We start from the raw sequence: 415,201 nt of genomic DNA, 5'->3' as shown, positions 1-415,201 counted from the left end.
TGCTCATCCGTCAGCCAGTACAGGTCGCTCATCCACGCTCTCCTCACGGAGCCTGAATCAGATCGCGCCTCTCATATCAATGGGTCCTGACCCTAACCCGCCGCCGGGGGAGAGAAATATGCAGGCGGGGGCGGCGTTTGTCGTACATGGACGATCGGGACAGCGTGACGGTTCGGATCTAGGATCGGACCGGGCGACGACTGCGCCGGTTCATGCCACGCCATATCGGGGCGACATCGATGGTCTGCGCGCGATCTCGGTTATTGCGGTCATCATCTATCATCTGTTCCCGACCCGCTTCCCGGCGGGCGGGTTGGGTGTCGATATCTTCTTCGTCATATCGGGATATCTGATCGGCGGGATCGTCCTTGCCAGCGTTGCGGCGCGGCGGTTCACCTTTGGCGATTTCTATCTGCGGCGCCTGCGCCGGATCGCGCCGGCGTTCGTGGTGATGATCATCGCCACCACGTTGGTCTCGACGATCCCGCTCTATCCCCAGGAGTTGGCGAGTTTCGCGACCAGTGCGCTGGCGGCGCTGGCGTGTGTCGGCAACATATTCTTCTATTTCACATCGGACTATTTCGCGGCCGACAGCGCAACCTTGCCGTTGCTGCATACCTGGTCGCTGGGTGTCGAAGAACAATTCTACCTGGTATTTCCGTTCCTGCCGTTGCTGATCGCGCATTCCCGGTGGAAGCGATGGCTGGTGCCGATCATGACGGTGACGGCGCTGCTCTCGCTGGCGGTAAGCATCGCCTATGTCCGGACGAACGCCGCAGCGGCATTCTATCTTCTGCCTAGCCGGTGGTGGGAATTGATGGTCGGCGTCCTCGCATCGCAGATGCGGGGGGACTGGCTGACATCCCGGCCGTTGATGCGCATGGCCTCCGCCGCGGCAGGGCTGGGTATGATCGCCGCCTCCCTCCTGCTGGTGCGGCCCGAGCACGGATTTCCGGGGCTGGTCGTCGTGCCGGCCTGCCTGGGGGCGGCGCTGGTTCTGATCACCGGTCAGGGCACATCGACGATGGTGCATCGCGGGTTGAGCGTTTCCCCGGCGCGCTATATCGGCCTGGCGTCCTATTCGCTGTATCTCTGGCACTGGCCGGTCATCGTTCTCTACCGCCAGCACCGACTGATCGGCAAACTGCTGATACGGGACGCGGTCATCGTTCTGATCGTGACGGCGATCCTCGGATTTGCGTCCTGGAAATTCATCGAAGGCCCCTTTCGCGGCAAGATGGCACCACGCCGACTGGGCGCATGGTGCGGCGGGCTGATCGCTATCGCAGCGCTGTTGCAGGTCGGTATCCTGGCGACCGGCGGCCTGCCGGAACGATTTTCCCCCACGGTTCTGGCGATAGCAAGCGCCGGGGGGCAGTCCGGATCGATGCCAAAGCCCAAGGCGAACTGCTTTCTCACCAATCAAAGCAGCGTTGGCGACTTCGACAAGATCCCATGTCTCGCGCGGGAACAGGGCAAGTCCAATTGGCTGCTGGTGGGAGACAGCCATGCATCGATGATGTGGCGTGGGTTATCGGTGGTACTGCCACAGGTGCATTTCCAAACTGCGGTCGTGTTCGGCTGTGAGATGCCGCTCGATCCGCAGCCGACCGGTCGCGTGTGCGACGACCTGATGCACCAGGTGCTGGTCCGCGACCTGGATATCGCGCGGCCCGACGCGGTGCTCGTGATCTGGCGCTGGATCCGATTGGATATTCCCGCGCTGAAACGGCTGCATGATCGGCTTGCGAGCAAGGGCATCGCGCTGGTCGTCATGGGGCCGACCCCGGAATATTCCATGCCGGTGCCCCGGATCATGGCGGAGAGCGTCAGGCGAAGCGATCCGGGACTGCTGGCACGAACCATCGAACCGCGCCTGTGGAAAAACGATCGGGAACTCGCGGCACAGGCGAAGGCGATCGGGTTCACCTATCTTTCGCCGCTCAAGGCGATGTGCCCCAAACGGCGCTGTATCGTCGAGAGCGCCGACGACGGGCTGCTATATTTCGATGCCGGTCACTATAATCAGGTCGGTTCGCAGACCGCCGTGCGTCGCTTGATCGCGAACGACGCGTCGCAGGGATGGCCCTTGCGACAGGCATTGGCGGACACGAGCGCGAAGACCTACTGAGGCCGGGGAGGGGGCGGAGTCGGGGGTTGCTCGTCGACTCGAAGCCCCCTCGGTTGGCGTCTCCCGTCGATAGCGCGGGGGAACTGGAGCGAAGCCCTGGGTCATTCCCCCAGCAGGCGCCGATATTCGGCCTCCGCATGGCCATAGGTGTCCGCGGCGAGCAGCATCAACTTGGCGCGGTCGCGAACGATCACGCGGCCGCGGACCGCCCGGATCGCCTGTTCCTCCTCGAGCCGGTGGAGCGCATCGGTGATGCTGCTCCGGCGGACGCCAAGCATCAGTCGAAACTCCTCATGGGTCATGCAGATGTCGTCGTCGCGGACGCGATCGTGATAAAGCAGGATCCAGCGTGCCATGCGCCGCTCGATCGAATGCGCGAGCGACGAGACGATCGTCCGTCCCATCTGGATCATGAAGACGTTGACGAACCGCAACAGCGACAGGCGCAGCGTGGTGCTCTGCTCGGCGAGCGTAACGAAGCGCTCGGCCGAAATCCGCAAAGCCTCGCCGCGTTCCGCCCGCATCACCACGTCATAGGGCGATCGTGTCGTGCCGAGCAGCAACGGCCAGCCGATGCACCCTTCGGCACCGATCAACCCGACGGCATAGCGATGCTCGCCTTCGAGCGCGTCGAGCACTCCGGCGATCCCCTCTTCTGGAAAGCACAGGCTGTCGATCACATCCCCTGCATGCGACAGGGTATCGCCGATCGAAAACGGCACGCGGGTCAAATGCGGTGCGAGCAGCGCGAAGTCGTGGGTGCTCAGGCTGCGCAGCAACAGGTTCTTGGTATCGCCCTGTTGGATGTGCTCGATCAACACATCGGGTTCGGCGGTTCCCAATACATTCCACGTCATCGCTGCTTCCCGGAAAAAGGCCCGCTCCTCAAAGGGATCGGGGCTGTGTCCGGTTCCGTACCGCAACCATTGTGTCAAGACCGGGGTTGCTGCCTCTAGATAACAGGAGGCCCCATGACCCTTTCCCTCAAGCAGACGCTCGCCCGTAGCGTCTTCGCATCGTCGCTGGTGTTGACTGCTGGTGGCGCCATCGCGCAGTCGCCGCGGTCGATTTCCGCACCGCCACCACCACCGCCCGCCGCAACCGCGACGCAGCCCGCAAAGGCCGCGCCCGACATGCAACAGGTGCTCGATGCACTCGCGGCACTCGGCGGCAAGCCAATCGAGACGCTCACGCCGGCAGAGGCACGCCAACAGCCGTCGGCAGCGGACGGCGCCAAGGCCGTGATGGCGAGCAAGGGCATGCCGACCACGCCCGACCAGAGCGTGACGACGCAGGACATTCCCTACGGTGCCGATCCCAAGCAGTTCGCCCGGATCTACAAGCCCGCGACCGCCCCTTCCGCAAATGGCGCGCGGGCAGCGCGCCTGCCGGTACTGGTCTATTATCATGGCGGTGGCTGGGTGATCGCAGACGTCGATACCTATGACGCAGCCCCGCGGGCGATGGCCAAGGCGCTCAACGCGATCGTGGTATCGGTCGAATACCGGCACGCGCCAGAGTTCAAATTCCCGGCGCAGCATGACGATGCCGCCGCCGCGTATCGCTGGACGTTGGCGAATGCCGCGTCATGGGGTGGCAATCCCGCGAAGATCGCGATCGCGGGTGAAAGCGCTGGCGGCAATCTGGCGGTCGCGACCGCGATCTACGCACGCAACAACCGCCTGACGATGCCGTTGCACATCGTTTCGGTCTATCCGATCGCGAACAACGATGCGTCGTTGCCGTCGCGCCGCGATTCCGCGAATGCCAAACCGCTCAACGCCGCGATGCTGCAATGGTTTGGCTATTATTATCAGTCGAGCAAGGCCGATGCGCAGGATCCCCGGCTGAACCTCGTTGCCGCCGATCTGCGTGGCCTGCCGCCGACCACGATCATCAACGCGCAGATCGATCCCCTGCGCTCCGACGGCGAGACGCTGGCGCAGGCGATGCGTTCGGCAGGGGACCGGGTCGAACAGCGGACCTTCCCCGGCGTGACGCATGAGTTCTTCGGGATGGCGAAGGTGGTGCGCGGCGCAAAGGACGCCAACGACCTAGCGGTTGCACGGCTGAAGGCAGCGTTTGCCGGCGCCCCGCGCAAGCGCTGAGGCCAACCGATAAGACCAGCAGACAGGACGCGTCGGCGCCGGCGCGTCCTGTCATCATCATGATCACTGAAAGGCAAAGACATGGTCAACGGACCGATCCGCTATAGCGCCGACGTCGAGCAGGAGCAGGACGACGAGCAGGCGACCGTCGCCAAGCTCAACGACGCGTTCGATATCATCCTCGAGCGCACCGCGGAGGATTACGGCCATGCGGTTCGGTCGGTCCATGCCAAGTCGCACGGACTGCTCGAGGGTGAACTGACGGTCGATGCGAACCTGCCCGCGGAGCTGGCGCAGGGACTGTTCGCCACGCCGGGTGCGCACAAGGTGCTGATCCGTCTCTCGACCAACGCGGGCGATATCCTGCCCGACGTCATCAGCCTGCCACGTGGCCTGGCGATGAAGGTCTTCGATGTCGAGGGTGAGCGACTGCCGGGCGCCGAGGGCAGCGCGCAGGATTTCGTCATGGTCAACGGCCCGGTGTTCCAGGCCAAGACCGCGGAAAAGTTTCTCGGCAATTTGAAGCTTCTTGCCAGAACGACGGACCGTATGGAGGGCACCAAGACGGTTGCCTCCGCGGTGTTGCGCGGGGTCCGGCATGCTCTCGAAGCGGTCGGCGGCGAATTGCCGAGCGCGCTGAACTCGCTTGGCGGTGCGCCCAATTCGGAGCCGCTTGGCGATACCTATTATAGCGCCACCGCGTTCCGGTACGGTGACTATATCGCCAAGTTCAGCTTGGCGCCGGTCGCACCGGACATGACCGCGCTCACCGGCAAGGAGATCGACGTCGACGGGCGCGAGAACGCGATCCGCGAGGAGGTCCGTGCCGAGGTGCGCGGCATGGATCTCGAATGGGAATTCCGGGTCCAGCTATGCCGCGATCTCGACGCGCAGCCGGTCGAGGACGCGACCGTGCAATGGGACGAGCAGGATGCGCCGTTCCTGCGCGTCGGCACGGTGCGCGCGGCGGCACAGGATAGCTGGAGCGACGATCATGTCCGTCGCATCAACGAGGAAAGCCGCTTCAGCGTGTGGACCGGCATCGCCGCGCATCGCCCGCTGGGCAACATCAACCGCGTCCGCAAGGACACGTATCGCCATTCGGCCGACTTTCGTGCGCGCACCAACGGATGCCCCTATCACGAGCCGGTCGCGCGCGACGCCGGGGCGGGACAGGGCTGATGCGCGCCGCGCCGTTTCCGCCCGCGGACATGCCCGCCGAGCTTCGTCCGTTGCACGACGAGATGGGCGCCTACATCGCCGAGCATCTCAAGGGCTTCGTGTCGCGCCGGGACGACGGCGCCCTGATCGGGCCGTTCGCCCCGATGCTGCGCTTCCCCGCCTTTGGTCGCGCGGCGTGGACCTATACCAAGGCGCTGATCGACAACGCGACGCTACCCAAGCCCGCGCATGAGGTTGCGATCCTCGTCACGGGTGCGGCGTTCAATTCGCGGTACGAACTGTACGCACATGAGCGGGTGGGGGCCGCTGTCGGCTTGAGTGATGCAAAGGTCGCGACGATCGCCGCGGGCCAGCGTCCTGCCGACCTGACCGAGGAAGAGGCCGCCGCCTACGACGTCGCGGTCACGCTGGCCGGCGGCCGCCAACTCCCGGCGACCACCTACCGGCGTGCGGTTGCCGCATTCGGTGAAGAGCGCACCGCCGAACTGATCTATCTGGTCGGCGGCTATTGCCTCGTCTCGCTGCTGCTCAATGCCTATGACATGTCGGTGCCCGGCCGCGAGGAAAGCCTGCCCGACGACCGGGGAGACGACGCATGAGCACCCGACGGACCATGGGCGCGGTAGCCGGTGGGCTCGTTGCCGGGCTGGCGATCACGGCCTTGCTGATGCGCGGCGAGAAGACGACCGGGACACCGTCGGAACTCGTCAATCTCGAACGGACGACCGCGCGCAAGCTCGGGCTGGCGACTCCCCCGGCGGATCGGTTGGCGACGTCGGGCGAGCAGGCGATCGTGCAGGGCGGGCATCTGCTGCTCTCCGCGGGCGCGGCGATCGTCTATGCCGCGGCGACCGACGAGGACAGCGACGTGCTGGTGTCCGGGATCGGTTTCGGCCTGGCGTTTTACGGGGCGATGCACTGGCTGGTAGGGCCGTTGCTGGGCGTCAAGCCTCCCGAATGGGACGCGGATTCGAGCACGATCGGCCTGCACACGCTGAACCATGTCGGGTTTGGCCTGGCGACCGCGGCCGGGGCCAAGCTGGCGGCGCGCGCATGACGCCGCGATGGCCAACCCTGCGCACGTACGGAGCATGGCGCATGATGCCGAAACCCGAGTCCTGCACGCACGTTGAGGCGCACTGACATGCCGATCATCACCACCGACACGCTGGCGATCGCCTATACCGATACGGGCCCGCGCGCGGGACAGCCGGTGCTGCTGATCCATGGCTGGCCCGACGATGGCTCGACCTGGGACGCGGTCCTGCCGATGCTCCATGCTGCCGGCTTGCGCACCATCGTGCCGACGCTGCGCGGTTTCGGCGAGACCCGGTTCCTGGCTGCGGAGACGCCGCGGACGGGCAACAGCGCGGTGCTGGCGATGGACATGATCGCGCTGATGGATGCGCTTGGCATCGAACGGTTCATGATCGCGGGACATGACTGGGGCTCGAATACCGCCGAAGCGCTCGCGGTCGGCTGGCCGGACCGGGTCGCGCGACTGGCGATGCTGGCCACGCCACCGCGTCTCGGCGGGATGCCGACGCCGCCGTTCGCGCAGGCGCAACGGCAATGGTATCACTGGTTCATGGCGACCGCGCGTGGTGCGCAATCGGTCCGCGACGACCGCAAGGGGTTCGCGCATATCCACTGGGAGAACTGGTCGCCGCGGGGCTGGTTCGACGAGGCGACGTTTCAGCGGGTCGCGCGATCCTTCGACACGCCCGATTGGGTCGACGTCACGCTGCACAGCTACCGTGCGCGGTGGGACGAAGCCGAGCCCGATCCCCGCAGCCAGTGGCTCGAGGACAAGGTGAAGGCGACCGAGACGCTGGCGTTGCCGGCGATCTATATCCAGGGTGCGGTCGATGGCGTGAATCCACCCTCCGCCAGCAAGGCGGTGCCGAGCAAATTCGTCGGTCCGTTCGCCTTTGTCGAACTGTCCGGCGTCGGCCATTTCCCCCAGCGCGAAAACCCGCGCGCGGTCGCCCGCCACCTGATCCAGCTTTTCACCGGCACCCCTGCCGATCTTTCCGATACCGTTGACCGGAGCCTTTTGATGTCCAAGACCAAGCCCTTTCTCGCCGGCGCTGCTGCAATCGCGGTGATCGCCGCCGCCGCGATCGGCGTCGCGCAGGCCCGGCCGCGCGGTGCCAGCGCGTTGACGCAAGTCGCGCAGTTCGATCACCAGGCGACCGGCGTCGCAGTCACCGCCGACGGCCGCCGCTTCGTCAATTTCCCGCGCTGGACCGACGACGCGCCGATCTCGGTCGCCGAAGTGATGAAGGACGGGTCGCTGAAGGCCTATCCGGATGCCAAGTGGAACAGCTGGCGCAACGCCAACTCGAACGAGATGCCGGTCGGCGATTATTTCGTCTGCGTGCAGTCGATCGTGCCCGATGGCCACGGCAATCTCTGGGTGCTCGATCCCGGCGCGCCCGGCAACGAGAAGATCCTCGAAGGCGCGCCCAAGCTGGTCAAGATCGATCTGGCGACGAACCGCGTGACGAAGGTCATCAAGGTGCCGCTCGACGTCGCGTTGCAGGGCACCTACCTCAACGACATCCGCTTTTCGCCCGATGGCCGGACCGGGTACATCACGGACTCGGGCACACGCGGTGCGATCATCGTCATTGATCTCGAAACCGGCAAGGGTTTCCGCGCGCTCGATGGGCACGGGTCGACGCAGATCGACAAGAGCGTGACGGTGATGACCGACGGCAAGCCGCTCGTCCGCCCCGACAATCGCCAGCCGGCCTTTGCCGCCGACGGCATCGCGATCTCCAACGACGGCAAGACGCTCTACTACCAGGCGCTCACCGGCAAGACGCTGTATGCGATCGACACCGCGTTGCTGCGCGACGGCGTCAGCGAGACGGACCGCGCGGCGGGCGTGAAGACGGTGGCACAGACGCACGTCGCCGACGGCCTGTGGATGAGCAAGGCGGGGGTTCTTTATATCTCGTCACCCACCGACAATGGCATCACCCGGCTGGTCGGCGATCATGTCGAGCCGGTGCTGACCGATCCGCGCCTGCGCTGGCCCGACACCTTCTCCGAAGGCGCGGATGGCCGCATCTACGTGACCGCGAGCCACATCCAGGACACGAGCTGGTTCAAGCCGGGGGCACCAGCATCGCTTCGTACCGAGCTGTTCTCGTTCGTCCCTGGCGCCGCCAAGGGTAAATGAGGGTTACATGACCTGTCTGCGCTACAGCGACGCCATCGAGACGATCTAGCCGAACGAGCAGGAGACGATCGAGGGTATCATCAAGGGCATGGCCGATCAGACCCGCACCGTCGAAAAGCGCGAGCATCATGCGGTGCGGGCCAGCCATGCCAAGAGTTCCGCGGTCGTCGTCGGCGACATGACGATCCACCCAGGTGTTCCTGTCGAACTCGCTCAGGGTCTGTTCGCGAAACCCGGCACGCATCTCGTCGCGGTTCGCTTCGCCCAAGGGCCGGGCGAGACGCTACCGGGGCACGACGTCGACATCCCCGCCTGATCACCGTTCCGTCGATGTCTTTTATCGGCGGAGCGGCCGGGCCGTCATCGCTATGTTCAGGTTCGCGTGCTATATATTACGCGTGACAACAGCGATTCCCCATACCTACGCCATCGGCATAGAGCCGGACGACATCGACTTCATGGGTCACGTCAACAACGCGAACTATCTGAAGTGGGTCCAGGCCGCGGTGATCGACCATTGGCAGCGCCTCGCGCCGGCCGAGGCGGTGGCCGGGCACCTGTGGGTCGCGCTGAAACACGAGATTACCTACCGCAAGCCGGCGTTCCTGGACGACGACGTCATCGCGACGGTTTTGCTCGAGAAGGTCCAGGGCGCGCGCGCATTCTACGAGACGATCATCAAGCGCGGCGAGGATGTGCTCGCCGAAGTGAAGTCGAGCTGGTGCTGCCTCGATGCGGAGACGCTTAGGCCGTCGCGGCTGGCGAACAGCGTGGTCGAGCATTTCTTCCCGAAGGATCCGGCGGCGGCCTGATTGCGACCACCACCCCCGCGGACTTACCACCCCGGCGGAGGCCGGGGCCCAGTTGGAACGTCGGAAGTAACGGCTCGCAGTCCTTTGTCATCGCTCTCCCCCAATTGGGCCCCGGCCTTCGCCGGGGTGGTACAGCAGGCGGTAGTCTTCTTTAAATTACCTCGTACGGCACCGCCCCACGCCGGTCCGGATCGACCCGTATCCCACTCGCCGCCGGTGGAAACGCCCGCTGGTCGCAGTCCGTCCGCAAACAGACGCGACACGAAGACCCAATCGGCGTCGCGATCCCGCCCGTCCCCAGCGCATCCGCATAGATGAACTCCGATGCGTTCGCCTCCTCGCACCCGAGCGCCACCGCATAGCGCCGCGCCGGTCGCGTGTACGTCTCGGACGGTTTCACCAGCCCCTTCGCCATCGAGACATAGCGGATGCCGTCGGTCGTCTCGATCAGCTGCGTCAGGATCCGGTCCGGAATCGCCACCGCCTCATGGACGATCCACAACGGACACGCCCCCCCGAACCGCGCGAACTGCAACCGCGTGGCGGAGTGCCGCTTCGTAATGTTCCCCGCCATGTCGACGCGGCAGAAGAAAAACGGGATGCCCAGCGCTCCCGGTCGCTGCAACGTCGACAGCCGGTGACACGTCTGCTCGAAACTCGTCCCGAAGATCCGCCGTAGCCGGTCGATGTCATGACGCACGCTCCGCGCCTCCGTCCGAAAGCGCGTATAGGGCATGACGATCGCCCCGGCCGCGTAGTTGGTCAGCCCCGCCGTCAGCAGTGCGCGCGCCGTCTCCGACGCCATCTCCGATGCCGCGACGATCCCGCCGATGACGGCGCCGAACTCGTGCCGCGCGACCTGATGCGCCAGCGAGAACAAGGTGGTCTCCCCTGGCTGCGACCCGTCGAGCCGCAAGGTCGCACCGTCATAATCGCGCAACGGTGCGGCGAGCGCGCCCGAGATCGCCACCGAAACTCCGCGGACCGCGAGCCTTGCCTCAAGCGCTGCCACGCGATCCGCCCCCAGCGTCTCGCCGATCTCCTCCGCCCGCCGATCGAGCGCATCGACATAATTGCCCGCCGCGTGAAACCAGTCGCGCACGTCCTCCCATGGCAGCAACCCAGGCGCCCCGGACCCCGCCACCAACCGGTCGTCGAGCGCGCGCAACTGCTCCTGCGCGCGCCGATACGCATCGTGCATTGCGACGAGCCGTTGCGCCAACAGCGGCTGGTGCTTCACCGCCCGCCGCACCGCGATCTCGTCGAGCGCAGGCGCCTCGACGCTCGTATCCGAAACAGCCTCCAGAGTCGCGATCAGCAACGCGGTATCGTCCGCCGCGTCGATGCTCCCCCAATCCGCCGGAAACTCCCGCGCGAGCGTGATCAGCACGCCCTCGGTCACTGGGCGGTCGCCATTCTCGATCTGCGAGAGGTAACTCACCGACAGGCCGATCCGCGCGGCCATCGCCGCCTGGCTGATCCCGAGCACGCGGCGCAGGTCGCGCAGGCGGTGTCCGACGAAGAGGCGACGTGCGGGCAGGGTCATATCCCCGCCTAGTTTGCAAACATGCCTCGGACAAGTTTGCAACATTGCATTTGCGCATCGCATCCCGCTCTGTGAAGGCAACCAGCAGGACGGAGAGACGATGTCATCGACGATCGAAGAGCTTGAACGCCGCCGCGAAGCCGCAAGAGTGGGTGGCGGCCTAAAGCGGATCGCAGCGCAGCACGCCAAGGGGAAGCTCACCGCAAGGGAGCGCCTTGACGTGCTGCTGGACGAGGGATCGTTCGAGGAGCTCGACATGTACGTCGAGCACAATTGCGTCGATTTCGGCATGCAGGACCAGGTTATCCCCGGCGACGGCGTGGTCACCGGTTCGGGCACGATCAATGGCCGCCTCGTCTTTGTCTTCAGCCAGGATTTCACCGTATTCGGCGGCTCCCTCAGCGAACGCCACGCGCAGAAAATCTGCAAGGTGATGGACAGCGCGATGAAGGTCGGCGCGCCTGTGATCGGCCTCAACGACAGCGGCGGCGCGCGCATCCAGGAGGGCGTCGCCTCGCTCGGCGGCTATGCCGAGGTGTTCCAGCGCAACGCGCTCGCCTCGGGCGTCGTGCCGCAGCTCTCGCTGATCATGGGGCCGTGCGCGGGCGGCGCGGTCTACAGCCCCGCGATGACCGACTTCATCTTCATGGTGAAGGATTCGAGCTACATGTTCGTCACCGGCCCCGACGTGGTCAAGACCGTGACGAACGAGGTCGTCACGCAGGAGGCGCTCGGCGGCGCCGTCACTCACACGACCAAGACGTCGGTCGCCGACAACGCGTTCGAGAACGACATCGAAGCGCTGCTTGCGGCGCGCGACTTCTTCGATTTCCTGCCCGCGTCGAACCGCGACGGCGTGCCCGAGCGGCCGACCGCGGACGAATGGGACCGGATCGAGGAGAGCCTCGACACGCTGATCCCGGCGTCGGCGAACCAGCCATACGACATGCACGAGCTGATCCGGAAGACCGTCGACGAAGGCGATTTCTTCGAGACGCAGCCGGCGCACGCGGCCAACATCATCACCGGCTTCGGCCGCATCGAGGGCCGCACGGTCGGCTTCGTCGCGAACCAGCCGATGGTGCTCGCCGGCGTGCTCGACATCAATTCGTCGAAGAAGGCGGCGCGGTTCGTGCGCTTCTGCGACGCGTTCGAGATCCCGATCGTGACCTTCGTCGACGTCCCCGGCTTCCTGCCCGGCACCGCGCAGGAGCATAACGGCATCATCAAGCACGGTGCGAAACTCCTGTTCGCCTATGCCGAGGCGACCGTGCCCAAGATCACCGTCATCACGCGCAAAGCGTATGGCGGCGCGTACGACGTGATGGCGTCGAAGCATCTGCGCGGCGACTTGAACTATGCATGGCCGACCGCCGAGATCGCGGTGATGGGCGCGAAGGGCGCAGTCGAGATCATCTTCCGCGGGAAAACGCCGGAAGAGATCGCGGAGCGCACCGCGGAATACGAGGCGCGGTTCGCCAACCCGTTCGTTGCCGCGTCGAAGGGCTTCATCGACGAAGTGATCCAGCCGCACTCGACGCGCCGCCGCATCGCGCTGGGCCTACGGAAGCTCCGCGGCAAGGCGCTGGAGAATCCGTGGAAGAAGCATGATAACATCCCGCTGTGACCCGGTACGTCACGTGGACCAGTCCTTGACGCGTCGACTCGGCGAAAGCCAGGGACTCGGGTCGCAGGGGACGGGCTTGCGGATTGAGGTCCCAGCCTCTGCTGGGGTAATGACGTCTACGGGGACGGAGGTTTGATGCTCGCGTTTCTCCTGCTCCTGCAAGCCACTTCGCCCACGCCCACGCCAATCTGGAAGCTTGCCGACCGCACAAATTCGGCGGGCGTGCGCAGCATCTCGGCTTCGGTCACCGGTAACGACGGCCTCTCGCGCTTCGTCGTGAAGTGCGACGTCGCCTCCGAGCCGATCGTGTCGATCCAGTTCATCCAGCCGCAACCGCTCGGGTCGGGCGCCGACAAGCTGGTTGCGGTGCGCTTCGATGGTGGGCCGGCATTCACCTATAACTGGCAGTTTCCGGGGACCGGTACGTACATCGCCGATCCCGCGGCGATCACCAAGCTGACCAGTTTCCTGGTGAAATCGAAGACGGTGCGGGTCGAGACGACCAACGGCGCCAGCTTTGCGGTACAGGCAAACTTCGTCGCGCCGACCGGTGATGCGATGATCCGGCAGGTGCTCGGCGTCTGTGGCTATACACTCGGCGTCGTCCCGCCGGTGCCGGCCAAGCCCACCGCGGAGCCAGCGGAATGACGCGTTGTGTCGCGATCGTCCGCACATTATCATGTCATGATAAGGAGTCGTGACATGCAGACCGAACGCGTGACGTTTTTGACCTCCCCCGATCATAAGGCAGCGCTCGATGCCTTTGCTGCCAGCAATGGTAAATCCGTCGGCCATGTCCTCCGGGAAGCTTCGACGCGATATCTCGCGGCGGAGGATCGCGCCGACGGGGAGGATGAGAAGGCGTTCGCGCTGATCCTGCCGGAGATCGAGGCGATGCTGCCGCAGTGGCATGCGAAGATCGATTCGATGGAGCAGTCGATCGACCGCGCGCTGGAAGCGATCGATCGTGCGCTGGCGGGCGATCCAGTCCCGATGAGCCACGCCGCATGAGCGCGACCGAAAAGGCGTTCGGCGTCATCAAGGCGTTGCTGACCTATCAGGAGCGGCTCGATGGGCTCGACGCGAAACTCACGGGGCTGAGTGCGGGGCTCGCGCGTCTTGCCGACAGCCATGTCGCCTTGCGCGAACGCGTCAGCCGCATCGAAGGGTTGATCGAAGGCGCCGCAATGGCCCGCCGCACGTCCGACAGCCCGAGGATCGAAGGATGACGGCGACGCTAGGCCGGCTCAATCATGTCGGGGTCGCGACGCCGTCTATCGCGAAGTCGGTCGAGACGTATCGCCTGCTGCTCGGCGCGACCGCGATCGGCGAGCCGTTCGACCTGCCGGCGCAGGGCGTGAAAGTGTGCTTCATCGATGCGCCGAACACGCAGATCGAGCTGATCGAGCCGTATGACGAGAGTTCGCCGATCGCCGGCTTCCTGCGCAAGAATCCGGCGGGCGGTCAGCATCATGTGTGTTTCGAAGTGGCGGATATTCATGCGGCGGTCGCCGACCTGAAGGCGAAGGGGGCAACCGTGCTGGGCGAGCCGCGGATCGGCGCGCATGGCACGCCGATCGTGTTCGTGCACCCGAAGGACTTTGGCGGCATGCTGGTCGAGTTGATGGAGACGCCGGGCGACACCGGCGCGCACTAGGAGAGATCTGATGGCCGCGTACGAGCATATCCTGAGCGAGCGGCGCGGCGACGTGCTGGTGCTGACGCTGAACCGGCCCGACCGGCTGAATGCCGCGCCCCCGGCTATGTTCGAAGAATTGCGCGCGGCGCTCGGTGACCTGGATGGTGCGCGGGCGGTGCTGATCGCGGGCGCGGGGCGCGCGTTCTGTTCGGGGGCGGATGTCGGAGGCGGGGCGCTCGGTTCGGACAATCCGGGCGAGGCGACGTTCGCGGCGCTGACCGGGAGCTATAACCCGACGATGGCTGCGATCGCCGAGCTGTCGGTGCCGGTGGTGAGCGCGGTGCGCGGGCCGGCGGCGGGGATCGGGTGCAGCCTCGCGCTCGCCGCCGATTTCTGTGTGGCGAGCGAGACCGCGTATTTCCTCCAGGCGTTCGTTAATATCGGGCTGGTGCCGGACGGCGGCGCGTCTTGGATGCTGCCGCGACTGATCGGCAAGGCGCGGGCGACGGAAATGATGATGCTCGGCGAGCGGGTGCCGGCGGCGAAGGCACTCGACTGGGGGATGGTGCACAAGGTCGTCGCGGACGACGCGCTCGATGCCGAGGCGTTCGCGCTGGCCGAGCGGCTGGCGGCGATGCCGACGGTGGCGCTCGGGCTGATGCGCCGGGCGATCACGGCCGCATACGAGACGGACTACGCGACCGCGATGCAGGCCGAAGCGGCGAACCAGCGCGACGCGCGGGGCTCGGCGGACTCGATGGAAGGCGGTCGTGCGTTCCTCGAAAAGCGCAAGCCGGTGTTCACGGGGCGATGACCGTGCGGCCGAATGCCTCAAACACCACCCCGGCGAAGGCCGGGGCCCAATTGGGCAACGCCCCATTGGCTGGTGCTGCGCTCAATTACTTCGACCTTTCCAATTGGGCCCCGGCCTCCGCCGGGGTGGTGTTCTTCGCATGACCGACAAGCCTGAATCCACCCCCACCCTCGCCGACTGGCAGGCGCTCGCCGCCAAGGAAGTCAAAGGCGCCGACCTCACTTGGCCGACCCCCGAGGGCATCGACGTCCAACCCCTCTACACCGCGGAAGACGTCACCACGGACCCCGGCCTCCCCGGTTTCGCCCCCTTCACCCGCGGCGTCCGCGCGTCGATGTACGCCGGCCGCCCCTGGACGATCCGCCAATACGCCGGCTTCTCCACCGCCGAAGCCTCGAACGCGTTCTACCGCCGCAACCTCGCCGCCGGCCAGAAGGGCCTGTCGGTAGCGTTCGATCTCGCCACGCACCGCGGCTACGACAGCGACCACCCCCGCGTCACCGGCGACGTCGGCAAGGCGGGCGTCGCGATCGACTCGGTCGAGGACATGAAGATCCTCTTCGACGGCATCCCGCTCGACAAGATGTCGGTCAGCATGACGATGAACGGCGCGGTCATCCCGATCCTCGCCTTCTTCATCGTCGCGGGCGAGGAGCAGGGCGTCGACCGAAAGCTGCTCGACGGGACCATCCAGAACGACATCCTCAAGGAGTTCATGGTCCGCAACACCTACATCTACCCGCCCGAGCCGAGCATGCGGATCATCTCGGACATCTTCGGCTACACCAGCCGCGAGATGCCCAAGTTCAACAGCATCTCGATCAGCGGCTATCACATGCAGGAGGCAGGAGCGACGCAGCTCCACGAGCTCGCCTTCACGATCGCCGACGGCATGGAATATGTGAAATACGGCGTCGCGTCAGGCCTCGACATCGACAAGTTCGCCGGGCGCCTGTCGTTCTTCTTCGCGATCGGCATGAACTTCTTCATGGAGATCGCCAAGCTCCGCGCCGCCCGCGTCCTCTGGCACCGCGCGATGACGCAGCTCGGCGCGCAGGACGAGCGTTCGAAGATGCTCCGCACGCATTGCCAGACGAGCGGCGTCTCGCTTACCGAGCAGGACCCGTACAACAACGTCATGCGCACCACGATCGAGGCGATGGCGGCGATGCTGGGCGGCACGCAGTCGCTTCACACCAACGCGCTCGACGAGGCGATCGCGCTGCCGACCGACTTCTCGGCGCGGATCGCACGCAACACGCAGATCGTGATCCAGGAAGAGACGGGGATGACCAAGGTCGTCGATCCGCTCGGCGGCAGCTATTATATCGAGAGCCTGACGCAGTCGCTGGTCGACGGCGCGTGGAGCCTGATCGAGCGGATCCAGTCCGAAGGCGGCATGGCGAAGGCAGTCGCGGCAGGCTGGCCCAAGGCAATGATCGAGGAAGCCGCCGCCGGCCGCCAGGCGCGGGTCGATCGCGGCGAGGACGTCATCGTCGGCGTCAACAAATACAAGCTCGCCGAGCAGGACGCGATCGAGATCCTCGACGTGGACAATGTCGCGGTGCGCGCCGGCCAGATCGAACGCATCAACCGCGTAAAGGCCACGCGCGACGAGGCGGCGTGCCAAGCCGCACTCGATGCTCTCCGAGAAGGTGCGCGACGCGGAAATCCTCCCCTGCAAGGGGAGGGGGACCATCCGCAGGATGGTGGAGGGGGCGTCCCACAAACGGATACGCCCGAGGAAGCCCCCCTCCGTCAGCCTGCGACCGACACCTCCCCGGACCGGGGAGGATTTGAGACCAACCTCCTCGCGCTCGCGGTCGACTGCGCCCGTGCCCGCGCCACGCTCGGCGAAATCTCGTCCGCGATGGAGGACGTGTTCGGCCGCTACGGCACGCAGCCGACCCCCGTGTCCGGCATCTACGGCGGCGCGTACGAGGACGACGCACGCTGGACCCGCCTCACCGACGGCGTCGAAGCTACCGAGCGGCGCATGGGCCGCAAACCCCGCATGCTCGTCGCCAAGATGGGCCAGGACGGCCACGACCGCGGCGCCAACCTCGTCTCGTCGATGTTCGGCGATCTGGGCTTCGAGATCGTCCCCGGCCCGCTGTTCCAGACCCCCGCCGAAGCCGCCGCGCTCGCGCTCGAAAAGGACGTCGACATCGTCGGCGCCTCGTCACTCGCCGCCGGCCACAAGACGCTGATCCCCGAACTGATTGGCTATCTCCGCGAGGCGGGCCGCGCGGATATCAAGGTGATCGCGGGTGGCGTTATCCCCGCACAGGACTATCAGGCGCTGCGCGATGCCGGGGTCCAGGCGATCTTCGGCCCCGGCACCAACCTGATCCAGGCCGCCGAGGACGTGTTGAAACTCCTCGGCCACAACATGGCCCCGCAAGAGGAAGCCGCCGAATGACCGATACCCTCCTCCGTACTCTCGCACATGCCGTGGCTCCGAGCCTGGTGCGCGATGCTCCCGTTGCCCGCACCGACTGGACCCGGCCCGAGATCGCCACGCTGTTCGACCTCCCATTCGACGAACTGATGTTCCGCGCGCAGACCGTCCACCGCGCGCACCACGCGATCGGCGAAGTCCAGCTCTGTACGTTGTTGTCGATCAAGACCGGCGGCTGTCCCGAGGATTGCGGCTATTGCTCGCAGTCGGCCTCGTCCGACTCCGGCCTGAAGGCGGAAAAGCTGATGAACGTCGACGCCGTCCTTGCCGACGCAGCCCAAGCCAAGGCCGCCGGCTCGCAGCGTTTCTGCATGGGTGCCGCGTGGCGCAACCCGAAGCCGCGCGACATGCCGAAGGTTGTCGCGATGGTCGAAGGCGTCCGCGCGATGGGGCTGGAGACGTGCATGACGCTCGGCATGCTCAACGCGGATCAGGCCAAGCAGCTCGCCGACGCCGGCCTCGATTACTACAACCACAACATCGACACCTCGCCGGAGAATTACGGCAACGTCATCACCACGCGCACCTTCGGCGATCGGCTGGAGACGCTGGCGAACGTGCGTGACGCGGGGATCTCGGTCTGCTGCGGCGGGATCGTCGGGATGGGCGAGACGCGCAGCGACCGCGTCGGCTTCGTCCACGCGCTCGCCACGCTGCCGCGCCATCCCGAGAGCGTGCCGGTCAACGCGCTGGTCCCGGTCAAGGGCACGCCGCTCGGCGACATGCTCGCCGGCACGCCGATGGCACAGATCGACGATATCGAGTTCGTCCGGACGGTCGCCGTCGCGCGGATCACGATGCCGCTGAGCATGGTGCGGTTGTCTGCGGGGCGCGAGAGCATGTCCGAGGCAACCCAGGCGCTCTGCTTCATGGCGGGCGCGAACTCGATCTTCACCGGCGACAAGCTGCTCACCACCGGCAACGCGGGCGACAGCGCTGACGCGACGCTGCTGGCGAAGCTGGGGATGAAGCCGATGGTCGGCGCGGAGCCTATGCGGGAGGCCAAGACATGCTGCTGATCGCACTTCTCATGACCGCGGCTGCTCCGATGCAGTCGCAGGCGACGATGAACGCGTCGGCCGGTACGAGTTATGCGCGGGCGGATGCGGCGATGACTGCGCAGTGGAAGCGAACCTACGCCTATATGAAGGGCCGCGATGCGCAGGATGGGTCGCGTGGCGGCGGGTTCGGCTATGCCGCGGCGCTGCTGGAGAGCCAGCGCGCGTGGCTCAAGTTCCGCGATACGCAGTGCGTGATCGAAGGCGGGCAATATGCCGGCGGTTCGGCTCAGGGCATGACGATTGCCGGGTGCCGGACCGACCTGACGCAAGCGCGCACGAAGCAGCTCAAGACGATGATGTGGTACCAATAACCAGTCCGCACCCGGACCGCGTCCGGCAAGACGGCACAGAGTAGGGCGAGTGATGTTCAAGAAAATCCTGGTCGCCAATCGGGGCGAGATCGCGTGCCGCGTCATGCGGACCGCCAAGGCGATGGGCATCAAGACCGTCGCGGTCTATTCCGACGCCGACGCGCGCGCGCCGCATGTGCTGATGGCCGACGAGAGCGTGCGACTCGGGCCCGCGCCTGCCGCCGAAAGCTATCTCAAGGCCGAGCTGATCCTGCTCGCGGCCAAGGAAACCGGCGCGGACTGCATCCATCCGGGCTACGGCTTCCTCTCCGAACGCGAGAGTTTCGCGCTGGCCTGCGCCGAGGCCGGGATCGCCTTCGTCGGGCCGCCACCCAACGCGATCGCCGCGATGGGCGACAAGATCGAATCGAAGAAGCTCGCCAAGGCCGCGGGCGTCAACGTCGTGCCGGGCTATCTCGGCGAGATCGACAGCACCGATCACGCGGTCGAGATCGCCGGCGGCATCGGCTATCCGGTGATGATGAAGGCGTCGGCGGGCGGCGGCGGCAAGGGCATGCGGCTCGCCTATAGCGAACAGGACGTCCGCGAAGGCTTCGAGGCGACCAAGCGCGAGGGGCTCGCCAGCTTTGGCGACGACCGCGTGTTCATCGAGAAGTTCATCGAGAGCCCGCGTCATATCGAGATCCAGCTGATCGGCGATCAGCACGGCAACATCGTCTATCTCAACGAGCGCGAATGCTCGATCCAGCGGCGCCACCAGAAGGTCGTCGAGGAGGCGCCGTCGCCGTTCGTGACGCCCAAGATGCGCAAGGCGATGGGCGAGCAGGCGGTCGCGCTGGCGCAGGCGGTCGGCTATTATTCGGCGGGGACGGTCGAGCTGATCGTCTCGGGCGCGGACACGACGGGGGAGGGGTTCTACTTCCTCGAGATGAACACCCGGCTGCAGGTCGAGCATCCGGTGACGGAGGAGATCACCGGGCTTGATCTGGTCGAACTGATGATTCGTGTTGCGGCTGGGGAGCCTCTCGGGTTCACGCAGGATGACGTGAAGCTCAACGGCTGGTCGATCGAGAACCGGGTGTATGCCGAGGACCCGTATCGCGGGTTCCTGCCGAGCATCGGGCGGCTGGTTCGGTACAACCCGCCCGAGACTTCGCCCCTCCAAACCCCGTCACCCCAGCGAAAGCTGGGGTATCCCGGTAATGGAGCAGGCGGCTCGAACGGGGAGACCCCAGCTTCCGCTGGGGTGACGGACATTATGGAGGCGGATGGGATCGGTTCCGGGGGACACGGCACCGCCGCGGAACCCCGAGTCCGTGTCGACTACGGCGTCCGCGAGGGCGGCGAGGTCAGCATGTTCTACGACCCGATGATCGCCAAGCTCATCACCTGGGCCCCAACGCGAGACGGTGCGATCGCCGCGCAGATCGCCGCACTCGACGCGTTCGAGCTCGAAGGCCCCGGCAACAACATCGATTTCCTCTCGGCGATCATGCAGCACCCGCGCTTCCAGTCGGGCGCACTCACGACGGGGTTCATCGCCGAGGAATATCCCGAGGGCTTCCACGGCGCCCCCGCCAACGCCGAACTCCTCAAGACGCTCGCCGCAGTCGCCGCCTTCGCCGCCACCGCGGAAGCCGATCGTGCGCGCCGTATCGACGGCCAGCTCGGCAAGCGCCTTCGCCCGCCGGCGGATTGGGTGGTGACGATCGACAAGACCGACCACGCGGTGACCGTCTCGACCGACGGCATCATGGTCGATGGCGAAGACCTCGATCTTGCGCTCGAATACACGCCCGGCGACCGCATGGTCGTCGCGGACGGCCATGGGATCGACGGCGACGAGCACCTGACGATCCGCATCGCCAAGGCCCGCGCCGGCTTCAAGCTCACGACCCGCGGCGCAAGCCACGTCGCGCGCGTGTTGCCCGCCCGCGTCGCGCCGTACACCGCGCACCTGATCGAGAAGGTCGCGCCCGATCTGTCGAAGTTCCTGATCTGCCCGATGCCAGGGCTGCTGGTGCGGCTCGACGTCGCGGCCGGTGACAAGGTCGAGGCGGGGCAGCCGCTGGCCGTGGTCGAGGCGATGAAGATGGAGAACATCCTCCGCGCCGAGAAGACGGGGACGGTGAAGTCGGTTGCCGCGAAGACGGGTGATAGTCTCGCGGTGGATCAGGTGATCCTCGAACTGGACTAAGCGACGCGCCGTCCAGTTCTGCCCTAGCTACGTCTGTAGTTATCGCCCCGTCATGTCGGGTTCGTTCCGGCATCCACCGTTCCGCACATCCGATCGAACTGGGTATGCGGAAAGGTGGGCCCCGGCCTCCGCCGGGGTGACGGAGGGGGCGGCATTCCTCCCAGCATCTGCGAGGCGAGCGGACCGCGCACCCTTTGTTCTCCCGCGAAGGCGGGGGCCCCGTCTGGGCTCCCGCCTTCGCGGGAGAACAAAGGGGTGCAGGCGACGGCTGTATCTGCTGCATTGTGTTCCGATAGCACCACCCCGGCGGAGGCCGGGGCCCAGTTGGGAGCCGGTGATGATGAAGGCCGGCGCTCCGTTACAGCGACCTCTCCAACTGGGCCCCGGCCTCCGCCGGGGTGGTGCGGGTGGTAGGCAAACGCACACCCCAAAGCGGCGCAGATAGCGGCGGCGATAGTGCCCCGACCCGAGCTTAGCGCCACCCCCTCCCGTTTCGCCTCCCGCCACTGTACAGCACCCCGGATGACCCTCTTCCGTTACCTCGCCGCGCTCCTCCTCGCGGTCACCGCCGTCACCGCGCTCCCCGCGATCGCGCAGGACGAGGCGAAGGTCGCGACCGTCGCCGCCAGCCTGACCCAAGCCTCGGCCGAGCTCCAGGCGATCGACGACGCCACCCCCGCGGCGCGCGACGACAAGGCGCGGCAGGCGTTGCGGGATCGCGCGCAGGTCGTGCAGACCACCGCGGCCGACGCGGTCCGCACGCTCACCCCCGAGATGGCGCTCGTTCAGGCGCGCGTGACCGAACTTGGCGCCGCCACCCCAGGCGTTGTCGAAGCGCCCGAGATTCGCCAGCAACGCAAACTCCTCGCGCAGAGCCAGTCGGCGATCGACTCGGCGATCAAGCGCGCGCGCCTGATCGGGATCGAGGCCAAGCAGCAGATTGACGACATCGGCGCGGCCGAGGCGGAGGAACTCGGCCAGCAATTGTCCGAGAACACCGGTTCCCCGCTGTCACCCACGCTTTGGGCCGCGATCGTCGATCACTTGCCCCGCGACACCGCGCGACTGACGCGGTTCGCCAATGTCGAGGTGCGTCAGTTCGGCACGCGGTTCGATACCCGCGCGGGTACCGGCCTGCTCGTCGGGATGCTCGCCGCGCTGGTGCTGCTCGTGCCGCTGCGGCGCTGGCTGCACGGCGTCGGTCGACGCTATGCCGCCAACCATACGCCCGGCGGCCGTCTGCGGCGTTCGGCCTATGCGTTGTGGCTGGTCGTCATCGGAACCGCGCTGCCGGGGTTTGCGGCGTGGGCGATCGTCGCGTCGTTGCGCTGGGGTGGGCTCGTCTCGCCCGCCTGGAGTCGGTTCGGCGCGATCTTCGTCGGGATCTCATGGTTCTGCGCATTCGTGTCGTCGCTCGGCGGCGCGCTGTTGCTGCGGACCCAGCCGACCTGGCGGTTGTTGCCGATCGGCGACGCTGCCGCGCAGGCGCTCAGGCCGTATAGCTGGATGGCGGCGGCGCTGATCTTTTTCGGGCAGCTGCTGATCGCGACCAATCTGCTGATCGGCGTCAGCGCGCCCGCGTCGAGTGCGGCCAACGCGGTCGTCGCGCTTCTCCATATCGTGTTGCTCGGCGCGATCCTGGTGACGCTCGGCCGGTTGCGCGCCGCCGCGCTGCCCGATCCGTCGAAGCCTGCGCGCAACACGCTGCTCGCGATCGTCGCCACGCTCGTCTGGCTGGTGCTGATCGTCGCGCTCGGCGCCGGGCTGATCGGCTATGTGAATTTGGCGCTGAAGGTTGCGACGTGGCTGGTCTGGGGCGCGATCGTCGGCGCGAGCCTGTACCTGATGATGACCTTCACCGACGATGCGTGCCGGACATTGCTGTCGAGCGGGAACCGCCTGGGTCGCTCGGCGAACAGCGGGTTCGGCGTCGACAACAAGACCGTCGACCAGATCGGCGTGCTGCTGTCGGCGGTGCTGCGGCTGTTGCTGATCATGCTCGCGGTCGGCGCGGTGATGGCGCCGTTCGGGGCAGGGGTGGGCTCGGTGTTCGAGCTGTTCGGCACGGTCGCAAGCGGCATCACGATCGGCCAGGTTACGATCTCGCCGGGGGCGGTGCTGCGCTCGATCGCGGTGCTGTTCGTCGCGCTGGCGATCATGCGCGGGCTGCAGCACTGGCTGGTGAACAGCTATCTGCCGACCACCGCGATGGACGCCGGCGCGCAGAATTCGGTGACGATGGTCGCGCGCTATGCCGGCATCATCGCCGCGGTGCTGTGGTCGCTCGGCGCGCTCGGGATCGGCATGGAGAAGCTGGCCGTGGTGCTCGGCGCGCTGTCGGTCGGGATCGGTTTCGGTCTGCAGGCGATCACGCAGAACTTCGTCTCGGGGCTGATCCTGCTCGCCGAGCGCCCGGTAAAGATCGGCGACCTCGTCCGGATCGGCAACATGGAGGGCGACGTGAAGCGCATCAACGTGCGCTCGACCGAGATCCAGGTCGCGGATCGCTCGACGCTGATCGTGCCCAATTCGGAACTGATCACCAAGACGATCCAGAACATGACGCTGGCCGCCCCGATCGGCCGGATCCAGCTGCAATTCTCGGTGCCGCTCGAGGAGGATCTGGACGCGGTGCGGACGATGCTGTTCGCGGCGTTCGCGGAGAAGCACGAGGTGCTCGACGATCCCGAATCCAAGGTGTTCATCGATTCGATCGACGCCGGCCGCGCAAAGTTCAACTGCTTCGCGTACGTGGCGAGCCCGCGGGACGCCTATCCGATCCGCAGCGAACTGCTGTTTACGCTCCTCCGCCAATTCCGCGAGGCGGGCATCGAAGTCGGCTCGACCGCGACCAAGATGGAGCTGATCGGCGCGCTGCCGGGCTCGCCCGTTGCCGATCAGAATATCGGTCAGAACTCCGATCAGAACGCCGATCAGAATAGGGCGTAGGGCAGCGACACGCTGAAGCTCGACCCTGCCGCCATCGTCCCGCGCGGGCGGATGCGGATGGTGGTGACCGCCTTGGGCGTGGTGGTCGGATCATAGGTCCAGCTCGTCCCGCCGTTCGCCGAGAAATCAACGTCGTCGGTCGCGCTCGCGGGGGTGGCATAGGTCACTGCCAGCGACGATGCGGGCGATCCCTCCGCAGTGGTCACGAACGCGGTCGAGGCGGTCCCGTCGCCGTCCAGCGCGACCGCGGCGCGGGTGGGAGTCGGGAGCACCACGGCCACCGAGTTGGCGTCGACCGCGACGATGTCGGGGTTGGTCAGCGTGATCGTCGTGCGCTGTTTGCTGCCGGGGATCGCGCGCGGATTGTTGGTGGTCGAGATCGGATCATAGGTCGTGCGCGTGGTGATGACGACCGCCACCGGCCTGGCCGAAACGACCATCGTAACGTCGACCTTGGCCGAGGTGACGGCGCTGCTCTGGTCGAGCGTACCCGCACACAACGAACCGACGCCGAGCAGCGAACAGAAGCGCCATTCCCAGCCGATCGTGAAACTGCCCTTGTACGTGCCCGGCGCGACGGCGGTCAGCGACGAGGGGCGGACATGGACTTGGACGTTGCGCGCCGATCCACCGAGCAGTCCGAGCAGGTTGATGATGCCGCCATTCATGTAGACGAACGGCGTGCCCGGCGTGAACGGATAGGTCCCGGCGCTGTCTGCGGCAACGACATAGCGTGCGGTGACGGTATCGGCGACGTTGGTCGAGGTCAGCTTGAACCCGTCCGCGCTGGTCACCGTCGCGCGCAGGAAATTGCCGGTCAGCAACGATATGACCGTGGAGGGGCAATCGAAGCCGCCCGGCACGGCGCTGTACGGCGGCGCACCGGCGACCAGCGCCGGGGGGGAATAGGTGCCGAGCGCGGTCGGACCGGTATTGGTGACCGCGCACGCCGCCCAGGCCGAGGACGGCGTGCAGGCCACGAGGGCGAAGAACAGTTTCGTCAATCCGGTCGTCAACGCGTCGGCCCCCAGGCACAAGATAGGCGGAGATCCTTGGCCGGCATTCGTTAATGCGTTTTGAAGAACCTGTTTCGGGTCTTTCCGTAGGTCGAAATGGCCTGCGATGGCCTTGCCGGGGCCGCCGAAACATTCGAAACAGCCGGCATGACGATCGCCCCCTCCAAAACCCGCCCCAGCACCGTCCTCATAGCAAGCGTCGCGACCGCGGCGCTGGCGGGGCTGTTGTTCGGCTTCGACACCGCGGTGATCGCGGGCGTCACCGGCGCGCTGAAGGCGAAGTTCGCGCTGAGCGAGGCGTGGCTCGGCTTCACCGTCTCGTCGGCGCTCTGGGGAACGCTGATCGGTGCGCTGTTCGTCGGTATGCCCGGCGATCGCTACGGCAGCCGCAACGTGCTGCGGATGCTCGCCTTCCTCTATGTCGTCACCGCACTCGGCTGTGCATTGGCGTGGAACTGGCACAGTTTCATCGGCTTCCGCTTCATCAACGGCATCGCGATCGGCGGCTCGTCGGTGCTCGCACCAGCCTATATCGCCGAGCTCGCACCACCAGCACAGCGCGGGAAGATGGTCGGCGGATTCCAGTTCGCGGTCATCCTCGGGATCCTGCTCGCCTATGTGTCGAACGCGATCATCGGCGCGCTCGATCTCGGCGATGTCGAGTGGCGATGGAAGCTCGGGATCGTCGCGGCGCCGTCGCTGGTGTTCTTCGCGCTGCTGTTCCGCATCCCCAATTCGCCGCGCTGGCTGCTCGCGAAGCGGCGCGATGCGGAGGCCAGGGACGTGCTGGCGCTGGTCGGCATGAACCCGGACATCGCGCGGCAGGATCTCGATGCGCCGAAGGGCGACGCTGCGCTCTCCTGGACGCGCCACCGCAAGCCGATCACGCTCGCCTTCCTGGTCGCGATGTTCAACCAGTTCAGCGGCATCAACGCGTTCCTCTATTACCTCAACGACATCTTCAAGGCGTCGGGCGGCAGCCTGTCGCCCGATCTGCAGGCGGTGATGATCGGCGTTGCCAACATGGTCTTCACATTGCTCGGGATGCTGCTGATCGACCGGATCGGGCGGCGTACGCTGCTGCTCTGGGGCTCGGCGGGGATGACCGGCGCGCTCACCGTCGGCGGACTGGCACTACTCGGAGTCGTGCCGCACGGGCTGCTGCTCCCGTCGCTGATCGTCTTCATCATGTTCTTCGCGCCGGGCTCGGGCGCGGTGATCTGGGTGTATATCTCGGAGGTCTTCCCGCAGAACGTCCGTGCGCGCGGATCGAGCATCGGCTCGTCGAGCCATTGGGGCTGGAACGCGGTGATCGCGCAGGTCTTCCCAATCGCCGCGGCGTGGTCGGCCGGACTGCCGTTCCTGTTCTTCGCCGCGATGATGGCGGTGCAGTTCGTGACGGTGTTCCTCTACTTCCCCGAGACCAAGGGCGTGCCGCTGGAGGAGATGGACGCGCTCATGGCGCGCCGATCGGTCGTCGAACCGGCATAATCCTGCGACAATTCGCGGCTAGGCGGGCACCGGATCGACGGTCGATCATCGGGGTGACGGGTATGCGTAAACTGGGTCTGGTTCTGGCGGTGAGCATGCCCGCGATGGCGGCGGCGCAACAGGCGCCGTCGACACCCGCCGCCGATGCCGCGTCCGCCCCGCAGACGCAGGAGCAGGACGAGGGCGCCGAATCCGAAGAGATCGTCGTCACCGGTTCGCGCAAACTGCCCGGCGCGGTGATCGGCGACATTCCCCCCGACCAGACGCTGGGCCAGGCCGAGATCCGCTCCTACGGCGTCAGTTCGATCTCCGACTTGCTCAACGAACTAAGCCCGCAGACCACAAGCGGACGCGGCAGCGGCGGCGCGCCGGTGGTGCTGCTCAACGGCCGCCGTATTTCCAGCTTCAGCGAAATCCGCGACATCCCGACCGAGGCGATCCAGCGCGTCGAGATCCTGCCCGAGGAGGTCGCGCTCAAATACGGCTATCGCGCGGACCAGAAGGTCGTGAACTTCGTGCTGCGCCGCCGTTTCCGCGCGGTGACCGCCGAAGCCGTCGACAAGATGCCCACCGAAGGCGGCAGCAATTCGCCCGATGCCAAGCTCGACCTGCTCAGCATCGCCCGCGATCGCCGGGTCAATCTGCATGCCGAATACACCTCGACCTCGGCGCTGACCGAATCCGAGCGTGACATCGCAGCGCCCACGCCGACCGCGACCAGCGCGGTTGACGCGGACAACGCCATCGTCGACCAGCGGCCGTTCCGCACGCTTCAGTCGGCCAGCAGCACCTTCACCGTGAACAGCGTGTATGCGCGCAACATCGGCAAGGTCGGCGCGACGATCAACGGTCGCCTCGAATCGACCGACAGCCGCAGCCTGAACGGCCTGCCGGTCGCGACGCTCGATGTCGGCGGCGCCACCCCGGTGTACCGGGCGCTCAACGACGATGGCTTCCTGCCGCTCACCCAGCGCACCGCGTCGATCGCGGCGCATCTCGGCACCACGCTCAACGGCGATATCGGCACGTGGCGCTGGAACGTCACGGGCAATTACGACCGTAGCGACACGCAGACCTTCACCGAGAATGGAGTGGACGCCAGCGCGTTCAAGGCACGGCTCAGGGCCGGCGATCCGACCGCCAATCCGTTCGCGCGGCTCACCGCCGGCGATATCGGTGCCGCCGCCGGCAACCGCGCCTATGCGACGCAGAACACCGGCGAGATCGATGCGGTCGCGAACGGCAACCTGTTCAGCCTGCCAGCGGGCGCGGTCTCGACGACGATCAAGTTCGGCGGACAGACCGCGGATTTCGACAGCCGTTCCTACCGCGCCGGCCTGACGCAGCGCGGCCAGGTGTCGCGCGATACCGTCAACGGCCAGGTCAATGTCGATCTGCCGCTGACCAGCCGGTCGAAGGATGTGCTGCCGTTTCTCGGCACGCTGTCGGCGAACTTCAACCTTGCCGAGGATCATCTGTCGGACTTCGGCACGCTGACGACGCTCGGCTATGGGGCGAACTGGTCGCCGATCGAGGGCGTGCGCGTGATCGCCTCGGTCACCGACACCGACGAGGCGCCGACCGCGCAGCAGCTCGGCAACCCGTCGATCACCACGCCCAACGTCCGCATCTTCGATTACGTCCGCGGCACCACCGCGACCGTGACGACGATCAGCGGCGGTAATCCCGGGCTCGTGTCGGACAACAACCACGTCAAGAAGGTCGGGGTGACGTTGAAGCCATGGTCCGCCAAGGACCTGTCGATCACCGCGAACTATGTCGAGAGCCGGGTCGACAATCCGATCGCCGCCTTCCCGTCGGCGACTGCGGCGATCGAGGCGGCATTCCCTGATCGATTCACGCGCGATGCTGCGGGGAACCTGCTGCAGGTCGACAGCCGCCCGATCAATTTCGCGCGCAGCGACCGCTCCGAACTGCGCTGGGGGATCAATTTCTCCGCGCCGCTCAAGTCGAAGATCCAGAAGGAGCTGGAGGCGTATCGCGCCGGCACCGGCCCCAATCCGTTCGAGGGGATGCAGCCGCCCGGCGGTTTTCGTCGTCCGGAAGGGGCGGGCGGCGATGGCCGGCGTGGTGGTCCAGGCGGGGGCGGTCCGGGCGGTGGCGGTCCAGGCGGCGGCGGGCGCGGCTTCGGCGGTCGTGGCGGGCAGGCCGGCGGCCGCCTGCAGTTCGCGGTCTACCATACCTGGCATTTCACCGATCGCGTACTCGTCGCGAACGGCGGCCCTAGCCTCGACCTGTTGAACGGCGACGCGATCGGCAACAGCGGCGGCCAATCGCGCCACGAACTCGAGGCGCAGGCGGGCTATACCAACAACGGTCTCGGCGCGCGGGTCTCCGCTAACTACGCGACCGGCACGCGCGTCAATGGCGGCACCGCGGCGGCACCCGAAACGCTCAACTTCGGTGGCTTGGCGACCGCCAACGCGCGGCTGTTCGCCGACCTCGGCCAGCGGCTCGAATGGGTGAAGGCGCATCCGTGGCTGCGTGGCATGCGGATTAGCCTGTCGGTCGACAACGTGCTCAACACGCGCCAGCGCGTGACCGACGCGACGGGGGCGACCCCGAACAACTACCAGCCGGATTACCTCGACCCGCTGGGCCGCACCGTCCGCCTCAGCATCCGCAAGCTCTTCTTCTAAAACGAGGCCCTCTCCCCTGCGGGGAGAGGGAGGGGCCCGCCGCTCTTGCGGTGGGAGGGTGAGGGGAGTGAGGCACGGGACGTCGACCCAAACCACCCCTCACCCTTCCGTCGCCGAGCGGCTCCTCCCTCCCTCTCCCCAAAGGGGCGAGGGCAGTTACAGCCCCACCTTCGCCGCCAGCCACCGCGCCGCCGCCTCGGGCGTCTCCTTGTCCGCATCACGATCGACCCGGTAGTTCGCCGCGCGCATCGCCTCCACCGGGATCCGCCCGACCAGCGGCTTCAGCGCACCCACGAACTTCGCATCCCCAGCCCGCTTCGGTGCGACCATCAGGATCGCGTCATACCCCGGAATCGCCCGCCGCGGATCGCTCAGCACCGCCAGACCATCCGCCGCGATCCGCCCATCCGACGAGAAGGCCGAGATCACATCGACATTCCCGCTCTCCAGCGCGCGGTACATGAAGGTCGGGCTGTACGGCGTCGTCTTGGCGAACCGCAGCGGATAGGCGCGCTTCACCGCCGCCCATTCGGGCCGCTCGAGAAACTCCAGGTCGCTGCCCAGCGTCATCGCCGGCGCGGCCTTCACCAGATCGTCGAGGCTGGCGATGCCCTTCGCCTTGGCCACATCGCCCTTCATCGCGAACGCATAGGCATTCTCGAACCCGAGCGACCCGATCAGCCCGACCCCGTGCTCGCGCTTCGCCCATGCACCGATCGCCGCGACCATCGCGCCGTGCTCGGGCACATCGTTGCGCTTCATCTCGTTCGCCCAGATCGTCCCGGCGTAATCGACATACACATCGATATCGCCGCCCGAGAGCGCGCCGAACACCACCGCGGAGCCCAGCCCGTCACGATACTCGACGGTATAGCCGGCCCGCTCGAGCCGATCGCCGATCAGCCGCGCAAGGATATATTGCTCGGAAAAGTTCTTCGCGCCGACCACCACCGTTCGGTCGCCACCACTTTTTGGCCAGAGCGGCAGCGTCGCCACCGCGGTTCCCGCCACCAATACCGCGGTGCACGCGATCCACAGCCACCGCCGCCGTGCGCGAAAACCATATTCGATCCCACCGATCAGCGCGTCGACCGCCAGCGCCAGCGCCGCCGCGGACACGCAGCCGGCAAGGACCAGCGCCCAGTTCTGCGTCTGGAGCCCGGCAAAGATCATGTCGCCGAGACTCGGCTGGCCGACCGTCGTCGACAGCGTTGCCGCGCCGATCGTCCACACTGCCGCGGTGCGGATACCGGCGATCAGCACCGGCGCGACCAGCGGCGCCTCGACCAGCCGCAGCTTCTGCGCGGGCGTCATGCCCACCGCATCCGCCGCCTGGATCACGGCGGGATCGATCCCGTGCAACCCCGCCACCGCGTTCCGGATGATCGGCAGCAACGCGTACAACGTCAGCGCAATCAGCGACGGCAGGAAGCCGAGCGCGGGGATCCCGCCGCCGACCAGCGCGGACAGGCTGAGCAACAGCGGATAGAACAGGGCCAGCAGCGCAAGGCTCGGGATCGTCTGCACCAGGCTAGCGAACCCGAGCGAGACGCGTGCGACAGTGGCGTTGCGCGCCGACCAGATTCCGAGCGGCAGGCTGATCGCGATCCCCAGCAGCAGCGCCGATGCCGACAACAGGACATGAGCGGCGAGCAATGGCGGCACGCGACCAAGCGCATCGAGAAACGCGCTCATGCGACCCCCCTCACGAAACGAGCGCCTGAAGGCGTTCGGCCTGCGCACGCGGCACCTGCACCAGCGCCTGCGCGTCGTCGCCACCCTTGCCCGCGACCAGCTCGGCCGGGGTCGCATCGGCGACGATCCGCCCCGCCTTCATCACCAGCACGCGGTCCGCCAGCAGCAGCGCCTCCGCCATGTCATGCGTCACCAGAATCGTCGTCAGCCCAAGTCGGTCGTGCAACTCGCGTATCCGGGTGCCCAGCGCGTCGCGCGTCACCGGATCGAGCGCCCCGAACGCCTCGTCGAGCAACAGCAATTTCGCTCCCGGCGCGAGCGCTCGCGCGATCCCGACGCGCTGGCGCTGGCCGCCCGACAGCGCCTCCGGCATCCGCTCCGCGATATCGCGCGGCAGGTCGACGAGGTCGAGCAGTTCGCCGACCTTCGCCTCGTCGGAGCGCCCCGCGATCCGCAACCCGATCGCGATATTCTCGGCGATCGTCATGTGCGGGAACAGGCCGATATTCTGAAACACATAGCCGATCCGGCGGCGCAGGTCTGGCGCGGGCTCGGCGGCGACGTCGGCGCCATCGATCGTCACGCGGCCCTCGCTCGGATCGACCAGCCGGTTGATCGTCTTGAGCAGCGTCGACTTGCCCGATCCCGACGTCCCGACCAGCGCGACGAAGCTGCCGCCCGCGATTTCCAACGAGACCGCATCGACCGCGATCGTCGACCCGTAGGTCTTGGTGACGCGTTCGAAAGCGAGCGCGGGGGAATTGTCTGGCATCTGCCCGCAGGATGCGGGAAACATACCGGAAAATCAAATCATAGAGAGAGGCGTCATGACCGAACAGAGCATTTTCATCACCGGCGGCGGATCGGGGATCGGTCGGGCCACAGCGCAGCTGTTCGCGCGGACGGGCTGGCGTGTCGGCCTGGCGGACGTCAACGTTGCCGGCCTCGCCGAGACCGCCGCGCTGCTCCCCGCGGGCATGGCGACCACCTACCAGATGGACGTGCGCGACCGCGATGCGTGGGTGGCCTGCCTCGACGCGTTCGTCGCCACCACCGGCGGGCGCCTCGACGTGCTGTTCAACAATGCCGGGATCGGTTCGGGCGGCCCGCTCGCGGAGACCGACTTCGCCGAGATCGACCGGGTGATCGCGATCAACCTGGTCGGCGTGCTGAACGGTGCGCGGATCGGCTATGCGTATCTCAAGCGCACGCCGGGCTCGTGCCTGCTCAACACCGCCTCCGCGTCGGCGATCTACGGCTCTTCGGGGTTGGCCCCCTATTCGGCGACCAAGTTCGGGGTGCGCGCGATCACCGAGGCGCTCGACGGCGAATGGGCGGCGGACGGCATCAAAGTGCGCAGCATCGTGCCGAGCTTCATCGACACGCCGCTGCTCGATTCTGGGGCGGGGGGAAGCAACCACTCGATCCGCGAGACGGTGACCGGCGCGGGGCTCGAACTGACCGGGGTCGACAAGGTCGCGGACGCTGCCTGGGCCGCAGTCCACGGCGACAAGGTCCACACCTATGTCGGCAAGACCGCGCACCGCATGGCGTTCGCGGCACGCTGGATGCCGGGCGCGCTGCGCAAGCGGATGCGTCGGGATCTTCGCGAGACATGACTCTTATCCTCCCCTTCGAGGGGAGGTGGCAGCCACTTGGCTCACGGAGGGGTAGCGCGCTATCGACAGCGGATCACCCCTCCGTCTGGCTGCGCCAGCCACCTCTCCTGCAAGGGGAGGGTCGGAAGGTCAGGCGTCGCCGACGATCGCGTCGATCGCTTCGGCCATCTCGATATCGCGTGGGGAAAGGCCGCCCGCGTCGTGCGTCGTCAGCAGAATCTCCACCCGGTTCCAGACGTTCTTCCACTCCGGATGGTGGTTCGCGCGCTCGGCGATCAGCGCGACCTGCGCCATGAAGCCGAACGCCTCGACGAAATCGGCGAACACGATCGTCCGCGTGATCGCATCGCGCGCATCGTCGTAATCCCACTCGTCGAGCCCATCGAGCGCCTCGGCCCGCTCGGTCTCGTTCAGTGCTTCGATCATTCGCGTGTCCCTTGCCGCTATCCTCGGGCAACGACTATGGCTGACGACATGAGCGGGCAAGCAGCAATACGGGCAGAGGCGCGCGGCGAAGCACCGGACGCCGACGCGATCGAGGCAATCGCGCGTGCGACGATCGCCCGGTTGCCGGCGCAGTTCGCGATCCATCTCGGCGACATCGTCTTCGCGGTCGAGGAATACGCCGACGACGAGACGCTCGCCGCGCTTGGCCTGGAGCACCCGCTCGATCTGTCGGGGCTGTATCATGGTCGCCCGCTCGGCGAGAAATCGTCGATGGATACCGGCGCGATGCCCGACCGCATCGTGCTGTACCGCCGCGCGATCCTGGAGGAGTGGATCGACACCGGCGTCCGCCTCGACGATCTCGTCGCGCACGTCACGATCCACGAGATCGGCCATCATTTCGGCCTCAGTGACGACGACATGCACGCACTTGAAGACGCGGCGGAAGATCCGGCGGAAGATCCGGCCACGTGACCCTCGGCTTTCGCGACGTCGCGTGCATGCGGGGCGGAAGAATGCTCTTTTCAAACGTCTCGTTCGATCTCGGTCCCGGCGATGCCGCGATCGTCACCGGGCCCAACGGTATCGGCAAGTCGAGTCTGATCCGCGTCGCCGCCGGCCTGCTCGCACCGTTCGAGGGTGGCGTGACGTGCGATGCGGACAAGGCGCTCCTCACCGAAGCGAGCGCGCTCGACACCGACCGTCCGCTCGTCGCCGCGTTGCGCTTCTGGGCGAGCCTCGACCGCGCGCCCGATCCAGACGCGCGCGCCGCCCGCGCGATGCAGGCGCTCGATCTCGAAGCCCTCGCCGACATTCCCGTCCGACTCCTGTCCACCGGCCAACGCCGTCGCGCCTCGATCGCCCGTGTCGCCGCGACCGACGCGCCGGTCTGGCTGCTCGACGAACCCGCCAACGGGCTCGACCTGGCCTCGATCACGCGGCTCGAAGCGCTGATCGCCCGACATCGGTCAAGCGGGGGCATCGCGCTCGTCGCCACGCATCTCCCGCTGTCGCTACCCGGCGCGCGGGAGATCGCGCTGTGATCGCGCTGATCCGCCGCGATCTTCGCCGTAGCGTATCGAGCGGCGGCGCGACCTTGGTCGTCGCGTTCTTCCTGCTGGTGGCGACGCTGTTCCCGTTCGCGATCGGCCCCGACGCCGCGCTGCTCGCCAAGATCGGCGGCGGCGTGATCTGGACCGCGGCATTGCTGGCAGCACTACTTCCGGTCGAGCGGCTGGTCGGTCCAGATCTGGAGGCGGGCGTGTTCGATCAGTTCGCGGTGCGCGGGATGTCGATGACATTGGTCGCGGCGGCCAAGACGATCGCGCACTGGCTCAGCTTCGGCCCGCCGCTGATGCTCGCCGCGGTGATTGCGGCGGGGCTGCTCAACCTCTCGGGCGACACGCTGCTCCGCGTCGAGATCGGCTTGCTCATCGGCACGCCGGGTCTTGCGGCACTCGCGGTCGTCGCCAGCGCGCTGGTCGCCGGCGTGCGCGGCGGAGGGGCCGTGACCGGGCTGGTGATGCTCCCGCTTGCGGTGCCGCTGCTGATCTTCGGCGCCGGTTCGCTCGACCCGGCGGGCGGCGCAGGCGCGATAAAGCTGCTCGCCGCGGTCAGCCTCGTGCTGGTCGCGGGCGCACCGTTCATCGCCGCCGCCGCGATCCGCGCCGCGCTCGATTAAGCCGCGACCGGCGCGCTCGGGGCGTCCTCGCCCTCGCCGCCTCCAGCGTCTCGCCCTCTCCCGGGGGGAGAGGGAAGGCGCGCGCGCTTAGTTGAGCGTCGTCATCTCGACGGGCTTGCCCTTGGTGGTCGGGTTGGACGCATTGGCCTTGGGCGCTTTTTCGGCCTTGGGTTTGCGGACTTCCTTGCTCGACTTCTTCTGGCTCTTGGCCATGACGACACCTCATGGGGCGAAAGGCCCCGCACCATCCTACACCGTTGCGAGAGCGCGCGCGCCTCTTATCGGCCTCTTATCGCAGACCGTTTATTGGAGCAGGCGCAATGTCGCTTCGTCCGCCGTCCCGTCGAAGAACCGGTCGAGCACCGCGCGGAACGGCGACGGGTCGTCGGCGACCGACGCGAACAGCGTCATCGACGATCGCAGCTTCACCGCATCGATATCGCCAAGGATCGTCTCGGCCGAACCGTGCGCTGCGGTCACCGCCTCGGTCGCTTCGAGCAGACGCGGCCCGAGGACCGGATGCGCGAGATACGCCCGTGCCTCGCTCGCATCGGCGATCGCATAGGTCCGCGCCATCATGCTCTGCCCCAGGCCCGCGATCTGCGGGAAGATGAACCACATCCAGTGGCTGCGTTTGGCACCGGCGTGCAGTTCGGCAAGCGCCCGCGGGTACACGCCGTGCTGTGCGGTAACGAAGCGGGTCAGATCGTGCGGCATGTCCTCGAAATGGTCGCGATCCTCCTCGACGCAACCCCCGACAAGGCCGATGCGTTGATTGCTCAGAAGAGGAATGCGCATGAAGACGATGGTGATGATCGCGGTGCTTGCACTTCCGCTGCTGAGCGGTTGCGGAAAGAAGGACGATCCGACCGACACGCTCGCCGCGAGCAACTTCACGCCGCCGCAGACGCGCGCGCCGACGCCGATCCCTGGCCAGGCACAGACCACGCCGATCACCGCCTATGTCGGGAAATACCCGCATGACGCGGTCGGCGGCGTCGATTTCTTCGACCGTACCGATGTCGCATCGGGGCTCGTCACCGCGGTTGGCGATGCGAAACTGCGCGCGACGATCCGCGGTCGCTCGGGGCCCGAAACGCCGGTGTTCAAGATCGGCGAGCGCGTCGCGGCCTGGGGCTGCGAGGAGCATAATTGCGGCGATCACAACTGGACCGTGATCGTCGACAGCAAGGCCGCCAAGACCCAGGTCTGCTACCATGATGCCGCGACGATGGGCACGCGGAGCGACTGGTATGACGGCGCCGCCCCCGTACGCCGTGCCGAAACCTGCCCCTCGGAAGGATAAGCGATGCTCGAACACATCCCGGCGTGGCTCGGCCACGCGATGAGCGGTCTGCGTGCGGGCGCCGAAAAGCTTGCCATCGTGCAGCTTGGCAACCGGTTCGAGACGCTCGATCTGACCAGCCCGGCATTCGCGCATGAGAGCCGGATGCCGCCGCGTTTTACGGCCGATGGCGAAGGCGTGTCGCCGCCGCTCGTCTGGAGCGAACCGCCGGCCGGCACCACGCATATGGTCCTGATCGTCGAGGATGCCGATGCACCGACGCCACAGCCGCTCGTTCATGCGATCGTCTGGGGCCTCGAGGCCGATGCGGGGCGTCTTGCCGAAGGTGCGATCGCCGCTGATGGGGAGGGCGATGCGGCAGGACGCGACGTTGGCCGTAATTCCTATCTTCGCGAAGGATGGCTGCCACCCGATCCACCGAGTGGGCATGGCGATCATCGATATGCGTTTCAGATGTTCGCGGTTGGCGCGGGCGCTGAAGATGTTGGCGCGACGCCGGGACGCTCTGCGGTGATCGACGCCATAACCGGCCATGTGCTGGCAGCGGGATTGTTGATCGGTACCTATTCGCGCGAGGCGGAGGCACCGGTCGGGCCAGTGGGCTTGGGTGCGCCTGCATGACGCAGGGCGGCGGTGGCGGTTTGGCCCTGGGGGCTGAACCGACGCTGCCGAGGTCGGCTCAGACCAGCGTCGTCCCGCTATGCGTGACGATCAGCAAGAGGGTGGTCGAGAAGGCGGCAAGGCCTATGAGAATGCTGCGACCCATGATGACTCTCCGTGACGTGAGGATCAGGCGATCGGGATGATCGGCGTGGCGGTGCTGACGGCGATCGCGGCGAAGACGATCGCACCGACGAACGAGCAAGCAATACGCTGGACGGTTTCAAAACGGATCGACATGGGATTTTCCTTCGATTGTCAGGCGCCGGACCATCCGGCTGCCGATATCGAATGAATTGCACGGTGCGTGCCAGTTTCGTAACGTATTGAACTGCCGTTGATTTATGATTTGCCGACGCTTCGAGTGGTAAAACGCACCACGAAACGATCGTAAATTCCGCCAACTTACGGGATTAACCGGCGCAGACCCGATCACGCCCCTGTTTCTTGGCGGCGTACAGCAGGCGGTCGGCCCGCAAGAAGGCGATCTCGGCGACCTCGTCGGCATGGATCGCCGTCACGCCCGCGGAAAACGTGATGGTCCCGAGCGCGGTATCGGTCTCCCGGTTGCGGAAGCGCTTCGCGGCCACGACCGCGCGGACCGAATCGAGCAACTCGGCCGCCTCCGCCAGGCTCAGCCCCCCGAGCAGCACGGCGAATTCCTCGCCGCCATGGCGGACAACCAGGTGCGGCGCGCATTCGGCGGCCATGGCTTGGCCGATCGCGACGAGCACCCGGTCGCCGACGCCGTGGCCATGGAGGTCGTTGACGCGCTTGAACCGATCGATGTCGCAGACCGCCAGGCAGTACGGACCTGCGTCCAGATCGCGCGCGGCATAGGCTTCTTCGAAGGCGCGTCGGTTGGGCAGGCCGGTCAAGACATCGCGTCGTGCCGTATCCCGGGCTTCGGCCAGTTTGGCGCGTAGCGCATCGGTTTCCGCCGTGGCCAGCGCCAGCCGCACCTCGCTGTCGTGGATTCGCGCGATCATCGAGCTCGTGATGCGGGTGATCTCGTCGAGTTCGGCCAGATGCGTGATCGCCGCCGCGCTTTGCGCGAGTTCATGTCCGAAACCTTCGGTCTCGGCCTGCATCGTTCGCACGATCTGCGCGAACCCGTCGACCTGCTGCTGCGTCTCGATCACCAGCGCGATCGCCGTGTCGGTCCGCATCTCGATGCTGGGCTTGGCGGGGGCCGCTGCATCAGCGCCGGTGGGCGACAGGACGAGGGGAGGACCCTGTACCACCTGCCCGCCAAGTCGCTCGATATCGTGTCGGGTCAATCTGATGCCGAGGTCGGTCTGCTGCCGGACGGCTTCCGCCAACTCACTGTCAGGCGACGATAATACGGCAAAGGCGAAGGCGTAGTGGGCGGGATCGGGGCTGAGTTTCTGCGCGTCGAGGAACCTGCCGATCCGTTCGAATATCGTCTCGTTCGGAAATGACCCGGCCATAGTTCTGGCCGCCTGTACGTCGCGCATCTCGTCCCCCGAGTTCTCGCAGTCTCCGATAAACCCGAAAGCGTTAGGATTAAGTCACCAAACCGGCAGGTAATTGCCGGTTCGATGACTATAGGCCGGTGACGACCGAGCCCGATCCATCAAGCGAGAACAACGCTCCGTGTTCGATGGCTTACTTGCCGGTGAGTTTCTCGACTGCGGCAAGTGTCGTCGAGACGTGCGCCGCGGGGTTCATGTCGTCATGGACGAACGCTATGCGACCGTCCTTGGCAATGACGTAGCTGGTCCGCTTGGTGATATCGCGACCGGCCATCTGCTTGCCGAGCGCGACGTCGTAGCCCTTGACCACGCCCGGCCCTGCGCTCGCGACCGCGAACTTGCCCGCGCACTTCTCGGCCGAGAACTTGCTCAGTGTCTCGACATTGTCCGCCGACATGCCGATCACCGTCGCGCCAGCCTTGGTAAACGCCGGGATCGCCTCCGCAAAGGCATGCGCCTCGGCGTTGCAGCCGCCGGTGTACGCGGCGGGGAAGAAGTACAGCACGACCGGGCCCTTTTTGAGCTGCTCGGCGAGGTGCACCGTGAACACCTTGCCGGCGATCGCCCCCCGCGTCGTAAAGTCCGGAGCCCTGGCGCCGGGTGCAAGCGCGGCGAAGGCGGGCGTTGCGGCGAGAAGAGCGGCGGCGGCGAGAGTCGAGACGAGGCGCATGGACGATACTCCGGTTGGATTGCAACGACCTACGCCGACGTGAGCGTTCCGTCCATTGCTCCCTGCGCCAGGGGCCGATAGGCAGGGGTCATGCCAGTCACCCAAGCCGATATCGACCTCGCGCACCGCCTCGCGGATGCTGCGGGCCACGTCATCCGACCCTATTTCCGCCACGAGCACGGCGTCGAGATCAAGGACGATCAGTCCCCCGTAACGCGCGCCGACCGCGAGGCCGAGGCCGCGATGCGCCGGCTGCTCGACGCCGAGCGCTCCGGCGACGGCATCATCGGTGAGGAGTATGGCGAGAAGCCCGGCGTCACCAACCGCAAATGGGTGCTCGACCCGATCGACGGCACGCGCAGCTTCACCGTCGGCCGCGCGATCTTCGGCACGTTGATCGCGCTGGTCGAGGATGGCTGGCCGGTGCTCGGGATCATCGACCAGCCGGTTCAGCGCGAACGCTGGGTCGGTGTCGCGGGCCGCCCGACGACGCTCAACGGCGTGCCGGTTCGCACCCGCGCCTGCCGCGAACTCGCCGGCTCGACGATCGCCACGACCAGCCCGCATCTGTTCGAGGACGGCGATGTGCAGCCCTATCTCGCGCTGGTCGCGGCGATCTCGGGCGGCAATCCGCGCCAGGGCCCGGTCTATGGCGGCGACTGCTACAATTACGGCCTGCTCGCGAGCGGCCATCTCGATGTCGTCTGTGAGTCGGGCCTAAAATTGTACGACTTCGCCGCCCTGGTGCCGGTGGTCGAAGGCGCTGGCGGCATGATGTGCGACTGGAACGGCGACCCGCTGACCGCCGCCAGCGAAGGCCATGTGTTGGCGATCGGCGACCCGGCGCGCATGGATGACGTGCTCGAGGCGATGCACCGGTTGCAGGGTGAGGCGCACGATCACGAAGGGCACGACGGGCACAATCACGGATAAGAATTCCCCTCCCGCCTGCGGGAGGGGCTAGGGGAGGGCACGACGTACGTACTGGCGTCCGGCACGCGATCAGCCCTTCCCAAACCCGCAAGCGGGAGGGAGCGAAGGCGTCATCACAAACCGCAACGCCCCCCACATCATCACCCTCTATCCGTCATCCCGGCGGACGCCGGGACCCACGGGCACGGAGCGCTAGCCTTCTAAGCGGACCCAACCATGGGCCCGGCGTCCGCCGGGGTGACGGGTGGGAGTGCTGGAGACGCAGCCTCGGTTCGGAACCAAGTCGCAGGTACGCCGGACTAACCCAAGCGGCGCGCACGGTTCAGACGAACGGGGTTCCAACCAGCCCGCCGCATACCGTGAAGCCCCGCTCACACCCCCATCCGTCATCCCGGCGGACGCCGGGACCCATGGACGCGGAACGCTAGCCATCTACGCGAGCCCAACCATCGGCAACAGTGGCCGCTTGACGCCAGGATGAGCGATCTAGGGAAGGGAGGACCGTACAGTGGGTCCCCATGCCCTCAGAAGATCCCCAGAAACTTCTTCCGCTGTGCCTTGCCCTCGGAGCGGGTTGGCTTCCCGTCCTCGGCCTTGGCCGTCGTCCCATGCCCCACATCATCGCGCGGCTGACCCTCGGTAGTCCGCTGCGCGGCGGCCGTCGCCCCGGCCAGTACCGGGCCGCAGGCGGTCGACTTCGCATCGCCGACATCGACGAACGCCAGAATCCCCGCGACCGGCGTCGCGACCAGCGCCAGCCCGAGCCCGCTGCCGACGCGCGCGAGCAGGTCCTTCGAGATCACGTTGAGCTTCGGCGCAGCGAACATCCCGCCAACACTCACGGGCGACTGCCCAGCAAACAGGCTGAACTTCTTCGAATCCGCGCGAAACGCGAGGTCGACCGCCTCGTTGCGAAAACTGAACCCGCCACGCCCGACGATCACGTTCTTGCGGGTATCGATCAGGATCGGGTCCGCCGCCGCGACACCGCCGCGCACCGTGAAACCGATGAGCCCGCAATTCAACTGCACCGGCTCGTCGAGCTTCCCCTGGAACATCCGTTGCGCAAACGTGCCGATGTCGAGTTCGGCGAGCTGCACATTGCGCACCGAAAGCGCCCCCGACGGCAGCACGAACGCAATCCGCCCGCGCGACGACGCCAGCGAATCGTGGATCGAGTCGCCGCGGCCATCAAGCTTGATGCGACCCTTGACGGTCCCGGTCGTCCCGGCCTCGGTCAGGCCATACCCCTTGAGCAGCCGACCCAGCGGCGTCGGCGCGAGGCGGATGTCGTAGGACACTGCGCTTGGCCGTGCGCGCGTATCGAAGATGACGTCCGAGGCAACGTTGCCGCGCGCCATCGAGAAGGTCAGCGGCGACAGCGCCAGCCGCCCGCGTTCCAGGTCGAGCGTCAGGTCGATGTTGGAAATCGGCAGGTTGCGCGACTTCACCACACCGATCGTCCATTTCAGGTCGGCATCGAAAATCTGCATCGTCGCAACCGGCAGGTTCCCGTCGGGCAGCAGGCGCTGCGGTGCAGCCCCCGTCGCCGCGGCGGCTGCCACCGCACCCTTCGACTCGACGATGTCGGGATTGAACCCAATGAACGGCGCCGCATCGATGATGTCGAGACTCTTGGTCGTGAGCACCGAATCGAGATGGATGCGCTCGCCGTTGGTGATCGTCAGCTTGCCCGCAAGATCGGTCCGGCCTGCAAAGCCGCGCAGGTGCGTGAAGGCGTATTCGTCGCCCTGCTTGATGAGTTGCGCGCGCAGTTTGTAGGTCCGCGTGTTCGGGATCGCGACGTCGATCACGCCCAGCAGCGTCGACAGATTGGTGCCGCGTGCGGTGACGGCGAGCGGCACGTTCTCGACATCGGCGATGCTCGGCAGCGTCCCCGCGACGTCGATGATATTCCCCGCCGCCCGCGCTCGCGCGACCAGCTTGTTCTGCCCGCGATTGGCGGTCGCGTCGGGCGACAGCAACTGCGCGGTCACGGTGAACGGCGTCTCGCGCAACCGCCCCTTGCCCGTCAGCCCAACCGCACGACCGATCGTCGCGTCGACCGAGCGGATGTCGGCGACCTCGAGGTCCGCCAGCACGCGCATCCGCGGATCGAGATAGCGCACCGTCGTGCCCGTGACCGTGGCGACATCGATCCTCGGGAATTCGAGCGGCTTGCCACCCTTCTTGTTCGAGAACGTCCAGGTGTTGGCAGTGTGCGCTGCGTTCCACTCGAGATCGACATCACCGTTGACCAGGTCGAGCCAATACAGCCGCCGCTTGCCGAAGATGAGCGACAGCGGCGCGATCCGCGTGTCGAGCTTGTCCGCCTGGAACAGGTTCGGCTTGCTCGCCCAGTCGGGGTTCGAGAGCGTGAAGTTCTCCGCGTACAGCTTGATGCGGAACGGCGCGAAATAGAGCTGGAAGTCGCCGCGCACGGTCAGCGTCCGGTGCGTGAGCGAGCCGACAACGCGCTCGAACGGGTGCTTCAGGAAGCGCCCCTTGGTGATATACAGCACCAGCCAGATCGCGACGATGACCGCGACGATGCCAAGCAGGATGTTACGCAGTATCCGCCGCTTGCGACGTTTTTGCACGGAGGCTGCTTCCGGGGCCGCGGAAGGGGTCTCGATCGGCTGCGTCGGGCTGTCGTCCATGCTTGGCCTATCGCACGACAGCCGCGTCAGTTCCACAACGGTTGATATGCCGCATTTATGCGTCTATGCGGCCCGCTTCCTCGAAGGGAACGCGTTCGACGAATCGCCCGGCCAGTGTGGGCTGCCGCGGCGATTTCAGCGTCCTCCTTCGTAACCGAAAGGATAAAAATGCCCAAGCTGAAGACCAAGAGCGGCGTCAAGAAACGCTTCAAGCTCACCGCCACCGGCCTGCTCAAGCACGGCGTCGCCGGCAAGCGTCATCGTCTGGCGCATCACAACGGCAAGTACATCCGTCAGAACCGCGGCACCAAGCTGCTGTCGAAGGCCGATACCGCAGCAGTGAAGGCCTGGGCGCCTTACGGCCTGCGTTGAGCTGAGAAGGAATTAGACAATGGCACGCGTAAAACGGGGTGTTACCACCCGCGCCAAGCACAAGCGTATTTTGGTTCAGGCGAAGGGCTATTATGGCCGTCGCAAGAACACCATCCGCATCGCCCGTCAGGCCGTCGAGAAGGCCGGACAGTACGCATATCGCGACCGCAAGGTTAAGAAGCGCACGTTCCGTGGCCTCTGGATCCAGCGCATCAACGCCGGCGTCCGCGCCGAGGGTCTGACGTATTCGCAGTTCATGCACGGCGTGAAGCTTGCAGGGATCGAACTCGACCGCAAGGTCCTGGCCGACATCGCCATGCACGAGGGCGCTGCATTCAGCGCGATCGTCGCCCAGGTGAAGGCGGCGCTTCCCCAGGCCGCGTAATTTCGCGACCGAGGTGAGTTTCGGGAGGGCGTCGGTGGAGACCACCGGCGCCCTCTTTGCGTTTGGGGCTTGGTGAGCGCCTTAACGTCGAGAGCTTCAGAAGCTTACCGAACTACCCAAGCCCTCCAGCTTCCGTGGTCCCCAACCCCCTATCCGTCATCCCGGCGAACGCCGGGACCCACGGTTACGGCGGACCCGGCAATAACGTGCTACCATCACCCGGCCCGCTACCGTGGGTCCCGGCGTCCGCCGGGATGACGGGGCTTTTGATGACGGAGCTCTAGAGTGCTGAGCTGTAGAGCGATCGAGCGGCGATCAGGGGAGCACGAAATGCGCGAAACCTTCCGGCCGTGCGTCTACATCCTCCACTCCCGCCGCCACGGCACGCTCTACATCGGCGTCACCTCGAACTTGCTCGCAAGGCTGGTTCAGCACCGAGAGGGGTTGATCCCCGGCTTCACTCGCCGGTACGGGATCAAGCGTCTCGCCTATTACGAGATGTTCGACACGATGGAGGCCGCGATCGTTCGCAAGAAGCGGCCGAAAGAGTGGCGAAGAGCGTGGAAGATCGAGCTGATCGAAGCGCGCAACGAAAATTGGGACGATCTGGGTATCGGCCTCGGGCTGCCCCGCCTGCCCGAACTACCGACCGAACCCGCCCTGGGAGTATGACGTGACCGAAGACCTGAACCAGATGCGCGACCACATGCTGACGGCGATCGCTGCCGCATCCGGGCTCGACGCGCTCGATGCGTGCCGGGTCGAGGCGCTCGGCAAGCAGGGCACGATCACCGCGCTGCTGAAGACGCTCGGCAAGATGACGCCGGACGAGCGCCTCGTCCAAGGCCCGCTGATCCAGGGCCTCCGCGAAGCCGTCGCCAACGGCATCGCCGAGCGCAAAGCCACGCTCGAACGCGCCGCGCTCGACGCGCGCCTCGCCAGCGAAACGCTCGACATGACGCTCCCCGCCGACGCGACGCCCGCCGGCACGATCCACCCCGTGTCGCAGGTCATGGACGAACTCGCCGAGATCTTCGCCGACCTCGGCTTCGCGGTCGCGACCGGTCCCGAGATCGAGACCGACTGGCATAATTTCACCGCGCTCAACATCCCCGAGACGCACCCCGCGCGGGCGATGCACGACACTTTTTACCTCCAGCAGGGGATCGACGCGAAGGTCGCCGGCATCGCCGACGAGAAGACGACCTTCTCGCTCCTCCGCACGCACACGTCCCCGGTCCAGATCCGCACGATGTTGAGCCAGAAACCCCCGATCCGCATCATTGCGCCCGGCCGCACCTACCGCTCGGATTCGGACGCGACGCACACGCCGATGTTCCACCAGGTCGAGGGCCTCGTGATCGACAAGGGCATCACGCTCGGTCACCTCAAATGGACGCTCGAGACCTTCGTGAAGGCGTTCTTCGAGCGCGACGACATCGTGCTCCGCCTGCGCCCGAGCTACTTCCCGTTCACCGAACCCTCGGTCGAGATCGACGTTGGCTACACGCTGGTCAAGGGCAAGCGCGTCGTCGGCGGCGCCGAGCCCGATGGCTGGCTCGAGATCCTCGGATCGGGCATGGTCCACCGCAAAGTCATCGAGGCCTGCGGGCTCGACCCCGACGAATGGCAGGGCTTCGCGTTCGGCTGCGGTATCGACCGGCTGGCGATGCTCAAATACGGCATGGACGATCTCCGCCCGTTCTTCGACGGGGATATCCGCTGGCTCAAGCATTACGGCTTTTCGAGCCTCGACGTCCCCACCTTGTCCGGCGGAGTCGGCGCATGAAGTTCACCCTCAGCTGGCTCAAGCAGCACCTCGAAACCACCGCCACGCTCGACCAGATCGTCGAAGCTCTGACCCGCATCGGCCTCGAAGTCGAAGGCGTCGAGAACCCCGGCGAGAAGCTTGCCGCGTTCAAGATCGCCAAGGTGCTCAGCGCCGAACGCCATCCGCAAGCCGACAAGCTCCAGATCCTGTCGGTCGACGCCGGTAACGGCCCGCTGCAGGTCGTCTGCGGCGCCCCCAACGCGCGCGCCGGCCTCGTCGGCGTGTTCGGCGCACCCGGTGCGTACGTCCCCGGTCTCGACATGACGCTCAAGCTCGCGAGCATCCGCGGCGTCGAATCCAACGGCATGATGTGTTCGACGCGTGAGCTGGAACTCGGCGAGGATCACGACGGCATCATCGAACTGCCCGCGGACGCCCCAATCGGCACCGCGTACCCCGACTATGCCGGCCTGACCGATCCGGTCATCGACGTGGCGATCACGCCCAACCGCCAGGACTGCATGGGCGTCCGCGGCATCGCACGCGACCTCGCCGCCGCTGGCCTCGGCACGCTTACGCCACTGACGTTCGACACGTTCACGAGCGAGGGCGCAGGCCCCAACGTCCGCACCGACGACACCGCTGGCTGCCCCGCCTTCTACGCCCAAACCGTCACCGGCGTAACCAACGGCGAATCCCCCGAGTGGATGCGCCGCAGCCTCATCGCGATCGGCCAAAAGCCGATTTCCGCGCTCGTCGACATCACCAACTATTTGATGATCGACCTCGGCCGCCCCCTGCACGTCTACGACCGCGCCAAACTCTCCGGCGGCCTCGTCGCGCGGCAGGCAAAGGACGGCGAGCAGGTCGTCGCGCTCAACGGCAAGACCTACATGCTCGACGCGACCATGACCGTCATCGCCGACGACGCTGCCGTGCACGACATCGGCGGCATCATGGGCGGCGAGCATTCGGGCGTCTCGGCGGACACCACCGACGTGCTGATCGAATGCGCGTATTTCGATCCCGACCATATCGCCCGCACCGGCCAGAAGCTGACCCTTACCTCCGACGCGCGCAGCCGCTTCGAACGCGGCGTCGACCCGGCGTTCCTCGACGACGGCCTCGCGATCGCCACTGCGCTCGTACTCCACATCTGCGGCGGCACAGCCAGCGACGTCACCCGCTCGGGCGAGCCCCCGCTCGAACCCCGCGTGATCCACTACGATCCCCGCCTCAGCGCAGACCTGGGCGGGCTGCACGTGGCCCCCGAACGGCAGGCGCGCACGCTCCTCTCGCTCGGCTTCACGATCGGCGCGATCAAGTCCGCCGACGCGTTCAGCGATGCGCTGTTCTCGACGATCGAAGGCAAATGGCCGGTCACGATCCCGACCTGGCGCCGCGATGTCGATGGCCCCGCCGACCTCGTCGAGGAAGTCGTCCGCATCGAGGGCATCGACACTATCCCCTCGACGCCGCTCCCCCGCATGCCCGGCGTCGCCAAGCCGACCGCCACGCCCGAGCAGAAGCTCGAACGTCGCGCGCGTCGCGCGGCGGCGGCCCGAGGGCTCGACGAAGCGGTAACGTGGAGCTTCCTCTCCGAAGCAGAAGCAGCCCCCTTCGGCGGCGGTGCCTGGACGCTCGCCAACCCGATCAGCGAAGACCTGAAAGTCATGCGCCCGTCGCTGCTCCCCGGCCTGCTCGCCGCCACCGGACGCAACCTTAAGCGCGGCCAGCAGAGCGTCCGCCTGTTCGAGATCGGCCGCCGCTACCTGGCCGACGCCGAGCGCGCGACGCTAGGCGTAGTCCTCGCCGGCGACCGCCGCCCCCGCGGCTGGCGCGATGGGAAAGCGGCGACCTTCGACGCGTATGACGCGAAGGCCGAAGCGCTGGCGCTTCTCGCGGCCTCGGGCGCACCGGTCGACAATTTGCAAGTGATGGGGGAGGCCGGCGACGCCTGGCACCCCGGCCAGTCCGGCACGCTTCGCCTCGGGCCGAAGACGGTGCTGGCGAGCTTCGGCATGCTCCATCCGTCGGTGCTGAAGGCGTTCGACCTCGACGGCGCGGTTGCCGCGGTCGAACTCTACCTCGACGCAATCCCACCCAAGCGCGCGACCGGCTTCTCCCGCTCGGCCTACACGCCGCCAGCGCTGCAAGCCGTCCGCCGCGACTTCGCGTTCCTCGTGCCGGCGGCGCTCGCCACCGACACGCTGGTCCGTGCGGTCAAGGGTGCAGACAAGGTCGCGATCGTCTCGGCGCGCGTGTTCGACGTGTTCACCGGGGCAGGGGTGGAGGACGGCCACAAGTCGGTCGCGGTCGAGATCGTCCTGCAACCGACCGCCAAAAGCTTCACCGACGAAGAGATCAAGGCGATCGCCGACAAGGTGGTCGCAGCGGCAGCCAAGCAGGGCGCGAGCCTGAGAGGATAACGCTCCCCGAAACACCACCCCGGCGAAGGCCGGGGCCCAAGTGGAAAGGCCGGTGTAACGGAGCGATGCGCGTCGTTGGCAACGTCCCCCAATTGGGCCCCGGCCTTCGCCGGGGTGGTGGCGCGCGGGTAGTATGGTGAGCGTTTTCAAAGCTCGCGCGTTTGAGGCTCACGGAAGGAACCCCATGACCGACCTGATCACGATCGCCAACGACCACCTCACCGCGCAGATCAACCCGCACGGCGCCGAACTCACCCACCTCCACGACGCCGACGGCCGCGAACTGATGACCAACGCCGACCCGGCCTTCTGGACCGGTCACGCCCCGATCCTCTTCCCCGTCGTCGGCGTCGTCAACGAAGGCGTCATCCGCCTCGACGGCCAGGCCTACCCGATGCAGAAGCACGGTTTCGCGCGTCATTCGACGTTCGACATCGTCGCGCAGTCGGAAACCTCCGCCACCTTCCGCCTCACCGACAGCGAGGAAACCCGGAAGGCCTACCCGTTCGCGTTCACCCTCGACATCGTCTTCACGTTAGACGGCGCGACGCTGACGCTCGAGGCGCACATCCACAACCGCACCGACGCCGCGATGCCGGCGAGCTTCGGCTTCCACCCCGCCTTCGCTTGGCCGCTGCCGTACGGCGAGCCCCGCGCAGACCACCGCATCACGTTCGACGCCGACGAACCCGGCAAGCTGAAGGCGATCAGCCCCGACGGCCAGATCGCGGTCGACGAGCGTCCCTCGCCGGTCGAGGACCGCGTCATCGCCCTGCGCGACGAGCTGTTCGCCAAGGATGCGCTGGTCTGGGACCCGATCCATTCCGACGCCGTCACCTACGGCGCAGAGACCGGCCCGCAGTTGCGGATCGCCTTCCCCGACACGCCGAAGCTCGGCATCTGGACCAAGCCCGGCGCGGCCTATGTCTGCGTCGAACCCTGGCACGGCATCGCCGACCCCGAGGGCTATACCGGCGATTACCGCGACAAACCCGGCGTGTTCGAGATCGCCGCTGGCGGTACGAAGCGCATCGAAATGAACGTGACGCTGGTCCAGGAGCACTGACGAACTCCCCTCCCTGAAAGGGAGGGGCAGGGGGTGGGTCGGTTTCCGCATCACGGCACGGTTGCGGCCAAAGCCAACCGACCCACCCCCAACCCCTCCCTTCCAGGGAGGGGGGAGCGTCGCGTTTGAGGGAGCAGACGGGGCCCTGTCATACCACCCCGCCCGAAGCCCCCTCTGTCCTACACGCCCCACATCTGCCAAGAGCGGCGCTAAGCCCGCCGCGTTCTCCAACTGCATCCCGCCGCACCGCGCGCGGACTGCAGCTTGGCCTAACCCGGCCTAACCTTCTTTTCTCAGCCAAGTCCGACGACTCGGCTCACCGGACCCACGCCATGACCCAATTTCCCCGCCGCACCTTCGCGATCATCTCGCATCCCGACGCCGGCAAGACCACGCTGACCGAGAAGCTGCTCTATTTCGGCGGTGCGATCCATCTCGCCGGCGAGGTCAAGGCGCGCGGCCAGACCCGCCGCGCGCGCTCGGACTGGATGAAGATCGAGCAGCAGCGCGGGATCTCGGTCACCTCGTCGGTGATGACGTTCGAGCGCCAGGGGATCACCTTCAACCTGCTCGACACGCCGGGGCATGAAGACTTCTCCGAGGACACGTATCGCACGCTGACCGCGGTCGACTCGGCCGTGATGGTGATCGACGCCGCGAAAGGCATCGAGCCGCAGACGCGAAAACTGTTCGAGGTCTGCCGCCTGCGCAACGTGCCGATCATCACCTTCGTCAACAAGGTCGACCGCGAGGGCCGCGATCCGTTCTCGCTGCTCGACGAGGTGGCCGAGATGCTCCAGCTCGACGTCTGCCCGATGAGCTGGCCGGTCGGCATGGGCGGCGAGTTCGAGGGCGTCTACGATCTCTACGCCAACACGCTGAGCCGCCCCGAGGGCGACAGCCGCGAGTTCATGGGCAAGGCGATCCCGTTCACCGGCATCGACGATCCCGAACTCGCCAAGATCCTCAGCCCCGAAGCGATGATCCGCCTGAACGACGAGGCCGAACTAGCACAGGGCGGCTATTCGACCTTCGACCCCGAAGCCTATCGCGCAGGCAACCTGACCCCCGTCTATTTCGGCTCCGCGCTGAAGGACTTCGGTGTCGCCGAACTGATCGCAGCCCTCGCCGACTACGCCCCGCCACCGCGCGCGCAGCCCGCCGAGCCGGCCCCCATCTCGCCCGACGAGCCCGAAGTCACCGGCTTCGTGTTCAAGGTGCAGGCCAACATGGACCCCAACCACCGCGACCGGATCGCGTTCATGCGGCTCTGCTCGGGCGTGTTCAAGCGCGGCATGAAGCTGACCCCGACCGGCCACGGCAAGCCGATCGCGGTCCACTCGCCGATCCTGTTCTTCGCACAGAACCGTGAGCTCGCGGACGAGGCGTTCCCCGGCGACATCATCGGCATCCCCAACCACGGCACGCTGCGGGTTGGCGACACGCTCAGCGAGAAGGCCACGATCCGCTTTACCGGCCTGCCGAACTTCGCGCCCGAAATCCTGCGCCGCGTCGTGCTGAAGGATTTCACCAAGACCAAGCAGTTGCGCAAGGCGCTCGACGACATGGCCGAGGAGGGGGTCACGCAGGTGTTCTACCCCGACATCGGCTCTAACTGGATCATCGGCGTGGTCGGGCAGCTCCAGCTCGAGGTGCTGCTCTCGCGCCTCGACGCGGAGTACAAGGTCGCGGCCGGGCTCGAACCCGCCCCCTACGAGACCGCGCGCTGGATCACGGCGGAAGACCCGCTCGAACTGAAGACCTTCGCCGAGATCAACCGCGGCGCGATGGCCAAGGACCGTGACGGCAACCCCGTCTTCCTCGCCAAGAGCGCCTGGGAAGTGAACTACATCGCCGAGCGCTATGCGAAGATCCGCTTCGCCGCGACGCGCGAGCGATAGGTTACCCGCTAATCCTCCCCTGTGAGGGGAGGTGGCAGTCCGCAGGACTGACGGAGGGGTATCGCGCTATGAGAACGGGTCACCCCTTCGTCTGCAAGCGCCAGCCACCTCCCCTTGCAGGGGAGAATCACGCGGAAAAGTCAGTCCGCCGCCAGCGCCTCGGCAAGCATATCGCGGATTGCACGCAGGGCAGTCATCGGCGACTCGGCCTGCGCGACGATCTCGCCAGGACCCGGTATCGCACCCGCGCCCTTCTCCCCCGCCAGCAACTGCTGTACGCCGCGCACGGTATAGCCCTCGCGGTTCAAATACTGGTCGATCCGCCGCACCAGTGCGACGTCCTCGGCGCGGTAATAGCGCCGGTTGCCCGCGCGTTGCAGCGGCTTCAGCTGGGGAAAGCGCGTTTCCCAATAGCGCAGGATGTGCTGCGGCAGGCCAGTGTCGCGCGACAGTTCGCCGATCGTCCGAAACGCCGCACTGGCCTTTTGCCCCCCGGCATCGGGCAGTGCGTCGTCGGTATCAGGCATATCGGGTGTCAGTCGGCACCGACGATGCGTTCCCGCATCATCTGGCTTGCGCGGAACGTCAGCACGCGGCGCGGCGCGATCGGTACTTCGATGCCGGTCTTGGGGTTGCGGCCGACGCGCTCGCCCTTGTCGCGCAGCACGAACGTGCCGAATCCCGAAATCTTGACGTTCTCGCCCTGCGACAGCGCGCCGCACATCTCGGTCAGGATCTGTTCGACGATCTTGGAGGAATCCGAACGTGACAGCCCGACCTCCTTGTGGAGCGATTCAGCCAAGTCGGCCCGCGTCAAAGTACCCGTCGTCATGATCTTCAAGCTCCCACACTCGGCGAACCTCCTACACAAGCACGTCGGCGACCGGAAGAACTTTTGTTCTACAAGCGAATCGATATGTTTCGAACGGCTTAGAAGCGGATAACTGCAGCGCCCCAGGTGAAGCCGCCGCCCATCGCTTCGAGCACTATGATCTGCCCCTGCTTGATCCGTCCGTCGCGTACGGCGACGTCCAATGCGAGCGGTACGGAAGCAGCCGACGTGTTGGCGTGCTGGTCGACGGTGACCACGACTTTCGCCGGAGCAAGGCCCAGCTTCCGCGCGGTCGCGTCCAGGATGCGAGCGTTCGCCTGGTGCGGCACGACCCAGTCGACCTGGTCCGAAGACAGCCCCGCCATCGCCAGCGACTCGGTCATTACCGACGCCAGGTTGGTCACCGCGTGGCGGAAGACCTCGCGGCCCTTCATGCGGAGCTTGCCGACGGTGCCGGTGGTCGAGACGCCGCCATCGACGTAGAGAAGCTCGTTGTGGCGGCCATCGGCGTGCAGCTTCGTCGTCAGGATGCCGCGGCCGCCTTCGTCCGCGGTGTCCTGTGCTTCGAGCACGATCGCACCGGCGCCGTCGCCGAACAGCACGCAGGTCGTCCGGTCTTCCCAGTCGAGGATGCGGCTAAAGGTCTCGGCGCCGATCACCAGCGCGCGCTTGGCGACGCCGCTGCGGATCATGCTGTCGACCACCTGGACCGCGTACAGGAAGCCCGAGCAGACGGCGGCGACGTCGAACGCGACGCAGTCGTCGATGCCGAGCATCGCCTGCACCTTGGTAGCGCTCGACGGGAAGGTCTGGTCGGGGGTCGCGGTGGCGAGCACGATCAGGTCGATGCTCTGCGCCTCGATCCCGGCCGCGGTCAAAGCCGCGCGGCACGCGTCGGCAGCAAGCGTCGCCGTCGTCTCGCCTTCGCCGGCGATGTGACGGAAGCGGATGCCGGTGCGCTCGACGATCCACTCGTCGCTGGTGTCGACCTGCTCTGCCAGTTCCGCATTCGAGACGCGACGCGCGGGCAGCGCCGAGCCGGTGCCGATGACCACAGACCGGATCATGCCGCCTTCTCCACGTTGCCGAGATCGTCGGCGATCCGCCGGATCAGATCGTTGCGGACCATCTTGGCGGCATTGCCGATCGCGGTCGCGACGCCACGATCGGTCGCGCCGCCGTGACTCTTCACGACGATGCCGTTGAGCCCGAGGAATACCGCGCCGTTGTGATTGTTGGGATCGAGGTGATCGCGCAGCAATTCGGTTGCGGGGCGCGAGATCAGGAAGCCGAGCTTCGAGCGGACCGAACTGCGGAACGCGCGCTTGAGCAGATCGGCGACGAATCGCGCGGTGCCCTCGGCGGTCTTCAGCGCGATATTGCCCGAAAAGCCGTCGCAGACGACCACGTCGACTTCGCCGCGCGACAAGCGGTCGCCCTCGATGAAGCCATTGAACTGCATGTCGACGGCGGGCGTGGCACGCAGTTGCGCGGCGGCATCGCGGATCTCATCCGTGCCCTTCATGTCCTCGCTGCCGATGTTCAGCAGCGCGACGCGAGGGTGCGGGATGTCGAGCGCGGTGCGGGCATATGCGGCGCCCATGATCGCGAACTGGACGAGGTTGCGCGCATCGCACTCGGTATTCGCGCCGAGGTCGAGCATAACCATGTCGGTGTCGCCAAGTGTCGGCAGACGCGCCGCGAGCGCCGGCCGGTCGATCCCGGGCAGCATCCGCAACGACAGCTTCGCCATCGCCATCAGCGCGCCGGTATTCCCCGACGACACCGCGGCGGCGGCGCGACCCTGTTTGACCAGGTCGATCGCGATGCCCATCGAGGTCTTCTTGGCACGCCGGATCGCCTGGGTCGGCTTTTCGCTCGACCCGACGACTTCCGGCGCGTGGACGATCTCCGAATTCTGCGACAGGTTCGGATGAGCCTTCAGCCCCTCGCGAATCGCAGCTTCATCGCCGACCAGCAGAAAGCGCATGCCCTCGAATTGATGACGCGCGAGCGCGACACCGGCGAGCATCACTGCCAGCCCGTCATCGCCACCCATCGCATCGACCGCGATCCAGCCGCTGTCGGGCATCATCAATCCTTCGTTCAAGTTAGAGGTTCCGGTTGGAAGCCTCAGCCCTCGATCGAGAGGATTTCACGACCGTTATAGTGACCGCACGAACCGCACAGGTTGTGCGGACGCTTCAGTTCGCCACAATTGGGGCATTCCTGGAACGACGCGATCGTGAGCGAGTCGTGGCCACGGCGCATGCCGCGCTTGGAGGGCGAGGTTTTTCTTTTGGGGACGGCCATTTCGGCACCTTGTTCAATCTAAAGGTCGGGGCTCCGAGTACGTCCGGACACGGGATACAGGCAACCGGCATGAATGCCGGCCGCCTGAAGCAACCCATGCGGCCTGACGCTCGCGAAGCGTGGCGCTATAGCGATTTCGTCCCGCGTTGCAACCATTGGTCACCAGTGGCAGGACCCCGGCCGACATCCAACGAGGGGCAATGCCGTGATTTTACCCGTGACACTGACAATCGCAGCGGCCGCCGCCGTCGTCAATCTGTGGCTCGCCTTCCGAATCGTGCCGATGCGCGTGAAGGGCAACGTCTTGATCGGCGACAATGGCGATGCGCTGTTGCAGGGGCGGATGCGCGCGCATGCGAACTTCACCGAATATGCGCCGTTCATTCTGATTCTGATCGGGCTGATCGAACTGGCGGGGGGATCGACGCTCTGGCTGTGGATCGCGGGCGCGGTGTTCGTGATTGCGCGTGTAGCGCATGCGTTCGGGATGGATCGGACGACGTCGAGCGTACCGCGGGCAGGCGGTGCACTGGCGACGTGGGCGCTGATGGCGTTGCTCGCCGGCTGGGCGCTGACGATCGCGTATCAAGCGAACGCAGTGCCGGCCGCCAAGACCTTCCAGGTCGTGCCGTCGGGGTCGCAGGCATGAGCGCGCGCTATCTTCTTGCCGCCGCCACGCTGCTCGCCGCGTCGCCCGCGGTTGCCCAAGTTTCTCCCGAACGCCTGTCGGCCGACGTAAAGACGCTAGCCTCCGATGCGTTCGAGGGGCGCGCGCCTGGCACCCCCGGCGAAACCAAGACGATCGCCTGGCTGATCGCGCAGTTCAAGGCGATGAAGGTGCAACCCGGCGGCCCGAACGGCAGCTGGACGCAGCCGGTGCCGCTCGTCCACACCCGGATGGGCGCGGGCACCGTCCGCGCCGGTGACACCGCGCTGGTGCAGGGGCGTGATGTCTATCTGAGCACGGTCCGCGGGGTCGACCGCGTCGCGATCGCTAAGGCGCCGATGGTGTTCGTTGGCTACGGCGTCAGCGCGCCCGAGCGCGGCTGGGACGACTTCAAGGCCCTCGACCTCAAGGGCAAGGTGGCCGTGTTCCTCGTCAACGATCCCGACTTCGAGGCGGTCCCAGGCGACGATGCGAAGGGCAAGTTCGGCGACCGCCGGATGACCTATTACGGCCGCTGGACGTACAAATACGAGGAAGCCGCGCGACGTGGCGCGGTCGGCGCGCTGATCGTTCACGACACTGCGGGTGCGGGTTACGGCTGGAACACCGTCACCGCCCCCGCCGGCGAGAATTACGACATCGTCCGGAAAGATCCCGAATCGCGGGTGATGCTCCAGGGCTGGCTCGAAGGTGGTGCGGCGACCCGGTTGTTTGCGGCCTCGGGCCTCGATCTGGCGGCGTTGCGCAAGGCAGCACGGCGGAGCGACTTCCGTCCGGTCGCGCTGAAGCAGGCGTTCACCACCGACCTGCCGGTCAAGCACGACACCGCCGTGAGCCAGAACGTGCTCGCGAAGCTGCCGGGTGCGAAGCACGCGGACGAGGTCGTGATGTTCGGCGCGCACTGGGACGCCTACGGCATCGGTGCGCCCGATGCGCAGGGGCGCACAATCCGCCCCGGCGCCAACGACGACGGCCTCGGCGTGGCGGGCGTCCTCGATCTCGCGCGCAACTTCGCCAAAGCGCCACGGACCGACCGCAGCCTCGTCTTCGCGCTGTGGAGCGGCGAGGAGCGCGGGTTGCTCGGTTCGGAGACCTATGCGGTGAACCCAGTCTATCCGGCCGCCAAGACGGTCGCCAACCTGACGCTCGACATCCTTCAGACGGCTGGCCCCGCAAAGGACGTCATGCTGGTCGGGGCGGGCCAGAACAGCCTCGAGGACATGCTCGGCGATGCCGCCAACGCGCAAGGCCGCGTCGTAACCCCCGAAGCGCTCCCCGAACGCGGGCTGTTCTACCGCGCCGACCATTTCTCGGTCGCACGGCGCGGCGTGCCGACGCTGCTGCTGATGGCGATCAGCGGCGCACCCGACCTGGTCAAGGGCGGCCGGACCGCGGGGCAGGCGTGGCTCGACGGCTATATGAAATGCTATCATCAGACGTGTGACGCATGGGGTGCTGACTGGGATCTGCGTGGTGCTGCGCAGGACGTGGACCTGTTCAAGACGATCGGCACGAAGCTGGCGAACAGTCGGTCGTGGCCCGAGTGGCGCGATGGTTCGGAGTTCAAGTCGGTTCGCGCTGAAACGGCAGCGGAGCGAAAGTAAGACCAACCCTCACGCTCGCAACCACCCCGGCTTTCGCCGGGGTGGGGCCGTTGAATGGTGGTGCTTCTGTTTCTTGTTCCCCCGCGAAGGCGGGGGCCCAGGGACCAAGCGTACCGCCCTTGGTTAAGTCTGGGCCCCCGCCTCCGCGGGGGAACAGCTAGGGATGCAAGCGGACGCTACTCCGCCAGCGCCCGATCGCTCACGAACATATTCGTCGCCCGCTCATGCGCAAACGTGCTCGCCGGCCCATGCCCCGGAATGAAGCTCGTATCGCTCCCCAGCGGCCAAAGCTTCTCGACGATCGACTTCACCAGCGTCTCGTGATTGCCCCCAGGCATGTCCGATCGCCCCACTGACCCCTGGAACAGCACATCCCCTACCTGCGCGAACTTCGACGGCGCGTGGTGGAAGATCACATGCCCCTCGGTATGCCCCGGCGTCTCGTACACATCGAGCACGAGATCCCCGACCGACACCGTATCACCCTCGACCAGCCACCGGTCCGGCTCGAAATTCACGCCCGAAATCCCGTATTTCGGCCCATCCTGATCGAGCCGCTGCAACCAGAAGCGATCCGCCTCGTGCGGCCCCTCGATCGGTACGCCGAGATCGTTCGACAGCCGCTTGGCGCCCCCCGCGTGATCGATATGGCCGTGCGTGAGCAGGATCTTCTCGACCGTGACCCCCGCCTGTTCGACCGCCGCCATGATCCGCGGCAGGTCGCCGCCCGGATCGATCACCGCCGCCTTCATCGTCGCGGTGCACCAGAGGATCGTGCAATTCTGCTGGATCGGCGTGACCGGCACGATGGCAGCACGGAGCGGGGGCGCAGCGCGGAGGGGAGGATTTGTCATGCCGCTGAAATAGGATAGCGCACCGGTTGGAGCAATCGCCGCTTGCGGTTTGCCCCGTGCCCCGTGCAACAGTCGCGGCGATGTGGACCGCGCCCTTCGTTTTGTTCGATGACGCCCGCGAGGGGGGTGCTCCGGCACGATTGTACTGCGATCCCGTCCGGATCGTCCGCGCCGATACGCTCGCCGAGGTCCGCCCTGCGCTCGATGCGTTACGAAACGCCCGCGCGGAGGGCCTGCACGCCGCCGGCTACCTCACCTACGAAGCCGGCGCCGCGCTCGCGTCGAAGCCCGTCGACGTCCGCACCGAAGGCCCGCTGCTCTGGTTCGGCCTGTTCGCCGACTACCAGACGATCGCGCCCGAAGACGTCGCCGTCCTCCTCCCCGACCCCGCGGGCGCGTGGACCGGTGCGCCCGAGCCGCTGATCGACCGCGACACCTACGACGCCAGCCTGTCGCGCGTACTCGACCTGATCGCGGCGGGCGACATCTACCAGGCCAACCTTACCTTCGCCGCCACCGTCCCGTTCGTCGGCGACCCGCTCGCGCTCTATGCCCGGCTGCGGCGTCAGGCGAAGGCGGGCTATGGCGCGCTGATCGACACCGGCGAGACGCGCTTCCTGTCGCTCTCCCCCGAACTCTTCTTCGCGCTCGACGGCGACACGCTCACCTGCCGCCCGATGAAGGGCACCGCGCCGCGAGGCGACACGCCCGACGCCGACCGTACGCTCGCCGAAGCACTCGCCGCAGACCCGAAGCAGCGCGCCGAAAACCTCATGATCGTCGACCTGATGCGCAACGACCTGTCGCGCGTCGCCACTCATGTCGCGGTCCCCGACCTGTTCACCGTCGAGACCTATCCGACCGTCCACCAGATGACCTCGACCGTCACCGCAACATTGAAACCCGATTGCGATGCGGTGGACGTGCTGACCGCGCTATTCCCGTGCGGCTCGATCACCGGCGCCCCCAAGCAACGCGCGATGGAGATCATCGCCGAGGTCGAGCACGCGCGCGTCCGCGGTATCTACACCGGTGCGATCGGCCGTTTCGACGCGAACGGCGATGCGATCTTCAACGTCGCGATCCGCACGATCGCGATCGAAGACGGCGCGGCGACGATGAGCCTCGGCTCAGGCATCGTCGCCGACAGCGCAACCGACGCAGAGTGGGACGAATGCCACGCGAAAGGCGCGTTCGTCACCGCCGGCCAGCGCCGCTTCGACCTGATCGAGACGATGGCGTTCGATCCCGACGACGGCCTGACCCGCCTCGAAGCGCATCTCGCGCGGATGAAGGCAAGCGCGGAGGCCTTGGGGTTCACCTTCGACCGCCACACTGCGCGCAACGAACTCCAGGCCGCGACCTTTCGGTTGCGCGGACCCCGACGCATCCGCTTGTTGCTCAGCCCATCGGGCGCGATCGCGATCGAGGCAGCACCGCTCCCGCACTCACCTGCGCAAGCGACCGTCGCGATCGTCCCGCTACCCGTCGCCGCGACCGACTTCCGCCTCCGCCACAAGACGAGCGCTCGCGCCTTCTACGACGACCCGCGGAAAGCCGCGGGGACGTTCGAGGTAGTGTTCGAGGACGCGGAAGGCTTTCTCACCGAAGGCAGTTTCACGTCGCTGTTTGTCCAACGCGGCGAAGCCCTAGTCACGCCGCCGCTACGGCACGGCCTTCTCCCTGGCATTCTCCGCACCGACCTGCTCGAATCGGGCCGTGCAACCGAGGCGCCGCTGATCCGAGCCGACCTGACCGCCGGATTCTTCATCGGAAATGCGGTCCGCGGACTCATTCCTGCCATCGTTACGGTTGCGAATTCGACCGATCGGCGCGTATAGCGCCCGCGAATTCCGCGGCGACGCTCGCGGACAACCGCAAAGGTTACACCATGCACGCATCCGCCGCGCTCGGCCGCATCAGCCCCTCGCCGACGCTCGCGATCACCTCGCGCGTTCTCGAACTGAAGCGCGCAGGCGTCGACGTGATCGGCCTCGGTGCGGGTGAACCCGATTTCGATACGCCGGACTTCGTGAAGGAAGCCGCGATCCAGGCGATCCGCGACGGCAAGACCAAATACACCAACGTCGACGGCACGATCGAGCTGAAGCAGGCGATCGTCGCCAAGTTCGCGCGCGACAACAACCTCACCTACACCACCGACCAGATCAGCGTGAACGTCGGCGGCAAGCACACCTTGTTCAACGCGATGGTCGCGACGATCGATCCCGGCGACGAGGTCGTCATCCCCGCGCCGTACTGGGTCAGCTATCCCGACGTCGTCCAGTTCGCCGGCGGCGTGCCGGTGATCGTCAAGGCGGGCCCCGAGGTCGGCTACAAGCTCGATCCGGCGGCACTCGACGCGGCGATCACGCCGAAGACCAAGTGGGTGATCCTCAACTCGCCGTCGAACCCGACGGGGGCCGGCTACACGATCGACGAGCTGAAGGCGCTCGGCGCGGTGCTCGCGAAGCATCCGCACGTCTGGATCTTCGCCGACGATATGTACGAGCACATCGTCTATGACGGCTTCAAGTTCGCGACGATTGCGGAGGCATGCCCCGAGCTGTTCGAGCGCACGCTGACCGTCAACGGCTGCTCGAAGGCCTATGCGATGACCGGTTGGCGGATCGGCTACGGCGCCGGCGCATCGTGGCTGATCAAGGCGATGGCCAAGCTCCAGTCGCAGTCGACCTCGAACCCGTGCTCGATCGCCCAAGCCGCCGCTGTCGCCGCCCTGAACGGCGACCAGTCGTTCCTCGCCGAACGTAACACCGCGTTCCAGGGCCGTCGCGACCTGGTCGTGTCGATGCTCAACGAGATCGACGGCATGCACTGCCCGACGCCGGAGGGTGCGTTCTACGTCTACCCGTCGTTCGCCGAGCTCATCGGCAAGACCACGCCGAACGGCCGCCTGATCGACACCGACGAGGCGATGGTCGGCTATCTGCTCGACGACGCCAAGGTGGCGGTCGTGCAGGGCGCCGCGTTTGGCCTCTCGCCGGCGTTCCGGATCAGCTACGCGACGTCAGACGCGCTGCTCCGCGAGGCCTGCACGCGCATTCAGGCGGCGTGCGCAGCGCTGAAGTAGGACGAAGCTGAACGATCCTCCCCCGCCAGGGGGAGGTGGCTGGCCCTAGCCAGACGGAGGGGGAGGTAAGGGTAACCTACGTTTCGTGTCCTCCCCCTCCGTCACCTTCGGTGCCACCTCCCCCTGGCGGGGGAGGATCGGAAGGTTCGAGCAACAATCGAGACACGCGGGGACATCTCCCGGCAAATCTGCCGGGCGATGCCTGCTGCACGATGAACGCATCGGCCACGGCGCGTTAATCGAGAGTTTCTAAAAACGACATTGTGGTTGGCCGGCATCTCTACGACATGCCGGTCCGTAACTGACGCTGACCTATCCGGTCGGCGCCATCACTGGGTTTCATTGGGATCGCATCATGCGCAGCATCGTAAAGTCGAGTTTCTTCTGGCAGTTCAGCGGTGGTTTCGTCCTCGGCGCCATCGGCTTGCTCGCGCTCCAGCCCGCCGAAGCGCGCCAGACCTTCGCCAGCCATTTCGAGCACAGCGTCTCCGCCACCGCGCGATAACTGCGGCGATGGCCTAGCGAAGACGAGCCGCAACCCCATGTATCAAAACATGAAAAAGCCGCTTCTCGCCACGCTCGCCGCCGTCGGTATCGCCGGTGCGTTCATTGCCACCGGCACCGCGCAAGGCGCCCGCGCCGTCGTCATCCCCGCCGTCAAGACCGACCTCCCCGCAGCGCCCGGTATCCAGACCGCGGTACTCGCAGGCGGCTGCTTCTGGACGATGGAAGCGGTGTTCGAGCATGTGAAGGGCGTTAAGGCGGTCACGACCGGTTACGCCGGCGGTACTAAGGCGACCGCGACCTACGATCAGGTCTCCGCCGAGACGACGAAGCATGCCGAAGCCATCAAAATCGCCTACGACCCCCGCGTGGTCAGCTACGGCACGTTGCTCCGCGTATATTTCTCGATCGCGCATGATCCGACGACGTTGAACCGCCAGGGACCCGACAGCGGGGAAAGCTATCGCTCGGCGATCTTCCCGCAATCGCCGGCGCAGGCGCAGGTGGCGCACGCCTACATCGCGCAACTCGGCGCTACGCATGCGTTTTCCGGGCCGATCGTGACGAAGCTGGAGACGGGGACGTTCTATCCGGCCGAGGCGTATCACCAGAATTTCTACGACCGGAACCCGACGCATCCGTATGTCGTCATGTGGGACAAGCCGAAGGTTGCCGCCTTTCGCGCGGCGTTCCCGACTATTTCTAGCTGAATTTCGTTAGCGGGCCCCCCCAGTAGATCACCGGATCGAAGTAGCTTGTTTCCCCGCGAAGGCGGGGACCCAGACTGGGCTCCCGCCTTCGCGGGAGAACAAGGAGGGAGGGGATTATGTTTCGACAGGGAAGCATCGCACCCGCTCCGGGATGACTGATCGGAACGTCAGGCTGCAACCGGAAACCGCAGCATCCGGTCGGCCACCGGCACCATAGCCTCGGCGCCGACGCCCACGGCCCGAACGATCTCCGGATGGTCCACGTCCAGCCCGCCGGTCAGCGACCCGAACGCCGGCAATATCAGCTTCGTCGCCGTCGCCACGAAACACCGCCGCGCCACCGATTTCCCCCGCACCCTTAGCCGCAACTTCGGATGAAAATGCCCCGACAGTTCCGGCCGCGTCTCCGCCCGGTCCGCTTCATGTCGCAGCACCAGCCCGTCGACGACCACCTCGTCCACCACTTCCCCGCCACACCGATCGAGGATCGCCGGATCGTGATTGCCCGTGATCCACGTCCACCGCGTCCCGTCGGTCATCGCCCGCAGCATGTCCTGCGCGCGTTGCGGCAGCCGCTCGCACCCGTCGCTATCGTGGAAGCTGTCGCCGAGGCACCAGACCTCGCGCGCGCCCGTTGCCGCGACCAGCGCGGTGAGATCGGCCAGCGTCGCGATCGAATCATACGGCGGCAGCATCTGGCCGCGTTTCGCGAACCAGCTCGCCTTCTCGAAATGCAGGTCGGCGACCAGCAGCGCACGCCGCTCCGGCCAAAACAGCGCGCCTTGCGCCAACGCCAGAAGCGCATGCCCGCCGAACGAAAAGGGAACCATTTCCTCGCCATGCCGGTGCACGCCCCGTGAATCAACCCGCCATCGCGCCAAACCAGCAGGACTTGCGCATGCCCCCAATCGGCGTAAAGCGCGCCGTCCCCTCAGGAGGAGCGCTCTTCGCGCCATGACGTCCGTCGCCGGAACACCCCAAACTGCAGTCGTGACCGAACCCACCGCCGAGGAATCGGCTGGGCAGGCGTGCGCGCCGTCGGATCTGTCCGCAGCGCATCTTCACCCGCACCCCGCACTCGCCGCGCTGACCGTCGGCGCGATCGGCGTGGTGTTCGGCGATATCGGCACCAGCCCGCTCTATGCGTTCCGCGAGGCGCTCGGCCAGACGTCCGCGGGCGGCATCGATCCGACCGAAATCCTCGGCGTGCTGAGCCTCGCGCTCTGGTCGCTGTTCCTCGTCGTGACCGTCAAATACGTCATCTTCCTGATGCGCGCCGACAACCAGGGCGAGGGCGGCGTGCTGGCGCTGGCCGCGCTCGCCCGTCGCGCGCTGGGGATGCGGTCGCGGATCGCGATCGTGCTCGGCGCGGCGGGCGCGTCGTTGTTCTACGGCGATGCGATCATCACGCCCGCCTTGTCGGTGCTGTCGGCGATGGAGGGCCTGCGGACGATTCCGAGCGCCGCGCACATCTTCAACGAGGGCGTCGTCCGCGCGCTGACGATCGGTATCCTGATCGCGCTGTTCCTGATCCAGTCGCGCGGCACCGCGCAGGTGTCGAAGCTGTTCGGCCCGGTCTGCATCCTCTGGTTCGTCGCGATCGGTGCGCTCGGCATCTGGCACATCGCCGACGAACCCTCGATCGTCCGCGTGTTCCTGCCGACCTACGGCATCTCGTTCCTCGCCACGCACGGCGTCACCGGCCTGTTCGTGCTCGGCGCGGTGTTCCTGACCGTCACCGGTGCCGAAGCGCTGACCGCCGACATGGGCCATTTTGGCAAGCTGCCGATCCGCATCGGCTGGTTCTTCCTCGTCTTCCCGGCGCTCGCGCTCAACTATCTCGGGCAAGGTGCGTTCGCCTTGTCGCGGCTCGAGGATGCGGCGGCGCGCGGCGTGCCGTTCGTCAATCAGGACTGGTTCTTCCTGATGGCGCCCGAATCGCTGCGCCCGGCGCTGATCATCCTCGCCGGCTTCGCGACGGTCATCGCCAGCCAGGCGGTCATCACCGGCGCGTTCTCGCTGACGCAGCAGGCGATCCAACTCGGCCTGCTCCCGCGGCTGCGCATCCGCCAGACCTCCGCGGTGTTCGCCGGTCAGATCTACCTCCCTGCGATCAACTGGCTGTTGCTGATCGGCGTGCTGGTGCTGGTGATCCAGTTCAAGACGTCGTCGGCGATGGCGGCGGCGTACGGCATCGCGGTGACCGGCACGATGGTCGTCACCACCTTGCTGGCGTATATCGTCGTCCGCCACCGCTGGAACTGGTCGCGCCCACTGGCACTTGCCGCGATCCTGCCGTTCCTGACGCTCGACCTGATCTTCTTCGGCGCGAACATCCTCCGCGTGATCGAAGGGGGCTGGGTGCCGCTGGTCATCGCCGCCGCGATCGGGCTGATCATCTTCACCTGGGTGCGCGGCAAGAAGATCGTCAGCACGTTCGAAAAGCGCCAGAGCATCCCGCTCAGCGACCTCGCCTCGGCGCTGGAGAAGCGTCCGCCCGAGCGCGTGTCAGGGACGGCCGTGTTCCTTACCGGCAACCCGCACGCGACGCCGGGCGCGCTGCTGCACAATCTCAAGCACAACAAGGTGCTCCACGAGCGCAACCTGATCGTCAGCATCCGCACCGCCGACCGGCCGTTCGTCGAGGAGTCAGCGCGCGCGAAGGTGGAACGCGTCGACGACAATTTCTCGATCGTCGTGCTGACCTACGGCTTTATGGAATCCCCTGACGTGCCGCGCGATCTCGGCGTCGGCAACAAGACCGAACAGCTCGGGCTTGACCCGATGCGCACCTCGTTCTTTATCGGCCGCAACACGCTGAAGCCGGATGCAGAGAAGGGCATGCCGCCCTGGCAGGACCGGATCTTCCTGTTCCTGCAACGCAACGCCAGCGACCCCACCGACTTCCTGAAAATCCCGCCCGGCAAGGTGCTCGAACTGGGCGAACAGGTTACGGTCTAACCTCCCTCGCCCTCCGGGGAGAGGGAAGGGGCCCGCGGCGCTTGCCGTGGGAAGGGTGAGGGGTGTTGTAGGCCACCGTCTCGAGCCTCACGCCCCTCTCCCTTCCGTCGCCTGCGGCTCCTCCTTCCCTCTCCCCGAAGGGGCGAGGGACAGTGCACTCACCCCGCGAAGGCCTTTACGAGGTCGAAGAGGTAGTCTCGGCCGTCGTACAGGGAATTCACACGAATTCGTTCGTTGAGGCCGTGGATGCCGCCCATGTCCTTGTCGATGAAGACGCCCGGCGCGCCGTAGACCGGGATTCCGATCGCCTCGAAGAAAATGCCGTCGGTCGCCCCGGTCGACATCAGTGGGAGAATCGGCAGGCCGGGGAAGTGCTTCGCCGCGACCTTGGTCACCGGGCCCATGATCTTCGGATCGAGCGTCGGCGGGATCGCGGTCGGGCGGACCGGCTGGTTCGCGGTCACCGTCACCTTCGCCCCCGCCAGTTCCTTCAGCTTGGCGAGCGTGCCGTCGACCGTCTCGCCCGGAAAGATGCGGCAGTTGATGTTCGCCGTCGCGCGCTGCGGCAAGGCGTTCTCCGCGTGACCTGCGTTCAGCAACGTCGCCACGCACGTCGTCCGCAGCGTCGAATGCATCGCCTTGTCGCGGCTGACGATCGCATCCGCCGCCTTGTCCTCGGGGTTCGCGAGCAGCTTCGTGATCGCATCCCCCATCTCGCCCGGCATCGCCCTGGCGCTCGCCGCGAAGAACGCCTTGGTCGTATCGGTGAACTTCACCGGAAACTCGTAGCCCTGGACTGCCTTCACCGCGTCGGCGAGCTCGTAGATCGCGTTCTCGGGGATCGGTTGGGAGCTGTGCCCGCCCGGGTTGGTGGCGAGGAACGTGTAGTTCTGCGCCGCCTTCTCGCCGACCTGGATCGCGAGCAACTGGCGCTTGCCGTTATCGTCGAGCCGCCCGCCGCCGCCCTCGTTCAGCGCGAACTCCGCCGCGATCAGGTCGGGCTTCGATTTCGCCAGATACTGCGCGCCGTTCCACGCGAACGTCGTCTCCTCGCCGCAGGTGAGCGCCAGCTTGATCGTCCGCTTCGGCTTGTAGCCGCTCGTCTTGAAGCGGATCATCGCGTCGGACCAGATCGCCGCCTGCGCCTTGTCGTCGACCGTGCCGCGCGCGTAATAATAGCCGCCTTCCTCGATCAGCTTGAACGGATCGCGCACCCAATCCTCGCGCTTGGCCTCGACCACGTCGAGATGCGCTAGCAGCAGCATCGGCTTGATCGACGCGTCCGATCCCTTCAGCACCGCGACCAGCCCACCGTCCTTGGGGTGCTCCGGCACCGAGAAATAGGTGATGTCGGCGTCCGCATAGCCCGCCGTCTTCAGACGCGCGCCGATCTGTGCCGCGGCCTGCGTGCAACTGCCGGAGGATATGGTCGTGTTGGTCTCGACCAGCTCCTTGTAGAGCCCGAGAAACGCCTTCTGGTCGGGCCGCGATTGCGCCTGTGCAGTAACAGGCGTGGTCAAAATCGCCGCCGTGAGTAGCCAGCCAGTCGCGCGCATCGTCGTCCCCTTGTTCGTTCCGGCACAGAGAGTTGCAGCGAACAGGCGCCGACGCAACCTCGACGCCGCGGCGCTCACCGTCGGCGTGTTCCGCGGGGCAAAGTGAGCCGCACCTCGCGGTTGGCAAAGTCGATGTCGACGCGGCGGAACAGTTGCAGCACGTCCATCCCGAGCAGCATCGCCGGGCGCTCGGACAAGCCGAACTGGCGGAACGGCGGCGCATCGATCGCGGTGAACGCGACGGGCAGGTCGCCGAGCGTCAGGCTGCCGATCGAGACGCGGTCGATCGTGGTGTAATCCGCGACCACGGTTTCGCCGGTGACGCCGGTCAGCGACACGGGCTGCGACGCCCCCGCGCTGCCGAGGCCCTTGCGCGTCACCTTCCGGCGGAGCGCGGCATTGGCCATGCTGACCGAGGTGCCGGTGTCGAGGATCACGCGGATACGGATGCCGTTGCAATAGGCGTCGGTGACGACGAGCTGCCCGAACAGGCTGCGCGCGCGGATGACGATTTCGTCGGGGGCGGCGCGTTCGCGAGTCTGACGTTTGCGCGAGGGGGTGACGGTCATCGTCTTCGTGTCGAAGTCGATCCCCACCGCATGATCCTGCAACATGTCGATCCCGAGCAACCCGCGCGCGCCGAGGTTGATCGCGCTGATCGCGGGCGCCTCGATCGCCTTGCTGCCGATCACGCTGACTTTGAGCGAGGGGATGATGACCGTACCGATGCTGTCCGATCCGGTCATGCCGGTGACGCGGACGGTCCGGCCCGCCGCGAGGCCGAGCGTGGCGGCGAGTTCGCGGGCAATGACGGTACGCTGTGCGCCGGTATCGACGATGAAGGGAAAGGGGCCGGCGCCGGCGATCGTTACGGGCACCGTCATGCGGGTCTGGTCGTCGCCGAACAGGAGCGTGGCGGGGTCGGGGTCTGCTGCGGATGCTGCACTGGTCGGGGGTGCAGCATTTGGCCGCGGGGGCGCTGCGTCCTGGGCGCTGGCCTGGGCGGCGATGCCTAGCAATAGAGGGGCTAGCCACCTGTGCATGCTGCAAATGCTGCGCCTGATTTTGTGTATACGCAACGGTCGTTGTAAGGGACGGACGTCCCGCTGAAACGCCACCACCCCGGCGAAGGCCGGGGCCCAATTGGGGGGCGTTGCTAATGGGGGGCGGCGCTTCGTTACGACCACCTTTCCAACTGGGCCCCGGCCTTCGCCGGGGTGGTGCTTTAAAGGGGCGCGGCCGCCGCCCCTCAATCCGGCCGCATCGCATCCGCGATCATCGCTTCCGCCTCGATCAGCAACGCATCGTCAGAACTGTTCGTCGCCACCTTCTCCCGCCCGATCAGCGTCAGCACCGGCACCGCCAGCGGCGTCACGCGCTCCAGATCGACATGCACCATCGTCGCCGCGGCGCGATCGAGCAGCGACGCCAACCGCCCGACATCGGTCATCCGCGCGCGCGCGTCGGCCCAAGCCGCCTCCAGCAACAGATGCGTCGGCTCATACTTGCGCAGCACATCGTAGATCAGGTCGGTCGAAAACGTCACCTGCTTGCCGGTCTTGCGCTTGCCGGGGTGCTGGCGCTCGACCAGCCCGCCGATCACCGCCACCTCGCGAAACGCGCGCTTCAATAGGTGCGACTGCTGCACCCATTCGACGAACTCATGCTCGAGGATATCCGCGGAGAACAGCGACGCCGGGTCGGTGATCTTCTCCAACCCGTACACCGCCAGCGCATAGTCATTGGCGACGAACCCAAGCGGTTTCAGCCCCTGCGTCTCCATCCGCCGCGTGATCAGCATGCCGAGCGACTGGTGTGCGTTCCACCCCTCGAAACTGTACGCGACCATGTAGTGCCGCCCCTCGCGCGGGAACGTCTCGACCAGCAGCTGGCCGGGCTCGGGCATGACCGATCGATACGCCTGCATCTCCAACCATTCGCGCACGTCGTCGGGGAAGCGCGCCCAGTCGCCGGGATGCGCAAGGAACCCGCGGACGCGGTCGGCGAGGTTGGTCGACAGCGGCATCCGGCTGCCGCCATAAGTCGGGATGCGCGCTGGCTTCGATGTCGCGCGGACGACCAGATCCTCGAGGTCGATCTTCATCACCTCCAGGCTCAGCCCTGCGAAGAAGAACGTGTCGCCGTGGCTCAACTGCGCCGCGAACGCCTCCTCGACGCGGCCGAGCACGCGGCCATTGCCGAACCGCACGTTGAGCATCGTCGCCTCGACGATGATCCCCGCATTCAGCCGGTGCTGGCCGATGAATTTGGGGTGGCTGACGCGCCACGTCCCGTCCGCATCCTTCGTGAGCCGCTTGAACCGGTCATAGGCCTTGAGCGAATAGCCGCCGTCGCTGATGAAGTGCAGTACGCGCTCGAACGTCTCGGTCGGCAGCGCCGAATAGGGGAGGGCAGAGCGGATCTCGTCGAGCAACGCAGCTTCGTGGAACGGCGCTGCGCACGCGCATGCCATGACGTGCTGCGCGAGCACGTCGAGCGCACCGACCCGAAAAATGTCCGCATCGAGCTCGCCCGCCTCGACCGCGTCGAGCGCCGCGCGCGCCTCCAGATATTCGAAGCGATTGCCCGGCACGACGATCGCCTGCGATGATTCGTCGAGCCGGTGGTTGGCGCGGCCGATCCGCTGCAACAGCCGCGACGATCCCTTCGGCGCGCCCATCTGGATCACGCAATCGACATTGCCCCAGTCGACGCCCAGATCGAGGCTCGACGTCGCGACCAGTGCGCGCAGTTTCCCCTCGGCCATCGCGTTCTCGACCTTGCGCCGCGCCTCTTTCGCCAGGCTGCCGTGGTGGACGCCGATCGGGAGATTGCCCGAATTCACCTTCCACAGATCCTGGAAGATGAGTTCGGCCAGGCTACGCGTGTTGCAGAACACGATCGAGGTCTCGTGCGCCTCGATCTCGGCCATCACCTGCGCGGCGGCATAGCGGCCCGAATGGCCCGACCACGGCACGCGGCCCTCGGGCAGCAGGATCGCGATATTGGGATCCGCGCCGGGCTCGCCGCGGACCATCGCGACCTGATCGATATCGCCATCGGGCGCGAGCCACGCACGATAGCCGTCCGCATCCGCTACCGTCGCCGACAGCGCGACGCGGCGCATTCCCGGCGAAATCGTCTGCAACCGCGCCATGCACAGCGACAAGAGGTCGCCGCGCTTGCCGGTCGCAAACGCGTGAACCTCGTCGACGACGATCGTGCGGAGGTTCTCGAACATCGTGATGCTGTCGGGATAGCTGAGCAGCAGCGACAATGATTCGGGTGTGGTCAGCAGGATTTGCGGCGGCTTGATCCGCTGCCGCGCTTTCCGATCCGAGGGGGTGTCGCCGGTCCGTGTCTCGACGCGGATATCGACGCCCATCTCGTCGATCGGCGTCAGCAAATTGCGCTGCACGTCGACCGCCAGCGCCTTCAACGGCGAGACGTAGAGCGTGTGCAGACCCGTCGTCGGCGCCTCGATCAGTTCGGCGAGCGTCGGCAGGAACCCGGCGAGCGTCTTCCCCGCGCCGGTCGCCGCCACCAGCAGGGCATGATGCCCCGCGCGCCCCTCCGCCAGCATCTCGCGCTGATGCCGCCGCGGCCGCCAACCGCGCGACGCGAACCAGTTTTCCAAGGGAAGGGGAAGGTCGCTCACGGCCTGTTCACGCATCGTCGTCATATGGGGGCGTCGCGCCGCACCGCTATGGACCGCGTGCGGAACGACCGCCACTTTGGCTAAAGCTCTGTTGTGAAAGACGATCGGTGTCGCTTTTTCGTTATCTCCTGCCCCTGCCGTTGCTCGCACTCTTGCCGTTCGCCAATGCCACCGCCGCCAGCAAGTCGTTCGTCGGCGGGGGCGGCATGGTCCGTTTATCCTATGCCTCCAGCCTGACGCCGACGCGCAATTTCGCAGGCCGGCCGCTGATGAACAGCGGCTGGCGACAGATGTGGGATGGCGCCCCGGTCGGGCGCGGCGTCGGCATCGTCCGCTTCTGGGAGGTCGCCAAGCCGACCGATGGCCAGGGCCAGGTGACCGAGATGATCCAGGTCGGCTTCAGCCGCAGCGCGGCCGTGGTCGCGACCTGCGGTACCGAAGGGCTGGTCTCGGGGCATGCGAAGCGCTTGCCGAACCGCATGCTTGGCGGCCATCGCTGGACGGTCTACACCAATGGCGACGCCGGCATGAGCCAGCAGGTCAACGCGACCAACTTCCGCAGCGTCATCAACGGCGCCTGCTACGCGATCGACCGCGTCACCTATGCGGTGAAGGCGGCGGCGCCCGCGGGCCGGAATGCGCCGCCGCAGGCGGTAGCCGCGGCACGGATGGACGCGATCCTCGCGACGATAAAGATCGGCGGACGGCGTTGACCGATCCCCCTATGGCGGGGGAATGACGACGTAAGGCGGTGCATACGCTGCCGACGGCACCGCACGCCGACGTCACGCGTTACTCCCGCATGGCAAAACTCGGCGACTGGCTCGAACCGCATCCGCACGGCATCCTCGTCAAGCCGATCGACGCGTGGATCGACCCCTCGATCCCGACCGCGAAGGCGCTTGTCACGCACGGTCACGCCGATCACGCGCGTGGCGGTCATGAGGCGGTCTGGGCCACGCCGGAAACGCTGGCGATCATGGACGCGCGCTACGGTCCGCAGGCCGGCAACCCCGTTGCCTACGGCGAGACGATCCGGATGGGGGAAGTCGATATCGGCTTCGTCCCCGCCGGCCACGTCCTCGGCTCCGCGCAGATCGTGCTCGATTATCGCGGCGAGCGGATCGTCGTCTCGGGCGATTACAAGCGCCGCGCGGACCCGACCTGCACGCCGTTCGAACCCGTCAAATGCGACGTCTTCATCACCGAGGCGACGTTCGGCCTGCCCGTGTTCCGCCACCCCGACACGGGCGACGAGATCGACAAGCTGATCGCCGCGCTGCACGCCAACCCCGATCGCTGCGTCGTCGTTGGCGCCTATGCGCTCGGCAAGGCGCAGCGCGTGATCGCCGAACTGCGTGAGCGTGGCCACAACGCGCCAATCTACATCCACGGCGCGCTGCAAAAGCTGTGCGACCTGTATGCGGAACACGGCGTCAGGCTCGGCGAACTGCTCCCGGTGGCGGACGCGAAGAAGGCGGACATGGCCGGGCATGTCGTGATGTGCCCGCCCGGCGCGCTCAACGATCGCTGGTCGCGGCGGCTGCCCGATCCGATCACCGCGATGGCGAGCGGCTGGATGCGCGTGCGCGGGCGGGCGCGCCAGAAGAACGTCGAACTGCCGCTGATCCTGAGCGATCATGCCGATTGGGACGAACTGACCACGACGCTGACCGAGATCGCGCCGCAGGAAGTGTGGGTGACGCACGGCCGCGAGGATGCGCTGGTCCACTGGTGCATGACTCGCCAGATCAAGGCGCGCGCGCTGGCGCTGGTCGGGTTCGAGGATGAGGACGACTGAGGCCTTGCGCTTTGCGGAGGCTGCGGCAGGATAGGGCATTGCTTCTGTCGCAAGGATATTCCGTGGCCCGTTCGACCAAGTTCGCCGCTCTGTTGGTATTAGCGCTCTCGACCACTGCCATGGCGCAGGACGCGCCGAAGAAGGACAAGTCGGAGAGCAACGCCGATCGGATGAAGGCCGAGGCGGAGGCGGATTACGCCAACGCGCCGGTCGCCGAGCAGGAGGTCAAGTCGAAGGGTCGCGTCACCGTCGGCGGCCGGTCGCTCGGCTATACCGCCACCGTCGGCACGCTGACGTTGCGCGATACCGAGGGCAAGCCGACCGCGAGCATGTTCTACACCGGCTACACGCTCGACGGCGTGAAGCCGGGTACCAAGCGCCCGGTGACCTTCTTCTACAATGGCGGGCCGGGGTCCCCCAGTTTCTGGCTGCACATGGGCTCGTTCGCGCCGGTCCGGCTGCGCACCGCCAACCCCGAATACATCAAGCCCGCGCCGTACGACTTCGGCCCCAACCCCGACAGTCTGCTCGACAAGACCGACATGGTGTTCCTCGACGCGGTCGGCACCGGCTATTCGCGGCCGCTCGGCGATACCAAGCCGTCCGCCTTCTACGGCGTCGACGAGGATGCCGACGCGTTCGCCAAGGGCATCCTGCGCTACGCCACCAAATACGGCCGCTGGAACAGCCCGAAGTTCCTGTTCGGCGAGAGCTATGGCACCACCCGCTCGGGGGCGCTGGCCTACCAGTTGCAGGATCGCGGGATGGCGCTGAACGGCGTCGTGCTGCTGTCGTCGATCATGAACTACGGCTACCGTCAGCCGGGGCTCGACGAGATCTACCTCAATTACTTGCCGAGCTATGCGGCGAGCGCCTGGTATCACAACCGCCTGCAGAACCGTCCCGCCGACGTCGCGACGATCGTCGCCGAGGCGCGCGCGTTCGCGACCGGGCCGTACGCGGCGGCGCTGTCGAAGGGGCAGACGATTTCGGATGCGGAGCGCGACGCGGTCGCCACCCGGATGAGCCAGCTGATCGGCATCTCGCCCGACTTCATCAAGCGCGCCAACCTCCGCATCGACCTCGCGCGGTTCCAGAAAGAGCTGTTGCGCGATCAGCGGCTGACGCTCGGGCGGTTCGATTCGCGCTACACCGGCGTCGACACCGACGCGGCGGGCGAGCGGCCCGAGACCGACGCGTCGGACACTGCGATCGCCGGCGCGTTCATCGCGACGTTCAACGATTACGTGACGCACACGCTCGGCTACAAGACCGAGATGCCCTACCGCCTCAGCGCGCGCGATGCGCCGGGCTGGACGTGGAACTGGAAGCACGACGCGCCGGGCCGCGGCGGCCAGTCGCAGAACAACCCCAACACCGCGGTCGATCTCGCCGCGGCGATGCGCGAGAATCCGTATCTCAACGTGCTGTCGATGAACGGCTATTACGACATGGCGACGCCGTTCTTCGGGACCGAGAACGATCTGGGGCACATGATGCTCGACCCGTCACGGCAGCGGAATCTGGCGTTTCGCTATTATCCAGCAGGGCACATGACGTATCTGAACCCCGAGGCGTTACACCAGATGAAGGCGGACCTGGCACGCTGGTACGATCAGGCGATCGGCGAGGCGCGGAGCGCAACGCCGCCGGGTGGCGCGAGTGTTTCGGGGGCGGGGGACGCGGGGCAGGTTCCGAACTGAGCCATTCCTGAGTACGCCACCCCGGCGAAGGGCAGGGCCAAAGTGGGGGGCATAGCTGACGGGCGTTCCGTGTCGTTACTTAGACCTTCCCAATTGGGCCCCGGCCTCCGCCGGGGTGGTCCTGCGGGCTGCCGTTCGATGCCTACCGAACCCCCTCCAGCGCCTTCGCCCGGCGGCGTTGCACCGAACTGCCGATTCCCAGCGCCTCGCGGTATTTCGCGACCGTCCGCCGCGCGATGTCGAAGCCTTTGGCGTTGAGCAACTCGACCAGCGTATCGTCCGACAGGATCTTCGCACCCTCGGTATCGATCAGCGCCTTGATCGCGGATTTCACCGCCTGCGCCGATACCGCTTCGCCGCCGTCCGCGGACTGGATCGCGCTCGTGAAGAAGTATTTCAGCTCGTACAGCCCGCGCGCGCACGAGACGTATTTGTTGCTCGTCACGCGGCTGACGGTCGATTCGTGCATCTCGATCGCGTCCGCCACCTGGCGCAGCGTCAGCGGGCGGAGATGTGCGACGCCCTTCAGGAAGAACGCCTCCTGCTGCTTCACGATCTCGGTCGCGACCTTGATGATCGTCCGCTGGCGCTGGTCGAGCGCCTTCACCAGCCAGTTCGCGCTCGCGAGGCAGTCCGACAGCCACGCCTTCGACGCCTTGTCCTGCTGCCCGCCCGACAACTCGGTGTAATAACTCCGGTTGACCAGCACGCGCGGCAAAGTCGACGCGTTGATCTCGATAGCCCAGCCTGCTTTCGTCCGCGCCACGAACAGGTCGGGGGTCACCGACTGCGACGGCTCGCCGCCATAGCGACAGCCGGGCTTCGGATCATAGCCGCGCAGCTCGCGGATCATGTCGGCCATGTCCTCGTCGTCGACGTCGCACATCCGCTTGAGCCGAGTCAGTTCGCCACGCGCGAGCAGGTCGAGATTGTCGATCAACCGCGCCATGCAGGGGTCGTAACGATCCGCCTCGCGCGCCTGCAATGCAAGGCACTCGGCAAGATCGCGTGCGCCGACGCCGGTCGGGTCGAACGTCTGGATCGTCGCGAGCACCACCTCGACGCGGACCAGCGGCACACCGAGCCGGTTGGCAATGTCGAGCAGCGACACGGTCAGGTAGCCCGCCTCGTCGATCTGGTCGATCAGATGCGCGGCGATGAACGCGTCTTCGTGCGGAATTGCGGGCCCGGCTTGCGCGAGCAGGTGATCCGCGAGGCTGAGGCTGGTCTCGGCGAACGCGTCGAGATCGGGGCCGTCCTCGCCGCCCGCACCGCCCGCGCTTACGCCGGTCATCGAGAGCGCGCCGTCCATCCCGCTGCCGCCGTCGGCGACGCTGTCCTGCTGGTGGCTTTCGGTGGCGTAGTCGACGTCGAGTGTCGGTTCGTCGCCGCTACCCGTGCCCGCGACAAGTTCGTCGGCGGCGACGCGTTCGTCGCGGACTTCGGGGGCGGGTTCGCGGTCGGGGGCGTCGCTGTCTTCGGCCGCGCTGGCTTCGAGGAGCGGGTTGCGCTCGACTTCCTCGGCGATGAACCCCTCGATCTCGAGGTTCGACAGCGCCAGCAGCTTGATCGCCTGCTGGAGCTGCGGGGTCATCACCAGCGACTGCGACTGGCGGATGTCCAGGCGAGGGGCGAGGCTCATGCGGGAGCCACCCATAACGCGCCCAACAACCCAATGCCGTCACCCCAGCGGAAGCTGGGGTCTCCCACGATCAGAGCGCGCGCCCTCACCGGGAGATCCCAGCTTTCGCTGGGATGACGGGTGGAGGTGGGGGCTGGGAGGGAGGGCGGCATAAGCTTAAAGCGAGAAGCCTTCGCCGAGATACAGGCGGCGGACATTGGCGTCGGCGACCAGTTCTTCCGGCGAGCCCGAGAACAGCACCCGGCCGTCATAGATGATGTACGCGCGGTCGACGATTTCGAGCGTCTCGCGGACATTGTGGTCGGTGATCAGCACTCCGATATCGCGCCGCTTCAGGTCCTTCACCAGGTCGCGAATGTCGGCGATCGAGATCGGATCGATGCCCGCGAACGGCTCGTCGAGCAGCATGATCGACGGATCCGCCGCCAGTGCGCGCGCGATTTCCGCACGTCGCCGCTCGCCGCCCGACAGCGCCATCGCCGGTGCCGCCCGCAGCCGGGTCAGGCCGAACTCCTCGAGCAGCGTATCGAGTTTCCGCTGGCGCGCCGCCTTGTCCGGCTCGGACAGCTCCAGCACGGTGAGGATGTTCTTCTCGATCGTCAGCCCGCGGAAGATCGACGTTTCCTGCGGCAGATAGCCAAGGCCGAGGATCGCACGCCGGTACATCGGCAGCTTCGTGATGTCCTCGCCGTCCAGCATGATTCGGCCCGAATCGGGCTTCACCAGCCCCATCACCGAATAGAAGCAGGTCGTCTTGCCCGCGCCGTTGGGGCCAAGCAGGCCGACCACTTCGCCGCGCCCGACCGAAACCGACACGTCGGTCAGCACGACGCGCTTGTCGTACGACTTGGCGATCGAGACGACCTGAAGTCCGTTGCTGACGGGCGGCTCCGAGATCGGTTCTACGGCTTCGATCGGGGGCAGCGTGGTGGCGTCCATGGGATCAGGCCCTCGCAAAAGTCAGTTGCCGGCGCTCCGGCTGGAGGTTGGCGGCAAGAGGTTGGCAGGAAACATGCATGAGCGCGCCGCCGGAGGGAAGCCCCCGCGGACACGCTCGAGCGATCAGTTGCGCTTGGGGACCGAGAAGGTGCCGGTCACGCGTCCGCCCGACTGCGTCACCGTGCCGCCACCGGTGGTCGCGCCCGTGCTGCCACCGACCGACGAGCCGTCGATCACCGCGCGACCGGTGTCGAGATTCATCGTCAGGCGCCCGCCATTGACGACGTTGCCGCCCTGGTTGAGCGTCACGGCGCCGAGCATCGTGATCACGCGCTTGTTGAGGTCGTAGATCGCGTACTGGCTCTTGGCGGTCTGGTCTGGCCGCCTGACCGTGACGCCGCCCGACGCGTCGAGCCGCGAGACCTGCGGGTTTCCGCCGATCACCTGGCCGGTATACGCGACCGTCATCCGCGCCGAGTTCAGCGTCATCTCGGCCTGCTTGACCGCGACGTTGCCGGTCAACAGCGCGCGGTTCGCCTTGTCCTGCAGCTCGATGTGATCCGCGCCGAAATCGATCGGAGCGTTGGAATTGTGCGGCTGCTGCGCGACCGCGGTCGTGGACAGCAGCAGGGCGGACAGGCCGGCAAGGATGTGGGTGGCGCGCATGGCGGCTATTTCGGCCCTCTGGGGATGATCCGCAAGCGCGCATTGCCATCGAGCGTCACGGTGCGCTCCTCCAGGTTCGCACGCAGCTTGTTCGCGCTGAACGTGCCCTGTTGAACGGTGCCGGTCGCGGCACCGCCGCTTTCGAGCGTGCGCGCCTTCATGTCGATCGTCGCGTTGGTGGTCTTCAGGTCGTAGCCGCCCGCCGCGGTCGCGTTGAGCGGGCCGAACAGCTGTACCTTCTCGGTGTCCATGTCGTAGCGACCGGTGTTCGCCTTGATGTTGGCGGGGCCATCGGTCAGCTGGATCTGCGCGGCGAGCTGATTGAGCTGGACGATCGGTTCGGCCGAGCTCTTCTGGATCGCCGACTTCGCATCGAGCGTGAACGACTGGCCCTTCGAATCCTCGCCACGATAGCGCGCGGACTGGATCTTCATCCGCTCCTGCGCGACGTCGACCTTGTTCTTGTCGAGCAGGAACGACACGTCGCCGCCCGCGGTCAGCGGCGCCATCACCAGGAACGCCGCCAGCACGCCGATCGCGGTCGGCAGCGCGACGCGCGCGATTGCCACGAATCGATCGTGGCTGCCACCGGGCGCGGCCCAGTCCTGCCGCGCGGTGCGTGCGCGGCGGGCGACAGGTGAGGGCGGCGGAACGTCCATCAAGCGTGCGCGAAAATGTCGATTTCGGGCCAGCCGGCGAGATCGAGTGCGGCGCGGGTCGGCAGGAAGTCGAAGCACGCCTGCGCGAGCTCCATCCGGCCTTCGCGAATCAGTCGCTTGTCGAGCTCGGTCCGCAACCGGTGAAGGAAGCGCACGTCGGACGCCGCATAATCCTTCTGCGCGTCGGACAGCTCGGGGCTGCCCCAGTCGGACGATTGCTGCTGCTTCGAGATATCCTGGCCGAGTAGTTCGCGGACCAGTTCCTTCAGACCGTGGCGATCGGTATAGGTGCGCACCAGCCGCGAGGCGATCTTGGTGCAATACACCGGCGCCGCGACGACACCGAGATAATGCTGGACGGCGGCGATATCGAACCTTCCGAAATGGTAGAGCTTCACGCGCGCTGGGTCGGCCAGCAGCGCCTTCAGATTGGGCGCGTCATAACCGGCACCCGCGGCGAAGCGGACAAGATGCTCGTCGGGGCCACCGTCCGAAAGCTGGACGAGGCAGAGCCGATCGCGCGGAGTGATCAGACCCATCGTCTCGGTATCGACGGCGATCGCGGCGCCGGCCGCGAACAGATCGGCGGGGATGTCGCCTTCGTGGAGATAAACTGTCATGACGGTGGCCGTAGCGGTCCGCGGCTGAACGCTCAATGGCCCAGTCATAGGCAGTGGTGTCGAATCGGGCGATAAGATGGCCCGCCTAGCGCACCTGCGACGAGCCGTGGCTTACAAGCGACACTTGCGCCAGTATCGATCCAAATCGCGCGGCGTAGGACAAGAATCTATTCGCGACGGCTTGTAATTTGCGCTAAGGGTCTCCTCAAGGCGCAAAAGGTTTCGCGCTGGAAAACCCGCGTTCGTCGTCCGGCACAAGGGTTTTGAGAAATTTGCGGGCGAACCGGGAAGACGAACAGAGCTTATGGGTTTCGATAAAGGTGGCCGCGGGAACCGTGGCGGGCGTGGCCGCGACAAGCGCGACAGCTTCGGCGGCGGCGACAACGAGTTCGGCGGCGGCAGCAGCTTTGGCGGTGGCGGCGATCGGTTCGGCGGCGGCGGTAGCAGCTATGGCGGCGGCGGTGGCTCGAGCTACGGTGGCGGCGGTGGCAGCAGCTACGGCGGCGGCAGCAGCTTCGGTGGCGGCAGCGGCGGCGGCGGCGGTGGTTACCGCGGCGGCGGCGGTGGCGGCGGCTTCTCGGGCGGTGGCGGCGGCGGCGGTGGTCGCGGCATGCCTCCCCAGGTGGTCGGCGAAGGCACCGGCGTCGTAAAGTTCTTCAACGCACAGAAGGGCTTCGGCTTCGTCGTTCGCGATGACGGCGGCGAGGACGTGTTCGTCCACATCAGCGCAGTCGAGCAGGCCGGCATGGTCGCGCTCGCCGAGGGTCAGCCGCTCGGCTTCACGCTCGTCGACCGCGGTGGCCGTATCTCGGCAACCGACCTGAAGATCGACGGCGAGCCGATGGCCGTCACCGATCGCGGCCCGCCGCGTGACCGTGATGCCGGCCCGGGCGCGCCCCGTGGTGGCGATCGCGACCGTGACGGTGGTGCAGGTGGCGCACAGCGTCAGCTCACCGGCGAGAAGGCGACCGGTACGGTCAAGTTCTTCAACGCGATGAAGGGCTTTGGCTTCATCCAGCGCGACGACGGACAGCCTGACGCATTCGTCCACATCTCGGCCGTTGAGCGCGCCGGCATGGCGACGCTGAACGAGGGCGACAAGCTCGAGTTCGAGCTCGAGGTCGATCGTCGCGGCAAGTACGCAGCGGTGAACCTGAGCGCAGGCGGCTGATAGCTGGCTGCCCCAGAACGCTGATCGTACCGTGTTCGGTAGGATAATGATTGCGGCCGGTCTCGCTATGGCGGGGCCGGCCGTTCTCGTTTCATCGTCTTTTTCGTCCGCCGCGCCTGCGCAGACGCGCGTGCCGGTGCTGTCGGCGACGATCGTCGCGCGCTATCCGCACGACCGCACCGCATTCACCGAAGGGCTGCTCTGGCACGACGGCGCGCTCTACGAGAGCACCGGGCAGGAGCGCCAATCCGACGTCCGCCGCGTGTCGCTCAAGGACGGCCAGATCTTGGCGAAGGCGCAAATCGACCCCGCGCAGTTCGGCGAAGGCCTCGCGCTGTGGAAGGACGAGTTGGTCAGCCTCACCTGGCACGACGGCATCGCCCACCGCTGGGACCTCCGCACGCTAAAGCCCAAAAGCCAGAACCGCTACACCGGCGAGGGTTGGGGCCTGACGAGCGATGGCGTGTCGCTGCTCCAGTCCGACGGCAGCCCCGACATCATCTTCCGCGATCCGGTGACGCTCGCTGAGCGCAAGCGCGTCGCGGTGACGATCGACGGTCGCCCGTTGCGCGACATCAACGAGCTCGAATACGTCGACGGCGCGCTGCTCGCCAACGTCTGGCATACCGGCTTCCTGGTCCGTATCGACCCCAAGATCGGCAAGGTCACGGCAGTGGTCGACCTGCGCCCGTTAGTCGCCGAAGTGGCTGCTACCGACCCCGAGGCGGTGCTCAATGGGATTGCGTGGGATGCAAAGGCAAACCGGCTATTCGTGACGGGCAAATATTGGCCAACGCTGTTCGAGATCAAGGTCGCCGCTACGCCGTAAGCGACGCTTGTTGCGGCGCTATCGCCCAAGGGCATGGCTGGCCGATCAAGCGATCAGTTGCCGGCACCTGCGCCTGGCGTTCGAAGATCTCAGACTCCGTCCGCCGCGGATGTCTCCGGCGCGATGATCTCGGGAACCGGCGTCGGGATCACTACCGGGGTGGGTTGTGGCTGACCCGCCTGGCCGATCAGCGCGGTGTTCTCGATCACGTCGAGCGCCTGGCGTGCGGTGACGTAGCGGCGGGCGGCGTCCATCCAGTTGCCGGCCTGCGCCGCCCCGGGCAAGCGCGCCACTTCCGCCCTTGCCGCCTCGACCTGCCCCGCTTCGAGCAACCGGCGAACGCGCGCGAGGCGGTCGGCGGGCATCGGCGAGGGCGTGCCGGCCTTGCGCAGTACCACCAGCGAATCGATCTGGTGCTGGATCGTGTCGAGCCAGCCCTCGCCGGTCGAGGTCGTGATGTCGGGCGCGATCGTGTCGAGGCCCTGGCGGAGGTCCTCCAGCGTTACCGGCTGACGCGCGGCCTGGATCAGCAGCATCGTCGCGCGCGGCTGGGCCTGGCCGAAGCGCAGGCGAAGCTGCTCCTCGAGATAGCCGAGCCCGACCCCGCGATCGAGCGCGCGTCGTGCGGCGAACGCGACCATCAGCCCTTCGGCGCGCGTCGCCTGCCCGCCGGCGGCACTGGCATCGGTGGTGATCGCCGCGGTGCGCGCCTCGAGCGCGGTCAATTGCGCCGCCAGCGTCGCCTCGCGCGTCGCCAGCACAGCGGTATCGACCGGCGCGGCGGCCTGCGGCTGGCCATCGGGGCCGAGCGGCTGCGACGGGATATACCCGGTCGCGGACGACGAAGCCTTTTGCTGCGCAGTCGTCGAACCGGCGGTCGAATGGGTGAAGCCGAACCAGGGCACCGTCTTGGCCGCATACGCCATCAGGCCAAGGCCCGCGACGAACGCAAGCCCGACCAGGACGAGGATGACGCCCATTTTGGGTCCGCGTGCCCGTGGGCGATCGGTAGGCACGTAGTCGCTCATGGCGTGCTTATCCCCGCCGCGCGCCGGATGGTCAATCGTGCGTGTGTTCGCAGACGCAGCAGCGGTTGCGACAACCGCGGAATCGCTCGGTTCGGGCGCGATCGACACGGCGCCCCAGCCTGTCCCGGCGGCGTCGCCGACCGCTTGGCTGATCGCGACCAGCGCGATGCGAGACCGGTCCGCGCCGGCGCCATCGGCGAGTTCGGCCAGCCGCGTTGCAGCGCGCGCGGAATGCACCAGGACCACGGTATCCTCGAACGATCGAGCGACGTCCGCGGAGACCGGTACGGCGTCGCTCGCATAGACGGTGACCGCCTCGACGCCGTCCTCGGTCGGCGCCCGATCGCGCCCCGCAAGATGCAGCAACCGCGCGAAACCCCGGTCCCGCGCCTCGGCCACTACTGCGCGCGCATTCTCGCCGCCCGTCACCGCGACCGCGAACCCGGCCTCGCTCGCTGCCGCCGCGGTCGAGGCACCGACCGCGACGACCGGCAACCGCTTGAACAGGTCCAGCCCCGTGCCGCCATGCCGCACCGCGTTCGCGCTCGTCAGCAACAGCCCGTCGAACCCGGTCGGGTTGGGCGGCGTCCAATAGACCGGCACCACCGCGAACAGCGGAACCTGCTGCACCTCCAGCCCGAGCGTACGCAGCGCCGTCGCGGTGCGCGTGTTGCCGGGCTCCGGCCGCAGCACCACGACCATGCGGGTCATCGGGGCATCATGCGGCGAACAGTCGCCGGACGCTGGCGGGCGCGCGGGTCAGCAAATCCTCCGCGAGCGCGGTGCCGAGATCGTCGTCGACCGTGCCCTCGATCGATCCCGCGATGTCGCACGCGCCGTCCTCGGCGATCAGTTCGGCGCGCAACGTCAGCGTCTCGCCCGCGAGCGACGCCAGCGCGGCGACCGGCGAATGGCAATCCGCCCCCAGCCGCGCGAGCAACGCGCGCTCGGTCAGCACGCACAGGCTCGTGTCGCGGTGGTCGATCGCCGCGACGATTTCGCCCGCCGCGCTCCCGGCGAGCACCTCGACGCCGACCGCGCCCTGGGCTGGCGCGGGCAACATCACGTCGGTCGGGATCGCATGACCGTCGTCGCGCCCGAGCCGGTCGAGCCCCGCCGCCGCCAGCAGCGTCGCATCCATCTCGCCGCTCGCCACCCGGCCGAGCCGCGTGTCGACGTTGCCGCGGATCAGCACGATCTCCAGGTCGGGCCGCAGCCGCAGCATCTGCGCGCGCCGCCGCGGCGAACTCGTGCCGACAACCGCGTGCGGGCGCAGGTCGGCGAGCGTCTCCGCGCCGATCAGCCGGTCTCTGACGTCGGCCCTCGGGAGCATCGCCGCGATCTTCAGCGTCGCGGGTCGGATCGTCTCGACATCCTTCATCGAATGCACCGCGCAATCGATATCGCCGTCGTGCAGCGCGCGATCGAGTTCCTTGGTCCACAGCGCCTTGCCGCCGATCTCGGCGAGCGCGCGATCCTGCACGCGGTCCCCGGTCGTGCGGATCACCACGATCTCGACCATTTCGGGCGACCAGCCATGCGCCGCGCACAGTGCATCGCGCACCATGCCCGCCTGGGTGAGCGCCAGCGGCGAACCGCGCGTACCGAGCCGAAAACGAGTCATCCGGTGGGCCATGCAGAAAGGAGCCCCCTTCGACAAGCTTCTCGCACGCATATACAGACACGCGATGATCATCCTCGGCATCGAATCCTCCTGCGACGAAACCGCCGCCGCGCTCGTCACCGGCGACCGTCAGGTCCTCGCGCACCGCCTGCTGGGGCAGGAAGCCGCGCACGCCCCGTTCGGCGGCGTCGTCCCCGAAATTGCCGCGCGCGCGCATGTCGAGGCGCTCGAACCGCTGATCGTCGCGGCCCTGGCCGACGCGAAGCTGACGCTCGCCGACGTCGACGCGATCGCCGCGACCGCCGGGCCGGGGCTGATCGGCGGCGTCATGGTCGGGCTGGTGACGGGCAAGGCGCTCGCCCATGCGGCCGGCAAGCCCCTGATCGCCGTCAACCACCTCGAAGGCCACGCGCTCTCGCCGCGACTGTCCGACCCCGATCTCGAATTTCCGTACCTGCTGTTGCTGGTATCCGGCGGCCATTGCCAGTTGTTGCTGGTCGAGGGCGTCGGCGCGTACCGGCGGTTGGCGACGACGATCGACGACGCGGCAGGCGAGGCCTTCGACAAGACCGCCAAGCTGCTGGGCCTCGGCTTCCCCGGCGGCCCCGCAGTCGAACGCGCCGCCGCGCTCGGCAACCCGAAGGCGGTCCCGCTGCCCCGTCCGCTCAAAGGCACGGCCGAACCGCATTTCTCGTTCGCCGGCCTGAAGAGCGCCGTCGCCCGCGTCGTCGGCCAATATTCTCCTGAAGATCTCGCCGCGTCGTTCCAGGCCGCGGTCGTCGATTGCCTGATCGACCGCACGACCAAGGCACTCCGCACCTCGCACGGCGCCACCGCGCTGGTCGTTGCGGGCGGAGTCGCCGCGAACACCGCGGTCCGCTCGGCATTGCAGACGCTCGCCAGCGCCCACGGCCTCCGCTTCGTCGCACCGCCGCTCTGGCTCTGCACCGACAACGCCGCGATGATCGGCTGGGCGGGCGCCGAGCGCTTCGCCGCCGGCCTCACCGACCCGCTCGACGTCGCCGCCCGCCCGCGCTGGCCACTCGATCCGAACGCCGAAGCGGTGCGTGGCGCAGGAGTGAAGGCATGACTGCCGCTGCTATGAAGATTGGGGTCATCGGCGGCGGCGCCTGGGGCACCGCGCTCGCACAGGTCGCCGCGCACGAAGGTCGCGAGGTGGTCCTCTGGGCGCGAGAAACCGCGGTGGTTGAGTCGATCAATACGCACCACGAAAACAGCCTGTTCCTAGCCGGCGTCGCGCTCTCCCCGACGATCCGCGCGACCGAAGACCTCGCGGCGCTTGCCGACATGGACGCGATTCTCGTCGTCGCCCCCGCGCAGCACGTCGGCAGCGTCCTCGCCGCCGCCCCGGTCGGCCGCATCCCGCTCGTCCTCTGCGCCAAGGGCATCGAGGCCGGCAGCAAGCGGCTCGTCGGCGAGGTCGCTCGCGCCGTCCACCCGAACGCGCCGATCGCCGTCCTCTCCGGGCCCACCTTTGCGCACGAAGTCGCCGCCGGCCTCCCCACCGCGGTCACGCTCGCCTGCGAGGATGCCGACCTCGGCGAACGCCTCGCGACGCGTCTCGCCGCGCGCCATTTCCGCACCTACGCGTCGACCGACGTCGCCGGCGCGGAGATCGGCGGCGCAGTAAAGAACGTCCTCGCGATCGGCTGCGGCGTCGTCGAGGGGGCAGGGCTCGGCCAGAACGCGCGCGCTGCCTTGATCGCGCGGGGATTCGCCGAGATGACCCGCTTCGGCCTCGCCCGCGGCGCCCGCGCGGAAACGCTCGCCGGGTTATCGGGGCTGGGCGACCTTGTCCTCACCTGCTCCTCGACCAGTTCCCGCAACTTCTCGCTCGGCGTCGGTTTGGGGAGAGGCGACTCCGCCGCGACGCTGCTCGCCGATCGCCGCACCGTCGCGGAAGGCGCCTTCACCGCCCCCGTCCTCCGTGAAGCCGCGCGCGACGCCGGCGTCGACATGCCGATCACCGAGGCCGTCTGCCGCCTGTTGGAAGGCGCCCCCGTCAGCGACGTCATCGGTGACTTGCTCGCGCGGCCATTGAAAGGTGAGGCGGGCTAAAACTGTTTCCCCGCGAAGGCGGGGACCCAGACTGGGCTCCCGCCTTCGCGGGAGAACAGAGGGGGAGCCGACCTCGTGATCCTCCCCCGCAAGGGGGAGGTGGCTGGCGCTTGCCAGACGGAGGGGGCGGAAAGGGAAACCTCTGTTCCGTGTCCTCCCCCTCCGTCGCTTCGCGCCACCTCCCCCTTGCGGGGGAGGATCAGAAATTATCGCAACACTCGCGCCGCCAACCCCGAGCAATCCGCATCGCTCGCCGTCGGCCCCTGCTTGCCAGTAATCGCGCGGCCGATCGCCTTGAAGATATTCCCCACCGACTTCACCTCGGGCGGGATCGTCACATTGGGCCGCTCGATCGTCCCGGTCATGTACGCCGACCCCGGCAGCCGCAGCAGCGCATGCTGTTTCGGCGTGCCCGTCAGCCGAATGTTCAGCGTCTCCCCCGGAAACACCACGCTCCCCTGGCCGCGCAACTGGCTGGCCGTGGTATCGACGATCATCGGATCGACCCGCCCGCGCCCCCGCGTCACATCGAGCTTCAACACCAAGCACCGCAGCCCCGCCCGCTCGCCATCCTTAGCCAGCAGCGCGCGCGCCGCATCGAAGCCTAACGCGGCCGCAATCCCCTGCGGCAACTGCCCATCCCGCGCGACGAACCCGATCGTCCCGTCCGACCGCCCGACCGCCGCACGGATCGTCTCGCCCGGCCCCTTCAGCCGCACCCGCGCGCTGACATTGCCACTGAAATCGCCACCGCCGCCCGCCAGCGCCTGTACGCTGCTCCCGCGCAACCTGAGGTCGATATCCACCGTCGGCACCTTCCGGTCGCCGCGCTGGTCGACCGTCACCTTGCCCGTGACGTTGCCATGCGACAGTCGAGCGACCAGATCGCTCAACGTCAGAAGCTGGTGATCGATCGCCAGCACGCCCTTGGCGGACAGGATCGGCGACGCACCGTTGCCGCTTACGATCCGGCCGATCCGAAACCCCATCCACGCATCGGTCCTGTCGATCTTGCCGATATCGATCCGCGTGTTCGGCACCAGCCGCGGCCCGATCCGGCGTTCCAGCGCGGCGCCCTCCGCCTTGCCCTCGTCCGACGCCAGATCGCCGAAATCGAACTGGCGCGAGACGATGTCGCCATCGACCTTGCTACGCCCCGCCTGCTTGTCGACCGTGACGTGCCCTGCAAAATCCGACCGTCCGACCACGCCCTTCAATTGCGTGACGGTCCATTTCGGCTGGTCGTGCCGGACATGCGCGCTGAACGAAACCGGCTGTGTGCGGAACAGCCCCGCCTCGATCACCGCGTCGATCAGCTTGAGATCGGCCGCGCGCGCCGTCACGTCGAGGCTCATCGCGTCGGTATCGAGCGGCCGGTCCATCAGCCCCTTGGCGGCAATCGAAAGAGCATAGCCATCGATCGACGCGGTGAACGGCCAGGGCTTGCCCTGGAATTTCTCCACCGAAGGCCCCGCGACCGCGATCCGCACCGCCGCCCCGCGGATCGTACCGCTCCCGTTCGCGCGGATACCGTGCACCGGATCCGACACGAACCGCGCCGTGACGAAGCGGTCCTGCTTGTCGTCGCGATACTCGATCACGCTGTCGCTGATCGTCAGCCCGTCGAGATCGGTCGAACTGCCGCCGCCCTTTGGCTTGCCCGGCCGCTCCCAGTTGGTCCGGCCGTCCTTGTCGCGCACCAGCACCAGATGCAGTCCGCGCGCCTTCACGTCGCGCGGCCCGAACGCGCCCTTGAGCAAGCCCATGCCAGAGAACGTCGCCTCCGCCTCGCGCAGGTCGACGAAATCACCTTTGCCCGCCCAGTCGGCCTGGGGGATCCGCACGTTCGTAATGCGGATCGTCGGACTGAACCCGAACGCGTCGACCCGCTCGATACCGCCGATCGTCACCGGCCGCCCGAACCGCGCGGTCAGCTGCCGCTCGATCACGCCTTTCAGCGATCCCCACGGAAACGCGGCAAGCCCCACCAGCCCCAGCACGAGCACGCTCGCGACGACGATGCCGGTGACTTTAACCCAGCGTTTGCGAAAGAATCCCCTCATCGACACGGCGACGCGCCGGACGGGTAATCGTTCCGCCTGCGTCAGGATCGCTGCCGCAGATTACATCCGTTCGCCCTAGACATTGCACCACCCCGGCGGAGGCCGGGGCCCAATTGGGGAACGTCGCCAATGAAGGGTCGCGCTTCGTTACGACCACCTTTCCAACTGGGCCCCGGCCTTCGCCGGGGTGGCGGTAGGTATTGGGTGCGGCAAGCCCCTCAGAAATCGATCGCCATGCCCTTCAGCTCCCAATCGCCATAGCGCGTAGGATCTCGCGGCTCGGGGTCCTTGTCCGGCACGATCGCCTCGGGTTTCGGGACCGGCGTATTCTTCGCAAGATATTCTGGTGGCTTCAGATGATCGGGGCGCTGGCCCATCGCGGCTCTCCGGATTTGCGTGTTGGCGTCGTAACCGCCACATGGGCGCTGCCGCGCGATTTTGCCATAACAGCCGCGCGGCAAACCGAACGCGAAGGACCTTCATGCCCGACTATACCCACGCCCCCGAACCGCTCGGCGTCCCGACCCGCCGCGCCGCGCTCCGCCTGCTCGACGCCGTCCTGCGCCGCGGCGAGTCGCTCGAATCCGCGCTGCCCGCCGCGACCCGCGCGATCCATGGACCCGACCGCGGCCTTGCGCACGCGATCGCCGCCGAGACGCTGCGCCGCCTCCCCGATCTCGACGCGATGATCGATTCGGTCACCAAGACCAACCTGCCCGACGATGCCAAGGCGCGGATGGCGCTGCGGACTGCGCTGGTCCAGGTGCTGATCCTCGGCACCCCCTCGCACGCCGCGATCTCGACCGTGTTGCCTTTGGTGGACGGTGGCCCGCGCAAGCTCGTCCACGGCGTGTTCGGCACGCTGTTCCGCGCCAACATGCTGCTCCCCGAAGTGCCGACGCTGCCGGCGCCCGTCGAACTGCGCTGGGAAGCCGCGTGGGGCGAGGAGATGGTCGACGCCGCCGGCCGCGCGATCGCGCAGGTGCCGCCGCTCGACCTGACGATCGCCGACCCGTCCGAGACCGAAGGCTGGCGCGAGAAACTCGGCGGCGAAAGCTTCATGCCCGGCCATCTGCGCCTCGGCGATCACGACTCCGTCCCCGACATGGCAGGCTTCGGCGACGGCGCCTGGTGGGTCCAGGACATCGCCGCCTCGCTCCCCGCACGCCTGCTGGGGAAGGGGGAGGGCCACGTCCTCGATCTCTGCGCAGCCCCCGGCGGCAAGACGTTGCAGCTCGCGAGCGCCGGCTGGACCGTCACCTCGGTCGACAATTCGCAGAGCCGCATCAAGCGCCTCCGCGAGAACCTCTACCGCACGCATCTGAAGGCCGAGGTCGTCAACGCCGACATCCTCGAATGGGCGCCGACCGAGCCCGCCGACGCGATCCTGATCGACGCGCCGTGCAGCGCGACGGGCATCTTCCGCCGCCACCCCGACGTCCTCCACCGCGTCCGCCCCTCGATCATCGCCGAAACCGCCGCGCTCCAGGCGCGCATCTTCGCGCGCGCGGCGGACTGGGTGAAACCCGGCGGCACCTTGGTGTACGCCACCTGCTCGCTCGAACCGTCGGAAGGCGAAGCGCAACTCGACGCGTTCCTCGCCGCCCGCAGCGACTACACGATCGCCCCGGTCGACCAGTCCGAACTCCCCGCCGGCATCACCCCCACGGAAACCGGCACCATTCGCACGCTCCCCGGCATGCTGGCCGACCAAGGCGGCTGCGACGGCTTCTTCATCGCAAGATTGAAGCGCAGCTAACCAATCCTCCCCCTGGCGGGGGAGGATCATGAGGGACTTCGCACCACGCGAATCCCACGCTAGGACACGATCATGCAACCCGTCCGCATCGCCCCCTCGATCCTCTCCGCCGACTTCGCCAAACTCGGCGAGGAAGTCCGCGCCATCGACGCAGCCGGCGCCGACTGGATCCACATCGACGTGATGGACGGCCATTTCGTCCCCAACATCTCGTTCGGCCCCGCGGTCATGAAGTCGGTCCGCGGCGTCACCACCAAGCCGTTCGACGTCCACCTGATGATCTCGCCGGTCGACGCGTATCTCGACGCGTTCGCGGAGGCCGGCGCCGACTGCATCACCGTGCATTACGAAGCCGGGCCGCACATCCACCGCTCGCTCCAGCACATCAAGGGCCTCGGGAAGCGCGCCGGGGTGGTGATCTGCCCCGGCACGCCCGCGAAGATGCTCGACTACCTCATGGACATGGTCGACCTCGTTCTCGTGATGAGCGTCAACCCGGGCTTCGGCGGGCAGAGCTTCATCCCGAGCCAGCTCAAGAAGATCTCGGCGATCCGCACGATGATCGAAAAGAGCGGCCGCGCGATCGATCTCGAAGTCGATGGCGGCGTCGATGCGGAGTGGGCCAGGCGCTGCATCGAGGCCGGTGCCGACGCACTGGTCGCGGGCACTTCGGTCTTCCGCGGCGGACCATCGCAATACGCTGCCAACATCGCCGCGTTGCGGGGGTGAACGAAGCCCCCGATCATGTAACCGATCCCGCCCCCGACGGGATCGACGAAGGCCGCCGCCTGATCCGTCTCGGCGGCGACAAGGGGCTGTCGCTCGCCGATCGGCTGGCGGAGCGCTTCCACCGCCTGACGTGGCGCACCCCGCTCCACACGCTGCGCCTAAAGGGGCGGTATCCGCTGAAGCTGATCGCGGTCCCCGACGACCCGATCCTCGGCGACATCCCGCGCGGTACAATGCTGCTCGAAGGCGTCCTCTCTTTCCGCGGCGAAGCGCGCGATATCGAGACGCTCGATCTATCGAAGCCGCTCCCCAAACCCTTCGCCGAATACCTGCAAAGTTTTGCGTGGCTGCGCGACCTGTCGACCGTCGCGACCCGTGCGCGGGGCGCCCCGATCGCCGAATACCTCATGGGGCTCTGGCTGACCGCGCACGCCGACACGCAGGGTGGGATCGCATGGCGCCCCGACATGTGGGGCCGCCGCATCCTCGCCTGGACCGCGCATGCCCCGCTGATCCTGTCGTCGTCGGACCAGATCTATCGGTCGAAGGTGCTCAACGCGCTCGCAAAGGGCGCACTCCACCTCGATCGCAATGCCGACAAGGCTCCGGCGGGGGCCCCGCGCATCGCCGCCTGGTGCGGAGTCGTTGCGGCGGGCCTCCTCATTCCCGGCGGCGAACCGCGCCAGGCATTCGGCGAGGCCGGCCTCCTCCGCGCGCTCGGCACCGGTCTGTTCGACGATGGCGGCTCGGTCTCGCGCAGCCCGGCGATGCTGCTGGATTCGATCCAGCTGCTCACCCTCCTCCAGGAAAGCTACGCTGCGCGCAGCGCCGAACTCCCCGAGACGGTCGCGGTCACGCTCACGCGGATGGTCGCGGCGCTGCTCGGTGTCGCCCACGCCGATCGCGGCCTGTCGAGCTGGCAGGGCGGCGGTCCGGCCAGCGAAACGCAGGTCGCAGCGGTCGTCGAAGCCAGCGGCGTCCGCACCCGCCCGCTCCGTCAAGCGCGCGACTGGGGCTATCAACGCCTCGCCGCCGGCACCGCGGTGCTGATCAACGACGCCGCGCCGCCGCCGATCGCACGCCTCGTCGAAGGCGGCTGCGCCTCGACGCTCGCGTTCGAATTCTCCGACGGCCCGGCGCGGATCGTCGTCAATTGCGGCGGCGCACGCGCCGGCATCGCGCAACTGCCGCCCGCGATGGTCGAGGGTTTGCGCTCCACCGCCGCGCATTCCACGCTGACGATCGCCGACAGCAACTCGACCGCGATCCTAGCCGACGGCACGCTCGGCCGCGGCGTCGGCGAAGTCGAGCTCAGCCGCCAGGAATCGGATGCCGCCAGCCGAATCGAGGCGAGCCACGACGGCTATGTCCGCCGCTGGGGCTTCCTCCACCGCCGCCAGCTGATGCTCACCGGCGACGGCCGCGAACTCCGCGGCGAGGACGCGCTGTTGCCGCAGGGCCGCAAGCGACGCGCCGGGTTGTCGTTGTTCGCGATCCGCTTCCATTTGGGCGCGGGCGTGCAGGTTTCCCCCACGGCCGACGGCCTAGGCGCGATCCTCCGCCTGCCCGGTGGTCCGCTCTGGCAATTCCGCTGCCGCGGCGGCGCGCTGGTGGTCGAGGACAGCGTCTGGATCGACGCCGACGGTCGCCCGGTAGCGACGCAGCAGCTGATGATCACAGGCGAAGCCGCGGCCGGCGGCGCAAGCGTAAGCTGGGCGCTGAAAAAGGCCGTCTGACCGAAGGCCACCCAAGGTGAAATGCACCACCCCGGCGGAGGCCGGGGCCCAGTTGGAAAGGTGGCAATAACGGAGCGCCGTCACCGGTTAGCAACGTCCCCCAACTGGACCCCGGCTTTCGCCGGGGAGGTGTTATTGTTCGGAATGGCGCGGGATGGCGGCATTCGCGCGCAACCCGCCCTCTGTTCCCGGGCGGCAACCAACGCTAAGGCACCGCCGCACGGCGACCCCCGACGAAAGACCCTCATGACCAGCATCCCGATCAAGCGCGCGCTCCTGTCCGTTTCCGACAAGACCGGGATCGTCGATCTCGGCAAGGCGCTCGCGGCAAATGGCGTAGAACTCGTCTCGACCGGCGGCACCGCCACGGCCCTCCGCGCCGCCGGCCTGGAAGTCCGCGACGTCAGCGAACTCACCGGCTTCCCCGAGATGATGGACGGCCGCGTCAAGACGCTCCACCCGATGGTCCACGGTGGCCTCCTCGCAGTCCGCGACGACGCCGGCCACGCCGCCTCGATGGCCGAACACCAGATCGGCGCGATCGACCTCGTCATCGTCAACCTCTACCCGTTCGAGGCTACGGTCGCAAAAGGGGCAGATCGAGAAACGGTGATCGAGAACATCGACATCGGCGGCCCCAGCATGGTGCGCTCGGCGGCCAAGAACCACGCCTATGTCGCGATCGTCACCGACCCCGCCGACTACGCTCTCGTCTCCGGCGGCACCACCACGCTCGACGACCGCAAAAAGCTCGCCGCCAAGGCCTTCGCCACCACCGCCGCCTATGACTCGGCGATCGCGACCTGGTTCGGCACGGTAGATCAGGCCGAGGAATTCCCCGCCACCCTGCCGATCACGCTCAAGCGCGGCGACAGCTTGCGCTACGGCGAGAACCCGCACCAGTCCGCCGCCTTCTACACCGCAACCGGCAGCGTCCGCGGTATCGGTCAGGCCCGCCAGCTCCAGGGCAAGGCGCTTAGCTACAACAACCTCAACGACGCCGACGCCGCGCTCGAACTCATCGCAGAATTCCGCGACGCCGAGCCCTCGGTCGTGATCGTCAAGCACGCCAACCCCTGTGGCGTCGCCACCGGCGCCACGCTCGCCGAAGCCTATGCCGCGGCGTTCGCCTGCGACACGGTGTCCGCATTCGGCGGCATCATCGCCGTCAACCGCACGCTCGACGCCGAAACCGCGCGCGCAATCACCGGCATCTTCACCGAAGTCGTCGTCGCCCCCGATGCCGACGAGGAGGCGATCGCGCTGTTCGCCGCCAAGAAGAACCTCCGCCTGCTGCTCACCGGCGACCTCCCCGATCCCGCGCGCGCCGGCTTGACGGCCAAGTCGATCGCCGGCGGCTGGCTCGTCCAGGGTCGCGACAACGGCACGCCGGGTGAGTTGAAAGTCGTCACCAAGCGCCAGCCGACGCCGCAGGAACTCCTCGACTGCCGCTTCGCCTGGACCGTCGCCAAGCACACCAAGTCCAACGCGATCGTCTACGCCAAGGACGGCAGCACCGCGGGCATCGGCGCCGGCCAGATGAACCGCCTCGAATCCGCGCGCATCGCCGCGTGGAAGGCAAAGGACGCCGCGGAGAAGGCCGGCTGGTCCACCCCGCGCACGATCGGCTCGGCGGTCGCCTCCGACGCGTTCTTCCCGTTCGCCGACGGATTGCTCGCGGCGGTCGAGGCCGGCGCGACGGCGGTGATCCAGCCCGGCGGCTCGATCCGCGACGCCGACGTCATCGCCGCGGCGGACGAAGCCGGCCTGGCGATGGTCTTCACCGGCATGCGCCACTTCCGCCATTGAGTTTGGCATGGGGCTGGCGGGGGCAAGCAAACCCCGTCATCCACCCACTCCGTCGCCCTCCCACTCCGTCATGCCGGGCTCGTTCCGGCATCCACGGTCCCGCAAACCAAACGCTCGTGAGTACGCGGCGCGGTGGATGCCGGAACAAGCCCGGCATGACGGAAAGATAGCTGCCCGTTTTTCGAGCACCCGCACCGCACTGCACAAGTTTTAACCGCCAATTCCCTTCTGCGCGCCCCCGCAAGCACACCTCACCCCTCCACACCGCAACTGGCACGCACATTGCGAGGCCCCTTCCGTAACAAGGGGAAGGGGCGCGATGAAACTCGTCATTGCCATCATCAAGCCGTTCAAGCTCGACGAGGTGCGCGAAGCGCTCACCACGATCGGCGTGGCGGGCATGACGGTCACCGAGGTCAAGGGGTTTGGCCGTCAAAAGGGCCAGACCGAGATCTATCGGGGGGCCGAGTACAGCACCAACATGGTGCCGAAGATCAAGATCGAGGTGGTCTGCGCCGCCAGCCTGTCCGACCGCGTGGTCGAGGCGATCCAGGCATCGGCGAACACCGGCGCGATCGGCGACGGCAAGATCTTCGTGCTCGACGTCGGCCAGGCAGTGCGGATCCGCACCGGCGAAACCGACGATTCAGCGCTCTGAGGGGGGACATGATGAAGCATGACATGAAAAAGGCCGCCGTCGCGGCTCTGGGACTTGGAGCGGCGATGATCGCTGCCGCCCCGGCTTGGGCTCAGGCTGCTGCCGCGCCTGTCGCGACCGTGAACAAGGGCGACACCGCCTGGATGATGACGTCGACGCTGCTGGTGTTGATGATGATCGTCCCCGGCCTCGCGCTGTTCTACGGCGGTCTCACCCGGTCGAAGAACATGCTGTCGACGATGACGCAGATCGGCGCGGTCGCGTGTCTCGCGATGCTGTTGTGGGTGATGTACGGCTACACGATGGCGTTCGGCGACGGCGGCGGCGAGTATATCTCGGGCTTCGGCAAGGCGCTGCTCCGCGGCATCACGCCCGACTCCACCGCGGCCACCTTCACCGCAGGCGTCGCGATCCCCGAATATGTCTTCATCTGCTTCCAGATGACGTTCGCCGCGATCACCGTCGCGCTCGTGCTCGGCTCGGTGGTCGAGCGGATGAAGTTCTCGGCCGTGATGGTGTTCGCCATCGTCTGGCTGACGATCGTGTACTTCCCGGTCGCGCACATGGTGTGGGCATCGGGCGGCAAGTTCTTCAAGATGGGCGCGCTCGATTTCGCCGGTGGCACCGTCGTCCACATCAACGCCGGTGTCTCGGCGCTGGTCGCGGCGCTGATCCTCGGCAAGCGGATCGGCTATCCCACCGATCGCATGGCGCCGCATTCGCTGACGATGACCGGCATCGGCACCGGGCTGCTCTGGGTCGGCTGGTTCGGCTTCAACGCCGGCTCGGCCCTTGAGGCTAATGGCTCGGCCGGGCTAGCGATGCTCAACACCTTCGTCGCCACCGCCTCGGCGGGGCTCGCCTGGATGCTGATCGAGCGCGTCAACGGCCACAAGGGCTCGGCACTCGGCTTCTGCTCGGGCATCATCGCCGGCCTCGTCGCGGTCACCCCTGCGGCCGGCAATTCGGGCCCGTTCGGTGCGATCATCCTCGGCGCGGTCGCCTCGGTGGTATGTTACTACGCGGTGACGGTCCTCAAGCCGAAGCTCGGCTATGACGATGCGCTCGACGCGTTCGGCATCCACGGCATCGGCGGCATGATCGGCGCGATCGGCACCGGCATCGTCTATTCGCCAGCGTTCGGCGGCCCCGGCAAGCCCGATTTCGACATGGGCCACCAGTTGTTCGTCCAGATCGCTGCTGTTGCGACCACGATTGTCTGGGCGGCGATCGGCACCGTGATCGCGATCTACATCGCCAAGGCGCTGACCGGCTTGCGGGTCTCCGAAGAAGTCGAGCGCGAAGGCCTCGATCTCGGCGAGCACGGCGAACGCGCCTACGACTAGTTCGGTAGCGGGCCGACCGAGCTCGCACCCACGACGTTCCTCCTGCGGACAACCTTGGCTCGGTGTGGCAACACACCGGGCCATTTTTTATGTCGATCGAAGTGGTACTTCGATCGAGTGTGAGGGGGGTAAGGACACCCACCATGTTCTCCCGCGAACGCGGGAGCCCAGGACCAAGCAGAGCAACGGCGGTTCAATTCCCCTCCCGCTTGCGGGAGGGGTTAGGGGAGGGGCCGACGTACGTACTGGCGTCCGGTCCATGAGGCTAACCCCTCCCCCGACCCCTCCCGCAAGCGGAAGGGGAGCAGAAGATCGCGGTCTCCCCGCATCGGTCGTCCCTCATGTCCTAAGCGCTGGTACCCCCCGGCGAAGGCCGGGGCCCAATTGGCAAGGTCGATGTAACGAGGGAAAGTCCGTCGTTATCGCCGTCCCCTAATTGGGGCCCGGCCTTCGCCGGGGTGGTGCCGGAGCCCCGATACGACCAGCGCAAACACCCCCACCCGTTCGTGCTGAGTAGCGACCGAGTAGCTCCGTCAGGAGCGTATCGAGGGCGCGTATCGAAGCATGGGTTCCGCGCGCCAACCCCTCCTTCGATACGCCGCTTCGACAAGCTCAGCAGCTACTCAGGACGAACGGGGAGGGGCAGCGGGGCGGTAGAGGGGCCAGGGCGCGTAAACCGCGACCCAGCAAAACGCGCGGCTAAACCCGAACGCTCTTCGGCGCCAACCGGCGGATATCCAGCACGTCGACCTGCGCCAGCATCACCGCCCCCAGCGCCTTGTCCCCCGTCTCCACCAGAATCCCCTCGCGGGTCGCGCGCACCGTCCGCCAAGATACCTCGCGCACCGCCAGCCGCTTGCCAATCCGCTTCACTGCAGCAACGCGCCCGTCATCCGCAATCGCCAGCGCCCCCTGGCCATCCGCCCCCACGACAGCACCCGCCACCGCAAAACCGGCAAGCTGCGCCTGCGCCGCGTCCGCCGCCTCTTCGGGAGTCTCGATCTTAACGACCCGCCGCATCCGAACGGCTACCCAGCCCAGGCTGGCGAGCAGCACCACAACGACGGCCACGATGCCGCCGACGATCGCAGGTGTCATCGCGGCCCTGCGAGCGCGTCCAGCATCGGTCGGATACCGCGCAGGTCATACCCGGCGTCCTCGGCCTGCGCGAGCAGCAGGTTCGGGTTCCGCCCAGCCTTCGCCGCCGCCAGTGCCCACAAATTGCAGCTCCGCGTCCCCGACCGGCAATAGGCCAGCACAGGCCCGTCCGAATCCGTCAGCGCCTGCGTCATCGCGTCGATCTGCGGATGCGAGAACCCCGCATGCGTCACCGGGATCGAGACGTATTTCAGCCCGGCCGCTTCCGCCGCCGCGCGGATCGCGTCGCCCGAAGGCTGCCCCGCATCCTCGTCGTCGGGCCGGTTGTTGACGATCGTCTTGAACCCCGCCGCAGCGATGTCCGCAACTTGCTCGACCGCGATCTGTGGCGCGACCGAAATACTTTCGTTTATATGCCGTATCATGCGGACTCGCGGATCACCTGGAGGAAGGCATCCCCATAGGCGTCGAGCTTCCGCGCGCCAATGCCTGATAACAGGCTCAGCTCGGCGCGCGACGATGGCCGCTGCCGCGCAATGTCACGCAACACCGAATCGTGGAAGATGACATACGGTGGAACGCCCGCTTCCTTCGCCAGATCGCGCCGCCGCACGCGCAACGCCTCGAACAGCGGATCGTCGACCGGGTTCGGCACGGCGCCAACCGCACCCTTCCGCCGCCGCTCGCGCTTGGGCGGCACGACGATCGACACCGCCGCCTCGCCCTTGAGGATAGCCTTCGCCGCCGGCCCGAACTCGAGGCCCCCATGCGGATTGGTCCGCAACGCATCCTTCAGCATCAGCGCCCGCGACACCGGCTTCAGCAATGCCACCTCGTCGCCATCGACGATCCCGTACACCGACAGCCCCTCATGCCCGTTCATCAGGCTCCGTTCCGACGAAACGCCGGTGAGGATGCCTTCGATATACCCCACGCCGTACATCTGCCCGGTCCGGAACACCGCCGACAGGAATTTCCGCGCGGTCTCGGTCGCATCGACCGCATCGACGTTGCCGAGGCAATTGTCGCAATTCCCGCAATCCTCGAGCCGCTCCTCGCCGAAATGCTTGAGCAGGATACGCCGCCGACATCCCGCCGTCTCGACCAGCCCGCCCATCGCCGTCAGCCGCTGCCGCTCGCCCGCCTGCCGCTCGGGCTCGACCTCGCCGATCCGCTGCCGAGCGCGCGCGAAATCCTCCGCGCCCCAGAACAGATGCGCGATCGCCGGATCGCCATCACGCCCCGCGCGCCCCGTCTCCTGATAATAGGCCTCGATCGACTTCGGCAGCCCGGCATGCGCCACGAACCGCACGTCGGGCTTGTCTATCCCCATCCCGAACGCGACCGTGGCACAGATCACCATGTCCTCGCTCGCGACGAAATCCGCCTGGTTCTTCGCGCGCACCTGCGGATCGAGCCCGGCATGATACGCCCGCGTCGGCCGCCCGCTCCGCCCCAGCGCCTCGGCCAGCTTCTCGGTCGCCGCCCGCGTCTGCGCGTAGACGATCCCCGGCCCCGGGATCTTCTCCAGGATATCCGCGATCTGCCGATTGACGTTGTCACGCCCCGAAATCGCATAGCGGATGTTCGGCCGGTCGAACCCCGACACGATCAGCCCCTCCTGCGAGATCCCCAGCTGCTCGAGAATATCCGCGCGCGTATGCGCATCCGCCGTTGCGGTCAGCGCGAGGCGCGGCACATCCGGAAAACTGTCGAGCAAAGGCCGAAGCAGCCGGTAGTCCGGTCGGAAATCATGCCCCCACTCACTCACGCAGTGGGCTTCGTCGATTGCGAAGAGCGACAGTTTGGCCTGGCTCAGCAGGTTGCGAAAACTCTCGTTCGAAGCCCGCTCCGGCGCGACATACAGCAGGTCCAGGTCGCCCGCCCGAAACCGCGCGATAGTCTCCTCGCGGTTCGTATCGACGCTCGTCAAAGTCGCCGCCTTGATCCCAACCGCTGTCGCCGCGCGCAATTGGTCATGCATCAACGCGATCAGCGGCGACACGACCACGCACGTCCCCTCCAGCATCGTCGCCGGCAACTGGTAACACAGCGACTTCCCCGCGCCGGTCGGCATCACCGCCAGCGTCCGCTGCCCCGCAAGCACCCGATCGACGACATCGCGCTGCACCCCGCGGAAATCGGGAAAACCAAAGATGCGCTGGAGATCGGGAAGGGGGTCGAGTGCCATTGCCGCCTAGGTAGCGATCCTAGGGGCGATGTCGAGGATAGTGGGGGTGTTATCGCGATGGGGGAACCGGGATTGGGCATCGCCCCAGCCAAGAATTCACCACCCCGGGGGAGGCCGGGGCCCAGTTGGCAAGGTGGAAGTGACGACGCGATGTCTCCCCTCATCAGCCGCTCCCAACTGGACTCCGGCCTCCGCCGGGGAGGTCCTAGACCTGTGCGCTGCGATATAATAATTAGCCATATTGCTAATTAGCCTGTGTCCTAATATAAACCTCCCATGGACTTGGTCTTCGACGCCCTCGCGCACCCAACGCGCCGCCGCATTCTCGAGCTGCTCAAAGGCGGCGCGATGACCGCGGGCGCGCTCGCGGATGCATTCGCGGTGTCGAAACCGACCATGTCGAACCACTTCGCCAAGCTGAAGGCGGCGGGCCTGATCCAGGCCGAGAACCGCGGCACGTCGATCGTCTACACACTCGACCTGTCGGTGATAGAGGAGGTGGTGATGGGTTTCATGGGCCGGCTCCGTGTCGGCGACGCACACGAAAAGGGGGACACATGCGCTACCGAAACCTGATCATAGCCTCGGCACTGACCACCGTCGGTCTCGCGATCGTCGCGGCCGTCGCGCTGGGTAGATTGCCCGCCGGTACGCAACTCCCGACGCACTGGGGGCCCGACGGTCTCCCCGATCGCTTCGCCAACGCCGGCACCGCGTTGTTCATGCCGGCCGCGCTCACGATCGCAATATCGCTGATGATGGCAGCGCTGCCCTCGATCGAACCGATGCAGGACGAGCTCGAGCAATCCGCGCCGCTCTATCGCACCGGCTGGGTCGGGCTGCTCGGCATCATGATCCTCGTCGAGGCGATGGTCGCCGCACCCGCCTTCGGTCTCGCGCTACCGCCCACGACGATGCTCGTCGGGATCGGCGCGCTGTTCGTGATGCTCGGCAACGTCCTGCCCAAGTCGCGCCCGGGCTTCTTCGTCGGCATCCGCACGCCCTGGGCGATCATGGACCCGGACAACTGGATCGCCACGCACCGCTATGGCGGCCGGATCATGCTGGCGTCGGGCCTCGCGCTGATCCTGGTCGCGGTGCTGCCGCTGCACAGCGAAACCCGCACCGCGTTCGTCGTCGCCCTCATGCTTGTGACCGTCGCGACGCCGATCCTCTATTCCTTCTTCTACTGGCGCCGCACCCGCGCGGGGTAACGTCCAATCGGTCGAGATCCGTCCGATCACGCACTGCGCCCGTATTGCCCCAGCCCGGCTGTTCGCCCATCCTTGGCATCGAACGGGGGCTTCATGATACGCACACGCTCGGCACTGGCCGCGATCCTCGCGCTATCTGCGCTTACCGACGCGGCGACCCCCGCCCACGAACGTATCGTCAAGGGTGACGGGATCATCAACGCGACCATTACCGGCGTCGCGGGCCGCATTCGCATCGACCCCTCGGGCACCGCGATGCCTCTGGTCACCACCGCCTCTGCCGAACGCGCCAGACTGAAATCGGGGATGATCGGTTTCGGTTTCGACTACGCGATCGGCGCCGAGCACGTCTACGGCAAGACCGGGGTCGCCCAGATCGACCTTGGTACCGGCCCGTTCAAGCACCGCATCGGCTGGACCGCGCGCGCCTACACCCCCACCGCAGATGGCGTCGTCGGCCCTGCCGGTGTTCCCGAAGACGTCGTTCGCTTCGTCTTGCGTGCACCAATCATCGGCGAACGCACCGTGACGCTGTCGATGACCGACCAGGGCGGTCTCGCGAGCGGCTGGGGCGAACGCTACGCCGTGATAGATCTCGGCGGCCAGCCTTTACGCGTCCGCTTCGACCCCTATCACGCGCGCACGCTCGCCACCGCCAGTGCCGCCGCCCGGATCGCCGCAGCGCAGGGCGGCACGCTCCAAGGCACAGTCGACATGGTCGAAATTGCGTTCGGGATCGAACGCCCGGTCCGCACCATGACGCTCGCGCGTCCGCTGACCGTCGGACCCCTCCAGTTCGCCACGCTTGGCGTCCGCACCGCCGATTACGGCTCGACCGCCGGAATCGCCGACGCCGCAGAGCCTATCGACCCGGATGAAATCGTCATCACAGCCAAGGGCAAGAAATCCGGCCGCGACCGCCTGTCGATCGGCGCCGACCTGCTCGTACGCTGTTCCAGCATTATCTTCGACAAACCGGCAAAACAAATTCGCCTGACCTGCGACTGAGCCCGCCTGCTATCCGACAGGGATCAAAACCTACTCCGCCGCCAACGCCCCATCGTCATCACCAGCCCGCTCCTGCGCCTGTCGGTTCCACATCTCCGCATACACGCCGCCGTCCCGCAGTAGGTCCGCGTGCGTCCCCTTCTCGACGATCCGCCCCGCCTCCAGCACGACGATCTGGTCCGCATGCACCACCGTCGACAGCCGGTGCGCGATCACGATCGTCGTCCGCCCCCGCTCGATCGCCTCCAGCGTGTCGAGGATCTCCGCCTCGGTCCGGCTATCCAGCGCCGAGGTAGCCTCGTCCAGGATCAAGATCGGCGGGTTCTTCAACAACGTCCGCGCGATCGCCACGCGCTGTTTCTCGCCACCCGACAGCTTCAACCCACGCTCGCCCACCCGCGTCTCATACCCCAGCGGCTGGCGCTCGATGAACCCCGAGATCGCCGCCCCCTTCGCGGCAACCTCGACCTCGGGCATCTCCGCGCCCTCACGCCCGTACGCGATATTGTACCCGATCGTGTCGTTGAACAGCACCGTATCCTGCGGCACAATCCCGATCGCAGCCCGCAAAGACGCCTGCCGAACCTGCGCAATATCCTGCCCGTCGACGGTAATCCGCCCGCCCGTCAGGTCGTAAAACCGGTAGAGCAACCGCGCGAGCGTCGACTTGCCCGCACCCGACGGCCCGACCACGGCCAGCGTCGATCCCGCCGGCACGTCCAGTTCCAGGTCGCGAAGGATCGGCCGCCCCGCGTCATACCCGAACGACACCCCCTCGAACCGCACATGCCCCGCGCTCACCGCCAGCGCAGGAGCACCCGGCGCATCCACCACGGTCGCGGGCGTATCGATCAGATCGAACATCGCCGCCATGTCGAGCGCCCCCTGCCGGATCGTGCGATACACCATCCCCAGCAGGTCAAGCGGCCGGAACAGCTGCGCCAGCAGCGTCGACACAAACACCACGTCGCCCGCCGACGCCTCGCCGCGGCTCCACCGCCACACGACGAAGCCCATGCCGCCCGCCAGCATCACATTGGTGATCAGCGCCTGGCCGAGGTTCAGCCACGCGAGCGAATTCTCGCTCTTCACCGCAGCCTCGGAATACGCCGTGATCGCGCTGTCGTAGCGCCGCGCCTCGCGCTCCTCCGCGCCGAAATACTTCACCGTCTCGAAGTTCAGCAGCGAATCCACCGCATGCGCGACGGCGCCGGTATCGAGGTCGTTCATCCGCGCCCGCAGCGCATTGCGCCAGTCGGTCACCATCCGCGTGAAAAGGATGTAGCCGACCACCATCACCACAGTCGCGACGACCAGCGGCCAGCCGAACTTGGTCCAGAACAGCCCGAGCACCAGCACCAGTTCGAACACCGTGGGCGCGATGTTGAACAGCAGAAAATACAACATCGTATCGATGCTCTTGGTGCCGCGCTCGACCACCTTGGTGACCGCACCCGTCCGCCTGGACAGGTGAAAATCGAGGCTCAGCGCATGGAGATGGCGAAACACCTGCGCCGCCAGCCGCCGCGACGCGTCCTGCCCGACGCGCTCGAACACCGCGTTGCGCAGATTGTCGAACAACGTCGTCCCGAACCGCGACGCCGCATACCCGACCACCAGCAACACGACGAGCGTCAGCGCCCCGCGATCGTTCCCCGCCATCCGGTCAACCGCGTATTTCAGCGTAAACGCTGCGCCAAAGACCTGGATGAGCTTCGACGCGATCACGAGCAGCATCGCGACGACGATCCGCGCCTTCAGCTTGGGCTGCCCCGCCGGCCACAGAAACGGCAGGAAGCGGCGGAGAGTCGGCAGCAACGGCTGGTCCGCGCGGGTGGAGGTGTAGGTATCAGGGGGCATGGATCGACGCGATGTAGGCGCAGTCAAGCCCCGGTGAAAGCAGTTGGGGGAACAATCCTGCCACTTCGTCGCTTTTATCGATACGTCCTGCCGCAACGGCACGCTCGTAATTGGGCCCGCAACCGGAGAGTGAAATGGAACCGCTGTTCTACGTCATGGCGATCATGGGTTGCGGCGACGGCAATGTGAACTGCACCGAGGCCCGCGTGATCCCGTCGCGCTACGAAACGATGGCGCAGTGCCGCGCGGCGCTGCCCGACCAGCTGGCGCGAAACACCGATGTTCCCTACCCGATGATCGGCGCGAATTGCCGTGCGCAGGGCCAGTTGATGGCAAAGACCGGCAAGGCGAAGTCGCAGGGCTAGACTGTTTCCCCGCGAAGGCGGGGGACCCCGACTGGACTCCCGCCTTCGCGGGAGAACAAACTAGCCGGCAGTGATCACCTAGGTCGCGTCCACAACCGAGCATCCCTCGGAGCCCGCGGATACAGGGTCTCCCGCCGCGCGGCCTCTCGCGCCGCCTTGGCGATAAACCCCAGTTTTTGCATCCCTGACGTGGTCACCCGGTGATCCCACGCATGCTCGCGCCGAGCCGCCACGGTCCGCCCGATCGCCCCATAGATCCCCGCCGCCGACAGCACCGCCCAGGCCGATCGAAACGACAGCGCCGGCGTCCCCTCCCGCGCACTAGCCTCGAACGCAGCGGCCCGATCCGCCATTCGCTGCGTCAACAGCGCAAGCCGCGACCGGAACGGCGGCTTCATGTGCTGGCCCGGCGGAAAGTCCATCTCGACCAGCCAGTCCTCGGGCAGATAGCACCGCCCGACGCGGTCATCCTCCTCGACATCACGCGCGATGTTGGCGAGCTGGAACGCCATCCCCAGGTCGCATGCGCGATCGAGCGTGTCCTCGTCGTCGGGATCGACGCCCATCGCGATCGCCATCATGCATCCGACGACGCCCGCGACATGGTAGCAATATTTGTAGAGGTCGTTCTCCGACCGCGGCCGCCACTCGCGCGCATCGAGCGCAAACCCCTCGACCAGATCGCGCGCGAACCGCTTCGGCAGCCGGGTTTCGGCGGCGAATATCCGCAGCGCATCGAACGCCGGCTCACCGACGACTTCGCCTGCTAAAGCCTGCTCGGTCATCGCCGACAACTGCACCAGTCGGGCCGGCGCGTCGTCGACCACGGTCATCCCGTGGCCATGATCCTGCCCATCCGCGATATCGTCGCACCTCCTGCACCACGCATAAAGCAGCCACGCCCGCTCGCGCGTCGGCTTGTCGAACAACAGGCTGGCGGCGGCAAAACTCTTCGACCCGCGCGCGATCGATTCATGCGCGGTAGCAACGATCGCTTCGCGCGAGGGGAGGGGGGGGGTCACGACCTACCCCCCAACGCTACCACCCTTACAGACTCCACCCCGGCGAAGGCCGGGGCCCAGTTGGGGGACAAGACTTGGCAGACGTTGCGCGTCGTTACCTCGACCTTTCTAACTAGGCCCCGGCCTCCGCCGGGGTGGCGGCGGGCTTTGGGGTGGCGGCAGGTGCTGGAGCGAGCCGTCAACTTCACAAATCCGACGCGTTCATCCGCACGATCGGCCGCGTCGGCACGTGGGCGGCCATCCGGTCGAGCAGCACATCCAGCGTATCCGCCACAATCAGCAGATCCCGGTGCTGCGGCCGCAGGAAACCAACCTCACCCATCTTCTCCCAGAACGCGATCAGGTGATCGTAATAGCCCGCGGTATTCAGCAACCCGACCGGATCCGCATGATAGCCAAGCTGCGCCCAGCTCAGCGCTTCCCAAAGCTCGTCCATCGTCCCGGTCCCGCCCGGAATCGTCACGAACCCGTCGCTGAGATCGGTAAACATCTGCTTGCGCTGATGCATGCCGGTCACGACATGCAACTCGGTCAGCCCGCGATGCGCAACCTCCGCATCCACCAGCGCCTGAGGAATAACGCCGATAACCTCGCCACCGCCCTCCAGCGCGGCATCCGCGATCGCGCCCATCAGCCCGGTCCGCCCACCGCCATAAACGAGGCCAATCCCCCGCGTGGCAAACGCGAGCCCCAGCGCCCGAGCGCCCTCGATATAGACAGGATCAGCCGGCGTCGCCGACCCGCAATACACAGCAAGTCTCTTCATCCTGCCTCGCTAGGGGATGCGCGCAGGGTGCGGCAAGGGAAGATTTTGTTCGCGCAGAGGCGCAGAGGCGCGGAGATGTAGCGCTGGTCGCGCAGCAACTGCCCGATCACCTTCGACGAACAGATAGTTGTGTCTGCCGACCGAAAAACCGGATGCAACAATCTCCGCGCCTCCGCGCCTCTGCGCGAACAAATTTCTTACTTCTCGCCCTCAAGCATCAACCGAGCAGTCGCCTTCGCACTCCCGACAACCCCCGGAATCCCAGCCCCCGGATGCGTCCCGGCGCCCACGAAGTACAAATTCGGAATATGCTCGTCGCGATTATGCACCCGGAAATACGCGCTCTGCGTCAGCACCGGCTCCAGCGAGAACGCGCTACCCAGATGCGCGTTCAGATCCTGCGCGAAATCCTTCGGCGCGTACGAGAACTTCGTCACGATCCGCTCATGGATGTCCGGGATCAACCGCCGCCCGATCTCGTCGAGGATGCGCTTCTCCAGGATCGGCGCGATCTCGTCCCAGTCGACCGGGAACTTGCCCAGATGCGGCACCGGCGCCAACGCATAGAAGGTCGAATGCCCCTCGGGTGCCAGAGACGGATCGGTCACCGTCGGATGATGCAGGTACAGCGAGAAATCTTCGCTCAGCACGCCGTGGTCGTAAATGTCCTCGAGCAGCCCCTTATAGCGCGGCCCGAACAGGATCATGTGGTGCGGGATACCCGGCCACGTGCCCTTGATCCCGAAATGCACCACGAACAGCGACGGCGAATATTTCTTCCGTTCGAGCGACCCCGTCTTCCGCTTGGCACTGCGCGACGTCGCCAGCAGGTCGCGGTACGTGTGCATGATGTCGCTGTTCGCCGCGATCGCATCCGCCTGCGCGGACCAGCCGCTCGCCGTCGTCACACCGGTCGCGCGGTCGCCCAGAGTCTCGATCGACGTCACCGGATCGTCGAGCCGCAGCACGCCGCCCAACCGCTCGAACTGAGTCACCAGCGCCGCCACCAGCCGGTTGGTCCCGCCACGTGCGAACCACACCCCGCCGTCGCGCTCCAGCTTGTGGATCAGCGCATAGATCGCGCTCGTCGTCATCGGGTTGCCGCCGACCAGCAGCGTATGGAACGACAAAGCCTCGCGCAATTTCTCCGACTTCACGAAGCTCGACACGATCGAATAGACCGACCGCCACGCCTGATATTTCGCCAGCGCCGGCGCCGCCTTGATCATCGACCCGAAGTCGAGAAACGCGACATGGCCGAGCTTTTCATAGCCCTCGTGAAACACCCCGGCGGAGTAATCGAGGAACTTCAGATAGCCTTCCCAGTCGCCCGGATGCAGCCGCTCGATCTCCGACCGCATCAGCGTGTCGTCGTTGGTATAGTCGAAGTTCGTCCCGTCGGGCCAGTTCAACCGGTAGAACGGCAGCACCGGATCGAGCGTCACGTCCTCGCTCATGTCGCGCCCGGTCAGCGCCCACAATTCGCGCAGGCAATCCGGATCGGTGATCACCGTCGGCCCCGCATCGAACGTAAAGCCGTCGCGCTCCCAATAATAGCCGCGTCCGCCCGGTTTATCGCGCGATTCGACGATCGTCGTCTGCACGCCCGCGGATTGCAGCCGGATCGCGAGCGCCAGCCCACCAAATCCTGCGCCGATGACGATTGCGGTCTTCATGATGACATACTGCCTGCGATGGCGCGGACGGCGCGCACGATGGGGACGGGGGGCTTGCCGGTCAGAACGCGCGCCTTGTCGGCAAGGGTCGAACGTCCGGCATAGAAACGGCCGATGAGCGATGGTGAGAGGCGGTAGAAGCGCTCGAGGATGCGGTAGCGTTCCTCTGGTTCCGCCGCGCGGAACAACATCGTGTCGAGCATCCGGTAGAAGCCGCGCGACTTCCACGTCGCGCGCGCCATCGCATGCGTCGCGTCGTGGAGTTTCGCTCCTGAGAAATCATTGCGCCCCGCCAGCATCGACGCGGTCCGCACCGCGTCGGGCAGCGAATACCCGGTGGTCGGGTGGAACATCCCTGCGCGCATGCCAGCTTTGGCGACATGCGCGCCGCCCGAGCGCCAATAGGCCTCGAAATCGCCGCCCATCGCGACCGGCAGCACGCCGGACTCTTCGCGAACGACGTTGTCGACCGACCAGCCGCGCGCCGTGACATACGCGTCAATCCGATCGCCCAGCACCGGGATATCGAGATCGGGCGTGTCGCTATAATAGGTGTCCTCGACGAACATCCGGTCCGCGCTGAACGGCAGGCAATAGACGAAGCGATACCCGTCGATCTGCGGAATGGTCGCGTCCATCACCATTGGCTTTGGCGCCTCGTGCGGCGCGCTCAACGCGATTTCGCGCCCGAGGAACTTCTGCCATGCGAGATCGAGCAGCGACAGGTCGCCGGGTCCGCGCGCGTCGATCACGCCGGTGGCTTCGATCCGGTCGCCATCCGCCAGCACCACCGCGGTTGCACTCGCCCCCGACACCTTCCGCCCGAGCATCAGCGCATGCGCAGGGAGCACCCGGCGGACCTCGCGGTCGAGCCGCTCGCTCTCGATCGAATAATAGGTCTCGTCGATCGTCCGCGCATGCGCTGGAAAGCGCACGTCGTAGCCCTGCCACGCATGCACGACGAGCGGGGCGACGATCCAGCGATCTCCTTGCGCCACGTCGCTGCCGAAGAACGACCAGAGGTGATTGCCGCCAACGACCTGCGCGGAGTCGATCAGTCGTACGTCGAGCGCAGGATGCTTGGCCTTGAGCGCCAGCGCGATCATCCCGCCGGCCAAACCCGCGCCAACGATCGCGACGTCGCAGGAGATCGTCGATGCCATGCCTCCGACTAGCGCAAAGCGAGAGGCTCGAAAACAACCTTTGCAAACCAATCACCGCCGAAGACAACCTGCATCGTCGGGAGGGCGGGTGAGGGGGCTGACATATGATCCTCCCCCCCGGCTGGGGAAGATCGAAGGATTGCGGCGCCTTTGCCGTGAGAAAGGCGAGGGCAGGGGGTGTTCCCCTCCACCCACCAATGCCGCTAGCCTGCCTCCATGCGCACACTCACATCCGCCCCGACACTCACCACCGCCCGCCTGACCCTGACCGGCCACGCCGCCACCGACCTCGAAGACTGCGCGGCGATGTGGGCCGATCCGCGCGTCTTCGCGATGATCGGCGGCCAGCCACGATCGCGCGAAGACGTCTGGATTCGTCTCCTGCGCGCGATCGGCCAATGGACGCTGTTCGGGTATGGCAGCTGGGTCGCGCGCGACGCCGCCGGCCGCCTGATCGGCGAACTCGGCCTGATGGAAGCGCGACGGGCGATTGAACCCCCAATCGACGCGACTCCCGAAGTCGGCTGGACCCTCACCGGCGCCGCGCAAGGCCAGGGCTACGCCTCCGAAGCGCTCGCCGCGATCCTCGCCTGGACCGACGCGGGTATCCCCGCGACGACCTGCATCATCGACCCCGCCAACGCTCCCTCGATCCGTCTCGCCGAACGGCTAGGCTATCGCCTGCGCACGCAAGGCACGTACCGCGATGCGCCGATCCTGATCTTCGACCGCACCGCGCGCCGAGAGGATCCCGCGATCAGCGCTGCGCAGTAACGACCGGTTTCTGCACCGAGGCGATCGGCATCGGATCGCCCGCGCGGTCGTAGAACGCCATCAACACCAGCCCCAGGGCCAGGATGCCGCCTGATATCACGTAGATCAGCCCCTTCTTGTTATTGCCCGTATCCAGGTCGGTATCCCCGCGCGCGGCGCTGTGGTTTGCCATGCATCACTCTCCGAATAGGCAGGTCATCCTGCTCTGACACGAAGGCTATCACGATTCCGCGCACTGCATAGAGCCTATTGCAACGGCAGGAGGGCCGCCGGGACAATGTACCAAGCCTCGGCACCCGCGGAAGGCAGGGTATGTCGAGATGCAGGCGGCCCCAAAAGAACTTGCCCGGACGAACCAGGCCAGCATATCCTCTACGTATCCCGGTTGCGGATCTCGGTCCCAGACGCGCCTCGCCGTCACCACCCCTGTCATGGATTGACGGCATACCTGCCCCCAATCGCCAAATGCGTCGGAAGGGTCGATATGCGCCTCGAGACTATGTAAACTGACGGAAATCGACGTTTATAAGTATGGATGGCGGGCAGCAATGCCTCTGGCCGTTACCGCCCATGACACCCGCTCGGAATTTGCCGCATACAGATCGGTCATAACCGACGTATGCCGCAACGCATTTCGAACGGGTGCCACGACATCGCGGGCTTAGTTGGCCGTGACCGTAAAGAATGGATCATAGGAATAGGTCTTGCCCGACATCGAAATGTTCAGGCTGTACTGGTATTTTGCAGATGCCGTTCCCTCATTGATGACGCATGTCCAGTAATCGACGCCCGCAGGTGTTTTCTGCTGTTCGAGATTCTGGAAGATTCCGTCGTTGACGCACTGTCCGGTGAACCCAGTGATCGCGATATTGTCGCTCGGATTGATCGGGTAAATCGTCCAGACGGGTACGTCGCCCGCGTCGCACGGCGTGTTCAATTCGTTCCCTGCTTCGGCCGTACCTTCATACCCGGTCGTATCGATCATATATATACCCCTGGGTTATAGTCGTTCCGCTCGCAGTGGACTGTGCAGTTTCGACGTCGACGGCAATCATGATGTTGATCGTGGACATGCTTCATCTCCTAAGTTTCTTGTTAGAAGATAATAGATCGGCATCAATTACGACTCTAATCAAATGTGTGGTCAATGTTCAATTCGGACTATGTTGTTAGATATCTATGTAACCTAAGAAAATACCTAATAAATAAATAGAAATACATTTAAACAATTCATAATTAATGAACACGTCAATTTTATTAACATGTACTTCGGCGCCAGGATAAGTCTTTTGATCACTAGGCTTTAGACGGCGCTACGCTGGCTGGTGCTAGCAGGGTATGCGGATGGCGCGCTTCGGAACACTATTGTTCCATCGCCGATACGCTATGACGGCCCCCTGAAAACCGATCGGTATCGGTTCGATTCGGTGGCTCGGTCCGTTCCGGCAATATCGACTCCGATCGATGGGCCCCAGCCGGTTATGCCATTACCCAAAACCCCGAATTCCCGTATAAGCCCCTCATGAGGCTCGCCATCGTCCTCTCCGCGATCGCGATGACCGCGATCGTCGGCATCCGGTATCTCATCGTCTCCGGCGCGTTCGCCGCCGCGACGCGCGCGCGTCATCCCGGGCTCTATCGCGGGCTCGACGCGCAGATGCGGCGCGAGATCTGGTGGAGCATCGCCTCGGCGGCGATCTACGGCGTGCCCGCAGGGATCGTCGCCTGGGGCTGGCAGAATCGCGGCTGGACGCAGATTTACACCGACGTCCACGCCTACCCGCTCTGGTATCTGCCGGTCTCCGTGCTTGCCTTCCTGTTCGCGCACGACACCTGGTTCTACTGGACGCATCGCTGGATGCATCGGCCGAAGCCGTTCAAGCTCGCGCACGCGGTACATCACGCCAGCCGCCCGCCGACCGCGTGGGCGGCGATGGCGTTTCACCCGATCGAGGCGATCACCGGTGCTGTGATAAATCCGCTACTGGTGTTCCCAATTCCGATCAATGTCGGCGCACTGGGTCTGGTACTGACGATCATGACCGTTATGGGGGTAACCAATCACATGGGGTGGGAGGTTTTCCCCCGGTTCATGTGGCGGGGCGCACTGGGCGGCTGGCTGATCACGGCGAGCCATCATCAGCGCCATCACGAACAATACGGGTGCAACTATGGCCTCTATTTCCGCTTTTGGGATCGGCTCTGCGGCACCGACAAGGGACTCGGCGACTTCACCAAGGCGCACGCGAAGGCTGCCGCTCGCAGTAGCGGGCACGCTGGCATGGCTGACGCTGGCAGCGGCGGCTCCCGTCACGCGGCTTGACGTCGAGATCGACAATCTCCGCTCGGCAAAGGGCATGATCCGGATCTGCCTCACCGCCGACCCGGACAATTTCCCCGCCTGCGTCGACGATGCCAATGCGCTGACCCGGTCGATCCCGGCAAACGTCCATACCACCAGCTTTCCCGGCCTGCCGCAGCGCGGCTATGCGCTCGCGGTCATCCACGACGAGAACAGCAACGCGAAGCTCGACACGATCGCGGGGATCCCGCGCGAAGGCTATGGATTCTCGCGCAATGCCGCCGTCCGGTTCGGTCCGCCGCGCTTTTCGGCGGCCCGATTCATGGTCGCCGGTGATGCCGAAATGCAACAGGTGAAAATGCGTTACATCTTCTGACCGATCGTAACGGACCGAAAACGAAGGCGCTGCGTTTTGCGCTGGAACCTTTTTGTCCGGAGCATTTCCTTGCGCGCATTCACTCTCTTCACGTCTGCCGCAATCGCGGTGCTTGGCATCGCCACGCCCGCCTTCGCCCAGACCGACCCGAACCCGTCGCCGACGATCACCGATCCCAAGGACAATAACCGCGTCACGGTCGCGCTCGGCGTGGTGTCGATGCCCGATTACGAAGGTGCGGACAGCAATTCCTTCACCCCCGCCGGCGCCTTCGTCGGCACGGTGCGCGGGCATGACTTCTTCCTCCGCGGCACGCAGCTCTATTTCAACCTGATCCCGAACACGGGTGAGGTCGGCACCAATTTCGAGCTGGGCGTGATCGGTGGCGTCCGCCGCGACCGCACCGGCGATATCGACAACCGTCAGGTCCGCGCGCTCGGCAAGATCGATACCGCCTATGAACTGGGTGGCTATGTCGGCGTCGCCCGGACCGGCGTCATCACCAGCGACTATGATACGCTCACCGCGCGTGTCGCCTATGTTCATGACGTCTCGGGCACCTATGACAGCTACGTCATCACGCCGCAGGTGAATTACACCACACCGCTGTCGGTTCGTACGCTCGTCTCGCTCGGCGTCGCCGCGGATTACGCCGGCAAGGGCTTCGGCCGGACCTATGCGGCGGTGACGCCGATCGGTACGCTCGCCAGCGGCCTGCGGACCTATGACGTCAACGATAGTGGCTTCCGCCGCGTCAACGCATCGCTGTTCGTGGTGCAGAGCCTGTCGGGCGACCTCCGCCACGGTTTCGGCGTCGGTGCCGGGGTGCTCTACGGCCGCATGGTCGGCAAGTACAAAGACACCCCGATCGTCGCCGACGTGGGCAGCGCGGATCAGTGGCTCTACGCGCTGGGGCTGACCTACACCTTCTGATCTGAGGTCGGCTGATCCGAGGCTGGCCGATCCGAGGCCAGCCCAAATGATACTGGGCAAACTTCGAGACCCATCGATCCTCCCCCTGGCGGGGGAGGATCGTGTGGTTCGAACGTCCGCATTCCAGCACGTCGTGTCCGAGCGGCTTCCGGAAGCGCCAACCCCAAGCGTCAATCCGCCACGCTAACCAACCAAGCGTGCGAACTGCCCAGCCGGAGCTTCCGAAGCTCCCGCAACCCAACCCCCCGAGCGCCTCGCAAGATCACCCCGCCGCCGCCCACCACACCTGAAAATTATTTCACAGCATTGCCGTTAAGGCTGCGTCCATTTCCCGCTTGCGTCCGTTACTCAAGCTGGACGGCATCATTATGCCCGCAACAGAGCGCGTTACGAGTTGGGCCTTGGCGACAGGGTGTTACTCTCATCGGTCCGGATTGTTCGATTGTTTCAATAACTCCGACGTCTGCAACTACAAGGGGAGGACCCTGATATGACCGAGAGCGTGCACCTGATCGAAGCCCTCGATGCGCGAGTTGAACGGCGCAGCGAGCGGCGTGAATTCTTCAAGACTGCGCTCGGCGCCGCTGCGGTCACCGCGGCCGGTGCGACCGCATTGTCCTTTTCCAGCTCGGCGGCGGCGCAGACCATCACCGACGCGGACGTCCTGAATTTCGCGCTCAACCTCGAATATCTCGAGGCGCAATTCTATTCCTACGCCGCCTATGGCACCGGCCTCGACAACAGCCTGCTCTCGGGCATCGGCACGCAAGGTGCCGTCCGCGGCGGTCGCCAGGTCAACTTCACCGATCCAATCGTGCGCCAGTATGCACGTGAGATCGCGCAGGACGAGATCGCCCACGTCAAGTTCCTCCGCACCGCACTCGGCACCTCCGCCGCCGTCGCGCAGCCGGTGATCGACGTCAGCGTCTCGCCGACCAGCGCGTTCTCGGTCGCGGCACAGGCTGCCGGCCTCGTCCCCGCCGGCACTGCTTTCGATCCCTATGCCTCGGACGAAGCATTCCTGCTCGGCGCGTTCATCTTCGAAGACGTCGGTGTGACCGCGTACAAGGGCGCCGCCCCGCTGCTCACCAGCAAGGCATACCTCGAAGCCGCCGCCGGCCTGCTCGCGGTCGAGGCGTATCACGCCGCGATCGTCCGCACGACGCTGTACGGCAAGGGCATCGCGACTCCGTCGCTGCGCACGTCCGCAGATGCCATTTCGAAGGCGCGCGACAGCCTCGACGGCGGTGGCGCCAACACGACGATCTTCGGCACCAACGATATCGACCAGGGCATCTCGTCGTACAGCGCGACGCCGATCAACCTCGCCACCACGCAGGCGGCGGTGACCGTGTCGAACATCGTTCCGCTCGACAGCAACGGCGTCGCGTACAGCCGTTCGGCGAGCCAGGTGCTCAACATCGTCTATCTCACCAGCGGTGCGGCGTCGGCAGGCGGGTTCTACCCGAACGGCATGAACGGCAACATCAAGACGAGCACCGCGGCAGCCTGATCTTCTCAGCCTCGCCCAAGCTCATCTTCGCTATTCAGGGGATTAACCCAATGACCGATCTCTCTACCAAGCTCGAAATATTCGACGCGATCGCCAGCCGTCGCAACGAACGCCGCAGTTTCCTCCGCTTCGCCGGCGGTTCGGCGCTCGCCATCGGTGGCGCCACGCTCCTGTCGGCATGCGGCAGCGACGATTCCGATCTCGCACCGACCCCGACTCCGGGACCGGCGCCGGTCGCCGCGCTTAACGACGCCGACGTGCTCAACGTCGCACTGAACCTCGAATATCTCGAAGCGCAGTTCTACGCGTTCGCGGCATTCGGCGTCGGCCTGAACGCCAGCCTGCTGACCGGCATCGGCACGCAGGGCGCGGTCACCGGCGGCGCGCAAGTGCCGTTCCAGGATGCCGTGGTGCGTGAATACGCACGCGAAATCGCGATCGACGAAGTCGCGCACGTCGCGTTCCTGCGCACTGCACTCGGCAGCGCAGCCGTCGCTCAGCCGGCGATCGACATCTCGGTCGGCACGGCAGCCGCACCGGGCGCGTTCACGGCGGCCGCCCGCGCGGCCGGCGTCATCGGTGCGACGGGTGTGTTCAACCCCTATGCCGACGACAACAGCTTCCTGCTCGGTGCGTACATCTTCGAGGACGTCGGCGTGTCGGCCTACAAGGGCGCAGCACCGCTGATCGCCAACAAGACCTATCTCGAGGCGGCCGCCGGCATCCTCGCGGCAGAGGCGTATCACGCAGGGCTGATCCGTACGATCCTGTACCGCAAGGGTTTGCAGACGCCGAACCCGATTCCATCGCTCATCACCGCCGCAAACCAGATCAGTGACGCGCGCGACAGCCTCGACGGCACCGTCACGAACACGACGACGGGCGTGATCGGCGACGACGATCAGGGCATCACCGGGTCGGATCCGACGATCTCGAACATCGTGCCGACCGACGCAAACGGCCTGGCCTACAGCCGCTCGGTCGCTCAGGTGCACAACATCGTCTACCTGACGCCCACTGCGAAGATCGGTGGTGGCTTCTTCCCCAACGGGACCAACAACCGCCTCGATTCGCTGCGCACGAGCGGCGCCAACGCGTGATCGTCGTCACGAACTGAAACAGGAAAATCCGGGTCGCGGCGTTCATCAAGAGCGTCGCGGCCCCTCGTTTGGGGAACGACCATGACCAACTTCACGAAGCTCACCATGCTCGCCGGCCTCGCCGCCGCGGGCATTTTTGCCGTTCCAGCCGCCGCGCAGGACATGACCACCGACAGCGACAGCAAGCCGTTCTCGGGCGTCTATATCGGCGCCGCCGGCGGCTATGACGTCCAGGGCAACGACATCGGCTCGTCGATCCTGTTCGATCGCAACAACGACGGCAATTTCAGCGACAGCGTCAACACCATCACCGGCGCCAATGCCTTCTCGCCGGGCTTCTGCAATGGCTCGGCGCGCACCGCCGTCCCGGCGTACGGTTGCCGCAACGACGATGACGGCTGGTCGTATTACGGCCGTGCAGGCTTCGACGTGCAGCGCGGTCCGTTCGTGGTCGGCATCGTCGGCGAATTCGGCAAGTCCGAGATCACCGACAGCGTCGCCGCCTTCTCGACCACGCCCGCCAGCTACACGATGGCGCGCAAGCTGAAGTGGGAAGGGTCGGCGCGCCTCCGCGCCGGTCTCGCCGCGCGCAACACGCTGTTCTACGCCACCGGCGGCGCCGGCTATGCCAAGATCGACAACCTGTTCTTCACCACCAACACCGCCAACGCGTTCGCAGCCACCGGCTCGGACAAGCGCTGGGGTTATGTCGGCGGCGGCGGCATCGAGCAGAAGCTGACCAAGAACATCTCGATCGGCATGGAATACACCTACCACCAGTACAAGGACGACGACGCCCGCGTCCTCGTCACCGCTGGCAGCGCGATCACCGGCAGCCCGGTTCTGCTCGCGAACAACCCGTTCGTGCTCGCCCCCAACACCGCGGGCACCACCTTCCGCCGCAGCGACGAGAATTTCCGCTGGCACTCGCTGCGTGGGACGGTGAGCTTCCGGTTCTAAGGCGCAGGGCGGCTTGCGCCGACCCGGCGCAAGACTCGCCCAAGCCCGGCCAGCGCAGCAAAGCACGCCACAAGGCGTAGCTTAGCTACGACTGACGGCGCGCGGAGTTAGATGAAAGGCCGTTGCCCCAACCAGGGCAGCGGCCTTTTCTCGTTAAGGGACCCCCACCCCAACAACAAACACCACCCCGGCGAAGGCCGGGGCCCAGTTGGAAAGGTGGCTATAATGGAGCACATCGCGTCGTTAGCGCCGTCCCCCACCTGGGCCCCGGCCTCCGCCGGGGTGGTGAACTTTCGATCGGCAGGATGCCCAACCGAATCCCAGGCGCACGTCCCCCGCACACCCCAAGCCACCAAATTCCCCATTGCACCCCACCCCCAGCCGCCTATGCTCGCCTCACCCCGGGGGAGCGCTTATCCGCGCTTGAGAGGAAGGCAGGAGCCTTCGACCCGCTGAACCTGATCCGGTTGATACCGGCGGAGGGAGGGAGCGGTCGCCACAGAACCGCAAGCCTTCGCTCCGAGACCCGTAGGAGCAAGCGCATGGCCGATTTCGAAGCACGCACCCCCACAGCAGATATCGGCGTCACCACCGGCCCGATCCGAGGCTCGCGCAAAATCCACGTCGCGGTCCCCTCCAGCCCAGACGTCCGCGTCGCCATGCGCGAGATCGTCCTCGACCCCAGCTGCAGCGAACCCCCGTTACGCGTCTACGACACCAGCGGCCCCTACACCGACCCGCGCGCGACAATCGACATCAACGCCGGCCTCCCCCAACTCCGCCGCAGGTGGATCGAGGCTCGCGGTGATGTCGAGAGCTACGACGCGCGTGAAATCCGCCCCGAGGACAACGGGCAGTTGGGCCCGGACCGCTCCGGCGGCGTCCCGCAATTCCCCGGCAGCGTCAAGCGGCCCGTGCGTGCGAAGGCAGGCCAGAACGTCAGCCAGATGCACTACGCGCGACGTGGGATCATCACCCCAGAAATGGAATATGTCGCCACCCGCGAGAATCTCGGTCGCGCGATGCTGAAGGAGTATAAGCGAGACGGCGAATCCTTCGGCGCGCAGATCCCCGACTTCGTCACCCCGGAATTCGTCCGCGACGAGATCGCCCGCGGACGCGCGATCATCCCCAACAACATCAACCATCCCGAATCCGAACCGATGGCGATCGGCCGCAACTTCCTCGTCAAGATCAACGCCAACATCGGCAACTCCGCGGTCGCCAGCAACGTCGCCGCCGAAGTCGACAAGCTCGTCTGGTCGATCCGCTGGGGCGCTGACACGGTGATGGACCTCAGCACCGGCCGCAACATCCACGACACCCGCGAATGGATACTGCGCAACTCGCCCGTCCCGATCGGCACCGTCCCGATCTACCAGGCGCTCGAAAAGGTCGGCGGCGTCGCCGAGGACCTCACCTGGGAGATCTTTCGCGACACGCTCATCGAGCAGGCCGAACAGGGCGTCGATTACTTCACGATCCACGCCGGCGTCCGCCTCGCCTACATCCCGATGACCGCGAAACGCGTCACCGGCATCGTCTCGCGCGGCGGCTCGATCATGGCGAAATGGTGCCTCAGCCACCACAAGGAGAGCTTCCTCTACGAGCGCTTCGACGAGATCACCGAGATCATGAAGGCCTACGACATCGCCTACAGCCTCGGCGACGGCCTGCGCCCCGGCAGCATCGCCGACGCCAACGACGAAGCGCAGTTCAGCGAACTCTACACGCTAGGCGAACTCACCCACCGCGCATGGAAGAGCGACGTCCAGGTCATGATCGAAGGCCCCGGCCACGTGCCGATGCACAAGATCAAGGAGAACATGGACAAGCAACTCGAAGTCTGCGGCGAAGCACCTTTCTACACCCTAGGGCCCCTGACCACGGACATAGCCCCCGGCTACGACCACATCACCAGCGGCATCGGCGCCGCGATGATCGGCTGGTACGGCACCGCGATGCTCTGCTACGTCACGCCGAAGGAGCATTTGGGCTTGCCGGATCGCGACGACGTGAAGGTCGGTGTGATCACGTACAAGCTGGCCGCGCATGCCGCGGATCTGGCGAAGGGGCATCCGGCGGCGCAGATGCGCGACGATGCGCTGTCACGTGCGCGCTTCGAGTTTCGCTGGCGCGATCAGTTCAACCTGTCGCTCGATCCCGACACGGCGGAATCCTATCACGACCAGACGTTGCCGGCAGAAGGCGCCAAGACCGCCCATTTCTGCTCGATGTGCGGGCCCAAATTCTGCTCGATGAAGATCACGCAGGAGGTCCGCGACTTTGCCGTCAAGCAGAACGCGCCGGCAGATACGTTCCTCGCGGCGGACGTTGATGCGGCAGATGCCGAGCGCGCAATCTTCGCGACCGGCAGCGACGCGGAGAAGGGCATGGCCGACATGAGCGAGAAATTCCGCGCGAAAGGCAGCGAGATCTATCTGCCGGCGGAGTGATTGCGGTGATGTGCGATCCTCCCCCTGGCGGGGGAGGATCAGTCTTAGCGATCAGGTCAGGCTGGCGCGGGCGCCGGCGTGGCGGTCGAGGCGGCCGGCAAGTTCGAGTTCCAATAGCACCGTGTGGACGACTGCGGGGCTTAGGCGCGACTGGCGGATGAGTTCGTCGATCGCGACGGGGACGGGGCCGAGCAGGTCGGTGATCCTGCGGCGGTCGGTGTCGCTCGCGTCTTCGGCGGGGGAGCTTGCATAGAGGTCGATCGGCGAGCGGACCGAGCGCGGGTCGAACGGGCGGATCTGCTCGAGGATATCGGCCGCCGATTGCACCAGCGTGGCGCCTTCGCGAATGAGCAGGTTGCAGCCCTGCGCGCGGGGATCGAGCGGGCTGCCGGGGACGGCCATGACTTCGCGGCCGGATTCGTTGGCGAGCCTCGCGGTGATCAGCGAGCCGGATTTGGGGACCGCCTCGACCACCACCGTGCCAATCGCGAGGCCGGCGATGATGCGGTTGCGCGAGGGGAAGTTGCGCGCCTTGGGCTCGGTGCCGGGGGGCTGTTCGGCGAGGAGGAGGCCTTCGGTGGCGATGCGCTCCTGCAGCGCGGTGTTGTCGGGCGGGTAGGCGATGTCGATGCCGCTGGCGATGACGCCGATCGTTGCGCCGCTCGATCCGGCTCCGAGCGCGCCGATGTGCGCGGCGGTGTCGATGCCGCGGGCGAGGCCGGAGACGATCGTCGTGCCCTCCTCGGCGAGTTGCAGTGCCAATTGTCTCGCGAAGCGGCAGGCGGCGGCGGACGCGTTGCGGGCGCCGACCATGGCTATGCAGGGGCGGGTGGCGTGGGTGAGGTCACCGCGGAAGATCAGCGCTGGGGGCGCGGTTTCGATTTCTGCGAGCAGGCGGGGATAGTCGGGGTCGTCGAGGAAGAGATAGCGCGCGCCGAGCTTGGCGGTGGCGGCGATTTCGCGTTCGGCCAGCGGCGCTTCGGCAATACGCGGGCTGCGACCGCCGCCGCGTTGGGCGAGCATCGGGAGCGCTTCGATCGCGGCGTCCGCGCTGCCGAAGCGGGCGATGAGCTGGCGATAAGTGACCGGTCCGATCCCGGTCGTGCGGATAAGCCGAAGTCTTGAGACCGTCGGGTCAGCCACTCGTTTTCCGGCTGGAGCCGATCCGCGGCTCGGTGCCGGAGAACAGGCGCTCGACGTTCTCGCGGTGCTTCCATAGGACGATCAGGGCGAGCGCGAGAAGGAGAAGAACCAGGTCGAATCGACCAAACAGCGCGGCCGCGAACGGTGCGCTCAGTGCCGCGGCCATGCCGGCGACCGAGGAGATGCGCAGGCCCGCGAGCAGGCCCAGCCAGACGACGGCGTAAACGAGCCCGAGTGGCCAGTAGAGCGCGACGACGATTCCCATCAACGTGGCGACGCCCTTGCCGCCCTTGAACTTCAGCCAGATGGGGTAGCAATGGCCGATGAACGCACCGGCGGCCGCGAGCAGTGCGTTGCCGGGAAACAGGTGTGCGACCAGCAGCACGGCGACTGCGCCCTTGGCCATGTCGAGCAGCAGCGTGGCGGCGGCGAGGCCCTTCCGCCCGGTGCGCAATACGTTGGTGGCGCCGATGTTGCCCGAGCCGATCGTCCGCAGATCGCCTGCACCGCCGGCGCGCGTGAGGATGACGCCGAACGGGATCGAGCCGAGCAGGTAGCTGAGCACGAGCGATAGCGTGGGCGCGACCCAGAGAATTTCCGTCTGCAAGTATGTCCCCCGTTCCGAGGGCGCTTATAAACGACGCGGGGCTGACGGCAAATGGCGTCGAGCGGGTGCCGACCTCACAGCACCCTCCGTCATCCTGACGAAAGTCAGGACCCAGGGTTACAGGCGGCAACTTCCGTGGCTCTGGGTCCTGACTTTCGTCAGGATGACGGGAGGTCTGGTTCCAACGGCATGAACCGTCCTATGAGCGCCGCATGGACACGCGACCTATCCTGTTCTTCGATTCCGGTGTCGGCGGGCTGTCAATCGTCGGTCCCGCACGCGGGGCGCTCCCCGATGCGCCGTTCGTCTACGCCGCCGACTCGGCCGGGTTTCCCTACGGCACGAAGAGCGAGGCGGAGATCGCAGCGCGCGTACCGGTGTTGCTGGGGCGGTTGGCGGAGCGGTATCGGCCGCGGTTGATCGTGATCGCGTGCAACACCGCCTCGACGATCGCGCTGCCGGTAGTGCGCGCGGCGCTCGACCTGCCGGTGGTCGGGACGGTACCGGCGATCAAGCCCGCTGCCGCGCTGTCGGTTACGCGGACGATCGGCGTGCTGGGGACCGAGGCGACCGTGAGGCAGGCGTATGTCGATGATCTGGCTGCGAGGTTTGCGGGCGATTGCACGGTGCTCCGCTACGGGTCGGCGGCTTTGGTCGAGATGGCGGAGGCCAAGTTGCACGGGCGAGCGGTGGCGCCTGAGCGCTATGCGGCGGTGCTCGATGGGCTGTTCTCGCAACCCGGCGGGGAGCGAATCGACGTGATCGTCAACGCCTGCACGCATTTCCCGCTGGTCGAGGCGGAGCTGGCCATGGCGGCACCTGGCGTGCGGTTCGTCGACGGTGGTCCCGGGATCGCGCGGCGGATCGTTCATCTGATGCAGGGCGAATCATGGTCGGGCGCGGGCGAGGGCATCGCCGTCTTTACCCGGTTGGGTGACGAGGAGCGGGCGCTCGGACCTGCCCTAGCGGGGCGAGGATTTGCGCGGATCGAGCAGCTTTAAGCGTTAACCTGGGACAATGTGGCACCTTGCTTCGCGGGCGCATCGTGGCAATGTGCACCCAGGATGAGGAAAGCGATCACCGTAAGAGCGGTATTGCGCTGGAAACGAGTGAAAGCGAGGCGTAGTGCCCAAGCCTATGATTACCAACGGCATCACGGCAACGGATTCCACCTTGGGTCCGCGTGTCGATTATTCGCGCGTGTTCACGCAGGCGATCGACCGGTTGCATGCCGAAGGGCGCTACCGCGTGTTCATCGACATCCTCCGCAACAAGGGTGCGTTTCCGAACGCGCGCTGTTTTGCCGGGCATAACGGGCCGAAGCCGATCACGGTGTGGTGCTCGAACGATTATCTCGCGATGGGCCAGCACCCGAAGGTGATCGCGGCGATGGAAGAGGCGCTGCACGACGTCGGCGCCGGCTCTGGCGGCACGCGCAACATCGGCGGCAACACGCATTACCATGTCGACCTGGAAGGCGAACTCGCCGACCTGCACGGCAAGGAAGCCGCTTTGCTGTTTACCAGCGGCTACGTCTCGAACGAGGCTACGCTGGCGACGTTGGCGAAGGTCCTGCCGGGCTGCATCATCTTTTCGGACGAGTTGAACCATGCGTCGATGATCGCGGGGATCCGGAATTCGGGCTGCGAGAAGCGCGTGTTCCGCCACAACGATCTCGCGCATCTCGAAGAGCTTCTCGCGGCGGAAGACCCCGCGGCGCCGAAGCTGATCGCGTTCGAGAGCGTGTATTCGATGGAGGGCGACATCGCGCCGATCTCGGCGGTGTGCGACCTCGCCGACCGGTACAACGCGCTGACCTATTGCGACGAAGTCCATGCGGTCGGGATGTACGGCGCACGTGGCGGCGGCATTTCGGAGCGTGACGAGGTCGCGCATCGGATCACCATCCTCGAGGGGACGCTGGGCAAGGCGTTCGGCGTGATGGGGGGCTATATCGCCGCCGATCGTACGATCGTCGACGTGATCCGCAGCTATGCGCCGGGGTTCATCTTCACGACGTCGCTGTCGCCGGTACTGGTCGCGGGCGTGCTGGCGAGCGTGCGGCATCTGAAGGCGTCGAGCGTCGAGCGCGAGGGGCAGCAGGCTTCGGCGGCGATGCTCAAGGCGATGCTGAAGGGCGCCGGGCTGCCGGTGATGATCGGTGATACGCATATCGTGCCGCTGATGGTCGGGGATCCGGTCAAGGCGAAGAAGATCAGCGACGTGCTGCTCGCCGAATACGGCGTGTACGTGCAGCCGATCAACTATCCGACCGTGCCGCGCGGTACCGAGCGGCTGCGGTTCACGCCGGGCCCTGCGCATACCGAGGCGATGATGCGCGAACTGACCGACGCGCTGGTGGAGATCTGGAGCCGGCTGGACCTGCGCAAGGCGGCCTGAGGCTCAGTCGACGACGATGTCGAGGTGCAACTCGGGGATCGCGATAGGCTCGCCGAACGGGATCAGCCTTTTGTCTTCGTAATCACCGGCGCGGGGCTTGGCCATCACGTGCGTCCTGCGCGCGTTGATATCGACGACCCAGTAATGCGGCACGAACGCCTCGGCATAGTCGCTTCGCTTGGCGCCGAGATCTAGCGCGAGGCTCGTATCGGCGATCTCGACAGCTAGGAAAAGCGCAGCGCGGTCGAATAAGGTCGCGCGGAGATCGGGATCGCGAAGCACCGCCACATCCGGTTCGCGCAGCGTGTCGGCGGTCAGGCGGACAGTGGGCTCCTGCCCGACAATCCATTCGGTGCCGAGCGCGGCGAAGGCGGACTGCAATCGGAGGAACGCGATGCGCTGCGCGTTCCAGTGCGGTACGTTTGCCGGTGACATCCGCATAATCTCCCCGTTGACCAGTTCGACCTTGCCTAGCCAGTCGGCGATCGGCGGATGACGGACGAGTTCCATGAACTCGGCGGTAGTGAATCGCGCAGGCCCGGAAGCCAGCTGGGTGATGTGCTCGGCGACGCTCATCGCGTCGGTATAGCATTTCCGCGCACGCGCGTCACAGTATAGCCGCTAGTAACGTCAAGATGCCGAGGCCGAGCGACAAGGGCACGCGCAACGCCATCCAGCCGGGCGGGGCAATGCCGGCTTTGACCAGCGCCCGGTCGACGAGCAGCGTAGCGATCAGGCTTATGCCGAGCACCACCAACGACGGGCCGGGCCAGCGCAGGCCGACCATCCAGGGCCACGCGGTGACCAGCGCGATCAGCGAGGGGGCGACGCTGGCGAACCAGAGCCAGCGCGGGGGCGAGTCGGTTCGGGCGGCGAGGCCCCACCATAGGCCACCTAGGAAGCTCAGGATCAGCGCGGCATAGGCGTAGGCGATCGCCAGCGCGGAATAGCGGCTTTGCGGATCACCGCTCAGCAACAGCGCGACTGCCCCGAGCTGTGGCAGTAGGCCGCTCAGGCCGAGCAGGCGCGCGATCGGCGGGATGCCGCCGCTGGCGGCGGGTCGCACTGTCATCAGACGGCCATCAGACGCGGGCGACCACACCGGTGGCAACGACCGGACCGGTCGGCAGGCCGGTCGGCGAGCCGCCGAGCGGTTCGACCGAGATCGCGAGCGTTGCGCCAGGGGCAATGCGACCGCGATCGACGCCCTTCGGTGCCAGCGACGTCGGACGTCCCGAGAGCAGGCCGAGCGAGTGCGGCACGCCGTCGCCGCCGATCACCCAGAGTTCCGCGACCCGCGCATTCGGAACGCCGGGACCGGCCGCGACGCGGAGCGCGCCGTTGGCGGGATCGTAGACCGCGGCGACGGGCGACTTCGCATCGCCGAGCATCGCGACGAGCACGCTCGACGCGCGGGCGACGGGGACCGGCTGGGCGACGGGCACGGTCGGTTCGGGGCGAACCATGACGAACAGCAACAGCGACGCGGCGATCGCGCTGGTGACGGCCGCGAGTGCGGGCCAGGCGAAGCGGCTGGTCTTGGCGGTGGTTGGACCGTCGAGGCTGGCTTCGATCCGCGCGGCGAGATGCGGCGGGGCAGCGTATTCCGGCCATAGGTCGAACAAAACGGCCAAGCGCGACCGCCACCATTCGACCCGCGCGGCAAAACCGGGTTCGGCGAGCACGCGGCGCAGCGCTGCTCCGCGCTCCTCGCCTTCGAGCAAGCCGAGCGCAAGTTCGGCGGCCGCCACATCTTGGGGCACGCCGGTGTCGGGGATCGGATCAACCATCGAGGCAATCCTTCAGGCGTGCGAGACCACGGCGGACCCAGCTCTTCATCGTACCGAGCGGGACCGCACGTTTCACTGCAAGTTCGGCATAGGTGACGCCGTCGAAGAACGCGGTGCGGATCGCGTCGCGCTGCTGCCGTTCGAGGCCATCGAGGCATTCGATCAATTCGCGCGACGATTCGCTCGCCAGCATCCCGGCCTCGGCACCTTCGCCGGGATCGGCGATGTCGGGTGCGTCGTCGAGCGGGCTGGTGCGACGGACGCCCTGCGCGCGCTGCCAGTCGATGGCGCGGTTGCGCGCGATCGTCGCCAACCAGGTTATCGGGCTCGCGCGGCCGGGTTCCCAGGCACCGGCGCGTTTCCAGATCGTGAGATAGACCTCGTGCAGCACATCCTCCGCGGCTTGGGCGTTGCCGCAGATACGATGGGTGATGCCGAAAAGCTTCGCGCTGGTCAGCGAATAGAGTTCGCGAAACGCTTCGCGGTCCTCTTGCCCGGTGCGCAAGAGCACCTCGGAGAGATGCGCGCGCGCCGCGTCCGCATTTGAAAAGGCCATGGTCACGATCCGGAACCTAGCGGCTAAGTCCGTCGCGGCAATAGCCTTCGCCCGGCTTGACGGTGAGGCAGTCGGTTTTGCCGAAGAGATATTTCAGCCCGGTCGCGTCGCCGTTGGTCGGGCGCAGCGTTTCGCGGATGCCTTTGCGATCGAACGCTATCGTGTCGCCGGTCGCGATGCCGTCGAACGTGCCCTTGTTGTCGAGGTCCCATTGCATGGTCAGCGCGTAGTGGCCCCGGGTGTCGGTCGGGGCGACGTCGAGAACCATGCCTTCGACGCCGATCCAGCGGCCGGTATAGTCGGGCGCGGGTTTGGGCGCGGGAGCGGAGACCTTGCGTTCGAGCGAGCCGGCGGACGTCATGTTGCCGTCGCTGCTGGTGTCGGGCGCAGGGCCCGAACAGGCGGTCAGCGCGACTGTGGCGAGCAGGGTGAGGGCTTTCATCGATGTCTCCTTCACGGTCGGCGTTCAGCGCAGATGCCGACCTTAGCGCGTCATCCTGACGAAAGTCAGGACCCAGAGCCATGGGTGATGCGCTATGTTACCCTAGGTCCTGACTTTCGTCAGGATGACGAAGCAGCCGCGAACAGGTGTGGCAAATCCGCGCTCGGGTCGGTATGGGGCTGGGCACCCGATCCCCCGTCACAGGAATACGCCAGGTGCGCATCGCCATCGCGTCCGATCACGCCGCCGTTTCGTTGAAAGCGGTGCTCGCCGCTTGGCTGCGCGAGGCGGGGCATGACGTGCTCGATCTCGGTCCTGAGGATACCGCCAGCGTCGATTATCCCGATTATGGGTTCAAGCTTGCCACAGCGATCGCCGACGGTAGCGCCGACCGCGGTATCGCGCTGTGCGGCTCGGGTATCGGCATCTCGATCGCCGCCAATCGCAATCCCGCCTGCCGCTGCGCGCTCGTGTCCGAACCACTGTCGGCGAGCCTTGCGCGCGTGCACAACGACGCCACTGCCATCGCGATGGGCGCGCGCCTGATCGGCGAGGAAATGGCCAAGGCGTGCGTCGAAGCTTTCCTGTCCGCCGAATTCGCCGGCGGCCGTCATCAACTCCGTGTCGATAAACTTTCCACAAAGGTCCCCGCATGAGCACTCAGCCCCGCGAACTTCATGACGTCCAGCCCGACGGGTTTTTCACGCGCGGCCTGGCCGATGCGGACGCTGCCGTTTTCGCCGGCGTCGCTGCCGAACTGGAACGCGAGCAGACGCAGATCGAGCTGATCGCGTCGGAGAACATCGTCTCGAAGGCTGTGCTCGAGGCTCAAGGATCGGTGTTCACGAACAAATATGCCGAGGGCTATCCGGGCAAGCGTTACTACCAGGGCTGCGCGCCGTCGGACACGGTCGAGACGCTCGCGATCGAGCGCGCCAAGCAGATCTTCGGCTGCGGGTTCGTCAACGTTCAGCCGCATTCCGGCGCGCAGGCGAACGGCGCGGTGATGCTGGCGCTGGTCAAGCCGGGCGACACGATCCTCGGCATGAGCCTCGACGCGGGCGGTCACCTGACGCATGGCGCCAAGCCGGCGATGTCGGGCAAGTGGTTCAACGCCATTCAATACGGTGTCGATGCGACCACGCACCTGATCGACTACGATCAGGTCGAGGCGCTGGCGGTCGAGCATCAGCCGAAACTGATCATTGCGGGCGGCTCGGCCTATCCGCGGACGATCGACTTCGCGCGCTTCCGGGCGATCGCGGACAAGGTCGGCGCGTATTTCATGGTCGACATGGCGCATTTCGCCGGGATCGTCGCAGCCGGCCTGCACCCGACGCCGTTCGGCCACGCGCATGTCGTGACGACCACCACGCACAAGACGCTGCGGGGTCCGCGCGGCGGCATGATCATGACCAACGACGAGGCTCTGGCCAAGAAGTTCAACTCGGCGGTGTTCCCGGGCCTCCAGGGCGGGCCGCTGATGCACGTGATCGCGGCGAAGGCGGTGGCGTTCGGCGAGGCGCTGCAGCCTGATTTCAAGAGCTACATCGCCGCGGTCGTCGAGAACGCGAAGGTGCTGGCGGCGACGCTCAAGGAGCGCGGCTCGGACGTCGTCTCGGGCGGCACCGACACGCATCTCGCGCTGATCGACCTCACCCCGCTGGGCATCACCGGGCGCGATGCGGACGAGGCGCTCGAGCGTGCGGGGATCACCTGCAACAAGAACGGCATCCCCAACGATCCGCTGCCGCCGGTCAAGACCAGCGGCATCCGCGTCGGCTCGCCCGCAGGCACGACGCGCGGGTTCGGCCCGGCGGAATTCCGCGAGATCGGCAACATGGTCGCCGACGTGCTGGACGGCCTCGCGAAAAAGGGCGAGCATGGGGACCCGGAAGTCGAGGCGGACGTTCGGACGCGTGTTCGTGCACTCTGCGCGCGCTTCCCGATCTATCAAGGATAAACAGCATGTCGAAGTTCGACGACGTCCAGAACGACATCAAGGCGACCCCCGGCCTCGGCAAGAGCATGGCCAAGTGGAGCGCACTCGGCGCGGTCGTGGCGATCCCGGTGCCGGTGATCGGCCCGATCTTCGGTGCACTCGCAGGCGCGGGCTACGCGTACTACAAGGGCAAGAAGAAGGTCTAAATGCGCTGCCCCTTCTGCGGACATGAAGACAGCCAAGTAAAGGACAGCCGCCCTACCGAAGACGGGGCGGCGATCCGGCGCCGGCGCCAATGCGAGGGGTGCGCCGCGCGTTTCACGACGTTCGAGCGGATCCAGTTGCGCGAGCTGTTCGTGTTGAAGAGTGAGGGGCGGAGAGAGCCGTTCGACCGGGAGAAGCTGCTCCGGTCGCTGTCGATCGCGACTCGGAAGCGGGCAATCGAGGCTGGGCGGATCGAGAAGCTGGTGAGCGGGATCCAGCGGCGGCTGGAGACGCTGGGCGAGAACGACGTGACGTCTAAGCGGATCGGCGAGATGGTGATGGATGGGCTCAAGGGGCTCGATTCCGTGGCGTATATCCGGTTTGCGAGTGTGTACCGGGATTTCAGCGAGGCGAAGGACTTCGAGGCTTTTGCCGGGAGTGTCGAGGAGGTCGGGCGAGCGGAGTGAGTTTGGCTTGTCCCAGCTTGTCCTCGTTCATCTCGTCGTCGTGCAGTCTCGTCGTCGTTCAGCCTTGCCCAGGCTAGTGTCCGCACCGCTGGCAGCATCGCAAACTTTACCTTATCGACGGTTCCTCCACCCCTCCCGTTCGTCCTGAGTAGGGACTGAGCGCGGCGAAGGCCCGTATCGAAGGACAGGTTGCATGAGCTTTTACGCCTACATGCTCCGCTGTTTCGACGGCAGCTATTACATCGGCCACACCGACGCGCTCGAACGCCGGATCGCGCAACATCAGCACGGTGAGCTTCCCGGATATACGCACAACCGGCGCCCGGTCACGCTGATGTGGTCGCAGGATTTCCCGAGCCGGATCGAGGCGCTCGAGGCCGAGCGGCAGTTGAAAGGCTGGACGCGGGCGAAGAAGGAAGCGTTGGCGGCGGGCGATTGGGCCGCAGTGCGCTTACTCTCGCGCAAATCCTTCGATACGGGTCTTCGGCTTCGCTCAGCCCCTACTCAGGACGAACGGGGTGGGGTGGGTGAGCGGGATGGTTTGTCCAAGCACGATGAATTGGCTGAGCCGGACGACTTTGGTGAGCATGGCAAGATCGGTGGATTTGGCGACGTGATTGACGAAAACATGACGAGTACGGGCGCGGTTAGCGACAGCTATGTGGTCTCGGATGGGGTGGGGGCGGTCGATGCTGCCACCCCACCCCCCGTCATAATCCTCGTCCGCCCCCAACTCGGCGAAAACATCGGCAAGGCCGCGCGGGCGATGCTGAACTTCGGCCTCACCGAAATGCGGCTAGTCTCCCCGCGTGACGGCTGGCCCAACCCCTCCGCCGGCCCCGCCGCCAGCGGCGCCGACATCGTGCTCCAGAACGCGAAGGTCTACGACAGCGTCGCCGCCGCCACCGCCGACTGCGCGCAGGTGTTCGCCACCACGGTGCGGAAACGCGGCGTAACCAAGCCCGTCGTTACCCCCGAACAGGCCGCAACCGAGATCCACGCAGCCCCCGGCCGCTCCGCGATCCTGTTCGGGCCGGAGCGCTCCGGCCTCGAAACCGACGACGTCGCGGTCGCGCGGACGATCATCACGGTGCCGATCAATCCGGAGTTCGGCTCGCTCAATCTCGCCCAGGCGGTGATCCTGGTCGCGTATGAATGGTCGAAGGGGCTGACCGCCGATCGCGAGCTGTCACAGCCGTCGATCAACCCGATCATGCCGCCCGCACCGCAGGAGGAGCTCGACGGGATGATCGGGCAGCTCGATGCGATGCTGATGGGGGCGGGGTTCTTCCACCTGCCCGACAAGATGCAGTCGACGCGGCGGACTCTGCGGACGTTGCTGACGAAGCCGGGCTGGTCGAGCCAGGAGATCCGGACCCTCCGCGGCGTGCTGTCGTCGCTGGCGGGGAAGCGGCCGCGAGCCTAGCGCCGGTCGAAGGCGGCGAGTTCGTAGGCGATCGAGGCTTCGACCAGGCGTTCCCACAGATCCGCGATCACGGCCTCCGGAACGCCCAGTCTAACCGCCTCGGCCCGCGCATTGTCGATCACCTGTGTCTTCCGATCCTCGTCGCGGACGTGCCCACGCTCCGGCTTGATGCGTGCGGCGGCGTCCATGTACGCGAACCGCCTGGCGAGCAGCGCGACCAAGTCGCGGTCGAGCGCGTCGACGCCTGCGCGGACCTCGGTCATGGTGGTGCAATCTGGGCCGGGGAGAATGGTCATGCGCCGTCTCTTGCCGAGCCCTATCCGGCCTGTCCAGCTTGACTCTGGCCCGCCCCCCGTCTAGGCGCCCGCCTTCGCAATGGCCCCGCACCCCGGTGAAGCGGTGGCCCTGCCCTGTCTGGACATCCGTCTCGTACAGCCAGCAGAGCGATACCGGGAACAACGTTGTTAGCATTTGCCAAGGACTTACTATGTCGAAGCGTCAAAGCGCGAAGTACAAACTCGATCGCCGTATGGGCGAGAACATCTGGGGTCGTCCCAAGTCGCCCGTCAACAAGCGGGAATACGGCCCGGGCCAGCACGGCCAGCGCCGCAAGGGCAAGGTCAGCGATTTCGGTATCCAGCTGCGCGCCAAGCAGAAGCTCAAGGGCTATTATGGCGACGTGACCGAGAAGCAGTTCCGTGCGTGCTACCATGAGGCTGCGCGTCTGAAGGGCGATACCTCGCAGAACCTGATCGGCCTGCTCGAGCAGCGCCTCGACATGATCGTCTACCGCGCCAAGTTCGCGCCGACGATCTTCGCGGCACGCCAGATCGTTTCGCACGGCCACATCCGCGTCAACGGCGTGAAGTGCAACATCGCGTCGCGTCGCTGCTTCGTCGGCGACGAGATCACGCTGGGCACCAAGGCACAGGAAATGGCGCTGGTCATGGAAGCACAGAGCCTCGCCGAGCGTGAGATTCCCGACTATGTCGCCACCGACGGCGCCGCGAAGGTCACCTTCACGCGCGTCCCGACGCTCGACGAAGTGCCGTACCCGGTGAAGATGGAGCCTAACCTCGTCGTCGAGTTCTATTCGCGCTAAGCGAAGAGAACGAGCAGAGGTTCGGCTCGGCCGGCGTCGCTTAGGCGACGTCCGACGTCATGGCTTTGCCATGACGCTGATCCGAGAGACAAAAAGGGCGGTCCCGTTGGGGCCGCCCTTTTTCGTTGCCCCTTGTCGCCTCGTGGACATGCGCGCCGGGCTTTGCCAGAACGCGCGCAACCAAATGGGGAAATGACCATGCGCGCTGCCATCCTGTCTCTGTTGCTGCTCGGGACCGCCGCGTCCGCGCAGACTACCCCTGCCATCTCGGTCGAGACGTTGAAGACCGTCACGCAGGTGCTGTCCTCGGACGCCTATGAAGGCCGCGCGCCGACCACGCCTGCGGAGGCGAAGACGGTCGCGTATATCGTCGAGCGGATGAAGGCGGCAGGACTGAAGCCCGGCAACAAGGGGTCGTGGACGCAGGACGTGCCGATGGTGCAGATCACCGCGGGTAACGTGCAGCCGTACAGCTTCACCGGCGGCAAGACTCCGGTAAGTCTCAACTTCCGGACCGACATGGTCGCGGGCACCTACCGCGTCGTACCGAAGGCGTCGGTGGCGAACAGCGACGTGGTGTTCGTCGGCTACGGGATCACCGCGCCCGAAAAGGGCTGGGACGATTACGCTGGCACCGACGTGAAGGGGAAGACGGTGGTCATCCTCATCAACGATGCCGACTGGCAGACGATGTCGCGCGAGGGGCCTTTCGAAGGGCGTGCGATGACGTGGTACGGGCGCTGGCCGTACAAGTTCGAGAACGCGGCCAAGCACGGCGCGGCGGCGGCGATCATCGTCCATGATACCGAGCCGGCGGCGTATCCGTGGGCGGTGGTGCAGTCGTCCTGGACTGGGCCGCAGCTCGAACTGGACGAGAAGGGCAATCATCTCGACCAGTCGCAGATCGTCGGCTGGATGCAGCGCGCGGCGGCGGAGCGCGTGTTCGCGAGCGCGGGCAAGGATTATGCGACGCTCGCCGCGGCGGCCAAGGTGAAGGGGTTCAAGGCGGTTCCGCTCGGACTGAAGTTCGCCGGCGGGTTCGACAACACGATCAAGCGGCAGGCGTCGAAGAACGTCATCGGCGTGCTGCCGGGTACTGCCGCCCCGAATGATTACGTGCTGTACTCGGCGCATTGGGATCATCTCGGGCGCTGCGATCCGGTCGATGGCGACAACATCTGCAACGGCGCGTCGGACAATGCGAGCGGCGTTGCCGGGTTGGTGGCGCTGGCCGAGGCTCAGGTGAAGGCGGGGCCGGCCAAGCGCTCGATTGCGTTTCTTGCCGTGACCGCGGAGGAATCGGGGCTGCTCGGCTCACGCTATTATGCCGAGCATCCGATCTATCCGCTGGCGCACACCGCCGGCGGGGTGAACATGGACGTGCTGAACGTCGATGGCCGCGCGAAGGATTTCGTCCTCACCGGTGCGGGCAAGTCGGAGATCGAGGACCTGGTGAAGCCGTTCGTTGCTGCCGAGGGCCGCGTGATCGGCGTCGAGGCGAACCCGGAGCGCGGCGGCTATTACCGGTCGGATCACTTCAGTTTCGCCAAGCTCGGCGTGCCGATGCTCGATGGCGGCAGCGGCGAGGATTTGGTCGTCGGTGGCACCGCGGCGGGGCACGCCGCGCGCGAGGATTATGTCGCGCACCGGTATCACAAGCCGGCGGACGAATATGACGCGAAGTGGGACTGGTCGGGCGCGGTCGAGGATCTGACGATCTATTACGGGCTCGGGCGCAAACTCGCGGACGATACCAGTCTGTGGCCGAACTGGTATAAGACCGCCGAATTCCGCGGCATCCGTGACCGCGATCGCGCAGGAGCCAAGTAACGTGACCACGACCGTTTCTACCCCCGCCGAATGGGCGCATCACAAGGCCGTCTGGATCGGCTTTCCGAGCCATGCCGACCTGTGGTTGGAGGACCTTGAGCCCGCGCGGGACGAGGTCGTCGCGTTTGCCAAGGCCGTGCACGCCGGCGGCAAGGGCGAGACGGTGATTCTGGTCGCGGCGGACGTTGGCTCGGCAACGACGGCCAAGCGGCTTGCGCCGTTCGCGGACGTGGTGGTCGAGCCGTTCGGCGACATCTGGCTGCGCGATACTGCGCCGATCATCGTCGGCGACGGCAGCGCGCGGGACTTCCGGTTCAACGGCTGGGGCGGGAAGTACGACCTGCCGGGCGACGACACGATCGGGCAGCGGCTGGCGGCGAGCCGGCAAAAGCGGGTCGAGGCGTGCGACTGGGTATTGGAAGGCGGCGCGATCGATGGCGATGGCACCGGGACGGTCGTTACGACGCAGCAGTGCCTGCTCAACCGCAACCGCAATCCGTCGCTAAGCAAGGCGGAGATCGAGGCGCGGCTGGCGTCTGATCTCGGCTATACCCGCGTAGTGTGGCTGGGGGACGGGTTGGTCAACGATCATACCGACGGCCATGTCGACAACCTCGCGCGGTTCGTCGGTGAGGGGCGCGTGGCGATCCCGAAGGCGACCGACAACGATCCGAACTGGCAGGTGTACCAGAACGCGGTGCGCGATGCCGCCGCGGCCGGGCTGGAGGTGGTGACGATCCCGTCGCCGGGCCGCGTGCTGCGCGACGAGGAGGTCGTGCCGGCGAGCTATATGAACTTCTACATCGGCAATGCCGCGGTGGTGGTGCCGTTGTATGGCGCGGAGAACGATCAGGCGGCGGTGGTGGCGATCCAGGCGCTGTTCCCGGATCGCGAAGTGGTCGGGCAACGTGCGGATCATATCCTGACGGGTGGCGGGAGCTTTCACTGCATCTCGCAGCAGATTCCGGGGTAATTCCGCCGATTGTGACGGGCGATAACCTCTGAACTAACCACCACCCCGGCGGAGGCCGGGGTCCAATTGGGGGACGTAGCCAACGAAGGATTGCCCTTCGTTACTCCAACCTTTCCAATTGGGCCCCGGCCTTCGCCGGGGTGGTAGCCAAGAGGCCTAGTTCAGCAGCTCCAGCGGGCCCAAATTGCTGTGGGGAGTGTCAGGCCGCGCGCTTCTTCGCGGACGCCGAGTTCGCCGACTTCGACTTTGCCCGGCAGGTCCGCAAATACCTGGTTCAGCAACTCCCCTATCGCGAGCGCAGACATCCGCACCGCGTAGACCGTCAGGAACAGGAAGCGCGAGTTCTCGTCGAGCAGCTTGCGACAGTCGGCGATAAGCTTCGGCAGGTCTTCCTCCAGCCGCCACACTTCACCCTCCGGCCCACGCCCGTATTTCGGCGGATCGAGCAAAATCCCGTCATATCGCCGCCCACGGCGCACCTCGCGCGCAACGAACTTCGCGGCATCATCGGTCATCCAGCGGATCGGCGCGTCGGCCACGCCCGAGAGTTTCGCGTTGGCCTTGGCCGCCTCGACGGACTTTTTCGACGCGTCCACGTGGACCATGCGGACGCCCTTGGTCGCCATCGCCAGCGTGCCGACGCCGGTATAGCCGAACAGGTTCATGCATTCGGGCGAGTCGAGTCCGGCGACGCGCTCGCGCATCCAGCTCCACACCGGCGCCATGTCGGGGAAGAAGCCGAGGTGGCGGAACGGGGTGGTCTGCGCGGTGTACGACACCTCGTTCCACTTGAGCGTCCAGCCTTCGCGAGGGACGGGCTCGGAGAATTCCCAGCGGCCGCCGCCGTCCTCGTCGGAGCCGGGGACGAATTCGCCCTGCGCCTGCCAGTCGGTCGAGGCGGGCGCCCACATGGCCTGCGGCTCGGGACGGATGAAGCGGAAGCGGCCATAGCGCTCGAGCTTCTTGCCGTGGCCCGAGTCGATCAGGCCGTAATCTGCCCAGGGTTCGCCGATGAGGGTATGCAATTTCATGCCGACGGCTTCGCGCGCTCGGTGATGTAGGCGGTGATCGCGTCGAACGTCGCCGGCAGCGTGGCGTAACGCTCCTCGCGGTCGAACAGGTCGCCGACGCGGGTTGGCAGCGAGGGGCGAACGCCGGTGGCGCGCTCGACTGCGTCGCCGAACTTGGCGGGGTGCGCGGTGGCGAGCGTTACGATGGGTACGCCGGCGGGGACTTCCGTGCGCAGCGCCGCGGCGAGGCCGATTGCGGTATGCGGGTCGATGACCTGCCCGGCATGCTCGTGTGCCCAGCGCATCGCCAGCGTCATGTCGTCGAGGTCGATGCGCTCGCTCTGGAAGAGCGCGGAGGCGCCTTCCGACTGCGCATTGGTGAGACGCATCGCGCCCGAGGATTCGAAGCCGGCCATCTGTGCGGCGAGCGCTGCGCCATCGCGGTCGCCGAGGTCGAACAACAGGCGTTCGAAGTTCGAACTCACCTGGATGTCCATCGACGGGGTCGGGGTCTGCTGGACGCCGCCCTTCGAATAGTCGCCGGTGCTGAGCGCGCGGTGGAGGATGTCGTTGACGTTGGTCGCGACGACCAGCTTGGCCACCGGAAGCCCCATCTTTGCCGCGACATAGCCGGCGAACACGTCGCCGAAATTGCCGGTCGGGACGGCGAACGCGACCTCGCGATCCGGCGCGCCGAGGCGGATCGCGGCGTAGAAGAAATAGACCACCTGCGCCATCAGGCGGGCCCAGTTGATCGAGTTCACCGCCGACAGCGCGAACTTGGTCGAGAAGGCGCGATCGTTGAACATCGCCTTCACGAGCGCCTGCGCATCGTCGAAGCTGCCTTCGATGGCGATGTTGTAGACGTTGGGGCTGAGCACCGTTGTCATCTGGCGGCGCTGCACGTCGGAGATCCGGCCGACCGGGTGGAGCATGAAGATGTCGATGCCGTCGCGCCCCGCGACCGCGTCGATCGCGGCCGAGCCGGTGTCGCCGCTGGTCGCGCCGACGATCGTCAGGCGCTTGTCGGTGCCGGCGAGGAAGCGTTCGAAGAACAGCCCGAGCAGCTGGAGCGCGACGTCCTTGAACGCGAGCGTCGGGCCGTGGAAGAGCTCGAGCAGCCACTGGTCGTGGTCGAGCTGCACGAGCGGAACGACTGCGGCGTGCGAGAACCGGCCATAGGCTTGTTCGCAGAGTGCTTTCAGTTCCTCGCGCGTCATCGCGTCGCCGATGAACGGCGCCATTACCGCGACCGCGGTGTCGACATAGGAAAGCCCGGCGAGCGCGGCAATCTCGTCGCGGCTCATCGTAGGCCATGCGTCGGGGAGGTAGAGGCCGCCATCGGAGGCGAGACCGGCGAGCGTCGCCGCTTCAAAATCGAGAATGGGCGCCGAGCCGCGGGTGCTGATGTAACGCATGGCCAAGCCGGTTAGCGGTTGGGGGGAGAGGGGACAAGCTTTCGGGCGAGTATGGTGGGCGATCCCGTCGGTTCCCAGTCCCCGGTTCCTAGTCGCCAATCCCAGTCCCGTACCTAAGCCGGCAGTCCGTTGCCCCTAGCCCCATTCCGTCACCCCAGCGAAAGCTGGGGTATCTCACGAGGCAGATGACGCGTGCCACACCGGGATATCCCAGCTTTCGCTGGGATGACGGTGTTTGGTTTATCGTACGTCTGGTCCCGTTCGTGACCTGCGGCGCAGCGCGAGGGCGTAGATGATCGCGGCGATGGCGGCGAAGAAGAACCACTGGCCTGCATAGGCGAGGTGGTTGTTCGGGACCGACGCGATGTCGGGCTTGCCGTTGGGGCTGAGGCCGGCCTGCGGGGTGTCGGCGACCAACATCAGGCGCTGCGGGGTGTGATCGAACAGCGATCCGATCAGCGAACGGCCGTCGGGGGCGTGGCTGATGTAGCCGGAGACTTCGCCGCCGGCCCAGGTGACCTCGGCCATCGGATCGCGCGTGGTACCGAGCTGGACGATCATGCCGGGGCCCTCCGCGCCGGTCCGGCACTCGGCGATCGCGCGGAAGCCCGACTTGCCGGCGCCGGCGAGTTTGATCCCGGTCGGCTGGAGGCAGAGGCCGGCGGCGCGGCGGAACAGGAGCGTCTCGTCGGGGAAGCGCGGGAAGGCCATCGTCGGTTTGGCGGGGTTGGCGGCGAGCTGGGCAAGGAACGCTTCCTTTTTCGGGAGGCGGTCGAGGAGTTGCCACAGACCGAGGCCGATCATCGCCGCAATTGCGAGCGTGACGAGGATGGTGGGGATGATCGGGATGCGTCTCGTCACGGGTCGATTCGGCCTTCGCGGGCTGCGTTGCGGTATTCGGCGGACATGAGGGCGCCCTTTGCCGCTCTTAGGGACAACACGACTCCGCCGGCGGTAAAGGGGATCCAGATCAGCATGTGGAGCCAGAGCGGAGGGTGGACCTTGAGTTCGAGCGTGATTGCGAGGGCCACGACGAGGGCGCCGAGAATCAGCGTCAGGAACGCGGCGGGGCCGTCGCCGACGTTGAACTTGCTGAAGTCGAGCCCGCAATTCGGGCAGCGGTCGGCGAAGTTGGACCATTTCGCGAAGAGAGTCGGCTTGCCGCAGCGGGGGCAGAGACTTTTCAACGCGACCTGGGCGATCGTGGGGGCTGTGGCGAGGGGGTATGGATCTTCGGTCATGCGGTCAGTTCGCCCATCCTTGTTTCCCCGCGAAGGCGGGGATCCAGACTGGGCTCCCGCCTTCGCGGGAGAACAAGGTAAGGGAGCGCCCGTTAGCTAGTGGCAGTGCCTTATCCCCAAAGGTTGCCACCCCGGCGGAGGCCGGGGCCCAGTTGGGGGACGTTGCTGACGGAGGGCGGCACTTCGTTACTGCGACCTTTCCAACTGGGCCCCGGCCTTCGCCGGGGTGGATGGCAAGGGTCAGGTGGTAGGCTCTCAACCGCCGTGGACGGGGGCGCCCCAGCCGCCCCAGACGTAGACGGTGACGAACAGGAACAGCCACACGACGTCGACGAAATGCCAGTACCAAGCCGCTGCCTCGAAGCCGAAATGCTGGCGCGGGGTGAAGTCGCCGCGATAGGCGCGGACCAGGCAGACGATCAGGAAGATCGTACCGATCAGCACGTGGAAGCCGTGGAAGCCGGTCGCCATAAAGAACGACGCGCCGTAGTTGATGCCCTTGAACGGGAACGGCGCGTGGACGTACTCATACGCCTGGATCGAGCTGAACAGCGCGCCGAGGATCACCGTCAGCCACAGGCCCTTGAGCACGCCGTCGCGGTTGCCGACGCCGATTAGGCCCCATGCACCGGTCTTCTCGCCGCCGCGCTGGTTGTGGATCAGCGCGTGGTGCGCCCAGGTCACCGTCGTGCCCGAGGTCAGCAGGATCAGCGTGTTGAGCAGCGGCAGTTCGAACGGGTTGATGACCGTCAGGCCCTTTGGCGGCCACTGTGCGACGATCGCCGCGCCGCCTTCGGCCGCCCGCGTGACGGTGCCGTCGGCAAACGTCATCGCGGTCGGGAACAGCGAGAAGTCGAAGAACGCCCAGAACCAGCCGACGAAGAACATCACTTCGGAGGCGATGAACAGGATCATGCCGTAGCGGAAATGAAGCTGCACGACGGGGGTATGGTCGCCCGCGTGCGCTTCCTTGATGACCTGCGCCCACCAGCTGTAGAAGGTGAAAAGCAGCCCGGTCAGGCCGATGAAGAAGATCCAGCCGCCGCCATTGGGCTTGTCGATATGGCCGCCGTGCATCCACATGATGCCGCCGACCGCCATGATCAGCGCCGAAAACGATCCGACCAGCGGCCAGATGCTCGGCGGCAGGATGTGGTAATCATGGTTCTTGGCGCCGGCCATCGGTACTCCCCTATTTTCTTTGGCGTCGTTCTAGCTGGCTGTTTTCGCAGAATCCACCGGGTAAAACGTATAGCTGAGCGTGATCGTCTGGATATCGGCCGCGTCGGGGTCCGTCAGGATCTTCGGATCGACGAAGAAGATCACCGGCATCCGCGCGGTCTCGCCGGGTTTCAGCGTCTGCTGCGTGAAGCAGAAGCACTGGATCTTGGTGAAATACTTGCCGGCCTGCGCGGGCTGGACGTTGAACGTCGCGGTGCCGGTGAGCGGCTTGTTCGACGTGTTGGTCGCGGTGAAGAACGCCATGTCGCGCGCGCCGACGTCGATCGTGTCCGAACGATTCTCGGGCACGAACTTCCACGGGAGTTTCGGGCTGACGTTGGTGTCGAAGTCGACCGTGATCTTGTGATCGACCGCGCCGGGGGCGACGAGCCCGCGCTGGGTCGTCCCGTTGAGCCCGGTGACCGAGCAGAACAGCCGATAGAGCGGGACGCTGGCCCAGGCGAGGCCGGTCATGAAACAGATGAAGAGCACCGCGAGCGCCGCAGTACGGTTGGTGCGCGACATAGCCTTCCAGCCGGCCATCAGTGCGGCATGCCGGCGCGGATCTTGGCGATCGAGATCGCGAAGACGAGGATTACGAATGCGCCCAGCAGGATAGCCATTACGCGCGCGCGACCGCGTTGACGGCTGCGGATCAGGTCGGGATCGGGCAGGCTCATGCGAACCACCGGTCGACGACCAGCGCGCCGAACATCACGAACAGGTACAGGATCGAGTATTTGAACAAGGCCTTCTCCGGTTTCATCGCATCGTCGGCATGCGTGGTGCGCTTGGCGACGCGGACGGCTAGCAACGCGAACCAGCCGGTGAGCAGGACCGCCGCAATGCCGTAGATCGCACCCGTTAGGCCGAGCGGCCAAGGCAGGATCGCAACCGCCGCCATCGGGATCGTGTAGAGCCCGATCTGCGTCCGCGTGGTGCGCTCGCCCGAGACGACGGGGAGCATCGGCACGCCCGCGGCGGCGTAATCGCTCTTCATGAACAGCGCGAGCGCCCAGAAATGCGGCGGCGTCCAGAGGAATACGAACAGGAACAGCAGGACGGGGAGCAGCGCGATGTCACCGGTCGCGGCGGCCCAACCAATCAGTGGCGGGAACGCGCCCGCTGCCCCACCGATGACGATGTTCTGCGGCGTGCGGCGCTTGAGCCAGACGGTGTAGATCAGCACGTAGAACAGGATCGAGACGGTCAGGATCGCGGCGGCGACGGCGTTGACCGCAAACCCCATGAACAGGACCGAGAACGCGCCGAGCCCGACGCCGAAATGGAGCGCTGCCTGGCGTTCCATCCGGCCATCGGGCAGCGGACGCTTCTGCGTGCGGCGCATGACCGCGTCGATGTCCGACTCATACCATTGGTTGAGCGCTCCCGCCGCGCCCGCGCCTAGCGCGATGCAGAGGATCGCGGTGAAGCCGATCACAGGGTGCACGCCGACGGGGGCTGCGAGCATGCCGCAGAGCCCGGTGAAGACGACGAGCGTCATCACGCGCGGCTTGGTCAGCGCCAGGAAATCGCGCCAATGCGCCGGTGGCAGGAGGGGAGTTGCGGGAGTCATGGTTCGGGTACGCTATACGCGTTGAAAGGCTTGGGGGAAAGCGGCGTGGCTTGGTGGCGCGAGGAGCGGCCGCTTTCCACGACCGTCACCCCAGCGAAAGCTGGGGTCTCCCGCGTTGTGCGTGACGGGAATCTCAAGATGAGACCCCAGCTTTCGCTCGGGTGACGGGATCAAGGCAGGGGTGCTGGCTTTTTCGCGCGCTAGCTCATGAGCTCGCTCGCTGCTTTTTAACCCGATAGCCCACTAGCACGACCCTGCCAGATCGGCGAGCGGTCGACCCATTCCCACCGTCATCCTGACGAAAGTCAGGACCCAGAGCCATGGAGGGAGACGCTTTTGACCCTGGGTCCTGACTTTCGTCAGAATGACGTGGCGCGGCGGGGGAGCGTTCGAGTGTCGACGCCAGCGGGTACTGCCTTATCCAACGAGAAACGCCCCGGGTTTCCCCGAGGCGTTCTCTTGCTTGGCTGGCCCGACACGGGAGTTAATCCCGTGTCGTCGGACGCGGCATTGCCGCGCCGGCCGGTCGGATGCGTGCGGCTGGGCCGCACCGGCGCGTAGCTGTCGCTACGCTGCCTTGCATCCTAATCGATCCGCGGCAGCGTCTCGAACTGATGGTACGGCGGCGGCGAGGAGATCGTCCACTCCAGCGTCGTCGCGCCGTCGCCCCAGGGGTTGTCGCCCGCCTTCTTGCCGGCCGCCAGCGACCAGATCAGGTTGACGAAGAACACCACCATGCCCGCGGCCATGATCATGTAGCCGACCGAGGCGACCGTGTTCCAATGTTCGTACTGCGGGGTGTAGTCCGGGATGCGGCGCGGCATGCCCTGGAGACCGAGGAAGTGCATCGGGAAGAACATCACGTTCACGCCGACGAAGAACACCCAGAAGTGCAGCTGGCCGAGGAACTCGTTATACATCTTGCCGGTCATCTTCGGGAACCAGTAATAGAACCCGGCGAACAGCGAGAACACCGCACCCAGCGACAGCACGTAGTGGAAATGCGCCACCACATAGTACGTGTCCTGCATGTAGTCGTCGATGCCGCCATTCGCGAGCACGACGCCGGTCACGCCGCCGACGGTGAACATGAAGATGAAGCCGATCGACCATACCATCGGCGTCTTGAAGGTGAGCGAGCCGCCCCACATCGTCGCGATCCACGAGAAGATCTTGATGCCCGTCGGGACCGCGATGACCATCGTCGCCGCAGTGAAGTACATCTTGGTGTTCACGCTGAGGCCCGTCGTGAACATGTGGTGCGCCCACACGACGAACCCGACCACGCCGATCGCGACCATCGCGTACGCCATGCCGAGATAGCCGAAGACCGGCTTGCGGCTGAACGTCGAGATGATCTGGCTGACGATGCCGAAGCCCGGCAGGATCATGATGTAGACTTCGGGATGGCCGAAGAACCAGAACAGATGCTGGTAGAGGACGGGATCGCCGCCGCCGGCCGGATCGAAGAAGGTCGTGCCGAAGTTGCGATCGGTCAGCAGCATCGTGATCGCCGCGGCGAGCACTGGCAGCGCGAGCAGCAGCAGGAACGCGGTGACGAGCATCGACCACACGAACAGCGGCATCTTGTGCAGCGTCATGCCCGGCGCGCGCATGTTGAAGATCGTCGTGATGAAGTTGATCGCGCCGAGGATCGACGAGGCACCCGCGAGATGGAGCGCGAGGATCGCCATGTCGGTCGAAGGGCCAGGCTCGCCGTACGTCGAGAGCGGCGCGTAGAGCGTCCAGCCGTTACCCGCGCCACCGAAGAACGGCGAGGCCAGCAACAGCGTGAAGGCGGGGATCAACAGCCAGAACGACACGTTGTTCATGCGAGGGAACGCCATGTCGGGCGCGCCGATCATGATCGGCACGAACCAGTTGCCGAAGCCGCCGACCATCGCCGGCATGACCATGAAGAACACCATGATCAGGCCGTGCGCGGTGATCAGCACGTTCCAGAGATGAAGCGATTCGTCGAGGCTGGCGGGACCGCCGTGGAGCATGCTCGCCCAGCCCTGCAGATACTGGATGCCGGGATGCGCGAGCTCGGCGCGCATGAGGCCCGAGACCGAGCCGCCGATGATCCCCGCGACGATCGCGAAGATGAGGTACAGCGTGCCGATGTCCTTGTGGTTGGTCGACATGAACCAACGCGCGAAGAAGCCGGGTTTGTGATCGGTATCGTGGTGGTCGTGCGATTCGTGCGCGACGAACGCCGACGGATGGAGAGCGGTGTCGGTCATCTTACTGTCCCGCGTTGCCGGCGCCGGCCGGGTTTGAGGTGGCGCCCTGCGTCGTTGCGGGGGCTGCGGTTGTTACGTTTTCAACGGGGCCGGTGGCGTTCGCCGTCTCGGCGGCCTCCGCGACCTTCGCCGCGGAGCCGTCGGCGCCGGGCTGCGGGATGACCTTGTCGGACGCCTTGCCGGGGGTCGGCATCGTGCCGCCCTTGGCCTTGACCCACGCCGCGTATTCGGCGGGCGGAACGGCCTCGACCGCGATCGGCATATAGCCGTGGCGCGCGCCGCAAAGCTCCGAGCACTGGCCGAAATACAGGCCGGGCTTCTCGATCGTGAAGCTGGTCTCGTTGAGGCGACCGGGGATCGCGTCGAGCTTGATCCAGAACGCCGGCACCGCCCAGCTGTGGATCACGTCGTTCGACGTCGTGATCAGGCGGATCGGCACACCGACCGGGAGGACGATGCGGTTGTCGGTGGCGAGCAGCTTGGGGCCGTCGGCATCGGTGCGACCACGCTCGCCCGCAGCGACGTCAGCCTTTTCCTTCAGCATGTTGGCGGTGATCTCGAAACCGCCATTGTCCGGATACTGGTAGGTCCAATACCATTGGTTGCCGATCGCCTTCAGCGTCACCGCGCCCGACGGGGCCGGCTTGAACTGTGCCTGGAGCAGGCCGATCGAGGGGACTGCGATCAGCACGAGGATCACGACCGGCGCGAGCGTCCAGAGGATCTCGATCGCGGTGTTGTGGCTGGTCTTCGACGCGACCGGGTTGCGTGCCTTGCGATAGCGGAACGAGACCCAGAAGAGGAGCGCGAGGACGAACAGCGAAATGATCGTGATCGTCGGCACCAGGATCGAATTGTGCATCCAGTGCGCGAATTGGCCGTTCTTGGTCACCTGTGGCTGGAGGCCGAACAGACCGTCGGTCGGCTGGCCGATCATCGGCTTGACCGTCATCGCGGGGGCGCCGTCCATCGCCAGCTCGGGGCTGGACGGGTTCGCGGTCGGCGTCGCGGCGGCCGTGGTCGGCGCGGTGTTGGACACGCCCGCGGGTGCGGCGGCGGCCTGTGGTGCTGCTGGCGTCGGCTGGGCCGCGTGCCCGGCGACACCACCGAGACTCGCCAATGCGAGCCCCGCTGCCATCGCAAATCCTCTCATCCCCATCTTGCGCATCGTTTTTCTTGACCCCGGTTTATAGCGAACCCGATTCCGGACGCGCGGATGTCTGCTTATGATTTGGGAAGAGCTATACCCAGCGGGGGGGCTCGCCTCAAGTCTTGTCTCGATTGCTCGCCAGTCTCTCGTCATCCTGACGAAAGTCAGGATCCAGAGTAACGACGGTCGACGTGCCTGGCTCTGGATCCTGACTTTCGTCAGGATGACGGGGTAGGTGACGTGTGATGCCTGAAGCGCCGGTTCTCGTTGCACGTGGTTTCCCGCGCTCGTATCAGCGCGGGCAGACCATTTGGAGCGATGACCCGCGATGACCGAAGACGACGTGCTCGCCGAATTCCGCGCTGCCGAAGCGTTGCTCGAAGGGCATTTCATCCTGTCCTCGGGCTTGCGCAGTTCGCGCTACCTGCAATGCGCGCGGGTTTTGATGGATCCGGCGCGAGGCGCTCGGTTGTCGGAGGCGCTCGTCGCGTCGATCCCCGAAGAACTGCGGGCGCAGATCGATATCGTGGTCTCGCCAGCGATGGGCGGCGTCATCGCCGGCCACGAAATGGGCCGCGCGCTTGGCGTCGAGGCGGTATTCCTCGAGCGGCCCGACGGCGTGTTCGAACTGCGTCGCGGGTTCCGGCTCGCGCCCGGCCAGCGCGTGCTGATGATGGAGGATGTCGTCACCACCGGGCTGTCGTCGCGCGAGGCGATCGCGGCGATCGGGCGGGCTGGCGGCGTGACGGTCGCGGCGGCGGCGTTGGTCGATCGCTCGAACGGGACGGCGGATCTGGGCGTGCCGTTCTTCCCGCTGATCCGGCTCGACGTGCCGACTTATCCGGCGGATGCCTTGCCGCGCGAACTGGCGGCAATCCCGGCGATCAAGCCCGGCAGCAGGGCGGCAGCATGAGCCGGGACCTGCGCCTCGGCGTAAACATCGACCACGTCGCCACGGTGCGCAACGCACGCGGCGCCGGGTATCCCGATCCGGTGCGTGCGGCTCTGATGGCCGCGGCGGCGGGGGCGGACGGGATCACCGCGCATCTGCGCGAGGACCGGCGGCACATTACCGATGACGACATCGCGCGGTTGTCGGCCGAGCTGACGATCCCGCTCAACCTGGAGATGGCGGCGACCGACGAGATGCTCGGCATCGCGCTGCGTCACAAGCCGCATGCGGCGTGCATCGTGCCGGAAAAGCGCGAGGAACTGACCACCGAGGGCGGGCTCGACGTCGCCGGGCATTACGACCGGATGGCGAAGCTGGTCGATGCGCTGGCGGGGGCGGGGATCCGCGTGTCGCTGTTCATCGAACCGGATGCGCGCCAGATCGAGGCGGCGGTGCGGCTCAAAGTGCCGGTGATCGAACTGCACACCGGGTTGTATGCGGAACTGTCGGGCGAGGCGCGGGTGGTGGAGCTGCGGCGTCTGAACGATGCGGCGGCGCTGGCGGCGAAGAACGGCATCGAGGTGCATGCGGGGCACGGGCTGACCTACGACAACGTCGCACCGATCGCGGCTATCCGGCAGGTTCGGGAGCTGAACATCGGGCATTTCCTGGTGGGCGAGGCGCTGTTCGTCGGGCTTGGCGAAGCGGTTCGGCTGATGCGCGAGGCTATGGATGCGGCGCGCTAATCCTCCCCGGCACGGGGAGGGGGACCATGCGCAGCATGGGGGAGGGGGCCCACCGCGGGCGGATCGTTCGTGGAGCCCCCCCTCCACCCCGCCGCTTCGCGTCGCGGTCCCCCTCCCCGTGCCGGGGAGGATTTTGTGATCATCGGGCTCGGATCCGACCTGTGTAACATCGAGCGGATCGCGGCGTCGGTCGAGCGGTTCGGGGAGCGGTTCGAGCAGCGGGTGTTTACCGATGTCGAGCGGGCGAAGGCGGCGCGGCGGCCTTTCACGAAAGCCGGGACGCTGGCGAAGCGGTTCGCGGCCAAGGAGGCGTTTTCGAAGGCGGTCGGGACCGGGTTTCGCGCGGGCGTGTTCATGCGCGATATCGGCGTCGTGAACGCTCCGAGTGGCGCGCCGACACTGGCGTTGACCGGGGGCGCCAAAGCGAGGCTTGACGCGTTAACGCCTGAAGGCCACGCCGCACGCGTGCATTTGACGATGACCGATGATCATCCGTGGGCGCAGGCCTTCGTGATCATCGAAGCTATACCTCTGATATCCCCGGGCATGCGCCAGGATACGAATCGATGAAGGACGCGGCGTTGGACGGCAACGAGTTCCAGGAAAAGCCCCTCGCGCAGACGACCGCGGCGGATACCGCGCCACTGGCCGGCACCGCACCGGAAACGACCCGCCGCCGCGGCACCGATTGGTGGGGCGAGGTGAAGGGCATATTCTGGCTGATCCTGGTCGTGCTCGGCTTCCACAGCTTCATCGCCAAGCCCTTCTATATCCCCAGCGAATCGATGCTGCCGGGCCTCCGCATCGGCGACCGGCTAGTGGTGACCAAGTTCGCCTACGGCTGGTCGTTCGTGTCGCCGACGATTCCCGACCCGATCGCGATTTTCAAGGGCGTCGTGCTGCGTCAGCAGGAAGAGAGCTGGAGCGTGTCGCTGCCGTTCATGCATGGCCGGCTCTTCGGATCGCTGCCGACGCGCGGCGACGTGGTGATCGTGACGCCGCCGGGGACGCATAACGACTATATCAAGCGCGTCATCGGGCTGCCCGGCGACAAGCTGGCCGTCCGCGGCGGAATCGTCTTCCTAAACGGCGTTGCGGTGAAGCGCGGCCCGCTCCACGACACGCTGATCCCCGTCGACACCAACAGCCCGTGCAGCGAGATCGACTATCCCGGCGCGCGCGAGACGCTGCCCGATGGCCGCGAGATGTGCCGCCTGCCGACCTATACGGAGACGCTCCCCAACGGCCGCCGCTACGAGACGATCGATCTCGAATCGGACAGCCAGGGCGACAATTTCGCGGAGATCACGATCCCCGCGAACCACGTCTTCCTGATGGGCGACAACCGTGATCGCTCGGCCGACAGCCGGTTCGCGCTGAGCCAGCTCGGGCTCGGCGGGCCGGTGCCGTACGAGAATCTCGGCGGGCGTGCGGAGTTCATCACCTTCAGCCTCGACGGCGATGCGACGTTCAACCCGCTGAGCTGGTGGAGTTCGCTGCGCTCGGACCGCGCCGGCACCTCGCTGCACCCTGCCAAGGTCAACTGAGATGGCCAACACCAAGACCGTCGACGAGCTTAGCCCGGTCGAGATGCGCGATCCGTTCCTGCGCAAGGAACTGAAGCGTGCGATGATCTGGCTCGGGCTCGCCTGCGTGATCGCGCTGCTGATCGTGCTGGTCCAGCCGTTGCTGATCATCTTTGCCGGCGTCGTGTTCGCGGCGCTGCTCGATGGCGGCGTGCGGCTGCTTGGGCGGGTGCTGCCGATCGGACGCGGCTGGCGGTTGCTGATCGTCGTGCTGCTGACGTTCGCATTCCTGGTGGGGACGTTCATCCTGACCGGCGTGCAGGTGACCGAGCAGGTGATGCAGCTCCGCTCGACGCTGGAGTCGCAGGCCAATCGCTTTACCACCTATCTGACCTCGCAGGGGCTGATGCCGGGGGCGTCTGACGTCAACGGGATCGTCAAGCAGGCGCTGGGCTCGGTCGGGCGCGTGACGTCGTGGGTCGGCAGCGCGATCGGTGCGATCACCAGCATGTTCATGATCCTGATCCTCGGGCTGTTTATCGCGATGGACCCGGGCACCTATTCGCGCGGGCTCCAGTGGATGGTGCCGGTTGACCTGCGCCCCGAGTTCGCCAGGACCTTGCTCAAGATGGGGGCGACGTTGCGGCGGCTGCTCGCCGGGCGTCTACTCGGGATGGCGGTCGAGGGTGTCGCGAGCGGCATCGCGCTGGCGGTAGGTGGCGTGCCGATGGCGATGCTGCTCGGCATCATCGCGGGCATCCTCGCGTTCATCCCGAACGTCGGTGCGATCGTGACCGGCGTCCTGATGGTCGCGGTCGGGTTCAGCGCGGGCGTCGATACGGGGTATTGGGCGATCGGCACGTATTTGATCGTGCAGACGATCGACGGCTATGTGATCGTGCCGATGGTGGCCAAGCGCACGGTTGATCTGCCGCCGGCGTTGACGTTGGGCGCGCAGATCATGGCGAGCGCACTGTTCGGAATATTGGGGCTGGCGCTGGCCGACCCGATGACCGCGATGATCAAGACCGCGCTCGAGCGGCGGTCGGAGCGGGAAGAAGAAAAGGCCGAGGCGGGTGAGGCTACGGCCTGATCTGATTTAGCGCCGCCTTCCACGTAATGCGGGTCCGAGCTCACCCCCCGTCATCCCCGCGGACGCGGGGACCCATACTGGCAAACCTCGGAGGATATGGGTCCCCGCTTCCGCGGGAATGACGGAAGGTGGGGGCCGGACCGCCAATGAGGCGGGGAAAGACGTAAGGCGCTACCGCCTGACCAATCGATCGAAGAGTGCGAGGTAGCGCCCCGCCGAGTCCGCACCGGGCTGCGGGACCGGCTCCGGGCGTTGCGCAGTTGGCGCTAGCCATGCATCCAACGCTGAGATCAGTCCCACCGCATCGTCCCTCGCGACGATCGTACCGCGATCCGCGCGGTCGATGATTTCCGCCACCGCCGTGCTCGAATCGGTGGAGATTACCGGGGTCCCAACCGACAACGCCTCGCGCAAAACCCCCGGTACGCCTTCATAGTCCGAAGTCAGCACGACGACCTGCGCGCGCGCCATCACCGGCAGCGGGTCGGTGCTGTGGCCGAGCAGGCGAACACGGTCTCCCAAACCCAGCGCGCCAATCTGCGTTTCGATCGCCCCCCGCTCGTCGCCTTCGCCGAGGATCACCAGCGGAATGGTCCGGTCCACCAGCACCGGAAGCGCGGCGATCAGGCGGTCCCAGCGTTTCTGCGGTTCGAGCCGCCCAGCGCCGAGGATGTAGCGCGCGGGCAAATCCGGCATCTCGCCCGGGATCGGCACCGCCGGCGGGTTCGGGATGATGCTCGTGCGGCCGACCATGCGCGTCGCGCGCGCCGCCTCGTCCGCCGTCGCCGGAGTCATCGCGACGAGGTGATCGAGGAAGCTTCCGTGCCGCGCGAGCCAGAGCTGGTGCGCCGCGTGCATCAGCCGGCCGTGATCGGCGCGCGCGGGGGCGTTGGACATCTTGGCGACGATCGGCGGGCATGCCTTGCCGAGCCGAAGCCGGCTCCAAGCCGCGATGCCGGTATAGAAATTGCCCGGGCAGAAGATCACGTCAGGGACGAGCTGTCGCACGACCTTGGGTAACGCCAGCAACCGCGAGGGCGAAACGATCTCAAGCCCCTCCGGCAGTTCCGCCGCCAGCGGTCCGGCAATATCCTCGATCGCCAGCGTCACGCGCCGCCCCGCCGCCAGCCAGCCGCGCGCGAGCCGCAGCTGCGCGCGCTCCACCCCGCCGCCGCGCAGATCCTCGGCATAGGTCAGGATGTGCCGGGCGAGCGGCGGCGGGGACGTCACTGAAATATGGCGGTCATCATAATGCGCGATTGGTAGAGCGGAGATCGCGACCGAATGAAACCGACTTTGCGTGCACGCGTGCCGACGGGCGGCTATTGGGCCGATCGAGGGGCGACGGAATGGCTTGAGGACCGGCGATTGAACACGCGTGCGAACACTGCCGACACCGAGGGCTATGCCGACATCGCCCGCGCTGGTCTGGAGCCGCTGAAGACGATCGGCAGCCGTTGGCCGGCGATTATCGGCGCGGTATTGACGCTGGCGATGATCGCCGGGCTGGGACGCGAATTGCTGGGGCATGGGCTGGCGGGACTCACGCGCTCGGTGCCGAGCGATCCGCGCTTCTATCTGTGTTTTGCGCTGCTCTACATGTCGCCGCCGACCGGGGATTACGTCATCTTCCGCCGCCTGTGGGGCATCCCTCTCGGCGGCCTCGTCGCGCTGATCAAGAAGCGGATCGCGAACGAGGTCGTGTTCGGATACTCGGGCGACGCGTATTTCTATGCCTGGGCGCGAGCCAAGGCGCGGATGGTGGCGTCGCCGTTCGGTGCGGTGAAGGACGTCACGATCCTGTCGGCGATCGCGGGCAACGCGGTGACATTGCTGCTGGTGGCGATCGCCTTGCCGCTCGGCCGGCATCTACTGACGCACGACCAGTTCCGGACGGTGTTGGCATCGGCAGGCGTGACGCTGGCGATCTCGCTGCCATTTCTGATCTTCTCGCGCCGCGTGTTCTCGCTGCCTCGCGCGAAGCTGTGGTGGGTGTTCGGGATCCACTGTATCCGGCTGCTGTGCGGATCGGTGCTGATCGCGTTCGCGTGGCATTTCGCGTTGCCGGGCGTGCCGATGGGGATGTGGCTGTTCCTCGCCGCCGGACGCCTGCTCGTATCGCGCCTGCCGCTGGTGCCGAACAAGGATCTGTTGTTCGCCAACATCGCGATCCTCCTGATCGGGCAGGATCAGGCGCTGTCGGAATTGATCGCGTTTACGGCGGCGGCGACCTTGCTGGTGCATGTCGGCCTGATCGTGCTGTTCGGCATCCACGCGGCACTCGATCGGATTCGTGCATGATTCGTTATGGGTTGGCTCTGGTTGCTTCGGTCGTTTCGGGGGGATCGGCGGGCGCGCAGGTTCTGGGCAGCGATGCGGCGGCGTGCCGGCCGGGGGAAGGGCCGGCGATAGCGGTCGAGATCACCGGGCTGAAGGATCGCACGGGAGAGTTGAAGTTGGAACTCTATCCGGGCGAGGAAGCGGATTTTCTCGAGGACGACCGCGTGCTGCTCGCGGCGGGCAAAACGTTTCGGCGGGTCGTGGTGCCGACGCCGCCGACCGGGTCGCCGATCCTGTGCATCCGGGCGCCGCGGCCGGGCCGCTATGCGCTGTTGCTGACGCATAATCGCGACGGGAAGAACAAGTTCAGCTTCTGGTCGGATGGCGCCGGATTTGCGAGCAATGCAAAGCTCGGGCGGTCGCGGCCCAAGGTCGAGCAGGCGCTGGTCGAAGTCGGCGCGGGCGTCACGTCGGTGCGGATTACCGTGCAGTATCTGCGCGGGCTCGGCGGGTTCGGGCCTGTCACGCCATGAGAATGATCCCGTGAGAATCGTCGACGTCAACGAGTTCTACTCGCCGACCGGCGGCGGCGTGCGGACCTATGTCGACCGGAAGATGGGGATCATGGCCGACATGGGCCATGAACTGATCGTCGTTGCGCCCGGCAAGGAGGATCGCGTCGAGGAGCGGCCGGGCGGCGGGCGGATCATCTATCTCAAGTCGCCGGGCATGCCGTTCGATCGCAATTACGGGTTGTTCTGGGATAGGGCGGCGATCCACCGGGTGCTCGACGATCTCGATCCGGACGTGGTGGAGTGCTGCTCGCCGTGGCGGCCCGCATGGTTCGTCGGCGACTGGCAGGGCCGCGCGGTGAAGTCGTTCTTCATGCACAACGACAATATCGCCGCCTATGCCCAGCGCTGGTTCGCGGGCGTCGCGAGCCATGACCAGATCGAGCGCGGGTTCGCCTGGTACAGCCGATACATGAACCGCTTCCTCGAGAAATACGACGTCGTCGTCACCAACGGCCCGGCGCTGGAAAAGCGATTGCGCGCGCGCGGCGTCCGGATCGACGCGGCGATGCCGCTGGGGATCGAGCGCGGGCATTTCTCCCCGGACCTGCGCGACACGCGGCTGCGCGGGGCGTTGCTGCAGCAGTGCGGGTTGCCCGAGGACGGCATGCTGCTGCTCGGGCTCGGGCGGCATCACGGCGAGAAGCGCTGGCCCTTGGTGGTCGATGCGGTGGCGCGGGCGGGGGCGACGCTGCCGGTCGGGCTGGTCCTGATCGGCGCGGGTGCGCAGACCAAGGCGATTCAGCGGCGGATCGGCGGGTCGCCGCATATCCGGATGTTCGCGCCGGTCTATGATCGCGAGCGGCTCGCGCGGATCATGGCGAGCTGCGATGCGCTGATCCACGGGTCGGAGGCGGAGCCGTTCGGCCTGGTCGCGTCGGAGGCGATGGCATCGGGCCTGCCGCTGATCGTGCCGGATACGGGTGGCTGCGCGGAAGTCGCCGACCGCCACGCCAGCGAGCTCTACGCGGCGCGTGATGCGGAGAGCGCGGCGGCGGCGATCGGGCGGTTGTTCGCGCGCGACCCCGCGTTGCTGCGGCGCGCGGCGGCGGTGGCGGCGCGGCATGTCCGCAGCGACCGCGAGCATGCGGTCGAGCTCATGGACTATTATGCGGGGCTGGTCGCGGCGAAGCAGGGGTGTGGGCTGGCGGCGTGAACGCGGTGAAGCGCGTGCCGGGGATCGGGATCGGCTCGTAACCGGCGTCGCGTGCGGCGGTGGCGAGGGCTTGGTCGAGGCTGGCATCGCCGCTTGTCGCGGGGCCTTCGCCTCCGGTTAGGATCGTCGATCCGTCGAGTTTCATGCGCGCTCGCGAGATCAGGTGGAGCGCGTGTTCTTGAGTTGCGTCGAGCAGCTTGGTGCTGCGGAAATAGAAGGGGCCGGTCGCGAAGGCGGGATCGGGCTGGCGGTTCGCTGCAGGGAGGATTTGTGGTGATAGCGTCGCGATCGGTCCTGCGAGTCCGTGTTGGTCGAGGACGCGGCCGACCGCTCGGCCTTCGCGGAGGGCCTGTGTGAGCGACAGGCCATCCGAATCTGCCAGCGCTGCGATGGAGGGGGCGATGCCGGCGGCGGCGAATACGGCGAACGCGATTCGCCACGCGCGGCTTGGGGGCGGGATCAGCGATAGGCGGACGAACAGGGCTGGCAGGGCTGGGAGGAGATATTGCCGCCAGGTTGGAAACGGCAGGAGTGCGGCGATCAGGCCGGCGAGGATCAGCCAGTCGAGCAGTCCGACCGCGCGGCGTCGCCAGGCGTCGCGGGCGACCAGCGCGAGCGCGGGCAGGGCTGCGCCTAGTGCGACGAACTTGAGCGTGTCGATCGCCTTGGCGGGGAGCGACATCTTCCACGGGCGGAGCGCGTAATATTCGGCGGGGCCGCGCGCCGGGAAGGTGAAAGTGCCGAACACGAAGCCGGCCGGGCTGGCGGCATAGGTCCAGGCGACGAAGGCGATAACCGGGAGCGTGCCGAGCAGGACCGCGGCGGGGCGATGGCGGCGGTCGACCAGCGCGTAGAGGCCGTAGGCGAGCGCGGGAAACGCATAGGAGATCTTCGCGGCGGCGGCGCTGGCGAGGAGGAAACCGGCGAGCGCGGCGGCTTTGCGCGTGATGGCGGGGCGGACGATCAGGGGGAGGGCTGCGGCGAGCAGCGCGGCGGGGAGTGCGTCGTTGCGGGCTGTGCCGATGCTGAAGAGGAGGATGTCGCAGGTGGCGAACACGGCTGCGCAGGTGAGGGCGGCTTTGGGTTTGGCGCCGAGGGTGCGGGCGGCGGTGTGGACACAGGCTATCGTTGCGATGCCGAGCAGGGCGTTGAGGATGCGGAGGGCTGGCCAGGTCCAGTTGCCGGCTAGAAGTGCGACGGGCGCGAAGAGGTACGGTTGGAGTGGGGTCTGGAGGTAGGCGAAGTCCCGGTAGGGGAAGAGGCCGTGTGCGGTTAGCGCGGCCGCGGCGACGTATTGGCTCTCGTCGTGGTCTACCGGGCGAAGGAGCGCGAGGGTGACGAAGAGGGTTGCTAGCGCTGCCAGCATCAGAAGCATGTTCACCCGCGAAGGCGGGTGCCCAGTCTGGGCACCCGCCTTCGCGGGTGAACAATTTTGGGGAGTGCTTCGGCTCGTCATTCGGCCCCACCCCGGCGGAGGCCGGGGCCCAGTTGGGGGACGGTGATGATTAGCGATCGCGCTCCGTTACCCCGGCCTTCCCAACTGGGCCCCGGCCTTCGCCGGGGTGGTGGCGTGTGGGCCACGAGTCAGGCTTTTACCGCGGTTAGGAAGTAATCGAGGCTCGTCGAGTCACTCAGCGTGAAGCCAGTCGCGGGCGAGAAGCTCAGCCCCCGCGTATCCGTCACGCGCAGCCCCGCATCCTTCAGCAACGCAGTCAGTTCCTCGGGCGTGAGGAACTTGTTCCAGTCGTGCGTGCCCTTGGGAATGACGCCGGCACCTTCCGCCACGGTGATCATCGCCAGCCGCGACAAAGGCGTGCGGTTGGGCGTCGACAGGATTAACAGCCCGCCCTCTGCCAAAGTCCGCGCTAGACCGCGCACGAAGCCCGCAGGGTCGCTGACATGCTCGATGACCTCAAGGCTGGTGACGAGGTCGAATTGTCCGGCTAGCCCCTCGACGCCTCCCGCGCGGTAGTCGATCGCAAGACCACTCTGAGCCGCATGGATCTCCGCCACCGCGATATTCTCCGGCGCGGCGTCGATCCCCGTCACTGTGGCGCCGAGCCGGGCCAACGGCTCGCACAGCAGCCCAGCGCCGCAGCCGACGTCGAGCGCGGTCTTCCCCGCCAGCGGGGTGAAGGTCGCACCATCGCCACCCCAATGCGCATCCACCTGCTCGCGGATATAGCGCAACCGCGGCGGATTGAGCTTGTGAAGTGGCGCCGACGAGCCCTTCGGATCCCACCAGTCCTTCGCCATCGTGCCGAAATGCGCGGCCTCGCGCGGATCGATTGTTGCGCCGTTTACGGTGTCACTTGCCAGTATCATGCGCGCTACCTATCAGGGCCGCCGCTTCGACCCAAAGGGATTTGCGCTGCCAATGGCCCGTATCGTGATGAAATTCGGCGGGACGTCGATGGCTGGGATCGAGCGGATCCGCAACGTCGCCGCGCGCGTGAAGCGCGAAGTCGACGCCGGCAACCAGGTCGCCGTCGTCGTCTCCGCGATGGCCGGCGAGACCGATCGGCTGGTCGGCTTCTGCCGCGAGGCGTCGTCGCTGTACGACGCGAAGGAATATGACGTCGTCGTTTCGGCCGGCGAGCAGATCACGAGTGGCTTGCTCGCGATCGCTCTGCAGGCGGCCGGCTGCAAGGCGCGGTCGTGGCTCGGCTGGCAGTTGCCGATCAACACGTCCGACGCACACGGATCGGCGCGGATTGGCGAGATCGACACGGCCGCGCTCGACGCGAGCCTTGCGGACGGTTTCGTCGCGGTGATCCCCGGTTTCCAGGGCGTCGCGGATGGCCAGCGCGTGACCACCTTGGGCCGCGGCGGCTCGGATACGTCGGCGGTGGCGATGGCGGCGGCGATGAAGGCGGATCGTTGCGACATCTATACCGACGTCGACGGCGTCTACACGACCGACCCCAGGATCGTGCCCCGCGCGCGGAAGCTGAGCAAGGTCACCTATGAAGAGATGCTGGAACTCGCCAGCGTCGGTGCCAAGGTGCTGCAGACGCGCTCTGTCGGCCTGGCGATGAAGGAAAACGTGCGCGTGCGCGTGCTGTCCTCGTTCGAGGACGGCGATACCAATGATGGTCACCGCGGCACGTTGATCGTGGGCGAAGAGGAAATCGACGATATGGAACGCCAGCTCATCACCGGCATCGCGCACGACAAGAACGAGGCGAAGATCACCCTGACGCAGGTCAGCGATCGGCCCGGCTCGGTCGCGGCGATCTTCGCGCCGCTCGCCGATGCGGGGATCAACGTCGACATGATCGTGCAGAACGTCGCGCATTCGACCGGCTCGACCGACGTGACGTTCACGGTACCGGCAGCCGATCTCGCGCGCTCGCTCGACGTGCTCGACAAGGCGAAGGACGCGATCGGCTATGCGACGATCGTCCACGACACGCGCGTCGCCAAGGTGTCGGTCGTTGGTGTCGGCATGCGCAGCCATGCGGGTGTCGCGGCGACGATGTTCACGACGCTCGGCGAGCGCGGGATCAACATCCAGGCGATCGCGACGTCGGAAATCAAGGTCAGCGTGCTGATCGAAGAGGATTATACCGAGCTGGCGGTGCGCGTGCTGCACACCGCGTATGGCCTCGATGCCGAGGATGCGGCTTGAGCCACAACACCGTAACCCCAGCCCACACCGTCACGCCAGCGAAAGCTGGGGTCTCCCGCGGCAAGGGCCCACGCTATCACCGGGAGATCCCAGCTGTCGCTGGGATGACGTATAGAGTTGGGATAGCGGACATTATTGCAACGACGAACAAGATTGCGACGACGGGGATGGATGCATGACGATCGGTACTGAGCGGCTGCAACGCCGGATGGCGCGCGGCGCCGCGTTCCTCGGGTCGGAGGTCGCGATTCTCGGCGGTGCGATGTCCTGGGTGAGCGAGCGGCACCTCGTCTCGGCGATCTCCAACGCGGGCGGGTTCGGCGTGATCGCGTGCGGCGCGATGACGCCCGCGCTGCTCGACACCGAGATCGCCGCGACCAAGGCGATGACCGACAAGCCGTTCGGCGTGAACCTGATCACCATGCACCCCGACCTGTTCGAGCTGATCGCGGTTTGCACCAAACATAAGGTCGGCCATGTCGTGCTCGCCGGTGGCTTGCCGCCCAAGGGCAGCATCGAGGCGATCAAGGAGACGGGCGCCAAGCTGATCGCGTTCTCGCCCGCGCTGGCGCTCGCGAAAAAGCTGATCCGCAGCGGTGTCGACGCGCTGGTGATCGAGGGCATGGAAGCCGGTGGCCATATCGGCCCGGTCTCGACCAGCGTGCTCGCGCAGGAGATGCTGCCGGAGATCGCGGACCAAGTGCCGGTGTTCGTTGCGGGCGGGATCGGTCGCGGCGAGGCGATCGCGGGGTACCTCGACATGGGTGCGGCGGGCGTACAGCTCGGCACGCTGTTCGTGTGCGCGACCGAATCGATCGCGCATGCCAATTTCAAGAAGGCGTTCATCCGGGCCTCGGCACGCGACGCGATCGCCAGCGTGCAGATCGATGCGCGGCTTCCCGTCATTCCGGTGCGCGCGCTGAAGAACGCGTCGAGCGAGTTGTTCACGGCGAAGCAGCGCGAGGTCGCCGGGCATCTCGACGGCGGCCGCGTGGAAATGGCCGAGGCGCAGTTGCAGATCGAGCATTACTGGGCGGGCGCGCTGCGCCGTGCGGTGATCGACGGCGATGTCGAGCATGGCTCGGTGATGGCGGGCCAGTCGGTCGGCATGGTCAAGCGCGAGGAGCCGGTCGCGCAGATCATCGGCGGCCTGATGGCACAGGCGGCTGCCGCGCTGGAAGCACGCGCGGTTTGATCTTTTTCCCTCCCCTATGAGGGGAGGTGGCAGCCCGCTTGGGCTGACGGAGGGGTGATCCGCTATCGAGAGGGTGTCACCCCTCCGTCTGGCAAGCGCCAGCCACCTCCCCTTGCAGGGGAGGATTGCAGAGCACGCGTGTAATACGCTTGGTCATGCCTCGCTCCTAGACATTCACCAGCACCACCCCGGCGAAGGCCGGGGCCCAATTGGGGGACATCGCTGACGGAGGTCGCGCTTCGTTACTGCAGCCTTTCCAACTGGGGCCCGGCCTTCGCCGGGGTGGACGACTTCCGGGGTAGGTGCAGCCAGCGCGAGGCCCAACCCCGCTCCCTCTCCACTCGCCGCAAAGCGCGTACGGCTTACGTCTCGTTAACCTAATCCCGGCAAGAGTGTCCCGTCGGGGGACGTTACGAGGTGTTGTGATGAGTCGTCGGTTTGCTTTGCTGTCCGTTACCGCGCTGGGCCTGCTGGCCGGCTGCACGTCGAAGCCGCGGACCGTGGCGCAGGTCGCGCCGCCCGTGATCATGGTGCCAGTGCCTGCGCCAACAATGCCGAAGGGCGCGTCGCCGACCATCGTCATTCCGGTCGCGCTGGCCGACGGCACCTATCCCACACCGAATCGCAATCTGACGACTTCCGCGAAGGTCTGGCATCTCCGCGCTGCGCTCAACGTCGCCGCGCTCGCCTGCCGCGGGCCGCAGGAATTGACGATCGTCGCAGGCTACAACGCGCTGCTCTCGGCACAGAAGCCGGTGCTCGCCAAGGCCGAGGCGACCTATGCCAGCGAATACAAAGCGGGCGGCGGCGACTGGCAGGATCGCTACGACGATTCGATGACGCGCTTGTACAATTTCTTCTCGCAGTCGCCCGCGCGCGACGACTTCTGCGCCGCGGCTGGCACGGTCCTCGCTCAGAGCGCCGGGCTGACCGCCGAGGCATTGCCCGCGTTCGCCGCCCAGAACCTGCCCGTGCTCGAGCGGCCGTTCACCGATTTCTACCGCGCGGTCGATGCGTGGCGTGGTCGCCCCGTGCGTCCGGTTCAGCCACAACTGGCCGTCTCGCGCCAATATGCGTCGAACATGACCGTGCAGACGATCACCCAGGCCCGGCTCCAGCCGATCTCGCAGCCTGTGCCGCCGGCTCAGCCCCGCTTAAAGCTGGACCCGAGCGTCTTCCAGTAATCAGGTCTTGATGGGCGATCCGATCGACCAGCTATGGCCGAACGGATCGCGCACCTGGCCGTAGCGATCGCCCCAGAACTGGTCGGCGACGGCCATCGTCACGGCGGCGCCGGCCGCCACCGCGCGGTGGGCCCAGGCATCGGTATCGTCGACGCGCAGATGCAGTGTGATACCCGCGGGCTCGGGCTCGTCGTGACCGCGCCATTCCGGGAACTCGTCGGAGAGCATCAGCCAGGCGTCGTTGATCCGCAGGCTCGCCTGCATCAGCCGGACGCCGTCGTCCGCGAAGTTCGTCTCGACGAGGGTTGCGGCGAACGCAGTCTCGTAGAATTCGAGTGCCTCGCGTCCGCGTTGTCCGCGAATGACGAGGAACGGCGTGATTCCGCCGGTGGGACGATCGGCCATGCGAGTCTCCTGCGTTTGCAGCCGGCAAGCTAGGCGCCTCGCACGGCGCCGGCCAGCGCGAACCGCGAAGGCAAAGCTTGGCTTCATGGCAAAGACTGGGTTAACAGCCGCGGTAATGGCTGATGTTTCAGATCGTCCGGCGGAAGGCCGCTTCGAAGGGCGCGAGCACCGGTTTCCGGTGCGCGTGTATTTCGAGGACACCGATCTGTCGGGCGCGGTCTATCACGCCAACTATCTGCGCTACATGGAGCGCGCCCGGTCGGACATGCTGCGGGTCGGCGGGATCGACCAGCGCGCGGCGTTCGAGGCGGGCGAAGGCTCCTACGCGATCGCCAGCGTCACTATCCGTTATGCCGCGCCCGCCAGGCTCGACGACGCGCTGCTGGTGGTCTCGCGGATCACGCAAGTGCGCGCGGCCGGGGTCGCCATTCATCAAAGGGTCATGCGCGACGGGCTTGTCTTGGCCGAGGCGGACGTGGTGGCGGCATTGGTCGCTCCCAATGGCCGCCCACGCCGCCAGCCGCGCGCCTGGATCGATATCTACGAACGCCTTGTCTGGCAGGGGGAAGCATGAATCCGGTGTTGACTATGGATAGCGCGACGCTGTCGCCGATCCACTTGTTCCTCCAGGCCGACTGGGTGGTGAAGGGCGTGATGATCGGGCTGCTGCTCGCCAGCATCTGGACCTGGGCTCTGATCGTCGCGTTCTGGCGGCGGATCGGCAAGACGCGCAAGGGCATGACGCGGTTCGAGCGCGATTTCTGGAAGGCCGAGGATATCGACGTCTTCTACAAGGCGGAGGGCGAGAACGACCTGCCGTCGGCGCGCGTGTTCGCGGCCGGCGTGACCGAGTGGCGGCGCTCGACCGCGGGTGGCACGATCGACAAGAGCGGCACGCGCGAGCGGCTGGCGACGACGATGGGTGCAGCCGTCGCGGGCGAGATCGACAAGCTGTCGGACCGGCTGAACGTGCTGGCGACGGTCGGCTCGGTCGCGCCGTTCGTCGGGCTGTTCGGTACGGTCTGGGGCATCATGCGAAGCTTCACCAGCATCGCGGCGGCGCAGAACACGTCGCTGGCGGTGGTCGCGCCGGGAATCGCGGAGGCACTGTTCGCAACCGCGATCGGCCTGTTCGCGGCCATCCCCGCGGTAATCGCGTACAACCGGTTCTCGCACGGCATCAACCGGATCGAGGCAAGCCTCAACCGGTTCGCCGACGGTTTCCACACGACCCTCTCGCGCCAATTGGACGGCTCGCGATGAGCGCGACGCAGATCCTCCCCGGCACGGGGAGGGGGACCGCGACGCGCAGAGGCGTGGTGGAGGGGGTTCTCCACGTCGCACGGCGTCCGTGGGACGAGGCCACCAACGCAGCGCAACGCATGACGCACGCCCCCACCACCAGCTTCGCTGGTCCCCCTCCCCGCGTGCGGGGAGGATTTTAAGTGGCGATGAATCTTCCTTCTTCCCGCGGGCGCGGTCGCCGCGCGCCGATGGCGGATATCAACGTCACGCCGCTGGTCGACGTGATGCTGGTGCTGCTGATCATCTTCATGGTGACCGCGCCGCTAATGACCGCGGGCGTACCGGTGAACCTCCCCGACGCGCGCGCGAAAGCGCTCGACCAGGAGCAGAAGCCCGTCGAGATCTCGATGGACGAGACCGGCGCGCTGTTCATCGACAAGGATCAGGTGACCGACGACGCGCTGCCGGTGCGGCTCGCCGCGATCGCTGCCAGCCGTGCGGTTGGCGACGAGCCGCAGGTGCTGCTGCGCGCGGACCGGAAGCTCGATTACGGCCGCGTGATGCGCGTGATGGGCGAACTCAACCGCGCCGGGCTGAACCGCGTCGCGCTGGTGACCGTCGAGGGTAACCAGAACTGATGGCTGGCTGATGGACCGTTCGGAGAAGATCGGCTTAGGCGTCGCGGTTGTCGGGCACGTCCTGCTGTTCGGCGCGCTGTCGCTCGGCTTTCTCAGTGCGCCCGAACTGCCGAAGAAGATCGAGCAGCAGCCGATCGACGTGAGCCTCGTGCCCGATGTCGCGCTGGAAGCGACCGCGCCGCAATCGGTGGAGACGCCAGCCGAGTCGGTCGCGCCGGACGAAGGTGCGCCCGAGGATGCCGCGCCGCCTGCTCCGGAAGAAGCCGATCCCGAGCCGAAGCCCGATCCCGTGCCGCCTGCGCCCCAGCCCAAGCCCGCACCACCGAAACCTGCGCCCAAGCCGCAGCCGACACCCGAGCCGAAGCCTCAACCCAAACCCAAGCCCGCGCCGCCGAAACCCGTCGCAAAGCCCGCGCCGGTCCCTAAGCCCGTCGTGAAGCCACAGCCCAAGGCCGAGAAGGCGCCACCCGCCAAGGCCGCGCCCGCGAAGTCCGCGCCGACCAAGGCTGCGGCGAAACCGAGTGCTGCGCCCGCGAAGACGTCGTCTTCCGCATCGTCGGCCAAGCCCGCCAAGGCATCCTCGACCAAGGGCAGCGGCTCGACCGCCGAGGCGAAAGCGTCGCGGCCACGCGGGTCGCGGCTCGGCGACAATTTCCTGAAAGGTCTGTCGGCCGATCCGTCGCCGAGCAAGTCGGAAGCCCCCAAGGCCGCCAAGCTCGGTGCGCAGGCGGCGGCGAACATCGGCTCGGCGATCTTGCGGCAGGTGCAGCCCTGCGCCAACCGGCAGGTCACGCCGGGGCCTGGCGCGGAGCGGATCCGCGTGACGATCAACTTGAAGCTCAACCGCGACGGCACGCTGAAATCGCGGCCGACGATCAGCGGTCATGCCGGGGTCGACGACGACAACCGGCGCTATGTCGACCGCGTCGACGATCTGGCGATCGCCACCTTTGTCGGGTGTTCGCCGCTACGCGGTTTGCCCGACGACCTGTATGACGTGCAGAACGGCTGGAGCAATTTCAGCCTGCGCTACAAACTTCCCGGCTGAGGATGTCCGTTATGACTCGATCGATCCTGGGGTTTTTCCCTTCGCGCGCAACTTTAGTTGCGGGTGACCACTCATCGCTCGGTAACCACCCCGGCGGAGGCCGGGGCCCAGTTGGAAAGGTCGATGTAACGATGCGCAACGCTCCTTCAGTGGCGTCCCCCAACTGGGCCCCGGCCTCCGCCGGGGTGGGGTTTGTGTGGGGTGGGCGTATGACTCGATCGGTTCTGGCTTCGGTTGGGCTGCTCGCGTTCGTCTCCGGCAGTGCAGCGTATGCGCAAGACGCACCAGCGCCGGCACCGCAACAAGCCCCCGCCGATCCTGCAGCCCCGGCAACGGCAGGCGATCAGTCCGGCGGCCTCGTGGTCGACGTCACCGGCGGTATCTCCGCGCCGATGCCGATCGCGATTCCCGTCATGCCGACGTCCGCGGTCGTCTCCACGCCAGCAGGCTCGACCGACGTGCTCGGCCGCCAGCTCGCCGACATCGTCACCAACGACCTGCGCAACTCCGGGCTGTTCACGCCGCTGTCGCCCGGCCAGCTACGCCCGATCACCTTCCCCGAAGTCACAGCACCCGGGTTCGACTATTGGGGCAGCACCGGCGCGCAGGCACTCGTGCAGGGCTTCATCCGCGCGAATGGCGACGGCAACCTGACCGTCGGCTGCTACCTCTACGACGTATCGTCGAAGGCCGAACTGACCCGCACCGGATTCGTCGTACCGCCGTCGGACTGGCGTCGCGCAGGGCACAAGTGCGCCGACATGGTCTACACGCGCCTCACCGGCGAGGGCGCTTATTTCGACAGTCGCGTCGTCTACGTGTCCGAGACCGGACCCAAGGGCCACCGCATCAAGCGGCTCGCGATCATGGATCAGGACGGCGCCAATCACCGCTTCCTGACCAACGGCCAGTCGATCGTGCTGACGCCGCGGTTCGCACCGAACCAGCAGTCGATCGTCTACATGAGCTATCTCAACAATCGCCCGGCGATCTATGTCTACGATATCGGCTCGGGCAAGCAGCGGCTGGTGGTCGCGAACGCGAACCTGACGTTTGCGCCGCGCTTCTCGCCGGATGGGCGCAACATCCTGTTCTCGATGGCGCAGGCGGGCAATACCGATGTGTACCGCGTGTCGAGCCAAGGCGGTACGCCGCAACGCCTGACCAATTCGCCGGGAATCGACACCGGCGGCAGCTATTCGCCCGACGGCTCCAAGATCGTGTTCGAGAGCGATCGCTCGGGCGGGCAGCAGATCTACGTGATGAACGCGGACGGCTCGAACCAGCAGCGGATCAGCTTCGGCGGTGGGCGCTATGCGACGCCGGTGTGGAGCCCGCGCGGCGACCTGATCGCGTTCACCAAGCTCGGTGGCGGCTTCCGGATCGGCATCATGAGCCCGAGCGGCGGCGGCGAGAAGCTGCTCACCAACGATTGGCAGGACGAGGGCCCGAGCTGGTCGCCGAACGGTCGCGTGATCAATTTTTACCGATCGGGACGCGGCAGCGGCGGCAAGGCGGACCTCTGGTCGGTCGACCTCACGGGCGTCAACGAGCGGAAAATCCCGACGCCGCTCGACGGCTCCGATCCGGCATGGGGCCCCCTGCGGCCCTGAACCTGCTATGGGGGCACTAACGGGAAACGTGATTTTCTACGGGAGACTATCTATGTCGAAGCTTTCCAACATCTTGCTGGCGTGTACCGCGCTGATCGCCGTTTCGGGTTGCGCGAAGAAGCGTCCCGCGGTGCTGCCGCCCGCACCGGTCGACAACAACGCTGCGGTCGATCCCAATGCGGGGATGAACAACGGCAATGTCGGCGGCGCGATCGTGCCGGGGTCGGATGCCGACTTCCAGCGCTCGGTCAGCTCGAACACGGTGAATTTCGGGCTCGACATGTACGACATCGATCCGACCGCACGCGCGATCCTCGACAGCCAGGCGCAGTGGCTCGCCAAGTTCCCGAACCAGCGCATCACGATCGAAGGCCATGCCGACGAGCGTGGCACGCGCGAGTATAACCTCGCGCTCGGCGATCGTCGTGCAAACGCGACCAAGAACTATCTGGCGGCAAAGGGCGTGTCGTCGTCACGGATGACGACGATCAGCTACGGCAAGGAGCGCCCGGTGGCGATGGGCTCGGACGACCAGAGCTGGGCGGCGAACCGCCGCGCGGTCACGGTGGTGCTGAACTAAGATTTGTCGCGGCAGTCCCTCTCCCCTCCGGGGAGAGGGAAGGAGGAGCCACTTGGCGACGGGAGGGTGAGGGGCTGTTGAGACGGACCGTCCGAGCCTCAAGCCCCTCACCCTCCCACGTGCAAGAGCCCGTAGGCCCCTCCCTCTCCCCGGCGGGGAGAGGGGTTTTAGCCCAGCGCTTTGTCGAGCAGTTTCGCCAAGCGGATACCCCCGCGGCGGATCTCCTCGCGCGAGACGGGCACCATCTTTGCGATCGTGGCATCGTCCATCTTCACCCGCGCCGGGACCGTACCGCACGCGTCCCCGCCAAGCGCCGCCGCATACGCCTCATGCGAGGCTGCCCAAGATTCGCGGCTCCAGTCGGTCACCGTCCCCGCCCCGATCTTCGCCCGCTCGGCCGCCGGGTAGCGCCGCACCAGCGACGGCGGCGTCGAGATCGCGCGCTCAGCGAGCGGGCCATCCCAGATCGAGTGCAGGTTGAACCGCGCCGGACCGTAGATCCCGTAATCCGCTTTTACGTCGTTGCCGCCCTTGTCGTTGCGGTCGCCCGCATGCAGCGGTTGGTGGAGATCGCCGACGAAGTGGATCAGGAACGCCAGCGCCTGGACGCGCTCCTTCGGCGACGTAGCGCGATCGCGTAGCAACTTCACGTCGCGCTCAATCTGCGCAGAGACGCAATTGCCGTCCTTGCACGCGGGCGTCAGGTCGAATGGCGCGCAGACGTCGGCGTCCTGGAAATGCCAAGTGTACGCAAAGCCGAAGCGCGACTTGCCGTCGGCGGTCTTGAGCGGCTTGATGCAGTCCGCCCAGACGCTCGCCTGCTCGATCGTGCCCGCGGGACATTCGGGCGTGTCGAGCAGCGCCTGTTGCGCGAGCAACTTGCGAATCGCGACCTTGGTCTTCGGCGTGACGTTGGCATAGGCGATCTGCGCGACGGTCTGGTGGCCGTATTCCCAGAATGCGGTGGCGGGCGAGGCGAGGCCGACAACGGCCAAGGCGGCGAGAAAATAGCGTTTCATGCCGGCTCGTTAGCGTAGATCGCGACCGTTCGGCTACCCGCAGACGAGGCCGTCCCGCGGTACATGCCGACGGTGTTGAAACCCCAGGCCATGTCGCCGTCCGGCCCCGCGACGATTACCCCGCCGGTACCGCCGAGCGCCTTCACTTCGGCAAGCACCGCGTCGGCGGCGACCTGCAGCGACTCGCCCGACAGACGAACACGCGCAGCGATCTCATGGCCAACGCCGACGCGGAGGAAGAACTCGCCCGAGCCGGTGCACGATACCGCACACGCGCGATCGTCGGCGAAGGTCCCCGCGCCGATCACCGGCGTGTCACCGATCCGGCCCCAGCGCTTGCCGGTGACACCGCCGGTCGAGGTGGCGGCGGCGACATGGCCGTGCGTATCGCAGGCGACTGCGCCGACGGTGCCGTATTTCATGTCGACGTCGAACCCGCCGCCATCGGCCTGGAACTCGGCGAATTGCCGGCGGCGTTCGTCGGTCGCGAACCAGTCGGCATCGGCTTGCGGCAATCCGCGATCGCGCGAGAACGCGTCCGCGCCCTTGCCGGCGAGGAAGACATGGCGCCCGTCGTCGAGGATTGCGCGGGCGAGGCCGACCGGGTTGCGCGTCGCGGTGGCCGCGGCGACGGCACCGGCTGCGCGGGTGCGGCCGTCCATGATCGCCGCGTCTAGTTCGAGCGTGCCGTCGTGCGTGAAGACCGCGCCGCGCCCCGAGTTGAAGTGCGGGTCGTCCTCCAGCACGCGGACCGCCGCCTCGACTGCATCGAGCGCACTGCCGCCGTCCGCGAGCACTCTCGACCCTGCGTCGAGCGCACGCGACAGGCCCGCTCTCGCACCCGCATCCTGCTCGGGCGAGACCATCTCGCTGTCGAGTTTGCCGGCGCCGCCGTGGATGACGAGGGTCCAGGTCATGCTGAGTCTTTCGAGGGGAGGGCGCGGAGGCCGATGAGGGGGCGGAGCGGCGCGATGCTGCGGCCGATCCAGTAGAAGGCGATGCAGCCGATCGTCGTCGCGGCGAGCAGGCCCGCGAACTCCGCCCAGCCCGGCAGGCCGGCGGGGAGCAGCGCGTACATCACGAGGACGATGATCGTCTGGTGGATCAGGTAGAACGGGAACACCGCCTCGGTCAGCGTGCGGCGCCAGCGGTAATCGCGGTTCCAGTGGCGCTCGGCGATTCCGATCAGCGCGACGATCGCGCCCCATTGCTCGAGCGCGTGGGCGACGCCGTAGCCGGGGTAGATCCAGCGCGGCGCGACGATGTCGCCGGGCCATTCGAGTTCGACGCCGATGATCGCGCCATAGCCGAGCACCGCGGCGACCGCGCCGACCTTCCACCAGCGCGCGATCGCCGCCATTGCGGGCTCGGAACGGGCGAGGCCGAAGCCGAACAGGAAGGCAGGGAAATAGGTGACGTGCGCGACCCAGTCGCCGAACAGGGCTTGCGATTCCGCGGCCATCTGGAACCACCAGGCGTGGACGAACACGAGCCACGCGACGGGGAGGACAAGCACCGCCCAGCTGCCGAAGACCCGGTCGAACGCGCGCTGAAGCCAGTCGCCGCGGACGACGGCCAGCCCCAGCGTCAAAACGCTCGTGTAGACCCAGAGGTAGACGACGAACCAGAGGTGGTTCCAGGTCGGCAACGACAGCCCGGCGAGCTTGCCGAAGCGGAAATAGTCATGGCTCCAGAACGTCAGATAGCTGCCGGCATAGGCGTGCTTGGTGACCAGCTCGACCCAGGGTTGCGGCGGCACGATCACCGCCATGCCGAACAGCAGCGGCACTAGCAGGCGGTAACAGCGGTTGGCAAAGAACCCGGCCGTGCCGCTCGACCGGGCAAGCAGCGCGCGGCTGGCATAGCCCGAGACGACGAACAGCAGCGTCAGCCGCCAAGCATTGCTCGCCAGCATCGGCAGCCGCACCCAGTCCTCGACATGGAGCGACTTCACATGGAAGTTCCACGGCACGAAGACCATGCCGATATGGTAGAGGATCAGCAGCGCGAACGCACCGATCCGCAGCCAGTCCATGCCGTAATGCCGGGTCATCGCGCGGCCCTACGGGGCGGGGGCCGGTGCCGCAAGCGTCGGGCGGCTAAGGCGTTCCCCGCGCCGGTTCACGCCTTCATGCGCGGCGTGCCCATGAAGTCGCGCTTGCCGATCGGCACGCCCTGCGCGCGGAGGATCGCGTATGCGGTGCTGGCGTGGAAGTAGAAGTTGGGCTGCGAGAACGAGAGCAGGAAGTTCGCGCCGGTGAACGGCATGACGAACGTGCCGAACTCGAAGGTCGTGTCGTTGTCGGCGAGCGCGTCGAACGTCTCCCGGTCGATCGCCTCAAGCTTGGCGATCGCGTCGCGTATCACGCTGTGGAGACCCGCGAAGTCGGTCGGCCAAGCCGATCGATCGGGCGAGAAGGTGCCGCAGCGGACGCCTTCGATTCCGCCGACCGAATGCGCTGCACACGACTTCACCTGATAGCCAAACGGCAGCATGTCGTCGGCGAGCTTCGCATCGATCAGCGTCGCGGGTTCGATACCCTTCTCGGCCGCGAACGCTTCCGCCTTGTCGAGCAGCGCGTCGACCGCACGCAGAATCTGGAGGTTCGAGGGAATCGTCGCATCGTACAGGGACAGGGTCATCGCGTTCGCTCCTAAAGCCGTGCGCCGCTATGGCCGACGTTCGCTACTCCGGCCAGCGATGTTCCGTTCCAGCGCGCAAGTCGCTATATAGGCCTCGAACTCCCGAGGAATCCCCATGTCCCTTCGTCCCTGGCGCGATATCACCCGCCGCAAGAGCCGCCAGATCATGGTCGGCAACGTCCCCGTCGGTGGCGACGCGCCGGTCACCGTGCAGACGATGACCAACACGCCGACCGACGACGTCCGCGCGACGGTCGACCAGATCCGGCGTTGTGAAGAGGCCGGCGTCGACATCATCCGCGTCAGCTGCCCCGACGTCGAATCGACCACCGCGCTGAAGCAGATCGTCCGCGCGAGCCGCGTGCCGATCGTCGCCGACATCCATTTCCACTACAAGCGTGCATTGGAAGCGGCGGATGCCGGCGCGGCGTGCCTACGGATCAACCCGGGCAATATCGGCTCGGCGTCGCGCGTGAAGGAAGTCGTCGACGCGGCGAAATCCAACGGCTGCGCGATCCGGATCGGCGTCAATGGCGGCTCGCTCGAGCGGCACCTGCTCGAGAAATACGGCGAGCCTTGCCCCGACGCGCTGGTCGAGTCGGCGCTCGATCACATCAAGCTGTTGCAGGACCACGATTTTCACGAGTTCAAGGTCGCGGTGAAGGCGTCCGACCTGTTTCTCGCGGTCGCGGCGTACCAGCAGCTCGCCGAACAGGTCGATTGTCCCCTCCATCTCGGCATCACCGAGGCGGGCGGGTTCGTCGGCGGCACGGTGAAGTCGGCGATCGGGATGGGGAGTTTGCTCTGGTACGGGATCGGGGACACGATCCGCGTGTCGCTCTCCGCCGAACCGGAGGAGGAGGTCCGCGTCGGCTTCGAGATCCTCAAGTCGCTCGGCATCCGCAACCGCGGTGTCCGCGTCGTGTCGTGCCCGTCGTGCGCGCGCCAGGGCTTCGACGTGATCCGCACGGTGCAGGCGCTGGAGGAGCGGTTGCAGCATATCCGCACGCCGATGTCGCTGTCGGTGCTCGGCTGCGTCGTGAACGGCCCCGGCGAAGCGCGCGAGACCGACATCGGCATCACCGGCGGCGGCAACGGCAAGCACATGGTGTATCTGTCGGGCGTCACCGACCACCACGTCCAGGACGCCGACATGGTCGACCACATCGTCCGGTTGGTCGAAGCGAAAGCCGCCGAGATCGAAGCGGCCGACGAGGCGATGGCTGCACTGGTGCCGGTGGCGGCGGAATAGAGGGCTACCACCACGCCCCGTCATCCTGACGAAAGTCAGGATCCAGGGTAACGAACGCAGACCTCAATGGCTCTGGATCCTGACTTTCGTCAGGATGACGAGGAATAGGGCGCAGGCTTCGTCTCGTTCTCCCGCGAAGGCGGGAGCCCAGGGTAACGGGCGATGACGGTTGTGGCTCCTGGACCCCCGCCTTCGTGGGGGAACGGCGCTGATGCGGACTGATATCCACCGTCGCTGAAGTTGGCCGATCCTCCCCCGCCAGGGGGAGGTGGCGCCGGAGGCTTCGGAGGGGGAGGGCACAGGGCAGAGGTCGTCGCTTACCTCCCCCTCCGTCTGGCAAGTGCCAGCCACCTCCCCCTGGCGGGGGAGGATCGACACATCGAATGACGATCCTTTCGCGCAGCGCGTGACGATGGCGTGCCGGTACGATGCGGCGTATGGGATGCGCATGACGACGGCCGCCGATCTCGATGCACTGACCGCGCTGGATCAGGCGGCGACGCCCGGGCCTTGGTACGTGCGGGCCATGGATGACGAGAACGCAACCTGCGCGACGGCTGTTGCGACGAAGCCCAACACGTCCGGCGACAATGACGATCTTTCCAGTTCGACCTATCACGGCGTGGTAGCGGCAACCTCGATCCAGCATCACGACTATATCGTTCCCGCGGATGGACGATCGAGGGAAAATGCAGCGTTGATCGCGGCCGTCCGGACCGCACTTCCCGAATTGCTGCGGCTGGCGAGAATCGGTGCCGCAGCCGATCGCGCCTGATATCCGCCTGTTCCGATGACCTCTCGAATCGTGTCACCCGCTTTAGCCTTCGCGATCGCCGCGTTCGGCATCGGACTGTTCTCCATGATGGATGCGGTGATGAAGTCGCTCGTCCTGGCGATCGGCGTCTATAACGCGCTGCTGTGGCGGCAGATGATCAGCGTCGGGCTCGGTGCGGTCGCGTGGAAGCTCGGGAACAGCGGGCGGCCGAGCGGGCGTGGGCTGAAACTGCATCTGGCGCGCGGGTTGGTGACGACCGCGATGGCGGTGCTGTTCTTCTGGGGGCTGGCACGCGTACCGATGGCGCAGGCGATTTCGTTGACCTACATCGCGCCGATCCTCGCCTTGCTGCTCGCGGCCGCCACGCTGGGCGAGCGGGTCGGGTGGAAGACGTTGGTCGCATCGATCGCGGCACTTGGAGGCGTGCTGGTGGTGATGATCGGGCAGGGGCGCGAGGTGCCCGGACCCGAGACCTTTCATGGCACGCTCGCGATCCTCGGCTCGGCGGTGCTGTATGCGGTGAACCTCGTGATCGCGCGGCTGCAGAGCCAGGCGGCGCGGCCGGGGGAGATCGCGTTCTTTCAGGCGCTCGTGATCACCGCGACATTGGCGCTCGCGGCGCCCTGGCTCGCGGTGGTGCCCGAGGCGGTGCAATGGCCCAAGCTCATGCTCGCCGCCGGGCTCGCGACCGCGTCGCTGTGGCTGCTCGGCTGGGCGTATGCGCACGGCGATACCGGGTTCCTCGCGACCACCGAATACACCTCGTTCGTCTATGCCGCAGTGCTGGGTTTCCTGGTGTTCGGCGAGCGGGTATCGGCGTTCACGCTGGCGGGCGCGGCGATCATCGTAGTCGCGTGCCTGTACGCGGCGCGGCGGCGTGACATCGCGCAGACATCGATCGAGGCTAGTGCATGACCCATATCCGTTCCGCGACTCCGGCCGATGTCGGCACGATCCTGCGCTTCGTCCGCGAACTCGCCGCGTTCGAGCGCGAGCCGGATGCAGTCGAGGCCACCGAGCCGATGCTGGCGGAGGCACTGTTCGGGGAGCGGCCTGCCGCGGAGGCTCTGATCGCGGAGAATGCCGATGGCCCGCTCGGGTTCGCGCTGTTCTTCCACAATTTCTCGACTTGGACGGGCAAGCGCGGGCTGTATCTCGAGGATCTGTACGTGACGCCGGAAGCGCGCGGGCAGGGGGTCGGCGGTACGCTGCTGTCGCATCTCGCCGGCGTAGCGCTCGATCGCGGCTGCGCGCGGTTCGAATGGTCGGTGCTCGACTGGAATGCCGATGCGATCGCGTTCTACCGGAAGGTTGGCGCGGTCGGGATGGAGGACTGGACGATCCAGCGGATGACCGGGGATGCGCTGGTGAAGCTGGCCGGGCGGTAGGACTAGGGCGGATCGCGGGTTAATCTGCCTGCTATCTCACCCTGTCACGTCGATGTTCATCGCGATCGAGATGCGGTCTCGGGTGCCGAGGTGCGGGCGGACGCCGTGGCGGAGCCAGGCGGGGAACAGGACCAGATCACCCGCGTCGGTCGGCAGGCGGCGCTCGACCGGTTGCGGCTGGCCGTCGATGCCGAGCAGCCGAAAGCCGGGCAGGCGCATGAACGGCACCGGAAAGCGCGGGTCCTCGAAGAACAGCTCGCCGCCCGCTTCGCCTTCCGAGGGCGGGACTCCCATGTCGAGATAATAGACCGCGGCCCACAGCACGCCGGGATGCGCGTGGCTCATGTTGAGCGCGCCGGGCGGGGAGACGTTCGCCCACATCTTGACGGTCCATTCGACCGTCGCCGCATCGCGCCCATCGAAATGCGACGCGCGCTTCGCCATCTTCACCGCGGTATCGGCGAGCGCCGCTGCTGCCGGTCCACCCCAGTCGAGCATGTCGGTGGCGGAATGCCAGCCACCGACATTGGACCGTGCGAGGCTGGGCGCGGCGGAGTGACGATCGAGGATCGCCGACCGTAGCGCGGCGTTCAGCGCATCCGCATCGGCCAGCCGCCCGTGCAGTATCGGCGTCTCGTATAGTCCGATCTGCGCCGCGCGGACGCGGATGCCATCGAACGCACGAGACGCCGTTGTCATGCGATCAGCGCCCTGCGGTGTCGTCCGCGTTCATCGGCTCTTCGCCCTTGGCCTTCTCGGCGTTGTAGCGCTCGATCGCCTCGATCGTGACGCGCTTGGCTTCGTCGGCATCGCCCCACTTGCCGACCCGGACCCACTTCGTCTTTTCCAGGTCCTTATAGTGCGTGAAGAAGTGCTCGATCTGCTCGAACACGATTTCCGGCATGTCGCCGCGCTCGCCGATGTTGGCGTAATACGGGAACACCGCGTCGACCGGCACGCAGACGAGCTTCTCGTCGCCGCCGGCTTCGTCCTCGAGGTTCAGCACCGCGATCGGACGCGCACGGACGACGCAGCCTGGGATGAACGGCGAGCGTGCGATCACCAGCGCGTCGAGCGGATCGCCATCGGGGCTCAGCGTGTGCGGCACGAAACCGTAGTTCGCAGGATAGCGCATCGGCGTGTGCAGGATGCGATCGACGAACAGCGCGCCGCTGGCCTTGTCGAACTCGTACTTCACGGGCTCGCCGCCGGTCGGGACTTCGATGATGACGTTGAGGTCTTCGGGCGGGTTCTTGCCGGTCGGGATGAGATCGATACGCATGGCGGTCCTTTCAGAATATGACGGTGCCGGCGCTCCTCGTCTGGGGAGCGACCGGCACCGGTAAGTCAGTGGCTGGTCAGCGCGGCGTCAGCAGCTTGTCGAGCCCACCGTCACCTGTACCGACCTTCTGAAGCCGCGGATAGCGCGGGCCGTCGTGGTAATCGAGCGAGATGTCACGGAATCGGTCATTGTTCTTTACAGTGAGACGAATCGGCAGCTTCGTTCCCTGCGCGGCGACGATCGCCGCCTTGATCCGGTCCGCCGAATAGGCCTCGCTGTTGACCGCTTCGATCTCGGTGCCGACGTCGAGGCCCGCCTTGAACGCGGGGCTGTCCCAGATCGACGAGGTGACCACGCCGTCCTTGTTGATCACCATGCCCAGCGAATAGCTGACATCGGTGCCGCGCGTCTTCTCCGCCTGCTTCAGATACGGGCTCTGCTCGGGGCCGTAGACCAGCTTGTAGCCGTTCATCGCAAAGCCGTTGATCGGCGCCGGCTTGCCCGTCTCGGTCAGCCGCGTGTTCAGGAACGTCGCCCAGTCATAGGGGACGATCCCGTTCAACGTCTTCGCAACATCGGCGAAGGTATAGGTCAGCTCGCCATAGTCGCCGTCACGAACGCCGAAGAAGGCACGCGCGAAATCGTCGATCGACTTGGTGCCGTTCGACTTCTGGCGGAGCATCGCGTCGACCTCCATCCAGACCATCAGGCCCTCGTTGTAGTAATCCTCCGACCGCTGCCAGCTCGTCCACCCCTTGGGCTTGCGCGCCGAGATGACGGGATCATTCGTCGTGTCGATCAGCGGACGCCACTGGCGGCCCGGCGCGGTGTCGTAAATACCGAGGATCGAGGCATAGCCGTCGAGCGTGTCCTGCTTGCTGACCAGCCCCGAGCGCGCCTGGAGCACATAGCCCCAGAACTGCGTCTGGCCCTCGTAGACCCACAACAGCGAATCGCGCATCGGCGTGCGGAAATCGGGCGTCCACAGGTCGGCACCGCGGCGGAACTTGCCGTCCCAGCTATGCGTGTATTCATGCGGCAACAGGTTGCGCGCGGCGGCCCCAGTCTCCCATTCGGTGAAATAGCCGGGACGGACGCCGTTCTCGGAACTGCGATGATGCTCCAAGCCGATCCCGCCGAGCTGATCGGTGATCGACAGCAGAAATTCGTAATGATCGTAATGCTGCGCGCCGAACGTCTTCACCGCCTGGTCGACGAGGCGCTTGTGCGCATCGATCTGCTCGGGCTTGGCGGCGAGCTGGTCGGGGCTGTCGGCGAACACGTTGAGATCGACGCGGGGGCTGAGTGGCCAGACCTTGCCGTATTTGCCCGCCAGCGTCGGCGAATCGACGAGAATCTCGTAGTTGGTCGTGTCGTAGCTGTAGGTCGAGCCCGATACCTTCGCTGGCACCGCGCCCGCCGCGGTCCAGCCGGTCGGGTAGGTGACGGTCATCTTGATCGGGATCTGGCGGGTGAAATAGCCGGCCGGATAGAGGCTGACGAGATTCGGCTCGAGGCTGATCATCGTCGGGGTCATCACCACGCGGCCCTGGTCGCCCTTGGTCGCGGAGATGAACTGGAACTCAGCAACGACGCTCTTCGCGCCAGTCGGGACATCGATATGGAACGCGAACACGTCGACGGGATCGCGCGTCCAGGGGAGGATCTTGCCGTTCGCGCGGATCACGAGGCCTGCGAGCTTCTCGATCTCGCCGCGCGGGGAATGCGCGCCGGGCAGCCACTTCGGATACAGCAGCGCCATCGGCCCGGACTTGGCGACCGGAATCGTCTGCTTCACGCGAAAAATGCCGCGCTCGGTATCGGTCGCATCGACGTCGAGCAGCAGCGTGCCCGGGTAGGGCGTGTCGACCGCGTCGGGGATCGTGTCGACGAACGGTACCGGCTGTGGCGCAGTATTGCCGGCGGGAACCTGCGCCACCGCAGGAACAGCGGACGCGAGCAGGGATGCGACGAGAAGCTTGCGGATCAAAGGAAGGGCCTTCCGGCTGAGAGACGATGACACGAGGTGTAATCGCGATAAAGGGCAGCCGTCCAGTCCTTTACCGAGATGGGAAGGTGCGCCCCATCACGACACGGTCCGCAGCGATCGGCACTCCGTCCTTCAGTGTGCCTTGGGCTTTTTCACCGCGTGCAAACCCAGCGCGATCGCGCCCCCCAGGATCAATCCGACGATCCCCGAGAAGAACGCGTTCATCGCCCAGTTCACGGCGCCCTTCGCAAACGGCACCGCATGCGAAGCAGCCTCTGCGGTGTCGTGGATCCAGTGCGGGAGCGTCGTGAACCCGAACTCCTCGATCCCGTGGACGATGATCTGGCCGCCGACCCACACCATTGCCGCCGTGCCGATCACCGACAGCGCCGACATGACGAGGGGCATGCCCTTCACCAGCCCACGCCCGATCGCCTGCACCGCCGCGCTGCTGCGCTGCGCCAGATGCAGGCCGATATCGTCCATCTTCACGATCAGCGCGACGACGCCGTAGACTCCGATGGTGATGACGATCCCGACCAGCGCCAGCACGATCGCCTGTTCCCAGATCGGCTTGGTCGCGACGTCGGACAGCGCGATCACCATGATCTCGGCCGACAGGATGAAGTCGGTACGGATCGCGCCCGAGACCTTCTGCGCTTCGAGCGTCGCCGCATCGACCGGCGCCTCGACGACCTCCTCAGCATGCCCGCCGCCGAACGCCTCGAGGATCTTCTCCGCGCCCTCGAAGCACAGATACGTACCGCCGAGCATCAGCAACGGCGTCAGCAACCACGGCGCGAATGCGCTCAGCGCGAGCGCGGCGGGCAGGATGAAGACCAGCTTGTTGCGGAACGAGCCGAGCGCGATCTTCCAGATCATCGGCAGTTCGCGCTTGGGCTCGAACCCGACCATGTAGCGCGGCGTGACGGCGGCATCGTCGACCACCACGCCGATCGCCTTGCTGCCTGCCTTGCCGGTGGTCGCGGCGATATCGTCGAGGCTGGCGGCGGCAAGCTTGGTGATCCCGGCGATGTCGTCGAGCAGTGCGACCAGTCCTGTGGGCATCGATGGTGTCCTTAGCGTAGGTTTACGCGCTCGGTAACGTGACAGGATTGTCATGCAACGGCTTTCGCACTTGCGGTAGTGCGCGGCGCGCGGAATGGTTGCAGCCGACGCGACCCAAGCGACAGGACGGATCATGACCCCCTTCCCGAACGACGACTTCATCACGAACCTGCCAAAGGCCGAACTCCACCTCCACATCGAGGGCAGCCTGGAGCCCGAACTCATGTTCGCGCTGGCCGAGCGCAACAAGGTCGCGATCCCGTTCAAGAGCGTCGAGGACGTCCGCGCGGCGTACAGCTTCACCAATCTGCAGACCTTCCTCGACATCTATTATGCGGGCGCCGCGGTACTCCAGACCGAGGAGGACTTCCGCGATCTGGCAGCGCCTATTTCGACCGGGTCGCGCAGGACGGAGTCGTCCATGCCGAGATCTTCTTCGATCCGCAGACACACACGCATCGCGGCATCCCGTTCGATGTGGTCGCACGCGGGCTGTTCGCGGGGATCGACGAAGCCCAGGCCAAGCACGGCATGTCGGTCGGGCTGATCATGAGTTTCCTCCGCCATCTCGACGAGGAGGACGCGTTCAAGACCTTCGCGCAGGCGGAGCCGTGGCTCGACCAGTTCATCGGCGTCGGGCTCGATTCGTCCGAGGTCGGCCATCCGCCGTCGAAGTTCGCGCGCGTGTTCGCGGCGTCCGCGGATGCCGGGCTGATGCTGTGCGCGCATGCCGGCGAGGAGGGCCCGCCCGCCTATATCCACGAGGCGCTCGACATCCTCCAGGTCGACCGCATCGACCACGGCAACCGCGCGCTGGAGGATCCGGCCTTGGTCGCTCGCCTCGCACGCGATGCGATGACGCTCACCGTGTGCCCGTTGTCCAACGTTGCGCTGCGCAACGTCGATCGGCTGGAGAACCATCCGATCGACCGGATGCTCGATCTCGGTCTGCGCGCGACAATCCATTCGGACGATCCGGCCTATTTCGGTGGCTATATCGGCGAGAATTTCCGCCAGACGGCGCGCGCGAAGGCCCTGTCGCGCGAGCAGGTCGTGACGCTCGCGCGCAACAGCTTTCTCGGCAGTTTCCTGGATGACGACGCGCTCAGCGGCTATCTCGCGACGCTCGACGCCTATGTGAAGGCGCATCCGTGATCGGGCGGTTCCTCTCCGTATTCGAGCCGTTCATCCTGATGCTGCTCGGCACCGTCGTGCTGGCCAGCCTGCTGCCGGCCCGCGGCGAGATGGCGACGATCGTCGGCTACGCCGCCGATATCGGCATCGTCCTGCTGTTCTTCCTCCACGGCGCCAAGCTGTCGCGCGATGCGATCTGGGCGGGCCTGCGCAACTGGAAGCTGCATCTGGCGGTGCTCGCCATCACGTTCGTCGCGTTCCCGTTGTTCGGGCTGGGGCTGACTGCGTTGCCGTTCGTGACGGGGCCGCTCGCCGCCGGGTTGCTGTTCCTGACGCTGCTCCCCTCGACCGTGCAGTCCTCGATCGCCTTCACCGCGATCGCGCGCGGCAATGTCGCGGCGGCAGTGTGCAGCGCGTCGTTCTCGAACCTGCTCGGCATCCTCGTGACGCCCGCGCTGGTCGCGCTGCTGATGAACACTTCGGGCAGCGGCGGGATCTCGATCGAGAGTATCGAGGCGATCGTGCTGCAACTGCTGGTGCCGTTCGTCGCCGGGCATCTGTTGCGGCCGTGGATCGGTGCGTGGGTGACGCGCAACAAGAGCCTGTTGACGGTGGTCGATCGCGGCTCGATCCTGCTGGTCGTCTACAGCGCGTTCGGAGCCGCGGTGGTCGAGGGATTGTGGACCAAATTGTCGCTCGGCGACCTGATCTTGATCGGATTGTTGTGCGCGGCGTTGCTCGCCTTCGTCCTCGCGCTCACCTTCGCGGTCGCACGCCTGATGAAACTCCCCCGCGAGGATGCGATCGTGCTGCAATTCTGCGGGTCGAAGAAGAGCCTTGCATCGGGCGTGCCGATGGCGGGCGTGCTGTTCCCGCCCGCGCAGGTCGGCGTGATCCTGCTGCCGGTCATGCTGTTCCACCAGTTGCAGCTGATCGCCTGTGCCATAATCGCGCGGCGCTATGCCGAGTCCGCGCCGCCGTCCTGATCCTGATCAATAGGCTCACTGCGAGGGTATTTGCTTTGTTCCGCAATGACCGCCACAGCGGTTTTGCTGACAAGGGGGCCTTGGCCGATGACTGCGCAGAACGATGTAGACGCTACTGCGCTCGATCAGGCGCAGACCCAGGACAGCGGGCTGGACCTGACCGCGTGCGACCGCGAGCCGATCCACATTCCGGGGTCGATCCAGCCGCATGGCCTGTTGCTGGTCGCCGATCCGGCGTCGCTGACGGTCGTCGCGGGGGCGGGCGATATCGAGGGTCGGCTGGCGGCAGAGTGGCTGGGCGCAGACCTCTCCCAACTCCTCGCGCAGGCCGTGCCGACGGACGACGTGGGGCCGGGGGGGTTGGTCGGCGATCCGGTGATGGGATCGACCGAACGCTTCGAGGTCACGATCCACCGCAGCGGCGACTATGTGTTGGCGGAACTCGAACCCGTCGATGCCGCACCGATGACCGCCACGCAGATGCTCGGTCGTCTCAACCCGATGATCACGATGTTCGAACGCGCGACCGATCTGAGCACGCTGTGCGACCGCGCCGCGATCGCGTTTCGCCAGCTTACCGGGTTCGACCGTGTGATGATCTACCGTTTCCTCGACGACGACGCCGGCCGCGTCGTGGCGGAGGACAGGGCCGTCGGTCTCGGCACGTTCCTGAACCATCATTTCCCGGCATCGGATATTCCGCAGCAGGCGCGCGCGCTGTACGTTCGCAACCGCACGCGGACCATCCCGATGATCGCCTATACGCCCGCGGTGCTGCGGCCCGCCGGCTTCGAAACGCTCGACCTCAGCGACGTGACGGTGCGCAGCGTGTCGCCGATCCACCTGCGCTATCTCGCCAATATGGAGGTCGCGGCGTCGGCGTCGATCTCGATCGTCAAGGATGGGCTGCTATGGGGCCTGATCGCCTGCCATCATGCCACGCCGCGCGGATTGAGCCCCGACGTCCGCGCCGCATCGGCGACGCTGGCCAGCGGGCTCGCGCGTCAGATCCGTGCGAAGGAAGAGGCCGAGATCTACCGCGAACGCCTGCGGTTGCGCGGTGCCGAGGATGCGGTGATCGCCAAGCTCGCCACCGAACCGGCACCACGCAGCATCGTCGTGGCGCTGCGCGACGACCTGCGGCGGATGCTCGACGCCGACGGGTTCGCGTTCGTGCAGGGGACGATCGTCGACACCGACGGGGTCTGCCCGGCGCATGACGAGATTCGCGACCTCGCCGCCTGGGTCTGCGCGCGCAGCGGGATCGAACCGCTGGCGACGCACGAGCTTCCCGCGTTGCTGCCGCGCGCGGAGGCCTATCGCGCCTGCGCCAGCGGGGTGCTGGCGATGCCGCTGATCGACGATGGTGCGATGCTGTTCTGGTTCCGCGCCGAGCAGGCCGAAGAGGTCGAATGGGCGGGCAATCCGCACAAGGCGGTGTCGCTCGATCCGACCGCGGTGCTGACCCCGCGCACCTCGTTCGAGTCCTGGACGCAGATCGTGTCCGGACGGTCGCGGCGCTGGACGCTCGAGGAGATCGAGGCCGCGCATCGCCTGCGCCGCGCGTTCCACGACGCGCATATCAACCAGCGGCTCCGCCTGCTCAATGCCGATATGCAGCGCACGCTTGCCGACAAGGACGTGCTGATCGCGCAGAAGGACGTCCTGATGAAGGAGGTCAATCACCGCGTCCAGAACAGCCTCCAGCTGGTCGCCGCGTTCCTGTCGCTCCAGGCCAAGGCGTCCGACGATGCCAAGGTGAAGGAGCATCTCGCCGAAGCGCAGGCGCGGCTTTCCGCGGTCGCGCTGGTCCACCGCCGGCTGTACCGCGACGACCAAGTCGAGTCGGTCGATCTGTCGCGCTATCTCGAGGAGCTGGCCGGCGACATGAAGACCTCGCTCGGCGCGGACTGGGCGGCGCACATGCGGCTCGATCTCGCGCCGATCCTGGTGCCGACCGATCGGGCGGTGAATATCGGGCTGGTGCTGACCGAGCTCGTCATCAACGCCAGCAAATATGCCTATGGCGGGCGTCCGGGCCCGATCCTGATCGCGCTCGAACAGCATCGCAACCGTCTTCGCCTGATCGTCGCGGACGAGGGTTCGGGCAAGGTCGGCACGCGGGAGGGCTTCGGCAGTCGGATGATGAACGCGATCGTCGCCGGGCTGTCGGGCACGATCGAGCATGATGACAACATGCCCGGGCTGCGGGTGATCATGACCGCGCCGATCGAGGGCGCGGTCTGATCGAGCCGGTTGTCGGCGAACATGGGCTTGGGTGCGGCTGACATTTGATCGGGTGTCCGCGGGTTGAAGCTTTATGCTGCACCTGCGAAATAAACCGCATGATCGATACCGACCAAACCACCTCGCTTGCCCCGCCTGTCAACGCGCGGTTGGCGCTGCTCGCGCTTGCCGTGGGTGGCTTCGCGATCGGGACCACCGAGTTCGCCGCGATGAGCCTGCTACCGCAGTTCGCGCGGGGACTCGGGATCGACGAGCCGACCGCGGGGCATGTCATCAGCGCCTATGCGCTCGGCGTGGTCGTCGGTGCGCCGACGATCGCGGTGCTGGCCGCGAAGATCGAGCGGCGGGTGTTGCTGATCGGGTTGATGACGTTTCTCGGGATTGCCAACGGGCTGTCCGCACTCGCGCCGACCTATCATCTGATGCTGCTGGCCCGGTTCCTGAGCGGGCTGCCGCACGGCGCGTATTTCGGGGTCGGGTCGCTCGTCGCGGCGTCGATGGTCCCGCGCGAGAAGCGGTCGCGCGCGGTATCGCGGATGATGCTGGGGCTGACGATCGCGACGATCGCGGGCGTGCCGCTGGCGAACGGGATTGGCCAGTGGTTCGGCTGGCGCTGGGGCTTCGGGATCGTCGCGATCATCGCCGCGGTGACGGTGGCGATGCTGCTGAAGTTCGCGCCCGTGCTGCGGCCTGCGAAGGATGCGAGCCCGCTCGGCGAACTCGCGGCGTTGCGTAACGGGCAGGTTTGGCTGACGCTGGCGATCGGCGCGGTCGGATTTGGCGGGATTTTCTGCGTCTATACCTATCTTGCCTCGACGCTGACCGAGGTGACGGGTGTGTCGTCCGCGTTCACGCCGGTCGCGTTTGCGTTGTTCGGTGTCGGAATGACGATCGGCACGTTGGTCTGCGCGAAAGCGGCGGACGTGGCGCTGATGCCGGCGGCGGGGATCACGTTGCTGTTCGGAGCAGGGGCGCTCGCGCTGTACGCACCGGCGACGCCGCATCTCTGGGCGATGTTGCCGGTCGTGGTGCTGATCGGGTGCGGCGGCGGGCTGTCGACGATCCTCCAGACGCGGCTGATGGATGTCGCGGAGGAGGCGCAGACCCTGGCCGCGGCGCTTAATCACTCGGCGTTCAATACGGCCAATGCGCTTGGGCCTTGGCTTGGCGGGCTGGCGATTGCGAGCGGGTACGGGTTGCCGTCGACCGGCTGGGTCGGGACGGCGTTGGCGCTTGGCGGGTTTGCGATCTGGGCGCTGTCGTGGGGACTCGATCGCCGACGGGTCTGACTGCCCTCACCGTCATTCCAGCGTTCGCCGGCTGACCGTCATCCCAGCGAAAGCTGGGATCTCCCCGTTCCGGGTCGCAGCGTCCGCCAACAGGAATACCCCAGCTTTCGCTGGGGCGACGGTTTTGGAGTGGCGACGGTTTTGGAAGGGCTCAGAGTTATTCCAATTACCACCACCCCGGCGGAGGCCGGGGCCCAATAGGGGGACGGTGCTAACTGAGGGCAGCGCGCCGTTACTGCAGCCTTGCCAATTGGGCCCCGGCCTTCGCCGGGGTGGTGTCGGTTAGGGGGGCTAGTCGCCTCCCAAACCTCAACGCGCGATACCTCAACGCGCGATGTTGCGCTTCGCCAGTTCCTTGTTCAGCCCCAGCGCGATCAGCGTGAACACCGCGCCCGAGAACAGATACGCGCCGCTCGCCGCCAGCCCGAGCTTGCTCGTCAGCAGCAACGCCGCCAGCGGCGCAAAGCCCGCACCGAACAGCCAGGCCAGATCGGTCGTCAGCGCCGAACCCGTATACCGATGCTGCGGCGACAGGCTCGAGGCGATCGCGCCCGAGGACTGGCCGAACGACAGCCCGAACAGCAGGAAGCCGATCCCCATGAACAGCCGCTCGCCGACGTCGCCGCCATCGAGCAGCGACGGTGCGGCGATCGCGAACAGCGCGATCAACACCGCGATCGTGCCGAGCATCGTGCGACGCCCGAACCGATCCGCCAGCAGACCCGACACCAGCATCGCGCCGATCCCGATGATCGCGCCGATCACCTCGACCACAAGGAAGCGCGCCGGGGCCTCGCGCGTGAACAGCACGACCCACGACAGCGGGAACACCGTCACCATGTGGAACAGCGCGAAGCTGGCGAGCGGCACGAACGACCCGAGCCAGATCGCCTTCCACTGCGACTGCACGGTCTCGACGACCGGTGCCGGCTCGAGCTCGCGCTTTGCGTACATCTCTTCGAACTCGGGCGTCACCACCAGGCGCAGGCGAGCGAACAGCGCAACGACGTTGATCGCGAACGCCACGAAGAACGGATAGCGCCAGCCCCAGGCGAAGAAGTCCTCGGTCGGCAGCGCAGCGACGAAGAATGCGAACAACCCGCTCGCGACTAGCAGGCCGATCGGCGCACCAAGCTGAGGCAGCATCGCGTACCAGCCGCGGTGCTTCTCGGGCGAATTGAGCGAGAGGAGCGACGCCAGACCGTCCCAGGCACCGCCGAGCGCGATGCCCTGGCCGATGCGGAGCAGCGCGAGGATCGCGACCGACCAGTTGCCGACCGAATCATAGCCGGGGATAAACCCCATCGCGACAGTCGAGGTACCAAGCAGGAACAGCGAGATCGTTAGCTTGACGCTGCGACCGTAGGCGCGATCGACCGCGATGAAGATGATCGAGCCGATCGGGCGGGCGATGAACGCCAGCGCGAACACTGCGAACGAATACAGCGTGCCCTGCAACCGGTCGACATACGGAAAGACCAGCGTCGGGAACACGAGCACCGAGGCGATCGCGTACACGAAGAAGTCGAAGAATTCCGAGGTGCGGCCGATTACCACGCCGATCGCGATCACGCCGGGCGTGACGTGCTCGCCGTCGCTGTGGATACTGCGAGCATCGGCTTCGAAGCTCGTCTCGGGGATCGTGTTAGCACTCATTCTTCAACTCGCTCTGCAGGGCGCTGGCCCATCATACGCTGTTCGGGCGGATGCGGGCAGGGGCAATCTATGCTACCCTTCGTGATGATAAAGCCATGCCGATGTTGCAGTGCAGCGCCCATTGGACAAATTGTCCACTGTAGTGCGGCGCAACCGAGGCGTAGGGGACCAGCATGATCGTTGAGAAAACCGTTTCCCGCGCAAAAAAATGGCTGGCCGTGCTGCCGCTTGCGCTGCTCACCAGCGGCTGCGACTGGGTTGTGATGTCGCCCTCCGGCGATATCGCAGTGCAGCAGCGCGACCTCGTGCTGATCTCGACCGGGCTGATGCTGCTGATCATCGTTCCGGTGATCTTCCTGACGCTGTTCTTCGCGTTCCGCTATCGCCAGTCGAACAAGGCCGCCAAGTATGAGCCCAACTGGGATCACTCGGTTGGCCTCGAGTTGTTGATCTGGGGCATCCCGCTGCTGATCATCATCGCGCTCGGCGCGTTGACGTGGACCAGCACGCATCTGCTCGATCCGTACCGTCCCCTCGGCCGGATCAAGCCTGACGCGCCGACGCTCGCGAACAACGTGCCGGTCGGCAATCTGGTCGACAAGCAGCAGCTGGCGAACGGCGTCGGCAAGCCGCTCGAGGTGCAGGTCGTCGCGCTCGATTGGAAGTGGCTCTTCATCTATCCGGAATACGGCATCGCCACGGTCAACGAACTGGCTGCACCGGTCGATCGCCCGATCCGCTTCCAGATGACCTCGTCGTCGGTGATGAACGCGTTCTACATCCCTGCGCTGGCCGGCATGATCTATACGATGCCCGGCATGCAGACGACGCTGAACGCGGTCATCAACAAGCCGGGCAACTATGAGGGCTTCTCGTCGCACTATAGCGGCGCGGGTTTCTCGGGGATGCGCTTCCGCTTCCACGGCGTGTCCGACGCGGGCTTCGATGCCTGGGTCAACCGGGTCCGGCAGAGCGGTGGCGCGATCGGGGCGGGCGGCCTGAACCGTGCGAGCTATCTCCAGCTGGAGAAGCCGAGCGAGAAGGTCCCGGTCCGCTATTACAATGCGGTCGAGCCGAAGATCTTCACGGCGATCGTCGAGCAGTGCGTCCAGCCGGGCAAGGTCTGCATGTCGCAGATGATGCATGGCGGCAAAGGCGGGGGGGACTCGCATGCCGGCATGGCGATGCCGGGCGTCAACGGCGGCAAGGGCCCGCAAGAGGCCTCCGAGCGCGTCAAGGGCGCGTTGCTGAAGGACGCCGATGAAAAGGGCAGCGGCGAACATTGGACCGCACCCGCCGATATAAAACGGGACGGCGCCAACAGCGCGCCCGGATCGGTATCGAACCGTAATCACACCATGCTGACCCCCTCCACACAGCCGGGCACGCGCCCCGTCGCGAACGGCTAGAGAAACCATCATGAACGACACTCTGTTGAAGACAATCTTCGGCCGCCTGACCCTGGAGTCGCTGCCGCTGCACGAACCGATCGTCGTCGCCACCTTTGCTATGGTGGCGATCGGCGGGCTCGGGCTCGTCGCCGCGCTGACCTATTTCAAGGTCTGGGGCTATCTGTGGAACCAGTGGTTCACCAGCGTCGATCACAAGAAGATCGGCATCATGTACATCATCCTGGCGATCGTCATGCTGCTGCGCGGGTTCTCCGACGCGATCATGATGCGCGCGCAGCAGGCGATGGCGTTCAACGGCTCTGAAGGCTATTTGACCGCGCATCACTACGACCAGGTCTTCACCGCGCACGGCGTGATCATGATCTTCTTCGTGGCGATGCCGCTGGTCACGGGCCTGATGAACTATGTCGTCCCGCTCCAGATCGGTGCGCGCGACGTGTCGTTCCCGTTCCTCAACAATTTCAGCTTCTGGATGACCGCGGCGGGTGCCGTGATCGTCATGATGTCGCTGTTCATCGGTGAGTTCGCGCGGACCGGCTGGCTCGCGATGCCGCCCCTCTCGGGACTGGCGTATTCGCCTGACGTCGGTGTCGACTATTATATCTGGGCGTTGCAGATTGCCGGCATCGGAACGCTGCTATCCGGCGTCAATCTGATCGCGACCATCGTCAAGATGCGCGCACCCGGCATGACCATGATGAAGATGCCGATCTTCACCTGGACGGCCCTGTGCACCAACGTCCTGGTCGTCGCCGCCTTCCCGGTGCTGACCGCAGTGCTCGCGATGCTGTCGCTCGACCGCTATATCGGTACCGCGTTCTTCACGAACGACTCGGGCGGCAACCCGATGATGTACGTCAACCTGATCTGGATCTGGGGTCACCCCGAGGTCTACATCCTGATCCTGCCGGCATTCGGCGTGTTTTCGGAAGTCACCTCGACCTTCTCGGGCAAGCGCCTCTTCGGCTACAGCTCGATGGTCTATGCGACGCTCGTCATCACGATCCTCGCCTATCTCGTCTGGCTGCACCACTTCTTCACGATGGGGTCGGGCGCGAGCGTGAACTCGTTCTTCGGGATCACCACGATGATCATCTCGATCCCGACCGGGGCCAAGATCTTCAACTGGCTGTTCACGATGTACAAGGGCCGGATCCGGTTCGAACTGCCGATGATGTGGACGATCGCCTTCATGGTGACCTTCACGATCGGCGGCATGACCGGCGTCCTGCTCGCGGTGCCGCCCGCCGATTTCGTGCTGCACAACTCGCTGTTCCTGGTCGCGCATTTCCATAACGTGATCATCGGCGGCACGCTGTTCGGCATGTTCGCCGGCATCAACTACTGGTTCCCGAAGGCGTTCGGCTTCAAGCTGGACGAGACCTGGGGCAAGATCTCGTTCTGGTGCTGGGTCCCCGGCTTCTACTTCGCCTTCATGCCGCTCTACGTGCTCGGCCTGATGGGCGTGACCCGCCGGATGCGCTATTTCGACGATCCGAACCTGCAGATCTGGTTCATCATCGCCGCTTTCGGTGCAGCCATGATCGCCGCCGGTATCGGTGCCTTCCTGATGCAGATCTTCGTCAGCATCCGGAACCGCGAGAAGCTTGCCGACCTCACGGGCGATCCGTGGAACGGCCGTACGCTCGAATGGTCGACCTCGTCGCCGCCGCCGGAGTACAACTTCGCGTTCACGCCGATCGTCCACGATCTGGACGCCTGGTACGACATGAAGGAGCGCAAGGCGGTCCGTCCGGTCTCCGGCTTCAAGTCGATCCACATGCCAAGCGGCACCGGCACGGGCGTCGTGCTCGCCGGCCTCAGCGTGGCGTTCGGGTTCGCGATGATCTGGTACATCTGGTGGCTCGCAGGGCTGGCACTCGCCGGCATCTTCGGCACGACGATCTTCCACACCTTCAACTACAAGCGCGACTTCCACATCCCCGTCGAGGACGTGATCGCTAGCGAGGACGCGCGCACCCGCCAGCTCGCGACCCAGGGAGCCTGACGCGATGTCCGCAATACCCATGAAGGACGGTCTGAACGAGACCAAACCGGTCTCGTTCTACGACCTGGACGAGCACGAGCATCCCGACGGCGGCAGCACGATGCTGGGCTTCTGGATGTACCTGATGAGCGATTGTCTCATCTTCGCGGTGCTATTCGCGGCCTATGCCGTGCTCGGCAACAGCTACGCCGGCGGCCCTAGCCCGAAGGAGATTTTCGAGCTGCCGCTGGTGGCGGTGAACACCGCGATGCTGCTGTTCTCGTCGATCACCTACGGCTTCGCGATGCTGGCGATGGAGGAAGGTCGCCAGCGCGTCATGCAGATGTGGCTGGTTTTCACCGGCCTGTTCGGCCTCGCGTTCCTGTCGATCGAAATGTACGAGTTCGCCACCCTCATTCATGAGGGTGCGGGCCCGACCCGCAGCGCGTTCCTGTCGTCGTTCTTCACGCTCGTCGGCACGCACGGCCTTCACGTCACGATGGGCCTGATCTGGCTCGTCACGCTGATGGTGCAGGTCCAGAAGCACGGCCTGATCGCCGCGAACAAGCGTCGCCTGATGTGCCTCAGCATGTTCTGGCATTTCCTCGACGTCATCTGGATCGGCGTCTTCACCTTCGTCTATCTGATGGGCACCCTACGATGAGCGACCCCCACGCCAACACGCACGACGCACATGCGGATCACGGCAGCCACGATGACCATGCCGCACACGGCACGCGTGGAAGCTACCTCAAGGGGTTCTTCCTCTCGGTCATCCTGACCGCGATCCCGTTCTGGGCGGTGATGACCGGCGCGTTCAAGGACCCGTCGACCGCCGCGCTCGTCGTGATGGTGTTCGCGGTCGCGCAAATCGTCGTCCACATGATCTACTTCCTGCACATGAGCGGCAAGTCGGAGGGCGGCTGGACGATGATGGCGTTGATCTTCACGATCATCCTCGTCGTCATCACGCTCAGCGGATCGATCTGGGTGATGTACCACATGAACACGAACATGATGCCGATGCAGGCCGCGGCGGACATGTGATGAAGACGCGACCGGGCCCTGCCGTCTATGTCGCAGGCCTGGTCGCGCTGCTGCTGTTCGCCGGCTTCATGGCGCTCGGCATCTGGCAGGTCGAACGCCGCGCCTGGAAGCTCAACCTGATCGAACAGGTCGCAGCGCGCGCACACGCCGCGCCGGTCGCCCCACCGGGGCCAGCGTCCTGGGGCGCGATCACCGCCACCACCGATGCCTATCGTCGCATCCGCCTCGACGGCATCCTCGATAATTCGCGTGAGACGCTGGTCCGCGCCGCCACTGCGCTCGGCAGCGGCTATTGGGTCGTCACGCCCTTGCGGACAGTCCAAGGCTTCACCGTCCTCGTCAACCGGGGCTATGTCTCACCCGAGCAACGCACGGCGCATACCAAGCCGACCGGCCCGATCACGATCACCGGCTATCTCCGCATCACCGAGCCCGGCGGCGGCTTCCTGCGACACAACGACCCCGCCACCGGCAAATGGTATTCGCGCGACGTCGCCGCGATCACCAGCGCGCGCGGTCTCTCGAACGTCGCGCCCTATTTCGTCGACGCGGACAAGTCCGGCACCGCCGCCCCGGTTGGTGGTCAGACGATCATCGCCTTTCCGAATAACCATTTCGTCTACATGCTGACCTGGTTCGCGCTCGCCGCGATGACGATCTTCGCGTTCGTCGTGTTCGTCCGCCAGGATGCGCGCAAGCGGCGGGGGGCGATCGACACATGATGTCGTCAATGGCGGGGCAGGGGGTGGCACGACAGAGCTGGCAGCGCTGGCTCGCGCTCGCCACAGCCCGCACCGACGCGACCGGCAACGCCAACATGCGCCAGCTCGTCACGCTGCGCTGGATCGCCGTCGCCGGCCAGTTCGTCACGATATTGTTCGCCCGGTTCGCGCTCGGCTTCGACCTGCCGATGGTGCCGATGCTCGCAGCGCTGGCGGCGGGTGTCGGCCTCAACCTCGTCAGCATGCCGCTCTACGGGTGGCGCAAGGGGGCCAATATCCAGCTCCTGCTCGCGCTCCTGTTCGACGTTGGCCTGCTCACCACGCAGCTCTATCTGGCGGGCGGCGCGACCAACCCGTTCATCTCGCTGTATCTGCTCCACGTCGTGCTCGGCGCGGTGTTGCTCGATCGCTGGTCGAGCTGGGCAATCGTCGCCGTAACCGCCGCCTGTTTCGGCGTGCTCACGCTCTATTACCGTCCGCTGATCCTCCCCCCCGACTACAGCGGCGAGTATTTCCTGCTCTACACGATCGGCTCGCTGCTCTGCTTCATGCTGATCGCGACGCTGCTGATGCTGTTCATGACCCGCATCACCGGCAACCTGCGCGCTCGCGACACGCGCCTCGCCGACCTTCGCCAGCAGGCCGCCGAGGAGGATCATATCGTCCGCATGGGCCTTTTGGCATCCGGCGCGGCACACGAACTCGGCACGCCGCTCGCATCGATCGCCGTGATCCTCGCCGACTGGCGCCGCATGCCGACGCTCGCGCAGGACGCCGACCTCCAGGCCGAGATCGTCGAGATGCAGTCGGAGGTCCAGCGCTGCAAGGCGATCGTCACCGGCATCTTGCTCTCGGCTGGCGAAGCGCGCGGCGAGGCCCCCGAGATCATGCCGCTCCACCAGCTCCTCGACGGCATCGTCGACGAGTGGCGCGCGGTGCACCCGTCGGTCGATTTCGACTATACCACCCGAGTCGGCGACGATCCGCAGGTCGTCTCCGACCCCGCGCTCAAACAGGTGATCGCCAACGTGCTCGACAACGCCGCCGAAGCCTCGCCACACTGGGTCGCGTTCCGCGGCGAACGCAGCGACGGCGACCTCGCGCTGATCGTCCGCGACCGCGGCCCCGGCTTTAGCAAGGAACGCCTCGCCAGCTTCGGCAAACCCTATCAGTCGAGCAAGCGCGAACCCGGCCACGGCCTAGGCCTGTTTCTCGCGGTCAACGTCATGCGCAAGCTCGGTGGCGGGGTGTCCGTCGTGAACTGCGAAGGCGGCGGCGCGGAAGTCACGATCCGCATGCCCCTCTCCGCGATCGCGCTGTCATGACGGACGCCAAGCTTCTCGCCATCGTGGAGGATGACGAAACCTTCGCCCGCACGCTCCGCCGCTCGTTCGAACGTCGCGGCTACGAGGTGATGCAGGCTGCCAGCCACGAGGAACTCGTCGAGCAACTCGCCGAGCGCACGCCCCGCTACGCGGTCGTCGACCTTAAGCTGGGCGGCGCCTCGGGCCTCGTCTGCGTCCAGACGCTCCACGCGCACGACCCCGAGATTCTCGTCGTCGTCCTCACCGGTTTTGCGAGCATCGCCACCGCGGTGGAGGCGATCAAGCTCGGCGCGTCGCACTATCTCGTCAAACCCTCGAACACCGACGATATCGAAGCCGCGTTCGACCGCACCGAGGGCAGCGTCGACACCGAACTCTCCGAACGCCCGACCTCGATCAAGACGCTCGAATGGGAGCGCATCCACACCACGCTCGCCGAAACCGACTTCAACATCTCCGAGACCGCGCGCCGCCTCGGCATGCACCGCCGCACGCTAGCGCGTAAGCTTGAGAAACGCCCCGTCAAATAGCGGCAACGCATCGGTGATGGCCGGCGTTGTCTCCCAATGCGTTCCCAAAAACTCTGGCAACCCCGCCGCCTGCTGGCGACCCCATCCGCGCTGACCTGGGAACACGGTGCCGAGATCGCCGCACGGGCTACCGCACTCGGCGTCCCTGTCACGACGCTACCGAGCGACCGTCTCAAGCTCGACTTTCCCGACGACCCCCGCCGCGCCTACGCGGATGCCAAGGCAACGCTGGCCTTGGTCGTCGCGCCACCCTCGAAGCGCAAGCTCCAGCCAATCGCTCCCAGCGCGGACTGGCGGATCGACCTCGCCGAGGGCTGCCCCGCGCATTGCGGCTATTGCTACCTCGCCGGCTCGCTGAAGGGGCCGCCCATAACGCGCGTCTACGCGAACCTCCCCGAGATACTCGCCGAACTCCCCGCGCATCTCGGCCAAGGCACGGTGACATCGCGCTCGACCGCCCGCGCGCACGAAGGCACCACGTTCGAGGCCTCCTGCTACACCGACCCGCTCGGCATCGAGCACGTCACCGGATCGCTATCCGCGCTGATCGCGCATTTCGGCGCGTGGGAGGCGGACGTGCAGCTCCGCTTCACCACCAAGTTCGACGCCGTCGAGCCATTGCTGACGCTAGATCACCGCGGCCGCACCCGCATGCGCGCCTCGATCAACCCCGCTGCCTATGCGCGCTTCGAAGGCGGCACCAGCCCCGTCGCCGCGCGGCTGGTGGCGCTCCGGAAAATGGCGGACGCCGGCTACAAGATCGGCCTGACGGTCGCCCCGATCATCGCTGCGGAAGGCTGGCGCGAGGCATATGGCGACTTGCTGACAGAGGCGGGCAGGGTGCTCGCCGACGTACCCGACGTGACGATCGAGCTGATCACCCACCGCTACACCCCCGGCTCGAAGGCGGTACTCCAAACCTGGTACCCCGGCTCGTCGCTCGACCTCAGCATGGCCAACCGCACGGAGAAACGCACAAAGTTCGGCTCTGTGAAATACGTCTACGACGCCGACACGATGCGCGCGCTCCGCAGCTTCTTCCAGGACGAGATCGCCGCCAAGCTCCCGGAGGCGCGCATACTCTATTGGACGTGACCGCCGCGCCAACCGGCAACGCAGCGTTGCCATTCGCGGCCTTCTGATCGCCGCCATCGCCGCCTACTTCGAAGCCATGACAAACACCTGCCAGCCAACGCTCTTCATCCCGCACGGTGGCGGGCCCTGTTTCTTCATGGACGACCCCGCCGGCAACTGGATCGGCATGGCTGCGTACCTCCGGTCGATCGCCGCCTCGCTGCCCGCAAAGCCCAAGGCGATCCTCGTCGTCTCAGGCCACTGGGAAACGCGCGGCTTCGCGTTCACCGGCGCCGTAACGCCGCCACTGATCTACGATTACGGCGGCTTCCCCGCGCATACCTACAAGATCCGCTACGACGCGCCCGGCGATCCCGTCTTGGCGACCCGCGCCGCCGACCTGCTCCGCGGCGCTGGCATGACCGCCACCGTCGACCCGACACGCGGGTTCGATCACGGCGTCTTCATCCCGATGAAGGTCGCGTTCCCCGACGCGGACATCCCGGTCGTCGAGATGTCGGTCGACCGCAATCTCGACCCTACGTTGCACGCCGCCGCCGGCCGCGCACTCGCCCCCTTACGCGACGAAGGCGTCCTGATCGTCGGCTCGGGCATGAGTTTCCACAACATGCGCGGCTACGGCGACCCGCGCTTCACCGCGCCGTCAGAAGCCTTCGACCAATGGCTCACCGCCGCGGTCGAGTCCGAACCAACCGCCCGAGCGGCAGCGCTAGCCGACTGGGCCGAAGCCCCCGCCGGCCGCCTCTCGCACCCCAGAGAGGAGCATCTCCTACCACTGATGGTCGCCGCCGGTGCCTCCGACCAACCCGGCGCACAAGTCTACAACGAACACGTCCTGCAAACCGCAATCTCCGGCTACCGCTTTACCTGAGGGCGGCGGCGCCCTCTCGATCCTCCCCCGCAAGGGGGAGGTGTCGCCGAAGGTGACGGAGGGGGAGGACACGGAACGACTGTTTCCCTTTCCTCCCCCTCCGTCTGGCAAGTGCCAGCCACCCCCCCCTGGCGGGGGAGGATTGCAGAATTCACGCTCTGATCTGTTCTAAAGGAATTCCCATGGCTCTTCCCACCCTGCTCGCTATCTCCGGCAGCCTGCGCCGCGGCTCGTACAACACCGCGATCCTGACCACGCTCGGCGAAGCAGTCGCCGACAACGCCACGCTGACGATCTTCCCGCTGAACGACGTGGCCCTCTACGATCAGGACGCCGACACCGACACGCCCCCCGAAGCCGTCGCAGCCCTGCGCGCGGCAATCGGCGCGGCCGACGGCATCGTCATCGCCTCCCCCGAATACAACCACGGCATCTCCGGCGTCCTGAAGAACGCGCTCGACTGGGCCTCACGCCCACATGGCAAGGCGACGCTGACAGGCAAGCCGGTCTTCACGCTAACCTCGTCGCCCGGCGCAGTCGGCGGTGCTCGCGCCCACGCGCAACTCAACGAGACATTGGCGTCGATCGGCGCCCGCACCGTCCTGCGCCCCCAAGCCGTCGTCGGTGCCGTGCACGAGAAGATCGCCGACGGTCGCTTCACCGACCAGCGCACGCTCGACTTCCTTGTGGCCGGCATCGACGATCTGCTCACCGACATCGCCCGGCCCACCGCTGCCGACCGCGAAGCGTCCTGACATGCGCCCCGTCCTCAACCAGTATCCCGCCCAGCGCGACGACATCGCCGACTTGGTGACGCGACGCCCGCTACCGGGGCCCGGCCTGCCGCAGGTCGATCCGTTCCTGTTCCTCAACCATCACGGTCCGCAGACCTATCGCCCCGGCAACAGCGGCCTCCCGTTCGGTCCGCATCCGCACCGCGGCTTCGAGACGGTCAGCTTCATCCTGAAGGGTGAGATGGCGCATCTCGACAGCGGTGGCCACGAGAGCGTCATCCGCGCAGGCGGCGTCCAGTGGATGACCGCAGGCTCGGGCCTGATCCACGCGGAAATCTCGCCCGCATCGTTCAAGCGCACCGGCGGCCAGCTGGAGATCCTGCAACTCTGGGTCAACCTCCCCGGCCGCCTCAAGATGACCAAGCCCGCCTATACCGGCCTTCAGCGCGAGGACATTCCCGCGATCCCGGTCGATGGCGGCACCGTAAACCTGATCTCCGGAGCCTTCGCCGCACGGAAGGGCCCGATCGAATCGCTGACCGACGTCGCGATGATGACCGTCGAACTCGAAGCCGGCGCCAAGATCGACCTGCCAGCCCCCAGTGGTCGCGCGGTCTTCTTCTACGTCGTCGCCGGCGCGCCCTCGGCGAACGGCACACCGATCAAGCCGCACCATCTCGCCACGTTCGGCAGCGATGGCGACACGATCACCGTGACGACCGAAGCCCCCGTGACGATCCTCTACGGCCACGCCGACCCGATCGGCGAGCCCGTTGTCTCACACGGCCCGTTCGTCATGAACACGCGCGAAGAGATCGTGCAGGCGATCGAAGACTATAACGCAGGCCTGTTCGGCAAGCCGCCCGTCATCCGCTAGGGCGCTTTACGCACCGGTGGCAGCGCGGCGCAGATGTCCGCGCCGCCTGCCGGTACCGTGAAGAACGGCCCCGCCCGATTCTCCCGCGACGCGATCCAGACGGTAAACCGCACATTGTCCGCCCCGCGATACTGGAAATGCGGTTGCTCGGCGGCGGGCAGTTCGCTCGCGAGGCGGGCGGACACGATCGGGCTACGCTCCCCCTCGGTCTTGTAGAACCCCAGATCCCCCGTCCCGCGCGGCAACGACGATAGCCACTCGACCCCGTCGATCACACGCCCGACCACCGCGATGTTCCGGTCCAGCGCCCGCGGCGAATGCCCGATCACGGTATACAGCTCAGCGCCGCTTCCCGTGCTCGGCGCCAGATCGCGCGCGACGCCCACCATCCCATAGCAATGCGGCACCCACTCGGTCGCGTCATTGCCCGCCAGCGGCCACCCGTCGCGGCTATACCCCGCCCATTCGGCATAGGGATCGCGCTGCGCCAACCGCGCGACGGTCGTCGGCCCGGCATGCGAGTATTCCGCCGGCGGATTGGCGACCACGCCAGCGACAAGCGGCTTCTTCTCGGTCGCATCGCCCCATTGCGCGACGTAATTGTCCTGCACCCGGTACACGCTAGTTCCCGTATCCCACCAATGCGCCGCGGCGAGCTTGCGGATGTTGGCAACGTGCACGGGCGCGTATCGTGGCGCCAGCCGCACCGTGAAGCGATGCCCGTTGGCCAGCGTGAACACGAGCAGTTCGTCGTCCGGCACCGCCTTCCAGTCAGCCGGCAACGGATCCGAGGGAAGTGTCGCGGCGGCCGGCGCTGGTGCAGGAACGGCCTGCGCGAGCGCGGCGGCAAGAAGGAGATTCAACATCCCCGAAGACTGCCCGAGTGCATCACCGCACGCAATCGCTTGCGCACACGCGAAACCCGCACTAGCAGACCCCCTTCCAGAGCAATGCGGAGCGGTGGCCGAGTGGTCGAAGGCGCTCGCCTGGAAAGTGAGTATACGTCAAAAGCGTATCGTGGGTTCGAATCCCACCCGCTCCGCCAACTTCCAGTATCAACTGGGGCATACTGTCGCGCAAGGAGCAGCTTGTCTCGGCTTTCTTCGTACAGGCGTCTCGCCACGTCCGATCGTGTCGGAGCCAAGCGCTCGCTTGTTGAGCAGCTATCCAAAGTCAGCCTCGCTCTAGCGCGCGAACATCGGAACTCGGCTTCAAGGCTTTCGAAGGCCGGGACCGATCCGAGCGTGGATCGCAAGCAAACCGCCGCGGTCCGTCATATCGCCTACAACAACGACGGCCTTATGTGCCCCAGTGATTGCTTCGGCACAGAGGCTGGCAAAGTGCACAATAGTACGGTCCTCGCCAAATCGGAAATATGCGCTGCTCTGGCTGACGATCCAACCACTGATCGTGGCCAGCAAATAGTGTATTCGGACAATCCGCCTTACTTCAGCCAAGCGGGGCGATATTGGTATCAAAGGTGATCGTGGAGCGGATTTCGACCGTGTCCGGACCGATGGACATCGGACAGACTATGCGGGGCATTGCCACCACATCGAACAGTTCGGTGATGAAGCCCTCCAGCTTTACCCATTCGACGATGTCGCCGGTCGCGAGATTGACGACGAGCACGCCGCACCACGGCTCGGCGTCGCGATCCTTCAAGGCTGCATCGAGCGCGAGGCCGGCGAACGTCCCGTTGCGAGGCTTCGACACGGTGACCAGCGCATGTCCGTTGTGGATCGACATGCCGCGCAGGAACCCTGGGCAAAACGCGATGTCGGTGCGCGCGCCGCTCTGCGGATCGATCCGGATGATCTGGCCGCGGCCGGAATCGAGCGCGAGCACCACGTCGCCATATACCCGCGGGCTATGCGGCATCGACAGCTGGTCGGTCACGACGCGGTCGGTCGCGACCTCGATCAGGACGCCACCCTGGTCACGCCGTTCGCGCCAGCCGGTCACGATGTCGCTTCGACTGACCGCGGTAACGTAGCGGGGCTTGCCGTCCGCCATCGCCATGCCGTTCAGGTGGCATCGATCCTCGGGCGCCAGTTTCGAGATGAACTTCGGCTTCCACACCGGCCGGAAACTATGGTTCAGGTCGAGGGTCGCCAGGCAACTATACTTGGTGTTGACGAAAATCACGCGGCCATCGCTGGTCGTGCCGACCTCGTGGACGTCGACATCGCCGGTCGTCTGCGCGTTGCGCGGCACGAGCACCATGTCGAACTGGCCGTTGCCGATCTCGCCGGGACGTAGCATGTTTTCCAGCCGCCAGATCTGATGCAAGGCACCCAGATACAGCCGGCCCGGTTGGTAACATAGTCCCATCGCGCGTGTGAAATACTGCTGGTTGAACGAAACCGTCCCCGCGGGCGTGACACCGACGAGGAACAACTGACCAGTCTGATACGAGGTGAAGGCGAAACCGAGCTTGTTGGTGCGCAACCAATCGGCGAATCCACGCGACACGGTAAGGTTGGTATTGGGCTGCTTGGCTGGGCCCCCCGGCACAGGTTGCGCTGTGTCCGCGCCGCCTGCAGCGGGTCCGATCGCATTGCTCATCCGCTATTCCACTCTAACATCATGGACGAAAACAAGACGGCCCGCGACTGACGCGTCGCGGGCCGATGGTCAGAACCTAACCCGTGGCAATTCCGGATACTAGAACTTGATCCGGATTCCGGCGCGGCCACCACCACCGTTATAGTCCTTGTTGTACTCGCCATGCCCTTCGATGAAGCCGGTTACGCCGCCGGTGGTGACGATATTCAGACCCAAAATACCCTGCGCATAGGTGCCGAGACGATCGTTGACGATGCCCACCGTCTGACCGCCACTGGTGAAGCGCAATCCGTCCTTGCCCTCGAACTCATGTACCGCTGCACCGCCGGCGTAGAAGACCAATGTCGAGGTTTCGCCGATCTTGCTCGAACCACCGATCCGCGCCCCGGCCTTGCCACGCAGGCCCTTATAGTCCTCGAAATCGAACTGCCCGCCGAGGACGCCGTAGCCGTCGATATCGGTCTTCGTATACGCGGCACTGACCGCGGGCTCGAAGAAGAACGCATCCGATCCGACCCGGAAGCCCGCCTCGAGCTTTCCGCCATAGGTCTTCGCCTTGGTGTCGAGGGTGAAGCCCGCGCCGGTGCCCCGACTGTTGACCCAGGCATAATCATATTTGGCGATGCCGTTCACGAAGAACCCGCCCGCCTGGAACCCGCCATATACCGTGCCGTTGACCGCATCGATATCGAAACGGTCACCATATCCGCGGAAGTTCATCGTCGAACTCAGATACCCGCCGGCAACACCCAAGGTGAAGCCGCTCTTCTGGGTCGCGTCGCCGACGAGATCGATACCGACCTGCCCGCCGAACGCATCCTGACGATAGCCGAGGTCGACGTTGTTCTGGGTCAGGCCGCTATAGGTCACCGTGCGACTGTCATCGCGGGTGTTGACCTCTCCGAACATCTGCAGCCAGACCCGGCCGCTCGTATCGTTGGCGGGGCTGCCCCAGCGCCCGTCGCGACCCGCCGCGAGATGGGCCGTGATCGCATCACCCGACCGGTTCCAGACCGATGCCAGCCCTTCGCCCAGCTTGGCCTGGCGATAGACCGTGGCGCTGGGCGCGCCGACAAGCTGATACGCGAACGAGGTTGGATTATAGGCGAGACCGAACGAGATCAGGCCGCGATTGCGCGATCCTTCGCTGAGCATGAAGGCCGTCCCCGATGACGTCGCCGATGCTTGCACGACGGTAGTGCCGGGCAGGAGGATAGCCGGTGTGTTCGACGTTTGCAGGACGATCGCGGTCGAACCCGACGCAGTCCCGACATTGAGCCGATCGACCGTCGCTCCAGTCGCGTTGAACGTCACGTCGAGACCCAGGGTCGCCGTACCGCTGCCGGTATAGGCGGTGCCGGGCAACGTCAGCGTGTCGCCGGCTACGCCGTTGCGTAGCTCGATCAGGCCGCTGTTGGCGAACGTCTCAAGATTGTTGATCGCGGCCGTGCGCACCGCGCCCGATGCGCCGAGCGTCACGGTTCCGGTGTTGGTCAGGCCGTCCGTCCCGGCACCGAAATCGCTGTTGCCAACCAACGTGAAGGTGCCGCTATTGGTCAGGCGATCGGCATTACCGGTGAGCAACAGGCGTCCCGTGAGGCTGCCGGTGTTGGTGATGGTCGTCGCCCCCCCCGATGCCTCGATCGCGTACCCGGTACCGCCGATGATGGCGCCGCCGTTGGTGATGGACGAGCCGTTGGTCGAGGACACCGTCACGGCGTTCGTCGCGCCGCGGACGACACCGGCGCTGCCCACGTTCAGCCTGGCGAGACCGTCGAGCGCAGGCGAACCGAGCGCGATGTTGCCACCGCCGCCAGCTCCGCCGGCGATGATCGAGATTGCCGTATCCGTGGCGGATGTCACCGTTCCGGTCACCCCGACATCGGCACCGCCCCCGAAACCGAAGGCGCGGATCGCGATAGCGCCGGGGCCGGCAACCCTGACGTCACCGGCACGCACGGTCACGTCGCCGCCAAAGCTTGCCGCGCTGATCCCGTGTGCGCCCTCGCCGGTCGTGGCGACAGATCCGGCCGTCACGGCGACGCTATAGGATGCGCCGGCGGAGATGCCGATACCCGTGCTACGTACCGTACCCGCATTCACCGTGACACCGCCCGTGGCGTAGGCGTCGATACCGCTGCTGCCTTCCCCGGTGGTCGTCACCGCGCCGGTCGCGATGGCGATCGCGCCGTAATAGCTGCGCGCCCGGATACCGGTCGAGAATGCACCGTTGGTGGTGACCGATCCGGCACCGCTGACCGCAACGTCGCCAAATACGCTTTGCACATCGATGCCATTGGCTTCGATACCGTTGGTGACGATGGCGCCGGTGTTCCGGACGGTCGCGTTGCCGCCGGCATACACGTCGATACCGGTCGCCCCATAGCCGCTGGTCCGGACGGTGCCCGTGACGGCGACGGCCGCATCGCCGTACGCCTGCGCCGCGACGCCGATCGAGGCGTCTCCCGTCGTTGTCACGTTGCCGACGGCGATGTCGACGTTGCCGGCGTTCAATGCTGCCCCGAGCACGCCGTTGGAGGCATAGCCGGCGGTCGCAACGTTATCGGCGGTAATCGACACGTTGCCGAAATAGGATGCGCCGACAATGCCGGGCGAATAGCTGCCGAGCGTGCTGACCGTGCCCGCGTTGACCGCGACGTCACCGTAGATGCTGACGGCATAGACGCCTGGCGCTTCGTAGCCGGACGTGGCGATCGAGGTGCCCGTGATTTTGATATTGTCGAGCGCGATCGCGGAGACACCGAACGCTCCGTCCCCGCTCGTCTTGATCGCACCATGCGTGACGGCAATGTTGCCCCCGTTCAACGCAACGGTATCGATACCGTCGGCGCTGGCGCCGGTCGTCGTGATCGAGCCGGCGTTGATCGCGATATTGCCGCCCGTGCCGAACAGATTGGCGGTCTCGGCGTGGATGCCGTCGGCGGCATCCTGCGATGTCGTGATGCTGCCCTGCGTAACGGCGATGTTGCCGGTCAGGCTATAGGCGTCGATGCCGGTCGCGGTACTCGATACCGATCCCGTGCCGGAGATGGTGACATCGCCATAGGCCGTTGCGTAGATTCCGGCGCTATCGGCGCCGGTCGTGGCTATCGTGCCGTTATTGGCAACCGCTGCAGTGCCGTTCTGGCCGATCGCTACTATGCCGAGCGCATTGGTGCCAGCGGTCGATACGTCGCCATTGACCGTCACGGATGCGTTGTAGCCATAAGCGACGATGGCGGTCGAACCGTCGCCCGTCGTCGTGACGTCGTTGACCGCGACGGTCGCATCGCCCAGCGCCTGGCTCGAGCCGGCGTAGATCCCGGTCGAATAGGTGCCGCTCGTCGAGACAAGCCCCGTGCTGGTGACCGAAGCATTGCCGTAGATGCTGTTGGCGGAGATCGCCGTGGCGCTGTCGCCGGTGGTCGTGACGTTGCCCGCGGCGATATCGACATTGCCGTAAAGGGCGAGTCCGGTGATGCCTCGTGCGCTGTCGCCACTGGTCGCGACCGTTCCTGCGCCGTTGACCACGACGTCCCCGTATATGGCCGTTGCCGCGATCCCGGAGCTTCCCACGCCGGCGGTGGTGATCGTGCCGTTATTGGTGATCGTCGCATTACCGGGTGTGAAGACGCTGATCGCGCGCGACGCATCGCCCGCGGTCGACACGTTGCCGGTGGCGGTCACGGTGACATTGTCGCCATAGGCGTAGATGCCGCGCGATTGATCGCCCAAGGTCGCAACGTTATTCACGGTAACGGCAGCATCGCCGCCATAGGCTTTGACGAACACCGCATCCGACGCTGCGCCGGCGGTCGACACCGTGCCGGTCGACACGAAAGTCGCACCGCCTGGGCCCGTGCCGAACATGACTGCGCCGGTTGCGCCGTCGCCATTCGTCGTAATGTCACCAACGGTCAGATTGGCCGTGCTGCCCTGAACGATCGCACCATTTGCCCCGATGCCGTTCGTCGTGATGCTGCCCGCGGTGATGTCGACCGCGGCGTCCGGGCCGAACGAGACCGCCTGGATACCGTCGGAGTAATCCGCCTGCGTCGACACGGTACCCGCGTTGATCGTCACGCTATCCGCCCCCGCGGTCACGTTGATCGCGTCAGATCCATAGGTGTAGAAACTGCCCCCGGTCGTGGCCACGGTACCGGCATCGATGGTCACGTCGCCGTTGCCGGCATAGGCGTTGATCCCACCGACATAATATCCTGCCGCCGTCACGGAGCCGGCGGTGATCCCGATGTTGCCAGTATAGGAACTCGCGCTGATGCCGACCGAGCTGTTGCCGGTCGTTGCGATCGAGGTCGCGTTGATCGTGACGTCGCCGCTATTGCTGACCGCGTTGATCCCGCTCGACGCCCGACCAGCTGCGGTGATGCTGTCGGTGTTGATCGTTAGGTCGCCGTAGTTCGTGTTGCCCAGAACACCGATGGCGCCCGTGCCGCTTACCGCGATCGTGGTATTGCCGAACGCGTTGAGCGTTGCCGCGCCGTCGTTAAAGCCGATGATCGCGACGCCGGGTCGTATCCCGCTGGCAATCGCGACGCCGTCGCCCAGATTGACGGTCAGGTCCTGGACCGCGACGGTCGGATCGAGACCGGGATCCTGCGTCGGATCGACAGCCGGCGTCGTGTACGTGATCCCGTTGGGATAGGGATTGCCGCTTGCGTTGCAGGTCACGGTGCCGTTGGTCGTTGTACCGCATTCGTTCTGCGCAAATGCCGGCGTGGCAATAAGCGCGCCTGCAGCCACGCCCGCTAACGCGGTGCCAGCCAGTAGACGACGTGGGATGCGGCGCCCAACGTGCGAAAGCTTACTCATGACCACCCCTGTTATAATCTTTATTAGTGCTGGGCTTATCGGCGGCAGGGCGCGCGTCAATACGAACTCCACCGAATTTGATGTCTATTTTTGATCCGAATTCACGCTATCAAACCATTACGATAGCGACACAATCGGCGGGCAGGCTTGCCGGCGTATTTTACGGTGCGGCATTGGAGAAGCCTTGGTGGTCGAAACGATATGAAATAATAGCTGACGCTTCTGCTCGACGGAGAGGAAGAAAATGGCCGTTGTCGTAAGTGCCGCACCCGTGACGGGGCAGAGGATTGAGATCGTCACCTTTGTGCCGAGCCAGATAATGTGCGCTGAGACCCCCATGCCCGGGACCGGCGTGGTCATGTCACTGCCGGTCGTCGTCAACCGCTACGGGCCAGCGATTCAAAGCGCACCCGCATTGGTGCTTCGCTACGACTTCGTAATCGACGCGGACGGCCGTACGCGCACGATCCGGCGTACCGCCACGGCATCTACCCCGGGCTATTATGTCAACACGAGCGATATCGCTCCGTCGCTGGCGGTCTCTCGTTTCCCGGCGGGGGACCCGCGATCCAAATGTTCGATCACCTACACTGGCTTGACGGTGCCTATCGACGCCGCACCGCTGCAGGTGCTGTACGAACTCGCGAGCCGACCGGAGACGGAAGGTACCGTCGGGACCGTGTACGATCGACTCCGTCCCGTTGGCTCCGATTGCAGGCGAGGCCCTGGCCAGTATCGTCGCCTCAACCTACCGGCGTTCGAGAAGATTGCGCGGCCTCCGGGTGCCGCATCGTGGGTGTTTCTCGCCTACGATGTTGATCGAGCCGGCAAGCCGAACACCGTTCGCGTGCTCGGCAGCTCTGGCAACCAAGCGCTGGACCGCGCTGGCGCGAGTGCGCTGTCGAACAACCGCTACGAACCAGGAATTGGCTTCACCGGCTGTACGTATCATTTCAACGGCGCTGAACCGTCGGAGCGTACTGCCCCGGAACTTCCTGCCGATGCGCCTCGTGACAACGGGGAGCAGCCAGGGTGCGTGGTCGATCCGACCTCGATCTCTGCACTTCTCGACGGCAGCGCTTATCCGTCAGCGTTCGCGCGTCGGCGTATCAAGGGCGTGGCGGTAGTCGGCTACGATACCGCCCCCTGGGGAGCGATCGGCAACGTCCGCATCCTGGCGTCCGAGCCGGACGAGGCGTTTGGTGAGGCGGCGCGATCTGTTCTCTCGAGCGCGCGGGTCAGCGAAAGTGCAACTGGTCGTCGTGGCTGCATTCGACGTATCAGGTTCGAGCTGTCGCCGGTCGGCGTAGCTCGACAACTGCCCTACAGGCCAGTGATGCACAGATAACATCAGACGAATTTAGGCCACATTATTACCTGTTGGTCCGACCCACCGTTCCAAATCAAAGGTGCCAGCTGGGAAGCCATGCCTCTCTAAGGTCGATTCCAAAGGCGGCAGTGGCCAATGCCGGCTATCGCCACGGCCTTCCCGAGAACCACAGTCCGCTTTCCTCTCCATTGCGACGTTCATGCTGGAAAATCGCACCTGCATAGCGATTAGCGCGGAGATGACTGAGTGTCCAAAGTCGGGAAGCGGGGAAGGTGATGGCGCACCCTCTGCGGTTGTCTTAGTCATTATACCCCCGCAAGCGGCTACCGAGGAGAGAGCAATGGATGAGTTTGCGCGCATGATGCGCATGGATGGTGTTCGTCCTCTCGATCAACCAAAGCAAATAACCAGCCGTGATGCTAAACAGCCGCGTGAGATGCCCAGTCAAAGCGTCGTTGCACCACCGGCGATGGAACCCGTTGGTTACGCGTGGGCCACTGGTCCTCGTGCGCGCACGGCGCTCCAGACGGCGCTTGAGCGCTTGGCCAACGAGATTCGTACTGGACGGCGTGGTTGGGCAACCGGCATTTGTCAGGATGGCAGGACGGTCACCTTGCCCGCTTCGTCAGGAGCGGCGGCGCTGCTCGGCACCGCAGATCGCCAGTCGTTGCGTCTCATGATTGTCGGCGGCGACGGCTGGACCTTCGTCATGCATCCGCTGATGGGGGTCGCGACGCTCGATGAGGACCCGGCCGGGTCCGCATGAACGCGCGTCTGAAGTTGGGACGCGCGAGAGGGTGCGCGAACGTCCGCAACTGGGTCAGCAGGCTGAGGCATCGGTCGCGCAAACATGTCCCCTGTAGTGGGCCATTCCAGCTACTGTGAAGGACAGTCTTTGCCGGTTCTGCATCCCTGAGTGGCAACTTTGGAAACGGACAATCCGAAAAATTTATCGGGAAAGCGGAACCTGGGACGGCCGCTAGCGGGACCAGCTCGACCTGCTACCGCCGCGCTCACCGCCGGGATGTTCGCCGATTGCTTGGGGGACATGTAGCCCAGCATAACCGCAAACACCGCCGGCCCGCTATGCCAGATCCACCCAACAACAACGGAAATGGATCAAAAGTCGCTTGCCGATTATCGATATGCAAAATATCGTTTACCGATAGAGTGCGGGGGCGAGGCGGTGGGTGAGGGGCGTCGATCAATACTGCAGAAGGATCGCGTTCTGACGGGCGCAACGATCCTGCTGAGGCTGATGTTAGTCTTGAACATCGTCCTGCTAGTGATGTTCACGGTAGCACTCGCGCTGTCCTGGCCGCTCGGACACGCCCTCGCGCTCCGGCTCGGGGCGAAATACGGGCCGTCGCTCGATGTCGCGGACGCGGTGATGGCGATGCGGCTGATGGTGGTGCTCGGGATCGCTTCCGCGATCGCGATCCATCCAATCTTCGCCAGCCTGCTCCGGATCGTCGCGACAGTGCAGGCAGGCGATCCGTTCGTCGACGCGAACGCCACGTTGCTCGGCCGGATTGGCTGGGCACTGCTGGTCCTCCAATGCCTCGATCTCGTGCTCGGCGCGCTGATGCGCTGGATCTCCGCGCTCAAGCTCGACGCGACGGGCTGGAGCCCATCGCTCGGCGGGTGGATCGCGGTCGTCATGATCTTCGTGCTCGCGCGTGTTTTCCGGATTGGCGCACGGATGCGCGGCGACCTGGCAACGACGGTCTGATGCCGGTCGCGGTCAGCCTGGACGAGATGCTTTACAAGCGCCGCATGACGCTGACCGAATTGTCCGAGGCGGTCGATATCACGCTCGCCAACTTGTCGATCCTGAAGACGGGCAAGGCCAAGGCAATCCGCTTCACGACGCTGGAAGCGATCTGCCGCGTGCTCGAATGTCAGCCCGGCGACCTGCTGAGGGTTACCGACGAACCGTCGGACGAAACGTTCGCGACGATAGAAACGGGGAAATAGCGAATGGACGCACTGGTTCTCGACGACGTAACGAAGCGGTTCGGGGAGCGGACGGCGGTCGACGCACTGAGCTTCACTGTGAAGCCGGGCGAAATCTTCGGATTCCTGGGCGGCAACGGTGCGGGCAAGACCACGTCGCTGCGGATGGTGCTCGACATCCTGCGGCCGACATCGGGGCGGATCGCGGTGCTGGGCTGTCCGCCGGGGCGGGAGAATGCGGCCGATCTCGGCTTCATGCCCGAGGAGCGCGGGCTCTACCGCGGAATGTCGGCGATCGACACCGTCACCTATTTCGGCCGGTTGAAGGGCATGACGACCGCCGCGGCGCGCGCCAGGGGTCATGACCTGCTCGAGCGGTTCGGACTGGCGGGCTCGGCCAAGATGCAGATCGACAAATTGTCGAAGGGCATGGCGCAGAAGGTCCAGCTTGCCGCCACCCTGGTAAACAGCCCGAAACTGCTGCTGCTGGACGAGCCGTTTTCGGGGCTGGACCCGGTCAACCAGGGGTTGCTCGAGGACGAGATACTGGGGGCCGCGCGCGGTGGCGCGACGGTGATCTTCTCTACGCACGTCATGCAGCATGCCGAGCGGCTGTGCGATCGGCTGCTGCTGCTGTCGCAGGGGCGCAAGGTGTTCGAGGGGACGCAGCCCGAAGCGCGCGGGCGGTTACCGGCACGGCTCGAGATCGTCTCGCGCGATACGCCGATGCGGTGTCCTGGCGTGGATCGCGCGGAGGAGGTCGCAACGGATCTGGACGGTTGGCGGACGTACGACGTGACTCTTGGCGACGGCATCGATCCGGCCGACGTCCTGCAATGCCTGACCGAACAGGGCATCACGCTGCGCCGGTTCGACCAGCACCGCGTTAGCCTGCACGAGGTTTTCCTCCACCTCGTCGGTACCCATTCAGCCGATACGCAGGGGCAGCCGTCATGATCCACAACATCTTGCTCGTCGCGATGCGCGAGTTCCGGCAGATCACCGGCATGCGCAGCTTCTGGCTGACACTGCTTATCCTGCCCATCGCGCTCGCAATCGGACCGATAGCCACCAAGCTGATGGGTTCCGACAAGGTTCAACGCGTGATGCTGATCGATCCCGAAGGCCGCGAGGCGATCGCGATCCGCGCGCGGCTCGACGGCGATCGGCAGCGGCGCATCCTCACCGCACTCTCACGCTATGCGCAACGCTACGATCTCGACCGGGCGGATCCCGCGGCGCTCTGGGCGCAGCACGACCGGCTTTACGACGATACGGAGGTCACGGCGTTCGTGAAGGCGGGCGGCATGCCGGCCGCGCTGGCGACGATGAAGCGTGCGACGACACCTGAAACGCCTGCCTTCGATCCGCCGGAGCCCGACTTCACGATCGTCCCGACCCCGCCGGCGATCGCCAAGGCCGATCCCGCAGCGCTCGACCGGATGCTCAAGCCACTGATTCAACCCGGCGAGTTTGGCGACAAGAAGGCCAAGCCGCTCGACTACGTAGTGTACATCCCGCGCGGGTTCGGAACGAGCACGACCGCCGCGCGCCTTTGGTCGAGCGAACAGCCGGCCGCGAACTTCGTCCAGCCGTTGCAGTCGGTGCTGACGTTGCGGGTGCGCGCCGCCTATCTCCGATCGACCGGTCTCTCCCCCGACCAAGCCGGCGCGGCGACCACGCTGGTACCGGCGATCGCCATCTCCACGCCGGCACCGGGCGGCGGTCGCGAACGGATGCTGGTGCGTTCGATCGTGCCGTTGCTCAGCGCCTACATTCTGCTGATGTCGCTGCTGCTGTCTGGCAACTGGATCCTCCAGGGGCTGGTCGAGGAGCGGTCGAACAAGTTGATCGAGACGGTGCTGGCCTGCATCAGCCCGGACGAACTTTTGTACGGCAAGCTTGCGGGGACGGTCGCTGTGGGGTTGACGATGGTCCTGGTCTGGGCGCTGTGCGCGGCAGGGGCTGCCTTCGTCACGCAGGGCGCGGTCGGCACGTTCCTGCGCATGGCGCTCGCTCCCCTAGCCTCGCCGTGGATCATCCTGGTGATGCTCTACTTCTTCCTGGCAGGCTATCTCATGGTCTCGATGATCCTGCTCGCGATCGGCGCGATGAGCGATTCGATGCGGGATGCACAGAGCTATCTGACGCCGGTGCTTATGATCATTGCGATGCCGTTCACGATCGTCGCGCAGGGGATCCTGTCGAACACGGGCGCTACCGCACTCAAGGTGCTGACCTGGATCCCGCTCTACACGCCGTTCACGATGCTGGCGCGGCTCGGCGGCGGCGTGTCGGTGTGGGAGATTGTCGGTAGCGCGCTGACGCTCGCGCTTTTCATCGCGATAGAGTTCGTCCTGCTCGCGCGCGTGTTTCGCGCCAGCCTGTTGAATGCGGGACAGAAGCCAAATCTCGCCGCGCTCGCTCGGCTGATGCGGCGGGACCCCGCCTAAATGACTTCCACATCCTATAAAATCTTCCATACCGAAGGAGTTGCGATGCCGTTCAACCATTTCTCCCGCCTGTCGCTAGGCGTTGCCACGCTAGCGCTGTCCGCGTCGGCACTGGCCCAGACCGCGCCACCGACGACCACTAGGTCCACGGCGCCGACTGGCACCCGCTACGGCACGTTCGGGATCGACTTGACCGCCGCTGACAAGGCCGTGAAGCCGGGCGACGATTTCTGGACCTACGCGAACGGCAGCTGGAACAAGCGTACCGAGATCGCCGCGGATCGCACGTCCGCCGGCGGTAGCGTGATCCTGGCCGACCAGGCCGAGCAGCAGGTTCGTACAATTCTCGACGATGCCGCGCGCGATCCGGCCGCGGTCGGCCCCGGTGCGAAGCAGTTCGGCGATCTCTACGCCAGTTTCATGGACGAGGCCGCGATCGAGCGCGCCGGCGCCACGCCGCTTAAACCGTATTTTGCCAAGATCGACGCCGCGAACGACAAGCACAAGCTCCAGACCTTGTTCTCGACGGTCGGCTATGCCGCGCCGGTCGAGGTCGGCCAGCTTCCAGATCCGGCGGATCCCAAGCGTTACGCGGTTGCCGCGGGGCAGGGCTCGCTAGGCATGGGCGGGCGTGATTATTACCTCGAACAGGGTCCCAAATACGACACCTTCCGCACCGCGTACCGCGCCTATGTCGAGAAGATGCTGACGCTGTCGGGTATCGCCGACGCATCGGCCAAGGCTGATCGGATCGTCGCGCTCGAAACCGCGATGGCCAAGGTCCAGTGGTCGCCGGTCCAGTCCCGTGACCTCAAGGCGATGCTGAAGCCAATGGATGCGGCTGGCCGCAAGGCGCTGGCGCCCGAGTTCGACTGGCCGCTGCTGCTGTCGACCGCGGGATACGGCAATTTTCCGACCGTCTACATGACCAACTCGACCGCGCTGACCGAGCTCGGCAAGATCTTCGCGGCCACGCCGGTCGCGACGTGGCAGGACTGGATGAAATTCCGGCTCGCATCCGCCAGCGCGAGCATGTTGCCCAAGGCGTTCGACCAGGCGACGTTTGATTTCTACGGCAAGACGCTCGCGGATCAACCGCAGCAGCGAGCCCGCTGGAAGCGCGGCATCGCGCTGGTCAACGGCACGATGGGCGAGGCCGTCGGCGAGGTCTATGTGAAGCGCCATTACCCACCGGAGAGCGAAGCGAAGATGGGTGAGCTGATCGCCAACCTTCGCGCCGCCTACAAGGAGCGGATCGGCGCGAACGGCTGGATGGACCAGGCGACCAAGACGCAGGCGCTCGCCAAGCTCGCCGCGTTCGATCCGCGGATCGGCCACCCGGTCAAGTATATCGACTACGCCTCGCTCCAGGTCGTGCGCGGCGATCCGCTCGGCAATGGAATGCGGTCGGGCGAGTTCCAGCATCAGCTGGACCTCTCGCGGCTCGGCAAGCCGGTCGATCGTACCCTGTGGGGGATGACGCCGCAGACCGTGAACGCCTATTACGATCCGCTCAACAACCAGATCACCTTCCCCGCCGCGATCCTGCAGCCGCCCTATTTCGATCCGAAGGCGGACGCGGCGGTCAACTACGGCGCGATCGGCGCGATCATCGGTCACGAAATGGGCCACGGCTTCGACGATCAAGGGAGCCAGTTCAGCGCGTCGGGCAAGTTCGAGAATTGGTGGACGCCCGAAGCGCGTGCTGCTTTCACGCAGCGCACGGCTGCGCTGTCGAAACAGTATGACGCCTACGAACCGATCCCCGGCGTGCACGTGAAGGGGGCGCTCACGCTCGGCGAAAATATCGGCGACCTTGGCGGCGTCGAGACGGCGTATTCCGCCTATCAAAAATATCAGGCGGTGCACGGCAAGGCACCGGTGATCGGCGGTCTGACCGGTGACCAGCGGTTCTTCCTCGCTTATGCGCAGGCGTGGCAGGCAAAACTGCGCGAGGGTGCGGCGCGCGCGCGCCTGCTCACCGATCCACACTCGCCGCCATTCTACCGAGTCAACGGCATCGTCCGGAACGTCGACGCCTGGTACACAGCGTTCGGCGTAAAGCCCGGTGATGCCCTGTATCTTGCCCCCGCCGACCGGGTCCATATCTGGTGAGCCTGAAGGGCGCGCAGCAACCCTGCGCGCCCTTTTAAAGCGAACAGGCAGTCAATCCTGACGTCCGAAAGCCATCGTCCAACGAAATACGCGAATGGCGGGAGTTGGGAGGCTAAAATAGGGCTGCGAATGGCCGATTGTGTGTCGAGCCGGACTGTTATGGCTTTGTCAGGTGGCATCATGGCGGTTTGGGGCAGCCTGATGGATCGGACCGGCTAACAACCGGCAATCCGCTCGACGATGATCTTGACCGCATCGCGGTCGAGGGGCGCGCGATCGATCGAATTATGGATGCCGATACCCTCGATCAGCGCGTCGAGCGCGCGCGCTGTGAGCGGGTCGAAGAACCGGCCCAAGGCCTCTCGGCTGCTGTCCATCCAATTTTGCATGACCGCGCCGACCGGTGGGTGCCGGGCTGCAAAGGCGTATAGTTCGTAGCTCAACAACAGCGTGCGCGGTTCCGCCCAAATCTGGTTCGCGATGATGTCGATGACTGCCGTACACGCCGCTGCCCTGTCGGTCGCAGCGTCCAGGCGGGCGCGGAAGGCAGCCGAGGATTCCGCGGCCAATTGCAGGAAGGCCGCCGTGAGCAGGTCCTCCAGCGTCGCGAAATAATAGGTTACCGACCCGAGCGGCACCTGTGCCGCCTCGGCGATGCGGCGATGGGTCGTTGCCGCGGTTCCATGATCCGCAACGACCACCAGAGTCGCATCGATAATGCGCTGCCGTCGTGCCGGATCGTTGCGCCGGGACTGTTGGGTCATCGCCTCTTTACCTCGATCTCGGTATGTGTACATATGTACATAACATCGCGAATGATGGAAAGGTAGCGGGCATGACGGAGGATCGGGTGAGCAGGCGGACGGTGATCGGTGGTGCTGCGGCGCTGGCGATCGCGGGCAATGCCGGCGTCGCGACCGCGCAGGGCTCGGGAATTTCGGCGCTTGGACGCCGTGAGGGTCGCTGGCTGAATGCGCCGAAGTCGTGGAAGGTCGCACCCAGCGGTGACCTGACGCTCGTCACCGACAAGGGCAGCGATTTCTGGCGCGAGACGCATTACGGCTTCACCCGAGACAGTGGTCATTTTCTCGGTTTCACCGCGCCTGCCGCGTTTACCGCGCAATTGCGCATTCGCGGCCAGTATCAGAAACTCTACGATCAGGCCGGCATCATGGTGCGGGTCGACGAACGACGCTGGGTCAAGGCGGGGATCGAATTGTCCGACGGGCGCGCCATGCTGAGCAGCGTGCTGACCGACGGAAAGTCCGATTGGGCGACCGGCCCTTACGAGCATGATGCGCAGGATTTCTGGATGCGCGCGACCGTCGCCAAGGGCGTCCTGCGGTTGCAGGTCTCGGCGGATGGCAAGACCTGGCCGCTGGTCAGGCTCGCGCCCTTTCCGATCGCCTCCGCATATCAGGTCGGACCGATGGCCTGCACGCCCGAACGTGCCGGACTGGACGTGCACTTCTCCGACCTGAGCATCACCGCGCCGTTGGGCAAAGACCTCCACGACCTGAGTTGATCGTGATGACGCAGAAAGAGCGCATGCTGGCAGGCGAGCTTTACACCGCCGCCGACCCGGAACTCGCCGCGGATGCCGCGCGCGCCGCCGAGTGGCTCGACCGCTACAACCGCGCATCGACGGCGACCGCGGAGGCGCGCCATGCGCTGTTGGTGGAAGGGCTTGGTCACGCGGGGCGCGGTGCGACGATCCGAGCGCCGTTCCGTTGCGACTACGGCTATAACATTTATCTCGGCGAGGGCGTGTTTCTCAATTTCGGATGCACGGTGCTCGATGTGGTGCCGGTACAGATCGGTGCGGGCACGCAGATCGGTCCGGGAGTGCAGATTCTCACTGCCGATCATCCGCGCGATCCGGTTCAGCGGGGCCAAATGCTTGAGTTCGGGCGGTCGGTCACCATCGGTCGAAACGTCTGGATAGGCGGTGCGGCGCTGATTCTGCCGGGCATCACCGTCGGCGACAACGCGATCGTCGGCGCAGGCAGTGTCGTGACCCGCGATGTTCCCGCTGGCGTGACCGTGGCAGGCAATCCGGCTCGCCTGCTGAAATAGCGTCCGGTCACTCACGCATGCCAGCTTTCGCACCGATAGGAATGTGCGTCCGAAGTAGGGAAACGCAACGGAGCTTACGAATGTCTGCAAACGAGTCACTCCTAGCACCCGATCGGCGGCTTTGGTCGCCTTGCGCTTGGCAACCGTGTCCAGCAGCACGATAAAGGTAGATCGTCAGGATTTTGGGTCGCAATGAATTATCGCCATTCCTTCCATGCCGGCAACAGCGCCGATGTCGTAAAACACAGCCTATTGATCGCCCTCGTGCGGGCCTTGCAGCAAAAACCGGGCGCGCTGACCCTGATCGACACGCATGCCGGCTGCGGTCTGTACGACCTTGAGGGTGCGGACGCCCAACGCACCGGCGAGTCCACGCAGGGCGTGTTGCGGGCCTTTGCCGACCCGAACCCGTTGCTGGACGACTACCGTGCCGTCGTACAGGCGGTGAACGTCGGGGCCGAGCCGCACTTGTACCCCGGCTCGCCGCGGGTTCTTGCGCAGCTTCTGCGCCCCCAGGATTTCCTGATCCTGAACGAAAAACATCCCGAAGATGCCTATACCCTGCGCGGCGTGATGCGCGACACATCCGCTGCCGTGCATGAGCGCGACGCCTATGAGCTTTGGCTGGCGATGGTGCCGCCCCGAACTGCGCGCGGCGTGGTGGTCGTCGACCCGCCATACGAGCAGCTCGATGAGCGAGAACGGATCACAGCCACCCTTGCCGCCGCTCACCGCAAATGGGCGCATGGCGTGACGGTGATCTGGTTTCCGCTGAAAGACCGCGCCACGCATTGGCAGTGGAAGGCGCAGTTGCGCCGGCTCGGCATCCCGAAGTTGCTGGGGGTGGAGCATTGGTTGTACGATGCCGACCAGCCCGGCATCTATAATGGCGCCGGCCTCTATATCATCAACCCGCCCTACGCCTTCATGCAGCCGCTGCCACCTCTTCTGGAAGCCCTCCGCGCTGTGCTGGCGCCGGAGGGGCATAGGGGCGAGATTACAGCCGATTGGTTGGATGGCTGACGTAAAACTTGCGTCGCCGCCTTCTCCCGAAGGAGGAATGGCCGCGCTGCAGGTTTCAAGCAGAGCATCTCGCCAGACTTGCTCGCTTTCGGCGGTTGTCCGGTGATCGTCGCCACCTGTGCTTCGCATTCACCGGGACCGCTACGATCCTAAGGCGACCCATATATGCGTCTCCTCACGGCCACCACGCCACACAAATTCGTCGCTCGACATAGTGCGATCAATTGCGGATGTTCGAAGACTGGGCGAATCAAATCGCTTTAACGGGGGTGTCGTGAAAGAATACAAAGTCATGTCCCAAAAGGACAAGTGGTTCAGTTCGAAGTTTGACCCTGAAAACTCATCGCCCATCCATTCGCGGACGAGATTATCGTTGATGAAGTGAAGCCGTTCCGTTTCGCTGAACGGGACGGCAAGATGACGGAGCTTGTGAAGGCCATGGTCGGAGATAGCTGACGATCGCGCCTGATTACCCTAACTAGAGCAATTATCGCCCGTTTTGGTTCAGTTACCATTCGTTAGGCGTGACCGTCGATCAGTGGGGCACGTGCGACGATGCGCGGCATCGGAGGGGCGAGGGTTGGATCAGCTCGGACATCAAGAATTTCGGTCCCATGACGACCGGGATGCACCTGGAGATCCTTTCGCCGAAGCGGTCCTTGCCGCGGAGGAAGCGGCGATGGGCGTTGCCGGTCAGCCGTCGTCGACCGGTAGCCTCGATGAGGATGACGAAGACGCGCGTTACGCCGTGGCGCTTAGTCCCCAGATCAACTGGACCGCGGCACCGGACGGGAGCATCGAACGCGTCAGCCCCCGATGGGCCGAGATGACGGGCGCAGAACCATCAGCCGCTTTGGGGGATCAGTGGCTCAAAAGGCTTCACCCCGACGATGCGACGGATACGGCGAAGGCCTGGAGGACATCGGTCAGAACCAAGCTACCGATCGACATCGAGTATCGGTTGAAGACGTGCAACGCCGAGTATCGATGGGTCCGTTCGCGTGCAGTGGCCCGGCTCGATAACGAAGGTCGGGTCTTGCGCTGGTACGGGACGCTGGAGGACGTTCATGATCGCAAGTTGGCGGAGCAGGCCCTGCGCGACAGCGAAGAGCGCTTCCGCCTCGCGGCGCAGGCCGCCGGCCTAGGCATCTGGGACTATAATGCATCGCACGACCGACGCGAGTGGTCCGACGAGTTCAAGGCCATGCTGGGCCTGCCGATCGATGCCGCACCGTCCATCGATACCGCATTGTCCCGCGTCGTGCCAGACGACCGACCCAAGCTGCTGACGTTGATCGGCGCGGTTCGTGCCGGCCATAGCGGACACCGGTTCGAGACGATGGTCCGGATCCGGCGCGCCGACACGGGTGCCGAGCGGTGGATGAAGACGGCCGGGTGGCGGATCGAAGCCCCATTGGGCAGGCTGCACCGCGTTCTCGTGACGGTGCGCGACGTGACCGAGGAACGGAACGTCGAAGACCGGATCAGATGGACGGCGGAGCACGACGGGATGACGCGCCTGCCCAATCGTACGGCGTTCGTGGGGCGGTTGGAGAGCGCCATCGCCACCGCCGCGAGGGATCATACGCATGTTGCTCTGGTGTTGTTCGACGTCGATCATCTGAAGGAAACCAACGACACGATCGGGCACGACGCCGGCGACCTGCTTCTGCAGACCCTGGCCGACCGGCTGACGACTTTTTTTGGCAAGCGCGGTGCCATCGGCAGGCTTGGCGGCGACGAATTCGCCGTCATTCTCGAACGAGCCGACGAGGATACCCTCGTCGTCGAGGTCCAGACCGCGCTCGATGCGCTCCGTGAGCCCCTTACCTATGAAGGGCGCATCGTCGATTGCCAGGCTACGGCGGGCGGATCGGTGTACCCCCAGGATGGCGCCAGCGCCGCAGATTTGCTCAAGGCCGCCGACATCGCGCTATACGCGGGGAAGGAGCGCAACCGTGGTGGGTTTCTGCCCTTCCGAGCGGCGATGCGCGCCGACCTCCAGAGACGGTCCTCGATGATCAGCGTTGCCCGGGATGCCGCTCGGGATAACCGGATCATGCCCTATTACCAGCCGAAGGTCTCGCTGAAGGACGACGCCGTTTGTGGTTTCGAGGCGCTCCTGCGCTGGCATCACCCGACGCTGGGTGTGCAAGCGCCCGGAACCATCGCCGCCGCATTCGAGGATCTCGATCTGGCCACCGGTATCAGCGAACGGATGTTCGCCCAAATCATCCAGGACATGCGTCGCTGGCTCGACGACGGCGTTGAGTTCGGGCGCATCGCGGTCAACCTTTCGCCCGCCGAGTTCCGCCACGAATCCCTCGTTTCACGAATTCTGGAGCGCCTGCACCGCTCGGGCATAGCGACTTCGCGTCTCGAGCTCGAGGTCACCGAAACGGTATTCCTCGGTCGCGGCGCGGACTCCGTCGCGGAGGCGCTGAACGTCTTCAGTCGTGAAGGCGTGAAGATCGCACTCGACGATTTCGGCACGGGGTACGCATCGCTTACGCATCTCAAAGCTTTTCCCGTCGACATCATCAAGATCGACCGCAGCTTCGTCAGCAATCTGGATACGGATCCCGACGATGCCGCGATCATCGACGCTGTCGTCGGGCTCGGTCACAAATTGGGCATGGAGGTCGTGGCGGAGGGCATCGAGACCAATGTTCAGGCACGCTACCTGCTCGACCGCGGATGTGACTACGGGCAAGGCTATCTGTTCGGAAAGGCCGGTCCCGCTGCAACGGTACCATTCATCTTGGCGGGCCAACGCGTCCATGGCGGACAAGAGCCGACGGGCAACGCCGCAGTTCGCGGCTAGGCATCGGTGGAGCGCATGCGCGCCCACCCGTGTCTGTCCCCCTGCGCGTGTGTCACCTCGGGTCCACCCAGCGACGACGTTCGGCGCGCTGGCGGAACGCAACCAGAGTGACGATCATGAACTTCGCATAACAATTATGTTCAGACGGTGTGCCGAACGATTTGGATAGTCTCCTCGTTTAGGAGACTGGGAATGCTGAAAATCGCACTGATCATCGTGTTGGTCATCTGGGGTGGGTCGTTCGCCATAGCCGGTATGATGTTCATCACGAGTAGCCTGTCGAAGCGTTTGCGCAATCGCGTCGGCCCTTAACGGCGGCAAGGTCGCGATTAGCCCGCCGTTCATATTGCCGCGGCAATACGCCGCCGACCGACACATCGATACCGAGGGTGAAACAATGGAGCACGAAACCCGGGAATCGGTATTCGCGACGCGACGGAGCGGCGTGGCGCGCGATCTCGACGCAATTTTCACCGACCGACGCGACACGCCGCGATCGACCAGCATCGTCAAGATCGTGAAGACGCGGCGGCGGCGGGGGTTGATGCCGGCGGTCATCGGCATTGGCGTACTTGTGCTGGCGGGCGCATCGGCGGGGCTGGCGCTATTCGTAGGCGACGTGGCTCCCACTCGGCCTACGACAGTGGCGCAAAAAACCTCAACGTTGCGTAAGACCGCTCTCGTCCCGCGTCCGCCGGTAACCCTTCCTGATCCGATACAGGCGTCTGCAGATACGACGTCGGCGTCATCGGTCTCTCCGCCGACGGTGGTCGCATCGACTTCTAAGACATTGCCCGCCCCTCGCAAAACCGAGGTTCAAATCGAGCGGTCCGGGTTAGGCGCTCGATCCGACAATGTCCGGCGCCCGCCCCCGTTGGCTGACAATTGTGATGATCTGCCAGACGATGAGCGTGCATGGTGCATGCGCCCAAGCCTGTTGGCGGCGCATCGTCAGCTCCTCACGACCTATGAAGCGGCGCGTCGTGCCGGCGTCGATAGCGAGGCTTTGGCGCGCGTTCAGAGGCGCTGGACCAATTTGCAGCGACGCGCATCTGACCGTCCGGACGCTACTCTGGACCGCTACCGCGACTTGCGGCTGCAGCTTCTCGATCTCATTGAAGAGCGGCGATCGACGGGGGATGATTGGTGACATCGGCAGCTATTCCGTCTCCGGGCACGCCTCCCGTCATCGGCAGTGTCGACGGCCAAATCATATATGCGATTGGTGACATCCACGGCTGCTACGAACTGCTGCGTTCGTTGCTGACGAAGATTGCGCAAGACGTTGCATCACGAAGCGATACGGCCGCCCCAACCCTGATTTTTTGTGGCGACTATGTCGATCGCGGCCCCGACTCCGCGCGCGTCCTCGACGCGCTTTGCTGGCTCAAGCGTTATGCACCGTATGATGTGCGCTTTCTCAAGGGCAATCACGAGGCTGTGATGCTCGACTATGTTCGAGATCCGGAGCAAGCGCGCGACTGGATGCGGTTCGGGGGCGTGGAAACGCTACAGTCCTATGGCGTCGAACCACCGTGCGCCACGGCCGACGTCTTAGAGCATTTGCGCGCGCGCGACGATCTGCTCGAACGCTTGCCGGTCGCCCATCTGCACTTCTTGGAACAGCTCGACCTGATGTTGACGGTCGGCGACTACGCCTTCGTACATGCCGGTATCGTGCCGGGAATGCCGCTTGCGGAGCAATCCGAAGCCGACCTGTTGTGGATCAGGGACGAGTTTCTCGGTTCGCCGAACCGCCATGAGAAGATCGTGGTCCACGGGCATACTTGGACGAGCAGCAGGCCCGAACACCGCGCCAACCGGATCGGCATCGATACCGGAGCCTATGAAACCGGCGTCCTTACCTGCGTAAAGCTTGAGAACGGGACCGTGACGTTCTTGTCGGTGACCGATGCGGATTGAGGACTTGCTCGGCAGTATGAGGCCCGAACCGTCGGCACCCCGTCTCAAACCGCATCTTCCACGTCGTGCACCTTATGAGGGGCCGACGCCGCGTTCATGTGCCCAGACGATCGCGGCGCTGCGCCGGTTGACGCCGATTTTCGCATACAGCCGCGCGACATGGTTGCGGACCGTGTTGCGCGATAGGCCGAGCCGTTCCGAGATCGCGGCGTCGTCGAGATCCTGGCAGATCAGCTCCAGCACCTCGCGCTCGCGCTTGCTGAGATCGGCCGTGGGGGCCGCGGACCCGGTCGCGCCGCGCGGATTCCGCAAGGTCGCCAGCTTGTCCATGATCGACCGGCTGAGCCAGTTGGCGTCCTTCATCACCGTATCGATCGCCTCGACCAGTTCCAGCTCGCCGCGTCGTCGAGCCGAGATGTCCTGATACAGCCACAGCACGCACGGCGTTCCGTCGACGCTGATCCGTTCGGCGGACACGAGGCAGTCGAGCGCCTCGCCCGCCTTATGCAGCAGTTGCACGTCGCGACTGCGGAAGCCGCCATGCTCGCCGATCTCGGTTTCGAGTTGCTGGCGCTGCGCGGCATCGTTCCAGAGTTGCAGGTCGTCGGCGATGCGGCCGATCACCGCGTGGTCGGTGTAGCCGGTCAACGCCTTGAACGCCGCGTTGACCTGGACGATGCGGTTGTCGTCGCCTTCGGTCACGACCATCGCGACCGGCGCCATTTCGAACACCGAGGCGAAGTGGCGCTCGCTTGCCTTCAGCGCATGTTCCGCGCGCCGTCGCGGTTCGAGATCGGCGAAGGTGAACAACAGGCAGTCTTGGTTGGCGACCTCGATCGGTTGCCCCGCAAGGATGACCAGCGTCGTCTCGCCGCCGGCGAGCGGCAGTTCGGCTTCGAGCTGCGGGATCGTCTTGCCCGCCGCGATACATTCCTTGACGAACGCCTTGCGGTCGACCTCGGCCAGGAAGTCGAAATCGAACAGCGTCTTGCCGACGATCTGGTCGCGCGCATAGCCCGACAGGTCGAGGAAACCCTGGTTGACGAGTACATAGCGCTGGTCGGCGACGCGGATGATCAGCGCGGGGGCGGGGTTGGCGTGGAACATCGCCTCGAACCGGTCCTCCGCGTCGAACCGTTCGGAGACGTCGTTGATGACGAGGCCCAGGCAATCGGGTTCGCCGCCATCCTCGTCCATGACAATGTCGCGGACCTGATGGACCCAGCGCGGCTCGTCGGCGTCGACCGGCGCGACCTCGACGATCAGATCGGGAAAGCTCTCGCCTGCGAGCAGCCGCATCAGCGGATAGTCCCGCCGAGGCAGCTTGCGGTGATCCCGGTAGCGTAGCCGGAACCGCGTGGCATACTCATCCGCGGTCTGCCCGAGATCCTCGACCGCGCGCACCCCGTGCATCTTCAGCGCGGCCGGGTTGGCGCTCAGGATGATCCCGGTGGGATCCATCAGGATCACACCCTCGAGCAGTCCTGTCATGAGCTGTTCGAGATGATGCAGGGTGGGGGCGTGCAGCGATTTCGCGGGCATCTTGGTCATCCCGGTTTAGCGCCGTGGAGGGCTTCGGGTTCCGGTTGCATCGGCATTAATATACCAATGGCCTCGGTACTTGCGCACCAATTTCGGATTTGCCGAAAACCGCGCGAACTGAACGGATCGGGCGCCGCGACCGTTGAGCATTTGTACCAATATCGAACAGGAGCCTCATCATGAACCTTATTATTCTTCTCGTCGTCGGCGGACTCATCGGCTGGGTCGCCAGCATGATCATGCGGACCGACGCGCAGCAGGGCGTCTTCCTCAACGTCGTCGTCGGCATCGTCGGCGCGTTGCTTGCCGGCTTCCTGATCACGCCGCTCATCGGTGGCGCTTCGATCATGGACGGCGCGCTCAACATCCAGTCGATCCTGATCTCGCTGGTCGGCGCGGTGATCCTGCTTGCGATCGTCAACATGTTTCGTCGCGGTACGGTTCGCTGAGCGAACGGGAGGGCGTCGCGCCGGCGTCGCCCTCCCACATCCAGATCGGTACGTAAGAACATTGCAAGAACACCGATCTGATGCGATTGGTGGGCCAATGATTCGAAGGACGCCAAATGACCGATCACGATGACGACCAGCAGGAGCCGAAACCGGCGTTCGGCGAGTGGCTTGTGACGCAGAAGGACCGAAGCGATCTTGTCGGTCAACTCTCTGTGGCCGCACTCGCCGACCGCCGCTTCCCCCGAAATGGGGATCCCGAAGCGGTGCGGAAGCATCTCAGCGCCATGCAGGCCGAGGGCGACATGTTCGCCGCGGTCGACGATGCTGAGTCCGACTGGTTGTCCGTTTGATGCAGGACGCATGGGAGCAGGCCTTCGCCTTGATGGCCGATCACGGACAGATGGGTGCGTGCGAGATCGTCGCGTCGGGTATGCAAAAGACGCCTCCCGGGCGGCCGGAGCAATACCGGCAATGGGAAGTGCTGGCAGACTGCCTGAACGCTGTGGCTGATGCCAGCCGGACGCGGCACTGATGCGCCGAATGGCGTGATGATCGGCGCGCCCATGATCAGTGCGGTTGTGGCGACGATGCGGCCGCTGATGGAACGGATGGTCTAGCGCCGCGCGTTCAAGCGCGACCGCGGGCAGTTCGGCTTGCGTCGGTGTAAGGAGTAAGCGTTGTGGCAACAGAGCCGAAGTGGCTGAAGACGGCTAGGGCGAAGTTGGGCACAACAGAGGCTGCCGGTTCAGCGAACAGCGCTACTATTCTAGGCTGGGCAAAGCGGCTCGGCACGAAAGTGCTGGGCATGGTCTACAACGCCGATAGCGTTCCGTGGTGCGGCGTATTCGTCGCCTATTGCCTCCAGGAAGACGGTATCGAGCCGGTAGCAATCGCGGTTCGCGCAACGTCGTGGTCGGCATGGGGGCAGGCGCTTCGTCCGGAACGGCTGGCACCGGGCGCGGTGCTGGTGTTCGCGCGTCCGGGCGGTGGTCACGTCGGCTTCTATGTCGGCGAGGACGCCGATGCGTATCATATCCTTGGCGGTAATCAGGGCGATGCAGTCACTGTCGCGAGGGTCGCAAAGGATCGGTGCATCGCGCGGCGGTGGCCACCCGGTCGCCCAGTCATCGGCAAGCCCGTGCAGATGGCCGCGCGCAAGCCGATCTCGACCGACGAAGCCTGATCGCGAGATCTATTCTCGGTTACCGCGGCGGTAACCTTCAATATCTGGAACGATCACCTGTCGACACCGCTTCTATAAGCATCTGCACTCTGAGCCATCGATAGGAATCATAATGAGCACGACCCTCATATCCGCCGTTTTCGATACTCATGCCGACGCAGAGCGCGCGGTATTGGAGCTTCGCAATGCCGGCGTCGACGATCGCGCCATTTCCATCGTCGCTCAGCACGATGGTAAGACCGCGACTACCGACGGCAACGGCGACACGCAGGAGTTCGCTGGTAAGGTTGCGGCCGGCGCTGGCATCGGGACGCTTCTCGGCATTGCGGCGCTTGCCATCCCGGGTGTCGGCCCCCTGGTTGCCGCTGGCGCGATCGCATCGGCGGCGATTCCTGGTGCTGCGATAACCGGAGCAGCGCTCGGTGGTGCCATCGGGGGGCTTGAGAAAGTGATGACCGATCACGGTGTCAGCCGCGTTGATGCCAGCTATTACGAGGGGCGGATTAACGAGGGTGGCGTGTTCGTGTCCGTCGATACTAGCACTGCCGCGGTGACCCCCGAGGATGCAGCCGAGATCCTGCATCGCTCCGGCGGTCATACCTCCACGCGTACCAAGGTGGCCGCGGCGTAATCGCCAGCGGTCTGGGGGGCGCAGGCGCCCCCCAAGCACTAAAGTGACGCCCGATCAAAAGGCCTAAGTTCGAAAGCCTGCTGACGGACGCGAACGTCTGGCATGGGGCGCCGTTACGCATTGCGTCGCCGTGTAGGTGCGCGGAAGTCAGGCGCTTTGCCCGCGATCCATCGAAGATATTGCCGTATATCATGGCGCTCACGCAACTTATCCATCGTCGCATAGGTCGAAGCCAGCTCGCGATTCGTCACAAAGGCATGGATGGTACGGTGGCAGATTGGATGTACCGGTACGGTCTGTGTGCCGCCCTCGCTCTTGGGAACAACGTGATGCCGCTCCACGCGTTGTCCGAGCAGCCGCCCGCATAATGCGCAGCCCCCATCTTCTTGCTCTGCTGCGGATCTCGCGGCAGCCTCCGCGAGCCCGGCTATCCTTTTTACGCGACCACCCATGCTCGCCATATGAGGATTTCCCGTTCATATTCGAGGGCGCGCTGGCTTGGGGCTTTCGAGAATATGCTTGATGAGACGCTCACTTAGCGGACATCGACCGTTACCTCCGCCGGCCGATACTCGAGGGTTCAAGATGTCCGATCGCTTTACCGTCCTGCTGCAATATGCCCTGCCAAAGCAGCGCCTGACCCTTCTGGCCGGTAGGATCGCCCGAGCGCGGGGCGGTGCTATGACGACCCGGCTGATCCGCTGGTTCGTCGCCAGATACGGGGTCGATATGAGCGAAGCGGAAAATCCCGACATTGCCAGCTACGCAAGCTTCAACGACTTCTTCTCGCGGCCTTTGAGGAAGGGCATTCGGCCGCTGGCCCATGCTGACTTCGTCTGCCCGGTAGACGGCGCGATCAGCCAAGTCGGTGCGATCGACGATCATCACATCGTGCAGGCCAAGGGACATCGGTTCACCACGACCGAACTGATCGGCGGCGATGCCGCCCTGGCAGCGGCGTTCCGTCACGGCAGTTTCGCGAACCTTTATCTGTCGCCGCGTGACTATCACCGTCTCCACATGCCGTGCGCCGGCCGATTGACCCGTATGCGCTACATTCCAGGCAGTCTGTTTTCGGTGAACCCCGTCACGGCGCAAGGTGTGCCCAACCTGTTCGCGCGAAATGAGCGCCTAGTGTGCGTATTCGAGAGTCCGGAGCATGGCACATTCGTCATGGTGCTGGTCGGCGCCACCATCGTCGGCAGCATGGCGACCGTATGGCACGGCATCGTCAATGCCAGGCGTACCGGCACGCCGACGGAATGGCGCTATGCCGATCAGGAGATTGCCCTCGAACAGGGCGAGGAAATGGGGCGCTTCCTGCTCGGCTCAACCATCGTGATGCTATTTCAGCAGGGAACGATCGCCTTTGATGAAAGCTGGGTGCCGGCGCGGCCCGTGCGGCTCGGCGAGCGCATGGGGGATCGCCCGGTTCGAGCCTAAAGGCCGGGGAAAGTCAGTCTCAATCTTCGGCCCAACGCCTGAGCAGGTTGGACTGCGTTTTCGCCAACAGATCCAGCTCGGGCGTTTTGCCGAGGCGATCAAACAACGCGTGCCGCGCCGTTTCCAGATCGAACAACAGTTCGCGCGCATCCGCATCGCGGATCAGGCTGCGTACCCACGTGACGGCGGCCAGTCTTTCGCCGGATATCACCGGGGCGACGCGGTGAAGCGCGTTCGTTGGATAGACGACCGCATCGCCCGCCGCCAGTTTCACATCCTGTTCGCCCGCCGCAGACTCGATCACCAGTTCGCCGCCTTCGTACGTATCGGGGTCGGACAGGAAGATCGTGACTGAAACGTCGGTCCGCATGCCACCCATGATCGCGTCATCGACATGGCTGCCATACGCCATGCCGGGTTCGTAGCGGCTGAATAAGGGAGGGCGAACCACGTGCGGTCGTGTCGCCATCCGGAACAACGGGTTCGCGAGCAACAGATCAACCACCAAGTCCTGCATGTCGGCCAGCAACGGGTCGGCACGGTCGACTTGCTCGTTGCGCTTGACCGGGCGGGCTTCGCGACCGGCAGTCCGGCGCCCATCGACATAGCGCGTCTTGCCGAGATTATCTCGCAACGACCGGAGATTGTCGGCGTCCAGAACGTTGGCAATCATGATCAACATTAGGGTTCTCGTGGCATCGGCATGACGTCGGGCGGGTCCCCTATCAGTCCAAGCCCATGCGGCCAACGCGTTGGCAAGTAAGGAATTAGGTATCCGTACGAAATTGTGGATGGGCGTCGGTGCCTTTGTCGTCGCGCAGTCGGGCCAGGCGATCCTGTCCGAAGCAGCAGCCAAACCCCTGGCGCCGTCGGTCGATCAGGTCGGTGAAGGCGGCGAGAACGAGCGCGGCGAGGGAGAGGGCGAAGGCGAGGGTCGCCACGTCGTGCGCTCGACCAAATCGCGCCATGTCGTCCGCAATCCCCGTCGCGCGCGTGCCGCACAACACCATGCCGGTCAGCGCGGCGAAGGCGAATCTGAGGGCGGCGAAAACGAGAGCCGCGAAGGCGAGGGCGAACGCTGATCGCCGGACATACACCAGGATGACCCGGTCCGGGATCACGCGCAGGGTCATCTGGGCCGTCGCGGCGTTGTGCGTCTGCGTCGTGGTCTTCGCGATCATCGCGTACCGGCCAGCGATCGCGACCGTGACGCGGCCCGATCCTCGTCTGTTTGATCCGGCGCTCGTTGCCCAGGGCGCCAATGTCGCGCGACTGAGCAATTGCGTCAGTTGCCACCAGTCGGCGGGCGGGCGTCCCTATGCCGGCGGGTATCCGGTCAAGACGCCGTTCGGAACGATCTACGGCAGCAACATCACACCCGATCCCGCGACCGGGATCGGCGCCTGGTCACCGGCAGCGTTCCGACGCGCGATGCGTGAGGGCGTCGGGCGTGACGGCAGTCATCTATACCCGGCCTTTCCCTACACCCATTATGCAAACGTGACGGACGGCGACCTGAGCGCGCTGTACGCGTTCCTGATGACCCGACCGGCCGTGCGGTCGGTTCCACCCGCCAACACGATGATTCCGCCGCTTGGATTTCGGCCATTGCTTGCCGGGTGGAAGCTGCTGTTCTTCCGAGGAGAGCCGATCACTACCGATCCCCACCAGTCGGTTGCCTGGAACCGGGGACGCTACATCGGTGAGACGCTCGCGCATTGCACCGCTTGCCACAGTCCGCGTGGCCTGTTGCAGCAGGAGAAGCGCGGCGCGCAGGCGTATGACGGCGGGTGGTCGGGGGGCTGGTATGCACCCCCGATCAACGCGCACTCGCCTGCGGTACGGGCATGGACGGTCGAGCGGCTCGAGGCCTATTTCCGTACCGGACTGAGCACGGCGCATGCCGCTGCGGCGGGGCCGATGGGGTCGGTAACCTATAATCTGGCCCGTGCAGCGCCGACAGACGTCCGCGCGCTCGCGACCTATTTTGCGTGGCAGATGCGCGATGCGCCTGCTGCACGGTTCGAGCGGCCGCTGCCCGATCGTCGCGCCTTCGCGTCGCAGCGTCATCCGGACGGCGCGCGGCTCTACGAAGGGGCCTGCGCGGTATGCCACGAGCCGGGCGCGGCGATGATGGTTTCGGGGCGTCCAGCCTTGCCGCTCGGCACACCGCTGCACGAGGACAACCCACGCGACACGATCCAGATCATCCTGAAGGGTCTCCATCCGCCCGTCTCGCCGCGGGGGCCATACATGCCGGCATTCGCCGACGCTCTCGACGACCGGCAAGTGTCCGAGATCGTTGCATATCTGCAAATGCGCCATGGCACCGGACCGGCGTGGACGGATTTGGAAAGAGACGTCGCCAAGGCGCGCAAGGAGGGCGAATGATCGACCTGACTGTCAACGGCGCGACGACGCGCATCGATATCGATCCCGCGACCCCGCTGCTCTACGTGCTGCGCGACGATCTGGGGCTGCATGCCGCGAAGTTCGGGTGCGGGCTGGGGCAATGTGGGGCGTGCACCGTGCTGGTCGATGACAAGCCGGTATTCTCGTGCCTGCTTCCCGTCGGCGCGATCGGGACGCGAAAAGTCACAACGGTCGAGGGAATGGGCACGGCCGCAAAACCAGGTGACGTTCAGCGCGCCTTTCTTCACGAACAGGCGGCGCAATGCGGCTATTGCATCCCCGGCATGATGGCGCGTGCGGAGGGGCTGCTGCGCAAGACGGTGACGCCGACCGAGGATGAGCTGCGGACGGCGATGGCACCCTCGCTGTGTCGGTGTGGGACGCACATGCGGATCCTGCGCGCGGTCCGACGAGCAGCGGTGATGCGCGGCGGCGGCGTGGTCGATGCCGTGGAACCCGTGACGTGAGCGGGGAGGCATCCCGTCGCGACGTGCTGGGTGGTTTGCTGGTCGCGTTCTCGCTCGCGCCGGCTGCCGCGCTGGCGCAGACCGGCGGTGGCGAGGGTAGCGGCGGACCGCCGACAATCGCGCCCGACCTGCCGGGGACATTGGCGAAGTTCCCCGATCTCGACGCCTGGATCCGGATCGCGCCGGACGGTCGCGTGACGGTGTTTACGGGCAAGGTCGAACTCGGCACCGGCGTAAAGACAGCGATGGCGCAACTTGCCGCCGACGAACTCGACGTCGCGATCGAACGGGTCGATTTGATCACGGCGGACACCGGCCTGACCCCGAACGAGGGCGTGACCGCGGGCAGCCAGACGCTCGAACAGAGCGGCACCGCGATCGCCAACGCCGCCGCCAATGTCCGGCTGTTGCTGGCGGAGACCGCGGCAACGCAATGGGGCGTGCCGGCGACCACGGTATTCACCCGCGACGGCACCGTGCTCGACGGGCAGGGAAGGCTCGCGACTTATGCGATGCTGGCCGCATCGACCTCGCTGGCGGTGCGCGCGAGAGCAGATGTGCCGCGCAAGCGTCAGGAGGCGCGGCGGTTGATCGGGCAGCCGGTACCGCGCGTCGACCTTCCCGCCAAGCTGACCGGCTTGCCAAGCTATGTGCACGACATGCGGCTGCCCGGCATGGTGCATTCGCGGGTCCTGCGCGGACCATCGTCCGGCACGCAACTGACGCCCGACCTGGCCGCGCTACGTCGGCAACCGGGCGTCGTCAGGGTCGTGCGGCTCGGGCGTTTCGCGGCGATTGTCGGGCCGCGCGAATGGCCGCTCGAGCAGGCCCTTCGCGTTGCCAATCGCGGCCGCTGGGTGCGTGACGCCGCGGTGCCGGCGCTACCGCCGATGCCGGCCGGGTTGCTGACCATGCGGCGGGAAAGTCAGGTAATAGACAACCGCCGCGACGATCCCGGCGCGCGCGGCGTCCAGCGACTGTCTGCGCGCTATGACCGACCCTATCTGATGCATGGCGCGATCGGGCCGTCCTGTGCGGTAGCGCTGTTTGCCGAGGATCGACTGACGGTGTGGACGCACAGCCAAGGCGTCGAGCCGCTGCGGCAGGCGATCGCCGAACTGCTCGCGATCCCCGCCGATCGCGTCCGGTGCGTCCACCGCGAAGGGGCAGGGTGCTACGGGCATAACGGTGCGGACGATGTCGCCGGGGACGCAGCACTGATCGCTCGTGCTATGCCTGGCGTGCCCGTTCGGCTGCAGTGGAGCCGCGAGCAGGAGCATGGTTGGGAACCGCTTGGGCCGGCGATGCTGGCGCAGGTCGACGCAACGCTTGATGCGTCGGGACGGATCGTCGATTGGCGACATCAGGTGTGGAGCAATACGCACAGCACCCGCCCGGTCGCAGCGGGCGATCTTCTCGCCGGCGCCGAAATCGTACCGTCGTTCAAGCCGACGCCGCCGAAACCCATCCCGCAGCCCAATGGCGGCGGCGACCGCAACGCCATTCCACTCTATCGCTTTCCCAACCAGACGATCGTCAGTCATTTCCTGCCCGACATGCCGGTGCGCGTCTCGGCGCTGCGGGGTCTTGGCGCACACCTGAACATTTTCGCACTCGAAAGCTTCATGGACGAGCTCGCGGCGGCAGCGGGACGCGATCCGGTTGCGTTCCGGCGGGCTCATCTGGACGATCCGCGGGCGACCGCCGTGATCCGACGGGCAGCAGCGCGGTTCGGCTGGGCGCGATACCGCGCTACACCCAATCGCGGACGGGGCTTTGCCTTTGCGCGCTACAAGAACCACGGGGCCTATTGCGCAGTCGCGCTGGACGTCGAGCATATCCCCGACGAGGGTCGGCTTATCGTCCACCGCGCCGTCGCTGCCGTGGACAGCGGCGAGGCCGTCAACCCGGACGGTATCCGCAATCAGGTCGAGGGCGGGATCGTCCAGTCGCTGAGTTGGACCGCGTTCGAAGCGGCGGGGCATGACGGTACGCGCCGGACCGACTATGACTGGAGCACCTATCCGATACTCCGGTTTGCCGATGTACCACGCAGCGTGACCGTCGAGGTTGTCGATCGGCCGGGCACGCCGTTCCTCGGTACCGGTGAGTGCGCCCAGGGGCCGACCGCGGCCGCACTGGCGAACGCTCTCGCTTCAGCGACCGGGAAACGTCTGAGAAGTATGCCGTTGACAGGCCGCCTGCCAACGCAGGCTTAAGCCCCTTGGGTGCGTTGGACAGCCATGCATGAACGGCTGAAGTGAAAGGCGGAGAAGCGAGGGTGAATGTCGGAAAGCGGCGCCTCGTGTCGCCAGCCGCGGCCGCGCCGATACTATTCCCTCATTGACGACGGCCAGCATCTCAGACCATCGCCTCGTCCATGACTAAGAGCAAGGGGCGCACCGGTGCGCATGCGCGGGCTAATATCCAGCCTGCACCAACAGCCACCGAACTTGATGCAGCCAAGCGAGAGGTCGCTCAGATTGAAGGGCGGCTTGCCGGCCTGGCGTCCGGGCATCCGTCGGTTAAGATATGGAAGGCCCGTCTTCGTGTCGCTCAGGGCGTGATCGCCCGTGCTCCGCGCGACTGAAAGAGTATTTTCCGATCTATCGCGACGGGTCACCTTCGGTGAAAATGGCCCGCGTGGACGCTGCACGCATTAGCCTCTTGTCCTTGCTCGCGGTGCTAGCGAAGATCGCCCACTAGCACTGGGAGCGTCCATCATGCGTCGTCGATCTTGCGTTGCAGCCTCACCAGAGGACGCATTGCTACTAGCTAGGGGCATGGGCTTAGGGCCTGCGCGGATTGCTGCGGCTGGAATTGCGTCGAGCATCGCATCGGCGGTGCAGCCCGCGTCAATGACGTTGGCGGGCGAGATGCGTGCCCGCAACTGCGCTTTGGCTTATTGAAAGGATGACGATGCGCCACCTGATCCATACTGCCTTGGTTGCTTTAGTCGCTACGGCGGCGCCCGCGGGCGCTGCGACCTACGAACTGAAGGCGACTCCGCAGACGGTCGCCTGGGGGCATTACGATGCGACCGACAAGCCTGTGCTGACGATCCGGTCGGGCGACACGGTGGTGATCCATACGTTGCTGACCAACAGTCCGGCAGGTCTGGAAAAGGCCGGCGTCGCGCCCGCGCAGATCGAACCGGCGCTGCGTGCCGTCTATGGCGGCGTCCCGGCCAGCGCACGCGGCCCCGGCGGCCATATCCTGACCGGACCGATCGCGATCGCGGGCTCGGAACCCGGCGACATGCTGGAAGTGCGCATCCGGAAAGTCGATCTGGCGATACCCTATGCCTATAATGCGTTCCGGTACGGGGCGGGGTTCCTGACCGATGATTTTCCCTATGCGCGCATGAAGATCGTCCCGCTCGACACCAAGCGCATGGTCGGCCTGTTCGCGCCCGGCGTCGAAGTGCCACTGGCGCCGTTCTTCGGCAGCATGGGGGTCGCGCCGCCCCCGGCGTTCGGCCGCTACGACAGCGCGCCGCCGACGATCAACGGTGGCAACATGGATGACAAGGCGCTCGTCGCCGGAACGACCTTGTTCCTCCCCGTCTACGCCCCCGGTGCGCTGTTCCAGGTCGGCGACGGCCATGCCGCACAGGGCAATGGCGAGGTCGATATCACTGCACTGGAAACCTCGTTGACCGGTACGTTCGAGTTCGTGCTGCACAAGAAGGCGGCAATCACCTATCCGCGCGCCGAGACGCCCAAGGCCTATATCGCGATGGGCTTCGACGACGATCTCGGCCATGCGACCCGCAAGGCACTGCGCAACATGATCGATTTCCTCGTCGCGGAAAAAGGCATGACGCGCGACGATGCGTACATGCTGATCAGCGTCGCGGGCGATGTCGAGATCACCGAACTCGTCGACCGCAACAAGGGCGTCCACGTCGTCCTGCCCAAAGCACTGTTCACGAAACGCTAGATGCCGTGGGTTTTCCGTCGTCGATCCGCTCGCGCGCGACCTTTTCTAGCACCGTCAGCGGCATCGCGCCCATCGTCAGCAGGCGGTGGAACTGCTTGGGATCCCAATCGGCGCCGGCCTTCAGCTTGGCTTCGTCGCGCAGGCGGACCCAAACGGTGTGGCCGATCTTGTAGCTGCACGCCTGTCCCGGCCAGACCGTGTAGCGATCGATCTCGCCCTGGCTCCGCCCACGCGCGATGCCGGTGGTGGCGATGAGGTAATCGGTCGCTTTCTCCCGGCTCCAGCGCTTGGCGTGCATGCCTGAGTCGACCACCAGGCGGGTCGCGCGGAACAGTAGCGACTGGAGATAGCCGACCTGGCCCAACGGGTTTCCGTCGTACACGCCCATCTCGTCGGCAAGCTGTTCGGCGTAGAGTGCCCAACCCTCGGAATACCCGGAATAGAAGCCGCGGCGGCGGATCAGCGGGATGTCTTCGCTCTCCAGTGCTGACATGACCTGGAGATGGTGGCCCGGGATCGCCTCGTGATAGCTCAGCGTCGCAAGGCCGAATTTCGGGCGGTCGAACGTGTCGCGCAGGTTGATGAAATAGATCGCCGACCGCGACCCGTCGAGCGACGCGGACTGGTAATAGCCGCCGGGCGCACCGGCCTGGATATCCTCAGGAACGCGGCGGACCTCGACCGGCGCCCTGGGGAGAACCCCGAATTGTTCGGGCAGGCGCTTCGCCATCGCAGCGATCTGCGCACGGAGTTGCTCCAGCAACGCTTCACGGCCGAGATCGGTGTTGGGGAAGAGCTGATCGGGTCGCGTGTTGAGCGCGACCAGTCGCTCGCCGACGCTCTCTTGCGTCATGCCCTGCGTTTTGAGAATGCCGTCGATCCGCGCGCTGATTTCGGCGACCTGCGACAGGCCCAGTCTGTGGATCTCGTCGCCCGTCAGTTGTACCGTGGTCGCGGCGCTCGCGGCTGCTGCATAATACGCGTCACCGTCCGGCAAGCGCCAGACGCCCGCATCGTGCGTCGCCGTGCTCCGCAGTTCGGTCACCAGCGCGCGTTGCCGGTCGAGCGCGGGGAACACCTGGTCACGCATCAGCGCCGCTACCGCCTGGCCGCGCTCGGGTGGCAAGTTGGCCGCTTTCAGTTTGGCGGCCAGGTCGGTCGCCGGGCCCGACAGGTCGGGCGCCTTGTCGCGCGCCGACGCGAGCTGCTTCAGCGTGGTGTCGAGGATATAGTCCGTCGCGAACACCCCCTTGGCGGCATCCTCGCGCTGACGCTCCGTTTCGGCATCGATCGTGCCCGCAAACGCCTGCACGCGGGCGACATAGGCGTCCGCATCGGCGGCGCTGCGGACCGCGTGCTGGTTGGCCAGGAAGTCCGGTACGTCGCGATAGGCGCCCGTCAATTGGGTCAGCACATAGGGCGCGTATCGCCCGGCGCTGGCACCATAAGCGTAACGCTGCCCCGCGATCTCGCGGTCCAGGCTGTATTCGACCACGTCGTAATCGAGCTTCGCCGCGTCGCCCAGCGCGTCGCGCGACACAGTCTTCAGCGCAGCCAGCTCTCTCTTTGCCCGCGCGAATTGGCGCTGCTCGCCGGCGCGTGAGGTATCGTCCAGCTTCGATTTCAGCCGGGCCCGCGCACCGGTATCGAGACCGAGCGAGGTCGCCTGTTCGGGGCTCTCGTCCAATCGCGCGTAAAAGAATCGGTCGAGCATCGCCCTCAATTTGACGTCGTCGCGACCCATTGCGGCCCGCGCAATCGCCGGCAGGGCCATCAACGCGGAGGCGAAACCGGCAGACGCGATAAAGTGGCGACGACGCATGAAGGCTCCTGACCGAACAGTACGCGCACCTGAGTGGTGCATGCATGGTCTGGAGGCCATGACCGGATTTGTCGAGCGTGAGCGGCACTCGCCGCGCGACGACCGTTGTCGTCCAATCCTGAGACGTCGGCGTGAGGCGCGATCACCGCCGCGTCTAAGATCCGAGACCGCGTTTTCAGGCGCAGCGTCTCGTACCGATCAGGGTTGATCAAGGTTCCCTGCCATCAGGGCCATTTCCCTAGAGGTATTCCGACAGGGGGCGGTAACGCTTCGCCGCTAAGAACATAGCGTCGCCCGTAGGATTTATGACCGGCTAGTTCGGGCGCAGGTGTTAGTGACGATATTGGCTGTAAGCCTGCCGTTTAGGACGGGGGCTACATGTAATCGAGTGATCAGAGCTCATGTCTTAGTTGCGACAACTATAACTTCGGGGAGTGGCGGATAAGCCATGCTTTCTGGAACCTGGTCCAGGCCGGCATGACTTATCCGCACTCCATAAAACCTTACGACGCCTGGTTGGACGAAACAGGCTTTGCCGTGACGTCGAACCGGTCGGCGTTCATGACTTTGACCCACGCCTTGACAAAGTCGCGAACGAACTTCTGCTCATGACCATTCTCGGCATAGACTTCGGCCGTCGCACGCAGCTGCGAGTTCGAGCCGAAGATCAGGTCAGTGCGGGTCGCCTGCCACTTCTTCTCGCGACCGCCACGATCGTAGCCGATGAACTTCTCGTCGCTCGACGTGTCGACCAGATCCCAGAACGTGTCGTTGTCGAGCAGGTTGACAAAGAAGTCGTTGGTCAGCTGACCCGGACGCGTGGTGAGTACGCCCTCGGGCGCATCGCCGAAGTTCGCGCCGAGCACGCGCAGGCCACCGACCAGCACGGTCATCTCCGGCGCGGACAGGCCGAGCAGCGAAGCCTTGTCGAGCAACAACTCCTCGGTCTTCACCGGGTGACGCGTCTTCAGGTAGTTGCGGAAGCCGTCAGCCTGCGGCTCCATCCACACGAAGCTCTCGACATCGGTCCACTCCTGCGTCGCATCGCCGCGTCCACCAAGGAACGGCACCGACACGTCGTGACCGGCATCGCGCGCCGCCTTCTCGACCGCTGCCGAACCGGCCAGCACGATCGCGTCGGCCAGCGACATGTCGCCGCGCAGCTCGTTGAGCTTGGCCAGGACCTTGCTCAGCTGCTCGGGCTCGTTGACCGGCCAGTCCTTCTGCGGGGCGAGCGCGATGCGCGCACCGTTCGCACCACCGCGGTGGTCCGACCGGCGATAGCTCGATGCCGACGCCCAGGCGGTCTTGACGAGCTGGCCGATCGTCAGCCCGCTCGACAGCACGGCGTCCTTGAACGCAGCGGCATCGGCGTCCGACGGCGCGGTGCCCTCCGGAACCGGATCCTGCCAGATCAGCGTTTCTTCCGGAACCTCAGGCCCGAGGTAACGAACGCGCGGACCCATGTCGCGGTGCGTCAGCTTGAACCAGGCGCGTGCGAACGCGTCGTCGAGTGCCGATTGATCGTCGCGGAAACGCAGCGCGATCTCGCGGAACTCGGGGTCCATCTTCAGCGCCATGTCGGCGGTGGTCATCATCGTCGGCACGCGCTTGTTGGGATCGCGCGCGTCGGGTGCCATGTCCTCGGGTGCCGGGTTGACCGGCTGCCACTGCTTCGCGCCGGCCGGGCTCTCGGTCAGCTCATAGTCGTACTTGAACAGCAGGCGCAGGTAATCGCCGGTCCACTTGGTCGGGTTGTTCGACCACGCGCCCTCGATACCCGAGGTCGTGATGTGGCCCTGGCCGATCTCCTCGCTGTCGGTCAGCCAGCCCAGGCCCTGCATGTGCACGGATTCCGAAGACGGAGCCTTGAAATGCGGGGCAGGCTTGGCGCCATGCGACTTGCCGAACGCGTGGCCGCCGGCGGTCAGCGCAACGGTTTCCTCGGAGTTCATCGCCATCCGCAGGAAGGTCGCCTTCATGTCGCGTGCCGACAGGAGCGGGTTCGGATCACCGCCCGGACCTTCCGGATTGACGTAGATGAGACCCATCTGGATCGCGGCGAGCGGGCCTTCGAGCTCGGGCATGTCCTCGCTGATGCGCGTCTGCGCACCCTCGTTGACCCACAGCTCCTCGGCGCCCCAGAACGTATCGCCCTCGGAGGCGAAGACGTCCTTGCGGCCGCCGGCGAAACCGAAGATCGGTCCGCCCATGCTCTCGATCGCGACGTTGCCGGCGAGGATGAACAGATCAGCCCAGCTGATGTTCTTGCCGTACTTCTGCTTCAGCGGCCACAACAGGCGGCGTGCCTTGTCGAGATTGCCATTGTCCGGCCACGAGTTGAGCGGCTCGAAGCGCTGCTGACCCGACGACGACCCACCACGGCCGTCGGTCACGCGGTAGGTGCCGGCGGCGTGCCACGCCATGCGGATCATGAACGGGCCGTAGTGACCGTAATCGGCAGGCCACCAGGCCTTGCTGTCGGTCATCAGCGCGGTCAGGTCAGCCTTGAGCGCGGCATAGTCGAGCTGCTGGAACGACTCGGCATAGTCGAACTCTTCGCCCATCGGGTCGGGGGAGACGCCGTGCTGGTGCAGCATGTCGATCGGCAGCGCATCGGGCCACCAATCCTTGTTCGTACGACCCAGCAGCGAACGGGCCTTCACCTCGCCGCCGCCGTTGGGGCCCATTGGGCAACCGCTGCTCTTGGGCTGTTCGTAATCGGCCATCTTGGCGTCCTCTCTCGATGAGTCTTACCGTCTTGCTTTCAAGATGCAGGATCTGAAGGACATTTGTCCAATCGATTATTCGGGCAAGATCGATCACAGCAGTCGATCACAGGGGCTGGGGAGCGCGCTGTCGCTTGGCGCGTACGTCCGCTACGCGCGGAAGCCTATCTGTCGTCGTCGCAGAGTAAGCAATTCTGAGCCGTCTGCGCCAACGCCCATCACCGACGGGCGGGCCTTTGAAAGGCCGTAGCGCATGAACTGCCCGTACCATCAGCTTATCGATAGCGTCGTGAAAGCGTGCGGATTCAGACGGGAAGGGGCTGTTGGTGTGACGCTTACCGGATCCGATGCGGCGGAATACATCTGCCTTGGATCCCGAAGGCCCTGTAATAAGGCACTTTCCCTGTTCCTTATCATTAAATGCGTCGCTCATTCGACGATTACTCAACAGCCGGCGCGGCATATGGGACAGACATAGTGCCATATTAGTCACAAGATGACAGAAACGTCATGTCTCAATGCGTAACCCTTTACAGCCCCAAAGCCCGGCTTCACCAATGTGGACATCTTCCGAGCAACCTTGGTTGCAGTTCGGAAACCTTTCGCAATCGACCGTATAAGGGCCGTTGCGGTTATATTGGGGGATTTTCACTTGGTTGCTACCACTCGCTTTACGTCGAAGTCGTTGCTGCTCGCCGCAGCCGCACCTTTTGTCCTCGTATTGTCAGCCATGCCGAGCGTCGCGCAGACCGCGACCGCTGCACCGGAACCGCAGAAGACCGTCTCCCCAGAGACCGCGCCGGCCGAAGAGGATGCTGGCCAGGATATCGTGGTTACCGGGTCCCTGTTCCGCGGCGCCGATACAGGTCCTTCACCCGTCACAACGTTGACGGCCGCGACGCTTCAGCAGCGCGGAATCAATACGGCCGCTGAGGCCGTGCAGCGACTGACCGCGAACGGCGCTGGCACGATCAGCCAGGGCTGGAATACCGGTAGCAACTTCGCAACGGGCGCAACGGCGGCATCGCTGCGTGGTCTGTCCGTGCAATCGACGCTGACGCTGTTCGATGGACTGCGCATGGCGCCGTATCCGCTCGCCGATGACGGTCAGCGCAACTTTGTCGACATGAACACGATCCCGAGTTCGCTTGTCGACCGCATCGAAGTGCTGAAGGACGGCGCGTCGTCGACCTATGGCGCAGACGCGGTTGCGGGCGTCATCAACGTCATCATGAAGAAGCAGATCGAAGGCCTTCACCTGAATGGTTCGGCAGGTATCTCGGATCGTGGCGATGGTGGCGAACAGCGTCTCGATGCGACGTGGGGCTATGGCGACCTCGCCACGCAAGGCTTCAACTTCTACGTCAACGGCGAGTATCAGAACACTGCGGCGGTCAATGCAAGCGATCGGGGCTACCCGTTCAACTCGTCGGATCTGAGCCGCATCTGTAACGACGCGGGCAGCTGCATTGCGCAGCCAGCAGGGGCTCGCAACTTCTTCAACGCGGACGGTACCTATTCCGGTCTCGCATCGACGACGGTGGCGATGGTACGTCCCGTCGATGCCACGGGCGGGGCTCTGGGCCGGTACAATATTCTCAACGCCGCCGATGGATGCCGTGACCTGAATCCGGTGACGGTCCTGCCGGGCCAGAGCCCGACTGCAGGTTCGGTCGTTTGCCAGCAGGATTTCCGTAAGCAGTATCTGCAGGTCTTGCCGCAGCAGGAGCGCTACGGATTCTCGGGTCGGTTTACGGCCAATGTCGGCGACAATGCTCAGGCCTATGTGTCGGGCAATTACTACCGGACCAACACATTCACGCAGATCAGCCCGCTCGGCTTCAACAATCAGACCACGCCGCCAGGCTCGGTTCTGCTCAACCCACTGTATCTGCCGACCTATGTCTGCGCCGGTGGAGTCGGCTCGCTGACCATGCTCGACACGGGGTGCAACGCGGGTAACGGCGTCCTCAATCCCAACAATCCTTTCGCAGCCAGCGGCAGCCGTGCGCAGTTGCTGAGCCTCTATGACCGTCCGCGTACGATCGAAACGAATTCGCGGGCATTGCGCCTCGCGGCCGGGATCACCGGTACATTCGGTGACGACTGGAAATATAGCGGTGATTTCACGGCATCGAATACGCAGCTCGATGTGATCCAGAAGAACTATCTTATCCCGCAGCGGATCTTGGACGTGGTCGCGCGCGGAACATATGATTTCGTCAATCCGAGTGCCAATTCGGAAGAGATCCGCAACTATATCGCCCCCGAGAACCGGACGCGCTCGACGGCCGATCTCTGGCAGATTCAGGGCACCCTCTCGAAGTCGTTGTTCACTCTGCCGGGTGGTCCGTTGCAGGTCGCCATCGGCGGGGCGTATCGCAAGGAGTCGATCGATAACCCCAGCGCGAACCCGCAGAACGACGCGCATCCTTATGACCGCTATTATGGTGTCAACTCGGTCGGCGCGGTCGGCAGCCGCAACGTGAAGTCCGCTTTCTTCGAAATCAACGCGCCGGTCCTGGATCAGCTCGTGATCAACGGGTCGGGTCGTTACGACGATTATTCGTCGGGCCAGAGCAACTTCTCGCCGAAGATCGGTGCAAAATTCTCGCCGATCCAGCAGTTCTCGGTTCGTGGTACCTTCTCGAAGGGCTTCCGCATTCCGAGCTTCAACGAAGCCAATGGTCTGCCAACCACTGGCTATGTGACGCGCTCGCTTGATCCGAGCATTCCCGCGCAGGCCGCGTTCATCGCGGCGCACGGCGGCAACGCCTACGCGACGGGCCAGTTCTCGCTCGGCAACACGTCGACGGGTAACCCGGATCTGGATCCGGAGAAGTCGACCAGCTGGACGCTGGGCGCGATCTTCGAGCCCACGTCGCGGATCAACTTCACGGTCGATTACTTCAACATCAAGGTGAAGGGCATCATCAACCCGGCGAGTTCCGCGGGTGCGTTCGAGCAATATTACGCGAACAACGGCGTCGTGAACCTTCCGGGTGTCGTCGTCCGGCCGGGTCTGGCCGACAACGATAATCCCGCTGCGTTGCCGCAGATCGGCTTCATCGAAGTGTCGTATCAGAACGCCGATGAACAGCGCGTATCGGGCATCGATTTCGGCGCCAATGCCCGCTTCCCGATCGGTAACAACGTGACGTTGATCACCTCGGCCGATGCGTCGTACCTGCTCAAGTTCGAGAAGCAGACAGCAGACGGCAACGTCGAGCGGTATGACGGCACGCTCAGCCCCTGCAACAACACTTCGTGCTCGGGCTCGCCGAAGTGGCGTGCGACGTGGCAGAACACGCTCGAAGTCGGTGCCGCATCGCTCTCGGCGACCGCCTATTATACCGCCGGCTATGACCTCGCTTCGACTGATGTGTCCAACGGCTACAGCGGCGTCAAAGGCGATTGCGAAGCGAGCATCGGCTCGTCGGTCGTGACGTATCAGGACGGAACGCCAGTATTGTGCAACGCAAAGGCAACCTGGAACGTCGACATGACCGCAACCGTCAAGGTCAACGATCGTTTCACGCTGTACACCAACGTGCTCAACATCTTCGACATCAAGCCCCCGTTCGATCCGAGCGGCGGGTACAGCATCAACCAGTATAACCCAGCCTGGACCACCGGCAACATCATGGGCCGCTTCATCCGGGTCGGCGCGCGCGTCGGCTTCTAAAGAGGCAATTGAGGCAGCTTCTTCGGAAGCTGCCTCTTTTTACGTAGCACGTTCTCGTCCCGTGTCAGGGCCGGGAGGCAGTGGGCGATGGCTTTCAGCTAGCGCCCCAGCCACTTCAATCAAGATTACACGATCGGATGCGCGATCATCGCGTCCACGAATGGCGCGATTCGGTAGTAGATCGCGTGTAATGTCGGGAAGAGACTCGACCGTCAGGCGGTCATGCTTGGTCCGGGGCGACGGTAATTTTGCCAGGGTCGGTATCGGTCCTTGCGCTCTCGGATGTGGTCGGACGGTCGTGGCGCAATCGTTGACATGATTGGCTGAGCGCCGTCTGCCCGAAAGGCTACCCGGCCATAGGCGCAACTAATCGGTGTCGCGATCAGCCGTTGTTCGAACTTTACCGGTATGCATAACGACATGTTCAGGTTCGTCGGTTTAGTGTGACCACGTCGATGCAGGACAATATTCGAGGACGATTGATGCGCGCACTCCGGGTTTCCCGCCTGTTTCTATCCAGTATCGCCGCCAGCATCCTCGTCCCGGCACCGGTCGCCGCAAGCTCGCCCGAACTCGTCGGGCTCGAGCACGCGTTGACCCAGTTGGTCGCGCAACGCTCCGGTGACTATGGCATCGCCGCGCTCGACCTGCGCGATGGCTCGACCGTTTCAATCAACGGGAATACCCCCTTTCCGATGGCGAGCACGGTCAAGATCGCGATCGCCGCCGCCTATCTAGCCGAGGTCGATCAAGGTCGACGCTCTCTCGGTGACATGATCATGGGCCGTCCTGCCGCCAAGGTCATGGAGCTGATGATCATCCGCAGCGACAACCAGGCAACCGATCAGCTGCTTGCCGCTCTCGGCGGCCCCGCCGCGATCCAACAGTGGCTGTTGTCGCTGCAGATACCGGGCATCCGGATGGATCGGACCATAGCCCAGCTGCTTCGCGAGCGCGGCCACCTTGCCGACAGCAAGGATGTCGCCACGCCGGTCGCCATGGTCACGCTGTTGAACAAGCTCGACAACGGCTCGGTACTGACGGCGCAAAGCCGCAATTTTCTCTTCGAGCTGATGAGCCGATGCGCGACGGGCACGCGGCGTATCCGCGCTCTGCTGCCCGCTGGTACGCGGGTCGAGGACAAGACCGGCACGCTTGACGGTATCACCAACGATGTCGGGTTCATTACCATGCCCGATGGTCGTCGCGTGGCGGTCGCGGTGTTCGCTCGCGGTGGACGTGATCGCCAGCCTGTCATCGCCGAGGTCGCACGCGTAATCTACGACCGCTTTGCAGATAGCGTCCGCAACGCGCTCTCGCTGTTCATGCGGATGCAGTGAGCCTGGGTTAGCGGATTGCGCCGAGCGTAGTGTATGGGCGTTCGGTATGCGCGCCGTTCCGCGGACGGTTCGATCCGTTCCATACGACCAGCGCCTGACGCTCCTGCTTCCTAGGCTGTCAGCCCCGCAGCCTTAGTGCGTAGCGCGCGCCGGATCAGCGCGAAACCGGGGACCAGCGGCAGCCACAGCGTAAAGACGCGCAGCAGCAACATCGCCGCCAGCGCGGCCTCGACCGGCACCCCCATCAACGCCAGCATCTCCGTTGCACCCGCCTCGAACGTGCCGAGTCCGAGCGGGATCGGGCCGAGCGTCGCGATCATCGACGCGGTCATCACCGCGACGAACGCGACCGGGAACCTGACCGGCTGCCCGAGCGCGAGGAAGCACACCATCAGGCTGGCGGCATCGGCGAGGAATACGAGGCCGTTCACGCCCGCGACGCGAAGGATCAGCCGGCGGTCGACCAGCAACCGCTTCGGCGCTTCTGCGACGATACCGACGAGCGCGCGGATACTCGCGAACCGGGCAAGGGTCGACGAGACGGGGCGCCGTCCGCGCCGCCGGATCCACAGCGCCAGTCCGGGAATCGCGGTCGCGACGGCGAGGAACACGAGCACGAAGCCCGCGATCCAGATCGACGCCAGCCCCTTGATCCACAGCACCGCCAGCATCGCGAGCGCGCAGAGGCCGTAGACCGCGTAGAAGCCGATCATCGCCACCAGCAGCGTGGCGACCGCGTTGCCGCGTTTGACGCCGAGTGCGGTGAGGCGGTCGACCAGGAACATGTTGCCGCCCATGCCCGCGACCGGAAGGACCTGATCCGCGAACAACTTGCCAACCGCGATCGGATAGAGCCTCCGCAGTGGTTGCGGCGTGTTGGTCTGGCGCAGCACGATCTTCCAACCCGCCGCAACGCTCGCATAGGTGGTCGCCTGCAATCCCAACGCGACCAGCAGCCAGCCGGGACGCGCGTTCTCGAGCATCGTCGCGAACGCGTGAAGATCGCCTATCCGCAGCACCGCGCCGACGACGATCGCGATCACCGCGAGGCCCAGCACCCAGCCGATATGGCGCAACGCCCCGCGCCAAAGTTTGGCTACGCTCATTCAGCGCCGCGCGCGTTTGGTGGGGCGGTGGTCGAACAGGAACGTCTTGGGCAGTTCGGCCAGCACCAGATAGGCGAGCGTGATGCCGCCGATGCTCGCCACCAGGACGAGCGGCGGCGCGACGAAGCCGAACCAGCCGCCGACCGGGGTGAACGGCAGCAGCATCGCCACCAGCAGTGCGCCCAACGACGACAGCGCGAGCGCCGGTCGCGGCAGGTCCGCCCATGGCCGCCCGTTGGTGCGGATCAAGAAGATTACCAGGATCTGCGTCGCCATCGATTCGAGGAACAAGGCGGTGCGGAACTCAGGCGCGGCGACGTGAAAGACGAGCGAGAGCCCCGCGAAGGTCAACAGGTCGAACGCTGACGACAGCGGACCATTACCGCGGCGAAGCGGATCAGCGCGGGCATGCTCCGGACCTGCGGCCGTGCGACCGCCTCGGCACGGACGCCGTCGAACGGGATGCCGATCTCCGACACGTCGTAGAGCAGGTTGTTGAGCAGGATGTGCGTCGGCAGCATCGGCAGGAAGGGCAGGGACAGCGATGCCGCCGCCATCGACAGCATGTTGCCGAAGTTCGAACGCGCTCGAACGGGGAGGGGGCCGCGGCGGTGGCCAGCGCGGCGGCGGCCGAACCGAACAGCGTGGCGCGGCCGGTGCCGACCACGAGCGCGGTCGCGGTGCCGGTCTGCGCGATCGCCCCGCGGAACAGCGCGTTCCACGCTTCCGCGGCGGTCGTCGCGGTGACGCCGCCGGTGCGTTTGTCGACCGGATAGGGCTCGCCGGTCAGCGCCGCTTCGTTGGCGGTAAACGCGGTGCTGTCGAGGATCAGCGCATCGGCGGGGATGATGTCGCCGGCGCGGACCTCGACGATGTCACCGGGCACACCGCCTCGATCGCGATCGCGACCAACGCGCCGTCGTGACGGACGCGCGCGGAGACGGCGACCGACTGGCGCAGGATTGCTGCGGCATGGACAGCCTGTCCCTCTTGATAGGTGTCGAGCAGCACCGAGAAGCCGAGGATCACGACGATGATCGACCCGCCGACCGCATCGCCGGTCGCCGCTGACACCAGCCCGGCGGCGAGCAGGATCAGCGACAGCGGCTCGAGCAGTCGCCGCGCGATCGCCCGTGCGGGGCCGGTATGCGTTTCCGCGCTGTCGCTGTTCGGACCATAGCGGGCGAGGCGCAACGTCGCCTCTGCCGCGCTTAGCCCGTCACGCGACGTTCCGAGATCGGCGAGCAGCGCGTCGGCCGACCGGGTTCAGAACGGCGGTTGGTCCTGCGTCAGGCGACCGGCTCGGCGATCGGGAGCTTACCGGTCAGTTGTGCATGCGGGGACGCGTTACTATGGTCGTGGTGGACGGTGATCCGACGAGGCCCGAGCGGTTCGAGCACCAGCTTGGCGCGCTCCATCTCCGCTTCGCTGCCATGCGCCATGACAAGGAACCCGTCCGCTGCGATATCGGTCTCGTAGGTGACGATCGAATCCTCGGGAATGCCGAGACTGGCAAGCGCGGCGACCAGCGCGCCGGTGCCGCCGAGCATGACCGCGCCTTCGATCGCTGTGATCACCGTGGCAGCGAGATGCCCGAGCAGCACGACCCCGCCGACGACGGGGACGGTCGCGTAGAGCCCGCCCATGAACAGCCCCCACAGGCCACCCCATAGCGCGCCGCGCGAGCCCCAGAAGCGGATCCGGTCGCCGCTGTTGTAGAAGCCCGTCGCGACCTGATCGCTGTGAAAGCCCTTGCCGACGATACTCAACCGCCTCAGCCCGAACCCCGATGCGGCCAGCGCCTTCACCGCGGCATCGGCTTGCGCGTGGTCGTCGAACACGGCGACGATCGAATGGCTGAACTTCATGGCGTGGTCCTCGATTAGGGAGCGTAGCCAAACCGTACGATCGGGGTGGACCGGCACCAGAATCGGGAACTACCTAACGCGGGTCTCGCGATCGGCGCAGGAATGCAGCTATCAACCGCGGTCGATCGAGGTGGCGATTGCGATCGACAGCGGGGCATCGTCTCTGGCGACCGTCGTCATCGATGGCCTAATATCCGCTCCGAGACGGACGGGTGATGCGTGGATAGGGGCGGTTTCCCGCCCCTACCACCGGTTCAGTCGTGGCGCAGGCCGACAGCGCAGTCTTTTTTGCCGGAGCGTTGATCGGGGTGCTGGCACAATCCATCATCGTCGATGCGACCGGCGTTGCAGCCATCGCCATTGTTTCGCACCATGGTCCTAGCCGCACCAGCATCATCATCGCGAGCATGACGAACGCCGCAGCGCGAAAACCGTCGAAGATTGGCCGAGCCCGAAGCGACATGCGTGCGGTTTATAGCGGCCGTCCGTCGCGTACAATGCTTCTATCAGAACGACTTACCATTAGCGGCTGTGCGTGCTTGCCGCGTAGCAACCCACCCGCCCGCGCCATTGCGGAAGAGGCCGGATCAAGCACCGTCATGGGCATGTTACGGTGTCGAAACGACCGTCAGCGCTGTTTCTTTGTCGTGGTCGCGGTGAAGTCCGGATCCTTGTTCGCTACCCAATCGACGAACTTGCGCACCGCGCCGTTCGCGAGGAGGCTTTCGACATCCATCGCGTGGCGCTGCAGTTCGGAATTGGTGAAATTGGCAGTCAGCGTCTGTTGGCAGATCGGATGCATCGGAACGACATCGCGACCGCCCCGGCTCTTGGGAACGGGATGATGCCAGACGATGATCTTGCCGGTCGGCCTGCCACACAGCCAGCAAGGGATCGGGGCGGCCGGAGCCTCATCGTCGCGCTCCCCATCGTCATAGGGGCCGTGTCTTGAATGCTTGCGCGCCATGTGTTCACCAAATGCCTGATCCCGCTATCGCCTTTAGCGGTCGAGCGGGGATTTTACAGCGCAGTCGACCAAGCCTTGCGGTGTGACCGGTCAGGACTTTGCCCTAGAACTGGTCCGGTCGACCGCGTCCTGCCACCCCTGCATGAGCGTTGTCCGCGCCTCGCCGGTCATTGTCGGGTTGAACACGCGGTCTTCCTGCCAGGCGGCGGCGATATCGTCGGGGCCGTTCCAGATTCCCACCGCCATGCCGGCGAGAAACGCTGCACCGGCCGCCGTCGTCTCGATGTTTGCGGGCCGGACCACATCGGTGGCGAGCATGTCGGCGAGGAACTGGCAGAACCAGTCGTTAGCCGCCATCCCGCCATCGACGCGGATCTGGCGGGCGTCGCGCGCGCCGTCCGCGACCATCGCGTTCATCAGGTCGGCGGTCTGGTAGGCGACCGATTCCAGCGCGGCGCGGGCGATGTGCGACCCGGTCGCGGCAAAGGTGAGACCGGTGATGCTCGCGCGCGCGTCGGGGTCCCAGTGCGGTGCGCCCAGACCGACGAATGCGGGCACCATGTAGACGCCGCCATTGCCGTCGAGCTTGGTCGCCATGTCGTTGGTATCGGCTGCCTGATTGATCAGACCCAGTCCGTCGCGCAACCACTTCACCGCCGCCCCCGCGACGAAGATCGAGCCCTCCAGCGCATAGGTGATCTCGCCGTCGAGCTGGTAGGCGATGGTGGTGAGCATGCCGTTCTTGCTCGTGACAGCCTCCTTGCCGGTGTTGAGCAGCACGAAGCAGCCGGTGCCGTAGGTCGATTTTGCATCGCCACGCTGGAAGCAGGCCTGGCCGACGACGGCTGCTTGCTGGTCGCCCGCCATCCCGCCAATCGGGACGGACGTCCCGAGCAGGTCCGGCGTGGTTTCGCCGAAGATCGTGCTGTTGTTCTTGACCTCGGGCAGCAGGCTTTCGGGAATGTCGAGCATCCGCAGCATGTCCGGGTCCCAAGCGCCCTTGTGGATGTCGAACAGCAAGGTGCGCGAGGCGTTGGACGCATCGGTCGCATGGACCTTACCGCCGGTCAGCCGCCACAGCAGGAAGCTGTCGATCGTCCCGAAGGCGAGTTCGCCACGGTTTGCACGGTCGCGAACGCCGTCGACAGTGTCGAGGATCCATTTGAGCTTCGTGCCCGAGAAATACGGGTCGAGGATCAGCCCGGTCCGCGCGCGCACCAGCGGTTCGTTACCGTCGGCTTTGAGTTGCGCGCAGAGCTTGGCGGTGCGGCGGTCCTGCCAGACGATCGCGTTGTGGACGGGCTCGCCGGTCTTGCGGTCCCAGACGACCACCGTCTCGCGCTGGTTGGTGATGCCGATCGCGGCGACCTTGCCGCCGTCTGCCTCGGCCGCCTGCTTGAGCGTCGCGACGGTATCGCGCCAGATGTCCTCGGGGTCGTGCTCGACCCAGCCGGACTGCGGATAATGCTGGGCGAATTCCCGGCGTACCGTCTGGCGCGGCACGCCGTCGCTGCCGAACGTCATGCTGCGGGTCGAAGTCGTACCCTGATCGATGGCCAGGATGATGGTGTCAGTCACGCTTCACTCTCCTTCGGTCGTGTCGGCGGGCGTCGAAACGGCGCGCTCGTCATTGGGGCCCTGCGATGGGCGTGTCGCGTGGCAGGAACGGCCGGATCAACAGATGTTGCGCGCCGCCGCCGATTGCTGCGCCAATCAACGGCCCGGCGATCGGGGCCCACCAATAGTTGCCCACGCCTGGAAACGCGGATGCGTCCCAGCCCATCAACCAGGCAAAGGTACGCGGTCCGAGATCGCGCGCGGGGTTGATCGCCCAGGCTTCCAGATACCCCATCGATGCGCCGATTACCGCGACGAGCAGGCCGATTACGATGGCGCCGAAGTTCGCTTGTGGTGCCATCGTGTTGAACTCGTCGGTGATCGCGAAGATGCCGAAGACCAGGATCGCCGTGAGGATGATTTCGTCGATAAAGCCCTTCATTGTCGTCACCGCGACACCCGGCGCGGTGAAGAATACGCCAGCTGCACCGCCACCGGCGCGGGTCATGTGCTGCGTCGCGTTGAAGTGATCGATGACGTTGTAATAGAGCGCATAGACCAGCGCCGCGCCGAGGAACGCGCCGACGAGCTGCGCGCACCAATAGGGCAGCACCTTCCTCCAGGGAAAACCGCGGTACAGCGCGAGCGCCAGCGTCACGCCCGGATTGGCATGCGTCCCCGAGACCGCGCCGGTGACGTAAATCGAGATCGACACCGCCATCCCCCAGGTCATGCAGACTCCCCAATAGGCGGTCTTGTACGGACTGGGATCGTAGAGCGTGTACATCGCAGCGACCGACAGACCGAACGTCATCACGATGAAGATCGCGATCGCCTCCGAGATCAGTTCGCCGAGATACGCCTTGCCAGGGGTCATCGACTTGGGCCGATCGGTCGTTGCCGGCGCGATACGGTTCGTCCTGCCTGCTCGATGGGCATCCTGTGCTCCTTCTTGAACGCCGACCCTTTGGGTGCTGGTCTTTGGACCCTCTTTTACCGGTACCGATACCGTTGTCGACCAGCGGTACCGGTGGCTCCCACTTGATGCACCGTTTCCGCAGGCACCGGCCGTACCAACGGTCCTGCTAGACATGCCGGCAGCATCATGGTTTCCGCCGGTAATGATCGACCTTCTCTCCCCCACGTCAGACGCGATCGCTCAGCTGGACACGCTGTTCCGCGGCGGAGCGATCGGGCTGTTGCTGCTGGCGGCGGTGGTATTTGCGCGCGCCCCGGCATCGTTGCCGAGCCGGTTCGGGCTGGCGCTGACGCTGTGCACGGTGGTCGGCACGCTGGCAGGGTTGCCGCGCGCGCCGACCGCGTTCGATCCGCTGCTCGATCTGAGTTCGAGCGCGGCGATCCCGTTATTCTGGCTGTTCGCGCGCGCGTGGTTCGACGATGCGTTTCAGCCGAAGCCGATCGATCTGGCGCTGGCCGCGGCGTTCCTATGTTGCACGACGTACGCCAGCCTGCAGGGCCGTGGACTGGCCGCGCCAATCGAGGGGCTGGACGTCATGATTTACGCGGCGGGCATGGCGTTTGCGATCCATGCGCAGTGGCTGGCGTGGCGCAACCGGCAGGGCGATCTGGTCGAGGCACGGCGGCAGGCCCGGTCGATCTTCGTCGTGTCGATCGGGCTGATCATCCTGTGGCTGCTTGGGAGCGAGATCGTTGGCCGTGCGACGGGCGAGCTCGCGGTGTCGGGAATGGCTTCCGCTGCCGGGCTCTTCATGGGGGCGTTCGTGATCACCGCGCTGCTGTTCGGGTTGCGCCACCCGGAGGTTTTTCCGAGCGCGGTTGCAGCTCCCGACGTGCCGGTGGCTGCCACTGTCCCGGAGCCGCTCGACGCGACCCTCGAGCGCTCGCTCGCCCGAATGATGACCGAAGACCGTGCCTATCGCGACCCCGATCTGACGATCGGCGGAATCGCCGCGCGCGTCGACACGCCGGAATATCGCGTACGGCGGCATATCAATGGCGGACTCGGCTATCGCAACGTCAGCGACTATCTCAACGAACACCGCATTGCCGAAGTCCGCAGCGCGCTCGCCGACCCGACACAGGCGGACGTGCCGATCCTGACGATCGCGATGGATGCGGGGTTCGGCAGCCTCGTGATGTTCAACCGCGTGTTCAAGGACCGCCTCGGCGAAACCCCGAGCGCGTTTCGACGGCGGCATCTCGAAGGCTAGCCAAGCCGTTTTACAGGCGTGCAGACCGGTCGTTTTTAAAAACGACTGGTCGGTTTCGAGGATCGGCAGGCCAGGATCGGCCCGGACCTTCAGGGCGACCGCGTTCACCAACGGGACGCGACGATGCCGAAGACTTTCCACTCGACCACCGGGCTGATTGCGGCCGGTTTCACCTTGTTAGCGTGCGCCGGCTGCTCCTCCGAGCCGGTCGCCTCACCCAGATCCGACGCCACGCTGGTCGATGTCGTCACGATCCATCACGCCGGCGGCCAGACAGCGTCGTTCGAGGGCGTCCTGCGCCCGCGCCGCGATATCGCGCTCGGGTTCAAGACCGGTGGACGCGTGCTCGCGTTGAGCGTGCAGGTCGGCGATCACGTCCGCGCCGGGCAGGTCCTCGCCCGCCTGTCACGCGCCGAAGCGATCGCCGATACCAGGCAGGCCCGCGCCGAACTCGCCGCCGCGACCGCCGAAGCGACGCGAGCCGATGACGCGGCACGACGCGCGACTGGGCTCGACGGGATCGGTGCGCTGTCGGCCGCCGAGGTCCGCGACCGTGCACTGACTGCCAGTGCCGCGACGGCCAAGCGTGAGGCTGCCCGCGCGGCGTTCGAGCACAGCCGCGCCACGCTCGCCGACGCAGTGCTGATCGCGCCCGAGGACGGCCTCGTCACGGAGCGCGCCGTCGACTCCGGCACAGTGGTCGACGCGGGCAGCGTCGTCGTCCGGCTGGCCGCGGGCGGTCCGGAAATTGAGGTCCGCCTGCCCGAACGCATCCGGTTGAGCAGCGGCACGATGGCGGATGCGAGCTTCTGGTCCGCGCCCGACATGATTGTCGAAGCACGGCTGCGGCTGGTCGGGCCGGCGGCGGATGGTGCGCTACGCATGCGGACCGCGCGGTTCAGTATGCTCGGCGACGTTTCGCAGGTCCCGTTCAACAGTTCGGCGACGGTCACGTTGCGGCTGCCCGATCCGAAGGCGACGATCCGCGTGCCGCTGACCGCCCTCGGCGCGCAGGGTAGCCAGCCGCATGTCTGGTCGTTGTCGACGGTTGGCGACCGCGTCCACCGCCAGCCGGTGCATCTGGTCGAGCTACGGGGCGACGACGCGATCGTCTCCGGCCTGCCCGATGGCCAGCGGATCGTCGCGAGCGGGGGCGACACGCTGTCGGAAGGGCAGCGCGTCGTCATGGCCGGCGTCGTCCCGGGCGGCAACTGAGCGATGGACCGCTTCAACCTGTCGCGCTGGGCGATCCGTCACCCCGCGCTCGTCGGCTTTCTGATCGCGCTGCTGTTCGCCGCGGGTACCGCGCAATTCTTCGCGCTCGGCCGGGACGAGGATCCGACCTTTACGCTAAAGGAGATGATCGTCGCCGCGTCCTGGCCCGGTGCGGCGCCGGCGCAGATGCGCGAGCAGGTCGCCGACCCAATCGAGCGCCGGCTGCGCGCGACCGAGGATCTCGATTTCCTCCAGACCTATTGCGTCGACGGGCGCTGCGCGATCCGCGTATCGCTGAAGGACGGCGCGCCGAAGGACCGCGTGCCGGTGATCTGGCAACAGGTCCGCAAGCAGCTGAAGGATCTCGAGCCGGGTCTGCCGACCGGGGCAACGGTCGCCGCCGATGACGATTATGCCGACGTCTATGGCTATGTGTTCACGCTGACCGGCGCGGACAATGCGCGGCTCGTCACGCTGGCCGAGCAGGCGCGCGACGCGGTGCTGCGCGTGCCCGGCGCGGGCAAGGTGCAGATCACCGGCGAGGTGCCGCGCCGGCTGTACGTCGATGTAGACTCGCGCCGGCTTGCCGCGATGGGCCTGTCGCCCGACGCAGTCGTGCAGGCGCTGGCGAAGCGCAGCAGCGTCGCGCCGGCGGGCGTCGTCGAGCGGTCGATGCGCGTGCCCGTTCGGATCGGCGGCGCGGTCGACGGCGTCGATACGGTCGAGAATACCGCCGTTGCCGGCGCGGACGGGACGATCAGGGTCGGCGACATCGGCACGGTCAGCAACGGCTATGCCGACCCGCCCGACGGCCTGGTCCACCACGCGGCCAAGCCCGCGGTGGTGCTGGCGATCGCGATGGCGCCGGGGGCCGACGGGCTCGGCTTCGGCAAGCAATTGTCGGAGGCTGCCGCGGCGTTCGGCCGGACGTTGCCCGCGGGCGTGACGATGACGCAGGTTCAGGACCAGAGCCAGAATATCCGCGAGGCGGTCGACGCGTTCCTCATCAAGTTCTTCTGCGCGCTGACGGTCGTTCTGCTGGTCGCGTTTGTCACGCTGGGCTGGCGGACCGGCGTCGTCGTCGCACTGTCGGTGCCGCTGACGCTCGCGATCGTCGCGCTGTTCATGGGCGTCAGCGGAATCGGGCTCGAGCGGATCTCGCTCGGCGCGCTGATCCTGTCGCTCGGGTTGCTGGTCGACGATGCGATCATCAGCGTCGAGGCGATGGTGGTCCAGCTCGAAAAGGGCGCGAGCCGGGCCGATGCCGCCGCCTATGCCTGGACGCACACCGCGTTCCCCATGCTGACGGGGACGCTGCTGACGATCGTCGGCTTCCTGCCCGTCGGGTTCGCGCAATCGACGACCAGCGAATATGCCGGCGGGATCTTCTGGGTGACCGGGTCGGCGTTGCTGGTCAGCTGGGTCGTCGCGGTCGTGTTCACGCCGTATCTGGGCGTGCGGCTGCTGCCTGAGGCTCGCAAACACCACGATGCGGACGCGATGTACGATACGCCGGTGTACCGGCGGCTGCGCAAGCTGGTCGATGCGTGCATGGCGCGGCGCAAGACCGTGGTCGCGGTCACCGCGGCGCTGCTGGTGGCCAGTCTCGCCGGCGCGATGCTGGTCCGCCAGCAATTCTTTCCCGTATCCGACCGCCCCGAAATTATCGTCGACGTCAGTCTGCGGCCCGGCGCGTCGCTGTCCGCGACCTCTGCGGCGGTGAAGCGGATCGAGGCGAGCATCGCGAAGGACCGCGATATCGCGCAGGTCGACAGCTATATCGGCCAGGGCGCGCCCCGCTTCTATCTCCCCTACGGCCCCTCGCTGCCCGACCCGGCGACCGCGACGATGGTGCTGGTCGCGACCGACCTGCACGCGCGTGAACGGGTCATCGCGCGGCTGCTCGCAAACCACGCGTCGCCCGAGGCCAAGCTCCATGTCCGCCGCCTGTCGCTCGGACCGAGTGCCGGCTTTCCCGTGCAATATCGCGTGATCGGACCTGATCCGGAGGTTTTGCGGACCATCGCCACGCGGCTTGAGGCGGTGCTGCGCGCGACGCCCGGCACGACTGCGGTTCAGGCGGACTGGGGGACGCCGTCGGTTGCGGTGCGGCTCGATCTCGACCCCGATCGGGTCGCGCGGCTCGGGCTCGATCGGGCGCGGCTGGCGGGCGAGGTCGCGACGATGCTGTCGGGCCAGCCGGCCGGTGACGTGCTCCGCGGGACCAAGCGGATCGGCATCGTCGTGCGTGGCACGGCGCCGGATCGCAGCGATCCGGGGCGGCTCGCCGACATGGCGGTGAGCACGCCCGGCGGTCCGGTCCCGCTCGATCAGGTCGCGCGGATCGGCGCGATTACGGAGCAGCCGATCGTCTGGACGCGCAACGGCGCGCTCTGCATGACCGTGCAGGCGGACATGACCGGCGACGTCCAGGCCGGCGAAGTCGTCGACGCCGCCGCCGCGCGCGTCGCCGCGATCGCGACCTCGCTCCCCGCCGGCTACCGGATCGAGGACGGCGGCGACGGCGAGCTGTCGGCCAAGGCGAACGACGCGATCTATGCGCTGCTGCCGATCACCGTCGCGCTCATGCTCCTGCTGCTGATGATCCAGCTGCAAAGCATCGGCCGGACGCTTCTGGTGCTGGCGACCGCACCACTTGGGGTGATCGGCGCGGTGGTGGCGCTGGTGCTGACCGGCGCGCCGTTCGGGTTTGTCGCGCTTCTTGGGCTGATCGCGCTCGCGGGGATGATCATGCGCAATTCGATCATCCTGGTCGATCAGGTGACGCATAACCAGGCCGAGGGCATGGACCTGCACGCGGCGATCGTCGCTGCGACGATCGGTCGATCGCGCCCGGTCGTGCTGACCGCACTGGCGGCGGTGCTCGCGTTCATCCCGCTCTGCTTCAACATCTTCTGGGGGCCGATGGCGATCGTGATGATCGGCGGGCTGATCGGCGCGACGATCCTCACGCTGGTCGCCCTCCCCGCGCTCTACGCCCTCGCCTTCGATCGCACATCCGGCCTTACCGACGAGGACCACGAAAATGCATGATCCGAAGCTCTCACGGACGCCGCTGCTGCTCGCCGTCGCGCTGGCGGGCTGTACGGTCGGCCCGAATTTCGCGCCGCCCGCAGCGATCCTGCCGCCGGTCTGGCAGAGTGCGGCCCCGGTCTCGGCTAGCACCGATGCGCGCTGGTGGCGGAGTTTCGACGATCCGGTGCTCGACGCTCTGGAAGCACGCGCAGGTTCTACGAACCTCGACATCGCCGCGGCGATCGAACGGATCACCGCCGCGCGGATCGAGCGCGGCCAGGCTCGTGCTGCCGGTGCGCTGCAGGTCGAGGGTCAGGCCGGGTACAACCGCGAGCGCGTCGGCACCGCGGGGATCGCCTCGGTGACGCAGACGCTGCTCGGCGTCACCCCGACGACGACCCCGCCCAAGGGCGTCGACTTCGATCTCTACAGCATCGGCGTCGGCGCGAGCTGGGAACTCGATCTCTGGGGTGGCCATCGTCGCCAGGTCGAGGCGGCGCAGGCCTCGGTCGAGGCCACCGAAGCCACCGCGCGCGGCGTACGTCTGTCGGTCGAGGCCGAGGTCGCGCGCACCTACTTTCAACTGCGCGGCCTGTGGGACGAGCGCCGCATCGCGCAGGACGGGGTCGGACTCGCCGAGCGCAACGCCACGATCGCGCGTGCGCTGCTGGGACGCGGTCTCGCCACGCCGATCGATCTCGCCGCAACCGAAGAGACGCTGCGCGCACTGCGCGGCGAGATCGTCGACCTCGACCATCGGGCGACCACGACGCAGCGCGCGCTGGCGATCCTGGTCGGTGGTACGCCCGATACCGCCCCGTTCGACCGCACGACGCTGCAACCGCAAAGCCCGCTCCCGGCGGCGGCGGTGCGCGTGCCCTCCGAGGTCGCCCGCACACGTCCTGACATTGTCGAGGCCGAAGCACGGCTCCACGCAGCGACCGCGCAGATCGGCGTCGCGCAGGCGGATCTCTATCCCAAGATCAGCCTGACGGGCCTGTTCGATATCGACGTCCTGAACCTCGCCGATTTCGGCTGGAACGCGCGCAGCACGAGCATCGGGCCGAGCCTGTCTCTCCCGATCTTCTCCGGCGGCCGATTGCAGCGGCAACTCGACCTGCGCCGCTCGGAGGAACGCAGCGCCGCGCTCGCGTACCGCCAGACCGTTCTCAACGCCTGGCGTGAAGTCGACGACGCGCTGTCGGCGAGCCGCGCCGCCGCCGAGCGCACCAGCCTGTCCGACCGCGACCTCGCATCGCGTCGCCGGACGGTGGCGATGGTCGAGGCCCGCTACGCCCGCGGCGACATAGCGGCCTCGCCGCTGCTCGACGACCGCCAAGCGGCCTTGTCCGCGGAGTTGGCCGTCGTTCGCCAGCGCGTCGCCACCGCGCTCGCGCACATCCAGCTTCACCGCGCGCTCGGCGGCTGACCGCTCACCGCGCCGATCACATTTGAACCAAGGACCTTCTCATGCCCTATATCCGAACTCTGTCGCTCATCCTCGGCAGCACATTGGCGGCGTTCACCACGCTACCCGCCCATGCGCAGGATGCACCCGCCGATCCGTACCGCGATACCGTGACCGTCGGTGTCGGGGTCGCGGCACTCCCCGATTACGAGGGCTCCAACGACTATCGGATCAGCCCGGCACCCGCCGCGATCGGGACGATCAAGGGCTATGGCTTCGTCCTGGCCGGCAACCAGCTGAGCGTCGACCTGATCAAGAACGCGCCGGGTCCGGTCTGGGACGTCCAGGCCGGACCGATCGCACAGCTCAATTTCAACCGTAGCGCCCTCGGCAGCATCGACGACCGCCGCGTGCGCGCACTCGGCAAGCTTGACGTCGCGGTCGAACTTGGCGGCTATGTCGGCCTCGGCAAGACCGGTGTACTGAGCAGCTCGTACGACACGCTGTCGGTGACGCTCGGCTATCGCCACGACGTCAGTGGGGTTCATGACAGCGGCATCTGGAGCCCCGGCATCACCTATGTCACGCCGCTGTCGCTCAAGGCCGCGATCGGCCTGTTCGCCTCCGCCGACATCGTCGAACGCGGCTATGCGCAGACCTATTACAGCGTGTCCGCAGCGCAGAGCGCGACGAGTGGACTCCCCGTCTACACGGCCCGCGGTGGCCTCAAGAACTGGACGCTCGGCGCAATCGGCAGCTATTCGCTCACCGGCGATTTGCTGCACGGCGTCAAGCTGGTCGCAGGCGGCACCTATGGCCGCATGGGAGGCTCGATCGCGCACAGCCCGCTCGTCGCCATCGCCGGATCGCGCGACCAATGGCTAGGGACGCTAGGGCTCGGCTATACGTTTTGAGGATATCAACCCGGTAGCGTTGGTGAGCCCGTGACATGCGCCAACTGCGACGCGGACATCGCCATCCCTGGCAATCATACCGTTGACCGGCATGCCGTCGCGAGGTGGACTGACGTAACTTATGCCGCTTCGGCGCGGCGCGGCAGCTTCCAGTTCGGGCGGACGAAATGGCAGGTATAGCCATTCGGCTTGCGCTCGAGATAGTCCTGATGCTCGGGCTCGGCCTCCCAGAAATCGCCCACCGGCGAGAGTTCGGTCACGACCTTGCCGGGCCATAGCCCCGACGCCTCGACATCGGCGATCGTATCCTGCGCCACCGCCTTCTGGGCGTCGTCGGTATAGAAGATCGCGGACCGGTAGCTGGCACCGCGATCATTGCCCTGCCGGTTGACCGTGGTCGGATCGTGGATCTGGAAGAAGAATTCGAGCAGCATCCGAAAGTCGGTGCGCGCCGGATCGAAGACGATCTCGATCGCCTCGGCATGGTTGCCGTGATGGCGATACGTCGCGTTGGCGACCTCCCCGCCGGAATAGCCGACACGCGTCGAGACGACACCGGGCTGCGCACGGATCAGATCCTGCATGCCCCAGAAGCATCCGCCGGCAAGAACCGCGCGCTCGGTTTTGGCCGGCACATCCTCGACCTGATCGAGATACGCGGCATAGCCTTTGGCGGCCATCTCGCCCCGCGGGACGAAACGCAGTGCCGCCGAATTGATGCAGTAGCGCAAGCCACCGCGACTGCGCGGGCCGTCCTTGAAGACATGGCCGAGATGGCTGTCGCCATGCGCCGAGCGCACTTCGGTACGGGGGATCAGCATCGACCAGTCGCGTTTGGCCGTGACGTTGGCAGTCTCGATCGGTCGGGTGAAGCTGGGCCAGCCGCAGCCGGAATCATATTTGTCGGTGCTGGCGAACAACGGCTCGCCCGACACGATGTCGACATAGATCCCCGCGTCCTTCACATGCAGGAGCGCGCCGGAACCGGGGCGCTCGGTCGCATTCTCCTGCGTGACCCGGTATTGTTCCGGTGTCAGCGCGGCAACGGCGTCTTCTGTCTTGCGATAGCTGGTCATGGCGGCACTCCGTTGACCACAATGTGGTGCGCCGTGGCGGCGCTGTCGAGGTGCGGACGGCGACCGGGAGCCGCGGCGTTCGTCGAACCGGGGTCATCGCCCAGACGACCGGTTCGCGGTCTGGCCTCACGACAGCACCAAATCGACCCGTGTCGCGTCGAACCCTTGGACGGCGGCGAAGCGGACTGGCGCGGTGCAATTGGCGAACACCACGGTCTGGGAAACGATCGAGCCACTGACGCTTCAGCCCTGGCCTAGCCCGGCCCGGCACCGCGATCGTCGTCGGACCGTCGAGGTTCGGCGGCTTCAGCCCGTCCGAGTCTCGCGCGATGACAGGTGCTCCATGGCTTCCCCGTTGGCCTGAACTCTCTTCCCCGGTACAGGGACGGGATGACGAAGCGACGCGCGCAATCCTCGCACTCGCGGGCTCGGGGATCGCGGCAAGGCGCGTCGTCGGAACAATGGCTGCTGTTGCTCGGGGTCGCGGTGGTGGCCGCGGCGATCTTCGGCACGTTGACCGACCTGCCCTGGCCCGCGGCGACGATCGATCTACGGCGTCCCCAACGCCTGACGATGGCGCAGGCCCGCGCGTCCAACGCGCTGGTCCCGATTGCGGTGGCAAAGCGTCGTTCTGCGACGCGGTTTCGTTTCAAAGGTGGCCCTGCGGCACGCGAACAGGCGACCGAATGTCTTGCGACCGTGGCGCTGTACGAAGCCGGTGACGATCGTGACGGACAGCGCGCTGTGATCCAGGTCGTGCTCAACCGCGTCGGGGCGGCGGGCTTCCCCAAGACCGTCTGCGGCGTCGTGTACCAGGGCGCGAACCGCAAGACCGGATGCCAGTTCTCGTTCTCCTGCGATGGCTCGCAAGTGCGCAGGCCCGAACATGACGGCTGGGACCAGGCCAGACGCGCTGCGCGTCGCGCCCTGAGCGGGTATGTCTACGCGCCGGTCGGTCGGGCAACGCACTATCATACCGACTGGATGGTGCCCTATTGGCGCGCGTCGCTCGTCAAGGTCGCGACGGTCGATTCTCATATCTTCTATCAGCGGCGTTGATGGCCGGGGCACCGCATCGCCGCCGCGGTACTGTTCACACGCCCCGTTCCACACGCGCCGACCCGACGGGATCCGACATGCCGAAGTTTTCAAGATCCACGCTGTTCGTTGCAGGCTTGTCGTTCGTGATGACGGGATGCGCTGGCGGTACGTTCCGACCGGTCAGCGACAGCGCCGTCAGGCTGGGCGCGGCTTACCGCGTCAAGGGCACTACCTATGTGCCGGTCGTCGACCCGCACTACGACGTGCTCGGTTATGCCAGTTGGTACGGAACGGAGTCGGGCAACCGAACCGCAAGCGGTGAACGCTTTCGCGCGGATTGGATAACGGCTGCGCATACGACGCTGCCGCTGCCGACTTATGTCGAGGTGACCGCGCTTGATACCGGGCGACGGATCATCGTGCGGATCAACGATCGCGGTCCGTTTGTCGGCCGTGCGCGGATCATCGACCTTTCGCGCGGTGCCGCGGTCGGTCTCGGCGTGCGGTCCGCCGGTCCCGCCGCCGTGCGCGTGCGTCGTGTCGAACCGAGCGAGGCCGACCGCGAACGCCTGCGCAAGGGAAAATCCGCGCGTGCACTCCCGCCGATTTCCGAACGCGAGCGGCTCAACCTGCGATCGCAACTTACCGCCGCAGGCTTCTAAACCGGTTCGTCGCGCAGCGCGGCGCTTTACATCGGGCAAGCCTTTTTCCGCGGCAGCACCGCGAGGTCAGGGCGGCACATGCAAGCAGTGGGGGCGGGGATATCGCGAAGGGGCAAGCGGTAGTATCGAAACGATAGCGTATCTAATCTTTCGCACCTGCCGCATAGAGGGGATCTACCGCGCTGAAGTCATGGTGATCCTCCTTCATTGATGATCTCATGGAAGGTGGGGAAGTGCCGGATTTATCCAAAATCTTACCGGCAAGTGCCTGATCCGCGTGTTTTAATTGCCAGTCGCGTTGCACTGTGCGAACCGCGCACGATAAGGCACCACAATCTATGTTAAGGCCTGATGAATGAAGGCAGAACAATTTGGTGGCGGAACGCAGGCGCGGGGCCTGTCCGCATCGGCGTTGGACATGCCGGCCGGGCTTCATGTCCGCTATGCCGCGCCCGACCGGACGCTTGCCGAATGCATCACCGGCTACGCGATCTATGCGGCCGAAAGTCGCGACGCGATGGTCAACTGGTATCTGCCGTCGCCGCCAATGCTCTCGATCGTGCTCGATGCCGGCCCGATCACCGTATCGCTGGGCAATCATCGGTTCGGACCGCTCGATCCCGTCAGTCTCTATGGACCGACCAGTCGTGCGTTCCGCACCGTGACGCATGGCGGGATCGCGGTGGGGATTGGTATCAGTGCGCTCGGCTGGGCGCGTATGACGCAGCGGCATGCCAGCGATTTTCACAATCGGATCGTCCCGGCGAGCACGCTGCTTGGGGCGGACTTCGTCGAGCGGCTGCGCGAGGGGCTCGACGTGCTCGACGACGAAGCGTCGATCAAGCCGCTGCTCGACGACATGCTCGCGCCGCTGTTCGCGGTCCAGAATCCGCGTGAGCCGTTGATCCGCGCGTTCACCGCGCTGACGATCACCGATGGCGTGATCGAGATGAAGGATGTCGCCGATCGGCTGGGCGTGCCGACGCACGAACTGCGACGCGTGGCGACACGGTATTTTGGCATGCCACCCAAGATGTTGCTGCGCCGTGCGCGGTTCCTGCGATCGTTCATCGGCTTGATCAGGGACGAAGGGCTCGGCGATTATTCCAAGATCGACAGCAGCTATTTCGATGCATCGCACTTTCTGCGCGATTCCGGGACATTCCTCGGCACGACGCCGCGGCGCTTTCTTGCGGCGGAGACGATCTTCCTGCGTGCGAGCCTACGCGCGCGATTGACGATTCTGGGTGCTCCTACCGCGACGCTTCACGACGGCATCCCGCGCACGCGCGTTTCCCATCCCCACCGCGACGATGACATGCGCGCCCAGCCCGAAATCTAACGCACCGGTCTTCAAACCGCGCGAGCTAGCGCCTTCTTCAATTTTGCGTGCGCTGATGCCTTGATCTGGCAGACGCGTGCCGAGCCGACGCCGAACACTTCACCGATCTCTTCGAGGTTGAGTTCCTCGACGTAATAGAGCTGGATCACTTGCGCTTCGCGTTCGGGGAGCGCGGTGATCGCCTTGATCAGGGCTTCGCGCATGTCGCTGTCGGCGAGCTGCTCGAACGCATCGGGCGTGTCGTCGGCGAACCACGGCAAGTCGTCCGAATACATGTCGTCGATCGAGTCGAAGCGGATCGCGTCGGCGGTGACGTAGTCGGTGCGGAGTTTCTCGATCGTCACGCCGATATGCTCTGCGATCATGTCTTCTCCGGGAGCCTTGCCCGTGCGGGCGGTGAGCGTCGAGATCGCCTCGGCGTACTGGCGACGGCGACGCATCGCGCCTCGCGTCGACGTGGCCTGGCGGCGGAGTTCGTCGATCATGCTGCCGCGCAGGCGCGTGATGAGGTAGGTCTTGAACGGCATGCCGCGCTCGTCGAAATTCGCGGCGGCCTCGACCAGCGCGACCAGGCCGACCTGGATCAGATCCTCGACCTCGACGCTGCTGCTCATGCTGCCGTGGACGTGCCAGGCGATCCGGCGGACCAGCGGGAGGTGCTGTTTCACCAACTGGTCGGCGTCGCCGCCGGGGCGTTGATGCGGGCGGTACGTCAAAGGCTGGGCGTCTGCGAAGGCGCCGTGCATCGGGAGCGCGCTCACGCTGCGAGCGCCTGCTGCGAGGCACCAATGACTGCGACGACTTCGACCGCCTTCTCCTCGGGCACCTCGAAGAACGACATCACCGGCGTATCGGGCAGGCACGTCCGCACCAGCTTGCGGATGGCGATGCGGATGGTCGGCTGGACGACCAGCGCGAACGGTTTCGCCTCGGCGATCAGCGGTTCGGCGGCGCGTTGCAGTGCCTCGACGATGCGGCGGCCGAGATCGGGTTCGATGACGTGGCGACGCGATTGATCGGCGCGCATCGCCTGGCCGAGCAGACCTTCCAATTGACCCTCCAACGTCATGACGCGCAGCGGTTCGCGCACGCCGCACAGTTTCTGGATGATGAGCGCGCCAAGCTCGGGACGGATAGTCTCGATGATCTCCTCGGCATCCTGCGTGCGCTGCGCGGCGACCGCGATCGCGCCGGCGATGCGCCGGAATTCCTTGAGCGGGACGTTCTCCGCGAGCAGGCCTTTCAGGACTTGCGTCAGCGTCGTGATCGGCAGCGGCGCGAGCGCGGCGACCAGTTGCGCGGCGCGCTCCTTGAGGCCGTCGAGCAACGCCTGCACTTCGTCCTGGCCGAGCAGGTCGGACGCGTTCTGGCCGAGAAGGTGATTGAGGTGCGTCGCCATCACGGTGCCGGGATCGACCACGAGATAGCCAGCACCGGTCGCGGCATCGGCGTCGCCCGCGTCGACCCAGGTGGCGTCGAGGCCGAAGGTCGGATCCTTGACCTTCTTGCCGTAGAGATCGCCGAACGCCTGCCCCGTGTCGAGCGCGAGCATCTCGTCGGGCGAGACCGTGTCCTCGCCGACGACGACGCCGTTGACGAGGATGCGGTACACGTACGGCGCGAGGTTGATGTCGTCGCGGACGCGAACCTGCGGCACGACGAAGCCGAGTTCCTTCGACAATTGGCGACGCACGCCGGTGATCCGCCCCATCAGCGGCGACCCGCGACGCTCGTCGGCGAGCGGCACGAGGCCGTAGCCGATGTCGAGATTGACCTGCATGCCATCCGTAACTTCCTCCCAGCCGATCTTCGACTGGTCGATCGTCTCGACGGGCACGACCACGACGGGGGCAGGGCGGCGCTCGATCTGGCGCAGCTTCCACGCGGCGAACCCGGCGATGGCCGCTGCCGGCAGGATCACCATGTGCGGCATGCCGGGCAGGATGCCGAGCAGCGCGAGGATGACCGCGACCGGTGTCCAGGTGCGTGGGCTACCGAACTGGCCGCCGATCTGGCCGGCGAGATCCTTGTCGGAGGTGACGCGCGTGACGATCGAGGCGGCGGCGATCGACAGCATCAGGCTCGGCAGCTGCGCGACGAGCGCGTCGCCGATCGCGAGCAGGATGTAGTTGTGCGCCGCATCGGCGATCGTCATGCCGTGGCTGACGGGGCCGAGGATCAGGCCGCCGATGATGTTGGCGGCGAGGATCAGCATCGCGGCGACCGCATCGCCCTTCACGAACTTCGACGAGCCGTCCATCGAGCCGTAGAAATCGGCCTCGGTCGAGACTTCGACGCGGCGGGCCTTGGCTTCGTCGGGGGTGATGAGGCCGGCGTTCAGGTCGGCGTCGATCGCCATCTGCTTTCCGGGCAGCGCGTCGAGTGTGAAGCGCGCGCTGACTTCCGACACGCGGCCGGCGCCCTTGGTCACGACGATCATGTTGATGATCATCAGGATCGCGAAGACGAAGATGCCGACGACGTAATCGCCGCCGATCAGGAACGTGCCGAACGCCTCGATGACGTGGCCCGCCGCGCTCTCGCCCTCATGGCCGTGGACCAGCACGATGCGGGTGGAGGCGACGTTGAGGCCGAGACGGAACAGCGTGGCGAACAGGAGCACGGTCGGGAAGGCGGAGAAATCGAGCGGCTTCTGTGCGTTCAAGGCGACCATCAGCACCGCGAGGCTGATCGCGATGTTCGCTACGAAGAAGATGTCGAGCATGAACGCCGGGATCGGCACGACCATGACGAGCACGAGCAGCAGGATCGCGAGCGGCAGGACCGACGCGCGGGCGTTGGAGAGGATGCGGTTCATGGCTTAGCCGCCCAACCGTGCGAGCATCATGTAGGCGAGGCGCGCGGTGTCGGGCGTCGGGCGCAGGATGCTGGCGGCGGCCTGCGTCGTCTTGCCGGTGAACCTGCCCATCGCGGTAGTTGCCCAGGCCAGCGGGTCGTCGGCGCTTTCGTTGTTGCCGGTGATGACCGTGCTGCCGTCCATGTCGAGAGCCTGCGCGGCGTAATCGGCGGGCGTCGCGGTCGCGCTTGCCCCGGCGGCGGCGCCACCGAGCTTGTCGGCGAACCGGTCGTAGATCGCCGACAGCGTGCGCGGCTGGTTGTTCGAATCGTAGAAGACGTTGTGGTTCGCGCGTGCCGCGGCCGGAAATAGTGCGGCGCCGCTCGCCTGCGGGTTGGCCTGCATCGTCTTGAGGAATTTGGTCGCGCCGCCGAGACCCATGAAGTGCGCCATATACAGGTCGGTGCCCGACGCCGGGCGGTTCAACGTGCCTTCGAGCGACGCCTTGTTGTCCGAGGCATATTCGGCAGCCATCAGCGAGGCGGCGTTCGGATCGTTGCGGAGCGCGAGGATCGCAGCCTTGGTGCCGGCATCGCCGACCGAGAGGCGGCCGCTCGACGATGTGCCGATGCTGTTCGCAGCCCACGCCATGCCGTGCTCGGCGCCGTGCTTCTTGACCACGGAAAGCCAGCTCTGTTCGATGAACTGATAGAGGCCCGATGCGCTCGATGTGCCGGCCTTGGCGTTGGCGTTGAGCCCGCTCTCAAGCTTCGCCTGGCCCAGCAGATAGTCGAAATCCACGCCCGTCTTGCTGCTCGCAAGCGCGATCGCGGACTGGATCCGGCCGGTAGTGATAGGATTGACGGTCATGCCCGTGTGCGGTGCCCCTGGTTTAGGGGATACTGAGCAAGGGGCGTGCCAGTTTTGGTTTTCGGTTCCCGTAGCGCCGTCATCCTGACGAAAGTCAGGATCCAGAGCCATGTAGCGCCGTCCCCTTTACCCTGGATCCTGACTTTCGTCAGGATGACGGAGATGGGGAAGGGTAAGCGCGCTACTTACGCGTACGCCGCCCTCAACCCCGGCCGGTACCCGGCAACTGCACCGTCGCCGGTCAAGGTTTGCAGGCGGCGGCGGACATTTGCCGCCATCAAATTGGTGTAGATCCGGCACGTCTCGTTAAGCCGGTTCGCTTCGTCCGCCAGTTCGCGGATCTCGGTCCCCGCAGGCCCGGTGCCCAGCAGCGCGACCTGTTCGATCCCGGCGAGCTTGTCCGCGGTCGCGCGCTCGAGGCTGGCGACGTCGTTCGACTTCAGCGCGGCGATCTCGGCATGCAGCGCGTCGATCACGCGGATCAGGGCATCACGCCGCTTCATTGGAATTCCAGGCCAGGCTGAGCGCCATCAGCCGATCGGCGATGGTCGCGGGAAGGATCGGGAAGGTGCCACTGGCGATCGCCTTCTTGATCTCGGCGACGCGCGAGGCATTGATCGGTGGCGACGAGGCCATCGACTTCGCCAGCGCGATCGACTCGGGCGGCACCGGGGTTTGCGCCTGCGCAGGCGCCTTTACGGGCGTCTGAACGACCGTGGTTGGCGTCGCGGCGGCGATGCGCACGACGGAGCGATCTCCTGCTACAGACGGCTTCGCGCCGATCGAGTCCACCATGTCCGCATCCTCTACATTGCGCTGACATCAGGAGAAACGGCCGCACGTCGAAAACCTTTAGCGAAATTAATCTGTTGCTCGAATTTAGTTCGACCAGCTCAGTTCGACCAACCGGGCAGCGTCGCGCGACCGGCGTCGACCGCGATCGCCTGGACCGGCGTGCGGGTGTCGTCGACCTTGACCATGAACCGCCCGCCGGGGGCTGCATCGCCCATCGCGACGCCTTCGCGGCTGATCGAGAAGCCCTCGGTGCCGGCCTCGATCACGATCGGATCGCCGCGCTTGATGACCGGCGCGGCCTTGGCCACGGGCACGAACGACGCGGCAATCGCGGCGGGAGCGTTCGCCGGCCGGATCACGGGCACGAAGATCCGCCATGATGGCCCTTCGCACGAGACGACGACCGCATCATGCTGTTCGGTACGCCACGACAGCGACACTGTCGGGCAGGTCGCGAGCCGCAGCCGTACATCGACGGGCGTGCGTGCGCCACCCTCGGCGCCGATCGGGCGCCCGGTAAACGCGGTGACCGAGCGATCGAGCGCGGCGGTATCCTGGAAGCTCGCGGCCATGAGCAGAAACGGGATGATCATTGCGGTGTCCTTCGAACTGGGCCCGTTTGGAGTTCGCCGACAAAGGCGACGGAGACGATCGCGGCGCGGCGGCCGGGTTTGGTGGCGGTGACGATCGCTACGCGCGACGGCGCGACCGCGGCGAGCGCGGCGGCGACGGTGCGCGCACGGTCGGCGGCGAGGATCGCGGCGCTACCTGTGACGCGATCGATATCGGCGGGCGTACCGTCGGTGGATCCGGTAACCGTGAGCATCACGCGGGGATCGCGTGCCGCTTCCCGCGCCCAGGCGACGAGCGCGCCAGGCGTGGTCGGCAGGATCGCCGAGCCGGGCGCGAAATCGAGGATCCCGGCGGCGGCAACAGGCATCGGCGCGGGCTCGGCATCGTTGGCGCCAAAGCCTTCGCGGATACCCTTTGCCAAATCCTTGCCGCCGATGTGCTGGGTTGCCTGCAGGAGCACGAGGAAGCCGACCAGCAACAAGGCGAGGTCGGCGAGCGTGATCAGCCAGAGCGACTTGCCGGTCGGCGCATCGGGATAGTCGCTAGCGTTCATGCCACGGTAGCCAGGGTCGGTGCCAAGCTTGGCGCGACATAGCCCCGCGGCGTCTCGCGGTCGGCGAGCGTCACGAGCGGCGCTTCGATGCGGGCGCGCTCGAACGCTTCGTTGCGCCCTTGCGCACGCAGCCGGTTGGCGATCGGCATGAAGAGCAAATTGGCGAACAGCGCGCCGTACAGCGTGGCGAGCAGCGCAACCGCCATCGCGCCACCGATCGCACCGGGATCGCTCATCGTCGCGAACATCTGGGCAAGGCCGATCAGCGTGCCGATCATGCCCATCGCGGGGGCGACTTCGGCAGCGCCGGCCCAGACGTCGGCGGCGGCGACGTGGCGCTCGATGCGGGCCCGGCGGCGGTGCTGGACGAGCGTCGAAACGTCGGTCGCCGAGGCTCCATCGACGATCGCGGCGATCGCGGCGGCGACGTCGGCATCGGCAATGACCGAGCGATCGAGCGCCATCACGCCGTGGCGCTTGGCGATCCGGGCGAGCGCGGTGATCTGCTGAAGCAGCGGGTCCGCATCGAACCGACCGCGGGCGAGCGTCGTGACCGCAACGAGCGCGCGGCCGAGATCGCGGAACGGGGTGCGGAGGACGACCGCCAGCGCGGTGCCGCCACCGACGATGGCGAGCGCTGCTGGGTCGAGAAGTTGGGCGAGCGTGATCATGTGCGTGGGGTGATGCAAGGGGTGTGCCGGATTGGGTTTTGGGCGTCTCCGTCATGCCGGATCGGTTCCGGCGGCTATCGTACCGCGTAGGCGATGGCATCCGGTGTGCGGAGCAATGGACCCTGGGAAAAGGTCCGGGATGATAGAGCGGGTGGGCCTCTCAATCCCTCCACCAAAGCACCTCCCCGGCGAAGGCCGGGGCCCAATTGGGGGACGTCGCTCACTGAGCGCGCTCTTCGTTACTGCAACCTCTCCAATTGGGCCCCGGCCTTCGCCGGGGTGGTGGACCTGTTGGGATAGGTACCCGCGCGCCACTCCGGTGAAGGGTGTCGCAACCATCGCACGGCAGCACTCTTCTCCTTGTTCTCCCGCGAAGGCGGGAGCCCAGGCTGGATCCCCGCCTTCGCGGGGAAACATGATAGGGCGGGTGTCGGAGTTCGGTTTGCCGACTTGACCGATTTAACCGGCAACCCGATTGCCGGCCATCCCTGCAACACCGGCAACCGCTTGCCGCTCGCCTTGCCGCCCGCTTGCCGTCACCCGGCAAACCGCCATCCGCCACCCTCGCGCCAAAAACTGGCACGGCCATTGCTTATGTCCGGTTGCGCAATGGTTGCGCCGGGAGACGGGCTTGTGTCAGGCGACACGCTTTTCGGGGTTCATGGGGCGGCACTCGAGGTGCGCTCGCAGCGCATGGGTGTGCTGGCGTCGAACATCGCCAACGCGTCGACGCCCGGCTTTAAGGCGCGCGACATCGACTTCCAGTCGGCGCTGGCGTCGGTCGAGAACGATGGCAGCACCAGCGCCGCGACCAAATACCGCGTGCCGACACAGACCTCGATGGATGGCAACACCGTCGAGCTGAGCCAGGAGCAGACCGCGTTCGCCGAGAACGCCGTCCAGTATCAGACGACGCTGTCGTTCCTGAACGGGCGGATCGGCCAGATTACGCGCGCGCTGAAGGGGGAATAAGATGTCCAACCAGCCCATGACGATTTTCCAGGTCGCCGGCCGCGCGATGTCCGCGCAGCTCGTCCGGATGAACACTACCGCGTCGAATCTCGCCAATGCCGGCGGCACCACCGGCTCGGCGGAGACCGCGTACAAGACGATGAAGCCGGTGTTCCGCACCAGCTTCGATGCGGCCAGCGGCATGTCCACGGTCGACGTCGAGCGCGTCGTCACCGCCGGTGAAGCGCCGATCAAGCGCTACGATCCCGACAATCCGATGGCCGACAAGGATGGCAACATCTTCGAGGCGGCAGTCGATGAAACCCGCGAGATGGTCGACATGATGGAGACCGCCCGCAGCTACCAGAACAACATCGAAGTGATGAACACCGCGAAGTCGCTCATCATCGATACCCTCAAGCTAGGCCGCTGATCATGGCAACTTCCTTCGATTCCACGCTGAATGGTCTGGGCATTACGCGCACCTCGACGACCGCCACTACAAGCACCGCGGCCAGTGCATCGACGCTGAATCAGAACGACTTTCTCAAGCTGATGACCGCGCAGATGCAGAATCAGGACCCGTTCAACCCGGTCGACAACACGCAGATGGTCGCACAGATGGCGCAGTTCTCTTCGCTCGCCGGCATCTCCGAGATGAACACGACGATGAAGGCGATCTCCGACAAGCTCGGCGCGACCAGCACCAGCGATGCGCTCGCCTATGTCGGCAAGACCGTGCTGACCGAAGGGTCGACGGCCTATGGACGCAGCTCTGGCGGGATTGCGGGATCGGTCGAACTCGGCGGTGCGGCAACCGGCGTCAACGTCACGATCAGCGATGCCAACGGCGTCGCGATCAAGACGATGCAGCTTGGCGCGCAAGCCAAAGGCACGGTCGGCTATGACTGGGACGGCAAGGACAGCGCCGGGGCCGACGCCGGCAGCGGCCCGTTCAAGGTCAGCATCAACGCGCAGAACGACGGCACCGCGGTCGCCGCGACCAGCCTGGTCTGGGCACCCGTCCAGTCGGTCTCGACCACCACCGGGTCCGCCATCCTCACCCTTCCCGGGATCGGCGAAGTGCCGGTCAGCGCCGTCCGCCAGATCGGCTGACCGCACCCTAATTCAACGGAGTCAAACGCATGTCCTTCTACACTTCGCTTTCCGGTCTCCAGGCATCGCAGACCGAGATGTCGACGATCTCGCACAATCTGGCGAACGTCTCGACCAACGGCTTCAAGAAGAGCCGCACCGATTTCGCCGACGTGATCGCGTCGAGCGTCTCGGTCGCGCCGTCGCAGCAGATCGGCTCGGGCGTCATGGTCAAGGGCAACCGCCAGCAGTTCGCGCAGGGCAATCTGATCCAGTCGTCGAACGCGCTCGATCTTGCCGTGTCGGGTGACGGGTTCTTCGTGGTGAAGCCCGACAGCGCGTCGTCGCAGGTCAACTTCACCCGCAACGGCGGCTTTCTGGTCGACGCCAACCGCTTCGTCGTCGATTCGAGCGGCAGCCATCTTCAGGTATATCCGGTGGATGGGTCGGGTTCGGTCGTCGCGACCGGTCTCAATTCCGCGGTCAGCCTGCAGCTGCCGGAAACGAGCGGCACCGCAGCGCCGACCAAGGCCGTCGCACTGAGCGTCAATCTCAATTCGAGCGCGACCGTGCCGACCACCGCGACCTTCGATCGCTTCGATCCGTCGAGCTACAACCAGTCGGCACAGACCACGGTCTATGACGCGTCGGGCAACGCGATGACGCTTACCAATTATTTCAAGCGCACGTCGTCGCCGACCGCGGACAATCCGAACAGCAGCTGGGAAGTCCACAGCTTCGTCGGCGACAAGGAGCTGACGTCGGGCGGCAATGCCGGCACGACGATGACATTCGACTCCGCGGGCAAGATGACCGCACCGACCGGCCCGATCACGTATGACGAGTTCACCACCGCCGGTTCGGCCACGCCGCAGAACATCGCGTTCACGTTCGGCGCGGATACGACGCAGAAAGCCAGCGCGTTCAACGTCACGTCGCGGACGCAGGACGGCAAGGCGGTCGGTCAGATTCAGGGCGTGACGATCGACGAGAAGGGGATCGTCAAGGCGAGCTTCTCGAACGGCGATACGCAGGCGCTGGGTCAGGTGATGCTCGCCAATTTCTCGAACCCGGAAGGGTTGCGGCAGATCGGCAACAGCAACTGGTCGTCGACCGGCGTGTCGGGCGAGGCGAAGCTGGGTTCGGCGGGCGCCAATGGGTTCGGCAATCTGATGTCGGGAACGATCGAGCGATCGAACGTCGATATCACCGAGGAACTGGTCGACCTGATCGCGGCGCAGCGCAATTTCCAGGCGAACTCGAAGGCCTTGGATACCGCCAGCCAGATCTCGCAGACCATCTTCAACATCCGCAGCTAAGCAAGCGCGCGCAGGGGACCCTGAATGGACAAGCTGGTCTACACCGCGGCGACGGGCCTGCGTGCGCACATGGCGGCGCAGGCAGCGATCGCCAACAACATGGCGAACGCGTCGACCACCGGATTCCGCGCCGACCGCGTGGTGTTCGACCGGCTCAACCTGAAGGGCGACGGCACCACGATCGAGGCACGCGCGCCGACCTCGGAAGAGGTGACCGACGCGGACCGCGCACCCGGTGCGATCCAGCTGACCGGGCGTCCGCTCGACGTTGCGATCACCGGCACCACGGCTTGGCTGGCGGTGCAGGCGTCGGACGGCTCGGAGGCGTACACCCGTCGCGGCGATCTCGAGGTGGCGCCGTCGGGCGTGCTCCAGACCGGCGACGGGCACCCGGTGATCGGCTCGGGGGGGCCGATCACGCTGCCACCCTATCAGTCGCTGACGATCGCTGGCGACGGGACGATCTCGATCGTGCCGCAGGGGGGCGACGCGAAGAACCCGCAGGTGATCGACAAGCTCAAGCTCGCCGACACCAAGGGCTCGGAAACCGTCAAGGGCCTCGACAACCTGCTGCGCGTGAAGGGCGGGGGGACGCTGCCCGAGGATCTCGACGCGAAGGTGCAGGGCGGCGCGATCGAGGGATCGAACGTCAACATGACCCAGGCGCTGGTCGACATGATCGAGAACCAGCGCAGCTACGAAGTCCAGGCGAACATGATGAAGAACGCCAAGGACATGGATGAGAGCGGTGCATCGCTGATGCGCCTGCCGAGCTAGAAGGAACCGACAAATGTCATCCGCAGCCATGCATATCGCGCGCACCGGGCTCGACGCCCAGGACATGCGCATGCGCGTCATCTCGAACAACCTCGCCAACGTGAACACCACCGGCTTCAAGAAGGACCGCGCGGCGTTCGAGACGCTCGCGTACCAGACCGTCACGACGCCGGGTGCGCAGAGCACGTCCGAGACCAAATATGCGACCGGGCTCAATCTCGGCACCGGCGTCAAGATCCAGGGCACCGCGCGCGTCGATACGCAGGGCGCGATGCAGACGACCGGAAACAGCCTCGATCTCGCGCTCGACGGCGATGGCTATTTTCAGGTGCAGATGCCCGGCGGTACGCTCGGCTATACGCGTTCGGGTAATTTCTCGCGTTCGGCCGAGGGCTTGCTGGTCACCAGCGAAGGCTATCAGGTGCAGCCCGGAATCACCGTGCCCGAGGGTACGACCGCGATCACGATCGGCTCCGACGGGACCGTGTCGGCGACCATCCCCGGCCAGACCGAAGCATCGCAGCTCGGCCAGATCCAGGTCGCGAACTTCCCCAACGGCGCAGGCCTGCAAGCGACCGGCGATAATTATCTCGTCGAGACCGCCGCCAGCGGCGCGGCCAATGTCGGCGTCGCGGGCCAGGATGGTCGCGGCAATATCAAGCAGGGGATGCTTGAGGCGTCGAACGTCAACGTCGTCGAGGAGCTGGTCGACATGATCGAGACGCAGCGCGCGTACGAGGTCAATTCGAAGATGATCTCGGCGACCGACGACATGCTCAAATACATCAACCAGAACATCTGATCGTGATGCGCAACGCTCAAATCGTCGTGCTGGTCGGCACGCTCGTCATCGCCGGACTTGGTGCCTCCCCGGTGGACGCCAGCCTGTTTGGCAAAAAGGCTCCGCCCGAGGATTTTTCGGTGGCACGGCCCTTGCCGGTCCAGCCGGTGCCGGTCGTCGCGACCGGATCGATCTTCCAGGCGCAGGACGGCTATGCCGCGCTGTACGAAGGCTGGCGCGCGCGCAAAGTCGGCGATCCGCTGACGATCGTGCTGGTCGAGCGGACCGCCGCATCGAAGTCGTCGGGTTCGAAGCTCGACAGCAATGGCTCGGGCAGCATCACACCGCCCACTACCGGCGCGCTCAATCTGTTCAGCAAGACCGATGCGACGATCAGCGGCGGGCGCAGCTTCAATGGCACCGGCGCCGCCGACCAGGCGAACTCGCTGTCGGGCGAAGTCAGCGTGACGGTCGCCGAGGTCTATCCGAACGGCACGATGCTGGTGCAGGGCCAGAAGCGCGTCACGCTCAACCGCGGCGACGAGTTCCTGAAGATCAAGGGCCTCGTCCGCACCGCCGACGTCGACGCGAACAACCGCGTGCTGTCGACCCGCGTCGCCGACGCGCAGATCTCGTACACCGGCAAGGGCGACGTCGCCCGCGCCGGCCGCCAGGGGTGGCTCGGCCGCTTCTTCTCCGTCGTCAGCCCATTCTAAGGCCGTGACCATGCGCTTCCTGCTCGCCCTTTTCGCCGCGCTCCTGATCGCCGCGCCGGCCTCGGCCGACCGGATCAAGGACCTTGGCGGGTTCCAGGGTATTCGTTCGAACCAGCTGACCGGCTACGGCATCGTCGTCGGCCTGCCAGGCACGGGCGACGACAATCTCGAATACACCGTGCAGTCGCTAAAGGCCGTCGCGTCGCGCTTCGGCCTGCAGCTACCGCCGTCCGCGAACCCGGGCATGAAGAACGCGGCGGTCGTCATGATCACCGCCGAACTGCCGCCGTTCGCCAAGCCCGGCCAGCGTCTCGACATCACCGTCGCGTCGATGGGCAAGGCCAAGAGCCTCCGCGGCGGCAGCCTGATCATGACCCCGCTGCTCGGTGCGGATAACCAGATCTACGCGATGGCACAGGGCAACCTCGCGGTTGGCGGGCTCGGTGCGGAAGGCGCGGACGGGTCGAAGATCGTCGTCAACGTGCCCTCGACCGGCCGCATCCCCGAGGGCGCCACGGTCGAACGTGCGGTCGCCACCGGGTTCGACAGCGCGCCGACACTCACCTTCAACCTCGCGCGTGCTGATTTCACGACCGCGCAGAACGTTGCCGGCGCGATCAATTCCAAACTGGGCTTCGGCAGCGCGCAGGCGATCGACGCGGTCTCCGTCGCGGTCCGTGCACCGATCGGTGCCGACATCCGGGCCACGCTGATGTCGACTATCGAGAATCTTGACGTCGTCTCCGCCGAACCGTCGGCCAAGGTGATCGTCAATGCGCGCACCGGCACCGTCGTCATCAACTCGGCGGTCCGGGTCGGTCCGGCGGCGATCACGCACGGCAAGATGACGGTGCGGATCGACGAGAAGCCGCAGGTTAGCCAGCCCGCACCGTTCAGCGGCGGCCAGACCGTCGTCACCCCGAACAGCGCGGTCGCAGTGGAGGAGGAGCGTCGCCCGATGTTCCTGCTCGCACCCGGCCCCAAGCTTGCCGACATCGTCAAGGCGGTCAACGCGATCGGCGCCTCGCCGGCCGATCTGGTCGCGATCCTCGAGGCGCTGAAGGAAGCTGGCGCGCTCAAGGCCGAGTTGATCGTCCTGTGAGCGTGATCTCCACCCCTACGACGCCGACTGCGGGCGCCACCACCGGGATCTCGACCGATACAAGCCGGCTCAAGTCGAAGGACAATCTCGACAAGGCCGGCCAGAAGTTCGAGGCGGTTTTCACGGGCATGATGCTGAAGAGCATGCGCCAGGCGAAACTCAGCGACCCGCTGTTCGATTCGAAGGCGATCGATACCTTCACCGACATGCAGGATGGGCTGACCGCAAAGGCGATGGCCGAGCACACGCCGCTCGGCATCGGCAAGGCGATGACGGACTTTCTCGCCAAATCTCAATCCGATATTAACCCGACCGCGACAGACTCACCGCCATGAGCGATCTCCTTTCGATCGGCGCTTCGGGCGTGCGCGCGTATCAGACCGCGCTGTCGACGGTGTCGGAGAACATCGCCAACACGGGCACGGCGGGCTATACCCGGCGTACGACCACGCTTGGCGAAGTCGGATCGATCAGCGGCGGGATCAACGCGCGCACATCCTCGATCGGCAGCGGCGTAACGGTCACGGGCATTGCGCGAAGCGCCGACGCCTATCGGTCGCAGGCAGTGCGCAGCGCCGGTACCGATCTCGCCAAGACCGAAACCAGCGTCACCTGGATGAGCCGGATCGAAACGTCGCTCGGCGACAACAAGCTGGGCGACCGGCTCACCAGTTTCTTTGGCGCGGCGCAGGCGCTGTCCGCCGACCCTACATCGGTTCCGGCGCGCGCGGTCATGCTCGAATCCGCCGGCACGGCCGCGGCCGCCTTCGCCACCACCGGCAAGGCGCTCGATACTGCGGCGACCGAACTCGATGCATCGGCATCGCAGGCAGTCCAGTCGCTCAATTCGCTTGGAACCGCGCTGGCCAAGATCAACGACGGCCTCGCCAGGACTCAGCCTGGTTCGTCGAGTGCGGCGCAGCTCGCCGATCAGCGCGATCAAGTGCTCGAACAGATGAGCACGCTCACCGACGTCAACACCGCGTTCGACGATCTTGGACGCGCGACCGTGCGTCTCGGCGGCGCGGCGGGGTCAGTGTTCGTCATTGGCACCGATAGCGGTCAGGTATCGTTCGCCCGCAACGACGAGGGCGCGGTGCAGTTCGCGGTGACTCGTGCCGGCGCCACCTCGGCCTTGTCGCCATCGGGCGGGACGCTGGCTGGGTTCGCCGACGGGGCGCAACGGATCGCGTCGGCGCGCGAGGGTTTGAACGCGATCGCCAGTGATTTCACCGCGCAGGTCAACGCCGTGCAGATGCAGGGGCGGGACCTCGACGGCAAGGCCGGGGCCGCGCTGTTCACGACCGGTGCCACGCCGACCGATATATCCGTCACGATGACCGATCCGCGCGGTATTGCCGCGGCGAGCGCGAACGGCAGCATCCGCGATGCGTCGAACCTGTCGGCGCTGCAGGCAGTGCGCGGCAGCGGTGGGTTCGAGACGCGGACGACCAACCTTATTGCCGGTAACGCCGCCGCATTGGAGCAGCGCAAGACGGTTGCCGATGCGCAGAGCGCGATCCGCGATGGTGCGGTCAGTTCGCTGGCGGCGGCGTCGGGGGTCGATCTCGATAGCGAAGCGGTTGACCTGCTCCGCTTCCAGCAGGCCTATCAGGCATCGAGCCGGGTCATCCAGACCGCACGCGACACGTTCCAGACCATCCTCGAGATCCGGTAACGCCCATGCAGATCGCCACCAGCCTTTTCTATGATCGTTCCGCGAGCGCGATGACGTCGCTCTCGGCGAAGGCCGATTCGCTCCAGACGCAGATCTCGACGACCAAGCGATTCTCCGCGCCGTCGCAGGATAGTGTTGCCTATCAACGGTTACAGGGGCTCGCGCGCGATACCGCGAACGACAAGGTCTATACGGCCAATCTCGGCACCGCCGAATCGGTGCTCAAACAAGGCGATACCAGCCTCAGCGCGATGACCGATCAGCTGCAGAGTGCGGTGACGCTCGTGACCCAGGCGAAGAACGGCACGCTCAATGCCGTCGACCGCAAGGCGATCGGCGAACAGATTGCCGGAATCGTCGCCTCGCTCACGGCGATCGCCAATACCAAGGACGCCCGCGGCCAAGCCCTGTTCGGTGGTGGAGACGGCGCCGCCGCGGTCGCCACCGACGGCAGCTTCGCGTTGGCGGCGAAGCCGGTATCGGGCATCCCGATCGGCGATGGCCAAAGCGTCCAAGCCAACGAGCCCGCAGCACGGATCTTTACGGTCGGTGGCGCGACCAAAGCCGATGGCAGCATCGAGGGCGGCACGAACACGCTGGCGATGCTGTCGGCGATCGCCACCGCGTTGCAGTCGGATGATTTCAAGCCGGGATCGCTCGACGGTTCGCTGGCCGACATCAGCGCGGCATCGGATCAGGTGACCAGCGTCCAGGCGTCGCTCGGCGCGCGTGCGGCACGAGTCGATCTCGAGACGTCGCGGCTGAAGGACGTCGGCACCGACCGCGAGGCGACCCGGTCTGGTCTCGAGGATACCGACATCACCAGTGCGGTCGTCGAGCTGCAAAAGACCATGACGGTCCTGTCCGCGACACAGGCGAGTTTCTCGAAGCTGTCTGCGCTATCGCTGTTCGACTATTTGCGCTGAGCCGCGGCGACCGGGAGTTTTTTTGCCGTGCGCCGCGCCGCGGTAACGGGTTGGCTACGAAATCCGGTTAATTCTCTGGCTACGCATTAACCGTCGTCGACCCAGAGGGATTTTCCAGCAGCATGTTTCCGGTCATCGGCATCGTCGTCCTTCTCGTCATGGTGTTCGGCGGGTTCGCGTTCACCGGCGGCGCGCTCGGTCCCGTCCTGGAGGCGATCCCGCACGAGATGTTGATCATCGGCGGTGCCGCCGCGGGCGCGCTGATCATCGGCAATTCGGGCAAGGAACTGAAGGCGCTTGGCGGCGGCCTCGGCAAGGTCTTCAAGGGCCCGAAATACAAGAAGCAGGATTATCTCGACGTCATCTTCCTCGTCAGCAAGCTGATGAAGATGCTGCGGATGGACGGGCCGATCGCGCTCGAGCCGCATGTCGAGGACCCGCAGTCTTCCGCGGTGTTCGCCGAATATCCCAAGCTGTTGAAGGATCATGCGCTCATCAACCTGATCGCTGACACGCTCCGCCTGGTCGTGGTGTCGTCGGGTACGCTCGACGTGCACGCGGTCGAGGAGGTGATGGACCAGTCGATCAAGACGCATCATCACGAGGAAGAAAGTGCCCACGGCACGCTCACCAGCCTCGCCGACGCGCTGCCCGCACTCGGCATCGTCGCCGCGGTGCTGGGCGTGGTGAAGACGATGGGGTCGATCGACAAGCCGCCGTCGATCCTCGGCTCGATGATCGGCTCGGCGCTGGTCGGCACGTTCATGGGCGTGTTGCTCGCCTATGGCATGGTCGCGCCGCTCGCCAACCGGCTGCGCCAGGTGCTCGATGCCGACGCGGCGATCTACGGCGTGGTCAAGCAGATCATCATCGCCTCGCTCCACGGCCATCCGCAGCCGCTGGTGATCGAGGCTGCGCGCTCGGGCATCGCGCACAAGAACCAGCCGGGCTTCGCTGAAGTCTTTGACGGGCTTCGCGGCAAGTAAGGCGCGATCGATATGGCCCGCGCACCCCATGGCAACATTCAGCCGCCCAAGATCATCGTTAAGAAGATCTATATCGAGGGGCATGGCGGCCATCACGGCGGCGCCTGGAAGGTCGCCTATGCCGATTTCGTGACCGCGATGATGGCGTTCTTTTTGCTGTTGTGGATCCTTGGCGCGACCACCGAGAAACAGCGCAAGGGCATCGCCGATTACTTCGCGCCGACGCTGCTAGATACACGCTCGCTCGGGATCGGTGGCGGTGGGCTGTTCGGCGGGGAGTCGATTCTCGACAAGAACAAGATCGGTCCGAAGGCCGGGCAGACGAGCATGCCGCAGATCGCGGTGCCAGATGCGGGCAAGGGCGGCGCATCCACCGGTACCGGCGAGCAGGGTACGATCAAGAACCGCCAGGCGCTCGCCAGCGAAGATCGCAAGAACTTCGAATCGATGCGCAAGCGCGTGCTGAGCCAGATCGCCGCGTCGCCCAAGCTGTCGCGGCTCGCGAGCCACGTCCGCTTCGTCCCGACGCAGGACGGCATGCGGATCGACCTGGTCGACGATGCGAATTATTCGATGTTCGCGCTCGGTACGACCGCGCTCGATCCGCAGGCGGGCGACCTGATCGGGATGATCGCCACGTCGATCAAGGGCATGCAGAACCCGATCATGATCCGGGGCCATACCGACAGCGTGCCGTACGGCGATCCGCGCGCGATGAACAACTGGATGCTATCGTCGGGGCGTGCCGAGGCGACCCGCCGCCGATTGCTGTCGGGCGGAACCCCGGAAGCACGCTTCGAACGCATCGAAGGCGTCGCCGACCGGGAGCCCCTGATCGTCAAGGATGCGGCCGATCCGCGTAACCGCCGCGTCGCGATCACGTTGCTCTACCGGCGGGGCCGCTTCGGCAAATAGGCCGGTATCCCCCGACAAATCGACGCAGACAAAAAAAGGGGACCGGTGCTTGGCGCACCGGTCCCCTTTTCGTTTTACGCCCTGTGCAGCCGCTTATTCGGCGGCGACGGTATCCGTCTTGCGCTTGCGCGTGGTCGCGGCGGGGGCAGGCGCCGCTTCGGCCTTGCGCGCACCTGGCTTGCGACCCAGGCCGATCTTCTTCGCCATCGCACGACGGCTTTCCGAATAATTCTCGGCGACCATCGGATAGTCGGGCTTCAGGCCATAGCGTTCGCGGTACTCGGCCGGCGTCATGCCGTGCGTCGCCAGATGACGGCGTAAGGTCTTGTAGGACTTGCCGTCGATCATCGAGATGATGTGATCCTTCGATGCCAGCGACTTTCGTGCCGACACGGCCGGCGTATATTCAGCCGCTGCTTCGACGGGAGGCGCTTCGGTGGTAGCACCCAACAGCGCGGCGACCGTATCGTGCATTCTGCCCAGAAAGGTAGGAACGTCATCGGCCGAGCTTCGCGTATTCGGATTACCAAGCCAAGCAATGGTCAGCTCTGTCGCAAGTTCGACGGCACTCAGGTCGGTGGTATCTTCGGACATGTTCAACTCCATTGACTGACGTCGCCGTAACAACGTGTGAGACTGGGTTCAACCGCCAGATTAGCAATTATGGGGTAATTTTTGTAAAAACGTACATGGAGAGACACGACTACATCGCGAAGCCGCCGACAATTTGCTTTAGATTAAAGTATGTCGCGGGCCGATCAATTTAACGATCGGCCAGCTCGGGAATGCCCGCACCCACTAGGCGACAGCCTCGGCAGACCGTATCCGACGTGCACATCAGTCAAAAAAAGAGGGTTCCATGACCGCATCTCGCACCAAGACCATTTTCGCACGTCTCCTTGCGGGTTCGGTCGTGATCGGCGTCGTGGCGGCATCGCCCGCCATCGCACAGACGACCAACAACGCGCCCGGCGCCGCGGCGGCGCGAACCGAAGCGCCGAAAGCGCGGCCATGGATGAACACTGCGCTGAGCGCCGATGCACGCGTCGATCTACTCCTCAAGGAGATGACGCTCGACGAGAAGCTGCAACTCACGTTCGGTTATTTCGCGACCAATGCAGACTGGCTGAAGACGCCGGTCAAGAACTGGGTCTATCCCAAGGACGGACTGCCCGCGTCTGCCGGCATCGTCCCCGGCATTCCGCGGCTCGGCATCCCGAACCAGTGGCAGACCGATGCCGGCGTCGGCGTCGCCAGCCAGCGCGGGCCGACGCCGCGGCTGCGCACCTCACTGCCGTCGGGGATCGCGACCGCGGCGACCTGGAACCCCGAACTCGCACAGGCGGGCGGCGCGATGATCGGCCGCGAGGCGTTCCTGTCGGGCTTCAACGTGCAGCTCGCCGGCGGCATGAACCTGACGCGCGAGCCGCGCAACGGCCGCAACTTCGAATATGGCGGTGAAGATCCGTTGCTGGCGGGTGTGATCACCGGCCACGAGATCAAGGGCATCCAGTCGCAGCACGTTGTCTCGACGATGAAGCACTACGCCTTCAACGGTCAGGAGACGAACCGCAACAACATCGATCACAAGATCGGCGAACAGGCTGCGCGCCAGTCCGATCTGCTCGCGTTCGAGATCGCCAATGAGGTCGGTCAGCCCGGCTCGGTGATGTGTTCGTACAACCGCGTAAACGGCCATTACGCGTGCGAGAACGACTGGCTCTTGAACAAAGTCCTTAAGCGCGACTGGGGCTTCAAGGGCTATGTCATGTCTGATTGGGGTGCGACGCATTCGACCAGCGAGGCGGCCAATGCCGGGCTCGACCAGCAGTCGGGCTGGGCGTTCGATCGCTCGGCGTATTTCGCGGATGCGCTGCGCGAGGCTGTCAACAACGGCCATGTCAGCGAAGCGCGCGCGACCGACATGGCGCGCCGCGTGCTGTGGGGAATGTTTTCCGTGGGCGCGTTCGACACTGTCGTGAATGGCGATCAGGCGACCAAGATCGACTATTCCGCGCATGCCGCGGTGACACGCGCGGATGCCGAGGACGGTATCGTCCTCCTCAAGAACACCGCCGGGCTGCTGCCGATCGCGAAGACGGCGAAGTCGATCCTGCTGATCGGTGCGCATGCCGATGTCGGGGTGCTGTCGGGCGGTGGATCGAGCCAGGTCTATTCGCATAATGCGCCGACCAACGGCCTGGTCGTGCCGGATGAATTCCCGAGCGGTTTCCCCGGTCCCAAGACCTATCACGCGTCGTCGCCGATGAAGGCGTTGCAGGCGCGAACCGGCGCGACGATCACCTATCTTGACGGCAAGGACGTCAAGGCAGCGGCTGCGGCGGCGCGGAAGGCGGACATGGTCGTCGTGTTCGGCGAGCAGTGGACGGGTGAGTCGATCGACGTGCCCGACCTGAACCTGCCCGATGGCCAGAACGCGCTCATCGATGCGGTCGCGCATGCGAATGCGGAGACGGTGGTCGTGCTCGAAACCGGCGGTCCGGTGGTGATGCCGTGGCTCGGCAAGGTCGGCGCGGTGCTGGAAGCGTGGTATCCGGGCACGGCGGGCGGCGAGGCGATCGCGCGCGTGCTGACCGGCGAGGTCAATCCGTCGGGCCACCTGCCTGCGACCTTCCCGGCGTCGCTCGCACAGATCCCGCGGCCCAAGCTGGAGGGCGATCCCAAGCTCGACCGCGATTCGCATCCGATGGGGAATTACGACATAGAGGGTGCGGCGGTCGGCTATAAGTGGTTCGACAAGACCGGTGCCAAGCCGCTGTTCCCGTTCGGTTATGGGCTTTCCTATACCAACTTCGCGATGACCGGCCTGACCGCGTCCCCCGCGGGCAAGGGCATCAAGGCGGACTTCACGGTCCAGAACTCCGGCGCGGTGCAAGGCAAGACGGTCGCGCAGGTCTATGTTTCGGGCGCAGGCTGGGAAGCGCCCAAGCGGCTCGGCGCTTTCCGCAAGGTCGATCTCGCACCCGGCAAGGGTCAGACGGTGTCGGTGACGATCGACCCGCGCCTGCTTGCGACGTTCGATGTCGCCAGCGGCGGGTGGAAGATCGCCGGCGGCGACTACAAGGTAATGCTCGCAACGTCTGCTGCGGACATCGTCCAGACCGCAACGGTCCGTGTGGCCGCGCAGACGCTCGACGCGAGCGGCAAGTAAGCGTTATCTGAATGTTGGGGGTGCGGTGTTAAACGCCGCCCCCCATCAGCGGAGCCGGCGCGGGTCGACCACGACATATTTGATGTGCTTGCGATCGTAAGTGTAGGTGATCCGGACCAGCCCGTCGCGAGTCTGGATCACCGCGGGATAGGCATAGCCGTCGGGCAGCGGCTTGCTTTCCAGCGTCAGCACCTGATGCCAGCGCACGCCATCGTCCGACAGTGCGAGATTGAGCGGCCAGCGCGGTCCGTCGCCGGGGCGGTCGGGCCAATGACCGCTGTGATTATAAACGATCAACTGTCGCCCATCGCGCAACGTCACCGCATCGGTGCCGGCGTTCGGGTTGGGAAGGTCGATCGCGGCGAGGGGCGACCAGGTCCGGCCGGTATCCTTCGACCAACTCATGGCGAGCGCACCCTGGCGCGTGCGGGCGATCAGTTCGAGCCGGCCATCGGGATAGGACAGCACGCTGGGCTGGATCGCCTCGATATGCATCGGCGAGGGGATCGGCGGCTCGACCGTCCAATGCGCGCCGCGATCGGTGCTGCGTTCCATGCGGAGCGACCAGCGATTGGCCTCCGCGGTGCCTTCTTCGCGGCTCGATGGTGCAAGCCAGCTCCCGTCGCGCAGCACGACGGGCTTGTTCTTGATCGGTCCCAGGACGCCGTCGGGCAGGCGCTCCGGCTTGCTCCAGCTACGGCCGTTGTCGGTCGAGCGGATCATCATCCCCCACCAATCACGCGGGTTCGGCCCGACCTTGTAGAACAGGCGGAGGTCGCCCGGGGCAGGCTGGAACAGTACTGGGTTCCAAGTCGGAAGATGGCGACCATCGGCGCCGATACCCGCCGCCACCGGTTCGGGCGCACTCCATCCGCCGTCCCCGCGGCTGCTGCTACGCGATGTCCAGATGCGGACGTCGGTATTGCCTTCGCCCGATCCGGCGAACCAGGCCGCCATCAAGGTGCCGTCGGCGAGCTGCACAGTCGTCGACGCGTGCGCCTGTGGATAGGGGGCGTGCGCGTCGATCAGTTCGGCCGTCAGGATGGCATCCGACGCTGACGGCCGCGGGGCATTGCCGGGAGCGCCAGCCCCTGACAGCATCGCGGCCAGCCCGATGATCGCCACCTTCATGGCGACTTACGCCCGCCCGCGTATCGCCGCGATCCGCTCGTCGACGCGGCGTTCCAGGATCGTCAGCGGCATGGCGCCTTCCTTCAGGATGTCGTGGAACTGCTTCAGGTCAAACCGGTCGCCCAGTGCCGCCTTCGCCTTCACCCGCGCGCGCGTCCATGCCATGTGGCCGACCTTGTAGCTGCACGCCTGGCCGGCCTGCGTGCAATAGCGCTCGACCTCGCGCAGCGTCCTTGGCCGCGCAAACCCAGTGGTCGCGACCATGTAGTCGGTCGCCTTCTCGCGGCTCCACTGCTTCGCGTGAATGCCGGTATCGACCACCAGTCGCGTCGCGCGGAACAGGAACGACTGGAGATACCCTGCGCGCTCCAACGGCGATGCATACGCTCCCAGTTCATCGGCCAGCTGCTCGGCATACAGCGCCCAGCCTTCCGAATAGGCCGAGAAGAAGCCGATTTTCCGCAGCGTCGGAATGTCCTTCGACTCCTGCGCGAGGCTGATCTGGAGGTGATGCCCCGGCACGCCCTCGTGATAGGTCAGCGACGGCAGCGTATATTTCGGCCAGTCGCCGACGTCCTTCAGATTGACGAAGTAGATCGCCGGACGGGTGCCATCGAGCGAGGCGCGATTGTAATAGCCGTTCGCCGCGCCGTCCTGGATCTCGACCGGTACGCTGCGGATTTCGAGCGGCTGCGTTGGCACCTCCGAAAAGGCCTGGGGCAGCTTGGCGTACATCGCTTTGATACCGTCGTTCAGCCCGGCGATCAGCTCGGTGCGCCCCTCCGCCGTGTTCGCATAGAGCTGGTCCGGCATCACGTTCAGCTTGGCGAGCCGCTCGCCGACCGTCCCCGTCGCATAGCCCTGCGACTTGAGAATCGTGTCGAGCTGGGCGGTGATCTCGGCGACCTGTGCCAGGCCGATCCGGTGGACCTCGTCGGGGCTCATCGTCGTGGTCGTCGCCTGGTTCAGCGCCATCGCGTAGATCGCGTCGCCGTTCGGCACGCGCCAGATTCCGTCGCCGGGCTTGGTCGTCGGCTTTAGTCGCTCGATCAGCGCGATCTGGCGATCGAGTGCGGGATAGACTTTCTCGTCGACGATCTTAGCGGCGCGTGCTTGCCAGTCGCCGGTGAGACCCTTGGCGGCGGCACGCTTGACCAGCGACTGGACGATGCTCGACGTCGCGGCGGGCTGGCCCCGCAACTTCCGCATCTGGCCGAGCGTCAGGTCGAGCGACCAACCGGGTGCGAGCAGCCCGCGTGCCGCCTCGGCCTGCTGCATCGCGCTTTCCTGGTCGAGCACCGTGCCGAACTGGTCGAGCCGCGACAGGTACGCTTCGGCATCGGGCGTCGCGGCGATCGTGTGCGCAGTGTTGAGGAAGTCGGGCACCTGGAAATAGGCGCCGCCCTGCTGGAAGATCCGGTAGGGGCGGATCGGGCTGTCCATGCCGAATTTCTCGGGCGCGGCGATCTGCGTGTTCAGCGAATACCGCACCACTTCGAGGTTCAGCTTGGCCGCTGGCGACAGGCCCGCGCCGTCATAGCGCGCGAGGCTGGCGAGCGCAGCCTTCGTCTCGGCGACATCACGCGCGCGCTTGTCGGGTGTCCGCGGCGAAAGCTGGCTCTTGAGTCCGGCGAACGGTCCCTTGTCGAGACCCAGCGAGGTCGCGAGTTCAGGCGACCGCGCCACGCTACGCTGGAAAATCCGTTCGAAGTCCGCGTTGAGCGCAGTATCGCTGCCCGACTGCGCGAGGGCCGAAGACGGCAGCAGCGTGGTGGCAAGCGCGGCGACGCCTCCCGATGCGAGGAACTGGCGACGATCCATGACGAATTCTCCCGTGAACTTTCGCGCATCTAAGCCGATCGGCACACGGACCGCCAGAGCCGGAGGGGGCGGAAAATCGGGCGCGCGTTTCGCGGGACGGCGCATGCCCCGGAACCAGACCAACGATCGTCGGTTAGACCTGCGAGCCCGACGGTGTCCTTACCCCACCCGAAGGACCCGTCGGGTTTAGTATGCGTGATAGAGGTTGAAGTGCGAAACGAGACAGCCAAACGTCCAGCCGGCGCCCGATTGCAGGATGTCGGCGAAACGCTGCGCTCGTCTTGGCAGACCCCGACCGACACGATGATTACCGATGACATCCCCACGCTGTTGACCCGGTTGTCGCGCGTGCCCAAGGTTCGCCGAAAAGCCGAGTAGAGGCGGGCAGGTGGCCTGACCCGGATCCTGTCGAGGATCCAGGGAAAGCTTGGCTCAGTGCGCCGCGTCCGTCTTTGCCGCGTCTGTCTTCATCGCCTCGATCAGCTTCTTGACCTCCTGGCTGCGGCCGCGCGGCATGATCAGGACGTCGTTGCCGCTTGCTACGACGATCAGATCTTCGACCCCGACGAGCGACACGCGGATCCCGTCGCTTCGCACGAAGCACTGCTTGGTATCGATCGCCAGTACGTTGCCGCCGCCTTCGCTGCGATGCGCGTTGCCAGCATCGTCGAGGTCGCTGATCGCGTGCAGGGCGTCCCAGCTGCCGACGTCGTTCCAGCCCATCGCAACCGGTACGACGGCAACGCGCTCGGCCTTCTCCATGACGGCATAATCGATCGAATCGTCAGGCGACGCCGCGAACGCCGTCGCATCGGGATAGATCCGGGTGCCTTCGGTGCGTGCCTTGTCCATCGCCTCGCGGGTCGCAATCAGGATACCCGGATCGAATTGGGCGAGCGCTTCGAGATAGGCATCTGCCTGGAACAGGAACATGCCGCCGTTCCAGGCATGATCGCCGCTGGCAAGCATCGACTGTGCCTTGTCGAGCGGCGGCTTTTCGACGAACCGCGCGACGCGGTGAACGCCTGGCTGGAGTTCGTCGCCGATCTGAATCCAGCCATAGCCGATCTCGGGCGAGTCCGGTGCGATACCGAACGTGACGAGCCAGCCCTGCGACACCAGCGGCATCGCCGCCTCGATCGCTGCATGGAATGCGGCGACGTCGTTGATGACGTGGTCGGACGGCATCACGAGCAGCGCGTTACCGCCGCCGCCGGCTGCGATCGCCGCCAAGGCGATCGCCGGCGCGGTGTTGCGACCGGCGGGTTCGAGAATCAGCGCCTGGGGCATAGCGCCCGCATCGGCAAGTTGCTGCTCGACCAGATCGGCGTGACGCGCATTGGCCACCACGATCGGCGCCGCATAGCGTTCGCCTTGGGTGCGGCCCGCGGTGAGTTGCAGCATCGTTTCGTTTGCCGTCAGTGCGAGCATCTGCTTGGGCATCTCTGGGCGCGACATCGGCCACAGGCGTGTGCCGGAACCGCCTGAAAGTATCACGGGAACGATCGTACGTACGGTCATGGAGCCTCCTGCCGGTCGCGCTATAGTGCCGGCGTTAGCTTCGCAATCGTCAAGTGGCCCAAGCGGTTGCAGGGTCTTCAGCCTTTTTTTGGGAATTGCTGCCAAGCTCTGTCCAGCGTCGGCAGATTTTACAGATAGGCGTCGGGAACAACGGACCATGATACGGCTCTTCAAGCACTATGTACCCCATGTGGTCCTGATGCTCGGTCTGGTCGATCTGGTGCTGCTCATCACGTCCGCGGAGATCGGCTGGGTCGTCCGCGCGCACCAGATCGGTATGCAGGTCGAGCCGATCCAGACCCGTATCGGGCAGTTGCTTACTTTTGCGTTCGCCTTGCAGGTGTCGCTGGTGGCAGTCGGCGCGTACGGCGTGGCGTCGTTCCTGTCGCTGCGCTTTGCCGCCGCGCGGCTCGCGGTCGCGCTGTCGATCGGCGTGATGTTCTTGTCGTTGATCTTCTTCCTGGTACCGCCGCTTGCGCTGTGGCGCTCCAATCTTCTCTATTCGACCGTCATCGCGACGGTGTTGCTCGTCACGGTTCGCGCGCTGCTCGGCAAGACGCTGGGCGGCGAAACGTTCAAGCGGCGCATCGTCGTGTTGGGCGCGGGGGTGCGTGCCGCCCAGATCCTGAGCCTGTCGGGACAGCCCGGGGTTAACTTCATCGTCGCCAAGTTCGTCTTGATGGGAGAGACCGAGCCGGTCGTCCAAGGGGCGCTGCCACGTGGCGATATTCCCAATCTGGCGGCTTATATCGTCGATCAGAATGCAAGCGAGGTCGTGCTCGCGCTCGACGAACGCCGCAATGCGCTGCCAATGAAGGATCTGCTCCGCGTCCGTACCACGGGCGTGCAGGTCAGCGAGATATCGAGCTTCCTCGAACGCGAGACGGGGCGGATCGACCTCAAGAGCGTGAACCCGTCCTGGTTGATCTTCTCCGACGGGTTCGCCTCGAGCCGGATGCTGTCGAGCGTCTTCAAGCGGGCGTTCGACATCATCGCCGGCGGGCTGCTGCTGGCGATCACCTTGCCGATCATCCTGGTCACTGCGGTCGCGATCAAGCTCGAGTCGAAGGGGCCGGCCTTCTACCGTCAGCGTCGAGTCGGCCTTTACAGCGAGGGGTTCGATATCCTGAAGCTGCGATCGATGCGGCAGGATGCCGAGGTGTCGGGCAAGGCGGTATGGGCGGCGGAGGACGATCCCCGGATCACGCGGATCGGTCGCTTCATCCGAAAGGTCCGGATCGACGAACTGCCGCAGACCTGGACCGTGCTGAAGGGCGAAATGAGCTTTGTCGGCCCCCGCCCCGAACGGCCCCAGTTCGTCGAGCAGCTCGAGGAGCAACTCCCCTATTATGCCGAGCGGCACATGGTGAAACCCGGCATTACCGGCTGGGCCCAGATCAACTATCCCTATGGCGCATCGATCGAAGACGCCCGGCACAAGCTCGAATACGACCTTTATTACGCCAAGAATTATTCGCCGTTTCTCGACCTGCTGATCCTGTTGCAGACGCTGCGCGTCGTGCTGTGGCCGGCGGGGGCACGATGAGCGTCGTGATGTCCCAGCCATGATCACCACTTTGATTCTGTGGAGTTACGCGCTGGCCGCTCTGCTGTTCGGTGCGCTGGCGCTGACCCAAGTCCGGCAGCCGAGCGGGCAATGGCCGCATGCCGCGTTCGTCGTTGCGCTCGCGACGACGAGCCTTTGGGCGCTTGCGGTCGCCGGGATCGACACGCGCGATGTCGCGACACGGATCGTCGCAAGCGCGCGCGACATCGCGTGGCTCGGTTTCATGCTCGCGCTCGTCCGGCGCGATCGCGCCGGCAATTATGCGCTCGGCGCGGTGTATTTCGTGGTGATGGCGCTTGCCGGAACCGCGGCGATGCTCGCGGTTGCCGTGCGGATGGGGCTGGACGCCGAGGCGCTGACGGCGGTCGAGTCGGCCCGTGTCGTGTTTCGAATGATGAGCGCGGTCAGCGGTCTGGTGCTGGTCCACCATCTGTACCAGGCGGCACCTCCGTCGCGGGGCGGCATCCGTCTTGTCGTGCTCGCGCTCGCAGCGATGTGGGGCGTCGACCTGCTCGTGTCTGCGGGCGTGTATTTCGACATGCGGTGGATGCCCGCGGCGATCGTCGTGCGCGGCATCGTCATGACCGGCGTCGCGGCGTTGCTGGTGGTCGGCGTACACCGCAGCGGCGACTGGACGCTCGCCTTGTCGCGGCCGATCACGGTGCGTGCGCTGTCGACGGTGGCGTTGATCCTGTACGCCGGCCTGACCGCACTCGCGACCAGCATCGCGGCCAGCTATGCCGGTCCCTATGTCCGCGTCGCCCAGACCGCGATCGTCTTCGGTGCGACCGCCGGCGCGTTGGCGATGCTCTCGACCCCGTGGCTGCGAGCCTGGACCAAGGTGAAGGTCGCCAAGCATCTCTTTCGTCATCGCTATGACTACCGCGCGGAATGGCAACGCTTTACCGACACGCTGGGCAAGCCGGCGGCCGGTGCCGATACGCTGCACGCGCGTGTCGTGAAGTCGATCGCCGACCTGACCGACTCACCGGGTGGCCTGTTGCTGGTGGCCGATGGCGTATCGCTAGGGCCGGAAGCCATGTGGAACTGGGACTGTGCCGCCACCGGTCCGCAGGATGACACGCTGGCCCGGTTCCTCGCCAGGGACGCCCGGATCATCGAACTGGATCGTGTCCGCGCAGGTACCGCACCGGCCGAAGACATGGCCAGCGTTCCCCGCTGGCTTCAGGATTGCCTGGATGCGTGGGCGATCGTCCCGCTGATCCATGGCGGCGCGCTGGTAGGGGCAATCGTGCTCGCGCGACCACCCGTCGACCGGGCGCTCGACTGGGAGGATTTCGATCTGCTCCGGGTCGCCGGGCGGCAGGCGGCAAGCTATCTGGCCGAGGGCCGGGCGCATGCCGCACTCGCCGATGCGGCGCGGTTCGACGAGTTCAACCGGCGCTTCGCGTTTATCCTGCACGACATCAAGAACCTCGTCAGCCAATTGACGCTGGTCGCGCGCAATGCCGAGCGCCATGCCGACAATCCCGAGTTTCGCGTCGACATGGTTGCCACCCTCAAGGATTCTTCAGACCGCATGAACGTGTTGCTCGCTCGTCTCTCGCAGCATGGCCCGGTCCGCGGAGAGCCGCTTCAGCCACTCGACGCCGCGGCAATCGTCGAGCGCGTCGCAGCTAGCCGACGTGGCCAGCACCCGATCGCCGCGCGCGCCGCGTCGGTTTTCGCGCTCGGTCACGCCGCGCGTCTCGAACAGGTGCTTGGTCATCTCGTCCAGAATGCGATCGAGGCGAGCGATGCCGATGCGCCCATCCTGCTGTCGGTCGAGACGGTCGGCGACCGGGTCGCGGTCGACGTAATCGATCATGGCAGCGGAATGGCGCCAAGCTTTGTGCGCGACCAGCTGTTCCGCCCGTTCGTCTCCTCGAAACCGACAGGATTCGGTATCGGTGCGTTCGAGGCACGCCAGCTGGTGCATGCGATGGGCGGCGCGCTCGACGTCACCAGTCGCGAAGGTGAGGGGACCCGGTTCCGCATCCTGCTTCCTGCGGTCGCGTCGCTGGAGGCGGCGGCATGAGCGGCGGCACGAGCGAGGGACCGCGGCGGGTCCTGCTGATCGTTGAGGACGATGTTGGGCTTCAGCGTCAGCTTCGCTGGGCGTATGAAGGGTATGAGATCGTCGTCGCCAGCGATCGGACACAGGCGCTGGATGCGATCCGCGTGCATGAGCCCGCGGTCGTCACACTCGACCTGGGGTTACCGCCCGACCCGGACGGCGTCACCGAAGGGTTCGCCACGCTGCGTGACATCCTCGCCATCAAGCCCGATACCAAGGTGATCGTCGCCTCTGGCCACGGCGCGCGTGAAAGCGCGTTGCAGGCGATTGCCGACGGAGCCTGGGATTTCTACGCCAAGCCGATCGATATCGATGCGCTGGGGATGATCGTCAGTCGCGCGTTTCACGTCCATGCGCTGGAGGCCGAAAACCGACGCCTCGCGGCACGGATCGACGCAGGCGGGTTCGGTGGCCTTATCAGCGCGTCGCCCGATATGGCGGCAGTCACGCGTACGCTGGAGCGAGTCGCCCCCGCCAACGTCTCGGTGATGCTGCTCGGTGCGAGTGGTACCGGCAAGGAACTGCTCGCGCGCGGACTCCACGACGCCTCGCCGCGATCGCGCGGCAATTTCGTCGCGATCAACTGCGCGGCGATTCCCGAGACGTTGCTCGAAAGCGAGTTGTTCGGTCACGAAAAAGGCGCGTTCACCGGCGCCGTGAAGACGACCGAAGGCAAGATCGAACAGGCAGCCGGTGGCACGCTCTTCCTCGACGAGATCGGCGACGTGCCGCTCGCGCTTCAGGTCAAGCTGTTGCGGTTTCTTCAGGAGCGCGTGATCGAACGCGTCGGCGGGCGCAAGGCGATCCCGGTCGACACCCGGATCGTCTGCGCGACGCACCAGAATGTCGACGCGATGGTCGCCGACGGGCGGTTCCGCGAGGACCTGTATTACCGCCTCGCGGAGATCGTCGTGCGGATCCCGGCGCTGGCCGATCGGACCGGCGACGCGGTATTGCTCGCGCGCCACTTCGTCACGCGCTACGCCACGTCGATGAACCCCGTCGTCACCGGCCTTGCTCCCGACGCGCGTGCTGCGATCGATGGCTGGGGGTGGCCGGGCAACGTCCGCGAACTGGAGAACCGGATCAAGCGCGCGGTCATCATGGCGGACGGCAAGCTGATCACCGCAACCGACCTCGATCTCGACGGCAAGGCGGAGGACGCGTCCATGCTCAATCTGCGCGCCGCGCGCGAGCTCGCCGATCGCAAGGCGATCCGCCAGGCGCTCGCGCGCTCGGATGGCAATATCGCGGGCGCATCGCGGTTGCTCGGGATCAGCCGACCGACGCTGTACGATCTGCTGAAAAGCTACGATCTCCATGCCTGAGGCGACCTATCCGATGCTGCGACGGCGCCGGCGGCGGCGGTTCAGGATGCCGATCGCGCTGTCCGCCGTGCTGTCCGGCAATCGTCCGCGGCTGCTCGCGATCTGCGTGTTGTGTCTGATGGTGGTGGCGGTCGGCGTCGGATTGGCGATGCGCTCGCCGCGGCCCGATGCGCGCCGGTCGCTTGCCGACAGCCTGACGACGTTGGAGGCCGGGAATTACAGCGCGGCGCGGACCAATGCGCAAGCGGCCGTTGCCGCGATGCCTACGCTGGGAATCGCTCATGCCGTGCTGGCGCGCGCCTATCTCGAACTCGGCGACGGGCTTGCAGCCGAAGCCGAGCTTGCACGAGCGGTCGATGCCGGGCTGTCCGCGGATCGGCTGCATCAGCTTCTGGCGCATGCACGCCTGTTGCAGGGCGACCCGGAAGGCGCGATCGACGAAGCCGCAGCGGCGCAGCCTCGCTACGCCGCCTACGCTCAGCGTATCCAGGCGCGCGCGCTTGCGTCGCAGGGCAAGCTGGCCGACGCACGCACGATCCTACAGACGCTGCTCGACGGCGCGCCGGATGACTCAGCGGCATGGACCGATCTCGGCCGTATCCGGCTGACTGCCGGCGATATCGGCGATGCATCGATCGCTGCGGCACGCGCGGTGGCGCTGGCGCCGCGCGAGCCCTCCGCACTGACGCTGCAGGGCGAGGTGATCCGTGACCGCTACGGGTTGGTGGCGGCGCTGCCGTGGTTCGAAGCGGCGCTCAAGCGTGATGCCTATTACCATCCGGCGCTGATCGAATATGCCGCGACGTTGGGCGACGTCGGACGCAACGCCGACATGCTGGTCGCCACGCGGCGCGCATTGCAGGCCCGACCGGGTAGCCCTCAGGCGCTGTATCTCCAGGCGGTGCTCGCCGCGCGGGCAGGGCGAATCGACCTGGCCCGTGCGCTGCTTCGCCGCACGGGGGGAGCGATTGGTGGCCTGCCGGGAGCGTTGCTGCTTTCCGCGAACCTGGATCATGCGCAGGGCAAGTTCGAACAGGCTGCGACCATTTGGCGCCAGCTGATGACCGAACAGCCGCTCAACGTCGTCGCCCGACGCTTGCTGGGCGCGGCTCTGCTGCGTTCCGGCGATCCGCGTGGCGCGCTCGACGTGCTGCGACCGATCGGATTGCGCCGCGACGCCGACAGCTACACGCTCATGTTGATCGCGCGCGCCTGCGAAGCCACCGGCGACCGGGTTATGGCCGCACAATTTCTCGACCGCGCTGCGACCGGCCCCGCCGCACCTGCCGCTGCGTTTGCGACGGACGATTCGCTTGGCGCATTGATGGCCGGGGCCGATACCGCGATCGACGACCCGACCTATGTTCTTGGCGTGATCCGCGGCCAACTCGCCAATGGCGATACCGCAGGCGCGATCGCGCGTGCGGGTACGCTGGTAGCGGCGGGGCCGGGGGCACCGGCCGCACAGCTGGCGCTCGGCGACTCGCTGGTTGCGGCGGGGCGTTTTGGCGAGGCCGCCGGCACCTATGCACGTGCAGCGGACCTCGCGTTCGACGAGCCGACTATGCTCAGGCTGGTCGATGCCCTAGGCCGTGCTGGTCGCGGCGAGGATGCCGCGGCGTCGCTTGCTTTGTATCTGTCGCAGAACCCTCAGAGCGTGGCCGGACAGCGGCTGCTAGGCCATTGGCAGGTGGCGTCGGGCGATTGGGGCCGGGCGATCGAGACGTTGGAAGGGCTCCGCCGCCGTGTCGGCAACCGCGATGGCGGCGTGCTCGTCGATCTTGCGCTGGCCTATGCGGGAAGCGACGATGGCGCGATTGCGGTCCGCTACGGCCGCGCGGCCTACGCCTTGATGCCGATGAACGCCGCCGCCGCCGATGCCTATGGTATCGCACTGGCGGCGAACGGCGATACCGCGGGCGCTCGGCAAGTGCTGGTCAAGGCGACCCGGCTCGCACCGGACGATGGTGCGATCGCAGGACATCTCCGCCAACTCGGTTGAAGGCCCGTCCAGTCGGTGCCTTTCCGCCTGAATGCCCAGCCTCGCTGGATGCTTGTTCAACCGGCTGCAAGCCGCCAAGAGCGGGCCATGACCAACCCATTGGACCGCATCGCCGCCGCGCTGGAGCGGCTTTCGCCGCCGCCGCCGCCGCCGGCCGATCCCCATATTCATCCCGCCTATACCTGGCGTAGCGAATCACTGATTACGGTCCGCCGCTTCGCGCCGCTCGCGCTCGACATGCTGATCGGCGTCGATCGTCAGAAGGCCGCGTTGATCGCGAACCTGCGTCATCTGGCGACCGGCTATGCTGCGCAGGACGTGTTGCTGTGGGGCGCGCGCGGCACGGGCAAGTCGGCGCTGGTGAAGAGCGCGGTCGCAGCATTGCAGGGGGAAGCGCGGGATGTAACATCGCCTGGTGATCTCGCGCTGGTCGAGGTGTCGGATCTGAGCGGGCTACCGGCATTGTTCGATGCGTTGGCGCGGGTCGATCGCGCCTTTGTGGTGTTCATCGACGATCTGGGGTTCGATGTGCCGGCCGATGCGCGCGCGCTGCGGTCGATCCTGGAGGGCGGGGCAGAGCCGAGGCCCGCCAACGTTCGGCTGGTCGTCACCGCAAACCGCCGACATCTCGCGGCACGTGATATTGCCGAACAGGAAAGCGCGATCAATCCGCGCGACTCGGCGGACGACCATATGGCCTTGGCGGACCGTTTCGGTCTCAGCCTGGGCTTTCACGCGCTGGATCAGGATGGGTATCTTGCGATCGTTGCGGCCTATGCCAGAGCAAACGATCTGAAATTCGAAACCAGCGATGCGATTTCGTGGGCAACACGCCGCGGGAGCCGTTCGGGCCGCGTGGCGTGGCAGTTCATCGTCGATCTCGCGGGTCGGGCCGGTAGGCCACTCTAGCCGCGAAACGAGTGGGCCGACGCGTTTGGCGTCGGCCCGAAACGCTTAGTTGCTGTCCGAGTCGTCGTTGTTATCGTCCTTGACGATAGCAATCACGCCGATGGCTGCAACGCCAGCTGCGATCAGGATCGCGAAGATGCCGCCGCCGCCAGCGAGCTCGCTCTTGTTGGCAGTTGCCGAACCAGTGCGTGCGTTCGCAACCGACAGGCTGGCAGGAGCAGCCGACGCTGCAACCGAGGTGGTCATCATTGCAACAGCAAGTGCGCTGCCGGTAAGGGCCTTGAGCTTCATAAACATCTCCACAATAAACGAACCGAACTGCCGCAACGCAGCAATTGCAAGCTGGTTCCCCTAGTTATCAAAGGCATAAAAGTCCAGCTAAATCTAGTTTAAGACGCGCCTTCAACCATTTCTGCAAGCTCGAGCCAACGTAGCTCGGCCGACTCCTTCTCGGCCCGCGCGGTTTCGATCGCCTTGGTCAGTCTCGCGAACGTCGCATTATCGCGCATGTACAGGTCGGGTTTAGCGAGTTTAGCCGCATCGGCCGCCATCTGCGCGTCGAGTTCCTCGATTCGTTTGGGCAGCAATTCATAGTCGCGCTGATCCTTGTACGTCAGTTTCGCGCGGGGGGCGGCAGCCGGCGGTGCAGTGGCGGCGACCTTCTTCGACGCGCGCTTGCCGGTCGTCGTCGAGGCGCGACGCTTCTCCCAATCCTCGTACCCGCCCGCGACGACGTCGACCGTCCCCGAGCCATCGAGCCCGAGCGTGATCGTCACGGTGCGGTCGAGAAAGTCGCGGTCATGGCTGACGATCAGGACGGTGCCGTCGTAATCGCCGATCACCTCCTGCAACAGATCGAGCGTCTCGAGATCGAGATCGTTGGTCGGCTCGTCGAGCACCAGCAGGTTCGACGGCTTGGCGAATTCGCGCGCGAGCAACAGTCGCGAACGTTCACCGCCCGACAGCGAGCCGATCTTCGCGTCGACCATGTTCGGGTCGAACAGGAAGTCCTTCAGATAGCCATGGATGTGCTTGCGCACGCCGAGCACGTCGATCCATTCGCCGCCATCGACGACGACTTCGCGGACCGTCTTTTCGGGCGCCATGAGGCTGCGCTGCTGGTCGATCACCACCGCGTCGAGCGTCTGTGCCAGCTTGATCGAGCCGCTGTCGGGCTGGATCTCGCCGGTGAGCAGCTTCAACAGCGTCGACTTGCCCGCGCCGTTGCGGCCGACGATGCCGATGCGGTCGCCTCTGGTTACACGCAGCGTCAGGTCGCCGATGATCGTACGGTCGCCGTACGCCTTGGTGACGTTCTTGGCGTCGATCACGACCTTCGTCTTGGAATCGTCGCTGCTGGTCGTCAGGTTCGCCGAGCCTTGTGGCCCAATCATCGACGCGCGTTCGGCGCGCATCTCGTGCAGCTTGGTCAGACGGCCCTGGTTGCGCTTGCGACGGCCGGTGACGCCGCGGAGCAGCCAGTGCTCCTCCAGCTTCAGCCGCGCATCGAGCTTCTCGGCCTGGCGCTGTTCCTCGGCATAGACCTGCTCGGTCCACGCCTCGAACCCGCCGAAACCGACCTCCGCCCGGCGGATCGCGCCGCGATCGAGCCACAAGGTCTGCTTGGTCAGGCGGGTCAGGAAGGTGCGGTCATGGCTGATCACGACGAACGCGCCGCGGAAGCGCTTGAGCCACTCCTCGATCCACTCGATCGCGCCGATGTCGAGATGATTGGTCGGCTCGTCGAGCAGCAGCACGTCGGGGTCCTGCGACAACGCGCGGACGATCGCCGCGCGGCGCCGCTCGCCACCCGACGCCGACGCCGCCTCGCGCGAGAGGTCGATGCCGAGCTGATCCGCGATCGAATCCGCTTCGTAATTTACCGGCGCGTCGTCGCCCGCCATCACGTAATCGCGCAACGTCGCGAAGCCGCGCAGATCGGGCTCCTGCTCGAGGATCACGACGCGCGTGCCGGGGACGATCACCCTGCGGCCCTCGTCGGCGATCACGCTGCCGCCGAGCAGTTTCAGCAAGGTCGTCTTGCCGGCGCCGTTGCGGCCGATCAGTGCGAGCCGGTCGCGCGGGCCGATGTGGATGTCGAGGTTGCGAAAGAGCCATCCCGAGCCCTGGACGAGTCCGAGGCCTTCGAATGCTAAGATTGGTGCTGCCATGTTCGCGCCACGTAGGGGCGCCAAGTGATGCAGGCAAGTTACACCGTCGTGGTAACCGGCGTCAGGACCATGCGTTGCCTTATTCACAGGCTGTTCAATGCGCAGGCCCTATGCCACGGCGATGAAGATGTTGCTTTTCCTTGCGACCTTGGCCGCGGCGCCTTTGCTGATGGGTGCGGCACCCCTGTTGGCGGGCGAGCCCCCGCAACGTCGCAGCGACCAGATGTCGGCGTTGGAGGCGCGCAGGACCGGAGCGCCGTCTTTGCGCGAGATCGAGTCGCGCGTGATCCCGACGATGAAGGGCGCGCAGTATCTCGGCTCGGACTATGATTCGGGCAGCGCCATTTACACGCTGAAATTCCTGCGCGATGGAACCGTCATCTGGGTCGACGTCGATGGCCGCAACGGCCAGATCGTCGGCCGCACGGGTCGCTGAAAACCCCAATCGAGAGGATAATCATGCGCGTTCTGATCGTCGAGGACGAGCCGAATCTCGGCCAGCAATTGAAGAATACCCTCGAGGGGGCGGGCTACGCGATCGATCTCGCGGTCGATGGCGAGGAGGGGCATTTCCTCGGTTCGACCGAGAATTACGACGCGGTCGTGCTCGATCTCGGCTTGCCCGAGATCGACGGTCTGACCGTGCTCGATCGCTGGCGCAAGGAGGGCAAGACGATGCCCGTGCTAGTCCTGACTGCACGCGACAGCTGGTCCGACAAGGTCGCCGGGCTCGATGCGGGCGCCGACGACTATGTGGCGAAACCGTTCCAGAGCGAGGAGCTGATTGCGCGTCTGCGGGCGCTGATCCGTCGCGCGAGCGGCAACGCCTCGTCGGAGCTGACCGCGGGCGATATCCGCCTCGACACGCGCAGCGGCAAGGTCACGCGCGCTGGCGAGCCGGTGAAGCTGACCGCGCAGGAGTACAAGCTGCTGAGCTATTTGCTCCATCACAAGGGCAAGGTCGTCAGCCGTACCGAGCTGATCGAGCACATCTACGACCAGGATTTCGATCGCGATTCGAACACGATCGAGGTGTTCGTCACGCGGATTCGCAAGAAGCTCGGCCAGGACGTGATCACGACGATCCGCGGCCTTGGCTACAGCCTCGAAGATCCGGACGCCTGATCGGTCCGGTTATGGACAGCGCGTCGATACCTGCCCCCCCAACCGCCGACACGCCGCTCCGCGTGCCGGCGGCGGTGAAGGGATCGCTGTCGCGGCGGATGATCCTGATTGCGGCGGTGTGGATCGGCGTGCTGCTCAGCGGCGGCGGGTTCGCGCTCGACCGCGTGCTGTCGGCGGCGGTGACGCGCAATTTCGACGACCAGCTCGAATACGTCCTCCGCTCGCTACTGAACTCGTCCGAAATCGGTCCTGAGGGCGAGGTGATTTTCACCCGCGAAGCCGTCGCCGACCAGCGATTCCTCGAGCCGTATTCCGGGCTGTATTATCAGGTGTCGGCCAAGGGGCAGGACGACCTGCTGTCACGCTCGCTGTGGGATCGGAAATTGGCGTTCGGCAGCACGCATGACGATCGCACTGCGCATTTCTACGATAGCGCGCAGTTCCCCGACGAGAAGCTGCGGATCGTCGAGCGCGATGCGGTGATCCCCGGCTCCAAGGTGCATTGGCGGTTCCAGGTCGCGCAGAGCCGCGACGGGCTCGACGCGCAGATCACGACGTTGCGCCGCACGCTCGTCCGCAGCTTCGCGCTGCTCGCGCTCGGGCTGATCGTGATGGCCGCGCTGCAAACCTTCTACGGGCTCTGGCCGCTACGCCGGGTGCGCGAGGAGATCGCCCGGATGCGCGCCGGCCAGTCGAACCGGGTGTCGAGCGCGATGCCGGTCGAGGTTGCCCCGATGGTCGAGGAACTGAACGCGCTGATCGAGCATAACGAGCGCCAGGCGGAAGAAGCGCGCCGTCACGCCGGCAACCTCGCGCATGCGCTGAAGACCCCACTGACGGTCATCATGAACGCGGCGACCGCGCAGTCCGACGACCTTGCCGACACAGTGATCCGCGAGGCGCGGACGATGCGGCGGCAGGTCGACCATCACCTGGCGCGGGCGCGTGCGGTCGGCCGACGCGGTTCCGCGCATAGCCGCGCGGACGTCTGGCCTAGCCTCGAATCGGTCGAGCGCGCGGTTGGGCGGCTGTACCGCCATGTCCGGATCGACGTGACGGGACCGCGCGGGCTTCAGGTCCATGTCGAACGGCAGGATCTCGACGAGATGCTCGGCAATCTGATCGAGAACGCGGCGAAATACGGTGGCGGCAGCGTGTTCGTGACGGTCGGCGCGCAGTCGGGCTTCGTCGAGTTCCTGGTTGAGGACGACGGCGTTGGGATTCCGGAAGAGGAGCGGGTGCGCATCTTCGATCGCGGCGTTCGGCTCGATACGGGCAAGCCGGGTACCGGGCTCGGGCTCGCGATCGTGCGCGACGTGGCGGAGATCTACGAGGGGACGGTTGCGCTTGAGGAGAGCGAGGACCTTGGTGGGTTGCTGGTACGACTGCGGTTGCCCGCGGCGAACTGAGCCTGCTTCGATCCTCCCCTTGCAGGGGAGGATCACGTTACCCCCGCGATCGCGCCTGGCGGTACGTTCCCAACACGCGGAGCCATTTCGAGTGGAACCCGAGTTCCTCCAGCGCATGGTCGAGGTTCGCGTCGCCCGGCTTGCCGACGACGTCCGCATAGAATTCGGTCGCGGAGAAGCTGCCGTTGCGCTGATAGCTCTCCAGCTTGGTGATGTTCACGCCGTTGGTCGCGAATCCGCCGACCGCCTTGTAGAGCGCGGCGGGAACGTTCTTCACCTCGAAGATCAATGTCGTCATCCACTCAGCCCCGACCGGCTCCTGCGCTGCCGGCGGCTTGCCGCCCCGCGCGAGAACCACGAACCGGGTCGTGTTGTGGTCCGCATCGGCGATGTCGGTCGCGAGCAGCTCCAGCCCGTACAGCCCGGCTGCAGCAGGCGGCGCCAGCGCCGCGATCGCAGGATCGGCGAGTTCGGCGACCTTCGCCGCAGCGCCCGCCGTGTCGGGATAGCTCACCGGCTCGATCCCGTGCGCCTTCAGCCAATGCCGGCACTGGCCGAGCGCCTGCGGATGACTCATTGCCTGGCGGATACCGTCGCGCGGGCCGGCGCCCATCAACGCATGGCGGATCGGCAGGAAATGCTCGCCGGTGATGACCAGCCCCGATTCGGGCAGCAGGAAATGGATGTCGGCGACGCGGCCGTGCAGCGAATTCTCGATCGGAATGATCGCGCAGTCGGCGCGACCGTCCTTCACCGCATCGATCGCGTCGGAGAAATCGAAGCAGGGGAGGGGCAGGCCATCGGGGAATGCCTCGACCGCCGCGACGTGGCTGTTGGCGCCCGGCGCACCCTGGAACGCGACGGCGCGCGTGGGGTCTGCTGCAGCTGCTTCGGTCATCCGCGCGACGATCGGGCGGGCGGGTACGGCGAAGTTTTCCATGAGCCGGGCGCCTAGAGAGCCGAGGAGCCATGTTCAAGCGCGGCTTGCGGTGCGCGCCCGCGTTTTCTATGGCTGTCCCAAATAGAACAGGGGCGGACGCGCAATATGGACAATCGGACCAATACGATCGCCGGCTGGGTGCTCGCAGGGTGTGGCGCGGCGCTGGGTCTGTCGATCGTCGGGGGCATGATGTTCCACGGCGAGCGCCCCGAGAAGATGGGCTATGCGATCGAGGGTGTCGTCGCCGAGGGCGGCGAAGGTGCCGCTGCCGAAGTGCCGATCGCGTCGCTGCTGCCGACTGCCGATGCCGCCAAGGGCGCCGAAGTCTTCAAGAAGTGCGCCGCCTGCCACACGATCAACCAGGGTGGCGCGAACGGCGTCGGCCCGAACCTGTACGGCACGATCGGCGAGGAAATCGCCAAGGGCAAGGGCGGGTACGCCTTCTCCGCGGCATTGGCGGGCGTCGGCGGCAAGTGGGACTTCGACAAGCTCAACGCGTGGCTGACCAGCCCGCGGAAGTTCGCGAACGGCACGAAGATGACGTTCGCCGGCCTCGGCAATGCGCAGGACCGCGCGAACGTGATCCTGTATCTCAACCAGCAGGGCTCGAACCTGCCGCTCCCCGCGGCGCCTGCGGCTGGCGCATCGCCGGCGGCCAAGGATGCGGCGGCAAAGGATCAGCCGGCGACGGCGAATGCGGCCGAGGCTGCGGCGACCGAAGGTGCGCCGACCGCGGACATCGCCAACACCGGTACGCCTGCGTCTGGCGCGCCCTCGGTCGATCCCGAAGCAGCGCGCAAGGGCGCTCGCTCGGAGAAGTAATCGCTTCTCCCTCTCCCCTGCGGGGAGAGGGGCCGCCCAGCAGCACTCGGCGTGGAACAACTCACCCGCTCGCAAGCCTCAATCCGTCACCCCAGCGAAAGCTGGGGTATTCCCGTTTTGTGCGATCGGTTCGCCTCAAACCGGGAGACCCCAGCTTTCGCTGGGGTGACGGAATAGTTGGCGGACGGGTTTGGTGGGGGTCTGCGGAACGGGCTTACCCCTCGGCCGCTTCCCGCTCGGCCCGCTCGCGATAGAACGACTGCACCGCGTCCCACGCTTCGTCCGCCGTCTCGACATAGCGGAAGATCCCGAGGTCCTTCTCGCTGACGACGCCTTCCTCGACCAGCGCGTCGAAATTCACGACCCGCTCCCAGAATTCGCGTCCGAACAGCAGCACCGGGATCGGCTGGATCTTCCCCGTCTGGATCAGCGTCAGCAGCTCGAACAGCTCGTCGAACGTCCCGAACCCGCCCGGAAACGCGGCGAGCGCGCGGGCGTGCAGGAGGAAGTGCATCTTCCTGAGCGCGAAATAGTGGAACTGCACCGACAGCGACGGGGTCACGTACGGGTTCGGCGCCTGCTCGTGCGGCAGGACGATGTTCAGCCCGATCGATTCGGCCCCCACGTCGTCCGCGCCGCGGTTGGCCGCTTCCATGATCGACGGACCGCCACCCGAGCACACCACGAACTGCCGCCAGCCACGCTCGTCGCGCGGCAGCACGCTGACCTTCGCCGCAAGCTCGCGCGCGACGTCGTAATATTTCGACTTCTCGACCAGCCGCTCGGCGATCTTCTTCGACTTCTCGTCGGTCGCGAGGTCTAGCAGTGCCTTGGCCTTCGACGGCTCGGGAATGCGTGCCGAACCATAGAACACGAACGTCGAACCGATCTTCGCCTCGTCAAGGACGAGTTCGGTCTTCAGCAGTTCGAGCTGGAATCGCACCGGCCGCAGGTCTTCGCGCAACAGGAAATCCATATCCTGGAAGGCGAGACGGTAATGCGGGTGCTGCGTCTGCGGGGTGGAAACGGAGTCGCGGGCGGACTCGGCATCCTGGCTGGCGTTCGGAAAAACGCGCGTCGGTACTCGTGTATCTGTCATTCAGGCGCGATTAGAGGAAAGGGGAGAGCAGGGCTAGACCAAGTTACCCCAAGCTCCGTCCTCTAAGCAGCCGTCATCCCAGCGAAAGCTGGGATCCAGGGATACGGACCGCGACGTTCTTGGCTCTGGATCCTGGGTCGAGCCCAGGATGACGGCTGGGTGCGGGTCAGCGGCAGAAACCCGCGCGATCGTCTTCGAGATGGAGGTGGTTGCGGTGCGCGGCGTTGTAGTCGGGGCTGAGCACCGTCCCGAACCGCTTGCACGCCGACGCGCGGATCGTCTGGAGGAATTGCCGGACCTGCGGATCGGACGAGTTCCAGTCGTTCAGCACGGTGATTCGCCGCCCGTCCTTCAGCACGAACCCGCCGATATCGATCGCGTTGGCGATCGCGTGGCCGGAGCGCCGGTTTGCGTTGCGCGCCGACCCGACGATGTTGCGGCACGAATAGCTCCCCATGCTGTCGATCCGCGCGAGTTCGCTGCCGAGCATCTGGTACGCGGCGGGCGCGACCGCGTTGCGCGTCCAGCCGATGAACGCGCGCGCGGCGCCGCAGCGGACCGCGGTGAGATTGGCAACGGGCACGCCGATATCCACCAGCTTCACGGTGCCCGCGAGCCCGCAACCGGGGCCGGTCTCCCGGTCGGGCAGGACCTGGAACGACACGTGCAACGTCCGCAGGTCGGCAAGGCACTGCGCTGTTTCCCGATTGCTCGGGACGGAGAGGTTGGGGCGGGTTTGTTGCGGGGCAGTGGGACGATCGGCACGTCCGCAGGCGGCAAGCAGAAGGGTGACGATAAGGGAATAAAATACGCGATACATGGGCGTATAATCCTCGCCTTGGGCATCATTGTCACCCTATCTCCGTTCGTGCTGAGCGAAGTCGAAGCATCTCGCCGCAGGCACGGGACCCTTCGACTTCGCTCAGGGCGAACGGCGGGGAGAAGAGTTGACACCCCCGCGAACGCCGCTAGGGCCGGCGACGGGCCACGCGGTCCCAACGCCGCGCGTGCTCTCTGTGAGGAGAGATACATTGACGAATACGACCTACGCACCCGCTACAGATGCGCCTGCGCTGCCCGCTACGAAGCCGGCACGTCCCTTTTTCAGCTCCGGTCCCTGCGCGAAACCGCCTGGTTGGTCCGCGGACAAGCTCGCCACCGATTCGCTCGGTCGCTCGCATCGCTCGAAGATCGGCAAGACCCGCCTCCAGTACAGCATCGACCTGATGCGCGAACTGCTCAAGCTCCCCGATACGCACCGCATCGGCATCGTCCCCGGCTCCGACACTGGCGCGTACGAGATGGCGATGTGGACGATGCTGGGCGCCAAGCCCGTCACCGCGCTCGCCTGGGAAAGCTTCGGCGAAGGCTGGGTCACGGATGCCGTGAAGCAGCTCAAGATCGATCCGACCGTCGTGCGCGCCGACTATGGGCAGCTGCCCGATCTGGGCGCGGTCGACTGGTCGAACGACGTGCTGTTCACCTGGAACGGCACCACCAGCGGCGTGCGCGTGCCGAACGCGGACTGGATCCCGGATGACCGCGAGGGTCTCTCGTTCGCCGATGCGACCTCGGGCGTGTTCGCCTACGACATTGACTGGACCAAGATCGATGTCGCGACCTTTTCGTGGCAGAAGGTGCTCGGCGGCGAGGGCGCGCACGGCGTGCTGATCCTCGGGCCCCGTGCCGTCGAGCGGCTGGAGAGCTACACGCCCGCCTGGCCGTTGCCGAAGGTGTTCCGCCTCGTGTCGAAGGGCAAACTCACCGAGGGCGTGTTCAAGGGCGAGACGATCAACACGCCGTCGATGCTGGCGGTCGAGGACGCGATCTTCAGCCTCGAATGGGCGAAGTCGCTCGGCGAGGACGGGTTGATCAAGCGCTCGGACGCGAACGCGGCGGCGTTGGACAAGATCGTCGAGGAGCGCGACTGGCTCGGCCATCTGGCGGTCGATCCGGCGACGCGGTCGAAGACCAGCGTGTGCCTCACGGTCGAGGGTGCGGACGAGGCGCTGATCAAGGCGATGGCCTCGGCGCTCGAAAAGGCTGGCGCGGCGTATGACGTGGCGGGTTACCGCGACGCGCCCCCAGGTCTGCGCATCTGGTGCGGCGCGACCGTCGACACCGCCGATATCGAAGCGCTCGGCCCCTGGCTCGACTGGGCCTACGCCACCGCCAAGGCGGCTTAACTAGCTACCGCGTCTTTTACGTCCTTCTTCCAATAACCACCCCCAATCCGTCATCCCGGCGCACGCCGGGACCCATGGACACGGAGCATTCGCTCATGAAGCGGGCCGCAACCGCGGGTCCCGGCTTCCGCCGGGATGACGGGGAGGGGGGTGAGAATTGGCATGGAAGACGGAACCCCAATCCCCGAAATCTCAGGAGCAATCCCATGCCAAAAGTCCTCATTTCCGACAAAATGGATCCCCGCGCGGCACAGATCTTCCGCGAACGCGGCGTCGAGGTTGACGAGATCACCGGCAAGACGCCCGCCGAACTGATCGCGATCATCGGCGAGTATGACGGCCTCGCGATCCGCAGCTCGACCAAGGTTACCAAGGAAATCCTCGAGCACGCGACCAACCTGAAGGTCGTCGGCCGCGCCGGGATTGGCGTCGATAACGTCGACATCCCCGCCGCGTCGGCGAAGGGCGTGGTCGTGATGAACACGCCGTTCGGCAACTCGATCACCACCGCCGAGCACGCGATCGCGCTGATGTTCGCGCTCGCCCGGCAACTCCCGGAAGCTGACGCTTCCACGCAGGCCGGCAAGTGGGAGAAGAACCGCTTCATGGGCGTCGAGCTGACGTCGAAGACGCTCGGGCTGATCGGTGCGGGCAATATCGGTTCGATCGTCGCCGACCGTGCGCGTGGCCTGAAGATGAAGGTCGTCGCGTTTGATCCGTTCCTGACGCCCGAGCGCGCGATCGAGATCGGCGTCGAGAAGGTCACGCTCGACGAGCTGCTCGCGCGCGCCGACTTCATCACGCTGCACACGCCGCTGACCGACCAGACGCGCAACATCCTCTCGGCCGAGGCGCTCGCCAAGACCAAGAAGGGGGTGCGGATCATCAACTGCGCGCGCGGCGGCCTGATCGACGAGGTCGCGCTGAAGGCGGCGCTCGATTCGGGGCAGGTCGGCGGCGCCGCGCTCGACGTGTTCGTCGAGGAGCCCGCGAAGGCATCGCCGTTGTTCAACACGCCGAACTTTGTCAGCACGCCGCATCTCGGCGCGTCGACGACCGAAGCGCAGGTCAATGTCGCGATCCAGGTCGCCGAGCAGATGGCCGATTTCCTGATGTCGGGCGGCGTCACGAATGCGCTCAACATGCCGTCGCTGTCGGCTGAGGAAGCGCCGAAGTTGAAGCCGTACATGGCGTTGGCGGAGAAGCTCGGGTCGTTGGTCGGCCAGCTGACGACGGGCGCGGTGTCGCGGATTTCGGTGCATACCGAGGGCGCGGCGGCGGATCTGAATGCGAAGCCGATCGTGAGCGCGGTGCTCGCCGGGTATCTCCAGACGCAGACCGCGACCGTCAACATGGTCAACGCGCCGGTGCTGGCGCGTGAGCGTGGTCTCGAAGTTCGCGAAGTCCGCACCGAGCGTGAGGCGGATTACCATACGCTGTTGCGCGTCTCGGTGAAGACCGAGGATGGCGAGCGTTCGGTGGCGGGCACGCTGTTCGGTGATTCGGCACCGCGTCTGGTGGAACTGCTGGGGATCAAGATCGAGGCCGATCTGGCGGGGCCGATGCTGTACGTCGTCAACGAGGATGCGCCGGGGTTCATCGGTCGTCTCGGGACGGCGCTCGGCGAGGCTGGCGTGAACATCGGCACGTTCCATCTGGGCCGTCGTTCGGCTGGTGGCGAAGCGGTGCTTCTCCTCTCGGTCGACGAAGCCGTGACACCCGACCTGTTGACGAAGGTCCGCGCGCTGCCAGGCGTGAAGACCGCAATGGGCCTGAACTTCTAACGGTGTTACGTCCCTTCTAAAGCCCTCTCCCCTCCGGGGAGAGGGTTGGGTGAGGGGCAGTTGGGAAGGGCATCGCTCGCGGCGCCCCTCTCCCCGCCCCTCTCCCCGCCCCTCTCCCCGGAAGGGGGAGAGGGAGCAGTGAAGGTCGACGACCTACTTCTCGATCGCGCCAAGCGGATGCGGCGGGAGCCAACTCCTGCGGAGGCCAAGCTCTGGCGTCACCTGCGTGGTCGACAGACAAGCAACACGAAATTCACCCGCCAGTTCGTCATCGGCCCCTACATCGCCGACTTCGCCGCTCGCGACGCGAAACTCGTCATCGAGGTTGACGGCGATACGCATGTTGACCAAGCGCGCGACGAAAGCCGAACGGATTGGCTGCAAAGACAGGGATATCGCGTGATACGGTTCAGCAACGCCGACATCATGTCCGGGATGGACGGGGTCTGGCACGTTATATCTGCTGCGCTTGTGGCAGCCCCTCACCCCGACCCCCTCCCCGCAGGGGAGAGGGAGCAGTGACTGCTTTGCTGCCCGAAGGTTTCCGAGATCGCCTCCCGCCGTTCGCCGATTCGGCGGCGGCGCTGGAAGCGCGCGTGCTCGAAGCTGCTCGTCTCCATGGCTACGAGCGCGTCGATCCGCCGCTCGCCGAATTCGCCGACGGGCTGGAGATGCGACTGAAGGCTGGTGGCCTTCACGACGCGGTACGCTTCGTCGATCCGGTGTCGCAGCGCACGCTCGCGATCCGGCCTGACATTACCGCACAGGTCGCGCGGATTGCTGCCACGCGGATGGGGCATCACCCTCGGCCCGTCCGCCTGAGCTATGCTGGCTCCGTCCTCAAACTGCGCGCGTCGCAGCTCGCGCCCGCGCGCGAGACTCGGCAGATCGGCTGCGAACTCATCGGGCTCGACTCGGTCGCCGCTGCGCAGGAGCTTGTCGCAGTTGCAGTCGACATGATCGCGGCCGCCGACGTTACCGGGGCGTCGATCGACTTCACGCTGCCCGATCTGGTGCCGACGCTCGCCGTTGGACCGTTGTCGGTCGCGGATGACCTCGTCGCAACCTTGCGCGATCGCCTCGACGCGAAGGACGCCGGTGCTGTCGCCGCTCTCGCGCCCGCCTATCTCCCGCTGATCGAGGCCGCAGGGCCGTTCGACCAGGCGATGGACCGCCTCCGTGCGTTTGACACGACCGGTGCGCTGGCTTCGCGTCTCGACGGTCTCGCGCGCATCGCTGAAGCACTCGACGGCCGCGTCGCGCTCACGCTCGATCCGACCGAGCGGCACGGCTTTGAATATCAGACGTGGCTCGGTTTCTCGCTCTTCGCCGACGGTAGTGCACGCGAAGTCGGCCGCGGCGGCACCTACACCGTGGTCCACGAAACCGGGGCCGAGGAAGCCGCTACGGGCTTCTCGCTCTATGCCGATGCGCTCGTCGAACGCGTCGCCACCGTCGATCGCCGTCGCCTCTTCCTCCCGTTCGGCACGCCAGCCAACGAAGGCGCCGCGATGCGCGCGCAAGGCTGGGTCACCGTCGCCGCACTCGACGCCGGCGACACCCCCGAAGCACAAGTCTGCACGCATCTATGGGTAGCAGGCGAGCCCCGCGCGCTGTAGGCGCTGCGCGTAATCCTCAGGAGATAGAGTTTGGCCAACGTAGCAGTCATCGGCGCGCAATGGGGCGACGAAGGCAAGGGCAAGATCGTCGACTGGCTCGCCGAGCGTGCCGACATGGTCGTCCGGTTCCAGGGCGGGCATAACGCTGGCCACACTTTGGTCGTCGGCGAGAACGTCTATAAATTGTCGCTGCTGCCGTCGGGTATCGTCCGCGGGACACCGTCGTTCATCGGCAACGGCGTGGTGCTCGATCCCTGGGCGCTGAAGGACGAGATCGCGCGGTTGGGTGCTCAGGGCGTCACCGCGACGCCGGAGACGCTGCGGATCGCCGATACCTGCGCGCTGATCCTGCCGTTCCACCGCGATCTCGACGGTCTGCGCGAGGACGCCAGCGGTGCCGGTAAGATCGGCACGACGCGGCGCGGCATCGGGCCGGCGTATGAGGACAAGGTCGGTCGCCGTGCGATCCGCGTGTGCGACCTCGCGCATCTTGACGACCTCGGCCCACAGCTCGATCGCCTCACCGCGCATCACGACGCACTGCGCGCCGGTTTCGGCGAGCCGCCGATCGACCGCGCCCGCCTGATCGCCGAACTGCGCGAGATCGCCGGCTTCGTGCTGCCCTTCGCCAAGCCCGTGTGGCGCGATCTCAACGCCGCGCGTTCGGCCGGCAAGCGGATCCTGTTCGAGGGCGCGCAGGGCGTGTTGCTCGACGTCGACCACGGCACATATCCGTTCGTCACCTCGTCGAACACCATTGCGGGCGCAGCGGCTGGCGGTTCCGGCCTCGGGCCATCGGCGGTCGGCTTTGTGCTCGGTATCGCCAAGGCATACACGACGCGCGTTGGTTCGGGGCCTTTCCCGACGGAGCTAGAGAACGAGACCGGCGAGCGCCTCGGCGTGCGCGGGCATGAGTTCGGCACCGTCACCGGGCGTAAGCGCCGCTGCGGTTGGTTCGACGCAGTGCTGGTGCGCCAGGCGGCGGCGGTCGGTGGCATCACCGGGATCGCGCTGACCAAGATCGACGTGCTCGACGGGTTCGAGGCCGTGTCGATCTGCACCGGCTACAAGCTGCGTGGCGAGACGCTCGATTATTTCCCGGCGCACGCGGCGGACCAAGCGCTGGTCGAGCCGATCTACGAGACGATGGAAGGCTGGCAGGAAACGACTGCGGGTGCACGCAGCTGGGCCGACCTGCCGGCGCAGGCGATCAAGTATATCCGCCGCATCGAAGAGCTGATCCGCTGCCCGGTGACGTTGGTGTCGACCAGCCCGCAGCGCGCCGACACGATCCTCGTCCGTGATCCGTTCTCGGACTGATACGCAAAAAGCCGGGCGATCGCTCGCCCGGCTTTTCATTTACGTGAGAACGGTTGGATCAGCGCGGCGTGGTCGTGCCGGTCGTTCCGCCCGTGGTCGAACCCATCGAACCGGTGGTCGTGCCACCCATGGTGCCTCCGGTCGTGCCGCCCATCGTCCCGGTCGTGGAGCCCGTGGTGCCGCCCATGGTGTCGGCGCCCATCGTGCTACCGGTCGTGCCGGACATCGTGCTGCCCGTCGTACCGGTATCACCCGTTGTGCCACTCATGGTGCCCGACGTGGTACCGCGCGTACGGCTACGGGCCTTGGTGCCACGCTGCGTGCGTGTCGTCGTGGTCGACTGCGTGGTCGTCGAGGGATTCGCCTGATTCATCGTGCCGCCCATGGTCGAACCACCCATGGTGCCGCCGCTCACCGTTCCACCGGTGGTGCCGCCCATCGAGCCAGTGGTGCCCGTCTGAGCCATCGCCACACCTGGAATGATCAGGGCTGCGGCTGCGATCGAAGTTAGAATACGCATTGTCACTCTCCTAAGTTATTGAAGAGCAAGCGCTTCAGCGCTGCGTATGTTCCGTCGTCAGCCGCATTGGCCCCGATGCAGCAACGCCTGGTCGGCTAGAACGAGCGCCACCATCGCCTCGACGACGGGGACTCCGCGGATGCCGACGCAGGGGTCGTGACGTCCCTTGGTGGCGATCGTCGTGGCCTCGCCGGTCGGGCTGATCGTCTCGACCGGGGTGAGGATCGAGCTGGTCGGCTTGAACGCGACGCGCAAGGTGATTGGCTGGCCGGTCGCGATCCCGCCGGCGATCCCGCCTGCATGGTTGGCGAGGAACTCGGGACCGTCGGCACCGGGACGCATCGGATCCGCGTTCGCCTCGCCCGACAGTGCTGCGGCGGCGAACCCGTCGCCGATCTCGATGCCCTTGACCGCATTGATGCTCATGCAGGCGGAGGCGAGTTCGGAATCGAGCTTGGCGTAGAGTGGCGCGCCCCAGCCGGCTGGCACGCCGGTTGCCTCGCACGCGATCACAGCGCCGAGCGACGATCCGGATTTCCGGGCGGCATCGACGAGTATCTCCCAGCGGGCGGCAGCGGCGGCGTCCGGGCAGAAGAACGGGTTCTGGTCGATCTGTGCATCGTCGAAGTTCGCGGGGTCGATCGCGTCGCCGCCGATCGCCTCGACCCACGCACGGATACGGATCTGCGGGACGACGAGGCGTGCGACCGCACCGGCGGCAACGCGGGCGGCGGTCTCGCGCGCGGAGGAGCGGCCACCACCGCGGAAATCGCGAAACCCGTATTTCGCGTCATAGGCATAATCGGCGTGACCGGGGCGATACGCCTTGGCGACGTCGGAATAGTCCTTCGAGCGCTGGTCGACATTCTCGATCATCAGGCTGATCGGCGTGCCGGTGGTACGGCCCTCGAACACGCCCGAGAGGATGCGGACGGTGTCGGGCTCGCGCCGCTGCGTCGTGAAGCGCGACGTGCCGGGGCGACGCTTGTCCAGCCAGGGCTGGATATCGGCCTCGCTCAGCGCAATCCCCGGCGGGCACCCATCGACCACCGCACCGAGCGCAGGCCCATGCGACTCACCCCAGGTCGTAAAGCGGAACAGCCGTCCGAACGTATTGAAGCTCATTCCGCTGCGACCGCATCCCAGGCAGCGCCGAACCGCTCCGCCATGTAACGGGCCGTGCCGAAACGGCCGGCCATGAGCCCCGCCACGGTAAAGTCAGCGTCGAGCGACTCCCAATGCAGGCCAAATCCGACGCCCAGGATTTCGACTTCGGCGATCTGGTCCGGGGTCGCGCGATCAAAGCCCTGCAACAGATGCGGAGGGAACGCGAACGTCGATCCATTCACCAGATCGACCACGATCCGATCCTGGTCCCGATCGTAGCGCGCGCTTTTGGCCCGTGGCTTGGTCGCCATTGCGATGCGACCGCGCTCGTTCGCAGCCAGGATATCTTCGTCAGTCAGTTCGGCCATGGATTTCGACCCATCTCGTCAGCAGCATTGCCCGGTTCCGTGCGACGGCGGCAAGCGCACGCCGCTGCATCGCGCCGCTCAGTCGTTCCGCGTATAACATGCGCGGAGAGCCCCCGTCGCCTCCGATCTCGATCTTCGCTTCGCCGTCTCCGAATACATGAACATGCGCTGGTGCGTGATCGTCGAGGAAGATCATGAACCGCAGGCCATGCAGCCGGAGCACGGTTGGCACTAGACCAGCGCGATGTCGGGGGCGTCTTCTGCCTTCATGCCGATCACGTTGTAGCCGGCGTCGACGTGGTGCGTCTCGCCGGTCACGCCGCTCGCCAGGTCGCTCAGCAGGTACAGACCCGCGCCGCCGACGTCGTCGATCGTCACGTTGCGCTTCAGCGGCGAGTTCAGCTCGTTCCATTTCAGGATCAGCCGGAAATCACCGATGCCACTCGCCGCCAGCGTCTTGATCGGACCTGCCGAGATCGCATTGACGCGGATGTTGTCGCGGCCGAGATCGACCGCCAGATACTGCACACTCGTCTCGAGCGCGGCCTTCGCCACACCCATCACGTTGTAATGCGGGATCACCTTCTCGGCGCCGTAATAGCTGAGCGTCAGCATCGCGCCGCCCTCGGTCATCATCTTGGCGGCGCGCTGCGCAACCGCGACGAACGAATAGACCGAGATGTTCATCGTCATCAGGAAGTTGTCGAGGCTGGTGTCGACGAACCGCCCGCGCAGTTCGTTCTTGTCCGAAAAGCCGATCGCGTGGACGACGAAGTCGATCGTCGGCCATTCCTCGGCAAGCTTGTCGAAGGTCGCGTCGAGCGCACCCATGTCCGACACGTCGCAATCGAACAGCCGCGCCACGCCCAGCTGCTCGGCGAGGGGGCGGACGCGCTTCTCCATCGTCTCGCCCTGATAGCTGAACGCGAGCTCCGCGCCCGCCTCGGACAGCTTCTTGGCGATCCCCCAGGCCAGCGACTTGTCGTTCGCCAGGCCCATGATCAGCCCACGCTTGCCCGCCATCAAACCGTTCACGCCATCCCCGCCTATACCTGCATATCCGTAGCGGGCTGCTCTAGCGTTGTTTCGGGTGGTTCCGCCAGTGCCGCGTTGAGATGCGCGCCGAATACCAGCCCGAGCCCGATGACGTAGAAAAACAACAGCATGATGACAACGCCAGCCAGACTGCCATAGGTCAGGTCGTAACCACCGAGCCGCGACAGGATAACCGGCAGCAACGCGGTCGCGCTGACCCACCAGGCGGTCGTGAACAGCGCACCCGGCCATTTACGGCACTTCGAATAGCGATAGCGCGACGGCGTCACCGAATAGAACAGCAGGTACAGCGCGCCAAACATCAGCAGGCCGGGGATAAGACGAGATAGCCCAACCCACCCGGCGGCGTCCTGCGCGAACGGCAGTAGGCGGTAGATGAACTGCTCGGCCGCGGTGAGGATACCCTGGACCAGGAACGATAGCAGCGCGATCACCACCGACAGGATGATGACCGCGGACGAGCCAAGCCGCGATTTCCAGAACGGTGCGGTCGCCTTGATCCCGTAGGCGCGGTGGAAGATGTCGCGGATCGTCTCGACGAAGCTGCCGACTGTCCAAAGTCCGACCAGCGCACCAAGCCACAATAGCGACCCGGTCCGTGCGGCCAGCACGTCGGCTATCGGCTTGCGCAACAGGTCGCCGACGTTGGGCGGCAGGACGTTGAGGAACGACTCGACCGCGCGCACCGTCTCGACGCTCTGCCCGAAGATCGACAGGATCGCGGCCGCGACGATGAAGAACGGGAACACCGTCATCAATGCGAGATAGGCCAGGTTCCCAGCATGGATGAACCCGTCGTTGAACACGCCGATCGCGGCGCGCTTGAAGACCTCGAACGCGTAGCTGCCGGGCCTGACCTTCGCCATGCCGCGGTTGAGACGAGTGCGGGCGGCGCCATGCTCGTGGGCGCGCGCTTCGGGCGATAGGGGACTGTCGTTCACAAGGCGTTCAGACGCCCATGGCCCCCCGAGGGTTCCCCGCCTCGCGTCCATCCCAGCTTTCGACGAACGCGGTCAGCGCCGCATCGCTCGCGGGAATGTCGATCATCAGGGTGACCAGCTGGTCGCCCCGCGTGCCGCCCTTCTTGTGGAAACCCTTGCCCTTGAGGCGGAGCGTCTTACCCGACGTCGTGCCCTTGGGGATCGTCAGCATCACCGGCTTGTCGACCGTCGGCGCCTTGATCGAGCCGCCCAGCACCGCCTCGGCCAGCGTGATCGGCAGCTCGAGGCGGACGTCGTCGCCATCGCGCTTGAAGAACTTGTGCGGCTGGACCTCGATCGTCAAGATCGCATCGCCAGCGCCGCCTGGACCCTGCTCGCCCTTGCCTGCAAGCTTCATCTGGGTACCGGTCTCGACGCCCGCCGGCAGCTTGAGGTCGAGCGTCTTGCCGTCGGACAGCGTCACGCGCTGCGGCTCCAGCGTTGCCGCCTCGACGAAGGGGACCTGCAGGCGATACGCGACGTTCTCGCCCTTGGGCTGCGGCCTGCGACCGAAGCCGCCGGAGAATCCGCCGCCACCGCCACGCTGCGCGCCGCCGAACAGGCCCTCGAAAATGTCGCTCATGTCGGGGGCCCCGGGGCCGCTCTCATAGCCCTCGCTGCGGAAGCCGCCGGGCTGCGGCCGCCCGCCGCCACTACCGCCGAACCCGAACGGCGACGCGGGATTGCCGTCGCCGTCGATCTCGCCGCGATCGAACCGCGCGCGCTTGTCCTTGTCGTTCAGCAGGTCGTACGCGTTGGTGACCGTGCTGAACCGCTCCGACGCCTTCGGATTGTCCTTGTTGCGATCGGGGTGAAGCTCCTTTGCGAGCTTGCGGTACGCCTTCTTGATGTCGGCTTCGGTCGCGTCGCGCGCTACACCCAGAGTCTTGTACGGATCGGCCACTTACGTCCCCATTATACCTTGCGCGTCTATGTGGGGGGATCGCCCGCGCAACGCAATTGCGCGCGGCGTGTTTGGTTGCATGAGAGGAACGATCATGACCAAACAACCGATGCAGGGCGTGCCGAAGGACGACGATGGCGCGAAGGAGAAGGACGGCGTCAACAACGCGCCGGCAAAGGACAAGGGCGGCGAGAGCGGCGGCGGCTCGTATCCGAACCCGCACGACGAGAAGTAACGCCTTCATCCTCCCCTATGAGGGGAGGTGGCAGCCCGCTTGGGCTGACGGAGGGGTGACCCGCCATCGAGACGGTGTCACCCCTCCGTCTGGCAAGTGCCAGCCACCTCCCCTTGCAGGGGAGGATCGCATCGCTCTTATGCGGACTCCAACGGCGCAACATCGACGCTGACGTCCATGTTCTGCGCGCCCGACCCGAGCACAACCCCATCCACCGGCGCGATCTCGGCATAGTCCCGCCCGACCGCCATCACGATGTGATCGCTCGCCATCCAGATCCCGTTGGTCGGATCGACCCCGACCCAGCCACGCACCGGCCCGCACCACAGCAGCACCCACGCATGCGTCGCATCCGCCCCGACCAGCCGCGGCTGACCCTCGGGAGGGATCGTCCGGATATACCCAGACGCATAGGCCGCCGGCAGTCCCGCTGCGCGCAGGCCGGTGATCATGATCTGCGCGAAATCCTGGCAGACGCCCTTGCGTTGTAGGAACGCCTCGTGCGGCGGGGTATCGACCAGCGTCGCGTCGGCGTCGAACTCGAACTCCTGCTGGATTCGCCGCGCTAGCGCGATGCCGGCCTCCAGTGCGCCGCGCGAAGGATCGAGATCGACCGCGCAATAGTCGGCGATCGCCTGGTCGAGCGGGATCAGCGGCGAAGGATAGATATAATTCGCAGGGCTAGCCGCAGACAGATCGGTGCTGGCCCGCGCCATCGCCGCGATCTCTGCGAGCGTCGGATCGCTGGCGTCGGGCACCGGCACGAGCCGATCTACCGTCATCCGCGACCGGCTCTCGATCGTCAGATGGCGCACCGGGCTGTCGACCACCAGCCGGGTCACGTTGGCGAGTCCTGCCTCGGCGCGCGCGGCACTGGTCCGCCCCGCCGGGTGCACCGACAGCGCGTAGGAATCCAGGTGCTGCCCGGGCCAGTCGATCGGCTTCAACCGCAGATTGCACCGCGCGAACTTGACGCTCGCGCCGTAATCGAACGTCGTGACGTGGCGGATATCGTAGATCATAAAAATCCTCCCCGGCACGGGGAGGGGGACCGCCAGCCGCTTGCTGGTGGTGGAGGGGGGGCGCCACGGAGGATACGCTGGTGGACAGCCCCCTCCACCATGCGCTGCATGGTCCCCCTCCCCGTACCGGGGAGGATTTGCACGCTCATGCCCCTCACGCCAACGTCAGCCCACTCGTCCGCAAGGGTTCGGCCCCCTGCAGGAAATACCGCCGCGCCAGCGCATCCGACACCGCGCCGAGACGCCGCTCGATATCCCCTAGCGTCTCCGCATTCAGCTCAGCCGCCGTCGCGGTCATCACGATCGCCTGTAATCCGGTCGCCTGCGCCTGTTGCGGCTCCGCCATCTCGTCGTCGCTCAGTACCGGCAACTCCGCCAACCGCGCCGCAATCCGCTCCGCCGAAAACGCCAACGACCGTGGATTGCCCGGATCGAGCGCCACCAGGTCCATCACCGGCACTCGCGCGATCCCGGTCGGATAGCGCTGGCGATAACTGATCTGACTGTCGGCAAGGTCGAGCAGCACCGACAAATCGTCCGGCGACGCGCCCGGCATCCCGAACAACCGGATCGCGCGCGCCATCGCCATCGCCCGCTCGATCCGCCGGCCGAGATCGTGGAACCGCCACGCCGCCGTCCGCCCCATATGCTCGGCCGATAGCCCCGCGATTGCAGCATACCGCCGTTGCAACGACCCGGCTCTCTCCAGCATCCCGCGATGCGTAGGGAAGGGCGCCTCGAGCAACCGCACCATGTCCGCCGACAACCGATCGCGCGAGCCTTCGCCGATCTCCCGCGCGTGGCGGTTAAGCGTCAGGATCGACTGCCAGCGCTCGTCCTCCATCGCGGTCCGCGCGAGCGCGGTCAGGTCGGCGCGGCGCAGCGATGGCGGGTGCGGCGCGCTGCCCGCACCGACGATCAGCCCGACCAGCTTGCCGACCGTAATCGGCGACAGGACAGCACCCCCGTCGACGTCGATCGAGTTGCCGAGCATCACCCTGATCGCGCCGAGCAGAGCCTCGCCTCGCTCCAGATAGCGCCCGAGCCAGTAGAAATTGTCCGCCACCCGGCTCGGCAACGTCCCCGGATTGCGTCGCACCTGGAGCGAGTCCGCGGCGGTCAGCAACGACACGGACGCGACCGGCTCGGCACCATAGATACAGACGTCGGCGGACCAGATCCCTTCGCCCATCACCGCCGCCCGCGCGTCGGGATGCTCGCCGATCCGCGCGAATCCGCCGGGGAGGACGGTCCATTCGCCGTCGCCGTTACGCGCCGCGAACACGCGCAGCGTGAAGGGCCGCGGGACCAGCGCATCGCCGACGACGACCGGCATCGTCGAGAGTTGGACCAGCTCCTGCCCGACATAATCCTGCGGCCTGTTCGCCATGTCGGCGAGCAGGCGCGTCCGGTCTTCGCCGGTGATGTCGGCGCCGGTGGTCGGGCCGCCGGTCATGCCGAGCGGGCGTGCGTGGAACGCGGGCCCGATCAGCAGCCGGTCGAAATTGGCTTCGACCTGCGCCCGCGCGCCGTCCTGCCCGCACCACCATGTCGCGATGTTGGGGAGGATCAGGTCCTCGCCGAGCAGCGATTTCGCCAACTGCGGCAGGAACGCGGAGAACGCCGGCGCCTCCAGCACGGCCGAGCCCGGCGCATTCGACAGCACGACGTTGCCGGCCGCGTACGCGTCGATCAGCCCGGGCACGCCGATCTGCGAATGCGTGTCGAACGCCAGCGGGTCGAGCAGCCGCGGGTCGACCCGCCGCCACAACGCATCGATCCGCTTGAGCCCGCCGATCGTGCGGACATAGACCTTGTCCTCGAGCGCGGCGAGATCGGCGCCCTCGACCAGCAACAGCCCGAGATAGCGCGCGAGATGCGCTTGCTCCGGATAGCTCGGGTTGAACCGGCCCGGCGTGAGCAGGCCGATCCGCGGGTCGGTCCGCTTGCACATCGCCGCGATCCCGGCGCGGAAGGCGGCGAAGAACGGCGCGTGGCGCTGAACGTTGAGCCTATCCTGCAACCCGCCGAGCGTACGGCTGACCGCAATGCGGTTCTCGAGCGCATAGCCGGCGCCGGCGGGTGCGCGCAGGTGATCGGCGAGAACGCGCCATTCGCCGGTCGGTCCGCGGCCGAGGTCGATCGCGATGAAATCGAGGTGGCGGCCGCCGGGTGGGTCGAGCCCGACCATCGGCCGCAGGAAGAACGGGCTGCCGGTGACGAGCGCGGCAGGGATGTGGCCGTCGTCGACCAGCTTTCCCTCGCCGTAGAGGTCGGCGATCACCGTCTCCATCAGCGTCGCGCGCTGGATCACGCCGCGCGCGATCCCCGCCCATTCGCCGGCCTCGATCAGCAGCGGGACGGGCGAGACGGGCCAGGGGCGCTCGTCGGGTTCGTCGGCGATCCGGAAGCCGGTGCCGATGTCGACCGCGTGGCGCTGGACGCGTTCGCGGATGTGGCCGAGGTCGTCGGAGGCGACTGTCGCGAGCTCGGCGAACATCGCGGCCCAGGCGGGGTCGGCGTCTTCGCAGAGCACGTCGGCACTGGTGCTGCGCGCGCAATAGTCGGCGATCCAGCGCCCGGCGTGGATCATTGCGTCGAAAAGGGGCGCGGTTTGCGTCGCCGTGTCCGCCGTGTCCAATGCCTCAAGCCCCCGAATACAGGCGGCGGTGTTTCACCTTTCGACGCGGCGGTGCAACATAAAAGCGTGGAATCGGGTGCGCTTCGCTGTCTTGCCGGCCGTATCTGCCTCATCCCCCGCCACACCCGTCATCCCAGCGGAAGCTGGGATATTCCGCTTGGCGGACGTGACGCTCGCCCCATTAAGTTCCCAGCTTTCGCTGGGATGACGGGGGAGCGGGAGGGGTAGCGGTAGCGGCTGGGTTGGGCCGAGCTGGGTAAAAGTGAAAGGCTTCCCACGCGCTCAATCTCCCCGGCGAAGGCCGGGGCCCTATTGGGACGTCGGTAACGGGAGTCATTGCTCCGTTACCTCAACCTTTCCAATTGGGCCCCGGCCTTCGCCGGGGTGGTGACTGGGGAGGGGGGGGCTCACAAATCCGGCAGCACCTGATCCGCCACACCCCAGCCCTCAAGCGCCCGCGAACCAGCGCGCTCGATCAGTTCCGCCCCATCCTTCACACCCCACCGCGCGGCAGTCTCGATATCGCGTAGCTCGGTCCACGACACCGGTGCCGCCACCGGCGCCCCTGCTCTCGCCCGCGCCGAATACGGCATTACCGCGGTCGCGCCGCGCTGGTTGCGGAGCCAGTCGATGAAGATTCGCCCTTTTCGCTTGGCCTTCGCCATCGTCGCTACGAAGCGCTCCGGCTCTGCCCCCGCCATCGCCCGCGCGAAGCGGTCGGCGAAGTCCTTTACCGCCGGCCATTCCGCCTCGGGGGTCAGCGGGACGACGACGTGCACACCCTTGCCCCCCGACAGCATCGGAAAGCTGACCAGCCCCAGTTCGGCCAACTGGTTCTTCAGATGCTCCGCCGCCTTTTTCGTGTCGCCGAAGTCGAGGCCCTCGTCGGGATCGAGATCGAACACGAGGCGATCCGGCTTCTCCAGCGTCGCGTTCGACGATCCCCAGCCGTGGAACTCGATCGTCCCCATCTGCACGCAGGCAACAAGGCCGTCCGCGTCGTCGACATAGAGATAGTCTTCGGTCGAGCCGTCCTTTTCGCGGATCGGTACCTGGTGCACCGCGTCGCCGAAGCTCCCCGCGTCGTGTTTCTGGAAGAAGCACGCGCGGGATCGGCCTTGTGGGCAGCGGACGAGGCTGATCGGGCGGTTCGCGGCGAATGGCAGCATGATGCCCGAGACCGCGACGTAATAATCGGCGAGATCGCCCTTGGTGACGTCCGACTTGTCGAAGATCACGCGGTCGCGGCTGCTGACCTTTATGCTGGTTTCCGGTGCGACACTCTCGGCCATGTCCGGCAGCGGGGCGGGGGTTTCAGCGACGACATCCTTCGCCGCCTTGTCCTCGCGCAGGCCGATGAAGCTCGAATGGCGGAGCACGCCGTCGGGGGTGACCTCTGCGAAGGCGACCTCTGCGACCAGTTTCGGCGTCACCCATTTCGCGCCGCGGACCGCGGCCTTGGGCGCCTCGACCGTCGGCGTCTTGCGATCGAGTGCGTCGAGCTTGTCGCGGATGTCGTCCATCAGCGCTTGGTCGAACCCGGTGCCGACCTTTCCCGCATAGCGATACCCTTTGCCCTCGCGGACGCCGAGCAACAGCGACTTGAACCCGCGCTTCTTGTCGGATGGGAGCCAGCCGACGATCACGAATTCCTGGCGGTGCGTGCATTTGACCTTGAGCCACGCCTTGGTCCGCTTGCCGGCATAGGGCGCGTCGGCGCGTTTCGAGACGATGCCTTCGAGGCCTTCGCTGCACATCGTCTCGAACAGTTGCTCGCCTGCGCCGATGACGTGGTCGGAGTAGCGGAGGCGGTCTTCGTCATTGGGTATCAGCGGTTGGAGGCGCGCCTTGCGGTCGAGGTTCGAGAGGCCGGTGAGGTCTTCGCCGTCGAGTTCGAGTAGGTCAAACGCGAATAATGTCATGTCGCCGCCGGCGGAGATCGCGTCCTTCAGGGTCGAGAAATCGGGGTGGCCGTCCTTGAAGGCGACGATCTCGCCGTCGATCAGCGCGGATTTTACGGGCAGCTTGGTGGCGGCGGCGGCGATCGCGGCGAACTTGTCGGTCCAGTCGAGGCCGGTGCGGGTGAAGACCTTGGCCTTGCCGTTCGCGACGGCGATCAGTGCGCGGTAGCCGTCGTATTTTACTTCGTGCAGCCAGGCGGAGCCGGTAGGGACGGCGTCGACTAGGGTGCAGAGTTGCAGGTCGTGAAAGTCGGGAAGCTTGGCGCTTGCACCCCGCCCGCGCTTCGTCACCCCAGCGGAAGCTGGGGTCTCGTGTGGCTCCTGTCCCGTGTTTGCCGCTTGAGATCCCAGCTTTCGCTGGGATGACGGGCTGGGGGGGCGTGCCGGCTTTTTATCCTCTTCGATCTCGATCATCGTCCGACCCGTCGAAACGCTGGTCAGCGCTTCCTCCACCAGCGTGTCGGTACCGCCCGCCGCAGCGTCGTCGATTTTCCGCAGGAGCCAGTTCTCACGCTTCTCCTTCGCGCGCGGCTTCAGGCGGATCAGCAGCCATTCGCCCTTCATCCGTTCGCCATCGAGGACGAAGTGGAGGTGGCCCTTGTCGAGATCCTTAGCCGACTTGCCCTTGATCGGGGACCATGTGCCGCGGTCCCATAGCATCACCGTGCCGCCGCCATATTCGCCCGCGGGGATCGTGCCTTCGAAGGTGGCGTAGCTCAGCGGGTGATCCTCGGTGCGGACGGCGAGGCGCTTTTCGTTGGGGTCGAGGCTGGGGCCGCGGGTGACTGCCCAGCTTTTCAGGACGCCGTCGATTTCGAGGCGGAAATCCCAGTGGAGGCGGGTGGCGTCGTGCTTCTGGACCATGAAGCTGTTGCCGTTGCCGGGGGCCAGCGTACCCGCGGGTTCGGCGGTTTTGGTGAAGTTCCGCTTCGAATTGTAGAGGGCTAGGGGATCTGGGGGCGTGGCCATCAATAGCGTCCCGTCTTCGTCATCCCGGCGAAAGCCGGGACCTCGCGCGGCAGGGGGATGGTTTGCAAGGGGGAGATCCCATCTTTCGCTGGGATGACGGGGGAGGGGGCCCAAATATACGTCATCCCAGCGAAAGCTGGGATCTGGTGCGGCAAGGGCGACCTCGCCAACCGGGATATACCAGCTTTCGCTGGAATGACGGTGAGGGGGGCGGGGGCGCTATGCACGTTTCTTGGCTGGCGCTTTGGCCGCCGTCTTTGCCGGTGCGCGCTTGGCGGGGGCTTTCCTCGCCGGCGCCTTCTCCGCACTCCCCCCGCTCTTCTCCATCGACTTCTTCAACGCCGCCATCAGATCGACCACGTTCGACCCGGTCTTCCCGCCGGTATCCTTGTCCTCAATGATCTTCTTCCCGTTCGACTTGCGCTTGCGTTCGATCAGGTCCTTCAGCGCGTCAACATAGCGATCGTGGAACTCCTGCGGGTGGAAGTCTGCGCTGCGCTTCCCGATCAGCGCCTCGGCCAGTTCCAGCAATTCCTCGGACGGTTTGTCATCGGGAATATCGCGGAAATACCCCTGCGCCTTGTGCACCTCGTCGGCATAGCGGAGCGTCTCCAGCACCATGCCGCGCCCGCACGGCTTGAGGCTCACGACATATTCGCGCCCGCGCATCGCGAGCTGCCCCAGCCCTACCTTCTTGGTCCGCTTCAACGCCTCGCGCAGTACGATGAACGCCTCCTCCGCAAGATCGTCCGCTGGCACCACGAAATACGGCTTTTCGTAATAGAGCACGTCGATCTCGCTCGCGTCGACGAACTGCGTCAGCTCCAGCGTCTTCTTCGATTCCAGCTTCACCGCATCGATCTCGTCCTGCTCGAGCAGCACGTATTCGCCCTTCGAGACCTCATAGCCTTTCATGATCTCGTCGGCATCGACGGGCCCCACGCCCGTGACGACCTTGTCGTAATGGATCGGCTGGCCGGAGGGTTCGTGGATCTGCTTGAACGACACCGCGGCGCCGGATTTGGTCGCGGAATAGATCTCGACCGGGATCGAGACGAGGGCCAGCCGGATCTGCCCCTGCCAATATGCGCGTGCTGCCACTTGGCGTCCCTTCGTTGCGGAAACGATTCGATTACCTGGGTCAATCATCGGCACGGTAGAGTCGTTCCCAAGTTTCGTTCCGCGCCAAATCCCGCTAAGGCGCGCGGCATGTCAGACGATCCCTTCACGCTGTTCGATAGCTGGTACGCCGAGGCCAAGCAGTCCGAGCCGAACGACCCGAACGCGGTCGCGCTTGCGACGGCGGATGCCGAGGGCCGCCCGTCGGTCCGCATGGTGCTGTTGAAAGGCCACGGCCCCGACGGCTTCGTGATCTACACCAACCGCGAAAGCCGCAAGGCGGGCGAGATGGCCGCCAATCCGCAGGGTGCGCTGCTGTTCCACTGGAAGTCGCTGCGCCGGCAGATCCGGATCGAGGGTCCGGTATCATGGGCGACGGACGATGAGTCGGATGCTTATTTCGCCTCGCGTGGCCGTGATTCGCAGTTGGGTGCGTGGGCGTCCGAGCAGTCGCGGCCGCTCGACAGTCGCGACACCTTCGAGCAGCGCTTTGCCGCAATGACCGCGAAGTTCGAGGGCCAGGACGTGCCGCGGCCACCGCATTGGGGTGGCTACCGCGTGACGCCGACGCGGATCGAGTTCTGGCAGGACCGTGCGCATCGGTTGCACGAACGCCGGCTGTTTACGCGTCAGGACGGCGCCTGGAGCGAAGGATTGCTGTTCCCATGACCCAGGACGAACGTCGCCGGATCATCCCGCTTGCAACTCGCGCGGCGCTCGCCAGCGTCGCGATGGCGTGTTTCCTGCTGTTGCTGAAGGGCTTTGCCGCCTGGTCGACCGGTTCGGTGGCGATGCTCGGGTCGCTCGCCGACACCGCGCTCGACCTGCTCGCGTCGCTGGTCACGCTGTACGGCGTGCGGCTCGCGGCGACGCCGGCGGATCACGATCATCGGTTCGGCCACGGCAAGGCGGAGGCGCTCGCCGCGCTGTTCCAGGTCATGCTGATCACCGCGTCGGCGGTCGGCATCGCATGGCGCGCGATCCTGGCGTTCGGCGATCCGCAGCCTACCACCGGCGCCGATTTCGGCATCGGCGTGTCGGTGATCGCGATCGTCGCGACGGTGTTCCTACTCGCGTATCAGCGCCGCATCATCCGCCAGACCGGCTCGGTCGCGATTCTCGCGGACAACGTCCATTACCAGTCCGACGTGCTGCTCAACGGATCTGTCATCGTCGCACTGGTGCTCGATCAATATGTCGGGTGGAGCGGCGCGGATCCGATCTTCGGCATCGTCATCGCGCTGTGGCTCGCCTGGGGCGCGTTCCAGGCGTCGTCGAACGCGATCGACCAGTTGATGGATAAGGAGTGGCCCGAGGATCTGCGGTCGCAGTTCCTCGATGTCGCCGCGCGCCAGCCCGGCATTCGCGGCATTCACGATTTCCGCACGCGCCGTTCCGGCAGCCACGACTTCGCGCAGTTCCACATGGAGGTCGCGCGCGACCTGACGGTCGCCAACGCGCATGACATCGTCGAGGCGGTCGAGCGAAACTTGCGCACCGCGTTCCCCAAGGTCGAGGTGCTGATCCACCTCGATCCCGAGGGCCATGTCGACACTGACAATCCGCTGGTCGAGGCGGACGTGACGCCGCATTGGTTCGGCAAACGCGTCTGATCCGTTCGGGTTCTGCACGCGCGTCTGAGGGGCTCCAAACATGAGAATACCGTTCGCGCAGATCGATGCGTTTTCCGACACGCCGTTTGGCGGCAACCAGGCGGCGGTGATGCCGCTGTCGGCCTGGCTTGACGATGCCGTGCTGCTCGACATCGCGCAGGAGAACAACCTGAGCGAGACGGCGTTCATCGTAGCCTCCGACGACGAGGGCGTGGATTTCGACCTGCGCTGGTTTACGCCGGGCGCGGAGGTCGCGCTGTGCGGCCATGCGACGCTGGCGAGCGGGCATTTCGTGTTGTCGTCGGATACCGCGCTCGACCGGGTGCGGTTCCGGACGCGGCAGGCGGGGATGTTGGAGGTTGCTCGGGCGGATAGCGGGTATACGCTGGAGTTGCCGGCGTGGGGACCGAGTCCGAAGGCGATTCCTGAGATCGTCGCGGCGCTGAACATCGAGTCGCCGGTCGAGACGTTGTGGCACGAGAAGGGCTATGCGCTCGTGATCGTCGACGACGAGGCGATCGTACGTGATTTGAAGCCGGACTTCGCGGCGCTGGCGAAATTCCCGATCGTCGCGATCGTCGCTGCGCGGGGGGAGGCGACCGACATCGTGAGCCGCGTGTTTACGCCGTACTACGCGATCGACGAGGATCCGGTGACGGGTTCGGCACACGCGGTGATGGTGCCGTATTGGGCGCCTATGCTGGGCGACAGCTTTACCGCGTATCAGGCGAGTGCGCGGGGCGGGAAGCTGACGTGCCGGTTGGCGGGGGATCGGGTGGTGCTTGGTGGATCGTGTGTGACGACTATCGAGGGGACTTTCCTGCTTCCGTAACGGTGCCTATTGCCTAGCTCATCCGCGGGAGCTGTCACCCGCCTTCATCCGTCACCCGCTTCCATCCGTCACCCCAGCGAAAGCCGGGGTCTCCCACGGGGCAGATGACGGGAGTCCCATGCTGATATCCCAGCTTTCGCTGGGATGACGGGGTGGGGATGACGGGGTTGAGGGATGACGGGGCTGGGATGGCGATGTGGTGGGGGTGGGGACTTCTACCTCTTCCCTTTCCGTTCCCTACCGCTTGCGCCCCTTGGTCATCGGGTCGGGCTTCTTCGGTTTCACCCAGCCCGGGGGCGGCGTCATGCGCTGCTGGCTGGTGCCGAGGCCCATCGCGCCCGGCTGTTGGCGGGTCAGCCCAGCCGTGTCCGCGACCTCGCCGCCACCGCGCAGTACACTGATCTCATCGCGCAGCCGGCTCGCGGTTTCGAAGTCCATCGCGGCGGCGGCGGCTTCCATCTGGCGGCGCAAGGTTTCGATATCCATGCCGCCTCAACGCACCAAGCCCGCAAAGGGCACGCGTCAGGCGGCGACCAGTGCCGCCTCGGTGTCCGCGATCCAGCCGCCGCCGAGCACGCGCTCGCCTGCATAGAGTACCGCCGCCTGCCCTGGCGCGACGCCGTATTCGGGTGCGTCGAACACCACGCGGTCGCCGATCAGGCGGGCGGGGACGGGCTTGGCCATCGACCGGACCTTGGCGGTCAGCGGTCCGGTGAAGTCGCCGCCGAGCCAGTTGATGTCGGTCATCCGCGCCGCCTCGACCGCGAGTGCGCGACGGGGGCCGACGACGACTCGCTTCGTGGCGGGTTCGACGCGGACGACATAGAGCGGCTCGGGACTGCCCCCGATCTCCAGCCCGCGACGCTGTCCCACCGTGAAGTGGATCAGGCCGCGATGCTCGCCGAGCTTCGCCCCGCCGAGATCGACGATATCGCCCGCCGTCTCCGCAGCCTCGGGCCGCAGCTTCTTCACCAGCCCCGCATAATCGCCATCGGGGACGAAGCAGATATCCTGGCTGTCCGGCTTGGCGGCGACGCCGAGCCCGAGTTCCGCCGCGATCTCGCGGACGCGGGCCTTTGGCAGGCCACCCAACGGAAAGCGCAGATAGTCGAGCTGGCTCTGCGTGGTCGCGAACAGGAAATAGCTCTGGTCGCGTGCCGGGTCCGCCCCCCGGTGCAACTCAGCCCCGTGCGCGCCTTCGACTCGCCGGACATAATGCCCGGTGGCGAGGCAATCCGCACCGAGATCGCGCGCGAGCTTCAGCAGGTCGGTGAACTTCGGCCCCATGTTGCACTGGACGCACGGGATCGGCGTACGCCCGGCGAGATATTCGTCGGCGAACTTGTCGACCACCTGCTCGCGGAAGCTGGTCTCGTGATCGAACACGTAATGCGCGATACCGAGTCGGTCGCACACCGCGCGGGCATCGCGGATGTCGCGACCGGCGCAGCACGAGCCTGCACGGCCGACCGCCTCGCCGTGGTCGTAGAGCTGCAACGTCACGCCGATCGTCTCGGCGCCGGTAGCGTGCGCAAGCGCGGCGACGACCGAGCTGTCGACGCCGCCGGACATCGCCACGACGATGCGCTTTCCGGCCGCGCCTGCACCGGCAGGGGGCCCGAGCTGAAAATCGGTCTGATCCATGGTCACCACATAAGCGCGACGGCGTGCGGTTGCAAAAAGATGCGGCGGCTAACGTATATCAGGACGAGTTGACGGAAAAACGCGACCGACGATTGCAAAAAGGCGACAAGTGCACGAACTTTTTTGTCGAGTTTTACGGTCCCTTCACCCCCTCGCGCTAAACCGGGCATCCCAAGAGTAAGCGCGAGTATCCCGTTGGACCTGAGTTTTCCCCGTTTCGATCGCGACGCAGAGGTCACCGTACTTCCGGGTGACCTTGCGGTCCTGATCGTCGGGATCGCCGTCCGCCAGGCAGCGAGCCCGACTGCGGTGGTGCAGGCCAGCTTCGCGCGAACGACGGTCGACCCAAAACTGTTCGCGCCGCTTCACGGCGCGTTCAACGGGCCGATGGCAGCGGCCTTAACCCGGTGGAAGGACGAGTGAAGATGCTGTTTACCGCGGCGTTTCAGCCGATCTTCAAATCCTGCGACTATGTGTCGTGCGTGCGTATCGATAGGGGGCCCCCCGCCCCGATCAGAGGTTTCAAATGATCGAGAACCAGAAAATCCGTCCCGGCAAGGTCATTGGCCCATTGGGCGAGCAACTGACGCTGGATACCCTGCCGCCGCCCAGCACCACGCGGTGGGTAGTGCGTCGCAAGGCCGAAGTGGTCGCGGCGGTGAATGGCGGGTTGCTCAGCGTCGACGATGTCTGCGCCCGTTATGGTCTCACGGTCGAGGAGTTCGCCAGTTGGCAGCGCGCGATCGACCGATCGGGCATGCCGGGTCTCCGGGTTACGCGGATACAGCACTATAAGTCGTTGTACGAGCGCCAACAAAAGTATTGAGGGCTAAAACTCAAAACGCGGGCGGAACAAAAAACGCCGCTCGCTCGTCTTTCCGCCATCGCCCGGATACGGGTTCAACGGAGGGAAAATATCATGGGTCTCATTCTTTGGCTGATCATCGGCGGCGTCATCGGCTGGATCGCTAGCATGATCATGCGCACCGACGCGCAGCAGGGCATTTTCCTGAACATCGTCGTCGGTATCGTCGGCGCCTTCATCGGCGGCCTGGTCCTGTCGGGTGGTTCGATCAACAACGCACCGCTGACGCTGACCTCGTTCCTGGTCTCGCTGCTGGGTGCGGTTGTCCTGCTCGCGATCGTGAACCTCGTGCGTCGCGGTAGCGTCCGCTAAGAGTTCGCATCGTCACGCGAAGTAAAAGGGCCGTCCGGGTAACCGGGCGGCCCTTTTTCGTGCGTGCGTTGTTTGCCGCATCTCCCTTGCGATCCTCCCCCGCCAGGGGGAGGTGTCGCCGAAAGTGACGGAGGGGGAGGACACGGAGCAGACGTTGCCCTTTCCTCCCCCTCCGTCTGGCGAGCGCCAGCCACCTCCCCCTGGCGGGGGAGGATCGTAGGCTCGTCAGTTCAGCAGGAACCGCACCGACAGCGTCACCGTCACGTCCTTTTCGCCGGGCGCGATCTGCGTGCTGTCCTTGGCCATAGCGCCACGCATCATCGCCATCATCGGTTGCGGCGAGCCACCGGTGTCCTGCCCCGATTCGGCGATCGAAACGATCCGCGCCACCTGCAACCCGGCGGCCTTTGCGTAGAGATCCGCGCGGCGCTTGGCCTGCGCGATCGCGTCGGCCCGCGCCTCGTCGAGCGCCGCCTCGGGCTTGTCGATCGACAGGTTCGGCCCGTCGATCTGGTTCGCGCCCTGCGCCACCAGCGCATCGAGGATCGTGCCGGACTTGGCGACGTCGCGAAAGCGGATCGAGACGGTGTTGGTCGCCTGGTAGCCGGTGATGACCGGCGGCTGGTTGTCGGCATAGCGATATTGCGGCGAGAGCTGCACCGACGAGGTCGCGATATCGCGCGGCGCCACGCCGGCGCGCTTGAGCGCGTCCAAAACCTTCGTCATCCGCTGCGCATTGTCGGTGAGTGCGGCGGCGGCGGTCGGCGACTGCGAGACGACGCCTGCGCGAATCGTCGCGAGATCGGGAACGCGCGTCGTCCGACCCTCGGCAGACACGTCCAGCACGGTGCCGGCGGCGGGCACCATCGGCTCGACCGTGGTCGGCGCTGTCTGGGCGATCGCGCCGGCGGCAGGCAGGATCGCGGCGACGCCAGCCAGGGCGGTCAGGAACGATGCGGTCTTCATGATGGTCTCTCCCGTGGAACTCGGTCTGCGTGTCGCCCGGCACGGTTCAACGCAAGCTGAACGTCTTTCCAATTTGCCAAAGCGCATTGCGGATAGATCGAAATCGAAGCATGTCTGTGACCGGCGCTCGTCGAAAGACTTGAGCACGGTGACTTATTCAGATAACACAGCGTATGAGCGATGGTGCGGGTCGAGGCAAGACCGGTCGAAAGTGGGATTGTGGCGCGCATGAATTACGAGACGAAGATGGTCGGTAACGAGAGCGAAGAGCATCTGGCGTTGCCGGATTATAGCGCTCCCTCGCACCGCCGTCGCAACATCATCATCGCTGTTCTCGTGGTGCTGGCGATCGTCGCCGGGGTCTATGCCTTCAAGTCCGGCAAGAAGGACGCCGCGGCCGCAGCGCCCGGATCGCAGCTGCCGACCGTGTCGGTGGTCGTGCCGGGGCGCCAGTCGGTCGATCGGACGATCTCGGCGACGGGCACGCTGGCCGCGCGCCGCGAGATGCCGGTCGGTGTCGCGGGCGAGGGCGGGATGATCACGCGCGTGCTGGTCGAACCCGGCACCTGGGTTGCCGCAGGGCAGGTGCTGGCGACGGTCGATCGCTCGGTCCAGACCGAGACCGCCGCGTCGCTCGCCGCCTCGGTCAGCGTCGCGCGCTCGGACGAGACGATCGCGCAGGCCGAACTCGATCGCGCCAAGCAACTCGTCGATCGCGGCTTCATCTCGAAGGCCGATCTCCAGCGCAAAGCGGCGACCCGCGATGCCGCGGCGGCGCGCGTGAAGGTGGCGCAGGCGACGCTCGGCGAGGCGCGTGCACGCAACGGCCGGCTCGATATCCGCGCTCCCGCCGCCGGCCTAGTGCTGACCCGCGGCGTCGAAGCCGGCCAGATCGTCGGACCATCGGCGGGCGTCCTGTTCCGCATGGCGATGGGCGGCCAGATGGAGATGCGCGCGCAGTTGAGCGAAGCCGATCTCGCCGGACTGCATGTCGGCGCGCGCGCGACGGTCGTGCCGGTCGGCACCACGCAGGGCTATCCGGGCGAAGTGTGGCAGGTCTCGCCGGTCATCGATCCGCAGACCCGTCAGGGGATTGCGCGGATCGCGGTCAAATATGATCCCGGCCTGCGCCCCGGCGGATTCGCCGCCGCGACCATCGTCGGCGGCGTCACGCAGGCGCCGCTGCTCCCCGACTCCGCGCTGCAAAGCGACGAGAAGGGCAATTACGTCTATATCGTCGGACCGGACAACAAGGTCGCCCGGCGCAACGTCAAGATCGGCCAGGTCTCCGATGCCGGCGTGACGATCGTCGGCGGGCTCGACGGCTCGGAGCGCGTCGTCCAGTCCGCGGGCGGTTTCCTCGCCCCCGGGCAGGCGGTCAAGCCGATCACCAAGAAGGCGAGCTGAGAGCCATGAACTTCCGCAACATCTCGGCCTGGTCGATCCGCAATCCGGTTCCGCCGATCGTGCTCTTCCTGGCCCTGATGCTTGCGGGCGTCGTCAGCTTCATGCGGATGGACGTCAACCGCGATCCCGACATCGATTTCCCGATCGCGGTCGTCGTCGTCAACCAACCGGGCGCCGCGCCGACCGAGATGGAGACGCAGGTCACGCAACGCGTCGAGGCGGCCGTGCGCTCGCTTCAGGGCATCGACGAAATCAACTCGACCGTTACCGAAGGCAATTCGGAAACGGTGATCCAGCTCACCATTGGCACGCCGATCGACCGCGCGGTCAACGACGTCCGCGACGCGATCGCGCAGATCCGTAGCGACCTGCCCGACGGGATCCTCGAGCCGCAGGTGTACCGCGCGAACACCAGTGGCAACGACGTCGCGAGCTTCGCGGCGATCACCACCGACATGACCGTCGAACAGCTCTCCTGGTACATCGACGACACCGTCACCAAGGATCTGCTGTCGATTCCCGGCATGGCGACGATCAGCCGCAACGGCGGCGTCAGTCGCGAGATTCGCGTCATCCTCGATCCGCTCAAGCTCCAGAGCCAGGGGCTGACCGCAAGCCAGGTCAATTTGCAGTTGCGTCAGGTGAACCTGAACGCGGCCGGTGGTCGGGCCGAGATCGCCGGCTCCGAACAGTCGATCCGCGTGCTTGGCAATGCGCGCGACGCCGCCGATCTCGGCCAGACCCAGATCAACGTCGGCAATGGCCGTACCGTGCGCCTGGCCGACATCGCGCAGGTCCGCGATCTCTATGCCGAGCAGCGCAGCCGCGCGACTGTCGATGGACGCCAGGCGATCACCTTCGATTTCCAGCGGGCCAAGGGCGCGTCCGACGTTACGGTCTATCACGCCGCGGTCGAGAAGCTGCGCGCGCTCGAAAAGCGCAATCCGTCGGTCAAGTTCGTCCAGCGCTACACCAGTACCGACTATACCGAAGCGCAGTATGAAAGCGCCATCCATGCGATGATCGAGGGCGCGATCCTCGCCGTCATCGTCGTCTTCATCTTCCTGCGCGACTGGCGCGCGACCGCGATCTCGGCGCTGGCGATCCCGCTGTCGGCGATCCCCGCCTTCTGGTTCATGGACCTGCTCGGGTTCGACCTGAACGGCATGACGCTGCTCGCGCTCAGCCTCGTCGCGGGCGTGCTGGTCGATGACGCGATCGTCGAGATCGAGAACATCGTCCGGCACATGCGAATGGGCAAGTCCGCCTACCAGGCATCGATCGATGCCGCCGACGAGATCGGTCTTGCCGTGCTGGCGACGACGATGGCGATCGTCGCGGTGTTCCTGCCGGTCGCGCTGATGCCGGGTATCGCCGGGCAGTTCTTCAAGAATTTCGGCCTGACCGTGGTCGCAGCCGTGCTGATGAGCCTGGCGGTCGCGCGCCTCGTGACGCCGATGATCGCCGCGTATTTCCTGAAATCGTTCGGCCATGCCAGCCACGGCGAGGGCCGGATCATGGACTGGTATGTCCGCACGCTCCACTGGACGCTCAACAGCGACAAGGCGGCGGCGTGGCGCGCCCGTGGTGGCATGCGGAAAATGTTCAATCGCGTGATGGATCACCGGATGTGGGCGATCGGTGCCGGCGTGCTCGCCTTCGCGCTGACGCTGTTCATGTTCACCGTCATCCCCTCGCAGTTCCAGCCGACCCGCGACGAGGATGATTCGTCCGCACAGATCGAGATGGTGCCGGGCACCACGCTGGCGCAGACCGATGCGGTGGTTGCGCGTGTGAGCGAGATTCTCCGCCGACAGCCCGAGGTAACGACGGTCTATGCGCGGACCAGGGTCGGCAGCGGTTCGGTGACCGCCAATCTTCGCCCCGATCGCAAGGAGACCTCGGTCGAGTTCGAACGCCGGATGGCGCCGCAGCTCACCGCGATCCCCGATGCGCGCGTGTCGTTCCGCTCGCAATCGGGCTGGGGCAGCAGCGGTCGCGACGTGACCGTCGTGCTCGGCGGCAGCGATCCCGCCAAGCTGCAACAGGCAGCGGACAAGATCGTCGCCGAGATGGGTTCGCTGAAATCGCTGACCGCACCGCGCGTGTCGGGCGGCATGCAGCGCCCGGAAATCGTCATCCGCCCGCGGTTCGATCTCGCCGCCAATCTCGGCGTGACCACGCAGGCGCTGTCGTCGGCGATCCGGATCGCGACGCTCGGCGATATCGACCAGAACTCGGCGCGCTTTTCGCTCTCCGATCGCCAGATCCCGATCCGCGTCGCGCTCGATCAGTCGGCGCGGACCAGCCTGTCGACGATCCAGAACCTGCCCGTGTCAACCGCATCGGGTGGCTCGGTACCGCTCAACCTGGTTGCGGATATCGGCCTCGGCTCGGGTCCGACCAAGATCGACCGCGTCAACCAGCAGCGCCAGATCACGCTCGGCGCTGATCTCGCGCCCGGCGTGGTGATCTCGGACGCGATGAAGCAGGTTCACGCGCTGTCGTCGATGAAGAATCTGCCGGTCGGCGTCAGCGAACTCACGCTCGGCCAGAGCAAGTGGCAGGCCGAGATGATCACCAACTTCATCACCGCGGTGATCGCGGGCACCTTCCTCGTGTTCGCGGTGCTGGTGCTGCTGTATCGCCGCGTGTTGCCGCCGTTCGTCAACATGGGGTCGTTGCTGCTCGCGCCGCTCGGCGGGTTGCTGGCGCTGTGGGCGACCGGACAGCCGCTGTCGCTGCCGGTGTATATCGGTCTGCTGATGCTGCTCGGGATCGTCGCCAAGAACTCGATCCTGCTGATCGATTTCGCGCTCGACGAGATGAGCAAGGGCGTAGATGCGTTCACCGCGATCATCGATGCCGGGCACAAGCGCGCACAGCCGATCGTGATGACCACGGTCGCGATGGTCGCCGGCATGGTGCCGACCGCGCTGTCGCTCAGCGGCGATTCGTCGTCGCGTGCGCCTATGGGAACGGTCGTGATCGGCGGCCTCGCGCTGTCGACCTTGCTGACGCTGCTGATCATCCCCGCGGCGTTCAGCCTCGCGGTCGGGATCGAGCGCTATGTCGGGCCGCGGCTCGGTCGTCGCCTGCTCACCTATCGTCCTGGCGACAATGGCGACGAGGTGATCGGGATCGCCGGGCCCAATCCGGGGCCGCTGCTCGGACCCGCGACCGGCAAGCTCGGCCACGGCCGCGATCACGGTGACGGCACGCAACCCGCCGAGTGAGTCATCCCCGGCACGCCCCTCTGCACCCGGGCACCCGAACCGCCGCAGCGGCGTGAACATTCGGGGCGCCCGGGGATTGTTACGGGCATGACGCTTTTACCCCGTATGCGCCCGGCCGGCGAAGCCCCCCCGCCGGCGCTCGTCCGCATGCGGATCGTCGCCACCGGTCTGCTCGTGTTCATGGCCGCGACGTTCTTCGTCAGCCGCGCGCTCGTCCCCGTCCACCCGGCGTTCGGGTTCGTCCGCGCGTTCGCCGAGGCGGCGATGGTCGGCGGTCTGGCGGACTGGTTCGCGGTCACCGCGCTGTTCCGGCATCCGCTCGGCCTGCCGATACCCCACACCGCGATCGTGCCGCGCAACAAGGACCGGATCGGCGACACGCTCGCGCAGTTCCTCCGCGCGAACTTCCTGATCCCCGTGGTCATCGCGCGCCGCACCCGCCGGCTCGACGTGGCGGGGGCGATCGCCCGCTGGCTGACCGATCCGCCCGAAGGGGCAGGGGGCCGCTTCCGGCAGGGGGCGTCGAAGCTGGTCGCGCAAGTCCTCGAAGGGCTCGACCCGGCGCGGCTCGGCGGGATGGTCAAGGCGGGGATCGGCGCACGCCTGCGCGCCACCGAAGTCTCGCCGATCCTCGGCCAGTTGCTCAAGGCCGCGATGGCCGAGCGCCGCCACGCGCCGCTGCTCGAAAGCGCGATCCGCTGGGCGGCAAAGACGCTGGCCGCGAACGACCACCTCGTCCGCGCGATGGTCCACGACAAGGCCGGCTCGATCCTGCGCTGGACCGGGCTCGACACGACCGTCGCGGACAAGCTGATCAGCGGCTTCGACAAGCTGCTCGCCGAGATGGCCGAGGACCCCGAGCATCCTTTGCGTCTGAAGGCGGAGGAGGGACTCGATCGCCTAGCCTGGGATCTCCAATACGACCGCCGCATGCGCGAGCGGGTCGAGACGATGAAGAACGACCTGCTCGACAACCCGGCGATGCAACGCTGGCTCGACGGCCTGTGGGAACAGGCGCGTGGCGCGCTGCTGGCGATCGCCCGCGACCCCGAGCGCGCGATGGCCGGCAAGCTCGGCGACATCCTCCGCCAGCTCGGCGAGACGTTGCAGCACGACCCCCGCATGTCGCGCACGATCAACCGCTTCGTGCGTCGCGCAGCAGTCGGCGCGGCGGCGGATTACGGCGACGGCATCGTCAAGCTCGTGTCCGAAACGGTGCGCAGTTGGGATGCCGACACGATCACCAGCCGCCTGGAGAACGCGGTTGGCCGAGACCTGCAATATATCCGGGTGAACGGCACGATCGTCGGTGGGCTGGTCGGACTGGTGATCCACAGCGTCGACGTGCTGTTGTGACGGGGGCGGCGTAGGATTGTTTGGATTGCACGCGGAACGGCAGTTCTACAGGTATGGTCCGGTCGTCGGTACCTGTTTGGGTTAAGTAAGACCTCGAGAGGTTGGCGCTGAAAACGGATCGAGACGGGATGGCGTTTGCCGACATCGAATGCCTGGATTGGGAAGAAAAGCAGTCGTTCCCGATCTGTCAGTAGACGATCGATGTCCCCCGCTTGAGCGGCTTAGGCGGCGTCGGCGGACGTAGGCCGGCGGCACGATAGTCGGCAGCTACCGGCTTGAGATCGAGGGCAGCTTGGTAGCAGCCTTCCAGCGGCCGATCGGTGAGCCCTGCCGCCTCCCAGAATTTCTGCCCGGCTGCGGTCGACAGAGATCTCCGGACGTCCGCGATCTCGGCAGTCGACAGTCGGCGCGCTATCCCATCCATCGCACATGCCGCAACCGCAGTGTCCAACTGGCTCGGGTTCGCGGGCACACGGTGGGCGATTATCGGTTTTAATCGGTCGTATGCACCCAGATAGATCTTGGTCACCGACAGCCTCGGACTCGGCCGCATGCCGATCGTGTAGAGCGCCTGCCTCGTTGCTTCCGCCACGGCGCTGTCGATCGCCTGCTGCTTCGTAAATTCTGCCGGTGGATGATCCGCCCACAACTGGATGGCTGCCGCAAGGCTGTCGGCTGGCGGTGATGGCACGGGTGGGGCCGACGAAGCTTGCAAAAGAAAGGCGAGCAGCTGAAGCATTCGCCGTTCGTGCCATACCCGAGCCGATGTCCGCAACTGGACGATTGCAGAACGGCCGGGATGGGCAGGAAAGCGGACTAGCTGCTTTCAGGACAGCGGGTGGCGATAGCCGACATTGGGCAGATGCCGGCTTTGCCGAAAAGGATCGGAAAACGAGAATATCAGGCCCTGCCGGCAACCGGACTTGTCAACGCACGCGCATGCCGTTGAGGAGCAGGTCCACCAGGTGAGCAATGCGCGGCATCGGAACGCTGTCCTTTTCAACCGCGATGGCTATCGCGCTCACCACACAGATTATGTCATCGAAGCTGGCGTCCGCACGAACGATGCCAGCCTCTTGAGCGCGCCGAAGCAGTCGCCGACCTTCCGCGGTGATCGCGTTACAGCCAGGCGTGCCGTGTTGGATGACCGTCCCTAGCGAAGCAGCAAGGCTTTGATAGACGCTCGTGTTCATCGCGAGATCCTCAAGAAACTGGCGCATCGCGTCTCCGGGATCATCATCCCGATCTCGCGCGCGACTCGTCTCCGCAACCGACGCAAACCGCTCGTTGCTCGTGGCCGCCAAAAGCGCTTCTCGCGTCGGGAAGCGGCGATAGAGTGTGCCGATCCCGACCTTGGCTCGCTTGGCCACCTCTTCCAGCGGGACGCTTGCACCTCGTTCTAGGAACGCTTCCTCTGCCGCGATGAGGATGCGTTGGCGGTTTCGTTCCGCGTCGGCACGTAGGCCAGCCTCAACCAAGATTATTCCTTCCATGCCTTGCGAAGTGGAGGATGCCTCCGTATTACAAGTGGAGCAATCCTCCATTTGCGCGAAAGATTCATGTGATGACGAAGCGGTTCGAAGACAAGGTCGTGGTGATTACCGGCGGTAGTGACGGCATCGGGTTGGCATCCGCGCAGCGCTTCGCGCAAGAGGGTGCCCATGTGTACATCACCGCGCGGCGACAGACGTTGCTCGATCAGGCGGTCAGCCAGATCGGTCACGGTGCGATCGGCGTACAAGGCGACGTCACGAACCTCGCCGACCTCACGACACTTTACGAGCGCGTTGAGCGTGACCACGGTAAGGTCGATGTCGTGTTCGCCAATGCCGGCATGCACAAGCCCGTTCCGCTAGAGTCAATTGAAGAAGCCGATTTTGATTCGACGTTCGGCCTCAACGTGAAAGGTCTGCTTTTCACCGTGCAGAAGGCACTGCCGCTGATGACACAAGGGGGCGTGATCGTCCTCAATGGCTCGATCGCTGGATCCAAGGCGTATCCGGGCCAGTCGCTCTACAATGCCAGCAAGGCGGCGGTTCGCTCCTTTGCACGAAGCTGGACCATTGATCTGAAGGAACGCGGCATCCGCGTGAACGTCGTCTCGCCCGGTGGCACCGAGACGCGTCTTATTCGGGACTATTTCGACGCAACACCGGGAGCTGAAGAAGAGGTAATCAAGGGGGTTCCACTCGGGCGCCTAGGACGCCTCGAAGATGTCGCGAGTGCCGTGCTGTTCCTCGCGTCGAGCGAAAGCAGCTTTGTCGCGGGCCATGAGCTCTTCGTGGATGGCGGGGTCGCGGCGGTCTGACCGTGTGCGGGATTCGTACAGCCCTACTGGCGTCTGGCAGTTCTAGGCAAACGATCGAATTAAGATCACATCGTGCGCCTTGTTCGCATGCTCGCCTCGGCTTCGGGCCGGCAGTTCATCTGCCTTCCCTTAAAGGAACCCATAGCGGGACAGTCGCCCTGGCGAGTACGGCGAGAGCCGCCCGGGGCGCCGCCTTTCCCAAAATCTGTTCCCGATTGCTCTTTCTCGAAATAGCCTGTCGGAGACTGAGAAACGGGAAAGATTGCGCTGAACGAATGGCCGTTATCGGGAGCGCGGATCGCCGGCCTGAACCTCCGTGTGTTGGCGGAAGCCGCCACTGAGCCAAAATCGCTTCTCGGAATGATGATCGCGTCAAACAGGCCGTGCGTTTGGTGGCTACCTAGGTGTGAGCTTTCCGGAGCGAACGTGGCGCTTGCAATCCCAGGCGAGCATGCCGTTCCAAGTTGACCACTGCGAGTTGACGACTTTTTCATTTGCCACCAGTGCCGACACCCAGATTTCTTCCCGGGGAACCTTGCCGTGATTTGTCGCGACCATGCCGCAGGTGTAATCGCCGGCAGCGCTGGCAACGAGCCGGTAAGGCCATTTGAAAGTCACGTCTTTCGCGTTGGGCGCCTGGCTCAGAAGTGCAGGCTCAGCGAGCGCGATGAATTGCTCCATCGCCAGCTCGGCTCCGCTATCTGTCCTAACCGGTGCCGCTTGTGACGCGGCCAGCATGGTTGCGAGAATGTAGGCTATCATGTCTCTTCCCTGCATGCCCGTTGAGCAGCATCATTTTGGCGAACAGGCATTACGACTAATAGGCCTTGAACTATCGTTTACTACCAAATTGCTGAATAGGCGCAGCCTGAACGAACAGCAGCTTTCGTGATTGTCCGCGAGCCTCCCGAACGACCAGAAGTGGGCGGAAGCGGAATGCCGGGATGGGAAGGTTAGCGAGCGTCCCCTTGCAAGCGGCCTATTCCGCGGGCTGACGGTATTCGAGCGGAACAGGTTTGAAGATGGCAGCTAACGCGCATCCTAGAACCAAGCCCGTCAAGACTAGCGGGCTGAAAGTTGCGTTGCCTCGAATCATCTCGATCGCACCGGTCACGGCAAGCCAAGTGACAACCAGCAGAAACAGCCTTGCGAAGAACATCCGTAGTCGTGGGGGCATCCGGTTTTTCAGCCGCCTGGTCCAACTCGACATCGATAGCTCCCGTTGATCCAAAGATATGTCATACGCAGGCAACTTCCGCAATTGAGCGGAAAAAGAACGGCCGGGATGGAAGGGGAAAGCGGTCAGGCTACTTTAGGCTTCCGGTAAGCGACAGTGCTCGGAGTCGGCTCGGCTTAGTGCCCGCCGATACCATCCCGGAAGCCGTGACCAAAGTCGCGTACAGCGTCTTTCAAGCCACCATATTGCGTGATCGCCACGAGGACGAGCGCTGCTGCAATCAAGAGGCGCTTTGGTCCAGCCCGACGAGGTTCATCAGTAGCGTTCATGGTCTGGTTCCCCACCTATAAAACCGCGTTACTCTATGCCTGCGGCAGATCGGGGGCAACCGATACGCGGCCAACATCGTCCTGCATCCTGAATGAACGACGGCTTCCAGGCGCCGCGATACGGCGCTGAACGGCGACAATCGGGCGGAAGCGGAATGGCCGGGATGGGAAGGTTGGCGGACCGTACGCTTTGGAGCGGCGTTCAGTCAGAGTAGCCGTTGGTTCAAGGCCCGCCCAATCTGCCGCTGAACGTTCGCACTGCCTTCGTTTGCGCTAGCCGAGCTGCCGCGCGTTGTCGTCCTCACGTGGCCCAAGCTTCTCCAGTACCTCCGCGATCTGCATAGCTACCGGTGGTAGGTCCAAACATCTGCCTGTGGCAACGTTCAAGTCTTTTCGCAGGCGATGATCGGGCAAATGGAATAATTAAGGCATGGCTAATATATGATCTGGATCAATACCTACGCTGTCTTACTCTTCGATTTCTTGAAGCATTTCTATCGGCATTGTCGACATCCCGCGATCAGTATAAATGGACGTATAAATATTAGGGGAGGGCGAAGAAATGCGCGGATTTTTCCTTATTTTTATTGCGTCTGTTTTCGCATTTTCAACCGGCGCACTGGCTCGGCAAGCGGGGCAGGGAACTGGGCCGAACAATAGCGGTCCCGGGGAATTCAACCGTCAGCAGAATTTCCGAGATTTCCAAGTAGGTGTTGTCGACTCCAATCGATTGACCATGCGGCCGGTCCCGGTATCGCCGGGGGACATCGTGCAGGGGCTGGAGGTCCATGACGCAAAAGGTCTTGTCATCGGCAAAATCGGAACCGTCAGTAAAGGCTTTGCGACCGTGACGAGCGCGGTCGGTAGCGTCGAAGTAGACTTTCCGTCCTTTGCAAAGAACAAGAACGGGCTTTTGATCAATATACCCAAGAGCAAGATCGACGCTTTGATGGTACGCGGGCATCCGGCACCGTGAGGTGCCGATAGCGACAGGCGCGATCAGCGGAACATTCTATAGCCGTCAGTCTCGGTGCGCGCCGAACCATGCGCCCGCCGCCCGCATTACGCCGCCTGCCCCAATGTCGCATCAGCCCGTTCGACCATTGCGTCGGCAATTCCATACTCAACCCCGTCGATCTTTGCGGGTTATCAATACGACCAAGAACACCCGCTAGTGGCAAATGGGATCGTTGCGGCGAACGTCCGACTCCGGGCGTTAGCGATCACGTAGGTTCTGGCAGCGGTCCCTGATCGCGCAACGGAGCTACCGCTCCCAATCCGGCGTCGGCCAGCCCTTAGCCTTTGCCAGCAACCGCAAAGGCCCATGTGCATTCACCGCGAAGGGTTCGTCCGCCCATTCGAAGGTCGGGGCGTCCGATACATGGTCGGAATAGAAGCGGATGTGCGCCGTCTCTCGCGCGATGCCTTCGCGGTTCATCCAGGCCTGGATCATCCGCAGTTTTGCCGGGCCGTAGCAGTTCTCGCCTTCGATGCCGGCGAGCAGCACGCCGTCGCGGTCGCGCAGGCTCTCGGTGCCGATCACCGCGTCGAAGCCCAGTCGCCGCGCGATCGCCTCGACGTAGAATCGGTACGACGCGGTCGCCATCACCAGCCGGTATCCGGCGGCGCGGTCTGCCTCGATCTGCGCGCGGGCGCTCGCGAACACGCCGTCGCGCATCACGCGGTCGGCGAACGCTTCGGCCGCCCGGCGTTCTTCGGCGGGGGTCATGCGCTTGCCGAGCATCATCCGCTGCATCAGGTATTTGAGGCGGCCGCGGCTGATCAGCTTGCCGACATAGCCGAGCGCGGCGACTCCGGCGAACGGGACGAGCGCCAGCCGCCACGGCGCGCCGCCTTTCTTCGCGGTGTGGAGCAGGAACGGCGTCCAGGTCGGCGCGTGCGTGATCGTTTTGTCCATGTCGTAGATCGCGAGGCGGACGGACGGGGCGGCGGAAGGCAATTCGGTCATCGTCGCGACTTACGCCGCATTCATCTTGCCGATCCAGTCACTTTGCCGCAAAGGTGCCCCCGATGAGCGCGATGGCCGATTTTCAGCAGGACGGTGCCGATACCGGCACGCTTCGCTTTACCGGCGATCTGTCGCTCGCAAAGATCGGCAATCTGCCCGATCGGCTCGAGGCGATCGACGCGGCTTCGGTGAAGCATGTCGACCTGAGCGGGGTCGACCGGATCGACACGATCGGCGCCTGGGTCGTCCACCGCTTCGCTGCGCGCAACGATGCGACGATCGACGGGCTCGATGCCAACGACCAGGCGCTGTTCGATCAGGTCGTCGCTTCCGATCAGCCGCTCGCCGCCAGGCCCGCCAAGGTCAACGCGGCCAGTCGCGTGCTCGGCGAGATCGGCGATGCGATCGTCCTGTCGGGCAAGACCATGCTCGGCCTGCTCGGGTTTCTCGGCGCGACCACGATCGCGTTCGGCAGCGTTATCCGCCACCCGCGCCGCTTCCGCTTCAACGCGGTGGTCCAGCGGTTCGAGGTGGTCGGCGTCGCCGCGCTCGGCATCGTCGGGCTGATGAGCTTCCTCATCGGCATGGTCATCGCCCAGCAGGGCGCGGTCCAGTTGCGGCAGTTTGGCGCAGAGGTGTTCACGATCAATCTCGTCGGCCGCCTGACGATCCGCGAACTCGGCCTGTTGATGACTGCGATCATGGTCGCCGGCCGCTCGGGCTCGGCGTTCGCGGCACAGCTCGGCACGATGAAACTGACCGAAGAGATCGACGCGATGCGCACCATCGGCGTGTCGCCGATGGAGGCGCTGGTGCTGCCCCGCGTGCTCGCCGCGATCGTGATGATGCCGCTGCTCGGCTTCTACGCCTCGGTGATCGCGATCATCGGCGGTGGCCTGCTGTGCTGGGTCCAGCTCGGCATTCCGCCGGTCACCTTCATCGCGCGTATCCGCGAGGTCGTGCCGATCACCGATCTCTACATCTCGCTGATCAAGGCGCCGGTGTTCGGCGCGATCATCGCGATCGCGGGCTGCTTCCAGGGCATGCAGGTCGAATCGGACGCCGAACAGGTCGGCCTGCGCACCACGTCGGCGGTCGTCCAGGGCATCTTCCTGGTGATCGTCCTCGACGCGTTCTTCGCGGTGTTCTTCACCTGGTTGGGTTGGGACTGATGCCCCGCAAGACGGACAACAAGACAGACGACTTCATCATCTCCGTGAAGGGGCTGAAGAACGCGTTCGGCGATTCGGTGGTGCACGAGGGGCTCGACCTCGACGTGCGGCGCGGAGAGATCCTCGGCGTCGTCGGCGGATCGGGTACCGGCAAATCGGTGCTGATGCGCTCGATCATCGGCCTGCAGACTCCGGTCGCGGGTGAGATCACGGTGTTCGGCGAGCCCAATATCGGCCGCGAAGAGACCGAGGCGACCGAAATCCGCAAGCGTTGGGGCGTGCTGTTCCAGGGCGGGGCGCTGTTCTCGACGCTGACGGTGGCCGAGAACGTCGAAGTGCCGTTGCGCGAATTCTATCCGGACCTGTCGCCGGCGCTGCTCGCGGAAATCGCGTCGTACAAGGTGGTGATGACCGGTCTGCCCGCCGACGCCGCGAACAAGTTTCCCGCTGAGCTTTCGGGCGGCATGAAGAAGCGTGCTGGCCTTGCCCGTGCGCTGGCGCTCGATCCCGAATTGCTATTCCTCGACGAGCCGACCGCGGGTCTCGATCCGATCGGCGCGGCGGCGTTCGACGGGCTGACCCAGTCGTTGCAGAAGACGCTCGGGCTGACGGTGTTCCTGATCACGCATGATCTCGACACGCTGTATGCGATCTGCGACCGGGTCGCGGTGCTGGCCGACAAGAAGGTCATCGCGGTCGGCACGATCGACGAATTGATCGCGCTCGATCACCCGTGGATCGAGGAATATTTCAAGGGGCCCCGCGGTCGTGCCGCGGTCGCGACGCAGGAGGCGCACGAGCGCGCCGACGAGCAAGCGGCCCGACATCCTACTGAAGTCCAGTCCAAGCAGTCCGCGCCGGACGACGCCGACGCGACATACGCCGAGAAAGAAGCAAGGACGCGCTGATGGAAACCCGTTCGAACCACGTCCTAGTCGGCGCCGTCGTGCTGATCCTGCTGGCTTTGCTGGCGCTGTTCACCGTGTGGATCGCGCGGTTGGGCGGTAAGGAAGAGAAGGAATACGACATCTTCTTCCGCCAGTCGGTCGACGGGCTCGCGCGCGGCTCTGCCGTCGTGTTCTCGGGCGTGCCGTCGGGCCAGGTAAAGACGATTTCGCTGTGGAAGAACGATCCTCAGTTCGTCCGCGTCCGGATCAGCGTCAACGATGAGACGCCGGTGCTGCAGGGGACGACCGCATCGATCTCCGGCGTCGGCTTCACCGGCGTCAGCCAGGTGTCGCTTGACGGCGCACGCAAGGGTGCGCCGGCAGTCTCCTGCCCCGACGTCAACGGCCAGCCTTGCCCGTATGGCGTCCCGGTCATCCCGACCAAGCAGGGCGGCCTTGGCGCGATCCTGAACTCGGCACCGCAGTTGCTCGAGCGTCTGTCGACGCTGACCGAGCGCCTGACCGGGTTGCTGACCGATCGTAACCAAGCGTCGATCGCTGGCATCCTCGAGAACACCAACCGGCTGACCGATGCGCTCGCCGACCGTGGTCCCGAGATCGCCGCGACGCTCGCGCAGACCCGCGTCGCGATCCAGCAGGCGGGCGATGCCGCGCAGCAGTTCGGCGTGCTGGCCAAGACCACGAACGGGGTCCTGTCCGAGGACGTGAAGCCGGCGATGGCGAACCTGAACAAGGCGATCACCTCCGCGCAGCAGAGTGCCGAGACGCTCAACGCCGCGATCGGCGACGCGCGGCCTGGTCTGCAGGCGTTCTCGAAGACGACGATCCCCGAGGCCAACCGTCTGGTCCACGACCTGCGCACCACGGCGGCGGCGCTCTCGTCGGTTGCCGAGAAGGTCGACCAGCAGGGGGCGAGTTCGCTGATCGGGCAGCAGAAGCTCCCGGATTACAAGGGTAAGTGAGGCACGCCATGAAGACACCGTTCATCCTGATCGCGATGCTGCCACTTGCCGGGTGCATCAGCTTCGGCGCGAAACCGCCGCCCACGCTGCTGACGCTGACGAGTTCGTCGTCGGTGCCGGTCGGCCAGAACCAGGATTCGGCGACTGCGAAGTCGATAACGATCCAGGTGCCGGTGGTGCCGCAGTCGCTCGCGACCGCGCGCGTGCCGGTGCAGGCCACGCCGACGTCGATCGCGTACGTGACCGATGCGCAGTGGGCGGAGCCCCCGGCGCGGCTGTTCTCGCGGCTGGTGTCGGACACGGTCGCATCGCGGACCGGGCTCGTCGTCCTGTCGACGGCGCAGTCGATCGGCGATCCGGGCGGGTTGCTCGGGGGCGAACTGCGGTCGTTCGGGCTGGATGCGACGACGCGCGAGGCGGTCGTGACGTTCGACGCATCGCTGACCCGCGCGGGCAAGACGTCGGTCGAGAAGCGCCGCTTCGAGGCGCGTGTGCCGGTGTCGGCGATCGATGCGACCTCGGCTGCGGCGGGGATCAACCAGGCCGCGAACCAGGTCGCGACCGAAGTGGCGGACTGGATCGGCCGTTGAACGCCCCATCGCTCTGAACGTGGCGTCGCGCTGAGCGTTGTGGCTCTCTGACGAGGAGAACTGCGATGCCCCAGGGCGACAAGGACGCGTACACCGACAAGCAGAAGCGCAAGGCTGCGCATATCGCGGATGGCTACGAGGCGAAGGGTGTCCCCGAGCCCGAGGCTGAGGCGCGTGCCTGGGCTACGGTGAACAAGGATTCGGGCGGGGGTAACAAGTCCGGCTCGGGTCGGGAGAAGCCCGATACGCATGCGTCTTCGCAGGAGGGCGGGAAGCGGGCGGCCGGGCGTAGCGATGCGGCGAAGTCTGCGGCTGCGAAGAAGGGCTGGGAGACTCGGCGGAAGAAGGCGAACGGCTGACAAGGCTTGGTCCTCCCCTGCAACGGGAGGTGGCAGTCTGTAGGACTGACGGAGGGGTATCGCGCTGTCGACAGGGTTTCACGCCTCCGTCTGGCAGGCGCCAGCCACCTCCCCTTGAAGGGGAGGATCGAAGTCTGCCTCAATCCGCCAGCATCGCTTCCGCCTCGGCCAGATGCAGCCGCTCGACCATCTGGCCATCCAGCCGGATCGCGCCCTTGTCCGCATTTTCCGGCTTGGCGAACGTGGCGACGATCAGGCGTGCCCTCGCCAACTCCTCCTCGCTAGGAGCGAAACCCGCGTTCGCCGCCTCGATCTGCGACGGGTGGATCAGCGTCTTGCCATCGAAGCCCAGCATCGCGCCCTGCGCGCACTCGACCGCGAAGCGCGGCGCATCGTCGAGCGCGTTACAAACGCCGTCCAGCGCGACGATCCCAGCCGCCCGTGCGGCCATGACGGTTGCTGTGAGCGCGGGCATCAGCGGCGTGCGATCCGGCCCGAGACGACACCGCATCTCCTTGGCGAGATCGTTGGTGCCGGCAATCAGCGCCGTCAGTCGCGTAGCTGATGCGGCTTGGGACAAGGTCGGCAGCGACAGGATCGCGGCACAGGTCTCGATCATCGCCCAGATCGGCGGGCCATCTTCGCCAAGCGATGCCCGAACGGTTTCTAGATCTACGGGGTACGACACCTTGGGAACGAGTACCGCGCCGACGCCGATCTCGCGCACTGCCGCGACGTCGTCCGCGTACCAGGGCGTCCCGAGGCCGTTGACGCGCACTACGAGTTCGCGCGAACCGAAACCGCCTTCGCGGACCGCCTCGACCACGCGGTCGCGTGCTGCGGTCTTTTCGTCGGGCGCGACGGCGTCTTCCAGATCGAGGATGACGACGTGGCAATCGAGCGTCCGCGCCTTGGCGATGGCGCGGGCGCTCGAGGCGGGCATGTAGAGCGCGCTGCGGCGGCGTCTGATCGTCATGCAAGCGGCCGTTGCGGATCAGGTGACGACGTCGGGCGCGGTGCGGCCGGTGTGCTGGGCGATGACGGCTATCGACTCTGCCGCGGTGACGATGCTGGCGAGCATCTCGCCGGTGTCGCGGTCGAGGTTGCCGCCGACGGGCTCGTAGCGTTCGAGGTAAACGCGCAGCGTCGCGCCGGTGGTGCCGGTGCCTGACAGGCGGAACACGACTCGGCTGCCGCCTTCGAACAGGATGCGGACGCCCTGGTTGCGGCTGATCGAGCCGTCGGTCGGGTCGGTGTAGGCAAACTCGTCCGCGGTCTCGACGGTGAGGTCGCCGAACTGCTGGCCGGGGAGGGTGGCGAGGCTGGCGCGCAGGGCGGCCATCAGCGCGTCGGCGCGCGGGGTCTCGACGCCTTCGTAATCGTGGCGCGCGTAATAGTTGCGGCCGAACTTCGCCCAGTGATCGTGGGCGATCGTGTCGACGCTTTCGCCGCGGACGGCGAGGATGTTGAGCCACAGGAGGACCGCCCACAGGCCGTCCTTCTCGCGGACATGGTCGGAGCCGGTGCCCGCGCTTTCCTCGCCGCAGATCGTCGCCATGCCGGCGTCGAGCAGATTGCCGAAAAATTTCCAGCCGGTCGGCGTTTCGTAGGCGGTGATGCCGAGCGCTTCTGCGACGCGATCGGCAGCGGCGCTGGTCGGCATCGAGCGGGCGATGCCCTTGAGACCGCTTGCGTAGCCGGGTGCGAGGTGAGCGTTGGCAGCCAGCATCGCGAGGCTGTCCGAGGGGGTGACGAAGCGGTGCTTGCCGATGATCAGGTTGCGGTCGCCGTCGCCGTCCGAGGCTGCACCGAAATCAGGCGCATCCGGCGCCATCATCGTCTCGTAAAGCGCGTGCGCGTAGACGAGGTTGGGATCGGGGTGATGGCCCCCGAAATCGGGCAAAGGCTCGCCGTTGCGGACCGTGCCCGCCGCGAAGCCGAGGCGGCGTTCGAGGATCTCGGTCGCGTAGGGCCCGGTGACCGCGCTCATCGCGTCGAATGCCATCGTCAGTTTTGCCGCCCGGATCGCGTCGAAGTCGAACAGAGTCTCCATGAGCGCGGCGTAGTCCTCGACCGGGTCGACGACCTCGACGGGCATCGCGCCGACGGTGACTTCGCCGTCGCTGTCGAGGTCGATGTCATCCGCATCGACGGTCAGCCAGCGGTCGATCTTGAGCGTGCGCGCGTTGATCGCGTCCGTCACGGACTCAGGGGCGGGGCCGCCGTTGGCGATGTTGTACTTGATCCCGAAATCCTCGTCGGGACCGCCGGGGTTGTGGCTGGCCGAGAGGACGAGGCCACCGATGGCGCCACGCTTGCGGATCATGTGGCTGGCCGCCGGGGTCGAGAGAATGCCGCCGCGGCCGACGATCACGCGGCCGAAGCCGTTCGCCGCCGCCATCCGGATCGCGACCTGGATGACTTCGCGGTTGAGGAAGCGGCCGTCACCGCCGATGACCAGCGTCGCGCCGGCCTTGTCCGCCACCACGTCGAACACGCTCTGGACGAAATTCTCGGCGTAGTTCGGCTGCTGGAAGACCTTAACCTTCTTGCGCAGGCCCGACGTGCCGGGCTTCTGGTCGGTGTAGGGTGTGGTCGAGACAGTGCGAATCATGCGGGCTCCAGGAGCTTGGCGTAAAGGTTTGCGTAGCGGCGGCCGCTCTCGTCCCAGGAGAAGTCCGCGCGCATCGCGTTGCGCTGCAGCATGGCCCAGCGATCGGGGCGTGCATAGAGGGCGAGCGTTCGGCGCAGCGCGTGGCTGAGCGCTTCGGGCGTGACGCCGTCGTGCTGCACGCCGGTGGCGACGCCGGTGGCGGCGCCGGCGGCGATCGCGGCTTCGTTGGCGTCGATCACGGTGTCTGCGAGTCCGCCGGTGCGCGCGACGACGGGGATGCACCCGTAGGCGAGGCCGTAGAGTTGCGTCAGGCCGCACGGCTCGAACCGCGACGGGATCAGGATCGCATCGGCGCCGCCTTGGAGCAGGTGCGAGACGGGCTCGTCATAGCCGATGCGGACGCCGATCCGGCCGGGGTGGCGTTCGGCGGCGGCGAGGAAGGCAAGTTCAAGCTCTGTGTCGCCCGAGCCGAGCAGTGCGAGACGGCCGCCGAGCGCAACGAGTTCATCGAGCGCGCCGGCGAGGACGTCCATGCCCTTCTGCCAGGTGAGGCGGCTGATGACGGTGAAGATCGGACCGTCTTCGGTATCGAGGCCGAACAGGGTTTCGATCGCGCGCTTGTTGGTCCGGCGGCGAGTTAGCGTGCGTGCGGTGTAGCGGGCGGGGAGGGAAGCATCGGTTTCCGGGTTCCAGACGGCGGGATCGATGCCGTTAACGATCCCGGTAACGCGGCCGGCGCGGTCGTTGATCAGGCCTTCGAGGCCCATGCCGAATTCGGCGCGGCGGATTTCGGCGGCGTAGGTCGGGCTGACGGTGGTGATGGCATCGGCGGCCTCGAGTCCCGCCTTGAGATAGCCGACGCCGCCATAATATTCGACGCCGTCGAGCGCGAAGGCGATGTCGGGCAGCGCGAGGTCGGCGAAGATGTCGTAGCCGTAGCGGCCCTGGAACGCGATGTTGTGGATCGTCACGACGGTCCTGGCGGGCTTGGCCGGGCCGGGGGCGTAGCGCAGATAGGCGGGGGCCATCGCCGCCTGCCAGTCGTGCGCGTGGAGGATGTCGAAACTGTAGCCGGGGACGACTCCCGAGGCGAGATCGGCGGCGGCGCGGCTGAAGGCGGCGAAGCGGCGCCAGTTGTCCGACCAGTCCGCGCCGGTCGCGTCGCCGTACGGGCCACCGCCTCGGGCGAACAGTGCGGGCGCGTCGAGGACCAGCAGCGCGTGGTCGCCGATCTTCGCTTTCAGGATGCGGGCTTCAGCGCCGAGGAGGTCGGCGTAGCGGTGGACGACCTTGGTACGCTTGGTGACGGCGGCGAGCGCGGGGTAGCCGGGGAGGAAGGTGGTCAGCGCCACGCCATGCGGCGCGAGCGCGGCCGGGAGCGCGCCGACCACGTCTGCGAGACCGCCGGTCTTGATCAGGGGGTAGGCTTCCGAGGCGACGGAGAGGACGCGCATCAAATCCTCCCCGGCACGGGGAGGGGGACCGTTCGCCACTGGCGAATGGTGGAGGGGGCTCGCCGCCACCGTACCCCTGGTGGAAGCCCCCCTCCACCATGCGATGCATGGTCCCCCTCCCCGTGCCGGGGAGGATTTGCGTTGGTCATTACGCGGTTAGCCGGTCAATCATGGATTTGGTTACCAGCACCACGCCGTTGTCGGTGCGACGGAAGCGTTGAGCGTCGGATTCTGCGTCCTCGCCTACGACCAGACCGTCGGGGATTTCGACGCCGCGATCGACCACCACTTTCGACAGGCGTGCGCCGCGGCCGATCACGCAGTGCGGGAGGATCACCGCCTGATCGAGCATCGAATAGCTGTGCGCGCGCGTGCCGGTGAAGATCAGGCTGCGGTGGATCGAGGAGCCGGAGATGATGCAGTCACCGGAGACCAGCGAGGACACCGCTTCGCCGCGGCGGCCGTCGTCGGCGTGGACGAACTTCGCCGGCGGCGTGACCTCCGAATAAGTCCACAGCGGCCAGCTGCGGTCGTAGAGGTCGAGCTTGGGCACGACGTCGGTGAGGTCTATGTTCGCCTCCCAATACGCGTCTACCGTGCCGACATCGCGCCAATAGGCCTCGACCTCGAGCCCCGAGCGGACGCAGCTGTCCGAGAAGCGATGTGCGACCGCCTTGCCGTGCTTGACGAGGTACGGGATGATGTCCTTGCCGAAATCGCGCGAGGAACCGGGCGTTTCGGCATCGCGGCGGAGTTCGTCGAACAGCAATTTGGTGTGGAAGACGTAGATCCCCATCGACGCCAGCGCGATGTCAGGGTTGCCAGGGATGGCAGGCGGATCGGCGGGCTTCTCGACAAACGCGGTGACGTTGTCGTGCTCGTCCACGGCCATCACGCCGAAGCCGACCGCCTCCATCCGCGGCACTTCGAGGCAGGCGATGGTGACGTCCGCGCCGGTCTCGCAATGCTGTTGCAGGATCAGCTCGTAGTCCATCTTGTAGATGTGGTCGCCAGCCAGGATGACCATGTATTCGGGCGCGTGGCTCTCGATGATGTCGATGTTCTGGTAGACCGCGTCGGCGGTGCCCTCGTACCACTGGAATTCGCTGATGCGCTGCGACGCGGGCAGGATGTCGAAGCTCTCGTTGCGTTCCGAGCGCAGGAAGTTCCAGCCGCTCTGGAGGTGGCGGATCAGCGAATGCGCCTTGTACTGCGTCGCGACGCCGATCCGGCGGATGCCCGAATTGATCGCGTTGGACAGCGCGAAATCGATGATGCGCGCCTTGCCGCCGAAATACACCGCGGGTTTGGCGCGCGTATCGGTCAGTTCCATCAGGCGACTGCCGCGGCCGCCGGCCAGCACATACGCCATCGCGTCGCGCGCCAATGGCTGTCCCCGCCGTTCCACCATGTCAGTCTCTCCCTAAATTCGGTTGTATAACGCCCTGTTACCCCGGGCTTGTTCCGTCGTTGCGCCGGATCGGTCTTCGAACTCGATCAGCCTTCGTATTCGAGCATGATCGTCGCCAGCGGCGGCAGCGTGACCCAGGCCGCGCCGTCCTTCGCGACGACGCCGCCGAGATTGCCGAGCCCGCTGCCCCAATAGTCGTGCGCGTCGCTGTTGATGATCTCGCACCAGCGGCCGTCGAGCGGCAGCGGCACGCGGTAGGGCGCGCGGGCGATCGGCGTCATGTTGGCGACGATCGCGATCGGCTTCGCGCCGGGAGCCTTGCGCAACCACGCGAACACCGAATTGGCGGCATCGTCGGCGACCAGCCACTCGAAGCCCTCCGCCTCGCAATCGCGCGCGTGCAGCGCCGGCTGCTCGCGGTAGACGGTGTTGAGGTCGCGGACGAGGTTGCGGATGCCCTCATGACTGCGCGCGTTGCGCAGGTCCCAGTCGAGCGCGCGCGCTTCCGACCATTCGCGACGCTGTGCGAATTCCTGGCCCATGAAGAGCAGCTTCTTGCCCGGATAGCCCCACATGAACGCGTAATAGGCGCGCAGGTTGGCAAATTGCTGCCAGTCGTCCCCGGGCATCTTGGTGAGCAGCGAGCCCTTGCCGTGGACGACCTCGTCATGGCTGAGCGGCAGGACGAAATTCTCGCTGAACGCGTAGACGAGGCCGAAATTGATCTTGCCGTGGTGGTGCTTCCGGTGCAGCGGATCGCGCGCCATGTACTGGAGCGTGTCGTGCATGAAGCCCATGTTCCACTTGAACCCGAACCCCAGCCCGCCGCTCTTGCCGTCGTCGCTGACGGGTGCGGAGACGCCCGGCCAGGAGGTCGATTCCTCGGCGATCGTGAAGACGCCAGGGTGCTGGCCGTAAATCTCGCGGTTCATGTCGCGGAGGAACGCGACCGCCTCCCAGTTCTCGCGGCCACCGTCTTCGTTGGGGATCCATTCGCCAGCCTTGCGCGAGTAATCGCGGTACAGCATCGACGCGACCGCATCCACGCGCAGGCCGTCGATATGATAGCGCTCGGCCCAGAACAGCGCGTTGTTGACGAGGAACGACGCGACTTCGCGCCGCCCGAAATTGTAGATCGCGGTGTTCCAGTCGGGGTGGAAGCCGAGCCGCGGGTCCTCGTGCTCGTACAGCGCGGTGCCGTCGAACTTCGCCAGCCCGAACGCGTCGGTCGGGAAATGCGCGGGGACCCAGTCGAGCAGCACGCCGATCCCGGCGAGATGTGCGCCATCGACGAACCGCGCAAAGCCATCGACGTCGCCGAAGCGCGCGGACGGCGCGTAGAGGCCGGTGGTCTGGTAGCCCCAGCTCGGGTCGTAGGGGTGTTCGCTGATCGGCAGGAATTCGATGTGCGTGAAGCCCATCTCGACCACGTACGGGATCAGGCGGTCGGCGAGCGCGTCCCAGGTCAGGAACCAGCCGTCGGCGTCGCGGTCCCACGATCCGACGTGGACCTCATAGATGCTGATCGGTACGCGGCGCGGATCGACCGACGACCAGTGTTTCCGATGATCGGTGTCGGCCCAGTCATGCGCGAGCTTGCGCGTGATCGAGGCGTTGGCGGGGCGGAGTTCGGACGCGAACGCGAACGGGTCGGCCTTGAGCGGCTGTAGCTGGCCATCGGGACCGACGATCTCGAACTTGTACGCGCGGTATTCGGCGATGTCGGGGATGAAGATTTCCCACACGCCGACGTCGCCGCGCTTGCGCATCGCGTGGCGGCGGCCGTCCCAGTCGTTGAAGTCGCCGACCACCGACACGCGTTGCGCATTGGGGGCCCAGAGCGCGAAGTGGACGCCGTGCGCGCCTTCGTGCTCGATCAGGTGCGCGCCCATCTTGTCGTGGAGGCGGCGGTGCGTGCCCTCCGCCATCAGCAGGTCGTCGATCGGGCCGAGCACGGGACCGAAGCTATAGGGGTCGGTGACCCACCACGACGTATCGCCCGCCTCGGCGTGGTATTTTACCGGCTGTTGCGTGCCGTCGATCGGACCCTCGAACAGGCCGCGATCGTCGATGCGGGGGAGGGTGCCGAGCGCGGTGCCGTCGAGCGCGTGTGCCTCCGCCGTGTCCGCGCCCGGCAGCCAGACGCGCGCGAACACGCCGGTCGGGCCGCTGTGGACGCCGAGCAGCGAGAACGGATCGTCGTGACGCCCTTCGAGGAGGGCAACGATGGCGCCTTCGGGTGGCTTCACATCACCGTCCAGATCTCGCGTGCGTACTCGCGGATCGTGCGGTCGGACGAGAACCAGCCGACGCGCGCGACGTTGCGGACGGTCGAGGCGACCCATGCGTCGCGGTCGTTCCAGCGGGTGTCGACCGCGCGCTGCGCGGTCGCATAGCTGTCGAAGTCGGCGGCCAGCATGAACCAGTCGCCCTCGTACAGCCCACCCATCAACCCGGCATAGCGCGTCTTGTCATCGGGGGAAAACACGCCCGACGCGATCGCCGACACCGCCTGGCGGAGTTCGTTCGAGCCATCGATGACACTGCGCGGATCATAGCCGTTGGCGCGCTTCGCCTCGACCTCGTCCGCGGTCATGCCGAAGATGAAGATGTTGTCGTCGCCGACGCGGTCCTTGATCTCGATGTTCGCGCCGTCGAGCGTGCCGATCGTCAGCGCGCCGTTCATCGCGAACTTCATGTTGCCGGTGCCCGACGCCTCGAGGCCGGCGGTCGAGATCTGTTCGCTGAGATCGGCGGCGGGGATGATCTTCTCCGCTAGCGACACGTTGTAATTGGGCAGGAACGCGACCTTGAGCAGGCCACCGACGGAAGGGTCCGCGTTGATCCGGCGCGCGACGTCGTTCGCGAGTTTGATGACGAGTTTTGCGTTGTGGTAGCTCGACGCCGCCTTGCCCGCGAACAGCTTGACCCTCGGGGTCCAGTCACGTTCGGGATGGCTGCGGATCTGGTCGTAGAGCGCGACCGTCTCGATGATGTTGAGCAGCTGGCGCTTATACTCGTGGATGCGCTTGATCTGGACGTCGAACATCGCGTCCGGGTCGACGCGGAGCCCCATCGTCTCCTTGATGTGATTTGCCAGTGCCACCTTGTTCGAACGCTTCACGCTCGAAAAGCGCTCCCTGAAACCGGAGTCGTCCGCGAAAACATCCAGATCGACGAGCTTTTCGGCATCGTCGAGGAAGCCGTCGCCGATCGCGTCGCGGATCAGCCCGGTGAGGCCGGGGTTGCACTGCTGGAGCCAGCGGCGCGGCGTGATGCCGTTCGTCTTGTTGTTGATCCGCGTCGGGTAGAGTTTGTGGAGATCAGCGAAGACCGTCTTCTTCATCAGCTGCGTATGGAGCGCGGCGACGCCGTTGACGCTGTGCGAGCCGGCAAAGGCGAGGTTCGCCATCCGCACGCGCCGCTCGCCGCCTTCGTCGATCAGGCTGATCGCCGAGATCGCGCGGTCGTCGATGCCTTCCGTGCCGCGCGCCTCACGTAGCAGCTTGGCGTTGATCGCGTAGACGATCTGCATGTGCCGCGGGAGCAGGCGTTCGAACAGCGGCAGCGGCCAGCTCTCCAGCGCTTCGGGCAGCAGCGTGTGATTGGTGTAGCCGAAGGTGGCACGCGTGATCTTCCACGCCTCGTCGAACGCGAATTCGTGGTGGTCGATCAGCAGCCGCATCAGCTCGGCGACCGACACCGCGGGGTGCGTGTCGTTGAGCTGGATCGCGGCCTTGTCGGGCAGCGTGCGGATGTCGCCGAAATACTGGATGTGGCGGCGGACGATGTCCTGGATCGACGCAGACGAGAAGAAATACTCCTGGCGCAGGCGGAGTTCCTGGCCGGCGGCGGTGGAGTCGTTGGGGTAGAGGACGCGCGTGAGCGTCTCCGCGCGCAACTGGTCGGCGAGTGCGCCGGTGAAATCGCCGGCGTTGAAGCGGTCGAGCTTGATCGGATCGAACGCGCGGGCGGTCCACAGGCGGAGCGTGTTGACGTGCTTGCCGCGCCAGCCGACGACGGGGGTGTCGACGGCGGTGGCCTCGACCGCCTCGGATGGGCTCCAGTGGACTTGGCCGTTATCGGCCGCCGTGACCTCGCCGCCGAAGCCGACGAAATAGGCGCTCTCGCGGCGTTCGAACTCCCAGGGGTTGCCGTGCGCGAGCCAGTTCTCGGGCATCTCGACCTGCCAGCCATCGTCGATCCGCTGGCGGAACATGCCGTTCACGTAGCGGATGCCATAGCCGTAAGCCGGCAGCGCGAGGCTCGCCATGCTCTCCATGAAGCAGGCGGCGAGCCGGCCGAGGCCGCCGTTGCCGAGCGCCGCGTCGGGCTCGATCTCTTCCAGCTCGGCAAGGTCGACGCCGTGTAGCTTCAGCGCCTGCGTGACCTCGTCGTTGCGCTGCAGGTTGGTCACCGCGTCGCGCAGCAGCCGGCCGATCAGGAATTCGAGGCTGAGATAATAGACGCGCTTGGCGCCGGCCGCGTGCGCTGCCTTGGTCGACGCCATCCAGCGTTCGACGATGTCGTTGCGCACCGTCAGGATCGTCGCGGCAAGCCAGTCGTGGGGGCGGGCGGCCTGCGCATCCTTGCCGATGCGGTGGACCAGCGTGTCTAGGATCGAGTCGGCCAGATCCTGGATGACGGGTGCTTGAACGGGCGGCTGTACGGCAGGATCTGAGGTCACGCGGTTTCCGAAATCGTTACGGTCGCGGTGATCCTAGCCGTCCGCGAGCCGATGTCACGCGGACTTCCTTCCCGTGCAGGAAAAGAATGTTGCCGATCAATGCTTTGAATTTGGGATGATCCATCACCGCGCTGGGGCGGTGGTGGACAGGGTAGGGTTCGAACCTACGTAGGAGAAACTCCGGCAGATTTACAGTCTGCTGCCTTTAACCACTCGGCCACCTGTCCAGGCCGCTTTTGCAAGCGCCGCTCTTTCAAGCGAGGCGGCTCAATGGCGAAGCGCGCCCCGCCTGTCAACGCGGGTTTTGCGAAGTTTCGTGGTTCATAGTTGCCGCGGGAGCGGAATGCCGACAAGGACGCCGCATACACAGACACGATAGAGAGCGAATATGGCACGCAAGGGACACAGGCCGAGCAAGGCACCGGCAGGCCGCCCCCGCTTCTGGGGCAAGCACGCGGTGGGCGCGGCGCTCGCCAATCCGGAGCGCACGGTGCGCAAGATCCTCGGCACGCGCGAGGCGCTGGCCGGGTTCGACCTGCCGGCCGACGTGCCGGTGACCTATGCCGAGGCGATGGATCTGGCGCGGCTGGTGCCGGGCGATGCGCCGCACCAGGGCGTGGTGATCGAGGTCGAGCCGCTCGAGGACATGTGGCTGGCCGACCTGCTCGAGCACGGCAAGGACGACAATCGCCCGCTGGTGATCCTGGACGGCGTGACCGATCCGCACAACGTCGGCGCGATCCTGCGCTCGGCGGCGGCGTTCGATGCACTGGGGATCATTACGCCGGATCGCAATGCGCCGCCGGAATCGGGGACGATCGCGCGGGCTGCTTCGGGTGCGCTTGAGAGCGTGCCGTGGATCCGGGTGGTGAACCTCGCTCGCGCGCTGGAAGAGATCGCGGCGGCGGGGTTCTGGCGGATCGGGCTGACGGGCCACGCGACGCAGACGCTGTCGGAAGCGATGGGGACGCAGCGCATCGCGATCGTGCTCGGCGCCGAGGGCGAGGGCATGCGCCAGAATACCGAGCAGCATTGCGACGAGCTGGCAAAACTGCCGATCTCGGAGAAGGTGGAGAGCCTCAACGTGTCGAACGCCGCGGCGATCGCGTTGTATGCCATCACCACGCGGTGACCCAAACTCCCTCGCCCTACGGGGAGAGGGAAGGGGCCCGCCGCGCTTGCGGCGGGAAGGGAGAGGGGCGTTAGGCTCGGGACTTGACTCCCAACAGCCCCTCTCCCTTCCGGCGCAAGCGCGCCTCCCTCCCTCTCCCCGGAGGGACGAGGGATTAGTCCTCTGTTGCAATCTTTACCTTCAGGCCATCGAGTCCTTCGGTCAGCTCGATCTGGCACGACAGGCGCGAAAACTCGTCACGATCACTCGTCGAATCGAGCAGGTCGTCCTCGTCCGGCCCCATCGGCTTCAGTTTGGCCGCAAAGTCCGGGTCGACATGGACGTGGCAGGTGGCGCACGAGCAGCAGCCGCCGCACAGCGCCAGGATCTCGTCGATCCCGGCGTCGCGAATGACTTCCATCACCGAAAGGCCCGCCTCGCCGATGATCTCGCGTTCTTCCCCTTCGCGCGTCACGACGATAAGCTTGGGCATGTCATTCTCCGAAAAATCTTCGTGCGTTCATGCCGTTGCGCGAGCCAGGGATCAAGCATCATGGGCCTGAGCGCAGAGCAACTTGAAACCGCGATGGCGGCGTTGTGCGAAATCGAGCCGGCTTTTGCGGTCGCGGTCGGCAATGCCGGCCACCCCGCGCCGCGGATCAGCGAGCGCGGCTTTGCGACGTTGTTGCGGACGATCGTCGGGCAGCAGGTAAGCGTCGCCTCGGCCGCGGCGGTGTGGAACAAGCTCGACGCGGTGGTCGGTGGCGCGGGTGATCCGGCGAAGATCGCCGCCGCCAGCGACGAGTTGCTGAAGAGCGCGGGCCTCTCCCGCCAGAAGCTCGGCTATGCCCGCAGCCTCGCCGACGAGGTGACGAGCGGGCGGCTGGACCTCACCAACCTGCCCCAGGACGACGAGGAGGCGATCGCCGCTTTGGTCCGCGTGAAGGGCATCGGCCGCTGGTCGGCGGAAATCTACCTGCTGTTCGCGGAAGGGCGGACGGACATCTGGCCGGCGGGCGACCTAGCGATCCAGATCGAGGTCGGGCGCATTCTCGGCCACGAAACCCGCCCGAGCGAGAAACTGACGCGAGAGGTGGCGGAGGCCTGGCGCCCGCATCGCGGTGCGGCAGCGATCTTCGCGTGGCATCATTATCAGGCGGACATGAAGGTCATTTGAGGCGGCGACGGTCTACAACTGCGGACGCGCTCCCTCGTACCGCGTTAACTCGATACTGTAGCCTCGGCCGTATTGCGGCGGAAATCAGGAGTCGCGATCATGAAATTCATCGAACTGAAGTCGCATGGCGGCAACTACTACGTCGTGGCGGCGAACGTCGCCTATCTGCGCAAGGACGAGAACGGGCAGACTAAAGTCGGACTCGTCGGCGGCGACTCGCTGCTGGTGGTGGGGAGCATGGAGGACGTCGCGGCAAAGCTGCTGGCAGGCTGACCCGACGTCGCTGTCGGTGACACATGTCCTGACGACGCGCTTGTTCCCCAAGCGCCCTTCCGGCAAAGCGACCGGCGATGCCAGCACCGACCTCAGCCTTCGCCAATTCGCTCGCCGAGAGCCACCGCACCGTCGTCGTCCCCGAAGGCGCGTCGTTCTGGCGGCGGCTGTTCGCGTTCGTGGGGCCGGGGTATCTCGTCGCGGTCGGCTATATGGACCCCGGCAACTGGGCGACCGACATCGCCGGCGGCTCCGCGTTCGGCTACACGTTGCTGTCGGTCGTGCTGCTGTCGAACCTGATGGCGATGGTGCTGCAGGCCCTGTCGGCACGCCTCGGCATCGTCGCCGGCCTCGACCTCGCCCAGGCCTGCCGCGCGCATTATTCCAAGCCGGTTTCGGTCGCGCTGTGGTTCCTCTGCGAGATCGCGATCATCGCCTGCGACCTCGCCGAAGTGCTCGGCACGGCGATCGCGTTAAAGCTACTGTTCGGCCTGCCGCTCGTCTACGGCGTCGTCCTCACCGCGCTCGACGTATTCCTGATCCTCGCGCTGCAACGCTTCGGGTTCCGCAAGCTCGAGGCGTTCGTCGTCGCGTTGCTCGTGATCATCGCCGGCTGCTTCGTCTTCGAGTTGTTCCTCGCGCGGCCCGAATGGGCGGGCGTGCTGGGAGGTCTCGTCCCGACGACGCAGATCGTCACCAACCCCGCGATGCTCTACATCGCGATCGGCATCCTCGGCGCGACCGTGATGCCGCACAATCTGTATCTCCATTCGTCGATCGTCCAGACCCGCGCCTTCGCCAAGGACACCGCGGGCAAGCGCGACGCGATCACGATGGCGACGATCGACGGCACCGTCGCGCTCGGCCTCGCCTTCTTCATCAACGCGGCGATCCTGATCCTCGCGGCGGCGACCTTCCACGTCGCTGGCCGCACCGACGTCGCCGAGATCGACCAGGCGTATGAACTGCTGGCGCCGATGCTCGGCATGGGCGCGGCGAGCGTGTTGTTCGCGGTCGCGCTGCTGGCGTCGGGACAAAACTCGACGGTGACGGGCACGCTTGCCGGCCAGATCGTGATGGAGGGCTTTCTCAACCTGCGCATGCCGGTCTGGGCGCGGCGGCTGGTGACGCGGGCCCTCGCGATCATCCCGGCAGTGTTCGTGGTCGGTGCATCGGGCGATGCTGGCGCGACGAAGCTGTTGGTGCTCAGCCAGGTCGTGCTCAGCCTACAACTCCCGTTCGCAGTAGTGCCGCTCGTCAAGTTCACCGGCGATCGCACGATCATGGGCGATCTGGTCAGTCCCGCCTGGCTGAAGATTCTCGCCTGGGTGATCGCCGCGGTGATCATCGGGCTCAACGGTACGCTGTTGTACGGGATGCTTTAGGCGACCGGCGAGCCCGCGTTGGGCAAGGCGGCTTCGTCAGCCTTGGGCTTTTTGGCGAACAGTGCGCGATCGGCGGGGCCGAAAGCGTATTTCCACAGGATATAGAGATAGGTGGCCGCGATTGCCGGCTCGCCTATCGCCAGTTCGACCCATTCGTAGCGCTTGGGCAGCGCGGTGAACCCAGCTCCGACGACGATCGCGGCGAGCGCGGCCCAGACCAGCGGCCAGCGCCACGGCGACACGTTGGCGCCGAGCAGGTGGCCGAGCAGCTTCGACTTGATGATCGACGTGAGGCCGACCGAGAGCATGAGCGCGATCGCCGGGCCGGCCGCCTGATAGTTGACCGGATAGCCTAGCGCCCGGATCGTGAAGATCAGCGCGAAGCTGAGCGCGACCTGGAACGCGAGCATCGCCGCGGAGATCATCAGATTTCGGTGGCGGGCGATGTAGACGAGCGCGGATTCGCTGACGGCGCCGGTCGAGGCGAGCACTTCCGCCGTCAGCAGGAAGGCGAGCGCGGCAGTGCCGGCGACGAACTGCGGGCCGACTACGCCCATCACCGCCTCGCCGGGGATCGAGCCCATCAGCGCGAGTCCCCCTTGCGCGGCCATGATCCAGAACGCGACTTGTCGCACCTGGTTGGCGATCGCGGCGCGGTCGTTGATCGCGAGGCTGTGCGTGATGACGGGGCCGAGGATCGGGTCGAAGCTGGTCTTGAGCTTCTGCGGCAAGCTCGCGACCTGTTGCGCCATGTAATAGATGCCGACGACCTTGGGCTCGAACATCACGCCGAGGATGAAGCGGTCGACGTTGCGGCTGCCCCATTCGAGGATGTCCGCACCGGCGAGCGGTACGTTGGCGCGGGCGAGCGCGTAGAGCGGGCGCAGGTGCGGCGACCAGCCGCGGGGGATGCCATAGCTGCGCAGGAACGGCACGAGGCTGGCGATCAGCGCCGCGGTCATCGATGCGACGTAGCTGAGGACTAGGCCGTCGCGGATCGTGAAGTAGGAGAACGCCCAGGCGGCGATCGAGATCGTCCACGGCTCCACCACCGCACGGGCGGTGACGGCAGCCTTGACGTTAAGGCGATAGGCGAGCGCGGCGAGACTGACGTCGGACCAGGCGATCGCGACGATGATCAGCGGCAGGAACCGGTCGAGCCCGGTGATCGCGCTGTTCGGATACATGATCTGCGGGAACGTACAGAGCACGGCGCTGGCGACGAGCGACGCGACGAACGCGACCGCCATCGCGTCCCACACGACGCAGCCATGGGGGCGGTCTGCGCTGCTGAGCGCTTGGGCGAGCCCGCGCTTGAGGCCGAGCGTAGCGAGGAGCGCGGCGAGTTCGACCACGACGACGGCGATCGCGAACCGGCCGACGAGGTCAGGGCCGTAAATGCGGCCGGCGATGAACAGGAACGGGATCCGCGCGGCGAGGCGGAGGACGAAGCCGGCGATGTTGGTCCGCCCGCCCTTGGCGAGCGTGTCGATATCCTGCGTGGCCTCGGTCACGATGCGGCGCCGTTCGTGGGGCGCGCCGCGGCAAAGCCGCGTCGTCGGTCGGAGCGAACGCTCCGCCGGCCGCGCTGGTGCGAGTCAGCCGGACGTCGCCGGCTGCCGCCCTGCGCGTTCAATGTGCCGCTCCCCAGCTAAGGCCGGTGCCGATCTCGATGCCCAGCGGCACGTCGAGGGTGACCGCGGGGAGTGCCGCATTGGCCATGACCTGCTCGATCACGGGCTTGGCCGCTTCCACGTCACCTTCCGGCAGTTCGAACACGAGTTCGTCGTGGACCTGAAGGAGCATCCGGACATTGGGCAGACCCGCTTCGAGCAGCGCCGGCCCCATCCGCACCATCGCGCGCTTGATGATGTCCGCGCTGGTGCCCTGGATCGGCGCGTTGATTGCGGCGCGTTCGGCGCCCTGGCGTTCGTGCTGGATCTTCGAGCGGATGCGCGGGAAGTGCGTTTTGCGCCCGAACAGCGTGGTGGTGAAGCCGCTCGCGCGCACGCTTTCCGTGGTCTCGACGATGTAATTCGAGATGCCGGGGAAGCGGTCGAAATAGCGGTCGATCATCGCCTGGGCCTCGTCCGCCGACACGTCGAGGCGGCCGGCGAGACCCCAGCGCGAGATGCCGTAGAGGATCGCGAAGTTGATCGTCTTCGCGCGGCCGCGGGTGTCGCGGTTGACCTCGCCGAACAGTTCCTGCGCGGTGAGGCTGTGGATGTCGTCGCCGTTCGCGAACGCGGCCTTCAGCGCGGGGACGTTGGCCATGTGCGCGGCCAGCCGCAGCTCGATCTGCGAGTAATCGGCGGCGAGGATGACGTTGCCGGGCTCGGCCACGAACGCGTCGCGGATCTGGCGGCCGATCTCGGTGCGGATCGGGATGTTCTGGAGGTTCGGATCGGTCGACGACAAGCGGCCGGTCTGCGCGCCGGTCAGCGAGTAGGACGTATGCACGCGGCCCGTCGCCGGGTTGATCTGCGCCTGCAACGCGTCGGTGTAGGTCGATTTCAGCTTCGACAACTGCCGCCAGTCGAGCACTTTCCGCGCGATCACCGCGCCGGGCGAATCCTTGTCCGCCGCGATCCGCTCGAGTTCGTTGACGTCGGTCGAATAGACGCCGGACTTGCCTTTGCGGCCGCCCTTGATGCCCATCTTCTCGAACAGCACGTCGCCCAGTTGCTTGGGGCTGCCGATCGTGAAGGGCGCGCCGGCGAGCGCGTGGATTTCGGTCTCCAGGCTCGCCATCTGGCCGGCGAACTCGGTCGACAGCTTCGACAGTTTTGCGGCGTCGACCTTGATCCCGTGCATCTCCATCTGCGCGATGACGGGGACGAGCGGGCGGTCGACCATCTCGTACACGCGGGTCGAGCATTCCGCGGGTAGGCGGCGCTTGAACCGGCGCCAGAGACGAAGCGTCACGTCGGCGTCCTCGGCGGCGTAGCGCGTAGCGGCCTTGAGGTCGATTTCGTTGAAGGTCCGCTGAGTCTTGCCAGTGCCGACGACGTCCTTGAACGCGATGCAGCTGTGCGAGAGGTGCGTGGCGGCGAGTTCGTCCATGCCGTGGCCGTGCAGTCCGGCGTCGAGATCGAAGCTCATCACGATCGTGTCGTCGAACGGCGTGATGTTTACGCCGCCGCCCCCTGAACTGGCTGCGGCATAGGCGCGACCGAGCACGATCATGTCGTATTTGAGATTATGGCCGATCTTCAGGACGCTCGGATCCTCCAGCAACGGCTTCAGTTTCTCTAGCACGAACGCGCGGTCGAGCTGGACCGGGTTTTCCGCGAGCAAATCGGTGCCGCCATGCGCGATAGGTACGTAGCAGGCGAGGTTCGGATGCAACGCCATGCTCACGCCGACGAGATCGGCGCGTGTCGCGTCGATCCCGGTGGTCTCGGTGTCGATCGCGATCCAGCCCTGGTGTTTCGCCACGGTGATCCAGCGATCGAGTGCGGCTTCGTCGACGACGGTTTCATAGTCGTCGTGCTTGCAGGGCTCGTCCTCGTCCATGTCCGCGACGACGGTCGATTCGGCGACTGGCGCGTCGGCGACGGCGGACAGCTTAGCGAGCAGCGACTTGAAGCCGTGATGTTCCAGGAACGCGCGCAGGGGGGCGTCGGGAATGCCCTTCAGTTCGAGGTCTTCGAGTGGTTCGGGCAGCGCAACGTCGCATTTGAGCGTGACGAGCACCTTCGACAGACGCGCCATCTCGGCATGCTCGATCAGATTGTCTCGGAGCTTGCCCTTTTTCATGCCGTCGGCGGCGGCGAGGACGGATTCGAGATCGCCGTGTTCGAGGATCAGCTTGGCCGCGGTCTTGGGGCCGACGCCGGGGACGCCGGGGACGTTGTCGACACTGTCGCCCATCAGCGCGAGCACGTCGCCGAGCTGCGCCGGCGAAACGCCGTGGAATTTCTCCGCGACATGCTCCGCGCCGAGCCGGCGGTTGTTCATCGTGTCGTACATGTCGAGACCGGGCTCGATCAGCTGCATCAGGTCCTTGTCGGACGAGACGATCGTGACTTCCCAGCCTTGGGCGAGTGCTGCCTTCGAATAGCAGGCGATGATGTCGTCGGCTTCTAGGCCTTCGGTCTCGATGCACGGGAGACTGAACGCGCGCGTGGCGTCGCGGATCATCGGGAATTGGGGGACAAGATCCTCGGGCGGGGGCGGACGCTGCGCCTTGTACTTGTCGTAGAGATCGTTGCGGAAGGTCTTCGACGACTTGTCGAGGATGACCGCCATGTGGGTCGGGCCGTCGGCGGCGTGAACCTCGTCCGCTAGCTTCCACAGCATCGTCGTGTAGCCGTACACCGCACCGACCGGCTCGCCATGCTTGTTGGTGAGCGGCGGCAGCCGGTGATAGGCGCGGAAGATATAGCCGGAGCCGTCGACGAGATAGAGATGGGGCATCGCGCGCGGTCTAGCGGATGCGGGGGCGCGCACCAATGGGCGATGCGTGGTTGTTGGGTATCAGGTGGGGAGAAAAGCGGTTGGGTGTTTTGCTTCGCCTTAACCGATAAGGGTAGGCTCCACCCCGGCGGAGGCCGGGGCCCACTTGGAAAGGTGGTCGTAACGGCGCGCTGCGCTTCGTAACCCCACCCACCTTCTCCCAATTTGTTCTCCCGCGAAGGCGGGAGCCCAGTCTGGATCTCCGCCTTCGCGGGGAAACATGCTGCCTCTACTTCTTGATCAGGCCGATCTCGACAAGTCGCTCGTACAGGTAATCATGCGCCGTGATCGGGTTCGGATACCGGTTCGCGTTGTCCGGCGTGATCGTGCCCGGCAGCGTCTCGATCATGAAGTCGGGCGCGGGGTGCAGGAAGAACGGCATCGAATAGCGCGAGTGGCCGCGGCGCTCGGGTGGCGGGTTGACGACGCGGTGCGTGGTCGAGGGCAGCACGTTGTTGGTCAGGCGCTGAAGCATGTCGCCGACGTTGACGACCATCGCGCCCTCGGGCGGCTTGATCGACAGCCAGCGGCCGTTGGCGCGGTCGAGCAATTCGAGGCCGGCCTCCTCGGCACCGAGCAGCAGCGTGATCAGGTTGATGTCCTCATGCGCCCCGGCGCGCACGCCCTCCGCATCGGCGGGGATCGGCGGGTAATGCAGCAAACGAAGTATGCTGTTGCCGTCCTTTACCGCCGGGTCGAACCAGTCAGGCTTGAGCTTCAGGTGACGCGCGATCGCGGACAGGAGCTTGTCGCCGGCGCGGTCGAATGTGGCGAAGAGTTCGAGGAAGACCGGCTTGAAACCCTCGGGGCGCGTCGGCCAGACGTTCGGCGCCATCGTGTCCCCGTAACGATGACCCTCGGGCAGTTCGCGACCGACGTGCCAGAATTCCTTGAGGTCGACGACCTTGGCGTCCTTGGCGATCTCGGTCTTGAACGGCGTGTAGCCGCGCGCGCCGCCGCCGCCGGGGATGTGATAGCCGCGCTTCTCGTCCTCGGGGAGATCGAACAGGAGTTTCGTCTCGGCCCAGGCGCGCTCGATCAGGTCGGCGGGGATGCCGTGATCGGCGACGATCGCGAACCCGTAGCGCTCGAACGATTCGCCGAACGCGGCGGCGAAACCATCGGGGTCGGTGTCCTGCGTGGCGAGGCTGAGCGTCGGGACCTGGGCGGCGGGCGTATCGAGCATGGGGTGCGTGTCCGGTTTGGGGGACGCCCGATATAGGGGATCGAGCAGGCGGTGCCAAATGCCTGGGTTAGGCTGCGTTTACATTTTGAACGATCCTCCCCCTGGCGGGGGAGGATTGGAGCCTCAGCCGCTGATGACGATCGTGCCGGTCGCCTTGTCCTTGCCGTCGGGGGCGAGTTCGAGGCGGAAGGGTTTGTTTTCGTCGGTCGTCCCGATCAGGTTCGCGCCCTCGGGATGCACTTGGTACCCGACCTTGCCGAGCCGCTCGGCGAACCAGTCGCGGACGATCGTCGGGGTGGCGGGGCTGGCGAACGCCACTCGCAAGCCGCCGGTCTTGTCGTCGCCGACGATGTTGAGCGTCTTGATCGACGAACCTGGATATAGCCGCACGCCGTTGAGATCGAAATTGCCGGTGTCGATCTTGATCTTGGGCAGCTTCACCGAGCCCTGGAAGCCGGGGACGTCGATCTTCATCTCGCCGGTCTCGCCATTGATCGCGCCGAGGACGTTGCCGCCATCGGCGTTGATCGAGACCGACGCACCTTCGTTCGAGCGATCGCAGGCGGACAGTGCGAGCGCGCCGGCAAGGCTGACGGTGGCGAGCAGGAGCGGGCGGATCATGGCTTTCTCCAATGTGTATTGGTATGGTAATACAGATAGGAGGCATCGACGTATCGCGCAATCATCTCCGAACCGCGCCGGTTAGCGGGTTTCGCAAGACCGGCCGAGCGGGTAAAGGCGCAGGCATCATGCAGACCCAGGATCCCCAATCCGACGCGCCAGCGATGCGCGGCGCGCCGATCGGTTTCGTCGAGTTCGTCGCGCTCGTCGCCTCGCTGATGTCGCTGACCGCGCTCGGCATCGACTCGATGCTGCCCGCGCTGCCGGCGATCGGCGACTCGCTCGGCGTCGCGACCGAGAACGGCCGGCAGTTCGTCGTCACCGCGTTCGTGATCGGCTTCGGCGTCGCGCAGCTCGTCCACGGGCCGCTCGCGGATCGGTTCGGGCGGCGAACCGTGCTGCTCTGGTCGCTCGTCCTGTACATCATTGCCAACGTCGCCTGCGCGACCGCGGGGAGTTTCACGCTGTTGCTGGCCGCACGCGCATTCGGCGGTGCGGTGATTGCCGCCGCGCGGGTCGCGACGATCGCGCTGGTCCGTGACTGCTATCACGGGCGGGCGATGGCACGGGTGATGTCGATCGCGTTCATGGTGTTCATGATCGTCCCCATTCTCGCGCCGACGTTCGGCTGGACGGTGCTCCAGTTCGGCGACTGGCGCGCGATCTTCTGGACCGTGGCGGTGCTGACGCTGGGTGTGCTGGTGTGGTTCTATCTGCGGATGCCCGAGACGCTGGCGCCCGAGAACGTCCTGCCGATTACCCCCCGCCGCATCCTGAGCGACTGGCGGCAGACGGTCGCCGATCGTAATTCGCTTGGCTATACGCTCGCGTCGACCGCGTTGATGGGCGCGCTGTACGGGTATCTCAATTCGATCCAGCAGATCATGGCGGACGTGTTCCACAAGCCGACTTTGCTCGCGCTGATCTTCGCGACGACGTCGGTGACGATGGCGGCGTGCAACCTGCTCAACTCGCGGATCGTGATGCGACTGGGGACGCGGTTGATCAGCCACGGCGCGCTGTCGGTGCTGATCCTGGTGTCGCTGGTCCACCTGTTCGCGATCGAGATCGGGTTCGAGGCGTTGGTTAGTTTCGCGATCTTCCAGGCGCTGACGCTCGGCTGTTTCGGGCTGGCGACGTCGAACTTCTCGGCGATGGCGATGGAGAATATGGGGCGGATCGCGGGCACCGCGTCGAGCGTGCAGGGATTCCTGAGCGTGACGATCGGCGCGGTGATCGGTGCGCTGATCGGGCAGGCGTTCAATGGCACGACGGTGCCGCTGGTCGCGGGGTTCCTGGTCGCAGGTCTCGCCGCGCTGCTCGCCATCCTGATCACCGAGCGGGGGCGCTTGTTCCGGCCGGCGTCGACGGCGCCGGTCCGCGCTTGAAGGAACCACCGCGCACGTCCACCGTTCGCATCCGGTAGGCCCGCAGCGTGCGGGCGTCATGGAACGAGGGAGTGTGACCATGGGCGGACATCAGGTGCCGAGTGCCGGTTCGGGCGACGACGGCTATGACGAAGAGGGCTATGACGAGAGCCAGCGCGCCGAGATTCTCGAGGCGACGCGCAGTGGCCCGACCGATGGCGTCATCCTGACCGATCTCGATCCGGACCTGGGCGAGGACGACATCGACGACGAGTCGATCGACGAGACCAAGATGGACTCCGAAGAGGTCGGCGAGAGCGATGCCTCGGTCACGATGGACGAAGACGACATGGACGAGGACGACGTCCAGGACGAACTCGACGATGGCAGCATCGACGACGACGAGGACCTCAAGGATGCCGACGACGTCGCGCTGAAACCCTAACCCACGAAACCCTGAACGACCCGCGACGCGCCAACGATCGGCGCGTCGTCACTAACCGGTGGCGTTGGCGAGGATCGCTAGGTCGCGCGCGTCGAACGCAGCGCCGGTCGCATCGGTCTGTCCCTCCACGACATTGCTCGAAACCGCATTTCCGGCGGCTGGTTCCGGCGCGTCGCTGGCCACGTCATAGGCCGTCCACACGATACCGGCGGACCAGAACAGCGCCGCCCAGCGGCTGCGGAACAGACGTGAAAATCCCATCGATGCTGCATTGCACATCGATCGTCACCCGCTGATAAACAGATAGCGTTAATGCCGGCATCCGCTGCTTTTTGCCGCTTTTCCGCTGTATTCCGGGCTAGTTCGCCGCGCCGAAGCCATCGTTCGTTCATGTAACTGACAGGAACCGTTGCTGTAACGCAACACAGGCGAACAGTTCCCCGGCAGTTCCGTGAATGTGACGTTTTTTGTGCAACCATGTGCCCGCCGGCCTGTTTCGACTTGCCTGGACCGAACCGACGCACCGTGCAGTCGGCGATCCACGCAACACTCGAGATAAGGTCACACGCATGCGTAAGCTTTCCCTGGCAATCGCCCTCGCCGCCGTAACGGTCGCAGTTCCCGCCTTCGCGCAGGACATGTCGGCACCGGCACCCGTCGACAACAGCGCGCAGCCCGGCGAGGCAGCAGCTCCGGACGGCTCGAAGGCATTCGGCATCGAGCCGTACTTCGGCGTCATGGGCGGTTGGGAGCAGTTCGATAACGAGCGCGGCCACGGCATCCCGCAGGCGCTGAACGCCGACAACTCGCTCCGTCGCGGCTACAAGCCTTCGGGCTCGCTGGTCCAGGGCGTGCTCGGCGTGAACGTGCCGCTCGGCCCGGTCTTCGTCGGCGCAGAAGGTAACGTGATCAAGGGCATCGATGGCAACATCGATTGGGAATACGGCGCAGCAGGCCGCTTCGGCTTCCGCGCTGGCGACAGCGGCCTGATCTACGGCAAGGTCGGCTACCAGTGGGTCAACTTCGACCATTTCTCGGCACGTTCGACCAACGGTGGCGACACCGGTCGTGACTACAGCGCGATCACCTACGGCATCGGCGCAGAAGTCGGTCCGCAGAGCATTGGCCTGAAGGGCATCACCGGCAACGCAGGCTTCCGCATCCGCGCCGAGGTCAACACCTTCGGCGACGCGCAGAGCTTCCGTCCGATGCTCGGTATCATCACGCACTTCTAAGCCTTTGCCTCGCAAGAGGTACAAGCTGGACGCGTAACGGGGGCGGGGAGTGGCTAGGGCCATTTCCCGCCCTTCGTGTGTCTGGCCCCCTTGGGTGTCGGTGTGCGAACTGTGGCAAGTGTAGACGCTCGCACGCTGATCGCAGGCGTACGCGTATTGGCGCCGGATTGGATACGCTCCGACATGCGCCGAACCGGGTCTGTCGGGTTAGCGTAGGACCGCGGAATCCCGTGCGTTTCACACGGTGCGGAGATTGCCGCCGCCGATTTTCGTCGCGGACGTCGCGTGCGCGATGTTCACGATGCGTTCGCCTCGTTTCTGACTCCGCTCGGCGCAAGTCGACTCTTCGTACAGGTGACTTCCTCGCGCGCGCGCGTACGCGCGGGGGACGATGGAGTATGTCTTTGATTTCATGCGGTTGCTAAGTGGCGACCGTGCCGGTGCCACGCGTCGCGGCGGGTCGAGCCGTGGCGCTGCGCCGGGAGTCCTGCTGCAACTCCGCCTGGTGTTCTACGGCGTGCTGCTCGGGCTGATGATGCCGGTGATCCGCCAGATCGACTGGTCGGCGCTGGTGCCGCCCGGATTGAAGATCGAATGGCCGACCGGGTTCGGCATCGCCTGGCCTGCCGGGCATCTGCGCGTGCCGGGGGGCTGGGGTTGGGGCGCAGATGCGGCCAAGGCGGAGGCGTCGGCCGCGGCTGCCGGAGCGGCGACCACGACCGGTGCCGCCACCACTGCCACCGGCGCGCTGGCGACCGCGGCGGGGGTCGCCAGTGCGGCGACGACCGTGGCGGCGGCGGCGTCCGCGCTGTCGGGGGGCAAGGCGGTCTCCGCGCGCTTCACGATCTGCGGGCACGCCAAGCGGATCGACTGCATGGTCGACGGCGACACGTTCTGGATGGCGGGCACCAAGATCCGCATCGCCGACATCGACACGCCGGAGACCCACCCGCCGCGCTGCGCCCGCGAAGCGCGCCTGGGGCAGGCGGCGACGCTGAAGATGCAGGCGCTGCTCAACGCCGGCCCCTTCACGCTGACCCCGATCAAGCGCGACGTCGACCGCTACGGCCGCAAACTGCGGATCGTCGAGAGGGGCGGGGTGTCGCTGGGCGCGGTACTGGTCCGCCACGGACTCGCGCGTCGTTATGGCGGCGGCAAGCGCTCGCCCTGGTGTGGGTGGGGTAGCGCTTGACCAACGCTGTGGGAGTGTTGCGTCAAGCCGCGTGGCGGATCAGTTCGCCGCCGCTGTTCAACTTCTGGTGTAACGCGTCTGCCGAAAGCTCGAAACCGTTTGGCCACGCGAGTGCGCCACCTTCGAGAAATGCACGTGCGAAATAAGCCGGATCGCTCAGTGGTCGCGTCATCACGGTATCACGCGCGATCAGGCTAGCCGCCGACCAGTGCGCTTCTGCCCCGTCCGAGAACGTCAATTCGAGGGTGTCATCACCCGTGACGGTCAGGCGGACGAGTTTAATCATCGAGGTCTGCACCGGCGATCATCTCCAGCGGCAACAGGTCGACGCCGCGCTGCCAGTTTGCCATGAGTTCGGGTGTGTGGTCGAGAGCCCATTGTTGTACGATCCGTTCCGCCTTGCGGGGCAGGCTCCCGCGGATGATCTTGCCGTCGATGATCCGCACGAACGCCTCGAAGCCCTGATAGCTGGCGTGGAAATGCGGTGGCGGATGATCGTCGAAATACATCCGGATCACGATGCCGAAGAAGAGCGAGATTACGGGCATTTAATAAAAGCGTTACCGCTTGGGATCGGCAAACGGACCGGATGGGACGGTCGGGCGGATTGTCTGCTGACGGCGCTTTTTCTCATCTCTGTCGCGAATGCGGTCGGCTATGAGGGGTCTTGCTGCCGAGCGAGCTAGTATAAAACGTTCTGATTGGTCTCGCAGTTCATCTTTTGAAAGCTCCGGATAATCCCCCCGGGTCCATCTATCGACCGTTCGCTGGCCATATCCGTTTTTGGGAAATATCAGAACCTCACCCTGTGATGCCCGAAGATCGGTCAGAGAGTATATGGCATCCTCATACATCGAAGATAGAAGCCGCCGTTGATACCAGCCGAGCCCCTTCGTAGCCCAGCCAATGACAAACAATGGCTTGATAATCCCTCCTTCTCTCAAGAGAGCAGTTGGGCGGATAGGGACAGCAACATCTGGGCCCGCCATATAGCTTCCGCAAAACTCTGGAAAAACGCGTAGTCCGTCAAATTTGCGGACCGCATTGTAAGCCTGAAAGGCCACAAGAAGTTCGAGGTTATCATCCAATTGGCTTCGCGGGCAATTTACGGCGAGTAGTTTCTTTGCCTCTATGTCGGATAGGCGATCGCCTAACTGTGCTTGAATTACATCGATTGCCCATCGATAGCTCACAGTTGGAAATCCCAATGCCAAATTGACCAAGGCGCTGGTAGTTCTTGTCAGAGACTGAAAATTGGAGCGGGCAAAGTTATGACCGGCAGGTGGCCGATCAAGCTTTTTCAGAACGGCCTCTATAGTCTTAGCCATATCAGTGCCTCGCCCCTCTAGGATTTTCGATTAAAATAAGCTCATTAGTAATCTCTACGCCCGGATTAACTCTGCCATTTTGAAATCTAGCCCGATGCCAAGCCCCATCTTCCATGTGGGATAGGTCGACAAGCTTTCCGGCAGGAATTCGTAAAAGACTGTTGCATTGTTGATTTAGAAACAGCTCAGTTTCGAAATCAAATTCATAATTGACTCGGTCATAGTTTCCCGAAAATGCGTCAAGCTTGTTTGCTCGGTCAGTTATTTCGCTTCGTCCGAACCTTTTAAATTGGTGGTAAACCTCTCTAAAAACCGGGCCATAGTCCCATGCCTCAATCTTTGCGCTTACTAGAGGTTCGCCAAATTGATGCAGGAACGCAGAGTGAAGAAAATAGATAATCTTGTTAAGGCCGAGGTTAGAAATGCCGATCGATTGTCGATCGGCATTATCCAGTACGAAATTGGCGATGCCTCGGACATCTCTAGTCACTATATTCGCCTAATCACGGTCATTACTTACTCAGCCGCGACCGAATCGCTGAACATGTCCCGAACCTCGCTCAGGTCCACATTCGCAATCGGGCCCTTCTTCGCGGTCTGGCGCTTGTCGAACGAGTCCCAGACGTCGTTCCACTGGCCCTTGGTCGCGGCCTTCGAATACTCCGTGGCGCGCTGTTCGAAGAAGTTGGCGTGCTCGACGCCGTTGAGCATCGGGGCGAGCCAGGGCAGCGGGTGCTCGTCGATCATGTAGATCGGCTTCAGGCCGAGCTGAGTCATGCGCCAGTCGGCGATGAAGCGGATGTACTTCTTGATCTCCTTGGGGGTCATGCCGTTGACTGGGCCCATCTCGAAGGCGAGGTCGATGAAATTGTCCTCGAGGCGGATCGTCGTCTGGCAGACGTCGGCGATGTCGTCCTTGACCGCCTTGGTCAGGCACTGGCGCTCCTGACAGAAGGTGTGGAACATCTTGATGATGCCCTCGCAGTGGAGGCTTTCGTCGCGGATCGACCAGGTGACGATCTGGCCCATGCCCTTCATCTTGTTGAAGCGCGGGAAGTTCATCAGCATCGCGAACGACGCGAACAGCTGGACGCCCTCGGTGAAGCCGCCGAACATGGCCAGCGTGCGCGCGATATCCTCGTCGTTGTCGACGGTGAACTTCTGCATGTAGTCATGCTTTTCCTTCATCTCGGCATATTCGAGGAAGGCGCCGTACTCGCTCTCGGGCATGCCGATGGTGTCGAGCAGATGGCTGTAGGCGGCGATGTGGACCGTCTCCATGTTGCTGAACGAGGTCAGCATCATCTTGATCTCGGTCGGCTTGAACACGCGGCCGTATTTCTCGTGGTAGCAATCCTGCACCTCGACGTCGGCCTGCGTAAAGAAGCGGAAGATCTGCGTGAGCAGGTTGCGCTCGTGATCGCTGAGCTTCTGCGCCCAATCGCGGCAATCCTCGCCCAGGGGCACTTCCTCGGGGAGCCAGTGGAGCTGCTGCTGGCGCTTCCAGAACTCGAACGCCCAGGGGTATTCGAACGGCTTGTACTGCTTGGAGGCGTGAAGGAGGGACATGGTAGGCCTTTCGGGAGATGGGTTTTATATCGGGAAACTGGTGAGATAAGGAAGGGGGCGTCATGTCTCGGTGCTCCACTGCCACATCGCGGCGGCGGACATCGCGAGGACGATCGCGCCCGAGGTGAGCATGATGCCGATCATGCGGAACGCGTAGGTCTGTTGCTCGGTAATGCTCGGGCTACGCAGACGGAGCAGCATCGCGGTGCCGACGATTCCGAGCACGCCCGCGACCACGAACATGATAGCTGAACCATATGTCATGCGGCGAACTCGCATGACGTGCGTTGAGATGCCGAACCCACCACAGGAGAACGACCATGGTCGATGCAACCAAGATCCAGGAACATGCCGAAGTCATCGGCGCGGACGGCGTCCATGTCGGCACCGTCGACAAGGTCGAAGGCAACCGCATCAAGCTGACCAAGAAGGACTCGGGCGCGCAGGTCGTCGAGGGCACGGGCAGCCATGAAGGGCATCATCACTTCATCTCGCTCGGGCTGGTTGCGGATATCGAGGACGGCAAGGTCCGGCTTTCCGCCAACGCCGACGTGGCGGTGACGTTCGAAGAAGAGGCCTGACGCGAACGCGGTGCGTATCGAGCGCGCCGCATAGCCAGCCCGAACCCCGGTCCGCTTCGCGCGGGCCGGGGTTTTTTGCGTCAGGCGCCCCCCGGTCCGTGTGTCACGGGCCGGGGTCACGCTTGCACGCCGAAAGGCCTTACTGGCAGGCAAGGCACTCATCGTAATCCTTCGACTCGACGTCGATCTGGCGCAGGTCGATGGTGTTGTCCGCCTCGACGCCGCCGGCGAAGCCCGCGCGCTGGACCGACTTCGAACGCAGGTAATAGAGCGACTTGATGCCGAGCTCCCATGCGCGGAAGTGGAGCATCAGCAGGTCCCACTTCTCGACGTCCGCCGGGATGAACAGGTTCAGCGATTGCGCCTGGTCGATGTACGGCGTGCGATCGGCGGCGAGTTCGAGCAGCCAGCGCTGGTCGATCTCGAACGACGTCTTGTAGCAGTCCTTTTCCTCGACCGAGAGGAAGTCGAGATGCTGGACCGAACCGCCCTGTTCGAGGATCGAGTTCCAGACCGCGTCCGAATTCTTCGACTTCTCGCTCAGCATCTTTTCGAGATACGGATTCTTGATCGAGAAGCTGCCCGACAGCGTCTTGTGCGTGTAGATGTTCGCCGGGATCGGTTCGATGCACGCCGACGTGCCGCCGCAGATGATCGAGATCGACGCGGTCGGTGCGATCGCCATCTTGCAGCTGAAGCGCTCCATCGCGCCGACGTCGGCGGCATCGGGGCAGGGGCCGCGCTCGATCGCGAGCTGCATCGAGGCTTCGTTGGCCTGGCTGCTGATGTGCTTGAACATGCGCAGGTTCCACGACTTCGCCATCGCGCCCTCGAACGGGATGCCGCGTGCCTGGAGGAAGCTGTGGAAGCCCATCACGCCGAGACCGACCGAGCGCTCGCGGCCCGCGGAGTAGGCGGCGCGTTCCATGCCGGGTTCGTGGCGGTCGATGTAATCCTGCAGCACGTTGTCGAGGAAGCGCATCACGTCCTCGATCAGGCCCTTCTCGTCCTTCCACTGATCCCATGTCTCGAGGTTCAGCGACGACAGGCAGCACACGGCCGTCCGCTCGTTGCCGAGGTGATCCTTGCCGGTCGGCAGCGTGATCTCCGAACAAAGGTTCGAGGTCGAGACCTTGAGGCCGAGCTCGCGGTGATGCTTCGGCATCGCCTTGTTCACGTGATCGGCGAAGACGATGTACGGCTCGCCGGTCTGGAGACGGGTCTCGACGAGTTTCTGGAACAGCGAGCGCGCGTCGACGGTAGCGCGGATCGCCTGGTCCTTGGGCGAACGGAGATGCCACTCCTCACCATTGCGGACGGCTTCCATGAAGTCGTCGGTGATCAACACGCCGTGGTGGAGGTTGAGTGCCTTGCGGTTGAAATCGCCCGAGGGTTTGCGGATTTCGAGGAATTCCTCGATCTCGGGGTGCGAGACGTCGAGGTACACGGCGGCCGAACCGCGGCGCAGCGAGCCCTGGCTGATCGCGAGCGTCAGCGAATCCATAACGCGGACGAACGGGATGATGCCGCTGGTCTTGCCGTTGAGGCCGACCGGCTCGCCGATGCCGCGGACATTGCCCCAATAGGTGCCGATGCCGCCGCCGCGCGAGGCGAGCCAGACATTCTCGTTCCAGGTGTCGACGATTCCGCCGAGGCTGTCGGGGACCGAGTTGAGGTAGCACGAGATCGGCAGGCCGCGGCCGGTGCCGCCGTTCGAGAGAACGGGGGTGGCAGGCATAAACCAGAGCTTCGAGATCGCGTCGTAGAGGCGCTGTGCGTGGCTGGCATCGTCGGCGTAGGCCGAGGCGACGCGGACGAACAGGTCCTGGTAGCTCTCGCCCGGGAGCAGGTAGCGGTCCTTCAGCGTGTCCTTGCCGAATTCGGTCAGGAGCGCATCGCGGCTGTGATCGACCTCGACCGGGTAGATCTGCGCGCGCACGGAGTGGCTGTCCTGCGCCTGGCGCGGCGCCTTGGGGGCCTCGGCGGCGGGCGTTGCAGTGGTCTGTTCGATCGTGTCTGTGGTCATGTCGCTATCCCGGCTGCTGTCTCTGAAATCCATCGAAACCGCTCCTAGTGTTCTGTATTCGTTCGAATCGGTCGCCTGTCGCCATGCTACCATCGGACGGGCTCAAACGGGAGAACAAAAAGTGACCATCGCGGCGGTGGAAGGCGCGCTTACGGTCATATCGCATAGGACTATGCAAGGGTTGTTCTACCAGTGATTGGGTCCGCCCCCGAACGCAACCCCAAGAGATTGTGCCAAACCGCGAAGAGACGCAAGGGGGTGCGCAGGGTGCAGGGGGCTCGGTTCGTCGCGTTCGGGCGCGGGTTGGGCGAGCGGGATATTCGCGACGCGTGGAGTTCTGCGGGGTTCGCGATGTGCAAGGGAACGGGGCGGGAACGAAAAATTATTTCAGGGGTCAAAGTGGCAAATGTTGCTTTGGTTGTAACGCAGGGCGGGGGGGGCGTTGAGTGACTTCCGCCGTTTCTAATTCCCCCGCGGAGGCGGGGGCCCAGGAGCCGCGAGCGTCGTCCTGCGTGATTCCTGGACCCCCGCCTTCGCGGGGGAACGGGAATTGTTCGGGATCCCGCCCACACCACCACCACACCACCCCGGCGGAGGCCGGGGTCCAATTGGGGGACGTCGCCAACGGAGCGCTGCGCGTCGTTACTGCGACCTTTCCATTTGGGCCCCGGCCTTCGCCGGGGTGGTGGCATTGGATGGGGGTTCTGGCTCAGCCCTCGATGATCGTCCGGATCTGCGTGGCCAAGGCCTCCATCGCGAACGGCTTGGTGATCATCGACATCCCCGGCTCCAGGAAGCCCGCCGCGAGCGCGGCGTTTTCCGCATACCCCGTCATGAACAGCACGCGCAGCCCCGGGCGCATCGCCCGGCCGGCGTCGGCGACCTGGCGGCCGTTCAACCCCGGTAGGCCGATATCGGTGACGAGCAGGTCGATCCGGTCCATCGTCCGCAACCGTTCGAGACCGGTCGGGCCGTCATGCGCCTCGACCGCCTGATAGCCGAGCTCGCCGAGCACCTCGACGATCAGCGATCGGACGACCGTATCGTCCTCGACTACCAGCACGACCTCACCCGCGTCGGTGGCGTGATCCTGCGTCAGGCTGGGGAGCGCCTCGTCCTGCTCCGCGTCGCCGTAATGGCGGGGAAGATACAGCTTGATCGTCGTGCCCTGGCCGACCTCGCTGTAGATCCTCGCATAGCCTTCCGACTGGCGCGCGAAGCCGTAGATCATCGACAGGCCGAGCCCAGTGCCCTGGCCGATCGGCTTGGTGGTGAAGAACGGCTCGAACGCCTTAGCAATAGTGTCCGCAGACATGCCAGTGCCGGTGTCCGAGACGCAGATGCAGACATAGCTACCTGGGCGGACGTCGCGCTGACTGGCGATAAAATGGTCATCGAGCAGCGCGTTGCCCGTTTCGATCGTCAGCTTGCCACCATGCGGCATCGCATCGCGCGCGTTGATGACCAGGTTGAGCAGTGAATTCTCGAGCTGGTTGGGATCGCACAGCGTCGTCCAGAGGCCGGCGGCGAGCACCATCTTGAGCTCAACCTGCTCGCCGATGGTCCGGCGGAGCAGGTCCTCCAGCGAGGCGATCAGCGGATTGACCTTGACCGGGCGCGGATCGAGCGGCTGGCGGCGCGAGAAGGCGAGCAGGCGATGCGTGAGCGAGGCTGCGCGGTTGGCGGCGGCGGTGGCGCCGGTGATGAAACGGTCCAGTTCGCTCACACGGCCTTGCGCGACGCGGCGCTGGACGATCTCCAGGCTGCCGGTGATGCCCTGCAACAAATTGTTGAAGTCGTGCGCGATACCGCCGGTGAGTTGGCCGACCGCCTCCATCTTCTGTGCCTGGCGGAGGGCTTCCTGCGCCTCGACCAGTTCCTGCGTGCGATCGCGGACGCGCTGTTCGAGGTCGGCATTGAGCGATTGCAGATCGCGTTCGAGCATCTTGCGATCGGTGACGTCCGCCCCCTCGACGAAGATGCCGACGACCGCGCCGTTAGCGTCGCGGATCGGCTGATAGACGAAATCTACATAGCGATCGTCGATCGGACCGCCGGGTTCGGCCTGGACCGCATACAGCATGCCCGACGCGGTGAAGGGTTCGCCCGTCGTAAACACACCGTCGAGCAGGCCCAGAAACCCCTGTTCAACCGCGTCGGGGAGCGCCTCGGCGACGGTACGACCGAGCACAGGGCGGTGGCCGATCAGCTTGTCGTAGCCGGGGTTGGTCAGCTCGAACCGGTGCTCGGGCCCGCGCAGCATCGCCATGAAGGTCGGCGCCTGCGCGAACATCTGGCTCATTCGCTCGCGCTCGTCGCGTAGTGCGCGTTCGGTCTGGACTCGCTCGGTGCTTTCGTAGGTTGAGCAGAACATGCCGGCGACCGCACCGCTTTCGTCGCGCACCGGCGAATAGGAGAAGGTGAACCAGGTCTGCTCGTCATAGCCCTTGCGATTGGTGACCAGCGGCAGGTTTTCGAAGAAAGACGCCTTGCCGCCGAGAGCGCGGTCGACGAGCGGGCCGATGTCCGACCAGAGTTCCGACCATATGACATCGAGCCGACCGCCGAGCGCGGCGGGGTGCTTGTCGTATAGGATCCGCGCGTAATGATCGTTGTAGAGGAAGCCGAGTTCGGGTCCCCAGGCGACGCACATCGCGAATTCCGAGGCAAGCATCAGCGAGACGATCGACCGCAGCGATTGCGGCCATTGCTCGATCGGCCCCAGCGGCGACTCCGACCAGTCATGCGCGCGGATCATCGCGGCCATCTCGCCGCCGCCGGTCAGGAAATCGGCCTCGGCCGTCTGTAGGGTCATCTCAAATCCCTGCCGGGTCGCACGCCGGGCCGAATTTTACTCCGGGGTGCGTTCGATACGGCGACGCGTCGCACGTTTCCACCGATTCACAGGCAGGTCGGCGGGTCATCGGCACAGCTCGTCGGCCAAACGCGTCAGGCTATCGACGCGATAGTCCCAATCCTGCACGGCACCCGCATCGGGTGCGGGGCGGCCGCCATATTCCTGAGGGCGGTCGACATAGGCGGTCTGCAACCCGGCAGCGCGCGCCGCGGCCAGGTCACTATGGTGGGCGGCAACAAGGCAGAGTTCGGATGGGGCGATCGCCAACATGCGCGCCGTGGCCAGGTAGGATTCGGGAAGCGGCTTGTAGATGCGACTGACTTCGGCACCGAGGATCGCATCCCAGGGAAGACCGGCGCGGCGGGCCATTTCCAGCATGAGCGCGATGTTGCCGTTGCTTAGCGTGACGATCGGGACATGGGTCTTGAGTCGGGTCAAGCCTTCGACGGAATCGGGCCATGGATCGAGCCGGTGCCACGCATGCGTGAGGTCGACGAGCGCGGCTTCGTCGAGCGTGGCGGGATCGATGGCGTGATGACGGAGCAGATCATCCAGTGCCTCGCGGTGGAGCGTGTCGAGGATCACGAACGGACGGCGACCGCTGCGCACTTCCTCCAGCGCCGGCTGATAGCGTTTGCGCCAGCCATCGGCGAAGCGGTGCGGGTCGATATCGCCGCGGTTCAAGCGCGCGAGGAAGGGTGCTGCCTCGCGGGCGATGCCCGAACGCCAATCGACGACGGTGCCGAAAACGTCGAAGGCCAGGGCTTTGATGGACGCGCGATGTACCATGAAGGAGAGACGGTGGGGGCGGGGGTTGGTTCCCCGGAATGGGCGAGTTCGAGGCCTTTGCGCATGCTGGCGGTGAGCGCGTCGTCGACGCTTTGGCCCCCATCCCGGTGAAGGTCGGGACCCGATTTGGGCACGGGGGGTGGCGAACGCCGTCCTCTGTCACGACGACCTTTCCAGTTGGGCCCCCGCCTTCGCGCGCTTGCCCTACTTCACCCTGCGCGCCGAATGCGCGAGGCCTGTCCCTGGTTCAGCCGTTCCAGGTTGAACGCCTCGTGGAATTCGATCCCGGCCTTGCCGTCGCGCGCCCAGCGGACGCGGGCGGGGGTGAGTTGGTCCTCGATCAGTTCGATCTGCATCTCGACACCGTCGGGATTGCCGTCGATCCTTACCCCGTCGAGCATCGCGCCCGACGTCGATATGTCGCGGATGCGGACGTCGCCGCGTACCCCGCCGATCAGAATGCGCGCTGAGCGCAGCATCTTGGTTCGTGGCGCGCGGCTGACCTTGAAGCCGCTTGCGGTCGCTGTACCATTCTCGCCGCCGAGTTGCAGCAACGCCTCTTCGGCACGGACCGGACGGCCATAGACATAGCCCTGGATGTGGCTGCACCCGAGATCGCGCAACAGGTCGATCTCGTCCTGCACCTCGACCCCCTCCGCCGTGGTTTCCATGCCGAGCGTGTCGGCGAGCGTGACGATCGCCTTGATGATCGCGGCGTTGCGGTTGCCGGGTTCGGCGGCGCCCTTCACGAACGACTGATCGATCTTGATCTTGTCGAACGGGGCGTTGCGTAGATAGCCCAGCGACGAATAGCCGGTGCCGAAATCGTCGAGCGCGAGCCGGACGCCGACGCCTTTCAGCGCCTTGAACATCTGTTCGGACGAACGCGTCTCATCGAGGAACACGCCCTCGGTGATCTCGAGCTCGAGCCGGCCCGGCGCGATCCCCGACTGGGCGAGTGCGCTGGTCACGAGTGCGGGGAGGACCGGGTTGGCGAACTGGATCGGCGAGACGTTGACCGCGACGCGAATGCTGTCGGGCCAGCGCGCCGCCTCCAAACACGCGGTACGCAGGACCCATTCGCCGATCGCCTCGATCAGCCCGCATTCCTCCGCCACGGGGATGAAGTCGGCGGGCGAGACGAGCCCACGGGTCGGGTGGTTCCAGCGGATCAGCGCTTCATAGCCAACGATCCGCACCGATTTGGTGCTGACGACGGGTTGGTAGCACAGATGGAACGCGCCTTCCCCGAGGGCGACCCGCAGATCGTCCTCGAGCAGTTTGCGCGTCCGTGCGCCTGCGAGCATCTCGTCCGAAAAGAACCTGTGGACGCCGCGCCCGTCGCCCTTGGCGGCGTAGAGCGCAAGATCGGCGTTGCGAACCAGCGTTTCGGAGTCATCGCCATCGTTGGGCGCAATCGCGATGCCGATCGAGCAGCCGATCGTAACCGCGGTACCGCTGATGAAATAAGGCTGCGACAACGACGCGATCAGGTCGCGCGCAAGCACCGCGAGCGTATCGCGGTTGTCGATCCCCGGCAGCACGACCTTGAACTCGTCGCCGCCAAGTCGCCCGACCAGCCCAGCGTGGCCGACCCCGCGTTGCAGCCGTTGCGCGACCTGCTGGAGCAACGTGTCGCCCGCCTGGTGGCCAAGCGTGTCGTTGACCGCCTTGAACCGATCGAGATCCATCAGGAACAGCGACGTCGCGCGGTAGGGGCCGGTATTCTGCGCAAGCGTCTTGTCGAGCGAGACGCGCATCCGCTGGCGGTTGGCGAGCCCGGTCAGCCCGTCGAACAACGCCAGCCGCGTGATCTCCGCCTCCGACTTGCGCTTTTCGGTGAGATCGCTGCCCGAGCCGATGAAACCCTGGAATCGACCGAGATCGTCGACCATCGGCCGACCCGAGATCGACCACCATCGCTCGCAATCCTGCGCCGCGGCGCACACCGAATAGTCGGCGAACGAGGTTCTCGACGAGATGTGGAAGGCGAGCGTGCGTTCGGTGCCCGGCGCGTCGCTGTCCATCCGGAACAGATCGGTGAGCATCTGGCCGACCGCGTCGCCCGACGGGACCAGGTCGCGCGCGACCTTGGCGGACAGATAGGTCACGCGGCCCTGACGATCCGCCTCCCAGAACCAGCCGGCGCCATGGCCCTCGAACTCGGCGATCATCTTGACCGCGACGCGGCCTTCGTTGGAGGCGGTCGCACGCTCGAGTTCGAGCGCGTGATCGATCCGCGCGAGGCTGACCGTCGCGGCGATCAGGCACCCGAAGAACAGGAGCGCGATCGCGACGGCAATGGTGAAGCCGGCGAGGATCGCGAGCGCGAACACGAGGCCGGTGCCGACGCCGAGGATCGCTGCGCGAATCGGGTGAAGGCTGACCGCGGTGATGCCGATCGTCCCGGCGACCGCGATCGCGCTGCCAAACTGGATCGCGCCGTCCGGCGTCGATGTGACCGACCACATCAACGACGTGAGCGCGGCCCCCATGATCGCCGCACATATGGTGACGATCCAGTTGCGTCGGTGTGGCGCCAGTGCCTCCGTATGGGGCGCGCGGACCGTCACGAACACGAGCAGCGACGCCAGTGTCAGAATGCCGCCATGCACGATGATCGCGCCAACCGATGCGTGGTCGGCGGCATCGCCGACGGCGGCGAGGCAGATCAGCAGACCGCAGGTGACGATCTGGATCGCCAGGGCAAACGGCCAGACCGCGGCGACCTGCGCGAGCTTCAGCACGAACAGGTCGGTCACCTGATCGCTGATATCCGCGGCCAGCCCGAACAGCCCGCGCATTGCGAGATGGGGTGGCCGGTCTTGCGCACGGCGATCGGCGGAGGGAAGCGGGGCGTACATCGCGGTCTTCGTCACCTTGGCGGGGCAAAATGCCAGATATGGCGCGCGAAGCCCGAACACTCGCGTGACGCGGTACTCTACCCGAAGTGGTTTCTTTCGCGTAAATCGCCAAAGCGTTTTTCGCACGGAAACAAGGCGTTCGGTATGCCGCGGCGGGACCCGCTCGGCAGGGATCCAATGTCGTCCGTCAAAAAATCTGGGGATAGCTATGCCTGCTGTCGCGTTGAGCGCGTGACCCCTTATCCACCGAGGCATTCCCCATGAGCGCAGTTTCCACGATCACGTCCGCCCTCGGGCTGGGCAAGAAGAAGGTCCGTTATGCGATCGTCGGGCTCGGCGACATCTCGCAGGCATCGATGATGCCCGGCGTCGCGCATACCGGCAATTCGGAGATCACCGCGCTGGTCACCGACGATCCGGTCAAGGCACGCGCGCTCGGCAAGACATACGGCGTCGAGGCGACGTATCGCTATGACCAGTTCGACGAATTGCTCGCGTCGGGGCTAATCGATGCGGTCTATCTCGGGACGCCGAACTGGCGCCATGCCGAGTTCGCGATCCCCGCGCTGAAGGCGGGCATCCACGTGCTGTCCGAAAAGCCGCTGGAGATTTCGGTCGAGAAGGCCGAGGCAATCCGCGATGCCGAGCGTGCGTCGCCGGCGAAGCTAATGACCGCGTACCGGTTGCATTTCGAGCCGTCGACGCTTGATGCGATCCGGCGGATCCGTTCGGGTGAACTGGGCGAGCTGATCGCGTTCACCTCGTGCTTCACGCAGAAGGTCGATCCGGCCAATCACCGCGTGAAGAATGGCGTGTTGGCCGGGCCGCTGTTCGACATGGCGCCATATCCGATCAACGCGACGCGCTATCTGTTCGGGGCGGAGCCAACCGAGGTCGTATCGGCCGTCGCCACGCGGCATCCCGAACTGGGGCTGGGCGATCTCGACGATACGTTCGCGGTGACGTTGCGGTTTCCCGGTGATCGGCTGGCGCAGTTCACCGTCTCCTATGCGGCGAACAACGTCGACAGCCTGACGATTTCGGGCACCGAGGGCAGCATCCATATGGACCCGGCGTACGGCTTCGGCGACGCCATGGAGCAGCGCGTGACGATCTTCGAGAAGAAGAGCCACGAGAGCTTCAAGCCGACCGATCAGTTCGGCGGCGAGATGCGCTATTTCTCCGACTGCATCCTTGAAGACCGCGATCCAGAGCCCGATGCCGAGGAGGGGCTTGCCGATCTGCGCGTCATCGAGGGCGTACTGGAGGCGCTGAAGACGCGTGGGCCGGTGACGTTGCCGCCGTTCGTGCGGTCGCGTCGGATCTCGGCGGATCAGGAGCAGACGCTGTCGCCGATCAAGGAGCCCAAGCTCGTCCACGCCGCCAGCCCGACCGGCTGAGGCGATGCTCGCCTTCCTCGATTTCGAAGCGTCGTCGCTGGGGAAGAAGAGCTACCCGATCGAGGTGGCGTGGGTGTTCGAGGATGGCACGTCGGAGAGCCATTTGATCACGCCCGCGCCGGAGTGGACTGACTGGGACCCGGCGGCGCGGGCGATCCACGGGATCGAGCGGCGGGTTTTGGAGGAGGAGGGCGAGGACCACCGGGCGGTTGCGACGCGGATGGTGGAGGTGCTGGCCGGCCACGATCTACTCGCGAGCGCGCCGTCCTGGGATGGGAAATGGCTGAGCACGCTGTTGCGGGCTGGTGGCCAGCCGCGTCGCGTGCTGCGGTTGCGCGTTAGCGATGAGGCGCAACTGGAGGCGGCGCGGGCGTGCCTCGCGGATGTCGAGCCGGCGGCGGCGCGCGAGGCTCTCGCGCGGGAGGTGGTCGGCGAGGTGTCGCAGCGGCGGAACGGGCGGGTGCCGGATCACCGGGCGCTGGCCGATGCGAAGGCGGAATTGGCGCAGTGGCTGGAGGTGCGGGTCGAGGCGCAGAAGCGGGCGAGGGGGTATGGGTTGCCGGCTGACAATACCGAGCGAGAACCCGGCTGAGGCACCACTCCGGCTGAGACACCACCCCAGCGAAAGCTGGGGTATCCCGCTTGTGTCGCGACACCCGCCTGAGAGGGAGATCCCAGCTTTCGCTGGGATGACGGATTGTGGATGCGCAGCGGATGTCGTGGAGGGGTAGCGGCGTGTTTGAAGTTGCGGCGCCGACCTACACCTGTCCGTCACCCCAGCGAAAGCTGGGGTATCCCGCTTGGGTTGCGACGCCCGCCTAATGGGAGATCCCAGCTTTCGCTGGGATGACGGGTTGGGCGGCCTCAGTTCGTCTCCGCCCTCGGCGCGCCGCTCATCGTCACCGGTTGTGGTCCGCCTGCGGTGGCCTCCAGCGTCGAATCCCCGCCCAGCACCCGGTAGAGCGTCACGCGGTTGCTCGCGCCGACGAGCTGCGTCGCGACGAGGTTACGCTGCGCGGTATAGAGCGAGCGTTGCGCATCGAGCGAGTTCAGGAAGGTGTCGATCCCCCCGCGATAGCGCGCGTCCGAAAGGCGATACGTGTCCAGAGCCGCCTCCGAGAAGTTCTGGTTCGCCTTCAGCTGGTCGGCGATCGTGCCCTGCCGTGCGAGCGCGTCGGCAGTCTCTTGGAACGCGGTCTGGATCGTCTTCTCGTAGGTCGCAAGCGCGGCGTCGCGTTGCGCCTTCGAATAGGCGACCCCGGCGATACCGGCGCCGGCGCGGAAGATCGGGTAGCTGACCGAAGGCGCGACCGAATAGTTGAACGCGCCGCCGCTGAACAGCGAGGTCAGCGACGTGCTGGCGAACCCGAGGATGCCGGTCAGCGAGATCTTCGGGAACAGTTCCGCGCGGGCTGCGCCGATCTCGGCGTTGGTGGCGCGGAGTTGATATTCGGATTCGACGACGTCTGGACGACGCAGAAGGATGCTGCTGTCGAGCCCGGCCGGGAGCGTGGCGACGGTCGGCAGGGCCTGTTCGATCGAGGCGGGCAACAGGCTGGCGTCGACCGGCGCACCGACGAGCAATTGCAGCGCGTTGACGTCCTGCGCAAGCGCGGTGCGTTGCTGCGCGAGGTCGGACTGCGCGGTGAACAGGATCTGCTGCGCCTGGCGAAGATCGGTGCGCGGGGCCACGCCGCCGCGCAGTCGCGCGTTGGTCAGCGTGACGCTCCGCTGCGAACTCGTCACCGTGTCCTGCGCGATCTTGAGCAGGCTCTGGTCCGACGCGTAGGTGAGCCACGCGTCGGCGATGTCGCCAACGAGTGTCAGGCGGGTGGCGCGCGCGGCGGCTTCGGTCGCGAAATAGCGATCGAGCGCGGCGCTGGTGAGCGAGCGGATGCGACCGAACAGGTCGAGCTCGAACGCGGTCGTGCCGAGGTCCACCGAGAACGAACTGTTCGAGCTGGAGGAACTGACCACCGACCCGGTCGAACCGGTGCCCGTTCCGACGCCGCCCGTGCCCATGCCAGTGCCGCCGGTCCCAGTACCCGTTCCGCCGGTACCGGTGCCTGTCCCACTACCCGTGCCGCTCGTGACGGTGTTGCGCGTGCCGTTGCCGCCGCCCGAATAGGTATAGCGGCCACTGGCATCGACCTGCGGCAATAGGTCGGCGCGCTGGATGCGGTATTGCGCGCGGGTCGACGCGATGTTGGCGGCGGCGACGCGGAGATCGCGGTTGTTGGCGAGCGCCTGGACGATGATCTGCTGAAGCCGCGGGTCCTTGAAGACGTCGCGGTAGGTGATCGCGGGCAGCGCTGCCTCGGATTGCCGCAGATACGCGTCGCCGACCGGAAGCGACGGCGGCACCGGGAGTTCGGTGCGCGCGTATTTGGGCGCGAGCGAGCAGCCCGCGAGCGCGGTCGAGGCGGCGAGGATAAGGACTAGCGAGCGCATCATGCGGGCTCCGGCCGGTGAGGGCCCTGTGGTTCGGGTGGTCCGAGCGGTTCGTTATGATCGCCGTCAGATCCGTGGTCGTCATGGCCCTGGAAGCCGGTCGGCTTGCCGCGCAGCTTGGCGATGCCGTCGCGCGCGCCGCGGCGGACGAGGACGAAGAACAGCGGGATGTAGAAGATCGCGAGGATCGTCGCGGTCAGCATGCCGCCGACCACCGCCGTCCCAATCGCGATCCGGCTGTTCGCGCCCGCGCCGGTCGAGAGGGCCAGCGGCAACACGCCGAGGATGAACGCGAACGACGTCATCAGGATCGGGCGCAACCGGATCTTCGCCGCGGACAGGGCCGCCTCGATGACTCGCTTGCCCTTCTTCTCCTCCTGCTCGGCGAACTCGATCATCAGGATCGCGTTCTTCGCGGCCAGGCCCATCGTCGTCAGCAGGCCGATCTGGAGATACACGTCGTTGATGAGGCCCCTCAGCGTCACCGCGAGGATCGCGCCGACGAGGCCCAACGGGATGACGAGCAGCACCGCGATCGGGATCGACCAGCTCTCGTACAGTGCGGCGAGGCACAGGAACACGACCAGCAGCGACAGCCCGTAGAGGATCGGCGCCTGACCCGAGGACAGGCGTTCCTGATACGACAGGCCCGACCAGGCGACCGACGTGCCGGGGATCTGCCCCGCAAGCTCGGCGATCCGGTTCATCGCGTCGCCCGAGCTGACGCCGGTCGCGCCCGATCCCTGGATCTCGTACGAGGCGATACCGTTGAAGCGCGACAGCGTCGTCGGTGCCTGGCCCCAGCTGGTCTTCGCGAACGACGAGAACGGCGCCATCTGGCCATTCGATCCGCGCACGAACCACTGGCTCAGGTCGGACGGCTGCGCACGGAACTGCGCGTCGCCCTGGACATAGACACGCTTGACGCGGCCGCGGTCGATGAAGTCGTTAACGTACTGCCCGCCCCAGGCGGTGGACAGCGTCGAGTTCACGTTGGCCTGCGTGAGGCCGAGCGTCGACAGCTTCTGCTGGTCGGCATCGACACGCAACGTGGCGACGTCGGGCAGTTCGGTCAGGCGGATCGCGGTCAGCGACGAATCGGCGCGGGCGAGCGCGAGCAGCTTGTCGCGCGCGGCGTTGAACTCGACCTGGCTGAGCCCACCGGCGTTCTGCAACTCCATCGTGAAGCCGTTCGACGAACCGAGACCGCGCACCGCCGGGGGCACGAGCGAATAGACCTGTGCGTCGCGGAACCCGGCGAATGCCTTCGAGGCGCGACCGGTGATCGCGTCGGCGGTGTTTTCCTTGCCCTTGCGATCGTCCCACGGTGCGAACGCGATGAAGCCCTGGCCCGTGTTCTGGCCGCTCGCGCCGCCACCGCCGCCACCGCTGACGGTGAACATCGTGCGGACGTTGGCCTTCTCGTTGGTGTAGTAATATTGCTCGATCTGCTTCTGCAGCGCGAAGGTGCGACCTTGCGTGGCGCCGGCGGGAAGCTGGAACTGGACGATGCCCGAGCCCTGGTCCTCGGTCGGCAGGAAGCCTGTCGGCAGTCGCAGGAACAGCACCGCGAGCACCGCGACGATCACCGCGTAAATGAGCAGGAACAACCACTTGCGGTCGATCACCGACTGCACGGCATTGGTGTATTTCTGCGTGCCCTTCTCGAACCCGCTGTTGAACTTGTCGCCGGCACGCGTGAAGACATGCGCCACCTTCGGGAATTTGCGTTCGCCCCAGCTTTTCTCGTGATTGCCCTCGGCGTCCTTCTGCTTCTGCTTGAGCAGCGTCGCGGTGAGCGCGGGGGAGAGGATCAGCGCGACCAGCACCGAGAGGACCATCGCCGACACCATCGTCAGCGAGAACTGGCGGTAGATTACGCCGGTCGAGCCGCCGAAGAACGCCATTGGCAGGAATACCGCGGACAGCACGAGCGCGATCGCGACCAGCGCGACGGTGATCTCGTTCATCGACTCGATCGTCGCCTCCCGAGGCGTCATCTCGGGATGTTCCTCCATCAGGCGCTCGACGTTCTCGACCACGACGATCGCGTCGTCGACCAACAGGCCGATCGCGAGCACCAGCCCGAACAGCGTCAACGTATTGATCGAGAACCCGGCAAGATAGAACACGCCGAACGTGCCGAGCAGCACGACCGGGACCGCGATCGTCGGGATCAGCGTCGCGCGCCAGCTCTGCAGGAACACGAACATGACGATGACGACGAGGATGACGGCCTCGATCAGCGTCTTCACGACCTCGTCGATCGACAGCTTGATGAAGTCGGTGGTGTCGTTGGCGTAGGCGAATTTCAGGCCGGGCGGGAAGCTTTTGGCGGACTTGGCGACGAACGCCTTGACCAGTTCGGCGGTCTTGAGCGCGTCGGCGCCCGGCGCGAGCAGCACCGCGATACCGGCGCCGGGATGCGCGTTGACGCGGCTGCGTGCGTTGTAGTTCTCCGCGCCCAGCTCGATCCGGGCGACGTCGCGCAGCTTGACCACCGCACTGTCGTTGGTGGTCTTCAGGATGATGTTGGCGAACTGCTCGGGCGTCTGGAGGCGCGACTGCGCGGTGACGGTCGCGTTGAGCATCTGCGTGTCGGGCTGGGGTTGCCCGCCGAGCTCGCCGGCCGCGACTTCGGTGTTCTGCGCCTGGATCGCGGTGGTCACGTCGCTCGGGATAAGCTGGTAGCTGGCGAGCTTGTTCGGGTTCAGCCAGATCCGCATCGCGTATTGCGCGCCGAACACGTTGCTGTCGCCGATGCCCGGAATACGGCCGAGCGGGTCCTGCAGGTTCGAGACGAGATAGTCTGAGACGTCCTGGTTGGTCAGCTTGTCGGTCTCGTCATAGACGCCGACGATCAGCAAATTGTCCGGGTTCGATTTCCGCACCACGAGGCCCTGCTGCTGCACCTGCGTGGGGAGGCGGGACAGCGTCTGCTGGACCTGGTTCTGGACCTGGACCTGCGCGATGTCGGGATCGGTGCCCTTCTCGAACGTCACGGTGATCGTCACCGAACCGCGCGACGACGAGGACGAACTGAAATAGATCAGCCCGTCGATGCCCGTCAGCGATTGCTCGACGACTTGCGTGACGCTGTTCTGGATGGTCTGTGCGTTGGCACCCGGGAAGGTGGCGCGGACGGTCACCTGCGGCGGCGCGACGTCGGGATATTGCGCGATGGGCAGGCTCATGATCGCGCCGATGCCGCCAAGCATCACGATGATCGCGAGCACCCAGGCGAAGATCGGGCGATCGATGAAGACACGGGATAACATAAGGGCTTAGCCGGCCTTTTTCTGGCTGGAGTCGCCACCGGATGAGTCATCTTTGGGCGCTTCGATCTTTTGCGCGGTGTTTTCGGGCACCGGCTTCACGCCCTGGTTCGGCGCGATCTTCGACAGGCCTTGGGTGATGATCCGGTCGCCGGGGTTGAGCCCGCTGGTGACCACCCAGAACGCGCCCTGCGTGCGGTCCGCCTTGATCTTCTTCTGCACCGCCTTGTTGTTCGCATCGACGACGTAGACCGTCGCATTGCCCTTCGCGTCGCGCGAGACGCCTGCCTGCGGCACTAGGAACGCGCGCTGATTGATCGCCTGTGCGAACTTCGCCTGGACGAACATGCCGGGCAGCATCAGCCCCTGCGGATTGGGGAAGCGGGCGCGGAGCGTCACGGTGCCGGTCTCGGTATTGACCAAGGCTTCGGCGAACTCGACGGTGCCGGTGGCGCCGTATTCGCTGCCGTCCTCGAGCGTCAGGCGGACTTCGGCGCGGGTGGCGACGATGCCGTTCTGGCCGAGCGAGCGGCGGAGCGCGAGCAGGTCGCCCGACGATTGCTGGATGTCGACGAACATCGGATCGAGTCGCTGGATCTGCGCGAGCGGATCGGTCTGCGTCGCGGAGACGAGCGCGCCGACGGTGAACAGCGAGCGGCCGATGCGCCCGGTGATCGGTGCGGGGACGGTGGTGAACTTGAGGTTGATCTGCGCGGTTTCCAGCGCGGCGCGGGTCTGCGCGACCGAGGCGGTGGCCTGGCGCGAGGTGGCGACCGCGTTGGTGTAGTCCTGCTTGCTGATCGCCTCCATCTCGGCGAGCGGCTTGTAGCGCTGGGCGAGGATGGTCTGCGCCTGCTGGTTGGCGCGTGCGCTTTGGAGGTTGGCCTGGGCTTCGTTGGCGGCGGCGCGATAGAGGCGCGGGTCGATCTCGTAGAGCGGCTGGCCCTTCTTGACGAGCGTACCCTCGGTAAAGAAGCGGCGGCGGATGATGCCGGTGACCTGCGGGCGGACGTCCGAGCTTTCGAACGCGGTGGTGCGGCCGCTGAGTTCGGTGGTCATCGCGACGCTGGTCGGCTGGACGACGACATAGCCGACGGTTGGCGTGCCCTGGCCCGGTTGGCCACCGCGGCCTGCCTTGCCTTGGGCCTCCTTGTTCTGAGAGGCGTCGTCGCCGCCGGAGCAGGCCGCGAGCGCCAGTGCGGGCACCAGCAGAATGGCGCACCGCCGCGCAGAAATTCGTGTGGCTATCAAGTTTGGTAATCCGCGATCATGTGTTGGTCGGGCTAAACCACGAGGATGTACCAGAAGTATGTCAGTTGAAAAGCGGGGGTGTAAAATAGGGAAGAAAGAGTAACCTGTTTGATTGGTTGCAGGTGTTTGAGGGTGGAGCGCTCGGATGTAGAAAGCTTGTTTCCCCGCGAAGGCGGGGATCCAGACTGGGCTCCCGCCTTCGCGGGAGAACAAGGAGGGGCGTAAATCCCGCAATCCCGCGCGCTACCCTGATACCCACCGTACCCCCCAAAGCCACCGACCACCCCGGCGAAGGCCGGGGCCCAATTGGAAAGGTCGTGGTAACGAGGGACCGCGCTTCGTTAGCAACGTTCCCCAATTGGGCCCCGGCCTTCGCCGGGGTGGTGGGTGGGTGAGGGGCTCGCCCCCTTGCGCACATCCCGTCATCCTGACGAAAGTCAGGATCCAGAGTTGCGAGGGGATCGTTTGTGGCTCTGGGTCCTGACTTTCGTCAGGATGACGGTTGGTTCGTTATTGCGATGGATGTTTTCGGGGCGGCTGAGATGATCGATGACGACAAGAAGGCCGCGGCTGCTGCTGCGGTGGCGGAAGTTCGGGACGGGATGCTGGTCGGACTCGGCACCGGATCCACTGCGGCGTTCGCAATCCAGGCGCTCGGCGATCGCGTGGCTCAAGGTCTGCAGATCCGCGCGGTCGTCACCTCCGAAGCTTCCGGCAAGCTCGCCCGCGAACTCGACATCGAGATCCTCGACTTCGCCAGCATCGCCCATGTCGACCTCACGATCGACGGCGCGGACGAGATCGACTTCCGCTGTTTCGCGGTCAAGGGCGCAGGCGGGGCGATGCTGCGGGAGAAGATCGTCGCCGCAAGCTCGGCACGGATGGTCGTGATCGCGGATAGCTCCAAGCGTGTCGACCGGATCGGCGCCGCCAAGCTGCCGGTCGAGGTGCTCCCCTTTGCCATCGCCTACGTCATGCGCGCCCTCACCGACATCGGCGCCGCGCCTGTCATCCGCGACAACTACCGGACGGACCAAGGCAATCTCGTTATCGACTGCCACTTCGCGACCCTCGAAGACCCCCGCGCAACCGCCGCGACGCTGTCCGCGATCCCCGGTATTCTCGGCCACGGGCTGTTCCTCGACGAGGTCGATGCCGCGTATATTGCTACCGATGGCGTCGTTACGCGACTGGAACGGACGGGTGCATCCGACTAAAGGCATCCTATGTTGGCAACCAGATCGGATGCGCGGCGTTCGGTCACCGTCTAGAGCGAGGCTTCTTCCATGACCGATACCGCAACCGCCCCCACCAAGGCGGACCCCAAGCTGCACGAGGACGGCTCCCCCGAGCGTCTGGCGATCGATACCATCCGTACGCTGTCGATGGACGCGGTGCAGAAGGCCAATTCGGGCCACCCCGGCACGCCGATGGCGCTCGCGCCGGTCGGCTACACGCTCTGGTCGAAGTTCCTGCGCTATGATCCCAAGCACGCCGACTGGCCCAACCGCGACCGCTTCGTGCTGTCGGTCGGCCATGCGTCGATGCTGCTCTATTCGCTGATCCACCTCGCCAAGATCGAGGAGATCGACGCCGAGGGTAACAAGACCGGCAAGGAGGCCGTCAGCCTCGCCGATATCGAGCAGTTCCGCCAGCTGTCGTCGAAGACTCCCGGCCACCCCGAATACCGTCATACGACCGGCGTCGAGACCACGACCGGGCCGCTCGGCCAGGGTTGCGGCAATTCGGTCGGCATGGCGATCGCCGAACGCTGGCTTGCGGCGCGCTACAACAAGGACGGCTTCACGCTGTTCGACCATGACGTCTACACGATCTGTGGCGACGGCGACATGATGGAGGGCGTTTCCGCCGAGGCGGCGAGCCTCGCCGGCCACCTCAAGCTCAGCAACCTCTGCTGGATCTACGACAGCAACCACATTTCGATCGAGGGCGCGACCGATCTCGCGTTCGACGAGGATGTCGGCCTGCGCTTCGACGCGTATGGCTGGAACGTCATCCACATCGACGACGCGAACGACACCGCCGCACTGAGCCGTGCGATCGAGACGTTCAAGGCGACCAGCGACAAGCCGACCTTCATCGTCGTGCATTCGGTGATCGGTTACGGCAGCCCCAAGGCGGGCAGCGAGAAGGCGCACGGCGAGCCGCTCGGCGAGGAGAATATCCGCCTCACCAAGCAGGCTTACGGCTGGCCCGAGGACAAGTCGTTCTACGTACCCGATGGCGTGATCGAGCATTTCAACGGGGCGATCGCCGAGCGTGGCGCCAAGCTGCGTGACGAGTGGGTTGCGCTGACCGACAAGTATCGCGGCGCCTATCCCGAGTTGTCCGCCGAGCTCGACCTGCTGCTCAAGGATGAGCTGCCCGAGGGCTGGGATGCCGACATCCCGACCTTCGAGGCGGATGCCAAGGGCGTCGCCAGCCGCGATTCCGGCGGCAAGGTGCTCAACGCGATCGCGGCGAAGGTGCCGTGGCTGATTGGTGGTTCGGCGGATCTCGCGCCGTCGACCAAGACCGACATCAAGGGCCAGCCTTCGTTCGAGGCGGAGAATTACGCCGGCCGCAACTTCCACTTCGGCATCCGCGAACATGGCATGGGCGCGATCGTCAACGGCATGGCGCTGTCGCATCTGCGTTCGTACGGCTCCACCTTCCTCGTGTTCGCCGACTACATGCGCGCGCCGGTGCGCCTGTCGGCTATCATGGAGGTCGGCGCGATCTGGGTGTTCACGCACGACTCGATCGGTGTCGGCGAGGACGGCCCGACGCACCAGCCGATCGAGCATCTCGCCACGCTGCGCGCGATCCCCGGTCTCGACACGATCCGTCCGAGCGACGCGAACGAGGTCGTTGCGGCCTGGAAGGCGGTCCTGAAGGACGCCAGCACGCCGGCCGCGCTGATCATGTCGCGCCAGGCTCTGCCGACGCTCGACCGGACCAAGTATGCGAGCGCCGACGGGCTCGAAAAGGGTGGCTATGTGCTGGCTGACAGCGACGGCACGCCCGACGTGATCCTGATCGCGACCGGCAGCGAAGTGTCGCTGGTCGTCGAGGCGCACGAGAAGCTGACTGCGGACGGCGTGAAGAGCCGGGTCGTGTCGATGCCGAGCTGGTATCGCTACGAATTGCAGGACGCAGCGTACAAGGAAAGCGTGCTGCCGCGCGAAGTGCGGGCGCGCGTTGCGGTCGAGATGGCCGGGTCGATCGGTTGGGACCGCTATGTCGGGCTCGACGGCGCGACCGTGACGATGTCGACGTTCGGGGCTTCGGCACCGCTCGCCAAGCTGCAGGACAAGTTCGGGTTCACCGTCGACAATGTCGTCAAGGTCGCCCGCCAAGTGATGGAGACCAAGTGATGGGTGCGCTCAACGATCTCGAAGGCTTCGGCCAGGCGGTATGGCTCGATTTCGTCGACCGGAAGTTCCTGGAGGCCGGTGGTCTCCAGAAGCTGGTGGACGAGGACGGCCTGACCGGCGTCACGTCGAACCCGTCGATCTTCGAGAAGGCGATGGGTCACGGCGATGCCTATGACTCGACGCTCGCCGAATATGACAAGCAGCATGCCGGCGCGGCGACGATCGACCGCTACGAGCATCTCGCGATCCAGGACATCAAGGCGGCGGCGGAGACGTTGAAGCCGGTCTACGACAAGCTCGATGCGAAGGACGGCTATGTCAGCCTGGAGGTGTCGCCGTACATCTCGGACGATACCGACGCGACGATCGCGGAGGCGAAGAAGCTGTGGGCTGCGGTCGATCGGCCGAACCTGATGATCAAGATCCCGGGGACGCTTGCGGGCGGTCCGGCGATCTCGTCGACGATCGCGAGCGGGATCAACGTCAACGTCACGCTGCTGTTCGCGCTCGACGCCTATATCCGCGTCGCCGAGGCGTATGCGGCGGGTCTGGAAGAGCGCGTTAAGCAGGGGCAGCCGATCGACAAGATCGCCAGCGTCGCGAGCTTCTTCGTCAGCCGGATCGATTCGTCGATCGACAAGGAGATCGATGCGCGTCTGGAGAAGGGCGATGCCGAGGCCGACGCGCTGAAGGCAGTGCGCGGCAAGGTCGCGATCGCCAACGCAAAGATGGCGTATCAATGGTATCTCGACTTCCTGAAGTCGGATCGCTGGCAGGCGCTCGCCGCCAGGGGTGCGCAGCCGCAGCGTCTGCTGTGGGCGTCGACCGGCGTGAAGGATCCGAGCTATCCCGACACGCTGTATATCGACACGCTGATCGGCAAGGACACGGTCAACACGATGCCGCCGAAGACGATGGACGCGTTCCGCGACCACGGCACTGCGGCGGAGACGATCACGCAGGACGTCGAGGGCGCGAAGCATACGCTAGCGGAAGCCGAGCGCTTGGGTCTCGACCTCAATGGCGTGACCGGCAAGCTGGTCGAAGAGGGCGTCGCGTCGTTCGTGAAGGCGTTCGACGACCTGCTCGGCTCGATCGCGAAGAAGCAGCCCGCGACGGCGTAACAAACTGCTCCCTCTCCCCTCCGGGGAGAGGGCTGGGGTGAGGGGCTGCCACATGCGCCTCCGCCTGGAACTGCCCCTCACCCCGACCCTCTCCCCGGAGGGGAGAGGGAGAAGACAAGGATTTTACCATGAAGATCGGACTGATCGGCCTCGGCCGGATGGGCGGCAACATCGCGCGCCGGTTGATGAAGAACGGCCACGAGGTCGTCGCGTTCGACCGCGATGCCGAAGCCGTGAAGAAGCTCGCCGCCGACGGCGCGATCGGCGCGGATTCGCTCGACGACATGCACGCCAAGCTCGACACCCCGGCGATCTGGTGGGTGATGGTCCCCGCGGGCGAGCCGACCGAGAGCACCGTCCAGGCGATCGCCGCGAAGTCGAATTCGGGCGATATCATCATCGACGGCGGCAACAGCTTCTACAAGGACGACGTCCGCCGCGCGAAGGAACTGGCCGAGAAGGGCATCCACTATGTCGATGTCGGCACGTCCGGCGGCGTGTGGGGCCTCGAGCGCGGCTATTGCATGATGATCGGTGGCGACAAGGAAACGGTCGACCTGCTCGATCCGATCTTCGAAACGCTCGCGCCGGGCATGGGAATGATCGTTCGCACGCCGGGCCGCGTCGAGGGGCAAGCCGATCCGCGCGCCGAGAAGGGCTATATCCACGCAGGCCCCTCGGGCGCGGGCCACTTCGTCAAGATGGTCCATAACGGCATCGAATACGGCTTGATGCAGGCCTATGCGGAGGGCTTCGACATCCTCAAGGGCAAGTCGGGCGAGCATGTCGTCGAGGAGGAGCGCTTCGACATCAATCTGACTGACGTCGCCGAAGTCTGGCGTCGCGGCAGCGTGATCTCGTCGTGGCTGCTCGACCTGTCGGCGATCGCGCTGGCGAAGGACGGCACGCTCGAAGGCTTCAGCGGCAGCGTCGCGGACTCGGGCGAAGGCCAGTGGACGATCGATGCGGCGATGGAGGAGAAGGTGCCGGCCAACGTGCTGAGCGCGGCGCTGTATGCGCGCTATCGCAGTCGTGTGGACCACACGTTCGGCGACAAGCTGTTGTCGGCGATGCGCTATGGCTTTGGCGGGCATGTCGAGATGCCCCAGTGAGCGGTGGCATGAGCGGTATCAAGCTGCTGGTTTCCGATGTCGACGGCACGCTCGTCGACAAGGAGAAGAAGGTCACGCCCGCGACCGTCGATGCGGTCAAGCGGTTGAAGGCGGCCGGCCTTGGCTTCACGATCATCAGCGCACGGCCGCGGTCGGGGATGATGCCGATCGCCGAGTTGCTCGGCATCGACGAGCCGATGGGCGCGTTCAACGGCGGGATCGTCTTCAAGCGCGACGGTACCGTGATCGAGCACCACATGATCGACGTCGATGTCGTCCGCGGCGCGATGGAGATCATCGGTGACGCGCCGGTCGACACGTGGTTCTTCGCAGGCGACGTCTGGTATGCCAGCACCGACCAGGGCGGGCATGTTGGCAGCGAGAAGAAGGCCTCCGCGCAGGACCCGGTGATCGTCTCCGACTTCACCGACCTGCTAGCCAAGGCCGACAAGGTGACGTTCGTCAGCGATGACGAGGATTTGTTGCGCGACCTGCACGCGAAGGTCGCCGCCAAGTTCGATACGCAGGCGACGATCGTTCAGTCGCAGACCTATTATCTCGACATCACGCCGGTGGCCGGCAACAAGGGCAGCGGGATCGAGGAACTGGCGGACGCGTTCGGCATCTCGCTGACCGAGACCGCGGCGATCGGCGATCAGGCCAACGACATCGCGATGCTCAAGCGCGCCAAGCTGGCGATCGCGATGGGCAACGCACCGCAAGCCGTCCGCGACGTCGCGCACGAGATTACCAGCGCGAACGATGCCGACGGCGTCGCGCACGCGATCGACACCTTTATCCTTACTGGAGTTTCCGCATGAAAGAGTTGGTTGCCTTCGACCTCGATGGAACGCTGGCCGAGAGCAAGCAGCCCTTGCAGGAGCCGATGGGCGAAGCGCTGGCGAACCTGCTCGACGTCGCGCATGTCGCGGTGATCTCGGGCGGCGACTGGCCGCAATTCGAAAAGCAGGTCGCGTCGCGCCTGCCCGAGCGTGCCGACCGCACCAAGCTGTGGCTGATGCCGACGACGGGGACCAAGCTGTACCGGTTCGATGGCGAATGGCGCGCGGTATATGCCGAGCTGTTCGAGGACGACGAGAAGCAGAAGATTCTCAAGGCGTTCGACGAGTCGCTCGAGGCTACCGGGTTCGTGCCGGAGAAGACCTGGGGCGAGCGGATCGAGGATCGTGGTAGCCAGATCACGTTCTCCGCGCTTGGCCAGGAAGCACCGATCGATGCCAAGCATAGCTGGGACCCCGACTTCGCCAAGCGCAAGGTCATCCAGGCCGATCTGCAAAAGCGGCTGCCGGGGCTGTCGATCAACATGGGCGGCGCGACCTCGATCGATATCACGCGTGAGGGTGTCGACAAGGCGTATGGCCTGAAGAAGCTCAACGAGGCGAGCGGCATCGCGCTCGACAAGATGATGTTCATCGGCGACGCGATCTTCCCGGGCGGGAATGATTATCCGGCGGAGCAGCTTGGGCTGGACGTCGTGAAGGTGAAGAACGTCGACGGCACGCTGGCGGCGATCGCCGGGATCGTCGCGTGCCTGAAGTGATCTTGTGAGCGTCGCCTTCCGTCGCGAGAGTGACGAGGAACATCTCGAGCCGAAGTTCGAACAGCCGATCGCGCCGGGGCCCAATCTGGTCACGGCGCGGGGGCTGCGGTTGATCGGCGAGCGGGTGGTGGCGATCGAGGCTGCGGTCGCGGCTGAGGCGGACGAGGAGGCCCGGAAGGTTCTGTTGCGCGACTTGCGGTACTGGCACACGCGGCAGACGACCGCCGAAATCGCGCCTTCGCCGGAAGAAGACGAGGTCGGGATCGGCTCGCGCGTTCGGGTTCGGATGAACGGGGCGGAGCGGGTTATTTCGATTGTCGGTGGTGACGAGGCGGAGCCCGGCGAGGACCGGCTGGCGTTCTCGGCACCTCTGGCGCGTGCACTGATGGGCGCGGCGGTTGGTGAGACGGTCGCGTTTGCGGACAAGGCGGACGCGATCGAGGTGCTGGCGATCGACAAGGATGACGGCTGATGGCTGAGGCGAAATTCGAACGGCATCGTCAGGCTTGGACGCAGGACGAGATTCAGAAGCTTCATACGCTGGCGAAGAAGGGCATGGCGCTGAAGGCGATCGCCAAGGCGCTGACGCGGAGCGAGGAGTCGGTCAAGGTTCGGGCGAAGGAAGACTCGCTGAATATCGCCAAGCTGCGGTGAGGTGACGAAGAGCCCTCTCCCCTCCGGGGAGAGGGTTGGGTGAGGGGCTGTTCCGGGCGTGCGCTGCTTGGCTACCCCTCACCCCGACCCTCTCCCCGAAGGGGAGAGGGAGCAGAAGAGGCGTTATCGTGCTCCTCCACGCCGTCGGAGGCTTCCGCGCCCCCGCATGGCGTGACTTCGAACGGCACTACCGCGAGAGACATTGCCGAGATAGACACCACCCCCGCCCGAATGGCACCACCCCGGCGGAGGCCGGGGCCCAATTGGAAAGGTCGGAGTAACGACGCGCGACCTGCGTCATCGCCGTCCCCCAATTGGGCCCCGGCCTTCGCCGGGGTGGTGATAGTGTTGGCGCGGGTGTGGCCGACGGATATGCGGGTTACCGCCTATGTAGCCACTCCCGAACACGCTACAGCGACCACCCTTTCTTGTTCTCCCGCGAAGGCTGGAGCCCAGTCTGGGCCCCGCCTTCGCGGGGAAACATTCTTAATTGGCGGTTGCTGACCGAAGCCGCACGGAGCCACACTTGTCCGAATACGACGCGATAATCCTCGGCGCAGGCGCAGCCGGCCTCATGTGCGCCGCCGTCGCCGGCCAGCGCGGGCGAAAAATCCTGCTCGTCGATCATGCGGAGCAGGCGGGGAAGAAAATCCTGATCTCCGGCGGCGGGCGGTGCAATTTCACCAACGTGCACACCGCCGCCGACCGCTACATCTCCGCCAACCCGCATTTCGCCAAGTCCGCGCTCGGCCGCTACACCGCGCAGGATTTCATCGCGCTCGTCGACTCCTACGGCATCGCCTGGCACGAGAAGACGCTCGGGCAACTCTTCTGCGACGGCTCCGCGAAGCAGATCGTCGAGATGCTGCTCGATGAATGCGACAAGGGGCGGGTCGACCTGTCGCTTGGTCGCGCGGTCACGGGCGTTGAACATGCAGACGGTCAATACCGCGTATCGCTCGACGGCCGCACCGTCACCGCCCCCGCGCTGGTCATCGCCACCGGAGGCCCGTCGATCCCGAAGATGGGCGCAACCGGGTTCGCCTATGACCTCGCGCGGCAGTTCGGGCTGAAGGTGGTCGAACCACGCCCCGCACTCGTCCCGCTGACGCTGGGCGGTGACGAAATCCTGTTCCGCGAATTGTCCGGAGTCGCTGCCGACGTCGTCGCTACCGCCGGCAAGACCGCGTTCCGTGAGGCTGCGCTATTCACGCACCGAGGCCTGTCCGGCCCTGCGATCCTCCAAGCATCGTCCTATTGGCGCAACGGCCAGCCCGTCGGGATCGATTTTCTCCCCGATCGCGAGTCCGGCTGGCTCCCCGCCGCCAAGCGTACCACGCCGCGCGCGACTCTCCGGAAACTGCTCGGAAGCACGCTCCCGGACCGACTCGCGGAGACTTTGAGCGAGCGTTTGGGCATGACGAGCGAGATTTCCACGCTCACCGATCGCAAGCTCCAGGATGCCGAGCGGGCGCTAAGTCATTGGCAATTCACGCCAAATGGCTCAGAAGGCTATGCCAAAGCCGAGGTCACCGCGGGCGGAATCAGCACCGCGGACCTCTCTTCGCAAACAATGCAAGCCAAACGCGTACCAATGTTGTATGCGGTCGGCGAAGCGGTCGATGTCACAGGGTGGCTCGGCGGCTACAACTTCCAATGGGCATGGGCGAGCGGGTGGGCCGCGGGCCAAGTCCTGTAGGGACCACCACGCCAGTGCTTTGCCGTAGCGTCAAGCCGGCCACCAATTAGGACGTACATGCCTTTTACAAATATTCCGTCGCTTCTCTCCGAGGCGCTCGAAGCGCGCGGCTATACCGCGCTCACCCCCGTCCAAGCTCATGTGATCGAGGACAATGCGATCGGTCGCGATCTCGTCGTGTCGGCGCAGACCGGCTCGGGCAAGACCGTCGCGTTCGGCCTGGCGATGGCCGGCGAACTGCTCGGTGAAGCCGGCGAGGACGGCGTCCAGCGCCTGCCCGCGCCGCACAAGCCGCTCGTGCTCTGCATCGCGCCGACTCGCGAGCTCGCGCTCCAGGTCAGCCGCGAGCTGATGTGGCTCTATGCCAAGGCCGGTGCGCGCATCTCGACCTGCGTCGGCGGCATGGACGCCTCGAAGGAGCGTCGTTCGCTCGCCCACGGCGCGCACATCGTCGTTGGTACGCCGGGCCGTCTGCGCGATCACCTCGAGCGTGGCGCGCTCGACCTGTCGGCGCTGAAGGTCGCGGTGCTCGACGAAGCCGACGAGATGCTCGACATGGGCTTCCGCGAAGACCTCGAGCAGATCCTCGATGCGTCGCCGGAAGCGCGCCGTACGCTGCTGTTCTCGGCGACGATGCCGCGGCCGATCGTCGCGCTCGCCAAGCGTTACCAGAAGGATGCGCTGCGGATTTCGACCGTCGGCGAGGATCGCGGTCATGGCGATATCTCGTACCAGGCCGTCACGGTCTCGCCGTCCGAGATCGAGCACGCGGTGATCAACCTGCTGCGCTTCCACGAGGCGGAGACGGCGATGCTGTTCTGCGCGACTCGCGACAACGTGCGTCACCTGCATGCCAGCCTGGTCGAGCGTGGCTTTGCCGCCGTCGCGCTGTCGGGCGAGCATTCGCAGAACGAGCGTAACGCGGCGCTTCAGGCTTTGCGTGACCGTCGTGCGCGTGTCTGCGTCGCGACCGACGTTGCGGCTCGCGGTATCGATCTGCCGACGCTGAGCCTCGTCGTGCACGTCGAGCTGCCGCGCGATGCCGAGACGCTCCAGCATCGCTCGGGTCGTACCGGTCGTGCAGGCAAGAAGGGCACTGCCGTCCTGATCGTGCCGTTCCCGCGTCGCCGTCGCGTCGAGATGATGCTCCGTGGTGCCAAGATCAACGCGGAGTGGGTCAACGCCCCCACCGCGGAGGACATCCGCAAGAACGATCACGAGCGCTTGATCGGCATGCTGTTGCAGCCGGTCGAGGTCGAGGAAGAGGATCGCGCACTCGCCGTCCGCCTGATGGCCGAGAAGACGCCTGAGGATATCGCCGCCGCGCTGGTGCACATGCACCGTGCGACGATGCCGCAGGCCGAGGACCTGATCGACCAGAGCAAGCAGCCGACTCAGGACGAGCGCTCGCAGGGGCCGCGCGCGGGCTTCGAGGACACCGTCTGGTTCCGGATGGATATCGGTCGTCGCCAGAACGCCGATCCGCGCTGGATCCTGCCGCTGATCTGCCGTCGTGGGCACATCACCAAGTCGGAGATAGGCGCGATCCGGATTGGGCCGAACGAGACGGCTTTCGAAATTCCGCGCGCGGTGGCGTCGCGGTTCTCGGCGGCGATCCAGCGCACGGCGCAGGCTGGCGAAGAAGAGAGCGGCGTCGCGATCGAGGCGATGCAGGGCGCGCCGGAGAGCGGTGCGCGGCATGACGGCGGTGGCGGTGGTCGCAGCAACGCGAGCGGTCCCCGCTCGACGCTGCACCGTGCGGCCCCGCGTGGCGGTCCGGCTCCGGCGCGGAAGCCTCCGTACCGTGGTAACCGCGACCGGACCTGAGGGATCGGGTTGGCGAACCGAGCTTACTAAGTCTCGAATTCCCCTCCCGCCGTCCAACCCCAAACCCAAACCCAAACCCAAACCCAAACCCAAACCCGTCACCCCAGCGAAAGCTGGGGTATCCCACGTGGCTCGCGACACGCGCCAAACAGGGAGATCCCAGCTTCCGCTGGGATGACGGAATTGGGGTGGCGGTACTCTTTGGATGTGCGGCGGCGGGCAACGGGCCTGGAACGACGGATTTAGCGCGCTGAATAAGGATACGGGGATGGCCGGCATTCGATCGCGAGGGTTCAGGTGACTGCCGACACCCCCACCACACTCCGCATCCTCGTCGACGCCGACGCGTGCCCCGTCAAAGACGAGATCTACAAGGTCGCGTGGCGCCACGAAGTCCCCGTGACGATCGTCGCCAACAGCCATTTCCGCATCCCCGTCCACCCGCTGATCTCCCGCGTGGTGGTCAGCGACGGATTCGACGCCGCCGACGACTGGATCGCGGAACAGGCCGATGCGAACTCGGTCGTGATCACCGCGGACATCCTGCTCGCCGATCGCTGCGTGAAGGCCGGCGCGACCGTGCTGGCCAACACCGGCAAGCCGTTCACCACCAGTTCGATCGGCGGCGCAATCGCGACGCGCGCGATCATGGCTGACCTGCGCGCCGGTGGCGACATCATCGGCGGGCCGGCGCCGTTTTCGAAGACCGATCGGTCGAGCTTCCTGTCGGCGCTCGATGCGGCACTGGTGCGGTTGAAGCGCCTCTAAGGTCGCATGCCGATCCTCCCCTATGAGGGGAGGTGGCAGGCCGCAGGCCTGACGGAGGGGTAGCCCGGCATCGAGAACGCGATACCCCTCCGTCTGGCAAGCGCCAGCCACCTCCCCTTGCAGGGGAGGATCTAGATAGGGTTTACCGCCCGCCGAAGCACGCACGGGGTTGCCATCCTGCACTCCGCATCGCCATAGGCGCGCGTTCATACAAGGACGACGCATGCAGATGGACGCTGGCGGCCCCGCGCTGGGGCTGGATTTCGGCACGACCAACAGCGTCGTGGCACTTGGGACCAAAGACGGTACCCCGGAACTCGTGACGTTCGCCGCCCCTGCCGAAACGAGTCCGGTATTCCGTTCGGCGCTCTGTTTCTGGCAGGACGACAGCGGCAAGGGGCTCGCGTCGGATGCGGGGCCGTGGGCGATCGCCGAATATATGGACTACCCGCTCGACAGCCGGTTCATCCAGTCGTTCAAGTCGGTCGCGGCGATGAAGACGTTCGAGCAGGCCTCGGTCTTCGACAAGCGCTATCGCTTCGAGGAGATGGGCCAGCTGTTCCTCGAAAAGCTGATCGCGCACGCTGGCGGCAAGCTTGACACGCGGCCGCACCGGATCGTCGTCGGCCGGCCGGTAGAATATGCCGGTGCGCGACCTGACGAGGCGCTCGCCCGCACACGCTATGACGCGATGTTCAAAGGTTTCGGCGCGGAGATCCATTACGTCTATGAACCGCTCGGCGCGGCCTACAGCTATGCGACGCGGTTGACCGAGCCGGCGACGATCCTTGTGGCGGATTTCGGTGGCGGTACGAGCGACTTTTCGGTGGTGCGCGTTGCCGAGCCGGGGGCGGCGCGGCGGTGTATGCCGCTCGGGCATGCAGGCGTCGGGATCGCGGGCGACCGGTTCGATTACCGGATCCTCGACCGGCTGGTGCTGCCGATGCTGGGCAAGGGCGGCGCCTACAAGTCGTTCGGCAAGGAACTGGAGATTCCGCGCGCGTATTTCGCCGATTTCGCGGACTGGTCCAGGCTCGCGCTGATGCGCAACCGCAAGACGATGACCGAACTGGAGCGGTTGCAGAAGACCGCCGTGGATCCCGACGCGATCGGGCGGATGATCGCGGTGATCGAGAACGAGCTGGGGTACCCGCTGTACGATGCGGTCGGCTCGCTCAAGCGTGCGCTGTCGAGCGGCGAGGATGCGCATTTCCACTTTGCGGGCGCGGGGCTTGAGATCGAGGCGGATGTGACGCGCGCGCAGTTCGAGGGCTGGATCGCCGACGACGTCGTGCGGATCGAGGCGGCGGTCGACCGGGCTTTGGAGGTGGCGAACGTCAGCGGAAGCGAGATCGACCGGGTGTTCCTGACCGGCGGATCGTCGCTGATCCCGCGCATCCGCCGGATATTCGTCGAGCGGTTCGGCGAGGCGGCGATCATGAGCGGCGGCGAACTGACGTCGATTGCGCATGGCCTCGCGCTGATCGGCGAGCAGGACGATATCGCGGCTTGGTCGGCATGATCCCACGTGTGCTTCTCGGGACGGCGCAGGTGCCGGGTGGGGGTGAGCTCCGGTTGCTCCAGCGTGGTGCCGAGTTCTCGATCATGCTCGGCGCGAACGAGTTGATGAACAGCCGGCTTAGCGGGTCGGAAGAGGCGCTGGCGGAGCAGGCTTGCGATCGGATCGGTGGGCGGCCCGGCGTGCGGATGCTGATCGGTGGGCTTGGGATGGGGTTTACGCTTCGTGCGGCGCTGGCCCGGCTTGGGCCTGACGCGGAGGTGGCGGTTGCGGAGATCGTGCCGGCGGTGATCGAATGGGCGCGGGGGCCTATGGCAGCGCTGCACGGGGACAGTCTGACCGATCCGCGGACCCGGGTTTTCGAGGGCGACGTCGCCGCGGCAATCGGCGAGGGTGATTGGGACGCGATCCTGCTCGACGTCGACAACGGGCCCGACGGCATTTCGCGGCCGGGTAACGATCGGCTTTACGGGGCGCGGGGATTGTCTTTGGCGCGAGCGGCTTTGCGGTTGGGCGGGGTGCTTGCCGTGTGGTCGTCGGCACCGAGCAAGCCGTTCGCCACACGCCTTGCCGAAGCCGGTTTTGCAGTCGACGAAGTGATCGCGCGGGCGACGCGGAAGGGCGGCGCGCGGCACACGATCTGGTTCGCTACCAAGCCATGATCTGGCGGTGGGCCGTCTTGATCGCGCTGTCGGCGGTGATCGCGGGGCTGCTGGAGATGGTCGGGCTGCCCGCCGGGTTGCTGCTCGGGCCGATGGTTGCGGCGGTCGTGCTGGCGGTGCGCGGGTGGTCGCTGAGCGTGCCGACGTCGGCGTTTCGGGGCGCACAGGCGGCGGTCGGGACGCTGATCGCGGGGTCGATCACGACCGGGATCGTCGCGACGGTGGCGGATCACTGGCCGGTGTTCCTGATGGTCAATTTCGTCACGCTCGCGGCCAGCAGCGTGCTTGGCTACCTGCTGAGCCGGTGGCAGGTGTTGCCGGGGACCGTCGCGGTGTGGGGATCGACGCCGGGTGCTGCGAGCGCGATGGTGTTGATGGCGCAGGCGTACGGCGCGGACTCGCGGCTGGTCGCGGTGATGACGTACACGCGGGTCGTGAGCGTGGCGGTGGTCGCGTCGGTGTTGGCGGCGGTAATGGTCGGGGGCGGGAGCGGGCATCATGTTGCCGCGACGTGGTTTGCGGCGGTCGATCCGGTTGCCGTGCTGCGGACGATCGCGATTGCCGGTGTTGGTGCGAGCGTTGGCGTCGTGCTGAAGCTTCCCGCCGGCGCCTTGCTGGGGTCGCTGGTCGCGGGGGCGGCGCTCAATATTACTGGGGTCGCGCAGCCTGTGTTGCCGCAGTGGCTGCTCGCGATCAGCTATGCGGTGGTCGGGTGGCGGATCGGACTGTCGTTCACGCGCGATACGCTGCGGGTGGCGGGCAAGGCGATGCCGCGGATACTGCTGTCGGTGGCGCTGCTGATCGCGTTCTGCGGCGGGATTGCGGCGGTTTTGACACGGTGGTGGGGGATCGATCCGGTTACCGCATATCTGGCGACGAGTCCTGGCGGGATGGACTCGGTCGCAATCATTGCGGCGTCGAGTCCGGTCGATGTGCCGTTCGTAATGGCGCTTCAGGTGTTGCGGTTTCTGGGGGTGTTGCTGATCGGGCCGCCGCTCGCGAAGTTCGTGGCGACGCGGCAGGGCGGTGTGCCGCCGCCGGTCATCCCGACTTAGATTGATCCTCCCCTGCAAGGGGAGGTGGCGCGAAGCGACGGAGGGGTATCGCGCTATCGGGAGCGGATCACCCCTCCGTCAGCGCTTCGCGCTGCCACCTCCCCTTGCAGGGGAGTATCTGCGGTCAGCCCTTGGTCGGACGATACGCCTCCACGTCGATGTCGTGGCGCTTGAGCTTGTCGTAGAACGTCTTTCGCGGGATGCCGAGTGCGGCTAGCGCCGAGCGGACATCGCCGCTGACCTGTTGGAGCACGGCACGGATCGTCGCTTCCTCGAACTTGTCGACGCGGGCGGGGAGAGGGATGTCGCTGTCTTCGTCGGCCGCTTCTTCCGCCTCGACTCGGAGCACGAGACGCTTGGCGAGGTTGTCGAGTTCGCGGACATTGCCGGGCCAGTCGTGCTGGCCGAGATAGGCGAGCGTCGCGGTGTCCACTGTCGGCACCTCACGGCCGAACCGTTCCGCCGCCTGGTGGAGCAAGTGGCCGAACAGCAGCGGTATGTCGTCGCGGCGTTCCCTCAGCGGCGGGATGCGCAGGCGTACCGCATCGAGGCGGAAGAGGAGGTCGGCGCGGAAGCGGCCGTCCTCGACCGCCTGTTCGAGGCCGGGTTTGGCCGCTGCGATCACGCGCAGGTCGAGTGCACGCGGCAGGTTGCCGCCGACCGGCATCACCTCACGTTCTTCGAGCACGCGGAGCAGTTTCGCCTGGAAGGCCGGCAGCGTGCTCTCGATTTCGTCGAGGAACAGCGTGCCGCGGTTCGAGGCCTCGATCCGGCCGGTGCGCGGCAGGCGGGAGTCGCCGTCGTGGCCGAACAGCTCGATTTCCGCGACGGCCTCGGGCAGCGCGGCGCAGTTGACTGCCACGAAGGGCCGTGACCGTCGGTTGCTCCAGCGGTGGAGCAGGACGGCGACGAGTTCCTTGCCGGTGCCGGTCTCCCCCTCGATCAGAACGTCGATGTCGGCCTGCGCGATCTGGCGCATGGTTTCGCGGAGGCGGACCATCACCGGGGTTTCGCCGATCAGTGGCTCGGCGCCGATCGTTTCCTCTGCAGCGGCGCGGAGTCGGCGGTTGTCGAGGACGAGGCGGCGCATTTCCAGTGCACGCCGCGCGCCGGCGATCAAATGGTCCGTCGCGAACGGTTTCGGGATGAAGTCGAACGCGCCGTTCTTGAGCGCGGCGACCGCCATCGCGACGTCACCGTGGCCGGTCATCAGCAGCACCGGGATCTCATGGTCGATCGCGGCGATCCGGCGGAAGAGTTCGAGGCCGTCCATCTTCGGCATGCGGATGTCGGACACCACCGCGCCATCGAACCCGGCGGTCACGCGGGCCAGCGCGACGGTCGGGTCGCGCTCGGCGATCACCGCGATGCCCGCGAGTTCGAACGATTGCTCGAGCGCACCGCGCAACACGTCGTCGTCGTCGACGAGCAAGACGGCTTGCTCGCTCATGCCTTCACCAGGATCATACGGAAAATGGCGCCTTCGGGTGCTGGGATGAGGTCGAGCGTGCCGCCGAACTCGGTCATGATGTCTCGCGCGATGCCGAGGCCGAGGCCGAGGCCGTCCTTCTTGCTCGTCGCGAACGGGGTGAAGAGGTGGTCGGCGATGTCGGCTTCGATGCCGGGGCCGTTGTCGGCGACGGTCAGCACGACGTCGCGGCCTTTACGCCCGACCGTGACGCTGACGCGGGCATCGCGGCGGTCGGCGACCGCGTCGAGGGCGTTCTGGAGGAGATTGACCAGCACCTGCTCCAGGCGGACGCGGCCGGCGATCACCGTCAGTCGCGCCTCGGGGCCATTCGGCAGGTCGAGCATGACCCCCTTCGCGCGGAAGCGGTCTCCGATCAGCAGGCGGACGCCGTCGATCGCCTCGTCTAGCGCCACCGGGCCGATCGAGCCTGCGCCGCGCCGGGCATAGCGCCTCAACCCAGCGGTGATGGTGCCGATCCGGCTGGTGAGATCGACGATCGACTGGAGGTTGGTCGCCGCACGCGCGGGTTCTCCGCGGTCGAGGAAGGCAGCGGCGTTGTCGGCGAAGGTGCGGATCGCGGCGACCGGCTGATTGATCTCGTGCGCGACGCTGGCGGTGATCGTGCCGATCGAGCCGACGCGGTTGGCATGCGCCAGTTCCTCGCGCGCCTGGCGGAAACGCTGGTCGGACGCCTCGCGCTGCTCCACCTCGATCTGGAGACGGTCGGCGGTCGCGCGGAGTTCGGCGGTGCGGCGCGCGACCTCTGCTTCGAGTTCTGCGCGCGCGCCAACGTTGCGCTTGCGCCGCTCGTACAGCCACCACGCGCCGAGCATCGTCGCGATCGTCAGCATTGCGGCGATCGCGGTGGCCCAGCGCGTGCGTGCGGCGGCGGTGCGCAAGGCAGCGTCGAGCGGCTCCATATGCACCAGCCGCCAGCCGGAGATCGGTACCGGCAACGACACCGTGATCGCAGGCGATCCTTCGGGTAGCCGTGAAACCCCGTCGGCTAGCGTGAGTGGGGCGGGGGCCAGTGGCGATGACCCGAACTGGCGCGTCTCGACCAGCTCGGCGCGACGCGAAGGCGAGAGTGGGCGGGTGGTCCTAAATTCGAGCTTCGGATCGCTGGAGATCAGGATGACGCCGTCGGGATCGGTGACGAAGGTCGCCATCCGGTCCTGGATCCACGCGCGCGCGATCTTCTCGAACTCGACCTTGACCACGACCACGCCGAGCGGTCGACCGGCGCGGTCGATCCGCCGTGACAGGTACAGGCCGGGTCGCCCGCTGACGCTGCCGAGTGCGAAGAACTCGGTCGCGCCCGACGCCATCGCCTTGGTGAAATATTCGCGGAACCGATAGTCGTGGCCGAGGAAGCTGTCGGGCCGGGCGGCGTTCGACGCGGCGATCGTCATACCCTGCGTGTCGAGTGCGTAGATCACGGGGGCGCCGGTGCGCTCCGCCAGCATCGCCAACTTTTCGTTGAGCGCACGGTCGACTCGTCCTGATGCGAGCGCGGCGCGCATCGCGGGATATTCGCCGAGCATGACTGGGAGCAGGCGATAGGTCTGCAACTCGGCTTCGAGCAGGCGGAGGTTGCTGCGGGTCTGCTGTACCGCGCGCATCCGCACGCTCGCGGTCACGTCCGCCACCGCGCGCGGGCCATAGATCGAGGCGACTCCGGCGACGATCACACCGAGTGCTGCAAACGCCAGCAGCACCGCCAGCGCGGTCATGAAAAGAGGGGATCGGAGCCGCGCCATTTGTGCGGATTATCACACACGAACGGGGTTCGTCATCACTCAAAAACGGCATTTCCCGCACATCTGAAAAGTCGGTATGCCGACAAAGCACGCAAAACCAACGTTTTATACCGAATGCGACCTAGTCTTGTAGTCCCCGGTCCGGCCCGGCATTACCGTCGCCATAACGTCCCGTGGCAGTGGACGAGAGTTTCAGGAGGCGATGTTGACCCTACCCACCCAGACATATGGTGTCGCGGAAACGCCCGCGCGCAAGCGCTGGAGCGGCCAGCTCTATATCCAGGTGCTGATCGCGATCGCGCTCGGCGCGGCGCTCGGGCATTTCTATCCGACGTACGGCGCGGCACTGAAGCCGCTCGGCGATGCGTTCATCAAGCTGGTGAAGATGATCATCGCCCCGGTGATCTTCCTCACGCTCGTCACCGGTATCGCGGGCATGAAGGAGCTCGGCTCGGTCGGCCGCGTTGCGGGCAAGGCGTTCGCGTATTTCCTGTTCTTCTCGACGCTGGCGCTGATCGTCGGTCTGATCGTCGCCAACGTCGTCCAGCCGGGCGCGGGGATGAACATCGACGCCGCCACGCTCGATACCAAAGGCATCGCCGACTACACCGTGAAGGCGCACGAGACGACGATCACCGGGTTCCTGATGAGCATCATCCCGGACACGATGGTCAGCGCGTTCACCGAGGGCAACATCCTCCAGATCCTGCTCGTCGCGATCCTGTTTGGCATCTCGCTGAGCCTGGTCGGCGAGCCTGCCAAGCCGGTGCTGAACTTCCTCGAGCGCCTCAGCCTGATCGTCTTCAAGCTGGTCGGCATCCTGATGCGCGCAGCCCCGCTCGGCGCATTCGGCGCGATCGCGTTCACGATCGGCAAATACGGGATCGGTAGCCTCGCCAATCTGGGCGCGCTGGTCGCGACCTTCTACCTCACCGCGGCGCTGTTCGTGGTGGTCATCCTCGGCACCGTCGCGCGGCTCACCGGTTTCTCGATCTTCAAGCTGATCAAGTATCTGAAGGCAGAGCTGCTGCTGGTGCTCGGGACGTCGTCGTCCGAAGCAGCCCTGCCGAACCTGATCCAGAAGATGGAAGCGGCAGGCTGCGAGAAGTCGGTGGTCGGGCTGGTCGTGCCGACCGGCTATTCGTTCAATCTCGACGGCACCAACATTTACATGACGTTGGCGGCGCTGTTCATCGCGCAGGCGACCAACACGCACCTGACCCTCGGTCAGGAACTGTTGCTGCTGGTCGTCGCGATGATCTCTTCGAAGGGTGCGGCGGGCGTTACCGGCGCGGGCTTCATCACCTTGGCTGCGACGTTGTCGATCGTGCCGACCGTGCCGATCGCGGGCATGGCGCTGATCCTCGGTGTCGATCGCTTCATGAGCGAGTGCCGCAGCCTTACCAACTTCATCGGCAACGCGGTCGCGACGATCGTCGTCGCCCGCTGGGAGGGCGCACTCGACCGCGACAAGCTGAACGCGGCGCTGTCGGGCAAGCTCCCCGAGTTCGTGCCGGCGGCAATCCCCGCCGCTGCCACCGCCCATTGATGCCGGCGGGGACGGCCAGCCCGTCCCCGCCCGCCCGTTCCCGCCAGCCAGTACCGGAACTTGCTTATGACCTCGATGACGATGCGCCGCTTGCGGCACGCGGCTGGCCTTGCCACGTCCGCGCTCTCGATCTTCGCGTTCGCGAATGTCGCCACCGCACAGGCCGAGGCGCCGCCTTCGCGCCAGGCCAATGTCGGCGCCAAGGACGTGTCGAGCACCGCCGAAGCCTCGCCGATCGCGGAGAGCTATCCCAACGCCGCGATCGGCGACGGGACGACGTCGGGTGGCTATAACCAGTCGCGCTGGGCTGAGGATTGGTCGAAGCTGCGCGACCCGAAGAAGCGCAAGGACATCGTCGACCAGCTGAAGTTCATCTCTATTGCCGGCGATGGCGACGTCTATTTGACACTGTCGGGCGAGGCGCGGTTGCGCGTCAACCAGACCACCAACCCTAATCTCCGCGACTCGGAAGCGCAGCGGCAGGACATTCTTCGCCTGTTCGGTGGTGCCGATCTGCATGTCGGCGAGCATCTCCGGTTCTATGGCGAGCTCGCGCATGGCACGCTGGAAGGGGAGAATCTCGGCACTGCGCTACCAAACCTGCGCAACAAGCTCGCGGTGCAGCAGGCGTTCGTCGATCTGACCGGGACGGTGGCCGATGTCGACGTCGGCGTGCGCTATGGTCGCCAGACGTTCGCCGATGGCCCGAACCTGATGGTGGTGCCGCGCGACAACAACACGTTGTTCTTCGGTTTCAACGGCTTCCGGGCCTGGGCGCGCGCTGCCGGCGTCCGCGCCGACGTGTTCGACTTCAAGCCGACCGCCTATGGCAATGGTGGTACTCAGGACGACAACGCCGAGAGCGCGCGGCGCTTCTCGGGTATCTCGACCGGGATCGTCGTGCCCGAAACGCTGTTCGGCGGGTCGAAGCTGTACGTCGATCCGTTCCTCTGGCGGCTGCGCAATCGCACGGCAGTATGGGGCACCGACACCGCGCGCGAAGTCCGCAATTTCTACGGCCTGCATGTCTGGGGTGACGCCGGGCCGGTCAATCTCGACTGGACGATCAATTACCAGGGCGGCAGTTACGACAACCGCTCGATCAAGGCGTGGCTGATCCTGTTGGCGCAGACCTACAAGATTGGCGACGGCAAGTCCGCGCCGCGCGTCGGTTTCCACGCCGATTATGCGAGCGGTGGCGGCGCATACGGGAAGGGCACGCTGCGCAACTCGCTCGCGCCGTTCGGCAACAACATCTATTACAGCTACCAGCTGTTCGCGACGCCGACCAACCTGATCGCGCTCGCGCCGAACGTGACGTTCACGCCGTTCGGCAAGCTGCGCATGACCGCGGAATATCAGCTGTCCTGGCGCGATACGACGAGCGATGCGGTGTACCGCGCGAACGGCTCGGCGTTTGCGGGCACGCAGAATTTCGGGGGCAAGAAGATCGCCGACACGATCCGGTTCCAGGCGGTGTACCCGTTCACCTCGCGGCTGTCGTTCACCGGGCGGTACGAGCATCTGATCGCCGGGCCGGCGCTGACCAATGCCGGGTATAAGAACTCCGACTTCCTTGCCGGCTGGATCAGCTACCGGTTCTGACGCCCTATCGATCCTCCCCTCTGAGGGGAGGTGGCAGCCCGCAGGGCTGACGGAGGGGTGGCGCGCCATCGAGAGCGTGACACCCCTCTGTCTGGGGAGCGCCAGCCACCTCCCCTGCCAGGGGAGGATCAAGGTGTGGCGATACCGCCCAGATTAACCTGCGTCGCACCACGCAACAAATTCGGTTATCCAGACCATACCGGTCCTTCAATTCCTCGATCGACTGTGGCACATGGACTCCAACATCAGGAGCACATGGCCATGGATCTCAGCTTCACGCCCGAGGAAGAAGCCTTCCGCGAGGAAGTCCGCAGCTTCTTCCGCGACAAACTGCCCGCCCGCCTTTCGACGCTGGTTCGCGAGGGCAAGCGGCTGCGGAAGTCGGACATGGAGGAGTGGCACGCCATCCTCAACGAGCGCGGCTGGCTGGCGAACCACTGGCCCGAGGAGTGGGGCGGCCCCGGCTGGAGCGTGATCCAGCGCTTCATCTTCGACAATGAGTCCGCGCTCGCGCACGCGCCCCGCGTCGTGCCGTTCGGCGTCAACATGCTCGGCCCGGTGCTGATCAAATACGGCTCGGAAGAGCAGAAGAAGCAGTGGCTGCCGCGGATTCTCGATGGCTCCGACTGGTGGTGCCAGGGGTATTCCGAGCCCGGTGCCGGCTCCGATCTTGCGGGCCTCAAGACCACCGCGGTCAGGAAGGGCGACGTCTATGTCGTCAACGGCCAGAAGACCTGGACGACGCTCGGCCAGCATGCCGACATGATATTCTGCCTCGTCCGCACCGACGCGACCGCGAAGAAGCAGGAGGGCATCTCGTTCCTGCTGATCGACATGAAGTCGCCCGGCATCGAGGTCCGTCCGATCACGCTGATCGACGGCGAGCAGGAAGTGAACGAGGTGTTCTTCACCGATGTCGAGGTGCCGGTGGCGAACCTCGTGGGCGAGGAGAACATGGGCTGGACCTACGCCAAGTACCTGCTGACCTACGAGCGGACCAACATCGCCGGCGTCGGCTTCTCGATCGCGTCGTTCGAGCGGCTGAAGGAAGTCGCGCAGATGCAGAAGAAGGGCGGCCGCTCGCTGGCGGATGACCCGCTGTTCGCGGCGAGGATGGCGCGGGTCGAGATCGATCTGGCGAACATGCAGACGACCAATCTCCGCGTGCTCGCGGCCGTGGCAGGCGGTGGTGCACCCGGTGCCGAGAGTTCGATGCTCAAGATCAAGGGCACCGAGATCCGCCAGGAGATCACCTCGCTGACCCGGCGTGCCTATGGCTCGTACGCGGCGCCCTACATACCCGAAGCTCTGGAGGCCGGCTGGAACGGCGAGGATGTCGGCCCGGAGGACGCGGCGATGGCGGCGCCGAGCTATTTCAACAATCGGAAACTGTCGATCTTCGGCGGGTCGAACGAGATCCAGAAGAACATTATCTCCAAAGCCATCCTGGGTCTGTGATACCATGAACTTCGAACACACCGACGACCGCCGCATGCTCGCCGACACGCTCGTGCGGGCGTTGCGCGACGGTTATCCGATCGAGACGCGCAACGCGGGCGCGTATGGCGAGGCGGGGTATGATCCGGCGGTATGGCAGCAGTTGAACGAACTCGGCATCGTCTCGGCGCTGTTCGATGAGGCGGCGGGCGGCTTCGGCGGCAGTGGGTTCGACATCATGGTGGTGTTCGAAGCACTCGGTCGCGCGCTGGTGGTCGAGCCGTTCCTCGGTGCGCTGATGGCGGGGCGTGCGCTGGCGAAGGCTGGCGGGCATGATGAAACGCTCGCCGCGATCGTGTCCGGCGAGACGATCGCCGCGTTTGCACATGACGACGGGGCTACGCCTGTGACTGCGACGAAGAGCGGCGACGGCTGGGCGCTCAGCGGGACGAAGGCGGTCGTTCCGCAGGCAGGCGCGGCGTCGGTGTTCGTGGTGACGGTCGAGCAGGACGGTGATCCGCTGGTGTTGCTCGTGCCCGCGGACACGGCGGGCGTTTCGGTACGGAGCTACAACGTTGTCGAGGGCGGTGGCGCCGGCGACGTGACGTTCGAGAACGTGGCGCTCGGCGCGGACGCGCGCGTAGGAGGGGAAGGACAGGGGCAGGCGATCGTCGATGCGGCGGTCGGGGCAGGGCTGCTCGCGCTATCCGCCGAGGCGGTCGGCGCGATGGAGTTCGTCAAGGAAGCCACGCTTGGCTACCTCCGCGACCGGAAGCAGTTCGGCGTGCCGATCGGCAAGTTCCAGGCGCTCCAGCACCGCATGGCGACGGTGTTGCTTGAGATCGAGCAGGCGCATTCCGCGGTGATCAATGCGGCATCGGCGTTCGACGGCGACGATGCCAAGGCGCGTGAACGTGCTCTGTCAGCGGCAAAATACACGATCGGTCGGACTGGTGCGCTGGTCGCGGAGGAGTCGATCCAGCTGCACGGCGGCATCGGCATGACGTGGGAATACGCGGTGTCGCATTACGCCAAGCGCTTGGTGATGATCGACCACCAGCTCGGTGACGAGGACTATCACTTGCAACGCTACATTGCGCTAGGCTGACTATTTTTCGTCATCCTGACGAAAGTCAGGACCCAGGGTCGCGGGCGTTATCGTCGGTGGCTCTGGATCCTGACTTTCGTCAGGATGACGGGCGGCTAGTGGGCTCTACCGCCCGCGCTTCCCGATCATCGGCCGCAGCCGCACGCCGAGGCAGATCACCGTCGGCCACAGCAGCGTGTTGAGGATATCCAGCGAGGTATCCTCCCACCGCCACGACCCGAACGTCATGCGGTCCATAATCTCATTGAACGCCTCGCCCGCGACGACCACCCACCACGGAATGAACGTACCGAACGACCGCCGCGTGATCAGCCGCGCGATCATCAGCAGCGCCATCCCGGCATGGATGTGCAGGATCGTATCGGGCAGCCCGGTGCCGTCGCCGATCCAGTTGATCATCTTGTGGTAGAAGGTCGGGATCACGCTGTTACTCCGGGCGAACTGCCGCGGGGGCTATACGGCGCTCAATTCCGAGCGGCAATCGCAGGCGTCGTGCCCAACATCAGCGGCTTCAACTCGCCGATGGTCGCGTCCAGCCAGGCGATGAACCGATCGATCCGTGCGATCCGACGGACGTCGCGGTGGACGACGAGCCAGAACGACCGCGCGATGTCCACCGCTTCGGGCAGCACGCGTACCAGTCCCGGCATCCGGTCGCCGATGAAGCAAGGCAATATCCCGCAGCCCGCCCCCGCAGCGATCAGCTCGGCCTGCGCGACGATGCTCGAACTGCGGATCGAGGCGTCGAGGCGGCCGTCGATTTCCGCCAGATAGCGGAGTTCGGGGGCATAGATCATGTCCGGAACGTACCCGATCAGCCGGTGCCGCATCAGATCCGCGGTCGTCGCGATCGGCCCCGTCCGCGCGAGATGATCGGGATGCGCGTACAGTCCGAGGTGATAGTTGGTCAGCTTGCGCGCCACCAGCGGGCCGCTCTTGGGCCGCGCAAGCATCACCGCGATGTCGGCCTCTCTCCGCGAGGGGTTGAGGAAGCCGGTCGACGCGATCAGGTCGACGGCGATCCGCGGATGCTGGTTGGTGAACGACGCGAGGCGCGGCGCAAGAATGCGGCTGCCGAACCCTTCCGAGACGCTCAACCGGATCGGGCCGGCGAGTACCCCTGCATCATTGCCGACGACTTCCTGGATGCCGAGCGCGGACGCCTCCATCGTCTCGGCGTGTTCCAATAGCGCCGAGCCGCGTTCCGTCAGCGCGTAACCCGCGACGGTCTGTTCGAACAACGTCGTCTGGAGTCGCCGCTCTAGCCGTTGCAGCCGTCGCGAAACCGTCGTCGCGTCCTGCCCGAGCAGTTTTGCGGCCGGTCCGAGCCTGTGCGCGCGCGCCAGAGCGAGGAAATATCGGACGTCGTCCCAATCCATGAACGCCTCACCCTATGCTGCATATTCGCAGAGCGATTCTGCAAACAGCCCCACTTGGCTGCGAAAGCCTTATGGCCGACGGTGCGGATAACTAGAAGAGGATGCCCATGCGGACGATCGAGAATTTCGTGAGCGGTGCGGCCAGCACGGCCGAGCGCTTCGGCGACGTGTTCGACCCGAATTCGGGCGAGGTGCAGGCGCGGGTACGGCTGTCGGGCGCGACCGATCTGGACCGCGCCGTCGCCGCCGCGCAGAAGGCACAGCCGGGCTGGGCCGCGACTAACCCTCAACGGCGTGCTCGCGTGATGTTCGAGTTCAAGCGGCTCGTCGAGGCGAACATGGAGGAGCTCGCGCGCCTGCTGTCGTCCGAGCACGGCAAGGTGATCGCGGATTCGAAGGGCGACATCCAGCGCGGGCTCGAGGTCATCGAGTTCTGTTGCGGCATCCCGCACATCCTCAAGGGTGAATACACGCAGGGTGCCGGGCCGGGGATCGACGTGTACTCGATGCGCCAGCCATTAGGCATTGGCGCGGGCATCACGCCGTTCAACTTCCCGGCGATGATCCCGCTGTGGATGTCGGGCGTCGCGATCGCCACGGGCAACGCGTTCATCCTCAAGCCCAGCGAGCGCGATCCGTCGGTGCCGGTGCGGCTCGGCGAATTGTTCGTCGAGGCGGGGCTGCCCGAGGGGATCTTCCAGGTCGTCCACGGCGACAAGGAAATGGTCGATGCGATCCTCGATCATCCGGCGATCTCGGCGGTCAGCTTCGTCGGCTCGTCCGACATCGCGCATTACGTGTACCGTCGCGGCGTCGAGGCGGGCAAGCGCGTCCAGGCGATGGGTGGCGCGAAGAACCACGGGATCGTCATGCCCGACGCGGACCTCGACCAGGTCGTCGCCGACCTGTCGGGCGCGGCGTTCGGGAGCGCCGGCGAGCGCTGCATGGCGCTGCCGGTGGTGGTGCCGGTCGGCGAGAAGACCGCCATCGCGCTGCGCGAGAAGCTGATCCCGGCGATCGCGGCTTTGCGGGTCGGCGTGTCGACCGACAACGACGCGCACTACGGCCCGGTCGTGAACGCGGCGCATCGTACCCGGATCGAGAACTGGATTCAGACCGGCGTCGATGAGGGCGCGGAACTGGTCGTCGACGGGCGCGGGTTTGCGTTGCAGGGGCACGAGAAGGGCTTCTTCATCGGGCCGTCGCTGTTCGATCACGTGACGACCGAGATGTCGGCGTACAAGGAGGAGATCTTCGGGCCGGTGCTCCAGATCGTCCGCGCCGCCGATTTCGAGGAGGCGGTGCGCCTGCCGAGCGAGCATCAATACGGCAACGGCGTCGCGATCTTCACGCGCAACGGTCACGCGGCGCGCGAGTTCGCGGCGCGGGTGAACGTCGGGATGGTGGGCATCAACGTGCCGATCCCGGTGCCGGTCGCGTATCATACGTTCGGCGGGTGGAAGCGCTCGGCGTTCGGCGATACCAACCAGCACGGCATGGAGGGCGTGAAGTTCTGGACCAAGGTCAAGACGATCACGCAGCGCTGGCCGGATGGGTCTGCATTGCCGGCGATGGCCGAGGATGGCGGTCCGGCGCGCAACAACGACGCGTTCGTCATCCCGACGATGGGGTGAGTGGTTTGCCATCCCCGGATCCCGTCATCCTGGACTTGATCCAGGATCCAGAGTTACGGAGCGCGACGCTTTTGACTCTGGATCCTGACTTTCGTCAGGATGACGGGAGGGGATCGAAACCCCAGTCTTCGGCCAGATCGCGCCACGTAGGATTGTCGGTCTCGATAAGCTCGATCTTCCACGAGCGCTTCCAGACCTTGAGCTGCTTCTCGCGCGTGATCGCCCCCTCCATCGTGTCGGCCATTGCGAACCACACCAGCCGGTTAACCGCGTATCGCTTAGTAAACCCAGCGAACGCGCTCTCACGATGCTGAACGATCCGTGCCATCAGGTCGGAGGTTACGCCGATGTACAGCGTTCCGTTACGCCAGCTCGCCATGATATAGACCGCGGGTTGTCTAGCCATATCATTCCCCCCACCCCGTCATCCTGACGAAAGTCAGTATCCAGAGCCACGAGCATCAGCATTCGCCGCTCTGGATACTGGGTCAAGCCCAGTATGACGGACGCAGTATGACGATTCAGGAAAGTCCGATGACCAACCAGTTCGACCTCACCGACGACCAGCGCGAGATCCAGGAGCTGGCACGCCGTTTCACCGCCGACCGCATCACCCCGCATGCGGCCGAGTGGGACGAGAAGCACATCTTCCCGCGCGAGACGATCAAGGCGGCGGCCGAACTCGGCTTCGCGGCGATCTACGTCAGCGAGGAAAGCGGCGGGATCGCGCTTGGGCGGTTGGAAGCCGCGCTGATCATGGAGGCGATGTCGTACGGGTGCCCTTCGACGTCCGCGTTCATCAGCATTCATAACATGGCGGCGTGGATGATCGACCGGTTCGGGTCGGCCGCGGTGAAGGACAAGTATCTCCCCGATCTGGTGACGATGGACCGGCTCGCGAGCTATTGCCTGACCGAGCCGGGCTCGGGCTCCGACGCGGCTGCGCTCAAGACGCGCGCCGTGCGTGATGGCGACGACTGGATCGTGACGGGATCGAAGCAGTTCATCTCGGGTGCTGGCGAGAACGAGGTGTATGTCACCATGGTCCGCACCGGCGAGGACGGGCCTAAGGGCATCTCCTGCCTGGTGATCGAGAAGGACATGCCGGGCGTGTCGTTCGGCGCGAACGAGAAGAAGCTGGGCTGGCATTCGCAACCGACGCGGCAGGTGATCTTCGACGGTGTCCGCGTACCGGCCGCGAACATGGTCGGCGGCGAGGGCGAGGGCTTTCGGATCGCGATGATGGGGCTCGATGGCGGGCGGTTGAATATCGGCGCGTGCTCGCTCGGCGGCGCGCAGCGGTGTCTCGACGAGGCGATCGCTTATACCAAGGACCGGAAACAGTTCGGCAAGGCGATCGCCGATTTCCAGAACACGCAGTTCATGCTGGCGGACATGGCGACCGAGTTGGAGGCGGCGCGGGCGCTGCTCTACATCGCGGCGGCGAAGGTGACGGCGAACGCGCCCGACAAGACCAAGTTCGCGGCGATGGCGAAGCGGCTGGCGACGGATACCGGCTCGTCGGTGGTCGACCGCGCGTTGCAGCTGCATGGCGGCTACGGGTATCTGCAGGACTATCCGATCGAGCGCTTCTGGCGCGACCTGCGCGTGCATTCGATCCTCGAGGGCACGAACCAGGTGATGCGGATGATCGTCGGTCGCGAACTGACCCGACAGTGAGTCCGCGCAGCTTCAAGTCTTTCTTCTGCTCCGCGCCTCTGCGCCTCTGCGCGAAAAAGTTTCTTGTTCGCGCAGAGGCGCAGAGGCGCGGAGATGATGTTCGGGAGGTGAACGCGTGACCGATGATCTGATCGTCGAGAGTAAAGGGCCTGTCGGCCGGATTCGGTTGAACCGCCCGAAGGCGCTGCACGCGTTGAACCTAGCGATGTGCGAAGGCGTGCTGGAGGCGCTGGAAGCGTGGCGTGGCGACGCGGCGGTCGAGGCGATCGTCGTCGATCATGCCGAGGGGCGCGGGTTCTGTGCTGGCGGGGATATCCGCATGCTCGCCGCGTCGGGCGCGACCGATGGCGTCGAGGCGCGGGTGTTTTTTCACGCCGAGTATCGGATGAACCACCGGCTGTTCACCTATGCCAAGCCAATCGTCGCGTTCATGGACGGGATCACCATGGGCGGCGGCGTCGGGCTAGCGCTGCCGTGCCGGTTCCGGGTTGCGACCGATAACACCAAGTTTGCGATGCCGGAAACGGGGATCGGGCTGTTCCCGGACGTTGGCGGCGGCTGGTATCTGTCGCGGCTGCCGGGGCGGATCGGGCAGTATCTCGCGCTGACCGGGCACCGGCTCGATGGTGCAGAGTGTCTCGCGCTCGGGTTGGCGACGCATTTTCTCGCGAGCGATACGCTCGATACCGCTAAGGCACGGATCGCGGAGACGCCGCAGGATATCGCGGGCGTGTTGGACGCATTGGCCACGTCGGCACCCGACGCGAAGATCTTGGCGCGCAAGGATGACATCGACCGGCTGTTCGCGTCAGACGTGCTGGAGGAGATCTATGCCGCGCTCGACGCCGATGGTGGGGAGTGGGCGACTCAGACTCTCGCGACGCTGAAGACCAAGTCGCCGCAGACGATGAAGGTGTCGCTCCGGCTGCTCCACGAGGGCGCGGGGATGGCGAGTTTCGCGGACGAGATGCGGCAGGAATATGCGGTTGGCGCGCATGTCGTGCAGCGGCATGACTTCATTGAGGGCGTGCGCGCGGTAATCGTCGACAAGGATAACGCGCCGCGCTGGGATCCGGCGACGCCCGAGGCTGTGACCGATCACGTGATCGACCAGATCTTCGCGCCGTTGCCGGAGCATGAGGCGTGGACGCCGGGCTGAGTAGAAAGAACACACGTCACCCCAGCGAAAGCTGGGGTCTCATCATTATCGAGAGACCCAGCTTCCGCTGGGGTGACGGGATAGGAGAGATTGAATGGCCGACTACGAAACGATCCTGGTCGAGCAGCGCGGTGGCGTCACGCTTGTCACGTTGAACCGGCCCCAGGCGCTCAACGCGCTCAATTCGCAGGTGCTCGCCGACCTGATCGCCGCGTTTGCCGCGTTCGATGCGGACGCGTCGCAGGGGTGTGCTGTGCTGACCGGTTCCGCCAAGGCGTTCGCGGCCGGGGCGGACATCAAGGAGATGCAGTCGCAGGGCTTCGCCGACATGTATGCGAGCAACTTCTTCGCCGGCTGGGAGAATTTCACGCGGACGCGCAAACCCGTGATCGCGGCGGTGGCGGGCTATGCGCTCGGTGGCGGGTGCGAGCTGGCGATGATGTGCGACTTCATCCTCGCTGCCGATACCGCCAAGTTCGGCCAGCCCGAGATCAAGCTCGCCGTGTCGCCGGGGATGGGCGGATCGCAGCGCCTCACACGTGCGGTCGGCAAGGCGAAAGCGATGGAGATGTGCCTCACCGGGCGGATGATGGACGCCGCCGAAGCCGAGCGCGCTGGCCTCGTGTCGCGGATCGTGCTGGCGGACGATCTGGTCGAGGAGGCGGTGAAGACGGCGACCACGATCGCGGCGATGGCGCCGCTGGCGGTGCTGGCGAACAAGGAAATGGTCAACGCGGCGTTCGAGACGGGGCTCGCGATGGGCGTCCAGTTCGAGCGGCGGCTGTTCCACGGGCTGTTCGGGACGGCGGACCAGAGCGAAGGCATGGCCGCGTTCGTCGAGAAGCGCGCCGGGACCTGGACGGGGAAGTGACCCGACAAACGTCCGTATCAACCCCGTCACCCCAGCGAAGGCTGGGGTCTCCCCGTTGGCGGTCGAAACGCTAGCCCCATAAAGATCCCAGCTTTTGCTGGGATGACGATCGTTAAAGAGGATAAGCAATGGCACGGATCGGTTTCATCGGGCTCGGCAACATGGGCGGCGGGATGGCGGCGAACCTCGCAAAGAAGGGCCACGACGTTCGCGCGTTCGACCTGAGCGCCGACGCGCTGGACAAGGCGAAGGCCGCTGGCTGCCTGCCGGTCGCGTCCGCTGCCGAAGCCGCCGATGGCGCCGAGGCGATCGTGACGATGCTCCCCGCCGGCAAGCATGTCGCCGAAGTCTACGACACGCTGTTCGGCGTCGCCCCTCCGTCCGCGATCCTGATCGACTGCTCGACGATCGACGTCGCCACCGCCAAGCAGGTCGCCGCCGCCGCGCAGGCCAAGGGCCTCGCCGCGGTCGACGCGCCGGTGTCGGGCGGGATCGGGGCTGCCAATGCGGGCACGCTCACCTTCATGGTCGGCGGCTCGGCCGAGGCGTTCGACCGGGCGCGCGCCATCCTCGCCGATATGGGCAAGGCCGTCATCCACGCCGGCGCGAACGGCGCGGGGCAGGCGGCGAAGATCTGCAACAACATGATCCTCGGGGCGACGATGATCGCGACCTGCGAGGCGTTCGTGCTGGCGGAAAAGCTCGGGCTCGACGCACAGGCCTTCTACGATATCGCCAGCGTGTCCTCGGGCCAGAGCTGGTCGATGACCACCTATGCGCCATTGCCGGGTATCGGCCCCGATACCCCCGCCGATCACGACTATCAGGGCGGTTTCGCGACCGCGCTGATGCTCAAGGACCTGCGGCTCGCGATGGCCGCTGCGCAGGATGTCGGCGCGGATACGCCGATGGGCGCGAAGGCCGCCGAGCGCTACGAGGCGTTCGCCGAGGCCGGGCAGGGTAGCCTCGACTTCTCGGCGATTATCCGCACGCTTTGAGCCCTAAAGGAAGCGGATCAGCATCAGCAGCAGGCCAAGGATCGATACCATCCAGCACAGGCTGCGGACATATTTGATGCCGAACAGATACAGCGGGATATAGGCGATCCGCGCGCCGAACCAGAGCCATGCGCCGATCGCACCGAGCCCGCCGGTGCGATCGGTCACCGCCAGCCCCAGCGCGAGCGCGACGAACACGGGGTAGGTTTCCTGGAAGTTCTTGAGCGCGCGTTCGGCGCGGCCCGCCATCTCGCCGAGCGGCTTCTGCTCGCCGTCGCGCGGCCCCGCGTTCCAGTCGAGCCCGCGGTCGCGCGTGGCGGTTTGCCCCTGGATCATGACGTACGCGAACAACAGGACCGTCGACCAGCCGAGCAGCAGTAATTCAGTGGGCAAATGCGTCATGATCGATCTCCGCTAAGGTAGCGGGTGTCGAACGCCGCTATCGCGCCGATGTTGCGACCGTGATCGGCGGATTGGCAAGCGATTGGCGGGCGTCGTGCGCGCGGTGGAACGCGCGGTCGGCATCGTCGATCGCCCCGAGCAGCGCGCCGAAGCAAGGCACTTCGTCGATCGGATAGACGCGTGACAGATCGTGGCCGAGCGCGAAGACGTCGCGCTGCGTGAGGAGCCCGATCGCGACGATACGGTCTTGGTCGGACATGTTAGGCTCCCGTGATGCAATGTATGTTAACGCACTCAACGAGTTAACGGTACCGTCATAAGTGCGAAACGGGGCCAGTGGAGCCTCAACCGAGGCCGAGCCGCTCGCGGGCGTGCCATCGCGCCATCATCAGCACCGAAACCACCGCCAGACCGGTCGCAAGTCCGGTCCATATCCCCACCCCGCCCCAGCCGCGCCCGAATGCGAGCCATGCGCCGACACCGATGCCGATCCCCCAATAGCCAATCGCCGCGAAGATCATCGGCACCGTCGTATCGCCGAGCCCGCGCAACATCCCCGCGCCGATCACCTGCGCGCCGTCGACCACCTGGAACACCGCGGCCACCGCGAGCAGCGAGATCGCCAGCGCGACGACCGGCGCGTTCGCAGGCGCATCGACGTCGAGGATGATGCCGATCAGGAGTTGCGGCGCGAGGATCAGCAACGCGGCGGTGAGCACCATGAAGCCTTCGCCGATCGCGAACGCCGCCCAGCCTGCACGGCCGATCCCCGCGCGGTCGCCGCGTCCGGTCGCGAGACCGACGCGGATCGTGGCGGCTTGCGCGATGCCGAGCGGGACCATGAAGGTGACGCTGGCGATCTGGATCGCGATCGCGTGCGCGGCGAGCGGCACGGTCCCGAGCAGGCCCATCAGGAAGACCGCGGCGATGAACACGGTCGATTCGAACCCGAGCGTGATCGCGATCGGCAGGCCGAGCGTCCACACCGCACGGTATCGCGGCCAGTCGGCGCGCCAGAACCGGCCGAGCAGGCGATAGCGGCGGAACGGCTTTGCGTAGACGATCACGGCGGCCATCGCGACGAAGCTGAGGCCGTTGGCGATGCTGCTCGCGGTGCCGGATCCAAGCAGGCCGAGCGCGGGCAGGCCGGCATGACCGAAGATCAGCAGCCAGTTGAGCCCGGCGTTGACGATTAGCAGCCCGACCATCACCACCAGCGACCAGGCCGGTTTTTCGAGCGCGGCGACGAACGCGCGCAGCACGAGGAAGGCGAGGCTCGGCAGCATCCCCCACATCACTGCGCGGACGAACCTCGCCGCCTCGTGTGCAAGCTTCGGATCCTGGTCGAGCAGGTGGACGAGGATCGTTTCGGCGTTCCACAGCACGATCCACGACGGGATACAGAGCGTGGCGGCGACCCATATGGTCTGGCGCACGGTCCGCCGGATATCGCGCACCGCATGCGGCCGCGCACCCCGCTCGCGCGCGATCATCGGGACCGCGGCAGTGGTGAGGCCCATGCCGAAGACGAGAAAGACGAGGTAGAGGTTCAGCCCAAGCGTCGCCGCCGCCAGCGTATCGGGCCCGAGCCGCCCCAGCATCGCCACGTCGGTCGCACCGACCAGCGCCTGCGCGAGATTGGTCGCCACCAGCGGCCAGGCGAGCTTCAGCGTGGCGGCGAATTCTGTGCGCCAGGGGCGGGGC

Annotated in this window: 383 protein-coding genes, 2 tRNA genes, 2 pseudogenes and 1 riboswitch (1 of these 388 cut by a window edge); of the genes and pseudogenes, 226 read left to right on the top strand and 161 right to left on the bottom strand. The window is 65.8% G+C overall.

The features are described from left to right. The first annotated feature begins 118 nt into the window (after window positions 1-118). Window positions 119-2,131: an acyltransferase family protein gene (locus tag C8J40_RS03700; RefSeq protein ID WP_165911353.1), complete on the top strand. Its 2,013-nt coding sequence runs from the start codon at window positions 119-121 to the stop codon at window positions 2,129-2,131. 101 nt (window positions 2,132-2,232) lie between these two features. Here C8J40_RS03700 and C8J40_RS03695 read toward each other — a convergent pair whose 3' ends face one another. Beyond that, window positions 2,233-2,988 carry a Crp/Fnr family transcriptional regulator gene (locus C8J40_RS03695; RefSeq protein ID WP_132895801.1) on the bottom strand — a complete coding sequence of 252 codons (756 nt, stop codon included), beginning with the start codon at window positions 2,986-2,988 and terminating at the stop codon, window positions 2,233-2,235. 114 nt (window positions 2,989-3,102) lie between these two features. Here C8J40_RS03695 and C8J40_RS03690 point away from each other — a divergent pair, with 114 nt between their 5' ends. The 7 genes from C8J40_RS03690 to C8J40_RS03660 all read left to right on the top strand — a co-directional run bounded on the left by C8J40_RS03690 (window position 3,103) and on the right by C8J40_RS03660 (window position 9,423). After that, the gene (locus C8J40_RS03690; RefSeq protein ID WP_132895800.1) at window positions 3,103-4,239 is read left to right on the top strand and encodes an alpha/beta hydrolase; all 1,137 of its coding nucleotides are present in this window, start codon (window positions 3,103-3,105) and stop codon (window positions 4,237-4,239) included. Between the two features lie 81 nt (window positions 4,240-4,320). Next, complete coding sequence (locus tag C8J40_RS03685) at window positions 4,321-5,421, top strand: catalase family protein (RefSeq protein WP_132895799.1); 1,101 nt, start codon at window positions 4,321-4,323, stop codon at window positions 5,419-5,421. Next, window positions 5,421-6,020: a 4-carboxymuconolactone decarboxylase gene (locus C8J40_RS03680; protein ID WP_165911352.1), complete on the top strand. Its 600-nt coding sequence runs from the start codon at window positions 5,421-5,423 to the stop codon at window positions 6,018-6,020. Before C8J40_RS03685 ends, C8J40_RS03680 begins: the two co-directional genes overlap by 1 nt. Continuing rightward, window positions 6,017-6,478: a hypothetical protein gene (locus C8J40_RS03675; RefSeq protein WP_132895798.1), complete on the top strand. Its 462-nt coding sequence runs from the start codon at window positions 6,017-6,019 to the stop codon at window positions 6,476-6,478. Before C8J40_RS03680 ends, C8J40_RS03675 begins: the two co-directional genes overlap by 4 nt. 87 nt (window positions 6,479-6,565) lie before the next feature. Continuing rightward, entirely contained in the window at window positions 6,566-8,611 is a 2,046-nt protein-coding gene (locus tag C8J40_RS03670; RefSeq protein WP_132895797.1) for an L-dopachrome tautomerase-related protein, read from the top strand. Between the two features lie 88 nt (window positions 8,612-8,699). Continuing rightward, the gene (locus tag C8J40_RS03665; protein ID WP_207901128.1) at window positions 8,700-8,927 is read left to right on the top strand and encodes a hypothetical protein; all 228 of its coding nucleotides are present in this window, start codon (window positions 8,700-8,702) and stop codon (window positions 8,925-8,927) included. Between the two features lie 82 nt (window positions 8,928-9,009). Next, window positions 9,010-9,423, top strand: a complete 414-nt coding sequence (locus C8J40_RS03660) for a thioesterase family protein (RefSeq protein ID WP_132734819.1) — start codon at window positions 9,010-9,012, stop codon at window positions 9,421-9,423. A gap of 151 nt (window positions 9,424-9,574) precedes the next feature. On the opposite strand, the gene C8J40_RS03655 is transcribed toward C8J40_RS03660, so the two are convergent. Then, the gene (locus tag C8J40_RS03655; protein WP_132895796.1) at window positions 9,575-10,969 is read right to left on the bottom strand and encodes a helix-turn-helix transcriptional regulator; all 1,395 of its coding nucleotides are present in this window, start codon (window positions 10,967-10,969) and stop codon (window positions 9,575-9,577) included. A 100-nt stretch (window positions 10,970-11,069) separates the two neighbouring features. Here C8J40_RS03655 and C8J40_RS03650 point away from each other — a divergent pair, with 100 nt between their 5' ends. From C8J40_RS03650 to C8J40_RS03600, 11 genes are all read left to right on the top strand, one after another. Next, window positions 11,070-12,596 (top strand): acyl-CoA carboxylase subunit beta, encoded by a 1,527-nt coding sequence (locus C8J40_RS03650; RefSeq protein ID WP_132895795.1) that lies wholly within the window; start codon window positions 11,070-11,072, stop codon window positions 12,594-12,596. A gap of 135 nt (window positions 12,597-12,731) precedes the next feature. Then, on the top strand, window positions 12,732-13,244 hold the full coding sequence (locus C8J40_RS03645; RefSeq protein WP_132895794.1) for a hypothetical protein: 513 nt from the start codon (window positions 12,732-12,734) through the stop codon (window positions 13,242-13,244). 54 nt (window positions 13,245-13,298) lie between these two features. Beyond that, window positions 13,299-13,607, top strand: a complete 309-nt coding sequence (locus C8J40_RS03640) for a hypothetical protein (protein ID WP_132734811.1) — start codon at window positions 13,299-13,301, stop codon at window positions 13,605-13,607. Then, window positions 13,604-13,825, top strand: coding sequence for a hypothetical protein (locus C8J40_RS03635; protein ID WP_132895793.1), 222 nt, complete (start codon window positions 13,604-13,606; stop codon window positions 13,823-13,825). Before C8J40_RS03640 ends, C8J40_RS03635 begins: the two co-directional genes overlap by 4 nt. Then, a complete protein-coding gene (mce, locus tag C8J40_RS03630; RefSeq protein WP_132895792.1) occupies window positions 13,822-14,253 on the top strand; it encodes a methylmalonyl-CoA epimerase in 432 nt (143 codons plus the stop codon). Before C8J40_RS03635 ends, mce begins: the two co-directional genes overlap by 4 nt. 10 nt (window positions 14,254-14,263) lie before the next feature. Next, window positions 14,264-15,049 carry an enoyl-CoA hydratase-related protein gene (locus C8J40_RS03625; RefSeq protein WP_132895791.1) on the top strand — a complete coding sequence of 262 codons (786 nt, stop codon included), beginning with the start codon at window positions 14,264-14,266 and terminating at the stop codon, window positions 15,047-15,049. Window positions 15,050-15,188: 139 nt separating this feature from the next. Then, window positions 15,189-17,471 (top strand): methylmalonyl-CoA mutase, encoded by a 2,283-nt coding sequence (gene scpA, locus C8J40_RS03620; protein WP_132895790.1) that lies wholly within the window; start codon window positions 15,189-15,191, stop codon window positions 17,469-17,471. Continuing rightward, window positions 17,468-18,529: a biotin synthase BioB gene (gene bioB / locus C8J40_RS03615; RefSeq protein WP_132895789.1), complete on the top strand. Its 1,062-nt coding sequence runs from the start codon at window positions 17,468-17,470 to the stop codon at window positions 18,527-18,529. Before scpA ends, bioB begins: the two co-directional genes overlap by 4 nt. Beyond that, window positions 18,520-18,882: a lysozyme inhibitor LprI family protein gene (locus C8J40_RS03610; protein ID WP_132895788.1), complete on the top strand. Its 363-nt coding sequence runs from the start codon at window positions 18,520-18,522 to the stop codon at window positions 18,880-18,882. Before bioB ends, C8J40_RS03610 begins: the two co-directional genes overlap by 10 nt. A 52-nt stretch (window positions 18,883-18,934) precedes the next feature. Beyond that, the gene (locus tag C8J40_RS03605) at window positions 18,935-21,079 is read left to right on the top strand and encodes an acetyl/propionyl/methylcrotonyl-CoA carboxylase subunit alpha (RefSeq protein WP_132895787.1); all 2,145 of its coding nucleotides are present in this window, start codon (window positions 18,935-18,937) and stop codon (window positions 21,077-21,079) included. Between the two features lie 522 nt (window positions 21,080-21,601). Beyond that, window positions 21,602-24,028, top strand: a complete 2,427-nt coding sequence (locus C8J40_RS03600; protein ID WP_132895786.1) for a DUF3772 domain-containing protein — start codon at window positions 21,602-21,604, stop codon at window positions 24,026-24,028. On the opposite strand, the gene C8J40_RS03595 is transcribed toward C8J40_RS03600, so the two are convergent. After that, window positions 24,013-25,044, bottom strand: coding sequence for a protein CsuE (locus tag C8J40_RS03595; RefSeq protein WP_132895785.1), 1,032 nt, complete (start codon window positions 25,042-25,044; stop codon window positions 24,013-24,015). The genes C8J40_RS03600 and C8J40_RS03595 overlap by 16 nt on opposite strands. A gap of 147 nt (window positions 25,045-25,191) precedes the next feature. Between C8J40_RS03595 and C8J40_RS03590 the strand changes: the two genes are divergently transcribed. Then, window positions 25,192-26,535 carry a sugar porter family MFS transporter gene (locus tag C8J40_RS03590; RefSeq protein WP_132895784.1) on the top strand — a complete coding sequence of 448 codons (1,344 nt, stop codon included), beginning with the start codon at window positions 25,192-25,194 and terminating at the stop codon, window positions 26,533-26,535. A gap of 62 nt (window positions 26,536-26,597) precedes the next feature. Then, complete coding sequence (locus tag C8J40_RS03585) at window positions 26,598-29,195, top strand: TonB-dependent receptor plug domain-containing protein (protein ID WP_132895783.1); 2,598 nt, start codon at window positions 26,598-26,600, stop codon at window positions 29,193-29,195. 156 nt (window positions 29,196-29,351) lie between these two features. Here C8J40_RS03585 and C8J40_RS03580 read toward each other — a convergent pair whose 3' ends face one another. Together C8J40_RS03580 and C8J40_RS03575 are read right to left on the bottom strand one after the other, a co-directional pair. Beyond that, on the bottom strand, window positions 29,352-30,890 hold the full coding sequence (locus C8J40_RS03580; protein WP_132895782.1) for an ABC transporter permease/substrate-binding protein: 1,539 nt from the start codon (window positions 30,888-30,890) through the stop codon (window positions 29,352-29,354). Window positions 30,891-30,900: 10 nt separating this feature from the next. Further along, on the bottom strand, window positions 30,901-31,662 hold the full coding sequence (locus C8J40_RS03575) for an ABC transporter ATP-binding protein (protein WP_132895781.1): 762 nt from the start codon (window positions 31,660-31,662) through the stop codon (window positions 30,901-30,903). A 55-nt stretch (window positions 31,663-31,717) separates the two neighbouring features. Here C8J40_RS03575 and C8J40_RS03570 point away from each other — a divergent pair, with 55 nt between their 5' ends. Then, a complete protein-coding gene (locus C8J40_RS03570) occupies window positions 31,718-32,509 on the top strand; it encodes an SDR family oxidoreductase (RefSeq protein ID WP_132895780.1) in 792 nt (263 codons plus the stop codon). 129 nt (window positions 32,510-32,638) lie between these two features. Here C8J40_RS03570 and C8J40_RS03565 read toward each other — a convergent pair whose 3' ends face one another. Then, entirely contained in the window at window positions 32,639-32,935 is a 297-nt protein-coding gene (locus C8J40_RS03565; RefSeq protein WP_128453864.1) for a 4a-hydroxytetrahydrobiopterin dehydratase, read from the bottom strand. Between the two features lie 36 nt (window positions 32,936-32,971). On the opposite strand from C8J40_RS03565, the gene C8J40_RS03560 reads away from it, so the two are divergent. From C8J40_RS03560 to C8J40_RS03550, 3 genes are read left to right on the top strand one after another with little or no spacing between them, the layout of a single operon-like run. Beyond that, on the top strand, window positions 32,972-33,430 hold the full coding sequence (locus C8J40_RS03560) for a metallopeptidase family protein (protein ID WP_132895779.1): 459 nt from the start codon (window positions 32,972-32,974) through the stop codon (window positions 33,428-33,430). Window positions 33,431-33,471: 41 nt separating this feature from the next. Next, the gene (ccmA, locus tag C8J40_RS03555) at window positions 33,472-33,999 is read left to right on the top strand and encodes a heme ABC exporter ATP-binding protein CcmA (protein ID WP_243693182.1); all 528 of its coding nucleotides are present in this window, start codon (window positions 33,472-33,474) and stop codon (window positions 33,997-33,999) included. After that, window positions 33,996-34,637, top strand: coding sequence for a heme exporter protein CcmB (locus tag C8J40_RS03550; protein WP_132895778.1), 642 nt, complete (start codon window positions 33,996-33,998; stop codon window positions 34,635-34,637). The genes ccmA and C8J40_RS03550 overlap by 4 nt, the downstream gene beginning before the upstream one ends. Before the next feature lie 87 nt (window positions 34,638-34,724). Here C8J40_RS03550 and C8J40_RS20895 read toward each other — a convergent pair whose 3' ends face one another. Beyond that, complete coding sequence (locus tag C8J40_RS20895; RefSeq protein WP_259457500.1) at window positions 34,725-34,850, bottom strand: hypothetical protein; 126 nt, start codon at window positions 34,848-34,850, stop codon at window positions 34,725-34,727. 90 nt (window positions 34,851-34,940) lie between these two features. Further along, window positions 34,941-35,354: a DUF1810 domain-containing protein gene (locus C8J40_RS03545; RefSeq protein ID WP_132895867.1), complete on the bottom strand. Its 414-nt coding sequence runs from the start codon at window positions 35,352-35,354 to the stop codon at window positions 34,941-34,943. A gap of 79 nt (window positions 35,355-35,433) precedes the next feature. Here C8J40_RS03545 and C8J40_RS03540 point away from each other — a divergent pair, with 79 nt between their 5' ends. Together C8J40_RS03540 and C8J40_RS03535 are read left to right on the top strand one after the other, a co-directional pair. After that, complete coding sequence (locus tag C8J40_RS03540) at window positions 35,434-35,943, top strand: hypothetical protein (protein WP_132895777.1); 510 nt, start codon at window positions 35,434-35,436, stop codon at window positions 35,941-35,943. A gap of 3 nt (window positions 35,944-35,946) precedes the next feature. Beyond that, complete coding sequence (locus tag C8J40_RS03535) at window positions 35,947-36,564, top strand: YbhB/YbcL family Raf kinase inhibitor-like protein (RefSeq protein WP_132895776.1); 618 nt, start codon at window positions 35,947-35,949, stop codon at window positions 36,562-36,564. A gap of 452 nt (window positions 36,565-37,016) precedes the next feature. Here C8J40_RS03535 and C8J40_RS03530 read toward each other — a convergent pair whose 3' ends face one another. Together C8J40_RS03530 and C8J40_RS03525 are read right to left on the bottom strand one after the other, a co-directional pair. After that, entirely contained in the window at window positions 37,017-38,054 is a 1,038-nt protein-coding gene (locus C8J40_RS03530) for a GGDEF domain-containing protein (protein ID WP_243693181.1), read from the bottom strand. A gap of 178 nt (window positions 38,055-38,232) precedes the next feature. Beyond that, on the bottom strand, window positions 38,233-38,769 hold the full coding sequence (locus tag C8J40_RS03525; RefSeq protein WP_132895774.1) for a redoxin domain-containing protein: 537 nt from the start codon (window positions 38,767-38,769) through the stop codon (window positions 38,233-38,235). A 90-nt stretch (window positions 38,770-38,859) separates the two neighbouring features. On the opposite strand from C8J40_RS03525, the gene C8J40_RS03520 reads away from it, so the two are divergent. Next, window positions 38,860-39,702 carry an inositol monophosphatase family protein gene (locus C8J40_RS03520; protein WP_132895773.1) on the top strand — a complete coding sequence of 281 codons (843 nt, stop codon included), beginning with the start codon at window positions 38,860-38,862 and terminating at the stop codon, window positions 39,700-39,702. A 524-nt stretch (window positions 39,703-40,226) separates the two neighbouring features. Here C8J40_RS03520 and C8J40_RS03515 read toward each other — a convergent pair. Next, window positions 40,227-42,362: an AsmA family protein gene (locus tag C8J40_RS03515; RefSeq protein ID WP_207901127.1), complete on the bottom strand. Its 2,136-nt coding sequence runs from the start codon at window positions 42,360-42,362 to the stop codon at window positions 40,227-40,229. Between the two features lie 168 nt (window positions 42,363-42,530). On the opposite strand from C8J40_RS03515, the gene rpmI reads away from it, so the two are divergent. The 7 genes from rpmI to C8J40_RS03480 all read left to right on the top strand — a co-directional run bounded on the left by rpmI (window position 42,531) and on the right by C8J40_RS03480 (window position 50,286). Continuing rightward, the gene (gene rpmI / locus C8J40_RS03510) at window positions 42,531-42,734 is read left to right on the top strand and encodes a 50S ribosomal protein L35 (protein ID WP_031395289.1); all 204 of its coding nucleotides are present in this window, start codon (window positions 42,531-42,533) and stop codon (window positions 42,732-42,734) included. Between the two features lie 19 nt (window positions 42,735-42,753). After that, on the top strand, window positions 42,754-43,119 hold the full coding sequence (rplT, locus tag C8J40_RS03505) for a 50S ribosomal protein L20 (protein WP_056054375.1): 366 nt from the start codon (window positions 42,754-42,756) through the stop codon (window positions 43,117-43,119). A 330-nt stretch (window positions 43,120-43,449) separates the two neighbouring features. Then, on the top strand, window positions 43,450-43,791 hold the full coding sequence (locus tag C8J40_RS03500; RefSeq protein ID WP_132895772.1) for a GIY-YIG nuclease family protein: 342 nt from the start codon (window positions 43,450-43,452) through the stop codon (window positions 43,789-43,791). A 1-nt stretch (window position 43,792) separates the two neighbouring features. Next, a complete protein-coding gene (pheS, locus tag C8J40_RS03495; protein WP_132895771.1) occupies window positions 43,793-44,908 on the top strand; it encodes a phenylalanine--tRNA ligase subunit alpha in 1,116 nt (371 codons plus the stop codon). Beyond that, window positions 44,905-47,319, top strand: a complete 2,415-nt coding sequence (gene pheT / locus C8J40_RS03490) for a phenylalanine--tRNA ligase subunit beta (RefSeq protein ID WP_132895770.1) — start codon at window positions 44,905-44,907, stop codon at window positions 47,317-47,319. Before pheS ends, pheT begins: the two co-directional genes overlap by 4 nt. Before the next feature lie 184 nt (window positions 47,320-47,503). Beyond that, window positions 47,504-48,385: an aldose 1-epimerase family protein gene (locus C8J40_RS03485; protein ID WP_132895769.1), complete on the top strand. Its 882-nt coding sequence runs from the start codon at window positions 47,504-47,506 to the stop codon at window positions 48,383-48,385. A 332-nt stretch (window positions 48,386-48,717) separates the two neighbouring features. Continuing rightward, the gene (locus C8J40_RS03480) at window positions 48,718-50,286 is read left to right on the top strand and encodes a peptide chain release factor 3 (RefSeq protein ID WP_132895768.1); all 1,569 of its coding nucleotides are present in this window, start codon (window positions 48,718-48,720) and stop codon (window positions 50,284-50,286) included. Window positions 50,287-50,426: 140 nt separating this feature from the next. Here the strand turns inward: C8J40_RS03480 and C8J40_RS03475 are convergent, their stop codons facing one another. The 5 genes from C8J40_RS03475 to rpmF all read right to left on the bottom strand — a co-directional run bounded on the left by C8J40_RS03475 (window position 50,427) and on the right by rpmF (window position 53,431). After that, window positions 50,427-50,813: a MerR family transcriptional regulator gene (locus C8J40_RS03475; RefSeq protein ID WP_132895767.1), complete on the bottom strand. Its 387-nt coding sequence runs from the start codon at window positions 50,811-50,813 to the stop codon at window positions 50,427-50,429. Between the two features lie 8 nt (window positions 50,814-50,821). Continuing rightward, window positions 50,822-51,118: an integration host factor subunit alpha gene (locus tag C8J40_RS03470; protein ID WP_132734757.1), complete on the bottom strand. Its 297-nt coding sequence runs from the start codon at window positions 51,116-51,118 to the stop codon at window positions 50,822-50,824. Window positions 51,119-51,216: 98 nt separating this feature from the next. Further along, on the bottom strand, window positions 51,217-52,185 hold the full coding sequence (locus C8J40_RS03465) for a beta-ketoacyl-ACP synthase III (RefSeq protein WP_132895766.1): 969 nt from the start codon (window positions 52,183-52,185) through the stop codon (window positions 51,217-51,219). Next, a complete protein-coding gene (gene plsX, locus C8J40_RS03460; protein ID WP_132895865.1) occupies window positions 52,182-53,210 on the bottom strand; it encodes a phosphate acyltransferase PlsX in 1,029 nt (342 codons plus the stop codon). The genes C8J40_RS03465 and plsX overlap by 4 nt, the downstream gene beginning before the upstream one ends. A gap of 41 nt (window positions 53,211-53,251) precedes the next feature. Then, window positions 53,252-53,431 carry a 50S ribosomal protein L32 gene (rpmF, locus tag C8J40_RS03455; RefSeq protein WP_056054400.1) on the bottom strand — a complete coding sequence of 60 codons (180 nt, stop codon included), beginning with the start codon at window positions 53,429-53,431 and terminating at the stop codon, window positions 53,252-53,254. A gap of 205 nt (window positions 53,432-53,636) precedes the next feature. Here rpmF and C8J40_RS03450 point away from each other — a divergent pair, with 205 nt between their 5' ends. After that, complete coding sequence (locus C8J40_RS03450; protein ID WP_132895765.1) at window positions 53,637-54,080, top strand: MAPEG family protein; 444 nt, start codon at window positions 53,637-53,639, stop codon at window positions 54,078-54,080. Continuing rightward, window positions 54,077-55,702, top strand: coding sequence for a M28 family metallopeptidase (locus C8J40_RS03445; RefSeq protein WP_132895764.1), 1,626 nt, complete (start codon window positions 54,077-54,079; stop codon window positions 55,700-55,702). Before C8J40_RS03450 ends, C8J40_RS03445 begins: the two co-directional genes overlap by 4 nt. A 176-nt stretch (window positions 55,703-55,878) precedes the next feature. Here C8J40_RS03445 and C8J40_RS03440 read toward each other — a convergent pair whose 3' ends face one another. After that, window positions 55,879-56,556 (bottom strand): MBL fold metallo-hydrolase, encoded by a 678-nt coding sequence (locus C8J40_RS03440; RefSeq protein WP_132895763.1) that lies wholly within the window; start codon window positions 56,554-56,556, stop codon window positions 55,879-55,881. A gap of 80 nt (window positions 56,557-56,636) precedes the next feature. On the opposite strand from C8J40_RS03440, the gene pabB reads away from it, so the two are divergent. The 4 genes from pabB (at window position 56,637) to msrA (ending at window position 60,861) form a co-directional block, all read left to right on the top strand. Continuing rightward, window positions 56,637-58,397, top strand: coding sequence for an aminodeoxychorismate synthase component I (gene pabB / locus C8J40_RS03435; protein WP_132895864.1), 1,761 nt, complete (start codon window positions 56,637-56,639; stop codon window positions 58,395-58,397). Window positions 58,398-58,447: 50 nt separating this feature from the next. After that, window positions 58,448-59,647 (top strand): pyridoxal phosphate-dependent aminotransferase, encoded by a 1,200-nt coding sequence (locus tag C8J40_RS03430; protein ID WP_132895762.1) that lies wholly within the window; start codon window positions 58,448-58,450, stop codon window positions 59,645-59,647. Window positions 59,648-60,002: 355 nt separating this feature from the next. Next, entirely contained in the window at window positions 60,003-60,152 is a 150-nt protein-coding gene (locus C8J40_RS20165; RefSeq protein WP_165895481.1) for a hypothetical protein, read from the top strand. A gap of 49 nt (window positions 60,153-60,201) precedes the next feature. Next, a complete protein-coding gene (gene msrA, locus C8J40_RS03425; RefSeq protein WP_132895761.1) occupies window positions 60,202-60,861 on the top strand; it encodes a peptide-methionine (S)-S-oxide reductase MsrA in 660 nt (219 codons plus the stop codon). A 167-nt stretch (window positions 60,862-61,028) separates the two neighbouring features. Here msrA and pdeM read toward each other — a convergent pair whose 3' ends face one another. Continuing rightward, on the bottom strand, window positions 61,029-61,691 hold the full coding sequence (pdeM, locus tag C8J40_RS03420; RefSeq protein WP_132895760.1) for a ligase-associated DNA damage response endonuclease PdeM: 663 nt from the start codon (window positions 61,689-61,691) through the stop codon (window positions 61,029-61,031). A gap of 214 nt (window positions 61,692-61,905) precedes the next feature. Between pdeM and C8J40_RS03415 the strand changes: the two genes are divergently transcribed. Beyond that, on the top strand, window positions 61,906-63,822 hold the full coding sequence (locus C8J40_RS03415; protein WP_243693192.1) for a potassium transporter Kup: 1,917 nt from the start codon (window positions 61,906-61,908) through the stop codon (window positions 63,820-63,822). Between the two features lie 158 nt (window positions 63,823-63,980). On the opposite strand, the gene C8J40_RS03410 is transcribed toward C8J40_RS03415, so the two are convergent. From C8J40_RS03410 to C8J40_RS03400, 3 genes are all read right to left on the bottom strand, one after another. Then, window positions 63,981-65,378 (bottom strand): M20/M25/M40 family metallo-hydrolase, encoded by a 1,398-nt coding sequence (locus C8J40_RS03410; RefSeq protein ID WP_132895758.1) that lies wholly within the window; start codon window positions 65,376-65,378, stop codon window positions 63,981-63,983. Window positions 65,379-65,452: 74 nt separating this feature from the next. Further along, entirely contained in the window at window positions 65,453-66,262 is an 810-nt protein-coding gene (locus tag C8J40_RS03405) for an aspartyl protease family protein (protein ID WP_243693180.1), read from the bottom strand. A 365-nt stretch (window positions 66,263-66,627) separates the two neighbouring features. Then, on the bottom strand, window positions 66,628-69,051 hold the full coding sequence (locus C8J40_RS03400; RefSeq protein WP_132895863.1) for a ligase-associated DNA damage response DEXH box helicase: 2,424 nt from the start codon (window positions 69,049-69,051) through the stop codon (window positions 66,628-66,630). Window positions 69,052-69,143: 92 nt separating this feature from the next. Between C8J40_RS03400 and C8J40_RS20160 the strand changes: the two genes are divergently transcribed. The 3 genes from C8J40_RS20160 to C8J40_RS03385 all read left to right on the top strand — a co-directional run bounded on the left by C8J40_RS20160 (window position 69,144) and on the right by C8J40_RS03385 (window position 72,540). After that, complete coding sequence (locus C8J40_RS20160) at window positions 69,144-69,749, top strand: hypothetical protein (RefSeq protein WP_165911351.1); 606 nt, start codon at window positions 69,144-69,146, stop codon at window positions 69,747-69,749. A gap of 89 nt (window positions 69,750-69,838) precedes the next feature. After that, window positions 69,839-70,837 carry a ligase-associated DNA damage response exonuclease gene (locus C8J40_RS03390; RefSeq protein ID WP_132895755.1) on the top strand — a complete coding sequence of 333 codons (999 nt, stop codon included), beginning with the start codon at window positions 69,839-69,841 and terminating at the stop codon, window positions 70,835-70,837. Window positions 70,838-70,956: 119 nt separating this feature from the next. Further along, complete coding sequence (locus tag C8J40_RS03385) at window positions 70,957-72,540, top strand: peptidase S10 (RefSeq protein ID WP_132895862.1); 1,584 nt, start codon at window positions 70,957-70,959, stop codon at window positions 72,538-72,540. A 142-nt stretch (window positions 72,541-72,682) separates the two neighbouring features. Here C8J40_RS03385 and rpoN read toward each other — a convergent pair whose 3' ends face one another. From rpoN to C8J40_RS03360, 5 genes are all read right to left on the bottom strand, one after another. Next, complete coding sequence (gene rpoN / locus C8J40_RS03380; RefSeq protein ID WP_132895754.1) at window positions 72,683-74,182, bottom strand: RNA polymerase factor sigma-54; 1,500 nt, start codon at window positions 74,180-74,182, stop codon at window positions 72,683-72,685. A gap of 156 nt (window positions 74,183-74,338) precedes the next feature. Further along, on the bottom strand, window positions 74,339-75,121 hold the full coding sequence (gene lptB / locus C8J40_RS03375) for an LPS export ABC transporter ATP-binding protein (RefSeq protein WP_056474335.1): 783 nt from the start codon (window positions 75,119-75,121) through the stop codon (window positions 74,339-74,341). A 123-nt stretch (window positions 75,122-75,244) separates the two neighbouring features. Continuing rightward, complete coding sequence (locus tag C8J40_RS03370) at window positions 75,245-75,787, bottom strand: LptA/OstA family protein (protein WP_132895753.1); 543 nt, start codon at window positions 75,785-75,787, stop codon at window positions 75,245-75,247. Between the two features lie 5 nt (window positions 75,788-75,792). Further along, window positions 75,793-76,446 (bottom strand): LPS export ABC transporter periplasmic protein LptC, encoded by a 654-nt coding sequence (lptC, locus tag C8J40_RS03365; RefSeq protein ID WP_132895752.1) that lies wholly within the window; start codon window positions 76,444-76,446, stop codon window positions 75,793-75,795. Continuing rightward, the gene (locus tag C8J40_RS03360; RefSeq protein WP_055881883.1) at window positions 76,446-77,066 is read right to left on the bottom strand and encodes a ribonuclease D; all 621 of its coding nucleotides are present in this window, start codon (window positions 77,064-77,066) and stop codon (window positions 76,446-76,448) included. The genes lptC and C8J40_RS03360 overlap by 1 nt, the downstream gene beginning before the upstream one ends. A 304-nt stretch (window positions 77,067-77,370) precedes the next feature. Here C8J40_RS03360 and C8J40_RS20890 point away from each other — a divergent pair, with 304 nt between their 5' ends. Both C8J40_RS20890 and C8J40_RS03350 read left to right on the top strand, forming a co-directional pair. Beyond that, on the top strand, window positions 77,371-78,237 hold the full coding sequence (locus tag C8J40_RS20890) for a cold-shock protein (protein WP_132734722.1): 867 nt from the start codon (window positions 77,371-77,373) through the stop codon (window positions 78,235-78,237). A 46-nt stretch (window positions 78,238-78,283) separates the two neighbouring features. Further along, window positions 78,284-79,066 carry a glutaminyl-peptide cyclotransferase gene (locus C8J40_RS03350; RefSeq protein ID WP_207901126.1) on the top strand — a complete coding sequence of 261 codons (783 nt, stop codon included), beginning with the start codon at window positions 78,284-78,286 and terminating at the stop codon, window positions 79,064-79,066. A gap of 89 nt (window positions 79,067-79,155) precedes the next feature. Here the strand turns inward: C8J40_RS03350 and C8J40_RS03345 are convergent, their stop codons facing one another. Next, window positions 79,156-80,805 (bottom strand): uroporphyrinogen-III synthase, encoded by a 1,650-nt coding sequence (locus C8J40_RS03345; protein ID WP_132895751.1) that lies wholly within the window; start codon window positions 80,803-80,805, stop codon window positions 79,156-79,158. 7 nt (window positions 80,806-80,812) lie between these two features. Continuing rightward, window positions 80,813-81,718 carry a hydroxymethylbilane synthase gene (gene hemC / locus C8J40_RS03340; RefSeq protein ID WP_132895750.1) on the bottom strand — a complete coding sequence of 302 codons (906 nt, stop codon included), beginning with the start codon at window positions 81,716-81,718 and terminating at the stop codon, window positions 80,813-80,815. A gap of 64 nt (window positions 81,719-81,782) precedes the next feature. On the opposite strand from hemC, the gene tsaD reads away from it, so the two are divergent. Both tsaD and C8J40_RS03330 read left to right on the top strand, forming a co-directional pair. Then, the gene (tsaD, locus tag C8J40_RS03335; RefSeq protein ID WP_132895749.1) at window positions 81,783-82,808 is read left to right on the top strand and encodes a tRNA (adenosine(37)-N6)-threonylcarbamoyltransferase complex transferase subunit TsaD; all 1,026 of its coding nucleotides are present in this window, start codon (window positions 81,783-81,785) and stop codon (window positions 82,806-82,808) included. An 11-nt stretch (window positions 82,809-82,819) separates the two neighbouring features. After that, a complete protein-coding gene (locus C8J40_RS03330; protein ID WP_132895860.1) occupies window positions 82,820-83,797 on the top strand; it encodes an NAD(P)H-dependent glycerol-3-phosphate dehydrogenase in 978 nt (325 codons plus the stop codon). Window positions 83,798-84,003: 206 nt separating this feature from the next. Here C8J40_RS03330 and C8J40_RS03325 read toward each other — a convergent pair whose 3' ends face one another. After that, window positions 84,004-85,860, bottom strand: a complete 1,857-nt coding sequence (locus tag C8J40_RS03325) for an AsmA family protein (protein WP_132895748.1) — start codon at window positions 85,858-85,860, stop codon at window positions 84,004-84,006. Window positions 85,861-86,078: 218 nt separating this feature from the next. Continuing rightward, window positions 86,079-86,237 carry a DUF1674 domain-containing protein gene (locus C8J40_RS03320; protein WP_082441494.1) on the bottom strand — a complete coding sequence of 53 codons (159 nt, stop codon included), beginning with the start codon at window positions 86,235-86,237 and terminating at the stop codon, window positions 86,079-86,081. Window positions 86,238-86,341: 104 nt separating this feature from the next. Here C8J40_RS03320 and C8J40_RS03315 point away from each other — a divergent pair, with 104 nt between their 5' ends. From C8J40_RS03315 to C8J40_RS03290, 6 genes are all read left to right on the top strand, one after another. After that, the gene (locus tag C8J40_RS03315) at window positions 86,342-87,619 is read left to right on the top strand and encodes a transcription antitermination factor NusB (RefSeq protein WP_132895747.1); all 1,278 of its coding nucleotides are present in this window, start codon (window positions 86,342-86,344) and stop codon (window positions 87,617-87,619) included. A gap of 72 nt (window positions 87,620-87,691) precedes the next feature. Continuing rightward, window positions 87,692-88,348, top strand: coding sequence for a ribulose-phosphate 3-epimerase (rpe, locus tag C8J40_RS03310; RefSeq protein WP_132895746.1), 657 nt, complete (start codon window positions 87,692-87,694; stop codon window positions 88,346-88,348). After that, window positions 88,345-90,084 carry a heparinase II/III family protein gene (locus tag C8J40_RS03305; RefSeq protein WP_243693179.1) on the top strand — a complete coding sequence of 580 codons (1,740 nt, stop codon included), beginning with the start codon at window positions 88,345-88,347 and terminating at the stop codon, window positions 90,082-90,084. The genes rpe and C8J40_RS03305 overlap by 4 nt, the downstream gene beginning before the upstream one ends. Before the next feature lie 246 nt (window positions 90,085-90,330). Next, the gene (gene purH, locus C8J40_RS03300; RefSeq protein WP_132895745.1) at window positions 90,331-91,893 is read left to right on the top strand and encodes a bifunctional phosphoribosylaminoimidazolecarboxamide formyltransferase/IMP cyclohydrolase; all 1,563 of its coding nucleotides are present in this window, start codon (window positions 90,331-90,333) and stop codon (window positions 91,891-91,893) included. Window positions 91,894-92,212: 319 nt separating this feature from the next. Beyond that, complete coding sequence (locus C8J40_RS03295; RefSeq protein ID WP_056053652.1) at window positions 92,213-92,551, top strand: P-II family nitrogen regulator; 339 nt, start codon at window positions 92,213-92,215, stop codon at window positions 92,549-92,551. 11 nt (window positions 92,552-92,562) lie between these two features. Beyond that, a complete protein-coding gene (locus C8J40_RS03290) occupies window positions 92,563-93,897 on the top strand; it encodes an ammonium transporter (RefSeq protein ID WP_207901141.1) in 1,335 nt (444 codons plus the stop codon). Window positions 93,898-94,596: 699 nt separating this feature from the next. On the opposite strand, the gene C8J40_RS03285 is transcribed toward C8J40_RS03290, so the two are convergent. From C8J40_RS03285 to recQ, 3 genes are read right to left on the bottom strand one after another with little or no spacing between them, the layout of a single operon-like run. Next, on the bottom strand, window positions 94,597-94,995 hold the full coding sequence (locus C8J40_RS03285) for a hypothetical protein (RefSeq protein ID WP_132895743.1): 399 nt from the start codon (window positions 94,993-94,995) through the stop codon (window positions 94,597-94,599). Next, entirely contained in the window at window positions 94,992-95,420 is a 429-nt protein-coding gene (locus C8J40_RS03280) for a TIGR01244 family sulfur transferase (RefSeq protein WP_132895742.1), read from the bottom strand. Before C8J40_RS03280 ends, C8J40_RS03285 begins: the two co-directional genes overlap by 4 nt. Next, window positions 95,417-97,186 carry a DNA helicase RecQ gene (gene recQ / locus C8J40_RS03275; protein WP_132895741.1) on the bottom strand — a complete coding sequence of 590 codons (1,770 nt, stop codon included), beginning with the start codon at window positions 97,184-97,186 and terminating at the stop codon, window positions 95,417-95,419. Before recQ ends, C8J40_RS03280 begins: the two co-directional genes overlap by 4 nt. Before the next feature lie 276 nt (window positions 97,187-97,462). On the opposite strand from recQ, the gene C8J40_RS03270 reads away from it, so the two are divergent. The 3 genes from C8J40_RS03270 to C8J40_RS03260 all read left to right on the top strand — a co-directional run bounded on the left by C8J40_RS03270 (window position 97,463) and on the right by C8J40_RS03260 (window position 99,408). Continuing rightward, complete coding sequence (locus tag C8J40_RS03270) at window positions 97,463-97,762, top strand: metalloregulator ArsR/SmtB family transcription factor (protein WP_132895740.1); 300 nt, start codon at window positions 97,463-97,465, stop codon at window positions 97,760-97,762. Continuing rightward, on the top strand, window positions 97,744-98,400 hold the full coding sequence (locus C8J40_RS03265) for an SdpI family protein (RefSeq protein ID WP_132895739.1): 657 nt from the start codon (window positions 97,744-97,746) through the stop codon (window positions 98,398-98,400). Before C8J40_RS03270 ends, C8J40_RS03265 begins: the two co-directional genes overlap by 19 nt. 93 nt (window positions 98,401-98,493) lie before the next feature. Next, window positions 98,494-99,408, top strand: a complete 915-nt coding sequence (locus C8J40_RS03260) for a hypothetical protein (RefSeq protein ID WP_132895738.1) — start codon at window positions 98,494-98,496, stop codon at window positions 99,406-99,408. 30 nt (window positions 99,409-99,438) lie between these two features. Here the strand turns inward: C8J40_RS03260 and C8J40_RS03255 are convergent, their stop codons facing one another. Continuing rightward, on the bottom strand, window positions 99,439-101,268 hold the full coding sequence (locus C8J40_RS03255) for an ABC transporter ATP-binding protein/permease (protein ID WP_132895737.1): 1,830 nt from the start codon (window positions 101,266-101,268) through the stop codon (window positions 99,439-99,441). 134 nt (window positions 101,269-101,402) lie between these two features. On the opposite strand from C8J40_RS03255, the gene C8J40_RS03250 reads away from it, so the two are divergent. After that, window positions 101,403-101,633 (top strand): hypothetical protein, encoded by a 231-nt coding sequence (locus C8J40_RS03250; protein WP_132895736.1) that lies wholly within the window; start codon window positions 101,403-101,405, stop codon window positions 101,631-101,633. Between the two features lie 74 nt (window positions 101,634-101,707). Here C8J40_RS03250 and C8J40_RS03245 read toward each other — a convergent pair whose 3' ends face one another. The 4 genes from C8J40_RS03245 to crtY form a co-directional block, all read right to left on the bottom strand. Next, a complete protein-coding gene (locus tag C8J40_RS03245) occupies window positions 101,708-102,655 on the bottom strand; it encodes a phytoene/squalene synthase family protein (protein ID WP_132895735.1) in 948 nt (315 codons plus the stop codon). 184 nt (window positions 102,656-102,839) lie between these two features. Further along, window positions 102,840-103,421: a TIGR00730 family Rossman fold protein gene (locus tag C8J40_RS03240; RefSeq protein WP_132895734.1), complete on the bottom strand. Its 582-nt coding sequence runs from the start codon at window positions 103,419-103,421 to the stop codon at window positions 102,840-102,842. Between the two features lie 197 nt (window positions 103,422-103,618). Further along, window positions 103,619-105,097, bottom strand: coding sequence for a phytoene desaturase (locus C8J40_RS03235; RefSeq protein ID WP_132895733.1), 1,479 nt, complete (start codon window positions 105,095-105,097; stop codon window positions 103,619-103,621). Continuing rightward, complete coding sequence (gene crtY / locus C8J40_RS03230) at window positions 105,094-106,260, bottom strand: lycopene beta-cyclase CrtY (RefSeq protein ID WP_132895732.1); 1,167 nt, start codon at window positions 106,258-106,260, stop codon at window positions 105,094-105,096. The genes C8J40_RS03235 and crtY overlap by 4 nt, the downstream gene beginning before the upstream one ends. A 216-nt stretch (window positions 106,261-106,476) precedes the next feature. Between crtY and C8J40_RS03225 the strand changes: the two genes are divergently transcribed. Beyond that, complete coding sequence (locus C8J40_RS03225) at window positions 106,477-107,034, top strand: GNAT family N-acetyltransferase (protein ID WP_132895731.1); 558 nt, start codon at window positions 106,477-106,479, stop codon at window positions 107,032-107,034. Here the strand turns inward: C8J40_RS03225 and C8J40_RS03220 are convergent. After that, entirely contained in the window at window positions 107,018-107,206 is a 189-nt protein-coding gene (locus C8J40_RS03220; protein WP_132895730.1) for a hypothetical protein, read from the bottom strand. The genes C8J40_RS03225 and C8J40_RS03220 overlap by 17 nt on opposite strands. A gap of 489 nt (window positions 107,207-107,695) precedes the next feature. Continuing rightward, complete coding sequence (locus C8J40_RS03215; RefSeq protein ID WP_132895729.1) at window positions 107,696-108,019, bottom strand: hypothetical protein; 324 nt, start codon at window positions 108,017-108,019, stop codon at window positions 107,696-107,698. A gap of 537 nt (window positions 108,020-108,556) precedes the next feature. Here C8J40_RS03215 and C8J40_RS03210 point away from each other — a divergent pair. From C8J40_RS03210 to thiC, 7 genes are all read left to right on the top strand, one after another. Continuing rightward, entirely contained in the window at window positions 108,557-109,357 is an 801-nt protein-coding gene (locus C8J40_RS03210) for a sterol desaturase family protein (RefSeq protein ID WP_132895728.1), read from the top strand. Next, entirely contained in the window at window positions 109,287-109,712 is a 426-nt protein-coding gene (locus tag C8J40_RS03205) for a DUF2141 domain-containing protein (RefSeq protein ID WP_347812453.1), read from the top strand. Before C8J40_RS03210 ends, C8J40_RS03205 begins: the two co-directional genes overlap by 71 nt. Window positions 109,713-109,781: 69 nt before the next feature. Continuing rightward, window positions 109,782-110,645 (top strand): MipA/OmpV family protein, encoded by an 864-nt coding sequence (locus tag C8J40_RS03200; RefSeq protein WP_132895727.1) that lies wholly within the window; start codon window positions 109,782-109,784, stop codon window positions 110,643-110,645. A gap of 490 nt (window positions 110,646-111,135) precedes the next feature. Then, window positions 111,136-112,158 (top strand): ferritin-like domain-containing protein, encoded by a 1,023-nt coding sequence (locus C8J40_RS03195; RefSeq protein ID WP_132895726.1) that lies wholly within the window; start codon window positions 111,136-111,138, stop codon window positions 112,156-112,158. A 50-nt stretch (window positions 112,159-112,208) separates the two neighbouring features. Then, window positions 112,209-113,258, top strand: a complete 1,050-nt coding sequence (locus C8J40_RS03190) for a ferritin-like domain-containing protein (RefSeq protein WP_132895725.1) — start codon at window positions 112,209-112,211, stop codon at window positions 113,256-113,258. A gap of 81 nt (window positions 113,259-113,339) precedes the next feature. Beyond that, window positions 113,340-114,218 (top strand): outer membrane beta-barrel protein, encoded by an 879-nt coding sequence (locus C8J40_RS03185; protein ID WP_243693178.1) that lies wholly within the window; start codon window positions 113,340-113,342, stop codon window positions 114,216-114,218. A gap of 392 nt (window positions 114,219-114,610) precedes the next feature. After that, window positions 114,611-114,720, top strand: a riboswitch (TPP riboswitch). 40 nt (window positions 114,721-114,760) lie between these two features. Beyond that, a complete protein-coding gene (gene thiC, locus C8J40_RS03180; protein WP_132895724.1) occupies window positions 114,761-116,674 on the top strand; it encodes a phosphomethylpyrimidine synthase ThiC in 1,914 nt (637 codons plus the stop codon). Between the two features lie 51 nt (window positions 116,675-116,725). On the opposite strand, the gene dprA is transcribed toward thiC, so the two are convergent. Together dprA and plsY are read right to left on the bottom strand one after the other, a co-directional pair. Continuing rightward, entirely contained in the window at window positions 116,726-117,817 is a 1,092-nt protein-coding gene (dprA, locus tag C8J40_RS03175) for a DNA-processing protein DprA (RefSeq protein WP_132895723.1), read from the bottom strand. Continuing rightward, complete coding sequence (gene plsY, locus C8J40_RS03170; protein ID WP_132895722.1) at window positions 117,810-118,424, bottom strand: glycerol-3-phosphate 1-O-acyltransferase PlsY; 615 nt, start codon at window positions 118,422-118,424, stop codon at window positions 117,810-117,812. Before plsY ends, dprA begins: the two co-directional genes overlap by 8 nt. Before the next feature lie 212 nt (window positions 118,425-118,636). Between plsY and murI the strand changes: the two genes are divergently transcribed. Then, entirely contained in the window at window positions 118,637-119,425 is a 789-nt protein-coding gene (gene murI / locus C8J40_RS03165) for a glutamate racemase (protein WP_132895721.1), read from the top strand. Window positions 119,426-119,561: 136 nt separating this feature from the next. Then, window positions 119,562-120,824 carry a 5-aminolevulinate synthase gene (gene hemA, locus C8J40_RS03160; protein WP_132895857.1) on the top strand — a complete coding sequence of 421 codons (1,263 nt, stop codon included), beginning with the start codon at window positions 119,562-119,564 and terminating at the stop codon, window positions 120,822-120,824. Between the two features lie 3 nt (window positions 120,825-120,827). On the opposite strand, the gene C8J40_RS03155 is transcribed toward hemA, so the two are convergent. From C8J40_RS03155 to C8J40_RS03135, 5 genes are read right to left on the bottom strand one after another with little or no spacing between them, the layout of a single operon-like run. Continuing rightward, a complete protein-coding gene (locus C8J40_RS03155; protein ID WP_132895720.1) occupies window positions 120,828-121,400 on the bottom strand; it encodes a Uma2 family endonuclease in 573 nt (190 codons plus the stop codon). A 31-nt stretch (window positions 121,401-121,431) separates the two neighbouring features. Further along, on the bottom strand, window positions 121,432-121,896 hold the full coding sequence (locus C8J40_RS03150; RefSeq protein ID WP_132895719.1) for a DUF3429 domain-containing protein: 465 nt from the start codon (window positions 121,894-121,896) through the stop codon (window positions 121,432-121,434). A 10-nt stretch (window positions 121,897-121,906) separates the two neighbouring features. Beyond that, window positions 121,907-122,614, bottom strand: a complete 708-nt coding sequence (locus C8J40_RS03145; protein ID WP_132895718.1) for an anti-sigma factor — start codon at window positions 122,612-122,614, stop codon at window positions 121,907-121,909. Next, window positions 122,607-123,170, bottom strand: a complete 564-nt coding sequence (locus C8J40_RS03140) for a sigma-70 family RNA polymerase sigma factor (protein ID WP_132895717.1) — start codon at window positions 123,168-123,170, stop codon at window positions 122,607-122,609. Before C8J40_RS03140 ends, C8J40_RS03145 begins: the two co-directional genes overlap by 8 nt. 16 nt (window positions 123,171-123,186) lie before the next feature. Continuing rightward, the gene (locus C8J40_RS03135) at window positions 123,187-123,612 is read right to left on the bottom strand and encodes a hypothetical protein (protein ID WP_132895716.1); all 426 of its coding nucleotides are present in this window, start codon (window positions 123,610-123,612) and stop codon (window positions 123,187-123,189) included. 215 nt (window positions 123,613-123,827) lie between these two features. Between C8J40_RS03135 and rpiB the strand changes: the two genes are divergently transcribed. The 5 genes from rpiB to C8J40_RS03110 all read left to right on the top strand — a co-directional run bounded on the left by rpiB (window position 123,828) and on the right by C8J40_RS03110 (window position 127,651). Further along, window positions 123,828-124,268: a ribose 5-phosphate isomerase B gene (gene rpiB / locus C8J40_RS03130; RefSeq protein WP_132895715.1), complete on the top strand. Its 441-nt coding sequence runs from the start codon at window positions 123,828-123,830 to the stop codon at window positions 124,266-124,268. Next, complete coding sequence (locus C8J40_RS03125; RefSeq protein ID WP_132734655.1) at window positions 124,265-125,575, top strand: serine hydroxymethyltransferase; 1,311 nt, start codon at window positions 124,265-124,267, stop codon at window positions 125,573-125,575. The genes rpiB and C8J40_RS03125 overlap by 4 nt, the downstream gene beginning before the upstream one ends. Window positions 125,576-125,580: 5 nt before the next feature. Further along, complete coding sequence (locus C8J40_RS03120; RefSeq protein WP_056053298.1) at window positions 125,581-125,760, top strand: hypothetical protein; 180 nt, start codon at window positions 125,581-125,583, stop codon at window positions 125,758-125,760. After that, window positions 125,761-126,225, top strand: coding sequence for a transcriptional regulator NrdR (gene nrdR / locus C8J40_RS03115; RefSeq protein WP_056487307.1), 465 nt, complete (start codon window positions 125,761-125,763; stop codon window positions 126,223-126,225). Window positions 126,226-126,418: 193 nt separating this feature from the next. After that, entirely contained in the window at window positions 126,419-127,651 is a 1,233-nt protein-coding gene (locus C8J40_RS03110; RefSeq protein ID WP_132895714.1) for a TrmH family RNA methyltransferase, read from the top strand. Here C8J40_RS03110 and C8J40_RS03105 read toward each other — a convergent pair. Beyond that, complete coding sequence (locus tag C8J40_RS03105) at window positions 127,648-127,947, bottom strand: chorismate mutase (protein ID WP_132734651.1); 300 nt, start codon at window positions 127,945-127,947, stop codon at window positions 127,648-127,650. The genes C8J40_RS03110 and C8J40_RS03105 overlap by 4 nt on opposite strands. Before the next feature lie 191 nt (window positions 127,948-128,138). Here C8J40_RS03105 and rpsD point away from each other — a divergent pair, with 191 nt between their 5' ends. The 3 genes from rpsD (at window position 128,139) to C8J40_RS03090 (ending at window position 131,556) form a co-directional block, all read left to right on the top strand. Further along, window positions 128,139-128,753 (top strand): 30S ribosomal protein S4, encoded by a 615-nt coding sequence (gene rpsD, locus C8J40_RS03100; protein WP_056487297.1) that lies wholly within the window; start codon window positions 128,139-128,141, stop codon window positions 128,751-128,753. Between the two features lie 198 nt (window positions 128,754-128,951). Then, window positions 128,952-130,583 (top strand): M28 family peptidase, encoded by a 1,632-nt coding sequence (locus C8J40_RS03095; protein WP_132895713.1) that lies wholly within the window; start codon window positions 128,952-128,954, stop codon window positions 130,581-130,583. Between the two features lies 1 nt (window position 130,584). Continuing rightward, complete coding sequence (locus C8J40_RS03090; RefSeq protein ID WP_132895712.1) at window positions 130,585-131,556, top strand: agmatine deiminase family protein; 972 nt, start codon at window positions 130,585-130,587, stop codon at window positions 131,554-131,556. A 161-nt stretch (window positions 131,557-131,717) separates the two neighbouring features. Here the strand turns inward: C8J40_RS03090 and C8J40_RS03085 are convergent, their stop codons facing one another. The 10 genes from C8J40_RS03085 to coxB form a co-directional block, all read right to left on the bottom strand. After that, window positions 131,718-132,587 (bottom strand): class I SAM-dependent methyltransferase, encoded by an 870-nt coding sequence (locus tag C8J40_RS03085; RefSeq protein WP_132895711.1) that lies wholly within the window; start codon window positions 132,585-132,587, stop codon window positions 131,718-131,720. Then, window positions 132,584-133,984 carry a threonine synthase gene (gene thrC / locus C8J40_RS03080; RefSeq protein WP_132895710.1) on the bottom strand — a complete coding sequence of 467 codons (1,401 nt, stop codon included), beginning with the start codon at window positions 133,982-133,984 and terminating at the stop codon, window positions 132,584-132,586. The genes C8J40_RS03085 and thrC overlap by 4 nt, the downstream gene beginning before the upstream one ends. A 240-nt stretch (window positions 133,985-134,224) precedes the next feature. Beyond that, window positions 134,225-134,845, bottom strand: a complete 621-nt coding sequence (locus C8J40_RS03075; protein ID WP_279432578.1) for an SURF1 family cytochrome oxidase biogenesis protein — start codon at window positions 134,843-134,845, stop codon at window positions 134,225-134,227. Beyond that, window positions 134,842-135,225 (bottom strand): DUF983 domain-containing protein, encoded by a 384-nt coding sequence (locus tag C8J40_RS03070; protein ID WP_132895709.1) that lies wholly within the window; start codon window positions 135,223-135,225, stop codon window positions 134,842-134,844. The genes C8J40_RS03075 and C8J40_RS03070 overlap by 4 nt, the downstream gene beginning before the upstream one ends. Window positions 135,226-135,480: 255 nt before the next feature. Next, the gene (locus C8J40_RS03065) at window positions 135,481-136,407 is read right to left on the bottom strand and encodes a cytochrome c oxidase subunit 3 (protein ID WP_132895708.1); all 927 of its coding nucleotides are present in this window, start codon (window positions 136,405-136,407) and stop codon (window positions 135,481-135,483) included. A gap of 30 nt (window positions 136,408-136,437) precedes the next feature. Further along, complete coding sequence (locus C8J40_RS03060; protein ID WP_132734637.1) at window positions 136,438-136,989, bottom strand: cytochrome c oxidase assembly protein; 552 nt, start codon at window positions 136,987-136,989, stop codon at window positions 136,438-136,440. Further along, window positions 136,989-137,126: a hypothetical protein gene (locus tag C8J40_RS20155; RefSeq protein ID WP_165911349.1), complete on the bottom strand. Its 138-nt coding sequence runs from the start codon at window positions 137,124-137,126 to the stop codon at window positions 136,989-136,991. The genes C8J40_RS03060 and C8J40_RS20155 overlap by 1 nt, the downstream gene beginning before the upstream one ends. Continuing rightward, the gene (locus tag C8J40_RS03055) at window positions 137,123-138,022 is read right to left on the bottom strand and encodes a heme o synthase (RefSeq protein ID WP_132895707.1); all 900 of its coding nucleotides are present in this window, start codon (window positions 138,020-138,022) and stop codon (window positions 137,123-137,125) included. The genes C8J40_RS20155 and C8J40_RS03055 overlap by 4 nt, the downstream gene beginning before the upstream one ends. A 584-nt stretch (window positions 138,023-138,606) precedes the next feature. Beyond that, window positions 138,607-140,268, bottom strand: a complete 1,662-nt coding sequence (gene ctaD, locus C8J40_RS03050; protein ID WP_132895706.1) for a cytochrome c oxidase subunit I — start codon at window positions 140,266-140,268, stop codon at window positions 138,607-138,609. Between the two features lies 1 nt (window position 140,269). Continuing rightward, entirely contained in the window at window positions 140,270-141,406 is a 1,137-nt protein-coding gene (gene coxB, locus C8J40_RS03045) for a cytochrome c oxidase subunit II (protein ID WP_243693177.1), read from the bottom strand. A 340-nt stretch (window positions 141,407-141,746) separates the two neighbouring features. Between coxB and pyrE the strand changes: the two genes are divergently transcribed. From pyrE to C8J40_RS03020, 5 genes are all read left to right on the top strand, one after another. Continuing rightward, entirely contained in the window at window positions 141,747-142,331 is a 585-nt protein-coding gene (pyrE, locus tag C8J40_RS03040) for an orotate phosphoribosyltransferase (RefSeq protein ID WP_132895705.1), read from the top strand. Further along, window positions 142,328-143,056, top strand: a complete 729-nt coding sequence (locus C8J40_RS03035) for a pyridoxine 5'-phosphate synthase (protein ID WP_132895704.1) — start codon at window positions 142,328-142,330, stop codon at window positions 143,054-143,056. Before pyrE ends, C8J40_RS03035 begins: the two co-directional genes overlap by 4 nt. Before the next feature lie 135 nt (window positions 143,057-143,191). Continuing rightward, complete coding sequence (gene acpS / locus C8J40_RS03030) at window positions 143,192-143,626, top strand: holo-ACP synthase (protein WP_132895703.1); 435 nt, start codon at window positions 143,192-143,194, stop codon at window positions 143,624-143,626. Then, window positions 143,623-144,603, top strand: a complete 981-nt coding sequence (gene lepB, locus C8J40_RS03025) for a signal peptidase I (RefSeq protein WP_132895702.1) — start codon at window positions 143,623-143,625, stop codon at window positions 144,601-144,603. Before acpS ends, lepB begins: the two co-directional genes overlap by 4 nt. 1 nt (window position 144,604) lies before the next feature. Next, window positions 144,605-145,675 (top strand): AI-2E family transporter, encoded by a 1,071-nt coding sequence (locus C8J40_RS03020; RefSeq protein ID WP_132895701.1) that lies wholly within the window; start codon window positions 144,605-144,607, stop codon window positions 145,673-145,675. Window positions 145,676-145,846: 171 nt separating this feature from the next. On the opposite strand, the gene C8J40_RS03015 is transcribed toward C8J40_RS03020, so the two are convergent. Further along, window positions 145,847-146,905 (bottom strand): glycosyltransferase, encoded by a 1,059-nt coding sequence (locus tag C8J40_RS03015; RefSeq protein WP_132895700.1) that lies wholly within the window; start codon window positions 146,903-146,905, stop codon window positions 145,847-145,849. A 54-nt stretch (window positions 146,906-146,959) separates the two neighbouring features. On the opposite strand from C8J40_RS03015, the gene C8J40_RS03010 reads away from it, so the two are divergent. The 3 genes from C8J40_RS03010 to C8J40_RS03000 are packed head-to-tail and all read left to right on the top strand — an operon-like array spanning window position 146,960 to window position 149,683. Next, the gene (locus C8J40_RS03010) at window positions 146,960-147,976 is read left to right on the top strand and encodes a hypothetical protein (protein WP_243693176.1); all 1,017 of its coding nucleotides are present in this window, start codon (window positions 146,960-146,962) and stop codon (window positions 147,974-147,976) included. Then, the gene (locus C8J40_RS03005) at window positions 147,973-148,488 is read left to right on the top strand and encodes a DUF2141 domain-containing protein (protein WP_132895699.1); all 516 of its coding nucleotides are present in this window, start codon (window positions 147,973-147,975) and stop codon (window positions 148,486-148,488) included. The genes C8J40_RS03010 and C8J40_RS03005 overlap by 4 nt, the downstream gene beginning before the upstream one ends. A 10-nt stretch (window positions 148,489-148,498) precedes the next feature. Continuing rightward, window positions 148,499-149,683, top strand: a complete 1,185-nt coding sequence (locus tag C8J40_RS03000; RefSeq protein WP_132895698.1) for a glycosyltransferase — start codon at window positions 148,499-148,501, stop codon at window positions 149,681-149,683. On the opposite strand, the gene C8J40_RS02995 is transcribed toward C8J40_RS03000, so the two are convergent. Together C8J40_RS02995 and ubiG are read right to left on the bottom strand one after the other, a co-directional pair. After that, on the bottom strand, window positions 149,625-151,049 hold the full coding sequence (locus C8J40_RS02995) for a DUF2029 domain-containing protein (RefSeq protein ID WP_207901125.1): 1,425 nt from the start codon (window positions 151,047-151,049) through the stop codon (window positions 149,625-149,627). The two genes, C8J40_RS03000 and C8J40_RS02995, sit on opposite strands and share 59 nt — an antisense overlap. Before the next feature lie 218 nt (window positions 151,050-151,267). After that, window positions 151,268-152,008, bottom strand: coding sequence for a bifunctional 2-polyprenyl-6-hydroxyphenol methylase/3-demethylubiquinol 3-O-methyltransferase UbiG (ubiG, locus tag C8J40_RS02990; protein ID WP_132895697.1), 741 nt, complete (start codon window positions 152,006-152,008; stop codon window positions 151,268-151,270). Between the two features lie 52 nt (window positions 152,009-152,060). Here ubiG and C8J40_RS02985 point away from each other — a divergent pair, with 52 nt between their 5' ends. From C8J40_RS02985 to C8J40_RS02975, 3 genes are all read left to right on the top strand, one after another. Continuing rightward, on the top strand, window positions 152,061-153,314 hold the full coding sequence (locus C8J40_RS02985; protein WP_132895696.1) for an aspartate kinase: 1,254 nt from the start codon (window positions 152,061-152,063) through the stop codon (window positions 153,312-153,314). Window positions 153,315-153,489: 175 nt separating this feature from the next. After that, window positions 153,490-154,509, top strand: a complete 1,020-nt coding sequence (locus C8J40_RS02980; RefSeq protein ID WP_243693175.1) for a nitronate monooxygenase — start codon at window positions 153,490-153,492, stop codon at window positions 154,507-154,509. A 425-nt stretch (window positions 154,510-154,934) separates the two neighbouring features. Continuing rightward, window positions 154,935-155,693, top strand: a complete 759-nt coding sequence (locus C8J40_RS02975) for a hypothetical protein (RefSeq protein WP_132895695.1) — start codon at window positions 154,935-154,937, stop codon at window positions 155,691-155,693. Here C8J40_RS02975 and C8J40_RS02970 read toward each other — a convergent pair whose 3' ends face one another. Next, complete coding sequence (locus C8J40_RS02970) at window positions 155,694-156,098, bottom strand: VOC family protein (protein WP_132895694.1); 405 nt, start codon at window positions 156,096-156,098, stop codon at window positions 155,694-155,696. Between the two features lie 115 nt (window positions 156,099-156,213). Between C8J40_RS02970 and C8J40_RS02965 the strand changes: the two genes are divergently transcribed. The 6 genes from C8J40_RS02965 to pal all read left to right on the top strand — a co-directional run bounded on the left by C8J40_RS02965 (window position 156,214) and on the right by pal (window position 161,222). After that, window positions 156,214-156,672, top strand: a complete 459-nt coding sequence (locus C8J40_RS02965) for a YbgC/FadM family acyl-CoA thioesterase (protein WP_132895693.1) — start codon at window positions 156,214-156,216, stop codon at window positions 156,670-156,672. Next, window positions 156,669-157,361 carry a protein TolQ gene (tolQ, locus tag C8J40_RS02960; protein WP_056053223.1) on the top strand — a complete coding sequence of 231 codons (693 nt, stop codon included), beginning with the start codon at window positions 156,669-156,671 and terminating at the stop codon, window positions 157,359-157,361. Before C8J40_RS02965 ends, tolQ begins: the two co-directional genes overlap by 4 nt. Before the next feature lie 182 nt (window positions 157,362-157,543). Beyond that, the gene (gene tolR, locus C8J40_RS02955) at window positions 157,544-157,981 is read left to right on the top strand and encodes a protein TolR (RefSeq protein WP_093400527.1); all 438 of its coding nucleotides are present in this window, start codon (window positions 157,544-157,546) and stop codon (window positions 157,979-157,981) included. A 10-nt stretch (window positions 157,982-157,991) separates the two neighbouring features. Further along, window positions 157,992-159,029 carry a cell envelope biogenesis protein TolA gene (locus C8J40_RS02950; RefSeq protein WP_132895692.1) on the top strand — a complete coding sequence of 346 codons (1,038 nt, stop codon included), beginning with the start codon at window positions 157,992-157,994 and terminating at the stop codon, window positions 159,027-159,029. Between the two features lie 209 nt (window positions 159,030-159,238). Further along, complete coding sequence (gene tolB, locus C8J40_RS02945; RefSeq protein ID WP_132895691.1) at window positions 159,239-160,642, top strand: Tol-Pal system beta propeller repeat protein TolB; 1,404 nt, start codon at window positions 159,239-159,241, stop codon at window positions 160,640-160,642. 52 nt (window positions 160,643-160,694) lie between these two features. Further along, window positions 160,695-161,222 carry a peptidoglycan-associated lipoprotein Pal gene (pal, locus tag C8J40_RS02940; protein ID WP_132734603.1) on the top strand — a complete coding sequence of 176 codons (528 nt, stop codon included), beginning with the start codon at window positions 160,695-160,697 and terminating at the stop codon, window positions 161,220-161,222. A 167-nt stretch (window positions 161,223-161,389) separates the two neighbouring features. Here pal and C8J40_RS02935 read toward each other — a convergent pair whose 3' ends face one another. The 4 genes from C8J40_RS02935 to C8J40_RS02920 form a co-directional block, all read right to left on the bottom strand. Further along, entirely contained in the window at window positions 161,390-162,241 is an 852-nt protein-coding gene (locus C8J40_RS02935; RefSeq protein WP_132895690.1) for a S1/P1 nuclease, read from the bottom strand. After that, entirely contained in the window at window positions 162,238-163,158 is a 921-nt protein-coding gene (locus tag C8J40_RS02930) for an isoaspartyl peptidase/L-asparaginase (RefSeq protein WP_132895689.1), read from the bottom strand. Before C8J40_RS02930 ends, C8J40_RS02935 begins: the two co-directional genes overlap by 4 nt. Then, entirely contained in the window at window positions 163,155-164,294 is a 1,140-nt protein-coding gene (locus C8J40_RS02925) for an acyltransferase family protein (protein WP_132895688.1), read from the bottom strand. Before C8J40_RS02925 ends, C8J40_RS02930 begins: the two co-directional genes overlap by 4 nt. A 68-nt stretch (window positions 164,295-164,362) precedes the next feature. Beyond that, window positions 164,363-164,884: a DUF1993 domain-containing protein gene (locus tag C8J40_RS02920; RefSeq protein ID WP_132734594.1), complete on the bottom strand. Its 522-nt coding sequence runs from the start codon at window positions 164,882-164,884 to the stop codon at window positions 164,363-164,365. Window positions 164,885-164,999: 115 nt separating this feature from the next. On the opposite strand from C8J40_RS02920, the gene ispG reads away from it, so the two are divergent. From ispG to C8J40_RS02900, 4 genes are all read left to right on the top strand, one after another. Continuing rightward, complete coding sequence (gene ispG / locus C8J40_RS02915; RefSeq protein WP_132895687.1) at window positions 165,000-166,136, top strand: flavodoxin-dependent (E)-4-hydroxy-3-methylbut-2-enyl-diphosphate synthase; 1,137 nt, start codon at window positions 165,000-165,002, stop codon at window positions 166,134-166,136. A 448-nt stretch (window positions 166,137-166,584) separates the two neighbouring features. Continuing rightward, the gene (locus C8J40_RS02910) at window positions 166,585-166,911 is read left to right on the top strand and encodes a hypothetical protein (protein WP_132895686.1); all 327 of its coding nucleotides are present in this window, start codon (window positions 166,585-166,587) and stop codon (window positions 166,909-166,911) included. Window positions 166,912-166,926: 15 nt separating this feature from the next. Next, complete coding sequence (locus C8J40_RS02905; RefSeq protein WP_132895685.1) at window positions 166,927-167,826, top strand: DMT family transporter; 900 nt, start codon at window positions 166,927-166,929, stop codon at window positions 167,824-167,826. Next, complete coding sequence (locus tag C8J40_RS02900; protein WP_132895684.1) at window positions 167,823-168,299, top strand: GNAT family N-acetyltransferase; 477 nt, start codon at window positions 167,823-167,825, stop codon at window positions 168,297-168,299. The genes C8J40_RS02905 and C8J40_RS02900 overlap by 4 nt, the downstream gene beginning before the upstream one ends. 36 nt (window positions 168,300-168,335) lie before the next feature. On the opposite strand, the gene C8J40_RS02895 is transcribed toward C8J40_RS02900, so the two are convergent. From C8J40_RS02895 to C8J40_RS02880, 4 genes are all read right to left on the bottom strand, one after another. After that, the gene (locus tag C8J40_RS02895) at window positions 168,336-168,998 is read right to left on the bottom strand and encodes a TIGR02466 family protein (RefSeq protein WP_132895683.1); all 663 of its coding nucleotides are present in this window, start codon (window positions 168,996-168,998) and stop codon (window positions 168,336-168,338) included. Between the two features lie 4 nt (window positions 168,999-169,002). Next, on the bottom strand, window positions 169,003-169,581 hold the full coding sequence (gene ppa / locus C8J40_RS02890) for an inorganic diphosphatase (protein WP_132895682.1): 579 nt from the start codon (window positions 169,579-169,581) through the stop codon (window positions 169,003-169,005). 76 nt (window positions 169,582-169,657) lie between these two features. After that, entirely contained in the window at window positions 169,658-171,571 is a 1,914-nt protein-coding gene (locus C8J40_RS02885; RefSeq protein ID WP_132734580.1) for a M61 family metallopeptidase, read from the bottom strand. A gap of 132 nt (window positions 171,572-171,703) precedes the next feature. Continuing rightward, window positions 171,704-172,639, bottom strand: a complete 936-nt coding sequence (locus tag C8J40_RS02880; protein ID WP_132895681.1) for a DUF808 domain-containing protein — start codon at window positions 172,637-172,639, stop codon at window positions 171,704-171,706. Between the two features lie 133 nt (window positions 172,640-172,772). Here C8J40_RS02880 and C8J40_RS02875 point away from each other — a divergent pair. The 4 genes and pseudogenes from C8J40_RS02875 (at window position 172,773) to C8J40_RS02860 (ending at window position 178,295) form a co-directional block, all read left to right on the top strand. Next, window positions 172,773-173,794, top strand: a pseudogene (locus tag C8J40_RS02875) (adenosine deaminase). Further along, a complete protein-coding gene (locus C8J40_RS02870) occupies window positions 173,791-174,759 on the top strand; it encodes a bile acid:sodium symporter family protein (protein ID WP_132895680.1) in 969 nt (322 codons plus the stop codon). Before C8J40_RS02875 ends, C8J40_RS02870 begins: the two are co-directional and overlap by 4 nt. 87 nt (window positions 174,760-174,846) lie before the next feature. Continuing rightward, window positions 174,847-177,006, top strand: a complete 2,160-nt coding sequence (locus C8J40_RS02865) for a histidine kinase dimerization/phosphoacceptor domain -containing protein (protein ID WP_132895679.1) — start codon at window positions 174,847-174,849, stop codon at window positions 177,004-177,006. 98 nt (window positions 177,007-177,104) lie between these two features. Next, window positions 177,105-178,295 carry an MFS transporter gene (locus C8J40_RS02860; RefSeq protein ID WP_132895678.1) on the top strand — a complete coding sequence of 397 codons (1,191 nt, stop codon included), beginning with the start codon at window positions 177,105-177,107 and terminating at the stop codon, window positions 178,293-178,295. Between the two features lie 324 nt (window positions 178,296-178,619). Here C8J40_RS02860 and C8J40_RS02855 read toward each other — a convergent pair whose 3' ends face one another. Further along, a complete protein-coding gene (locus tag C8J40_RS02855) occupies window positions 178,620-179,951 on the bottom strand; it encodes an MFS transporter (protein WP_132895677.1) in 1,332 nt (443 codons plus the stop codon). Window positions 179,952-180,124: 173 nt separating this feature from the next. Between C8J40_RS02855 and C8J40_RS02850 the strand changes: the two genes are divergently transcribed. The 11 genes from C8J40_RS02850 (at window position 180,125) to C8J40_RS02800 (ending at window position 190,551) form a co-directional block, all read left to right on the top strand. Beyond that, on the top strand, window positions 180,125-181,360 hold the full coding sequence (locus C8J40_RS02850; RefSeq protein ID WP_132895676.1) for a ubiquinol oxidase subunit II: 1,236 nt from the start codon (window positions 180,125-180,127) through the stop codon (window positions 181,358-181,360). Between the two features lie 10 nt (window positions 181,361-181,370). Continuing rightward, window positions 181,371-183,371 carry a cytochrome o ubiquinol oxidase subunit I gene (cyoB, locus tag C8J40_RS02845; RefSeq protein ID WP_132895675.1) on the top strand — a complete coding sequence of 667 codons (2,001 nt, stop codon included), beginning with the start codon at window positions 181,371-181,373 and terminating at the stop codon, window positions 183,369-183,371. A 4-nt stretch (window positions 183,372-183,375) separates the two neighbouring features. Beyond that, complete coding sequence (gene cyoC / locus C8J40_RS02840; RefSeq protein ID WP_165911348.1) at window positions 183,376-184,014, top strand: cytochrome o ubiquinol oxidase subunit III; 639 nt, start codon at window positions 183,376-183,378, stop codon at window positions 184,012-184,014. Then, window positions 184,011-184,397, top strand: a complete 387-nt coding sequence (gene cyoD, locus C8J40_RS02835; protein WP_132895674.1) for a cytochrome o ubiquinol oxidase subunit IV — start codon at window positions 184,011-184,013, stop codon at window positions 184,395-184,397. The genes cyoC and cyoD overlap by 4 nt, the downstream gene beginning before the upstream one ends. After that, on the top strand, window positions 184,397-185,119 hold the full coding sequence (locus C8J40_RS02830; protein ID WP_132895673.1) for an SURF1 family protein: 723 nt from the start codon (window positions 184,397-184,399) through the stop codon (window positions 185,117-185,119). The genes cyoD and C8J40_RS02830 overlap by 1 nt, the downstream gene beginning before the upstream one ends. Window positions 185,120-185,214: 95 nt before the next feature. Further along, window positions 185,215-186,444: an ATP-binding protein gene (locus C8J40_RS02825; protein ID WP_207901138.1), complete on the top strand. Its 1,230-nt coding sequence runs from the start codon at window positions 185,215-185,217 to the stop codon at window positions 186,442-186,444. After that, window positions 186,441-186,974 carry a response regulator transcription factor gene (locus C8J40_RS02820; RefSeq protein ID WP_056412686.1) on the top strand — a complete coding sequence of 178 codons (534 nt, stop codon included), beginning with the start codon at window positions 186,441-186,443 and terminating at the stop codon, window positions 186,972-186,974. Before C8J40_RS02825 ends, C8J40_RS02820 begins: the two co-directional genes overlap by 4 nt. Window positions 186,975-187,010: 36 nt before the next feature. Then, entirely contained in the window at window positions 187,011-188,069 is a 1,059-nt protein-coding gene (locus C8J40_RS02815) for a spore photoproduct lyase family protein (RefSeq protein ID WP_132895672.1), read from the top strand. Window positions 188,070-188,145: 76 nt separating this feature from the next. Then, window positions 188,146-188,940, top strand: coding sequence for a class III extradiol ring-cleavage dioxygenase (locus C8J40_RS02810; RefSeq protein WP_132895671.1), 795 nt, complete (start codon window positions 188,146-188,148; stop codon window positions 188,938-188,940). A gap of 182 nt (window positions 188,941-189,122) precedes the next feature. Then, window positions 189,123-189,695 (top strand): NAD(P)H-dependent oxidoreductase, encoded by a 573-nt coding sequence (locus C8J40_RS02805; RefSeq protein WP_132895670.1) that lies wholly within the window; start codon window positions 189,123-189,125, stop codon window positions 189,693-189,695. A gap of 1 nt (window position 189,696) precedes the next feature. Then, complete coding sequence (locus C8J40_RS02800; RefSeq protein ID WP_132895669.1) at window positions 189,697-190,551, top strand: pirin family protein; 855 nt, start codon at window positions 189,697-189,699, stop codon at window positions 190,549-190,551. Here C8J40_RS02800 and C8J40_RS02795 read toward each other — a convergent pair. Then, window positions 190,548-191,417 carry a peptidylprolyl isomerase gene (locus C8J40_RS02795; RefSeq protein ID WP_132895668.1) on the bottom strand — a complete coding sequence of 290 codons (870 nt, stop codon included), beginning with the start codon at window positions 191,415-191,417 and terminating at the stop codon, window positions 190,548-190,550. The two genes, C8J40_RS02800 and C8J40_RS02795, sit on opposite strands and share 4 nt — an antisense overlap. Before the next feature lie 88 nt (window positions 191,418-191,505). Between C8J40_RS02795 and C8J40_RS02790 the strand changes: the two genes are divergently transcribed. Then, window positions 191,506-191,596: transfer RNA gene (locus tag C8J40_RS02790), tRNA-Ser, on the top strand. Window positions 191,597-192,000: 404 nt separating this feature from the next. Here the strand turns inward: C8J40_RS02790 and C8J40_RS02785 are convergent. The 3 genes from C8J40_RS02785 to C8J40_RS20150 all read right to left on the bottom strand — a co-directional run bounded on the left by C8J40_RS02785 (window position 192,001) and on the right by C8J40_RS20150 (window position 198,312). Further along, on the bottom strand, window positions 192,001-193,026 hold the full coding sequence (locus C8J40_RS02785) for a TIGR03032 family protein (RefSeq protein WP_243693174.1): 1,026 nt from the start codon (window positions 193,024-193,026) through the stop codon (window positions 192,001-192,003). Between the two features lie 192 nt (window positions 193,027-193,218). Continuing rightward, window positions 193,219-197,952 (bottom strand): autotransporter, encoded by a 4,734-nt coding sequence (locus C8J40_RS02780; RefSeq protein WP_132895666.1) that lies wholly within the window; start codon window positions 197,950-197,952, stop codon window positions 193,219-193,221. Between the two features lie 117 nt (window positions 197,953-198,069). Continuing rightward, a complete protein-coding gene (locus C8J40_RS20150) occupies window positions 198,070-198,312 on the bottom strand; it encodes a hypothetical protein (protein ID WP_165911347.1) in 243 nt (80 codons plus the stop codon). Between C8J40_RS20150 and C8J40_RS02775 the strand changes: the two genes are divergently transcribed. The 7 genes from C8J40_RS02775 to C8J40_RS02745 all read left to right on the top strand — a co-directional run bounded on the left by C8J40_RS02775 (window position 198,311) and on the right by C8J40_RS02745 (window position 205,806). Continuing rightward, complete coding sequence (locus C8J40_RS02775) at window positions 198,311-199,300, top strand: TonB family protein (protein WP_243693173.1); 990 nt, start codon at window positions 198,311-198,313, stop codon at window positions 199,298-199,300. The two genes, C8J40_RS20150 and C8J40_RS02775, sit on opposite strands and share 2 nt — an antisense overlap. Before the next feature lie 322 nt (window positions 199,301-199,622). Continuing rightward, the gene (locus C8J40_RS02770; protein ID WP_132895665.1) at window positions 199,623-200,048 is read left to right on the top strand and encodes a hypothetical protein; all 426 of its coding nucleotides are present in this window, start codon (window positions 199,623-199,625) and stop codon (window positions 200,046-200,048) included. A gap of 492 nt (window positions 200,049-200,540) precedes the next feature. Then, window positions 200,541-201,014 (top strand): DUF2975 domain-containing protein, encoded by a 474-nt coding sequence (locus C8J40_RS02765; protein ID WP_243693172.1) that lies wholly within the window; start codon window positions 200,541-200,543, stop codon window positions 201,012-201,014. Beyond that, window positions 201,014-201,259 carry a helix-turn-helix transcriptional regulator gene (locus C8J40_RS02760; protein WP_132895664.1) on the top strand — a complete coding sequence of 82 codons (246 nt, stop codon included), beginning with the start codon at window positions 201,014-201,016 and terminating at the stop codon, window positions 201,257-201,259. The genes C8J40_RS02765 and C8J40_RS02760 overlap by 1 nt, the downstream gene beginning before the upstream one ends. Window positions 201,260-201,262: 3 nt before the next feature. Next, window positions 201,263-202,195, top strand: a complete 933-nt coding sequence (locus tag C8J40_RS02755) for an ATP-binding cassette domain-containing protein (RefSeq protein ID WP_132895663.1) — start codon at window positions 201,263-201,265, stop codon at window positions 202,193-202,195. Beyond that, on the top strand, window positions 202,192-203,691 hold the full coding sequence (locus C8J40_RS02750; protein ID WP_132895662.1) for an ABC transporter permease: 1,500 nt from the start codon (window positions 202,192-202,194) through the stop codon (window positions 203,689-203,691). The genes C8J40_RS02755 and C8J40_RS02750 overlap by 4 nt, the downstream gene beginning before the upstream one ends. Window positions 203,692-203,736: 45 nt before the next feature. After that, window positions 203,737-205,806, top strand: coding sequence for a M13 family metallopeptidase (locus C8J40_RS02745; protein ID WP_132895661.1), 2,070 nt, complete (start codon window positions 203,737-203,739; stop codon window positions 205,804-205,806). Window positions 205,807-206,021: 215 nt separating this feature from the next. Here C8J40_RS02745 and C8J40_RS02740 read toward each other — a convergent pair whose 3' ends face one another. Then, a complete protein-coding gene (locus C8J40_RS02740) occupies window positions 206,022-206,570 on the bottom strand; it encodes a TetR family transcriptional regulator (RefSeq protein ID WP_132895660.1) in 549 nt (182 codons plus the stop codon). Between the two features lie 71 nt (window positions 206,571-206,641). On the opposite strand from C8J40_RS02740, the gene C8J40_RS02735 reads away from it, so the two are divergent. From C8J40_RS02735 to C8J40_RS02705, 6 genes are all read left to right on the top strand, one after another. Then, the gene (locus C8J40_RS02735) at window positions 206,642-207,331 is read left to right on the top strand and encodes a DUF1349 domain-containing protein (RefSeq protein WP_132895659.1); all 690 of its coding nucleotides are present in this window, start codon (window positions 206,642-206,644) and stop codon (window positions 207,329-207,331) included. A gap of 5 nt (window positions 207,332-207,336) precedes the next feature. Then, window positions 207,337-207,882, top strand: a complete 546-nt coding sequence (locus tag C8J40_RS02730) for a sugar O-acetyltransferase (protein WP_279432579.1) — start codon at window positions 207,337-207,339, stop codon at window positions 207,880-207,882. Window positions 207,883-208,074: 192 nt separating this feature from the next. Then, window positions 208,075-208,905: a 23S rRNA (adenine(2030)-N(6))-methyltransferase RlmJ gene (rlmJ, locus tag C8J40_RS02725; RefSeq protein ID WP_132895658.1), complete on the top strand. Its 831-nt coding sequence runs from the start codon at window positions 208,075-208,077 to the stop codon at window positions 208,903-208,905. A 580-nt stretch (window positions 208,906-209,485) separates the two neighbouring features. Next, window positions 209,486-211,729, top strand: a complete 2,244-nt coding sequence (locus tag C8J40_RS02715) for a GGDEF domain-containing phosphodiesterase (protein ID WP_165911346.1) — start codon at window positions 209,486-209,488, stop codon at window positions 211,727-211,729. A 397-nt stretch (window positions 211,730-212,126) separates the two neighbouring features. Continuing rightward, a complete protein-coding gene (locus C8J40_RS02710) occupies window positions 212,127-212,879 on the top strand; it encodes a hypothetical protein (protein ID WP_132895656.1) in 753 nt (250 codons plus the stop codon). Next, on the top strand, window positions 212,876-213,652 hold the full coding sequence (locus tag C8J40_RS02705) for a metallophosphoesterase family protein (protein WP_243693171.1): 777 nt from the start codon (window positions 212,876-212,878) through the stop codon (window positions 213,650-213,652). The genes C8J40_RS02710 and C8J40_RS02705 overlap by 4 nt, the downstream gene beginning before the upstream one ends. 72 nt (window positions 213,653-213,724) lie before the next feature. Here C8J40_RS02705 and C8J40_RS02700 read toward each other — a convergent pair whose 3' ends face one another. Continuing rightward, a complete protein-coding gene (locus C8J40_RS02700; protein WP_132895654.1) occupies window positions 213,725-215,203 on the bottom strand; it encodes a helix-turn-helix transcriptional regulator in 1,479 nt (492 codons plus the stop codon). 170 nt (window positions 215,204-215,373) lie between these two features. Here C8J40_RS02700 and C8J40_RS02695 point away from each other — a divergent pair, with 170 nt between their 5' ends. The 4 genes from C8J40_RS02695 to C8J40_RS02680 all read left to right on the top strand — a co-directional run bounded on the left by C8J40_RS02695 (window position 215,374) and on the right by C8J40_RS02680 (window position 217,460). After that, complete coding sequence (locus tag C8J40_RS02695) at window positions 215,374-215,643, top strand: GlsB/YeaQ/YmgE family stress response membrane protein (protein WP_093400148.1); 270 nt, start codon at window positions 215,374-215,376, stop codon at window positions 215,641-215,643. A gap of 116 nt (window positions 215,644-215,759) precedes the next feature. Next, window positions 215,760-215,996: a hypothetical protein gene (locus tag C8J40_RS02690; RefSeq protein WP_132736714.1), complete on the top strand. Its 237-nt coding sequence runs from the start codon at window positions 215,760-215,762 to the stop codon at window positions 215,994-215,996. Window positions 215,997-216,325: 329 nt separating this feature from the next. After that, window positions 216,326-216,829, top strand: a complete 504-nt coding sequence (locus C8J40_RS02685) for a TIGR02594 family protein (RefSeq protein ID WP_132736711.1) — start codon at window positions 216,326-216,328, stop codon at window positions 216,827-216,829. A gap of 112 nt (window positions 216,830-216,941) precedes the next feature. Beyond that, entirely contained in the window at window positions 216,942-217,460 is a 519-nt protein-coding gene (locus C8J40_RS02680; RefSeq protein ID WP_132895653.1) for a general stress protein, read from the top strand. Window positions 217,461-217,573: 113 nt separating this feature from the next. Here the strand turns inward: C8J40_RS02680 and C8J40_RS02675 are convergent, their stop codons facing one another. Next, on the bottom strand, window positions 217,574-217,912 hold the full coding sequence (locus C8J40_RS02675) for an HNH endonuclease (RefSeq protein WP_132895847.1): 339 nt from the start codon (window positions 217,910-217,912) through the stop codon (window positions 217,574-217,576). Window positions 217,913-218,045: 133 nt separating this feature from the next. On the opposite strand from C8J40_RS02675, the gene asd reads away from it, so the two are divergent. Next, the gene (gene asd, locus C8J40_RS02670) at window positions 218,046-218,903 is read left to right on the top strand and encodes an archaetidylserine decarboxylase (protein WP_132895652.1); all 858 of its coding nucleotides are present in this window, start codon (window positions 218,046-218,048) and stop codon (window positions 218,901-218,903) included. Between the two features lie 19 nt (window positions 218,904-218,922). Here asd and C8J40_RS02665 read toward each other — a convergent pair whose 3' ends face one another. Beyond that, window positions 218,923-219,585 carry a Fe2+-dependent dioxygenase gene (locus C8J40_RS02665; RefSeq protein ID WP_132895651.1) on the bottom strand — a complete coding sequence of 221 codons (663 nt, stop codon included), beginning with the start codon at window positions 219,583-219,585 and terminating at the stop codon, window positions 218,923-218,925. 85 nt (window positions 219,586-219,670) lie between these two features. Then, a complete protein-coding gene (locus C8J40_RS20145) occupies window positions 219,671-220,084 on the bottom strand; it encodes a hypothetical protein (protein ID WP_165911345.1) in 414 nt (137 codons plus the stop codon). Between C8J40_RS20145 and C8J40_RS02660 the strand changes: the two genes are divergently transcribed. From C8J40_RS02660 to C8J40_RS02645, 5 genes are all read left to right on the top strand, one after another. Beyond that, a complete protein-coding gene (locus C8J40_RS02660; protein ID WP_165911344.1) occupies window positions 220,068-221,294 on the top strand; it encodes a cytochrome c in 1,227 nt (408 codons plus the stop codon). The two genes, C8J40_RS20145 and C8J40_RS02660, sit on opposite strands and share 17 nt — an antisense overlap. Next, complete coding sequence (locus C8J40_RS02655) at window positions 221,291-221,782, top strand: (2Fe-2S)-binding protein (RefSeq protein WP_132895649.1); 492 nt, start codon at window positions 221,291-221,293, stop codon at window positions 221,780-221,782. The genes C8J40_RS02660 and C8J40_RS02655 overlap by 4 nt, the downstream gene beginning before the upstream one ends. After that, on the top strand, window positions 221,779-224,001 hold the full coding sequence (locus C8J40_RS02650; RefSeq protein ID WP_132895648.1) for a molybdopterin cofactor-binding domain-containing protein: 2,223 nt from the start codon (window positions 221,779-221,781) through the stop codon (window positions 223,999-224,001). Before C8J40_RS02655 ends, C8J40_RS02650 begins: the two co-directional genes overlap by 4 nt. A 161-nt stretch (window positions 224,002-224,162) precedes the next feature. After that, on the top strand, window positions 224,163-224,372 hold the full coding sequence (locus C8J40_RS20550) for a hypothetical protein (RefSeq protein WP_165886476.1): 210 nt from the start codon (window positions 224,163-224,165) through the stop codon (window positions 224,370-224,372). A 329-nt stretch (window positions 224,373-224,701) separates the two neighbouring features. Next, window positions 224,702-225,724 carry an acetamidase/formamidase family protein gene (locus C8J40_RS02645; protein WP_132895647.1) on the top strand — a complete coding sequence of 341 codons (1,023 nt, stop codon included), beginning with the start codon at window positions 224,702-224,704 and terminating at the stop codon, window positions 225,722-225,724. On the opposite strand, the gene C8J40_RS02640 is transcribed toward C8J40_RS02645, so the two are convergent. Beyond that, complete coding sequence (locus C8J40_RS02640; protein ID WP_132895646.1) at window positions 225,711-227,546, bottom strand: DUF885 family protein; 1,836 nt, start codon at window positions 227,544-227,546, stop codon at window positions 225,711-225,713. The genes C8J40_RS02645 and C8J40_RS02640 overlap by 14 nt on opposite strands. Before the next feature lie 503 nt (window positions 227,547-228,049). Further along, complete coding sequence (gene katG, locus C8J40_RS02635; protein ID WP_243693191.1) at window positions 228,050-230,236, bottom strand: catalase/peroxidase HPI; 2,187 nt, start codon at window positions 230,234-230,236, stop codon at window positions 228,050-228,052. A 691-nt stretch (window positions 230,237-230,927) separates the two neighbouring features. Between katG and C8J40_RS02630 the strand changes: the two genes are divergently transcribed. Next, window positions 230,928-233,960 (top strand): TonB-dependent receptor, encoded by a 3,033-nt coding sequence (locus tag C8J40_RS02630; RefSeq protein ID WP_132895644.1) that lies wholly within the window; start codon window positions 230,928-230,930, stop codon window positions 233,958-233,960. A gap of 482 nt (window positions 233,961-234,442) precedes the next feature. Further along, window positions 234,443-235,300, top strand: a complete 858-nt coding sequence (locus tag C8J40_RS02625; RefSeq protein WP_132895643.1) for a serine hydrolase — start codon at window positions 234,443-234,445, stop codon at window positions 235,298-235,300. Between the two features lie 110 nt (window positions 235,301-235,410). On the opposite strand, the gene C8J40_RS02620 is transcribed toward C8J40_RS02625, so the two are convergent. From C8J40_RS02620 to C8J40_RS02595, 9 genes and pseudogenes are all read right to left on the bottom strand, one after another. Next, a complete protein-coding gene (locus C8J40_RS02620) occupies window positions 235,411-236,406 on the bottom strand; it encodes a lysylphosphatidylglycerol synthase transmembrane domain-containing protein (protein WP_132895642.1) in 996 nt (331 codons plus the stop codon). Beyond that, entirely contained in the window at window positions 236,407-236,757 is a 351-nt protein-coding gene (locus C8J40_RS20680) for a cation transporting ATPase C-terminal domain-containing protein (protein WP_243693170.1), read from the bottom strand. Continuing rightward, entirely contained in the window at window positions 236,754-236,972 is a 219-nt protein-coding gene (locus tag C8J40_RS20675) for a hypothetical protein (protein WP_243693193.1), read from the bottom strand. The genes C8J40_RS20680 and C8J40_RS20675 overlap by 4 nt, the downstream gene beginning before the upstream one ends. 77 nt (window positions 236,973-237,049) lie before the next feature. Further along, window positions 237,050-237,292, bottom strand: a pseudogene (locus tag C8J40_RS20670) (hypothetical protein); the annotation flags it as partial. Beyond that, a complete protein-coding gene (locus C8J40_RS20665) occupies window positions 237,235-237,654 on the bottom strand; it encodes a cation-transporting P-type ATPase (protein WP_243693190.1) in 420 nt (139 codons plus the stop codon). The pseudogene C8J40_RS20670 and the gene C8J40_RS20665, both read right to left, overlap by 58 nt. Window positions 237,655-237,695: 41 nt before the next feature. After that, a complete protein-coding gene (locus C8J40_RS02610; protein ID WP_132895641.1) occupies window positions 237,696-238,274 on the bottom strand; it encodes a quinol:electron acceptor oxidoreductase subunit ActD in 579 nt (192 codons plus the stop codon). A 628-nt stretch (window positions 238,275-238,902) separates the two neighbouring features. Beyond that, complete coding sequence (locus C8J40_RS02605; protein WP_132895640.1) at window positions 238,903-239,241, bottom strand: hypothetical protein; 339 nt, start codon at window positions 239,239-239,241, stop codon at window positions 238,903-238,905. A gap of 90 nt (window positions 239,242-239,331) precedes the next feature. Then, complete coding sequence (gene glpK / locus C8J40_RS02600) at window positions 239,332-240,819, bottom strand: glycerol kinase GlpK (protein ID WP_132895639.1); 1,488 nt, start codon at window positions 240,817-240,819, stop codon at window positions 239,332-239,334. A 49-nt stretch (window positions 240,820-240,868) separates the two neighbouring features. After that, on the bottom strand, window positions 240,869-241,675 hold the full coding sequence (locus tag C8J40_RS02595) for an MIP/aquaporin family protein (protein ID WP_132895638.1): 807 nt from the start codon (window positions 241,673-241,675) through the stop codon (window positions 240,869-240,871). Window positions 241,676-241,919: 244 nt separating this feature from the next. Between C8J40_RS02595 and C8J40_RS02590 the strand changes: the two genes are divergently transcribed. From C8J40_RS02590 to C8J40_RS02570, 5 genes are all read left to right on the top strand, one after another. Further along, window positions 241,920-242,990, top strand: a complete 1,071-nt coding sequence (locus C8J40_RS02590) for a helix-turn-helix domain-containing protein (protein WP_165911343.1) — start codon at window positions 241,920-241,922, stop codon at window positions 242,988-242,990. Window positions 242,991-243,113: 123 nt separating this feature from the next. Further along, window positions 243,114-244,205 (top strand): efflux RND transporter periplasmic adaptor subunit, encoded by a 1,092-nt coding sequence (locus tag C8J40_RS02585; RefSeq protein WP_132895636.1) that lies wholly within the window; start codon window positions 243,114-243,116, stop codon window positions 244,203-244,205. 3 nt (window positions 244,206-244,208) lie between these two features. After that, window positions 244,209-247,259 (top strand): efflux RND transporter permease subunit, encoded by a 3,051-nt coding sequence (locus C8J40_RS02580; protein WP_132895635.1) that lies wholly within the window; start codon window positions 244,209-244,211, stop codon window positions 247,257-247,259. Next, complete coding sequence (locus tag C8J40_RS02575) at window positions 247,252-248,670, top strand: efflux transporter outer membrane subunit (RefSeq protein WP_132895634.1); 1,419 nt, start codon at window positions 247,252-247,254, stop codon at window positions 248,668-248,670. Before C8J40_RS02580 ends, C8J40_RS02575 begins: the two co-directional genes overlap by 8 nt. Before the next feature lie 41 nt (window positions 248,671-248,711). After that, entirely contained in the window at window positions 248,712-249,563 is an 852-nt protein-coding gene (locus C8J40_RS02570) for a MipA/OmpV family protein (RefSeq protein ID WP_132895633.1), read from the top strand. Between the two features lie 119 nt (window positions 249,564-249,682). On the opposite strand, the gene C8J40_RS02565 is transcribed toward C8J40_RS02570, so the two are convergent. After that, window positions 249,683-250,639: a bifunctional methionine sulfoxide reductase B/A protein gene (locus C8J40_RS02565; protein WP_132895632.1), complete on the bottom strand. Its 957-nt coding sequence runs from the start codon at window positions 250,637-250,639 to the stop codon at window positions 249,683-249,685. Window positions 250,640-251,029: 390 nt separating this feature from the next. On the opposite strand from C8J40_RS02565, the gene C8J40_RS02560 reads away from it, so the two are divergent. The 3 genes from C8J40_RS02560 (at window position 251,030) to C8J40_RS02550 (ending at window position 253,684) form a co-directional block, all read left to right on the top strand. Next, a complete protein-coding gene (locus tag C8J40_RS02560; RefSeq protein WP_132895631.1) occupies window positions 251,030-251,698 on the top strand; it encodes a cell wall hydrolase in 669 nt (222 codons plus the stop codon). Between the two features lie 77 nt (window positions 251,699-251,775). After that, the gene (locus C8J40_RS02555) at window positions 251,776-252,342 is read left to right on the top strand and encodes a septal ring lytic transglycosylase RlpA family protein (RefSeq protein WP_132895630.1); all 567 of its coding nucleotides are present in this window, start codon (window positions 251,776-251,778) and stop codon (window positions 252,340-252,342) included. A 355-nt stretch (window positions 252,343-252,697) separates the two neighbouring features. Next, on the top strand, window positions 252,698-253,684 hold the full coding sequence (locus tag C8J40_RS02550; RefSeq protein ID WP_132736561.1) for a helix-turn-helix domain-containing protein: 987 nt from the start codon (window positions 252,698-252,700) through the stop codon (window positions 253,682-253,684). A gap of 11 nt (window positions 253,685-253,695) precedes the next feature. On the opposite strand, the gene C8J40_RS02545 is transcribed toward C8J40_RS02550, so the two are convergent. The 8 genes from C8J40_RS02545 to C8J40_RS02510 all read right to left on the bottom strand — a co-directional run bounded on the left by C8J40_RS02545 (window position 253,696) and on the right by C8J40_RS02510 (window position 259,943). Continuing rightward, window positions 253,696-254,445 carry a FliA/WhiG family RNA polymerase sigma factor gene (locus C8J40_RS02545; protein ID WP_132895629.1) on the bottom strand — a complete coding sequence of 250 codons (750 nt, stop codon included), beginning with the start codon at window positions 254,443-254,445 and terminating at the stop codon, window positions 253,696-253,698. After that, window positions 254,442-256,502: a flagellar biosynthesis protein FlhA gene (gene flhA, locus C8J40_RS02540; RefSeq protein WP_132895628.1), complete on the bottom strand. Its 2,061-nt coding sequence runs from the start codon at window positions 256,500-256,502 to the stop codon at window positions 254,442-254,444. The genes C8J40_RS02545 and flhA overlap by 4 nt, the downstream gene beginning before the upstream one ends. Before the next feature lie 3 nt (window positions 256,503-256,505). Next, complete coding sequence (locus C8J40_RS02535) at window positions 256,506-257,351, bottom strand: lytic transglycosylase domain-containing protein (protein WP_132895627.1); 846 nt, start codon at window positions 257,349-257,351, stop codon at window positions 256,506-256,508. 185 nt (window positions 257,352-257,536) lie between these two features. Next, on the bottom strand, window positions 257,537-257,854 hold the full coding sequence (locus C8J40_RS02530; RefSeq protein WP_055881695.1) for a hypothetical protein: 318 nt from the start codon (window positions 257,852-257,854) through the stop codon (window positions 257,537-257,539). Then, window positions 257,841-258,146 (bottom strand): flagellar biosynthesis anti-sigma factor FlgM, encoded by a 306-nt coding sequence (flgM, locus tag C8J40_RS02525; RefSeq protein WP_132895626.1) that lies wholly within the window; start codon window positions 258,144-258,146, stop codon window positions 257,841-257,843. The genes C8J40_RS02530 and flgM overlap by 14 nt, the downstream gene beginning before the upstream one ends. Before the next feature lie 98 nt (window positions 258,147-258,244). Continuing rightward, complete coding sequence (locus C8J40_RS02520; protein ID WP_132895625.1) at window positions 258,245-258,739, bottom strand: flagella basal body P-ring formation protein FlgA; 495 nt, start codon at window positions 258,737-258,739, stop codon at window positions 258,245-258,247. After that, complete coding sequence (locus C8J40_RS02515) at window positions 258,736-259,272, bottom strand: hypothetical protein (protein WP_132736545.1); 537 nt, start codon at window positions 259,270-259,272, stop codon at window positions 258,736-258,738. The genes C8J40_RS02520 and C8J40_RS02515 overlap by 4 nt, the downstream gene beginning before the upstream one ends. Further along, window positions 259,269-259,943 (bottom strand): MotA/TolQ/ExbB proton channel family protein, encoded by a 675-nt coding sequence (locus C8J40_RS02510; protein ID WP_132895846.1) that lies wholly within the window; start codon window positions 259,941-259,943, stop codon window positions 259,269-259,271. Before C8J40_RS02510 ends, C8J40_RS02515 begins: the two co-directional genes overlap by 4 nt. Before the next feature lie 633 nt (window positions 259,944-260,576). Here C8J40_RS02510 and C8J40_RS02505 point away from each other — a divergent pair. The 13 genes from C8J40_RS02505 (at window position 260,577) to C8J40_RS02445 (ending at window position 271,189) form a co-directional block, all read left to right on the top strand. Beyond that, window positions 260,577-260,915, top strand: a complete 339-nt coding sequence (locus C8J40_RS02505; protein WP_277983067.1) for a flagellar basal body protein — start codon at window positions 260,577-260,579, stop codon at window positions 260,913-260,915. A 1-nt stretch (window position 260,916) separates the two neighbouring features. After that, window positions 260,917-261,327 (top strand): flagellar basal body rod protein FlgC, encoded by a 411-nt coding sequence (gene flgC / locus C8J40_RS02500; protein WP_132895624.1) that lies wholly within the window; start codon window positions 260,917-260,919, stop codon window positions 261,325-261,327. 2 nt (window positions 261,328-261,329) lie between these two features. Next, a complete protein-coding gene (locus C8J40_RS02495; protein WP_132736538.1) occupies window positions 261,330-262,010 on the top strand; it encodes a flagellar hook capping FlgD N-terminal domain-containing protein in 681 nt (226 codons plus the stop codon). Window positions 262,011-262,039: 29 nt separating this feature from the next. Then, window positions 262,040-263,308, top strand: coding sequence for a flagellar hook protein FlgE (locus C8J40_RS02490; protein ID WP_132736535.1), 1,269 nt, complete (start codon window positions 262,040-262,042; stop codon window positions 263,306-263,308). A gap of 24 nt (window positions 263,309-263,332) precedes the next feature. Further along, the gene (gene flgF / locus C8J40_RS02485) at window positions 263,333-264,085 is read left to right on the top strand and encodes a flagellar basal-body rod protein FlgF (RefSeq protein WP_132895623.1); all 753 of its coding nucleotides are present in this window, start codon (window positions 263,333-263,335) and stop codon (window positions 264,083-264,085) included. A gap of 13 nt (window positions 264,086-264,098) precedes the next feature. Further along, window positions 264,099-264,887 carry a flagellar basal-body rod protein FlgG gene (flgG, locus tag C8J40_RS02480; protein ID WP_132736530.1) on the top strand — a complete coding sequence of 263 codons (789 nt, stop codon included), beginning with the start codon at window positions 264,099-264,101 and terminating at the stop codon, window positions 264,885-264,887. Between the two features lie 5 nt (window positions 264,888-264,892). Continuing rightward, a complete protein-coding gene (locus C8J40_RS02475; RefSeq protein WP_132736528.1) occupies window positions 264,893-265,582 on the top strand; it encodes a flagellar basal body L-ring protein FlgH in 690 nt (229 codons plus the stop codon). 10 nt (window positions 265,583-265,592) lie between these two features. After that, on the top strand, window positions 265,593-266,684 hold the full coding sequence (locus tag C8J40_RS02470; RefSeq protein ID WP_207894129.1) for a flagellar basal body P-ring protein FlgI: 1,092 nt from the start codon (window positions 265,593-265,595) through the stop codon (window positions 266,682-266,684). Window positions 266,685-266,686: 2 nt separating this feature from the next. Next, window positions 266,687-267,019: a rod-binding protein gene (locus C8J40_RS02465; RefSeq protein WP_132736942.1), complete on the top strand. Its 333-nt coding sequence runs from the start codon at window positions 266,687-266,689 to the stop codon at window positions 267,017-267,019. Next, a complete protein-coding gene (gene flgK, locus C8J40_RS02460) occupies window positions 267,016-268,362 on the top strand; it encodes a flagellar hook-associated protein FlgK (protein WP_132895622.1) in 1,347 nt (448 codons plus the stop codon). Before C8J40_RS02465 ends, flgK begins: the two co-directional genes overlap by 4 nt. A gap of 5 nt (window positions 268,363-268,367) precedes the next feature. Next, window positions 268,368-269,288, top strand: coding sequence for a flagellin (locus C8J40_RS02455; RefSeq protein WP_132895621.1), 921 nt, complete (start codon window positions 268,368-268,370; stop codon window positions 269,286-269,288). A gap of 122 nt (window positions 269,289-269,410) precedes the next feature. Then, window positions 269,411-270,274 (top strand): flagellar motor stator protein MotA, encoded by an 864-nt coding sequence (gene motA / locus C8J40_RS02450; RefSeq protein WP_132736518.1) that lies wholly within the window; start codon window positions 269,411-269,413, stop codon window positions 270,272-270,274. Between the two features lie 12 nt (window positions 270,275-270,286). Then, the gene (locus tag C8J40_RS02445; protein ID WP_132895620.1) at window positions 270,287-271,189 is read left to right on the top strand and encodes a flagellar motor protein MotB; all 903 of its coding nucleotides are present in this window, start codon (window positions 270,287-270,289) and stop codon (window positions 271,187-271,189) included. A 93-nt stretch (window positions 271,190-271,282) separates the two neighbouring features. On the opposite strand, the gene C8J40_RS02440 is transcribed toward C8J40_RS02445, so the two are convergent. Next, window positions 271,283-271,783: a MucR family transcriptional regulator gene (locus tag C8J40_RS02440; RefSeq protein ID WP_132895619.1), complete on the bottom strand. Its 501-nt coding sequence runs from the start codon at window positions 271,781-271,783 to the stop codon at window positions 271,283-271,285. 265 nt (window positions 271,784-272,048) lie between these two features. On the opposite strand from C8J40_RS02440, the gene C8J40_RS02435 reads away from it, so the two are divergent. Next, a complete protein-coding gene (locus tag C8J40_RS02435) occupies window positions 272,049-274,361 on the top strand; it encodes a glycoside hydrolase family 3 C-terminal domain-containing protein (protein ID WP_132895618.1) in 2,313 nt (770 codons plus the stop codon). 45 nt (window positions 274,362-274,406) lie between these two features. Here the strand turns inward: C8J40_RS02435 and C8J40_RS02430 are convergent, their stop codons facing one another. The 3 genes from C8J40_RS02430 to C8J40_RS02420 form a co-directional block, all read right to left on the bottom strand. Beyond that, the gene (locus C8J40_RS02430) at window positions 274,407-275,492 is read right to left on the bottom strand and encodes a sialidase family protein (RefSeq protein WP_243693169.1); all 1,086 of its coding nucleotides are present in this window, start codon (window positions 275,490-275,492) and stop codon (window positions 274,407-274,409) included. A gap of 6 nt (window positions 275,493-275,498) precedes the next feature. Beyond that, complete coding sequence (locus C8J40_RS02425; RefSeq protein ID WP_132895617.1) at window positions 275,499-277,313, bottom strand: DUF885 family protein; 1,815 nt, start codon at window positions 277,311-277,313, stop codon at window positions 275,499-275,501. A 432-nt stretch (window positions 277,314-277,745) separates the two neighbouring features. Continuing rightward, window positions 277,746-278,834 carry a mannose-1-phosphate guanylyltransferase/mannose-6-phosphate isomerase gene (locus tag C8J40_RS02420; protein ID WP_132895616.1) on the bottom strand — a complete coding sequence of 363 codons (1,089 nt, stop codon included), beginning with the start codon at window positions 278,832-278,834 and terminating at the stop codon, window positions 277,746-277,748. Window positions 278,835-278,991: 157 nt separating this feature from the next. Here C8J40_RS02420 and C8J40_RS02415 point away from each other — a divergent pair, with 157 nt between their 5' ends. From C8J40_RS02415 to C8J40_RS02395, 5 genes are all read left to right on the top strand, one after another. Then, a complete protein-coding gene (locus C8J40_RS02415) occupies window positions 278,992-280,380 on the top strand; it encodes a TIGR03013 family XrtA/PEP-CTERM system glycosyltransferase (protein ID WP_132736501.1) in 1,389 nt (462 codons plus the stop codon). Window positions 280,381-280,399: 19 nt separating this feature from the next. Next, window positions 280,400-282,439, top strand: coding sequence for an XrtA/PEP-CTERM system histidine kinase PrsK (gene prsK, locus C8J40_RS02410; RefSeq protein WP_132895615.1), 2,040 nt, complete (start codon window positions 280,400-280,402; stop codon window positions 282,437-282,439). Beyond that, window positions 282,436-283,806 (top strand): PEP-CTERM-box response regulator transcription factor, encoded by a 1,371-nt coding sequence (gene prsR / locus C8J40_RS02405; RefSeq protein WP_132895614.1) that lies wholly within the window; start codon window positions 282,436-282,438, stop codon window positions 283,804-283,806. The genes prsK and prsR overlap by 4 nt, the downstream gene beginning before the upstream one ends. Before the next feature lie 13 nt (window positions 283,807-283,819). After that, window positions 283,820-285,808: a tetratricopeptide repeat protein gene (locus C8J40_RS02400; protein ID WP_243693168.1), complete on the top strand. Its 1,989-nt coding sequence runs from the start codon at window positions 283,820-283,822 to the stop codon at window positions 285,806-285,808. Between the two features lie 87 nt (window positions 285,809-285,895). Beyond that, window positions 285,896-286,717, top strand: coding sequence for a DUF815 domain-containing protein (locus tag C8J40_RS02395; protein WP_132895612.1), 822 nt, complete (start codon window positions 285,896-285,898; stop codon window positions 286,715-286,717). A gap of 45 nt (window positions 286,718-286,762) precedes the next feature. On the opposite strand, the gene C8J40_RS02390 is transcribed toward C8J40_RS02395, so the two are convergent. Next, window positions 286,763-287,008, bottom strand: a complete 246-nt coding sequence (locus C8J40_RS02390; RefSeq protein ID WP_243693167.1) for a hypothetical protein — start codon at window positions 287,006-287,008, stop codon at window positions 286,763-286,765. Between the two features lie 98 nt (window positions 287,009-287,106). Next, window positions 287,107-288,888, bottom strand: a complete 1,782-nt coding sequence (locus C8J40_RS02385) for an ATP-binding cassette domain-containing protein (protein ID WP_132895611.1) — start codon at window positions 288,886-288,888, stop codon at window positions 287,107-287,109. Window positions 288,889-289,009: 121 nt separating this feature from the next. Between C8J40_RS02385 and C8J40_RS02380 the strand changes: the two genes are divergently transcribed. The 3 genes from C8J40_RS02380 to C8J40_RS02370 all read left to right on the top strand — a co-directional run bounded on the left by C8J40_RS02380 (window position 289,010) and on the right by C8J40_RS02370 (window position 291,422). Beyond that, entirely contained in the window at window positions 289,010-289,324 is a 315-nt protein-coding gene (locus C8J40_RS02380) for a hypothetical protein (protein ID WP_132895610.1), read from the top strand. A gap of 23 nt (window positions 289,325-289,347) precedes the next feature. Continuing rightward, window positions 289,348-290,013, top strand: coding sequence for a response regulator transcription factor (locus C8J40_RS02375; RefSeq protein WP_056061146.1), 666 nt, complete (start codon window positions 289,348-289,350; stop codon window positions 290,011-290,013). 98 nt (window positions 290,014-290,111) lie between these two features. Then, window positions 290,112-291,422, top strand: coding sequence for an ATP-binding protein (locus C8J40_RS02370; RefSeq protein ID WP_132736936.1), 1,311 nt, complete (start codon window positions 290,112-290,114; stop codon window positions 291,420-291,422). Between the two features lie 37 nt (window positions 291,423-291,459). Here the strand turns inward: C8J40_RS02370 and C8J40_RS02365 are convergent, their stop codons facing one another. Next, complete coding sequence (locus C8J40_RS02365; protein WP_132895609.1) at window positions 291,460-292,362, bottom strand: prephenate dehydratase; 903 nt, start codon at window positions 292,360-292,362, stop codon at window positions 291,460-291,462. A gap of 105 nt (window positions 292,363-292,467) precedes the next feature. Here C8J40_RS02365 and C8J40_RS02360 point away from each other — a divergent pair, with 105 nt between their 5' ends. Continuing rightward, complete coding sequence (locus C8J40_RS02360) at window positions 292,468-293,184, top strand: cytochrome c family protein (protein WP_132895608.1); 717 nt, start codon at window positions 292,468-292,470, stop codon at window positions 293,182-293,184. A gap of 214 nt (window positions 293,185-293,398) precedes the next feature. On the opposite strand, the gene C8J40_RS02355 is transcribed toward C8J40_RS02360, so the two are convergent. Continuing rightward, on the bottom strand, window positions 293,399-294,283 hold the full coding sequence (locus C8J40_RS02355) for a TIGR00730 family Rossman fold protein (protein WP_132895607.1): 885 nt from the start codon (window positions 294,281-294,283) through the stop codon (window positions 293,399-293,401). A 166-nt stretch (window positions 294,284-294,449) separates the two neighbouring features. Beyond that, window positions 294,450-295,103 (bottom strand): extensin family protein, encoded by a 654-nt coding sequence (locus tag C8J40_RS02350; protein ID WP_132895606.1) that lies wholly within the window; start codon window positions 295,101-295,103, stop codon window positions 294,450-294,452. A gap of 211 nt (window positions 295,104-295,314) precedes the next feature. Between C8J40_RS02350 and C8J40_RS02345 the strand changes: the two genes are divergently transcribed. The 5 genes from C8J40_RS02345 to C8J40_RS02325 all read left to right on the top strand — a co-directional run bounded on the left by C8J40_RS02345 (window position 295,315) and on the right by C8J40_RS02325 (window position 301,192). Further along, window positions 295,315-296,469, top strand: coding sequence for a phosphoserine transaminase (locus tag C8J40_RS02345; protein WP_132895605.1), 1,155 nt, complete (start codon window positions 295,315-295,317; stop codon window positions 296,467-296,469). Window positions 296,470-296,675: 206 nt separating this feature from the next. Further along, a complete protein-coding gene (gene serA / locus C8J40_RS02340) occupies window positions 296,676-298,253 on the top strand; it encodes a phosphoglycerate dehydrogenase (protein WP_093398618.1) in 1,578 nt (525 codons plus the stop codon). A 138-nt stretch (window positions 298,254-298,391) separates the two neighbouring features. Continuing rightward, window positions 298,392-298,775 (top strand): endonuclease domain-containing protein, encoded by a 384-nt coding sequence (locus tag C8J40_RS02335; protein WP_243693166.1) that lies wholly within the window; start codon window positions 298,392-298,394, stop codon window positions 298,773-298,775. Beyond that, window positions 298,772-299,872: an ATP phosphoribosyltransferase regulatory subunit gene (locus C8J40_RS02330; protein ID WP_132895604.1), complete on the top strand. Its 1,101-nt coding sequence runs from the start codon at window positions 298,772-298,774 to the stop codon at window positions 299,870-299,872. Before C8J40_RS02335 ends, C8J40_RS02330 begins: the two co-directional genes overlap by 4 nt. Before the next feature lie 30 nt (window positions 299,873-299,902). Further along, entirely contained in the window at window positions 299,903-301,192 is a 1,290-nt protein-coding gene (locus C8J40_RS02325) for an adenylosuccinate synthase (RefSeq protein WP_132895603.1), read from the top strand. 58 nt (window positions 301,193-301,250) lie between these two features. On the opposite strand, the gene C8J40_RS02320 is transcribed toward C8J40_RS02325, so the two are convergent. From C8J40_RS02320 to C8J40_RS02290, 7 genes are read right to left on the bottom strand one after another with little or no spacing between them, the layout of a single operon-like run. Further along, complete coding sequence (locus C8J40_RS02320; RefSeq protein ID WP_132895602.1) at window positions 301,251-301,712, bottom strand: hypothetical protein; 462 nt, start codon at window positions 301,710-301,712, stop codon at window positions 301,251-301,253. 57 nt (window positions 301,713-301,769) lie between these two features. Further along, window positions 301,770-302,837 (bottom strand): chorismate synthase, encoded by a 1,068-nt coding sequence (gene aroC / locus C8J40_RS02315; RefSeq protein WP_132895601.1) that lies wholly within the window; start codon window positions 302,835-302,837, stop codon window positions 301,770-301,772. Next, entirely contained in the window at window positions 302,834-303,187 is a 354-nt protein-coding gene (locus tag C8J40_RS02310; RefSeq protein WP_132736456.1) for a DUF2442 domain-containing protein, read from the bottom strand. The genes aroC and C8J40_RS02310 overlap by 4 nt, the downstream gene beginning before the upstream one ends. Beyond that, window positions 303,171-303,383, bottom strand: a complete 213-nt coding sequence (locus tag C8J40_RS02305) for a DUF4160 domain-containing protein (RefSeq protein ID WP_243643245.1) — start codon at window positions 303,381-303,383, stop codon at window positions 303,171-303,173. The genes C8J40_RS02310 and C8J40_RS02305 overlap by 17 nt, the downstream gene beginning before the upstream one ends. A 35-nt stretch (window positions 303,384-303,418) precedes the next feature. Next, window positions 303,419-304,210 carry an enoyl-ACP reductase FabI gene (gene fabI, locus C8J40_RS02300; protein ID WP_056054995.1) on the bottom strand — a complete coding sequence of 264 codons (792 nt, stop codon included), beginning with the start codon at window positions 304,208-304,210 and terminating at the stop codon, window positions 303,419-303,421. Between the two features lie 23 nt (window positions 304,211-304,233). Continuing rightward, the gene (locus tag C8J40_RS02295; RefSeq protein WP_132895600.1) at window positions 304,234-305,235 is read right to left on the bottom strand and encodes a YihY/virulence factor BrkB family protein; all 1,002 of its coding nucleotides are present in this window, start codon (window positions 305,233-305,235) and stop codon (window positions 304,234-304,236) included. Further along, window positions 305,192-306,127 carry a DnaJ C-terminal domain-containing protein gene (locus tag C8J40_RS02290; RefSeq protein ID WP_132895599.1) on the bottom strand — a complete coding sequence of 312 codons (936 nt, stop codon included), beginning with the start codon at window positions 306,125-306,127 and terminating at the stop codon, window positions 305,192-305,194. Before C8J40_RS02290 ends, C8J40_RS02295 begins: the two co-directional genes overlap by 44 nt. A 94-nt stretch (window positions 306,128-306,221) precedes the next feature. Here C8J40_RS02290 and C8J40_RS20140 point away from each other — a divergent pair, with 94 nt between their 5' ends. Continuing rightward, window positions 306,222-306,362 (top strand): hypothetical protein, encoded by a 141-nt coding sequence (locus C8J40_RS20140; protein WP_165911342.1) that lies wholly within the window; start codon window positions 306,222-306,224, stop codon window positions 306,360-306,362. 137 nt (window positions 306,363-306,499) lie between these two features. On the opposite strand, the gene C8J40_RS02285 is transcribed toward C8J40_RS20140, so the two are convergent. The 4 genes from C8J40_RS02285 to C8J40_RS02270 form a co-directional block, all read right to left on the bottom strand. Beyond that, a complete protein-coding gene (locus C8J40_RS02285) occupies window positions 306,500-307,384 on the bottom strand; it encodes a transglutaminase family protein (protein ID WP_132895598.1) in 885 nt (294 codons plus the stop codon). Window positions 307,385-307,538: 154 nt separating this feature from the next. Further along, window positions 307,539-309,977 carry a circularly permuted type 2 ATP-grasp protein gene (locus C8J40_RS02280; RefSeq protein WP_132895841.1) on the bottom strand — a complete coding sequence of 813 codons (2,439 nt, stop codon included), beginning with the start codon at window positions 309,975-309,977 and terminating at the stop codon, window positions 307,539-307,541. 455 nt (window positions 309,978-310,432) lie between these two features. Next, window positions 310,433-312,955: a DNA ligase D gene (ligD, locus tag C8J40_RS02275; RefSeq protein WP_132895597.1), complete on the bottom strand. Its 2,523-nt coding sequence runs from the start codon at window positions 312,953-312,955 to the stop codon at window positions 310,433-310,435. A 219-nt stretch (window positions 312,956-313,174) separates the two neighbouring features. Then, window positions 313,175-314,056, bottom strand: a complete 882-nt coding sequence (locus C8J40_RS02270; RefSeq protein ID WP_132895596.1) for a Ku protein — start codon at window positions 314,054-314,056, stop codon at window positions 313,175-313,177. A gap of 108 nt (window positions 314,057-314,164) precedes the next feature. On the opposite strand from C8J40_RS02270, the gene pdxH reads away from it, so the two are divergent. From pdxH to C8J40_RS02255, 3 genes are read left to right on the top strand one after another with little or no spacing between them, the layout of a single operon-like run. After that, entirely contained in the window at window positions 314,165-314,743 is a 579-nt protein-coding gene (pdxH, locus tag C8J40_RS02265) for a pyridoxamine 5'-phosphate oxidase (RefSeq protein WP_132895595.1), read from the top strand. Beyond that, window positions 314,740-315,687 (top strand): cation diffusion facilitator family transporter, encoded by a 948-nt coding sequence (locus C8J40_RS02260; protein WP_132895594.1) that lies wholly within the window; start codon window positions 314,740-314,742, stop codon window positions 315,685-315,687. Before pdxH ends, C8J40_RS02260 begins: the two co-directional genes overlap by 4 nt. 40 nt (window positions 315,688-315,727) lie before the next feature. Continuing rightward, window positions 315,728-316,519 (top strand): PhzF family phenazine biosynthesis protein, encoded by a 792-nt coding sequence (locus C8J40_RS02255; protein ID WP_132895593.1) that lies wholly within the window; start codon window positions 315,728-315,730, stop codon window positions 316,517-316,519. A 237-nt stretch (window positions 316,520-316,756) separates the two neighbouring features. On the opposite strand, the gene C8J40_RS02250 is transcribed toward C8J40_RS02255, so the two are convergent. Both C8J40_RS02250 and mnmA read right to left on the bottom strand, forming a co-directional pair. Further along, the gene (locus C8J40_RS02250; protein ID WP_132736428.1) at window positions 316,757-317,005 is read right to left on the bottom strand and encodes a UvrB/UvrC motif-containing protein; all 249 of its coding nucleotides are present in this window, start codon (window positions 317,003-317,005) and stop codon (window positions 316,757-316,759) included. Between the two features lie 36 nt (window positions 317,006-317,041). Further along, window positions 317,042-318,163: a tRNA 2-thiouridine(34) synthase MnmA gene (mnmA, locus tag C8J40_RS02245; RefSeq protein WP_132895592.1), complete on the bottom strand. Its 1,122-nt coding sequence runs from the start codon at window positions 318,161-318,163 to the stop codon at window positions 317,042-317,044. A gap of 195 nt (window positions 318,164-318,358) precedes the next feature. On the opposite strand from mnmA, the gene C8J40_RS02240 reads away from it, so the two are divergent. The 3 genes from C8J40_RS02240 (at window position 318,359) to C8J40_RS02230 (ending at window position 319,340) form a co-directional block, all read left to right on the top strand. After that, entirely contained in the window at window positions 318,359-318,586 is a 228-nt protein-coding gene (locus C8J40_RS02240) for a hypothetical protein (RefSeq protein WP_165911341.1), read from the top strand. A 103-nt stretch (window positions 318,587-318,689) separates the two neighbouring features. After that, window positions 318,690-318,989 (top strand): DUF1153 domain-containing protein, encoded by a 300-nt coding sequence (locus C8J40_RS02235; RefSeq protein ID WP_056412261.1) that lies wholly within the window; start codon window positions 318,690-318,692, stop codon window positions 318,987-318,989. 93 nt (window positions 318,990-319,082) lie between these two features. Beyond that, complete coding sequence (locus C8J40_RS02230) at window positions 319,083-319,340, top strand: GlsB/YeaQ/YmgE family stress response membrane protein (protein ID WP_055881539.1); 258 nt, start codon at window positions 319,083-319,085, stop codon at window positions 319,338-319,340. Between the two features lie 225 nt (window positions 319,341-319,565). On the opposite strand, the gene C8J40_RS02225 is transcribed toward C8J40_RS02230, so the two are convergent. Then, a complete protein-coding gene (locus C8J40_RS02225) occupies window positions 319,566-320,306 on the bottom strand; it encodes an SIMPL domain-containing protein (RefSeq protein ID WP_132895591.1) in 741 nt (246 codons plus the stop codon). Between the two features lie 228 nt (window positions 320,307-320,534). Here C8J40_RS02225 and C8J40_RS02220 point away from each other — a divergent pair, with 228 nt between their 5' ends. The 3 genes from C8J40_RS02220 (at window position 320,535) to C8J40_RS02210 (ending at window position 326,305) form a co-directional block, all read left to right on the top strand. Continuing rightward, a complete protein-coding gene (locus C8J40_RS02220; RefSeq protein WP_132895590.1) occupies window positions 320,535-321,713 on the top strand; it encodes an efflux RND transporter periplasmic adaptor subunit in 1,179 nt (392 codons plus the stop codon). Window positions 321,714-321,718: 5 nt separating this feature from the next. Next, on the top strand, window positions 321,719-324,949 hold the full coding sequence (locus C8J40_RS02215; RefSeq protein ID WP_132895589.1) for an efflux RND transporter permease subunit: 3,231 nt from the start codon (window positions 321,719-321,721) through the stop codon (window positions 324,947-324,949). 87 nt (window positions 324,950-325,036) lie between these two features. Next, window positions 325,037-326,305, top strand: a complete 1,269-nt coding sequence (locus C8J40_RS02210; RefSeq protein WP_132895588.1) for a DUF445 domain-containing protein — start codon at window positions 325,037-325,039, stop codon at window positions 326,303-326,305. Window positions 326,306-326,492: 187 nt separating this feature from the next. Here the strand turns inward: C8J40_RS02210 and C8J40_RS02205 are convergent, their stop codons facing one another. Beyond that, a complete protein-coding gene (locus C8J40_RS02205; protein ID WP_132895587.1) occupies window positions 326,493-326,996 on the bottom strand; it encodes a hypothetical protein in 504 nt (167 codons plus the stop codon). 235 nt (window positions 326,997-327,231) lie between these two features. Next, window positions 327,232-327,783 (bottom strand): TetR/AcrR family transcriptional regulator, encoded by a 552-nt coding sequence (locus C8J40_RS02200; protein ID WP_207901124.1) that lies wholly within the window; start codon window positions 327,781-327,783, stop codon window positions 327,232-327,234. Window positions 327,784-327,869: 86 nt separating this feature from the next. Here C8J40_RS02200 and C8J40_RS02195 point away from each other — a divergent pair, with 86 nt between their 5' ends. Further along, complete coding sequence (locus C8J40_RS02195; protein ID WP_132895585.1) at window positions 327,870-328,613, top strand: glucose 1-dehydrogenase; 744 nt, start codon at window positions 327,870-327,872, stop codon at window positions 328,611-328,613. A gap of 396 nt (window positions 328,614-329,009) precedes the next feature. Here the strand turns inward: C8J40_RS02195 and C8J40_RS02190 are convergent, their stop codons facing one another. Further along, entirely contained in the window at window positions 329,010-329,375 is a 366-nt protein-coding gene (locus C8J40_RS02190; protein ID WP_132895584.1) for a hypothetical protein, read from the bottom strand. A gap of 1,306 nt (window positions 329,376-330,681) precedes the next feature. Here C8J40_RS02190 and C8J40_RS02185 point away from each other — a divergent pair. Continuing rightward, the gene (locus tag C8J40_RS02185) at window positions 330,682-331,095 is read left to right on the top strand and encodes a hypothetical protein (RefSeq protein WP_132895583.1); all 414 of its coding nucleotides are present in this window, start codon (window positions 330,682-330,684) and stop codon (window positions 331,093-331,095) included. A gap of 288 nt (window positions 331,096-331,383) precedes the next feature. Here C8J40_RS02185 and C8J40_RS02180 read toward each other — a convergent pair whose 3' ends face one another. Continuing rightward, window positions 331,384-332,088: an HAD-IB family hydrolase gene (locus tag C8J40_RS02180; protein ID WP_243693165.1), complete on the bottom strand. Its 705-nt coding sequence runs from the start codon at window positions 332,086-332,088 to the stop codon at window positions 331,384-331,386. Window positions 332,089-332,150: 62 nt separating this feature from the next. Between C8J40_RS02180 and C8J40_RS02175 the strand changes: the two genes are divergently transcribed. From C8J40_RS02175 to C8J40_RS02155, 5 genes are all read left to right on the top strand, one after another. Next, window positions 332,151-333,260: an ABC transporter permease gene (locus C8J40_RS02175; RefSeq protein WP_132736411.1), complete on the top strand. Its 1,110-nt coding sequence runs from the start codon at window positions 332,151-332,153 to the stop codon at window positions 333,258-333,260. Beyond that, on the top strand, window positions 333,260-334,168 hold the full coding sequence (locus C8J40_RS02170; protein ID WP_056484782.1) for an ABC transporter ATP-binding protein: 909 nt from the start codon (window positions 333,260-333,262) through the stop codon (window positions 334,166-334,168). Before C8J40_RS02175 ends, C8J40_RS02170 begins: the two co-directional genes overlap by 1 nt. Beyond that, window positions 334,168-335,130, top strand: a complete 963-nt coding sequence (locus C8J40_RS02165; protein ID WP_132895582.1) for an MlaD family protein — start codon at window positions 334,168-334,170, stop codon at window positions 335,128-335,130. The genes C8J40_RS02170 and C8J40_RS02165 overlap by 1 nt, the downstream gene beginning before the upstream one ends. 8 nt (window positions 335,131-335,138) lie before the next feature. Beyond that, the gene (locus tag C8J40_RS02160) at window positions 335,139-335,720 is read left to right on the top strand and encodes an ABC-type transport auxiliary lipoprotein family protein (protein WP_132895581.1); all 582 of its coding nucleotides are present in this window, start codon (window positions 335,139-335,141) and stop codon (window positions 335,718-335,720) included. A 65-nt stretch (window positions 335,721-335,785) separates the two neighbouring features. After that, window positions 335,786-336,079, top strand: coding sequence for a plasmid stabilization protein (locus C8J40_RS02155; protein WP_132895580.1), 294 nt, complete (start codon window positions 335,786-335,788; stop codon window positions 336,077-336,079). A gap of 139 nt (window positions 336,080-336,218) precedes the next feature. Here the strand turns inward: C8J40_RS02155 and C8J40_RS02150 are convergent, their stop codons facing one another. The 7 genes from C8J40_RS02150 to C8J40_RS02120 all read right to left on the bottom strand — a co-directional run bounded on the left by C8J40_RS02150 (window position 336,219) and on the right by C8J40_RS02120 (window position 346,472). Then, a complete protein-coding gene (locus C8J40_RS02150; RefSeq protein ID WP_132895579.1) occupies window positions 336,219-337,055 on the bottom strand; it encodes a CoA ester lyase in 837 nt (278 codons plus the stop codon). A gap of 18 nt (window positions 337,056-337,073) precedes the next feature. After that, on the bottom strand, window positions 337,074-338,693 hold the full coding sequence (locus C8J40_RS02145) for an alpha-D-glucose phosphate-specific phosphoglucomutase (RefSeq protein ID WP_132895578.1): 1,620 nt from the start codon (window positions 338,691-338,693) through the stop codon (window positions 337,074-337,076). Next, window positions 338,690-340,147 carry a glycogen synthase GlgA gene (gene glgA / locus C8J40_RS02140; protein WP_132895577.1) on the bottom strand — a complete coding sequence of 486 codons (1,458 nt, stop codon included), beginning with the start codon at window positions 340,145-340,147 and terminating at the stop codon, window positions 338,690-338,692. The genes C8J40_RS02145 and glgA overlap by 4 nt, the downstream gene beginning before the upstream one ends. A gap of 148 nt (window positions 340,148-340,295) precedes the next feature. Further along, window positions 340,296-341,558 carry a glucose-1-phosphate adenylyltransferase gene (glgC, locus tag C8J40_RS02135; protein ID WP_093398648.1) on the bottom strand — a complete coding sequence of 421 codons (1,263 nt, stop codon included), beginning with the start codon at window positions 341,556-341,558 and terminating at the stop codon, window positions 340,296-340,298. Between the two features lie 86 nt (window positions 341,559-341,644). Further along, a complete protein-coding gene (gene glgB, locus C8J40_RS02130) occupies window positions 341,645-343,807 on the bottom strand; it encodes a 1,4-alpha-glucan branching protein GlgB (RefSeq protein ID WP_132895576.1) in 2,163 nt (720 codons plus the stop codon). Further along, window positions 343,804-346,200 carry a glycogen/starch/alpha-glucan phosphorylase gene (locus tag C8J40_RS02125; RefSeq protein WP_207901136.1) on the bottom strand — a complete coding sequence of 799 codons (2,397 nt, stop codon included), beginning with the start codon at window positions 346,198-346,200 and terminating at the stop codon, window positions 343,804-343,806. The genes glgB and C8J40_RS02125 overlap by 4 nt, the downstream gene beginning before the upstream one ends. 185 nt (window positions 346,201-346,385) lie before the next feature. After that, window positions 346,386-346,472 (bottom strand) — tRNA-Tyr (locus C8J40_RS02120). Between the two features lie 161 nt (window positions 346,473-346,633). Here C8J40_RS02120 and rlmB point away from each other — a divergent pair. Further along, a complete protein-coding gene (gene rlmB / locus C8J40_RS02115) occupies window positions 346,634-347,377 on the top strand; it encodes a 23S rRNA (guanosine(2251)-2'-O)-methyltransferase RlmB (RefSeq protein WP_056055070.1) in 744 nt (247 codons plus the stop codon). Between the two features lie 154 nt (window positions 347,378-347,531). Here the strand turns inward: rlmB and C8J40_RS02110 are convergent, their stop codons facing one another. Beyond that, window positions 347,532-347,849: a 2Fe-2S iron-sulfur cluster-binding protein gene (locus C8J40_RS02110; protein ID WP_132895574.1), complete on the bottom strand. Its 318-nt coding sequence runs from the start codon at window positions 347,847-347,849 to the stop codon at window positions 347,532-347,534. 60 nt (window positions 347,850-347,909) lie between these two features. Here C8J40_RS02110 and C8J40_RS02105 point away from each other — a divergent pair, with 60 nt between their 5' ends. The 3 genes from C8J40_RS02105 to C8J40_RS02100 all read left to right on the top strand — a co-directional run bounded on the left by C8J40_RS02105 (window position 347,910) and on the right by C8J40_RS02100 (window position 350,191). Next, window positions 347,910-348,533 (top strand): DNA-3-methyladenine glycosylase, encoded by a 624-nt coding sequence (locus tag C8J40_RS02105; RefSeq protein ID WP_132895573.1) that lies wholly within the window; start codon window positions 347,910-347,912, stop codon window positions 348,531-348,533. A 99-nt stretch (window positions 348,534-348,632) separates the two neighbouring features. Continuing rightward, window positions 348,633-348,806 carry a hypothetical protein gene (locus tag C8J40_RS20135; RefSeq protein WP_165911340.1) on the top strand — a complete coding sequence of 58 codons (174 nt, stop codon included), beginning with the start codon at window positions 348,633-348,635 and terminating at the stop codon, window positions 348,804-348,806. A 77-nt stretch (window positions 348,807-348,883) separates the two neighbouring features. Beyond that, window positions 348,884-350,191: an Nramp family divalent metal transporter gene (locus C8J40_RS02100; RefSeq protein WP_132895572.1), complete on the top strand. Its 1,308-nt coding sequence runs from the start codon at window positions 348,884-348,886 to the stop codon at window positions 350,189-350,191. Here the strand turns inward: C8J40_RS02100 and C8J40_RS02095 are convergent. The 4 genes from C8J40_RS02095 to C8J40_RS02080 form a co-directional block, all read right to left on the bottom strand. After that, on the bottom strand, window positions 350,188-351,705 hold the full coding sequence (locus tag C8J40_RS02095; protein WP_132895571.1) for an oligosaccharide flippase family protein: 1,518 nt from the start codon (window positions 351,703-351,705) through the stop codon (window positions 350,188-350,190). The two genes, C8J40_RS02100 and C8J40_RS02095, sit on opposite strands and share 4 nt — an antisense overlap. 118 nt (window positions 351,706-351,823) lie before the next feature. Continuing rightward, complete coding sequence (polA, locus tag C8J40_RS02090) at window positions 351,824-354,610, bottom strand: DNA polymerase I (protein WP_132895570.1); 2,787 nt, start codon at window positions 354,608-354,610, stop codon at window positions 351,824-351,826. A gap of 268 nt (window positions 354,611-354,878) precedes the next feature. Continuing rightward, entirely contained in the window at window positions 354,879-355,835 is a 957-nt protein-coding gene (locus tag C8J40_RS02085) for a 2-oxoglutarate and iron-dependent oxygenase domain-containing protein (protein ID WP_132895569.1), read from the bottom strand. 123 nt (window positions 355,836-355,958) lie between these two features. Further along, window positions 355,959-356,456, bottom strand: a complete 498-nt coding sequence (locus C8J40_RS02080; RefSeq protein ID WP_132895568.1) for a hypothetical protein — start codon at window positions 356,454-356,456, stop codon at window positions 355,959-355,961. Window positions 356,457-356,584: 128 nt separating this feature from the next. Between C8J40_RS02080 and C8J40_RS02075 the strand changes: the two genes are divergently transcribed. Beyond that, the gene (locus C8J40_RS02075) at window positions 356,585-357,844 is read left to right on the top strand and encodes a multidrug effflux MFS transporter (RefSeq protein ID WP_132895567.1); all 1,260 of its coding nucleotides are present in this window, start codon (window positions 356,585-356,587) and stop codon (window positions 357,842-357,844) included. Between the two features lie 79 nt (window positions 357,845-357,923). After that, window positions 357,924-358,268 (top strand): DNA primase, encoded by a 345-nt coding sequence (locus tag C8J40_RS02070; RefSeq protein ID WP_132736360.1) that lies wholly within the window; start codon window positions 357,924-357,926, stop codon window positions 358,266-358,268. A 51-nt stretch (window positions 358,269-358,319) separates the two neighbouring features. On the opposite strand, the gene C8J40_RS02065 is transcribed toward C8J40_RS02070, so the two are convergent. Then, window positions 358,320-358,529 carry a hypothetical protein gene (locus C8J40_RS02065; protein ID WP_132895566.1) on the bottom strand — a complete coding sequence of 70 codons (210 nt, stop codon included), beginning with the start codon at window positions 358,527-358,529 and terminating at the stop codon, window positions 358,320-358,322. Window positions 358,530-358,837: 308 nt separating this feature from the next. Here C8J40_RS02065 and C8J40_RS02060 point away from each other — a divergent pair, with 308 nt between their 5' ends. Both C8J40_RS02060 and C8J40_RS20660 read left to right on the top strand, forming a co-directional pair. Continuing rightward, window positions 358,838-359,503 carry an opacity protein gene (locus C8J40_RS02060; protein WP_132895565.1) on the top strand — a complete coding sequence of 222 codons (666 nt, stop codon included), beginning with the start codon at window positions 358,838-358,840 and terminating at the stop codon, window positions 359,501-359,503. A 412-nt stretch (window positions 359,504-359,915) separates the two neighbouring features. Continuing rightward, complete coding sequence (locus tag C8J40_RS20660; RefSeq protein WP_243693164.1) at window positions 359,916-360,695, top strand: thermonuclease family protein; 780 nt, start codon at window positions 359,916-359,918, stop codon at window positions 360,693-360,695. Window positions 360,696-360,717: 22 nt separating this feature from the next. Here C8J40_RS20660 and C8J40_RS02050 read toward each other — a convergent pair whose 3' ends face one another. From C8J40_RS02050 to C8J40_RS02025, 6 genes are read right to left on the bottom strand one after another with little or no spacing between them, the layout of a single operon-like run. After that, window positions 360,718-360,993, bottom strand: coding sequence for a DUF2442 domain-containing protein (locus C8J40_RS02050; protein ID WP_207901123.1), 276 nt, complete (start codon window positions 360,991-360,993; stop codon window positions 360,718-360,720). After that, on the bottom strand, window positions 360,974-361,243 hold the full coding sequence (locus C8J40_RS02045; RefSeq protein ID WP_132895564.1) for a DUF4160 domain-containing protein: 270 nt from the start codon (window positions 361,241-361,243) through the stop codon (window positions 360,974-360,976). Before C8J40_RS02045 ends, C8J40_RS02050 begins: the two co-directional genes overlap by 20 nt. 12 nt (window positions 361,244-361,255) lie before the next feature. Then, on the bottom strand, window positions 361,256-362,023 hold the full coding sequence (locus tag C8J40_RS02040) for a hypothetical protein (RefSeq protein WP_132895563.1): 768 nt from the start codon (window positions 362,021-362,023) through the stop codon (window positions 361,256-361,258). A 1-nt stretch (window position 362,024) separates the two neighbouring features. After that, window positions 362,025-362,513 (bottom strand): type II toxin-antitoxin system antitoxin SocA domain-containing protein, encoded by a 489-nt coding sequence (locus C8J40_RS02035; RefSeq protein ID WP_165911339.1) that lies wholly within the window; start codon window positions 362,511-362,513, stop codon window positions 362,025-362,027. Between the two features lie 26 nt (window positions 362,514-362,539). Next, entirely contained in the window at window positions 362,540-363,592 is a 1,053-nt protein-coding gene (locus tag C8J40_RS02030; protein ID WP_132895561.1) for a ribonucleotide-diphosphate reductase subunit beta, read from the bottom strand. A 60-nt stretch (window positions 363,593-363,652) separates the two neighbouring features. Next, on the bottom strand, window positions 363,653-363,856 hold the full coding sequence (locus C8J40_RS02025; RefSeq protein ID WP_132736349.1) for a hypothetical protein: 204 nt from the start codon (window positions 363,854-363,856) through the stop codon (window positions 363,653-363,655). Between the two features lie 56 nt (window positions 363,857-363,912). On the opposite strand from C8J40_RS02025, the gene C8J40_RS02020 reads away from it, so the two are divergent. Continuing rightward, window positions 363,913-364,173, top strand: a complete 261-nt coding sequence (locus C8J40_RS02020) for a DUF2171 domain-containing protein (protein ID WP_056055125.1) — start codon at window positions 363,913-363,915, stop codon at window positions 364,171-364,173. A 139-nt stretch (window positions 364,174-364,312) separates the two neighbouring features. Here the strand turns inward: C8J40_RS02020 and C8J40_RS02015 are convergent, their stop codons facing one another. From C8J40_RS02015 to C8J40_RS02000, 4 genes are all read right to left on the bottom strand, one after another. Next, a complete protein-coding gene (locus C8J40_RS02015; RefSeq protein WP_132895560.1) occupies window positions 364,313-366,232 on the bottom strand; it encodes a ribonucleoside-diphosphate reductase subunit alpha in 1,920 nt (639 codons plus the stop codon). Window positions 366,233-366,908: 676 nt separating this feature from the next. Continuing rightward, window positions 366,909-369,014: an ATP-binding protein gene (locus C8J40_RS02010; RefSeq protein ID WP_207901122.1), complete on the bottom strand. Its 2,106-nt coding sequence runs from the start codon at window positions 369,012-369,014 to the stop codon at window positions 366,909-366,911. A gap of 105 nt (window positions 369,015-369,119) precedes the next feature. Beyond that, on the bottom strand, window positions 369,120-369,845 hold the full coding sequence (locus tag C8J40_RS02005) for a haloacid dehalogenase type II (RefSeq protein WP_132895559.1): 726 nt from the start codon (window positions 369,843-369,845) through the stop codon (window positions 369,120-369,122). A 209-nt stretch (window positions 369,846-370,054) separates the two neighbouring features. After that, window positions 370,055-372,769 (bottom strand): EAL domain-containing protein, encoded by a 2,715-nt coding sequence (locus tag C8J40_RS02000; protein ID WP_243693163.1) that lies wholly within the window; start codon window positions 372,767-372,769, stop codon window positions 370,055-370,057. Between the two features lie 200 nt (window positions 372,770-372,969). On the opposite strand from C8J40_RS02000, the gene C8J40_RS01995 reads away from it, so the two are divergent. Both C8J40_RS01995 and C8J40_RS01990 read left to right on the top strand, forming a co-directional pair. After that, complete coding sequence (locus C8J40_RS01995; RefSeq protein ID WP_132895558.1) at window positions 372,970-374,109, top strand: Gfo/Idh/MocA family oxidoreductase; 1,140 nt, start codon at window positions 372,970-372,972, stop codon at window positions 374,107-374,109. Between the two features lie 4 nt (window positions 374,110-374,113). After that, entirely contained in the window at window positions 374,114-374,701 is a 588-nt protein-coding gene (locus C8J40_RS01990) for a transcriptional regulator (RefSeq protein WP_132895557.1), read from the top strand. 272 nt (window positions 374,702-374,973) lie between these two features. Here the strand turns inward: C8J40_RS01990 and C8J40_RS01985 are convergent, their stop codons facing one another. From C8J40_RS01985 to C8J40_RS01975, 3 genes are read right to left on the bottom strand one after another with little or no spacing between them, the layout of a single operon-like run. Beyond that, window positions 374,974-376,563 carry an efflux transporter outer membrane subunit gene (locus tag C8J40_RS01985; protein WP_132895556.1) on the bottom strand — a complete coding sequence of 530 codons (1,590 nt, stop codon included), beginning with the start codon at window positions 376,561-376,563 and terminating at the stop codon, window positions 374,974-374,976. Continuing rightward, complete coding sequence (locus tag C8J40_RS01980; RefSeq protein WP_132895555.1) at window positions 376,560-379,838, bottom strand: efflux RND transporter permease subunit; 3,279 nt, start codon at window positions 379,836-379,838, stop codon at window positions 376,560-376,562. Before C8J40_RS01980 ends, C8J40_RS01985 begins: the two co-directional genes overlap by 4 nt. Window positions 379,839-379,844: 6 nt before the next feature. Then, window positions 379,845-381,083, bottom strand: a complete 1,239-nt coding sequence (locus C8J40_RS01975) for an efflux RND transporter periplasmic adaptor subunit (protein WP_132895834.1) — start codon at window positions 381,081-381,083, stop codon at window positions 379,845-379,847. Window positions 381,084-381,628: 545 nt separating this feature from the next. Here C8J40_RS01975 and rpiA point away from each other — a divergent pair. From rpiA to C8J40_RS01900, 14 genes are all read left to right on the top strand, one after another. Next, window positions 381,629-382,303 (top strand): ribose-5-phosphate isomerase RpiA, encoded by a 675-nt coding sequence (gene rpiA, locus C8J40_RS01970; RefSeq protein WP_132895554.1) that lies wholly within the window; start codon window positions 381,629-381,631, stop codon window positions 382,301-382,303. A 69-nt stretch (window positions 382,304-382,372) separates the two neighbouring features. After that, window positions 382,373-384,463 carry a transketolase gene (gene tkt / locus C8J40_RS01965; RefSeq protein ID WP_132895553.1) on the top strand — a complete coding sequence of 697 codons (2,091 nt, stop codon included), beginning with the start codon at window positions 382,373-382,375 and terminating at the stop codon, window positions 384,461-384,463. Beyond that, window positions 384,463-385,587 carry a transaldolase gene (tal, locus tag C8J40_RS01960; RefSeq protein WP_132895552.1) on the top strand — a complete coding sequence of 375 codons (1,125 nt, stop codon included), beginning with the start codon at window positions 384,463-384,465 and terminating at the stop codon, window positions 385,585-385,587. Before tkt ends, tal begins: the two co-directional genes overlap by 1 nt. A 128-nt stretch (window positions 385,588-385,715) precedes the next feature. Then, window positions 385,716-386,699 carry a phosphogluconate dehydrogenase (NAD(+)-dependent, decarboxylating) gene (gnd, locus tag C8J40_RS01950; RefSeq protein WP_132895550.1) on the top strand — a complete coding sequence of 328 codons (984 nt, stop codon included), beginning with the start codon at window positions 385,716-385,718 and terminating at the stop codon, window positions 386,697-386,699. 8 nt (window positions 386,700-386,707) lie between these two features. Then, window positions 386,708-387,520, top strand: coding sequence for a Cof-type HAD-IIB family hydrolase (locus tag C8J40_RS01945; protein ID WP_207901121.1), 813 nt, complete (start codon window positions 386,708-386,710; stop codon window positions 387,518-387,520). Then, the gene (locus tag C8J40_RS01940; protein ID WP_060527242.1) at window positions 387,517-388,260 is read left to right on the top strand and encodes an HAD-IIB family hydrolase; all 744 of its coding nucleotides are present in this window, start codon (window positions 387,517-387,519) and stop codon (window positions 388,258-388,260) included. Before C8J40_RS01945 ends, C8J40_RS01940 begins: the two co-directional genes overlap by 4 nt. A gap of 4 nt (window positions 388,261-388,264) precedes the next feature. Beyond that, window positions 388,265-388,732, top strand: a complete 468-nt coding sequence (locus C8J40_RS01935; RefSeq protein WP_132895548.1) for a GreA/GreB family elongation factor — start codon at window positions 388,265-388,267, stop codon at window positions 388,730-388,732. After that, the gene (locus C8J40_RS01930) at window positions 388,732-388,914 is read left to right on the top strand and encodes a hypothetical protein (protein WP_055881387.1); all 183 of its coding nucleotides are present in this window, start codon (window positions 388,732-388,734) and stop codon (window positions 388,912-388,914) included. The genes C8J40_RS01935 and C8J40_RS01930 overlap by 1 nt, the downstream gene beginning before the upstream one ends. Window positions 388,915-389,440: 526 nt before the next feature. Beyond that, entirely contained in the window at window positions 389,441-390,613 is a 1,173-nt protein-coding gene (locus C8J40_RS01925; RefSeq protein WP_277983432.1) for an NAD(P)/FAD-dependent oxidoreductase, read from the top strand. 57 nt (window positions 390,614-390,670) lie between these two features. Then, complete coding sequence (locus C8J40_RS01920; protein WP_132895547.1) at window positions 390,671-392,440, top strand: DEAD/DEAH box helicase; 1,770 nt, start codon at window positions 390,671-390,673, stop codon at window positions 392,438-392,440. A 297-nt stretch (window positions 392,441-392,737) separates the two neighbouring features. Beyond that, window positions 392,738-393,208 (top strand): YaiI/YqxD family protein, encoded by a 471-nt coding sequence (locus C8J40_RS01915; protein WP_132895546.1) that lies wholly within the window; start codon window positions 392,738-392,740, stop codon window positions 393,206-393,208. A gap of 229 nt (window positions 393,209-393,437) precedes the next feature. Continuing rightward, window positions 393,438-394,730, top strand: a complete 1,293-nt coding sequence (locus C8J40_RS01910; protein WP_132895832.1) for an Hsp70 family protein — start codon at window positions 393,438-393,440, stop codon at window positions 394,728-394,730. Then, window positions 394,727-395,389, top strand: coding sequence for a hypothetical protein (locus tag C8J40_RS01905; RefSeq protein WP_132895545.1), 663 nt, complete (start codon window positions 394,727-394,729; stop codon window positions 395,387-395,389). The genes C8J40_RS01910 and C8J40_RS01905 overlap by 4 nt, the downstream gene beginning before the upstream one ends. Then, complete coding sequence (locus tag C8J40_RS01900) at window positions 395,386-396,444, top strand: AbrB family transcriptional regulator (RefSeq protein WP_132895544.1); 1,059 nt, start codon at window positions 395,386-395,388, stop codon at window positions 396,442-396,444. Before C8J40_RS01905 ends, C8J40_RS01900 begins: the two co-directional genes overlap by 4 nt. A 124-nt stretch (window positions 396,445-396,568) precedes the next feature. On the opposite strand, the gene C8J40_RS01895 is transcribed toward C8J40_RS01900, so the two are convergent. Both C8J40_RS01895 and C8J40_RS01890 read right to left on the bottom strand, forming a co-directional pair. After that, on the bottom strand, window positions 396,569-397,894 hold the full coding sequence (locus C8J40_RS01895) for a sigma-54 dependent transcriptional regulator (protein WP_132895543.1): 1,326 nt from the start codon (window positions 397,892-397,894) through the stop codon (window positions 396,569-396,571). Further along, window positions 397,891-399,648 (bottom strand): ATP-binding protein, encoded by a 1,758-nt coding sequence (locus C8J40_RS01890; RefSeq protein WP_207901120.1) that lies wholly within the window; start codon window positions 399,646-399,648, stop codon window positions 397,891-397,893. Before C8J40_RS01890 ends, C8J40_RS01895 begins: the two co-directional genes overlap by 4 nt. A 304-nt stretch (window positions 399,649-399,952) precedes the next feature. On the opposite strand from C8J40_RS01890, the gene C8J40_RS01885 reads away from it, so the two are divergent. The 4 genes from C8J40_RS01885 to C8J40_RS01870 all read left to right on the top strand — a co-directional run bounded on the left by C8J40_RS01885 (window position 399,953) and on the right by C8J40_RS01870 (window position 405,374). Further along, the gene (locus C8J40_RS01885; RefSeq protein WP_243693187.1) at window positions 399,953-401,224 is read left to right on the top strand and encodes a dicarboxylate/amino acid:cation symporter; all 1,272 of its coding nucleotides are present in this window, start codon (window positions 399,953-399,955) and stop codon (window positions 401,222-401,224) included. A 66-nt stretch (window positions 401,225-401,290) separates the two neighbouring features. Then, window positions 401,291-402,829, top strand: a complete 1,539-nt coding sequence (locus C8J40_RS01880; RefSeq protein WP_243693162.1) for an alginate export family protein — start codon at window positions 401,291-401,293, stop codon at window positions 402,827-402,829. A 261-nt stretch (window positions 402,830-403,090) separates the two neighbouring features. After that, on the top strand, window positions 403,091-404,287 hold the full coding sequence (locus tag C8J40_RS01875; protein ID WP_132895829.1) for an acyl-CoA dehydrogenase family protein: 1,197 nt from the start codon (window positions 403,091-403,093) through the stop codon (window positions 404,285-404,287). A gap of 4 nt (window positions 404,288-404,291) precedes the next feature. Further along, entirely contained in the window at window positions 404,292-405,374 is a 1,083-nt protein-coding gene (locus C8J40_RS01870; RefSeq protein ID WP_132895541.1) for an acyl-CoA dehydrogenase, read from the top strand. A gap of 105 nt (window positions 405,375-405,479) precedes the next feature. Here the strand turns inward: C8J40_RS01870 and C8J40_RS01865 are convergent, their stop codons facing one another. Both C8J40_RS01865 and C8J40_RS01860 read right to left on the bottom strand, forming a co-directional pair. Next, window positions 405,480-405,797, bottom strand: a complete 318-nt coding sequence (locus C8J40_RS01865) for a hypothetical protein (protein ID WP_132895540.1) — start codon at window positions 405,795-405,797, stop codon at window positions 405,480-405,482. A 41-nt stretch (window positions 405,798-405,838) separates the two neighbouring features. Further along, a complete protein-coding gene (locus C8J40_RS01860) occupies window positions 405,839-406,753 on the bottom strand; it encodes a LysR family transcriptional regulator (protein ID WP_132895539.1) in 915 nt (304 codons plus the stop codon). 107 nt (window positions 406,754-406,860) lie between these two features. Here C8J40_RS01860 and C8J40_RS01855 point away from each other — a divergent pair, with 107 nt between their 5' ends. Beyond that, on the top strand, window positions 406,861-408,387 hold the full coding sequence (locus tag C8J40_RS01855; RefSeq protein WP_132895538.1) for a CoA-acylating methylmalonate-semialdehyde dehydrogenase: 1,527 nt from the start codon (window positions 406,861-406,863) through the stop codon (window positions 408,385-408,387). A 94-nt stretch (window positions 408,388-408,481) separates the two neighbouring features. Here the strand turns inward: C8J40_RS01855 and C8J40_RS01850 are convergent, their stop codons facing one another. Beyond that, a complete protein-coding gene (locus C8J40_RS01850) occupies window positions 408,482-408,793 on the bottom strand; it encodes a GIY-YIG nuclease family protein (protein WP_132895537.1) in 312 nt (103 codons plus the stop codon). A 128-nt stretch (window positions 408,794-408,921) separates the two neighbouring features. Here C8J40_RS01850 and C8J40_RS01845 point away from each other — a divergent pair, with 128 nt between their 5' ends. The 4 genes from C8J40_RS01845 (at window position 408,922) to mmsB (ending at window position 413,095) form a co-directional block, all read left to right on the top strand. After that, a complete protein-coding gene (locus C8J40_RS01845) occupies window positions 408,922-410,067 on the top strand; it encodes an acyl-CoA dehydrogenase family protein (protein WP_121885542.1) in 1,146 nt (381 codons plus the stop codon). A 115-nt stretch (window positions 410,068-410,182) separates the two neighbouring features. Beyond that, window positions 410,183-411,226 (top strand): enoyl-CoA hydratase/isomerase family protein, encoded by a 1,044-nt coding sequence (locus C8J40_RS01840; protein WP_132895536.1) that lies wholly within the window; start codon window positions 410,183-410,185, stop codon window positions 411,224-411,226. Window positions 411,227-411,320: 94 nt separating this feature from the next. Beyond that, the gene (locus C8J40_RS01835; RefSeq protein ID WP_132895535.1) at window positions 411,321-412,097 is read left to right on the top strand and encodes an enoyl-CoA hydratase; all 777 of its coding nucleotides are present in this window, start codon (window positions 411,321-411,323) and stop codon (window positions 412,095-412,097) included. 128 nt (window positions 412,098-412,225) lie between these two features. After that, window positions 412,226-413,095: a 3-hydroxyisobutyrate dehydrogenase gene (gene mmsB / locus C8J40_RS01830; RefSeq protein WP_132895534.1), complete on the top strand. Its 870-nt coding sequence runs from the start codon at window positions 412,226-412,228 to the stop codon at window positions 413,093-413,095. A 3-nt stretch (window positions 413,096-413,098) separates the two neighbouring features. Here mmsB and C8J40_RS01825 read toward each other — a convergent pair whose 3' ends face one another. The 3 genes from C8J40_RS01825 to C8J40_RS01815 all read right to left on the bottom strand — a co-directional run. Beyond that, the gene (locus tag C8J40_RS01825; RefSeq protein ID WP_132895533.1) at window positions 413,099-413,497 is read right to left on the bottom strand and encodes an MAPEG family protein; all 399 of its coding nucleotides are present in this window, start codon (window positions 413,495-413,497) and stop codon (window positions 413,099-413,101) included. Between the two features lie 37 nt (window positions 413,498-413,534). Next, complete coding sequence (locus C8J40_RS01820; protein ID WP_132736270.1) at window positions 413,535-413,756, bottom strand: hypothetical protein; 222 nt, start codon at window positions 413,754-413,756, stop codon at window positions 413,535-413,537. Window positions 413,757-413,841: 85 nt separating this feature from the next. Then, window positions 413,842-415,201 carry the 3' portion of an MATE family efflux transporter gene (locus C8J40_RS01815; RefSeq protein ID WP_132736267.1) on the bottom strand. It continues 14 nt past the right edge of the window, so only the last 1,360 of its 1,374 coding nucleotides appear in the window; its start codon lies beyond the right edge, outside the window; it ends in the stop codon at window positions 413,842-413,844.

This window comes from Sphingomonas sp. PP-CC-3A-396, from assembly GCF_004343105.1.
Lineage (GTDB): Bacteria > Pseudomonadota > Alphaproteobacteria > Sphingomonadales > Sphingomonadaceae > Sphingomonas.
Note: the sequence above shows the minus strand (reverse complement) of the source record. Positions and strands in the feature narration are given on the sequence as shown.

Excerpts from the sequence above, each read along its gene's own strand:
- C8J40_RS03700 (WP_165911353.1), top strand. The coding sequence starts at position 119 with ATGCAGGCGGGGGCGGCGTTTGTCGTACATGGACGATCGGGACAGCGT.
- C8J40_RS03695 (WP_132895801.1), bottom strand. The coding sequence starts at position 2,988 with ATGACGTGGAATGTATTGGGAACCGCCGAACCCGATGTGTTGATCGAG.
- C8J40_RS03690 (WP_132895800.1), top strand. The coding sequence starts at position 3,103 with ATGACCCTTTCCCTCAAGCAGACGCTCGCCCGTAGCGTCTTCGCATCG.
- C8J40_RS03685 (WP_132895799.1), top strand. The coding sequence starts at position 4,321 with ATGGTCAACGGACCGATCCGCTATAGCGCCGACGTCGAGCAGGAGCAG.
- C8J40_RS03680 (WP_165911352.1), top strand. The coding sequence starts at position 5,421 with ATGCGCGCCGCGCCGTTTCCGCCCGCGGACATGCCCGCCGAGCTTCGT.
- C8J40_RS03675 (WP_132895798.1), top strand. The coding sequence starts at position 6,017 with ATGAGCACCCGACGGACCATGGGCGCGGTAGCCGGTGGGCTCGTTGCC.
- C8J40_RS03670 (WP_132895797.1), top strand. The coding sequence starts at position 6,566 with ATGCCGATCATCACCACCGACACGCTGGCGATCGCCTATACCGATACG.
- C8J40_RS03665 (WP_207901128.1), top strand. The coding sequence starts at position 8,700 with ATGGCCGATCAGACCCGCACCGTCGAAAAGCGCGAGCATCATGCGGTG.
- C8J40_RS03655 (WP_132895796.1), bottom strand. The coding sequence starts at position 10,969 with ATGACCCTGCCCGCACGTCGCCTCTTCGTCGGACACCGCCTGCGCGAC.
- C8J40_RS03650 (WP_132895795.1), top strand. The coding sequence starts at position 11,070 with ATGTCATCGACGATCGAAGAGCTTGAACGCCGCCGCGAAGCCGCAAGA.
- C8J40_RS03645 (WP_132895794.1), top strand. The coding sequence starts at position 12,732 with ATGCTCGCGTTTCTCCTGCTCCTGCAAGCCACTTCGCCCACGCCCACG.
- C8J40_RS03640 (WP_132734811.1), top strand. The coding sequence starts at position 13,299 with ATGCAGACCGAACGCGTGACGTTTTTGACCTCCCCCGATCATAAGGCA.
- C8J40_RS03635 (WP_132895793.1), top strand. The coding sequence starts at position 13,604 with ATGAGCGCGACCGAAAAGGCGTTCGGCGTCATCAAGGCGTTGCTGACC.
- mce (WP_132895792.1), top strand. The coding sequence starts at position 13,822 with ATGACGGCGACGCTAGGCCGGCTCAATCATGTCGGGGTCGCGACGCCG.
- C8J40_RS03625 (WP_132895791.1), top strand. The coding sequence starts at position 14,264 with ATGGCCGCGTACGAGCATATCCTGAGCGAGCGGCGCGGCGACGTGCTG.
- scpA (WP_132895790.1), top strand. The coding sequence starts at position 15,189 with ATGACCGACAAGCCTGAATCCACCCCCACCCTCGCCGACTGGCAGGCG.
- bioB (WP_132895789.1), top strand. The coding sequence starts at position 17,468 with ATGACCGATACCCTCCTCCGTACTCTCGCACATGCCGTGGCTCCGAGC.
- C8J40_RS03610 (WP_132895788.1), top strand. The coding sequence starts at position 18,520 with ATGCTGCTGATCGCACTTCTCATGACCGCGGCTGCTCCGATGCAGTCG.
- C8J40_RS03605 (WP_132895787.1), top strand. The coding sequence starts at position 18,935 with ATGTTCAAGAAAATCCTGGTCGCCAATCGGGGCGAGATCGCGTGCCGC.
- C8J40_RS03600 (WP_132895786.1), top strand. The coding sequence starts at position 21,602 with ATGACCCTCTTCCGTTACCTCGCCGCGCTCCTCCTCGCGGTCACCGCC.
- C8J40_RS03590 (WP_132895784.1), top strand. The coding sequence starts at position 25,192 with ATGACGATCGCCCCCTCCAAAACCCGCCCCAGCACCGTCCTCATAGCA.
- C8J40_RS03585 (WP_132895783.1), top strand. The coding sequence starts at position 26,598 with ATGCGTAAACTGGGTCTGGTTCTGGCGGTGAGCATGCCCGCGATGGCG.
- C8J40_RS03580 (WP_132895782.1), bottom strand. The coding sequence starts at position 30,890 with ATGAGCGCGTTTCTCGATGCGCTTGGTCGCGTGCCGCCATTGCTCGCC.
- C8J40_RS03575 (WP_132895781.1), bottom strand. The coding sequence starts at position 31,662 with ATGCCAGACAATTCCCCCGCGCTCGCTTTCGAACGCGTCACCAAGACC.
- C8J40_RS03570 (WP_132895780.1), top strand. The coding sequence starts at position 31,718 with ATGACCGAACAGAGCATTTTCATCACCGGCGGCGGATCGGGGATCGGT.
- C8J40_RS03565 (WP_128453864.1), bottom strand. The coding sequence starts at position 32,935 with ATGATCGAAGCACTGAACGAGACCGAGCGGGCCGAGGCGCTCGATGGG.
- C8J40_RS03560 (WP_132895779.1), top strand. The coding sequence starts at position 32,972 with ATGGCTGACGACATGAGCGGGCAAGCAGCAATACGGGCAGAGGCGCGC.
- ccmA (WP_243693182.1), top strand. The coding sequence starts at position 33,472 with ATGCTCTTTTCAAACGTCTCGTTCGATCTCGGTCCCGGCGATGCCGCG.
- C8J40_RS20895 (WP_259457500.1), bottom strand. The coding sequence starts at position 34,850 with ATGGCCAAGAGCCAGAAGAAGTCGAGCAAGGAAGTCCGCAAACCCAAG.
- C8J40_RS03545 (WP_132895867.1), bottom strand. The coding sequence starts at position 35,354 with ATGCCGCACGATCTGACCCGCTTCGTTACCGCACAGCACGGCGTGTAC.
- C8J40_RS03540 (WP_132895777.1), top strand. The coding sequence starts at position 35,434 with ATGAAGACGATGGTGATGATCGCGGTGCTTGCACTTCCGCTGCTGAGC.
- C8J40_RS03535 (WP_132895776.1), top strand. The coding sequence starts at position 35,947 with ATGCTCGAACACATCCCGGCGTGGCTCGGCCACGCGATGAGCGGTCTG.
- C8J40_RS03530 (WP_243693181.1), bottom strand. The coding sequence starts at position 38,054 with ATGGCCGGGTCATTTCCGAACGAGACGATATTCGAACGGATCGGCAGG.
- C8J40_RS03525 (WP_132895774.1), bottom strand. The coding sequence starts at position 38,769 with ATGCGCCTCGTCTCGACTCTCGCCGCCGCCGCTCTTCTCGCCGCAACG.
- C8J40_RS03520 (WP_132895773.1), top strand. The coding sequence starts at position 38,860 with ATGCCAGTCACCCAAGCCGATATCGACCTCGCGCACCGCCTCGCGGAT.
- C8J40_RS03515 (WP_207901127.1), bottom strand. The coding sequence starts at position 42,362 with ATGGACGACAGCCCGACGCAGCCGATCGAGACCCCTTCCGCGGCCCCG.
- rpmI (WP_031395289.1), top strand. The coding sequence starts at position 42,531 with ATGCCCAAGCTGAAGACCAAGAGCGGCGTCAAGAAACGCTTCAAGCTC.
- rplT (WP_056054375.1), top strand. The coding sequence starts at position 42,754 with ATGGCACGCGTAAAACGGGGTGTTACCACCCGCGCCAAGCACAAGCGT.
- C8J40_RS03500 (WP_132895772.1), top strand. The coding sequence starts at position 43,450 with ATGCGCGAAACCTTCCGGCCGTGCGTCTACATCCTCCACTCCCGCCGC.
- pheT (WP_132895770.1), top strand. The coding sequence starts at position 44,905 with ATGAAGTTCACCCTCAGCTGGCTCAAGCAGCACCTCGAAACCACCGCC.
- C8J40_RS03485 (WP_132895769.1), top strand. The coding sequence starts at position 47,504 with ATGACCGACCTGATCACGATCGCCAACGACCACCTCACCGCGCAGATC.
- C8J40_RS03480 (WP_132895768.1), top strand. The coding sequence starts at position 48,718 with ATGACCCAATTTCCCCGCCGCACCTTCGCGATCATCTCGCATCCCGAC.
- C8J40_RS03475 (WP_132895767.1), bottom strand. The coding sequence starts at position 50,813 with ATGCCTGATACCGACGACGCACTGCCCGATGCCGGGGGGCAAAAGGCC.
- C8J40_RS03470 (WP_132734757.1), bottom strand. The coding sequence starts at position 51,118 with ATGACGACGGGTACTTTGACGCGGGCCGACTTGGCTGAATCGCTCCAC.
- C8J40_RS03465 (WP_132895766.1), bottom strand. The coding sequence starts at position 52,185 with ATGATCCGGTCTGTGGTCATCGGCACCGGCTCGGCGCTGCCCGCGCGT.
- plsX (WP_132895865.1), bottom strand. The coding sequence starts at position 53,210 with ATGCCCGACAGCGGCTGGATCGCGGTCGATGCGATGGGTGGCGATGAC.
- rpmF (WP_056054400.1), bottom strand. The coding sequence starts at position 53,431 with ATGGCCGTCCCCAAAAGAAAAACCTCGCCCTCCAAGCGCGGCATGCGC.
- C8J40_RS03445 (WP_132895764.1), top strand. The coding sequence starts at position 54,077 with ATGAGCGCGCGCTATCTTCTTGCCGCCGCCACGCTGCTCGCCGCGTCG.
- C8J40_RS03440 (WP_132895763.1), bottom strand. The coding sequence starts at position 56,556 with ATGACAAATCCTCCCCTCCGCGCTGCGCCCCCGCTCCGTGCTGCCATC.
- pabB (WP_132895864.1), top strand. The coding sequence starts at position 56,637 with ATGTGGACCGCGCCCTTCGTTTTGTTCGATGACGCCCGCGAGGGGGGT.
- C8J40_RS03430 (WP_132895762.1), top strand. The coding sequence starts at position 58,448 with ATGCACGCATCCGCCGCGCTCGGCCGCATCAGCCCCTCGCCGACGCTC.
- C8J40_RS20165 (WP_165895481.1), top strand. The coding sequence starts at position 60,003 with ATGCGCAGCATCGTAAAGTCGAGTTTCTTCTGGCAGTTCAGCGGTGGT.
- msrA (WP_132895761.1), top strand. The coding sequence starts at position 60,202 with ATGAAAAAGCCGCTTCTCGCCACGCTCGCCGCCGTCGGTATCGCCGGT.
- pdeM (WP_132895760.1), bottom strand. The coding sequence starts at position 61,691 with ATGGTTCCCTTTTCGTTCGGCGGGCATGCGCTTCTGGCGTTGGCGCAA.
- C8J40_RS03410 (WP_132895758.1), bottom strand. The coding sequence starts at position 65,378 with ATGCGCGCGACTGGCTGGCTACTCACGGCGGCGATTTTGACCACGCCT.
- C8J40_RS03405 (WP_243693180.1), bottom strand. The coding sequence starts at position 66,262 with ATGACGGTGCCCGTAACGATCGCCGGCGCCGGCCCCTTTCCCTTCATC.
- C8J40_RS03400 (WP_132895863.1), bottom strand. The coding sequence starts at position 69,051 with ATGCGTGAACAGGCCGTGAGCGACCTTCCCCTTCCCTTGGAAAACTGG.
- C8J40_RS03390 (WP_132895755.1), top strand. The coding sequence starts at position 69,839 with ATGGCAAAACTCGGCGACTGGCTCGAACCGCATCCGCACGGCATCCTC.
- C8J40_RS03385 (WP_132895862.1), top strand. The coding sequence starts at position 70,957 with ATGGCGCAGGACGCGCCGAAGAAGGACAAGTCGGAGAGCAACGCCGAT.
- rpoN (WP_132895754.1), bottom strand. The coding sequence starts at position 74,182 with ATGAGCCTCGCCCCTCGCCTGGACATCCGCCAGTCGCAGTCGCTGGTG.
- lptB (WP_056474335.1), bottom strand. The coding sequence starts at position 75,121 with ATGGACGCCACCACGCTGCCCCCGATCGAAGCCGTAGAACCGATCTCG.
- C8J40_RS03370 (WP_132895753.1), bottom strand. The coding sequence starts at position 75,787 with ATGCGCGCCACCCACATCCTTGCCGGCCTGTCCGCCCTGCTGCTGTCC.
- lptC (WP_132895752.1), bottom strand. The coding sequence starts at position 76,446 with ATGGACGTTCCGCCGCCCTCACCTGTCGCCCGCCGCGCACGCACCGCG.
- C8J40_RS03360 (WP_055881883.1), bottom strand. The coding sequence starts at position 77,066 with ATGACAGTTTATCTCCACGAAGGCGACATCCCCGCCGATCTGTTCGCG.
- C8J40_RS20890 (WP_132734722.1), top strand. The coding sequence starts at position 77,371 with ATGGGTTTCGATAAAGGTGGCCGCGGGAACCGTGGCGGGCGTGGCCGC.
- C8J40_RS03350 (WP_207901126.1), top strand. The coding sequence starts at position 78,284 with ATGATTGCGGCCGGTCTCGCTATGGCGGGGCCGGCCGTTCTCGTTTCA.
- C8J40_RS03345 (WP_132895751.1), bottom strand. The coding sequence starts at position 80,805 with ATGACCCGCATGGTCGTGGTGCTGCGGCCGGAGCCCGGCAACACGCGC.
- hemC (WP_132895750.1), bottom strand. The coding sequence starts at position 81,718 with ATGACTCGTTTTCGGCTCGGTACGCGCGGTTCGCCGCTGGCGCTCACC.
- tsaD (WP_132895749.1), top strand. The coding sequence starts at position 81,783 with ATGATCATCCTCGGCATCGAATCCTCCTGCGACGAAACCGCCGCCGCG.
- C8J40_RS03330 (WP_132895860.1), top strand. The coding sequence starts at position 82,820 with ATGAAGATTGGGGTCATCGGCGGCGGCGCCTGGGGCACCGCGCTCGCA.
- C8J40_RS03325 (WP_132895748.1), bottom strand. The coding sequence starts at position 85,860 with ATGAGGGGATTCTTTCGCAAACGCTGGGTTAAAGTCACCGGCATCGTC.
- C8J40_RS03320 (WP_082441494.1), bottom strand. The coding sequence starts at position 86,237 with ATGGGCCAGCGCCCCGATCATCTGAAGCCACCAGAATATCTTGCGAAG.
- C8J40_RS03315 (WP_132895747.1), top strand. The coding sequence starts at position 86,342 with ATGCCCGACTATACCCACGCCCCCGAACCGCTCGGCGTCCCGACCCGC.
- rpe (WP_132895746.1), top strand. The coding sequence starts at position 87,692 with ATGCAACCCGTCCGCATCGCCCCCTCGATCCTCTCCGCCGACTTCGCC.
- purH (WP_132895745.1), top strand. The coding sequence starts at position 90,331 with ATGACCAGCATCCCGATCAAGCGCGCGCTCCTGTCCGTTTCCGACAAG.
- C8J40_RS03295 (WP_056053652.1), top strand. The coding sequence starts at position 92,213 with ATGAAACTCGTCATTGCCATCATCAAGCCGTTCAAGCTCGACGAGGTG.
- C8J40_RS03290 (WP_207901141.1), top strand. The coding sequence starts at position 92,563 with ATGAAGCATGACATGAAAAAGGCCGCCGTCGCGGCTCTGGGACTTGGA.
- C8J40_RS03285 (WP_132895743.1), bottom strand. The coding sequence starts at position 94,995 with ATGACACCTGCGATCGTCGGCGGCATCGTGGCCGTCGTTGTGGTGCTG.
- C8J40_RS03280 (WP_132895742.1), bottom strand. The coding sequence starts at position 95,420 with ATGATACGGCATATAAACGAAAGTATTTCGGTCGCGCCACAGATCGCG.
- recQ (WP_132895741.1), bottom strand. The coding sequence starts at position 97,186 with ATGGCACTCGACCCCCTTCCCGATCTCCAGCGCATCTTTGGTTTTCCC.
- C8J40_RS03270 (WP_132895740.1), top strand. The coding sequence starts at position 97,463 with ATGGACTTGGTCTTCGACGCCCTCGCGCACCCAACGCGCCGCCGCATT.
- C8J40_RS03265 (WP_132895739.1), top strand. The coding sequence starts at position 97,744 with ATGCGCTACCGAAACCTGATCATAGCCTCGGCACTGACCACCGTCGGT.
- C8J40_RS03260 (WP_132895738.1), top strand. The coding sequence starts at position 98,494 with ATGATACGCACACGCTCGGCACTGGCCGCGATCCTCGCGCTATCTGCG.
- C8J40_RS03255 (WP_132895737.1), bottom strand. The coding sequence starts at position 101,268 with ATGCCCCCTGATACCTACACCTCCACCCGCGCGGACCAGCCGTTGCTG.
- C8J40_RS03250 (WP_132895736.1), top strand. The coding sequence starts at position 101,403 with ATGGAACCGCTGTTCTACGTCATGGCGATCATGGGTTGCGGCGACGGC.
- C8J40_RS03240 (WP_132895734.1), bottom strand. The coding sequence starts at position 103,421 with ATGAAGAGACTTGCTGTGTATTGCGGGTCGGCGACGCCGGCTGATCCT.
- C8J40_RS03235 (WP_132895733.1), bottom strand. The coding sequence starts at position 105,097 with ATGAAGACCGCAATCGTCATCGGCGCAGGATTTGGTGGGCTGGCGCTC.
- crtY (WP_132895732.1), bottom strand. The coding sequence starts at position 106,260 with ATGGCATCGACGATCTCCTGCGACGTCGCGATCGTTGGCGCGGGTTTG.
- C8J40_RS03225 (WP_132895731.1), top strand. The coding sequence starts at position 106,477 with ATGCGCACACTCACATCCGCCCCGACACTCACCACCGCCCGCCTGACC.
- C8J40_RS03220 (WP_132895730.1), bottom strand. The coding sequence starts at position 107,206 with ATGGCAAACCACAGCGCCGCGCGCGGGGATACCGACCTGGATACGGGC.
- C8J40_RS03215 (WP_132895729.1), bottom strand. The coding sequence starts at position 108,019 with ATGATCGATACGACCGGGTATGAAGGTACGGCCGAAGCAGGGAACGAA.
- C8J40_RS03210 (WP_132895728.1), top strand. The coding sequence starts at position 108,557 with ATGAGGCTCGCCATCGTCCTCTCCGCGATCGCGATGACCGCGATCGTC.
- C8J40_RS03195 (WP_132895726.1), top strand. The coding sequence starts at position 111,136 with ATGACCGAGAGCGTGCACCTGATCGAAGCCCTCGATGCGCGAGTTGAA.
- C8J40_RS03190 (WP_132895725.1), top strand. The coding sequence starts at position 112,209 with ATGACCGATCTCTCTACCAAGCTCGAAATATTCGACGCGATCGCCAGC.
- C8J40_RS03185 (WP_243693178.1), top strand. The coding sequence starts at position 113,340 with ATGACCAACTTCACGAAGCTCACCATGCTCGCCGGCCTCGCCGCCGCG.
- thiC (WP_132895724.1), top strand. The coding sequence starts at position 114,761 with ATGGCCGATTTCGAAGCACGCACCCCCACAGCAGATATCGGCGTCACC.
- murI (WP_132895721.1), top strand. The coding sequence starts at position 118,637 with ATGGACACGCGACCTATCCTGTTCTTCGATTCCGGTGTCGGCGGGCTG.
- hemA (WP_132895857.1), top strand. The coding sequence starts at position 119,562 with ATGATTACCAACGGCATCACGGCAACGGATTCCACCTTGGGTCCGCGT.
- C8J40_RS03155 (WP_132895720.1), bottom strand. The coding sequence starts at position 121,400 with ATGAGCGTCGCCGAGCACATCACCCAGCTGGCTTCCGGGCCTGCGCGA.
- C8J40_RS03150 (WP_132895719.1), bottom strand. The coding sequence starts at position 121,896 with ATGACAGTGCGACCCGCCGCCAGCGGCGGCATCCCGCCGATCGCGCGC.
- C8J40_RS03145 (WP_132895718.1), bottom strand. The coding sequence starts at position 122,614 with ATGGTTGATCCGATCCCCGACACCGGCGTGCCCCAAGATGTGGCGGCC.
- C8J40_RS03140 (WP_132895717.1), bottom strand. The coding sequence starts at position 123,170 with ATGGCCTTTTCAAATGCGGACGCGGCGCGCGCGCATCTCTCCGAGGTG.
- C8J40_RS03135 (WP_132895716.1), bottom strand. The coding sequence starts at position 123,612 with ATGAAAGCCCTCACCCTGCTCGCCACAGTCGCGCTGACCGCCTGTTCG.
- C8J40_RS03125 (WP_132734655.1), top strand. The coding sequence starts at position 124,265 with ATGAGCACTCAGCCCCGCGAACTTCATGACGTCCAGCCCGACGGGTTT.
- C8J40_RS03120 (WP_056053298.1), top strand. The coding sequence starts at position 125,581 with ATGTCGAAGTTCGACGACGTCCAGAACGACATCAAGGCGACCCCCGGC.
- nrdR (WP_056487307.1), top strand. The coding sequence starts at position 125,761 with ATGCGCTGCCCCTTCTGCGGACATGAAGACAGCCAAGTAAAGGACAGC.
- C8J40_RS03110 (WP_132895714.1), top strand. The coding sequence starts at position 126,419 with ATGAGCTTTTACGCCTACATGCTCCGCTGTTTCGACGGCAGCTATTAC.
- C8J40_RS03105 (WP_132734651.1), bottom strand. The coding sequence starts at position 127,947 with ATGACCATTCTCCCCGGCCCAGATTGCACCACCATGACCGAGGTCCGC.
- rpsD (WP_056487297.1), top strand. The coding sequence starts at position 128,139 with ATGTCGAAGCGTCAAAGCGCGAAGTACAAACTCGATCGCCGTATGGGC.
- C8J40_RS03095 (WP_132895713.1), top strand. The coding sequence starts at position 128,952 with ATGCGCGCTGCCATCCTGTCTCTGTTGCTGCTCGGGACCGCCGCGTCC.
- C8J40_RS03085 (WP_132895711.1), bottom strand. The coding sequence starts at position 132,587 with ATGAAATTGCATACCCTCATCGGCGAACCCTGGGCAGATTACGGCCTG.
- thrC (WP_132895710.1), bottom strand. The coding sequence starts at position 133,984 with ATGCGTTACATCAGCACCCGCGGCTCGGCGCCCATTCTCGATTTTGAA.
- C8J40_RS03070 (WP_132895709.1), bottom strand. The coding sequence starts at position 135,225 with ATGACCGAAGATCCATACCCCCTCGCCACAGCCCCCACGATCGCCCAG.
- C8J40_RS03065 (WP_132895708.1), bottom strand. The coding sequence starts at position 136,407 with ATGGCCGGCGCCAAGAACCATGATTACCACATCCTGCCGCCGAGCATC.
- C8J40_RS03060 (WP_132734637.1), bottom strand. The coding sequence starts at position 136,989 with ATGGCCGGCTGGAAGGCTATGTCGCGCACCAACCGTACTGCGGCGCTC.
- C8J40_RS20155 (WP_165911349.1), bottom strand. The coding sequence starts at position 137,126 with ATGAGCCTGCCCGATCCCGACCTGATCCGCAGCCGTCAACGCGGTCGC.
- C8J40_RS03055 (WP_132895707.1), bottom strand. The coding sequence starts at position 138,022 with ATGACTCCCGCAACTCCCCTCCTGCCACCGGCGCATTGGCGCGATTTC.
- ctaD (WP_132895706.1), bottom strand. The coding sequence starts at position 140,268 with ATGACCGACACCGCTCTCCATCCGTCGGCGTTCGTCGCGCACGAATCG.
- coxB (WP_243693177.1), bottom strand. The coding sequence starts at position 141,406 with ATGGCAGCGGGGCTCGCATTGGCGAGTCTCGGTGGTGTCGCCGGGCAC.
- pyrE (WP_132895705.1), top strand. The coding sequence starts at position 141,747 with ATGACCGAAGACGACGTGCTCGCCGAATTCCGCGCTGCCGAAGCGTTG.
- C8J40_RS03035 (WP_132895704.1), top strand. The coding sequence starts at position 142,328 with ATGAGCCGGGACCTGCGCCTCGGCGTAAACATCGACCACGTCGCCACG.
- lepB (WP_132895702.1), top strand. The coding sequence starts at position 143,623 with ATGAAGGACGCGGCGTTGGACGGCAACGAGTTCCAGGAAAAGCCCCTC.
- C8J40_RS03020 (WP_132895701.1), top strand. The coding sequence starts at position 144,605 with ATGGCCAACACCAAGACCGTCGACGAGCTTAGCCCGGTCGAGATGCGC.
- C8J40_RS03010 (WP_243693176.1), top strand. The coding sequence starts at position 146,960 with ATGAAACCGACTTTGCGTGCACGCGTGCCGACGGGCGGCTATTGGGCC.
- C8J40_RS03005 (WP_132895699.1), top strand. The coding sequence starts at position 147,973 with ATGATTCGTTATGGGTTGGCTCTGGTTGCTTCGGTCGTTTCGGGGGGA.
- C8J40_RS02995 (WP_207901125.1), bottom strand. The coding sequence starts at position 151,049 with ATGCTGGCAGCGCTAGCAACCCTCTTCGTCACCCTCGCGCTCCTTCGC.
- ubiG (WP_132895697.1), bottom strand. The coding sequence starts at position 152,008 with ATGATACTGGCAAGTGACACCGTAAACGGCGCAACAATCGATCCGCGC.
- C8J40_RS02985 (WP_132895696.1), top strand. The coding sequence starts at position 152,061 with ATGGCCCGTATCGTGATGAAATTCGGCGGGACGTCGATGGCTGGGATC.
- C8J40_RS02980 (WP_243693175.1), top strand. The coding sequence starts at position 153,490 with ATGACGATCGGTACTGAGCGGCTGCAACGCCGGATGGCGCGCGGCGCC.
- C8J40_RS02975 (WP_132895695.1), top strand. The coding sequence starts at position 154,935 with ATGAGTCGTCGGTTTGCTTTGCTGTCCGTTACCGCGCTGGGCCTGCTG.
- C8J40_RS02970 (WP_132895694.1), bottom strand. The coding sequence starts at position 156,098 with ATGGCCGATCGTCCCACCGGCGGAATCACGCCGTTCCTCGTCATTCGC.
- C8J40_RS02965 (WP_132895693.1), top strand. The coding sequence starts at position 156,214 with ATGGCTGATGTTTCAGATCGTCCGGCGGAAGGCCGCTTCGAAGGGCGC.
- tolQ (WP_056053223.1), top strand. The coding sequence starts at position 156,669 with ATGAATCCGGTGTTGACTATGGATAGCGCGACGCTGTCGCCGATCCAC.
- C8J40_RS02950 (WP_132895692.1), top strand. The coding sequence starts at position 157,992 with ATGGACCGTTCGGAGAAGATCGGCTTAGGCGTCGCGGTTGTCGGGCAC.
- tolB (WP_132895691.1), top strand. The coding sequence starts at position 159,239 with ATGACTCGATCGGTTCTGGCTTCGGTTGGGCTGCTCGCGTTCGTCTCC.
- pal (WP_132734603.1), top strand. The coding sequence starts at position 160,695 with ATGTCGAAGCTTTCCAACATCTTGCTGGCGTGTACCGCGCTGATCGCC.
- C8J40_RS02935 (WP_132895690.1), bottom strand. The coding sequence starts at position 162,241 with ATGAAACGCTATTTTCTCGCCGCCTTGGCCGTTGTCGGCCTCGCCTCG.
- C8J40_RS02930 (WP_132895689.1), bottom strand. The coding sequence starts at position 163,158 with ATGACCTGGACCCTCGTCATCCACGGCGGCGCCGGCAAACTCGACAGC.
- C8J40_RS02925 (WP_132895688.1), bottom strand. The coding sequence starts at position 164,294 with ATGACCCGGCATTACGGCATGGACTGGCTGCGGATCGGTGCGTTCGCG.
- C8J40_RS02920 (WP_132734594.1), bottom strand. The coding sequence starts at position 164,884 with ATGACCCTGTCCCTGTACGATGCGACGATTCCCTCGAACCTCCAGATT.
- ispG (WP_132895687.1), top strand. The coding sequence starts at position 165,000 with ATGTCCCTTCGTCCCTGGCGCGATATCACCCGCCGCAAGAGCCGCCAG.
- C8J40_RS02910 (WP_132895686.1), top strand. The coding sequence starts at position 166,585 with ATGACGACGGCCGCCGATCTCGATGCACTGACCGCGCTGGATCAGGCG.
- C8J40_RS02905 (WP_132895685.1), top strand. The coding sequence starts at position 166,927 with ATGACCTCTCGAATCGTGTCACCCGCTTTAGCCTTCGCGATCGCCGCG.
- C8J40_RS02900 (WP_132895684.1), top strand. The coding sequence starts at position 167,823 with ATGACCCATATCCGTTCCGCGACTCCGGCCGATGTCGGCACGATCCTG.
- C8J40_RS02895 (WP_132895683.1), bottom strand. The coding sequence starts at position 168,998 with ATGACAACGGCGTCTCGTGCGTTCGATGGCATCCGCGTCCGCGCGGCG.
- ppa (WP_132895682.1), bottom strand. The coding sequence starts at position 169,581 with ATGCGTATCGATCTCATCCCGACCGGCAAGAACCCGCCCGAAGACCTC.
- C8J40_RS02880 (WP_132895681.1), bottom strand. The coding sequence starts at position 172,639 with ATGCCCACAGGACTGGTCGCACTGCTCGACGACATCGCCGGGATCACC.
- C8J40_RS02865 (WP_132895679.1), top strand. The coding sequence starts at position 174,847 with ATGACTGCGCAGAACGATGTAGACGCTACTGCGCTCGATCAGGCGCAG.
- C8J40_RS02860 (WP_132895678.1), top strand. The coding sequence starts at position 177,105 with ATGATCGATACCGACCAAACCACCTCGCTTGCCCCGCCTGTCAACGCG.
- C8J40_RS02855 (WP_132895677.1), bottom strand. The coding sequence starts at position 179,951 with ATGAGTGCTAACACGATCCCCGAGACGAGCTTCGAAGCCGATGCTCGC.
- C8J40_RS02850 (WP_132895676.1), top strand. The coding sequence starts at position 180,125 with ATGATCGTTGAGAAAACCGTTTCCCGCGCAAAAAAATGGCTGGCCGTG.
- cyoB (WP_132895675.1), top strand. The coding sequence starts at position 181,371 with ATGAACGACACTCTGTTGAAGACAATCTTCGGCCGCCTGACCCTGGAG.
- cyoC (WP_165911348.1), top strand. The coding sequence starts at position 183,376 with ATGTCCGCAATACCCATGAAGGACGGTCTGAACGAGACCAAACCGGTC.
- cyoD (WP_132895674.1), top strand. The coding sequence starts at position 184,011 with ATGAGCGACCCCCACGCCAACACGCACGACGCACATGCGGATCACGGC.
- C8J40_RS02830 (WP_132895673.1), top strand. The coding sequence starts at position 184,397 with ATGAAGACGCGACCGGGCCCTGCCGTCTATGTCGCAGGCCTGGTCGCG.
- C8J40_RS02825 (WP_207901138.1), top strand. The coding sequence starts at position 185,215 with ATGCGCCAGCTCGTCACGCTGCGCTGGATCGCCGTCGCCGGCCAGTTC.
- C8J40_RS02820 (WP_056412686.1), top strand. The coding sequence starts at position 186,441 with ATGACGGACGCCAAGCTTCTCGCCATCGTGGAGGATGACGAAACCTTC.
- C8J40_RS02815 (WP_132895672.1), top strand. The coding sequence starts at position 187,011 with ATGCGTTCCCAAAAACTCTGGCAACCCCGCCGCCTGCTGGCGACCCCA.
- C8J40_RS02810 (WP_132895671.1), top strand. The coding sequence starts at position 188,146 with ATGACAAACACCTGCCAGCCAACGCTCTTCATCCCGCACGGTGGCGGG.
- C8J40_RS02805 (WP_132895670.1), top strand. The coding sequence starts at position 189,123 with ATGGCTCTTCCCACCCTGCTCGCTATCTCCGGCAGCCTGCGCCGCGGC.
- C8J40_RS02800 (WP_132895669.1), top strand. The coding sequence starts at position 189,697 with ATGCGCCCCGTCCTCAACCAGTATCCCGCCCAGCGCGACGACATCGCC.
- C8J40_RS02795 (WP_132895668.1), bottom strand. The coding sequence starts at position 191,417 with ATGTTGAATCTCCTTCTTGCCGCCGCGCTCGCGCAGGCCGTTCCTGCA.
- C8J40_RS02780 (WP_132895666.1), bottom strand. The coding sequence starts at position 197,952 with ATGAGTAAGCTTTCGCACGTTGGGCGCCGCATCCCACGTCGTCTACTG.
- C8J40_RS02775 (WP_243693173.1), top strand. The coding sequence starts at position 198,311 with ATGTCACTGCCGGTCGTCGTCAACCGCTACGGGCCAGCGATTCAAAGC.
- C8J40_RS20150 (WP_165911347.1), bottom strand. The coding sequence starts at position 198,312 with ATGACCACGCCGGTCCCGGGCATGGGGGTCTCAGCGCACATTATCTGG.
- C8J40_RS02770 (WP_132895665.1), top strand. The coding sequence starts at position 199,623 with ATGGATGAGTTTGCGCGCATGATGCGCATGGATGGTGTTCGTCCTCTC.
- C8J40_RS02765 (WP_243693172.1), top strand. The coding sequence starts at position 200,541 with ATGTTAGTCTTGAACATCGTCCTGCTAGTGATGTTCACGGTAGCACTC.
- C8J40_RS02760 (WP_132895664.1), top strand. The coding sequence starts at position 201,014 with ATGCCGGTCGCGGTCAGCCTGGACGAGATGCTTTACAAGCGCCGCATG.
- C8J40_RS02755 (WP_132895663.1), top strand. The coding sequence starts at position 201,263 with ATGGACGCACTGGTTCTCGACGACGTAACGAAGCGGTTCGGGGAGCGG.
- C8J40_RS02750 (WP_132895662.1), top strand. The coding sequence starts at position 202,192 with ATGATCCACAACATCTTGCTCGTCGCGATGCGCGAGTTCCGGCAGATC.
- C8J40_RS02745 (WP_132895661.1), top strand. The coding sequence starts at position 203,737 with ATGCCGTTCAACCATTTCTCCCGCCTGTCGCTAGGCGTTGCCACGCTA.
- C8J40_RS02740 (WP_132895660.1), bottom strand. The coding sequence starts at position 206,570 with ATGACCCAACAGTCCCGGCGCAACGATCCGGCACGACGGCAGCGCATT.
- C8J40_RS02735 (WP_132895659.1), top strand. The coding sequence starts at position 206,642 with ATGACGGAGGATCGGGTGAGCAGGCGGACGGTGATCGGTGGTGCTGCG.
- C8J40_RS02730 (WP_279432579.1), top strand. The coding sequence starts at position 207,337 with ATGACGCAGAAAGAGCGCATGCTGGCAGGCGAGCTTTACACCGCCGCC.
- rlmJ (WP_132895658.1), top strand. The coding sequence starts at position 208,075 with ATGAATTATCGCCATTCCTTCCATGCCGGCAACAGCGCCGATGTCGTA.
- C8J40_RS02710 (WP_132895656.1), top strand. The coding sequence starts at position 212,127 with ATGGAGCACGAAACCCGGGAATCGGTATTCGCGACGCGACGGAGCGGC.
- C8J40_RS02700 (WP_132895654.1), bottom strand. The coding sequence starts at position 215,203 with ATGACCAAGATGCCCGCGAAATCGCTGCACGCCCCCACCCTGCATCAT.
- C8J40_RS02695 (WP_093400148.1), top strand. The coding sequence starts at position 215,374 with ATGAACCTTATTATTCTTCTCGTCGTCGGCGGACTCATCGGCTGGGTC.
- C8J40_RS02690 (WP_132736714.1), top strand. The coding sequence starts at position 215,760 with ATGACCGATCACGATGACGACCAGCAGGAGCCGAAACCGGCGTTCGGC.
- C8J40_RS02680 (WP_132895653.1), top strand. The coding sequence starts at position 216,942 with ATGAGCACGACCCTCATATCCGCCGTTTTCGATACTCATGCCGACGCA.
- C8J40_RS02675 (WP_132895847.1), bottom strand. The coding sequence starts at position 217,912 with ATGGGTGGTCGCGTAAAAAGGATAGCCGGGCTCGCGGAGGCTGCCGCG.
- asd (WP_132895652.1), top strand. The coding sequence starts at position 218,046 with ATGTCCGATCGCTTTACCGTCCTGCTGCAATATGCCCTGCCAAAGCAG.
- C8J40_RS02665 (WP_132895651.1), bottom strand. The coding sequence starts at position 219,585 with ATGTTGATCATGATTGCCAACGTTCTGGACGCCGACAATCTCCGGTCG.
- C8J40_RS20145 (WP_165911345.1), bottom strand. The coding sequence starts at position 220,084 with ATGATCGCGAAGACCACGACGCAGACGCACAACGCCGCGACGGCCCAG.
- C8J40_RS02655 (WP_132895649.1), top strand. The coding sequence starts at position 221,291 with ATGATCGACCTGACTGTCAACGGCGCGACGACGCGCATCGATATCGAT.
- C8J40_RS20550 (WP_165886476.1), top strand. The coding sequence starts at position 224,163 with ATGACTAAGAGCAAGGGGCGCACCGGTGCGCATGCGCGGGCTAATATC.
- C8J40_RS02645 (WP_132895647.1), top strand. The coding sequence starts at position 224,702 with ATGCGCCACCTGATCCATACTGCCTTGGTTGCTTTAGTCGCTACGGCG.
- C8J40_RS02640 (WP_132895646.1), bottom strand. The coding sequence starts at position 227,546 with ATGCGTCGTCGCCACTTTATCGCGTCTGCCGGTTTCGCCTCCGCGTTG.
- katG (WP_243693191.1), bottom strand. The coding sequence starts at position 230,236 with ATGGGCCCCAACGGCGGCGGCGAGGTGAAGGCCCGTTCGCTGCTGGGT.
- C8J40_RS02625 (WP_132895643.1), top strand. The coding sequence starts at position 234,443 with ATGCGCGCACTCCGGGTTTCCCGCCTGTTTCTATCCAGTATCGCCGCC.
- C8J40_RS02620 (WP_132895642.1), bottom strand. The coding sequence starts at position 236,406 with ATGAGCGTAGCCAAACTTTGGCGCGGGGCGTTGCGCCATATCGGCTGG.
- C8J40_RS20675 (WP_243693193.1), bottom strand. The coding sequence starts at position 236,972 with ATGCTGTCGATGGCGGCGGCATCGCTGTCCCTGCCCTTCCTGCCGATG.
- C8J40_RS02610 (WP_132895641.1), bottom strand. The coding sequence starts at position 238,274 with ATGAAGTTCAGCCATTCGATCGTCGCCGTGTTCGACGACCACGCGCAA.
- C8J40_RS02605 (WP_132895640.1), bottom strand. The coding sequence starts at position 239,241 with ATGGCGCGCAAGCATTCAAGACACGGCCCCTATGACGATGGGGAGCGC.
- C8J40_RS02595 (WP_132895638.1), bottom strand. The coding sequence starts at position 241,675 with ATGACCCCTGGCAAGGCGTATCTCGGCGAACTGATCTCGGAGGCGATC.
- C8J40_RS02590 (WP_165911343.1), top strand. The coding sequence starts at position 241,920 with ATGATCGACCTTCTCTCCCCCACGTCAGACGCGATCGCTCAGCTGGAC.
- C8J40_RS02585 (WP_132895636.1), top strand. The coding sequence starts at position 243,114 with ATGCCGAAGACTTTCCACTCGACCACCGGGCTGATTGCGGCCGGTTTC.
- C8J40_RS02580 (WP_132895635.1), top strand. The coding sequence starts at position 244,209 with ATGGACCGCTTCAACCTGTCGCGCTGGGCGATCCGTCACCCCGCGCTC.
- C8J40_RS02575 (WP_132895634.1), top strand. The coding sequence starts at position 247,252 with ATGCATGATCCGAAGCTCTCACGGACGCCGCTGCTGCTCGCCGTCGCG.
- C8J40_RS02570 (WP_132895633.1), top strand. The coding sequence starts at position 248,712 with ATGCCCTATATCCGAACTCTGTCGCTCATCCTCGGCAGCACATTGGCG.
- C8J40_RS02565 (WP_132895632.1), bottom strand. The coding sequence starts at position 250,639 with ATGACCAGCTATCGCAAGACAGAAGACGCCGTTGCCGCGCTGACACCG.
- C8J40_RS02560 (WP_132895631.1), top strand. The coding sequence starts at position 251,030 with ATGACGAAGCGACGCGCGCAATCCTCGCACTCGCGGGCTCGGGGATCG.
- C8J40_RS02555 (WP_132895630.1), top strand. The coding sequence starts at position 251,776 with ATGCCGAAGTTTTCAAGATCCACGCTGTTCGTTGCAGGCTTGTCGTTC.
- C8J40_RS02550 (WP_132736561.1), top strand. The coding sequence starts at position 252,698 with ATGAAGGCAGAACAATTTGGTGGCGGAACGCAGGCGCGGGGCCTGTCC.
- flhA (WP_132895628.1), bottom strand. The coding sequence starts at position 256,502 with ATGAACCGCATCCTCTCCAACGCCCGCGCGTCGGTCCTGCCGCTCGCG.
- C8J40_RS02535 (WP_132895627.1), bottom strand. The coding sequence starts at position 257,351 with ATGACCGTCAATCCTATCACTACCGGCCGGATCCAGTCCGCGATCGCG.
- C8J40_RS02530 (WP_055881695.1), bottom strand. The coding sequence starts at position 257,854 with ATGAAGCGGCGTGATGCCCTGATCCGCGTGATCGACGCGCTGCATGCC.
- flgM (WP_132895626.1), bottom strand. The coding sequence starts at position 258,146 with ATGGTGGACTCGATCGGCGCGAAGCCGTCTGTAGCAGGAGATCGCTCC.
- C8J40_RS02520 (WP_132895625.1), bottom strand. The coding sequence starts at position 258,739 with ATGATCATCCCGTTTCTGCTCATGGCCGCGAGCTTCCAGGATACCGCC.
- C8J40_RS02515 (WP_132736545.1), bottom strand. The coding sequence starts at position 259,272 with ATGAACGCTAGCGACTATCCCGATGCGCCGACCGGCAAGTCGCTCTGG.
- C8J40_RS02510 (WP_132895846.1), bottom strand. The coding sequence starts at position 259,943 with ATGATCACGCTCGCCCAACTTCTCGACCCAGCAGCGCTCGCCATCGTC.
- flgC (WP_132895624.1), top strand. The coding sequence starts at position 260,917 with ATGTCCAACCAGCCCATGACGATTTTCCAGGTCGCCGGCCGCGCGATG.
- C8J40_RS02495 (WP_132736538.1), top strand. The coding sequence starts at position 261,330 with ATGGCAACTTCCTTCGATTCCACGCTGAATGGTCTGGGCATTACGCGC.
- C8J40_RS02490 (WP_132736535.1), top strand. The coding sequence starts at position 262,040 with ATGTCCTTCTACACTTCGCTTTCCGGTCTCCAGGCATCGCAGACCGAG.
- flgF (WP_132895623.1), top strand. The coding sequence starts at position 263,333 with ATGGACAAGCTGGTCTACACCGCGGCGACGGGCCTGCGTGCGCACATG.
- flgG (WP_132736530.1), top strand. The coding sequence starts at position 264,099 with ATGTCATCCGCAGCCATGCATATCGCGCGCACCGGGCTCGACGCCCAG.
- C8J40_RS02475 (WP_132736528.1), top strand. The coding sequence starts at position 264,893 with ATGCGCAACGCTCAAATCGTCGTGCTGGTCGGCACGCTCGTCATCGCC.
- C8J40_RS02470 (WP_207894129.1), top strand. The coding sequence starts at position 265,593 with ATGCGCTTCCTGCTCGCCCTTTTCGCCGCGCTCCTGATCGCCGCGCCG.
- flgK (WP_132895622.1), top strand. The coding sequence starts at position 267,016 with ATGAGCGATCTCCTTTCGATCGGCGCTTCGGGCGTGCGCGCGTATCAG.
- C8J40_RS02455 (WP_132895621.1), top strand. The coding sequence starts at position 268,368 with ATGCAGATCGCCACCAGCCTTTTCTATGATCGTTCCGCGAGCGCGATG.
- motA (WP_132736518.1), top strand. The coding sequence starts at position 269,411 with ATGTTTCCGGTCATCGGCATCGTCGTCCTTCTCGTCATGGTGTTCGGC.
- C8J40_RS02445 (WP_132895620.1), top strand. The coding sequence starts at position 270,287 with ATGGCCCGCGCACCCCATGGCAACATTCAGCCGCCCAAGATCATCGTT.
- C8J40_RS02440 (WP_132895619.1), bottom strand. The coding sequence starts at position 271,783 with ATGTCCGAAGATACCACCGACCTGAGTGCCGTCGAACTTGCGACAGAG.
- C8J40_RS02435 (WP_132895618.1), top strand. The coding sequence starts at position 272,049 with ATGACCGCATCTCGCACCAAGACCATTTTCGCACGTCTCCTTGCGGGT.
- C8J40_RS02430 (WP_243693169.1), bottom strand. The coding sequence starts at position 275,492 with ATGAAGGTGGCGATCATCGGGCTGGCCGCGATGCTGTCAGGGGCTGGC.
- C8J40_RS02425 (WP_132895617.1), bottom strand. The coding sequence starts at position 277,313 with ATGGATCGTCGCCAGTTCCTCGCATCGGGAGGCGTCGCCGCGCTTGCC.
- C8J40_RS02420 (WP_132895616.1), bottom strand. The coding sequence starts at position 278,834 with ATGACCGTACGTACGATCGTTCCCGTGATACTTTCAGGCGGTTCCGGC.
- C8J40_RS02415 (WP_132736501.1), top strand. The coding sequence starts at position 278,992 with ATGATACGGCTCTTCAAGCACTATGTACCCCATGTGGTCCTGATGCTC.
- prsK (WP_132895615.1), top strand. The coding sequence starts at position 280,400 with ATGATCACCACTTTGATTCTGTGGAGTTACGCGCTGGCCGCTCTGCTG.
- prsR (WP_132895614.1), top strand. The coding sequence starts at position 282,436 with ATGAGCGGCGGCACGAGCGAGGGACCGCGGCGGGTCCTGCTGATCGTT.
- C8J40_RS02400 (WP_243693168.1), top strand. The coding sequence starts at position 283,820 with ATGCTGCGACGGCGCCGGCGGCGGCGGTTCAGGATGCCGATCGCGCTG.
- C8J40_RS02395 (WP_132895612.1), top strand. The coding sequence starts at position 285,896 with ATGACCAACCCATTGGACCGCATCGCCGCCGCGCTGGAGCGGCTTTCG.
- C8J40_RS02390 (WP_243693167.1), bottom strand. The coding sequence starts at position 287,008 with ATGAAGCTCAAGGCCCTTACCGGCAGCGCACTTGCTGTTGCAATGATG.
- C8J40_RS02385 (WP_132895611.1), bottom strand. The coding sequence starts at position 288,888 with ATGGCAGCACCAATCTTAGCATTCGAAGGCCTCGGACTCGTCCAGGGC.
- C8J40_RS02380 (WP_132895610.1), top strand. The coding sequence starts at position 289,010 with ATGAAGATGTTGCTTTTCCTTGCGACCTTGGCCGCGGCGCCTTTGCTG.
- C8J40_RS02375 (WP_056061146.1), top strand. The coding sequence starts at position 289,348 with ATGCGCGTTCTGATCGTCGAGGACGAGCCGAATCTCGGCCAGCAATTG.
- C8J40_RS02370 (WP_132736936.1), top strand. The coding sequence starts at position 290,112 with ATGATCCTGATTGCGGCGGTGTGGATCGGCGTGCTGCTCAGCGGCGGC.
- C8J40_RS02365 (WP_132895609.1), bottom strand. The coding sequence starts at position 292,362 with ATGGAAAACTTCGCCGTACCCGCCCGCCCGATCGTCGCGCGGATGACC.
- C8J40_RS02360 (WP_132895608.1), top strand. The coding sequence starts at position 292,468 with ATGGACAATCGGACCAATACGATCGCCGGCTGGGTGCTCGCAGGGTGT.
- C8J40_RS02355 (WP_132895607.1), bottom strand. The coding sequence starts at position 294,283 with ATGACAGATACACGAGTACCGACGCGCGTTTTTCCGAACGCCAGCCAG.
- C8J40_RS02350 (WP_132895606.1), bottom strand. The coding sequence starts at position 295,103 with ATGTATCGCGTATTTTATTCCCTTATCGTCACCCTTCTGCTTGCCGCC.
- serA (WP_093398618.1), top strand. The coding sequence starts at position 296,676 with ATGCCAAAAGTCCTCATTTCCGACAAAATGGATCCCCGCGCGGCACAG.
- C8J40_RS02320 (WP_132895602.1), bottom strand. The coding sequence starts at position 301,712 with ATGCGTATTCTAACTTCGATCGCAGCCGCAGCCCTGATCATTCCAGGT.
- aroC (WP_132895601.1), bottom strand. The coding sequence starts at position 302,837 with ATGAGCTTCAATACGTTCGGACGGCTGTTCCGCTTTACGACCTGGGGT.
- C8J40_RS02310 (WP_132736456.1), bottom strand. The coding sequence starts at position 303,187 with ATGGCCGAACTGACTGACGAAGATATCCTGGCTGCGAACGAGCGCGGT.
- C8J40_RS02305 (WP_243643245.1), bottom strand. The coding sequence starts at position 303,383 with ATGATCTTCCTCGACGATCACGCACCAGCGCATGTTCATGTATTCGGA.
- fabI (WP_056054995.1), bottom strand. The coding sequence starts at position 304,210 with ATGGCGGGCAAGCGTGGGCTGATCATGGGCCTGGCGAACGACAAGTCG.
- C8J40_RS02295 (WP_132895600.1), bottom strand. The coding sequence starts at position 305,235 with ATGGACGCGAGGCGGGGAACCCTCGGGGGGCCATGGGCGTCTGAACGC.
- C8J40_RS20140 (WP_165911342.1), top strand. The coding sequence starts at position 306,222 with ATGACCAAACAACCGATGCAGGGCGTGCCGAAGGACGACGATGGCGCG.
- C8J40_RS02285 (WP_132895598.1), bottom strand. The coding sequence starts at position 307,384 with ATGATCTACGATATCCGCCACGTCACGACGTTCGATTACGGCGCGAGC.
- C8J40_RS02280 (WP_132895841.1), bottom strand. The coding sequence starts at position 309,977 with ATGATCCACGCCGGGCGCTGGATCGCCGACTATTGCGCGCGCAGCACC.
- ligD (WP_132895597.1), bottom strand. The coding sequence starts at position 312,955 with ATGGCCACGCCCCCAGATCCCCTAGCCCTCTACAATTCGAAGCGGAAC.
- pdxH (WP_132895595.1), top strand. The coding sequence starts at position 314,165 with ATGTCAGACGATCCCTTCACGCTGTTCGATAGCTGGTACGCCGAGGCC.
- C8J40_RS02260 (WP_132895594.1), top strand. The coding sequence starts at position 314,740 with ATGACCCAGGACGAACGTCGCCGGATCATCCCGCTTGCAACTCGCGCG.
- C8J40_RS02255 (WP_132895593.1), top strand. The coding sequence starts at position 315,728 with ATGAGAATACCGTTCGCGCAGATCGATGCGTTTTCCGACACGCCGTTT.
- C8J40_RS02250 (WP_132736428.1), bottom strand. The coding sequence starts at position 317,005 with ATGGATATCGAAACCTTGCGCCGCCAGATGGAAGCCGCCGCCGCCGCG.
- mnmA (WP_132895592.1), bottom strand. The coding sequence starts at position 318,163 with ATGGATCAGACCGATTTTCAGCTCGGGCCCCCTGCCGGTGCAGGCGCG.
- C8J40_RS02235 (WP_056412261.1), top strand. The coding sequence starts at position 318,690 with ATGATCGAGAACCAGAAAATCCGTCCCGGCAAGGTCATTGGCCCATTG.
- C8J40_RS02230 (WP_055881539.1), top strand. The coding sequence starts at position 319,083 with ATGGGTCTCATTCTTTGGCTGATCATCGGCGGCGTCATCGGCTGGATC.
- C8J40_RS02225 (WP_132895591.1), bottom strand. The coding sequence starts at position 320,306 with ATGAAGACCGCATCGTTCCTGACCGCCCTGGCTGGCGTCGCCGCGATC.
- C8J40_RS02220 (WP_132895590.1), top strand. The coding sequence starts at position 320,535 with ATGAATTACGAGACGAAGATGGTCGGTAACGAGAGCGAAGAGCATCTG.
- C8J40_RS02215 (WP_132895589.1), top strand. The coding sequence starts at position 321,719 with ATGAACTTCCGCAACATCTCGGCCTGGTCGATCCGCAATCCGGTTCCG.
- C8J40_RS02210 (WP_132895588.1), top strand. The coding sequence starts at position 325,037 with ATGACGCTTTTACCCCGTATGCGCCCGGCCGGCGAAGCCCCCCCGCCG.
- C8J40_RS02195 (WP_132895585.1), top strand. The coding sequence starts at position 327,870 with ATGACGAAGCGGTTCGAAGACAAGGTCGTGGTGATTACCGGCGGTAGT.
- C8J40_RS02190 (WP_132895584.1), bottom strand. The coding sequence starts at position 329,375 with ATGATAGCCTACATTCTCGCAACCATGCTGGCCGCGTCACAAGCGGCA.
- C8J40_RS02185 (WP_132895583.1), top strand. The coding sequence starts at position 330,682 with ATGCGCGGATTTTTCCTTATTTTTATTGCGTCTGTTTTCGCATTTTCA.
- C8J40_RS02180 (WP_243693165.1), bottom strand. The coding sequence starts at position 332,088 with ATGACCGAATTGCCTTCCGCCGCCCCGTCCGTCCGCCTCGCGATCTAC.
- C8J40_RS02175 (WP_132736411.1), top strand. The coding sequence starts at position 332,151 with ATGAGCGCGATGGCCGATTTTCAGCAGGACGGTGCCGATACCGGCACG.
- C8J40_RS02170 (WP_056484782.1), top strand. The coding sequence starts at position 333,260 with ATGCCCCGCAAGACGGACAACAAGACAGACGACTTCATCATCTCCGTG.
- C8J40_RS02165 (WP_132895582.1), top strand. The coding sequence starts at position 334,168 with ATGGAAACCCGTTCGAACCACGTCCTAGTCGGCGCCGTCGTGCTGATC.
- C8J40_RS02160 (WP_132895581.1), top strand. The coding sequence starts at position 335,139 with ATGAAGACACCGTTCATCCTGATCGCGATGCTGCCACTTGCCGGGTGC.
- C8J40_RS02155 (WP_132895580.1), top strand. The coding sequence starts at position 335,786 with ATGCCCCAGGGCGACAAGGACGCGTACACCGACAAGCAGAAGCGCAAG.
- C8J40_RS02150 (WP_132895579.1), bottom strand. The coding sequence starts at position 337,055 with ATGACGATCAGACGCCGCCGCAGCGCGCTCTACATGCCCGCCTCGAGC.
- C8J40_RS02145 (WP_132895578.1), bottom strand. The coding sequence starts at position 338,693 with ATGATTCGCACTGTCTCGACCACACCCTACACCGACCAGAAGCCCGGC.
- glgA (WP_132895577.1), bottom strand. The coding sequence starts at position 340,147 with ATGCGCGTCCTCTCCGTCGCCTCGGAAGCCTACCCCCTGATCAAGACC.
- glgC (WP_093398648.1), bottom strand. The coding sequence starts at position 341,558 with ATGGTGGAACGGCGGGGACAGCCATTGGCGCGCGACGCGATGGCGTAT.
- rlmB (WP_056055070.1), top strand. The coding sequence starts at position 346,634 with ATGGCACGCAAGGGACACAGGCCGAGCAAGGCACCGGCAGGCCGCCCC.
- C8J40_RS02110 (WP_132895574.1), bottom strand. The coding sequence starts at position 347,849 with ATGCCCAAGCTTATCGTCGTGACGCGCGAAGGGGAAGAACGCGAGATC.
- C8J40_RS02105 (WP_132895573.1), top strand. The coding sequence starts at position 347,910 with ATGGGCCTGAGCGCAGAGCAACTTGAAACCGCGATGGCGGCGTTGTGC.
- C8J40_RS20135 (WP_165911340.1), top strand. The coding sequence starts at position 348,633 with ATGAAATTCATCGAACTGAAGTCGCATGGCGGCAACTACTACGTCGTG.
- C8J40_RS02100 (WP_132895572.1), top strand. The coding sequence starts at position 348,884 with ATGCCAGCACCGACCTCAGCCTTCGCCAATTCGCTCGCCGAGAGCCAC.
- polA (WP_132895570.1), bottom strand. The coding sequence starts at position 354,610 with ATGCCCCATCTCTATCTCGTCGACGGCTCCGGCTATATCTTCCGCGCC.
- C8J40_RS02085 (WP_132895569.1), bottom strand. The coding sequence starts at position 355,835 with ATGCTCGATACGCCCGCCGCCCAGGTCCCGACGCTCAGCCTCGCCACG.
- C8J40_RS02080 (WP_132895568.1), bottom strand. The coding sequence starts at position 356,456 with ATGATCCGCCCGCTCCTGCTCGCCACCGTCAGCCTTGCCGGCGCGCTC.
- C8J40_RS02075 (WP_132895567.1), top strand. The coding sequence starts at position 356,585 with ATGCAGACCCAGGATCCCCAATCCGACGCGCCAGCGATGCGCGGCGCG.
- C8J40_RS02070 (WP_132736360.1), top strand. The coding sequence starts at position 357,924 with ATGGGCGGACATCAGGTGCCGAGTGCCGGTTCGGGCGACGACGGCTAT.
- C8J40_RS02065 (WP_132895566.1), bottom strand. The coding sequence starts at position 358,529 with ATGGGATTTTCACGTCTGTTCCGCAGCCGCTGGGCGGCGCTGTTCTGG.
- C8J40_RS02060 (WP_132895565.1), top strand. The coding sequence starts at position 358,838 with ATGCGTAAGCTTTCCCTGGCAATCGCCCTCGCCGCCGTAACGGTCGCA.
- C8J40_RS20660 (WP_243693164.1), top strand. The coding sequence starts at position 359,916 with ATGCGGTTGCTAAGTGGCGACCGTGCCGGTGCCACGCGTCGCGGCGGG.
- C8J40_RS02045 (WP_132895564.1), bottom strand. The coding sequence starts at position 361,243 with ATGCCCGTAATCTCGCTCTTCTTCGGCATCGTGATCCGGATGTATTTC.
- C8J40_RS02040 (WP_132895563.1), bottom strand. The coding sequence starts at position 362,023 with ATGGCTAAGACTATAGAGGCCGTTCTGAAAAAGCTTGATCGGCCACCT.
- C8J40_RS02030 (WP_132895561.1), bottom strand. The coding sequence starts at position 363,592 with ATGTCCCTCCTTCACGCCTCCAAGCAGTACAAGCCGTTCGAATACCCC.
- C8J40_RS02025 (WP_132736349.1), bottom strand. The coding sequence starts at position 363,856 with ATGACATATGGTTCAGCTATCATGTTCGTGGTCGCGGGCGTGCTCGGA.
- C8J40_RS02020 (WP_056055125.1), top strand. The coding sequence starts at position 363,913 with ATGGTCGATGCAACCAAGATCCAGGAACATGCCGAAGTCATCGGCGCG.
- C8J40_RS02015 (WP_132895560.1), bottom strand. The coding sequence starts at position 366,232 with ATGGATTTCAGAGACAGCAGCCGGGATAGCGACATGACCACAGACACG.
- C8J40_RS02010 (WP_207901122.1), bottom strand. The coding sequence starts at position 369,014 with ATGACCCTACAGACGGCCGAGGCCGATTTCCTGACCGGCGGCGGCGAG.
- C8J40_RS02005 (WP_132895559.1), bottom strand. The coding sequence starts at position 369,845 with ATGGTACATCGCGCGTCCATCAAAGCCCTGGCCTTCGACGTTTTCGGC.
- C8J40_RS01995 (WP_132895558.1), top strand. The coding sequence starts at position 372,970 with ATGAGCGCAGTTTCCACGATCACGTCCGCCCTCGGGCTGGGCAAGAAG.
- C8J40_RS01990 (WP_132895557.1), top strand. The coding sequence starts at position 374,114 with ATGCTCGCCTTCCTCGATTTCGAAGCGTCGTCGCTGGGGAAGAAGAGC.
- C8J40_RS01985 (WP_132895556.1), bottom strand. The coding sequence starts at position 376,563 with ATGATGCGCTCGCTAGTCCTTATCCTCGCCGCCTCGACCGCGCTCGCG.
- C8J40_RS01980 (WP_132895555.1), bottom strand. The coding sequence starts at position 379,838 with ATGTTATCCCGTGTCTTCATCGATCGCCCGATCTTCGCCTGGGTGCTC.
- rpiA (WP_132895554.1), top strand. The coding sequence starts at position 381,629 with ATGATCGATGACGACAAGAAGGCCGCGGCTGCTGCTGCGGTGGCGGAA.
- tkt (WP_132895553.1), top strand. The coding sequence starts at position 382,373 with ATGACCGATACCGCAACCGCCCCCACCAAGGCGGACCCCAAGCTGCAC.
- tal (WP_132895552.1), top strand. The coding sequence starts at position 384,463 with ATGGGTGCGCTCAACGATCTCGAAGGCTTCGGCCAGGCGGTATGGCTC.
- gnd (WP_132895550.1), top strand. The coding sequence starts at position 385,716 with ATGAAGATCGGACTGATCGGCCTCGGCCGGATGGGCGGCAACATCGCG.
- C8J40_RS01945 (WP_207901121.1), top strand. The coding sequence starts at position 386,708 with ATGAGCGGTATCAAGCTGCTGGTTTCCGATGTCGACGGCACGCTCGTC.
- C8J40_RS01940 (WP_060527242.1), top strand. The coding sequence starts at position 387,517 with ATGAAAGAGTTGGTTGCCTTCGACCTCGATGGAACGCTGGCCGAGAGC.
- C8J40_RS01930 (WP_055881387.1), top strand. The coding sequence starts at position 388,732 with ATGGCTGAGGCGAAATTCGAACGGCATCGTCAGGCTTGGACGCAGGAC.
- C8J40_RS01920 (WP_132895547.1), top strand. The coding sequence starts at position 390,671 with ATGCCTTTTACAAATATTCCGTCGCTTCTCTCCGAGGCGCTCGAAGCG.
- C8J40_RS01910 (WP_132895832.1), top strand. The coding sequence starts at position 393,438 with ATGGACGCTGGCGGCCCCGCGCTGGGGCTGGATTTCGGCACGACCAAC.
- C8J40_RS01905 (WP_132895545.1), top strand. The coding sequence starts at position 394,727 with ATGATCCCACGTGTGCTTCTCGGGACGGCGCAGGTGCCGGGTGGGGGT.
- C8J40_RS01900 (WP_132895544.1), top strand. The coding sequence starts at position 395,386 with ATGATCTGGCGGTGGGCCGTCTTGATCGCGCTGTCGGCGGTGATCGCG.
- C8J40_RS01895 (WP_132895543.1), bottom strand. The coding sequence starts at position 397,894 with ATGAGCGAGCAAGCCGTCTTGCTCGTCGACGACGACGACGTGTTGCGC.
- C8J40_RS01890 (WP_207901120.1), bottom strand. The coding sequence starts at position 399,648 with ATGACCGCGCTGGCGGTGCTGCTGGCGTTTGCAGCACTCGGTGTGATC.
- C8J40_RS01880 (WP_243693162.1), top strand. The coding sequence starts at position 401,291 with ATGACCTCGATGACGATGCGCCGCTTGCGGCACGCGGCTGGCCTTGCC.
- C8J40_RS01875 (WP_132895829.1), top strand. The coding sequence starts at position 403,091 with ATGGATCTCAGCTTCACGCCCGAGGAAGAAGCCTTCCGCGAGGAAGTC.
- C8J40_RS01870 (WP_132895541.1), top strand. The coding sequence starts at position 404,292 with ATGAACTTCGAACACACCGACGACCGCCGCATGCTCGCCGACACGCTC.
- C8J40_RS01860 (WP_132895539.1), bottom strand. The coding sequence starts at position 406,753 with ATGGATTGGGACGACGTCCGATATTTCCTCGCTCTGGCGCGCGCGCAC.
- C8J40_RS01855 (WP_132895538.1), top strand. The coding sequence starts at position 406,861 with ATGCGGACGATCGAGAATTTCGTGAGCGGTGCGGCCAGCACGGCCGAG.
- C8J40_RS01850 (WP_132895537.1), bottom strand. The coding sequence starts at position 408,793 with ATGGCTAGACAACCCGCGGTCTATATCATGGCGAGCTGGCGTAACGGA.
- C8J40_RS01845 (WP_121885542.1), top strand. The coding sequence starts at position 408,922 with ATGACCAACCAGTTCGACCTCACCGACGACCAGCGCGAGATCCAGGAG.
- C8J40_RS01835 (WP_132895535.1), top strand. The coding sequence starts at position 411,321 with ATGGCCGACTACGAAACGATCCTGGTCGAGCAGCGCGGTGGCGTCACG.
- mmsB (WP_132895534.1), top strand. The coding sequence starts at position 412,226 with ATGGCACGGATCGGTTTCATCGGGCTCGGCAACATGGGCGGCGGGATG.
- C8J40_RS01825 (WP_132895533.1), bottom strand. The coding sequence starts at position 413,497 with ATGACGCATTTGCCCACTGAATTACTGCTGCTCGGCTGGTCGACGGTC.
- C8J40_RS01820 (WP_132736270.1), bottom strand. The coding sequence starts at position 413,756 with ATGTCCGACCAAGACCGTATCGTCGCGATCGGGCTCCTCACGCAGCGC.